Annotated in this window: 454 protein-coding genes, 11 pseudogenes, 3 riboswitches and 1 other annotated feature (2 of these 469 running past the window's edge); of the genes and pseudogenes, 150 read left to right on the plus strand and 315 right to left on the minus strand. The window is 41.2% G+C overall.

What is annotated here, in order from left to right; translation table 11 throughout:
- Nucleotides 1-63, plus strand: the 3' end of a protein-coding gene (locus ACFPRA_RS00230; protein WP_381429254.1) for an ATP-binding cassette domain-containing protein. The gene continues 2,217 nt to the left of window position 1, outside the view; only the last 63 of its 2,280 coding nucleotides appear in the window; its start codon lies off the left edge, out of view; its stop codon occupies nucleotides 61-63.
- Between the two features lie 99 nt (nucleotides 64-162).
- On the opposite strand, the gene ACFPRA_RS00235 is transcribed toward ACFPRA_RS00230, so the two are convergent.
- Nucleotides 163-924 (minus strand): IclR family transcriptional regulator, encoded by a 762-nt coding sequence (locus tag ACFPRA_RS00235; protein WP_381429256.1) that lies wholly within the window; start codon nucleotides 922-924, stop codon nucleotides 163-165.
- Nucleotides 925-1,130: 206 nt separating this feature from the next.
- Here ACFPRA_RS00235 and ACFPRA_RS00240 point away from each other — a divergent pair, with 206 nt between their 5' ends.
- The 14 genes and pseudogenes from ACFPRA_RS00240 (at nucleotide 1,131) to ACFPRA_RS00305 (ending at nucleotide 19,920) form a co-directional block, all read left to right on the plus strand.
- The gene (locus ACFPRA_RS00240; protein ID WP_381429258.1) at nucleotides 1,131-2,360 is read left to right on the plus strand and encodes an FAD-dependent oxidoreductase; all 1,230 of its coding nucleotides are present in this window, start codon (nucleotides 1,131-1,133) and stop codon (nucleotides 2,358-2,360) included.
- A gap of 38 nt (nucleotides 2,361-2,398) precedes the next feature.
- Nucleotides 2,399-2,947, plus strand: a complete 549-nt coding sequence (locus ACFPRA_RS00245; protein ID WP_381429260.1) for a hypothetical protein — start codon at nucleotides 2,399-2,401, stop codon at nucleotides 2,945-2,947.
- A gap of 101 nt (nucleotides 2,948-3,048) precedes the next feature.
- The gene (locus ACFPRA_RS00250; protein ID WP_381429262.1) at nucleotides 3,049-4,230 is read left to right on the plus strand and encodes an MFS transporter; all 1,182 of its coding nucleotides are present in this window, start codon (nucleotides 3,049-3,051) and stop codon (nucleotides 4,228-4,230) included.
- A 53-nt stretch (nucleotides 4,231-4,283) separates the two neighbouring features.
- Nucleotides 4,284-4,783, plus strand: a pseudogene (locus ACFPRA_RS00255) (formylglycine-generating enzyme family protein); the annotation flags it as partial.
- Nucleotides 4,784-5,203: 420 nt separating this feature from the next.
- Complete coding sequence (locus ACFPRA_RS00260; protein ID WP_381429264.1) at nucleotides 5,204-6,499, plus strand: MFS transporter; 1,296 nt, start codon at nucleotides 5,204-5,206, stop codon at nucleotides 6,497-6,499.
- A gap of 18 nt (nucleotides 6,500-6,517) precedes the next feature.
- Nucleotides 6,518-7,687 carry an ROK family protein gene (locus ACFPRA_RS00265; protein ID WP_381429266.1) on the plus strand — a complete coding sequence of 390 codons (1,170 nt, stop codon included), beginning with the start codon at nucleotides 6,518-6,520 and terminating at the stop codon, nucleotides 7,685-7,687.
- Between the two features lie 313 nt (nucleotides 7,688-8,000).
- On the plus strand, nucleotides 8,001-10,274 hold the full coding sequence (locus ACFPRA_RS00270) for a sulfatase-like hydrolase/transferase (protein ID WP_381429267.1): 2,274 nt from the start codon (nucleotides 8,001-8,003) through the stop codon (nucleotides 10,272-10,274).
- 19 nt (nucleotides 10,275-10,293) lie between these two features.
- Nucleotides 10,294-11,535: an MFS transporter gene (locus ACFPRA_RS00275; protein ID WP_381429269.1), complete on the plus strand. Its 1,242-nt coding sequence runs from the start codon at nucleotides 10,294-10,296 to the stop codon at nucleotides 11,533-11,535.
- 226 nt (nucleotides 11,536-11,761) lie between these two features.
- Entirely contained in the window at nucleotides 11,762-12,640 is an 879-nt protein-coding gene (locus tag ACFPRA_RS00280) for a 3-hydroxyacyl-CoA dehydrogenase family protein (protein WP_381429271.1), read from the plus strand.
- Nucleotides 12,637-13,416, plus strand: a complete 780-nt coding sequence (locus ACFPRA_RS00285; RefSeq protein WP_381429273.1) for an enoyl-CoA hydratase/isomerase family protein — start codon at nucleotides 12,637-12,639, stop codon at nucleotides 13,414-13,416. The genes ACFPRA_RS00280 and ACFPRA_RS00285 overlap by 4 nt, the downstream gene beginning before the upstream one ends.
- 329 nt (nucleotides 13,417-13,745) lie before the next feature.
- The gene (locus ACFPRA_RS00290; RefSeq protein ID WP_381429275.1) at nucleotides 13,746-15,296 is read left to right on the plus strand and encodes a class I adenylate-forming enzyme family protein; all 1,551 of its coding nucleotides are present in this window, start codon (nucleotides 13,746-13,748) and stop codon (nucleotides 15,294-15,296) included.
- Nucleotides 15,297-15,314: 18 nt separating this feature from the next.
- A complete protein-coding gene (locus ACFPRA_RS00295) occupies nucleotides 15,315-17,018 on the plus strand; it encodes an acyl-CoA dehydrogenase family protein (RefSeq protein WP_381429277.1) in 1,704 nt (567 codons plus the stop codon).
- A gap of 33 nt (nucleotides 17,019-17,051) precedes the next feature.
- Nucleotides 17,052-18,230 carry an acetyl-CoA C-acetyltransferase gene (locus tag ACFPRA_RS00300; protein ID WP_381429279.1) on the plus strand — a complete coding sequence of 393 codons (1,179 nt, stop codon included), beginning with the start codon at nucleotides 17,052-17,054 and terminating at the stop codon, nucleotides 18,228-18,230.
- 142 nt (nucleotides 18,231-18,372) lie between these two features.
- Nucleotides 18,373-19,920: a class I adenylate-forming enzyme family protein gene (locus tag ACFPRA_RS00305; RefSeq protein ID WP_381429281.1), complete on the plus strand. Its 1,548-nt coding sequence runs from the start codon at nucleotides 18,373-18,375 to the stop codon at nucleotides 19,918-19,920.
- A 141-nt stretch (nucleotides 19,921-20,061) separates the two neighbouring features.
- Here ACFPRA_RS00305 and ACFPRA_RS00310 read toward each other — a convergent pair whose 3' ends face one another.
- Complete coding sequence (locus tag ACFPRA_RS00310) at nucleotides 20,062-20,814, minus strand: IclR family transcriptional regulator (RefSeq protein ID WP_381429283.1); 753 nt, start codon at nucleotides 20,812-20,814, stop codon at nucleotides 20,062-20,064.
- Between the two features lie 224 nt (nucleotides 20,815-21,038).
- Here ACFPRA_RS00310 and ACFPRA_RS00315 point away from each other — a divergent pair, with 224 nt between their 5' ends.
- From ACFPRA_RS00315 to ACFPRA_RS00350, 8 genes are all read left to right on the plus strand, one after another.
- Nucleotides 21,039-22,241, plus strand: coding sequence for an FAD-dependent monooxygenase (locus ACFPRA_RS00315; protein WP_381429285.1), 1,203 nt, complete (start codon nucleotides 21,039-21,041; stop codon nucleotides 22,239-22,241).
- A 235-nt stretch (nucleotides 22,242-22,476) separates the two neighbouring features.
- A complete protein-coding gene (locus tag ACFPRA_RS00320) occupies nucleotides 22,477-23,466 on the plus strand; it encodes a fumarylacetoacetate hydrolase family protein (protein ID WP_381429286.1) in 990 nt (329 codons plus the stop codon).
- On the plus strand, nucleotides 23,426-23,917 hold the full coding sequence (locus ACFPRA_RS00325; RefSeq protein WP_381429288.1) for a DinB family protein: 492 nt from the start codon (nucleotides 23,426-23,428) through the stop codon (nucleotides 23,915-23,917). Before ACFPRA_RS00320 ends, ACFPRA_RS00325 begins: the two co-directional genes overlap by 41 nt.
- 52 nt (nucleotides 23,918-23,969) lie before the next feature.
- The gene (locus ACFPRA_RS00330) at nucleotides 23,970-25,091 is read left to right on the plus strand and encodes a cupin domain-containing protein (protein WP_381429290.1); all 1,122 of its coding nucleotides are present in this window, start codon (nucleotides 23,970-23,972) and stop codon (nucleotides 25,089-25,091) included.
- 163 nt (nucleotides 25,092-25,254) lie between these two features.
- The gene (locus ACFPRA_RS00335; protein ID WP_381429292.1) at nucleotides 25,255-26,292 is read left to right on the plus strand and encodes a TRAP transporter substrate-binding protein; all 1,038 of its coding nucleotides are present in this window, start codon (nucleotides 25,255-25,257) and stop codon (nucleotides 26,290-26,292) included.
- Between the two features lie 133 nt (nucleotides 26,293-26,425).
- Nucleotides 26,426-26,920 carry a TRAP transporter small permease gene (locus ACFPRA_RS00340; protein ID WP_381429293.1) on the plus strand — a complete coding sequence of 165 codons (495 nt, stop codon included), beginning with the start codon at nucleotides 26,426-26,428 and terminating at the stop codon, nucleotides 26,918-26,920.
- Nucleotide 26,921: 1 nt separating this feature from the next.
- Nucleotides 26,922-28,190: a TRAP transporter large permease gene (locus ACFPRA_RS00345; RefSeq protein WP_381429295.1), complete on the plus strand. Its 1,269-nt coding sequence runs from the start codon at nucleotides 26,922-26,924 to the stop codon at nucleotides 28,188-28,190.
- Nucleotides 28,191-28,333: 143 nt separating this feature from the next.
- Nucleotides 28,334-29,689: an MFS transporter gene (locus ACFPRA_RS00350; RefSeq protein ID WP_381429297.1), complete on the plus strand. Its 1,356-nt coding sequence runs from the start codon at nucleotides 28,334-28,336 to the stop codon at nucleotides 29,687-29,689.
- 49 nt (nucleotides 29,690-29,738) lie between these two features.
- On the opposite strand, the gene ACFPRA_RS00355 is transcribed toward ACFPRA_RS00350, so the two are convergent.
- Both ACFPRA_RS00355 and ACFPRA_RS00360 read right to left on the minus strand, forming a co-directional pair.
- Nucleotides 29,739-30,512 carry an IclR family transcriptional regulator gene (locus ACFPRA_RS00355; protein WP_381429299.1) on the minus strand — a complete coding sequence of 258 codons (774 nt, stop codon included), beginning with the start codon at nucleotides 30,510-30,512 and terminating at the stop codon, nucleotides 29,739-29,741.
- 19 nt (nucleotides 30,513-30,531) lie between these two features.
- Entirely contained in the window at nucleotides 30,532-31,338 is an 807-nt protein-coding gene (locus ACFPRA_RS00360) for an IclR family transcriptional regulator (protein WP_381429301.1), read from the minus strand.
- A gap of 161 nt (nucleotides 31,339-31,499) precedes the next feature.
- Between ACFPRA_RS00360 and ACFPRA_RS00365 the strand changes: the two genes are divergently transcribed.
- The 4 genes from ACFPRA_RS00365 (at nucleotide 31,500) to ACFPRA_RS00380 (ending at nucleotide 35,434) form a co-directional block, all read left to right on the plus strand.
- Nucleotides 31,500-32,768: a phenylacetate--CoA ligase family protein gene (locus tag ACFPRA_RS00365; protein ID WP_381429304.1), complete on the plus strand. Its 1,269-nt coding sequence runs from the start codon at nucleotides 31,500-31,502 to the stop codon at nucleotides 32,766-32,768.
- Nucleotides 32,769-32,898: 130 nt separating this feature from the next.
- Nucleotides 32,899-34,275 (plus strand): MFS transporter, encoded by a 1,377-nt coding sequence (locus ACFPRA_RS00370; RefSeq protein ID WP_381429306.1) that lies wholly within the window; start codon nucleotides 32,899-32,901, stop codon nucleotides 34,273-34,275.
- A 61-nt stretch (nucleotides 34,276-34,336) separates the two neighbouring features.
- Nucleotides 34,337-34,789 (plus strand): DUF3237 domain-containing protein, encoded by a 453-nt coding sequence (locus ACFPRA_RS00375; protein ID WP_381429308.1) that lies wholly within the window; start codon nucleotides 34,337-34,339, stop codon nucleotides 34,787-34,789.
- Between the two features lie 204 nt (nucleotides 34,790-34,993).
- On the plus strand, nucleotides 34,994-35,434 hold the full coding sequence (locus ACFPRA_RS00380; protein WP_381429310.1) for a BrxA/BrxB family bacilliredoxin: 441 nt from the start codon (nucleotides 34,994-34,996) through the stop codon (nucleotides 35,432-35,434).
- Between the two features lie 132 nt (nucleotides 35,435-35,566).
- Here ACFPRA_RS00380 and prli42 read toward each other — a convergent pair whose 3' ends face one another.
- Nucleotides 35,567-35,665: a stressosome-associated protein Prli42 gene (gene prli42, locus ACFPRA_RS00385; RefSeq protein WP_239391246.1), complete on the minus strand. Its 99-nt coding sequence runs from the start codon at nucleotides 35,663-35,665 to the stop codon at nucleotides 35,567-35,569.
- 114 nt (nucleotides 35,666-35,779) lie between these two features.
- On the opposite strand from prli42, the gene mce reads away from it, so the two are divergent.
- The 6 genes from mce to rnz all read left to right on the plus strand — a co-directional run bounded on the left by mce (nucleotide 35,780) and on the right by rnz (nucleotide 41,589).
- On the plus strand, nucleotides 35,780-36,190 hold the full coding sequence (mce, locus tag ACFPRA_RS00390) for a methylmalonyl-CoA epimerase (protein WP_381430516.1): 411 nt from the start codon (nucleotides 35,780-35,782) through the stop codon (nucleotides 36,188-36,190).
- Nucleotides 36,191-36,194: 4 nt separating this feature from the next.
- On the plus strand, nucleotides 36,195-37,742 hold the full coding sequence (locus tag ACFPRA_RS00395) for an acyl-CoA carboxylase subunit beta (protein WP_381429313.1): 1,548 nt from the start codon (nucleotides 36,195-36,197) through the stop codon (nucleotides 37,740-37,742).
- 13 nt (nucleotides 37,743-37,755) lie between these two features.
- Nucleotides 37,756-38,877 (plus strand): M20/M25/M40 family metallo-hydrolase, encoded by a 1,122-nt coding sequence (locus ACFPRA_RS00400; protein ID WP_381429315.1) that lies wholly within the window; start codon nucleotides 37,756-37,758, stop codon nucleotides 38,875-38,877.
- Between the two features lie 15 nt (nucleotides 38,878-38,892).
- Complete coding sequence (locus ACFPRA_RS00405; protein WP_381429317.1) at nucleotides 38,893-39,369, plus strand: chemotaxis protein CheW; 477 nt, start codon at nucleotides 38,893-38,895, stop codon at nucleotides 39,367-39,369.
- Nucleotides 39,370-39,443: 74 nt separating this feature from the next.
- On the plus strand, nucleotides 39,444-40,628 hold the full coding sequence (locus ACFPRA_RS00410; RefSeq protein WP_381429319.1) for a DNA polymerase IV: 1,185 nt from the start codon (nucleotides 39,444-39,446) through the stop codon (nucleotides 40,626-40,628).
- A gap of 16 nt (nucleotides 40,629-40,644) precedes the next feature.
- The gene (gene rnz, locus ACFPRA_RS00415; protein ID WP_381429321.1) at nucleotides 40,645-41,589 is read left to right on the plus strand and encodes a ribonuclease Z; all 945 of its coding nucleotides are present in this window, start codon (nucleotides 40,645-40,647) and stop codon (nucleotides 41,587-41,589) included.
- Between the two features lie 388 nt (nucleotides 41,590-41,977).
- Here the strand turns inward: rnz and ACFPRA_RS00420 are convergent, their stop codons facing one another.
- Together ACFPRA_RS00420 and namA are read right to left on the minus strand one after the other, a co-directional pair.
- Nucleotides 41,978-42,454, minus strand: a complete 477-nt coding sequence (locus tag ACFPRA_RS00420) for a YbaK/EbsC family protein (RefSeq protein WP_381429323.1) — start codon at nucleotides 42,452-42,454, stop codon at nucleotides 41,978-41,980.
- A 119-nt stretch (nucleotides 42,455-42,573) separates the two neighbouring features.
- Nucleotides 42,574-43,593: an NADPH dehydrogenase NamA gene (namA, locus tag ACFPRA_RS00425; protein WP_381429325.1), complete on the minus strand. Its 1,020-nt coding sequence runs from the start codon at nucleotides 43,591-43,593 to the stop codon at nucleotides 42,574-42,576.
- Between the two features lie 499 nt (nucleotides 43,594-44,092).
- Between namA and ACFPRA_RS00430 the strand changes: the two genes are divergently transcribed.
- The 7 genes and pseudogenes from ACFPRA_RS00430 to ACFPRA_RS00460 all read left to right on the plus strand — a co-directional run bounded on the left by ACFPRA_RS00430 (nucleotide 44,093) and on the right by ACFPRA_RS00460 (nucleotide 49,736).
- On the plus strand, nucleotides 44,093-45,013 hold the full coding sequence (locus tag ACFPRA_RS00430) for a DMT family transporter (protein ID WP_381429327.1): 921 nt from the start codon (nucleotides 44,093-44,095) through the stop codon (nucleotides 45,011-45,013).
- Between the two features lie 381 nt (nucleotides 45,014-45,394).
- Nucleotides 45,395-45,864: pseudogene (locus ACFPRA_RS00435) on the plus strand (PaaI family thioesterase).
- A 68-nt stretch (nucleotides 45,865-45,932) separates the two neighbouring features.
- The gene (locus ACFPRA_RS00440; RefSeq protein ID WP_381429329.1) at nucleotides 45,933-46,355 is read left to right on the plus strand and encodes an MFS transporter; all 423 of its coding nucleotides are present in this window, start codon (nucleotides 45,933-45,935) and stop codon (nucleotides 46,353-46,355) included.
- A gap of 11 nt (nucleotides 46,356-46,366) precedes the next feature.
- Nucleotides 46,367-47,182, plus strand: a complete 816-nt coding sequence (locus ACFPRA_RS00445; RefSeq protein WP_381429331.1) for an MFS transporter — start codon at nucleotides 46,367-46,369, stop codon at nucleotides 47,180-47,182.
- Between the two features lie 291 nt (nucleotides 47,183-47,473).
- Nucleotides 47,474-48,007 carry a sigma-70 family RNA polymerase sigma factor gene (locus ACFPRA_RS00450; protein WP_381429334.1) on the plus strand — a complete coding sequence of 178 codons (534 nt, stop codon included), beginning with the start codon at nucleotides 47,474-47,476 and terminating at the stop codon, nucleotides 48,005-48,007.
- A gap of 3 nt (nucleotides 48,008-48,010) precedes the next feature.
- Nucleotides 48,011-48,424, plus strand: a complete 414-nt coding sequence (locus ACFPRA_RS00455) for a PadR family transcriptional regulator (protein WP_381429336.1) — start codon at nucleotides 48,011-48,013, stop codon at nucleotides 48,422-48,424.
- 7 nt (nucleotides 48,425-48,431) lie between these two features.
- Nucleotides 48,432-49,736, plus strand: a complete 1,305-nt coding sequence (locus tag ACFPRA_RS00460) for an FtsW/RodA/SpoVE family cell cycle protein (protein ID WP_381429338.1) — start codon at nucleotides 48,432-48,434, stop codon at nucleotides 49,734-49,736.
- A gap of 68 nt (nucleotides 49,737-49,804) precedes the next feature.
- On the opposite strand, the gene proC is transcribed toward ACFPRA_RS00460, so the two are convergent.
- From proC to ACFPRA_RS00475, 3 genes are all read right to left on the minus strand, one after another.
- Nucleotides 49,805-50,614: a pyrroline-5-carboxylate reductase gene (proC, locus tag ACFPRA_RS00465; protein ID WP_381429340.1), complete on the minus strand. Its 810-nt coding sequence runs from the start codon at nucleotides 50,612-50,614 to the stop codon at nucleotides 49,805-49,807.
- 245 nt (nucleotides 50,615-50,859) lie between these two features.
- Nucleotides 50,860-51,079, minus strand: a binding site (T-box leader).
- Nucleotides 51,080-51,140: 61 nt separating this feature from the next.
- Nucleotides 51,141-52,253, minus strand: a complete 1,113-nt coding sequence (locus tag ACFPRA_RS00470) for a TFIIB-type zinc ribbon-containing protein (RefSeq protein WP_381429342.1) — start codon at nucleotides 52,251-52,253, stop codon at nucleotides 51,141-51,143.
- Nucleotides 52,254-52,271: 18 nt separating this feature from the next.
- Entirely contained in the window at nucleotides 52,272-53,411 is a 1,140-nt protein-coding gene (locus ACFPRA_RS00475; protein WP_381429344.1) for an SPFH domain-containing protein, read from the minus strand.
- 165 nt (nucleotides 53,412-53,576) lie between these two features.
- Between ACFPRA_RS00475 and ACFPRA_RS00480 the strand changes: the two genes are divergently transcribed.
- The 7 genes from ACFPRA_RS00480 (at nucleotide 53,577) to ACFPRA_RS00510 (ending at nucleotide 64,971) form a co-directional block, all read left to right on the plus strand.
- Nucleotides 53,577-54,521, plus strand: a complete 945-nt coding sequence (locus ACFPRA_RS00480; RefSeq protein WP_381429346.1) for an MBL fold metallo-hydrolase — start codon at nucleotides 53,577-53,579, stop codon at nucleotides 54,519-54,521.
- On the plus strand, nucleotides 54,508-55,260 hold the full coding sequence (locus ACFPRA_RS00485; RefSeq protein WP_381429348.1) for an SDR family NAD(P)-dependent oxidoreductase: 753 nt from the start codon (nucleotides 54,508-54,510) through the stop codon (nucleotides 55,258-55,260). Before ACFPRA_RS00480 ends, ACFPRA_RS00485 begins: the two co-directional genes overlap by 14 nt.
- A 241-nt stretch (nucleotides 55,261-55,501) precedes the next feature.
- Nucleotides 55,502-56,755 carry a Y-family DNA polymerase gene (locus ACFPRA_RS00490; RefSeq protein ID WP_381429350.1) on the plus strand — a complete coding sequence of 418 codons (1,254 nt, stop codon included), beginning with the start codon at nucleotides 55,502-55,504 and terminating at the stop codon, nucleotides 56,753-56,755.
- 162 nt (nucleotides 56,756-56,917) lie between these two features.
- On the plus strand, nucleotides 56,918-58,405 hold the full coding sequence (locus tag ACFPRA_RS00495) for a TIGR02677 family protein (protein ID WP_381429352.1): 1,488 nt from the start codon (nucleotides 56,918-56,920) through the stop codon (nucleotides 58,403-58,405).
- A gap of 5 nt (nucleotides 58,406-58,410) precedes the next feature.
- Entirely contained in the window at nucleotides 58,411-59,571 is a 1,161-nt protein-coding gene (locus ACFPRA_RS00500) for a TIGR02678 family protein (protein WP_381429354.1), read from the plus strand.
- The gene (locus tag ACFPRA_RS00505; protein ID WP_381429356.1) at nucleotides 59,571-63,680 is read left to right on the plus strand and encodes a TIGR02680 family protein; all 4,110 of its coding nucleotides are present in this window, start codon (nucleotides 59,571-59,573) and stop codon (nucleotides 63,678-63,680) included. Before ACFPRA_RS00500 ends, ACFPRA_RS00505 begins: the two co-directional genes overlap by 1 nt.
- Nucleotides 63,673-64,971 carry a TIGR02679 family protein gene (locus tag ACFPRA_RS00510; protein ID WP_381429359.1) on the plus strand — a complete coding sequence of 433 codons (1,299 nt, stop codon included), beginning with the start codon at nucleotides 63,673-63,675 and terminating at the stop codon, nucleotides 64,969-64,971. The genes ACFPRA_RS00505 and ACFPRA_RS00510 overlap by 8 nt, the downstream gene beginning before the upstream one ends.
- Before the next feature lie 614 nt (nucleotides 64,972-65,585).
- Here the strand turns inward: ACFPRA_RS00510 and ACFPRA_RS00515 are convergent.
- Nucleotides 65,586-66,908, minus strand: coding sequence for an RNA-guided endonuclease InsQ/TnpB family protein (locus tag ACFPRA_RS00515; protein ID WP_381429361.1), 1,323 nt, complete (start codon nucleotides 66,906-66,908; stop codon nucleotides 65,586-65,588).
- Between the two features lie 215 nt (nucleotides 66,909-67,123).
- Here ACFPRA_RS00515 and ACFPRA_RS00520 point away from each other — a divergent pair, with 215 nt between their 5' ends.
- The 5 genes from ACFPRA_RS00520 (at nucleotide 67,124) to ACFPRA_RS00540 (ending at nucleotide 74,020) form a co-directional block, all read left to right on the plus strand.
- Nucleotides 67,124-69,100 (plus strand): sigma-54-dependent Fis family transcriptional regulator, encoded by a 1,977-nt coding sequence (locus ACFPRA_RS00520; RefSeq protein WP_381429363.1) that lies wholly within the window; start codon nucleotides 67,124-67,126, stop codon nucleotides 69,098-69,100.
- Nucleotides 69,101-69,361: 261 nt separating this feature from the next.
- Complete coding sequence (lpdA, locus tag ACFPRA_RS00525; protein ID WP_381429365.1) at nucleotides 69,362-70,714, plus strand: dihydrolipoyl dehydrogenase; 1,353 nt, start codon at nucleotides 69,362-69,364, stop codon at nucleotides 70,712-70,714.
- An 18-nt stretch (nucleotides 70,715-70,732) separates the two neighbouring features.
- Nucleotides 70,733-71,686, plus strand: a complete 954-nt coding sequence (locus ACFPRA_RS00530) for a thiamine pyrophosphate-dependent dehydrogenase E1 component subunit alpha (protein WP_381429367.1) — start codon at nucleotides 70,733-70,735, stop codon at nucleotides 71,684-71,686.
- Nucleotides 71,687-71,704: 18 nt separating this feature from the next.
- Nucleotides 71,705-72,760, plus strand: a complete 1,056-nt coding sequence (locus tag ACFPRA_RS00535) for an alpha-ketoacid dehydrogenase subunit beta (protein WP_381429368.1) — start codon at nucleotides 71,705-71,707, stop codon at nucleotides 72,758-72,760.
- Between the two features lie 15 nt (nucleotides 72,761-72,775).
- On the plus strand, nucleotides 72,776-74,020 hold the full coding sequence (locus tag ACFPRA_RS00540; RefSeq protein ID WP_381429370.1) for a dihydrolipoamide acetyltransferase family protein: 1,245 nt from the start codon (nucleotides 72,776-72,778) through the stop codon (nucleotides 74,018-74,020).
- A 115-nt stretch (nucleotides 74,021-74,135) separates the two neighbouring features.
- Here ACFPRA_RS00540 and ACFPRA_RS00545 read toward each other — a convergent pair whose 3' ends face one another.
- A complete protein-coding gene (locus ACFPRA_RS00545) occupies nucleotides 74,136-75,041 on the minus strand; it encodes a LysR family transcriptional regulator (RefSeq protein WP_381429372.1) in 906 nt (301 codons plus the stop codon).
- Nucleotides 75,042-75,309: 268 nt separating this feature from the next.
- On the opposite strand from ACFPRA_RS00545, the gene ACFPRA_RS00550 reads away from it, so the two are divergent.
- The 5 genes from ACFPRA_RS00550 to ACFPRA_RS00570 all read left to right on the plus strand — a co-directional run bounded on the left by ACFPRA_RS00550 (nucleotide 75,310) and on the right by ACFPRA_RS00570 (nucleotide 79,455).
- Nucleotides 75,310-76,350, plus strand: coding sequence for an NAD(P)-dependent alcohol dehydrogenase (locus tag ACFPRA_RS00550; protein WP_381430519.1), 1,041 nt, complete (start codon nucleotides 75,310-75,312; stop codon nucleotides 76,348-76,350).
- Between the two features lie 64 nt (nucleotides 76,351-76,414).
- The gene (locus ACFPRA_RS00555) at nucleotides 76,415-76,864 is read left to right on the plus strand and encodes a hypothetical protein (RefSeq protein ID WP_381429374.1); all 450 of its coding nucleotides are present in this window, start codon (nucleotides 76,415-76,417) and stop codon (nucleotides 76,862-76,864) included.
- Nucleotides 76,864-77,133, plus strand: coding sequence for a dihydrofolate reductase family protein (locus ACFPRA_RS00560; protein WP_381429376.1), 270 nt, complete (start codon nucleotides 76,864-76,866; stop codon nucleotides 77,131-77,133). The genes ACFPRA_RS00555 and ACFPRA_RS00560 overlap by 1 nt, the downstream gene beginning before the upstream one ends.
- Before the next feature lie 17 nt (nucleotides 77,134-77,150).
- A complete protein-coding gene (locus ACFPRA_RS00565) occupies nucleotides 77,151-78,305 on the plus strand; it encodes an MFS transporter (protein ID WP_381429378.1) in 1,155 nt (384 codons plus the stop codon).
- 814 nt (nucleotides 78,306-79,119) lie between these two features.
- Entirely contained in the window at nucleotides 79,120-79,455 is a 336-nt protein-coding gene (locus ACFPRA_RS00570; RefSeq protein WP_381429380.1) for a YolD-like family protein, read from the plus strand.
- Nucleotides 79,456-79,463: 8 nt separating this feature from the next.
- On the opposite strand, the gene ACFPRA_RS00575 is transcribed toward ACFPRA_RS00570, so the two are convergent.
- A complete protein-coding gene (locus ACFPRA_RS00575) occupies nucleotides 79,464-79,919 on the minus strand; it encodes a DUF4362 domain-containing protein (RefSeq protein ID WP_381429382.1) in 456 nt (151 codons plus the stop codon).
- 222 nt (nucleotides 79,920-80,141) lie between these two features.
- Between ACFPRA_RS00575 and ACFPRA_RS00580 the strand changes: the two genes are divergently transcribed.
- The 3 genes from ACFPRA_RS00580 to ACFPRA_RS00590 all read left to right on the plus strand — a co-directional run bounded on the left by ACFPRA_RS00580 (nucleotide 80,142) and on the right by ACFPRA_RS00590 (nucleotide 81,977).
- Entirely contained in the window at nucleotides 80,142-80,852 is a 711-nt protein-coding gene (locus tag ACFPRA_RS00580; RefSeq protein WP_381429385.1) for a cytochrome c biogenesis CcdA family protein, read from the plus strand.
- 287 nt (nucleotides 80,853-81,139) lie between these two features.
- Entirely contained in the window at nucleotides 81,140-81,478 is a 339-nt protein-coding gene (locus ACFPRA_RS00585; protein ID WP_381429387.1) for a thioredoxin family protein, read from the plus strand.
- The gene (locus tag ACFPRA_RS00590; RefSeq protein WP_408020213.1) at nucleotides 81,462-81,977 is read left to right on the plus strand and encodes a CcdC family protein; all 516 of its coding nucleotides are present in this window, start codon (nucleotides 81,462-81,464) and stop codon (nucleotides 81,975-81,977) included. Before ACFPRA_RS00585 ends, ACFPRA_RS00590 begins: the two co-directional genes overlap by 17 nt.
- A gap of 28 nt (nucleotides 81,978-82,005) precedes the next feature.
- Here the strand turns inward: ACFPRA_RS00590 and ACFPRA_RS00595 are convergent, their stop codons facing one another.
- Nucleotides 82,006-82,413 carry a DUF2621 family protein gene (locus ACFPRA_RS00595; RefSeq protein WP_381430525.1) on the minus strand — a complete coding sequence of 136 codons (408 nt, stop codon included), beginning with the start codon at nucleotides 82,411-82,413 and terminating at the stop codon, nucleotides 82,006-82,008.
- 263 nt (nucleotides 82,414-82,676) lie between these two features.
- On the opposite strand from ACFPRA_RS00595, the gene ACFPRA_RS00600 reads away from it, so the two are divergent.
- Nucleotides 82,677-83,270 (plus strand): SCO family protein, encoded by a 594-nt coding sequence (locus tag ACFPRA_RS00600; protein WP_381429389.1) that lies wholly within the window; start codon nucleotides 82,677-82,679, stop codon nucleotides 83,268-83,270.
- Nucleotides 83,271-83,303: 33 nt separating this feature from the next.
- A complete protein-coding gene (locus ACFPRA_RS00605; RefSeq protein ID WP_381429391.1) occupies nucleotides 83,304-83,969 on the plus strand; it encodes a lytic transglycosylase domain-containing protein in 666 nt (221 codons plus the stop codon).
- Between the two features lie 97 nt (nucleotides 83,970-84,066).
- Here ACFPRA_RS00605 and ACFPRA_RS00610 read toward each other — a convergent pair whose 3' ends face one another.
- Nucleotides 84,067-84,321 (minus strand): GlsB/YeaQ/YmgE family stress response membrane protein, encoded by a 255-nt coding sequence (locus ACFPRA_RS00610; RefSeq protein ID WP_239389209.1) that lies wholly within the window; start codon nucleotides 84,319-84,321, stop codon nucleotides 84,067-84,069.
- 115 nt (nucleotides 84,322-84,436) lie between these two features.
- Nucleotides 84,437-84,982, minus strand: a complete 546-nt coding sequence (locus tag ACFPRA_RS00615) for a cysteine hydrolase family protein (RefSeq protein WP_381429393.1) — start codon at nucleotides 84,980-84,982, stop codon at nucleotides 84,437-84,439.
- Nucleotides 84,983-85,267: 285 nt separating this feature from the next.
- Between ACFPRA_RS00615 and acnA the strand changes: the two genes are divergently transcribed.
- From acnA to ACFPRA_RS00645, 6 genes are all read left to right on the plus strand, one after another.
- Nucleotides 85,268-87,982, plus strand: a complete 2,715-nt coding sequence (gene acnA, locus ACFPRA_RS00620) for an aconitate hydratase AcnA (RefSeq protein WP_381429395.1) — start codon at nucleotides 85,268-85,270, stop codon at nucleotides 87,980-87,982.
- 72 nt (nucleotides 87,983-88,054) lie between these two features.
- Nucleotides 88,055-88,480, plus strand: coding sequence for an acyl-CoA thioesterase (locus ACFPRA_RS00625; RefSeq protein ID WP_381429397.1), 426 nt, complete (start codon nucleotides 88,055-88,057; stop codon nucleotides 88,478-88,480).
- Nucleotide 88,481: 1 nt separating this feature from the next.
- Nucleotides 88,482-88,793 (plus strand): hypothetical protein, encoded by a 312-nt coding sequence (locus ACFPRA_RS00630; RefSeq protein ID WP_381429399.1) that lies wholly within the window; start codon nucleotides 88,482-88,484, stop codon nucleotides 88,791-88,793.
- Nucleotides 88,794-88,962: 169 nt separating this feature from the next.
- Nucleotides 88,963-90,180 carry an ATP-grasp domain-containing protein gene (locus ACFPRA_RS00635; RefSeq protein WP_381429401.1) on the plus strand — a complete coding sequence of 406 codons (1,218 nt, stop codon included), beginning with the start codon at nucleotides 88,963-88,965 and terminating at the stop codon, nucleotides 90,178-90,180.
- A 409-nt stretch (nucleotides 90,181-90,589) separates the two neighbouring features.
- Complete coding sequence (locus tag ACFPRA_RS00640; RefSeq protein WP_381429403.1) at nucleotides 90,590-90,997, plus strand: CotY/CotZ family spore coat protein; 408 nt, start codon at nucleotides 90,590-90,592, stop codon at nucleotides 90,995-90,997.
- A gap of 128 nt (nucleotides 90,998-91,125) precedes the next feature.
- Complete coding sequence (locus ACFPRA_RS00645; protein ID WP_381429405.1) at nucleotides 91,126-93,291, plus strand: YheC/YheD family protein; 2,166 nt, start codon at nucleotides 91,126-91,128, stop codon at nucleotides 93,289-93,291.
- A gap of 442 nt (nucleotides 93,292-93,733) precedes the next feature.
- On the opposite strand, the gene ACFPRA_RS00650 is transcribed toward ACFPRA_RS00645, so the two are convergent.
- Entirely contained in the window at nucleotides 93,734-94,963 is a 1,230-nt protein-coding gene (locus tag ACFPRA_RS00650) for an ATP-grasp domain-containing protein (protein ID WP_381429407.1), read from the minus strand.
- Nucleotides 94,964-95,121: 158 nt separating this feature from the next.
- Here ACFPRA_RS00650 and ACFPRA_RS00655 point away from each other — a divergent pair, with 158 nt between their 5' ends.
- The 4 genes from ACFPRA_RS00655 (at nucleotide 95,122) to ACFPRA_RS00670 (ending at nucleotide 100,018) form a co-directional block, all read left to right on the plus strand.
- The gene (locus ACFPRA_RS00655) at nucleotides 95,122-96,570 is read left to right on the plus strand and encodes a Mur ligase family protein (protein WP_381429410.1); all 1,449 of its coding nucleotides are present in this window, start codon (nucleotides 95,122-95,124) and stop codon (nucleotides 96,568-96,570) included.
- A 155-nt stretch (nucleotides 96,571-96,725) separates the two neighbouring features.
- Complete coding sequence (locus tag ACFPRA_RS00660) at nucleotides 96,726-97,163, plus strand: hypothetical protein (RefSeq protein WP_381429412.1); 438 nt, start codon at nucleotides 96,726-96,728, stop codon at nucleotides 97,161-97,163.
- Nucleotides 97,164-97,244: 81 nt separating this feature from the next.
- Nucleotides 97,245-98,558 (plus strand): YheC/YheD family protein, encoded by a 1,314-nt coding sequence (locus ACFPRA_RS00665; protein ID WP_381429414.1) that lies wholly within the window; start codon nucleotides 97,245-97,247, stop codon nucleotides 98,556-98,558.
- Between the two features lie 71 nt (nucleotides 98,559-98,629).
- Nucleotides 98,630-100,018, plus strand: a complete 1,389-nt coding sequence (locus ACFPRA_RS00670) for a Mur ligase family protein (RefSeq protein WP_381429416.1) — start codon at nucleotides 98,630-98,632, stop codon at nucleotides 100,016-100,018.
- A 52-nt stretch (nucleotides 100,019-100,070) separates the two neighbouring features.
- On the opposite strand, the gene ACFPRA_RS00675 is transcribed toward ACFPRA_RS00670, so the two are convergent.
- On the minus strand, nucleotides 100,071-101,417 hold the full coding sequence (locus ACFPRA_RS00675; protein WP_381429418.1) for a C40 family peptidase: 1,347 nt from the start codon (nucleotides 101,415-101,417) through the stop codon (nucleotides 100,071-100,073).
- Nucleotides 101,418-101,822: 405 nt separating this feature from the next.
- Here ACFPRA_RS00675 and fabG (ACFPRA_RS00680) point away from each other — a divergent pair, with 405 nt between their 5' ends.
- On the plus strand, nucleotides 101,823-102,563 hold the full coding sequence (gene fabG, locus ACFPRA_RS00680) for a 3-oxoacyl-ACP reductase FabG (RefSeq protein ID WP_381429420.1): 741 nt from the start codon (nucleotides 101,823-101,825) through the stop codon (nucleotides 102,561-102,563).
- Nucleotides 102,564-102,620: 57 nt separating this feature from the next.
- On the opposite strand, the gene ACFPRA_RS00685 is transcribed toward fabG (ACFPRA_RS00680), so the two are convergent.
- Both ACFPRA_RS00685 and plsY read right to left on the minus strand, forming a co-directional pair.
- Nucleotides 102,621-102,914 carry a HesB/YadR/YfhF family protein gene (locus ACFPRA_RS00685; protein ID WP_381430528.1) on the minus strand — a complete coding sequence of 98 codons (294 nt, stop codon included), beginning with the start codon at nucleotides 102,912-102,914 and terminating at the stop codon, nucleotides 102,621-102,623.
- 38 nt (nucleotides 102,915-102,952) lie between these two features.
- Nucleotides 102,953-103,555: a glycerol-3-phosphate 1-O-acyltransferase PlsY gene (gene plsY, locus ACFPRA_RS00690; protein WP_381429422.1), complete on the minus strand. Its 603-nt coding sequence runs from the start codon at nucleotides 103,553-103,555 to the stop codon at nucleotides 102,953-102,955.
- Between the two features lie 303 nt (nucleotides 103,556-103,858).
- On the opposite strand from plsY, the gene parE reads away from it, so the two are divergent.
- Both parE and parC read left to right on the plus strand, forming a co-directional pair.
- A complete protein-coding gene (parE, locus tag ACFPRA_RS00695; RefSeq protein WP_381429424.1) occupies nucleotides 103,859-105,832 on the plus strand; it encodes a DNA topoisomerase IV subunit B in 1,974 nt (657 codons plus the stop codon).
- Nucleotides 105,829-108,258 carry a DNA topoisomerase IV subunit A gene (gene parC, locus ACFPRA_RS00700; protein ID WP_381429426.1) on the plus strand — a complete coding sequence of 810 codons (2,430 nt, stop codon included), beginning with the start codon at nucleotides 105,829-105,831 and terminating at the stop codon, nucleotides 108,256-108,258. Before parE ends, parC begins: the two co-directional genes overlap by 4 nt.
- A 141-nt stretch (nucleotides 108,259-108,399) precedes the next feature.
- Here the strand turns inward: parC and ACFPRA_RS00705 are convergent, their stop codons facing one another.
- The 3 genes from ACFPRA_RS00705 to pdxR form a co-directional block, all read right to left on the minus strand.
- A complete protein-coding gene (locus ACFPRA_RS00705; protein ID WP_381429428.1) occupies nucleotides 108,400-108,537 on the minus strand; it encodes a hypothetical protein in 138 nt (45 codons plus the stop codon).
- Between the two features lie 22 nt (nucleotides 108,538-108,559).
- The gene (locus ACFPRA_RS00710; RefSeq protein WP_381429430.1) at nucleotides 108,560-108,886 is read right to left on the minus strand and encodes a hypothetical protein; all 327 of its coding nucleotides are present in this window, start codon (nucleotides 108,884-108,886) and stop codon (nucleotides 108,560-108,562) included.
- Nucleotides 108,887-109,189: 303 nt separating this feature from the next.
- Complete coding sequence (pdxR, locus tag ACFPRA_RS00715) at nucleotides 109,190-110,566, minus strand: MocR-like pyridoxine biosynthesis transcription factor PdxR (protein ID WP_381429431.1); 1,377 nt, start codon at nucleotides 110,564-110,566, stop codon at nucleotides 109,190-109,192.
- Nucleotides 110,567-110,717: 151 nt separating this feature from the next.
- On the opposite strand from pdxR, the gene ACFPRA_RS00720 reads away from it, so the two are divergent.
- The 7 genes and pseudogenes from ACFPRA_RS00720 (at nucleotide 110,718) to ACFPRA_RS00750 (ending at nucleotide 118,078) form a co-directional block, all read left to right on the plus strand.
- A complete protein-coding gene (locus ACFPRA_RS00720; RefSeq protein WP_381429432.1) occupies nucleotides 110,718-111,338 on the plus strand; it encodes an FMN-binding negative transcriptional regulator in 621 nt (206 codons plus the stop codon).
- A 56-nt stretch (nucleotides 111,339-111,394) separates the two neighbouring features.
- Complete coding sequence (locus tag ACFPRA_RS00725; RefSeq protein WP_381429434.1) at nucleotides 111,395-112,258, plus strand: dihydrodipicolinate synthase family protein; 864 nt, start codon at nucleotides 111,395-111,397, stop codon at nucleotides 112,256-112,258.
- A 189-nt stretch (nucleotides 112,259-112,447) separates the two neighbouring features.
- Nucleotides 112,448-112,684, plus strand: coding sequence for a thioredoxin family protein (locus tag ACFPRA_RS00730; protein ID WP_381429436.1), 237 nt, complete (start codon nucleotides 112,448-112,450; stop codon nucleotides 112,682-112,684).
- A gap of 412 nt (nucleotides 112,685-113,096) precedes the next feature.
- Complete coding sequence (locus ACFPRA_RS00735) at nucleotides 113,097-114,332, plus strand: serine hydroxymethyltransferase (protein ID WP_381429438.1); 1,236 nt, start codon at nucleotides 113,097-113,099, stop codon at nucleotides 114,330-114,332.
- A gap of 25 nt (nucleotides 114,333-114,357) precedes the next feature.
- A complete protein-coding gene (gene hemL / locus ACFPRA_RS00740; RefSeq protein ID WP_381429440.1) occupies nucleotides 114,358-115,677 on the plus strand; it encodes a glutamate-1-semialdehyde 2,1-aminomutase in 1,320 nt (439 codons plus the stop codon).
- A 2-nt stretch (nucleotides 115,678-115,679) separates the two neighbouring features.
- The gene (locus ACFPRA_RS00745) at nucleotides 115,680-116,897 is read left to right on the plus strand and encodes a cysteine desulfurase (RefSeq protein WP_381429441.1); all 1,218 of its coding nucleotides are present in this window, start codon (nucleotides 115,680-115,682) and stop codon (nucleotides 116,895-116,897) included.
- 6 nt (nucleotides 116,898-116,903) lie between these two features.
- A pseudogene (locus tag ACFPRA_RS00750) lies at nucleotides 116,904-118,078 on the plus strand (acetylornithine transaminase).
- 26 nt (nucleotides 118,079-118,104) lie between these two features.
- Here the strand turns inward: ACFPRA_RS00750 and ACFPRA_RS00755 are convergent.
- Nucleotides 118,105-119,001: a LysR family transcriptional regulator gene (locus ACFPRA_RS00755; RefSeq protein WP_381429443.1), complete on the minus strand. Its 897-nt coding sequence runs from the start codon at nucleotides 118,999-119,001 to the stop codon at nucleotides 118,105-118,107.
- A gap of 196 nt (nucleotides 119,002-119,197) precedes the next feature.
- Here ACFPRA_RS00755 and ACFPRA_RS00760 point away from each other — a divergent pair, with 196 nt between their 5' ends.
- The 7 genes from ACFPRA_RS00760 (at nucleotide 119,198) to ACFPRA_RS00790 (ending at nucleotide 124,409) form a co-directional block, all read left to right on the plus strand.
- Nucleotides 119,198-119,908 carry an MOSC domain-containing protein gene (locus tag ACFPRA_RS00760; protein WP_381429445.1) on the plus strand — a complete coding sequence of 237 codons (711 nt, stop codon included), beginning with the start codon at nucleotides 119,198-119,200 and terminating at the stop codon, nucleotides 119,906-119,908.
- A gap of 155 nt (nucleotides 119,909-120,063) precedes the next feature.
- Nucleotides 120,064-120,969, plus strand: a complete 906-nt coding sequence (locus ACFPRA_RS00765; RefSeq protein ID WP_381429447.1) for a LysR family transcriptional regulator — start codon at nucleotides 120,064-120,066, stop codon at nucleotides 120,967-120,969.
- A gap of 120 nt (nucleotides 120,970-121,089) precedes the next feature.
- Nucleotides 121,090-121,689, plus strand: a complete 600-nt coding sequence (locus ACFPRA_RS00770; protein ID WP_381429449.1) for a LysE family transporter — start codon at nucleotides 121,090-121,092, stop codon at nucleotides 121,687-121,689.
- Nucleotides 121,690-121,728: 39 nt separating this feature from the next.
- On the plus strand, nucleotides 121,729-122,643 hold the full coding sequence (panE, locus tag ACFPRA_RS00775; protein WP_381429451.1) for a 2-dehydropantoate 2-reductase: 915 nt from the start codon (nucleotides 121,729-121,731) through the stop codon (nucleotides 122,641-122,643).
- A gap of 181 nt (nucleotides 122,644-122,824) precedes the next feature.
- Entirely contained in the window at nucleotides 122,825-123,295 is a 471-nt protein-coding gene (locus ACFPRA_RS00780; protein ID WP_381429453.1) for a GNAT family N-acetyltransferase, read from the plus strand.
- A 100-nt stretch (nucleotides 123,296-123,395) separates the two neighbouring features.
- Nucleotides 123,396-123,611 (plus strand): DUF6366 family protein, encoded by a 216-nt coding sequence (locus tag ACFPRA_RS00785; protein ID WP_381429455.1) that lies wholly within the window; start codon nucleotides 123,396-123,398, stop codon nucleotides 123,609-123,611.
- Nucleotides 123,612-123,758: 147 nt separating this feature from the next.
- Nucleotides 123,759-124,409, plus strand: a complete 651-nt coding sequence (locus ACFPRA_RS00790; RefSeq protein ID WP_381429457.1) for a TnsA endonuclease N-terminal domain-containing protein — start codon at nucleotides 123,759-123,761, stop codon at nucleotides 124,407-124,409.
- Nucleotides 124,410-124,824: 415 nt separating this feature from the next.
- On the opposite strand, the gene ACFPRA_RS00795 is transcribed toward ACFPRA_RS00790, so the two are convergent.
- On the minus strand, nucleotides 124,825-126,564 hold the full coding sequence (locus ACFPRA_RS00795) for a methyl-accepting chemotaxis protein (protein WP_381429460.1): 1,740 nt from the start codon (nucleotides 126,562-126,564) through the stop codon (nucleotides 124,825-124,827).
- Between the two features lie 178 nt (nucleotides 126,565-126,742).
- Nucleotides 126,743-126,824, minus strand: a riboswitch (cyclic di-GMP riboswitch).
- Between the two features lie 315 nt (nucleotides 126,825-127,139).
- On the opposite strand from ACFPRA_RS00795, the gene ACFPRA_RS00800 reads away from it, so the two are divergent.
- Together ACFPRA_RS00800 and ACFPRA_RS00805 are read left to right on the plus strand one after the other, a co-directional pair.
- On the plus strand, nucleotides 127,140-127,934 hold the full coding sequence (locus tag ACFPRA_RS00800; RefSeq protein WP_381429462.1) for a hypothetical protein: 795 nt from the start codon (nucleotides 127,140-127,142) through the stop codon (nucleotides 127,932-127,934).
- Nucleotides 127,934-128,806: a DUF3307 domain-containing protein gene (locus ACFPRA_RS00805; RefSeq protein WP_381429463.1), complete on the plus strand. Its 873-nt coding sequence runs from the start codon at nucleotides 127,934-127,936 to the stop codon at nucleotides 128,804-128,806. The genes ACFPRA_RS00800 and ACFPRA_RS00805 overlap by 1 nt, the downstream gene beginning before the upstream one ends.
- A gap of 128 nt (nucleotides 128,807-128,934) precedes the next feature.
- Here ACFPRA_RS00805 and ACFPRA_RS00810 read toward each other — a convergent pair whose 3' ends face one another.
- The 16 genes from ACFPRA_RS00810 to ACFPRA_RS00885 all read right to left on the minus strand — a co-directional run bounded on the left by ACFPRA_RS00810 (nucleotide 128,935) and on the right by ACFPRA_RS00885 (nucleotide 142,138).
- On the minus strand, nucleotides 128,935-129,564 hold the full coding sequence (locus tag ACFPRA_RS00810) for a hypothetical protein (RefSeq protein WP_381429465.1): 630 nt from the start codon (nucleotides 129,562-129,564) through the stop codon (nucleotides 128,935-128,937).
- Nucleotides 129,565-129,923: 359 nt separating this feature from the next.
- Entirely contained in the window at nucleotides 129,924-130,352 is a 429-nt protein-coding gene (locus tag ACFPRA_RS00815; protein WP_381429467.1) for a hypothetical protein, read from the minus strand.
- A gap of 215 nt (nucleotides 130,353-130,567) precedes the next feature.
- Entirely contained in the window at nucleotides 130,568-131,347 is a 780-nt protein-coding gene (locus tag ACFPRA_RS00820) for a DUF7683 domain-containing protein (RefSeq protein ID WP_381429469.1), read from the minus strand.
- Nucleotides 131,348-131,432: 85 nt separating this feature from the next.
- Entirely contained in the window at nucleotides 131,433-131,609 is a 177-nt protein-coding gene (locus ACFPRA_RS00825; protein WP_381429471.1) for a PspC domain-containing protein, read from the minus strand.
- Nucleotides 131,610-131,653: 44 nt separating this feature from the next.
- Entirely contained in the window at nucleotides 131,654-133,243 is a 1,590-nt protein-coding gene (locus tag ACFPRA_RS00830) for a DUF4179 domain-containing protein (RefSeq protein ID WP_381429473.1), read from the minus strand.
- Nucleotides 133,240-133,758: an RNA polymerase sigma factor gene (locus tag ACFPRA_RS00835; RefSeq protein ID WP_381430531.1), complete on the minus strand. Its 519-nt coding sequence runs from the start codon at nucleotides 133,756-133,758 to the stop codon at nucleotides 133,240-133,242. Before ACFPRA_RS00835 ends, ACFPRA_RS00830 begins: the two co-directional genes overlap by 4 nt.
- A gap of 140 nt (nucleotides 133,759-133,898) precedes the next feature.
- Nucleotides 133,899-134,585: a DUF3221 domain-containing protein gene (locus ACFPRA_RS00840; RefSeq protein ID WP_381429475.1), complete on the minus strand. Its 687-nt coding sequence runs from the start codon at nucleotides 134,583-134,585 to the stop codon at nucleotides 133,899-133,901.
- Between the two features lie 68 nt (nucleotides 134,586-134,653).
- The gene (locus ACFPRA_RS00845; RefSeq protein WP_381429477.1) at nucleotides 134,654-135,091 is read right to left on the minus strand and encodes a GNAT family N-acetyltransferase; all 438 of its coding nucleotides are present in this window, start codon (nucleotides 135,089-135,091) and stop codon (nucleotides 134,654-134,656) included.
- A gap of 134 nt (nucleotides 135,092-135,225) precedes the next feature.
- Nucleotides 135,226-135,345 carry a protein YhfH gene (gene yhfH, locus ACFPRA_RS00850; RefSeq protein WP_381429479.1) on the minus strand — a complete coding sequence of 40 codons (120 nt, stop codon included), beginning with the start codon at nucleotides 135,343-135,345 and terminating at the stop codon, nucleotides 135,226-135,228.
- Between the two features lie 252 nt (nucleotides 135,346-135,597).
- The gene (locus tag ACFPRA_RS00855) at nucleotides 135,598-136,572 is read right to left on the minus strand and encodes an NAD(P)H-dependent flavin oxidoreductase (protein WP_381429481.1); all 975 of its coding nucleotides are present in this window, start codon (nucleotides 136,570-136,572) and stop codon (nucleotides 135,598-135,600) included.
- Nucleotides 136,573-136,753: 181 nt separating this feature from the next.
- Nucleotides 136,754-137,131 carry a PaaI family thioesterase gene (locus tag ACFPRA_RS00860; protein WP_381429483.1) on the minus strand — a complete coding sequence of 126 codons (378 nt, stop codon included), beginning with the start codon at nucleotides 137,129-137,131 and terminating at the stop codon, nucleotides 136,754-136,756.
- A gap of 158 nt (nucleotides 137,132-137,289) precedes the next feature.
- Nucleotides 137,290-138,564 carry an MFS transporter gene (locus tag ACFPRA_RS00865; protein WP_381429485.1) on the minus strand — a complete coding sequence of 425 codons (1,275 nt, stop codon included), beginning with the start codon at nucleotides 138,562-138,564 and terminating at the stop codon, nucleotides 137,290-137,292.
- Nucleotides 138,565-138,674: 110 nt separating this feature from the next.
- Nucleotides 138,675-139,421, minus strand: coding sequence for an AMP-binding enzyme (locus tag ACFPRA_RS00870; protein ID WP_381429487.1), 747 nt, complete (start codon nucleotides 139,419-139,421; stop codon nucleotides 138,675-138,677).
- Between the two features lie 151 nt (nucleotides 139,422-139,572).
- Nucleotides 139,573-140,082, minus strand: a complete 510-nt coding sequence (locus ACFPRA_RS00875; protein WP_381429489.1) for an AMP-binding protein — start codon at nucleotides 140,080-140,082, stop codon at nucleotides 139,573-139,575.
- 253 nt (nucleotides 140,083-140,335) lie between these two features.
- Nucleotides 140,336-140,590, minus strand: coding sequence for an AMP-binding protein (locus tag ACFPRA_RS00880; RefSeq protein WP_381429491.1), 255 nt, complete (start codon nucleotides 140,588-140,590; stop codon nucleotides 140,336-140,338).
- A 561-nt stretch (nucleotides 140,591-141,151) separates the two neighbouring features.
- Nucleotides 141,152-142,138, minus strand: a complete 987-nt coding sequence (locus tag ACFPRA_RS00885) for a helix-turn-helix domain-containing protein (protein WP_381429493.1) — start codon at nucleotides 142,136-142,138, stop codon at nucleotides 141,152-141,154.
- A 425-nt stretch (nucleotides 142,139-142,563) separates the two neighbouring features.
- On the opposite strand from ACFPRA_RS00885, the gene ACFPRA_RS00890 reads away from it, so the two are divergent.
- Nucleotides 142,564-143,712 carry a tyrosine-type recombinase/integrase gene (locus tag ACFPRA_RS00890; protein WP_381429495.1) on the plus strand — a complete coding sequence of 383 codons (1,149 nt, stop codon included), beginning with the start codon at nucleotides 142,564-142,566 and terminating at the stop codon, nucleotides 143,710-143,712.
- Nucleotides 143,713-143,807: 95 nt separating this feature from the next.
- On the opposite strand, the gene ACFPRA_RS00895 is transcribed toward ACFPRA_RS00890, so the two are convergent.
- From ACFPRA_RS00895 to ACFPRA_RS00965, 15 genes are all read right to left on the minus strand, one after another.
- Nucleotides 143,808-144,140, minus strand: a complete 333-nt coding sequence (locus ACFPRA_RS00895) for a hypothetical protein (RefSeq protein WP_381429497.1) — start codon at nucleotides 144,138-144,140, stop codon at nucleotides 143,808-143,810.
- 64 nt (nucleotides 144,141-144,204) lie between these two features.
- A complete protein-coding gene (locus ACFPRA_RS00900; RefSeq protein ID WP_381429499.1) occupies nucleotides 144,205-144,789 on the minus strand; it encodes a hypothetical protein in 585 nt (194 codons plus the stop codon).
- Nucleotides 144,790-144,976: 187 nt separating this feature from the next.
- The gene (locus ACFPRA_RS00905) at nucleotides 144,977-145,249 is read right to left on the minus strand and encodes a hypothetical protein (protein ID WP_381429501.1); all 273 of its coding nucleotides are present in this window, start codon (nucleotides 145,247-145,249) and stop codon (nucleotides 144,977-144,979) included.
- Nucleotides 145,250-146,025: 776 nt separating this feature from the next.
- Nucleotides 146,026-146,268 carry a hypothetical protein gene (locus ACFPRA_RS00910; RefSeq protein ID WP_381429503.1) on the minus strand — a complete coding sequence of 81 codons (243 nt, stop codon included), beginning with the start codon at nucleotides 146,266-146,268 and terminating at the stop codon, nucleotides 146,026-146,028.
- On the minus strand, nucleotides 146,265-146,657 hold the full coding sequence (locus ACFPRA_RS00915) for a hypothetical protein (protein WP_381429505.1): 393 nt from the start codon (nucleotides 146,655-146,657) through the stop codon (nucleotides 146,265-146,267). The genes ACFPRA_RS00910 and ACFPRA_RS00915 overlap by 4 nt, the downstream gene beginning before the upstream one ends.
- 437 nt (nucleotides 146,658-147,094) lie before the next feature.
- A complete protein-coding gene (locus ACFPRA_RS00920; RefSeq protein ID WP_381429507.1) occupies nucleotides 147,095-147,220 on the minus strand; it encodes a hypothetical protein in 126 nt (41 codons plus the stop codon).
- Between the two features lie 781 nt (nucleotides 147,221-148,001).
- Nucleotides 148,002-148,124 (minus strand): hypothetical protein, encoded by a 123-nt coding sequence (locus ACFPRA_RS00925; RefSeq protein ID WP_381429509.1) that lies wholly within the window; start codon nucleotides 148,122-148,124, stop codon nucleotides 148,002-148,004.
- Nucleotides 148,125-148,540: 416 nt separating this feature from the next.
- Nucleotides 148,541-149,902, minus strand: coding sequence for an amino acid permease (locus ACFPRA_RS00930; RefSeq protein WP_381429511.1), 1,362 nt, complete (start codon nucleotides 149,900-149,902; stop codon nucleotides 148,541-148,543).
- A gap of 367 nt (nucleotides 149,903-150,269) precedes the next feature.
- Nucleotides 150,270-151,010, minus strand: a complete 741-nt coding sequence (locus ACFPRA_RS00935; protein WP_381429513.1) for a hypothetical protein — start codon at nucleotides 151,008-151,010, stop codon at nucleotides 150,270-150,272.
- Between the two features lie 342 nt (nucleotides 151,011-151,352).
- Nucleotides 151,353-152,489, minus strand: coding sequence for a hypothetical protein (locus tag ACFPRA_RS00940; RefSeq protein ID WP_381429515.1), 1,137 nt, complete (start codon nucleotides 152,487-152,489; stop codon nucleotides 151,353-151,355).
- Between the two features lie 21 nt (nucleotides 152,490-152,510).
- Nucleotides 152,511-153,641 (minus strand): ABC transporter permease, encoded by a 1,131-nt coding sequence (locus ACFPRA_RS00945; protein WP_381429517.1) that lies wholly within the window; start codon nucleotides 153,639-153,641, stop codon nucleotides 152,511-152,513.
- 12 nt (nucleotides 153,642-153,653) lie between these two features.
- Nucleotides 153,654-154,910: a hypothetical protein gene (locus ACFPRA_RS00950; RefSeq protein ID WP_381429519.1), complete on the minus strand. Its 1,257-nt coding sequence runs from the start codon at nucleotides 154,908-154,910 to the stop codon at nucleotides 153,654-153,656.
- Nucleotides 154,910-155,785: an ABC transporter ATP-binding protein gene (locus ACFPRA_RS00955; RefSeq protein ID WP_381429521.1), complete on the minus strand. Its 876-nt coding sequence runs from the start codon at nucleotides 155,783-155,785 to the stop codon at nucleotides 154,910-154,912. Before ACFPRA_RS00955 ends, ACFPRA_RS00950 begins: the two co-directional genes overlap by 1 nt.
- Before the next feature lies 1 nt (nucleotide 155,786).
- A complete protein-coding gene (locus ACFPRA_RS00960; protein ID WP_381429523.1) occupies nucleotides 155,787-156,545 on the minus strand; it encodes a hypothetical protein in 759 nt (252 codons plus the stop codon).
- Entirely contained in the window at nucleotides 156,538-157,092 is a 555-nt protein-coding gene (locus tag ACFPRA_RS00965; protein WP_381429525.1) for an RNA polymerase sigma factor, read from the minus strand. Before ACFPRA_RS00965 ends, ACFPRA_RS00960 begins: the two co-directional genes overlap by 8 nt.
- Before the next feature lie 648 nt (nucleotides 157,093-157,740).
- Here ACFPRA_RS00965 and ACFPRA_RS00970 point away from each other — a divergent pair.
- Nucleotides 157,741-157,938 carry a cysteine-rich CWC family protein gene (locus ACFPRA_RS00970; RefSeq protein ID WP_381429527.1) on the plus strand — a complete coding sequence of 66 codons (198 nt, stop codon included), beginning with the start codon at nucleotides 157,741-157,743 and terminating at the stop codon, nucleotides 157,936-157,938.
- A 269-nt stretch (nucleotides 157,939-158,207) separates the two neighbouring features.
- Nucleotides 158,208-158,621 (plus strand): YuzC family spore coat inner layer protein, encoded by a 414-nt coding sequence (locus ACFPRA_RS00975; RefSeq protein ID WP_381429528.1) that lies wholly within the window; start codon nucleotides 158,208-158,210, stop codon nucleotides 158,619-158,621.
- Between the two features lie 5 nt (nucleotides 158,622-158,626).
- On the opposite strand, the gene ACFPRA_RS00980 is transcribed toward ACFPRA_RS00975, so the two are convergent.
- Together ACFPRA_RS00980 and ACFPRA_RS00985 are read right to left on the minus strand one after the other, a co-directional pair.
- Nucleotides 158,627-159,094: a GNAT family N-acetyltransferase gene (locus ACFPRA_RS00980; RefSeq protein ID WP_381429530.1), complete on the minus strand. Its 468-nt coding sequence runs from the start codon at nucleotides 159,092-159,094 to the stop codon at nucleotides 158,627-158,629.
- Nucleotides 159,091-159,639 (minus strand): GNAT family N-acetyltransferase, encoded by a 549-nt coding sequence (locus ACFPRA_RS00985; protein ID WP_381430535.1) that lies wholly within the window; start codon nucleotides 159,637-159,639, stop codon nucleotides 159,091-159,093. The genes ACFPRA_RS00980 and ACFPRA_RS00985 overlap by 4 nt, the downstream gene beginning before the upstream one ends.
- 193 nt (nucleotides 159,640-159,832) lie before the next feature.
- On the opposite strand from ACFPRA_RS00985, the gene ACFPRA_RS00990 reads away from it, so the two are divergent.
- The gene (locus ACFPRA_RS00990; RefSeq protein WP_381429533.1) at nucleotides 159,833-160,978 is read left to right on the plus strand and encodes a glycoside hydrolase family 18 protein; all 1,146 of its coding nucleotides are present in this window, start codon (nucleotides 159,833-159,835) and stop codon (nucleotides 160,976-160,978) included.
- Nucleotides 160,979-161,057: 79 nt separating this feature from the next.
- A complete protein-coding gene (locus tag ACFPRA_RS00995; RefSeq protein ID WP_381429535.1) occupies nucleotides 161,058-161,387 on the plus strand; it encodes a hypothetical protein in 330 nt (109 codons plus the stop codon).
- Between the two features lie 12 nt (nucleotides 161,388-161,399).
- Here the strand turns inward: ACFPRA_RS00995 and ACFPRA_RS01000 are convergent, their stop codons facing one another.
- The 5 genes from ACFPRA_RS01000 to ACFPRA_RS01020 are packed head-to-tail and all read right to left on the minus strand — an operon-like array spanning nucleotide 161,400 to nucleotide 166,194.
- Nucleotides 161,400-161,903: a (2Fe-2S)-binding protein gene (locus ACFPRA_RS01000; protein ID WP_381429537.1), complete on the minus strand. Its 504-nt coding sequence runs from the start codon at nucleotides 161,901-161,903 to the stop codon at nucleotides 161,400-161,402.
- Nucleotides 161,900-162,730 carry an FAD binding domain-containing protein gene (locus ACFPRA_RS01005; RefSeq protein ID WP_381429539.1) on the minus strand — a complete coding sequence of 277 codons (831 nt, stop codon included), beginning with the start codon at nucleotides 162,728-162,730 and terminating at the stop codon, nucleotides 161,900-161,902. Before ACFPRA_RS01005 ends, ACFPRA_RS01000 begins: the two co-directional genes overlap by 4 nt.
- A complete protein-coding gene (locus ACFPRA_RS01010) occupies nucleotides 162,727-165,069 on the minus strand; it encodes a xanthine dehydrogenase family protein molybdopterin-binding subunit (protein WP_381429540.1) in 2,343 nt (780 codons plus the stop codon). The genes ACFPRA_RS01005 and ACFPRA_RS01010 overlap by 4 nt, the downstream gene beginning before the upstream one ends.
- Nucleotides 165,070-165,088: 19 nt before the next feature.
- Nucleotides 165,089-165,280: a capping complex subunit for YIEGIA gene (locus ACFPRA_RS01015; RefSeq protein ID WP_381429542.1), complete on the minus strand. Its 192-nt coding sequence runs from the start codon at nucleotides 165,278-165,280 to the stop codon at nucleotides 165,089-165,091.
- Nucleotides 165,281-165,315: 35 nt separating this feature from the next.
- Entirely contained in the window at nucleotides 165,316-166,194 is an 879-nt protein-coding gene (locus ACFPRA_RS01020) for a YIEGIA family protein (protein ID WP_381429544.1), read from the minus strand.
- Between the two features lie 244 nt (nucleotides 166,195-166,438).
- On the opposite strand from ACFPRA_RS01020, the gene ACFPRA_RS01025 reads away from it, so the two are divergent.
- The 3 genes from ACFPRA_RS01025 to ACFPRA_RS01035 all read left to right on the plus strand — a co-directional run bounded on the left by ACFPRA_RS01025 (nucleotide 166,439) and on the right by ACFPRA_RS01035 (nucleotide 167,919).
- Nucleotides 166,439-166,597 carry an XdhC family protein gene (locus ACFPRA_RS01025; protein ID WP_381429546.1) on the plus strand — a complete coding sequence of 53 codons (159 nt, stop codon included), beginning with the start codon at nucleotides 166,439-166,441 and terminating at the stop codon, nucleotides 166,595-166,597.
- Nucleotides 166,598-166,813: 216 nt separating this feature from the next.
- Entirely contained in the window at nucleotides 166,814-167,305 is a 492-nt protein-coding gene (locus tag ACFPRA_RS01030; RefSeq protein ID WP_381429548.1) for an XdhC family protein, read from the plus strand.
- Nucleotides 167,302-167,919, plus strand: coding sequence for a nucleotidyltransferase family protein (locus ACFPRA_RS01035; RefSeq protein ID WP_381429550.1), 618 nt, complete (start codon nucleotides 167,302-167,304; stop codon nucleotides 167,917-167,919). Before ACFPRA_RS01030 ends, ACFPRA_RS01035 begins: the two co-directional genes overlap by 4 nt.
- Nucleotides 167,920-167,933: 14 nt before the next feature.
- Here ACFPRA_RS01035 and ACFPRA_RS01040 read toward each other — a convergent pair whose 3' ends face one another.
- The 15 genes from ACFPRA_RS01040 to ACFPRA_RS01110 form a co-directional block, all read right to left on the minus strand.
- The gene (locus ACFPRA_RS01040) at nucleotides 167,934-168,725 is read right to left on the minus strand and encodes a DUF4097 family beta strand repeat-containing protein (protein ID WP_381429552.1); all 792 of its coding nucleotides are present in this window, start codon (nucleotides 168,723-168,725) and stop codon (nucleotides 167,934-167,936) included.
- A 33-nt stretch (nucleotides 168,726-168,758) separates the two neighbouring features.
- Nucleotides 168,759-169,472, minus strand: coding sequence for an EcsC family protein (locus tag ACFPRA_RS01045; RefSeq protein WP_381429553.1), 714 nt, complete (start codon nucleotides 169,470-169,472; stop codon nucleotides 168,759-168,761).
- A 126-nt stretch (nucleotides 169,473-169,598) separates the two neighbouring features.
- Nucleotides 169,599-170,300: a YwaF family protein gene (locus tag ACFPRA_RS01050; protein ID WP_381429555.1), complete on the minus strand. Its 702-nt coding sequence runs from the start codon at nucleotides 170,298-170,300 to the stop codon at nucleotides 169,599-169,601.
- Between the two features lie 79 nt (nucleotides 170,301-170,379).
- Nucleotides 170,380-170,805, minus strand: a complete 426-nt coding sequence (locus ACFPRA_RS01055) for a hypothetical protein (protein WP_381429557.1) — start codon at nucleotides 170,803-170,805, stop codon at nucleotides 170,380-170,382.
- Between the two features lie 429 nt (nucleotides 170,806-171,234).
- On the minus strand, nucleotides 171,235-172,365 hold the full coding sequence (gene yfkAB, locus ACFPRA_RS01060; RefSeq protein WP_381429559.1) for a radical SAM/CxCxxxxC motif protein YfkAB: 1,131 nt from the start codon (nucleotides 172,363-172,365) through the stop codon (nucleotides 171,235-171,237).
- A 169-nt stretch (nucleotides 172,366-172,534) separates the two neighbouring features.
- Nucleotides 172,535-173,839 (minus strand): DUF4179 domain-containing protein, encoded by a 1,305-nt coding sequence (locus tag ACFPRA_RS01065; protein ID WP_381429561.1) that lies wholly within the window; start codon nucleotides 173,837-173,839, stop codon nucleotides 172,535-172,537.
- Nucleotides 173,840-174,337: a sigma-70 family RNA polymerase sigma factor gene (locus ACFPRA_RS01070; protein ID WP_381429563.1), complete on the minus strand. Its 498-nt coding sequence runs from the start codon at nucleotides 174,335-174,337 to the stop codon at nucleotides 173,840-173,842.
- 113 nt (nucleotides 174,338-174,450) lie between these two features.
- On the minus strand, nucleotides 174,451-176,310 hold the full coding sequence (locus ACFPRA_RS01075; RefSeq protein ID WP_381429565.1) for an ABC transporter ATP-binding protein: 1,860 nt from the start codon (nucleotides 176,308-176,310) through the stop codon (nucleotides 174,451-174,453).
- Nucleotides 176,307-178,031 (minus strand): ABC transporter ATP-binding protein, encoded by a 1,725-nt coding sequence (locus ACFPRA_RS01080; protein ID WP_381429567.1) that lies wholly within the window; start codon nucleotides 178,029-178,031, stop codon nucleotides 176,307-176,309. Before ACFPRA_RS01080 ends, ACFPRA_RS01075 begins: the two co-directional genes overlap by 4 nt.
- A gap of 37 nt (nucleotides 178,032-178,068) precedes the next feature.
- Complete coding sequence (locus ACFPRA_RS01085) at nucleotides 178,069-179,109, minus strand: HAMP domain-containing sensor histidine kinase (protein ID WP_381429569.1); 1,041 nt, start codon at nucleotides 179,107-179,109, stop codon at nucleotides 178,069-178,071.
- Nucleotides 179,106-179,780: a response regulator transcription factor gene (locus ACFPRA_RS01090; protein ID WP_381429571.1), complete on the minus strand. Its 675-nt coding sequence runs from the start codon at nucleotides 179,778-179,780 to the stop codon at nucleotides 179,106-179,108. The genes ACFPRA_RS01085 and ACFPRA_RS01090 overlap by 4 nt, the downstream gene beginning before the upstream one ends.
- Nucleotides 179,781-180,099: 319 nt before the next feature.
- Nucleotides 180,100-180,528 carry a MarR family winged helix-turn-helix transcriptional regulator gene (locus ACFPRA_RS01095; RefSeq protein WP_381429573.1) on the minus strand — a complete coding sequence of 143 codons (429 nt, stop codon included), beginning with the start codon at nucleotides 180,526-180,528 and terminating at the stop codon, nucleotides 180,100-180,102.
- Nucleotides 180,529-180,628: 100 nt separating this feature from the next.
- On the minus strand, nucleotides 180,629-181,006 hold the full coding sequence (locus ACFPRA_RS01100) for a sporulation protein (protein WP_381429575.1): 378 nt from the start codon (nucleotides 181,004-181,006) through the stop codon (nucleotides 180,629-180,631).
- Entirely contained in the window at nucleotides 181,003-182,244 is a 1,242-nt protein-coding gene (locus ACFPRA_RS01105) for an AI-2E family transporter (RefSeq protein ID WP_381429577.1), read from the minus strand. Before ACFPRA_RS01105 ends, ACFPRA_RS01100 begins: the two co-directional genes overlap by 4 nt.
- A gap of 25 nt (nucleotides 182,245-182,269) precedes the next feature.
- The gene (locus ACFPRA_RS01110; RefSeq protein ID WP_381429579.1) at nucleotides 182,270-183,229 is read right to left on the minus strand and encodes an LCP family protein; all 960 of its coding nucleotides are present in this window, start codon (nucleotides 183,227-183,229) and stop codon (nucleotides 182,270-182,272) included.
- 292 nt (nucleotides 183,230-183,521) lie between these two features.
- Here ACFPRA_RS01110 and ACFPRA_RS01115 point away from each other — a divergent pair, with 292 nt between their 5' ends.
- Nucleotides 183,522-183,626 carry a YjcZ family sporulation protein gene (locus tag ACFPRA_RS01115; RefSeq protein WP_381429581.1) on the plus strand — a complete coding sequence of 35 codons (105 nt, stop codon included), beginning with the start codon at nucleotides 183,522-183,524 and terminating at the stop codon, nucleotides 183,624-183,626.
- Between the two features lie 136 nt (nucleotides 183,627-183,762).
- Entirely contained in the window at nucleotides 183,763-184,293 is a 531-nt protein-coding gene (gene msrA, locus ACFPRA_RS01120) for a peptide-methionine (S)-S-oxide reductase MsrA (RefSeq protein WP_381429583.1), read from the plus strand.
- Between the two features lie 66 nt (nucleotides 184,294-184,359).
- Here msrA (ACFPRA_RS01120) and ACFPRA_RS01125 read toward each other — a convergent pair whose 3' ends face one another.
- The 6 genes from ACFPRA_RS01125 to ACFPRA_RS01150 all read right to left on the minus strand — a co-directional run bounded on the left by ACFPRA_RS01125 (nucleotide 184,360) and on the right by ACFPRA_RS01150 (nucleotide 189,151).
- Nucleotides 184,360-185,556: an MFS transporter gene (locus ACFPRA_RS01125; RefSeq protein WP_381429585.1), complete on the minus strand. Its 1,197-nt coding sequence runs from the start codon at nucleotides 185,554-185,556 to the stop codon at nucleotides 184,360-184,362.
- A 254-nt stretch (nucleotides 185,557-185,810) separates the two neighbouring features.
- Nucleotides 185,811-186,512, minus strand: coding sequence for a peptidoglycan recognition protein family protein (locus ACFPRA_RS01130; RefSeq protein WP_381429587.1), 702 nt, complete (start codon nucleotides 186,510-186,512; stop codon nucleotides 185,811-185,813).
- 38 nt (nucleotides 186,513-186,550) lie between these two features.
- On the minus strand, nucleotides 186,551-186,796 hold the full coding sequence (locus ACFPRA_RS01135) for a hypothetical protein (RefSeq protein ID WP_381429589.1): 246 nt from the start codon (nucleotides 186,794-186,796) through the stop codon (nucleotides 186,551-186,553).
- Between the two features lie 411 nt (nucleotides 186,797-187,207).
- Nucleotides 187,208-187,465: a holin gene (locus ACFPRA_RS01140; RefSeq protein WP_381429591.1), complete on the minus strand. Its 258-nt coding sequence runs from the start codon at nucleotides 187,463-187,465 to the stop codon at nucleotides 187,208-187,210.
- 335 nt (nucleotides 187,466-187,800) lie between these two features.
- Complete coding sequence (locus ACFPRA_RS01145; protein WP_381429593.1) at nucleotides 187,801-188,172, minus strand: hypothetical protein; 372 nt, start codon at nucleotides 188,170-188,172, stop codon at nucleotides 187,801-187,803.
- Between the two features lie 220 nt (nucleotides 188,173-188,392).
- Nucleotides 188,393-189,151 (minus strand): class I SAM-dependent methyltransferase, encoded by a 759-nt coding sequence (locus tag ACFPRA_RS01150; protein WP_381429595.1) that lies wholly within the window; start codon nucleotides 189,149-189,151, stop codon nucleotides 188,393-188,395.
- A 236-nt stretch (nucleotides 189,152-189,387) separates the two neighbouring features.
- On the opposite strand from ACFPRA_RS01150, the gene ACFPRA_RS01155 reads away from it, so the two are divergent.
- Nucleotides 189,388-190,742 (plus strand): IS3 family transposase gene (locus ACFPRA_RS01155; protein ID WP_381429597.1). Its coding sequence is split into 2 segments (ribosomal slippage): nucleotides 189,388-189,841 and nucleotides 189,841-190,742, totalling 1,356 coding nucleotides; the frame shifts between segments, so codons are not numbered across the junction.
- An 83-nt stretch (nucleotides 190,743-190,825) separates the two neighbouring features.
- Here ACFPRA_RS01155 and ACFPRA_RS01160 read toward each other — a convergent pair.
- Together ACFPRA_RS01160 and ACFPRA_RS01165 are read right to left on the minus strand one after the other, a co-directional pair.
- Complete coding sequence (locus tag ACFPRA_RS01160) at nucleotides 190,826-191,203, minus strand: hotdog family protein (protein WP_381429599.1); 378 nt, start codon at nucleotides 191,201-191,203, stop codon at nucleotides 190,826-190,828.
- 151 nt (nucleotides 191,204-191,354) lie between these two features.
- Complete coding sequence (locus ACFPRA_RS01165; RefSeq protein WP_381429601.1) at nucleotides 191,355-191,504, minus strand: hypothetical protein; 150 nt, start codon at nucleotides 191,502-191,504, stop codon at nucleotides 191,355-191,357.
- 223 nt (nucleotides 191,505-191,727) lie between these two features.
- Here ACFPRA_RS01165 and ACFPRA_RS01170 point away from each other — a divergent pair, with 223 nt between their 5' ends.
- The 3 genes from ACFPRA_RS01170 (at nucleotide 191,728) to ACFPRA_RS01180 (ending at nucleotide 193,660) form a co-directional block, all read left to right on the plus strand.
- Nucleotides 191,728-192,399, plus strand: coding sequence for an SOS response-associated peptidase (locus ACFPRA_RS01170; RefSeq protein WP_381429603.1), 672 nt, complete (start codon nucleotides 191,728-191,730; stop codon nucleotides 192,397-192,399).
- Between the two features lie 190 nt (nucleotides 192,400-192,589).
- Nucleotides 192,590-192,760, plus strand: coding sequence for a hypothetical protein (locus tag ACFPRA_RS01175; protein WP_381429605.1), 171 nt, complete (start codon nucleotides 192,590-192,592; stop codon nucleotides 192,758-192,760).
- A 243-nt stretch (nucleotides 192,761-193,003) separates the two neighbouring features.
- On the plus strand, nucleotides 193,004-193,660 hold the full coding sequence (locus ACFPRA_RS01180; RefSeq protein WP_381429607.1) for a CatB-related O-acetyltransferase: 657 nt from the start codon (nucleotides 193,004-193,006) through the stop codon (nucleotides 193,658-193,660).
- Between the two features lie 195 nt (nucleotides 193,661-193,855).
- Here ACFPRA_RS01180 and ACFPRA_RS01185 read toward each other — a convergent pair whose 3' ends face one another.
- The gene (locus tag ACFPRA_RS01185; RefSeq protein WP_381429609.1) at nucleotides 193,856-194,032 is read right to left on the minus strand and encodes an IDEAL domain-containing protein; all 177 of its coding nucleotides are present in this window, start codon (nucleotides 194,030-194,032) and stop codon (nucleotides 193,856-193,858) included.
- A gap of 14 nt (nucleotides 194,033-194,046) precedes the next feature.
- A pseudogene (locus ACFPRA_RS01190) lies at nucleotides 194,047-195,273 on the minus strand (DNA cytosine methyltransferase).
- A gap of 514 nt (nucleotides 195,274-195,787) precedes the next feature.
- On the opposite strand from ACFPRA_RS01190, the gene ACFPRA_RS01195 reads away from it, so the two are divergent.
- Entirely contained in the window at nucleotides 195,788-196,318 is a 531-nt protein-coding gene (locus ACFPRA_RS01195; protein WP_381429611.1) for a GNAT family N-acetyltransferase, read from the plus strand.
- Nucleotides 196,319-196,654: 336 nt separating this feature from the next.
- On the opposite strand, the gene ACFPRA_RS01200 is transcribed toward ACFPRA_RS01195, so the two are convergent.
- Nucleotides 196,655-196,921: a DUF1064 domain-containing protein gene (locus ACFPRA_RS01200; protein WP_381429613.1), complete on the minus strand. Its 267-nt coding sequence runs from the start codon at nucleotides 196,919-196,921 to the stop codon at nucleotides 196,655-196,657.
- Between the two features lie 495 nt (nucleotides 196,922-197,416).
- Between ACFPRA_RS01200 and ACFPRA_RS01205 the strand changes: the two genes are divergently transcribed.
- Nucleotides 197,417-197,914 carry an ImmA/IrrE family metallo-endopeptidase gene (locus ACFPRA_RS01205; protein ID WP_381429615.1) on the plus strand — a complete coding sequence of 166 codons (498 nt, stop codon included), beginning with the start codon at nucleotides 197,417-197,419 and terminating at the stop codon, nucleotides 197,912-197,914.
- 74 nt (nucleotides 197,915-197,988) lie between these two features.
- Nucleotides 197,989-199,156: pseudogene (locus tag ACFPRA_RS01210) on the plus strand (tyrosine-type recombinase/integrase).
- 289 nt (nucleotides 199,157-199,445) lie between these two features.
- Here the strand turns inward: ACFPRA_RS01210 and ACFPRA_RS01215 are convergent.
- The 67 genes from ACFPRA_RS01215 to ACFPRA_RS01540 form a co-directional block, all read right to left on the minus strand.
- Nucleotides 199,446-199,691: a DUF3006 domain-containing protein gene (locus ACFPRA_RS01215; RefSeq protein ID WP_381429617.1), complete on the minus strand. Its 246-nt coding sequence runs from the start codon at nucleotides 199,689-199,691 to the stop codon at nucleotides 199,446-199,448.
- Nucleotides 199,688-200,737 (minus strand): MBL fold metallo-hydrolase, encoded by a 1,050-nt coding sequence (locus ACFPRA_RS01220; RefSeq protein WP_381429619.1) that lies wholly within the window; start codon nucleotides 200,735-200,737, stop codon nucleotides 199,688-199,690. Before ACFPRA_RS01220 ends, ACFPRA_RS01215 begins: the two co-directional genes overlap by 4 nt.
- Nucleotides 200,738-200,751: 14 nt before the next feature.
- A complete protein-coding gene (locus ACFPRA_RS01225) occupies nucleotides 200,752-200,961 on the minus strand; it encodes a hypothetical protein (protein ID WP_381429621.1) in 210 nt (69 codons plus the stop codon).
- 111 nt (nucleotides 200,962-201,072) lie between these two features.
- Entirely contained in the window at nucleotides 201,073-201,414 is a 342-nt protein-coding gene (locus ACFPRA_RS01230; protein WP_381429623.1) for a YolD-like family protein, read from the minus strand.
- Nucleotides 201,414-201,635 carry a transcriptional regulator gene (locus ACFPRA_RS01235; protein WP_381429624.1) on the minus strand — a complete coding sequence of 74 codons (222 nt, stop codon included), beginning with the start codon at nucleotides 201,633-201,635 and terminating at the stop codon, nucleotides 201,414-201,416. The genes ACFPRA_RS01230 and ACFPRA_RS01235 overlap by 1 nt, the downstream gene beginning before the upstream one ends.
- A 150-nt stretch (nucleotides 201,636-201,785) precedes the next feature.
- A complete protein-coding gene (locus ACFPRA_RS01240) occupies nucleotides 201,786-202,559 on the minus strand; it encodes a hypothetical protein (protein ID WP_381429626.1) in 774 nt (257 codons plus the stop codon).
- Between the two features lie 214 nt (nucleotides 202,560-202,773).
- Entirely contained in the window at nucleotides 202,774-203,379 is a 606-nt protein-coding gene (locus tag ACFPRA_RS01245; RefSeq protein ID WP_381429628.1) for a hypothetical protein, read from the minus strand.
- Nucleotides 203,366-204,376, minus strand: coding sequence for a hypothetical protein (locus ACFPRA_RS01250; RefSeq protein ID WP_381429630.1), 1,011 nt, complete (start codon nucleotides 204,374-204,376; stop codon nucleotides 203,366-203,368). Before ACFPRA_RS01250 ends, ACFPRA_RS01245 begins: the two co-directional genes overlap by 14 nt.
- A 1,405-nt stretch (nucleotides 204,377-205,781) precedes the next feature.
- Nucleotides 205,782-206,522 carry a peptidoglycan recognition protein family protein gene (locus tag ACFPRA_RS01255; protein WP_381429631.1) on the minus strand — a complete coding sequence of 247 codons (741 nt, stop codon included), beginning with the start codon at nucleotides 206,520-206,522 and terminating at the stop codon, nucleotides 205,782-205,784.
- Nucleotides 206,522-206,773: a phage holin gene (locus tag ACFPRA_RS01260; RefSeq protein ID WP_381429633.1), complete on the minus strand. Its 252-nt coding sequence runs from the start codon at nucleotides 206,771-206,773 to the stop codon at nucleotides 206,522-206,524. The genes ACFPRA_RS01255 and ACFPRA_RS01260 overlap by 1 nt, the downstream gene beginning before the upstream one ends.
- Nucleotides 206,774-206,789: 16 nt before the next feature.
- Nucleotides 206,790-206,879 carry a hypothetical protein gene (locus ACFPRA_RS24975; RefSeq protein WP_465269691.1) on the minus strand — a complete coding sequence of 30 codons (90 nt, stop codon included), beginning with the start codon at nucleotides 206,877-206,879 and terminating at the stop codon, nucleotides 206,790-206,792.
- 5 nt (nucleotides 206,880-206,884) lie between these two features.
- A complete protein-coding gene (locus ACFPRA_RS01265; protein WP_381429635.1) occupies nucleotides 206,885-207,025 on the minus strand; it encodes a hypothetical protein in 141 nt (46 codons plus the stop codon).
- A 61-nt stretch (nucleotides 207,026-207,086) separates the two neighbouring features.
- The gene (locus ACFPRA_RS01270; protein WP_381429636.1) at nucleotides 207,087-207,551 is read right to left on the minus strand and encodes a hypothetical protein; all 465 of its coding nucleotides are present in this window, start codon (nucleotides 207,549-207,551) and stop codon (nucleotides 207,087-207,089) included.
- 57 nt (nucleotides 207,552-207,608) lie between these two features.
- Complete coding sequence (locus ACFPRA_RS01275; protein WP_381429638.1) at nucleotides 207,609-207,785, minus strand: hypothetical protein; 177 nt, start codon at nucleotides 207,783-207,785, stop codon at nucleotides 207,609-207,611.
- Nucleotides 207,786-207,957: 172 nt separating this feature from the next.
- Nucleotides 207,958-209,166 carry a hypothetical protein gene (locus ACFPRA_RS01280; RefSeq protein WP_381429640.1) on the minus strand — a complete coding sequence of 403 codons (1,209 nt, stop codon included), beginning with the start codon at nucleotides 209,164-209,166 and terminating at the stop codon, nucleotides 207,958-207,960.
- A 233-nt stretch (nucleotides 209,167-209,399) separates the two neighbouring features.
- On the minus strand, nucleotides 209,400-209,768 hold the full coding sequence (locus ACFPRA_RS01285) for a hypothetical protein (protein ID WP_381429642.1): 369 nt from the start codon (nucleotides 209,766-209,768) through the stop codon (nucleotides 209,400-209,402).
- A gap of 101 nt (nucleotides 209,769-209,869) precedes the next feature.
- On the minus strand, nucleotides 209,870-210,529 hold the full coding sequence (locus tag ACFPRA_RS01290; RefSeq protein WP_381429644.1) for a hypothetical protein: 660 nt from the start codon (nucleotides 210,527-210,529) through the stop codon (nucleotides 209,870-209,872).
- Between the two features lie 50 nt (nucleotides 210,530-210,579).
- A complete protein-coding gene (locus ACFPRA_RS01295) occupies nucleotides 210,580-211,917 on the minus strand; it encodes a hypothetical protein (RefSeq protein ID WP_381429646.1) in 1,338 nt (445 codons plus the stop codon).
- Between the two features lie 12 nt (nucleotides 211,918-211,929).
- On the minus strand, nucleotides 211,930-212,973 hold the full coding sequence (locus ACFPRA_RS01300) for a hypothetical protein (RefSeq protein WP_381429648.1): 1,044 nt from the start codon (nucleotides 212,971-212,973) through the stop codon (nucleotides 211,930-211,932).
- 11 nt (nucleotides 212,974-212,984) lie between these two features.
- Nucleotides 212,985-215,168 carry a hypothetical protein gene (locus ACFPRA_RS01305; protein WP_381429650.1) on the minus strand — a complete coding sequence of 728 codons (2,184 nt, stop codon included), beginning with the start codon at nucleotides 215,166-215,168 and terminating at the stop codon, nucleotides 212,985-212,987.
- An 18-nt stretch (nucleotides 215,169-215,186) separates the two neighbouring features.
- On the minus strand, nucleotides 215,187-217,199 hold the full coding sequence (locus ACFPRA_RS01310; RefSeq protein WP_381429651.1) for a hypothetical protein: 2,013 nt from the start codon (nucleotides 217,197-217,199) through the stop codon (nucleotides 215,187-215,189).
- A 3-nt stretch (nucleotides 217,200-217,202) separates the two neighbouring features.
- A complete protein-coding gene (locus ACFPRA_RS01315; RefSeq protein ID WP_381429653.1) occupies nucleotides 217,203-218,630 on the minus strand; it encodes a hypothetical protein in 1,428 nt (475 codons plus the stop codon).
- Nucleotides 218,631-218,634: 4 nt separating this feature from the next.
- Nucleotides 218,635-219,024: a Low copy number virion structural protein gene (locus ACFPRA_RS01320; protein ID WP_381429655.1), complete on the minus strand. Its 390-nt coding sequence runs from the start codon at nucleotides 219,022-219,024 to the stop codon at nucleotides 218,635-218,637.
- A 9-nt stretch (nucleotides 219,025-219,033) separates the two neighbouring features.
- Nucleotides 219,034-219,459, minus strand: coding sequence for a hypothetical protein (locus ACFPRA_RS01325; RefSeq protein WP_381429657.1), 426 nt, complete (start codon nucleotides 219,457-219,459; stop codon nucleotides 219,034-219,036).
- Nucleotides 219,452-221,038: a hypothetical protein gene (locus ACFPRA_RS01330; protein WP_381429659.1), complete on the minus strand. Its 1,587-nt coding sequence runs from the start codon at nucleotides 221,036-221,038 to the stop codon at nucleotides 219,452-219,454. The genes ACFPRA_RS01325 and ACFPRA_RS01330 overlap by 8 nt, the downstream gene beginning before the upstream one ends.
- Complete coding sequence (locus tag ACFPRA_RS01335; RefSeq protein WP_381429661.1) at nucleotides 221,039-221,758, minus strand: hypothetical protein; 720 nt, start codon at nucleotides 221,756-221,758, stop codon at nucleotides 221,039-221,041.
- 5 nt (nucleotides 221,759-221,763) lie between these two features.
- On the minus strand, nucleotides 221,764-224,268 hold the full coding sequence (locus tag ACFPRA_RS01340) for a phage tail tape measure protein (protein WP_381429663.1): 2,505 nt from the start codon (nucleotides 224,266-224,268) through the stop codon (nucleotides 221,764-221,766).
- On the minus strand, nucleotides 224,268-224,594 hold the full coding sequence (locus ACFPRA_RS01345; RefSeq protein ID WP_381429665.1) for a hypothetical protein: 327 nt from the start codon (nucleotides 224,592-224,594) through the stop codon (nucleotides 224,268-224,270). Before ACFPRA_RS01345 ends, ACFPRA_RS01340 begins: the two co-directional genes overlap by 1 nt.
- 20 nt (nucleotides 224,595-224,614) lie before the next feature.
- A complete protein-coding gene (locus tag ACFPRA_RS01350) occupies nucleotides 224,615-225,037 on the minus strand; it encodes a hypothetical protein (protein ID WP_381429667.1) in 423 nt (140 codons plus the stop codon).
- Between the two features lie 45 nt (nucleotides 225,038-225,082).
- A complete protein-coding gene (locus ACFPRA_RS01355; RefSeq protein WP_381429669.1) occupies nucleotides 225,083-225,916 on the minus strand; it encodes a chitobiase/beta-hexosaminidase C-terminal domain-containing protein in 834 nt (277 codons plus the stop codon).
- Nucleotides 225,917-225,921: 5 nt separating this feature from the next.
- Nucleotides 225,922-226,386, minus strand: coding sequence for a hypothetical protein (locus ACFPRA_RS01360; protein ID WP_381429671.1), 465 nt, complete (start codon nucleotides 226,384-226,386; stop codon nucleotides 225,922-225,924).
- 48 nt (nucleotides 226,387-226,434) lie between these two features.
- Nucleotides 226,435-226,611: a hypothetical protein gene (locus tag ACFPRA_RS01365; protein WP_381429673.1), complete on the minus strand. Its 177-nt coding sequence runs from the start codon at nucleotides 226,609-226,611 to the stop codon at nucleotides 226,435-226,437.
- Nucleotides 226,612-226,760: 149 nt separating this feature from the next.
- Nucleotides 226,761-226,925, minus strand: a complete 165-nt coding sequence (locus tag ACFPRA_RS01370; protein WP_381429674.1) for a hypothetical protein — start codon at nucleotides 226,923-226,925, stop codon at nucleotides 226,761-226,763.
- Between the two features lies 1 nt (nucleotide 226,926).
- Nucleotides 226,927-227,385 carry a hypothetical protein gene (locus ACFPRA_RS01375; RefSeq protein ID WP_381429676.1) on the minus strand — a complete coding sequence of 153 codons (459 nt, stop codon included), beginning with the start codon at nucleotides 227,383-227,385 and terminating at the stop codon, nucleotides 226,927-226,929.
- Nucleotides 227,378-227,773, minus strand: a complete 396-nt coding sequence (locus tag ACFPRA_RS01380) for a hypothetical protein (RefSeq protein ID WP_381429678.1) — start codon at nucleotides 227,771-227,773, stop codon at nucleotides 227,378-227,380. Before ACFPRA_RS01380 ends, ACFPRA_RS01375 begins: the two co-directional genes overlap by 8 nt.
- Complete coding sequence (locus ACFPRA_RS01385) at nucleotides 227,770-228,384, minus strand: hypothetical protein (protein WP_381429680.1); 615 nt, start codon at nucleotides 228,382-228,384, stop codon at nucleotides 227,770-227,772. The genes ACFPRA_RS01380 and ACFPRA_RS01385 overlap by 4 nt, the downstream gene beginning before the upstream one ends.
- 50 nt (nucleotides 228,385-228,434) lie before the next feature.
- The gene (locus ACFPRA_RS01390) at nucleotides 228,435-228,740 is read right to left on the minus strand and encodes a hypothetical protein (RefSeq protein WP_381429682.1); all 306 of its coding nucleotides are present in this window, start codon (nucleotides 228,738-228,740) and stop codon (nucleotides 228,435-228,437) included.
- A gap of 214 nt (nucleotides 228,741-228,954) precedes the next feature.
- Nucleotides 228,955-230,211, minus strand: coding sequence for a phage major capsid protein (locus ACFPRA_RS01395; protein WP_381429684.1), 1,257 nt, complete (start codon nucleotides 230,209-230,211; stop codon nucleotides 228,955-228,957).
- An 11-nt stretch (nucleotides 230,212-230,222) separates the two neighbouring features.
- On the minus strand, nucleotides 230,223-230,903 hold the full coding sequence (locus ACFPRA_RS01400; RefSeq protein ID WP_381429685.1) for an HK97 family phage prohead protease: 681 nt from the start codon (nucleotides 230,901-230,903) through the stop codon (nucleotides 230,223-230,225).
- Between the two features lie 24 nt (nucleotides 230,904-230,927).
- Nucleotides 230,928-233,042, minus strand: a complete 2,115-nt coding sequence (locus ACFPRA_RS01405; RefSeq protein WP_381429687.1) for a phage portal protein — start codon at nucleotides 233,040-233,042, stop codon at nucleotides 230,928-230,930.
- Nucleotides 233,043-233,073: 31 nt separating this feature from the next.
- Complete coding sequence (locus tag ACFPRA_RS01410; RefSeq protein ID WP_381429689.1) at nucleotides 233,074-233,268, minus strand: hypothetical protein; 195 nt, start codon at nucleotides 233,266-233,268, stop codon at nucleotides 233,074-233,076.
- 13 nt (nucleotides 233,269-233,281) lie between these two features.
- Nucleotides 233,282-234,637: a PBSX family phage terminase large subunit gene (locus ACFPRA_RS01415; protein ID WP_381429691.1), complete on the minus strand. Its 1,356-nt coding sequence runs from the start codon at nucleotides 234,635-234,637 to the stop codon at nucleotides 233,282-233,284.
- Nucleotides 234,630-235,451, minus strand: a complete 822-nt coding sequence (terS, locus tag ACFPRA_RS01420; protein WP_381429693.1) for a phage terminase small subunit — start codon at nucleotides 235,449-235,451, stop codon at nucleotides 234,630-234,632. The genes ACFPRA_RS01415 and terS overlap by 8 nt, the downstream gene beginning before the upstream one ends.
- A gap of 77 nt (nucleotides 235,452-235,528) precedes the next feature.
- Nucleotides 235,529-236,260, minus strand: a complete 732-nt coding sequence (locus ACFPRA_RS01425) for a hypothetical protein (protein WP_381429695.1) — start codon at nucleotides 236,258-236,260, stop codon at nucleotides 235,529-235,531.
- Between the two features lie 302 nt (nucleotides 236,261-236,562).
- Entirely contained in the window at nucleotides 236,563-236,994 is a 432-nt protein-coding gene (locus tag ACFPRA_RS01430) for a helix-turn-helix transcriptional regulator (protein ID WP_381429697.1), read from the minus strand.
- A 304-nt stretch (nucleotides 236,995-237,298) separates the two neighbouring features.
- The gene (locus ACFPRA_RS01435) at nucleotides 237,299-237,583 is read right to left on the minus strand and encodes a hypothetical protein (protein WP_381429699.1); all 285 of its coding nucleotides are present in this window, start codon (nucleotides 237,581-237,583) and stop codon (nucleotides 237,299-237,301) included.
- Between the two features lie 144 nt (nucleotides 237,584-237,727).
- The gene (locus tag ACFPRA_RS01440; protein WP_381429702.1) at nucleotides 237,728-238,309 is read right to left on the minus strand and encodes a hypothetical protein; all 582 of its coding nucleotides are present in this window, start codon (nucleotides 238,307-238,309) and stop codon (nucleotides 237,728-237,730) included.
- A 53-nt stretch (nucleotides 238,310-238,362) separates the two neighbouring features.
- Nucleotides 238,363-238,563 carry an XtrA/YqaO family protein gene (locus ACFPRA_RS01445; RefSeq protein ID WP_381430538.1) on the minus strand — a complete coding sequence of 67 codons (201 nt, stop codon included), beginning with the start codon at nucleotides 238,561-238,563 and terminating at the stop codon, nucleotides 238,363-238,365.
- 327 nt (nucleotides 238,564-238,890) lie between these two features.
- Entirely contained in the window at nucleotides 238,891-239,019 is a 129-nt protein-coding gene (locus tag ACFPRA_RS01450; protein WP_381429704.1) for a hypothetical protein, read from the minus strand.
- Nucleotides 239,020-239,239: 220 nt separating this feature from the next.
- Entirely contained in the window at nucleotides 239,240-239,641 is a 402-nt protein-coding gene (locus ACFPRA_RS01455) for a YopX family protein (RefSeq protein ID WP_381429707.1), read from the minus strand.
- Nucleotides 239,638-239,778: a hypothetical protein gene (locus tag ACFPRA_RS01460; RefSeq protein WP_381429709.1), complete on the minus strand. Its 141-nt coding sequence runs from the start codon at nucleotides 239,776-239,778 to the stop codon at nucleotides 239,638-239,640. Before ACFPRA_RS01460 ends, ACFPRA_RS01455 begins: the two co-directional genes overlap by 4 nt.
- Nucleotides 239,775-239,927 (minus strand): hypothetical protein, encoded by a 153-nt coding sequence (locus ACFPRA_RS01465; protein WP_381429712.1) that lies wholly within the window; start codon nucleotides 239,925-239,927, stop codon nucleotides 239,775-239,777. The genes ACFPRA_RS01460 and ACFPRA_RS01465 overlap by 4 nt, the downstream gene beginning before the upstream one ends.
- On the minus strand, nucleotides 239,920-240,540 hold the full coding sequence (locus tag ACFPRA_RS01470; RefSeq protein ID WP_381429715.1) for a hypothetical protein: 621 nt from the start codon (nucleotides 240,538-240,540) through the stop codon (nucleotides 239,920-239,922). Before ACFPRA_RS01470 ends, ACFPRA_RS01465 begins: the two co-directional genes overlap by 8 nt.
- Complete coding sequence (locus ACFPRA_RS01475; RefSeq protein WP_381429718.1) at nucleotides 240,533-240,922, minus strand: zinc-finger-containing protein; 390 nt, start codon at nucleotides 240,920-240,922, stop codon at nucleotides 240,533-240,535. The genes ACFPRA_RS01470 and ACFPRA_RS01475 overlap by 8 nt, the downstream gene beginning before the upstream one ends.
- Before the next feature lie 11 nt (nucleotides 240,923-240,933).
- Nucleotides 240,934-241,782 (minus strand): ATP-binding protein, encoded by an 849-nt coding sequence (locus ACFPRA_RS01480; protein WP_381429721.1) that lies wholly within the window; start codon nucleotides 241,780-241,782, stop codon nucleotides 240,934-240,936.
- Nucleotides 241,721-242,803, minus strand: coding sequence for a hypothetical protein (locus ACFPRA_RS01485; RefSeq protein ID WP_381429724.1), 1,083 nt, complete (start codon nucleotides 242,801-242,803; stop codon nucleotides 241,721-241,723). Before ACFPRA_RS01485 ends, ACFPRA_RS01480 begins: the two co-directional genes overlap by 62 nt.
- Nucleotides 242,804-242,823: 20 nt before the next feature.
- On the minus strand, nucleotides 242,824-243,354 hold the full coding sequence (locus ACFPRA_RS01490) for an endonuclease domain-containing protein (RefSeq protein ID WP_381429727.1): 531 nt from the start codon (nucleotides 243,352-243,354) through the stop codon (nucleotides 242,824-242,826).
- Nucleotides 243,355-243,382: 28 nt separating this feature from the next.
- Nucleotides 243,383-244,210 carry a recombination protein RecT gene (gene recT, locus ACFPRA_RS01495; RefSeq protein ID WP_381429730.1) on the minus strand — a complete coding sequence of 276 codons (828 nt, stop codon included), beginning with the start codon at nucleotides 244,208-244,210 and terminating at the stop codon, nucleotides 243,383-243,385.
- A 4-nt stretch (nucleotides 244,211-244,214) separates the two neighbouring features.
- Nucleotides 244,215-245,147, minus strand: coding sequence for a YqaJ viral recombinase family nuclease (locus ACFPRA_RS01500; RefSeq protein WP_381429733.1), 933 nt, complete (start codon nucleotides 245,145-245,147; stop codon nucleotides 244,215-244,217).
- 105 nt (nucleotides 245,148-245,252) lie between these two features.
- Nucleotides 245,253-245,501, minus strand: a complete 249-nt coding sequence (locus ACFPRA_RS01505) for a YqaI family protein (RefSeq protein ID WP_381429736.1) — start codon at nucleotides 245,499-245,501, stop codon at nucleotides 245,253-245,255.
- On the minus strand, nucleotides 245,494-245,625 hold the full coding sequence (locus ACFPRA_RS01510; RefSeq protein ID WP_381429739.1) for a hypothetical protein: 132 nt from the start codon (nucleotides 245,623-245,625) through the stop codon (nucleotides 245,494-245,496). The genes ACFPRA_RS01505 and ACFPRA_RS01510 overlap by 8 nt, the downstream gene beginning before the upstream one ends.
- Nucleotides 245,618-245,851 carry a hypothetical protein gene (locus ACFPRA_RS01515; protein ID WP_381429741.1) on the minus strand — a complete coding sequence of 78 codons (234 nt, stop codon included), beginning with the start codon at nucleotides 245,849-245,851 and terminating at the stop codon, nucleotides 245,618-245,620. The genes ACFPRA_RS01510 and ACFPRA_RS01515 overlap by 8 nt, the downstream gene beginning before the upstream one ends.
- On the minus strand, nucleotides 245,848-245,973 hold the full coding sequence (locus ACFPRA_RS01520; protein ID WP_381429744.1) for a hypothetical protein: 126 nt from the start codon (nucleotides 245,971-245,973) through the stop codon (nucleotides 245,848-245,850). The genes ACFPRA_RS01515 and ACFPRA_RS01520 overlap by 4 nt, the downstream gene beginning before the upstream one ends.
- Nucleotides 245,974-246,135: 162 nt before the next feature.
- Complete coding sequence (locus tag ACFPRA_RS01525; RefSeq protein ID WP_381429747.1) at nucleotides 246,136-246,264, minus strand: hypothetical protein; 129 nt, start codon at nucleotides 246,262-246,264, stop codon at nucleotides 246,136-246,138.
- Nucleotides 246,265-246,276: 12 nt separating this feature from the next.
- A complete protein-coding gene (locus ACFPRA_RS01530; protein WP_381429750.1) occupies nucleotides 246,277-246,540 on the minus strand; it encodes a helix-turn-helix domain-containing protein in 264 nt (87 codons plus the stop codon).
- A gap of 184 nt (nucleotides 246,541-246,724) precedes the next feature.
- A complete protein-coding gene (locus ACFPRA_RS01535) occupies nucleotides 246,725-247,393 on the minus strand; it encodes a Rha family transcriptional regulator (RefSeq protein WP_381429753.1) in 669 nt (222 codons plus the stop codon).
- 69 nt (nucleotides 247,394-247,462) lie between these two features.
- Entirely contained in the window at nucleotides 247,463-247,735 is a 273-nt protein-coding gene (locus ACFPRA_RS01540; protein WP_381429756.1) for a hypothetical protein, read from the minus strand.
- Nucleotides 247,736-247,929: 194 nt separating this feature from the next.
- Here ACFPRA_RS01540 and ACFPRA_RS01545 point away from each other — a divergent pair, with 194 nt between their 5' ends.
- Entirely contained in the window at nucleotides 247,930-248,202 is a 273-nt protein-coding gene (locus ACFPRA_RS01545; protein ID WP_381429759.1) for a hypothetical protein, read from the plus strand.
- Here the strand turns inward: ACFPRA_RS01545 and ACFPRA_RS01550 are convergent.
- Both ACFPRA_RS01550 and ACFPRA_RS01555 read right to left on the minus strand, forming a co-directional pair.
- Nucleotides 248,199-248,369, minus strand: coding sequence for a hypothetical protein (locus ACFPRA_RS01550; protein ID WP_381429762.1), 171 nt, complete (start codon nucleotides 248,367-248,369; stop codon nucleotides 248,199-248,201). The genes ACFPRA_RS01545 and ACFPRA_RS01550 overlap by 4 nt on opposite strands.
- A 39-nt stretch (nucleotides 248,370-248,408) precedes the next feature.
- Nucleotides 248,409-248,663, minus strand: a complete 255-nt coding sequence (locus ACFPRA_RS01555) for a helix-turn-helix domain-containing protein (RefSeq protein ID WP_381429764.1) — start codon at nucleotides 248,661-248,663, stop codon at nucleotides 248,409-248,411.
- Nucleotides 248,664-248,837: 174 nt separating this feature from the next.
- On the opposite strand from ACFPRA_RS01555, the pseudogene ACFPRA_RS01560 reads away from it, so the two are divergent.
- From ACFPRA_RS01560 to ACFPRA_RS01590, 7 genes and pseudogenes are all read left to right on the plus strand, one after another.
- Nucleotides 248,838-249,047: pseudogene (locus ACFPRA_RS01560) on the plus strand (helix-turn-helix domain-containing protein); the annotation flags it as partial.
- A gap of 42 nt (nucleotides 249,048-249,089) precedes the next feature.
- Nucleotides 249,090-249,470 carry a helix-turn-helix domain-containing protein gene (locus ACFPRA_RS01565; protein ID WP_381430541.1) on the plus strand — a complete coding sequence of 127 codons (381 nt, stop codon included), beginning with the start codon at nucleotides 249,090-249,092 and terminating at the stop codon, nucleotides 249,468-249,470.
- 18 nt (nucleotides 249,471-249,488) lie between these two features.
- Entirely contained in the window at nucleotides 249,489-249,905 is a 417-nt protein-coding gene (locus tag ACFPRA_RS01570; protein ID WP_381429767.1) for an ImmA/IrrE family metallo-endopeptidase, read from the plus strand.
- Between the two features lie 84 nt (nucleotides 249,906-249,989).
- Nucleotides 249,990-250,721 carry a hypothetical protein gene (locus ACFPRA_RS01575; protein WP_381429769.1) on the plus strand — a complete coding sequence of 244 codons (732 nt, stop codon included), beginning with the start codon at nucleotides 249,990-249,992 and terminating at the stop codon, nucleotides 250,719-250,721.
- A gap of 138 nt (nucleotides 250,722-250,859) precedes the next feature.
- Complete coding sequence (locus ACFPRA_RS01580) at nucleotides 250,860-252,032, plus strand: tyrosine-type recombinase/integrase (RefSeq protein WP_381429772.1); 1,173 nt, start codon at nucleotides 250,860-250,862, stop codon at nucleotides 252,030-252,032.
- 125 nt (nucleotides 252,033-252,157) lie between these two features.
- Nucleotides 252,158-253,759, plus strand: a complete 1,602-nt coding sequence (locus tag ACFPRA_RS01585; RefSeq protein WP_381429775.1) for an ABC-F family ATP-binding cassette domain-containing protein — start codon at nucleotides 252,158-252,160, stop codon at nucleotides 253,757-253,759.
- Between the two features lie 111 nt (nucleotides 253,760-253,870).
- Nucleotides 253,871-254,548 carry a hypothetical protein gene (locus ACFPRA_RS01590; RefSeq protein WP_381429779.1) on the plus strand — a complete coding sequence of 226 codons (678 nt, stop codon included), beginning with the start codon at nucleotides 253,871-253,873 and terminating at the stop codon, nucleotides 254,546-254,548.
- Between the two features lie 63 nt (nucleotides 254,549-254,611).
- Here the strand turns inward: ACFPRA_RS01590 and ACFPRA_RS01595 are convergent, their stop codons facing one another.
- Nucleotides 254,612-254,812, minus strand: coding sequence for a cold-shock protein (locus ACFPRA_RS01595; RefSeq protein ID WP_239389287.1), 201 nt, complete (start codon nucleotides 254,810-254,812; stop codon nucleotides 254,612-254,614).
- Nucleotides 254,813-255,089: 277 nt separating this feature from the next.
- The gene (locus ACFPRA_RS01600) at nucleotides 255,090-255,383 is read right to left on the minus strand and encodes a DUF1033 family protein (RefSeq protein ID WP_381429783.1); all 294 of its coding nucleotides are present in this window, start codon (nucleotides 255,381-255,383) and stop codon (nucleotides 255,090-255,092) included.
- Nucleotides 255,384-255,585: 202 nt separating this feature from the next.
- On the opposite strand from ACFPRA_RS01600, the gene ACFPRA_RS01605 reads away from it, so the two are divergent.
- Nucleotides 255,586-256,248: a 5-bromo-4-chloroindolyl phosphate hydrolysis family protein gene (locus ACFPRA_RS01605; protein WP_381429786.1), complete on the plus strand. Its 663-nt coding sequence runs from the start codon at nucleotides 255,586-255,588 to the stop codon at nucleotides 256,246-256,248.
- Nucleotides 256,235-257,419, plus strand: coding sequence for a toxic anion resistance protein (locus ACFPRA_RS01610; protein ID WP_381429789.1), 1,185 nt, complete (start codon nucleotides 256,235-256,237; stop codon nucleotides 257,417-257,419). Before ACFPRA_RS01605 ends, ACFPRA_RS01610 begins: the two co-directional genes overlap by 14 nt.
- A gap of 36 nt (nucleotides 257,420-257,455) precedes the next feature.
- Here the strand turns inward: ACFPRA_RS01610 and ACFPRA_RS01615 are convergent, their stop codons facing one another.
- From ACFPRA_RS01615 to ACFPRA_RS01640, 6 genes are all read right to left on the minus strand, one after another.
- Nucleotides 257,456-259,357 (minus strand): vWA domain-containing protein, encoded by a 1,902-nt coding sequence (locus ACFPRA_RS01615; protein WP_381429792.1) that lies wholly within the window; start codon nucleotides 259,355-259,357, stop codon nucleotides 257,456-257,458.
- A gap of 10 nt (nucleotides 259,358-259,367) precedes the next feature.
- A complete protein-coding gene (locus ACFPRA_RS01620) occupies nucleotides 259,368-260,231 on the minus strand; it encodes an ATP-binding protein (RefSeq protein WP_381429795.1) in 864 nt (287 codons plus the stop codon).
- 267 nt (nucleotides 260,232-260,498) lie between these two features.
- A complete protein-coding gene (locus ACFPRA_RS01625) occupies nucleotides 260,499-260,696 on the minus strand; it encodes a DUF6501 family protein (protein WP_381429798.1) in 198 nt (65 codons plus the stop codon).
- Between the two features lie 88 nt (nucleotides 260,697-260,784).
- Entirely contained in the window at nucleotides 260,785-262,002 is a 1,218-nt protein-coding gene (odhB, locus tag ACFPRA_RS01630) for a 2-oxoglutarate dehydrogenase complex dihydrolipoyllysine-residue succinyltransferase (protein WP_381429801.1), read from the minus strand.
- Nucleotides 262,003-262,142: 140 nt separating this feature from the next.
- The gene (locus ACFPRA_RS01635) at nucleotides 262,143-264,953 is read right to left on the minus strand and encodes a 2-oxoglutarate dehydrogenase E1 component (protein WP_381429804.1); all 2,811 of its coding nucleotides are present in this window, start codon (nucleotides 264,951-264,953) and stop codon (nucleotides 262,143-262,145) included.
- Nucleotides 264,954-265,242: 289 nt separating this feature from the next.
- Nucleotides 265,243-266,319 (minus strand): undecaprenyldiphospho-muramoylpentapeptide beta-N-acetylglucosaminyltransferase, encoded by a 1,077-nt coding sequence (locus tag ACFPRA_RS01640; RefSeq protein WP_381429807.1) that lies wholly within the window; start codon nucleotides 266,317-266,319, stop codon nucleotides 265,243-265,245.
- Between the two features lie 207 nt (nucleotides 266,320-266,526).
- Between ACFPRA_RS01640 and ACFPRA_RS01645 the strand changes: the two genes are divergently transcribed.
- Entirely contained in the window at nucleotides 266,527-267,873 is a 1,347-nt protein-coding gene (locus ACFPRA_RS01645) for an MATE family efflux transporter (protein ID WP_381429810.1), read from the plus strand.
- Nucleotides 267,874-267,953: 80 nt separating this feature from the next.
- Here the strand turns inward: ACFPRA_RS01645 and ACFPRA_RS01650 are convergent, their stop codons facing one another.
- The 26 genes from ACFPRA_RS01650 to ACFPRA_RS01775 all read right to left on the minus strand — a co-directional run bounded on the left by ACFPRA_RS01650 (nucleotide 267,954) and on the right by ACFPRA_RS01775 (nucleotide 292,428).
- Nucleotides 267,954-269,036, minus strand: coding sequence for a Ger(x)C family spore germination protein (locus ACFPRA_RS01650; RefSeq protein ID WP_381429814.1), 1,083 nt, complete (start codon nucleotides 269,034-269,036; stop codon nucleotides 267,954-267,956).
- Nucleotides 269,033-270,052 (minus strand): GerAB/ArcD/ProY family transporter, encoded by a 1,020-nt coding sequence (locus ACFPRA_RS01655; protein ID WP_381429817.1) that lies wholly within the window; start codon nucleotides 270,050-270,052, stop codon nucleotides 269,033-269,035. Before ACFPRA_RS01655 ends, ACFPRA_RS01650 begins: the two co-directional genes overlap by 4 nt.
- Nucleotides 270,049-271,485 carry a spore germination protein gene (locus tag ACFPRA_RS01660; protein WP_381429820.1) on the minus strand — a complete coding sequence of 479 codons (1,437 nt, stop codon included), beginning with the start codon at nucleotides 271,483-271,485 and terminating at the stop codon, nucleotides 270,049-270,051. Before ACFPRA_RS01660 ends, ACFPRA_RS01655 begins: the two co-directional genes overlap by 4 nt.
- A gap of 168 nt (nucleotides 271,486-271,653) precedes the next feature.
- Entirely contained in the window at nucleotides 271,654-272,544 is an 891-nt protein-coding gene (locus ACFPRA_RS01665; RefSeq protein WP_381429823.1) for a CAP domain-containing protein, read from the minus strand.
- A gap of 153 nt (nucleotides 272,545-272,697) precedes the next feature.
- Complete coding sequence (locus ACFPRA_RS01670) at nucleotides 272,698-273,636, minus strand: CobW family GTP-binding protein (RefSeq protein ID WP_381429825.1); 939 nt, start codon at nucleotides 273,634-273,636, stop codon at nucleotides 272,698-272,700.
- 68 nt (nucleotides 273,637-273,704) lie between these two features.
- Nucleotides 273,705-275,204 (minus strand): lmo1851 family serine protease, encoded by a 1,500-nt coding sequence (locus ACFPRA_RS01675; protein ID WP_381429827.1) that lies wholly within the window; start codon nucleotides 275,202-275,204, stop codon nucleotides 273,705-273,707.
- A 111-nt stretch (nucleotides 275,205-275,315) separates the two neighbouring features.
- Complete coding sequence (gene deoD, locus ACFPRA_RS01680; RefSeq protein ID WP_239389303.1) at nucleotides 275,316-276,020, minus strand: purine-nucleoside phosphorylase; 705 nt, start codon at nucleotides 276,018-276,020, stop codon at nucleotides 275,316-275,318.
- An 82-nt stretch (nucleotides 276,021-276,102) separates the two neighbouring features.
- Nucleotides 276,103-276,324 carry a YozE family protein gene (locus tag ACFPRA_RS01685; protein WP_381429830.1) on the minus strand — a complete coding sequence of 74 codons (222 nt, stop codon included), beginning with the start codon at nucleotides 276,322-276,324 and terminating at the stop codon, nucleotides 276,103-276,105.
- Nucleotides 276,325-276,339: 15 nt separating this feature from the next.
- A complete protein-coding gene (gene msrB, locus ACFPRA_RS01690; RefSeq protein ID WP_381429832.1) occupies nucleotides 276,340-276,765 on the minus strand; it encodes a peptide-methionine (R)-S-oxide reductase MsrB in 426 nt (141 codons plus the stop codon).
- Nucleotides 276,762-277,292: a peptide-methionine (S)-S-oxide reductase MsrA gene (gene msrA / locus ACFPRA_RS01695; protein ID WP_381429835.1), complete on the minus strand. Its 531-nt coding sequence runs from the start codon at nucleotides 277,290-277,292 to the stop codon at nucleotides 276,762-276,764. The genes msrB and msrA (ACFPRA_RS01695) overlap by 4 nt, the downstream gene beginning before the upstream one ends.
- A gap of 11 nt (nucleotides 277,293-277,303) precedes the next feature.
- Nucleotides 277,304-277,879: a YpmS family protein gene (locus tag ACFPRA_RS01700; protein WP_381429838.1), complete on the minus strand. Its 576-nt coding sequence runs from the start codon at nucleotides 277,877-277,879 to the stop codon at nucleotides 277,304-277,306.
- A gap of 11 nt (nucleotides 277,880-277,890) precedes the next feature.
- Nucleotides 277,891-278,706, minus strand: coding sequence for a GDSL-type esterase/lipase family protein (locus ACFPRA_RS01705; protein WP_381429841.1), 816 nt, complete (start codon nucleotides 278,704-278,706; stop codon nucleotides 277,891-277,893).
- 318 nt (nucleotides 278,707-279,024) lie between these two features.
- Nucleotides 279,025-279,513, minus strand: a complete 489-nt coding sequence (locus ACFPRA_RS01710) for a dihydrofolate reductase (protein WP_381429844.1) — start codon at nucleotides 279,511-279,513, stop codon at nucleotides 279,025-279,027.
- Between the two features lie 128 nt (nucleotides 279,514-279,641).
- Entirely contained in the window at nucleotides 279,642-280,583 is a 942-nt protein-coding gene (locus ACFPRA_RS01715; RefSeq protein WP_381429847.1) for a thymidylate synthase, read from the minus strand.
- 191 nt (nucleotides 280,584-280,774) lie between these two features.
- Nucleotides 280,775-281,374: a YpjP family protein gene (locus ACFPRA_RS01720; protein WP_381429850.1), complete on the minus strand. Its 600-nt coding sequence runs from the start codon at nucleotides 281,372-281,374 to the stop codon at nucleotides 280,775-280,777.
- Nucleotides 281,375-281,650: 276 nt separating this feature from the next.
- A complete protein-coding gene (locus tag ACFPRA_RS01725; RefSeq protein ID WP_381430544.1) occupies nucleotides 281,651-282,454 on the minus strand; it encodes a class I SAM-dependent methyltransferase in 804 nt (267 codons plus the stop codon).
- Nucleotides 282,451-282,888, minus strand: a complete 438-nt coding sequence (locus ACFPRA_RS01730) for a BrxA/BrxB family bacilliredoxin (RefSeq protein ID WP_381429853.1) — start codon at nucleotides 282,886-282,888, stop codon at nucleotides 282,451-282,453. Before ACFPRA_RS01730 ends, ACFPRA_RS01725 begins: the two co-directional genes overlap by 4 nt.
- A 96-nt stretch (nucleotides 282,889-282,984) precedes the next feature.
- Entirely contained in the window at nucleotides 282,985-283,758 is a 774-nt protein-coding gene (gene ehuA, locus ACFPRA_RS01735) for an ectoine/hydroxyectoine ABC transporter ATP-binding protein EhuA (RefSeq protein WP_381429856.1), read from the minus strand.
- 21 nt (nucleotides 283,759-283,779) lie between these two features.
- On the minus strand, nucleotides 283,780-284,469 hold the full coding sequence (gene ehuD, locus ACFPRA_RS01740; RefSeq protein WP_381429859.1) for an ectoine/hydroxyectoine ABC transporter permease subunit EhuD: 690 nt from the start codon (nucleotides 284,467-284,469) through the stop codon (nucleotides 283,780-283,782).
- On the minus strand, nucleotides 284,466-285,128 hold the full coding sequence (locus tag ACFPRA_RS01745; protein ID WP_239389315.1) for an amino acid ABC transporter permease: 663 nt from the start codon (nucleotides 285,126-285,128) through the stop codon (nucleotides 284,466-284,468). The genes ehuD and ACFPRA_RS01745 overlap by 4 nt, the downstream gene beginning before the upstream one ends.
- A 71-nt stretch (nucleotides 285,129-285,199) precedes the next feature.
- A complete protein-coding gene (ehuB, locus tag ACFPRA_RS01750; protein WP_381429863.1) occupies nucleotides 285,200-286,075 on the minus strand; it encodes an ectoine/hydroxyectoine ABC transporter substrate-binding protein EhuB in 876 nt (291 codons plus the stop codon).
- A 392-nt stretch (nucleotides 286,076-286,467) separates the two neighbouring features.
- Nucleotides 286,468-287,277, minus strand: coding sequence for an N-acetylmuramoyl-L-alanine amidase family protein (locus tag ACFPRA_RS01755; protein WP_381429866.1), 810 nt, complete (start codon nucleotides 287,275-287,277; stop codon nucleotides 286,468-286,470).
- 358 nt (nucleotides 287,278-287,635) lie between these two features.
- Nucleotides 287,636-287,926 (minus strand): hypothetical protein, encoded by a 291-nt coding sequence (locus ACFPRA_RS01760; protein WP_381429867.1) that lies wholly within the window; start codon nucleotides 287,924-287,926, stop codon nucleotides 287,636-287,638.
- Nucleotides 287,927-288,024: 98 nt separating this feature from the next.
- A complete protein-coding gene (locus tag ACFPRA_RS01765) occupies nucleotides 288,025-289,224 on the minus strand; it encodes a multidrug effflux MFS transporter (protein ID WP_381429870.1) in 1,200 nt (399 codons plus the stop codon).
- Between the two features lie 171 nt (nucleotides 289,225-289,395).
- Complete coding sequence (locus tag ACFPRA_RS01770) at nucleotides 289,396-290,529, minus strand: virulence factor (protein WP_381429871.1); 1,134 nt, start codon at nucleotides 290,527-290,529, stop codon at nucleotides 289,396-289,398.
- Nucleotides 290,530-290,547: 18 nt separating this feature from the next.
- Nucleotides 290,548-292,428, minus strand: coding sequence for an ABC-F family ATP-binding cassette domain-containing protein (locus tag ACFPRA_RS01775; RefSeq protein WP_381429874.1), 1,881 nt, complete (start codon nucleotides 292,426-292,428; stop codon nucleotides 290,548-290,550).
- Between the two features lie 183 nt (nucleotides 292,429-292,611).
- Here ACFPRA_RS01775 and ACFPRA_RS01780 point away from each other — a divergent pair, with 183 nt between their 5' ends.
- The 3 genes from ACFPRA_RS01780 to ACFPRA_RS01790 are packed head-to-tail and all read left to right on the plus strand — an operon-like array spanning nucleotide 292,612 to nucleotide 293,996.
- A complete protein-coding gene (locus ACFPRA_RS01780) occupies nucleotides 292,612-293,055 on the plus strand; it encodes a LytTR family DNA-binding domain-containing protein (protein WP_381429876.1) in 444 nt (147 codons plus the stop codon).
- Nucleotides 293,056-293,067: 12 nt separating this feature from the next.
- Nucleotides 293,068-293,496 (plus strand): hypothetical protein, encoded by a 429-nt coding sequence (locus ACFPRA_RS01785; RefSeq protein WP_381429878.1) that lies wholly within the window; start codon nucleotides 293,068-293,070, stop codon nucleotides 293,494-293,496.
- A gap of 56 nt (nucleotides 293,497-293,552) precedes the next feature.
- Nucleotides 293,553-293,996, plus strand: coding sequence for a DUF2306 domain-containing protein (locus ACFPRA_RS01790; protein WP_381429880.1), 444 nt, complete (start codon nucleotides 293,553-293,555; stop codon nucleotides 293,994-293,996).
- Nucleotides 293,997-294,045: 49 nt separating this feature from the next.
- On the opposite strand, the gene ACFPRA_RS01795 is transcribed toward ACFPRA_RS01790, so the two are convergent.
- Nucleotides 294,046-295,638 (minus strand): long-chain-fatty-acid--CoA ligase, encoded by a 1,593-nt coding sequence (locus ACFPRA_RS01795; protein WP_381429882.1) that lies wholly within the window; start codon nucleotides 295,636-295,638, stop codon nucleotides 294,046-294,048.
- Nucleotides 295,639-295,735: 97 nt separating this feature from the next.
- Nucleotides 295,736-295,975 carry a hypothetical protein gene (locus tag ACFPRA_RS01800; RefSeq protein WP_381429885.1) on the minus strand — a complete coding sequence of 80 codons (240 nt, stop codon included), beginning with the start codon at nucleotides 295,973-295,975 and terminating at the stop codon, nucleotides 295,736-295,738.
- A gap of 330 nt (nucleotides 295,976-296,305) precedes the next feature.
- On the opposite strand from ACFPRA_RS01800, the gene ACFPRA_RS01805 reads away from it, so the two are divergent.
- Both ACFPRA_RS01805 and ACFPRA_RS01810 read left to right on the plus strand, forming a co-directional pair.
- A complete protein-coding gene (locus ACFPRA_RS01805; protein ID WP_381429888.1) occupies nucleotides 296,306-297,796 on the plus strand; it encodes a peptide MFS transporter in 1,491 nt (496 codons plus the stop codon).
- 211 nt (nucleotides 297,797-298,007) lie between these two features.
- Nucleotides 298,008-299,024: a DUF1646 family protein gene (locus tag ACFPRA_RS01810; RefSeq protein ID WP_381429891.1), complete on the plus strand. Its 1,017-nt coding sequence runs from the start codon at nucleotides 298,008-298,010 to the stop codon at nucleotides 299,022-299,024.
- Between the two features lie 47 nt (nucleotides 299,025-299,071).
- Here the strand turns inward: ACFPRA_RS01810 and ACFPRA_RS01815 are convergent, their stop codons facing one another.
- A complete protein-coding gene (locus ACFPRA_RS01815; RefSeq protein WP_381429894.1) occupies nucleotides 299,072-300,067 on the minus strand; it encodes a proline dehydrogenase family protein in 996 nt (331 codons plus the stop codon).
- Nucleotides 300,068-300,643: 576 nt separating this feature from the next.
- Here ACFPRA_RS01815 and ACFPRA_RS01820 point away from each other — a divergent pair.
- Nucleotides 300,644-301,567 (plus strand): urea transporter, encoded by a 924-nt coding sequence (locus ACFPRA_RS01820; protein WP_381429895.1) that lies wholly within the window; start codon nucleotides 300,644-300,646, stop codon nucleotides 301,565-301,567.
- 47 nt (nucleotides 301,568-301,614) lie between these two features.
- On the opposite strand, the gene ACFPRA_RS01825 is transcribed toward ACFPRA_RS01820, so the two are convergent.
- The gene (locus tag ACFPRA_RS01825) at nucleotides 301,615-303,318 is read right to left on the minus strand and encodes a methyl-accepting chemotaxis protein (RefSeq protein ID WP_381429898.1); all 1,704 of its coding nucleotides are present in this window, start codon (nucleotides 303,316-303,318) and stop codon (nucleotides 301,615-301,617) included.
- A gap of 284 nt (nucleotides 303,319-303,602) precedes the next feature.
- On the opposite strand from ACFPRA_RS01825, the gene ilvA reads away from it, so the two are divergent.
- Nucleotides 303,603-304,871 (plus strand): threonine ammonia-lyase IlvA, encoded by a 1,269-nt coding sequence (gene ilvA, locus ACFPRA_RS01830; RefSeq protein WP_381429900.1) that lies wholly within the window; start codon nucleotides 303,603-303,605, stop codon nucleotides 304,869-304,871.
- Nucleotides 304,872-304,967: 96 nt separating this feature from the next.
- On the opposite strand, the gene ACFPRA_RS01835 is transcribed toward ilvA, so the two are convergent.
- Nucleotides 304,968-305,834, minus strand: coding sequence for a mechanosensitive ion channel family protein (locus ACFPRA_RS01835; RefSeq protein ID WP_381429903.1), 867 nt, complete (start codon nucleotides 305,832-305,834; stop codon nucleotides 304,968-304,970).
- Nucleotides 305,835-306,275: 441 nt separating this feature from the next.
- Here ACFPRA_RS01835 and ACFPRA_RS01840 point away from each other — a divergent pair, with 441 nt between their 5' ends.
- Together ACFPRA_RS01840 and ACFPRA_RS01845 are read left to right on the plus strand one after the other, a co-directional pair.
- Complete coding sequence (locus tag ACFPRA_RS01840) at nucleotides 306,276-307,769, plus strand: catalase (RefSeq protein ID WP_381429906.1); 1,494 nt, start codon at nucleotides 306,276-306,278, stop codon at nucleotides 307,767-307,769.
- 162 nt (nucleotides 307,770-307,931) lie between these two features.
- Entirely contained in the window at nucleotides 307,932-308,957 is a 1,026-nt protein-coding gene (locus ACFPRA_RS01845) for a hypothetical protein (protein WP_381429908.1), read from the plus strand.
- Between the two features lie 66 nt (nucleotides 308,958-309,023).
- Here ACFPRA_RS01845 and ACFPRA_RS01850 read toward each other — a convergent pair whose 3' ends face one another.
- The 19 genes from ACFPRA_RS01850 to cyoE form a co-directional block, all read right to left on the minus strand.
- A complete protein-coding gene (locus tag ACFPRA_RS01850; protein WP_381429910.1) occupies nucleotides 309,024-309,659 on the minus strand; it encodes a YIP1 family protein in 636 nt (211 codons plus the stop codon).
- Between the two features lie 133 nt (nucleotides 309,660-309,792).
- Nucleotides 309,793-310,797 (minus strand): ABC transporter substrate-binding protein, encoded by a 1,005-nt coding sequence (locus tag ACFPRA_RS01855; protein ID WP_381429913.1) that lies wholly within the window; start codon nucleotides 310,795-310,797, stop codon nucleotides 309,793-309,795.
- 29 nt (nucleotides 310,798-310,826) lie between these two features.
- The gene (locus ACFPRA_RS01860; protein WP_381429916.1) at nucleotides 310,827-311,579 is read right to left on the minus strand and encodes an ABC transporter permease; all 753 of its coding nucleotides are present in this window, start codon (nucleotides 311,577-311,579) and stop codon (nucleotides 310,827-310,829) included.
- Nucleotides 311,512-312,354, minus strand: a complete 843-nt coding sequence (locus ACFPRA_RS01865; protein WP_381429919.1) for an ABC transporter ATP-binding protein — start codon at nucleotides 312,352-312,354, stop codon at nucleotides 311,512-311,514. The genes ACFPRA_RS01860 and ACFPRA_RS01865 overlap by 68 nt, the downstream gene beginning before the upstream one ends.
- 275 nt (nucleotides 312,355-312,629) lie before the next feature.
- On the minus strand, nucleotides 312,630-313,559 hold the full coding sequence (cysK, locus tag ACFPRA_RS01870; RefSeq protein WP_381429923.1) for a cysteine synthase A: 930 nt from the start codon (nucleotides 313,557-313,559) through the stop codon (nucleotides 312,630-312,632).
- A gap of 205 nt (nucleotides 313,560-313,764) precedes the next feature.
- On the minus strand, nucleotides 313,765-315,570 hold the full coding sequence (gene cstA / locus ACFPRA_RS01875) for a carbon starvation protein CstA (RefSeq protein ID WP_381429927.1): 1,806 nt from the start codon (nucleotides 315,568-315,570) through the stop codon (nucleotides 313,765-313,767).
- Between the two features lie 131 nt (nucleotides 315,571-315,701).
- On the minus strand, nucleotides 315,702-316,439 hold the full coding sequence (locus ACFPRA_RS01880; RefSeq protein WP_381429930.1) for a LytR/AlgR family response regulator transcription factor: 738 nt from the start codon (nucleotides 316,437-316,439) through the stop codon (nucleotides 315,702-315,704).
- Entirely contained in the window at nucleotides 316,417-318,201 is a 1,785-nt protein-coding gene (locus ACFPRA_RS01885; RefSeq protein WP_381429933.1) for a LytS/YhcK type 5TM receptor domain-containing protein, read from the minus strand. The genes ACFPRA_RS01880 and ACFPRA_RS01885 overlap by 23 nt, the downstream gene beginning before the upstream one ends.
- A 109-nt stretch (nucleotides 318,202-318,310) precedes the next feature.
- Nucleotides 318,311-318,952: an NAD(P)-binding protein gene (locus ACFPRA_RS01890; RefSeq protein WP_381429936.1), complete on the minus strand. Its 642-nt coding sequence runs from the start codon at nucleotides 318,950-318,952 to the stop codon at nucleotides 318,311-318,313.
- Nucleotides 318,953-319,204: 252 nt separating this feature from the next.
- Entirely contained in the window at nucleotides 319,205-320,929 is a 1,725-nt protein-coding gene (gene cysI / locus ACFPRA_RS01895) for an assimilatory sulfite reductase (NADPH) hemoprotein subunit (RefSeq protein ID WP_381429938.1), read from the minus strand.
- 27 nt (nucleotides 320,930-320,956) lie between these two features.
- The gene (locus ACFPRA_RS01900) at nucleotides 320,957-322,792 is read right to left on the minus strand and encodes an assimilatory sulfite reductase (NADPH) flavoprotein subunit (RefSeq protein ID WP_381429941.1); all 1,836 of its coding nucleotides are present in this window, start codon (nucleotides 322,790-322,792) and stop codon (nucleotides 320,957-320,959) included.
- 55 nt (nucleotides 322,793-322,847) lie between these two features.
- A complete protein-coding gene (locus ACFPRA_RS01905; protein WP_239389341.1) occupies nucleotides 322,848-322,994 on the minus strand; it encodes a YezD family protein in 147 nt (48 codons plus the stop codon).
- A 34-nt stretch (nucleotides 322,995-323,028) separates the two neighbouring features.
- On the minus strand, nucleotides 323,029-323,787 hold the full coding sequence (locus ACFPRA_RS01910; protein ID WP_381429943.1) for a sirohydrochlorin chelatase: 759 nt from the start codon (nucleotides 323,785-323,787) through the stop codon (nucleotides 323,029-323,031).
- Nucleotides 323,788-323,815: 28 nt separating this feature from the next.
- Nucleotides 323,816-324,595 (minus strand): uroporphyrinogen-III C-methyltransferase, encoded by a 780-nt coding sequence (gene cobA / locus ACFPRA_RS01915; RefSeq protein ID WP_381429946.1) that lies wholly within the window; start codon nucleotides 324,593-324,595, stop codon nucleotides 323,816-323,818.
- Between the two features lie 32 nt (nucleotides 324,596-324,627).
- Complete coding sequence (sat, locus tag ACFPRA_RS01920; RefSeq protein ID WP_381429949.1) at nucleotides 324,628-325,776, minus strand: sulfate adenylyltransferase; 1,149 nt, start codon at nucleotides 325,774-325,776, stop codon at nucleotides 324,628-324,630.
- A gap of 37 nt (nucleotides 325,777-325,813) precedes the next feature.
- Nucleotides 325,814-326,533, minus strand: a complete 720-nt coding sequence (locus ACFPRA_RS01925; RefSeq protein WP_381429951.1) for a phosphoadenylyl-sulfate reductase — start codon at nucleotides 326,531-326,533, stop codon at nucleotides 325,814-325,816.
- 327 nt (nucleotides 326,534-326,860) lie between these two features.
- Nucleotides 326,861-327,460 carry an adenylyl-sulfate kinase gene (cysC, locus tag ACFPRA_RS01930; RefSeq protein WP_381429954.1) on the minus strand — a complete coding sequence of 200 codons (600 nt, stop codon included), beginning with the start codon at nucleotides 327,458-327,460 and terminating at the stop codon, nucleotides 326,861-326,863.
- A 12-nt stretch (nucleotides 327,461-327,472) separates the two neighbouring features.
- Nucleotides 327,473-329,251: an SLC13 family permease gene (locus ACFPRA_RS01935; protein ID WP_381430547.1), complete on the minus strand. Its 1,779-nt coding sequence runs from the start codon at nucleotides 329,249-329,251 to the stop codon at nucleotides 327,473-327,475.
- 285 nt (nucleotides 329,252-329,536) lie between these two features.
- Nucleotides 329,537-330,478, minus strand: coding sequence for a heme o synthase (cyoE, locus tag ACFPRA_RS01940; RefSeq protein ID WP_381429957.1), 942 nt, complete (start codon nucleotides 330,476-330,478; stop codon nucleotides 329,537-329,539).
- A 324-nt stretch (nucleotides 330,479-330,802) separates the two neighbouring features.
- On the opposite strand from cyoE, the gene ACFPRA_RS01945 reads away from it, so the two are divergent.
- Nucleotides 330,803-331,705, plus strand: a complete 903-nt coding sequence (locus tag ACFPRA_RS01945) for a chemotaxis protein (protein WP_381429961.1) — start codon at nucleotides 330,803-330,805, stop codon at nucleotides 331,703-331,705.
- 123 nt (nucleotides 331,706-331,828) lie between these two features.
- Here the strand turns inward: ACFPRA_RS01945 and ACFPRA_RS01950 are convergent, their stop codons facing one another.
- Both ACFPRA_RS01950 and fdhF read right to left on the minus strand, forming a co-directional pair.
- Entirely contained in the window at nucleotides 331,829-332,329 is a 501-nt protein-coding gene (locus ACFPRA_RS01950) for a helical membrane plugin domain-containing protein (protein WP_381429964.1), read from the minus strand.
- 6 nt (nucleotides 332,330-332,335) lie between these two features.
- Nucleotides 332,336-335,266 carry a formate dehydrogenase subunit alpha gene (gene fdhF, locus ACFPRA_RS01955; RefSeq protein WP_381429967.1) on the minus strand — a complete coding sequence of 977 codons (2,931 nt, stop codon included), beginning with the start codon at nucleotides 335,264-335,266 and terminating at the stop codon, nucleotides 332,336-332,338.
- Between the two features lie 282 nt (nucleotides 335,267-335,548).
- Here fdhF and ACFPRA_RS01960 point away from each other — a divergent pair, with 282 nt between their 5' ends.
- The 3 genes from ACFPRA_RS01960 to ACFPRA_RS01970 all read left to right on the plus strand — a co-directional run bounded on the left by ACFPRA_RS01960 (nucleotide 335,549) and on the right by ACFPRA_RS01970 (nucleotide 338,184).
- The gene (locus ACFPRA_RS01960; protein WP_381429970.1) at nucleotides 335,549-335,923 is read left to right on the plus strand and encodes a Na-translocating system protein MpsC family protein; all 375 of its coding nucleotides are present in this window, start codon (nucleotides 335,549-335,551) and stop codon (nucleotides 335,921-335,923) included.
- Complete coding sequence (gene fdhD / locus ACFPRA_RS01965; RefSeq protein WP_381429973.1) at nucleotides 335,910-336,701, plus strand: formate dehydrogenase accessory sulfurtransferase FdhD; 792 nt, start codon at nucleotides 335,910-335,912, stop codon at nucleotides 336,699-336,701. Before ACFPRA_RS01960 ends, fdhD begins: the two co-directional genes overlap by 14 nt.
- 211 nt (nucleotides 336,702-336,912) lie before the next feature.
- Complete coding sequence (locus ACFPRA_RS01970; RefSeq protein ID WP_381430550.1) at nucleotides 336,913-338,184, plus strand: L-lactate MFS transporter; 1,272 nt, start codon at nucleotides 336,913-336,915, stop codon at nucleotides 338,182-338,184.
- 56 nt (nucleotides 338,185-338,240) lie between these two features.
- On the opposite strand, the gene purU is transcribed toward ACFPRA_RS01970, so the two are convergent.
- The 3 genes from purU to ACFPRA_RS01985 form a co-directional block, all read right to left on the minus strand.
- Complete coding sequence (gene purU / locus ACFPRA_RS01975; RefSeq protein ID WP_381429976.1) at nucleotides 338,241-339,149, minus strand: formyltetrahydrofolate deformylase; 909 nt, start codon at nucleotides 339,147-339,149, stop codon at nucleotides 338,241-338,243.
- Nucleotides 339,150-339,233: 84 nt separating this feature from the next.
- Complete coding sequence (locus ACFPRA_RS01980) at nucleotides 339,234-339,836, minus strand: protein kinase family protein (protein WP_381429979.1); 603 nt, start codon at nucleotides 339,834-339,836, stop codon at nucleotides 339,234-339,236.
- Nucleotides 339,837-340,392: 556 nt separating this feature from the next.
- The gene (locus ACFPRA_RS01985) at nucleotides 340,393-340,812 is read right to left on the minus strand and encodes a pyridoxamine 5'-phosphate oxidase family protein (protein ID WP_381429982.1); all 420 of its coding nucleotides are present in this window, start codon (nucleotides 340,810-340,812) and stop codon (nucleotides 340,393-340,395) included.
- 773 nt (nucleotides 340,813-341,585) lie between these two features.
- Here ACFPRA_RS01985 and speD point away from each other — a divergent pair.
- Genes speD through nspC form a run of 6 tightly spaced genes read left to right on the plus strand, consistent with a single transcriptional unit; the run spans nucleotide 341,586 to nucleotide 347,949 of the window.
- Nucleotides 341,586-342,407, plus strand: a complete 822-nt coding sequence (speD, locus tag ACFPRA_RS01990) for an adenosylmethionine decarboxylase (protein WP_239389355.1) — start codon at nucleotides 341,586-341,588, stop codon at nucleotides 342,405-342,407.
- 11 nt (nucleotides 342,408-342,418) lie between these two features.
- Nucleotides 342,419-343,876, plus strand: coding sequence for an aminotransferase class I/II-fold pyridoxal phosphate-dependent enzyme (locus tag ACFPRA_RS01995; protein ID WP_381429987.1), 1,458 nt, complete (start codon nucleotides 342,419-342,421; stop codon nucleotides 343,874-343,876).
- Complete coding sequence (gene speE, locus ACFPRA_RS02000; RefSeq protein ID WP_381429989.1) at nucleotides 343,876-344,727, plus strand: polyamine aminopropyltransferase; 852 nt, start codon at nucleotides 343,876-343,878, stop codon at nucleotides 344,725-344,727. The genes ACFPRA_RS01995 and speE overlap by 1 nt, the downstream gene beginning before the upstream one ends.
- Nucleotides 344,717-345,571: an agmatinase gene (gene speB / locus ACFPRA_RS02005; protein WP_381429992.1), complete on the plus strand. Its 855-nt coding sequence runs from the start codon at nucleotides 344,717-344,719 to the stop codon at nucleotides 345,569-345,571. The genes speE and speB overlap by 11 nt, the downstream gene beginning before the upstream one ends.
- Nucleotides 345,572-345,599: 28 nt before the next feature.
- Nucleotides 345,600-346,799, plus strand: a complete 1,200-nt coding sequence (locus ACFPRA_RS02010) for a saccharopine dehydrogenase family protein (protein ID WP_381429995.1) — start codon at nucleotides 345,600-345,602, stop codon at nucleotides 346,797-346,799.
- A gap of 13 nt (nucleotides 346,800-346,812) precedes the next feature.
- On the plus strand, nucleotides 346,813-347,949 hold the full coding sequence (nspC, locus tag ACFPRA_RS02015) for a carboxynorspermidine decarboxylase (RefSeq protein ID WP_381429998.1): 1,137 nt from the start codon (nucleotides 346,813-346,815) through the stop codon (nucleotides 347,947-347,949).
- A 250-nt stretch (nucleotides 347,950-348,199) separates the two neighbouring features.
- On the opposite strand, the gene ACFPRA_RS02020 is transcribed toward nspC, so the two are convergent.
- The 3 genes from ACFPRA_RS02020 to ACFPRA_RS02030 form a co-directional block, all read right to left on the minus strand.
- Nucleotides 348,200-348,952, minus strand: a complete 753-nt coding sequence (locus ACFPRA_RS02020; protein ID WP_381430003.1) for a 3D domain-containing protein — start codon at nucleotides 348,950-348,952, stop codon at nucleotides 348,200-348,202.
- A 227-nt stretch (nucleotides 348,953-349,179) separates the two neighbouring features.
- On the minus strand, nucleotides 349,180-350,235 hold the full coding sequence (gene cax / locus ACFPRA_RS02025; protein ID WP_381430006.1) for a calcium/proton exchanger: 1,056 nt from the start codon (nucleotides 350,233-350,235) through the stop codon (nucleotides 349,180-349,182).
- A gap of 127 nt (nucleotides 350,236-350,362) precedes the next feature.
- The gene (locus ACFPRA_RS02030) at nucleotides 350,363-351,295 is read right to left on the minus strand and encodes an MBL fold metallo-hydrolase (protein WP_381430009.1); all 933 of its coding nucleotides are present in this window, start codon (nucleotides 351,293-351,295) and stop codon (nucleotides 350,363-350,365) included.
- A 211-nt stretch (nucleotides 351,296-351,506) separates the two neighbouring features.
- On the opposite strand from ACFPRA_RS02030, the gene ACFPRA_RS02035 reads away from it, so the two are divergent.
- Nucleotides 351,507-352,760, plus strand: coding sequence for a TolB family protein (locus tag ACFPRA_RS02035; RefSeq protein WP_381430012.1), 1,254 nt, complete (start codon nucleotides 351,507-351,509; stop codon nucleotides 352,758-352,760).
- Between the two features lie 59 nt (nucleotides 352,761-352,819).
- Here the strand turns inward: ACFPRA_RS02035 and ACFPRA_RS02040 are convergent, their stop codons facing one another.
- The 4 genes and pseudogenes from ACFPRA_RS02040 to phaQ form a co-directional block, all read right to left on the minus strand.
- Nucleotides 352,820-353,104: a YqhV family protein gene (locus ACFPRA_RS02040; RefSeq protein ID WP_381430015.1), complete on the minus strand. Its 285-nt coding sequence runs from the start codon at nucleotides 353,102-353,104 to the stop codon at nucleotides 352,820-352,822.
- 113 nt (nucleotides 353,105-353,217) lie between these two features.
- Nucleotides 353,218-353,628: pseudogene (locus tag ACFPRA_RS02045) on the minus strand (MaoC family dehydratase).
- Between the two features lie 54 nt (nucleotides 353,629-353,682).
- Nucleotides 353,683-354,192: a hypothetical protein gene (locus tag ACFPRA_RS02050; RefSeq protein WP_381430018.1), complete on the minus strand. Its 510-nt coding sequence runs from the start codon at nucleotides 354,190-354,192 to the stop codon at nucleotides 353,683-353,685.
- An 81-nt stretch (nucleotides 354,193-354,273) separates the two neighbouring features.
- Nucleotides 354,274-354,693 (minus strand): poly-beta-hydroxybutyrate-responsive repressor, encoded by a 420-nt coding sequence (gene phaQ, locus ACFPRA_RS02055; RefSeq protein ID WP_381430021.1) that lies wholly within the window; start codon nucleotides 354,691-354,693, stop codon nucleotides 354,274-354,276.
- 410 nt (nucleotides 354,694-355,103) lie between these two features.
- Between phaQ and ACFPRA_RS02060 the strand changes: the two genes are divergently transcribed.
- The 3 genes from ACFPRA_RS02060 (at nucleotide 355,104) to phaC (ending at nucleotide 357,556) form a co-directional block, all read left to right on the plus strand.
- The gene (locus ACFPRA_RS02060; protein ID WP_381430024.1) at nucleotides 355,104-355,547 is read left to right on the plus strand and encodes a poly(R)-hydroxyalkanoic acid synthase subunit PhaE; all 444 of its coding nucleotides are present in this window, start codon (nucleotides 355,104-355,106) and stop codon (nucleotides 355,545-355,547) included.
- Between the two features lie 122 nt (nucleotides 355,548-355,669).
- Entirely contained in the window at nucleotides 355,670-356,410 is a 741-nt protein-coding gene (gene fabG, locus ACFPRA_RS02065) for a 3-oxoacyl-[acyl-carrier-protein] reductase (RefSeq protein ID WP_381430553.1), read from the plus strand.
- A 60-nt stretch (nucleotides 356,411-356,470) separates the two neighbouring features.
- Nucleotides 356,471-357,556, plus strand: a complete 1,086-nt coding sequence (gene phaC, locus ACFPRA_RS02070) for a class III poly(R)-hydroxyalkanoic acid synthase subunit PhaC (RefSeq protein ID WP_381430556.1) — start codon at nucleotides 356,471-356,473, stop codon at nucleotides 357,554-357,556.
- A gap of 79 nt (nucleotides 357,557-357,635) precedes the next feature.
- Here the strand turns inward: phaC and ACFPRA_RS02075 are convergent, their stop codons facing one another.
- The 23 genes from ACFPRA_RS02075 to ACFPRA_RS02185 all read right to left on the minus strand — a co-directional run bounded on the left by ACFPRA_RS02075 (nucleotide 357,636) and on the right by ACFPRA_RS02185 (nucleotide 382,247).
- Nucleotides 357,636-358,370: an amino acid ABC transporter ATP-binding protein gene (locus tag ACFPRA_RS02075; protein WP_381430026.1), complete on the minus strand. Its 735-nt coding sequence runs from the start codon at nucleotides 358,368-358,370 to the stop codon at nucleotides 357,636-357,638.
- 18 nt (nucleotides 358,371-358,388) lie between these two features.
- Nucleotides 358,389-359,144 (minus strand): amino acid ABC transporter permease, encoded by a 756-nt coding sequence (locus ACFPRA_RS02080; RefSeq protein WP_381430029.1) that lies wholly within the window; start codon nucleotides 359,142-359,144, stop codon nucleotides 358,389-358,391.
- A 209-nt stretch (nucleotides 359,145-359,353) separates the two neighbouring features.
- A complete protein-coding gene (locus ACFPRA_RS02085) occupies nucleotides 359,354-360,205 on the minus strand; it encodes a transporter substrate-binding domain-containing protein (protein ID WP_381430032.1) in 852 nt (283 codons plus the stop codon).
- A gap of 128 nt (nucleotides 360,206-360,333) precedes the next feature.
- A riboswitch (Lysine riboswitch) is annotated at nucleotides 360,334-360,515 on the minus strand.
- 325 nt (nucleotides 360,516-360,840) lie between these two features.
- Nucleotides 360,841-361,719 carry an Hsp33 family molecular chaperone HslO gene (gene hslO / locus ACFPRA_RS02090; RefSeq protein ID WP_381430560.1) on the minus strand — a complete coding sequence of 293 codons (879 nt, stop codon included), beginning with the start codon at nucleotides 361,717-361,719 and terminating at the stop codon, nucleotides 360,841-360,843.
- Between the two features lie 17 nt (nucleotides 361,720-361,736).
- Nucleotides 361,737-361,973: a DUF896 domain-containing protein gene (locus ACFPRA_RS02095; RefSeq protein ID WP_381430035.1), complete on the minus strand. Its 237-nt coding sequence runs from the start codon at nucleotides 361,971-361,973 to the stop codon at nucleotides 361,737-361,739.
- A 22-nt stretch (nucleotides 361,974-361,995) separates the two neighbouring features.
- Entirely contained in the window at nucleotides 361,996-362,940 is a 945-nt protein-coding gene (locus ACFPRA_RS02100; protein ID WP_381430038.1) for an LLM class oxidoreductase, read from the minus strand.
- A 29-nt stretch (nucleotides 362,941-362,969) separates the two neighbouring features.
- Nucleotides 362,970-363,449 carry an RrF2 family transcriptional regulator gene (locus tag ACFPRA_RS02105; RefSeq protein ID WP_381430041.1) on the minus strand — a complete coding sequence of 160 codons (480 nt, stop codon included), beginning with the start codon at nucleotides 363,447-363,449 and terminating at the stop codon, nucleotides 362,970-362,972.
- Between the two features lie 265 nt (nucleotides 363,450-363,714).
- Nucleotides 363,715-364,299: a LysE family transporter gene (locus ACFPRA_RS02110; protein ID WP_381430043.1), complete on the minus strand. Its 585-nt coding sequence runs from the start codon at nucleotides 364,297-364,299 to the stop codon at nucleotides 363,715-363,717.
- A gap of 228 nt (nucleotides 364,300-364,527) precedes the next feature.
- The gene (locus ACFPRA_RS02115; protein ID WP_381430046.1) at nucleotides 364,528-365,715 is read right to left on the minus strand and encodes an MFS transporter; all 1,188 of its coding nucleotides are present in this window, start codon (nucleotides 365,713-365,715) and stop codon (nucleotides 364,528-364,530) included.
- Entirely contained in the window at nucleotides 365,708-366,148 is a 441-nt protein-coding gene (locus ACFPRA_RS02120) for a MarR family winged helix-turn-helix transcriptional regulator (protein ID WP_381430049.1), read from the minus strand. Before ACFPRA_RS02120 ends, ACFPRA_RS02115 begins: the two co-directional genes overlap by 8 nt.
- Before the next feature lie 225 nt (nucleotides 366,149-366,373).
- The gene (locus ACFPRA_RS02125) at nucleotides 366,374-367,033 is read right to left on the minus strand and encodes an MFS transporter (RefSeq protein WP_381430563.1); all 660 of its coding nucleotides are present in this window, start codon (nucleotides 367,031-367,033) and stop codon (nucleotides 366,374-366,376) included.
- 18 nt (nucleotides 367,034-367,051) lie between these two features.
- Nucleotides 367,052-367,738 (minus strand): MFS transporter, encoded by a 687-nt coding sequence (locus ACFPRA_RS02130; RefSeq protein ID WP_381430052.1) that lies wholly within the window; start codon nucleotides 367,736-367,738, stop codon nucleotides 367,052-367,054.
- A gap of 80 nt (nucleotides 367,739-367,818) precedes the next feature.
- A complete protein-coding gene (locus ACFPRA_RS02135; protein WP_381430055.1) occupies nucleotides 367,819-369,063 on the minus strand; it encodes an acyl-CoA dehydrogenase family protein in 1,245 nt (414 codons plus the stop codon).
- A gap of 57 nt (nucleotides 369,064-369,120) precedes the next feature.
- A complete protein-coding gene (locus tag ACFPRA_RS02140; RefSeq protein ID WP_381430058.1) occupies nucleotides 369,121-369,918 on the minus strand; it encodes an enoyl-CoA hydratase in 798 nt (265 codons plus the stop codon).
- A 66-nt stretch (nucleotides 369,919-369,984) separates the two neighbouring features.
- Nucleotides 369,985-371,574 (minus strand): long-chain-fatty-acid--CoA ligase, encoded by a 1,590-nt coding sequence (locus tag ACFPRA_RS02145; RefSeq protein WP_381430061.1) that lies wholly within the window; start codon nucleotides 371,572-371,574, stop codon nucleotides 369,985-369,987.
- 38 nt (nucleotides 371,575-371,612) lie between these two features.
- Nucleotides 371,613-372,395: a crotonase/enoyl-CoA hydratase family protein gene (locus tag ACFPRA_RS02150; RefSeq protein WP_381430064.1), complete on the minus strand. Its 783-nt coding sequence runs from the start codon at nucleotides 372,393-372,395 to the stop codon at nucleotides 371,613-371,615.
- Between the two features lie 287 nt (nucleotides 372,396-372,682).
- Nucleotides 372,683-374,545 carry a sigma 54-interacting transcriptional regulator gene (locus ACFPRA_RS02155; protein WP_381430066.1) on the minus strand — a complete coding sequence of 621 codons (1,863 nt, stop codon included), beginning with the start codon at nucleotides 374,543-374,545 and terminating at the stop codon, nucleotides 372,683-372,685.
- Between the two features lie 324 nt (nucleotides 374,546-374,869).
- Nucleotides 374,870-376,948: a (Fe-S)-binding protein gene (locus ACFPRA_RS02160; RefSeq protein WP_381430069.1), complete on the minus strand. Its 2,079-nt coding sequence runs from the start codon at nucleotides 376,946-376,948 to the stop codon at nucleotides 374,870-374,872.
- Nucleotides 376,949-377,121: 173 nt separating this feature from the next.
- The gene (locus tag ACFPRA_RS02165) at nucleotides 377,122-378,099 is read right to left on the minus strand and encodes an electron transfer flavoprotein subunit alpha/FixB family protein (protein WP_381430072.1); all 978 of its coding nucleotides are present in this window, start codon (nucleotides 378,097-378,099) and stop codon (nucleotides 377,122-377,124) included.
- A gap of 15 nt (nucleotides 378,100-378,114) precedes the next feature.
- Nucleotides 378,115-378,888, minus strand: a complete 774-nt coding sequence (locus tag ACFPRA_RS02170) for an electron transfer flavoprotein subunit beta/FixA family protein (RefSeq protein ID WP_381430075.1) — start codon at nucleotides 378,886-378,888, stop codon at nucleotides 378,115-378,117.
- A gap of 55 nt (nucleotides 378,889-378,943) precedes the next feature.
- Nucleotides 378,944-380,161, minus strand: coding sequence for a CaiB/BaiF CoA transferase family protein (locus ACFPRA_RS02175; protein ID WP_381430078.1), 1,218 nt, complete (start codon nucleotides 380,159-380,161; stop codon nucleotides 378,944-378,946).
- A gap of 33 nt (nucleotides 380,162-380,194) precedes the next feature.
- A complete protein-coding gene (locus ACFPRA_RS02180; protein ID WP_381430080.1) occupies nucleotides 380,195-381,343 on the minus strand; it encodes an acyl-CoA dehydrogenase family protein in 1,149 nt (382 codons plus the stop codon).
- Between the two features lie 55 nt (nucleotides 381,344-381,398).
- Nucleotides 381,399-382,247, minus strand: coding sequence for a 3-hydroxyacyl-CoA dehydrogenase family protein (locus ACFPRA_RS02185; protein ID WP_381430083.1), 849 nt, complete (start codon nucleotides 382,245-382,247; stop codon nucleotides 381,399-381,401).
- 119 nt (nucleotides 382,248-382,366) lie between these two features.
- Here ACFPRA_RS02185 and ACFPRA_RS02190 point away from each other — a divergent pair, with 119 nt between their 5' ends.
- The gene (locus ACFPRA_RS02190) at nucleotides 382,367-383,170 is read left to right on the plus strand and encodes an IclR family transcriptional regulator domain-containing protein (RefSeq protein WP_381430086.1); all 804 of its coding nucleotides are present in this window, start codon (nucleotides 382,367-382,369) and stop codon (nucleotides 383,168-383,170) included.
- A gap of 66 nt (nucleotides 383,171-383,236) precedes the next feature.
- Here ACFPRA_RS02190 and ACFPRA_RS02195 read toward each other — a convergent pair.
- The 32 genes and pseudogenes from ACFPRA_RS02195 to ACFPRA_RS02350 form a co-directional block, all read right to left on the minus strand.
- Nucleotides 383,237-384,025, minus strand: a pseudogene (locus tag ACFPRA_RS02195) (cation:dicarboxylate symporter family transporter); the annotation flags it as partial.
- A 110-nt stretch (nucleotides 384,026-384,135) separates the two neighbouring features.
- Complete coding sequence (locus tag ACFPRA_RS02200) at nucleotides 384,136-384,357, minus strand: LysR family transcriptional regulator substrate-binding protein (RefSeq protein WP_381430088.1); 222 nt, start codon at nucleotides 384,355-384,357, stop codon at nucleotides 384,136-384,138.
- Nucleotides 384,344-384,616: a hypothetical protein gene (locus ACFPRA_RS02205; protein ID WP_381430090.1), complete on the minus strand. Its 273-nt coding sequence runs from the start codon at nucleotides 384,614-384,616 to the stop codon at nucleotides 384,344-384,346. The genes ACFPRA_RS02200 and ACFPRA_RS02205 overlap by 14 nt, the downstream gene beginning before the upstream one ends.
- Nucleotides 384,617-384,933: 317 nt before the next feature.
- Nucleotides 384,934-385,034: riboswitch (purine riboswitch) on the minus strand.
- Nucleotides 385,035-385,176: 142 nt separating this feature from the next.
- Complete coding sequence (locus tag ACFPRA_RS02210; RefSeq protein WP_381430093.1) at nucleotides 385,177-386,262, minus strand: TRAP transporter substrate-binding protein; 1,086 nt, start codon at nucleotides 386,260-386,262, stop codon at nucleotides 385,177-385,179.
- A gap of 22 nt (nucleotides 386,263-386,284) precedes the next feature.
- A complete protein-coding gene (locus ACFPRA_RS02215; protein ID WP_381430096.1) occupies nucleotides 386,285-387,370 on the minus strand; it encodes a TRAP transporter substrate-binding protein in 1,086 nt (361 codons plus the stop codon).
- Between the two features lie 297 nt (nucleotides 387,371-387,667).
- Entirely contained in the window at nucleotides 387,668-388,753 is a 1,086-nt protein-coding gene (locus ACFPRA_RS02220; RefSeq protein WP_381430098.1) for a TRAP transporter substrate-binding protein, read from the minus strand.
- A 192-nt stretch (nucleotides 388,754-388,945) separates the two neighbouring features.
- Nucleotides 388,946-390,082, minus strand: a complete 1,137-nt coding sequence (locus ACFPRA_RS02225; protein WP_381430100.1) for an acyl-CoA dehydrogenase family protein — start codon at nucleotides 390,080-390,082, stop codon at nucleotides 388,946-388,948.
- Between the two features lie 16 nt (nucleotides 390,083-390,098).
- Nucleotides 390,099-391,292, minus strand: a complete 1,194-nt coding sequence (locus tag ACFPRA_RS02230) for an acyl-CoA dehydrogenase family protein (protein WP_381430103.1) — start codon at nucleotides 391,290-391,292, stop codon at nucleotides 390,099-390,101.
- Between the two features lie 125 nt (nucleotides 391,293-391,417).
- Entirely contained in the window at nucleotides 391,418-392,194 is a 777-nt protein-coding gene (locus ACFPRA_RS02235) for an enoyl-CoA hydratase/isomerase family protein (RefSeq protein ID WP_381430105.1), read from the minus strand.
- 110 nt (nucleotides 392,195-392,304) lie between these two features.
- A complete protein-coding gene (locus tag ACFPRA_RS02240) occupies nucleotides 392,305-393,456 on the minus strand; it encodes a thiolase family protein (RefSeq protein WP_381430108.1) in 1,152 nt (383 codons plus the stop codon).
- A gap of 279 nt (nucleotides 393,457-393,735) precedes the next feature.
- Nucleotides 393,736-394,503, minus strand: a complete 768-nt coding sequence (locus tag ACFPRA_RS02245; protein ID WP_381430111.1) for a 3-hydroxyacyl-CoA dehydrogenase — start codon at nucleotides 394,501-394,503, stop codon at nucleotides 393,736-393,738.
- A gap of 105 nt (nucleotides 394,504-394,608) precedes the next feature.
- Nucleotides 394,609-396,225, minus strand: coding sequence for an acyl-CoA synthetase (locus ACFPRA_RS02250; RefSeq protein WP_381430115.1), 1,617 nt, complete (start codon nucleotides 396,223-396,225; stop codon nucleotides 394,609-394,611).
- 331 nt (nucleotides 396,226-396,556) lie between these two features.
- Complete coding sequence (locus ACFPRA_RS02255; RefSeq protein ID WP_381430119.1) at nucleotides 396,557-398,071, minus strand: long-chain-fatty-acid--CoA ligase; 1,515 nt, start codon at nucleotides 398,069-398,071, stop codon at nucleotides 396,557-396,559.
- Between the two features lie 59 nt (nucleotides 398,072-398,130).
- Nucleotides 398,131-399,441, minus strand: a complete 1,311-nt coding sequence (locus ACFPRA_RS02260) for a TRAP transporter large permease (RefSeq protein WP_381430121.1) — start codon at nucleotides 399,439-399,441, stop codon at nucleotides 398,131-398,133.
- A gap of 1 nt (nucleotide 399,442) precedes the next feature.
- On the minus strand, nucleotides 399,443-399,982 hold the full coding sequence (locus ACFPRA_RS02265; protein WP_381430124.1) for a TRAP transporter small permease subunit: 540 nt from the start codon (nucleotides 399,980-399,982) through the stop codon (nucleotides 399,443-399,445).
- A 230-nt stretch (nucleotides 399,983-400,212) separates the two neighbouring features.
- Nucleotides 400,213-401,814, minus strand: coding sequence for a long-chain-fatty-acid--CoA ligase (locus ACFPRA_RS02270; protein WP_381430127.1), 1,602 nt, complete (start codon nucleotides 401,812-401,814; stop codon nucleotides 400,213-400,215).
- Between the two features lie 82 nt (nucleotides 401,815-401,896).
- Nucleotides 401,897-402,292, minus strand: a complete 396-nt coding sequence (locus tag ACFPRA_RS02275; protein WP_381430129.1) for a PaaI family thioesterase — start codon at nucleotides 402,290-402,292, stop codon at nucleotides 401,897-401,899.
- A 799-nt stretch (nucleotides 402,293-403,091) separates the two neighbouring features.
- Nucleotides 403,092-404,489: an aldehyde dehydrogenase family protein gene (locus ACFPRA_RS02280; RefSeq protein ID WP_381430132.1), complete on the minus strand. Its 1,398-nt coding sequence runs from the start codon at nucleotides 404,487-404,489 to the stop codon at nucleotides 403,092-403,094.
- Between the two features lie 349 nt (nucleotides 404,490-404,838).
- Nucleotides 404,839-406,743, minus strand: coding sequence for an alkyl/aryl-sulfatase (locus ACFPRA_RS02285; RefSeq protein ID WP_381430134.1), 1,905 nt, complete (start codon nucleotides 406,741-406,743; stop codon nucleotides 404,839-404,841).
- Between the two features lie 84 nt (nucleotides 406,744-406,827).
- Nucleotides 406,828-407,805, minus strand: a complete 978-nt coding sequence (locus ACFPRA_RS02290; protein WP_381430137.1) for an electron transfer flavoprotein subunit alpha/FixB family protein — start codon at nucleotides 407,803-407,805, stop codon at nucleotides 406,828-406,830.
- A 28-nt stretch (nucleotides 407,806-407,833) separates the two neighbouring features.
- Nucleotides 407,834-408,607 carry an electron transfer flavoprotein subunit beta/FixA family protein gene (locus tag ACFPRA_RS02295; protein ID WP_381430139.1) on the minus strand — a complete coding sequence of 258 codons (774 nt, stop codon included), beginning with the start codon at nucleotides 408,605-408,607 and terminating at the stop codon, nucleotides 407,834-407,836.
- A 115-nt stretch (nucleotides 408,608-408,722) separates the two neighbouring features.
- A complete protein-coding gene (locus ACFPRA_RS02300) occupies nucleotides 408,723-409,904 on the minus strand; it encodes a lipid-transfer protein (RefSeq protein ID WP_381430142.1) in 1,182 nt (393 codons plus the stop codon).
- 52 nt (nucleotides 409,905-409,956) lie between these two features.
- Complete coding sequence (locus ACFPRA_RS02305; protein WP_381430145.1) at nucleotides 409,957-411,555, minus strand: long-chain-fatty-acid--CoA ligase; 1,599 nt, start codon at nucleotides 411,553-411,555, stop codon at nucleotides 409,957-409,959.
- A 139-nt stretch (nucleotides 411,556-411,694) separates the two neighbouring features.
- Nucleotides 411,695-412,873, minus strand: a complete 1,179-nt coding sequence (locus tag ACFPRA_RS02310) for an acyl-CoA dehydrogenase family protein (RefSeq protein WP_381430148.1) — start codon at nucleotides 412,871-412,873, stop codon at nucleotides 411,695-411,697.
- A 63-nt stretch (nucleotides 412,874-412,936) separates the two neighbouring features.
- Nucleotides 412,937-413,716 (minus strand): crotonase/enoyl-CoA hydratase family protein, encoded by a 780-nt coding sequence (locus ACFPRA_RS02315; RefSeq protein WP_381430150.1) that lies wholly within the window; start codon nucleotides 413,714-413,716, stop codon nucleotides 412,937-412,939.
- 24 nt (nucleotides 413,717-413,740) lie between these two features.
- The gene (locus tag ACFPRA_RS02320; RefSeq protein ID WP_381430153.1) at nucleotides 413,741-414,541 is read right to left on the minus strand and encodes an SDR family NAD(P)-dependent oxidoreductase; all 801 of its coding nucleotides are present in this window, start codon (nucleotides 414,539-414,541) and stop codon (nucleotides 413,741-413,743) included.
- Nucleotides 414,542-414,635: 94 nt separating this feature from the next.
- Nucleotides 414,636-415,745, minus strand: a complete 1,110-nt coding sequence (locus tag ACFPRA_RS02325; RefSeq protein WP_381430156.1) for a CaiB/BaiF CoA transferase family protein — start codon at nucleotides 415,743-415,745, stop codon at nucleotides 414,636-414,638.
- An 85-nt stretch (nucleotides 415,746-415,830) separates the two neighbouring features.
- Entirely contained in the window at nucleotides 415,831-417,072 is a 1,242-nt protein-coding gene (locus tag ACFPRA_RS02330) for an acyl-CoA dehydrogenase family protein (RefSeq protein ID WP_381430158.1), read from the minus strand.
- Between the two features lie 176 nt (nucleotides 417,073-417,248).
- On the minus strand, nucleotides 417,249-417,635 hold the full coding sequence (locus tag ACFPRA_RS02335) for a MaoC/PaaZ C-terminal domain-containing protein (protein WP_381430161.1): 387 nt from the start codon (nucleotides 417,633-417,635) through the stop codon (nucleotides 417,249-417,251).
- The gene (locus ACFPRA_RS02340; RefSeq protein ID WP_381430164.1) at nucleotides 417,623-418,078 is read right to left on the minus strand and encodes an FAS1-like dehydratase domain-containing protein; all 456 of its coding nucleotides are present in this window, start codon (nucleotides 418,076-418,078) and stop codon (nucleotides 417,623-417,625) included. Before ACFPRA_RS02340 ends, ACFPRA_RS02335 begins: the two co-directional genes overlap by 13 nt.
- A gap of 47 nt (nucleotides 418,079-418,125) precedes the next feature.
- The gene (locus ACFPRA_RS02345; RefSeq protein ID WP_381430167.1) at nucleotides 418,126-418,941 is read right to left on the minus strand and encodes an SDR family NAD(P)-dependent oxidoreductase; all 816 of its coding nucleotides are present in this window, start codon (nucleotides 418,939-418,941) and stop codon (nucleotides 418,126-418,128) included.
- A gap of 33 nt (nucleotides 418,942-418,974) precedes the next feature.
- A complete protein-coding gene (locus tag ACFPRA_RS02350; RefSeq protein WP_381430170.1) occupies nucleotides 418,975-420,063 on the minus strand; it encodes a CaiB/BaiF CoA transferase family protein in 1,089 nt (362 codons plus the stop codon).
- Between the two features lie 174 nt (nucleotides 420,064-420,237).
- Between ACFPRA_RS02350 and ACFPRA_RS02355 the strand changes: the two genes are divergently transcribed.
- Nucleotides 420,238-422,142: a helix-turn-helix domain-containing protein gene (locus tag ACFPRA_RS02355; RefSeq protein WP_381430172.1), complete on the plus strand. Its 1,905-nt coding sequence runs from the start codon at nucleotides 420,238-420,240 to the stop codon at nucleotides 422,140-422,142.
- Between the two features lie 162 nt (nucleotides 422,143-422,304).
- Here ACFPRA_RS02355 and ACFPRA_RS02360 read toward each other — a convergent pair whose 3' ends face one another.
- Nucleotides 422,305-422,724 (minus strand): MarR family winged helix-turn-helix transcriptional regulator, encoded by a 420-nt coding sequence (locus ACFPRA_RS02360; RefSeq protein ID WP_381430174.1) that lies wholly within the window; start codon nucleotides 422,722-422,724, stop codon nucleotides 422,305-422,307.
- A 261-nt stretch (nucleotides 422,725-422,985) separates the two neighbouring features.
- Between ACFPRA_RS02360 and ACFPRA_RS02365 the strand changes: the two genes are divergently transcribed.
- The gene (locus ACFPRA_RS02365; protein WP_381430176.1) at nucleotides 422,986-424,113 is read left to right on the plus strand and encodes an NAD(P)-dependent alcohol dehydrogenase; all 1,128 of its coding nucleotides are present in this window, start codon (nucleotides 422,986-422,988) and stop codon (nucleotides 424,111-424,113) included.
- A 246-nt stretch (nucleotides 424,114-424,359) separates the two neighbouring features.
- Here the strand turns inward: ACFPRA_RS02365 and ACFPRA_RS02370 are convergent, their stop codons facing one another.
- The 16 genes from ACFPRA_RS02370 to ACFPRA_RS02445 all read right to left on the minus strand — a co-directional run bounded on the left by ACFPRA_RS02370 (nucleotide 424,360) and on the right by ACFPRA_RS02445 (nucleotide 442,011).
- Nucleotides 424,360-425,148, minus strand: a complete 789-nt coding sequence (locus ACFPRA_RS02370; RefSeq protein ID WP_381430179.1) for an IclR family transcriptional regulator — start codon at nucleotides 425,146-425,148, stop codon at nucleotides 424,360-424,362.
- A 159-nt stretch (nucleotides 425,149-425,307) separates the two neighbouring features.
- Nucleotides 425,308-426,096, minus strand: coding sequence for a citryl-CoA lyase (locus tag ACFPRA_RS02375; protein WP_381430182.1), 789 nt, complete (start codon nucleotides 426,094-426,096; stop codon nucleotides 425,308-425,310).
- A 34-nt stretch (nucleotides 426,097-426,130) separates the two neighbouring features.
- The gene (locus ACFPRA_RS02380; protein ID WP_381430184.1) at nucleotides 426,131-427,303 is read right to left on the minus strand and encodes an acyl-CoA dehydrogenase family protein; all 1,173 of its coding nucleotides are present in this window, start codon (nucleotides 427,301-427,303) and stop codon (nucleotides 426,131-426,133) included.
- Between the two features lie 21 nt (nucleotides 427,304-427,324).
- Nucleotides 427,325-427,756, minus strand: a complete 432-nt coding sequence (locus ACFPRA_RS02385; protein WP_381430187.1) for a PaaI family thioesterase — start codon at nucleotides 427,754-427,756, stop codon at nucleotides 427,325-427,327.
- Nucleotides 427,757-427,771: 15 nt separating this feature from the next.
- Nucleotides 427,772-429,916 (minus strand): acetate--CoA ligase family protein, encoded by a 2,145-nt coding sequence (locus ACFPRA_RS02390; RefSeq protein WP_381430190.1) that lies wholly within the window; start codon nucleotides 429,914-429,916, stop codon nucleotides 427,772-427,774.
- A 136-nt stretch (nucleotides 429,917-430,052) separates the two neighbouring features.
- Entirely contained in the window at nucleotides 430,053-431,957 is a 1,905-nt protein-coding gene (locus tag ACFPRA_RS02395) for a TRAP transporter permease (RefSeq protein ID WP_381430193.1), read from the minus strand.
- Nucleotides 431,958-432,153: 196 nt separating this feature from the next.
- Nucleotides 432,154-433,311 carry a TAXI family TRAP transporter solute-binding subunit gene (locus ACFPRA_RS02400; RefSeq protein ID WP_381430195.1) on the minus strand — a complete coding sequence of 386 codons (1,158 nt, stop codon included), beginning with the start codon at nucleotides 433,309-433,311 and terminating at the stop codon, nucleotides 432,154-432,156.
- A 191-nt stretch (nucleotides 433,312-433,502) separates the two neighbouring features.
- Nucleotides 433,503-434,243 (minus strand): 3-oxoacyl-ACP reductase FabG, encoded by a 741-nt coding sequence (fabG, locus tag ACFPRA_RS02405; RefSeq protein ID WP_381430198.1) that lies wholly within the window; start codon nucleotides 434,241-434,243, stop codon nucleotides 433,503-433,505.
- A 47-nt stretch (nucleotides 434,244-434,290) separates the two neighbouring features.
- Entirely contained in the window at nucleotides 434,291-435,067 is a 777-nt protein-coding gene (locus ACFPRA_RS02410) for an enoyl-CoA hydratase/isomerase family protein (protein ID WP_381430566.1), read from the minus strand.
- Nucleotides 435,068-435,100: 33 nt separating this feature from the next.
- Nucleotides 435,101-435,487: a MaoC/PaaZ C-terminal domain-containing protein gene (locus ACFPRA_RS02415; protein ID WP_381430201.1), complete on the minus strand. Its 387-nt coding sequence runs from the start codon at nucleotides 435,485-435,487 to the stop codon at nucleotides 435,101-435,103.
- A 14-nt stretch (nucleotides 435,488-435,501) separates the two neighbouring features.
- Entirely contained in the window at nucleotides 435,502-435,909 is a 408-nt protein-coding gene (locus ACFPRA_RS02420; RefSeq protein ID WP_381430204.1) for an FAS1-like dehydratase domain-containing protein, read from the minus strand.
- Between the two features lie 565 nt (nucleotides 435,910-436,474).
- Nucleotides 436,475-437,836: an MmgE/PrpD family protein gene (locus tag ACFPRA_RS02425; protein ID WP_381430207.1), complete on the minus strand. Its 1,362-nt coding sequence runs from the start codon at nucleotides 437,834-437,836 to the stop codon at nucleotides 436,475-436,477.
- Between the two features lie 22 nt (nucleotides 437,837-437,858).
- Nucleotides 437,859-439,016 (minus strand): CaiB/BaiF CoA transferase family protein, encoded by a 1,158-nt coding sequence (locus ACFPRA_RS02430; protein WP_381430209.1) that lies wholly within the window; start codon nucleotides 439,014-439,016, stop codon nucleotides 437,859-437,861.
- Between the two features lie 40 nt (nucleotides 439,017-439,056).
- Entirely contained in the window at nucleotides 439,057-439,929 is an 873-nt protein-coding gene (locus ACFPRA_RS02435; protein ID WP_381430212.1) for a hydroxymethylglutaryl-CoA lyase, read from the minus strand.
- Between the two features lie 42 nt (nucleotides 439,930-439,971).
- Nucleotides 439,972-441,150 (minus strand): acyl-CoA dehydrogenase family protein, encoded by a 1,179-nt coding sequence (locus ACFPRA_RS02440; RefSeq protein ID WP_381430215.1) that lies wholly within the window; start codon nucleotides 441,148-441,150, stop codon nucleotides 439,972-439,974.
- A gap of 78 nt (nucleotides 441,151-441,228) precedes the next feature.
- Nucleotides 441,229-442,011, minus strand: a complete 783-nt coding sequence (locus ACFPRA_RS02445) for an enoyl-CoA hydratase/isomerase family protein (protein ID WP_381430217.1) — start codon at nucleotides 442,009-442,011, stop codon at nucleotides 441,229-441,231.
- A 123-nt stretch (nucleotides 442,012-442,134) separates the two neighbouring features.
- On the opposite strand from ACFPRA_RS02445, the gene ACFPRA_RS02450 reads away from it, so the two are divergent.
- From ACFPRA_RS02450 to ACFPRA_RS02470, 5 genes and pseudogenes are all read left to right on the plus strand, one after another.
- Nucleotides 442,135-443,031 (plus strand): LysR family transcriptional regulator, encoded by an 897-nt coding sequence (locus ACFPRA_RS02450; RefSeq protein WP_381430219.1) that lies wholly within the window; start codon nucleotides 442,135-442,137, stop codon nucleotides 443,029-443,031.
- A 326-nt stretch (nucleotides 443,032-443,357) separates the two neighbouring features.
- A pseudogene (locus ACFPRA_RS02455) lies at nucleotides 443,358-443,450 on the plus strand (electron transfer flavoprotein subunit beta); the annotation flags it as partial.
- Nucleotides 443,451-443,639: 189 nt separating this feature from the next.
- Nucleotides 443,640-443,741: pseudogene (locus tag ACFPRA_RS02460) on the plus strand (electron transfer flavoprotein subunit alpha/FixB family protein); the annotation flags it as partial.
- 11 nt (nucleotides 443,742-443,752) lie between these two features.
- Entirely contained in the window at nucleotides 443,753-445,834 is a 2,082-nt protein-coding gene (locus tag ACFPRA_RS02465) for a (Fe-S)-binding protein (protein ID WP_381430221.1), read from the plus strand.
- 99 nt (nucleotides 445,835-445,933) lie between these two features.
- A pseudogene (locus tag ACFPRA_RS02470) lies at nucleotides 445,934-446,674 on the plus strand (alpha/beta hydrolase).
- Nucleotides 446,675-446,968: 294 nt separating this feature from the next.
- Here the strand turns inward: ACFPRA_RS02470 and ACFPRA_RS02475 are convergent.
- The 15 genes from ACFPRA_RS02475 to ACFPRA_RS02545 all read right to left on the minus strand — a co-directional run.
- The gene (locus tag ACFPRA_RS02475; RefSeq protein WP_381430569.1) at nucleotides 446,969-447,139 is read right to left on the minus strand and encodes a 4Fe-4S binding protein; all 171 of its coding nucleotides are present in this window, start codon (nucleotides 447,137-447,139) and stop codon (nucleotides 446,969-446,971) included.
- 184 nt (nucleotides 447,140-447,323) lie between these two features.
- Entirely contained in the window at nucleotides 447,324-448,148 is an 825-nt protein-coding gene (locus tag ACFPRA_RS02480) for an ABC transporter permease (RefSeq protein ID WP_381430225.1), read from the minus strand.
- A gap of 1 nt (nucleotide 448,149) precedes the next feature.
- Entirely contained in the window at nucleotides 448,150-448,977 is an 828-nt protein-coding gene (locus ACFPRA_RS02485) for an ABC transporter ATP-binding protein (protein WP_381430228.1), read from the minus strand.
- Between the two features lie 25 nt (nucleotides 448,978-449,002).
- Nucleotides 449,003-450,046 carry an ABC transporter substrate-binding protein gene (locus ACFPRA_RS02490; RefSeq protein WP_381430231.1) on the minus strand — a complete coding sequence of 348 codons (1,044 nt, stop codon included), beginning with the start codon at nucleotides 450,044-450,046 and terminating at the stop codon, nucleotides 449,003-449,005.
- A 225-nt stretch (nucleotides 450,047-450,271) separates the two neighbouring features.
- Nucleotides 450,272-451,567, minus strand: coding sequence for an MFS transporter (locus ACFPRA_RS02495; protein ID WP_381430234.1), 1,296 nt, complete (start codon nucleotides 451,565-451,567; stop codon nucleotides 450,272-450,274).
- Between the two features lie 114 nt (nucleotides 451,568-451,681).
- Nucleotides 451,682-452,428: an ABC transporter permease gene (locus ACFPRA_RS02500; RefSeq protein WP_381430236.1), complete on the minus strand. Its 747-nt coding sequence runs from the start codon at nucleotides 452,426-452,428 to the stop codon at nucleotides 451,682-451,684.
- 64 nt (nucleotides 452,429-452,492) lie between these two features.
- Nucleotides 452,493-453,263: an ABC transporter permease gene (locus ACFPRA_RS02505; protein ID WP_381430238.1), complete on the minus strand. Its 771-nt coding sequence runs from the start codon at nucleotides 453,261-453,263 to the stop codon at nucleotides 452,493-452,495.
- On the minus strand, nucleotides 453,253-454,104 hold the full coding sequence (locus ACFPRA_RS02510) for an ABC transporter ATP-binding protein (protein WP_381430241.1): 852 nt from the start codon (nucleotides 454,102-454,104) through the stop codon (nucleotides 453,253-453,255). The genes ACFPRA_RS02505 and ACFPRA_RS02510 overlap by 11 nt, the downstream gene beginning before the upstream one ends.
- Nucleotides 454,105-454,342: 238 nt before the next feature.
- The gene (locus tag ACFPRA_RS02515; RefSeq protein ID WP_381430244.1) at nucleotides 454,343-455,359 is read right to left on the minus strand and encodes an ABC transporter substrate-binding protein; all 1,017 of its coding nucleotides are present in this window, start codon (nucleotides 455,357-455,359) and stop codon (nucleotides 454,343-454,345) included.
- A 335-nt stretch (nucleotides 455,360-455,694) separates the two neighbouring features.
- Nucleotides 455,695-456,750 (minus strand): MBL fold metallo-hydrolase, encoded by a 1,056-nt coding sequence (locus ACFPRA_RS02520; protein ID WP_381430246.1) that lies wholly within the window; start codon nucleotides 456,748-456,750, stop codon nucleotides 455,695-455,697.
- A 560-nt stretch (nucleotides 456,751-457,310) separates the two neighbouring features.
- Nucleotides 457,311-458,258, minus strand: a complete 948-nt coding sequence (locus tag ACFPRA_RS02525; protein ID WP_381430248.1) for a VOC family protein — start codon at nucleotides 458,256-458,258, stop codon at nucleotides 457,311-457,313.
- Nucleotides 458,259-458,409: 151 nt separating this feature from the next.
- On the minus strand, nucleotides 458,410-459,120 hold the full coding sequence (locus ACFPRA_RS02530; protein WP_381430251.1) for an ABC transporter ATP-binding protein: 711 nt from the start codon (nucleotides 459,118-459,120) through the stop codon (nucleotides 458,410-458,412).
- Entirely contained in the window at nucleotides 459,113-459,868 is a 756-nt protein-coding gene (locus ACFPRA_RS02535) for an ABC transporter ATP-binding protein (protein WP_381430254.1), read from the minus strand. Before ACFPRA_RS02535 ends, ACFPRA_RS02530 begins: the two co-directional genes overlap by 8 nt.
- Nucleotides 459,837-460,829, minus strand: a complete 993-nt coding sequence (locus ACFPRA_RS02540; RefSeq protein ID WP_381430257.1) for a branched-chain amino acid ABC transporter permease — start codon at nucleotides 460,827-460,829, stop codon at nucleotides 459,837-459,839. The genes ACFPRA_RS02535 and ACFPRA_RS02540 overlap by 32 nt, the downstream gene beginning before the upstream one ends.
- Nucleotides 460,826-461,373, minus strand: the 3' portion of a protein-coding gene (locus tag ACFPRA_RS02545) for a branched-chain amino acid ABC transporter permease (RefSeq protein ID WP_381430260.1). 313 nt of this gene lie beyond the right edge of the window; only the last 548 of its 861 coding nucleotides appear in the window; its start codon lies beyond the right edge, outside the window; its stop codon occupies nucleotides 460,826-460,828. Before ACFPRA_RS02545 ends, ACFPRA_RS02540 begins: the two co-directional genes overlap by 4 nt.

The following is a 461,373-nucleotide window of genomic DNA, read 5'->3' on the forward strand; positions in this document are numbered from 1 at the left end:
CTCAATGCACAAACATTGACAGCTAAATGGTTAAAAGAGGGAGTTAGAGAACGTTTTCTCTAAAAGCAATAGGCATAAGTAATCCAGTTACACGGAAAAACTGCCATGTAACTGGGTTGGCTTTTACATGCCGCTTCAAAAAGTGTGCGTTTTATACTGTTCTTATTTGGAGAATCCGAATAGACTTGATATTTCCTCGCTTTTTTTAAGAAGTTGAACACTAAGCTCCTCTTCAAGGCTAGCTGGAACCGTACCTTGAAATCCAACAATGATAATGGCACCCAACATACGCGAGTCATGATTGAAGATTGGAATCGCTGTCGAAGAAATTGATGGGGCGAGTGCTTCACTAGCAAATGCGATGCCATTTTTTTGAATTTCTTCAAAATCTGTTTGGAGAGTTGCCTTTTCTTCAGCGGAAAGATGTTCAGTTTCACCGGCTATCCACTCATCCAGCAAAGGTCCGTTTAATAATGCTCCAAATAGCTTCCCACCAGCCGAATGAATCGGAAGAACAGTCCCGACTTGGCCTCCTAAATTTAATCCTGCACGGCTATGAATCATGTGAATGATTGTCGGTCCATCATGCGTCCATACAGCAAGCAAAGTCGTTTCTTTTGAAAGGATATTGATCTCTTCCAAAAAAGGACCCACTTTCTCCAAAATATTTTCACTGTTGACCGTTGCCATTCCGTAATCAATCAGTGCTGGTCCACCCGAGTAATGGCCACTTTCCTGATCGCGATACAAAACGCCAAGGGAGGTGAGTGTATGTAAATATTTATGCAAATTACTTTTCGTGATTTTCGTATGATGATGGATGTCGTTGAACTTAAGCGGTTGCGGGCTTTTGGCTACAAGTTCAATAATCGAGAACCCGACGATAAGTGCCTGGATTTTCGGCAAGTTTTCTTTGTCTGACATAAGTGAGAACCACCTTTATGTATGATTACATTACTATTTTACCATCGAAGTGGATTTTTTGCTATTTTACGAAAAGAGAGACGAAATAAATATTTTATTTATATCGTTCCGCACAGAAGAACAAACCCATATGATTGGCTGAAGATTATTCTTTATAATTAACTTAATAATTAATTCTTTATTCAAACAAAGGGGTGCTAGTAGTTATGACAACTGTTAACAAGCGTGATGTAATCGTCGTAGGAGCAGGGCCGGTGGGAATGATTGCAGGTCTGGCTCTACAAAAAAAGGGGATTTCCTGTGTCGTCATCGAAGCGGAAGAGAAAGATGCGCCAAGAGCCGGAAGCCGTGCAATCTTTTTACATAGCGCGTCGCTAAAACTTTTGGAAGAAACATCGCAAGGGCTTGGTTTTGAGCTGGCGAAAAACGGTATCATCTGGCCAATCAAACGAACTTTATTTCGTGGGAAAGAAGTGTATGTCCGTAATTATGGTATTACGAATAACCAAGATACGACTAAATTGCCGCACTTTACATCGCTTCACCAACATCATATCGAGAAAATCATTTATGACGCTTGTATTGCGGCGGGCGTTGAATTTGTCTATGGTGAGCCGGCAAAAAATTTGGATATTGCTAAGGATGGTGTCAAATTGACAACTGCTTCAGGCGATGTATGGGAAGCGGATTACGTCATCGGCTGTGATGGGGCTCGCTCAGTTGTTCGTGAACAAGCTGGCATCGAGTTTGAAGGACCACGTACACATGATACATTCCTCGTTGTTGACATTGAAGAAGACGAAAACGATCCGATGCCAGTCGAGCGGATTTTCCACTATCAGCATCCGGCAATGGGTCGCCGCAACGTCATGTATGTACCATTTAAAGGCGGATTGCGGGTAGACCTTCAACTCCTGGCTGATGACAAAGTGGAAGATTATACATCAGAAGAAGGACTAAAAGAGTGGCTTCCGAAAGTGATGGATCCGAAATATGCGGAACGTGTCACTTGGGTATCCTCCTACCGTTTCCACCAAGTTGTTGCGGATTCGTTTACCGATCCGAATTGTCGTATTTTACTGGCCGGAGAGGCTGCACATTTATTCGCTCCATTTGGCGCACGCGGTTTAAACTCCGGTGTACCTGATGCAATCATTGCTGTACGGGGCATCGAGCAAGCGATCCAAGCAAAAAATGAAGAAGAGCGCCGTCAAGCGATCGATGCAGCGGCAACAGAACGAAGAATCGCAGCAAAATGGAACCGTGATGGCTCGACAACAGCGCTTCATCACTTGCAAGGCGAATCAAAAGAAATGAATCTGAAACGTGAACTGGCCGCTTCGCTCGTGTCAGTTGTCCCGACACTTGGCCGCTGGCTTGACGAAGGCCCATACGGACCAAAATTCGGCCCTCCTGAACTAACAACAAAATATTAATAGATATTGCAAGATCGAAGAAAAAGGAGGATAACGAAATGGTATTGATAAATGAAAATAAGTTTGGTTCAAAAGCCCAGTCCATCAATGACGTAGCCAAACGGTTAACGGCCATTAACTGGTATGAAAAAGCCGGTGTGACAGAGAAAGAGGCGGAGGAAACATTCCATCGTTTCATGCAAGCTTTGCAAGTGAACAAGTACGATATCCAATGGGTTTCAAAAGAGCAAGTGCCGGATGCAATTAGCAAACTTACATTCGATAATAGCGAATTATGGGAAGTGTTGCGTGAGCTTCCCGATCAGTTGAAAAAAGACATCGAGGCAGAAGGGCAAGTGTCCCTTCTTGAAAAAGCCGTTGACACAGTCCCGCAAGCTGTTTTTCATGCTGCATTTGAAAAGGCTTTCCAAACATGTGACGAGGAAAAAACAGTCAGTTTCCTTGTCGGACACGCGATGTATATAGCAGTTCTGGCGTGCACAGCAGAGCTGGCGGGTAGAACGGAATTATTTGCACCCTTATTAGAATTGCTAGAGTCTGGCCATGTTCCACTTGGACCTGAAGGGAATACGATTTACCTGCTTTAAGTACAAAGTTTATATAATCGGGAAAAAGTTGTACGGGATCAATTTCCAGTACAACTTTTTCCGTGTTCAATTGACTTGATTTTAGAGAAAGCAGGGATGTAATGGAAAAGGAAGTATTGTGGAATAAAGAATTTATATTCATATCCGTCGCCAATTTTTTTCTCTTTGTTACGTATTATGCATTACTCGTATCTTTTCCTTCGGCTGCCATCCGTAATTACGGTGCAACCGGAATGATTGCTGGTTTATTTACGGCTGTTTTTCTTGTGGCAGCCATCATTATTCGTCCATTTACGGGTCCGTGGATTGAACGACGGGGCAAGCGATTTATAATGATCATTTCATTATTAATTTTTGCGGTAGCTTCTTTTTCCTACAGTTTTTTTGATTCTGTCATTCCTTTGCTTATTTTACGATTTATTCATGGGATTGGCTTCGGAATGGCGACAACCATAACAGGGACCATTATTGCCGACATTGTTCCAGAATCGCGAAAAGGAGAGGGAATGGGCTATTTTGTCATGTCAAGCAATTTGGCGATGGTGCTCGGACCTTTTATAGCGCTGACGATTTTCAGGGCATTCGATATTTATGTTTTATTTTGGATCGGCGCATTTTTTGCGTTTACGGCATTAGTCTTTGGAGTAGCGACAAGGTTGGAAAAAGAAGAGAAAACGACTATCATGAAAAAACAGTCGATGTTTGAAAAAGCGGCGATGCCTATTTCTTTAACCGTTGCTTTTTTTGCCCTTTCCTATTCAACGGTTTTATCTTTTATGGCGATTTTCGCCGCAGAGCGGGGATTAGGGGCTGAATCCAGTTTCTTTTTTGCAGTCTTTGCGGTTGTACTGATCTTCTCTCGGCCGTTTACGGGAAGGTGGTTTGATCAGTATGGGGCAAATGTAGTCATTTTCCCCGCCATCCTGCTGTTTGGTCTTGGTATGCTTTCCCTTGGTCTAGCTCAAGGTGCTTTTTTATTCTTCATTGCTGCCGGGTTGATTGGAGTTGGTTGGGGAACACTCTTTCCATGTTTTCAGACACTAGCGATTCAAAGTGTGGAACCGAAGCGTAGGTCCGTAGCAACGGCCACTTTTCTATCGACATTAGATATTGGCATTGGCGGCGGGTCATTGATCGTTGGAGCATTGGCTGGGGGAATGGATCTTGGAATGATCTACGCTTTTAGTTCCGTTTATATTTTTACGGGCATGGCCGTCTATTATTGGGCCCAAAAGAAGAATGCCATTTCAATAGAAGGAACTCAACAACATCGTGAAGCATAATCTTTAAATTCATTCCACAACCGGTAACCAATTTGAAGTTTAAGGAGTTCGTGATTTCTTGGAATGATGCAATGGCCTATTGTCAATGGGTGGGGAAAGATTGCCGACCGAAGCGGAATGGGAGTATGCGGCGAGAGGCGGACTCATCCAAAAGATATTTCCTTGGGGAGATGAACTGGAACCCAATGGTGAACATCTTTGTAATGTTTGGCAAGGAAAATTCCCGCTTGAAAATACGAGAGCTGATGGCTACTTGAGTACGGCATCTGGCAACACCTTTAAACCGAATGGCTATGGTCTCTATAATATGGTGGGGAATATGTGGGAATGGTGCGCAAACTGGTTTAGCTCCGATTATCATTTAATCGATACCATCAATAATCCAAAAGGATCTTCCACTGGGACAGCAAAATCGATGCGCGGGGGATCCTATCTTTGTCATGAGTCCTATTGTAATCGTTATCGGGTGGCTGCAAGAACATCTAATACGCCCGATAGTTCAACTGGGGTTTTGGGATTTCGTTGTGTGAAAGATATTTCTATTATGGATTAAAGATTTTATCAACAGTAGTGTGAACTGATACGCTCATTCATGCTACTGTTTTATTATTAAAATAAAGCATTTTAAATTTTAAGTTACTTTATAGCGACGCTATCTATCAATAACATAATTTATTAATTACACAATATTTGTAATGTTTCGAATGTCAATCCTCACAATTAAGGAAAAAAACTTACACAACCATTTTTCTGTAGATTACATTCTTTTCTGAGGGATGATATTCTTTAACGAAAGATTTAAAATTTATTACTCGGACGACTTTCAACCAAATAGGAAACAACTTTAAAATAGGTTTGAAAGCGCTATCAAAAAGGGGGTGGCAACTGGGAAATAAGTTGTTTTCGTCAGTTAATTGACAAGTATCAATTATTGTGGGAAGGCTGAAATTATGGGGAAGAAAAGAGGGATTGTATGCGTTGGTTTGTACTTTTGCTATTATTTTTTGGGACGGTTATTAACTTTGCGGATAAGTCAATTATAGGACTTGCAGCTGTTTCTATTATGAAGGATTTTAATCTTTCTTATACGCAATGGGGATTGGTTGGTAGTAGTTATTATTGGTTATTTCCTGTGACTGGGATTTTTGGTGCTGCGTTAGCGGATCGTTTTGGAGCAAAGAAAATACTCGGCTTCTTGATGCTAACATGGACTGTTTTGCAGTTTGGAGTATTGGCGATCACAGCCTTGCCATTACTGATTGTATACAGGGTTTTACTTGGTGTTTTCGAAGCTCCATATACCCCTATTGCTTTCAATCATGTACATAAATGGTTTCCGCCAAAGCAAATCGGATTTGCCACTTCAATTGTTGTAGCTGGCGGTGGAGTTGGAGCAATGGTTGTTGCCCCGCTACTTGTCGCTTTAATAGTCGCATTTGGCTGGAAAGTGGCATTTGCTTTGCTTGGTGCTGCAAGTTTTGTTTGGTTTTTCCTTTTCCAGTTTTTCACTAAAGAAAGTCCTGTGCAAGTTTACAAAGAAAAGCAGAAGAAAGCCCGATTGGAGAAAATTAAGTTGAAGGATTTTCTAGTATTAGTTGCTTCTCCGACTGCTCTATTTACGACATTTGCTTTTTTATCAACTCAATTTTTAATTGTGTGGTTTACGATTTGGTTGCCAATCTATTTAGTGGAAGTCGTTCAGCTGTCTGCAATTCAAATGGGTTATGGTGTGGCGACAATTGGAGTAGTTTCCATCCTTATCTATATTGGCGTATCGGCATTTTCAGATCACCTGTTTAAAAAGAATCAGAATTGGCGTCTATCTAGAGTATACGTAGTTGCTGGAGCGATGGGCATCGGTGCATTATTTTTGGCTTCGGTTACGGTCTTTCAAAATCCAGTTTGGGTTATTATTGCCCTATGTCTGGCAAAAGGATTCACATATGTGATATTACCGATTGGTCCAAGCATCATGATTAATGAGTTGCCCGAAAGAGGAGGTCTGATGGCTAGTATTTTAACTTCGTTTGGTAATCTCGCGGGCATAGTCGGCCCAATCCTAACAGGCTCAATTGTAGCCTTAGCTGGCGCGAATAAAATAGCAGGCTATAATTTGTCCATATTATTTATAGCTGGTCTTGTCTTAATTTTTAGTTTGCTTTTTGCTATTTTTGTTAAACCCAAATTAGCAAAGGTAAGTATGGATGAACAACATGTTAAATTAGAAGAAAAAGAAAGTCGCAAGAAAAATTCAGTTCCAGTTTTATAGTAAAGGCAGGACAAAATTATGTTCAAAAAATTTCTTGAGGATGATTCCCGAAAAAATGAACTTGTAAAACAAACCTATCACTTGATTCATAAACGAAGAACCGTGACAAAAGCGGATTTAATAGAACATATGCAATCAAAGCCAACGACGATGACCCGAGTGATTGAAGAACTTTTACTAAATGGGTGGATCAAAGAAGTGGGAGTGGGTCCGTCAAATGGAGGACGGCCACCTATTTTATACGAGGTGTCCGAAACGATTGCTTGGATCATTGGAATAGATATATCCCGAACTACCACCCGGATTGTTCTCACAACGATTAATTTTACCATTGTCGAAAGCGAAATCATTCAAATGACAAGAAGTCATACGCCTGAGATTATATTTGAAGAATTAAATCGGATTATTTGGAAGTGGCTAAAGATATATGCTATTTCTTTTGATCAGTTACTTGGAATTGGTGTCGGAGCAGTGGGGCCTATATTACGTCATGAGAGAAAAATTATGAAACCGGAATCCTTCCTGTCTTTAGGGTGGGAAAATGTAAATGTACCGGCATATTTCAATGATTTTCCGGTAGCCGTGATGTTGGATAATGGGGCAAATACGGCAGCCATGGCAGAACTTTTTGCATGTGGTGAAGTGCATAAAAATATTTTATATTGCATAAACGGTTTTGGAATTAGAGGCGGATTTGTGAATGATGGAAAAATCTTTTATTCAGGATTAGGAGATACCAGTGCTTTAGGACATATGATTGTCCAGGCGGATGGTAAAGTATGTAAATGTGGTAGACAGGGATGTCTAGCTGCTTATTCCACAATCACTTCGATGGTCGATGAATTTGAAAGGATAAGTGGCGAAAAAAATATGACTTACCATCATTTCCTACACTTAATGCAAGCGGGGGATGAACGTGCTCTTCATATTGCAAACAAAGCAGCATTTTATTTTGGCGTCGGTTTAGCGAATATGGTTAATTCACTTCGTCCAGAGCTTGTGGTACTTCACGGACCACTGATCTATGAAACATCTTCATTTTTTGATGATGCAGTGCGCAGCGCCCAATCTCACATCTTTATGCCTGACCTGTTATCACCTACTTATAAAAAAGGCTCTTTAAGGGAAAATGCAATCGCGCTTGGGGGAGCAATTCAAATTTTCCACTCCTATTTTAATAGTGTGTAATCATTTCTCCACTTTATTCCGTAAAGGAATAAAGTGGACCTGGCTGGTTGTGTATCGTTCGGTGGCGGCTATGAGACTATCTCAGTAATTGAACTAGAGGTTATTCTCAATGCCGGGTCAGTAAATGTTTTACATTATCAATAGAATCTATCATTTTTTACGGCAGTATCTGATGTGAATTCCCTTTTATTCGCATAATTTCTTTTTGTGAAATCGACGAAATATTCTAGGTATTAAATCTGAAGATATATATCATATTTGGTGATTTTAGTTAATTGGGATAAAAAAATTATATTCTGAAAGGATTGATAAAATGTTTAAAGATCAAGAAATACCATTTAAAGGTGAAATCGGAAAAACGGTTGATGTCTCGACCCCATGGTGGCCTGAAGAAGAAACGACAGACAAACAAAATCCAAACATTGTCTATATTGTATTAGACGATTTAGGCTTTTCGCAATTAGGTTGCTATGGTTCGGATATTTCCACACCGCATATGGATGAATTGGCGAAAAATGGACTCCGTTATACGAATTTCCATACGTCAGCTATGTGTTCACCTACGAGAGCGTCCTTATTGACGGGGCGCAATCCTCATTCGACAGGTGTATCATTTGTCACGGAATTGGATAGCGGGTTTCCGAATTGTCGAGGGAAGGTAAGAAAAGATACCGCAATGCTCAGTGAAGTGCTTCTTGAAGAAGGGTACAACACGTTTGCTGTCGGTAAATGGCATCTGGCACCAGCAAAAGAACAGACGCAGATTGGTCCATTTGATGGTTGGCCACTTGGGCGAGGTTTTGAACAATTTTACGGCTATTTAAGGGGAGCGACGGATCAGTTCCATCCCGATTTAGTAGAAGGGAACCGTCGTGTTTCACAACCGAAAAGTCCGGAAGAAGGCTATCATTTAACTGAAGATTTAACGGATAAGGCAATTGACTATATCCGATTACAGAAGTCAGAAGCACCTCAGAAGCCTTTTTTCTGTTATTTATCTTATGCGGCACCGCATGCGCCTCATCAAGCACCAAAGGAATTCATTGAGAAATACAAAGGGAAATACGATAAGGGATGGGATGTTGCAAGAGAAGAGTGGTTTTTAAGGCAAAAAGAGCTGGGAATTATTCCAGTGGATGCAAAACTGCCCGAGAGAAATCCAGATGTCAAAGCTTGGGACACGCTTCATGAGGATGAAAAGAGATTGTATGCGAGAATGCAGGAAGTGTTTGCAGGCTTTCTCGAACATACCGATCATCACATCGGTCGTTTCATCCAATGTTTGAAGGACCTGAGACAATTGGATAATACGCTCATTGTTTTATTATCTGACAATGGCGCCTGTGGAATGGGCGGTGAAGGAGGTATGGTCAATACGTGGACGCCATCCTATAACGCAGTGCCGGAAACATTTGAAAGCAAGTTGGCGCGTATTGATGAACTGGGCGGGCCGAACGCGAATAGCCACTATCCGTCCGGTTGGGCTCAAGTCGGAAACACACCATTAAAATGGTACAAAACGTATACACATGCGGGCGGGATTAGGTGTCCACTCATCATTCATTACCCTGAAAAAATAAAGGATAATGGGGCAATTCGTACACAGTACCATTTTGTCACTGATATTATGCCGACGGTGCTGGAGTTAATTAATACGGAAATGCCTGAGGTCTATAAAGGTGTACCGCAAAAACCTGTATACGGGACAAGTCTTCTGTATACGCTGGCTGACGGAGAGGAACCTACCCGTAAGAAAGTGCAACATTATGAAATAGCAGGAAATCGTGCAATTTGGAAAGATGGTTGGAAGGCAGTCGCACGTCACGTAGAAAATACTTCTTTTGATGAAGATCAATGGGAACTATATGATGCAAATAATGATTTCTCAGAATTTAATGACCTTGCTAAGCTTTATCCAGGAAAATTAAAGGAACTGATTGAGGATTGGTGGTCGGAGGCGGAAAAATACGATATCTTCCCTTTGGATGGTCGAACCCTCGGTCAAAGACTAAAATTGATTGCGAAACGGGGAAAACAGATTGACGGACCAGTTGAGCGGGTTTTCTATGCGGCACCAGCAATTCACAATGGGCTTCAAGCGCCAGACTTAAGAAACCGATCATTCCAAATCGAAGCTAAAATAGAGCGTACTTCTACAGATGATGATGGTGTCATCGCAGCACATGGTGATCAATCAGGCGGGTATACATTTTTTGTGAAAAATAACCATCTCTATTTCTATTACAATTTCTCCAATGTTGAGGAATTTGTCGTCAAATCGGAGCAGGAGCTTCCAACAGGCGCTCTTACCGTGTGCTTTACGTTTGATAAAACAGGTGAAGAAGAAGGCGTTGGCAAAATGTTTGTCAATCATGAACAAATTGGTGAGGGGAAGATCCTTCACGCATCTGCACTTGGCTTTTCACGGGCATTATTTTACATTGGACAAAATGAAAGAAACCCGATCAGCCCATTGTACACGGCGCCGTTTCCATTTAAAGGGCAGTTGGATCAAGTAATCTACACAGTAGATGGCTACAAGGAAGACATTGAGGCAGGTGTTTTGCAAGAATTGATGACAGAATAGTATTGGAGAGTAGGATTGGATGAGGATTTCTGACTTAACAAAAGGTAAAAAGAAATATGTTGCATTAGCACTATTGTTTGTTGGATGGCTTTTGAGTTTCCTGGATCGGATGGTCATGAATATTGCGGTAATTCCGATCAAGGAGGAATTTAACTTAGATCCCTCAATGGTGGGTATCATATTAAGTAGTTTTTTTATTTCGTATGCATGTATGCAAATACCGGGAGGCTGGTTGGCTGATAAAATCGGATCCCGAAAACTTGTAATTTTCGCCATCGCTTTTTGGTCGTTATTTACAATCTTTTCCGGTTTGGCCTGGTCGTTAGCTTCCCTAGTAATCATTCGTATTTTGTTCGGAATTGGGGAAGGGTTCTATCCCTCAGCCAGTCAGAAAGGTATATCTGAATTTTTTCCGAAAAATGAAAGGTCAAAAGCCTCGTCTACGATGATGTCATCCAATTTTTTTGGAGCAGCGCTAGGTCCGTTGATTGCTGCGCCTTTAATCGTCTGGTTGGGTTGGAGACATATGTTTGTTGCAATTGGAGTGGTCGGCTTTTTATTGGTTGCTGCATTTTGGTTTTTTTACCGGCCTGCAGCCCAAACGGAAAAAATTGAAGTGAAAAAGAAAGAAACAAACAAAGTGCCGTTGAAGAACCTGTTGAACAATTCTGGTATATGGAAAATTGTGGTCATGTGGTTTGCAGCAGGAATCATTAACTGGGGTTTCAGTTCATGGATGCCCATCTATTTAGTGGAAACCCGTAATTTAGATATTCTTTCGGTAGGATTGATTGCTTCAGTACCCGCCCTACTAGGCGGTTTTGCTACCATCTTGAGTGGTATCCTATTGAATAAATATTTTATAAATACGGAAAAGTACTATGCTGCAGGCGGAATGTTGTTAACAACTGTATTTTTGTACTTAATGATTATTTCTGACTCCATGGTTGCGGTTGTGATTTACTGGAATTTAGTTTTCATCTTCAAGAGTTTTGTATTTTCAGTTGCCTTTTCGTTACCACATCAATTGTTACCGAAAGAAGCGATTGGAACTGGCATGGGTATGGTAAATACAGGAGCCCAAGCGGCAGGATTCATTGCTCCGATTGTAATGGGATTCATTATTAGTGCGACGGGTTCGTACGATACTGCATTCTTCTTTTTAGTCGCATGTGGCATTTTATCGACAATCGCGGCATTATCAATCACGAAGAAGGATCGAAAAGTCAGTCCGCAGAATGCAGAAATAGCAATGGAATAACCTAGTTGAAATTGAATTGTATATAAAGGATATTGTTTTATTGATATCTTTCCAGAAAATTGGAGGTGACTTAAAAGTGTTCTTTTAAGTCACCTCTCTTCTTTTTGTGTATAGCCTGTATTATTTGACTAAAAATTAATGTTTCATTCCTACACATTGTAGGTGTGATTTCAAGAAAAGACCGTTTATAATGAAAATACAGAAACTTTGATTGGAGAGATGAACAATGACAATTCAAACGATTGGTGTAGTTGGCGCAGGCTCGATGGGCGCTGGAATTGCAAACCTTGCAGCATTGAATGGATTTAATGTAGTTTTAAGAGATATTGAAGATCGCTTTTTAGAAGGAGCTCTTGCACGACTTGATCAGTTCATGGCCAAAAGTGTTGAGCGTGGGAAAATGACGGAAGAGCAAAAACAAGAAACACTGGCTCGTATTCAAACGACGACAAATCTCGAAGACTTAAAAGATGCCGATGTAGTCATTGAAGCGGTTATTGAAGATATGGACTTAAAGAAAGAAGTTTTCGCTCAACTTGATAACATTGTCAGAGAAGATGTCATTCTAGCAACGAATACATCGTCTATGTCCATTACTGAAATCGCTGCAGCAACAAAACGTCCTGACCGTGTAGCGGGTATGCACTTTTTCAACCCGGCACAGCTCATGAAGCTTGTGGAAGTCGTACGTGGCTATGAAACAAGTGACGAAACTGTAGAAATGTTGAAAGCGCTTTCTACTCAATTGAAAAAAGAAGTCGTTGAAGTGAAAAAAGATACACCTGGGTTTATTGTTAACCGCATTATGATTCCGCAATTTATCGAAGCGATCCGTCTTCTGGAAGAAGGGGTCGCCTCGGCAGAAGATATCGACAAAGCCGTTAAATTCGGTTTGAACTACCCGATGGGGCCATTTGAATTGCAAGACTATGCGGGTGTGGATATCGGCTATTACGTTATGGAATATTTCCAAAATGAATTCAACGATGCACGTTTTGCACCACCATTGCTCATGAAGCAAATGATGAGAGCAGGTCGCTTTGGAAAGAAAGCGGGCGCTGGATTTTACGACTATGAACAAAAAAAGGAGCTCGTGAAACAATGACATATGAATACTTATTATTAGATATTGAAGAAAATGTAGCTACAGTAACGATTAATCGACCACCTGTCAATCCGTTGAATACACAAGTATTTAAAGAATTATCCGAGGTATTTGCGAAGTTGGATGACAATGATGAAGTACGGGCGGTTATTCTGACAGGTAGCGGAGAAAAAGCGTTCGTTGCAGGCGCGGATATTAACGAAATGGCCGGATTGGATCTTGTCGGCATCAATAAGATGAACAAAGTATCCAGAGCTGTTTTTTCACAAATTGAAAATGCTACGAAGCCGGTCATTGCAGCATTGAACGGTATGGCATTAGGTGGCGGATTTGAACTTGCGTTAGCCTGTGATTTACGCATCAGTTCTGAAAAAGCGAAATTTGCATTCCCTGAAGTAGGTCTTGGTATCATTCCAGGTGGCGGCGGCACACAGCGTTTACAAAAGATCGTTGGACAAGGTGTTGCTAAAGAACTCCTTTACTTCGGTGAGATGTTCGATGCGGCTAAAGCGCTTGAATTGCATATCGTCAATGAAGTTGTACCTGTGGATGAAGTATTGTCAACTGCGAAAGAATGGGCAAAGAAACTTGCGAGCAAGCCACCGGTCGCTCTCCAAATGTTGAAACTTGCGGTGAATACAGGAAGCAATACGGATATCGAATCAGGTTTAATCATTGAAAGCGCTTGTTTTGGCAACGCCTTTTCGACGGAAGATCGAAAAGAAGGATTGAATGCGTTTGTTGAAAAGAGAAAACCGGTTTACGCTGGGCGTTAACTGTAGAATCGACAGCAATGAAGTATCCAGATGCACAGCCCATCAGGGTACTTCATTTTTTTATCTTCATTCAGCAGAAAACTCCCACCTCCATAGGTGGCGAGATGAATGCTTTTTGGTTTACTGTTCGGTGGGTGTTCAAACATCCGCTGAACGAAGATAAAGCCTCCGGCGGATGTCACAGATTTTGAAAGGAGTTAATCGAGCAAGCTCGATTCGAAATCTGGACGCAATCACGCCGAGGCATGATTGATTAACAAACGAGCGTATTTGAATTCAGTTGACAGATTGAAATGGTGATTCTCGCTTCAAGCAGGAGGAAATTGAATATGACAAAAGATAAAAATCGAATGACAGTTTATGAACTTCTTTGTCTTGCAGAATCAATCCATCATAACAAAGAGGCTATTTACGATTTGACACAACGCGTTTCGTATCGTCAATTAAAAAAAGACGTTGATCAACTAGCAGCTTCCTTCATCGAACAAGGTTTTAAAAAAGGGGACCGGATTGCAGTTGCATTGCCGAACTGGTATGAAACAACCGTCATTTTTTTCGCTGTGGCGAAAATCGGTGCGATTCTTGTGCCGTTTAATCCGAGTTATAAAGCACATGAAGTTCAATATATTTTACATCATGCGGAACCGAAAGCCCTTTTCGTTACAGAAAAGTTCGATGGACGTATTCTTGAAGAGGATCAACCTCTAATCATAACGGTTCGCTTTGAGCAACAAGGAACAACTTCCTATGCAGATTTGTTAAACGAAAGACTTTCAGAGGCAGACGAAGCGGTGCTAGATGTAGATGAAGACGTGTACTGCTTGCTCTATACATCGGGTACGACGGGCACACCAAAAGGCGTTATGATTACGCATAGAGGCGTGATCCAGTCGGCCAATACGCTTGCTAAAGAATTGCGCTGCACAGAGCAAGATGTATTTCTAATTGCTGCACCTCTTTTTCATATTTTTGGCATGGCATGTAATCTATTTACAGGGCTAACGGTCGGGGCACGTATGGTCATCAAGGAAAAATATCATCCGAGGGAAATGCTTGTATTGATTGAACAGGAACGGGTGACGATTCAGCAAGGTGTGCCGACAATGTTTTTGAAAGAGTTGGAAGTGGAAGATTTTGATCACTTCGATTTATCCACTTTACGTGCTGGAATGGTCGGGGCATCCCCAATACCGCCGAACAAAGTGAAAGAAGTGCGTGATCGTCTTGGAATGAATCTATGTCAATCTTTTGGAATAACCGAGACTTGTACTGTAACCATGACTCCTTACGATGATGATGAGCAAAAAATCATCCGTTCACTTGGAAAAGCAATACCGGGCGTACGGTTGAAAATTGTCGATGAAAATCGGAGTGAACTGCCGGCAGGACAAACAGGAGAAATTGCGATACATAGTTTCGGAACGATGAAAGGCTACTATAAGATGCCTGAAGAGACAGCCCGGGTAGTTGACGATGAAGGCTGGTTCTATACAGGAGATCTCGGGATACTGGATGATGAAGGCTATTTATACTTTGTGGGACGCGCGAAAGAGATGATTATACGCGGTGGCTACAATATCTACCCGCAAGAGATTGAGGCGGTATTGACAAAACATCCTGCTGTGTCGAATTCGGCAGTTATCGGCCTTCCTGATGACGTATTAGGGGAAGTTGTCTGTGCAGTCATTCAATTGAAGAATGGCCAATCCACTTCGGAAGAAGAACTGAAAAACTATTTGAAAGAACAGATCGCCACTTATAAAGTACCGGGTAAAATCATTTTTACAGAAGAGTTTCCCTCCACGGCTAGCGGCAAAATACAAAAGGTGAAGTTGCGGGAAGAGCTTATGTCAACCATCAATAGCCCTGTATCGCACTAAAAGGAGTGAAAGAAAGAGATGGTAGTTAAAGGGAAAGAGGTAAAACATTTTCTAACTGGAAACATCGAGGCCGAAGAGATCTTTACACCGGAAGATTTTTCTGATGAACATGAAATGATAGCGGATTTGGCAGAGAAATTTGTTATGAATGAAGTGATGCTGTCACTGGAAAAAATCGAAAATCAGGAATTTACTGAAACGATCCGTCTTATTAAAGAAGCGGGTGATCTTGGACTGATTGGCGCAGATATTCCGGAGGAAGACGGTGGAATGGATCTTGGAAAAGTAAGCGGTGCCATTATTTCTGAAAAGATGGCGTATGGCCGTTCCTTTTCGATCACATTTGGCGGGCAAACCGGCATAGGTGCGCTACCAATCGCCTATTTTGGAAATAAAGAGCAAAAAGAACGCTATTTACCTAAATTGCTAACAGGTGAAAAAATTGCAGCCTATGCATTGACAGAACCATCTGCAGGAACGGATGCAATGGGCCTGAAAACTTCCGCAAAACTGACGGATGACGGTAAGTATTATGTGTTAAACGGCGAGAAGCAATGGATAACAAACTCAGCTTTTGCAGATGTTTTTATCGTCTATGCGAAAGTGGATGGCACTCAAATAACTGCTTTTATTGTTGAAAAAGGTTATGAAGGACTATCGACCAGTCCTGAAGAGAAGAAAATGGGACTGAAAGGTTCTTCCACACGCTCACTTATTTTAGACAATGTGAAAGTGCCTGCTAAAAACGTAATCGGCGAAATCGGCCGCGGACATATTATCGCCTTTAATGTCTTGAATATTGGTCGATATAAAATGGCATCGACAGCACTTGGTTCTTCCAAACGTTCGATTGAGCTGGCAGTGAAGTATGCCAATGAGCGGAAGCAATTCGGCAATTCGCTTTCTGACTTCAACTTGATCAAGCAGAAAATTGCCGATATGACAATCCGCACATATGCCAATGAAAGCAGTGTATATCGCACGGCGGGGGCTATGCAAAATGGTTTTGAAGAGATGAAGCAGACAGGCGAAGATTACGGCAAAACGATTGCACGTTTTGCAGTCGAATGTTCGATCAATAAAGTCATGTCGACGGAAGCGTTGGACTTTGTCGTTGATGAAGCGGTGCAAATTCACGGAGGTTATGGCTATATGGCCGAATACGAAGTGGAGACAATCTACCGCGATTCACGGATCAACCGTATTTTCGAAGGGACTAATGAAATTAATCGTATTATTATCGCATCGACCTTATTGAAGAAGTATAGTGGACATAGTGAACTGAATCAGATTGGCAATGGTCCGCTAGAGCGAGCAAAACAGACTCTTAAACTGATGAAAGATTATTATGAGGCGACGATCCAAGCTATTCAGAAAGCTGGAATTGATAATCTAAACAAAGAACAAGAAGTGGCTGCTTTTCTAGCAGATCTTGCAATTGGGATTTATAGGAGTGAAAGCGCTGTCCTTCGTGCCGAAAAAGCGTTCAATCGTTCTGGAGAAGAAAAAAGTAGTCAAAAGCTTGATTGTGCAAAAATTGTTGTCCACGAAACTGCACAACAATGTGCAATCCAAGGGTTGAATATGGCCGGTTATCTTCGCGATGACGAAGCTTTCTTACACGCTGCTGGCCGCCTGATTTCAAGTAGTACCGAAAACATTGTGGAAACAAAGAGACGCATTTCAGACCGGGTCATTGCCGCGGAACGCTATGTTGTCTAATCGAAAACAAATTATATAGAAGAGGTGTATAGATTGACAGAAATCGTTTTATTGGAAGGTGCGCGGACACCATTTGCAAAGATTTCAGGTTCTTTCCGTGATATCTCAGCAACGGAACTAGGCGTAATTGCTGCGAAAGAGGCGATCCGTAAATCTAATATTAACGCTGAAGACATCGACCAGGTCGTCTTCGGAAACGTTCAGCAATCGAGTAAAGATGCTCATATTTTGGCGCGGCATGTCGGCTTAAAAGCAGGAACTAGACTTGAAACGCCAGGTTTAACGATCAACCGTGTTTGCGGAACAGGAATTGAAGCGATTTTAACAGGAGCCCGTTATATCTTGGCAGGCGAAGCCGAAGTCGTATTGGCAGGCGGCACGGAAAGTATGAGCCGAGTGCCTCATGTTATTCCTGGCATGAGATGGGGAAGTCCCCTCGGTGGTCCGGTCATTGAAGACTGGTTATGGGACGGCTTGCTCGATACAAACTGTGGCTTTACAATGGCGGAAACGGCGGAAAATCTCGCGGAAAAGTATCAGATTTCACGTGAAGAGGTAGATGCACATGCGCTTGCTAGCCATACACGTGCCATCGAAGCGAGAGAAAAAGGGTACTTCAAAGAAGAAATTGTTCCGGTTACGATCAAGGGACGAAAAGGTGAGATCATTATTGATGAAGATGAGCATATTCGCGAAACTTCCATGCAACAGCTCGGAAAACTCCCTGCGCGCTTTGTCGAAAATGGAGTTGTGACACCAGGAAATGCAAGTGGGATGGTGGACGGTGCTGCAGCAGTGGTCATCGCCTCTCGGGAATATGCAGAGCGAAATGGCCTAAAACCGATTGCACGTCTTGTCTCATGGGATGTCGTAGGCGTCGAGCCTAAATATATGGGAATCGGTCCGGTACCGGCTATTCGAGGCGCTTTGAAAAAAGCAGATCTACAAGTGGAAGATTTGGACTTGATTGAAATTAACGAAGCCTTTTCGGCACAATATCTAGCTTGCCAACAAGAACTTGGGTTTGACTTGGAAATCGGAAACGTCAATGGTGGTGCAGTTGCACTTGGACACCCGCTTGCTGCAAGCGGCACAAGAATCTCGCATACGCTCATTAAAGAATTACAAAGACGGAACAAAAAATATGGCGCATCTGCGGTTTGCATCGGTGGGGGACAAGGCATCGCGGCGATTTGGGAAGCTCTTTACTAATATTCATTAACCTAGCGAATGCCTATGAAAAATATTTCGGGCATTCGTTAGGTTTGCTGTTATTTCGTTTACACTTTTGATTTTTCAGAAGCAAGGAGTTTAGAGGGAATGAAAAATATCACAACAATCGAGGGGGAGAAATGTGGCTAACTTAAAAACGAATCCAAATGTCAGTGATACATTAAAAGCAACAGCTAATCGATTACCAAATCGAGAAGCGATCTATGATGAATCAAGACGAATGACATATGGCGAGTTGGATCAAGAAGTGACAAACCTTGCCAAAGGACTCATACGGATCGGTGTGGCAAGCGGGGATCGTGTAGCAGTTGCATTGACAAACTCCTGTGAATACGTCACAGCATTTTTTGCCATTTCCCGGGTTGGAGCAGTCTTAATTCCACTCAATCCATTTTTCAGTAAAGAAGAAAGTGCCTATATTTTACAACAGGCTGGGGCAAAAGCTCTTTTTTGTGATGCGGAAAGTTATTATTCTGAATTGCGTCAGGAGATTGAAACGCTATCAACGATCATTTCTGTTCGTTTCCAAGCGGCAGATTATATGAACTATGCTGAATTATTAGTCGGACATAAATCAGAAGAAGTCCGTATCGCCCCAACTGAAGATTTATTTGCTATCATGTTTACATCGGGAACGACTGGACGTCCGAAAGGTGCAATGTTGACGCATGAAAATGTGTTGTTTTCTGCTATGGCAGGTTCCAATAGAATGAAATGTACAGAGGAGGATGCGTTTTTAATCCCCAACCCTCTTTTTCACGTTATGGGAGTGACTTTCATTCTTCGTGCGACTTATTGTGGCGGGAAACTGGTCATCATGCAGAAATACTCGGTGAAAAATGCGCTTGCGCTCATTGAATCGGAGAAAGTGACTGTCCATCCGGGTGTGCCGACGATGTTTATTTTGGAACTGAATTCTCCAGACTTTGACAGCTACGATCTGAGTTCTCTTCGCACGGGTGAAATGGCTGCGGCGCCGTGTCCGGTGGAAATTGTGAAACAAATCCGATCGAAAATGAATTGTAATGTTCTTGTCGCCTATGGCTCGACGGAAACAGCCGCGACACTGACAATGACCGGATTTGACGATGATGATACATTGCGTTCGGAAACGGTCGGTCGTCCAGTACATGGCGTAGAGGTGAAAGTGGTAGATGATCATCGGAAAGAATGTGCTGTCGGTGTAGTTGGGGAACTGGTCTGTAAAGGGCCGGGTGTGACAAAAGGCTATTATAAAATGCCGGAAGAAACCGCCAAAGCGATTGATCATGAAGGCTGGTTTTACACGGGCGATATGGCGACAATCGATGAAAATGGTTATGTAAGAATCGTCGGACGAAAAAAAGAATTGATCATTCGTGGCGGTTATAACATTTACCCACGTGAGCTTGAAGAAGCGCTCTACCAACATCCTGCAATAGCAGATGCGGCAGTCATCGGCCTTCCTGATGAATTATTCGGGGAACTGACATGTGCTTGCGTCGTTTTAAAAGAAGATATTACGACAACAGAGGAAGAATTGTTGGGGTATATGAAAGAGCGGTTCGTCAAATATAAAGTTCCGGATAAATTTATTATTTTAGACAAATTACCGATAACAGCATCAGGGAAAATAAGCAAATTAAAGTTGAAGGAACAACTCGACAATAATATTTCCATCACATCTTAAAAGAAATTGTCTAGTATTACTTGTCAACGGACTAAAAGAATACCTAAATTACAGCATGTACTTAAAAAAAGTGTAGACAAGTCAAAAATAACTTTGTCTACACTCTTTTTTTAGGAAAATACTATAAATTAGAAATTTCTGTTATGGATTTGTGTACCCAAATGTTTTAGATATCGTTTGTTGCATCTTCAGTAAATATTGGCTTGTTTCGTCACCGATCGCACTCGGTATGTCTGGTGTGAATCCGACCACTGCAATGATTCCGACAAGTTCTTCACTGTATGACAGGATAGGTAGAGATACGGAAGAGATGGAAGTGATCAATGGCTCCTTTGCAAAAGCGATCTTTTCTTCTTTAATTTTATGGAATTCCTTATCTTCATCTGTCATGGAAGGTTCTGCTGCCACCCGCCAATTTTCAGTGATGTGATTGTTATAAAATACGTTGAAAATCTTTCCGGAAGACGAGTTGGGTGGTAGTAATGTACCGATTTGTGCTCCGATATTGAGAATTTGATCCGGACTCCAAATCTTAGCGATGACAGGCCCGTTTGTAGTTCCGACAGCAAATAATACAGAACACTTCGTTTGCTGGCTGATTGTTTGTAAATAAGGAGTTATCTGCTCCACTACATCTTGCTTGCCGATCGCAGTCGTCCCATATTGAATGAGCTTAGGACCAAGATGATAGAGCCCTGTTGAACTTTCTCGGATGAGTAAATCGAGTTGTGTCAATGTATTCATGTATTTATACAAATTACTTTTGGTCATTTTCGTTTTTTCTTGTATTTCTGCGAATTTCATAGGTTTTCCGTTATTAACGATAACATCGATGATCCCGATTCCGATTTGTAACGATTGGATGGTGGATCCATTTTTTTTGATTTCTATCATAATGTCTCTACTCCCTCTGTTCTCTTAGTTATTAGTATAGCAAAAAACAGTCCTCTAAAAAATTTCAAATAATTTTGTATTGACTTTAATTATTAGAATACTGTAAAATACACTTATAGTAAACCTCATTCACTATTAGTGGAATATAAAAATAGGTTTGATTGTATAAGAATGAATGAGGGGAAGCAAAACTATGAACTATACTTATTCAGGAGGTTTTCGTTATGAGCAATGATCAAAACAATCCAATTATTGTCATAGGCGGAGGTATCGGTGGTTTAGCAACTGCCTTAGGACTTGCAGAAAATAAAAAGTACGTCAAAGTATTGGAACAGGCTCCAGAATTTTTGGAAATCGGCGCTGGAATCCAGCTTGCAGCGAACGCAACAAATGTATTACAGCGTTTTGGCGTAATGGATAAAATCAATGAAATTGCAGTATTTCCAAAAAGACTTGTTCTCATGGATGCTTATACAGGCAAAGAGCTTTCCGCATTGGACCTTGGAGATGTGTATAGAGAAAGATATGGAGCGCCTTATATCGTGCTACACCGCTCAGATCTCCATAAAGCCTTATATGATGTTTGTGCGGAAAGCCCTTACATTGAATTAGTTACCGATCAATCCATTGTAAAAACGGAGGAAGCTAATGGCGTAGTGACCGTCGCTGCTGCAAATGGCGATGTACATACAGGTTCTGCTGCAATCGGAGCTGATGGACTATGGTCTAATACACGTAAACTATTCGTCGATGATCAGCCGGTCTGTTCTGAATATGTTGCTTATCGCGGAGCTATTCCGATGGAGGACGTAACTGAAGTCGGTAATCTTGACGACGTATATATGTGGATCGGACCGAATTTCCACCTTGTCCAATATCCTGTTCGACGCGGTGAACTTTACAATCAAGTCGTCGTATTCAAGAGTTCTGAATATCGAAAAGAAATTCAGTTTACAGACGAATGGGGAACACCGGAAGAAATGGACCGTGTGTTTGAAGGAACTTGCAGCCTCGTGCAAACGGCGCTCACGTTCATCCAACGTCAAAAGAGATGGCCAATGTATGACCGTGAACCACTAAATAATTGGACAAAAGGGCGGATCACTTTAACGGGCGATGCGGCTCATCCAATGCTTCAATATCTCGCTCAAGGTGCATGTCAAGCATTTGAAGATGCAGCGTATTTGGCAGACATGGTGGAGCAACATGACGAAGATATTGAAACAGCATTCCAAAAATATCAGGAAGAACGCATTCCACGGACGGCTTATGTTCAAAACAATGCACGACTTTGGGGAGAAATCATCCATGCGATCGCACCGGAAACGATTCTTTTGCGTGACACAATCTTAAAAAGCCGGGCTTCGGAAGATTTCCAATTCGTTGATAAGTTCCATGGTTACAATAAAAATAAAGTGACACATTGAAACAAGCGGCTATTTGCAACAATCAATGAAAATACAGCAAGCTTTATAAATAGTTAGACGAACATGAATATTGACAATCTACCGAAATATGATTATCTTATATAATAAGTAGACAAAGTATCCTAGTAGTGGAATGGGTTTTCGGGTTGAATTATCTTAAAAAACAGGATAATGAATGCGTTTACTGACTGACAATTTTGTGAAAAAGTCAATAAGAGTTGAAAGGGAGAGTCATATGAAACTAATTACTTTTACAACAGCAGGATTTTCAAGAATTGGAGCACTTGTCGACGGAGATAAAGTAGTCGATTTAAACTATGCTTACCAATCACAACTTCAAAGTGAAGGCAAATATCGTTATGAAGAAATTGCAGAAGCTTATGTACCAGCTAAAATGGAAGGCTTCTTGCAAGGCGGAAAAGAAAGTTTGGAAATCGCAAAGGCAGCTGTCGATTTTGCACTTGAACATCCAGCTAGCTTCAAGCATCAGCTTGTCTACGATAAAAGCGATGTGAAAGTGGAAGCTCCAGTGACACAGCCAGGAAAGATATTTTGTGTTGGTCATAACTATCGTGAGCATATTTTGGAAATGGGTCGTGAATTACCGTCCAATCCAGTTTTATTTGCCAAGTTTGCAAATACAATTATCGGACCTGAGGATGATATTCCATTCTATCCAATCTCGGAACAGCTTGACTATGAAGCTGAATTTACATTTGTCATCGGCAAACAAGCACGCAACGTATCTGAAGAGGATGCTCTGGACTATGTAGCGGGCTATACGATTACGAATGATGTGACATACCGTGATATCCAAAGACGTACACTTCAATGGCTACAAGGGAAAACGGTCGATGGAAGTGCACCGATGGGTCCTTGGCTGATCACTTCCGATGAGTTGACGAATCCTTCTGGTCTTGACGTTGTGCTGACGGTTAACGGTGAAGTGAGACAAAAAACGAATACAGAAAACCTAGTCTTCTCTGTTCCAAAACTTGTTTCATTCCTATCGAATCTTGTCACACTTGAGCCGGGAGATGTCATCTTAACAGGAACACCTGGTGGCGTAGGCGTTGCAATGGATCCGCCGACATTCTTGAAAGATGGCGATGTTGTACGAATTGAAATTGATAAAGTGGGTGTCTTGGAGAACAAAGTGTCCCTACAAAAGGAGGAAATTAAAGATGACAGTCGTCACAGTGAACCAATCCATTCAAGCAATTAATAACAGTATCGATGCAATTTTGAACGTTTCAGAAAGTTTATCGGAAGAGACGATTCGTTGGAATCCGACTAACGAAGAATGGTCAATTTTGCAAATCATCTCTCATTTAAATGAAGCGGTTCCCTATTGGCTTAACGAAATTGATCGCGTGTTGGCAGAGCCGGGTGCTCAATGGGGACGCGGTTTGCAAGATGCAGCACGTTTAGCTGCAGTGGCCAATCCGAATGAGTTGAATATTTCCGAGCAGTTTGCAGAGTTCAAAGAGCTCAAGCAAAAAGTAGCAGATGGCTTAGGGAGTTTGAGCGAAGAAAATCTGAAAGCGGAAAACCCTCATCGTAATTTTGAGAAATTCGGCAATAAGCCAATCTCGTTTATGATCGAACATTTCCTCGAAGAACATGTAGAGAAGCATTATAGCCAAGTGCAACGCAATCTAAGTAAGCTCGACTGATAATAAGGACGGATCCATCAATTACACGACAAAAGAAAAGGATGTGTTTTGAATGGCAGAAGTTAAAGATGATGTTAAAGAATTCATGGGCAGTGATACAGTAAAGGATTTTACGAAAGATATCCAGCAGTATAATCTTGGACCACTTTGGGAAGCGATCCCGGCAATCATGAACAAAACGCCGAAGCCACAAGCTGAGGCTTATCTATGGAGCGGGGAATTGTTGAATAAGAAGTTAATGGAAGCTGCTGAAATCTTTACACCTGAGCGCGGTGGTGAACGACGTGCGATTTATTTCCAAAACCCAGGATTGACTTACCGCCAGCCGTGGGGCTGGGCATCGACAACGCAAACTTTATATGCAGCGGTTCAACTACTGCTCCCAGGGGAAGAAGCACCCTCACACCGTCATACGCAAAGTGCCCTACGTTTTATTTCGGAAGGGGAAGGGGCTTATACGATTGTTCAAGGTGAACGGCTCTTCATGGAAGAAGGAGATTTCCTTACAACTCCGAAAAACTTATGGCACGGACACGGGCATCTTGGAGAAAAACCAATGATCTGGATGGATGCACTCGATATTCCAACGATCTATTCAATTGGAGGCACGTTCTTTGAACCGTATGCCGATGGATTACAGCAGCCGGATGTACCGGATAATTTCTCGGAGCTCCGGTATAACGGTGGAATTGTTCGTCCTGTCGGAGACGGCAAGTTTACTATTGCCCCGCTTGCAAATTATAAGTGGACGCGCACCGTGGATGCGATTAAAGGTTTAATGAATTTTGATCCGGATCCGTATGATGGCTTCGCGATCGAATATATCAACCCTTCAACAGGGAAATCGGCGAACCCAACGATGGGATCACGCATGCAACATTTACCGAAAGGATTCCATACGAAAGCGCATCGCCATACCCATTCGGTCATTTACCATGCGCATAAAGGTTCAGGCTATACAGTCATTAACGGTATCCGTTTCGATTGGAAGAAAGGCGATTACTTCGTTGTTCCAAACTGGGCTTGGCATGAACATGTCGCTTCAGAAGATGCGTATCTATTCTCGGTCAACGACTTGCCGATCATGGATCGCTTCGAATTGGAACAGGAACAAGTATATGATTCGAATAATGGACATCAGGATGTCACAGATGAATTTAAAGCGGTTCGATGAAGTGAACCCCTAAATGCAATGAAACAGCGAAAGAAGGTCGAGGACCCCTTTTTCAAACAGCCTAATTGGATGTTTAGAAGGGGTTCTAGCCATATAAATAATCGTGAAAAATATGTCGAAATCATGCGGAACTAACGGATGCTCGAATACTGGGGGAAATAACATGAAAATTAGAAAGAAAAGAAAGTGGTTATCGTTGACCATGCTTGCAGGGGCTGCATTACTTGTATTGGCAGCCTGCGGAGGGAACGATGGGCAAAGCGCTGACGCTGGCAAAAATGACGGAGGCGATACATACACCTTCAAAGCATCACATGTTGTACAAGAATCACATGTTTGGCATAAAACAGCTGAAAAGTTTGGTGAAGAGCTTGAAAAATTATCAGATGGAAGAATGAAACTGGATATTTATTCTGCTTCAACACTTGGCCTTGAACAAGATATGGTTCAACAGCTAGAAACGGGTTCTATCGATTTTGGTTTTCTCACAAATGCCTATATGAGTACGCGTGAAGTTTCTTTAAATTCATGGTTTATGCCATTTCTATTCAGTGATTTAGAAGATGCAAATAAAATGCGAGAGTCGGAAGAGACAAAACAAATGCTTGAAGAATTAGGATCACAAGGGTTGCTAGGTTTGGATATCGCATTTGCAGGAAATCGGCACATTTTAATGAAAGAAGGATTTATCGGTACTCCTGAAGACTTGAAAGGAAAGAAAGTTAGAATTATCGGAAGTCCGGCTATGCAAAGTTTCTGGGAAAAAACTGGTGCAGGTCCGACAGCAATGCCACTCCCAGAAGTCTATACATCTTTACAAACCGGAGTCATTGACGGTATGGATATTGACTTGGATGCCCTTGTAACGGAGAAGTATTATGAAAATGCAAAGTATTTGACGTTGACTAACCAGATGACTTTCCCGACAGTTGTTGTCATGAGTCAAGCAAGCTTTAACAAACTATCCGAAGAAGATCAAGGGATTGTTAAAACAGCTATGAAGACTGCAGTAGATTGGGGAGCGCAGGAAGCAATTGCAAGGGAAAAAAGCAACCTTGAAGAGTTGAAGAAGAATGGTGTTGAAGTGCAGGAGCTGGAAGACCATTCTGCATTTGATGGCATTGCCGAAGAAGTGAGAACTCAGTATGCGAAAGAATCCGAAATCATCAAATCGTTTATTGAGACTGCGCAGAATGATTGATTATTATCTAGCTTATGCTTAACAATGTCTAGTATGGGAAGGGGCCCTGCCCAACTTCCCATGCTGACTTAAGCATGTTTACATGTAAACGTTTGCATGTATATTTATAATCTGCCAAAAGGCGGTGGGACTGTTGAAAATTGTTTATCGATTAAGTGATTGGGTGTATAAAATTGAGAAAGTGTTAGCGGTCATTTTTGGAGCGGCTATTTTGATATCTTTATCGGCAGGGGTTATCTATCGTTATTTTTTAAAGGTCCCTTTACTATGGTCGGATGAGATAGCTATCTTTTCACTTGCATGGATCACCTTTATTGGTGGAAGTATGGGGATTAAGCAAAATGCCTCTCCGTCTATCACCATGCTAACAGACTTTTTGAAAGGAAAAGTGAAGAAAATTGTTTTAATTATGGGCTTTCTTGTGATGGTCGCTTTTATTGGGTATGTGCTTTATTTGTCGGTCAATTGGCTGAACTCGCCAAATATTTTAGTTCAAAAATCAAATACAATGCAAATGCCCAAAATTTGGTCATACCTATGTATACCAATAAGCTTTGTATTCATGTTGGTCCATTCTTTGGAGTTGCTCGTTAAAGGGTTATATTCCAGCGACGGGGAGGCTTTTTAAGATGGCAATTGCGCTAATACTCTTCGTCGTACTATTACTACTTCGAATTCCGATTGCATTTGTTTTAGGAATGACGACGATTGTATACATATTTGCAACAGATAATATGGGGCTAATGCTTACCGTGCCTCAAAGGCTTTACTCAGGGATGGAAAACTACGGATTACTTGCAATTCCCCTCTTTATGTTAGCTGGGGAGTTAATGAATTCTGGAGGGATTACAAAAAGGCTGATCGATTTTGCCAAAAGTTTCGTAGGGCATTTCAGAGGGGGATTGGCCTATGTGAATGTCATTGCCAATATGCTACTCGCTTCAATCATCGGTTCTGCGACAGCGCAAATTGCGATGATGAGCCGGACGATGGTCCCTTCAATGGAGAAGGAAGGATATTCAAGACCATTTAGCGCCGCGACGACTGCAGCAGCAGGGTTATTAGGACCTATTATTCCACCAAGTATGCTGTTTATCATTTATGGTGTAGGTTCAGGTGTATCCATCGGCTCGATGTTTATCGCGGGTGTTTTACCGGGCATTCTTCTAGGGCTTTCTTTTATTATACTGATTGCCTTTATAGGGATGAAAGAAAAATGGCCAACGCAACAACGTGCGCGTGTAAGTGAAGTATTCATCTCCTTTATTAAAGTGATTCCGGCTTTGCTTGTTCCAACAATTATCATCATCGGAATTCTTAGTGGGGTATTCACACCGACAGAGTCTGCAGCATTTGCTTGTCTTGTCGCTTTGATTGTCGGATTTTTCTTTTATAAGGAGCTTGACTTACGTAAGCTGCCGAGCATTTTAGTGAATACAGCCGTTACAACTGCAATCATCACACTACTCATTGCGATGGCGAATTTGTTCGGATGGATGCTTTCATTTGAATTGGTTCCACAAAAGATTGCAGCTTGGATGGTCGCGTTGACGGATAATCCATTATTATTTTTACTGCTTGTAAACATATTCCTTCTATTACTCGGCATGTTTATGGATGGGATTGCAGCTTTGATTATCCTTGTACCAATTTTTGCACCGCTTTTAGTGAATTACGGAATTGATCCGATTCATTTTGGGGTCATTATTTGTATCAACCTGACGATTGGAATATTGACACCGCCTGTTGGCTCCGGTCTCTATATCGCTTCATCATTATCTGATGTATCACTGGGAGCTTTGATAAAAGCAATGTGGCCATTCTTAATCGTCTCATTGGTAGTATTGTTAATCATTACTTATTGGACGCCGTTGACTCTTTGGTTACCTTCGTTATAAAACGAATTTACAATAGGGTTCCAAACCGGCTTATCACGATTGGATCCCAACCTGCTTATTAAGGCAGAGGGGAAAATCTCATACGCCCACAGTGTTTCTGTTCCAACAAGAATCTTGATCATCGTAAACTAGGGGGAGAAGATTTGGCTTCTATCAATACAACTAAGATTATTGCTACTAGTAAATTTAACCGCTTTCACTTAGGGCTGTTATTATGGAGTTTGCTCATTATTGCGTTTGATGGGTATGACCTCGTTGTATTCGGGACTGTTGTACCGCTCCTGATTGAGGAATGGAGCCTTACTTCAGTTGAAGCGGGAGCCATGGGGAGTTATGGCCTTTTCGGTATGATGTTCGGAGCCATTTTCTTCGGAACATTGGCCGATCGGATCGGAAGAAAAAACGTTATTGTGATTACGGTAATTTTGTTTAGCCTATTTACTTTCTTGTGTGGATTTGCACAAACGCCAACGATGTTTTCCACCTTCCGCTTTTTAGCGGGCTTAGGGCTTGGGGGCATTATGCCAAACATTATCGCCTTGTTGACGGATTATGCACCGCAATCCATGAGAAATTTGTTGGTCTCTATCGTGCTATGCGGCTATTCGGTTGGAGGGATTCTTGCTCCACTATTAGGGATTATTCTAATGCCATCTTTCGGCTGGGAGTCAATTTTCTGGATTGCCGGGTTGCCGTTATTACTGTTACCGCTGATGTATAAGCAATTACCGGAGACGTCGAGTCACTTGATCCGGACAGGTAAGAAGAAGGAACTATTCGCAATTCTATCCAAGGTAAGTCCCGGATCAACCTTTACTGCGTCCGATGAAATTGTAGAAATGGCAGCACCGGAAACAAAAGTACCGATTATCGGCTTATTTAAAGAGAAGCGTGCTTTAAGTACAATCATGTTCTGGATCGCATTTTTCAGTTGTCTACTGATGGTGTACGGTTTGAATACTTGGCTTCCGAAGTTAATGATGGAGGCGGGATATGCACTGAACTCCAGCCTAGGTTTTCTGATTGCCCTTCAAAGCGGCGCGATTATAGGGACACTCATTATCGCTCGGTTATGCGATAAATACGGCTCGAAAAAAATGCTCATCCCGATGTATGCATCAGGAGCAGTTGCTTTAACACTCCTCGGGTTTGGTGGAAGTCCTTTCTTGATTTACTTTTTAGTAGCCGTTGCAGGGGCTGCTACGATTGGAGCTCAAAATATTGTACAAGCTTATGTTTCCCAATATTATCCAGCTTATATCCGTTCTACCGCATTAGGTATGGCGTCTGGCGTGGGGAGAATCGGCGGTATGCTTGGTCCGCTTTTGGGAGGCTTCCTCTTATCTGTCAGTTTGCCGATTCAATTGAACTTCATCGCATTTGCGATTCCTGGAGTGATTGCGGCGATCGCCTTATCATTAGTCCCTCATAAACAAACGCAAATGAAAGTTGACAAGGTGTTAAGTGAATCGACTAGAACGGATTTAAGCCAAGTGTAAAAATAAAACGCGTATCAGACGACGATACGCGTTTTTGTATTTATGTATGTTAATAATAACCCAAATGCTCGGAAATTTCAGCTGCCGCTTCTACAATTTCCTCAATGAAAAAATGATAGCGATCGGGCGTAATCGTTGTTGTGGAGCCGATGATCGATAAGGAAGAGACAACATTTTGGGTATAATCCCGTATCGGAGCCGCGATGCCGACGAAGCCTTCGTAAAACTGATCTTTCGAAAGGGCATATCCTCTCTGAAGGATTTTTTCCAGCTCTTCTAAAACTTGTTCAGGCAGTGTAAACGTTGCCGGCGTATACGGATACATCGGCATGGAAAGTACACGTTCGATTGTTCTCTGATCTTGGAATGCCAAAATACAGAGCCCTTCACTTGTACAGTGAATCGGATTTTTTCGACCGATCTGTGTAATAAGGCGGTGATGTCGTTCGCTTTCTTTCCGAAATAAATAGGCTACCTCATCATTTTCAAGCAAACAGATGTGAGCGGTTTCATTTAATAGGTTGACAAGGGATTGAACAGTTGGCAACGCTTCCTTGTACATTTCATGATGGGTGGAAATAACCCCTCCAAGTGTTAAAAGGGATAAGCCGAGCCGATATTTTCCTGATCTCGGATTTTGCGATAAAAAATTTTCCTTCATTAATATAGAGACCATTCGATGCGCAGTGCTTTTCGGTACTTGAATTTGTTCAGCGATACTCGTCAGGCCTAATTCGTTTTGTTTAGTGTTAAATAAGCGTAAAATGCGCATCGCATTTTTTACAGATGAAAGGATATATTTATCTTTTGTTGTGTGGGGCATGGAATACACCTCTCAAAAATTAGTATGGCTTTCGTTGTATGTATGCATTGCGTTTGCGTAATTTAATTAGTTCGGTGATGCGTTTAGCCGTATGGACGACTTCAGCAATGGATTGCTGTTGTTTCGCTCGCTGCTCAAGACGAACGACTGGTCCGGTAATATTGACAGAGGCGATGACTTCCTCTTTTTCGTTGAAGATGGGTGCACCGATGGCAATGATCTTTTTTTCGAATTCTTCGCGGTTGACCACATAGCCAAGTTGTTTCACTTCATGTAATCGTTGTTGTAATTTGTCCGCAGCGGTAATTGTGTTTTCTGTAAACCTTTGTAACGGTTCAGAAAGCAATTGTTCGATGACTTCTTCTTTTTCAAATGCAAGAATTGCTTGCCCGCTGCCTGTACAGTGAACAGGGTTACGCCGACCAATATGTGTTGTAATTCGGGAAGCATATTCACTCTCTATTTTTTGTAAATAAATCACTTCGTTTCCTTCTAATATAGCAATATGTGAACTTTCTCCTGTTTTCTCCGTTAGCATATTCAATAACGGAGTGGCGTCTTCTAAAATATGTAACTGGGAATGAACGATATTTGTCAAAGAGAGGACGGATACACCTAAACTGTAGGCACTTGATCTTGGGTCTTTAAAGACAAATCCTTCACCAGCCATTGTTGTCAACAAACGATGTACCGTACTTTTGGCCAGATTCAACTCTTTTGCAAGGTCAGTCACCCTCAATTCAGGAGAATCCATTGAGAAGGCTTTTAAAATACGCAATGCATTTTCGATGGAAGAAAAGGTTTGTTTTCCTTCATTTACCGCCATATTATCACTCCTCTATTCTATAATTATAACATGATTAATCCGAAAGGTTAGAAAATTTATGTTATATTCCATATAGAAGAACAATGAGGTAGGAAAGGTGAGAGAAACCTTTTAGGATTGTAGGAAGGGAATGTATTCTAAGAGAAAAGAGGGGGATGTCAATGACAGTTTTGTCATCACAACGAAAAAATGTACAACTATCCGATCATCAGCTCTATCGATTAAACCAATTGCTTGTTTTTGTCAGTCAATACAATGGTTTTTATCAGCAAAAATTTCAAGATATCCAATTACCGATTCGATCAGCGGAACAATTGAGCATACTACCACTGACGACTAAACAAGACCTAGTGGATGATCAAAAGAACCATGGCCCTTTTGGTAAAAATCATTCCTACCCAACAGTGGACTATGTTCGTTATCATCAAACGTCTGGAACGTCCGGAAAACCACTGAAAGTATTGGATACGAAGGAAAGCTGGGAATGGTGGGAAGAGTGCTGGCTGGAAGTCTTTCGCTCAAGTGGTGTGACAAAGGAAGACCATGTGTTTCTTGCTTTTTCTTTCGGTCCGTTTATCGGATTCTGGGGGGCATTCGAAGCGGCAAAAAAGAAAGGTTCGCTCGTTATTACAGGTGGAAGTCAGTCTACGAAAGAACGGTTGACTTGTATGATTGAAAATGAAGCAACGGTCCTTCTTTGTACTCCAAGCTATGCGCTACATTTAGCAGAGGTGGCAGAAGAACTCGGTATTGATTTAACTCAAACGGGTATTCGGAAAATCATTACGGCAGGTGAACCTGGTGGATCAGTGCCATCGATCCGAACACAAATCGAAACCTTATGGGGGGCCACGCTCTATGATCATGTCGGCATGACAGAGATGGGGGCTTACGGCTACTCCTGCTCAGAACAAAATGGGATTCACGTCAATGAATCGCAGTTTATTGCCGAAGTGATTAATTCTGAAACATTGGAACCCGTTGCTGTCGGAGAAAAAGGGGAATTGGTACTGACCAATCTTGGCCGATATGGGTATCCACTTATCCGTTATCGGACAGGGGATATTGTCGTTCATTCAAATGAAGTATGCGCATGTGGCAATCCATACAGTTTCTTCCCGGGAGGCGTAATTGGAAGAGCAGATAATATGGTGGTCATTCGTGGCATTAATATATATCCATCCTCCATTGAATCGATTGTGAGGGAATTTCCAGAAATAAAAGAATTTAGAGTTGTTTACTATTCCCAAGCAGAAATGGATCAAGTAAAAGTACAAATTGAGGCAAAATCCGAAATTACACCTATTTTAGCTACTCGTTTAAGAGAGCGAATTGGCTTGAGAATCGATGTGGAAAATGTTGAAGCGGATACATTGCCGCGATTTACAATGAAAGCAAAGCGAGTGTTGGATGAAAGGGATCAAGCATAAGCATTCATTTTCTATTTTAATGGAAGCGGTTGCAATGGGGTTGGTGGATCCTTGTCCGCTTGTTGACATTTTCTGCTGGCAAGCGGACCCTTTTCATACATAAGAATTTGACAACTAAGGGGAGAATGTTATGCAAAAAATCAATCCAATGAAGGTCATTGACAATAGTCGGATGCAACGCTTTCATATCTGGCTAATCGGTTGGCTGTTTCTCGTTATTCTGTTTGACGGCTACGATGTTGTCATTTATGGCGCTTCGGTCCCTTTACTTATTCAGGAGTGGGGGATTTCTGATGTGACAGCAGGGGCGATTGGCAGTTACACGGTGTTAGGTACTGCAGTCGGGGCGGTCATTTTTGGCATATTATCCGATAAGATGGGACGAAAAAATGTCATCTTGTTCACTACTTTCATTTTTAGTTTATTTACAATGTTATCCGGTTTCGCCAACGGACCGACGTTGTTCATCATTTGCCGTATTATAGCAGGTATCGGTTTGGGAGGCGTGATGCCGAACGTCATCGCATTGACGACGGAGTTTGCACCAAAGCGTATCCGGACGGCGCTTGTCTCGTTTGTTTTTTGTGGTTATTCAGTTGGAGCACTTGCCGCAGCGCTTACTAGTCGTTCCCTTCTTCCGGTAGCGGGCTGGGAACCGGTATACTGGTTGGCGGGGATTCCTATTCTATTCATTCCTTTTCTCATAAAAGATGTGCCAGAGTCGGTTAGTTTTCTTCTTCGAAAAGGAAAGATAGAAGAGGCAAAGAAAATTTTATTGAAAATCGATCCGACTTTGAAAGGAGAGATTGAGGTTGTCCGTACAGCTTCAAAAGAAAAAGGCTCTACTGTCACCAGGTTATTCCAAGAAAAACGTGGATTTAGCACGGCCATGTTTTGGGTTTCCTGTTTCAGTGCATTCGTTTTAATCTATTCCATGAATACTTGGCTTCCGCGTCTGATGATGGAAGCGGGTTATGATTTAAGCTCAAGTTTACTATTTACGGCGGTCATGCAAATTGGGGCAATAGCCGGCACGCTTGTTTTCGGTCCATTAGTTGACAAGCTAGGTTTTAAGAAAGTACTTGTACCCTTATTCTTTTGCGGAGCGATCGCTTTGTCCCTTATCGGTTTTACAAGCAGTATGCTAATCGCATTCGTTTTGATTTCGGTGATCGGTGCGGCATCAGTTGGTGTACAAAATATATCGAATGCTTTTGTATCCCAATATTATTCTGCGGACATGCGCTCAACAGCTCTTGGCAGTACGATGGCGTTTGGTCGATTAGGCGGGATTGCGGCACCGACGTTCATCGGGATTTTATTATCCATCAGTTTACAACCTCAGTATAACTTTGCGGCGATTGCAAGTGCAGCTGTTCTAGGTGGCTTCGCGATGCTATTTGTACAAGAAAAACATGGACAACATAAAATGGCAACTGAGCAGGGGGAACAACAGGCAAAGAATGAAACACAACAATCCAAATCAGCAAATGCCGTTAACACTTGAAGCCTCTTGTAAGTAATTCGAAGTTTTAATCAAAGAAAAAGAGGAGGGAAGGAAAGTCCAGATGGCTAATCAACTGAATCAAGTATTTACAGCAAAAATTGAAGTGGATAAACCCATTGAAATCGGAAATGTAGGGAGTGGAATCAGAAGGGTTATACCGATTACCGGTGGAACATTTGAAGGCCCGGATCTAAAAGGGATCATCCTCCCAGGAGGAGCGGATTATCAGCTCATTCGCCATGATGGAGTGACGGAGGTGGTCGCCCATTATACGATTCAAACCGATGATGGGATTCCCATTTATGTTGTCAACAAAGGGTATAGACATGGTCCTAAAGCGATTATCGACAAGCTTATTCGCGGTGAAGAAGTGCCTGATGGTTCCTATTATTTTAAAACATCCCCTGTATTTGAAACGGGAAGTGAAAAGTATGACTATCTCAATAAAATGATTTTTATCGGAGAAGGCATACGGAAACCATCCTATGTGGAGATCGAGGTTTTTCAATTATAATCTAAAAGAGGATTCCCCTTTGCGCAAGGGGGAATCCTCTTTTCACAAAATGGTTAAAAGAAGTAGAGTTACCTACTAGATTTGCATGAAGTTACATAAAATTGTTTTCGCGGACAATCGTAAGGTTTTTTGCAAATTGATATTTTGCAACTTTTCACTGCTCCTGCTATGATAAAGTGGAAAATAGAAAGGGGTTCGATTGTAGTGAATATGGATTTCAACCTTTATATGAACGATATACTGAGAACAGCACGTTCTGAAATGGAAGCAAGCGGTTATGAGCAATTAACAACACCTGAACAAGTGGAGGAGGCGTTCAAGCGCTCTGGCACGACTCTTGTCATGGTCAACTCCGTTTGCGGTTGTGCGGGTGGTATCGCACGTCCAGCAGCTGCCCATGCAATCCATTATGACAAGCGTCCAGATCATCTCGTCACTGTATTTGCAGGACAGGACAAAGAGGCAACTGCACAAGCGCGTATGTTGTTTGGGGAAGATCATTTACCGTCTTCACCATCATTTGCCCTTCTGAAAGATGGAAAACTTGTTGCTGAAATTGGACGTTACGAGATTGAAGGTCATGATCCGATGTCCGTTGTGACAAATTTACAAAGCCAATTTGAGGAATATTGCGAAGAGGTCTAATCGAAAAACAGTCCAACCGTGCAAATTGCACATGTGGACTGTTTTTTGTTGTTTCCATCCCGGCTTGGGACCTGCGCCGTTTTGTCTTATGTTTGTCGCCTTCGATCGGACAACTAGCCTTTTGGACTTCTGTTACATAAACATTGTGCTCAGTCCGAACATGAGACTAGAAGCGACCATGGCGATGATCATCACTAAAACAATAACTTTTTGAACCTTCTTATTGCTCATCCGTCAAAACCCCTTAACTTTTATATGTCTATTTTAGCAGAACTGAAAGATTTCACAACATATAGCGGTTGAGTGAGATAAATTGTACAATAGGGTAAAGGGGGAATGAGGATGATGCAACAAGTCGATCATGTCGGAATTGCAGTGAAAAGCATTGACGATACACTTGGATACTATGTTCATACGCTTGGTTTGACACTGTTAGCCATTGAAGAGGTGGAAAGCCAAAAAGTTCGTGTTGCGTTCCTTGATGCTGGGAATATCAAACTGGAACTGCTGGAACCGCTTGGGGGAGACGGACCGGTCGCAAAGTTTATTGAGAAACGTGGGGAAGGAGTTCATCACATCGCTTTCGGCGTGACGGATATCCGCACAAGAATGCATGATCTTCGCGAAAAAGGAGTCCAGCTATTGCAAGATGAACCAAAAAATGGCGCTGGTGGGGCTGAAGTTGCATTCCTCCATCCGAAATCATCGTTTGGCGTCTTATATGAACTTTGCGATAAAAGCAGGAAAGGGGAATGAGGAAATGGATATTTATGAGAAGATCAACGAATTATACGATAAAAAAAGGGAAATTGAACTCGGGGGCGGAGACGAACGGATTGCCAAACAGCATGAAAAAGGAAAACTGACAGCTCGTGAGCGAATCGACTTGCTTCTTGATCCGGAGACGTTTGTGGAATTGAATCCGTTTGTCACTCATCGGACGCGCGATTTCGGAATGGACAAGCAGGTCGGACCTGGAGACGGTGTGGTGACGGGCTATGGAAAGATTGACGGTCGCCCTGTCTACTTGTTCTCGCAAGATTTCACAGTTTTCGGAGGGGCACTTGGGGAAATGCATGCCATGAAAATTGCCAATGTCATGGACCTGGCAGCTAAAAATGGTGCACCTTTTATCGGCTTGAACGATTCGGGAGGTGCCCGGATTCAAGAGGGCGTTGTTTCCCTCGATGGATATGGTGAGATCTTCTATCGCAATGCAATCTACTCCGGAGTCATTCCGCAAATCTCGGTCATACTCGGCCCTTGTGCGGGCGGTGCTGTATACTCTCCGGCGATTACGGATTTCGTATTCATGACGGATGAAACAAGCCAGATGTTCATCACCGGGCCGAAAGTGATCGAGACGGTAACAGGGGAAAAGATTTCATCTGAAAATCTAGGCGGATCGAAAGTACATAACACGATTAGCGGAAATGCACATTTCCGTGGGAAAGATGAAGAAACCGTCCTGGGAAATGTTCGAAAACTACTAAGTTATTTACCTCAAAATAATCGGGAAAAATCACCGCTTGCGGAGTATGAAGAACAAGATGACTACCGTGCCGATTTAGCGGATATTGTCCCGTATGAAACAATCAGGCCTTATGATGTCCGGAAAGTGATAGACCAAGTTGTGGATGAGAATTCTTTCATGGAAGTTCAATCTGAATTTGCAAAGAATGCCGTCGTCGGACTGGCGCGTATGAAAGGGGAAAGCATCGGACTCGTTTGTAACCAGCCACGCGTGATGGCAGGCGGTCTGGACATCGATTCCTCAGATAAAATTGCCCGATTCATCCGCTTCTGTGACTCTTTCAATATCCCGCTTATTACGTTTGAAGATGTAACCGGCTTCTTCCCAGGTATTAAACAAGAACACGGTGGCATTATCCGTCACGGCGCGAAAATCTTATATGCGTATTCGGAAGCAACCGTTCCTAAAATAACGGTTATTCTTAGAAAAGCGTTTGGTGGTGCATATGTAGCGTTGAACTCCAAATCCATCGGTGCTGATGTCGTCTATGCATGGCCGAATGCGGAAATAGCTGTTATGGGTGCGGAAGGGGCTGCCAACATAATCTTTTCCCGGGAAATCGCACAAAGCGACAATCCAGAGCAAACACGCGCGGAAAAGATCGAAGAATATCGTGAAAAATTCTCAAACCCTTATGTAGCGGCATCACATGGCATGGTCGATGATGTCATCGATCCGCGCGAAACGCGCATAAAACTATTGCAAGCCTTGGAAATGATGCGCAATAAACAAGAAATTAGACCAAAAAAGAAACATGGAAATATTCCACTATAAGGGGAGAATCATTTTGAACAAACAACGATTACTTGATGAATTTTTAGAACTTGTCCAAATCGATTCAGAAACGAAAGATGAACGGCAAATCGCGGATGTGTTGACACGGAAAATGACAGCGCTCGGATTTGACGTCGAAGAAGACGATTCGGACGATCGCACCGGCCATGGCGCAGGTAACCTCATTGCGACACTAAAAGGGACGGAAAAGGACGCTGATCCGATCTATTTCACTTGTCATATGGACACAGTCGTTCCCGGACAAGGCGTTAAACCTGAATTACGTGAGGACGGCTACGTCTATTCCGATGGCACGACTATTCTTGGAGCAGACGATAAGGCAGGGATTGCTGCTCTGTTTGAAATGGCTCGTACGTTGAAAGAAAGCGGACAGCCTCATGGTGATATTCAGTTTATCATTACGGCGGGTGAGGAGAGCGGACTTGTGGGCGCCAAAGAAATGGATGCGTCATTGATCACAGCGAAATACGGTTATGCGGTCGATAGTGATGGAAAAGTGGGCGGTATCGTGACTGCCGCACCTTACCAAGCGAAATTGCAGACGACAATCCACGGGAAAACTGCACATGCCGGTGTAGCACCTGAAAAAGGAGTTTCTGCCATTAATATTGCGGCAAAATCCATTGCTGCCATGTCACTTGGACGTATCGACCCGGAAACCACAGCGAATATTGGTCGGTTTGAAGGAGGACAGGCGACGAACATCGTCTGTGATGAAGTGCATATTCTAGCGGAGGCGCGCTCTATTGATCCGGACAAGTTGACTGAACAGACAGAACATATGGTGCGGACGTATGAACGTACAGCTGAATTGATGGGTGGGAAAGCGGAAACAGAAGTCCAAATTATGTATCCCGGTTTCAGATTCACAGAAGAGGCTTCCGTCGTGCAGACAGCAATGCAAGCGATCAGGAATATTGGACGGACTCCCGAATTGATGACGAGCGGTGGCGGAAGTGATGGAAATATTTTTAATGGCGCTGGTATTCCGACGGTAACGTTGTCGGTTGGCTACGAGGAAATCCATACGAAAAATGAACGGATGCCTGTTGAGGAACTGAACAAACTGACAGAATTATTACTGGAAATTGTTCGGGTTGCTGCCGATAAGTGAAGGAGAGATTTCTTGATGAATGATGTAAAAGCGGTTATTGTCCAATGTGGAAATGAAGAGTATGCCATTCCCGTGGAGGCGGTCGTCTCCATTGAACGGTTAGGACAAGTGAATCCGATTCCACATCTACCCGATTATTTACTTGGATTGATGCGAATCCGTGAGGAACTAGTGCCTATTTTGGATTTCGAACAAATTTTATATGGACGAAGTGCAAAAGGGCATGCGGATGCCAGGGTAGTTGTTGTGCAGACGGAAAACTTATTTATCGGTTTGCTCGTTTTGGATGCAAAGGAGATTTTAGACATACCTGAAAATACGATGACATCTTCCGGATTGATGGCTTATTCACGGACACCGTATTTCACGACCGTTGCCAATTTGGAAAATCGGATGATCACCGTAGTGAGCCCCGCCATTTTATCCGAAACCTTGACAGGGATGGATGACATTCACGAATACGTCGAGGCTCAATTAGTACAAGAACAATAATGCAAAAACCGGGCAGTTTCTTCTGTCCGGTTTTTGCATTATAATGGGTACTACGTTGATGGGAGGGAAATGTGATGACAATGGTTGGCGAATCTCATGCAAGAGTGATTCTTCATCTTGATATGAATAGCTTTTTCGCATCCGTAGAACAAGCGCATGACCCTTCTTTAAAAGGGATTGCGATGGCTGTAGCGGGCAACCCAAAAGAGCGTCGGGGGATTCTAGTTACTTGTTCGTATGAAGCAAGGGCGTTTGGCATTTACACGACAATGACGGTCGGAGAAGCGAAAAGGCTCTGTCCAGAGTTAGTCATCGTTCCTCCAGACTTTGAAAAATATCGAACTGCCTCGACAGCAGTTTTCGATTTATTGCGTTCGTATACGGAGCTTGTAGAACCTGTTTCGATTGACGAAGCCTATATTGATATCACCTCAATTGGCGGATTGACCCATGCTATTGAGATTGCGACTGAGATGCAACAACGAATTTTACGGGAATTAGATTTGCCTTGTTCCATTGGAATTGCTCCGAATAAGTTTCTTGCTAAAACCGCCTCGGATATGAAAAAGCCAATGGGAATCACCATCTTAAGAAAGCGGGAAGTAGAGTCCATCCTTTGGCCGCTTCCGATTATCGACATGCATGGTGTCGGAAAAAGTACAGAGAAGAAAATGCATACACTTGATATTTACACGATCGGCGATCTTGCTCAAAAAGATGAAACAATCATTAAAACGGCCCTTGGCAAACATGGCCTCCGGCTTCGGAACCGGGCGAATGGCATCGATCACCGGCTGGTTGACCCGGAAGCGGCAGATGAGCGGAAAAGCGTAGGCAGTTCAACGACGTTGCCCATTGATGAAACGGATTATGAAGGATGCCTTAAAGTATTCAAGTGGCTTTCAGCGAAAGTGGCAGATAGGCTGGATAAGCGGCAGCTAGCTGGGACAGTTGTGATGATCCAAATCCGCACGGCCGATTGGCGCAATCAGACGCGCAGCCGAACTGTACATAATCCGCTCTATGAGGAACAAGATATTTATAAAGAAGCGATCGACCTATTCAAGCGTCATTGGGATGGGGAACCCGTTCGTCTTCTTGGCATCACTGTGTCGAACGTTGTTCCGATGAATGAATTGAACGAACAACTATCGATTTACAATTTTGAAAAATATGCTAAAGAAGAGGCGGTAAATGATCTATTATCGCAAATCGAGCAGAGATTCGGTCCGGGTACCGTCAAGCGGGGGAATGGGTGAGAGGAGACTATTTATTATGGAATTGCAATTTTTAGGGACAGGCGCAGGCATGCCGTCCAAATTACGGAATACATCGGCTGTCGTTCTAAATCTATCGGCTGAGGGAGAAGGTTATTGGCTGTTCGATTGCGGGGAAGCGACGCAGCACCAAATTTTACATACATCATTGAAACCGCGAAAGATCGCAAAGATTTTCATTACACATCTTCACGGTGACCATATATTCGGCTTGCCGGGATTGATTGGTTCCCGTTCTTTTTTAGGCGGTGATGAACCGCTTGATATCTACGGCCCACTAGGACTGCGCGAATGGCTAGAAACAACGCTTCGCATTACGCAAACGCATTTGAATTATACACTGCGTATTCACGAAATCGAAGAGGGTGTTATCTTTGAAGACGAGAATTTCCGGGTAATTACCCAAAGCTTGCGGCACGTCATTCCTTGCTACGGCTATCGGGTTGAACAAAAGCCATTGCTAGGTAAATTGCTGATCGACAAAGCGGTGGGGGCAGGAGTACCGAAAGGCCCTCTCTTGAAGCGGCTGAAAGATGGGGAAGATGTGACGCTGGATGATGGCCGGGTCGTTTTAAGCAAAGAAGTCACCGGTGCACCGCAAGAAGGTTTTACAGTCGCTATTCTTGGTGATACAAGCTATTGTGATTCTGCGGTAGAACTGGCTTCTGGAGCAGATATACTTGTGCACGAAGCGACATTCGATCTGGAGACTGGCAATTTGGCAAAAGAATATGGCCACTCGACAATCGGTGATGCCGCTTCTGTTGCGAACGAAGCTCGGGTGGAAGCGTTGATCGCCAATCATATTAGTGCACGCTTCATGCCGAGTGATATAGCAAAGTTGAAAGTGCAAGGAGAAACCATTTTCCCGACACTTCATATTGCAGAAGACTTTGCACGTTTTGAATGGAAAGATGGGGAAATGATCCGTTTGGAGGATTAGCGAGCGCATGTGGTTGAATTGTTTGAATAGTCTTTATATATTTCCTGGGAAATGAGAGCACCCCGATTTCATCTTCAGAGAAGGCGAAATCGGGGGTTTAGCATCAATTACGCCTCGGCGTAATTGCGTCCAGATTTTGAATTGCGAATCGAACAACAAAGGGTTCGATTTGCCTTAATTTCTGCGATCTTTGCAGAAATTAAGGCACTTTCCTTTTAGAATGTCGCGCACTTAGACTGCCTTCCATTATTCGTTCAGCCGGCGTTTGAACACCCGCTGAAAAGGAAACAAAACTGCATTCATCTCGCCACCTATAGAGATGGGAGTTTTCTGTAGCTGACGCTTCGCTTTCAGTACAAAAAGATTTCCTGAATGAAGATAAAAAGCATTATTTCACTGTGAGGACTTCTCCCTTTGTCATTTTTTTCAGTTCATCCGGGGTCAATGAAAAGACCACTTTCGGATGACCTGCTGCGGCCCAGATCATTTCATATTGAAACAGATCCTCATCGATTAAAGTCCGTACAGGCTTTTTATGCCCTAAAGGAGGAACCCCACCAATGACAAATCCCGTCGCTTCACGAACAAAGTCTGCGTCGGCTTTTCCTAACTTTTCATTGAGTTTTTGGGCAATGGACTTTTCATTAACCCGATTGATGCCACTTGTGACGACTAGAAGTGGTTCATCTGTACTTTTCAACCGGAAAATAATGGACTTGGCGATTTGCGCCACTTCGCAACCTAAAGCATCCGCTGCCTCTTGTGCCGTACGCGCACTGTCTTCTAAAACGACTACTTCATTGGGATGACCTAATTCTTGTAATGTATCTTGTATCACTTGAGAATTCGCTGTTAACTTTTGCATTGAATTCAACTCCTTCCATTATTATCACTATAGTCAGAATAAATAATTCTTCTTCAATATATCATATCTTTCGAAAGAAAAAGGACTTTCGATTAAGAGAGTCCCAAAACTGTTTTTCTTTAGAATCTCCAACCTCGCTCATACTGTTTGGGGGCAGGAATTTCCACTCCTAGTTCTCTTGCCGCCGTATAGGGCCAGTAAGGATCGCGAAGAAGTTCCCGTGCAAGCAACACCATATCCGCACGGTTATTTTTCAATATTTCTTCCGCTTGGATGCCTGTTGTGATAAGACCTACAGCGCCTGTTGCAATATTCGCCCCTTCTTTGATCGTTTCAGCAAACTTCACTTGATAGCCAGGATATGCATCAATTTTAGCTGGAACAACCGCCCCGGAACTGACATCGATCAAATCCACGCCTTGCTCTTTCATCCACTTTGCCATTTCTACGTATGCTTCGGCTGTCATGCCGCCCTCCGTATAATCATGCGCGGAAATGCGGACGAAGAGAGGATCTTCCCAAATCGAACGTACTTCATCGATGATTTCGCGCAGAATACGGTATCGGTTTTCACTGGAGCCGCCATATACATCCGTCCGTTTATTGGATAAGGGCGACAAGAACTCATTGATCAAATAACCATGAGCACCATGCAATTCAATGACATCGAAGCCGGCTTTCTTTGCACGCATAGCGCCAGCTTTAAAGGCCTGTATCGTTTCTTTAATATCCTCGACAGTCATTTCAATGGGTGTTTTATATTTATCATTGAACGCAATCGCTGACGGTGCCTGAATATCTCCATCGACAGTCGCTTTCCGACCGGCATGTGCGAGTTGGATGCCTGTTTTTGCCCCGTGTTGCTGGGTGAGTTGCACGATTTCTGCAAGACCGTCGATATGCTCATCACTCCAAATGCCCAAGTCTTGTGCAGAAATACGCCCTTGCGGTTGTACTGCCGTCGCCTCAACGATAATGAGCCCCACCTGGCCGACTGCGCGTGTTGCATAATGGGTCCTATGCCATTCCTGAACCATTCCATCCTCATTATGGCTTGAGTACATGCACATTGGCGCCATAACGATCCGGTTTTTAAATTCAACTTCGCGGATTGCATACGATTCAAACAATTTCACCATATTCTCGCCCTCCCTATATCTTGACTACATCAGTATAGCAAAGTGGGAAGTGAAGACCGAATATTCAGCTCAGTCTTTTCGGGGAGGCAGTTTATATCTTGTGCATTTACACTAGACCTCTAACAGCGGTGTGATTCCGTTTTTTTCTTGAATGTGGGTTGGGCATACTTTGGATTGCGTACACGATTATGAACAAGGTCAAGAAAAGTTCTGCGGTGATAAGCGCATCAGTAAATCAAAATTCATAATCTGGAGCACATGATCTTGAAATAGATTTTCAATTTCATTGTATCGATTTCCAAAAGTGATTTACATAGAAGACAGTTTCCAAGCAACTGGATGCCGAGAAACTGTCCTTTCTTCTTGCTTATCGAGAATAATCGTGAAACACTTAAGGGGAAAGCGTATATATAAGGATCTATTATAATACATAGTAAGATATTGAAAACGATTGATTGACATAATCAAAATTCACTGGTTATGTAGGAGGAGGGATGAAATGAATAGAATTGTCTTTGGCTTGTTAGTGGTATTAACCACTGCTTTGATGGGTTCTTCGTTTGCGGTCGGGAAAATGGGGCTCGACTATGCAACTCCTCTTTTATTGGTAGCCATTCGATTTACAATTGCGGGGGTACTTTTTGCGCTCATTGTTAAATTATTCAAAAGGCCACATCCGAAAGAATTTGTCAATTGGATGTGGATTGTAGTGATAGGATTTTTTCAAACAGCAGGTGTGATGGGCGGCATTTTTTTAGCATTACGAACGATAACATCAGGTGAAACTTCAATATTAACGTTTACCAACCCATTGCTTGTTGTCGTTTTTGGAACAATCTTTTTACAAATCCGGTATGGTCTCAGGCAATGGATGGGTGTATTATGTGGATTTGTCGGGGTGTTCATTACGTTGGGGGCAAATTTGAATTTCGAAGTGGGAACTTTGTTCGGATTTTTAGCGGCCGTTTCATGGGCTGTGTCTACTTTGGTTATCAAAATCCATGGACATAAATTCGATACATGGGTATTGACAGCCTATCAATTATTGTTTGGCGGTTTGATTTTATTTGCGGCAAGTTTTCTTCTGGAACAACCTAAATTCATCATCAACTCTTCATCCATATTCATCGTATTATGGCTTGCCATACCGGCTTCCATCGTTCAATTTTCGATTTGGTTTCACCTATTGAAAAAGGGGAATCCGGAGAAGACAAGTGCTTTCTTATTTTTAGCGCCGTTTTTTGGCGTTTTGTCCGGTTGGCTTATTCTCGGAGAACGTTTGGCATGGTTTACTTTGTTAGGTGGTGTACTTATATTTCTTGGCATCTTTTTCGTCAATTGGCAGGCAGACATGCGATTTGACTTTTTCAAAAGAATGTTGCCGGCTAAGACAAAGTACCAAAAACAAACCTTGGATTAGAAAGTCCTTGAACAGTAAAAAATGTTAGCTCCATTCAAACAACGAAGCACCTCTTGGTACGATAAACGTATCAAGAGGTGCTTTTCTGATGCTCAATAAAAATTAACGAACATCCCTGTTACACTACATCTGGATCATAAAAGTTCTTTACCCCGTATTGCTACTTAAAATACTATTTCGAGCATTTGCACATTCAAATATAAATATTTTTTTATAATTATATATAGTAAATAAGCATTTTACAATGTTTTCGGAATAAACTATACTATTTTGTAATGGGCGGCCACCTAGCAACTTTAAAAATTATGATCAGTATGCCCAAGTTTGGTAGTTAGTCTACTTGAGCCAGCAACTTTAAAATAATGAATAGGTGGGAGAATAATGATAGAGAAAGCGATTCAAGATATTTATCCAGATAATTTTGCTTGGTGTTATGGATGTGGTCGGCTGAATGAGGAGGGGCATCAACTTCGAACCATTTGGCAAGGGGAACAGACCATTACCAGCTATAAACCCGAGCCGAAATATATGGGATTCCGGGATTCGTCTATGGCGGGATGATTGCTTCATTGATCGATTGCCATGGGACAGGTTCTGCTACACTTGCTTTACATCGTAAAAATGGTCACGAAATCGGAGATGGGACTGAGCCGCCTCGATTTGTTACAGCCTCACTGAACGTGGAATTCCTAAAACCAACCCCGCAAGACGTTCCATTAAAAGCCATTGGGCATGTGGAAGAGATCCATCCAAAAAGGTGGAAGGTTCAAACTGAGATATTTGCTGATGAAATTCTTTGTGCTCGTGGGGAAGTGGTTGCTGTAGTAATGCCTAGTACATTTAAAAAATAGATGAAAGAATTTCAACTGCCGGAGGTCATGTGGAATGTATGTAAGTCAACTCATAGTTGGGGGATACCATGAATCATAACAAGCGTCTCTACTTTGGCTGGTATATTGTCATTTTCGCTGGCATTATCGTCTTGCTTACAACAGGATTACGGATGGGGATTGGACCTTTTGTTAATCCTATTATGAATGATTTAGGGTTGTCGCGGACTGAATTATCACTTATTATTTCGATTGGAATGATTGCTTATGGAATTGGTATGCCCATCGCAGGTGTTCTTTTAAAAGCCTTTAATACCCGGGTTTTGTTGCTGATTGGGCTGACCATTGTCTGTGTTTCGATTGGTTGGACAATTTTCTCAAAAGGGGTAATTTCCTTTCTGTTATCCTATGGAGTGTTCCTGTCGATTGGTCTTGCCTTTTTAAGCAGCGTAAGTTTGTCGCCGATTATCAGCAAATGGTTTGTCCGAGAGGGAAAGCACTTTTTTATTTGACGACAGGGAGTATGGCCGGGATTGCCGTAATAACACCCGTCGAAACTTGGTTGATCGACATGATTGGCTGGCACAATACCCTCTTATTATTTGGAGGTATATTTATCTGTCTCGTTCTTCCTTCAGCAATTTTTATCTTTCGGGAGGATGTACCGGAAGGGGCTGATGGTCAGGGGACTGCCAACGTAAAAACTAGACAGGAGGCTCCGGCGAATTTCACCTTAAAGGATGCACTTAAGACACTAACGTATTGGAAAATTATTTTTGTCTTATTTGCTTGCGGTTTCGGAATGAATTTATTAGGCTCACATGGTGTCCCAATGTTGATGGATCATGATTTTGCACCTATGACCGCATCCTTTGGAGTGGGGCTGATTGGAATAGTCGCCATCTTCGGCACCCTATTTTTAGGACAGTTTGCGGATCGTTTTCCACGAAAAAATATTTTGTTTTTAGTATTTTTTGTCCGTGGACTTGGATTTTTCGGGCTTGTGTTGTCGGTGGCCACTTGGCAGCTCTTTCTTGTTTCCGCTGTCGCCGGATTGGTATGGGCCGGTTCGGTGGCCATGGCCACCGCGATCTTAAGTGACTTATATGGAGTACGGCTATTAGGGATTTTAAATGGATTGGCTTATTTTGTTGGGCACCAAATTGGAGCAGCTATTGGGTCATTCCTGGGAGGTTGGGGATTTGAAATGTTTGGAACACACTTCTTTTCCTTTAGCGCCGCAGGAATCCTTGCGCTACTAGCTAGTTTTGTCTCTATTACACTGCCCCAAAGTCTATCTTTCTCCAAGAAATTAAGAATGGCAAAAAACATAACATAACGGTGAGACAATATGGGGGGAAAACAGCATCGGTACTTCGTTGTCAGACGTCATGTGTGAATTTCACATGGTGCTTGACAATGTCAAAAGGATAACTCGTGTCAATCTTTCAAGCCTGTCGTGATACAAGATGTATCGTGATAGGCTTTTGATACATTTGAATAGCATTTCGCAAGGTGTTCAAAATGCGGTGGATCGAGTATTCCTCCTTCAATGAAGTAATTAATTGAAGCATTATGAAAAACCTTCTGATCAGGCACCTCGTCTAATAGTCAGGAAGGGGGGAGGAAAGTGGAGGAATTACTAGCTGAAACCATTGAAATTGAAGACAAAGATGCTTTGATCGATGAACTGATGGAGCGGTATGGACAGGATCTCTTAAGGCTTGTCTATTCTTATGTGAACAATAGCCAAATTGCAGAGGATTTGACGCAAGATATATTTGTAAAATGCTACAAATCGCTTCATACATATAGCGGAAAATCAAAACTTAGAACATGGCTATGGCGGATTGCCATTAATCATTGCAAGGATTACTTAAAGAGCTGGTATAACAGAAACGTATTGGTGACAGAAGAAGAGCCGGCCAACTATCGGACTGCGAAACAAATGGTCGAGGATGCTGTCATCCAAAAAGAAGAGGACAATCAATTGATCGCTGCAATCATGACTCTTCCTATTAAATATAGGGAAGTGATTTATCTCTTTTATTATGAAGAATTGTTAATTAAAGAAATTGCTGTTCTAACGGAAGTGAGTGCAAATACAGTGAAAACGAGACTCAGACGTGCCAAGGAGTTACTGAAAGAACGATTGGAGCGATAACAAATGGATGAACGCCTAAAAAGATTGAGAAATTCCATGGATACGACTACATTTTCCCAGTTAAACTTTACGGAACAGCATCGGGGGAAAATTCGGGAGAAAATCAGCAAAGAAAATGACAGGGAAGAAGACGTGTTATTCGCCGTCATGCAGCTTCTCGTTCAAGAGAAAACAGGATTTGAATTGGTACAATTACTGTGTGGACGGGGACTGCGCACATTTGAAGATAATGAGGGGAACTTATATGCCCTGTTACACGAGCTTGAACAGGAGGGTTGTCTCCACGCTAGCTGGAACGAATCGAATGTGAAATATTATCAACTGAGCAATAAAGGAAGAAGACGATTACGTACAGCAGAAAAACAATCTACTTCGAAGCTGTTTGCTTTTAATAAATTAGTAGGCGAGGGGGAGTGAAAGACAAGTGGAAAAAAAGGGTCAATCTTATTTAAGGGAAGTTAGGGAGCGAATCAAATCAAAAGAGGCGAAGGATTTTGTTTCTGCTGAACTAGATTCTCATATTAGAGAGGCGAAGCACGAATGGATGAAAAAGGGGTTAGATGAAGCGGAAGCAGAAGAAAAGGCGGTCGGACAAATGGGAAGTCCGGTCACTCTTGGACAAAAGCTGAACAAGCTTCATCGTCCAAAGGTGGATTGGCTGACGATGATATTGTTAGTTGCTACTATGGGACTAGGGTTTATCCCGATTTTATTCGTCGATCCTGATTATTCCTTACGGATCGGCATGGATGCCGGCGATTTTTTTAAGCACAAAGCTATCTTTGCTTTTTTAGGTGGAGCAGTGGTTTGGGGAATGATGCTGCTGGATTATCGGAAAATAGCTAAGCTAGGCTGGTTGTTTTACATAATCGGAGTACTCATTCTTTTAACGATAAATTTATTTTCAACAGGAATCGTAGATGGAGTTCCTATTGTAGTGTTAGGTCCTTTAACAATTGAAAGCTTAATGGCCATCCCATTCTTTTTTCTTGCCTGGGCATCTTTTTTCAATAACAAAAAGTTGAAGCTATGGCATTTAGGTCTCTTGTTTTTTCATTCTTGTTATTTACTTTTGATGGTACCGAGCACCTCAACTATTTACATCTACGTTGTTATGGTATTTGTCCTATTTTGGTGGAGCAAATTTAGCAGGAAACAGATTTTAACTACTATGATTTTATCCATGGGCTCATGTTTAATGGCAGTCGGTGTTTTATGGCCATTAACAAGCCCTTATCAAAAAGTAAGGCTTTTGGCTTTTTTAAACCCTGAAAAATATTCAAATGATGAAGGGTTTATGATATTACATATTAAAGAGCTCCTAGCAAAAGCGGGCTGGTTTGGAAACTCCACCCCATTGGAATTACTTCCAGGAGCGCATACCGATTTTGTCTTTGTAGGTTTTACGTACCACTATGGCTGGTTTCTTGCTGCTGTTCTTGTTTTAATCCTTTGCCTACTTGTGGCAAGGATCATTGTCATCAGCTATAAGATCCATGATCCATATGGCAAGCTTCTTCTTATCGGTGCGGTTGCTCTTTATACGGTTCAATTGGTTAGTAATATCTGCATGACACTCGGGTTCTTCCCGATGACCTCTATGTCTTTGCCATTTATTAGTTATGGATTGATGCCGATTTTGCTAAACTCCTTTTTAATTGGTGTCGTGTTGAGTGTTTATCGTCGTAAAGATTTAATGTATCGCCATTCGATTCCTCTCTCTAACTAAAAGCAATGGAATTTAAAACCCGCAGCATGGATGCTTCCAAGCGCCCATTCTGCGGATTTTTGATTTTCTTAAGACTGCGCTCCAAGTTCGCGTGAACGAGCTGCGGCTTTTTCGATGCATTCTCCGATGATTGCTTTGAATGATCGTTCTTCCAATGCTTGCAAACCTGCTGCTGTCGTACCATTCGGACTTGTCACGTTTTCCCGCAGTTCTGCTGGTTCTATGCCGGTTTGTTTCAGCATAGCCGCTGCGCCTTCAAGTGTTTGAATAATGAGTGAGCGGGCGACATCTGGGGAAAGGCCTTTTGAGGTAGCGGCTTCTTCCAATGCTTCCGCCAAATAATAGACATAGGCGGGACCGCTTCCGGATAGGGCAGTGACGGTGTGCAAATCATCTTCTTCCACTTCTTTCACTAGACCGATCGCCCCTAACAGTCTGAGCACGTGCTGGCGCATCGTTTCATCGACGGTGGAGTTCATGGCCACGCCTGTCGCGGATTTACCGATCGTAGCAGAAGTGTTCGGCATCGAACGGGCAATCGGTCTTTTTCCGAGACCTTCTTCCATCGTCGCAATCGATACGCCCGCGATGACAGATAAGATAGCCGCGTCATCTGATAACAGTGGGTGAATGTCTGCCATTACTTGATGGATGTCTTTCGGTTTTGTCGCAAGTACGATTAAATCGGCTGTCCTCATTATCTTTCTTTCTTTGCACACAATGGAAATTCCATATTTTTGTTGTAAAGAAAAAAGCCTTTCATCATCCGATTTATTCATCACATAGACATTATGTGGTTCGATCGCACCTTGCTCTACAATGCCTGCAATGACGGCTTCCGCCATGGAACCTGCGCCTACAAATACTACTGTTTCCATCTTAAACACTCCTCTAATTTTTCAATCAATTACGCCTCGGCGTAATTGCGTCCAGATTTTGAATTGAGCAAAGCTCAATTAACTCCTTTCAAAATCTGTGACATCCGCCGGAGGCTTTATCTTCGATCAGCGGGTGTTTGAACACCCGCCGAACAGGAACACAAAACCGCATTCATCTCGCCGCCTATGGAGGTGGGAGTTTTCCGCTGAATGAAGATAAAAAAACATGCGTTTTCGCCCTTGCTGAAAAGGACGAAAACGCATGTTTCCGCGGTACCACCTAATTTTACCGGTCATTTCACATACCGGTACGTCTTGTTCCTTCTTAACGCGAAAGGCACGTCCGTGTTTCCACGGCAGCTCGGAAGGAGGTTCAAAGCAGGAGAGGGAGTTGTGGTTTTCAGCCGGTGACCACAATTTCTGTTCTCCATTTCCACCTTTACTGGTCTTCGTCAATGCTTATATGTACTTGAATTAGAACGATTATTGCACGTCCTCCGAATAAAGTCAACATGCTAAGTAATGATTAGCTCATTTCCGTGAATAGGTAGACGACTCCAATGACTGCCAATACGGTTAATACTGCAACCGTCACTTTCAAGACACTGACTGGAGAATTGCCACTCACTTTACCTGTTTGTCCATTGACAAGAAAGCGGTAAATCGTGTTGTTGAATACAAAGGAAGAAATCCAGATCGGCAATAAAAGATGCTTATAGGTAATCGCTTTGTAATCTGTTGCGACGCTGACAATATTGACGACATCCCCATGGACTTGTCCGTAAATGCCATTTGTGATGCGCTGGTCGATGATCCCTTTTGCATCATGCCATCCTTCTTGTAGAGGAATTGAATACCTTTCCGCTAAAAAACCCGATAAATATTGGGATTTATAGTCGACAAGTCCATTCAGATCAAAAGGCTCGATCTTATCAATAAGCCCGGTGGCCACGTTACGGGAAGCTTTGACTAATACATCATCAAAAAATTCCCTGTAACGCCCGCTTTCCGTCCGCCAGCTAATTTTCCGGACTTGCTCTGTCACTTGTTTTGGCTTTCCATCTTCGATGACGGTACGTGTCTCCGTCACATAATAATAAGTTCCAATTTGGACGACAAAGGAGGAGTCGGTTTGTGAGTCGAATGTCCAATAGGGCAAATAGGTACCTGTAATTTTATTCAATTGATATGATTGCTTCAACTTGGAAGGGGCGAAATAACGTTTTCGGATCCATACTTTGAATTTATCAACGGCCTCTTCTTTTGTTATCCGGAAAGGAATAACCAATGCAGGTTTGATACCTGCATGGTGTTCACTGGTGGCAATATGCGAAGAACCGCAAAATGAACAGAAATCCGCTACTTTATCTTTGTCCAACAGTGTTTCGGCACCACAATTTTCACATTTGAAAACGCGTTTTTCGTCATCCCAGCTATGGTTTTCCTTTTCGAGGGCTTGTAAAAAATCGTGTTCAATGGTGTTTTCACGCGTTGTTTCGATTTCTCTTTCACTGTCACAAAACGGGCATTTCAATGTTCCGGTTGCCGGTTCGAACACCGCATTGCCGCCACAGGAAAGGCATTGATTCACTTTTGTTTCTTCAATTATTTTAAAATCTTCATTTTCCAAGCGGCTCACATGCACACCTCATCCTTGTTATAAGCTGTCGCCGCAGTCGCCACAAAATTTGGCATCCGGAGCGTTTACGTTGCCGCATTTCGCACACGTTTTTTCCGTCACTTGTTTTGTGCCACATTGTCCGCAGAACTTTGCATCTGCGTCGATATCTGCCTGGCAGCTAATGCATGGGACTTTTGGTGTTTGAAGGGCTTTCCCGCATTCCCCACAAAATTTTGCTCCCGCGTTATTGGGTGACTGGCAATGTGGACAGTTCACTTTATCGGGCTGGGCTGTAGGAGGGACCGGTTGCTGCTGATTTCCTTGGAAAGCATTCGCCATCATATTGCCGAGTGCGGCGCCTGCCCCCAAGCCTGCCCCTGCTCCTGCTAGTCCGCCGCCTTCATTTCTCGCTGCATCCCGAATGGCTTCCGCTGCCTGGAATTGCTGGTACTGATTTATATTTCCGAGCACACCCATCGATGTCCGTTTATCCATCATTTTTTCGACTTCTTCAGGCAACGACAAGTTTTCAATATAGAGGGAAGTGATCTCGAATCCAAACGCATTAAACCGTTCTACCATCTTTTCTTTCCCTCGTTCACTGAGCTCATCGTAATACATGGCTAAATCCAAAGCCGGTATTTTCGATTCGGCAAACAGATCGGTCAATCCCGATAGCACCATCTTTTTCAACTGTCCTTCGATGCTACTCGTATCGAAAGAGGCATTCGTTCCGAACACTTCTTTCAGGAAGACAGTCGGTTCGGACACACGGTACGAATAGATGCCATACCCGCGTAAACGGATCATACCGAACTCCGGGTCCCGCATCATGATTGGATTGGAAGTTCCCCATTTCTGATTGATAAATTGCTTCGTATTGACAAAATATACTTCCGCTTTAAACGGAGAGTTAAATCCATGTTTCCATGCCTTTAACTTTGTCAAAATCGGCATATTTTGCGTATATAATAGATGACGCCCCGGACCGAAGACATCTGCAATCTCTCCTTCGTGGACAAAAATGGCCACTTGTGATTCCCGGACGGTCAGTTCAGCTCCCATTTTAATTTCATTATTATGCACGGGGAACCGGTACACCATTGTATTCGTATTTGAATCGGTCCACTCAATGACCTCGATAAACTGATTTTTGAAAAATCCGAACAAACCCATTCTTATGAGCCCTCCCAACAACGTAGTAAACTGCTTTCATTATACCATGAAACGACAAAATCTCTTTTGCTTTGCTAGAAAAAAGGGAAAACAGTGGATGACGTTTGTGACGAAAAGATGTACAATAGACTGAACACTCATTCATTTTTAAAAGGAGCTTTTGCGATGATTCATAAAATAATCATTCCTACGCCATATGCAGTAGGAGATGTGAATGCATTTCTTGTCAAAGGGGATGCGCTTACACTTGTCGATGCCGGACCGAAATCATCGGAAGCATACGAAGCTTTACGCCATGGCTTGAAAGAGGCGGGCTATACATTCAATGATGTTGAGCAAGTCATTTTGACGCATCATCACCCCGATCATGCCGGTTGGATCGATGCATTTGATCGTGCAGAAGTTCTCGGCCATCGCTATAATGATTTGTGGTTGAAACGTGATGAAGCATTTTTCAAGTATCATGATAGTTTCTATCTAAATTGTTTGATCGAAGAAGGAGTTCCTGAAGAATATCATTTTTGGGTAAAGCGTATGAAACGTTCCGTTGAATTGATGGGTGAGCGACCGCTCGATCAATTTCTGACGGAAGGGGATGCTGTTCCCGGACATGAGGGGTGGGTTGTATTGGAAACACCAGGTCATGCACAAAGTCATATCGTGCTTTGGCATGAAAAGACAGGGGCGATGATTGGGGGAGATTTAGTGCTCGAAAAAGTGTCCTCTAATCCGCTTATTGAACCGCCACTTGATCCTCAAATGGAGCGTTCACGTTCTCTCTTGCAATATCAACGTTCGTTGAAACGTTTGCTTGACATGCCTGTTGACGTCATTTATAGCGGACATGGCGATGAAGTCCGGAATGTCCATGCATTGATTGAAAGCCGGTTGGCAAAACAGCGTGACCGGGCGATGAAAGTGCTCGCGATGATGAACGGCGGCTCGCGGACGATTTTCGAACTAACCCGTGAACTGTTTCCCGCTGTATACGAAAAAGAGCTCGGCTTAACCTTATCTGAGACCATTGGACAAACCGATTATCTCATCGAGCAAGAACTGATCCACGAAACACGCGATGAAAATGGCGTTCTCCATTATGCACAAGCGTAAATCGATCCTGGTTACGGGAGCAACAAGCGGTGTCGGTTTTGCGGTGACGAAACGGTTGTTGGCAGAAGGGCATGCCGTTTGGGCGACAGGCAGGGCAGTGGACGCGTTATGGGAGCTGCAGCAAGCCGGTGCGCTGACCATCCGGGCCGATTTATCCAAGCAGCAAGATCTTGATTATTTAGTGGCACAAATCAGTTCACCTGATGTCGTTATTTTTTCAGCTGGGATCGGTATGTTTGACTATGCCTATGAAACTGCTGATCAAACGATACAAGACACGATGGATCTCAACGTTGTTGCACCGATGCGGCTCACGAAACAGTTGTTGCCCGGTATGATGGAACGCAAACAGGGGCAACTGATCTATTTAGGATCACAAGCAGGGAAAGTGTCTACACCGAAGTCTTCGATTTACGCAGCATCCAAACATGCCATGATCGGCTATACGAATGGACTACGTATGGAACTTGAGCCATTCGGTATCGATGTGACGACCATCAATCCGGGCCCGATCGATACACCATTTCTAGATCTCGCGGATAAAACGGGCCATTACCGACAGTCGATCGGCAAACATTTGTTGACGGTGGATCAGGTGGTCGATGCGATTATGAAAACGATCGACAACCCTGTCCGAGAAGTGAATCTGCCATGGTATATGGGGATAACAAGCAAACTGTATGCGGTCGCCCCCGCACTTGTTGAGCGTTTAGGGCGTAAATTTTTCATGAAAAAATAATTTGCCACGGCCTACGAGGTTGTGGTGTTTTTTATTTGATCGACTATGGATTGATTGCTTTTTGATGGAGCGTCGTACGGTTTCCTAGAGCTGTCTTACAGTTCCATCTCTTTGTCTAACAGTTACGAGTCTTTCGCACAGTTTTAAGGGATTTTCAAATTCAGGAAAAATATACCGATAGTATATGAACGTGCGTTCGTCATATACTATAAAGAACATCAGTTCTATCGGAGGCGTTCGTATGTATGAACATTTACCGGACCGGAAAATCATCTGTCTCGATATGCGTAGCTTTTACGCCAGTTGTGCAGCCGTGATGGAAGGGCTGGATGTGATGGAAACGCCGATTGCGATTATCGGTAATAAAGAGCGGAAAGGCGGTGTAGTTCTCGCTGCATCTCCGCCATTGAAAAAACAATTCGGGGTGCAAACGGGGATGCGCCTGTTCGAAATTCCGGATGATCCAGCGATTCATTTGATTGAACCTAAAATGCAGTTTTATATTGACGTATCCATGGAAATTGTTCGTCTGCTGAACAGTTATGTGCCGAAAGAAGCGATCCATGTATATAGCGTGGATGAAAGTTTCATTGACTTGAGCGGAACAGAACGGCTATGGGGACCCGTTGAGCAAGCTGTTGAAAGGATACAAGAGGATCTCCTGAGCCAATTTCAATTGCCTTCCGCGTGTGGCATAGGGCCGAATATGTTACTGGCAAAAATTGCGCTCGATCTGGAGGCGAAAAAAACGGGGATTGCGAAGTGGACATACGAAGACGTGCCGATGAAGTTATGGCCGATTGCGCCGCTCAGCCGTATGTGGGGGATCGGCAGGCGCCTGGAGAAAACCTTGAATGATATGGGGATATTTTCAGTTGGGGACCTTGCACATGCCTCTCTTGATAGGTTAGAGAAGAAATTCGGCATTATGGGCAATCAGTTGTATTACCATGCGCATGGCATCGATCTATCAGATATGGGTGCCCCACTGATCGAAGGGCAGGCGAGTTTTGGCAAAGGGCAAATCCTTTATCGTGATTATCAGACACGGAAAGATGTGCTTACCGTCATTCTTGAAATGTGCGAAGATGTCGCGATGCGGGCAAGGAGAGCGAGGAAGGCGGGACGCACTGTCCATCTGTCTGTCGGTTATTCGAAGCAAGCGCTTGGTGGTGGTTTTGGCCGCTCGCGTTCGATGAGCGAGGCGACCAACGACACGATGAAAATTTACAAGATGTGCATGGCATTATTCGAAGAATTTCACGATGGTCGACCTGTGAGACGTCTGGCGATCAGCCTGGCGAATCTGGAAGATGAGAGTTCTATGCAATTGAGTCTATTCGACGAGCATAACTGGCGCAACCGCGAACTTGGTGAAACGATGGATGCGTTACGAAACAAGTACGGCTCGAATGCTATTTTGCGGGCGGTTTCATATACAGAGGCGGGGACAGCTGTGGAAAGGGCGAAATTGATTGGGGGGCATTTTCGGTAGGGTAGCTATCGGATTGTGTGAACTCGATTGTGGTACTATAAGACTAATAATTAGCTTTGTTATTGCCGTCTATCACAATGATTAAATTGTAAAGAATAAACATTTCTGAACTTTGGGCTAAAAAAGAAAAAACAAATAAAGTGTGAAAAGAAGGTGACGTTTTTGAATTTGACGATGAAGAAAATTTTGGAAGCAAGCTATTTAACTGCAGATTCTGTCGCTCACTATCGTTCGATTTTACGGTATTTTTACCATCAGCATGAGCGGATGCGGGACTTCATCACCCCTGAAGAAATTTTGGAGCATATGCGTTCCATTCCGGAGTTTTTCGATTACGGGGAAGAGCAGCTCCATCTACAGTTAGGTCAATTGGTGAAATGGAATAACCTGATTGCCAGGCAGGATATGACGAATGCGAAGACGATTGAAGAATATAAGAAAAAAAGATTTCGCTATCAGTGCACACCGTATACTGTCGAAATCGAGCGTATGCTCATGCAGTTGGAGAAAATTGGTGATCAATTCCAAGGTTCGCTGGAGCGTTCGCAATTTGAACGGTTGCTTCAGGCACTTGTAACATTACAAAAGGAATTGGCAAGCGAAATCGAGCTTCCACCTGAAGAATACATGCGAATTTGGGAAGATGTTTTTCGCTATTTTCAATCAATCCGTACAAGTACGGCCGATTATATTGCTTACATCAATAGCGAACAAGCCGATCAGCGCATGCAGTCAGAGGCATTTCTCGTTTATAAAAACCAATTCACGACCTATTTGCGTGATTTCATCGTCTCCTTGCAAAAAACCTCTCTGCAAATACAGCAACGGTTGAGTGAACTGGAAACGGATAAGATGCAATCGTATTTCCTGAAACTAGTGGATCATCGAAAAGCCATTCCTCGCCTGGAAGATGTCACTTCCTCAGTGGAAGATTGGCTGCTTGAATATGAAGAGTATTGGTCATCCCTTCGACGTTGGTTTTTAGGCTCGGGAGCCCAACAAAGCGAATTGGATGCCCTTCAACGGCAGACCAATGAGATGATCAGAAGAATGACTAGATATGTGCAACGGATCGGCGAACGCCAGCAACATTTTCGCAGTCGCAAAAAAGATTATTTACATTTGGCGAAATGGTTCACCGCATGCGAACAAATCGAAGATGCGCATAAACTTTCCGCTGTCGTTTTTGGTTCATTGACCACTCAGCATATTCATCTTGAAGAGGGAACGACTGATAATCTTTATGCTGATACATGGGATGAAGAACCTGTACAGCTTACCATCAAACCGAGGACAAATCGCTACCGTGAGAAAACGAAACCGGGCTCCTTTTCTTCCAATAAAGAAAAAAAGAAGCGGCAAAGGGACGAATATTTAAAAGAGCGTCAGCAGGAACAGAACCTAATCGAGCAGTACATGGAACAAGGCGTCATTAAGCTATCCTCACTTGGTGAGGTAGATCCATTTATTCGGAAGGTATTATTGAATTGGATTGGCAAATCGATGGCGACTAAAAATAGAACCGTAACGACTGATTACGGATTGAAAGTCAAAGTGAAATTACATAAGGAACGAACGATAACGCTACAAGCGAAGGATGGAAATCTGGTGATGCCTGATGCTACGTTCGAATTTGAACAGCAGGGGTGAGAGCAGTGGAACCGATACCTATTTTCGACGAAAAAGCAAAGTATGGCATGGATTTGTTATTCCATCATTATTGGATTTTGCGTGAAGAACAGCCCGAGTGGTATCAACTTATCCGGGAACGGGAAAAAGTATTGCGGCGTTATATCGATGAAAAATTCGGTCTGCGTCTCATTGTGCATCAGCACTTTATCAAATTGGAAAAAATACCGGTAGAACCGGAACAATGGATGGGGATTCAAGACTTTCAAGAGCCGATGGATTACGCGATCTTCTGTTGTGCGCTTTCATTTCTAGAAGGGAAGGCTGTGGATGAGCAATTTCTCTTATCGGAATTATGTCAGGATATTCAAGGTGACTATCCCGATGAACTTCCGCTTGACTGGACGTTGTACACTCATAGGAAGTCATTGATACGTGCCGTGAAAAAACTGATGGATTTCAGGGTCATCCGTACAATCGATGGAGACATTGGAAGGTTTGATCATGATGAAGAACAGGAAGTTTTATATGAAGCGACCGTATATAGCCGTTATTTTATGCGGAGCTATCCAGATGATTTTTCGGCCTATCAGCATTGGCAAGAACTTTTGGAGGAGGACTGGAAACTAAGCCAGGAAGACGAACGCCGTAAACGAGTATATCGGAAATTATTCTTTTCTCCTGGTCTTCATCGAAAGTCCCAACAGGATCCGGATTTTCTGTACATCCGGAACTTTCGGAATCGAATGGCGGATGATATTGAATTGCATAGCGATTACAAGCTTCATGTCTATAAAAATACGGCATTCCTTTCTGTTTCTGAATCGAGGCAATATCATCAATACTATCCGAACCAAAAAGCTTCAACGGATATTTTGTTGCAATTGTCGAGAGAGATTCATGAACGACCCGAATCGTTCGAACCAAATGAATACGGTGAGATTCTGTTGACCGAGGGCGAGTTTGCACAAGTGATTGATTCGTTGCGGCAAAGTTATCAGGATGGATGGTCAAAATATTTTCGGGAAAAAAGTGTGAATGCTATCCGAATTGAAATCGTTGAAACGATGAAAGAATGGATGATGGCAGAGGTGGATGAGCAGACCGGCATTATCCGGTTACTTCCACTGTTAGGTGTCCTGACCGGAGAGTATCCGGTCGATTTTCAACAAGGGGATGACGAATAATGAACAACTCAAAATGGAGCATGAATCGGGCAGGATTATTGAACTTTTGGTATTACGATGATGAAATCTTCACTTTTTCCGATGGGAAATTATTGCTAAGAGGAACGAACGGATCAGGGAAATCAGTAACGATGCAAAGTTTTCTCCCAGTGCTACTGGATGGCAAAAAGTCTCCGGACCGGCTGGATCCATTCGGTTCCAGGGCACGGAAAATGGAAGATTATCTGCTTGGTGAAAAAGAGGTAACCAACCGTGATGAACGCACAGGGTATCTATTCATCGAATATAAGAAAAAAGGAATGGAACAGTATGTAACGACAGGTATTGGCATGCAAGCAAAACGGAACAAAGGAATCAAGTCTTGGTATTTTCTGTTGACGGACAATCGCCGTATCGGACAAGATATCGACCTTGCTATAGCAGATCAAGGAGAGAGAATTCCATTATCTGCAAAGCAATTGGAAAATAGAATCGGACAAGGAGGATACGTTGTCCACTCGCAGAAAGAATATATGGATCTTGTCAATAAATATATTTTCGGATTTCAGTCAAATGAAGCTTACGAAGACTTGATTAAGTTGCTCATTCAACTTCGAAGCCCCAAATTATCAAAAGACTTCAAGCCGACTGTCATATACGAAATATTGGGGTCCGCGCTTCCGGCGTTAACAGATGATGAACTGCGCCATTTATCAGAGACAATTGAAAATATGGATCAGACACAACAACAGCTGGAACAGTTGGAAAGGGAGTTCGCATCGACCGGTAAGCTTGTTAAACAATACCATTTGTACAATCAATTCATGTTAGCTGAACGGGCAGGGCAATGGCAATGTGCACGAGAAAGATATGATGAGGCAGCAGGAAAAATGGAAAATCTAGAAGCGCAGCAACTAGAGCTTAAAAGAGTGATTGAATCACTCCAAATGGACAAGTCCTCTTTTGAACAGCGATTACAACTTGCGAAAACGGAAGAGGAACAGCTTCGTAGCCACGATGTCTGGCAGTTAGAAAGTAAACTTTCAGAGAAAAAAGACGCGATGAACACACTCGAAAAGGAAATTGAGCGCCTGCAAATCAAATGGGATGAAAAAAGAGGACAGCATTCCCGAATCATAGTAGAGCGTGAAACTTTACAGCAAGAATTGCAAAAAAATAAGACAGACGTGCAGAATGCCTTGGGGGAACTGGAATTGGATGCGACGGAATCCGCCTTCATCCAACATACGGAAAATGATGCCCATTACCAACGCCACCGGGAACAATCCATTGATTTTACACTTTGGCTGCAGGAAGCAAAAGCGCATGAACGACTGCTGACTACATTGAAAGAGTTGGTAGCAGAAGAGCAGCGCCTTACGGAAAATCATCTTCTCCTGCAACGGCAGTCCTCCGATAAAAAGCAGCACGTCGACAATTTGTTGCAACAGCAAGAACATTTGGAGCAATGGTTCACCGAACAAAAACAGCTACTGACGAATCATGTTTTTGGATGGATCGAACGACATCCTGAACTGCAATTTTCCGATGAGCAAATTCAGAACATCGCTCGTCTGCTAGGTGGGCTTTATGAAACGAACCGTTATGATGACGTACGAGAACAATTACTGACAGCGATCAATTCTCGTGTCACGGCAGTCCAGACGAATGCAAGCATTACCAAAAATGCCATCGTAGAAATAGAGAAAATAATCGAACAGGCAAAAAATGAACTGCATCATTGGAAAACACTGAAAATGCCTCATCCCGATCGAGCAGATGATACAAATACATTCCGAAGCCAACTGGATGTGCACAATAAGGCGTATCTTCCATTTTACGCAGCTGTTGAATTTTTGGATCATGTGACCGAGGAACAAAAAGAACGTTTGGAATCGGCATTGAAACAGACGGGATTGCTTGACAGCATCATTACGGGGCAGCAACTCTCTCCGATAGGCGACCGAGTCATTCAAACGAATCCACTGGTCCTCGTCCCTACGCTTGCCGATTATTTACGACCGGATGTCGACGCGGATAGCCCAATCGCTGCATCCATTGTTGACGACGTGTTACGTAGCATTCAGTTAGAACGGAAGGGAGAAGGATTTGCCCTGGACGCGGATGGGACATATGCCATCGGCTGCCTGATCGGTCATGCGCCAAATGAAGGGCCTTCCAAATATATCGGACGTTCTTCCCGGAAACGGTTCCAGCAGGGAAAAATAGAAGAATGCGAGTTGGAAATCGATCGGCTGCAATTGGAGCGCAATGAACTGGATATTCGACTACTACATTTCCAGGAGCAACTCCAACAGATCGAAGAGTGGAAAAAAACGATGCCGCAAGATGATGCATTATACGAAGTGAATGATGAAAAGCATAGACATTCACTGCTGTTGAAACAAGAGCAAACTGCACTTCAATTACTCGACCGGCAGTGGAAAGAAGCACTTTCAGAACTCCGAAAAGTGAAAGTACAACTTCACGGCAAAGGCAATGAACTGAACATTAAGCTGACCGCGGAAACGATCGGACAAGCATTGGAGGCGGCCTCCAGCTATTTGGAGCAGTTACACGAACTTGACAAGGCACATCAGCGAGGGGTGAATGCAAGAAAGCAAATCCAGTTCCTCCATGAACGAATTTATGAAAAAGAAGCAGAGCTGGATGAACTAAAAGGTGAACAAAATATGAAAGAAACGAAGCGCTCGCATACGTCGGCAGAAATCAAGTCGATCGAAACGCAAATGAAATTGGAAGGAATCGATGAGATCCGGGCGCATATTCAACAAGTGCAACAGACGTTGAAAGAAGCGGAACAAGTAATTGACGAGATTCGGGAGGGGCTACCCAAAAAAGAAGCTGAACTGAATGTTTGCATGGAAAAATCGGAGTCAGCCCAAATTTCCGCCAAATTCTGGGGCAATATGACATCGGAGTGGGAACGGATCGTCCAAACAGAACTCGCACTCCGTTTTGTCGAAATGGAAGAAACGGAACCTCTTCCAATTCTTTCTTTCCTATCTCCAATTACGGAGAAATACGACCGTTCTAAGCTGAGCGAACAGCTGACTAAAACGTTTTACAATGAACAATTACAGTTAACCGAGTACCGGATGTTCGAGTATACGGAAGAGACAGCTGTTCCGGAATGGTTGTCCGAGAACTGGGGCGATTATTTTGAACCGTTTAAAAATGAATGGGTGCAGTTACAGGGGAGACGTCTTATTCAAATGGAATATCAAGGTCAGCGGGTCAATCCTTACTTTGTGCTAACATCTTTGGAAAACGAACTTGCGGAACAAAAAGGATGGCTTGATGAACAGGATCGACAGCTTTACGAGGATATTATAGTCAATACAGTAGGAAGTATTTTGCGAAACCGAATCCAACGTGCAGAAAAATGGGTTCGCGAGATGGACAAAATAATGGCAAGTCGGAATAACTCGTCAGGATTGATCTTCTCGATTTCATGGAAACCGTTAACCGCAGAGTCCGAACAAGAGTTGGACACCAAAGACCTTGTTTCACTTCTCCAGCGGAATAGCAAGTTTTTGAGTGAAGAAGATTTGAATAAAATCACTAAACATTTCCAATCAAGGATATTGAAAGCGAAAGAGCTCATTCAATTGCGCAATGAAGGATCTACCTTGCATCAAGTTTTAAAGGAAGTATTGGATTATCGGAAATGGTTCACGTTCATCCTATCGTATAAGAAAGAGAACGAGCCGAAAAGGGAATTGACAAACAATGCCTTTTTCAGATTCAGTGGTGGTGAAAAGGCGATGGCGATGTATATACCGCTTTTTACAGCGGCGTATTCACGCTATAAAGAAGCAGGGGAAATGGCACCTTATATCATTTCTCTCGACGAAGCTTTTGCGGGAGTGGATGAAAACAATATACGCGACATGTTTGAAGTAGTGGAACAACTCGGCTTCGATTATATTATGAACTCCCAAGCGCTATGGGGCGATTATGACACGATTCCCCAGCTGTCCATTTGTGAATTAATCCGACCGAAAAATGCCGATTCTGTCGCAGTCATCCGTTATGAATGGGACGGGAAACAACGGAAACTTGTCCTCGATGAGGATCCAATAGAGGAGCTTATACCAAATGATTGATTATAGTCGGCGTTTAAAGGAAGAACCTGGATTCCTTAAGCTGTTTATGTTATTCAAACAAAAATATTATTCCCTTGGACGGGTTGGTGGAACGGTCGACATAGACGGTTTCACGGATGAAGAAGTTGAATCGATTGCAGGGCTCATCGGACAATCTCCGCAGCCTTTGAGGGATAAGGGGAAAATTCATTTAGCATCCTTTGAACAGGCGCTGAAAGGGACTGTATTTGCCAATTGCTCGCTAGTCACATTAATGGAAACGGTGCTAGGCGAGAAGATTGTGACAAAAAATGAAGAGCAGAAACTCGAAGAAGAGCAGGAAAGTGTTTATTTTAGAGAGTTGCTCGCCGAATGTCCAGAAGGCGAATGGTGGTGGGAAAAGATCCAGTCCAAATCGCCGGACACGAGGTGGATATGGGCATTATATAGACAGGATCCGCATGGGTTATTCGTCAAGTTAACGACTGTTTTCAGTGCATTTCAACGATTGTCTGTGAATCGAACATTTGAAAGGTTACCGCTTTTTGCTCAAAGGACAACCGGAAATCCGCATTTCTTTGATTATGGCAGAGTCGAGGGGAATCTATTGAGTCATTGCCTGATAACGGATCAGCTTAACAAAGGAGTTCTTGGAGTAAGCATGCCGAAAACGACCGAAGACTTGAATGATTTGTTAAGTCAGTATGGACTGATGCGCGACGATTTATGGAGTTTTGTGACATGCAGGGGACTGCTAGCCGAAACAGAGCAAGGCATCCATCCGCTATGGAAAGCGGCAGTGGAAACGGGCTCGGTGTTGAATGTCCCTCTTAAACTCCTCGTGGATGTCCAAAAAGTTCGACCCGCTGCCGGAAAAAAAGTTTGGATTGTAGAAAATTCGAGTGTCTGTTCAGCCATTGTTGACGAGGTATCTGAGGCGCCAATCATTTGTACACATGGTCAATTTCGCACTGCAAGTTGGCTCATATTGGATTTGCTTTATGACTCGGGGTGCACATTCTACTATTCAGGGGATTTAGATCCTGAAGGAATTACGATGGCACAACGGCTGAAAAATCGCTATGGAGACCGAGTTATTATATGGAGAATGGATAAAAAATCGTATGAAGAGATATTATCAGATGAGGACGTGTCTGACAGACTTTCTAAAATCGAGGCAGTCACTTCACCCGATCTGCTTGAAGTTGCAGACCTGATGAGAATTAGGAAAAAAGCCGGCTATCAAGAAGGACTTGTTACGGAGCTGGTGGGTGATATTCTGAAAGGTTATACGGGAGATACTGAAAAGTGATTGATCAGTCTGTAGATGAAGCTTTTGAAATCGATGTAGCTAGGCAGCGGAATTCAGAAAACGAGTAGGTGATTATCGAATCATATACGGTGGTCGATCAATAATTAATCATCCTTGTTTTGAAGATATCAAGCCGCGGAAGTATATATATGGAGTGAAAATAGAGTGGGCGCATGAATTTATTCATGCGCCACTTTATTTTTTTGATTCAAAAGTTGAAATAAATAATTACAGTTGAACGCATAATCGATTAATGACATTCTTCGGAAGTGAATTGATTTCTGTGATAATCTTTCTCACGTTTATGATGATTTTCTATACTTTGGAATAGAAAACAGGCTGGGAACCCGTTATTTCTTATCGTTTGCGTAGCTGACCTCCTCATACTTTGCTTAAGAATTCCTTTTACTATATTAAAACCCGATAAATCTTATCCCAATGTATAGATTGAAAGTGTTTTGTGACAGTTTATTGACCACTCCCACAGCTAAAGCAATGGGATTCTTTTTCGCAAACATATCACTTGCACTTCCCCATTTGAGGAGGCAGAGGCGAAACTTGGGCGAACAACAGTCGAAAGAATTCCTCTCTCGAAAGGGCAAGGTCCGTGCCGACTACGCCGTCCACTCGGCGATACGTTTCACTTGTTTCGGCAGATCGTTGGGATGCTTTATTTTTTGTCTGTCCTCGAACGATAGATGCCTTTTTAACCACACCGGTTGCTTATAGACAACCGAGAGGATGGTTTTGACAGCCATCGGATACTTTTTGCGTACGATGTTTTGCGCGCCGTTGATATCGCGATGGATTTCTGTTTTGTGAACAGAACAACTGAAGTTTCTTCCGTTTGCTTGATGGCGACCATGACAAAACGGGCAGTCTTGCGAAGTATAGCTTTCTTCCGTTACTTTCACTTGAATGCCTTTTAATTGTGCTTTATAGGTCAGCTTTTGTTTTACTTTTCCCTGATTCCACAAGGATAGTTGTTGGCGCCGCTTTCGGCTGGTTTTTCGAGGGCCTTTTTTCTTGGTGTTTTTTTCAATGCCTGAAACGTCGCCAATGACTAAGTGGGTCACTTGTTCCGCTTCTAAAAAAGCAACGATTTCTTTCGTTGTTTGATGTTCTAACGCCGCCAATTGATTCGCGGTTTTTTGCCGGATTCGCGCCCTTGCTCGCTGAAATTTTTTCCATTGACGGGATCCTTTTTTACAGCGGGACATTAATTTACTCAATTCCGCTAACGCTTTTGCACGAAATTGCGAAACACTGCGCATCGCTCGTCCCGATACTAATAACGCTTTCTCTTCCGTTGCGACCGTCACTGCATGAATTTCACCTAAATCGGCCCCGGCGGCTTTAAAAGGATACGTTGAAATGTCCTTTTCAGGCACTGTAATGGCATAACAAAACCAGTATGCCCCATTTCGCCAAACAACTTCAGCATAGTTGCATTTTGCCAAGTTTTCTTTGGAAAGATTTGAGAACTTGACGGAGTGATATTTCTTTGGATATTTTTGATGCCAATCTTTCTTTTTTGTGAGCAAAGCCGGTAAGTCCAGTTCATATGTGACTTTTTTAATAGCGATCGTGTCAGCCGAAATATCCATGGCGGCTTTTTTCAATGGAATGCAATAATACTGTTTTTTTCGCCATGGGTATTTGGCTTTCTTGTCCGTTTTTCGCAGTTGACGGATCGTTTCCCGATTCGCGACATATTTGTCCGCAATTGCTTGAACCGTTTGGGAATGAAGATGATAGGTTTGTTTCCGAACCGCCTGAATGTCGGTTTTACTTAACCATTTACGAAACGAGAAATAATAGGAAGTGGCTTCTCTCACAATATCATTCCAAACAGAAGCCGCTTCCCGTTGCATATCCCTGAGCTCTGCATAGAGTTGTTCATCATAAGGAATTTTAAAAGAATGGGTGACAAACAAGGATTTCCCTCCTTCCTATTTATTTGAATAGTTCAATTATAAAGAACATACGTTTTGTCGGCAACTATTATATGGTACAAAGAACGAAAAAGTCGAAACATTGACCTTCTCGTTCGGAAAATCTGTAAAAAAGGAGATGGCAACGGTGGTATATGATATACTATTTTCAATATTCCGATTGAAGGAAGAGTATAGTGATGGTTGGAGGGGACAGGATGAACCAGCTATTAAGAAAAGCGATTGTCGAATCTCGAGAATTTTATCTGTCTACTAAATCTGTCTGGAAACGCTATCAGGAAAAGGGACAACATCCTGAGGGGAACATACGTGAAGAAATACTCGACTCCTGGATGAATTCCAAAAATCTAGGTGTCAATCCTTTTCAAAATCGAATAAACGAAATTATCACTCAGCATGATTTGACCGAACGGCTCGAACGAAATGAACAATTATTGTCGTTTGCGTTACCTCAAATAGCAAGTTTGGCCGACCTTTTGAACGAATCGAAAACCATGCTGTCTATTACGGATAATAACGGTACGATTTTACATTCCTCTGGTGAAAAGATGACCTTGAAAAAGGCGGAAGCTTTAAATATTTTCGACGGCGGTACGTGGAGTGAGAAGTCCGCAGGCACCAATGCCGTCGGCGTTTCACTGAAGACGAAAAAATCGGCTCAAGTGCTATTCTCCGAACATTTCTGTGAAAAAAATCATGAATGGTATTGTGCGGCCACTCCGATTTTAGCCCCATTTACAAATGAACTATTAGGGGTCGTCAATATTGCGGGTTCAACCGATCGAGTAAACGAACACAAAGTCGAACTTGTCATTTCGGAAGCGAAAAATTTAGCCCATTCCATTGTCCGTCCTCTATTTGACCATGTACTGCACAATAACTTATTTCTAACTGCTGCGATGGAAGGCGTAGAAGATGCCGTATTTGTAGTCGATAGCAGAAAAATGATTGTGGAAAAAAACGGGGCAGCCAAGTCTCATCACAGTCTACGAGGGATACAAACCATTCCAAGTCTGACAGGGCTTGAAGCACTTGTCGATCGTGTATTGCAATCCGGGAAGAAAATCATGAAGGAAGAAGTATGCGATGACGAGAGAAAAAGAAAATTCATCTGCTCAATCTACCCGGTCACTTTTCAAGAAAAGCACTTAGGTGCGGTAATATTTTTAAAAGAAAGCTTACTGCACATCCAAACGAAAATTGAAGCCCAGATACCTAGACGATCAGTGAACCCACAAACTACACGCTATTCGTTTGATCATGTCATCGGAACTTCTCCGGCATTTATGGATGTTGTGAAAAAAGCTAAGAAGGCATCCATGATTGAATCGACTCTCTTTCTTTCCGGTGAAACCGGGACTGGAAAGGAAATGTTTGCACAGGCAATTCATCAGGCTAGCGACCGAAGGGACAAGCCTTTTGTAGCTATCAATTGCGGCGCTATTCCACAAGGATTGCTTGAAAGTGAATTATCCGGTTATGAACCGGGCGCTTTCACAGGTGCCAAAGCAAAAGGAAGTCCAGGGAAATTTGAATTGGCGAACGGAGGAACGATTTTTCTTGATGAGATCGGAGATATGCCGCTGGATTTACAAGTTCATCTCCTGCGTATATTAGAAGAGCGGGTCGTCACCAGAATAGGCGGAGTAAAAATAATCCCGATTGATGTACGTGTCATTGCAGCGACACATAAGGATTTAACAGAGGCGGTCGCAAAAGGGGAATTCCGTGAAGATTTATTGTATCGGCTACGCGTAATCCAATTGAAAATTCCGGCTTTGCGTGAAAGGGCCTTTGATATCCCGGAGATGGTCAACTTTTTTATTCGGGAAATGTGCGGTCAATTTGGAAAGCGGGACGTTCTTATACACACAGATACAATGCAATATTTAACGCAATACAGTTGGCCCGGAAATATAAGGGAGCTGAAAAACGTTATTCAACAAGCGCTATTTAATATGAATGGCAGTATATTGCATCCTATGGATCTCCCCATGGAACTGCTGGAGGAAATTGAAAGCGCTTCATGTACAGAAAAAGAGCGGTTCATCGAAGCGATGAGAAGGGAAAAAGGGAATGTCACGAACGCTGCAAAAATGCTAGGTATTTCCCGTGCGACGATGTATCGAAAAATCAAGCAGTATCATTTAACGGATAACCACTGGATTGGATGATAAAAGTACCGTAACCCCCTGATGAATGAAGGATATTCATCAGGGGGTTTTTATCTTCATCCATATAAAACTGTGAGACAATGAGACACTTTTCGTCTCATTGAAACAATGATGAACGGTATTTAAAAAATAATACAGTTAGATGAACTCCATTGCCGCGTGATTTTGTGTGATTATTCGTGCTACCGAATATATTCGGCATGCTTCTTGCAATATTGTAAAAGTGTATCTTTATTTATGAAAGTGAGGTGATGAAGTCGCATGCAGAATTTTGATTTGATTGTAATCGGTGCGGGGCCTGGCGGGTATGTTGCCGCAATAAGGGCCGCACAATTAGGCAATACGGTCGCAATTGTGGAACGGGAAAAAATCGGAGGGACTTGCTTGAATGTCGGTTGCATTCCGTCAAAAACGCTTTTGAAACACGGTGAGATGGTGGAGAACATAAAAAAAGCGAATGATTGGGGCATTCATACTGGGGGATTGTTCATAGATTTTCCAAAGCTGATGCGGCGGAAAGATCAAGTCATCCAAACGTTAACGGGTGGCGTCGATTATTTACTGAAGAAAAACAACATCACTCTATTTCAAGGAACAGCATCCCTTGATAAGGAACGGGTCGTTACGATTTCCGGAGAAAAAATCAAAGGCCGGGATATTTTATTGGCTACCGGTAGCAGACCGTTTGTCCCTCCTATCAAAGGGTTGGAAAAAGTTGACTACATAACGACGGATTCGTTTTTCGACTTGAATGAATTACCGGAATCCCTCGTTATTATCGGCGGTGGTATCATAGCAGTGGAACTGGCTTTTGCAATGGCACCGCTTGGTACAAAGGTGACGATCATCGAAGTGGCGGATGATATTTTATTGACGGAAGATCCGGATGCACGAAAAATCATCCATGATCAGTTGAGAAAGAAAAACATTGAAACGATTACAAAAGCTGAAATCCAGGAAGTGAAAAAAAGCCAAGTAGTTCTAGCGAACCGGGAAATCGCATATAACAAGTTGTTGATAGCTACCGGCAGAAAACCGAATATTGAAGTGGCGAATGACCTGCAATTGGAAATGGATGATGCCAACAAGTTCGTTGCGGTAAATGACAGTTATGAAACGAGTCAGAAGCATATTTACGCCGTTGGAGATTTGGTTGGGGGTTATCAATTAGCTCATGCGGCCAGTGCAGAAGGTCTCGTAGCGGTACATGCCATGAATGAGGAAATGCCGGATCCACTCGATCAAACCGCAATCGCACGCTGTGTCTATACGTCCCCTGAGATTGCTTCTTTCGGTCTTAGTGAAGAACAGGCCAAGAAAGCCGGTTATGACGTAGCCGTGACCAAATCTCTGCTCGCAGGCAATGGCAAGGCGATTGCGATGGGGGAGACGGAAGGCTTTGTGAAAATCATCGCCGACACGAATTACGGAGAAATTTTGGGGGCTGTCATCGTCGGGACCGGTGCAACCGAATTGATTGGGGAGCTATTAGCCGTCAAGCATGCGGAAGGGACGATGAATGAATTGGCAAGCTTTGTACGAGCCCATCCATCTGTTTCCGAGGCGATCGGGGAAAGTGCGAATGCGCTATCCCGACAAGCAATTCATATGTAAGCATTACAAAAGGAGGAATTGTATATGGATAGGAAAGAAGCACTTTGGATTTATCAAAAGATGAATGAGATCCGTTTTTTTGAAGATGAAGTACACCGCACGTTCGGAAAAGGATTGATTCCAGGATTCGTCCATTTGTATGCCGGAGAAGAAGCGGTTGCGACTGGTGTCATGGCTTTATTGGATGATGAGGATTATATAACGAGCACCCACCGTGGCCATGGTCATGCGATTGCAAAAGGTTGTGATATCAATGGGATGATGGCAGAAATCATGGGGAAAAAGGATGGTCTCGGCGGCGGAAAAGGCGGTTCCATGCACGTTGCAGATGTTGGAAAGGGAATGCTTGGTGCAAACGGGATTGTTGGTGGCGGTTTCGGACTTGCCGCGGGTGCAGCCTTAACGATTAAAACGTTGGGCCGGGACAATGTCGCAGTCTGCTTTTTTGGGGACGGTGCATCAAACGAAGGCGTATTCCATGAAGGTTTGAATCTTGCTTCCATTTTGAATTTGCCAGTCATCTTCGTGTGTGAGAACAATCAATTTGGGGAAGGAACTCCATTCAGATATGCGAGTGCTTCCGAAACGGTTGCGGAGAGGGCTTCTGCTTATAATATGCCAGGTGTCCGTGTGGATGGCATGAACGTTGAGGCAGTTTATGATGCAACAAAAGAAGCGATTGCAAGAGCAAAGTCAGGCAAGGGACCTACGTTGATCGAATGTGATACGTACCGACAGTATGGTCATTTTGAAGGCGATGAACAAAAATACAAAACAGATCAAGACCCGAATAAAGACCGCGATCCGATTCCAGAGTTCCGTGAAAAAGCGCTAGCCAATGGATGGATGACCGCGGAAGAAGCCGATGCGATAGAAGCGGCGGCGGAAAAAACGATTGTCAAGGCAACCGCTTTTGCGGAAGCGAGCCCGTTGCCGGATGAATCTGCACTTTATACGGATATCTTTGCCTAAGAAAAGGAGGAATCACAAATGACAGAAAGAAAACTTACGTTTATGTCTGCAATTACCGAAGCGATGGTTCAATCGATGAGAAAAGATGAGACGGTCATTTTAATTGGAACTGATGTTGCCGGAGGAGCAGAAGTGGATCATCTGGTCCATGACGATGGACGTTATGACGACGCGTTTGGTGGTGTGTTCGGTTTATCAAAAGGAATGGTGACGGAGTTTGGGCGTGAACGCGTCATTGATACACCGATTGCAGAACATGGATATTTCGGTGCTGCGGTCGGTGCAGCTGCCACGGGGTTACGTCCCATTGCCGAATTAATGTTCAATGATTTTGTTGGATTTGCGTTGGACCCGATCTTAAACCAAGGTGCAAAGATGCGCTATATGTTCGGCGGCAAAGCAAAAATTCCGTTGACTGTGCGGACAGTACATGGTGCCGGTGCGGGGGCGGCGGCACAGCACTCCCAGACATTATATGGCATGTTTGGAGCCATTCCCGGTGTGAAAGTGGTCGTACCTTCCAATCCTTATGATGCCAAAGGGCTGATGCTCGCGGCGATTGAAGAAGATAATGTCGTTGTCTTCTCGGAAGATAAGATGCTATATGGGATGAAGGGTGATGTACCTGAAGAGTATTACACAATTGAAATCGGCAAAGCGAACGTGGTCAGAGAAGGTACGGAGCTGACGATTGTCGCCATCGGTAAAATGGTTCAAGTCGCGCAAGAAGTTGCAGATCGTTTGGCAAAAGAAGACATCTCCGTAGAAGTGATCGATTTACGGACGATCGCTCCATGGGATCAGGAAACGGTTTTGAAATCTGTAGAAAAGACGGGAAGACTCATCGTCATTGACGAATCCAATCCGCATAACAATACGGCGACGGATATTGCATCAGTCGTTGCAGATAAAGCATTCGATTTCCTCGATGGACCGATTAAAACGGTTTGTGCACCGAATACACCGGTTCCATTCGCTGCGAACCTAGAGAAAGCATACATTCCGGATGCAGACAAAGTGTTGAAAGTGGCCGAGGAATTAATTGCCGATTTACGAAAGGTCTCAACTATCTAGGAGGTGAACGAAGGGATGAACGAAACGATTGTAATGCCTAAATTAGGGATGACGATGACGGAAGGGACCATTACAGAATGGTATAAAGAAGTCGGAGATCCCGTTGAAAAAGGCGAGCCGGTTTTAACGATCAGTTCAGAGAAATTGAACCAAGATATCGAAGCACCAATATCAGGTGTGTTACTGAAAAAACATGGTGAAGTGGAAGATGAGTTGGAGGTAGGGGCTGTCATTGGAGTGATTGGAGCGGAAGGGGAAACAGCTTCCACGGAAACAAAGAAAGTTGAGCAGCCTCTCGCCGAAAAATCGAAAATTCCCGAGAGTGTAAGTGCAGCTACAGTAGCAAAACCTGTAAAGCAGGCCAGTACAAAGACACGGATCTTCATTACACCGTTAGCTAGACGAATGGCTGAAAGAGAGAACTTGGACATCGCTCTCATCAAAGGGACTGGTGGCAATAATCGCATCACGAAACGCGACATCGAGCGCGTGTTGGTAAATGGTGTAGATGTTGAGGTTAAGGCTACGACTGAACGTACAACTCAAGCTGTTTCAGTTGATTTAAATGCGGTTGGTGAAGGGCTGTCTCCGATGAGAAAAGCGATTGCGCGGAATATGCGTGGTAGCTTGGCGCAAACAGCGCAATTGACGCTACACCGGAAAGCGAATGCGGATCCATTAATCGACTTCCAAAAGGTGTTGCGAAAAGAAATCGAATCGGGCGGATTGGATGTTAAACTGACGCTGACGGTACTTATAGCGCGGGCGACAGTTCTCGCACTTCAAGAATTGAAGAAAATGAATTCCCTTTATCAGGATGGTCAATTGACGGAGTTCGATGAAGTTCATCTAGGAATTGCGACTTCCTTGGATGATGGATTGTTGGTCCCAGTCATTAAGGATGCCCATCAAAAAACAATCGGTAGTCTCGCAAAAGAAATGAAGGATATCACGGAAAAAGCGAGAAATGGTGTGGTAGACGGCAACCTTCTGTCCGGCTCGACATTCACGATCACCAACCTAGGAGCCAGCGGAATCGAATACTTCACACCTATTTTGAACGCACCAGAAACGGGTATTTTAGGTGTAGGTGCATTCCAGGATGAATTGGCATTAGCCGAAGACGGTGCAGTGAAATCGGTGAAGAAAATCCCGCTCAGCATCACCTTTGACCACCAAATCGTGGACGGTGCGACAGCTGCCGAGTTCTTGACGATGTTGGTCGGCTATATCGAGTCACCTTATCGGTTGGTGCTTTAATAGTAACTGTACTGAAAAATGATGATTGACAAAAAGAAAGACTACTGGAAGAAGTTTTCTATTTTTCCAGTAGTCTTTTTGAATATTCGTAAATACATATTTAGTTTATGAAGATTTATTTAGCGTCTTTATCAGAAAACCTTTCTTTAATTTCTTCAAAAAACAGATTGGCGGCATTGGAAAAAACCTGATGCTTCTTCCAAACAATATTTAATCCGGATTCAAGTCTCGGTTCTAATGGTCTAAAACAAAGGTTACTATCACTGGATGTATTTACTAACTTATCAAGAGTGACTGCGTAACCGATGCCTTCCTCTACCAATATGGCAGCATTATACACAAGATTGTAGGTCGTGATCACGTTTAATTTATCATAATCTTCGCCAAACCACTCAGAAAATTCATTTCTAGACAATCCCGGTTTAATAGCTTGTCTTGATAAGAGGAGAGGAACACCTATTAGATCCGACTTCTGTATGCTTTCTTTTACAGCGAGGGGACTATCTTTTCGCATCACAACTCCCCACACATCTTTGGCCGGGATATTGATGTAATTATATTTTGACAAATCGGCTGGTTGAATTAAAATTCCAAAATCGAGTAATCCCTTATCAAGCTGTTCTGTCACATCATCGGAATTTCCGCTGAAAAAGTGATATTTGATTGTTGGATATTTAGACTGCAAATCTTTTACGATCTGCGCAATCAGCTTCATCGCCTCTGTTTCTCCGCCCCCTATGTAAATATCTCCCCCTATCGTTTCTTCCATCGAATTAAATTCCTCTTCCACCTTCACAACCATGTCAATGATTTCTTCGGCTCTTTTTCTTAGGAGCATTCCTTCCTCTGTAAGAACGATATGGTGACTTTTCCGGATAAATAATTTCTTTCCCAACTCTTCCTCCAGCTCTTTTAATTGCCTCGACAAAGTTGGTTGTGTAACATGCAAAAAATTTGCCGCTCCTGTTATACTTCCTTCTCTTGCAACCGCAAGGAAATATCGTAAAACCCTTAATTCCATAAAACATACCTCCCTCTATGATGTGTTAGTATATATGTTTTTGAAATGCCTATCAAGCATACCTTGTTATTAGATATAGGTATTGGATATATGTACGGAAGCACGCTAAGATAAATAACGAGGGACTACTTAGATAGCCTGGTGGGGCGACAGGTTAAAGGACAAATTGAATTATTAGAGACGAGACAAACAACCGGTGTTATTGTGCTAATTCCTTGATTCGGGAGCCCTAGTGGGAATGGATATAAAAAATTTGGAGGTTTTATTTATGATAATTGCTAAGGCACGAGCTGTGGATGGTCCAAAACAATCATTCAGAGCTGCTGAGATTAAAAGACGTAATCTGGATTTAATGGATGTACTAATTGAAATCAAATATTCTGGTATATGCCATTCCGATATTCATACTGCCCACGGTGATTGGGGAGAAGTACATTATCCCCTTGTTCCTGGACATGAGATTGCAGGTATTGTAACAGATATCGGCCCTGAGGTAACGAAATATAAAGTGGGTGACCGAGTAGGTGTCGGCTGTATGGTTGACTCTTGTGGTGAGTGCGAGAACTGCCGTAAAGGAGAAGAACAATACTGTCTAAAAGGAAATATACCTACCTATGCTGGCGTTGATAAATATGGTGAGCATACGCAAGGCGGCTATTCAACTCATATTGTTGTAACGGAAGACTTCGTACTCAAAATACCTGATAATATTGAACTTGACGCTGCAGCACCTTTACTTTGTGCAGGTATTACAACATATTCCCCGTTAAATCATTGGGGAGCTGGACCAGGAAAAAAAGTAGCTGTCGTCGGTATGGGCGGACTTGGACATATGGCCGTTAAGATTGCACATGCCATGGGAGCTGAAGTTACTATCTTATCCCAAACATTGAATAAAAAAGACGATGGCTTGCAATTTGGAGCGGCCGATTACTGTGCTACAAGTAATCCGGAAACGTTTGAAAAGCTTGCCAGATCTTTTGATTTAATGATTAATACAGTAAGTGCAAAAATTGATATGGATGCCTATTTTGGATTGCTTACGCTTGATGGCACACTGGTTAGTGTCGGCGCTCCCGGAGAACCTTTGTCATTGAATGTACAATCTCTAATCGGACATCGTCGTTCATTTGGCGGTTCCGTGATTGGTGGCATTCGTGAGACTCAGGAAATGTTGGATTTCTGTGCTCAACACAACATTACCCCTAAAATTGAAGTGATTTCTGCTGATCAGATTGACGAAGCCTACGAACGAGTTTTAGCTTCAGATGTAAAATATCGATTTGTCATTGACATAAGCACAATGTGAATTGCGTAAGTGATGATCAAAATATAACGATTGCTACACTGAAAAAATACATGGAGGAACAGTCATGAACAAACCTTATGTGATTATTCACACCCATACGTCCATAGATGGCAATATCGATATGATGGATTTGCGAGAATTTGAAGATGCGAGTCGACAATATCAAGAACTTTATTTGAATGCTGAAAAACAGCAGTTTGAAGTACAGGGCTATCTAAACGGTAAAACGTCGACAGAAGACAACATTACCCATTACAAGAAACCAGAGTTGGATGAAAACGCAGCTCCTGTGCCTGAAGGGGACTATGTGGCGGATTCCGATGCTCCGATGTATTACTTGTCAATAGATCGACGTGGAGAATTGGCCTTTGAAGAGAATACATATGGCTACGGTGATGTCCCTTCTCATATTATAGAAGTTTTAACGGAGCAGGCAACAAATGCTTTCAAAGATTTTCTCAGAAAGAGATATCTTATGTCATCGCTAGTAAAGATCAAATTGATTATGAAGTGATGCTTGACAAGTTCTATAATCTTTTCAAAATCAAGCGAATGCTCGTTGTTGGGGGCGGAATCATCAGCTGGTCTTTCGTGCAAAATGGCCTGGTTGATGAAATCAGTGTCATCTTGGCTCCAATCGCTAATGGTGATCCAAATGGTCACCGATTCTTCACTGCAAAAGAACCGTATTCCAACAGTAACGACACAGCTTTCCAACTTAAATCTGTTAAAGAACTAGAATATGGAACATTGTGGATCCGCTATTCTGTAATAAAGAAGTAAAGAAAGGATCTGTTTGTTTGGAGAAACGAAACAATTTATTACTATTTATTTTAACGATAGGCGTTTTCGGAATTTTAAATACCGAAATGGGCTTCATTGGGATACTCCCCGATATTGCGGCTTATTTCGATGTGAGTGTTGCAACAGCGGGATGGTTGGTCAGTATTTTTGCCATAGGCGTTGCCATATCGGCTCCAACCATGCCGTTACTATTTTCGGGGATAAATCGAAAGAACGTGATGATCCTTGTATTGAGTGTGTTTGTTGTGGGGAACATCATCTCTATATTTACATCCAATTTCACCGTTTTATTAATTGCTCGCATCATTCCCGCCCTTTTTCATCCGGTTTATGTTTCTTTGGCATTTTCAGCGGCTGCCGATTCGGTTAGCAAAGAGGAAGCTCCCAAAGCAGTATCTAAAATTTTTATTGGTGTGTCAGCGGGGATGGTCGTCGGGGTTCCAATTGTCAGTTTTATTGCTAGTGTATCTAATTTACAAATAGCGATGGCGTTTTTCGCTGTTGTGAATATCCTTGTACTGATTGCTACATTATTATTCGTTCCATCCATGCCGGTTAAAGAAAAAATCTCCTATGGAACTCAATTAAATGTATTGAAAAAATCAATTACATGGCTGTCTATACTCATTGTCATTTTCCTGAACTCAGCTGTTTTTGGAGTTTACAGCTATCTAGCAGATTATTTACAAACCGTAACGAATATATCCCCAAGCATTACTAGCGTGATGTTATTCATTTACGGTGCAGCCAATATTATCGGTAACATTTTGGCTGGAAGGCTACTGACGATTAATCCGATTAAAACAATCGTCGCACTTCCTTTTCTATTGGGAGTTGTCTATATCGTCCAATTTTTCTTGGGACAGCTTACCTTGCCAATGGTAATGCTGATCTTATTTTGGGGAATACTTGCTGGAATTTCCGCAAACATTACTCAATATGTGCTTATCACTACAGCACCTGAAGCGCCTGACTTTGCGAACGGCTTGTATTTATCATCCGCCAATATCGGGACGACAGTGGGTACAGCTGTAGGGGGCTTATTCATCTCGGCGATGGGAACGCAATACGTTGTCCTAGTTGGAATTTTATCCGTCATATTGAGTGCGATATTTATTTTTTTTAGACACCGGAAGTATAGTTCTAAATAAAAAAACGGTGGGCAAAAAAATGGGGATTGCAAAGTAAATGTCTTCTTGAGAACTGACTTTGTCACTTTTCTTCATTATTATTTAAGCCGAAATACCTACTCTATCGAAAATACCTGCAAAATAGCATTCGGTCCGTATCTGTTTCGTAACGCATCCATCGTTACGCCAAGTTCACGATTACGCCAGTTATGCTCGTCGAATAGACTCAATTGCATGGAACGCCTGTCTTCCAACAGTGGCGCATACAAAATGCGTTATTGGAACTCGTGGAAAACCCTTAACAAGTATCATGTCAAGCGACTTAATGGATAGCAGGGGCAATTCAGAAAACGAGTAGGTGATGAACTGGAAAACTTTCAATAAAAGTTATAAGAAGGGATCTCGATTGCTCCTTTTCTTTCTGTTTAGGGAATGAAAAAAGCATCTGCACCTGAAAAAGTGTGGATGCCTTTTGTTGTGGTGGCGTGAAGAAAACTTAAGGTTTTTTTCCATCATCCATTTCTATAAGATTCTTTAATTCCGCTAGCTGCTTTTCGACTTGTTACAGTTTCTTTCCGACAGCAAAATTGTCGATGGCATTTTTGACTACCCAATGAAGTACAAATGAAGCGATGACCAGTGTGAAAATCACAACTAAAATGACCGGAGTCATGAATTCCAATCTTTGAAGTAACGTTTGTTTTTTCATTATAACAAGAAAGAACGTCAATAGAATCGGATGTTATAATTCATGGAAGCGAATCGCTTGCCTGTAGAGGTGGAATTTCATAGAATAGAACAAATGTTCTTTTGATGAGAAGGGGGAAGGGTTCATATGATCCGTGATCGCGGACGCATAAAATGGACGGCGATGATGTTGCCCGAACATCTGGAAAAGTTACGGGATTGGGTAGCGGAAGATGCATACGAAGAAAAACCCACCCTTGATGAGTGGGCATGGCAAGACATTCAACAACAGTTGGACATCGCTTATCGAACGGGCCGTGAAATCCTGATCAAAACATGGGAAAACGGGGTAATCAAGAACAGAATAGGCGTCTTGAAAAAGGTGAATAGCCAGTTAGGACTCATCGATTTGGAAGTGGGGCAGGATGTGCAAACCTTCTCACTGGACGCCGTTATTGGAATGGAAACGATGGATTTTTCGTGATGTCATCTTTAATGTGAGTGATCGTGTTCTTCCAACTGTTCCTTTGAAATGCTTAACAACATGAAGTTTTCGGTCGAGGCAGGTTGCTGGCAGCCTTCCAGTGTGTAGATGAATAGCTGTTCTCCCTCTTCCGTCAAGAGCCCTGTACATGTCATATTCGTTTTGGCAGGGTTGTCTCCTCGATCTTTGTTTTTTGTACGATCAATTTCCAAATCGAATACGGTTCCGTTGAAAGAGAGGTTGTACAAGGTGGGATTTCCCTCGGGTGTATAGTTAGTAATCCGTACGGAAGCTTTTTCTCCCGATTCAGTGCTTTCCAAAAAGTGTTCAAAGCGGGGAAAATTATAAATGGGGCCATGCATATTGATCACATCCCCGTTTTTTACGGCTTTATCACTATCATACGAACAAGCTGATAATAGAAGCACGATAAGAATCCCAAATAGATACAAGCACTTTTGCATAGAATCCCTCCAGTGATATACTTAAGGTTTCACGACTACTATATGTATCAATCAAATCACTTACCCCTTCTCGATGCACAAAAAATAATTCAACAAGCGCATTATTTCATAGAAGTGAGTTAATGTTCCGTCAAATGTCATAAACTGTTCACAGACAAATTAAGCGTATTCAAGTGTTTCTTTTGGTACGATTGAAGGAGAAAAGTGAAAAGGGGAATACTAATGGCTACTGATTTAAATCTGTTCCTCGCTTTTGGTGCGGGGTTTCTCAGTTTCATATCGCCATGTACATTGCCACTATACCCGGCATTTCTTTCGTATATTACAGGCATGTCATTGGACGATTTGAAATCGGACTCAAAGCGGATGAGCAAAAGCGGAATGTTACATACGCTATTCTTTTTAATTGGATTCTCGATTATATTTATCGTACTCGGTTTCGGCACGTCATATATAGGTAAGTTTTTTATACAGAATCAGGAAATTTTACGACAAGTTGGAGCTATTTTTATCGTCTTATTCGGGGTCATCATTGCCGGATTATTCACCCCACAATTTCTGATGAAAGAAAAAAGGCTTCAATTCAAAAACAGGCCTTCTGGTTATTTTGGATCCGTGCTCATTGGTCTTGGCTTTGCTGCAGGCTGGACGCCATGTTCAGGACCGATTATCGGAGCGATTATCGGTTTAGCTGCGGCTAATCCAGGGTCCGGCATGGCCTATATGATCGCTTATGTCCTTGGTTTTGCGATACCATTCTTCATCCTGTCGTTCTTTATTACAAGACTTGGTTGGATTCGCAAATCGAGTGGCATTATTATGAAAGTTGGCGGTTATATTATGATTGCCGTTGGGATCTTGCTGTTTTTCGATGGCATGACGTATATCATCAATTGGTTAAGCCCGCTTTTCGGGGATTTCACGGGCTTTTGACTTAATTCAGTGGGGGTCGAGCCCCAGCTGAATTAGATGAACTCAGGCTAAGGTCGCCGCGTCCTGCGGCAACGCCTGATTGACCAACATCCTGTTGGCCCAAAGCCTCCGGCGCATGTCACAGATTTTGAAGGAAGTTAATTGCGAATCGAACGGTGAAGGGTTCGATGCGCATTAATTTCTGCGTTCTTTGCAGAAATTAAGGCACCAGTCATTAGAAAGCAAATTCAAAATCTGGACGCAATTACGCCGAGGCGTAATTGATTTAGAAATTTGGAGGAATACCGATGAAACAAATTGGATCATTCAAGGAATGGCTGAAGATCATTGAGCAAAATCAAGAGTTGCTCTTGTTTGTCAAGACAGACAATTGTTCGGTCTGCGACGGGTTGTATCCGCAAGTAGAGGACTTGCATGCAATGTACCCGATTCCTTTTTACAAAGTGAATGTGGCGGAAGTGCCAGAAATTGCTGGGCAGTTATCTTTATTTACCGCACCCGTTGTCCTTTTGTTCACAAACGGAAAAGAGTATGCGCGCTTTGCCAGGTTTGTTCAAATGGAGGAGCTAAAAAGACGTTTAGGGGAACTGGTGGAACGGGGGATCAAGATTGAGCGCATTGATTGATACGATTTTTACAAAGGTGCCCCCGATATACTTGATTATCGGTTCGACGGCACTCGCCTTATTTATGGGGACGCTCGCATTGATTGTCCGGTCAAAAGCTGCAAAAAAACCAGTGACGCCGAAAAAAATCATCTTACCACCTTTGTTCATGTCGACAGGAGCATTAATGTTCATCTTTGAAGAATTCCGGGTACCGCCGCTGCAGGTGCTCGAAGCACTCATTGTCGGTATGCTTTTTTCGATCATCCTTATTAAAACAACAAACTTCCAGCACCGGGATGGAGACATCTATGTGAAGCGTTCAAAGGCTTTTCTGTTCATTTTGTTCGGGTTGCTGATTGTCCGGCTCATCGGGAAACTGATGCTTAGCAATACGATTGACGTCGGAGAGCTCGGCGGGATGTTCTGGATACTGGCTTTTGGGATGATTGTGCCCTGGCGGATCGGTATGCTTATCAAATACAATCGTCTTAAACAAGAAAAAGGTGTCTGCAACTAATTGCAGACACCTTTTTTCTTGTGTCCCTTTAGAATAGATGTTCATAGGGAGCGAGATCCACTTCCATGGAGTTTAACTTTTTACGTAGAAATTTATGGTCGCGTTTTGGCGTTGCCTGTATATATCCACGTATGATAAGATCAAAATCAATTTTCTTCGCTTTTTCTGCGAGCGCAATTTCACCGATTTTACCAGCGATTTTCTGTTTGGCAACGGGACGGAACAGTTCTGGAACAGGGGACACCAATTCGTTCAACAGAAGTTTCGCTTCGTCATTCCAAAGATGAAGGGAACTTTCTACATAATGTTCTTCCCAGTCGAGCGTAGATTTCCCGTCTGCTTTCGGAAATACTTTTAAAAATTTCCGGAACATGAAAAAGCCGCCGATTCCGAAAAGCGCGACAAGTACAATGCACCAAAAAAGGATGAACCACATAAATAAGTCTTGTTGCAATAGTCTTCACCTCTTCCATTCTATTCACCATTATAAGAGCATCCGTCAAAAAATTCACGAACAATGTATTTTTTCTTGCCAATTCGACATACAGAGGGAGAGATGAGGTCGATACTTATCGCTAAAAGTGAAATCCACTTCACAGAAACGTCAATGTTTTGCCACGGAACATGTCAGCGCTTCGCTTGTCTAGGACAATCAGTTCCGCTATGATGAACGTATCAAGAGATAGTGGAGGAAAGAGAATGCGTAAAAAATGGTTACTGCCTTTTTGCTTACTTGTCGTACTCGTTTTGAGTGCTTGTTCCCAAGGTGGTTTCAAAGCGGATCACGAATATGACATTGAGCCATTTGAATTTACGAACCAACATCATGAAAAAGTTTCGTTGGATGATTTAAAGGGGAAAGTATGGTTGGCACAGTTTGTATTCACGCAGTGTCAGGATGCTTGCCCGCCGATGATGGTCAATATGACGAATGTTGAGAAAGATCTTGCTGCCGAAGGTGTCGAAGATTATAAAATCGTGTCGTTTAGTATCGATCCGGAAACTGATACGCCGGAATTGATGCAAGAATATCTCGATCTTTTCGATGTCCAAGATCAAAGTAGATGGGAAATGCTGACAGGTTTTAAGCAGGAAAAAATCATCAAATTTGCGATGGATTCATTTAGAACGCTTGTTGCCGATGATCCACAAAACAATAATGTGATTCATGCTACATATTTCTCCCTTGTTAACCAAGATGGAAAAGTTGTGAAAACATATAACGGATATTCAGATGTCCCGTACGAGCAAATTGTGAAAGATGTCAAAGCACTTGTTAAAGCAGGTGCTTAAGTAAAGGAATACGAGAATTGACGGGGTGTAAAGATGAAACAAAAAAAACGAAAAGGATTATCCATCAAAGTAAAAGCCATGCTCCTTTTTTTGCTGATCCCCGTCGCTGTCACTGTCTTCACATTGACAGCCATTATTTGGACAAGTCTGAACGATTCTGAGTTCATCAAAAAGTCGGCGAGTACGTTGCTTGAAATCGGAGACCGCCATACGGCCATGACAATCCCTGAGGAATATATCCCCGTTTACAAAGAGGCGGCCGAGACATATGGCATTCCATGGACGCTCCTCGCAGCTCACCATCGGATTGAAACGAAGTTTTCGACAATGGATCCGCTTCTTTCTCCAGTTGGGGCAGAAGGACATATGCAGTTTATGCCATGTACATTTGTCGGATGGAGTTACCCTGGTTGCGGAGGACTTGGACAAGGGGACATTCCGGAAGAGGATAAAACGAATCCAGAAATTATTGCCAAATACGGTGGTTATGGTGTTGATGCGAATGGCGATGGAATTGCTGATCCATACAATCTGGAAGATGCCATATTTAGCGCAGCGAATTACCTTTCCCAAAGTGGTGCGGCAGATGGGGATTTGGAAAAAGCGATTTTCCATTATAACCACAGTGAAAAATATGTCCAAGACGTTCTTTATTTTTTCAACGAGTTTGAAGCATATCGTTTGAAAATAGAGCAATAGCCAGGACACGGGTTTACAAATTAGACTCCAGTATGCCAAACAAGAAAAAGCGGATAAAAAAAGATGGAACACCCAAATCGGTGTCCATCTTTTTTTGCTATGATGCTTTACGCATCGATTTTAAAATAAGGCTCACAATGAATACAAGCACAATCGCACCAATCAAGGCAGGGAAGATATAGAAATCAGAAACTCTTGGTCCCCATTGGCCTAAAAGCATTCCGCCGACCCAAGCACCGATGATTCCGGCAATGATATTACCGATGATCCCGCCCGGAATATCTTTTCCTAAAATAAGGCCTGCCAGCCAGCCGATAATCCCACCAACGATTAAAAACCAAATGAAGCTCATGTTGTTCATCTCCTTTTTAGTCATTCATGATTGCTTCCTTAGTATTTGCTATAACCGTTATGGCGATACGTTAAACATCAGATAGGTTAAAAATTACCAAAAAAGAGCTAAAAAATTAGCGGATAACTGTCGCACCAAGGGTTGCTTCAAAATGGTTCAACGCCCATATATGGCCAGCAGGATTAAAACTTGCTACACCTTTTTCGTGAATAAACAGATCAAAGCCGCGATTATAAGCATCGACGGACGTGTGGAGGATACAGATATCCGTACAGACGCCGACAAGATGTAATTCCGTAATGCCGCGCGCCCGCAATAATAATTCCAAATCGGTCCCAGCAAAGGCGCTAAAACGTGTTTTGTCCATCCAAAGGATGTCTTCTTTGCGCTCATTGTACAATTGTTGAAGGGAACCGAATAAATGTCTTCCCGCTGTCCCGCGAATATTATGAGGTGGGAATTGCTTCGTTTCAGGATGGTACGGATCGTCAAAATCATGCACATCGACCGGCATTACAACAAAATGTCCCTCATCCAAAAAAGTTTTCGTCAAATTTGTAATATACTCTTCCAAAGCGATGCCGGGTTCGCCGCAAGTGAGCGCGCCGTCTTCAGCAACGAAATCAACCGTGTAATCAATTACTAATAAAGCTTTTTTCATTGAAGATCGCTCCTTTTTTCTTGTCTTTTTCAATCATGCCATACTCTGACAAAAAAATCAGCACATTTAGAAATCACAAATTATTAAATTGGGAAAACCGACAATATGCGCAAGTGTTTGAAAATTCTTAATGAGAAATAGTTAAGTCATTACATTATCTTATGGAAGACTATAAAATTAATGTATTTTACTTATATAGAATTGTATATTATGATGGACTAGAGAAAAGATGCTCCTTTATAGCCTTTTCAGTAGTTTTCAGTCGATAGAAGGAGGAATTCAGCAATGGCAAAAAGCAATTTGCACAACAGCCGTAAATCATTCGAGCTGAACGGAAAGACGTATAACTATTACCGTCTTGCCGCCCTCGAAGATGCGGGTATCGCAAACGTTTCCAGACTGCCTTACTCAGTCAAAGTGCTACTTGAATCCGTCCTGCGCCAGCATGATGGCTATGTAATCAAAGACGATCACGTCGAAAATCTGGCAAAATGGGGAAAGGATGCGGACGCAGGTGCTGAGGTACCATTTAAACCGTCCCGTGTTATTCTTCAAGACTTCACAGGTGTCCCTGTTGTTGTCGATCTAGCATCACTTCGTTCAGCAATGGCTGAAATGGGTGGCGACCCTGACAAAATTAACCCCGAAATCCCGGTTGACCTTGTCATTGACCACTCTGTACAAGTTGACCGTTACGGAACACATGATGCATTGCAAAAAAATATGGAGCTTGAGTTCGAGCGTAATGCTGAACGTTACCAGTTCCTAAGCTGGGCACAAAAAGCTTATGATAACTATCGTGCTGTACCACCAGCAACAGGGATCGTTCACCAAGTAAACCTTGAGTATCTTGCGAACGTTGTCCATGCGATTGAAAATGAAGACGGTACATTCGAAACGTACCCGGATACGCTTGTCGGGACAGACTCCCATACAACGATGATCAACGGTATCGGTGTTCTCGGATGGGGTGTAGGTGGTATCGAAGCGGAAGCGGGTATGCTTGGTCAGCCTTCATACTTCCCGATTCCAGAAGTAATCGGTGTAAAACTTGTAGGCGATCTGCCAAACGGTACGACAGCAACGGACCTTGCGCTGAAAGTGACACAAACACTTCGTGCACATGGTGTGGTTGGTAAATTCGTCGAGTTCTTCGGACCTGGCGTTTCTAAATTACCATTAGCAGACCGTGCGACAATTGCAAACATGGCTCCAGAATATGGTGCAACTTGCGGATTCTTCCCAGTGGATGAAGAAGCGCTTGATTACATGCGCTTAACTGGCCGTGACGAAGATCATATCGCAGTGGTCAAGCAATACTTGATCGAAAACGATATGTTCTTTACAGCGGATAAAGAAGATCCAACATATACAGATGTTGTCGAAATCGACCTAACTCAAATCGTGGCAAACTTGGCTGGACCGAAACGTCCACAAGATATGATTCCTCTTACAGAAATGCAAAGCGCATTCAATGACGCAGTTGTTGCACCTGAAGGGAACCAAGGTTTCGGATTCACACCAAAAGAGCTCGAAAAGAAAGCGACAATCAATTTCGAAGATGGACGTACAGCTGATATCCAAACAGGCGACATTGCGATTGCTGCAATCACGTCTTGTACGAACACATCTAACCCTTATGTTATGTTGGGTGCTGGACTTGTTGCGAAAAAAGCTGTCGAAAAAGGTCTTACACCACCAGCTTATGTGAAAACATCACTGGCACCAGGTTCAAAAGTTGTAACAGGTTACTTGCAAGATTCCGGTCTTGATAAATACCTAGACCAAATCGGATTCACAACAGTCGGATATGGTTGTACAACTTGTATCGGTAACTCTGGTCCGCTTCTTCCTGAAATTGAAAAAGCGATCATGGATAGCGATATGCTCATGTCTTCTGTTCTTTCAGGAAACCGTAACTTTGAAGGACGTATCCACCCACTTGTAAAAGCGAACTACTTGGCTTCACCGCCATTAGTTGTGGCTTACGCTTTGGCTGGAACAGTCGATATCGATTTCGAAAAAGATCCGATCGGTAAAGACAAAGAAGGGTACGATGTATTCTTCAAAGACATCTGGCCGACATCTGAAGAAGTTCAAGATGTTGTGAAAGCAACAGTTACACCAGAATTATTCCGTAAAGAATATGCACGCGTATTCACGGAGAACGAAGCATGGAATGCCATCGAAACGACAGACGAAGCATTGTATGATTTCGATGAAAATTCAACATATATCCAAAACCCACCGTTCTTTGAAGGACTTGCAAAAGAGCCAGGCGACATCCAAGGTTTATCAGGACTTCGTGTCATCGGTAAATTTGGTGACTCCATCACAACGGACCATATTTCACCAGCGGGTGCAATCGGTAAAGATACACCAGCCGGTAAATACTTGACTGAAAAAGGCGTAAGCCCTCGTTTCTTTAACTCATACGGTTCACGTCGTGGTAACCACGAAGTCATGATGCGTGGAACATTCGCGAACATCCGTATCCGTAACCAGATTGCAAAAGGCACAGAAGGTGGTTTCACAACTTACTGGCCGACAAAAGAGATCATGCCGATCTATGATGCAGCGATGAAGTATCAAGAAAACGGTACAGGTCTTGCAATCATCACTGGTAAAGACTATGGAATGGGCTCTTCACGTGACTGGGCTGCGAAAGGTACATCCCTTCTTGGCATTAAAACAGTTATCGCAGAAAGCTACGAGCGTATTCACCGTTCAAACCTTGTCATGATGGGTGTTCTTCCACTTCAATTCATGAATGGCGAAAGCGCTGAAACGCTTGGTCTGACAGGTGAAGAGGAAATCAGTGTCAACATCGCGGAAGGTGTAAAACCACGTGATATTCTAAAAGTGACAGCGACATCTCCAGATGGAACTGTTAAAGAATTCGACGTACTAGCACGTTTTGACTCAGAAGTTGAAGTTGACTACTACCGTCACGGAGGAATCCTACAAATGGTTCTTCGCGACAAAATGAAAAATAACTAATGTTGTATACGAAAAGGTGTCCGAGTGAATCGGGCGCCTTTTTCTTGTATAATGGAAAAAGAGGTGAGAAATGTGCATATTAGCGAAAAAGAAATTGAAATCAGATATGCGGAAACCGATCAGATGGGAGTCGTGTATCATGCAAATTATTTAGTATGGATGGAAATCGGACGGACCAAACTAATTGAAGATCTCGGTTTTACATATGCCGGTTTGGAAGCGAGCGGCTACTTGTCTCCCGTAACGGATTTATCGATTCAATATAAGGCTGCGATGAGATACGGACAAAAGGCGACAGTCCGGACATGGATCGAATCACATGATAGACTGCGTACGACATACGGTTATGAAATTCTTCATGAAGATGGAAAAGTTGCGGCGACAGCCACTTCGGAACATGTCCTCGTCAAGAGAGAAAACTTCCGACCAGTCTCCTTACAGAAAGTCGATCCGGCATGGGATGCCAAGTACAGGGAGATTCGAAAGGTGAAAGACTGATATGGCGTTTGGCATACAACGGGCGGAATTGAAATCGTGGAAAAAAGCGGTCAGTGATGGCGAAATCGCTTTTTTGACTCATTACTGGCTTGATGAACGTTTTCCTGGAAGCAAAACGGTGACAAAAGCGGGTTGCGCGAATATCGACAAGCTTGTTGAATGGGGAAAACAATACGGATTAAAACCAGAATGGATCGACATGCGGAATGATTATCCTCATTTCGACTTATTTGGAAACGATGAACGAAGGATTCTGGAAAACGAAGGCTTCATCGACCAATTGGAACGATTCGGCCTAAGAACAAAAGCGTAGGGCATTGAGCCTTATGCTTTTTTATCTTTGTTCAGCGGGTGTCCAAACATCCGCTGAACAAAGATAAGGCCTCGGCGTAATTGCTATTTATCGAATTGTTTAAGCCTAAACCCCATAAACGCCCACAGCATAAGAATGAAGGGAGTCGATTGGAAAGGTGAAATGATATATGGAAACCATCTTATTTATTGAAACAACCAAATCAGGTTCAAGCAGGGAAGCACTAAGAGCTGCTGCCCGATTAGGATATCGTACAGTATTGTTAACGGAACGAATGAGTTTTATCGAGCAACAGGATGAATTCGCAGAGGTTGCGCAAATGATTCATTTGGAAGACTTGACAGAAGAACGAATTCGAATCTCGATTAGTCAACTTCAAAAGCAAAGGGATATTATCAAGACAATCATCAGTTTCGTCGATCCATTTGTATCGCTTGCCGCACAACTTGCAAATGAATATTGTGGTGCTGAAATTTCTGTTGAAGCTCTGAAAATAATGGAGGATAAAGCGGCAACAAGAAAAGAATTAAAGCAAAATAAGGCGACCCCTACTTTTGACATAATCGAGCCTACAGTCGATATGGAACAGCTGATTTATAAAGATTACAAGTATCCAATCATCGTCAAATCTGCCCTTTCTAAAGCCTCCAAGGACGTCTATGTCGTTGAAAATAAAGTGGAGATGAAAAAGATTATAAAGAAAATGATGAAGCAAGATCCTGACCAAAAAATAATACTGGAGGAATACTTAGACGGACCTCAATATTTAGTCGAGGTACTTGTACACAACGAAAAGAGTACGATTGTGGCGATTGTTCAACAAGACATCACACAAACCATCAAGTTCATTGTAACCGGTTATGCCGTCGAGCTAGATGTGGAAGGTGAATTGTATCAGAAACTTGTTCAGGCAGTTGAGTCGATCATAAAGGATCTTAACATCACGAATGCTGCTTGCCATCTTGAATGCAGATATGTAAATGGGGAATGGAAGCTCATTGAGATGAACCCTAGAATAGCGGGTGGAGCGATGAATCGAATGATAGAAGAAGCATTTTGCATTCATCTCGTTGAAGAAACCATTAAACTTTATCTTGGTATTGAACCCAATTTGACAAGAAAATATGAGAAATCCATTTACACCCATTACATAACCATTGGATCTTGCGGCTACCTTTTAAAAGTGATAGGTGAACAGAAGGCTACTGCTCAACCTGGCGTAAAAGAGGTCTATATCAAGCCCCGAAAAGGAACGATACTGATGCCTGCGCTATCAATGGGGCATCGTTACGGTTATGTAATCGCTTCTGGAGATACTCCAGAAGAAGCAAAGATAAACGCAGTGAAAGCCGCCAGTCACATCAAATTCTACTTAGAACCATTGTAGGAATTAATCTTTATCAATTACGCCTCGGCGTAATTGTGTCCAGATTTTGAATTGAGCAAAGCTCACGTCTAGTCTTCGGGCGCCAGGAGCTCGGGACATAAGTCAAAGTTGCTCTGTGGCAAAAGGCGCCACGCTGCATCTTCGCCTTATGCCTGTCGCTCCTAGGCAGGCGCCCTACGCTTTTGGAGAATTACCTCCTTTCCAAATCTGTGACATCCGCCGGAGGCTTTATCTTCGTTCAGAAGGCGTTTGAACACCCACTGAACAGGAAACAAAACCGCCACCAAGAGAGGTCGAAGTCTTTTGCTGAATGAAGATAAATCCTCTCCAAAATCTCTCCACCGGCATACACTAAAGTTATAGGATATACGAGTGATAGCTACTCAAGTGGGAAGGGGGACAAGTCGAAGTGAGTAAACAAAGTTGTATTTGTCAATCAATGAAAACATTGCTGAAGGAACAATGTATGTTAGCGGAGACGGAATTTCAATTTATTTGTTTGTCAAAAAAGGTGGATACCATTCCTTTTATGCTTTTTACTGCGCATCAAAATGATCCATTTAAGGCTTTCGGTAAATGCATGAGGACACCTTTTTTTCGATTAGAGAAGTTGGATGAGGAAATATGCTGTGCCGTTTTATCGTTACTTGAAGCCGTTGATATGGAAGGGTATCCTACTGACTCCTGTGATGATTTATTTGCGCTTCGCAAGACGGATTGCTGTATCATCATTAACTTAAAATGCTTTTGTGCCATTAGCCCCCTTCCTGTAGAGTTCGTAAACCGTCCACTTCCTATTATTGAACCAAAATGTTAATGGATGATCATCTTCCTCTTGCTTTTTTATAATTCCCTTTCCAGTTATAAACGTTTATCCGTATCAAAAGCATTGTTCATGGAATGTACTAGAGAAGGATTGTAGAAAAGACAAAAGGAGATTATTCAATGATTTTGATAGGAATGCTACATCATCGAAAAGATCCCACCACCGTTATAAAGTCTTATGCATATGCGGTGGTGGCTAAAGCAGAGGGCGCACGGTTTTTCTACTTCTCCCCCGGGGAAGTGAATTTTGTCAATCGGACAATTAGAGGACAAGTTTATGAAAATGGTAAATGGATGGCGCGAATCATGCCCTTCCCAGACGTGATATATAATGCGGGGAGTCCGGAGAAATTAGCTAAATCCAAAGAAATTATTCAAAAGTTGAAAAATGAAATCCCCTTTACCACGCATTCGATCGGGAATAAGTGGAATGTGAATGAGCGTTTGAAAGAAGCGAACGAGTTTGCCAACTATTTAATTCCGACAGAGATTGTAAAAGACACGGATCATTTCTTTAAATTTATGGCTGCGTTTGAAAAGGCAGTATTAAAACCGATTGATGGAAGAAAAGGGCAAGGAATATTTTTAATTACAAAAAAAGAAGACGCTTTTCTAGTACGGAAAGACAATACGAGTACCCATTATACAAGAGAACAGCTATATGATTTCATAAAGTCAAAGATTTCAAAAGGAACGCATATTATGCAGCCTTATATTCAATCCGTCACGAAATCAGGGCAAGTATTTGATTTCAGGCTTCATGTTCAAAAAAATGGAGAAGGCAAATGGGTGATTACCACCATCTATCCGCGTATTGCACCTCCAGGATCAATCATTGCAAATATTAACAATGGGGGATTCACCAATTATTTGGACCCATTTTTACAGCAAGAATTTAAAGAGGAAGCTTTCAATATCAGGCGGACTTTGGAATATTTTTCTTTAGCGCTTGCGAATCATTTAGATGAGCTTCAAATGATTCAATTCGGAGAGGTCATTGATGAAATCGGTGTGGATATCGGATTAGACGAGAATCATAAAATCTGGATCTATGAAGTGAATTGGCGTCCGGGTTGTCCTCCTGCATTCTATTTAGAATTGGATGTAGTTATCAATACCATTCAATATGCGATGTATTTGGCAAAGAATCAAAAAGCCATTGTAGAAAAAATAAAAGAAATCAAAGAACAAAGCCTTGGGGGACAGAAGGAAAGACCTGTTATCGCGATTACAGGAAGTGCTGGTAAAACGACAACGAAAGCATTCCTAGCCTCGATCTTAGCAAAGAAATGGAATGTATTCGAGTCGAAGGATTATTGGAATACGACCGATCATACGAAAAAGCATGCTGCAGAAATCCAAGCATCCCATGAGGCAGTTGTATTGGAGTATGGCATGGCATACCCAGGTGTGATTACAGAACATTGTAGCATCATCCAGCCGAATATTAGCATCGTGACGAATATCGGGAAGGCACATGTAGGAAATTTTGGTGGAGATGTTAAAAAAGTTGCACATGCAAAGTCTGAATTGATTCATGGAATGGACCAGGAAGGTATTTTAGTGGTCAACAAAGATGATGCAAATTCAACGTATTTAGAGACGCAAAAATTCAAAGGGAGGATCATTACGATTGGCGTAAATTCGGACGCAGACTATAGGGCCTATGATGTTCACTTTGGAGATAATGGTATGAACTTCAAGATGGAACTTCAAGGCAAGGAAATGATGTTCTTCATACCGATTTTGGGGGAGCATCACGTTTATAATGCACTCAATGCAATTGCTGTCGCTGATTATTTAGGCGTAGCGCCATTAGATATTAAACTGGGATTGCTCTTTAGAAAACCGCCGAGACGATTGACAATCTATAATTGCCGTGACAATATCACCCTTCTGGATGATACTGTACACTCCCATCCAGAAGGGGTAAGGGCGGCAATCGATGTTCTTTCCAATGTAGGAAAACACCGTAAAATCGCGATTATCGGACAAATGAGGGAGTTAGGAGATTTACGGGAGGAGGAATATCGGAAAGTCGGTGAATATGTTTACCAGCAGGAAATTGATATTTTAATCACCTATGGTTTTCGAACAGATGATATCGGCGCACAGGCAAAAGCAAAGGGATTTCCTCCTGAAAACGTTTATCATTTCACCAATAAAGACAAATTACATGATTTGTTGGCGGAGATAATTGAAAAAGATGATACCATTCTGGTCAAAGGAGCGAGTAAAACGAATATGTTTGAAACCGTAAAATTTATCGATCAAACGTTTAAATAACCAATCAAAAAACCCGGATCATGGCCACTAACAACTAGTGCGCAATGATCCGGGTTTTAACTTGATTCAGCAGAAGTCCCTCACTTCTATAAGTGGCGGAATGAATGCCAGAATGCATTTCAAACAGAGGGAGTCCAAACACCCTGTAGCTGACGCTTCGCTTTCAGTACAAAAAGATTTGCTGATTAGAGGAACTCAGGCTAAGGTCGCCACGTCCTGAAAGTGCCTTAATTTTTGCAGAAAACGCAGAAATACGGCCAATCGAACCCTACGCTGTTCGATTGGCAACGCCTGAGTGACCAACATCCTGTTGGCCCAAGCCTCCGGCGGATGTCACAGATTTTGAAAGGAGTGAATTGCGCAAGTGCAATTCAAAATCTGGACGCAAACACGCCGAGGCGTGATTGATAGTAAGAACCTTATAACTATTCTAGAAAGCCATTTATTCTTTTGTTTCCTCGATCAGATGAAACCGAATTTCGTTTGCAGCATTTTGTGCAAGCTGTTTCGCTTCTTCCATACTTGCCCCGACCGCAATGACATAGGCATAGCGATGCCCCATGGACAGCGGAGGAATCAATTTGGTGCCTTTTTTAGGCTTCACATAAACGTCAACCACTCCAGGGGAATTTTTAGCCCTTTTCTTCCCGGTTACTTTTTCCAATACCCCTTTTTTTGAAACAACGAGATACTGGGTAAAGACGTAATTCTTGCATTTTGGTTTGAGAGAGGGACTCTCCCCTAAGTAAAGTTTAAGAGTCTCTTCTACTAAATTAAAACCAAATGCAGCTTGAATCATTTTATTCATCGCACCCCCGGATATTCTCGGGTTGATTTCAATGAGTTTCCAACCATTTTTTGAAAGCCTTAACTCAAGATGCAAAGCACCGTTTATCATGCCGAATTGCGAGATGATGGAATGTAAGACATTTTCAATTCCCGTTTTCAAGTTACTTGGAACATCCGCATAGACCCCATAGCCCGTAATAATAAACCGTTTGCCTTGTGTGATTTCTTGTTTACAAATACCAGCAATCTGCACCTTGTTATTATAGACGAGGGCCTCGACTAAATATTGATCACCTTCAATATATTCTTCTAGAATGATGGATTCATCCGGGTTCTTTTCCTGTAAGCTTGCAATCTGTTTTTTCAATTGTTCATTTCCCTTTGCAAGCAACACGTCTTTGGAGCCTGTCGATTTAGGGGATTTCACCATGATGGGAAAGTGCAGCTGTGCATTTAGTGTTTCCAAAGAGTCCATCTCACCTGGTTGGATCACGAGAAATTTTGGGGTATAAGGTTGATCATGCAAAAGGTTTCTCGTTTGCTCTTTATTTTCCATGATTTCGATCCCTCTAGAGGAGAGACGGTTTGGACAAAACACATCACAAAGTATGGAAGCCTGATAGACATTTGAGTCGATAAAACTGACAATGGTTTGGATATCCTTTCCTTTTGACTTGAGTCTATTCACTTCATTTTTCATTTCAGAAATATTGTCCGTATCCACAAAAATCATCTCATGTACATCCAAGTATTCGTTTCTTTGACGCAATTGTTTTTCGTTTTTGGTGAATAAAACCGTAAAGTACCCCATTCGTTCTGCGGCTTGAATCGCTTCTCGACTGGATCCGGATTTATTTGTGCCTACAAAGACAATCGTATTCAAACGGTACACCCCCTTTAGGAACCTCCGTGAAAGCAACTCTTTATATGTTTATGGAATAAAACCGTTTTTGGCATGGGTTATGTATCATGAAAGCAGGAAAATTAGGAGAGTTGTTCGATAAGAAAATCGGATATTGCATAAACAATGGAGCGATCTAAGTGATCCGTACAAGCAAGATGAATGGATTTACATATAATGCTATACGTGAAAGGAGTGAACTTAACAACATGAAGCCCCTCTCTGTTAAACATATTAGAACTACAATTGCCGGTGATTTGATTCAAGGATCCGATGATATGATTGTTTATCATGGAGCTTATCGTCTTAAACAAGTGAAAAAGCCAAACACCGTTCTTTTTTCGAAGCAGAAGATTGTGAAATGGGAGAGGTTAAAAGAATTTTTTCCAATCGTCCTTGTCACACATCAATCGTATAGCCCAAATGAGAAATTAGAAAATTTGACCGTCATTAAAGTAAAAGATACGGAAGAAGCGTATTGGCGCTTTGTAAATGATTATCGTAACCTGTTTCAAATTCCGGTAGTAGCGATTACAGGGACTTCTGGAAAAACGACTACAAAGGAAATGCTTTGCCATATTCTTTCCGTAGGTAAAAGTGTCGCTTGTACAAACAGCAGTAATAATTCACGAACCGCTCATTTACATTACCTCCTCAGCATTGATGAAGACACAGAAGCAGCTGTTTTTGAGACGGCAGTCGGTGCCCCTGGCGATGTGCGCAATGCGGGGAAATATTTCAAACCGACCATTGGAATTATTACGAACATCGGTGCACACCATTTGAATTATTGTAAAACTTTGGAAGGATACATTCAGGCGAAAGGTGAAATGTGCGAAGCCCTTGAACAGAAAGGTGTGTTAATCGTAAATGCTGATGATCGAAATAGTGAAAAGCTTAATCTGAATCAGTATAATGGTCGAATCATCAAAGTAGGTATCCATTCTTCTTGTGACTTTAAAGCCCGCGATATCCAATACTGTCCAAACGGCATGCGATTTACTGTCCAGTATGAGCACAATGAGTATCCTATGTTCGTGCCGGGAATTGGGGAGCATCAAGTTTATAATGCGCTTGCCGCGCTTGCAGCTGCTCATGAAATGGGCATTGATTTCCATGAGATCGCACATCAGTTGAAAACGTTCCGAAATTTAAATAAGCATCTTCAACTGTTTGATGGCATTAACGGCTCGACCATTCTTGACGATACATGGAGTATCACAACGACTTCTTTGGAAGCAGCGTTAAAAGTATTAAATGAAGTTGGACAAGGAAAAAATAAAATAGCTATTTTAGGAACGATAACGGATTTGGGATCTTGGGGATATATTATCCATGAACAAGCAGGGGAACTGATCTATCAGATTGGTGTAGATGTCCTCATTACCATTGGAGAACATGCGCGCATAATGGCGGATCAAGCAGTGTACTGCGGCTTGAATGCACCTGTCTATACATTTAACAATAGTACCCTTGTTTTTGATCTCTTAAAACGGATTACCGATGAAAATACAATCATCCTGATTAAAGGAGATATGTACAGTAAACCCATTATCGAATTGGCTGTTAAATTACGGAAGAAGGAATAGCCTCCTGAAAACACTGGCGTTTAGACTCGAGTGTTTTCAGGAGGCATTTTGTTACTTCATGTATGGATAAAAGTTCCTTTCCCTCGGACAAACACCGAGCCGCATCCTGAATGCCGTTCATATCGTAAAGTATCTGAAAGAAAGGAGGGAAATGCATGGGAATCCTTTGTCCTTGTGGCGTCTCTGTCAATGCGTTCTCGAAAAGGAATCATGTTGAATTGAAGGGCAAATGCGGAACGATTACAGGTGATCTTACGTATTTGGCTGACGTTTGTATCACTACACTTGGAAAATCGACGCTTTCCTTGAAGTTTGTGGATAACGAATGTCCATCTAAAAATGACTTTCTATTTACTGCAAATGCCATTACTTCTGTTGTCTGCCAGAAGGAGAAGTTGGGTTGTTCGGTTACTGTTCGAGGAACTGGCATCGTGAATGGAAAACAATATCCCTTTACAGCGGTCTTTAAAGATCACGTTTTTCCAGGACACGATAGTGTGAGAAGCTTTGTCATAATAGGTTTCTTTGACCAAAATGGTGCCGTATTTGTCCCACAAGGCTCCATCACTGCAATAGGTTGTCAGACATTATGATCGCATGATGTTCAATTGCTTCGTTTATGAAGTGCCTATTTTTTACACAGTCATCTAAAAAGTTAAAGGGGGAGTTGAATTATGAAGGCCAGTAGCGGCCGATTGAGCCAATTTCATCTATTAAATTCTGTCGAAAGCATATCGAAGCATCTCGTAGAGACGGAACTATTCTCCAAAGCATCTTTTTACGATTTTATCGAAAAATACAATACGTTTGTCATACTGCCTGCATTTGGTCCTGGCGAGGTATGTGTGTCCGCTGTAAATAACCAGTTTAAGATCGTATCCAAATCGAAAATAGTGATATGTTCAGAAAAGGAAGCGGTTTATCAACATCTGGTACGTCATGAAATCAAGCAGAAATATTATGTGATCAAGCCATTAAAGATGAGTCGCCGGTACGCCCAAGGCAATTGTCGATATCTTGTTACCGTGCATCGGAAATCGGCTTCACATGTGTGGAGTTTACATTCTTATACCGAGAAAATGAACACTACAAATGGAAGGGGGATCTATAAATACTTCCGTCATGAAATAGGGAACTTATCCATGTTAGTTGCCAAAAAACTCGGAGAATGCTTTCCGACCTGTCATACGGTTGTAGTTGAAATTGTGTACGACATGAAAATAGGAATCTGGATTCATGATACCATGTTGCACTTACCTAGAAGTAAATGGAACCAGTATCTTACGCTTATGATGGAACGTTCACTTAAGCCTTTTACGCCACATACAGATTTATATACGATGACTACTTTACATGATTTACTTGCCAAATATCATGGAATAATCATTAAGCCCTGTAATGGTCAGGGCGGCTTAGGCATCGTGCAAGTTTCCGTAAATCATGACCATTCGTATGAAATTCATTCAGGAATCCAAAAAATGACGAAAGCGACCTTTGAGGAAACATATCATTTTATCGAAGAACATTACCTATCTGAAGAGGATTATATTATCCAACGAAGATTACCATTAGCAAGGATTAACGGCTGTCCCTTCGATTGTCGGGTGATTGTGCAAAAGGTTGACTCGGCTTGGAAAACAACCGGGAAGATTGTTAAAATCGCCGCTGAGGGCTTCATCGTTACCAATGCGGCACAGGGGTTGGCATCACTGGAGGATGCCATTCAGAATTCAAACATGCTGTCAAAACCGACTGAATCACTGGAAGCGAAGATAGATGAGATTTGTATTGCCGCTGCTGGACAGCTTGAAGAAAACAAAACTGGGATCAAGATCATCGGTTTTGATATTGGCATCACTAAACGGGGTGGAATAGGGATCATCGAAGGCAATAGCGTCCCTGATCTCTCTATGTTTTATAAGCTGGAGGATAAAAAGATGTATACGACTATCAAAAACATTGAACGCGGTTTCTTCAATGCCTCCTAAAATTATGATTTAGTACCCATACAGTCAAAACATACTTTTCATAAAATGTTAAGAGGAGAGGAGGAATCGAATTGAAACCATTACAAGTGAAAGATGTTCGGAAATTGCTTGAAGGGGATTTAATTAGCGGTTCTGAACAATGGCATGTAAAGGATGCAATCTATTATAAACGCCATGACCTGACGAAGCGACATACACTTTTATTTGTTAATAGAAGCGATGCTGTTAACTGGCATGAAATTAATCAGAAAGGTCCTTCTCTTGTCATTTCAGATATGCCGGTATCTGAGTTGAAAAATGCATTACCAAATACGACGGTCATCAAAGTGGCAAGTCTTGTCCAATCTTATTGGAAATTCATCAACTATTATCGTAGTCTATTTACAATACCTGTTGTAACGATAACGGGCACATGCGGTAAAACAACAACGAAAGATATGATCAAACATATCTTGAGTAAAGATCGCACGGTCCAAGCTTCTGTTAGCAGCCAAAATGAGCCAAGAAAATCTTTCCCTTATTTGATGGGAATCGATGAGAAAACAGATGCTGCGGTTTTTGAGCACGGACTGGGGAATTCAGGGAATATTGCGCATCAGTGTATGATTTACCAGCCAACGATTGGCATCATCACCAATATCGGTGTTCATCATTTAGATGGATGTAAAAACCTCGAAGGATATATTCGCGCAAAAGCAGAAATAGTGGATGGACTGAAGGAAGACGGCACACTAATCTTAAATGCGGATGACGAAAATACGAGAAAGGTCCCTATCCAATCATTCAAAGGGAAAATCATTTATTTTGGCGTCGGCATGCGGTCAGATTTTAGGGCTTCCAATATCCGATTCGTTAATCAGGGAATGGCTTTTCATCTGCATTATAACAAAAGAATCTATAGAGCTTATATACCTGGATACGGGGAGCACCAAGTTTACAACGCCCTTGCCGCTTTAGCGGCAGTAAATGAGATGGGGATGGACATAAAGGAGGCGCTTGCCCGTCTAGCCACTTATGAAAATATGACTAGACATTTGGAGTTCTCTGATGGATTCGGTGGAAGTACAATTATCGATGATACATGGACAAATAATCCGACATCCATTGAAGCGGCATTAAAAGTTCTAGACACCATTGGAAAAGGCAAAAATGTCATTCTTGTATTAGGCGATATCAATCGACTGGGGAATTTCGAAAAAAAATATCATCGAGAAATTGGCAGTCTCGTTGCCAAAAGAAACATTCATACTTTAATTACAATCGGAAGCAAGGCGGAAGAAATCGCAAGACAAGCGATTCAAGACGGAAGCAAAGCTACTATCCATATGGTGCAAGAAGTCAAGGGACTTAAAGAAATGTTAGAACCAGTCCTGGATAGCGATGCCATTCTACTGATCAAGGGGCCGATGTCAAGTCGTTCCATGATTGAGTTTGCGAGTAGTTTAAAAGTCAATAAGTGAAAAAGAAAAAGAAGCATTCGACCACAGTTGTGATGAATGCTTCTTTATGAGCTTAAAGTACGCGTCGTGCGGAAACATAGTTTTTCTGAGCCCAATCAGAGTTTAGACTTTCCTTCAGGACAGGCCCGGAATTGGAAAGAGAAATAAATTGATTGCCTCCGATGTAAATTCCCGTTTGCGTAATATTGGTCCTTTTCTGATCTGTTGAAAAGAGCAGAAGATCGCCCTTTTGAAGGTTGGTTTTTTGAACGGCTTTTCCGATTTGCCCTTGTTGGCTTGCGATTTTGCTTTTCAGGTCAATCCCTTGCTGTTTATAAACATAGTATGTAAAACCAGCGGGCGTAAAGGTTAATGATTTCTCTTCATATACATAACCGAATTTTGCTTTTCCTATTAGTGTTGATGCGAAGTTGACGAGTTGATTAGCCGAAGAAACATTGACAGTAGGTGATACGGCAATCGATGCATTCTTTTCATTTACAACGCGTTTGGCTGTGATATAGCGCTGATCATAATAATCAACGAAAAGAACTCGTGTGAGAATGCCGTTTGAATTTGGGATAATGATCCGGTGGTCCCCTGCGTAAATCGCAACTAAACCTGGTGTTTTTGATCCAATCGCATTGCTAAAGAAAACCAAGTCACCTTTTTTCAAATTTGCTCGGGAGACTGTCGTTCCCAATTTCATTTGTTCTTGTAGATTGGTAGTACCAACCGTTACGCCATTTTGTTTGTAAACATAGTTCACAAATCCTCCGGCTGTAAACTTCTTAGATTTTTCATCGTTCACAGTGCCCATTGTTACTTTATCTTTCAAATCATAGGAAAGACTCACAATGTTATCCTCTGTTGTCGCCGGATTTGAAGGAAGTAAGCTTGGTAGAACGCGTCGAGCCGTAATATAACTGTCTTTATAATAAGGTTTGCTGTCTAAATCGGTAATCACAATTTTTTGTGTCGGATCTGCCATTTGAATCACTTTATTATCACCGATATACATAGCTACATGATCCGGAATCTTAGTTCCTTTACTAGAGAAGAAAAGTAGATCCCCTTTTTGTAATTGATTTCTCGCTACGTACGTTCCTTGTTGCATCATATAATCTTCATTATATGTCGCTAGATCTACGCCATTTTTTTCGAAAATGTACATAAGGAAACTCGCACATGAAAATTTATAAGGATAAGTGGGCTTATACTCGGTATTACTATAAGTAGCTTTCCCAATCAAACTCTTTGCAGTTTGGATTAATTGATCCGCCTTTGCTTCAACAGCCGATTGGTTGTTTTGGATCGTTGTCGTAGCCGCTAGTACATTTGTTTGGTGCGGGAGAGGTGTTCCTAATGTACTTAGGCTGACGCACGCGATTAAAGTAGCAGTAACTAATTGTTTTTTCATACGTTGCCTCCTGAAAACTTTCTAGTAGAACTCGCAATTGATCGTAACATAGAAAGAGTTCGGCACTTGGAGGGAATTGTTTCCAGATTAAATGGTGGTAGCTCCTTAAGCCTTGCCACCATTGGGTTATCCAAGGATTTTTACAATTAGATTACAACGTGTAACAATCAAAAAAAGACTCATCTAAATTATTATCTCATCATAAAAAGCAGGTGATAACTGTACCTTAGATAAAGAGGGGAATAAGAAAGGTTTGATCGAACAAATGGAGAGGAGGTTTAGTAGGAATGAAAGAAGGTAACAGGTTGAATGTGTTAACGGAGTGAAAAAGGGGACGGAACAAGCTAAAAAATATGACGATCTCCGTTCTCGTTTTGCAAATTTCTTGAAACAGGAGCTGATTACATGCGATTGACAGGAAAAACAGCAATCATAACAGGCGGAGCAAATGGAATAGGTCTTGCAGCATGTCAACGATTTGCGGAAGAAGGGGCAAACGTCGTCATGGCGGATTTCGACGAATTGGCAGGAAAACAAAGCGAAGCTGATTTCGCCAGGAAAGGATTAAAAGCGACATTTATCCAAGTTGATGTCGCAGAGCGGAATAGTGTAAAGCAATTGGTCGATCAAACGTTAGAACGCTACGGGAGAATTGATATTTTGATCAATAATGCAGGCATTACAAAAGATGCAACTTTGGTCAAAATGGATCCACTTGATTTCCAACGTGTACTTGACGTGAACTTGACAGGTGTTTTCAACTGTACACAAGCGGTTGTCCCTCATATGCTCGCAAATGGATACGGCAAGATCATTAATACATCTTCAGTGAGCGGCATATACGGTAACTTTGGGCAAACCAATTACGCGGCAGCAAAAGCGGCGATTGTCGGCATGACCAAGACATGGGCGAAGGAATTCGGACGGAAAGGCATTCATGTCAATGCGGTTGCGCCAGGCTTCACTGCTACCGCAATGGTCGATAAGATGCCTGAAAAAGTGCTCGATCAAATGAAGAATTCAACTTCTTTACAACGACTTGGGCAACCGCGCGATATCGCAAATGTATATTTGTTTCTTGCAAGTGAGGAATCGGATTATGTGCATGGCCACGTCTTGCATGTCGATGGCGGCATCATGATGTAACGCAGCGAACAGCCAAAAAAGAGTAAAGACAAAGTCAAAAATAGACTTTGTCTTTACTCACATTTTTTCATATGCATAGGTCGGCTCGTTGAGTTGAAGATCTACTTGGACATGTAAGTCATGTCCGTCAAAAAACCATGCATCTCTACTTTCGATGTAGAACAGAATACCGTCGTGTTCTGTTTGGACCGCAATCTCCTCGGGTTTGTCCATTTTGACGCCTAGCGAAAAGCCATCATGCAAAGGACTGCTTCCCCCGTATCTGGCATAGAAATTAACGCCATCTCCTGATTCAACATCCATTTCTTCCTTGAACCAATTGAGCGCTTCTTCAGATAAGACGATTTTCATCATGTGACACCAGCCTTTCTGTTGCTATCCCCATTGTATTATAACCACTTCACTTTTGGCTCGGTTCCTGCTTTGATCCGTCCGATATTGGCACGGTGGCGATAGAAGATGAATAGGCCGAACAAACCGATCATGATCATCAAATAAGGATCCCCGGTTCGGATGTAATGATAAATGCTATACAAAAATCCGACGACGGATACGATCATCGAACTTAAAGAGACCATTTTCGTTAGTTTCAATGCGATGAAAAAAGTGATAAGAACGACGATGAAGACAGGCCAATGATAGGCTAGAACGACCCCGCCAGACGTAGCGACGGCTTTACCGCCTTTGAATCGTGCAAATATCGGAAACATATGACCGACGACTGCGAGGACCCCTGGAATGAGCGGATGGACGTTCACAGATGCGAAATAAGGCAATGCCAGCAAAAGAACTGCGGCAGTTCCTTTCAAAATGTCAAGGGTCGTTACCGTAAGCCCTGCTTTTTTTCCAAGGACACGGAATGTATTTGTCCCCCCGAGGTTCCCGCTACCATGTTCTCTTATATCCGTTTTGTAAAATAGTTTCCCGATCCAAAGCGCGGAGGGAATCGAACCTAGTAAATAGGCGAACAGTAACAATAAGATAAGTTCCATTTCATACCCCTTTTAGTTGCAGATGTCTTTAATCAGTTTAGCAGAACCACCCAATCACGACAATGGGATTCGAACGTTAATAACGCCATTTTATCGAAAAAGACTATTCAGCGTGTTGGAAGATTTTGACCTGAGACATTCCGTTTATAAAGCTAAGTTTTTCCTATCTTCGTTGCATTCAACCGCTTTCTTCTATACAATTAATTGAGCAAGCTACTGTAAACGTTGATTTGACAAGGTTTATCGGAAGCGATACGATAATATATATAGAGTGCAGAACATTTGTTTGATGGGGGTTGTAACTTGACGAAACAAAAAGAAACCTATACGTACAATGACGATTCGATACATATTCTGGAAGGTCTTGATGCTGTCAGAAAACGGCCGGGTATGTATATCGGATCTACGGATTCCCGGGGACTTCACCACCTCGTTTACGAAATTGTAGACAATGCGGTGGATGAAGCATTGGCGGGGTTCGGCTCGGAAGTGGATGTGACGCTTCACAAAGACGGGAGTGTCAGCGTGCGCGACTATGGGCGGGGAATGCCTACCGGAATACACCAAACCGGGAAACCAACAGTCGAAGTTATTTTAACTGTGCTCCACGCTGGGGGGAAGTTTGGCCAGGGAGGCTATAAGACAAGCGGTGGACTGCACGGAGTCGGTGCGTCTGTCGTCAACGCCTTGTCTGAATGGCTCGAAGTGACTATATTCCGGGACGGTCAAAAATTCCGTCAACGCTTTGAGAAAGGTGGAAAGCCGGTTACTACACTTGAACAAGTCGGAACGACACGGGAAAGAGGGACTCTGATTCATTTCAAGCCGGATCCGTCCATCTTCTCGACGATCAAATACCAATACGATACGCTGAGTGAACGCTTACGCGAATCGGCGTTCTTGTTGAAAGGTTTGAAAATTGACCTGAAGGAAGAAGGTACCGACAAACACGATGTTTTCCACTACGAAACAGGCATCGAAGCCTTCATCACCTATCTGAATGAAGAAAAGGATGTGTTGCATCCAGTTGCTTATTTGGATGGGGAATCGGATAACATCGAAGTTGAGTTTGCTTTCCAATTCAGTGACGGCTATTCGGAAACCATTTTGTCTTTTGTCAATAACGTCCGGACAAAAGATGGTGGAACACATGAAACAGGTGCCAAAACAGCGATGACACGCGTGTTCAACGAATATGCAAGGAAAACGGGCTTATTGAAAGACAAAGATAAAAACTTAGATGGAGCGGATATTCGAGAAGGGATTTCGGCAATCGTTTCAGTCCGTATCCCGGAGGAAATCTTACAATTCGAAGGACAGACGAAAGGCAAACTTGGGACAAGTGAAGCCCGTAGCGTAACTGATGCGATCGTTTCACAGAAACTGCTTTATTTCCTTGAAGAAAATGCGGAGCTCAGTGCATCACTTGTCCGGAAGGCCATCCGGGCGCAACAAGCGCGGGAGGCGGCACGAAAGGCAAGAGAAGATGCACGTTCCGGAAAAAAGAGAAAACGATCGGATACACTTCTGTCCGGTAAATTGTCACCTGCCCAATCGCGGAATGCGGCTAAAAATGAACTCTATCTCGTCGAAGGAGACTCCGCCGGCGGATCTGCGAAACAAGGCCGTGATCGGACATTTCAGGCGATCCTGCCTTTACGCGGGAAGGTCATTAACACCGAAAAAGCGAAACTGGAAGATATTATGAAAAATGAGGAGATCAACACAATCATCCATGCAATCGGAGGCGGCGTAGGATCGGATTTCCAAATCGAAGATATCGCCTACGATAAAGTCATCATCATGACGGATGCGGATACGGACGGTGCCCATATCCAAGTGCTGTTATTGACGTTTTTCTATCGCTATATGAAACCGTTGATTGAAGCCGGGAAAGTGTATATTGCGTTGCCACCACTCTATAAAGTGTTCAAAGGGGCAGGGAAAAACGAAAAAGTCGAGTATGCCTGGACGGAGGCCGATCTTGATGCCGCGATGAAAAAAATCGGGAAGGGGTATATGCTCCAACGCTACAAAGGGCTAGGGGAGATGAATGCCGATCAGTTATGGGATACAACGATGAATCCTGAAACCCGTACATTGATCCGTGTGACCATCGAAGATAGCGCTACATCTGAGCGTCGTGTGACGACATTGATGGGCGACAAAGTGGAACCGAGACGACGCTGGATAGAAGAGAACGTCGATTTTGGCATGCTTGAAGAACAAAATATTTTAGACAATGAATTTTTGCACGTCGAGGGGGATTTTGAATGACAATAACGGAACGTTATCAAGACCTGCCCTTAGAGGAAGTCATCGGAGACCGATTTGGGCGATACAGTAAGTACATCATTCAAGACAGGGCATTGCCGGATGCGCGTGATGGGTTGAAACCGGTTCAGCGGCGTATTTTATATGCGATGTACCATGAAGGCAACACCCATGAAAAAGCGTTCCGGAAATCCGCAAAAACAGTCGGGAACGTCATCGGGAACTACCATCCGCATGGCGATAGTTCCGTCTATGAGGCGATGGTACGGATGAGTCAAGACTGGAAGCTCCGGCATATGATGATCGAAATGCACGGTAACAACGGTTCGATAGATGGTGATCCGGCAGCGGCCATGCGTTACACGGAAGCAAGATTATCCGCGATTTCAGGTGAAATGCTGCGGGATATCGGGAAAAACACAGTCGATTTCGTTCCGAACTTTGATGATACGGAGCCTGAACCGACTGTCTTGCCATCCCGTTTTCCAAACTTGCTTGTCAACGGATCTACAGGTATTTCCGCCGGGTATGCAACAGATATCCCTCCACATGCATTGCACGAGGTGTTGGATGCCGTTCTGATGCGGATGGACAATCCAGATGTTTCCGTAGATGAACTGATGACAGTTATCCAAGGACCTGATTTTCCGACAGGCGGGATCATTCAAGGGACAGACGGCATTAAAACGGCTTATAAAACAGGTAAAGGCCGATTTGTCATTCGTGCAAAAACGGCAATTGAGCCATTAAAAGGCGGCAAATCACAAATTGTCGTTACAGAAATTCCATATGACGTCAATAAAGCGAATATGGTAAAGAAAATCGATGAGCTGCGCTTAGATCGCAAATTGGATGGCATTGCGGATGTCCGGGATGAATCAGATCGGACTGGTCTCCGCGTTGTCATTGAGCTGAAGAAAGACATCGATGGCAACGGAATCCTCCAATACTTGCTGAAAAATACAGACCTGCAAGTGACGTATAGTTTTAATATGATCGCTATTTCAGAGCGCAGACCGAAACTGATGTCGCTCCCGATGCTTCTGGACGCCTATATAGACCATCAGAAGGAGGTTGTCACGCGCAGGTCACAATACGATATCCAAAAGGCAAAAGACCGTCTGCATATCGTAGAAGGCCTTATGAAGGCATTGTCGATCTTGGATGAAGTGATCAAAACGATCCGGGCATCGAAAGACAAACGCGATGCTAAAAATAATTTGATTGCGAAATTCGGTTTTTCTGAAGTACAAGCTGAAGCCATTGTATCGCTCCAATTATATAGACTGACGAACACGGATATTACAGAGCTTCAGCAAGAAGATGCAGAGCTTCGTAAATTGATTGAACAGTTGGATGCGATATTGAAAAGTGATAAAAAGCTATCGGCTGTCATCAAAAAAGAGTTGACCGGCATTCGAAGACAATTCGCCGAACCTCGCCGATCGGTCATTGAAGCAAAAATCGAAGAAATTAAAGTGGATCTTGATATCCTTGTGCCGAGCGAGGAGGTCATCGTATCTGTTACGAAAGACGGTTATGTCAAACGGACGAGTGTCCGTTCTTACGGCGCGTCAAATGGCACCGGACAGGAAATGAAGGAATCGGACTACAGCCTGTTGGAAGCCCCGATGAATACCCAGCATCATCTGTTGCTGTTCACCTCCGCCGGAAATTATATCTATCAGCCAGTCCATGAACTGCCGGATATACGATGGCGAGACTTGGGACAACATATTTCGAGCATTATCCCATTGGAACAAAATGAATCGATTATCGCTGCCATTGGACTTGAAAATTTCGATGAAGATGCTTCTATCGTCACCGCTTCCGCAAACGGCTCTATTAAGATGTCGAAACTAGCGGATTATCGGGTACAACGCTATTCAAGGACCTTCAAAGCGATGGGGATTAAAAAAGGGGATTCGATGATCGATGCAAGGCTCGTCCAAGGGGAAGAGGAAGTTATCCTGTTTACGCATCAAGCCTACGCACTTCGCTTCCCGCTTTCTGAACTGTCTGTAACTGGAATCCGCACAGCAGGCGTGCGCGGTCTCAATTTGAAAGAAGGGGACCAAGTCGTCGCTATGGAAATCGTTCCGGATGACAGCGGATCGATCTTGATCGGCACCCAGCGCGGGAACGTAAAACGGTTGAGCTTGAAAGAGTTGGAAACGGCATCGAGAGCTCAGCGTGGTGTAGTGGTCCTAAAAGAATTGAAAACGAACCCTTACCGAATCATTGGTGCAAAAATCGTGAAAAATGACGATATCATCGTCCTAGCAACGGATCAGGACCAGAAGATTCCGATCGTTGCCGGATCGCTAAGATTGGTCGACCGTTATTCCAACGGCAGCGCGACAGTTGATGAGAAAAAAGACGGCATCGTCACGCATATGTACAAAGATCCGAAAGCTGAAATCGAATAAATACCTTGAAAAGTCATGGGAAAACCACCCATGACTTTTTTTGTTGCTGTAAAGAAAAAAACGAACTTTCCATTTAGGAAGTTCGTCAGCACTCAACATATGGAAAATAAAGCATTTAAAAATAACTGTTCAAGCGAATCCTCATTGTATTTCGCTATTTACTAAAGCTTTCTTAATCAAATCTGGTGTTACAACCATCCCGGAATTGACGATTTTAAGCTGCAAATTTTTCATTACACCGTTAAATTCAGGATAATTTAATTGAATTTGCTTCAGCATTAATCACTCCTTCCTAATCCATTTATTTCGTTGACAGATAAGCAAAAGCGTTTTTTAGAAAGTTTTTTTCTTCTTCCGTAAAAGGATTGAGTAAGTTGGGTTCATCATTTAGATTCGTTGACTTTATTTCAGCTGTGTCTATTTTCGATAACGTTTGGTTAGTGAGTGCTACCAACGGCTTGATAAATTTTAAGGCTTCATCAGATTCAGGATTTGTTTCGTTCGCTACAAGTCTTTTTAAATTCATAAAGAATGAAAAGTACTCTTTATCTAAATTAACTCTTTCTTCACTTCTGAAATTGTGAATAGAATCTTTGATTTTACTATAATAAATTTTTCTTTCTTGCAACTAAATACAAAATAAGGGGAGGGATTACACCGAGAAATAGTGAAATTCCAAGCATTAATTGTACCGAAAAAACTTCCTTTTTGGATGGTTTATTCATTTTTGTCACCTTTCCAATTTTTCTTAAATATAATCATAAAAGGTGACGTAGGGAGAGTATCAAGGAAATTTAAATTATTTTTTCTGTTGCGAGATTTTATTAACATAAACTTGTTGTTATGGATTTTTCACCTTAGAATTTGATTTCTTTTTTATCACTTCCTGACAGAAGACACCTATTTTAAATAATTCTCAAGGAGGAGAAGTTCAAAACCAAGCTTGTTTTAAAAGTTTCACACCTTCATTTATTTCTTCACAACTAAGATTACTAAAACCAAGTTTGATAATTGGTTCATCAGAATGGTTATGAATGAAGTAGATGGAAGTCGGGTATACTTTAACGCCATAAGAGGCAGCACGCTCAATGTACCAGTCTTCCGAACGTTTTTGATGTATCTTCACTAATACATACAAACCAGACTGTTCTCCAATAATGGAAATATGTTGCTGGAATTGTTTGCTCAACTCTGCAACGATACACTGCATTTTTCGCTTATAAACAAGACGCATCCGTTTAATATGCCTGTACCACTCTCCCTCTTCCATAAACTTCGCCATCGTTAGCTGGCTAAGAAGGGAAGTGGTACTCTCAAAACACTGGAACTGATTTCTATAGCGGTTTAAAAGAAGCTTTGGTAGCACCATATAACTTAGACGAATTCCCGGCAGAAAGGACTTGGAGAAATTCCCTAGGTAAATCACCCTTTTGGCATCAATGGAAGTAAGTGCTGGAAATGGCTGTTGGGTATAGCGAAATTCACTATCATAGTCATCTTCGATAATATAGCCATTTCTCTTGGTAGCCCACTGGATGAGCTTATGCCTTTGTTGAATGGACATGCTTACGCCTATTGGGCTTTGATGGGAGGGCGTCACATAAATTAAGCGTGACGTCCTATTTTCCAATTGCGAAAAATCTGCACCAGTTTCATCGACTGGTAAAGTTTCAAGGGTAAAACGATGGAATAGAAATGCCTCTTTTGCTCCGTCATACCCTGGGTCCTCTACGATCAGACTCGAGAAATCCTCTTTTAAAATTTGTCCAAGATGAATCAACATTTGCTGGGTGCTGCTACCAATGATAATGGCATTTGGATCTGCTTTTACTCCGCGGGATTGGAGTAAATAGGCAGCGATTTGTTTACACAAAGTTATTTCACCAAAAGGATCCCCATATTGAAAACTCTTCTGTAAGGTCAGTACTGAATTCGAAATCCTTCTCCATGCTTTTAAAGGGAAGCTTGTTTGATCTACAGCCCCTGCTTTAAAATCAACAACAATTGTTGCTGTCTCTGTTTGCTTACTAGGAATCGCAATGACTTCCTCCTGAAATAAATAAGGTTCTATTTCATTAACAAAGTAGCCTTTTCTTGCTTCTCCCCGAATATAGCCTTCTGCAATAAGCTGATCATAAGCCATCAATGTCGTATTGCGGCTGACTTGCAAGGAGTCTGCCAGCTGGCGTATTGAAGGTAATTGTCTATTGGCAGATAGGTCACCGTGCTCAATCAACGTTTTAAATCGTTCATAGATCTGTTTGTATTTTGCAGAATGATCTTCCAACGCAAAAATGAAATTTTTCATCATATCTCCCTCTGACATATCTATTTGATACAAACTGTATCTTTTTGTATGTCAATAAGTATAGTACGATTATGACGAATCATCAAAATAATCATCATTCAAATTTTTTTAATGAAGGGGATCAATTTTGTATAGGAAGGAGCTAGCGATGATGTACATCCCAAAATATTTTCACGTCAAAGATATTGACGAAATCGTAAAAATGATTGAGAAGAACTCATTTGCAACAGTAGTCACAACAAAAAAAGGGAAGCCTATTGCTTCTCATCTATCATTACAACTTTTAAAGGAGAGAGAGGACTATTTCATAACCGGACATATGGCATACGGAAATCCACAATGGCGAACATTTGAAACTTGTGAAAGTGTTCTAGTCATATTTCAAGGTCCGCATGCTTATATTTCTTCTTCATGGTATGAGCAAGAAAATGTACCTACTTGGAATTACCAGGCAGTTCACATGTACGGTCAAGCAAGCATTTTAGGAGAAGAAGAGTTAAAACAAGATCTGACGATGTTGTTAGAAAAGTATGAGAAACATCGTGAAAATCCGGTTTTATGGGATACATTATCGCCCCAGTTATTGGACGGACAATTAAAAGGAATCGTTGGTTTTAAAATAAAAGTGGAAGAAGTTCAAGCTGCTTATAAACTAAGCCAAAATCGAAATGAAGAGGATTATCATAATATCATTGAAGAATTACAAAAAGAAGAAGATCCGAATTCCATGCAATTAGCAGAAGCGATGAGAAAACTGCAAAATTACAAATAACCCGCTTATCTTTTAATTGAATGTGAAAATCCCTATTTTAAGGAACTGGAAGATTAGTGTTAGAAGATAAAAAAGATAGAGGGGATAACAAGATGCTAATAGAAGCAGTTCATATTGCCGTGCCAACAGCTTTTTTTGAAGATGAATCTTTAAATATTCAAGGGACAATAAGCCATATAAGAGATCTGTATGAACAAGGAGTGAAATCTGTTCTTGTTTCTGGAACCACCGGGGAGCAGCATAGTTTAAACCTTCAAGAGAAAATGGAATTAATAAACAGTTTAGAACTGGAAGAAGATCTCACTAATAATATTGAAATTATATTTGGTATAGCTTCCATTAGACAGAAAGAGGCGGAGGCATTAGCTGAAAAAATTCGTCATACAAAAATTGCAGGTGTTATGCTTGGGTATCCGCCGTATATTATACCGTCACAAGAAGAAGCGCTCGCTTATACAAAAAGAATTATACAACACAGTAATAAACCTACAATTTTGTATAACAATCCAAGAAGAACTGGATTTGACCTATCTGAAAAAAGTATTATTCAATTAAGTGAGATAGATGTAGTCATTGGTATAAAAGATGCTGGCAATAAAGAAAAATTGGAACGAATAAAAAAGCGCATGGATAGAAACGATTTCTATTTTTACGCTGGTGGGGAAGTTGACATAGAAGAAAAAGTATCATATGGATATAATCGCCTTTCATCCATTGCCGGGAATATTTCTCCGATAGAAATTAGAAATTGGTTTCAAAAAATAATGATGAAACAAAAAGTAAGTGAACAAGAAAGTGAAAAAATAAAAATAATTATGGAGCAGATTTATCAAGGGAATGCGATTGTAAATCTGAAAAAAATTATAAATCATAATGGAATTCCAATGGGGATTTGCAGAAGTCCAATGGGAAATGCTTAATTTAGAAAGGTAGTTCAGCAATTCATTATTCCGTAAAAATGATCTTGTACTTATTGACAAGCATTTGGAGTATTATTAGATTTTCCTATGAGAACTATAGGGAATATGATATTGTTTACGCTCCATGGCCACTCCTATAATAGAAATAAGTAGCAATGCTACAAAATAATTTGAGGGAGATGGTTGTGAATGTCAAAAGCTGTTTTTTATCATGCGGGCTGTCCAGTTTGTGTTGATGCGGAGCAAGTGGTTCTTGATTATCTTGATAACTCAAAAATTACTACAGAAATTGTGCATCTTGGTACGGAGCGAAACCGTATCAAAGAGGCAGAAGAGGCAGGTATTAAATCCGTCCCAGCTTTGGTGATTGGCGGAAATGTATATCATATCAATTTCGGCGCGAGTCTAGATGAAGTTAAAGGATGAACATCAAAAAGAAGGTGCTGCTTGTGCATCTTCTTTTTTTTAACGCATTTCTTAAAATATGCTATCACTTTTAATCGGTAAATTGCGTATGTTTGAAGTGCTATTTTACAATTCAAAGTACGTCATTTCTAACAATAAAGGCATTCCAAGCTGTAAGTAAGTTGGATTTTAAATTTGATTGTGCAAAATAACGATTAAAATAAGCGGAAATCACCTCTTAAAGTGACAATTTGTTAACCTGACTTCAGAGTTTTTAATGCATCTTTTTATCATAGGAAATACCTATCGTTATGATATAAATAACTGAATTGAACAAAAAATCCATCCCCTTTATACTAAATCAAGAGCTGGATATCTTTTCAGAAAGGAATTGAAACTTCATAATGGGCCAGCTTTTAAGGGGGAATAATAAATGGAATATTTATTTAAGCAAGATCCTGCTATAGCTAATGCGATTCAGCAAGAGCTCTATCGACAACGTAACAAGATTGAATTGATCGCTTCAGAAAACTTCGTAAGCGAAGCGGTTATGGAAACGATGGGTACAGTCCTAACGAATAAATATGCAGAAGGCTACCCTGGTCAAAGATTTTACGGAGGTTGTGAGCATGTTGACAAGGTAGAGGAGCTAGCTAGACAAAGGGTGAAAAATCTATTTGGAGCAGAACATGCTAATGTACAACCTCATTCAGGATCGCAGGCTAACGCAGCGGTTTATTTTGCCGCTGTAAATCCAGGAGATACAATCCTTGGTATGGATCTATCACATGGTGGTCATTTGACGCATGGTAGTCCTGTAAATTTTTCTGGGAGGCTCTACCGCTTCGTTTCTTACGGTGTTCATGAACAAACCTATCAGATTGATTATGATGAAGTAAAGAAGCTTGCCCATGAGCATAAACCTCGCATGATTGTTGTAGGGGCAAGTGCTTACCCGCGCACGATCGATTTCGAATCCTTTGCTCAAATTGCTGAAGAGGTGGGCGCATTATTCCTTGTAGATATGGCCCATATTGCTGGCATTGTTGCAGCGGGCTTGCATCCGAATCCGGTGCCGTACGCTCACTTTGTAACAACTACAACTCACAAAACTTTAAGGGGACCTAGAGGGGGAATCATTTTATGCCAAAAGTCTTGGGCGCAAGCGATTGATAAAGCAGTTTTCCCAACTATTCAGGGTGGTCCGCATATGCATATGATTGCTGCTAAGGCGGTTGCATTTGGAGAAAATTCCAAACCCGAATTTAATTTATATATGATGCGTGTACTTCAGAACGCCAAAGTATTAGCCCAAGCATTGATGGCTGAGGGTTTGAATGTTATCTCGGGAGGCACCGACAATCATCTAATCCTCCTAGATCTTCGTAATGTCGGGCTGACAGGCAAGGATGCACAGCTACTCCTTGATGAGATTGGTATAACGGTAAACAAAAATGCGATTCCATTTGATCCGACAAGCCCGTTAATAACAAGTGGAATTCGTCTCGGTACACCTGCCGTGACCACAAGAGGGATGGGGCCAGATGAAATGAAGGAGATTGGACGCATCATGGCCCAAGCATTGAAAAACCCACTACAGTCAATGTTGCTTGAACAACTCAGCGGAAGGGTCAAGGAAATAACCACACAATTTGCATTGTATGATTAGAATATTGGTCGAAGGGGGAACATCAATGAATTTCAACAACACTAGAGTGGATTCAAATTCCAAAGTAGCATTCGAACAAGCTAAAAATGTAATACCAGGCGGGGTGAATAGTCCTGTTCGCGCTTTTTCATCAGTTGGCTTAACCCCTGTTTTTATTGCAAGAGGTGAAGGATCCCACATATATGATATTGACGGAAATGAATTCATTGATTATATCGGTTCATGGGGACCTTTGATACTCGGACATGCCCATCCAGAAGTAGTAACAGCTATACAACAAGCAGCGAAGTATGGTGCAAGTTACGGATTGTCTACGGAGATTGAAATAAATGTGGCTAGATTGATATGTGAAAGAATCCCATCCATTGAAATGGTGCGCATGGTTAGTTCTGGCACAGAAGCTACGATGAGTGCATTACGTTTGGCACGAGGGTATACAAAACGGCAAAAAGTTGTGAAATTTCAAGGCGGCTATCATGGGCATGCCGATCCATTGTTAATCAAGGCGGGTTCAGGTGTGGCTACATTAGGTTTGACAGACAATCCAGGAGTACCCAATAGCGTTACCGCCCATACCATTACAGTGCCTTATAATAGCATGGAGAGTATCCGACTTGCATTTGAACAATTTGGAGAACAAATTGCAGCTGTCATCGTTGAACCTGTGGCAGGAAATATGGGCGTTGTACCTCCAAAGCCTGGATTTCTCCAAGGGCTACGTGAGATTACCGAGCAATACGGAAGCCTCCTAATTTTCGATGAGGTAATGACGGGATTTCGTGTGGACTATCATGGTGCGCAGGGGCTGTACGGAATCAATCCGGATCTTACCTGTCTTGGAAAAATTATAGGCGGAGGGCTGCCTGTTGGTGCTTATGGTGGTAAGCGAGAAATCATGGAGCATATTGCTCCCGCCGGACCTATTTACCAAGCAGGTACATTATCAGGTAATCCGCTTGCAATGTCGGCTGGATATAAGACTTTACAATTGCTAGAAGAACCAGGAATCTATGGTGAGTTGGATAGAAAAGCGGCCAGATTGGCAGAAGGATTTGCAGAAAATGCCCGATTGACAAATATACCTCTAAAAATAAACAGGGTGGGCTCCATGCTTTCCATCTTTTTTACGGAACAAGAGGTTGTCGATTATGAAACTGCTAAGAGTTCGGATATGCAGTTTTTCAATAAATATTATGCAAGCATGTTGGATTTCGGTATTTTGACACCTCCTTCACAATATGAAGCGATGTTTGTTTCGGCAGTCCACTCTGACGAAGATATTGAAAATACAATCAAGGCACATTACCAAGTATTGAATAAAATGGGCATTGAAAGAGGTGAATAATTTTGGGATTTACCGACATACGTAAACTTTTTCCGATACTGGACCAAAAAGTTAATGGGCATCCACTCGTCTACTTAGATAGCGCGGCATCAGCGCAAAAACCGATTCAGGTCATTAAAACTTTGAAACACTATTATGAGCGAGACAATGCAAACGTCCATCGGGGTGTACATACATTGAGCTCACGTGCTACGGATGCCTATGAAGCAGCACGGATAAAGGTATCTAATTTCATCCATGCAAAATCAGAACAGGAAATCATCTTTACTCGTGGTACAACATCCTCTATTAATCTTGTGGCGAGCAGTTATGCGCGAAAGGTTTGTCAAGAAGGGGATGAGATTGTGATCTCCGCTATGGAACATCACAGCAATCTACTTCCTTGGCAGCAAGTGGCAAAAACAACGGGAGCAGTCTTGAAATATATTCCACTGCAAGCTGACGGGACATTTTCTATAAAAGATTTTGAGCAAAAAGTCACCAACCGCACCAAAATTGTGTCCGTCTCGCATATTTCTAATGTATTAGGAATTGCTAATCCGGTGAAGCAAATGGCTGCGATTGCTCATAAGCACGGTGCTGCCATCATGGTAGATGGTGCACAGAGTGTTCCACATATCAAAGTGGATGTTCAGGAGTTGGATTGTGATTTCTATGCCTTCTCAGGACATAAGATGTGTGGACCAACCGGTATCGGAGTATTATATGGAAAAAAAGAATTGCTTGAGCAGATGGAGCCAATCGAATTTGGAGGAGAAATGATTGATCATGTCGACCTACATGAGGCATCTTGGAAAGAACTGCCCTGGAAGTTCGAAGGAGGTACTCCCATCATAGCGGGAGCAATTGGCTTGGGCGTGGCCATTGATTTTCTTGAACAAATTGGATTGGATGTCATAGAAGAGCATGACAAGCAATTGACTCGCTATGTGGTAGAACGAATGAAGCAAATCGAACATTTGACAATGTATGGTCCAGAGAAAGACCGTTTTGGTTTGGTGACCTTTAATTTAGACAAAATTCATCCACATGATCTGGCTACGGTTCTTGACACGTTAGGAGTAGCGATTCGTGCCGGGCACCATTGCTGTCAACTGCTTATGAAGCATTTTGGTGCCAGTGCTACGGCGCGTGCAAGCTTCTATTTGTATAATACGGAAGAAGATGTCAATCAATTCATTTCAGCACTGCAGAAAACAAAAGAGTACTTCAAGGAGTGATGCTGTATGGGTCATATAGAGAACAATGCCCTATTTCCTACATATGCGAAACACCCTATTTCGTTAGTCAGAGGAGTTGGTAGTCGATTATGGGATGATCAAGGCAAAGAGTATTTGGATTTTATGGCTGGCGTTGCGGTATGCAATTTAGGACATGTACCTGTGAAAGTGAAACAGAGAATCCGGGAACAACTGGATCAAGTATGGCATGTCTCAAATCTATTTCACGTACCTAGTCAAGAGAAGCTTGCACAGCTACTTGTCAAACATAGCTGTCTGGATCATGTTTTCTTTTGTAACAGTGGTGCAGAAGCCAATGAAGCAGCAATTAAGTGCGCCAGAAGATATCATCAGCGTGTACTGGAAAATAAGAGGTACGAGATCATTACGTTTGAGAAATCATTTCATGGGCGTACCATGGCAACATTGACCGCGACTGGGCAAGACAAAGTCAAGGATGGTTTTTTTCCTTTACCTCAAGGATTTAAATATGCGCGCTTTAACGATCTTCAATCTGTAAAAGAACAAATGAATAATCGAACCGCGGCGATAATGATTGAACTAGTGCAAGGCGAAGGCGGGGTTTATCCAGCGGAGCCCGAATTTGTGGCTGAAATTTCGGCCTTATGTAAGGAGCATGGGGTGCTACTCATTATCGATGAAGTACAGACTGGAATGGGACGGACGGGGAATTTGTTTGCGTATGAGCATTATGGTATTGAACCGGACATCATCACGCTGCCAAAGGCTTAGCCAGTGGATTTCCGATTGGCGTGATGATGGGAAAGCAAAAAATTCGAGACGCTTTCTCAGTAGGAAGTCATGGTTCAACCTTTGGGGGCGCTCCTCTATCGGCAACAGCTGGGCTTGCCACGCTTGAGATGCTACTAGAGGAACGCATTACAGAACATGCTGCACAAGTAGGAGCATATGCATTACAGCGGCTGAAGAATCAACTTAAGCATTATCCTATCGTGCAAACCATTAGAGGGATCGGACTCTTAATTGGGATTGAATGTCGTGAACCGATCGTTCAGATAATACATGATTTGCTTAAAGAAGGGCTGCTCGTTCTTGCTGCAGGTACTCATGTGATTCGCTTGGTACCAAGTTTATTAATAACTGAAGAAGAAATCGACCAAGCTGTTGCACTTATTGAACGCGTGTTGAAGAAATATTGAAAATTGCAGTCATTTCTGGCACTATTTCAGCTGAAACGTTCATCTTTGACCGTAGTAATCAATTGTTCCATAAAAACACGGCTAGCCGCACATAAATATTTGTTCTTTCGATAAACGATACCAATTTGTGTGGTGACCACTGGATTTTGAATAGGAATCGTTCGGATGTTAGGATTATCTATATAATCTAAGTAAGCTTTCGGGAGTATGGTGATACCGATACCCTTGCTGACCATATTTACAATTGATTCCATCGTTGTCATTTCGAGTACAGGTTGTGGCGTAAATGACAATGAACGGCACTGCTCATTAACTACTTGTCGCAAAAAATAAGTGTCAGGCAATAAAACAGATGGCGTATCTTTTAAAATGTGAAGTGTTACAAACGCTTTCTGCGCAAGAGGATGTTCTAAAGGCGCCGCAAGTGCAAGATTCTCGTTGTAAAGTGGGACGGCTTCCAATTCTCCATGCTCCATGGGCAAAAATACAATGCCTAAATCAAGTTCATTTTCCAGTAGTCCTTTGTAAATATCGCCAGTCCGTAGTCCATGTATAAAAAGCTCTACATTGGGATAACTGTGGTGAAATTCGATAACCGTAGGGGGAAGCAAGTAATTGACAACCGTCAGAAGTGCACCGACTTTCAGCGTACCTCTTTCTAATCCCTGCAGTTCGCTGATTGTCGCACGTGCCTGCGAAAGTTCATGAAACACATTGTAACTGTGATGTAGCAACGTTTTGCCTGCCGTGGTAAGCATGTTTTTTTTACCGACGCGATCAAATAGCGGCATGCCCACTTCATGCTCTAGCAAGCGAATTTGCTGACTTAGTGAGGGCTGAGCTATCCCGAGTTTCTCGGCAGCACGGGTAAAATGCAGTTCTTGACATAAGACCATAAAATATTCCAATTGCTTTAGTTCCATCGGATATCCTCCCATATTTCATATTCAAATAATAGATATATTCTATTATTATATACTAAATCATAAGTTTATCTAATAGTTCGTGAAGTAGAGAATGGAGGGAATTATTTGATAACTCCAATTAAAATGTAACTTAGATTGACTAGTAAATCATGAGAGAGATCTTAGTAATATAGTTAAAAGGGGTTCGATATGGATGAGTCAACCTATCATAGAGCGGATCATGGTTGGAAAGCCGCAAACATTTGGACAAAAAGAAGCGAAACGGCCAATGGATCGTGAATGGACGAGTGGTATTGTGAAGCAATCTGTCCATGGGAAGATCTGGGCGAGAAAAACAAATCTTCAGGGAGATGGGCAAGCCGACCTCAAACATCATGGGGGACCGGAAAAAGCAATATTTGTCTATCCCGTCACTCATTATGCCTTTTGGCAAATCAAACTGCAAAATCCAGACTTTACAGTTGGTGCATTTGGTGAAAACTTGGCTGTTCAACACATGGTTGAAGCTGACTTGTGTATCGGTGATATTTTTCAAATCGGTGGAGCGATCGTACAAGTCTCGCAACCGAGGCAGCCTTGTTGGAAACCGGCAAGACGCTGGAAGATTAAAGACTTGGCTTTACAAATACAACAAGAAGGCAGGACAGGCTGGTATTTTCGCGTTCTGAAAGAAGGCGAAATCCAAGCAGGGGATGTTCTTCAACTTCGAGAGAGACCTTTTCCAGAATGGACTGTTTCTAGATGCAATGATGTGATGCATAATCAACAACATGATTTAGAACTGGCAGCTAGACTTGCTTCTTGTGAGCTTCTTGCACGTAACTGGCGTAATACGTTAGGCAAACGAGCACGAGGTGAGGGGAAATTGGATATTCGTAATCGGGTAATCGGTCCAAATGAATAATCATGAAATAAAACAGATTGAAAGAGCTCTTCCGGAGCGACGAAAAAACGTCCACTTTCTTAGTTTTAAAAATGAGAAAGTGGGCTTTACTATTATCATTTCCTTTCTTCTCTTGTTAAAGTAATTGGTAAGAGCTTTGAAAGGCGGTGTTCCGTTTGAATTTACAACAATTAAAATATGCATTAGAAGTGGCAAGCAAGGGATCGATGAATGAAGCGGCAAAAAGTTTATTCATCTCACAGCCAAGTTTGTCGAATGCGATAAAGGAATTAGAGAAGGCCATTAAAGTCACGCTATTCATCCGGACGAACAGGGGAGTTACTGTTACGAATGAGGGGGCGGAGTTTTTAGGTTATGCCCGACAAGTATTACAGCAATATAACATGCTTGAAGAAAAATACATAAGTGAAAAAACAGCTAAGCAACATTTTTCTATTTCAACCCAGCATTATACTTTTGCAGCCAATGCTTTTGTGGAACTTGTAAAAGAATTTGGGATGTCAGAATATGAGTTTACACTTCGGGAAACGAAAACGTATGAAATCATTGAAGATGTAAAGAATTTACGAAGTGAGTTAGGGATCATCTATTTAAGTAAGTATAATGAATCCGTATTACTAAAGCTGTTGAGAGATAGAAATATAACCTTTTCAGAATTATTCACCACGAAACCACATGTATTTATTAGTAAAAAACATCCATTGGCCAACGAGGAATCTATTGATTTGGATGAATTAGAAGACTATCCGTGTCTTTCTTTTGAGCAAGGAGAATACAACTCTTTTTACTTTTCAGAAGAAATTTTAAGTACGAGAAGTGTAAAGAAAAGTATCAAAGTAAGTGACAGAGCAGCTATCGTTAATTTCATGATTGGACTCAATGGATATACGATTTCTTCAGGCGTTTTTCCTAAATACCTTCACGGAGATGAAATTATTGCAGTTCCTCTTAACGTAGATGAAGTCATCCGTATAGGAACAATTAAGCATAGCGATGTCACCCTAACAAGACTTGGCGCAATCTATTTAGACGCCTTAAGAAGATTTGCTAAAGAATTATAAATGAAGATGGACTAAATAATAGGTCTGATATAGATTCCAGCTATATTAGGTTATATTCTTTTGGTATTATGCTATATCAAAAAGACTCCCTATAATTATCATTATTCGGATGAAATGGGAGTGGATTTTGATATGGGGGTTCAAGTATTATTTTCATTTGTTATATACGTACTCATAAATGCCTTTACACCGGGGCCAGGTAATATTCTAGCATTCAATACAATGACGAATTTTGGATGGAAGAGGGGAAAACCTTTATACTTCGGGATCTTTACCGGTTATTTTTTTGTCCAAGCATTATGTGCCTTTTTTATTTATGGATTAGAGAACTTAATAAATCCAATAATGACTGTCCTTACCTATGCAGGAGCTATTTATATCGTGTGGCTTGCTTATCAGATTGCCATTAGTAAGTCTGACAATCAGATATCCGTGAAACAGCCTTCTTTTTGGATTGGTTTTGTTCTACAAATTGTTAATGTAAAGATATTTTTATTTGGTATTACCTCTTTAACAGGATATGTTATACCTTATTACGCATCGCTAGGTATGCTTTTATTTTTTGAAATGATCATTGCTGCAATAGGTACCCTTGCTACGCTGACTTGGATATTATTCGGGGGATTATTCCAGAAAACATATTTTAAACATTTTAGAATCATAAATATTGTATTGGCGATAGTACTATTGCAATGTGCAGTGGAACTTTTATTGCAGTAAAGAAAGGGTCAATATAAATTTGGTGGAGGAGAGTTGTATATGCGTATTTTAGTTTTAGGAGCTGGGGGAATAGGAGGCTATTTTGGTGGCCGTTTAGTAGAAAAAGGAGAAGACGTTGTTTTTCTTGTTCGTACAAAACGAAAACAACAGCTGGAGGAAAATGGTCTAGTCATCCACAGTGTAAAGGGTGATTTCTCTTTTGCACCCAAATTAATAACAAAAGCTGATCATACCAAGCCATTTGATATCGTGTTACTTTCAATAAAAGCTTATCATTTAGAAGATGCAATAAACGATTTGAAACCATTTATCGGTGAGCGGACAGTAATTATACCATTATTAAATGGTATAGCGCATATAACTCCATTAAAAGAAGCATTTGGTGAACAGAAAGTGATTGGAGGCTTGTGCATTATAGAAACTACATTAAATGAAAAAGGCGAAGTAGTGCATTCGAGTGCCTTTGACCGGCTTGTATTTGGTGAACTCGACCATCAAGAAACAAATCGAATACAACAAATTGCTCATACATTCAGTGGTACAAAAGCAAATTTTGTTTTGAGTAATCAAATCATGCAAGAAATGTGGCACAAATATTTACTTATCACCGTTATGTCAGGTGTTACGACACTAATGCGCGCACCAATGGGACCCATTCGTGAAAGCGAGGGCGGCAGAGACTTCATTAGAAATTTGTTTGAAGAGGTTACAGAGATTATTAGAGCCAGTGAAGCTCCAATTGCTGATCATATTGTGGAACAGCATATGAAGTCGATAGATAGCCTCTCTTATGATTTTAAAACCTCTATGCAGCGGGATATGGAAAAAGATTTATTGATTGAAGGAGAGCACTTACAAGGGTACTTATTGGAACTGGCAAAACAATATCATGTAGAAGCACCGTTTCTGAAAGCTATTTATCAGAATTTAAAAGTATATGAAGAAATGTTATAGAATTTTTTATTTAATTTTATTGGTGACGAACAAAGTCCACTTTCTCAACTTTAAAACTGAGAAAGTGGACTTTAATTATCTACGCGCATAGGATGAGACGTTTCACTAAAATTTATGATTTCAAAACCATTGTGATTTGCTATACTACAATGAATAGAACATATATTTAGGGGAGTTCGAGATGGAATTACATAAGTACTGTGAAACTTTCAAGTCCGCAATTGAGCACTACACATTAACAGAAGACCAGCTCTATTTCACCGATACACCTAAAGAAGCGATTGCATTAGCAGCTGAAGACCCAGATCGTCATCCGATATTAGCAATAAAGGACGGTCTGCTCGTCACGTTTTTTGTCTTACATAGTAATGAGGGAGTCAAGCCATATTCCAACAATGAGCAAGCGATACTAGTAAGAACCTTCTCAACTTGCTTTTATCATCTCGGAAAAGGCTATGGAACGGAAGCGTTGTCGGCATTGCCGCAATACTTGAAAACGAATTACTCCGGAATCAATGAAATCATCTTGGCAGTCAATTATCGAAATGAAGTTGCACAAGGTCTATACAAAAAATGTGGATTTATCGATACAGGTTTACGATCAATGGGAAAAAAAGGTGAACTTATTGTGATGAGCCATCGTTTTGACTGATTAAATCTGGATGCCTATTCTTTTTATTTGTATAATTTCGATTAGTTGGAAGATAGATTGAAGGTTAGATGTTAGAATGATGGATAATGGGGGTGGGGTGATGAACGAAGATAAAGAAACACCTGAAAGAAGAAGGGAAAGGTTACGACAAGAAGAGTTAAAAAGAAACCCAGCCGGAAATATGAGCGATGCTTTCAATAAGGCGGAAACTGGAAATCTTGCTGAGTTGGTAGGGGGATTAGGCTGGAAAGGTACTGGCATACTCATACTTGTTATTATCATCGCTTTTATAATTATATCAATGATTTTTAATTAAGGTAACATAATACAAAAAGAAGCTTGAGTATTGTCGAGCTTCTTTTTTATGTTAACCGAACATATAATGAAGTATTAATATTTGAATATTATGTAATTAAGGTAAACGGAAATAACTGAATTTTGTGAATTGGGGGAGGGGTTATCCATGTATACACCTATCATAACAAATTTTACTACTAAACACGGTAACAATCGCTGGAAATCAAAGAGTCTAAAAATAAGTAGGGATGTGTTTTTATCCAGTGGCTTAGAATACGATAATTGGTTGTTTATAGAGTGTAATCCACATGTTATTAGTTATTGCGAGCGACCATTTGAAATTAAGTTGCCTATGGGAAATACGATTCGTTCATCAATCCCTAATATGTGGATTTTATATGCTGATGGTACAGAAGAAATAAGAGAGATAAAGTATTCGAATGATTTACAAGAAAAAAGAGTGTTAACGCAAATAGAAATACAGAAAGAATGGTGTGAAAAACATAACTTAGTTCACAGAATAGTTACCGAAAAAGAACTTAGACGGAATCGGTTTCTCCTTACAAATTATAAAATTATAATAAGTTTACTAAAGAAAGGAAATTATTTAAACGAAGTGATTAGAAGCGATATCATGGATCAAATTAAAAGAGATAAGAAGACATCAATCCAACAATTACTTAACATATCCTCAGGATTAAATATTGAAACATTACTTTCGAATATAGCTTTGTTGCTATTCATAGGAGAAATATATGCTGATTTAGATTCCAACTATTTTGGAATTAATTCGGAGGTGCATTTAATAAATGATTGAAGCTGAAGAACTGTTAGTAAAGTATAATCTTCAGGAAATAGATTCTTGGATTTTGGTCGAACTACAGATTTTTAAATTCAATTAATAATAATGGGGATATACAGAAACCAGCAGCATTTTAGGTATCTGTATATTTTTTTGTCTAAACAATTTTAGAATGTATTTAAGAAGTCCAAGCCTAAACATTTATGTCTATTTACAGCAATTCTGCATTTTATCTCACTGTTCCAAGTATACTTATTCAACGAAACACAACTATCGATAATATATATTATGTAAACTAAAATATTTTTAAACGGAAGACCACTTCTAAAATGGCCTCCCTCAAAGTTAATGTTCAATATTAAAAAACTACCCAGTTCAGTTTCCAGGCAGTTTTTTTGGCAATATGTTGAACGATCAAATGAAATAAAACTTAGAGATCTTTTTCTAATTCGTCCTCTAATTCGCATAGTAAAGTAATAACTTTCTCAGAAGCTTCTTCTAATTGTTTGAAGCCCATTTCAACCCCGTACAGATCATTTCTGTTATGACATTCAACAACTAATTTTGCATTTTCGTGAACTTCTTTATGTGGTATTTCGAGTTGTTTGAAAGCATCTTTTTGTTTTATATGATCAGGTAAATCTCCATAATACCACTGACCTAATCGGCACATTTCATGAGATGTTACTTCTTTCAAATCAATCGTTTCGACTCCTAATATTAAGTTATATACGCGCCACTTCCATAATAGATGGTCTGTTTTCGCGACTTTCACTATATCTTTAGAAGTAAGTTTGACATTTATCTCAAAGAACGTTTTACGATAATTATCCATTTTATTACTTAAATCAAAGAGTGTTTTCGCAGTTTGATGTGAGATTTCTCGAGCTTGTACACTATTATCATAAATAGAAGAATTTCTAGAAGCAATATCTACAGTCGTGGAAGTTTGTTCCTCGCTCATGGCTGCTATTTGCGATGTTGCTTCGTTAATCCCTTGCATCATTTCGACAATATGAACTAATGCTTGGCTTGTGTTCTCTGCCCCTGTGACGCTTTTTTCTACTAATTTAGAGGTTTTGGTGATTTCATCGATTACTTCTGAAGAAACCCTTTGCAAAGATTCCATATTTTCGTTGATTTTTACGATTTGTTCTTTTGTATGTTCAGATAATTTACGGACTTCAGAAGCAACCACGGAAAATCCTTGTCCGTGTTCTCCCGCTCTCGCAGCTTCAATACTTGCATTTAACGCGAGTAAATTGGTTTGGTCAGCGATCCCTTTAATCACTTGGACAATGTCTTGGGTATGGTCGATTTCCTGACCAAGTCTTGTTACCCCGTTCACAATTTCTTCGTACACTTTTCCAACTTGAAGAATGTCCGTTGTCGTTTCATCTACAGCTAGCCGACTTTTTTCAGCAGATTGTACAGCATCATCTGTCCCCTCCGCCACTTTTATCGCATAATTTGCAACTTCTTGTATGGAGGCACTCATTTGATCAGTAGCTGCAGTAACATTATGTGTTTCATCCATTTGTTTTTCTATACTATAAATGAGTTGTTTCGTCGTATCAATATCTGTTATCTCATTCAACATATCCGAAACACCAAATAGGAAATGCTTAAATGTATGTTCCATATACACTTCTACGATTAGCTGTTGGTCATATGCAGCTAACTTTTGGACGGCAATTATACTCTCCATCATCCGAGCAGGTTTATGGTATAGTTTTTCGATTAAGACAGCCGTCATTACTTGAAGAAGCAAATGATGGGCAGAAATAAAATTTTCAGCTGTTAAATTGATGCGACTATGCACTTGGCCGATACGGATACGGGTCATGATATACTCTTTATTAATTTCTGCTTCTAAAAATTGATCAAGATACTTCCCCATCGTTTTTCTTAATCGATCAATTGTAGAATATTCGTTAATAATCTTATGTAGACCCTCGACAGACTGGATCCTTTCATAAAACTTGTCAATCATCTCATCCTTAAAAGGGGCAAGAAAATCCGCTGACTCTTTTACAATTTGTAACGTATCTTGGTCGATACCTAAGAAATTCAGGCGTTCTTTTGCTCTTTCTCCTACATTTGATAAGTTGGAATTAGTAAACTTTATTTGTTCATCCCAAGATATAGATTTTCTGAAAAAAAGACTCATAAATTATGCTCCTCATATTTATATTATTTACTTGGTAATACCTGCAAGAGCTGTATCTCCTCGGACAAATATGCATTTTTCTTTAGTACAAAAACAGCTTGTGTCTCAAGCGTTTGAACAGCATTATAAGTTTGTCCAATTTGAGATGTTTTACCGCAATCATAAAAAAAGACCCTGAAAAAATCAAGGTCGGTTGCACTACTTGCTCCCAGTCATTTAAGTGCCCAAATACAAATGCTGTTCATTGCTCCATTATTCTTTTATTTTGCTATTTTCATAAGTAACTAATTTTATTATAGTTATAATCTCCTAATAATCAAGCACAAATCTAGATTTCATTGCACAAAGTAGGACAACCAATAAGTAATGTCACAATTCGTTCATGTACCTCGTCAATTTTTCTGCCTCTGCCGGTTGTTTAAGCTCATCCTCGTAGTGATAAGTGAATCTATATGTAAATTCGATTGTATAATCGAACATTCTACAAGTTTGACTGTTTAATCGAATTACTGATATATTTGATGATATCATCGAACTTAATGCTACAATTGATGCTGGGAAGGTGTTGTTTATTGATGACGAATCCAATTTCTGTTTTCATTATGGACGTCAGTCATTCGTCTAAGGGAAATATCGGAAGTGAATTAAGTGAATATCTTCAGCAATTAGAGGTACGTATAGCTAAGTGGACACAAAATATTGTTGCGACGCAAATCACCCACCGGGCTGGCGATGAACTCGTCGTGGTGAGTAATGGCTATGCAACAGCTTATACGCTTGCTTTTTATTTGAGCCGTGTTTGGAAATTCTCAAATCATAAACCCTATTTCGGTCTGTCTTTTGGTGATATACAAGATGACGTTAACACTTTGAACGTAGAAACTTGGATTCATCCGTTAATGAAACAAGCTAGAGAGGCAAATGATTTCTTGAAAAAACAACAAAATAGAGCTCAATTTCACTTTCGGTTGGCGGATTTTTCAGATGAAAAGTCACCCGAAGGATTCAATGTATTTGGAAGTCAGTTTGAAACGTTGCTAAATGTGATTTTAACTTTGCAACAAGAACAAATAAATGAACAAACAGAAATCCAATCGCTTGTCTGTTCTTTGTTCTTAATCCTTACTCAACAAAATAAAGTGAGTCACTATTTGGGGAGAACAGCATCTACTGTTTCAAGTCATATGAAAAAAGGCAAAACAGAAGCTATCCTGGATGCTTTTCATAACATTGTAAACGTATTAAATTCTTTAGAAACTGATCATAAGTTGAATCCGTATAGCGCAAGTGGTTCATTACAAAGGAACATACGACAGATTGTGAGCGATCAGCTTCATGATTATTTTCCAAACATTGAGGGAGGAAAATGATGACTGTCCTGCTGCTACTTCTCGCACATTTAATTGCTGACTTTTGGTTACAAACGGATAAAATGGTGAAACATAAAATAAAACATTTCAAGAAACATTTTCTTCACCATCTATTTACTACAGGAATAGCGCTTGCCATCGTATGGGGGTATTATTACGAGTTTAGGAACATGGTTGAGTATTTTATTTTCCCATTACTTTTTATCTGTGTCTCACATCTTTTCATTGACTTGCTGAAAATAAAACTAGTGGACTCCATTAAAAGAAACACAAATGATAGTTTGAAAAAACTTGGCTTTTTCCTATTCGATCAACTTCTTCATATCGTAATGTTACTCAGTACCTGTATCATTTTCTTTCATATGGAAGTTGTGGTAATGACTACTCGTATTTTAGAATTGTTTGGGACAAGCAAATTAGATCCGCTTAACGCGTTATTATTGCTCATTATCATTTTTATTTTAGCGACAAGTGTCAGTGGTCATATCGTTAAATTCATCGTTGGCTCTTTGCCTTCAGAGTTTGCAAACTTCGAAGGCGAACTGACGCTAAAAAATCAAATTATTGCTGCGAAAGAAAAAGCTCAACCTAATATGGAGAATAGTTTTACAGAAGAATACCATTATTTTACGTACACCACTCCTCTCCGTTCACGTGGAAATCTCATTGGCTACATCGAAAGATTGCTCGTTATCTTATTAACGATGATCGGTGCCTATCCGTCTATCGCTTTTATTATCGCTGCCAAGTCGATTGCACGGTTCAAGCAGTTGGATGATCGAAATTGGGCGGAATATTTCCTGTTAGGGACATTATCCTCTATCTTTTTAGGATTACTGCTTGGTCTCGTTGCCCAGAGATTGATCATGTGATGGACCATTGTAAAAAGGTTTTACAATTTCCCCTCATAAAAAATCCCCCTAGCTACTCAACCATGAGTGGCTAGGGGGACATTACACTCTACTATCTGCCCCTTTAAAAGCTTATAAACGGCTCAGGCTCATCCAATCAGTAAAGTCATTATTCGTTCGTGTGCATCATAAATCTTTTCTGCCTGCTCTTGCTGTTCTTGATACTGAGAAGCATACAAATCCATTTCGCAAAGATCGATTAGCATATTAACCAATACTTTCGGCAAGGTTTCCCATCCATAAATCTGGTTGGAAATGGATTCCAATTCATTATAAATTCTTTCAAATTGCCGCTCATCCATACCTTTGCCGTTTTGAAGCTTTTCAAAAAAATGTCCGTCCTCATTGATGTACTCGAGCAGTTTGGCAATATCTTTGGCTTTCTCAGGATCTATTTCCCCCGTTTCTTTTGTCCATCTATGAATCAGCGCTTTTATCTGTTTAGCGGCTTCCATTATTCGTGTCGCTTCATCTTCCTTATAAATCAGTGAAAAGTTATAGAGTTCATCAAACAGTTCAATGAGAGCGTGGATGGCGTTTTGAGGTATACTCTCCCGATTCTCCCACTCATCAGCACAAGCAGCCAATGCTTTAACTAGCTTTTCAACCTCCATTGCATGCAATCCATTCCCCATTCGTAACTCAACGAGTACACTTATTTCCGCCTGCACGAAGCTGTCAATTAGTCTGTTTTCTTTCGATATATCATTATCATCCATTTAACCATCCTCCCAATTCCCGTGAATTTATTTTTATTAAACGAAGAAAAATGCTCAATTACTGGGGGTGGGAACTGGTGTTCTGTTTGTTGTGTGTTTGGGATAATAGCGGAATAAATTTACAATTATTGTATTGAATGGGGTTAAAAGGCTTCGAAATGGCTGTTTTTTTATAATAAATGGGATCGGAAGTTATCATGAGCTTCAAAAATTCTCCGCATTCGTTCTGTGTTGACCGAACAAATGTTCAAGTCCCGTAAATTTGGCACTCGACAACTAATTTACGGCTCAAAAGAAACAAGCAACATTGCTTTATTCTACAATGCTGCTTGTGATGCTAGATGACACACCTTGGAATATCACCGTTGTTCAAGTTCCTTATAAGCCAATACTTTTAAGGCCAATAATTCTTCATCCGTTAACTTGCCTTCAATCTCATTGAATAAGCGTTGTTGCTCTTCCGCGGTAAGACCACTTTGGGCTTTCGTTTGGAGTTCTTTCAATTCACTTACACTGAACTTCTTCACTAATACTCTGACCGCTTCTTCTTTCGTTTGGAATGGTAACGTGCTGCTATCTACGTTTTTCCCTTCTTCGATAAATGCTTGCAGTTGCGGATCATTCTTGATTTCTTGTTTAATACTTTCAATTTGACCGCTGTCAGTCAGTTCTACCGCTACTTGGTCCATCACTTGGTCAGCAATGAGTTTTGTCCCAAAAAAGTAAATCGCGAATCCTGCTACAGCGATAAAGACCACAGTACCTAAAAGTATTTTTAAAAATTTCAAATGGCTCTTCCTCCCTTTATGGGGTCTATGATAGAGATACTACACAGAATTTCGCCGATGCACAAGAAAAAAGCCAACAGCAATTGTTGACTCATTTCCGTGCTACACTAATGTCCACCTTGAAAAATTCTTTGTTTGCATGAGCGTGTATGCTCAAAGGTGCGGGTTTAACCGCGATACCACCCTAATTCCACTGAAACCATCAACAATCGTTTTTAATGTTCACCGGTAAAAAAGTATTCATATTTAGTAAAATCCATCTCATGCTTCAACAGCTTTTGAAAGAATTCTTTGTGTTCTATTGATAAATTGAATTGGCCAATTACAGGATGTTCGTTCGACAACTTCAAAACTCTTTGATACTCTTCAATAGGTACCTCAATTAGCTCTTCACTACCTACAATCAATTTGCTATCATCTGTGATTTCATTCCATTCGACCAGCCTGGTTGTCTTTTCCTCCGTATAATAGTAAGGTGATTGAAATGGTTCTACAAATAAACCATTGTTTTCAGCAAATGCAATCGCAGACAACGAATTATTGCAGCTTCCCACATACATATAAGAATCCCAGCCAAAATGGACAAAGAACTGATCTTTTAAATAGAACTGACAAAATAACAAGTTACGTAATACCATCTGACAAATTATGCGAATTTCTTGGATGGTGACAATCCTATCTACTGCTACTTGCACCTCATCGAATGCTGGCTCATACAAGATCGATTGTCGTTCTTCTGGTGAAATCTTAACTGTAGAACATTGCAGGATCCGCAGTGAACTAAGATTGCTCGCAACTAAAAATTGGATCACTGTATCCACATAGGAAGCTTCAACGCGAAGATACTCGTTCAATGTGAATTCATGGCCATTAATCGTCTGTCCGATTTGAGAAGGGCAGGTCCATTCTTCTACGATTGTGTAATAGCCGTCGTCATCTCTAAAGTCTGGATTATATTTTGTAATGCGCCATTGATAATTTATACTCGTAACCAATGTTGTTTTCTCCTTAGTGAAAAAATCTTATGTTTCTTTCTTGTATGATTAGATCTTGGAAACTATTCCCTTAGGTAGATTGCTGTTAATAGAGCGATTTCTTCGGTAAAAATGCAGCAAGCAGGAGATAGATTGTGAAAACGGCTGGAGTCAATAGAAACAAGACTCTTACAATCAATGGCGAGATGTTGAAAAACTCTGCTATTCCTGCACAGACACCAAACAGCGCCTTATCTGTTTCTGATTTCGTTAACCTGTTCATTGGAACACCCCTTCTCTTTTTTGTAAATACTACTTGTTATTCAATCATTCGTCCAATGTAATTTCCACAATATTATCGTAAATTGAAGTGATTCGATAGCCCTCAATTTCGATTCCGATTGGAATATAATCCCCCTTTTGATCCTCCCTTGACAGCTCAATATGATGTTCCGTAGAGAAGAAACGAGGATTCTCAAGTTCATTCAAGCGATAAAAATAGTCCATCGCTTTATATTTCATGCCGTCTTTATCGATGTAATAGCCATCCACGCTTGCAACTGATGAACCCCGATCTTCTTCGTCATAAAAGCGGTAGTCGAGCCTTTCATAGACACGATTGGGATTTAATTCCTCGCTCATTTCTATTTTTGTCTGTACTCCAATCTCAATATCTTCAATGGTAATTTTAGTCCCTAAATACTCCAAAACTTGAGGAAATGCTTTCGACACGTCAATAGCAAAATCCGCTTTCTCCGTAATTGAAAATGAAGCACTACCAATATGAACACGGATATCCATCGGTTTTTCAAAATAAAGCGATTCAAATGTTGCTTCTGCCGAATTCCAACCACTTGCATACCCACCTCCACCGCCATAACCACCCAGTCTAAATGGATCCGTATAGACACGCTTCCCATTGCTTTCAAGGCTATCAATGGTCATGTAGTCCATCCTTCTATCCGGATTTTCATTGCGATAGCGATAAGACAACACGGTTATCGTTGGTGCAATCGTCAGTTTCTCAAAAATAACCGGATTGCCGTCAATTTCAGTTTCGACTTGAAGTTCATGTACAATGGCCGAATGCTTTTTAAACGGAATGTCAAATTGCCAATCGCCTTCTATGAATTCAATGGTGTCAGTCAATGGGCTTTCAGGACCCTCTGCATCCGCTGGCGCTTCAATCACCTTCTGAAGCTTGCTAAGCTCCAGCTGAATCGTTCCCTCATTCGTAGACAGGGGTGCAGTACCAAGTCTGCCTTTATACACATGGCTGCTTTCTGAATAGATACTGAGATGATTATTGACTGGTGAGTAATCATCTTCATTACTCCATAGATCGTCTTGATTGGCAATTCGCAGTCCTTCAGTGTAATTGATCATATACTTGTTTTCTTTTTTCTGATCCTCAACTTCATAGTAGATTAGTGTCTGTATGTCATCTGCCACGACACTGGTGATCGTTACCTTCACGCCATTACTTTCTGCTACTAGGTTCAGATAGTCCCCTAATCCATGCTGCACATAGTCTTGCATGCGCTCATCCTGCTTGTTACCAAAATCTTTCCACCACTCCATGAAGTTTTCAAAACCATTCATTGCAACGGCTGTCCCGACAAACAAGGTTAGAAAAAGTGCTGCTACGAGCCCCATCACTGCTGGACGTTGATAGATTTTCCTTCTGCTTTTTTGTGTATCCGCCACAGCTTGCCGAACATTGCTCATAAAATCATCTGGAATCTGAATGACATCACTTTCTGACTCAAGCGCAATAATAGTCTGCTGAAAGTCTTTTAGTTCCTTCTCACAACTTTTACATTCATTGAGATGCAATTCAAATTCTTTTCTTGCCGTCTTATCCAGATTTCCCTCTAAATAGTCCATTAACAGCTCTTGCGTATCGCTACAATTCATGTCCTATCACCGCTTTCGATTATTTTTCTAAGCGTTATAAGTCCCCTATACATTCGGGATTTCACAGTCCCTATTGGTACGTTCAAAATACGTGCAATTTCCTTTTGGGAAAATCCTTGGAGATATTTTAGAATAATGACTTCCTTATGTATGTCTTCAAGCTGATCCAAGTCTTCTAGCACTTCTAATTTGCTTTCAAGTGGACTGCTAGCTACTGTTTCTGGTGAACTCTCCAGCACCTGCTTGTTCCTCTTCCGATAAACAGACCTACATTCATTCAAAAATATAGAAGTCACCCACGTTTCGAAATAGTTGTCTTCCTTTAACTGGCCAATTTTGTCATGCACTTTGAGTATCGTATTATGAAAAACATCTTCCACATCATGGCGATTTTTCAAATAGGCCCAACCGATCTTATAATACTTAGACTGTCTAGCATCAAACCAATCTAACACTGCTTGCATATCTTGCTTTTTAATTCTTTTCAATTGGATCGAATCCGGAATCGATGTCATCACAAATGCTAGTCTCTCCTTTCCTAACGGTTCTTTACCAATTAGAGTATTGAAAGTCCGTAAAAGTTCCATCGAAAATAAATTATCTTTTTTATGAAGAAAAAACCATTCAATGTGTTAACATCGAATGGTTTGAATGCTTATTTCACTTCCACAACAAATGTATACGATTGTTCGCCGTTAGACCATTTTGCGATTACCTCATAAACATAACGGCCGCTCGAATGAGGGATTATCAGTTCATTACCTTCTGAAATGAAATCATTTCTTTCAACTTCCCATAAATAGACACTTAAATGAGGGTCTTGTGCAATACCGATGCTTACTTTGCTGTTCGGTTCGGTCACAATTGCCTCAATACTTTCTGCAATTTGCGTTGGGGATGCGGCATCGGTTTGCACCGTTTGGTTTCCTTTTGTCCACGTAAAACCTCCCCTAGTCATCTCATATGTAGTTTCATGAATCGTGACGAGCCCCAATGGAGTTGGTGGAAAATCGGTATTTTTAAAATCGAAAGGATGCAAGGCTTGTTTTGCAAGCTCGATGTTTGCAGCTTTAGCGAAAGCCGGTGCCGATTCAGCAATCTCCCCATCTATCCAAACGACGATTTCTTGACCTATATTAAACGTTGCGCTTACCTTATTTTCAGGCAAACTAATCCATGTCAAGCCTTCATTTGCATCCTTTACTAACAGCCGTTCTCCTTCACTGTCGATCTTGGTAATGATTCCTTTCAAGTCATATTGCCCCTTCACTGCTACTTCCTCCATATGACAAGCGACTAAGGCGGAGCAGCCGATTAAAAGTAATAAAAAGTATTTTTTCATAAGATCTCCTTGCCCCTTTAACCAATTGGACGGGCATGCTTGACAAAGGTTACAACGCTTATAGCCAATTAAATTTCATAAAAGTAAAAATGAGTAGTCTCTTTTATAAATCCAATTTTTTCATAAAGTCTTTGTGCGATTCGATTATCTTCAGCAGTTTCAAGCAGTACTCCTTTCGCATCCGTTTCTTTTGCAAAAGCAAGGGCTTTTTTAATTAAACTTTCTCCGAATCCCTTACCACGACCGCTTTGCTTCACATACAAATCGTTTAACACCCATGTACGCTTCATACTGACAGATGAAAATGACGGATAAAGTTGGACAAAGCCGATCGGATCAGACTCATCATAAGCAATAAAAATGACTGACTCCTCATTGAGCAACCTTTCCTGGATAAACTTCTTTGCACCGACAAGATCAGATTTTTGTTGGTAAAATAGTCGATACAAGTCAAATAGTTCGGTTAGTGCATCAAGGTCATTTAGTGTGGCTTTAAAAATGTTCATGAAAAATCCCCTTATTGTTGTATTTATGTATGAATGTTTTAATATTACCATTTTACCATAATAGGTGAAATTTCCATCTGATGAAATCAAAAAATCCCTATTACCGTATTGCTCAGGAAATAGGGATTTTTTGATTAATATTCATGCTTACCGATGCATCGTTCGCATTCATAAAGTGCGGATTCGTGTTTCTCGATAATTTTATTGCCGCATTCTGTGCAATGTTTTTCCGTCTGATTTTTGATTGCTTCCAAACTGATCTCCTCCAATTTTTCTCGTTTCAATCTCTTTGTATTGAAACAGATTATTTTGTTAATAACTACTATATAACAGATGGATTTCCCTGTCTTCTAATTCCGATGAAATATCTATTTTGAAGGATGGAGGGCGATATACGTCGATGGACGATTTGTCTGAGATGTATAGTCCCCTTTTCTTGAAATAGAACAACCAAAAAAAGCCACACAAGTGAAATCATTGTGTAGCTATACAGCATTCGGCAAACATCAACTCATGCTAATTGCACTATTGCTCATGAGCTGATCTCTTGCTACTACGTATTCTTTATAAAGCTTATCGACATATTCAGCTGTACTTGTCACTTCTTTAATCGCACCGATACCTTGACCGCTCCCCCAAATATCCTTCCATGCCTTGACGGTCCTATCTCCAAAATTCATCTTGGATGGATCACTTTCGGGTAGATTGTCAGGATCCAATCCTGCTGCTCGGATAGATGGCTTTAGATAATTCCCATGAACACCTGTGAACAGATTACTATAAACAATATCATCAGACGTAGCGTCAACGATTGCTTGCTTATACGCTTCAGAAGCACGGGCTTCGTGCGTCGCGATGAACGGCGAGCCGATATAGGCAAAATCAGCCCCCATCGCTTGAGCAGCTAAAATGGCGCTTCCAGTAGCAATCGATCCCGACAAGGCAAGCGGACCGTCGAACCATTCTCTGATTTCTTGGATCAACGCAAATGGGCTCTTCATCCCCGCATGACCACCAGCCCCAGCCGCAACTGCAATTAAGCCGTCAGCCCCTTTCTCGATCGCTTTCTGTGCAAAAGTGTTATTGATGATGTCATGCAGTACGATTCCTCCATAGCTATGCGCTGTGTCAAATATCTCTTCACGGGCACCTAAGGATGAAATGATAATGGGAACTTTGTACTTCACACATAATTCCATATCATGTTCTAACCGATCATTTGTCTTGTGTACAATTTGATTAATCGCAAAAGGTGCTGCTGGACGGTTTGGATTTTTGGCGTTATAAGCTGCGAGTTCCTCTGTGATTTCTGCCAACCACTCATCGAGTAAGGTAGCGGGTCTAGCATTCAAAGCAGGCATTGATCCAACAATCCCTGCTTTACATTGTTCAATCACAAGCTGTGGATTACTAATAATGAACATCGGTGAGCCAATTACAGGAAAACGTAAATTCTGAAGGGTGGATGGAATTTTTGACATGGGTTGTTCCTCCAATCAATTTGTAAAATGATAAGTGCTAGATTAGTAAAGCGTTATGATTTAAGCCTTTTCCCTTTCACATTTCCTTTTAAAATCATACACGTGCTCGTTGAATGAGCAACGAGACTTCCTTTTTTATCATAGATCTGACATTCAATTAAGCCGATGGAGCCTCCTTTTTTTATAATTTTGCTTTCAGCCAAGAGTTTGCTTTCCAAATAGGTTTTAGGAAATTTAACTTAATTTCCACGGTGGTAAATAGTTCATTATCCTCCAGCGTGCCGAAGAAAGCATAACCCATAGCCAAATCAGCTAGATCACAAAGCACACCCCCGCGAAGTGTTCCCATTGGATTGTGTAATTTTTCGGAGGCTTTCATTTCCAAGACAACCTTTCCTATTTCCAGTTTTGCGATGTTAATTTCTGGTGATTGGGCAATAGGCGCTGTAGGTCTTTCTCTAATCATCATATTTTTAACTTTTCCGAATGATTCAATAATATAGACCTCCACATGAATCATAACATTAAAATGAGACTCTAAGCACGTATCTAATTTCATAAATTTGAACTTCCGTCCTTCAATGCGGATAACAGTGGACCCAATCACCACACGAAGGTACCATTGAGTCCAAGTTTTGTATTGCTTATCAGTTATTTAATAATCGTCTTCTCTTCTTAACTCTAGGAAAACGTTTTAAAAATACGCTTCTATATCATTTAATTGACCAAGTCGACTTCATTCGATATGTTCTTCTTCGCAACTTTGTTTCGAGATAAAGCCGGTTTGACGAAAATCCCAAAAAGTATACCAAAAGTTAAAACGAGTGCGGCCATGAACAGTACTGAAAAATTATAGCCTGCAATTTTATCCCCGGCCGCTAAACTGATGATGTAACCTGTTAAAACGGGAGCAACAATCCCTGCCAGACTTCCGAATGAAGTTAACATGCTCGACATCAAGCCACCAGATTCACGTTTTTCATTGATCATAATCGTTGGAGCAATGACTAATATGGCATAAGTGAGGCCTTTTGATAGACAAAGAGCAGAAACTACCCAAATGGGATTTGGGAAAATAATGATCGACGCTAGAAGTAGCGCACCGATTGCCATCGATATCGTCACCACATAAATTCTGGATATACGCCAATCTTGATTTTTCTTAAATAAATAATCAGAGATCATGGAAACGCCCGTATAAATCACGATTGAAGCAATGCCGATTGTAGCAATGCTATAGCCCATCTGAGCAGCTGATAACTGGACGACTTCCACTAAGTAAATCGGGCACCAAATGGTAAACCAAATGATGAGCATATAGACAGATGCATAGGCAAGTACAGTAAATAAAGGAGTAGGTCTGATCATCAGTGAAACAAATTCTTTCAGATTGAATTTCTCCAGTTTTTCAATCTGCTTCTTTTCCTCTTTTTTATAAACGGCAATCGGACTTTCTTTTGTGAAGAACTGGAACAAGAAAAACCATATAAGGCTCGCGACGCCGAGAGAGGCGAAGGCCACTTTCCAGCCGAAAATGGTAATTAAGGATACAAGTACTGGCGCAATCACCATTGCACCTATCGTTCCTCCGCCGACAATTGCCGAGTTGGCAAGTCCTTTTTCCTTTGCAAACCACTTGTCTAAGTGACTGTATGCAATGGGGCTGTATGGACCTCCAAATGCCCCTAGCAAAACTCTATACAACAGTAAAAAAGGCAAAGCAGCAATCGCTAAAACCCCAAATTGCAAAATGCTCCAAGAAATCATAAGAAATCCGAGAATTTTTTTAGCCCCAATCCGATCCGCCCAGGATGCTCCAAAAGGCCCTGTTACTGGATAAAGCCAGTAATAACAGCTTCCGACAAGCCCCCACTCAACATAGGAAAGATTAAATTCTTCCATGATAGGTACAGCCGCAAGTCCGACGATGGATTTATCTGCGAAGCTGATCATTGCTCCAAAGAACATAAGAATTAGAATAAACCAACGCATAGCATCTCCTCTTTCCTTTATGTTTTCTTTTAAAGGGAATCCTTTTTATGAAAAAAGTTTAGTGAGTACCGATTATATTCAGAGGAATAAAGCGGAATTGATAATCATATTCAAAAAAGACTATGTTGGGAATCCTGTTTTTCTGGTTCTTCCTCAACTAATTTGCTTCGAAGCAATTTTCCGACCGCGGTTTTAGGCAATGCTTGTCTAAACTCTATGACTCGTGGAACCTTATAAGTGGCGAGTCGTTCCTTACACCAACGGATCATTTCTTCTTCCGAAGCACTGTAACCTTTCTTAAGTACGAGAGCAGCTTTTACGCTTTCTCCACGATAGGCATCAGGGATACCGAACATGCAAGCTTCTGCAATTGCCGGATGTTGATAGAGGACTTCTTCCACTTCAATCGGGTAAATATTAAAGCCGCTGGCGATAATCAGATCCTTTTTTCTGCCTACAATGTAGAAATAACCCTGTTCATCCATCATGGCTATATCACCTGTGTATAGCCAGCCATTCCGTAGGGTGCGTTTCGTTTCCTCTTCATTTTTCCAATATCCCTTCATAATCTGTGGCCCTTTCATAATCAACTCGCGTGGCGTTCCTGAAGGCATTTCTTCTGTACCGTTTTCTGTATCAACGATTTTGGAATCCATATTGGGCACTGGAATTCCAATACTGCCGACTCTTCTTTTATCGGAAAACGGATTTCGATGTGTCACTAAAGCCTCTGTCATCCCGAAATTCTCCAAAATCATCGCTCCAGATTTCTCCTCAAAATCACGAAGCACTTCAACGGGTAATGGAGCCGTTCCACTTGAACAGATTTTCAGACATGTTAGATCATCTTCTTTCAAATCGTCTCGTTTTAACTTGCTTCAGCAGAAGTCCCCCACTTCTATAAGTGATGGGATGAATGCTAGAAATGCATTCCATTCAGTGGGGGTTCAAACCCCGGCTGAATAGAGGAACTCAGGCTAAGGTCGCCGCGTCCTGAATGAAAGTGCCTTAATTTCTGCAAAAAACCGCAGAAATACGGCAAATCAAACCCTTCGCTGTTTGATTGGCAACGCCTGAGTGACCAACATCCTGTTGGCCCAAGCCTCCGGCGGATGTCACGGATTTTGAAAGGAGTGAATTGAGCAAGCTCAATTCAAAATCCGGACGCAATAACGCCGAGGCGTTATTGATTAAACCTATAAACATTGTCGGAACACCCGGAAAGAGCGTCGGTCTATAGCTCCTGATGATTTCAAAAACCGTATCGACGTTAAATCTTTCAACTACAATATAAGTTGCAGCAGTCAAAGCAGTCAGATTTAACATGAGTAAACCGGATGCATGGAATAATGGAGAAGTGACAAGAATGATCTCGCCTTTCTGTTGTAAGGAATAAAATAGCCTATAATGGTGAGCATAACTGACAAAGTTGAAATGGGTGATCATGGCCCCTTTAGGTTTTCCAGTCGTTCCTCCTGTATATTGAAGCACAGCGACATCTTCTTTTGGATTGATCACGACCGGTGGAAGATGGTTGTTGACTTATTCAATTAAACGATGAAAATTATTTGGGTGATCATAATCTTGATCGACAATAATCATCGTCAGTTGATCGATTAGTTCCGTTTGTTCCAGTTTTCCAAGTTGATCTGGTCGACAAATGATTCACGTAGCTTCAGAGTTTCTTAAAAGATGATTCAATTCGGAAGACTGATAGATGACACTCGTTTGGACCATGATCCCGCCTAGCCGTGGCAAAATAGGCAATCACCTACTCCACACTATTAGGGAGCATGACAGCTATACGTTCTCCTTTCCGGATACCGCGATTGTATAAGGCGGCAGCCAATCGATCACAGGCTGTTTTTAATTCGGAATACGTCAGTTCTTTGCCCTCATAGATGACAGCCTTATGAGTTGGGGCATCGAGAACCGAGCCTTCCAACAGCTCGTATATAGTCTGATTGGGGATTGCCACTTTCGGTGAAACTCCTTGCGGGTAAAGAGAATGCCAAGGTCGAATCATACTGATAACTCCTTTCTTTTTAGAAGATCGATCAAGGAATGGTTTTGTATTCTTTAACACGCTTCCTTTTTTGCTCTGGTCGATTGAACCCGAGACATGATACCTTGTCCATTCCTTTTTACTATTCCACTCTTTGTCATTTCATCATCCCCTTTGATTAGTAATAGATTGAATAGATCGGTTAGCATGACAGCTGACTTTTCTTTTCACTGGGGTTAATATGCAGGAATCGTGCCAATTCAAATACTTAGACAATACCTTGGTATAATAAGAGAATTTCGTTACCAGTCAATTTTCGTCCTGCATTCGGTTGAATTTTTGAACTTTGCTCTGTTTAATATTTGGACTTGTGCATGTAACCTGTTTATAAATAAAAAGCTATCGATAAGAGTTTTCTCTCGATAGCTTTTTGTAAGTGAAGTCGTTGTTTTTACGTGGCTTTTTTTACAACAATATTTAGTTTACATAATATTATTATGTACCACTTTAAGAAATCAACGCAATCGATAATCAGAGTCTGAATAGCCCTTCAAGTTTTTTTAGAAGAAGCTAGTCTCTCTCTTATTCGCCGTTATACTGTTCTCTCTCCAATTTCTCCCGTAACGCAACTTCTACATATTCACTCATAGATAGATCGTGCTCTTGGGAAACTCGCTTCAACTTTTCCAGCATATTAGATGGCAAATCAAATGTCGTACGTCGGTACCCACTAATGAGCGCCCACTTCCCTTCCCCGGTGATCACCTCGCCTAATACTAGAAATTTCTTCATCATTCTTTCTGTTATTGTTTCAGGAACCGCTATGGAAAGGTCCACCTCCCCACTTTTGATCGATAGAGCGATATGCGTTTCTTGTTCGCGGATACGAATATTTTCAATTCCCCATGCTTGATAGACAAAATCGAGAAAGTCAAAGGATTCCTTCTCTGCTTTTGGCAATAAAAAGTCCGTATAGCCCCTGATCTGTCTATTTGGCTGGTGAATCGGATAGGCCGGTTCATATTGAAAAGCTTGAATGCCGTCAGCATAAGGAATCCAGGTTCCAGACTGCAAATAGAATCCCCATTGCTGGTTGTCATTGCGCACTACGCGCATCTCTTGCCCTTGGGGCGTGCGGAAACATTGATAAAGTGCAATATCTAACTTTGCATCATAAAATTCGACTCTTGTTCCTCTGGCGGATGCAGTCCGTTCGATTTCTTGGCGGATCCAAGCAGCGGTTTCATCGGGAATGGAGTAAATCGTTCGTTCATCCCCAGCCGGCAATTCGTCCACCGGTAAATCAGTCTCCCGAATCAATGCGTAAATGCGTTGGGTCGTCACACCTAATTGTTTGGCAAGTTCGGAAGGACGTAACCCGGTTGGTTGATGCCGTTGTCGTTCTGCTGCCAATGCATCGACTTCTTCTTTCTGATATCTCGCTTCCCGTATAAGACGATGTGGATCGTCGATTTTAATAATTTTCTTCTGTTTGGCATAGTGATAGACTGTTGCCTTCGAAACACCAAGTAAATCTGCCACTTCTTGTCTTGTATACCAATCTTTCAATTCAATCTCTCCTGTCTTGCGTCTATAAAAATAGAGAATTCTTTTTTAGTGAAATCCTTTATTTAAAATTAAATTAATATTAATTGTGCATTTTCTTCTTTGGAATAAAATTTAAGATAAAACATATTAAGTTAGGAAATATTAGATTTATAAAATAATAGGATTATTTCATTCTAAATAAGAATTTAATTCAATACAGATTAAACTCTTATAATTTAATAGTAACATAACTATATACAAAAATAGAATTAAAATTTAGATTTACTTTCTATAAACTAAACAAATGGATGATTTTTTTAGATTATATTAGATTTGTGGTAAAATGGATTTATCAACAGAAAACAGTTTTATGCATATGAAAATGGATTGAAGAAATAACTAGTCATTTATATGGAAAAGTAGAATGGATAAAAGGATGATTCAGATTGCCAATTGAGATAATTGAAAACAAGCAATTCGAAATAATTCATTTAAAAACGGAATTGCAAAATATGACTACACTTCCCACTCTTCAGAATCGTTTGGATGAGGCGGAGAAAAATGGACAACCTGCTTATCATGATTTTACGGATGTAGATATGATGAAATGGTTTCTATATGAACGACGACATTTGAACGAAAAGAATGATCGGACAGAAAAGACCGTCCGAGAGTACGAACGCGAACTTCTGCTTTTCGTTGAACAGCTTTTTACATACAGTTTGGAAATCGACATCGATGTGACCTATATAATAGAAGGTTCTTTGTTCAAATCACTTCAATCACGTCATTTAAGAAGATATCAGGAGTGGTTGGCAACTAAAAGTCCACATGTTATTAAGAAAGGGCCATACTCCCCTGCTACGCTCGAACGAAAGACGACCATCATAAAGGCTTTTTTTGCATTTCTACATAAGGCGGGATATATTCAACAACCAATTCACGAAGGACTTAGGATTGCGACAGTCCGAAAAGACGATCGACCAAATCGTGATTTAGGACCTGCCGACGTCGTTACATTATTGAATGTCTATCGGGACAAGCAACATCCGATCATGTTTGCAATTATTCACGTTTTGACGACGACAGGAATTCGGAACGAAGAGTTTTGTACATTAAAAGTAAAAGATATGAAGATAGATGCGATCCAAGGTGGCTATTATTTAGATGTGTTAGGGAAAGGAAATAAGAGGCGGCATATTCCGTTGAAAGAGAAGGTCGTTCAAAGCATTCGTAGCTTTCGTTATGCACGTGGCCTACTCCCCATTGAGCATGCTGGACTGGAGGATCCGTTATTTACGACGAATACGGGGCGCGCCTATTCCCCTTCCTATTTATCGCAATATGTGAAAAAGGAGATTGCAAGCCTGGAACGATTAAAGTTGTCGGATCAGACGTTGCAAATCACCCCTCACGTATTCCGGCATGCCTTTGCAATCATTTCCAAACTGAACGGTGTCGACGTGTACGATATTATGCGATCGCTCGGTCATGAGAAAATTGAAACGACAATGATTTACTTGGAGAAAGTGTTTGAGAAGGAACGCCATGCCATTCATGCTTGGCAATCGGAACGTTTTGGCCAGTATATCTAAAGAGAATATAAAAATCCCCAAGGCATTCCTAATTTACATTTTAGGAATGCCTTGGGGATTACTAGACAACCAATTGAATAGAAACAAGCGAGAGTCTATAAATTCAAGTAAATGATAAAGAAGACAGAAAGTATAAATATGAATACTGCGTAAACCTTTGTGACTTTCCAAAGGGATATCATAGTCGCCACACCAGCAATGAATATTAGGGCTTGGCCGGAATAAAAAATAAAATTAACGTCTACTATTACACTAACAATAAGTAGAAATAATCCTACAAGAAAAAAAACTGTCGTAGTTATTCTTCTTAACACTGGATGACTGTTAAGTTCTTCATTGTTTTTCTTTGCCTTAAAGTGTGTGATAAAGACACTAATAACCATTAAAATAAAAATCATTATGTATAGTGGTGTGTTTTCCATATTCATAGATCACCCTCCTAAAATCAATAAAACCACGTTAGAAACTCATAACGTGGTTTTATTTAACTGTTTAACTAGTAATTATACACTGTGCATAATAATAAGATAATGTAATTCCAAGAGCTGTAGCATTAGCTTTAACGCCACGTTTAATTAGTTCTTCTGCAGCGACTCTGTATCGTGCGGATTGAACTGCCGACCATACAGTAGCAACTGTATTAATGCCTATATAATCCTTATAATTATCTTTTAATTTTTTCTCAAAGCACGCCTTCTGCTTTTTCACTATTTCTTGCTGATCCGGAAATTCTCCACCAGGATTTAACATAATGCCTATCTCTGGTTCTACATGACATTCTGCTTGATCCTGTTCCAATTGAAGTTGTAATTCATCTAATTCAGCAGATGCCCCTAATTTTTCTTTCAATACTTCAAAATCGAAATCTATGAGATTTCCCGACACATCATAGACGAAAGCTTGTTCTATTATAGAGTCAAATGACTCATCTAGTTCGTTTGCCAGTTCTCCACCATTTACAAACTTGTTTATACTGGTTTCGTTCGCAGGCTCTTTAAAGTTTGCTTCTACAGCTTGTGAAGAGATTGTACTTAGAGCGAATATAGCTAACAAGAATGTAAAAATAATTTTTCTCAAAAAAATACACCCCTTCCAAATATTGGGAATTGGCCAATTCTTAATATTTACAATACTACCAGTGATATATTCAAAGTCAATAGACCGCAAAGGGTATTTCGGAAAACCGCAATACCCTTTGCGGAGGAATTAGTAACTTGTGTAGAAGATTAATACTGCGGAATAGTTTTTTTCTGTTTTGTCGGCGTTATAAACTAACCAACCATTTTTTATAAATCCAAATTAAAATTTTAATAATTAAGTAGAAAAATAGAATATTGCCTATAAAACCTATCCAAAGAAAGCTGAAACCATTATTAGCAAAAATATGTAACCAATCAAATGGAAATCCATAGATAGTTTTTATAAAATCATTACTACCGAGATTTTCTCTAGTTCCATTAATAAAAGGGATACAAATCACAAAAAAAATACTAACAATAAAAATCCATTCATCACCTTTTTTGTATCTATACTCCATAATTACCCTCCTTGTGTTAAAATTAGAATGTAAATATACTGTTTAGACGTGTTTTCAAAAAATGGAAAACTTATTTACTCTCTTGTTCTCTCTCTTCTTGCGGTAAGTAATGTAGGTAACACTGTTTTTGCAACTTCAGAGGCTACTAAATATTATGCCTAAATATTACCAGAAATATAATAATATCTAAAAGATTTATAAAACCCACACGTAACAAGCAACCCTAAACCGCAATTCAGGAGTTGTTGCGTGTGAGTTTCCTCTTGGCTCGAATTATGATTGAAAGAAAAATCAAAACGATTATGCTTGAAATCATCATAATCTCCCGCTCAGCAAGCATTTGCTCCGGTATTTCTTTCAATACTGAATCTGGAATTTTCTCTATCAAGACACGTTAATGTTCAGTCACCTTTTCAAATCCTTATGTCGGATATTGATCAAAATGTGCAGCACTACCAACCTAAAAATTGATTATTGTAACTATGTCTTTATAACTGTGAAACCACATCATTCTTCTTTTTGATGATGGAATAAATAGAGATTAGACAAATTACTAAACATAGGAATACTGCGAAATCAATCCAATAGTATTTCCCCATTAATTGTTCTATAAGTTTTATCCCTTTCATGAAAGGGATTGATAAACCGATACTAATCACAGGACTAATAAATAGGATATGGCTTATTTTTAGTTTCAGTATTATATTGATAGCTTTTTCTTTCAATTTCTTCTCTCCATTTCTAAGTATTGTTAAACCGTAAATTCGTTATGTTCATTAATTAAGCGCTTCTTCCTCTGTTAATCCTGAAATCAAGTTTTCACTTTTACCAATGTATTCCTTGCAAACAATACAATAAGTTCGCTTTCCTCCAGAATGAATTACAGATTCATAAATATGACCATTTCCCTCTGCATAATGTCCCTCTTTAGTGTAGTGAGGTGTTGATGGCCCCGTAACTCGTTCTTTTGTATACAATCCTTCTTGCGATTCACAATGAGGACAAGTAATTACTGTCATATACATTTTCCTTTCTTGCATCGCTTATCTTCTTCAGCAGAAAAACCGTTTGATTCTTGAAAAGCACCTCTTTCTGCACGTTCAATTTTTGCCTGTTCCTCAGAGCTTTTCGCATTCAGATCTTCTAATTCCAAATTAATGATTTGAAGGATTAATGATTTTCTGTCATCTGTCATAGGAAATAATTTACTAACTACCATATCGTAGAAGTTTCTCATTTCTTCCTGTCTTTCTTTAACTCCACACCCACATTGTATATTTTCATTCTGTCTAAGGATGTTAATCCAAATGGCTATGGCTAAGGAGTATATAGTTATTAGTATTATAAGGATTGTATAATTAACCAAGTTTATTTTAAACATAACTAAACTTTCCGGCCCATTGGCCAACCAATAAAAAACGCCTAAACCCTTTCGTATCAAGGTGTGTAGACGTTTTTAGGTATATGTAAAATTCACGTTAAATATGATAGATTTGGGGAGTATATCTAACCTATTTCAGCCAATGTATTTGCATTGAAACCGAAGCGTTAGTCCCTGCTTCTACAAGGGGAATAAAGGGAGAAATCACAAAAAAGTACATCACATTAAGATAAGTGATGTACTTTTTCAAAGTAATTCATAAGGTTTTATACATTTGAATAGTTTAAGTTAAAGCTATTCCCTAAATGTATCGTAACTTGCTTCTTTTTCGCCTCACAAGAGACAGTTCACGCGATGGGCTTTTACCCTAACGTGCCACAGAAGAACTAGGATTTCATTCTTGAAGCCTTGTAATATATCTGTGTTAACAGTCCTAGTTTTTAATCCACGGAAAGTAAGAATGATTAGTAGATAATTTGTGAGAGGTATTTGTTTCCTTCTAATGTATTGTAAACCTCTTGTGCTTCTTTTTCCGTATCAAATTCAAACATTTTAATGGATACGTCTGTGTAAAGGGTAATGACCCACATTTATACTGCCTCCTATAAAATTAGTAAGATGATCAAACAAGCTATTTGCTATTTTGCAAAATTAGCAAGAAATTCTGTTCCACCGCTATCGATCTACTTCACTTGGACAAAAAGCAGACTCGCAACAACGAATATTGAGATAATAACGGGAGTTTAGGGTCTGCTCGTTTTCCGAAGAGCAATTGAATTCCCAATCCATTTGTGCAATGTCTCCTCTAAAAAACTCCTTTCAATGCAAAATGCTACCTTTATTGTGTGGGAAAAAGTATCCTATGCATAACAATTTGTTTTGAAGAAATACAGAGTAATCTATATTGTCCAAACAGTAAAGGGGTAAAGTAGAGAAATCGAATAATATGATGTAACATTGAAGTGATTATGACATACTAATGATCTTTTGTCTATTCAAATTTTCATTTTTAATAAATTTTTTTAAGTTAGCGGGCTCCACCTTAGAATAGGAAAAAAACTCAATGGATTGCTTACATACATGAAAAAGTACATCACCATTAGAGTGGTGATGTACTTTTTTAGAAGTTTTATAACTTCATTTATCAGGAAGTTTTTTAACACTTGGATAGTTTTAGTTTGGAACGATTTCCTGAATGTGTGCTAACTTGCTTCTTTTTTGTTTGCCCCATAAAAGGCAGTCCACACGGTAGGCATTTCCCCTACGTCTCAAATCCACTAGGATCTCACTTGTAAAACTGATGATAGACTCGGCACTATGCCGTTGTTCTCAATCCTAGTCGTTTCAATCTACGGAAAATAAGCACGTTTATTAGACCAGGTGCGAGAGGTATTTGTTTCCTTGTAAAGAATGATAGACCTCTCTCGCTTCTTTTTCCGATTCGAATTCAAACATTTTAATAGATACGTCTGCGTAAAGGGTAATGACCCACATTTATACTGCCTCCTATTAATAAGTTAGTAAGGTAATCAGCAAGCTAGTTGCCTTTGAAATCATGAACAGGAAATTCTGTTCCATGCCACCGACATACTCCGCTTATATAAGCAGAGTCGCAACAACAACTATTGGGACATTGACTAGAATGAATATCCAGTCTTCTAGTTGTAAGTCTCTTCTTATTACACGCCTCCTTTCAATGCTGCCCTTATTGTGAAAACGAGTATCCCGAACCAAATACTTAGTTTTCACAAAATACAGTATAGTCTAAAATCTGAATATAGTAAAGTGATAAAGGAAAAAAATAAAAGAGTTTGTGCAACTTTGAACAAACTATGACAATCAGAGGGAGAAAGAAGGACAAAAAACACTCACCCCATTAAAGGGACGAGTGCGATGTGTTGCATTTGGGTTCACGCTATTTTTCTCTTCGCTTTCGTAGGCCTCATCTTATAAAGCACAATGAGTAAAATAAACCAAACTGGTGTAACAAACAAAGCGACGCGTGTATCTTCCGCCAGTGCCAGCACGACAAGCACAAAGGCCAGGAAAAGAAGGATCAAGTAATTGGTAATCGGATATAGGGGCATTCTAAATTTGCTTAATCGTGCTAGATTCGGTCTTGTTTTACGGTATTTCAAATGGCAGATGACCGTGATGCCCCATATGAAGATGAAACAGACGGTGGAAACACTTGTGATGAGTGTAAATACGCCTTCTGGCATGACATAGTTCAACACAACGGAAATTAGAATAACGACAGTTGAAAAGAACAACGCATTGGAAGGCACTTTATGACCCGTCAATTTTGTAAAAGGGACAGGTGCATTTTTATCTTTGGCAAGTGAGTACAGCATCCGGCTTGTACTGAAAACGGCACTGTTACAGGCTGAAGCAGCAGATGTCAGAACAACGAAATTGACGATACCGGCTGCAGCAACAATGCCAATTGCTACGAAGACCTGTACAAATGGGCTTTCTAGTGGATTGATGGCATTCCAAGGATAGATACTCATAATGACAATCAGTGCCCCAATATAGAAGATTAAAATCCGGATGGGAATATTATTGATTGCCTGTGGAATGACTTTCTTTGGATTTTCCGTTTCGCCTGCAGTCAGTCCCACCAGCTCAATCCCAACAAACGCAAATACGACCATTTGGAATGAGAGGATAAAACCATTTAAGCCGTTCGGGAACATGCCACCATGGCTCCACAAATTCGAGAAGCTGGACGTACCTGAATCGGTAGAAAAGCCCGTAAATATCATGAAGACACCAATGACGATGAGGGCTAGAATCGCGATAACTTTTATTAAGGCGAACCAGAATTCCATCTCACCAAACAGTTTTACGGTTGCCAAGTTCATAATGAGCAAAACCACAAGTGCGATTAATCCTGGCATCCATTGTGGTACTTCAGGAAACCAAAACTGCGCATAAAGACCAACAGCGGTTATATCGGCCATTGCGATTGAAATCCAGCAGAACCAGTACGTCCACCCCGTAATGAAAGCGGCCATGTTCCCTAAATAATCTTGTACAAAGTCTACAAAGGAATTATAGTTCAAATTGGTTAACAGCAGTTCGCCAAGTGCACGCATGATTAAAAAGCAAATTACGCCTGTAATCAAATAAGCAAATAAGATCGATGGTCCTGCCAGGTGAATCGATTTTCCAGCACCTAGAAATAATCCGGTTCCAATCGCTCCCCCAATAGCGATTAGTTGCACATGCCTGTTTTTAAGGCCTCTTGCTAGTTCTTGTTGTTGCATCTCATTCCCTACTCTCTCCTAATCTTCGATGTTTGCATCCCGCGATGATCTTATCGTTTTAGCAGTAAAATAAAATCATGAAATTGCAAATCATTATCTTGTTAGGATTTTAACATAATATTACCGAAAAGCGAACAACATTTTTGAAAAGGTAAAAAATAAACCTGTTTTTCTACAAAATATCGAACGTTTTTCTTTTATTGTTTATGTTAGTTCGGTAATTGCGAGTAGATATTTTTCGTAAATCTCGATGATTTGATCCTTCGAGTTAGCTGTATCACGCAAATCGTCTCTCATAATGCCTACGCTCCCTTTCCTTCTATAAACCAATATAGATTCCACTTAAATATCTAGAATTTCAAGTCTTTTACAAATTCCCAACCATCTTTAAAATATAATGCAAATATTTTCGTACTTGCGTGATTCTCTCTGCCAATGAAGCTGCAACAATATCATAGAATGCCTCGCTCTCATTCGTCTTATATAATTTCCGGATTGTTCTTCTTTCATCCGGCCAAAATCCGACCAATAAATTAGTCTCCTCCATTTCGCGGGCGATGTCGTATAAATACCCATTGGACGGAGACCAGCCAAACAGACTGTTCAATTGCGCTTGGACCTCTGCCATGTAAAAAAACTCTCGGTTCAAGCTAAGTCGCAATGCGATGTATCGTACGACGTCTTTGACAGATAATAGTTTGGATATAAAGGGACGAAAATCTTCATGCAACGGTTCAACCTCCCCTTCCGGTGGCAGTCCATTCCCCGTTAGAAAATAATAGAATCGATCGATAACGGTCGATACCTCGCTAAATCGATACGCATAAATTGCTTCGTATTCTTGTAGGCGTCTAATCCCTTTTTGGGTAATGTGAAAGATTTTTTTGCGTCCTGCTGTTGCCGAATGAAGAAATCCATCCTTTTCTAATGTGTTGGCAGTACGTGCAACGTACTCATAGGAAACGGATCGTCCCGGAAAATCGAAATTGAATTGTTCATAAAGGGCTCTTGCATAATTGTTTTGCTCACGAATCTCTCTCAATAAAAAGAGAGAAAGGGTGTCCCCTATACTAAAACCGACAGCTTGTTGAAATGAAGGTATCTTCACACTGAACACTCCCAATATTTTTAATAATCATACACCTCGCTAGTCCATATATCAAGACCCCTATCCGTTGCGATAGACTGCTATTCTCTTTAAGATTATTCTGTTCTGTTATTTAGCTCTTTGAATAGCCCTTAAGGGACTGTGCGGGGATGAAAAAAAGTTGTAAGATAAGGCAAGGTGCGGTTGGATGTTAAATTTATATATGCACTAGCGAGGTCTATTAAAATAAGAATATATACATAATTTAATTTATTCTTATGGCATTCTCTCCTCATGAAAAAAACACCTCACCAAACGCCTCGTGAAGTGCTTAAATTCATGTATTTTTCATAGCTCTATTTACTAAACAATATCTCTATTCTTCTCTCTTCTCCAAAGCAAAATGATAAAAATTGCACTCACAACAATCATCCCACTATATATGGTCGGAGCCAGCCACTGTGAATACCCAATGGAAATGATAAAACGAAGCAACGGGTTCATCCCAAAAATGATTAGTCCAATCACAAATGGAATTTGAATGCCAATCAAGGTCATTGTATTGGGAACAATGCTTGAAAAAAACATTGCCAACAGCCCGTAGACAAAACCTATTACATAAATCGCTACGACGCACAGCAAAATATATTGGAAGAATGTCAAGTTATACCAAGTTGGATTGCCCATAGCTATAAAGGCGTTAATCGGTACTTCAAAAAACATCGATGTATTATTCGTTGCATAAAGACTGAAATAGACTACGAGTAATGCCGTTATGACCATAAAAGTCGAAATTATCCCGGCTAGAATTTTTGTTTTATGAAGATTACGCCCTTTTTTCGAAGTGTATTGCAGCGCAACTATCTGCCTTGAACGATCCTTTAAAATCATTGGTGAAATGACCAATACGACGCTAAATAGTATTGCAATTGCTACATTAGTAATGAATTCTTTAAAGTTATCAAGCGCTATTCCAGAATACACCTCATATTGCTTGTCAGCAAACAATTCCTCATAACGTCGTTGTTGTTTGTCATTAACATTACTTGGAATATTCTCTTTCACTTCATGAAAATCAATTAATCTGGCCCTCTCCTGTAGTTCCCAAAATAATTCGACCTCCTCTTCAAACATCACCTTGCTATGAAGTGCATTCAAATCTTCATTGGGATTATTAAATGGATTATAGCTCCTGAACTGTTCATAAGTCTCTATCCCTAAGTCTCTAAATTCTTTTCTAGCTTGTAAGTAAAGATCCGCTTCCTTCACCTGTTCATCGAATATTTTCTTGAAATCAAGAAACTCATCTTCATCCATATGAGTTCCATATAGTTCAACCATTTCTACCGCAATATTATACGAATAAACACTGTCACCACCAAGAAAACTAGTAATATAAAACTCAATTCGTATAAAGTAGAGTACAACATTGACTAGCACGAGTAAAAGTAATGTCTTCCACGTAAAGATTTTTCTTATTTCATTCCACAAAACCCGCATTGCGTTCTCCCCTTACTAATCTTATAAGACGATATCCCGCTTCCTTTCTCTTCTCCAAAGAATGATGATTAAGAGAACACTAGCAACAACCATTCCACAATATACGGTTGGAGCCAGCCATTGCGGATTCCATATCGATATGATATATCGCATTAAAGGTCCCCCTATCACGATGATCATCCCGACAATAAATGGAATTTGGATGCCGATCAAAGCCATACTATTGGGAACAAAGCTTGAAAAAGACATCGCCAACAGTCCGAATACAACTCCTATTACGTAAATTGCTGCGACACACAGCAAAATATATTGGAAGAATGTCGGATCATACCATGATTCATTGCCAATAAACGTGTTGACCGGTACATCAAAATACATAGATGTATCATTCAGTGAATAGACCCCAAAATAGACGATAAGCAATGCTGTAATGACACTAAAAGTTGAAATCAGTCCTGCTAGGATCTTCGTTTTGAAGAGATTTCGTCCCTTTTTTGACGTGTATTGCAAAGCGAGCATTTGCCGTGAACGATCTTTCAAAATCATCGGTGAGATGACCAAGACGACACTGAACAAGATAGCGATGGTCACATTGCCAATGAAATCCCTGAAATTCATAATGACTACTTCTGGATAGACTCCATATTTTTTAGAAGCAATCAATTCTTCTGCGCGTTGTTTTTGTTGGGTATTATCATAGCCTCGAAGTTCATCTTTCATGTCATAAAACTCGATAAGACGTTCCCTTTCTTGAAGCTCCCAAAATGTATTCACTTCTTTTTCTTCAAACATCACCTTACTGTGGAGGATATATAATTCTTCATTATCTCGATCGAAATTTTTGAATTTCTCATACGTATCAAACCCGGCTTCCACAAACTCCCGCCTCGATTGCAAGTACTGATCCGCTTCTATCACTTGCTCATCGTATGCTTTCCGGAAATCAAGAAACTCGTCTTCATCCATATGTGTGCCATATTTCTCAATCATTTCGATCCCGATATGATAAGAATCAAGTGCAGGTCTGCCATTCGGAAAATGCTTAATATCGAATTCAATTAGAAAAAAATACAGCACACTATTGAGCATAACTAGCAAAAGCAACATCTTCCACGCCAAGATTTTCTTTAGTTCATTCCATAAAACCCGCAATGTGTTCTCCCCTTACTGAATATCCTTTTTGTTGAACCATTTCAATGAAAAAATACAGAGCACTAGCGTAATCATCGTCCAGCAAACGGTTGTCATCCATTCAAAATTTTTGAACATGATGAGACCGCTGCTTCCCATGAACGATGAAGCAGTGTTCAACACAATCAGCGATAAACTGTAGCTTGTGATAAATAATAGATTTGAAGATGTCGGCATAAAGCCTGGTATCAGTAACGCCAAGACGAAAAAGGTGGCCATTAGAATGGCAGCAATATAACTATTTTTAACAAACGTAGTCAGCGTAAATGTCAATCCTGAATACAACAGCATGGTGATGAAGACAATTGCAATTGCCCCACTTAAAAATTGCCCGATTGACAAATTCCACCAAGCGACATTCGGAAAATTATACTCCCAATTGAAAGCACTATTGATGGAAGTTCCCCAGACATTCGAATAGTCGAATACGATAAAATAGGTGCTAAGTGTGACCACTAGTATAGCGGTTGTGAGCAACGCCGCCATCGCCACTGAGGCACCGAGTTTGTCCTTCATCAGGCGTCTGCCCCTTGTTGTGCCATAGGTGACAAGCTGTGTCCGATTTTCAAATTCATAATTCGTAATCAAGGCTGTTGATAAAATAATGAGCATTAGAGACTCGATGACCATGTTAAGAAAGACCGTTTTAAAGAGAAAGCTATGCATGAGGTACGCTTTTCCCGCAAAAAACCATTCTTTATGTTCCTCGTTTTGCTTCATCTCTTCAAAACGTTGTGAAAACTTTTCATATTCCTGTAAAAGTGTCTTTTCCGCATGTCCGCTCAGTCCATATTTCGCGATCGTCCCTTCCGCAACTTTCTGTATATCAATCATTGCATAACTTGCATCGATATCGTTGGCCATGTCAAAGTACATTTCTTTCAGTTGCAACTGTTCAATGAATCGCCAATCTTGCTCGCTATACAGATCATGATCTTCATAAGATAATGTCCCTAGGAAATCATAAACGCTTTGAAACTCTTGCCCTGTTATTTCTTTTAAGGTCACCAGATCATCTTGTAAGTCCTTCTCAAACTGTAACAATGAGTCGTCCGTGATGTGCCTACCATACTTATCAACTAGCTGGTTCACAACTTTCAATTCATCTTTGAAATAGGAATTGTCCACTATCACGAATACATTGAATGCTGCAAAGAGTAGAAGTAGCCCAATAAGAATAGGGGATTTGAAAGCTTTTTTACATTCATGCCATACGATGCGCATCGCCATCACACTTCTTCCCCAATGTCATCCCGATATTCATAGAGAAAGACATCTTCCAATTGCGGAGCTAGTGGGAACCAGTTTGTTTCAGCTACCCCTTTATGAATAAAACGAATAACCATCGATCCTCTCTCCTGCTTTTCCGATAACAACACATACTTTTTGCGAAATGTCTCCAGTTGTTCATAAGGGATGGTCGTTTCAAAGACATGACCGTCTAATGTCGCGCAAATCTTTTCGACTGAATCTTTATAAAGCAGTTGTTGGTTTTTGATCATAATAATTTCATTAGCAATCGTCTCGACATCCGATACGATATGAGTAGAAACGATAACCAATCGTTCACGTGCCAGTTCAGTAAGCAGATGGCGGAAACGTGCACGTTCCTTTGGATCAAGCCCAGCTGTTGGCTCGTCCAAAATGAGGATTTTCGGATCATTTAATAGTGACTGTGCAATGCCGACCCGTTGGATCATCCCACCGGAAAATTTCTTCATTTTTTTATTGGTGACTTCACGCAATGCCACTTTTTCTAACAAGTCATCTATTTTCGCCAAAGCCTCTTTTTTGCCGATGCCTTTTAGCGCAGCTAAATAAAGTAAATATTGCTTTGGTGAATAGTTTTTGTAAAAACCAAACTGTTGTGGCAAATAGCCCAATAATGTGCGATAATCTTCATCCATCGCAACGATGTTTTTCCCGTTATAGAGAATTTCCCCTTTACTTGGGGCTATGAGCGTTGCCAACATTTTAATCAATGTCGTCTTCCCTGCCCCATTTGGAGCGAGTAACCCATAGAGCCCATTAGTGAATTCTAAATTGATATTTTCTAACGCAGTAAAATCCCCATATTGTTTGCTGATGTTTTTGACAAGTATCATGTTAAAACGCTCCTTTCATTTGTGTAAAACGGATCAATCTTTTCAGGTATCGTACATAACAGTAAAGACTGCCAATGAAGACGACTCCATAGACAAAGAGTGGCATAGTGACGAGAAGATTGGTATATAGTGCATCGTTCATAAAACGGAAGAGGAGATTTCCACCCATCCACATGATAACGACCGTTGCTACGGCAAATGTTGAACGACGCTTCATCATGCCGTATAAAAAAAGGATGGAAAAAACAAATAGCCCCGTAATCGAAATCATAAACGCCCGTAAGAAGTGTATGTCGTCATAAACGGTAGCGAGAAAAGCAATCATTATCGTATTCACCACTATAGAAACAGCACTGAACGCGAGCATTTTGAACGCGATGATTTGATAGACGTTGTATTTACACGACATTTCGATTTCAAACGTTTCATTGTTCATTTTATGGACATACGTAAAGATGGAAAACATCAGAAACAATAAGGGCGAAAGTAGAAAGACCAACCCGTATAAATCCTGTATGGCGAGTTTTTCAGGCTCAGCGAGTAAGAACATGGAACTGTTTATGAGCAATGCCGTCAAAAACATGTACACAAGCCCCAACCGTTCTGCAAACAAATGCTTGAATCCGATTTGGCGGACCATCGATGTCAAATAAGCCGTGAAAGATTCTTTTTGGTTAACACCCGCGGCGACAATTTGGTCAATATGTGTCTGGATCGTACGTTCATCGGGCATCGGAATTTGAAATTTCTCCTTATTCATCATGTACCTTCTCCATTCCTTTTCGAATTCTTTTCAGGGCGGCATAGTATTTTGTCTTCACCGTTGACAGCGGAATCGTTTCAATCGATGCGATTTCTTGAAACGTATAATCACCGTATAGTTTAAGCCGGACAATTTGCTGTGAATTTGCATCCAATTCATTGACAAGTGCTATCACACTTTCAAAGTCTTCCTTGAACTCAAGCGAAACGGTCATATCATACTCATCTTCAAACTCATAATCATCGATGGATTGGACGAGTTGCGTATCTTTATAACTCTTCGATCGGTAATAATCGACGAGCCGATTTGATGCCAGTTTGTACAACCAAGTCCGAAATGCCGCCTTTTTCCTATCATAGTTTTGGATTGATTTCAAAACGCTAATAAAAATTTCTTGCGTCAAATCGAGCGAAAGCTCTGCATCAATCGTCTGTTTGTAGATAAAGGCATACATCTCTTTGTAATATTTCGAGACAAGTGCATTTGCGGCTACCTCATTGCCGTTTCTCTTTATCTTTTTAATCCAGCGTTGCTCATTCTCCATAGTTCACCACATGCTTCCCCCATGATCTAGACCGTTCTATACATATATTCGTAAAAGGCTTGAAAAAAGTTTGACATTGTTTAAGTATTTTTTCAACACAGCTTATTATCAATTACGCCTTGACGTAATTGCGTCCAGATTTTGAATTGAGCAAAGGTCAAATTAACTCCTTTCAAAATCTGTGACATCCGCCGGAGGCTTATCTTCGTTCAGCGGGCGTTTGGACACCCGCTGAAAAGATAACAAAACCAGCAAATACTCGACACCTACAGAGGTAGGTGTCTTTTCCTGAATGAAGATAATCAAAAAAAATACACCGCTCGTGAAAGCGATGTACAGAAGAACAACGTAGGTGATGTTATTTATTACGGCAATATTTGCAGACTTTTACAGTTGTAGTCGGTTCAATTTTTACCGGATATAATAATTTGATTCTTTTCCGCTCACATAATGGACAGTTCCCTCGCCCATTGGACGGAAGCTTATTTAAGATTTTTCCCCGATTTCGTTTCGCCATTGCGATTCACCCCTACCGTAAAGATTTCTCTTTCTCTCTAGTAGATGATGGTTCACTAAAAACAATGACGAGGTTTGCAGAAAAATAGCGTATAATAAATGAAAAGAAAATCATAGAAAAGAGGCTTCCTAATGATAGCTGATAAGTATTGTTGCCCATTATGCAAGAATAATAATCAATGCTGCATACCGAATGATTGTTCTGCTGAAGGTTGTTGGTGTACCGATGCATTCTTTCCTAAAGGAATTTTCGATCTCTTACCTACTGAACGTGAAAAGGTTTGTATCTGTCAAAATTGTCTGGAGGAATTCAAACAGCGAAGGGTTTGATTTGCCTTAATTTCTGAACTTTTCGCAGAAATTAAGGCACTTTCAGGACGCGGCGAACTTAGCCTGAATTCCTCTAATCAGCAAATCTTTTTGTACTGAATGCGAAGCGTCAGCTACAGGGAGTTTGAACTCCCCCTGTTTGAAATGCATTCTGGCATTCATCCCACCACTTATGGAAGTGGGGGACGTCTGCTAAATCAAGTTAAACTAACCTCATTCCACCTTCCTACATAGGATAGGGTATCAGGCGATTGGAAAGGAGCATTGCCATGCATTTTTATGCTTATCCTTATTTGCCCTATCCTTATGTCCATCCGGGCCAACTCGTCATTGCCCCGCCTTCGTATCATGCATACCGCCAAACAGAGGCTATAGTGGATCCGCACTCTACATTTCCCGCTGTCGATACCAACAAATTCAATCACTCTGCGCAGAAAATTCAATCCCTTACGAAACAAATGGACTTATTTACGAACAAAGTGATCGCTTCCCCACAATTCGCAAAAGAAATCATGGAAGCCGCTCAACTTTCAAATACAGCTAGAGTGCATGAATTGATCATATCGACGGGCGTTACGGTAAAAATCGAAACCCAGTATACACCCACAGGCATCATCATTGAGTTTAACAATGCCGACACGGATGGCGGCTGTTGCCATTTGAGGATGGTATTGCCTTGGTAAGCGATTCATGACATCTCGCCTTCATTGTGTTTGCAAGATCTTAATCCTTTTTTAAACACATAACTCACTTTGTCATACGCCATCTTCTCTTCGTAAAAGCGGTGTGCGTCAGTTCGCTGTAGGCCAGAAGACAAGGCGACACTTTCATAACCATTATCTTTTGCCCATTCTTGGACGAATGTGAGCAATTTTTTTCCATATCCGTTCGATCGTTGCGTGACGTCCGTCACTAAGTCACAAACCCAAACAAACTTGCCATAATAGAGGGTGATCATCGGTTTGAAACCGGCAAGTGCCACAAAGTGATCACCGTCTATTAATGCAACTAAATGATAGCTATCCTTTTTCTGCGCTTCCATCACCAATTCCATATAAGTTGCTTCGTCTAGATGGGGCCGTAACTGCTGCATGATATGAAACGCCCACCGTATTTCGGCACTGTTCTTCAGTTCGATAATTTTAAGTTCTTTCATGACTGGAAAAAGTCCTCCCTTAACAATGCATACATATATAAGTCATCAAATTTCCCGCAAGTATACTCATACTTCCTCAATAAACCTTCTCTTTTAAACGCTTTTTTTTCGACTAGCTTTTGAGATGGGAGATTAGGAGGTTCTATCAATGCTTCTATCCTTTGGAATTCCATCTGTTCAAATCCATGTCTGATGATAGCATCCAGCGCCTCATCAGCTATCCCTTGTCCCCAATATTCTTTGCTTAACTCAAACCCGATTTCAGTACGGAAATGCTGGGAAACGATATTGTGGAAACCACAACTGCCAATCACTTTCCCTTGCCCTTTTAAAGTGATTCCCCATCGTATCCCCGTTTGATTAGCTTTTATGGATTGATACCAAGAAATCTCACCCCATGCATCCTCGATTGTTTGGAATGGCTCCAATCCATAATATTTCATGACCTCTTCATCAGATAGATACTTCAAAATGCTATCCGCATCATCTTTTGTTATATTTCTCAACACTAAGCGGTTTGTTTCGAGTTCGGGAAACAGATTCATGTCTATGGTCATAGCAAACTACCCCTTTTTATAGATAACTATGCGTTCTCTTCCATAATAGCATTCTTGTATTTCCTTCTACCATAGCTATCGAATAATTTGGAAACATCTTCATCTATTTCACAAATAATACTGATATCCTATTCATCTGTCGAATAAGATGAACGAGATGAATAAATGAGGAGAGAAGTAGATGCAAATCCATGTTGTACAACCAGGGGAAACGCTATGGTTGATTGCCAATCGCTATGGCGTCATGGTAAATCGGATTGTGACAGCTAATCAGCTGGCCGATGCGAATCAGTTAGTGCCCGGCATGGCCCTTGTTATTCCAGTTGCTTCCACAACGCCTCCCGCGGAGAGACCGGAAATCGATGTCAATGCCTATACGCTCAATACGGGCGAAACAGGTGCCCGTGAAATTCAGGAAGTCGGCCGATTTTTGACCTATTGGATGCCCTTCGCTTATCGTATGCGGGCAGATGGCGGCCTGGATGCCATTGATGATACGGAAATGCTTCAATCTGCCGCTGCGGAAAGGATTGTCCCGGTACTGACAATCACAAATTTTAGTGCTACAGAGGCTGGCTCCGAGCTCGCCCACACCATTTTGGCAAGCACGGCTATTCAAGATCAATTATTGACTAATATTGAAAATGTCATGAAAGAAAAAGGCTATCAAGGGATCAATGTCGATTTTGAAAATGTGCTACCGGCCGACCGTGAATTGTACAACCAATTTTTACAACGACTTGTAGATCGGCTACATCCAGAAGGGTATTTTGTTTCGACTGCCCTTGCACCGAAAACAAGCGGCGAACAAAGTGGGATATTGGTTGAGGCACATGATTATGAGGCGCATGGAAAGATAGTGGATTTCGTTGTGCTGATGACCTATGAATGGGGCTATCGATTGGGTCCTCCCCAAGCCATTTCCCCACTGAACCAAATTAAACGGGTGCTTGATTATGCAGTGACGGTTATACCGAGAGAGAAGATCTTTTTCGGATTTCAAATTTATGCGCGGGATTGGCTGCTCCCCCATGTGGAGGGTCAGGAAGCGGAAACGTTCAGTCAGCAAGAAGCGCTTCGCAGGGCAATCCAATACGGGGCTACCATTCAATATGATGAAGTGGCCCAATCTCCGTTTTTCCGCTACACCGATGCGGATGGACAGCGTCATGAAGTATGGTTTGAGGATGCCCGCAGTGCCCAGGCCAAGTTTGACTTGGTGAAGGAATATAAGCTTCGTGGAATCAGTTACTGGGTACTTGGGTATCCATTCCCACAAAATTGGCTGCTATTGGAAGACAATTTTACGATACGAAAGAGAGTATAATGCATAAATGATTAAAAAATGTCCTTTATACCGACACTAATATAGACAAATCCGTTCCCTATCGAAAGGAGCTTTTCACTTGAAACAGCAAATACAACAGGAGCAGACACAGAGCGAACAACAATTTCAAATGCAGAAGAAGCAGGCACTTCAAGCGATGCAGCAAGCCATGCAAACGGTCCAGCAGATTACTTCACTGACTGATCAACAAGCCTTGCAACAAGCTCAACAGCAACTCCAACAAGCATCTCTGCTTATGAACCAGATGCAAGGAGTGGCGGTTACCCAATCGACGACGGCTGTGCAACAGCAATTGGAACAAGTTCGCCAACAAATTGAACAGGCTGCACAAACACTTCAACTGATCCAATCGTTGAATAGCGGCAATAATAGTTTCAAAAAAGGATAAAAGACCATCCCCTCACTGATCTTTATACATTGAGGGGTGGTCTTTTTTTGTACAGAGAAGCGATTGAATGGCTTCCTTCATTTCATGATAGCCTGTACAGCGACATAAGTTCGATTGCATCCATTCCTCGATCGTTTCGTCGTCTGCATTGGGATGCCGTTCCATTAGGGCGTGGCAATTGACGACAAAACCCGGTGTACAATAGCCACATTGGATAGCCCAATTGTCAACGAATGCTTGTTGGACAGGAGAATCCGCCAAACCTTCGATCGTCGTAATTGGCTCATTCGCCGCTTCAATGGCCAAGGATAAGCAGGCATGCATCGGTTCCCCATTTACGAGGACCGTGCATGCACCGCAATCCCCGTTTTCACATGCCTGTTTTGCCCCTGTTAAGCCAAGTTGCTCACGCAATACGTGTAAAAGCGTATCGGCCGATCGGATGACAACATCATGGTTTTTCCCATTAACGAGCAATGGTATGATTGCTTTTGAAGTAGTATGTGATCGAATCATTTCGTCGCCTCCAATGCATGTAAGGTTTCTGTCATCAGGTTTTTCAAGACAAAACGGCGGTATTCCGCTGATGCATGCATATCATGTACCAACGGCGCCGGAAGATGGGTGATCGCTTCTTCGATCCTTTCTTCAGTAGATAGCGAAGTATCATTGATAAGCGCTTCGATAGCAGGCGATCTGAAAGGAAAGTCACAAACTCCGCTAAAAGCAATCCGTATTTCCTCGTCTTTCATCAAAGCCGCTACTGTCGCAACAGGATAGCCGACCTTTGAGAATCTTGTCCGTTTCATTGTGCTGAAAGGTAGCTTAAGGTATGTTTGATCCACAGTGATCTGAGCAAGAAAAGCGTTTGGTTCCAATGTGATTTCTTGATGGAACACCTGATCCAATGCCACCGGAGTATCATTCCCTGCAATTTTCACTTTTGCGTCAGCTAAGAGGAGGGGTAAAATGCCTTCCCGATACATCAAACGACTATTTAAATTGCCACCAAGCGTAATTTTGTTCCGGGACGTATGATCGGCAATCCGCTTTACCGTTTCGCCTAATAAAGGGAATAAGCCGGATTCGGATATTTTATTGAGTGAAACGCTTGCACCGATCATCAAGTCGTTTTCATCCAGCTCCAATACATTGCATTCAGGAATCCCTTTCAGATCAATGACAACATCAGCGTGCAATTTATGCGTTCGGGCGAATGTGATGAATTCCGTTCCGCCTGAATAAAAGACGGCAGTCTTACCGAGGTCACGCGCAGTTTGAAAAGCTTCGACTGCCCCGGTAATGCTGAAAGGCTTGTAATACTCAAAATTGAAGGGAATCATTTTCCACCCTCCTTCGTTTTCCAAATGAATTCCGGGGTAAGTGGAAGTTGATTCAACTCCACTTGTGCAGCTTCGGATAATCCATTCGCAAGAGCCGCCGCCATCCCGATGACCCCATATTCTCCGATCCCCCGTGCTCCAAACGGTCCATCTGCTGCTGGTGTTTCAATAAAGTCGACCAAGTACTCAGACGGTTGTTCCCCGAAACGGAGCATTTGATAATTTCGTAAATCAGGATTGAGCGGAACGCCTGCCTCATCAAAGATGAAAGACTCGCTACTCGCGAAACTTAAACCGAGATACATCCCGCTGCGCATTTGTTGTGTAGCTAACATCGGATTGATGATCGTTCCACCGTCTAGTACGGTGACAGCTTTGAGAATCTTGTAAGTATAATTCTTCTCATCCCACTCGACTTCGATCGCTTGCGCACCTACAGACCACCAGGGTCCCGGCTTTCCGAATCCCGTTTCTTTATCCATCGGCGTCAAATGACGTTGGATATGGGAACCGACGCCAACAATCTGACCGCCGATTGCATGGCCATTCGGAAATGTATAACCTAATGCGATGTCCTTTATGTCCACTCCGTAACCCGGATCAGGCTTTAAATAGACGCGCCCGCCCCCCACTTCCAAATCTTCTTCTGAGCATTGCAAAACGATGGCAGCGGTTTTTTTCATTTGCTTGATGGCATTTTCCGCTGCCGCTATCACTGCACGCCCTGCCAGAAACGTGGAACTGCTCGCTACTGTCCGCCATTGATGCGGATCGTATTGTGTATTTACTTCCATTGTCACATGGATCTGTTTCATATCCATTTTCAGCTTTTCCGCCAAAATTTGAGCTAATGCTGTTTTAGTCCCTTGTCCCAGTTCGATGGCAGCGCAGTTCAAATTGACCGTACCATCCGCTTCAAACGTTAACACTGCACCCGCTTGCGCATTTGTCGCTGTCGTTGATGTTTTCCAAAATAGACTGACCCCTTTCGTGCGGACTTTCCCCTCTCCTACATCCACTTTCCTTCCTTTATCCAAGGCAATCATTTCTTTTGCACGTTGGAGGCATTTTGCAGTATCTCCAATATTATTTGCGGTAAGGACAGTTTGAGTAGGTGTCGTGTTTCCGGGTTTAATCGCATTAATCATCCTCAACTCCATCGAATCCATCTTCAATTGTTTGGCCAATTGATCCATCGTGCGTTCGACTGCAAATGTCAGTTCCGGATGGGCATATCCACGGAAAGACGTCGCGAAGGGATGATTTGTATACATGCAATAAGCGTCACACCAGACGTTCGGTATATTGTAAGGACCTGTACAATCAAGTGCCATTGCTCTTGTGATACCCGCTGCTTGATCCGTATACGCGCCGGAGTCAATCAGAAACGTATAGTGACCCGCAATGATTTTTCCGTCTTTCGTTGCCCCCAATTTAATGGTCGCGTCCAGTCCGATATGACATGGAGCGGTTATCATATCTTCTTCTCGTTCATATTGGAGCTTGACCATTTTGCCTCCGACCGCTTTCGATGCCAAATACGCAAGTGGCTCCAACTGAACGGTTCCTTTTCCTCCGAATGCACCGCCGATTAGCGGGACATGTACGACAACATCTCCGACTGAAACGTTAAAAAACTGATTCAATACTTTTTTGATCGTATAAGGCGATTGCGTGCATGAATGGACAATCACTTTGCCTTCCGGGTTGATTTCCACCCGGGTGCTTCGGGTTTCAATCGCTGCATGATCCGACAGATTGAAGGAATAACTGGCAGATATCGTTTCCGCACAGTCTGCCCAGATGGCTCCTACATCCCCTTTTCGGATTTTGATATGGCTTCCGATATTCGTACCGGGTACGGGATAGACATTGTCGATGATTTTTGTATATTGGCCAGAATGCTCATGAATGAGTGGCGCATCCGTTTGAAAGGCTTGCTGGACCGAGTTGACGACAGGCAACGGTTCATAGTCCACTTTCACTTTACTTGCCGCCAGTTTCCCTTGATGTTCTGAATCCGCTACGACAATGGCTACCGGTTCACCGTAATAGCGCACTTTTTGAAATGCGAGCGGTGGCCGATCTGCAAGGATTGGACCAATATGGTATGGAAACACGTCGCCTGTCACAATTGCACGCACACCTGGAACTTTCCAAGCTTCCGTTATGTCGATAGATTTGATGAGTGCATGGGCTTGTGTGCTGGTCACCAGTTTTGCGTGTAACATGCCTGGAACTGCATAATCCGAGACGTACCGAACTTTTCCTCTTGCCTTTTCTACTACATCGATCCTTTTTTCAACTTTCCCCACCGTCGTATGGATTGATTGCTTCATCCTGATTCCCTCCCCAAATTTACCGTGCAACAATAATGATTGTATGTTCCTCGATTTCATGCGCTGAAGCATCCATGATCTTTTCGAGGGTCATGCTTATTTTCTGCAAATCTTTGTTATCCGCTGCAATAAAAACAGGGCTGCCGCCGCTCCGAATCAAGTCTGGTTGCATCGTAATAACGGCAACAATTTCTGCATGTTGATTACCCATTGGCCATACGCCCTTTCTTACTTTGATCGATGAATCTATTTTTTCCCTTTGTCAGCTTCTTTTGGCATCCGGATTGCACTATCCAACACTGGCACATTTTCCAATACCGTTTTGACTTGATGAAAGTCTTTTTCCCGAGGCAATAGGAAAAGGGCGATTCGGCCATCTTCCATATCTCTTTTCGACAGTGGCAACAATGCCGGTTCACCGGAATCGAGATAACTGCCCAATACCGTTGCTACATGATGTAACATCGCTTGTCTCTGCCCAAGATAGGATAACGTAATAATACTGTTTTCGTTTTTGGGTATGACAATTGCCCCGACCGCTTTTTCAGTAATGATTTTTCTCGTATCTTCCAGACCGACGTTTTTAATAAGAATATCGCCTACAAAGAGCGTTGCCCCTTCGAAACGAATTTCCGCTTCTGTGACATCGGCAATGGCATGTAACAATTTACCGGACATTTTAAATTTCACGATAATCAGCATGATCAGCCCGCCAACGATACCGAACCAAAAGGAATAGACGGCACAGAGCGTCGTGATCAATGCCGTGAACATCACTAAATAATTGCGGCTTTCAAATGCTTGGGCCATTCCTTCGATAAACGGAGCCCCGCGTTTGACAAGCTCATTCGTATCGATTTTATCGAGGGAATCCCTTTCCATTTTCCTGACTTCCCGGAACTGTGTAGCGGCAAGACCTAGAAATGTCACCGCAGTCCAATCGGATTCCAAAAATGCAGGGGTGAACACCGCTCCAATAAAAGCCGCGATGAAACCGAGGGAAAGATGAATGACCCGACCTGTCGGGTACGTCGGGTATTGCCGGAAATCAGTACGCAATAAAATGGTCCGGGCTATAAAACCGAAAATGATCCCTAACACGACAGGAAGTAAATAACTATTCATGACAACTACTCCTTAAATAACTGTTACATCAACGTTCATATTTTAACCATCTGGATGAAAGATTATAATAACCTGAACAAGATTGGGGAACGAATAGGAATTTGGTTGAATGGGGATAGTTGGAAGAATGGAATGGAGTGAGGGATTTGTAAACCGTCCAAAAAATGTTACAGATGATATTGAAGGACGACCGGCCTATTGTTCTTACGATGATTGTACATGTTCAAGGTTCGGAGGATCTTGGATGTTGCTGCCAGAAGATGGGACACAAATAGGCATCATAAGTGGCGGCTGTCTTGAAAATGATTTACAGGAAAGGGCAAAGAAATTGTTTGGGACAGGTCATGCTGAAATTGTCCAGTATGATTTAAGTGCCGAAGATGATAGCGGATGGGGGCGCTGAGCCGGCTGCAATGGGGTTGTTTCTGCGCTGATACGCGATATAGATGAGCAATTTCGAAAATGCTGTCGGCAGATTGCCTAACACTTACTGAAGAAAGAGCCGGTTGTCTTCCTTCAATCGATGCAAGACTTCAGTCACTCCCGCTCAATCAGGATGGAGGAGAACGAAAATCCTTTTAAGCAGGAAAATATCCTGCCTTTTCAGAAGAAAGTGGGCATGATGACGCTCGACGGCAACTCTTTTTATTGTCAGATTATTTTGCCGCAACCTACCTTCTATATCATTAGAACAGGCGCTGATGCACGACCGCTCGCGCAATTTGCATGCCAAGCAGGCTATGCAATCCACTTACTCGATTGGCGTCAATCCCTTTGCAATGCACGTCACTTTCCAATGGCCGATTCTTTTCTAATCGGAGATATCGGTTTTTTAATTGCGGAAATCCAGTTCAGCCCACTCGATTCAGTCGTTATCATGACACTTGACTATCAGCTGGACGTTCGGATTTTGCAACAATTCCAGAATATCCAAGTATTGTATCCAGGCTTTTTAGGTTCGAAGAGAAGGACGGAACGGTTACTTGGTGGGGCGATACCCGCATGGATCCACTCGCCAGTAGGGCTTTCGATCGGAGCGGACGGACCTGAAGAAATCGCAGTCAGCATCGTCGTGGAACTGATTGCAGTGAGAAGGGGGAAATTGACATGAAAATTGCCGGCATTTATCTTGCCGCTGGAAACAGTAGTAGAATGGGAAGCAATAAGTTGGCGTTACCTGTCGGGACGAAGACATTGGGAAGCCTTGCTGTTGAAACCGCATTACAATCATCGCTCCAGCGCATCTACATCATTACAAAAGAGAACGATGATAGATCATGGCTTTCCCCAGAAGTACAATCACATGCCAAGAGTGCAATTATCCCTTGTGCTACCGCCCATGAAGGACAAGCCATATCATTGCGCTGCGGTATCCAACAGGCACAGAGCGATCAGATGGATGCAGTACTGATCATGCTAGCAGACCAGCCTTTCATTACCGTTCAAATGATCGAGGAAATGATTGCTTGTGCCAAAGAAAATCCGTCGTGTCGATTTGTAGCGACGGCACTGGAGGGAACTATCTTGCCACCCGTGTTCTTCCCTTCTGCCATGTACAATGATTTACTAAAACTGCATGGAGATATCGCCGCAAAAGCGATTTTGCAAGGGGAGTTCCTGCAACACGGAAAACTGTTGCCATGCAAAGATCAACGGCTTGTTTTTGACATCGATACAAAAGAACAGTACAAACAGTTATTCACTGAACGAACAATAACGAAATGATAGGCATGCACCTATCATTTCGCTATTGTTATTCTTCCATTATCGGATCTTAATTTAATCGTATGTTCGCCTTTTCCGAATGTCAGTTGTTTATTCTCTTTGCCGAAAATGCTTATTCTGCCGTTATCCGTATCCACATCTATGGTCGCATTAGTCGGTTCCTTCAATGTCTGAATTTCAATTCGACCGTTATCCGAACTTAAATCGATGGATTGATCCAAATGGTCTGTCAGAACTGTGATTCTTCCATTATCCGTCTTGCCTATGATGTCACCTTGGACCTGTTGAAGCTCGATTCGACCATTATCTGATTTCACATGGATTTTGGAAGCCTCTAGCTGTTTCAGTTCGATTCTTCCATTATCGGTTTGGAACACCAGCTCATCCGCTTGCAAACGTTCTGCCTGTATCCTTCCATTATCCGATTTGGCCTGGATCAATGCATATTGTTTTTCCGGAACTTCGACGGTCAATCGTAACGGTTGGCGTGAAAAGTTGAAATTGAAGAAACGCCATCCTTTCCTCTTGAGCTCGATGACGAGCGTATCGCCTTTTTCTTTCACATCAAATCGATAGTTGCCTTTCTTGCCGGAATACGCTACAACAGCTTCCTTATTCTTTGTTGAAATCACTTCGATGACCGCATTAGACGTGGAAACGTCAATCCTCGAAAAGGAAGGATTCTCAATCACTTTTTTTCGGGCACTGTCTTCGAAAAACAGTCCAGATTTCAATACAAATGCGATAGCGACCCCAAAAACCAAGCCGATCACTAAAAAGACAAACCACTTTTTCGGTAAAACCATCCATCATTCACTCCCATTCTGTCTAGCAGGCACTTATTGTTGTTGCAAAGTTCGTAGCCGATAACAATTCATCGCCGTTTCCCCAAGTTGATCGAGCAGATTGTAGTTTGCAAAAGCTCCTACAATCGCGCCAAATCCGGGTATCAATTGGAACAATTTCACCAAATCGATGTAATCCCGATATTCTTGTTGGAATTCTTGCCAATCCATATCAGCGATCAAGTACTTTTGGTGTTCCCAATTTTCAATGATGTTCAATGTTTCTTTTCGCTTTTCGTCACTTGAAAAGGCTAGTTGGAACACATGTAACAGAAAAAGGCGCTCTTCATATTCATTCGTATCAAATCCGTAGACAGCTGCCGTTTCAAATAAAAATTTCATTTTTATGGATAAGAGCAAGGGAAAGTCCGCTAAACCGAGCATAATACCACCTGCTCCTGTTCCTGCCCCTTCGACTACGGCAGTTTTTCGAAAAGTCGATAACTTCTCTTTGAACAGCTCATCTCGTTCATAAAGGCTAAGACCAATCGCTTGTTGTTTTTTCGTTGTAAGATTCGAACCGACCAGCGTTGCTTTCACCATATTTTTAATGCTTTCTGTCACTACTTTATGCACTTTTTCAGGGATAAGACTGTTCACTTTCATCTGTGCGCCCTTTGATGCTCGACTGATCATTCCGGATCGTTTTGTCAGTTTACGCTTCCAAAAAAGCAGTTCGTCTTGCACCTCCGACGTATAATTCGCCATACATGTACCTCCTTCAAGCAACGGAATCATTTCACTTTGCAATCTCTATTATAGACAGTTACAGTTCTCAACTGAATAGACTTGAGAACGGAATGCTTCTAAGACTTAGGACGTAGCACACGGCATTCACTTGTTCTCGGAATGACGCCGCCCCCTGAATAATTGCCATAGGCAGATAAAAATGATAAATGCCACCCCTTCGAGGGAAAGGATATACCAAGGATAAGGCCCCAAATAATCGAGCAGGCTGCCATTCACAGGCTTCTCCCGCAAAAACATATAATTTCCTTGAGTCAGGGCATTGACAGCCATGATAACCGGTAATAACAAGTTTAAAGCGAGCATTGTTTTCATAATTCCTTTGAATTTCGGCCGATAGCCTTTCATCCAAGTAAAATAAAGTGCAGTCAAAATAATGCCGATATGTATGTAGAAAAAATGAAAGTACCTGAAATGTGGAAATCCGATGTCCAATACAGGTGTTGCCATTGCTTGGAGCGCTCCTCCGATACCCGCAAAAAAGACAAAATCGATAAGATGCCTGTTTCCCGTCCAAAGAAGAACTATTGCGGCCATCAAACTGATACTACATAATTCCAATGGCAAAGACTGGCTAGCCATCCATCTGCCTGAGCTTATCATCCAAGCATGATAGGAAACTTCCATGAACAATAAGGTCAATGCGAAAAGACGCTCCACTTTCGCGGGCGCTGGTGTTGCCTTTCTGAAGAGGGAAAGTACTAAGATGGACAAGCCTAATCCACCGATTGCAGTCAGATGTGCTATTGAAAACAGTTCAAATGAAGGCTCTTGGTAATTAGCGATCATTTTTCATCCCACCCTTCTCCGGCTTTATACTGTAAACGAAATTCAGGCAGTAAAGTTCACTATGTGACCTATACTTTACTTACGATTCTCTGCTAAAAATCCGATCGAATGAAACAGGTTGCCCGTTACTGAACAGATTAATCCTATCAAACTCTCCCAGTGTGGAAACTTTATAGAGTGCTTGGTATTTCAACTCATTATCCGAGTAATCCGAAGCATAATCCTGATTAATAAATACATTCAATTCATCTTGCTGGACTGTTATATAGAAAGCCGTAAAATGCACTGCGTCCTGTCCCCGCTTTACGTATTTCTCATTTAAAAATATATAAATTTGGTTGTTGTCATCCGTATAAAGATAACGTCCGTTTTCCTCATGAACAATATTGATAAACTTCAGTACGTCTTGTTCTGCCTGTGCTAAACTGATTTCAGAAACGGTCACCTTCGAACTACAACCACATAAGAAGAGAATAAGGCCAATCACTGCAAACCGTTTATACACATCACCGCTCCTTGTAAACATTCTTATTTCCAGCTTATACAACTCGCAACAGTTTCATATCTATTTTGCCGATAAAAATGATAGGTTGCTGAATAAAGATCAATCGCGCCTCGGCGTGATTGCGTCCAGATTTTTTCGAGCTCGCTTGAAAAGCTCCTCTAAAAAATCTGTGACATTCGCGGGCCTACAGGAGGTAGGTCATGCAACCGTTGCTGCAGGACGCAGCGAACTTAGGTTGCCTTCTACTCTTCGTTCAGCGGGCGTCTGGACACCCGCTGAACAGGAAATACAAAACCGCATTCATCTCGCCACCTATAGAGGTGGAAGTCTTCTGTAGCTGACGCTTCGCTTTCAGTACAAAAACATTTGCTGAACGAAGATAAAAAGACACTATGCGGTGAACGTATATTCTCCACATAGCGTCGATGATCAGCGACTAATGGCCGCTTGCCTTTTTATAAAATCCATTTCCGGATAGTATGCATCTTTTACTAATAGATTCGGTCCGAGACAGTTGACTGCCGGGCAGTGGCAACTGATAGATTTGGCAAGGGGGCGATCCAACCAGCGATCGAGCATCTCTGGCAACGAATCCTTTTGGATATTCCCCATTGGCGGTGTGTCTCCAAAATCCGTTACGATCACATCGCCAGTAAAAATATTGACGTTCAAGCGGGACCTTCCATCCGGATCATTGCGTACTGAAACGTTTTTACTACTATAAATCCGCTCTAACAGAGCTAAATCTTCTTCGTTATCACTGCAAGGATAGAACGGCAATGTGCCGAACAGCATCCACACATCTTCATTACGCGTTTCCAATAATTGGTGAATCGCTTTCCGCGTTTCATCCAAAGATAGCACTTCAAGTTGTGAAGCAAAATCGCTTGGGTACATCGGATGCACTTCGTGGCGTGCGCATTTCATCTCTTCAACGATTTGACGGTGAATATGTTCTAAATGTGGCAGTGTCCGTTTGTTCAACATCGTCTCTGCTGAAACCATGACACCTGCTTCCGTTAATGCACGGCTATTGTCGATCATCCTCCCGAACTGCTCAGCACGACGTTCCCGGGACGGTTTTCGTTCCATATTGGCAAATCCGCCATCTACGAAGTCATCGATCGTTCCCCAGTTATGTGAGATGTGTAACACATCCAAATAAGGTGCAATGGCCAGATAACGGTCAAGCGGCATGGTCAGATTCGAGTTCATTTGTGTGCGAACGCCACGTTCATGCGCATATTTAAGCAAAGGTAAAACGTAGTTTTCCACCGACTTTTTGGAGAACATCGGCTCACCGCCCGTAATGCTGATCGTCCGTAAATGAGGTATCTCATCCAACCGGGATGTCAGCAAGTCGATCGGCAAAGCGTCCGGGTCCTTATGCTGTAACATATAGCCGACTGCGCAATGTTCACAGCGCATATTGCATAAATACGTCGTCGTGAATTCGATGCTCGATAATGTCAATTTCCCATGTTCCTGTACGTCCAAATAAGCTTCCCATGGATCATATGCAGGCGTCATTGTTTTAAGTGTCATTTCATCAGTTTTCATTTTCAAACTACCCCTATATCAAGTATTGGATACTAGAATAGTATGCACGTCAATCGAGACTTACGCAAGGGTATCGCAAATCCCCATTCGCAAAATGAATATACAAATGGGGCTTTATCATCGTAAAAGCCAGTTCCTTTTAAGTGTTTAATAATTGGGAAGTAGAAGCCTATTCATTAAGCGGAATATCAATTTCCACTTTACCATCCAAATACATCGGGTAGCTATTAATATTGAATCGAATTGGATTCATTTCATGCTCAAAATCAAAGGTTGATACAGCTGTGACATAAGGCGCCTCTCTACTAACATGCATTTCAATTAGATTACTACTGATATCATTGCCTACTTGGTCCACTATTTCAGCCAATAGTAGCCAACTACCAGGTGGATAGGTAACTTCCAATGCATCGGCCGATGGTACTTGAACATCAATATCCAGTTCACTTGGCACATACAACACTTTCTGTTGCTCAAAATCGACTTCGATATAGTCCGAGCCTTTTGGAAGTGCTTCAATTCCCTCCATCGCTAACGTTAATTTTTTCGGCTCCCTGAAGTAATTGCTTTGCATAGAGATGCTTACTTCACCGTCACGTAAATTGCGGACCCCACCATCGCCATTTATTGGTTGACCCCAAATTTCACCATTCTCATCGATCAAGCGAACCGATGTGAATTTTAATAACCGCATTGTGTTTTGTTCATCAGCAGCGAGTCGAATTTCTGCACGCAACGGCGAAATTTTTAACTCCTTAACGTCAATGGTTTGACCATCTACAACAACGGATCGGTTCAATTCATATACTTTCGGTTCTTTGATTGGCTTGGTGAAAGTAAATGGCACGGTGAACTGTGTCTCTTCCCCATCACTCAAGTGCATATTAAATTCAAATGACAGATTGTCATTAGATAAATCATCGGCATACGTAATTTCAACTTTGTCTTCTTGTACAGTCCTTTCACCCGTTCGGGAGGTGGCGTAAGGACTTACGACACCAAATGGAATGCCTTGTTGCGTCACCTCTAAAGAAGTGATACTTACTTTGGAAAGATCTGAGGGGGATTCAAGCTTATAGAAGATCGTCATGCCCGAATGATCCGCTATGACACTCCGCAATGTCAGCGTATAATCGCCCTGTGTTTGTACAATTCCAAGATCTTCATAGTAATTATTGTCGACAATGTCATGGATTCCTTTATCAACAGCAATCATGCCCACAACAGAAGCAAAACCCGGGATTTTGGCCACAGCTTCCGCAACCGCTGGGGAAACGCGAATCGATGTCACAAACAGCAGCAATACAACTGTAGCGACACTTGCAACTGCATACAGACGGTGCTTTCTCTTCCTTGCCAGCCGATGACGTTGCACAGCCTTTGCACGCCCTTGGTGTAAGGCTTCGCTAGGGAATTGAATCGCTTCCAACTCCTTCTTCAGCTTCTGCCAATCCTGCCCGTTCAAGTTGGTCATTTACAGTTCCTCCTTTTCTACGAGTACACGTAATTTTTTTAACGTCGTATGTAGCCTTGATTTCACAGTACCTTCGGGAATTTGCTTCAGCTGTGCAATGTCCCCGTTCTTCATATCTTGAAAATATTTTAAGTAAATCAATTCCTGTTGTTCTTTTGGCAAACTTGCGATGATATCAGCCATTTCAAATGACTGCTGATCGGTCGATACAATTTCTACAGCTTGATTGTAGACAAATTTCTTTTGCTTCTTTTTCATATCTAAACAAATATTGATGAGTACGCGAACAAGCCATGTTGCTATGTATGTTGGTTCTTTTACGGTATGAATCTTTTTTAAAGCTCGATACGTCAGCTCCTGTACCGCCTCAACAGCATCGTGCTCGTTTTTCAAGTAAGCATAAGCTGTACGATAGAGCGTATCTTCATGTTGCGTCAAAAGCTCCACGATCGCCTGTTCATCACCCGCAATGGCCCGTTTTGCCAAATCAAATTCCATCCCCTCACCCCCTGTTACCTATTAGACCGTTCAATCTGACAAATCGTTCATTTTATTTTTTAAATAAAAATAGCTCATCCAATAAACCAGCTTATGGATGAGCTATTTATGAGTTATATTGCAGGTTTAGTAGAAAACTGACTGTTGTACAACTCCGCATAAAAGCCATTTTCCTGTAACAACTGCTCATGTGTTCCTTGTTCAATGACTTTCCCTTGATCCATCACAACAATGATATCGGCATCTCGAATGGTTGACAAGCGATGGGCAATAACGAAGCTCGTTCTGCCTTCCATTAAACGATTCATCGCTTGTTGAATAAGCACTTCTGTCCTCGTATCCACGCTTGACGTCGCTTCATCCAAAATCATAATCGATGGATTTGCCAGAACCGCACGGGCAATCGTGATCAATTGCTTCTGCCCTTGGGAAATGTTAGAAGCTTCCTCATTCAAAATCGTATCATAGCCATCCGGTAAAGTCCGGATGAAATGATCGGCATGCGCCATTTTCGATGCAGCAAAAATTTCTTCATCTGTTGCGCCTTCTTTTCCGAAAGCGATATTGTCTTTAATCGTCCCATTGAAGAGCCATGTATCTTGTAGCACCATTCCAAAAGTCGTTCGAAGATCCTGACGCGACATTTCTCTTGTATCAAAACCGTCAATGGTAATCTTCCCGCCATTTAACTCATAAAAGCGCATCAATAAATTGATCAACGTCGTTTTTCCGGCACCAGTCGGCCCTACAATAGCAACCGTTTGACCTGGGCGCACGTTTAGATTCATATTCTCAATCAACAAGTCATCCCCATAACCGAAGTCAACTTGTTCAAATGCAACCGCACCCTCAGCACGTGTCAAATGCACGACCGTTTCTTCTTGCACTTCTTCGGCTTCATCCAAAACTTCAAACACGCGCTCTGCCGCCGCAATGGTCGACTGAATGACATTCGCAATATTGGCCGTCTGCATGATCGGCTGAGTAAATTGGCGTGTATACGTAATAAACGCTTGAATATCCCCAATTGAAATCGCCCGCTGTGTGACCAAAATACCGCCTACGACACAAATGACAACGTAACTTAAGTTCCCGATCAACGACATCATCGGCATAATTATGCCCGAAATGAATTGCGCTTTACGGCCAGCATCATACAATTGTTCGTTCACTTCATCAAACTCGGCAAGAGCTTTCTTTTCATAATTAAACGCTTTGACAACTTGATGGCCCGTATACATCTCCTCAATATGCCCATTCAATTGACCGAGTGTCCGTTGTTGATCAGCAAAATGCTTTTGAGATCTTTTCAAGATCGGGCGAATGCCGAACATCGATAACGGTAAACTGACTAGCGCAATCAGCGTCAACACGGGACTAATATATAACATCATTCCAAGAATCCCAACAATCGTTACGAGGGAAGTGATAAATTGCGTCAAGCTTTGTTGCAACGTACTGCCGATCGTATCGATATCATTTGTCACCCGACTTAATGTTTCACCGACCGGTCGGCCATCGTAATATTTAAGTGGTAGCTTTTCCAATTTACCGTTGACGTCTTCCCGCAAATCATAGACGGTTTTTTGCGCAACACTTGACATGATGTATTGCTGAATATAGCTAAAGAGACTACTGATGACATATAAACCTGCCAGTAATAGGAGTAGCATACCGATCGCAGCAAAATCGATGGCTGCCCCTGGGACACCCGTGAACTTGCCGTAAGCTCCTTCAAATAACTCGGTAATCGCATTCCCCATTATTTTCGGACCGATGACCGAAAACACCGTACTCAAAATAGCTGTGAACAAAACGGCGATTAAATGCTTACGACGCGGTTTTAAATAGCCGATCAGACGGCGAAACGTACCTTTAAAATCCTTGGCTTTTTGCCCAGCCATCATCATATTTCCCCCGCCAGGTCCCATGGGGGCTCCGCCTTGTGGGCGTGAACGTTTTTGTTCACTCATGCGCTTTCCTCCTCCGAGATCTGTGACTCGACGATTTCACGATAGACCGTATTATTTTCCAACAGTTCTTGATGTGTACCGATGCCGGCAACTTCGCCTTTTTCCAATACGATGATTCGATCAGCATCCATGACCGTGCTCACTCGCTGGGCAACGATGATGACAGTCGCTTCTTTCGTTTCATCCTTCAGCGCTGCCCGCAATTGCGCATCTGTTTTATAGTCAAGTGCGGAAAAACTATCGTCAAAAATGTAGAGGTCAGGTTTTCGAACCAATGCACGTGCAATGGATAAACGCTGTTTTTGCCCGCCGGAAACATTCGTTCCTCCTTGTGCAATGACAGTGTCATATCCGTCTTTCATGTTCAGGATAAAATCTTCCGCTTGCGCAATGCGTGCAGCATGTTCGATTTCAGCTTGTGTGGCATCTTGTTTCCCAAAACGGATATTGTCTGCGATTGTTCCCGAAAACAGCAATGCTTTTTGTGGCACTAAACCGATTTTCGAACGCACTTCTTTTTGGGATGATTCATGAATATCGACACCATTGACCCTGATCGTTCCCGCAGTCACATCGTAAAACCGGGGTATCAAGTTGATCAGCGTTGTTTTTCCGGAACCTGTTCCCCCGATAATAGCCGTCACTTCTCCCGATTTCGCGGTAAAACTGATGTCCGATAAGGCAGGTTCCTCGGCTCCTGGATAGCTGAACGATACATTGTCATATTCAAGTGTTCCCCGCTCTTTATCCGCTTTTTGGGTGCCTTCATTCAAAAAAGTCGGTTGCATGGCGAGCACTTCATTGATCCGGTTCGCGGACACGGAAGCACGTGGTACCATGATAAACATCATAGAAGCCATGACAAGGGCGAACATGATTTGCATGACATATTGGATAAACGCCATTAAATCACCGATTTGCATACCGCCATTGTCGATTCGAATGCCACCGAACCAAATGACACCCACAACTGTTAAGTTCATCACTAACATCATGACCGGCATCAAAATCGCCATCACTTTATTCACTTTAATTGAAACATCGGTCAAGTCCTTATTGGCTTTCTGAAGACGGACCTGTTCTTGCTTTTCGCGGTTAAACGCACGGATGACACGAATACCTGTCAAGTTTTCACGCATGACAAGATTCAATCGATCCAGCCGTTTTTGTACCAATTTAAAAAGTGGAACGCCTTTATAAAGAATGAGCAAAACCGAAGCCGCGAGGACAGGGATCGTGGCAACGATGATTAACGATAATTTTGCATCCTTAGAAACAGCCATGATCAAGCCGCCGACAAACATGATCGGCGCACTGGCGACCATACGAAGCATCATCACGATCACTTGCTGAACTTGCGTAATATCATTCGTCGTTCTTGTAATCAAAGACGCAGTCCCAATTCTCTCCGCATCTTGGATTGAAAAACTCTCTACATGTTGAAAGACTTTCCGACGGATATCCCGGCCAAAGCCCATCGCAGCTTTTGAAGAATAATAACTCGCCGCGACGGATGCGATTGCGCCGAATGCAGCGACTAAAAGCATGATGCCTCCGATTTTCCAAATGTAAGGGATGTCCCCAATGACGACCCCTTTGTCAATAATATCCGCCATTAATGTCGGTAAAAAAAGGTCTGCCATCGATTGCACGAAAACGAGCATAAGTATTATCATGACAAGCCATTTATAGGCGGTAAAATGTTTCAGTAATTTTACCATTTCCCAAACTCTCCTTACTCTATAGATTCTCCAACCACTACTCCGTCCCTAACGGTAAACTAACAGTAAAGGTCGTTCCTTCATGCAATTGACTCTGTATATGAATCGAGCCGTCGTGCATGTCGATAATTTTTTGGGCAATGGATAAACCTAATCCGCTACCACCTAACGTACGGTTCCGTGATTTATCCACTTTATAGAAGCGTTCAAATATATGCTCCTGGTCTTCCTTGGTCATCCCCATTCCCGTATCTGCAATCGACACAACCGCTGTATCTCCTTGCTTGTAAAGCATGACCGTCAAGTTTCCACCGTCTGGGGTGAACTTGATACTATTGGTAATGAGATTAATCCACACTTGGCTCATCAATTCTTCATCGGCGGTAATTTCCACTTTATCCAAAGAAATATCCAATTCCAACGATTTTTTTAGCCATTGGGGTTCGCACGATAAGATGACTTCCCGTACTTGTTTATCCAATCGATACACGATCGGTTCAAAAGGATGATGTTGGGACTCGATGGATGTCAGCTTCAACAGATTATCGCTCAAATTGGCTAATCGTCTGCTTTCCGTCTCAATGATTCCAAGATAATGTTGACGTTCTTCCATCGTTAAATCAGATTGTTTTAATACATTAGCAAAACCGCTAATGGAAGCAAGTGGTGATTGGATTTCATGGGAGACATTCGAGATAAACTCTTGGCGCAGCTCCTCCATCTGATTCAGCTCCTCCGCCATCTCATTGATTCCTTCTACAATTTTGCCAAAAGGATGATCCTTTTTATGTTCAAATTGGTTGGCTACCTTGAAATTATAATCGCCTTTGGAAATTCTTTTCATTGCATTAATCATCACAGTAAAAAAATCTATTCGCTTTGGATGTGCACGCTTTGAAATCGTCCATATCGTGACAATGATCAATAAAATCATGACAAATAACGTTAACAATCCTCTAGAAAAATCACTCGTGTTCATGTTCCATTCTTTGTATAGAAACGATGTTCCGACATATGCCGCGGACCAAAAGAAGACAATGCCGGCGACCATTGTCCCCAACCGTAAAATTTTACTCATTCCATTCCCTCAAGACGGTAGCCCAATCCCCGGATGGTACGTATTTTGAAACCGCTGGTCGTATCCGGGAAACGCTCGCGCAACCGGTTAATATGCACATCAACTGTTCGATCTGTTCCTTCATAATCAAAACCCCATATATCTTCAATCAGTTGTTCCCTCGAAAATGTCTTCCCAGGATAGCTGGCCAATTTAAAGAGTAGCTCAAATTCCTTCAATGGCAACTCCACACGTCTGTTTTCTACCAACACTTCATATGTATTGCGATCCATCATCAGCCCACCGATTTGCACTGTCTGTGAAATGGCAATTCGATAGCGTTTTAGTAATGCCTTTACACGCACAACCAACTCCGCAGGTTCGAATGGCTTAACGAGATAATCATCGGTTCCTAGTTCAAACCCCTTCACTTTTTGAGTCGTGTCGCCTTTGGCCGTTAGCATCAGTAAAGGAATATCATACTGTTTACGGATTTCCCGGCATAACTCCCACCCGTCCATGTTAGGCATCATAATATCCAGGATGACCAGGTCTGCCTTCATTGACTCAAGCGTCGCTAATGCTTCCACCCCATCAGAGGATTCTACAATTTCAAAGCCCGCAGGCCGCAAGAAAAGCCCAACCAATTCCCGCATATGCGGATCATCATCCACGATCAATATGTTTGTCATGCGTGAGTCCCTACTTTCTCTTTTTGTCGATATGCTCATTTTATGAAATCTATATAAACGGAGTATAAACAGAATCCGATTTCGTATAGAAAAAAATAAATACGATGTAGTATGTGCGATACCTCCTCAAGCTCGTAGTTAAACCAATTCAAATAGGCGAATTTGGAGTTAGTTGCACAATGCAAATAAACAGTTTCATTATCTTGATGAACTTCTTTTATAAATCGACAAGCATTTGCAATTTACAAAGGACACGTTTTCAATACTTGCATATTGCAACTATCGGAGGGGATAGTCATTTGTAGAACACAAATTCGACTTACCCCTTCTCTTTACCTTTGCTTTCTTGTAATTTTCCATCCAAAGCTTGCAAGGAACGAAGAACGGTTTCTCGCTCGAAATCATTCATCGTCGCGAAGGCACTTTTCATTTTAGCCGCGATGATTTCATTGATGGAATTTACCACCTGTCTTCCTTTCTCGGTTAATGAGAGAATATGAATCCGCCGATCTCCTTCAAATGGCGTTCTTGCGACCAATTCTTTCTTCTCCAATGTCCTGATTTGCCGGGAAAAAGTCGTAATATCCATACCAACAGCATCGGCAACCATTTGCATCGAGGGTTTCGATAACAAGGATAACTCATAAATAATCGTGCTTTGAACGGTGGAAATATTGTCGCAGCTCGATTTATGAATGCTTTGCATGCTCTTCGATAATGAATAAAAAATAGGTACGATCTTTTCCATTCAGAACTCCCCTTTTTCAATCTTTTTTCAATTATACAAGATTTGAAGAAGCTTGACGAAAAAACGCGCCCTCCACATCGGGGCGCGTTTTCTCGTCAAGTTAATCATAACTGATTCGGTCTTCATCTTGCAGCGTCATGCCATCTTTCAAATATACGGTGGTCCGTAAGATGAGCATCTCGGCATCGGATTGGGTTTCCCATCTTTCATCAGGTACCATTTCAAATGCAATCATCCACGTCTCTTTAGACTTCGTGTCACTCATCAGTTCAGCGGAATGTCTAGCAATGGCCGTATTGTCTTCACCCGAGCGTTTCAACAAACTGATTTCAATATAATCGATCAGTTCTTCGCTGCCTTCTCCCTCGATGTAAACCGTACCCGATAACGTTTCTCCAAATGCCATATTCGGACCATCGATGTTTGTCTCAATCGTCAACGTACCATGTTCAATCTTCGATAGAAATTGAATCATCATTTCTCTTCCTCCGCTTCTTGACTATCGGAATGTTCATAATGTAGATTTTCATTAGGTTCATATCTATTATACCGCATTTTGAATAATTCGAATAAATGAGTGACAACCACTTTCAACAACGCATAGCCCGGTATCCCGAGAATGACACCTGCCACTCCAAAAATCGAACCCGCTGTCAGTAGAACAAATATAATGGTAATCGGATGGATATGTAAGGATTTACCCATAATTTGAGGAGAAATAAACTTCCCTTCCACCAATTGAACAATCGTCCAGACAACTGCCAATTTAATAAGCATCAATGGTGAAGTGACGATCGCAATGATCGCAGCGGGTGTAATGGCGATGATCGGTCCCAAATAAGGGACAACACTTGTAAACATAGCCAGTACCCCAAGTAACAACGCATACTTCATACCGATGATGAAAAATCCGATGGAAACCATAATACCGATACAAATAGCTACAAGGATTTGCCCTTGGACATAAGAACTGATTTGACGATCCGCATCGTGAAAAATGATTTTCGCATCGTCCCGCATACGAGGTGGTAACATCTTCAAAATATGTTTCGGAAGTTTTTCCCCGTCCTTTAATAAGTAAAATAAGATGAAAGGAACAGTAACAATGGCTAGAACAAAGCCTGTCAAAGCAGATATGAAGGATGTCACACCACTTGCAATTCCGCCAATCGTATCAGTGAATAGCTTCCCGATATTCCCTTGAATGGATTCCAATATCGTATTGACATTGATATCCAGTCCTTCATAATAAGAAGCGAAAATGGAAGAACGTAAAAAAGTGTCAGTATTGATGAGTAATTCACTGAAATAAGTAGGGAATTCCTCAACAAGATTATGGAACTGGATTTTTAAAAATGGATAGACCAGAAAGACAAGCAGTGTCACGAGACCAGCGACACCGAGGAATAGGATCAAGATCCCCCAGATGCGCGATATTCTGATTTTTTCCAGTAAACGCAAAATCGGTCGCAACAAATAATAAGCGATCGTGGCTAAAAGTACCGGTAATACAACGGTTGAAAAGAAAACCGTAATCGGATAAAAAATAAATGAAATCCGATTGTAAATCAGTATAATGAAACCGATCAGTAAAATGGAAACGAGGACGAACAACGTACTTCGTCCCCCAAGAAATCGAATCACATTAGATGCTTGTCCGGGTTTCCGTTCCGGTCCTATTTTGTTACTTGTTTTACCTTCTTCATTTAACCCCATAGACATCCCCTTCCCTACTTAACGTTCAATCTAACTGCATGCCAAGGAAATTGGCAATCGCTTCTTTGTTTTTTTCAATATCCAATTCAATGACGGAACCTGCGTGCGGATAACGCTCGAATGAATAGGTCCCTTCCACTGGAACTGTCATCGTTTCAATGTCTGCCCCCTTATTCAATAACAAGGTCATAGCCCGTGTAATCTCGTCTTTGGATGTTAAATCTGTTTTGATAAATCCGGTTAAGGCGCCGGCCAGTTTCGGTACGTTAGCAATCATGCCAGGTCGCATCGCTTCTCCTTTCATCGCGGAGATAACTTCCTGTTGGCGTGCCACACGGCCAAAATCCCCTTCAGCATCCGCGCGGAAACGGGCATAGCCAAGTAGTTCCTGTCCATTCAACCTTTTTCTCCCTGGCGTTAACGTCACACCGATTTTTTCGGACATTTCTTTTTTGACATCAATTTCTACACCCTTAGGAAAAGCGATGTCGACAATCGATTCAAAATTATCAAAGTCCACAATGGCATAATGGTGGATCGGAATGCCGAACATACCTGTTATTGTATCTTTTGCCGTCTGGACACCATTTAAATAATAAGCAGTATTCAATTTATAGGATTTATAGCCTGGAATATCCGCATAAATATCGCGCATGAACGATATAAGACGCATCGTCTTTTCTCCTTTATCCCAAGAAAGCACCATCATTGTATCGGTACGAGATCTGCCACTTCCATCATTATCTACACCTAGCAACAAATAATTCTCAATAGACGTATATTTCGGATCCACTGCGTCCCCTTGGAATGGTCCCGGGTCTATGACATTGCCTTTTGCAATCGATTTTCCTGCATTGTATTGAATGAGGGAATAAAATCCTGCCGCGATGAAACATAGTGTTGCGAGTGTAAAAATGACCCTGCCGATCCTTAGTCTTCTTTTCCTTCTCCTTTTCGGAATAGGCCCTTCGTATTGATCTTCCATTAATTGATTCCCCCAAAAAATGATCTTGCCAATAGGACGAACGAAAATTCTCTTGGTTGCGTCCCCTTGCGATCATTATACCATGGCGGTCTGTCGTTTTTCCGGTAAATTGATTTTGCCTCATGGGTCATGGTGAACTTCTCATTGGAATGTCTGATTCATGTTCTAATCGAAAATGAACCATTCTCCACCATCCTTTTGGGGAACAACGAACGCCATGACATTTTCCCAGTTCCACCTCACAACTCCGCATATAATACATTGATGTCCGTGCGAAAAGGGGGTATACAATATGGGACGTGAATACTGCGGAGGCGGAGGCTATGGTTCTTCATTTGCCTTAATTGTTGTGCTTTTCATTTTATTAATCATCATTGGCGCAAGCTTTGTATACTAAAAACGAGGTTTAAGAAAAGGCACCGCTCAATGGGAAACCTCTGGGATAAGGGCGCTTACAGGCGCTCTTATTTCGATTATTTCCTTTCTTCATATGATACAATTCAAGTATATAGACATGAAGGGTGTTGGTGAGTTTGACAGGCAAGAAATTAGAAAAAGCCGCATTTGCAGGTGGCTGTTTTTGGTGCATGGTGAAGCCGTTCAAAGAATGGGACGGCATTGAAGACGTTGTATCCGGCTATATGGGTGGTCATATTGAAAACCCTACATATGAAGTTGTCAAAAAAGGTGACTCCGGTCATTTGGAAGTCGTCGAGATTACATATGATCCTGCTGTTTTCTCCTATGAACAATTATTGGAGGTGTTCTGGCAGCAAATTGATCCGACAGATGCGGAAGGACAATTTCATGACCGTGGCCATTCCTACACTACCGCCATCTTCCACTATTCGGATGATCAACGTAAAATCGCCGAAGCGTCAAAAGAGAAACTGAGTTCGAGCGGAATCTTCTCAAAACCGATCGTTACGCCAATTCGCCCGGCAGAAACGTTTTACCGTGCAGAAGAGTATCATCAAGATTATTATGTAAAAGAAAGAGACCATTATGAAGAAGACCGTGCACGTTCCGGACGAGATACATTTATCGCAAACCATTGGTCCTAATATACTCTAATGCATACAAAAATGAGCCTGGTTTTGATCCAGCTCGTTTTTGTATGCACGTCTTCCCTACTTGCTATTCTTTTTATCGCCAATCAAAAATGTCAGGAGGATCATCAGCACATACAGCATCAACATAATGATGAACGTATAGTGATGATTGGAAGTCCAGTCATACATCAAAGCAATGAGGAGCGGCAATAATCCTCCCATGATGAACCCACCTGTTTGCATCATCGCTGTCCATTCATTCGTTTCTTCGGCCGTTTCTGTTTCATCGAGCGGAAATAATAATGCCGCTGGGAATAGGCCGCCAAGCGGAATTCCAATGATGAACGCCCCTATCCACATAAGCGAGTGGATCCCCGTCCAAAATAAGATGATTGCTATCATTCCTGAAATCAAAATAAACAGAAGCCAAAACTTACGTGCCGGAAAACGTTGCATCAATAGGGGAATGAGGATATTCATGAAGATCTGGACAGTCATCATAATACTAAGAAGTGTACTTGCCTGAAGCAAAGTCATTCCGGCGGACATGGCAATCGGTGCCAACCAAGTCGTAATGGAAAAGAAGGCGGCTGATTGAGAGCCGAAAAAGAGAAGGAACAACCACGCTTTCCAAGATTTCCACGGTGAACCTGCCTTTTTCCGTTTTTCATGGACAGCCAACGGTGCTTGTTGACGAACTTCCCCCTGCCCTTTAACGGCCAAAAACCAAGAGACAAAACCGATCAACGCCAATACAGCCCAAATGCTCAATGCGAAAAGATAAGATCCAGTCGCTTCATAAAAGACAGCAGTCAACCCTGCACTCGCTGCCGATCCAACGCCCATTCCGAATGAATAGATGCCGATAACCGATGCGGCACGATCAGGAAAATTTTGTTTGATCATCGCGGATAATAGTGGGCCGATGACTGCGATTGCGATGCCGACAACGAAAGCCGTACTAAGCAACACCGGCAATCCCGTTACGAAACCCCGTAGCGCTGTTGTCAGCCCGATGAGCGTAATCATGACAAACATCGTACGTTTCAATCCGAATATCCGGTTCAACAGCGGTGCCAAAGACGCAAAAATCCCCATGCAGATGACGGGAATGGAGGTGAGAAGGGTGACTTGTGCATTCGATAGCGTCAGCTCTTCCCGAATCGTTTCAAGCATAGGTCCGATGGATGTAATAGCAGGACGCATATTGACGGATATCGCGAAAATCGCGATAAGAAGGAAGACGGATTTTGGCATCGTCATATTATTAGACATTGACATTTCCCTTTCTTATTGGTGAACCCTTATTGAGCATACGGAATTTAACCATTTGCACAGTTTGAGCGGAATGTAAAAATTCCCTTTCCTAGCATAACATCCTTCTGTCGATTCGTGTAGGCTTCCCCCTTGAAGTTTCCACATTAGATCACCAATCTCTTCCCATTCAGGATACCCCTATTTCTAAAGCAATGGCGAAGTCAAAGAAAAAAGCGATTGTTCGCATATGGAACGTTCGCTATTTTCCTTTCCTACTCCCACTGATCAATGTACACTTTTAAAGCAAGTGCATCATCGAGGGACAATTTTCCCGCTATAAAATCGTTTAGCCATTTATCCGAAATTTTTCCCTCTTTCACGGCGTCTGTTAAGAACTGTTCAAAGGCTTGCTTTAATGTTGCCGAACTTGGAGCAAACATGCGTATTTCCCCCTTTTTAGGCGTCGTTGGCTTTGGTGGCGCATTCAACTCTCTCAATTTTGCTGCAATCCGGTTTTTCACAGATTGTAATCGCCCTTCGCTCAGAATGCGATGGGGGCATCGTTTACCCGACCAATCCCGGTGCCATTTCACACGATCAATTCCCCAACCATATTGTTTTAAAACATGAGCGATATATAGCACGGCATTTTCCTCTGCCGCTTCATATTTAGGGCCGCCTGATTGACTAAAGCAAATTTCAACCCCGATACTTGCCCGATTCCCTTTTCCCTGTCCATCTCCGGCATGCCATGCATTACGGTCAAATGGAATTGCCCGAACAACATGGATATCATCGATTGCAACATGAAAGCTGACAACTGATGTGTTTCTAGTCATATAGGCAATCTCATTGAGAGCTGTCGCATCATTGGCTGTGTTGTGAATCGTAATATATTCCGGCGTCATCGGAAATGTCGCTTTTAAAGGATACAAAGAGGTCGGGATATACCGATTGACTATTGTATAGGCCATTTAATCCCCTTCTTTAAATAATTAAGTTTGTAAAACCTTTATTCATCACTCCTTTCGACCGTATTTTTCGCCCCTGAATAGAGCCCTGAAGCGGATAACCCTAACATTGCGCCGACGAGTATCCCCTGCTTTACATCGAAGTCGGTCACATAGACGACTCCTACGGCAATTCCGATGATCAAAGCGATAAACGGTAACACTTTTTTATTTACACCAGCCCTTTTAAACAACTCCACGATACCCAAAATCAATGGAATAATCACAACATCGTAGATTTCAAACATTTCCTCACCTCTTTCCCTTCTATTATTTTATGAATAGCTTTGTCCATTCGGTAACGGCCTGCTTCCCGCATACCTAACCTTAATTTCACATCTATTCCAACGTCTTTGAACATTGGTAGTGTCCTTAAATTCGTGCTATAATTTTTTCATAACGCATTATCCACCATAAATAACCTAGAAACCTCGCCAAATCAAGGTTTTGTGTAGTTGTTGTTTAATTACTGTTACGCAAGATAATGCATTGAAAAACTCCGAATTGGGGCTAAATTGGGGCAAATTAAAAACTGTTGTGGCGCCTTCATGTATTATGGATTTGTCTTGCTAACAATGTAATGATATTGGAGACGACTGCTCATGCTGTCGTTTTTCTTTTAAAGTCATAACGGGCGTAAATTTTTAATGTTAGCCATATCACTTCACATCCTTGGTCATTCCGTCATGCTTGTTACCAAGCTCAAACAATCCATTCGCTGACAGTCCAGCCAAGCCCCCTACCCATAAACGCAACACATCCGTAAACGGCGATGCCGCAAAGCCAATAAAAATACCCACCGCAAATGCGATGAGTGGAATGTAGTTTTTCGGGATATTTACGGTTACTTTAACCAGCTGCACCACCGCTAAGATGATTGATGCCAAAATCGTTGCAAAGATTAATACGTCTGTCATGATATTACCTTCATTTTTTTAATGATTACTTGTTCACAGTAGTGCCAGTAAGGCAACAATGACTGCTCCCACGATCGTTATGCCTGCCTAAAACACAAGCTTTTCAATCTTATCGATCCGCCGATGCGCCAATTTAGTACTTGCCAGGGCATCGCAAGTAATCGACTTTGCCTCGTCCGCCGTGTACTGCACATCCGTCATAACGTCGATTTTATTCTCGACACGTACAACACGCTCTCGGATGTCGGACAATAACCTTTCAGTTGTTTCCCTGTAAACACCGTCCTTTCGTCAAAAGAAAAAGAACGCCCGTGATTGGGCGTTCTAAAAATTAATTATTCCAATGTATTAATCACTTTCAAACCCTCTAGAAGAGTTCTTGCATCTTCATTAAGGTATTGCTTTACATCTTCTCTCATTAATAAGTTTGTGTTGTTTTTGACCGATAACTTTAGTCCTCTTAAATCAAATTTAGAAGCATAGGCATTTATAGAATAAATCACATTCATCTCTTGACGATTTAACGGAATAACTCCTGCGTCTGTTCTGTTTATTATAAAATCTAACAAAGACCTAGCATTGCCCCGAAGGAGATGTTTGTTCTGATTTAATAATTCTTGATTGTCCTCGATATATTTTCTTGCTCTGACTAAATCCAAATTATCTAAGCATTGGTTGATTTTCTTCACCAGTTCTACAATATCCAATTAATAATCTCCTTTAGCCTACTTAATAATACTGTTATCGGTTAGATAATTATTTTATTTATAGTTAAAGGCCTATTCCTGAAGCTGTAAACAAAAAGAACGCCCAATGGACGTTCTAAAATGGTAAATACTCATATTCTCTTATTACGCATTATGATGCGATATAAAAAGCCAATAATTTACGTTGACTTCTTTCAACTAAGCGCCTGAGAATGGAAGATTATTTCTTAACAATGGCTTCAAATGTAATTACTTGAGTTGGATCTGTTGGGTATTGTCCGTACTTATAATCTGCTGAGATAATTATATCCTCAAACCCAATCTGTTCAAGAATCATTTTAAACTCTTCAATTCCGTACCAACGAAGTGGAAATCGCTCTAATTCTGTTTGTATAAGTTTTCCGTTGTCCCACTTTTCATAGCGATTATGAGAAACTGTGTATTGATTAACATGGTCAACTTCGACAATTTTATCTTCTAATGTGATCATACCACCACTCTTAGATTCCCACTTTCTCGTCGATATTTTGTTTGTCGATACCTCGGTTTGTAAAAATATATCTACTATAAGCATGCCACCATTAGAGAGATGACTGAAAAAGTTTTTTAATGCTTTAATGGAGTCCTCTCTTTTATGTAGAAGCAAGAATGTGCCCGTTGGTATGATAATCGCTTCATATTCTGCATCTAATGAAAACGACTCCATTTTTCCTTTAAATAGTTTTGGCTTCAGCCCTCTTTTTTCACAATTATTTCGGCATATTTTTAACATTTCTTCTGAAACATCGAAACCGTCAACTTTCAAACCTTTTTCTAAAAGTGGAATAAGAATGCGTCCCGTACCTACTCCTGGTTCAAGAATATTACCTGTACAAGAAGCTAATCTATCACTATAAAATTCCACATCTCCAAATGAAAGACCAATATATTTGTCTAAGTCATATACCTCCGATGAGAGCTTGCTATAATAACCCAACATATACTTATCACCTTCTTTCGTTAAGTCCAGTTTTTTATCTGCTTTCAGATTATAATAAACTATACAATTAAGAAACTCAATCTACATCTAGCTAGTCCGTTAGTTGAATAATAAAACACCTACTAAAAAGTTTTGCTGCTACATATTTTGGTCCAGATGTGATATAAAGAAGCCAACGATTTGAACTGCACCCCAATTGTTAGACACAATCTAACAATTGGAGGTGCAGTTTTTCTATGGCTAAATTTACAAGCGATATAAAATTAACGATTATTCAGGGCTATAATTCGAAAGTAATTTCCCAATCGGACTATGCAAAACAAATGGGTGTTACCAAAGCACAATTCCAATATTGGTTGAAGCTCTATGAATTACAAGGTGAAGAAGGACTAAAGAATACCTATACAAACTGTTCTATTGGATTTAAACTAGACGTACTAAACTACATGGTTCAATCGGGTGCGTCATTAATGGATACTGCAGCTCTCTTTAAAATTTCTAGTTATACAATGGTGTATGACTGGGAGAAGAAGATGGAGGTTGGCGGTGTAGAAGCCCTTGAACCAAGACAAAAGGGGCGTCCATCCATGAAAAATGAATCCACACAACAATCTAAACAAGTATTAGCTGAAGACTCTAAAGAAGCACTTGAAGCACGTATTAAACAACTAGAAATGGAAAATGAGTATTTAAAAAAGTTGAATGCCTTAGTTCAAAACAAGGAAAAATCACCAAAGAAGACAAAGCACAAGTAGTCTATGAACTAAGGCATAAATATCCGGTGAAAGCACTCGTGAAGCTCGCTGGCATTCCGCGTAGCACTTATTATAATTTAGTGCAACGTATGAATCGTCCAGATCCAGATGCAGATTTAAAAGCGGAAATCAAAGCGATTTATGAAGAACATGAAGGACGATATGGCTATCGTCGTATTCGTGATGAACTGGAAAATCGAGGGCAAAATGTGAATCATAAAAAAGTTCAGCGCCTTATGAAAGAGATTGGTTTAAAGTGTATTGTGCGCATGAAAAAATATAAATCCTATAAAGGTACTGTTGGTAAAATTGCGCCAAACATTTTAGATCGTGATTTTACAGCGGCTGCCCCAAATGAAAAGTGGGTAACCGATATTACAGAGTTTAAATTATTCGGTGAGAAACTTTATGTATCACCTGTTTTAGATTTATTTAACGGTGAAATCATTACCTATACCATTGGCTCTAGACCAACGTATTCACTTGTCTCAGAGATGTTGGAGCGAGCTCTAGAAGACCTCCCTGAAGAACATCAGCTACTGATGCATTCAGACCAAGGCTGGCATTATCAAATGAAACAATATCGTTATACTCTTGAATCAAGAGGAATCGTGCAAAGCATGTCTCGTAAGGGGAACTGTTACGACAACTCAGTAATGGAGAATTTCTTTGGGATTATGAAGTCGGAATTCCTCTACCTAAAGGAGTTTGAAAGTGTGGAACAATTTAAAATAGAACTAGAAAAATATATCCATTATTATAATACGAAACGGATAAAGGCAAAATTAAAAATGAGTCCGGCGCAATACCGAACTCATTTTACCCAAGCTGCCTGATAAAATAACCGTGTCTAACTTTTAGGGGTCACTTCAATTTATGTTGGCTTTTTCAATTAAAACACCCGTTTGTTGAAGTAAGTTTAAAGAATTACTCCTGAAACGTTCCCTTTCAATACTTCTTTTTCATTCTGATTTTCACATAAAAAAGATGCAATAAAAGCTGTTCTATTATTTTCTTGTTTTTCGTATTTTTCAATTTTAACTTTACAAATTATTGTATCTCCCGTATAAACAGTTCTTAAAAACTCAAAATTCGTACTACGAGCCAGAACGTTATTATCTCCTGCTATTTTAGTTGGTAGAGTTGCCGTTAATAACCCTTGTATTACAAATCTTCCTTGTTCGTCTGGGGTTATGTGATGAATCCCTTCATCACCTGAAATCTCTGTAAATAATTCAACATCTCTTACTGTAAAAGTTCGTTCAAACGTAATTATATCTCCTGCTTTTAATGACACTTTAATTCCCCCCCCTTTTTATCTTTTCTGTATATTTAGGCAAAAAGGGAAAGAAATCCTTTTTTTACTCACCAACAATCAAAAACAAAAAATGCTACGGTTAAGATGCACCCGATACAGATGCTCCGATTTCCGACATAAAAAATACACCTCAACGGATGTTTTGCGGTGTTGCCAATATCAGATCAACTTCATCCTCTTTCAATCTTCCAAGTTTAGCCTGTCCACGAATAAATAATTCATTTATTCTTTTCATCATCCACATGTTCAATACGAACGGATAAACTAATGATTGTTGCAAATTACATCATTCCTTCCATCATCATTTGTAGCAATGCTTGCTCTGCCGCATCTAGTCGTTCTTTCAATTGCTCCATTTCAGTTGTTTCATCTTCGTTTGTGTACCACGCCGTCCCTGCTTCATAGTCCCAATGCAGGTTGTATGAGTTTATTCAATTCATCAAACTCGTTTAAATTTCGATTCTTTGATACAATGCCCACAAATAAACGATGAGGTGATCAGCATGTGTGGACGCTTTACGATTACAACTGCCCTTGACGAAATCATGGAACACTTTGCTATCAGCAACCCAATTGATCACGATTATTATCAACCAAGCTTTAACGTAGCACCGTCACAAAATGTCCTGTCTGTCATCAATGATGGGGCAAACAATCGCTTAGGCTACTTACATTGGGGCCTAATTCCTCCATGGGCTAAAGATAAGAACATTGGCTACAAAATGATCAATGCCCGAGCTGAAACGTTGTCTGAAAAGCCTAGTTACCGCAACGCTTATAAAAAGCGTAGATGTATTGTTGTCGCCGATAGTTTTTATGAATGGAAGCGCCTCGACGACAAGACCAAAATCCCCATGCGTATCAAACTCAAATCAAACAAATTATTTGGATTGGCCGGCTTGTGGGAAACTTGGAAATCGAATGATGAAACCATCCATTCATGCACCATTATCACTACAAAGCCGAACGAGCTTGTGGCCGATATCCACGATCGCATGCCAGTCATATTGAAACCGCAGGACGAACAAACTTGGCTTGATCCGTCAATAACAGATACAGCCCAACTCAGTTCTCTGTTGATCCCTTACGATGCAGGCGAAATGGATACGTATCAAGTTTCTCCACTGGTTAATTCACCTAAAAACAATTCAATGGATTTGATCCAAAGAGTGTAAGCGAGAGGGGTTTCCCCTCTTTCGCGATTTTGGTCGAACTGTGTAACCTTCCTGAAATATATGCGAGTCTTTGTTGCAATTTATTAACAATTTGATGATATTTTACTGATAATGTACACTACATTATTTTTTAATGAGATAATTCTTTTGCAACTATTTGGTTGTTTATGGCACAAATTGGAGGTGACTCATGTTTGTAATCATTCGAACCGTTGATGGTGAAACAGAGACCTTAAAGGATTCCAGCACACAGTCGGACAAAACTTTTGCTGATTACTACGCGGCTGATTTGTTAGTGCAACAGCTGAACCAAAAGATAATTCCCTTCAAACATTGGAAGGTTTCCGAAAAATTAAAATAAGTAATTCAAGTGCCTGTGCTAAAGACTGCTGATCGACTACAATCGCTAGTCTTTTTGCCGCTGTATATTCGAACTGTACAGTAATGTTTGACTAACAGATGATTCATTTGTTACAATCTCCTCATCAATTAGGAATAGGATGAGGACGATGGTTCGTCGTTTGAAACGGTTTAAGAATGTTGCTACGGCATTAAGCTTCTAAGTAAAAAAATGATTTATACTACTTAGAAGCGAGGGAAAAAAATGAAACAACATCAATTTAACCACTGGTCTGAAATTAAGTATTTAAAAGATATTGTCACCAATCCAATGATTGAAGTAGGAGAGTACTCCTATTATTCTGGTTATTACGATAATCAAGATTTTGAAGATGGGTGCGTTAGATACCTATGGGGAGATGAAAAATCAACAAAGTTATTTAACCCCATCGAAGACTATGGTTGGCATTTGGATAAGTTGATTATTGGAAATTACGTATGCATTGCAAGTGGTGTAATTATTTTAATGGGTGGAAATAACAATCATCATCCTGAATGGATTACCGTGTATCCGTTTGTTGAACAAATTGAAACTTCTTACGAACCAAAAGGGGATACAATCATCGAAAGTGATGCCTGGATTGGCATGAATGCGATAATTATGCCTGGCGTGACTATTGGTGAAGGTGCCATTGTTGCGGCTGGTTCGGTCGTTGCAAAAGATGTCCCACCATATACGATCGTAGGTGGCAACCCTGCTAAAGAGATAAAGAAACGCTTTACAGACAAAGAAATCGAAAAGTTGAATGAAATGCGTTGGTTTGATTGGGAACGTGTGAAAATTGAACAAGCCAGTCATATCTTGTCCAGCTCTTCTATTAACCAATTATATGACTTTTATAAAAGGGAAATTAAACCATAATTTTTCATTTTTAAATTATCTCTTTGAATAAAACGAATAAGTTTAATAAGTCACAGTCTCTTCTTAATATCTAATTAAGAAGAGACTGTTTTTTTAAAGTGAAAACTCATTACTGCGCAGTTTGTGTCAAAGCGTCACTACCAAATACCACCACGTTTATCTGCCGCCTAGTGAGCCAATACTGTTGCCACACCATTAAGGTGACTGTGATATGAGACCACTGATCCCCCCTCGGTGGTCTCGTTCGATTGCACCCATCCGTTCATTCATTTCAATAAGATTTTCAGACAAGTCCATGAATGTCTTTTCGTCCCCGGTATCCAAAGCAATATTAATTAACTCTTCAAGCATAATCTCCCTATCTTTGATCATCTCTCCACACTCCCTCAAGCGTGATTTAGATTGCTACCAGACTCCGGCAAATTCGCCCGAACCAAATGTTCCGCTAACTGCGGAGGAACTGAATTTCCTACCCTCGCAACTTGTTGTGTTTTCGGATAAAGCTTTCTTGTATGGTTCCGATCGATGATGTACTCTTCCGGAAAGCCCTGCACCGCGAACAATTCATGTGGCTGTAGCATCCGCATTCCAATATCAGTGATTCGATAATCTTCACCGCGCACCGTTACAAGTCCGGACCTGTCTTTCGTCGGTATCGTGTGCAATGGCTCGTCCAATGACTGCCCAACGCCTTGTCCGTAATACTGTGTGAGAAATGCTGTGACCGGTGAATGATGATCCGTAACTGTTATGGTCTCGTACATCGATTCCGGCGCCTGTACAGCCACCACCATAATTCTTTGCAAGGAAAGCAGTGACCACCGGTTAGCTGTCGGAATAGTCGCCAACGGCTCATCCAACCCGCTCCCCCTCACCTCATCACCCTGGTGCGTTTAATAATGCTGGATAAAATGCGCTTTGTTATTAATAATGTAAGGTTTTTCGGCTTCAAGAATGAATCTTTGAATGCTGCGATTAATGCGAATCATTGTATTTTTAGCTAATGGACGCTTTCGCGTGAAAATGCTCGGTGCCGGTATCGACCAGTCAATGATGTCGCAAGCTGTCCGATACGGCTTTTTCAACCCAAGCGGTTCGCCGTTAGTTGCTTCCGGCCACGTAATCGGTTGTCCGTCGCACCTGGCTGTCATGAAAAATCTTTTCCGTGTCGTGGGTGTTACATAATCACACGCCCGCAACTCTCGGAAATCCACTTCATAACCAAGTGATTCCAATGCCTTAATGAACGAACGGGACGTCTTCCCCGACTCATACTCTATCGGGTAGCCATCTTCATCCAACGGCCCCTAAGTCTTGGACTCTTCAACGTTTTCAAGCATGATAACCCTCGGTCTGACCGCTATCGCCCAACGTACTGCTATCCATGCAAGCCCCCGTACCTCTATTTTCTTTGGTCTGCCACCCTTCGCCTTGGAAAAGTGAGTACAATCGGGAGAAAGCCAACACAAGCCGACTTTACGACCTTTGACCACTTTCTCATGATTGGTTGCAATGTCCACAGATAAGCCAGTTTCCATTTCAATTCCAGTCGATGCTCCGCCCCCACCCGCAAAGTTATCGACGATGATTTCGCGAAATAAATCTAGTTGCAACGTTCCCCACCCCCTATTTAGAATATTTGAAGTAGTTCAGAGTTAATGGTAAAATATTATAATCTTCATTCTCTTTAACAGGCATCGAGTCCTGAATGGGCTACCTCCACTACGGTGGACTCAACGACCAAAAGTAAGGGAGATGATATCATGAGAAAAACTTTCACAACACCAAAAGGTCTAACAATTATTTTTTCAAGCTTAATCTTCATTCTACAAAGCCTGTTGTTATCGTGTAGTATTATGGTATATAGAGACTCCTTAGTTGAGGGTCCTGTTAAAGAGAAATGACCATAACAAAGGCAAATTGATTGGTCTTATCGGCTGCCTTTTTATTACGCTTAATGAGTCTGGTACATATCACCTTCGTACCGAGATATTTATTTTAAATTGACATTTTTATGAATATATTTTACAATCAGGTTGTTTCTAAACATGGAAAGGACTGAACTATGCGCAGATAGATGTCAGTATTTTTAATCCACCATAAATCACTAATTGGGAGGTAAAAGTATTGATTAAAGATTTATTTACAGAACGAATACATTTAAGAAAAATTACAACCGCTGATTCAGCTAGCTTATTCAAAATATGGTCTGATCCCGATGTTGTGAAATTCATGAACGTCGATTATTTTACGGATGAAGAACAAGCTAAAGAAATGATTACTCACATTAATAAACTGGCTAACGATAATAAAGCGAACCGATTCTCCATAGTTGAATTAAATACTAATGAAGTGATTGGTTCATGTGGATACAATTCATTAGATTTTGAGAACGCTAAAGCCGAAATTGGATACGATATAGCTAAAAAGTATTGGGGCAATGGTTTCGCAACAGAAGCTGTGTCTACTTTATTGAATTACGCATTTAATTCTCTAAATCTCAATCGAGTTGAAGCGAAAGTAGAACCCGAAAACATAAGTTCTATAAAAGTCCTTGAAAAGTTAAATTTTACTTTCGAAGGGACATTAAGGCAAAGCGAAAAATCTAAAGGGAAATTTGTTGATATAAAAATTTTCTCTAAATTAAAAACAGAATGATTTTCCGCCTCTATTTCATCTGAAGTAGAGGCTTTTTATCTAATAGGCAGATGCACAATCTGTGTCAAAGCGTCACTACCAAATACCACCACGTTTATCTGCTAACTGGTGAGCCAATACTGTTGCCACACCATTAAGGTGACTGCGATGTGAGACCACTGATTCCCCCTCGGTGGTCTCGTTCAATTGCCCCCATCCGTTCATTCATTTCAATAAGATTTTCAGACTAGATCATGAATGCCTTTTCGTACCCCATGTCCAAAGCAATGTCAATTAATTCCCCAAGCGTAATCTCCCTATCTGTGATCATCTCTCCCACACTCCCTCAAGCGTGTTTTATTCCCTCACCCATTCCTTGCCTTTGAGCCGGACTACAATCAATTCCATACCTGTTTTCAGTTCAAATAATTTCCTCCGGAGGGGAAAATCCCTCTTTACTGGCCCGCTTTTAACGTCGTATATCTCTACGTAACCATCAAAGTAAGTTACTTTGAAGTCAGCCGTATATACCGCACCATTCTTCTCACGCTTGCCCCTCCCCTTACACAAAGTACAATTGATAGGATTCCGTTTTAGGACTTGGACGCTTACCAGTGCCCGCACACCGTTTACAGGCGGCCTTATATGGAGCGATGATGTGGAACTCCGCTTGAACCTCAATCAGTTTGATAGATTGATCCTTTTTCAACTGGATGTAGAATGCTGCCTCCGTCTTGGAATTAAACTAAATCTTATCGACCACTGCCTTAGCTGAAATAAACTACCGGGGCTGACGGACAGCCCGCGGTCTTCTCTTTGCCTTCATGCACTATCACCGAAATTCTGCTCCATCGTGATTTGCCGTTTGAGGAATTCCACTTCGGCCTCCTCATGCTTCTGCTTGCACACCAGGCCATATCCATCCTCAATGCTCTTTTGGGTTTTAAGTTTTCTTTCACACCGTTTACACTCATCCATAAGACCGCCCACCAACCGGTATTCCGTTTGTATTAACTTGTGGCCTCCCGCCAGCCGTCTCGTTTCAACTCCCAAACCTCGCACTTGCTCAACTGCCTGTGAATAACCCGCCGCTTACCGTCTACCATTCGAAAGAGTGTTTTGAGCACCTTTTCACCCCTAGCTTATTATCAAGTCCTTCGATTTCACGAAAACACCATTCAACATCTCACCAGACATGTTGCCCAACTAATAAAAAAATACAGGACGAGCAATTCCTATAAGCTAGCCGAAAATTTAGGAATAGCCGTTGTTTTTGAGCCGCAAGGTTCAGTTCACGGCTATTACAGTAGGACGCACCGCACCAAAGTTATACATATCAATGAGCGCCTGCCTTGTAAAAAACAATTATCCATATGTGCACATGAATTAAGCCATGCCATACTGCATCCAAATGAAAATACGGCTTTTTTGAAATCCAACACCCACTTCCCTACCAGTAGAATAGAAGCTGAAGCTTATGAATTCATGATAGAACTTCTATTTAACCAAGTAAGCCAAAATGCAATTACAGTTCATGAAGCAATTGAACACTACGGTATTCCCGAAAGATTGCTGAATAAAAATTTTAACCTAAAAAGAACATACGATCCCATTTGAAGAAGTGATGCAAAAAGTAAGGCTAACCCATTCCTGTACATTACGCCGCCAAGCAATGGAAGGAATGGTTGATTATGAAACTAGAAAAATCAAATAAAGATCCTGAACTGTATTTTCATTTCAATGCAAAAGGCGAAAAACTATGGATGTACCGCCTTAAGCATAATGATGATACGGGAAAACGAAGAGAGAAAAAGAAGAGTTCCTTTACAAGCGAAAAGGTAGCCCTCAAAGCACTATTGGAAGTGAAGGCCGCTACATTAAGTGGAGAAACAAAACAAGTCGAATACGACCAAATAACCGTTGGAGAATGGCTGGATGTTCGGTATGACATGAATAAAAAGAAGTGGAAAGTATCAACTTGTGTCCAAAGGAAAGCTGTTATCCGACTCCATTTAAGACCAATGATTGGACGGTATAAGTTACAGAGCTTTAATAAGTTGACGTATGAACGACAATTCATCAACAAGCTAAAAGGAAAGTACAAAGAATCGACTATTCGGATATGACACAACATCTTCAAAATCGCCATTAATGCCGCAGTAGAAAGTGAAATCCTTCTACGGAATCGCTTCAGAAAAATGGCCATTATTTCAGATGAAGTTGAAAAAAGAAGAATTATTTCTCCCCTAGTGAATTGGTAATATTCTTAAATGATGCTAAAAAAAATGAGTCCATTACAAATTATTGTTTCTTGTTGACCATCGCCTACACAGGCATACGTAAAGTCGAAGCGCTAGGGCTTCAATGGAAAAACATTGATTTCGAAAACAATACAATCAAAATTGAACGAACGAGAGATCATGCAGGTGTACGTTCACCTAAAACAAAAAATTCGTATAGGACCATTTCCATCGATGAGATGGTGTTGAAACAATTGACATCCTATAAGCTCTGGTGCAAAAAAACGCTATTTTCTTATGGAAAAAAATAACCGACGAGACCTTTGTTTTTATCACAGACCATGGTGCTTCTCCCCATTCAAGTATTACGCGTTCTGTTAATAGAATTCTGACAAGAACATCACTACCCAAAATAACTATACATGGCTTACGTCACACGCACTGTACTATTTTATTAAATCGTGGGCGCAATGTGAAAGTAATCGCTGAGCGGTTAGGGAATACTCCGGCAATGGTCTATAATGTGTATGGTCATGTATTAAAGGAATTAGAACAAGAATCCGTTACGCTGTTTAGTGAGAGTCTAGAAGCAAGTGGGGCTAATATTGGGGCTAACTAGTCAAATGATCCCTCTGAATCCCTGTAGTACAAGCTTTCTTGCTTCTGCGTTTTATTACGTGCTATACTAGTAAGCCTTTTCGTATGCATAACTTACAAGGTTAGAAACGTGATAGTATCAGTATTTAGCGACCTAATAGACTACAACTCTTCTTTCAAGATATACCGTAAGATATCTTTGGAATTCGTTCAGTTGGGGGATATTTTGGGGGACATATAAAAATGGGGACAGGCGCACTATTCTCCAATCAAACAGCCACCTTCTCACTCGAGTTGGTGGCTGTTTCGCGTCATTTTTTATTCTTCAGTTTTTCTAGTAAGCTATTTACTTTATCACGTGTAATTTCCGTTTCTTCTATTAAACGTTCGATTTCGTATCCGGATTCAGTTTTGCTGATTAATACGATATCACCTTCAACAATTCCCCCGGTGATTTCTTCGGCAGGAATCAGGAGTTGGTTTTCTTCGGCCGGATGCTCCAGAAATACATATTGCCCTTCTTCAATTCGATCTAGTGTGTATTTCACTTTATTCATCGTTCACACGCCCATCCGTCTTTATCACGATCCATTTTTGGCTGGTATGCCGGGTGATCTTTTGAGACGCCTTTCGGATAAACTTTTCTTAATTCCGTACAGTTTTTAAAGTTAGTCTGAGTTGGTGCAGGCTTGGCAGATGGCTTCGGCGTTGGTTTTGGTAAAGGTTTAGCTGCCGGTTTTGCCGCTGGTGCCGTTACTTTCTTTCCGTTTTTACATGCAGTCGATACGGAATGTTTCACCCCGTTTGTCGTAACAGTAATATCGCAATCAAGTGGCGTTTTGTAAGTTTTTGCATCGACTTTGTTAAGACGGCTCTCGACTGCTAAATGAGGGTGACCATAGCTATTGTTTTTACCGTATGACAGCACCGCAACTTTTGGTTTTACATTTGAGATAAACGCCGCAGAACTGCTCGTGTTGGATCCGTGGTGACCGTTTTTAAGCACTGTTGCCTCTACATTATATTTCTTACGGATTTTATCTTCAATGGCCGTACTAGCATCTGCCATCAATAGAAATGAAACTTTATTATATGTCGCTTTTAGCACCAGTGATGAGTCGTTGCTATCTTTTGCATTTTCATCTGCATGCAAGACACGGATGATCATGTTAGGATCCAGTGCTAGTTTGTCTAGCTCTTTCGGTACGGTAAACTTAATGTTTTTCTTGTCAATCAGCGTTAATAATTCGTAGTAGGTCTGTGAAGTATGCACATGGCCCGAATCGATAAAATTAGAGACTGGGAATGCATTTAACACCGCGATTAACCCGCCTATATGGTCCGCATCCGGATGTGTCGCGACGACATAATCAAGACGTTTGACGCCTTTTGACTTCAAAAACGAAACTACTTTTTCACCTTGTGCTTTGGTTCCGCCGTCCACCAGCATGTTTTTACCGTTCGTCGACTGAATTAGGATTGAATCACCTTGCCCCACATCAATAAAATGCACTCTGAGTTCTTTTGCGGCAGCTTCCCCTTGAATCGGCAATAACCCGATTGCCAAGATTAGCATCACGATTAATTGTAGATACTTTTTCATTTCGTCCTCCCTTTCTAATTACGAACTACCCCAATTTTTCCTTTTCCGATTTCCACGACTTCAAGATCTTTGACTTGTGCCAGGTTGATGCCATACTCTTCTTCCGTCATGATCATCTCAGCTCCGTTGATATGTACGGGTTGCTGCAACAGTACATTCGTGTCCGTTTCGAATTGCATATCTTGACCATTTTTGAAAAGAACATAAACAGAATATCGTTTCATACCATCCCCTCCTGTTTACCTATTTCTGCATGCGGTTCAAAAGTCCTTTTTAAACATTTCGACATTATTTGACAATAGAAAAGACCAATCCGCTAGGAATGGCCGTTACTTTCAATTTTTGCAATACACCCCAACGATATCATCAACCGGTAGTCTCTCAATGCAAAAAGGTGTACCCAAAATTAGCACACGCGACTGCATGTTAATTTCAAGGATTTTCCCTCCAAAGTGACGGATTTTACCATTGGTCCAAATAGCTATGTGAGCATCACACTGACGTTTAAACGCCGTATCTATTTCATGACCAATGGATTGCAGATCAAAATCATCCAGTACGGGACGCTCTACATATTGGTCCTCATCCATCCATTGGCGTAACGCTTTCACATGCTCAGGGAGCATCCTGGCCATGGACCATTTCTTGGTGCCTCGATCGCGATTGTTTTCTAACATTAGACCACATCTCTTTCTCTGCGTGTGACAGGAACAAGTGCGAGCACGTTATCGATTGTAAAAGTCCGCTTGGATTTACGGAGGTAGCAGTATGCTCGAATAGATTCTTCACCTACTTGGATGACCTTGACTCGTCTTTTAGTGACTCTGCCGTCCTTTGCTAAGTACACCATATCCAATTCTGTATTACAGTCCATCGACTTTAATAATTGTTTACGCACATTTGTTCCCTCCTTGTGTATATAGTATGCAGAATAAACGTTCGTATTACAACTAAAAAATAGATGTTAATTTTATGTAATGAAAAAAAGACCGTTAATAGACGGTCTCTTGTTGTCCAACTAAGCGATTACTCTTTGACAAGTAGTTTACTATCTATCTAGTTCTAGTCGCTTTTTAAGTATATCCAGTAACATATTTTCATTGATATCCTCAAGACTTACAGACTGACTTAAATCAGCAGAAAAAAGTTCTTCCCCCGTTGACTCATCATTTATTTTTTTTGCGCCAAAATGATCCACTTCATAATAAGTATTATATGTTTGATTAAATATATCTGTATATTCAACATAAAAATAAGTTTTAAATTCAGGGACACCTATACTAAAAGCTTTACCTAATTCTTTACTCTTTTGTTCAGAGTACGGTTCCATTAAATCCATGAAATTATTAATAACATCAAACCGTTTTTTATTGTTTCCATCCTTATGGGAAAAATTATCATAAGTAATAATCTTCTTTTTCAGAGCACCTGTTGCAAATTTCACACTGTAATAGTCATTTATAGGAATTTTTATTTTTATTTGTTCATTTACTCTGCTATAATCCAAAATTTCTATTTCTATATATGTAATTTCCTCGGAATTAAAATCTGTCATTATACCGCCTTCATTGTGAATCGTGATTATCTCTCCAACTGCAAAACCATTTTGATTTTCCCGATAGGATGCTTCAAAGTTAATAATTGGAATCTTATCTGCTTTTTCTACTTCAATTTGTGTTTCCATGATTTTATTTGTAGTATTCATAATCTTATTAGTCGCTACCATTATAAAAACTGTTACTATGCTTACCAACAATGAAGTAAGAGCTATTAAGAATTCCTTGTTCGGCTTGGTTTTTGCAAATATTTTCCTTAATTTCAATCTAATATTCCTCCGTGTTCTTTGTAATTCATTTTCACATTTTCTTGGATGTATATCCCTCCGAAATAACTGCAACATAGTTCATTAATAGTCCCATCATACCAGTTCCTAATATAAACGCAAAAAAGGTAGCCGCTCAAATTGAGTAGCCCCCTTTTTCATGTTCGTATTTCAAGCAAATAAAAAGCACCTCGTGAGAGATGCTAAGTTTCGTTCATTCTTCATAATCAGCTATAAATAAAACATATCTATACAAAAGAGTTGCATTCCTTATAGAAATAATAATTGTAAAAAGTATGGTAGCTAGCCAAACCACCCCTAAAATTGAAAGTGGAATTTTAACCGCTAATCCTGAAAGGATTGGAAGTATGACGGCAACATCACCAAAACTTTTTGATATCATTGATAACATAATTCCGATCACTAGAACAATCAATTGGACGAGAATGGCAAAAGAGAAGAATGAAACCAACTGTTTTAATACGGTATCTTCGCTGTCCTTTAATTTATGTTGTTTTAAGAACTTTAGGACTTTGTTGTTACTGGCCGCAATGATAGATAAGCTGGTTGTATTGAAACCCGCTAAGATAGCGACGACTGTTAATGAATTTTGATTCATTTCCATAATGTAACTAAGTAAATTACTGTTGGACTTCTCAAAAAACCAAAAATAAATGAATACTAAAATTGACGCTATTATGGGGATACCCAGAAATAGCTTAAATTCGGTTTGCGTAGTATATTTTTTATAATTAGCTATAACTTCTCTGAAATCTCTGCCTGGTTTGTTGTATTCTTCATCCTCCTTAAACTTCCCCATCCTCCTCGTCATTTACTTTCACTCCTTTGTATTGTTCTATCGATTTTTTATAATCCAGTGGGTTATCCAGTAAGGCTATTCTTGACATTTCATTTAATAGATCTTTTAAGGAAGGTAGTCCGTTTTCATTATATTCAACGCTTATGTCAAACGCTCGCTGAATATTTTCCAGCTCAATATTTCTTTGACGACCAGAATCCAACTTTCCACTTACGCCGAAACCATCGAAATATTGTTGCTCAAACAATTTTTTGAAGTAGGCTTCAACACCGCTCACTGATCCGCGCTTAACTTCGTTTTCAAAAGATATTTTAACCCTTGTAACACCTTTTAATCCTCCCTCAACAGCTTTGTTTTCCAAATATAACAAGTTGGACACTTCGTTGCTTGTCGACGGTCTTTCACTGATATCTAAGTAGTAATATGCCTCTTTAATACTTGCAAATTCTTTTATTTCTTCAAAGAAAGTTCTATTCGGTAAGCTAGCAATCTTCAAAAAGCTATTTCTATGAATTTTGACAGGGTCAAATTGTTTATTAAACGCTACTAGATATGGTTCTATTAAAGACCTATGATATCTAATGAACTTTTTGATTATTTCTCTACCAGCTACTCTTTCCGAGTCCTTTTCGAGCAAAAGTAAACCTGTTCGCCTATCCACCAAGAAATGCACTTCATTTTTCGCTCCTTGGTCTTTTGGCTTTATTCCTTTTTCTATTTGCTGAGGTACATCAATCATTACTTGTTCTTTCCCATAACGAGCAGATGTGAAAACGCCTTCCCATAGATTAGCATCATTTGATTGATTAAACGAAACCAGATTAATCATCCTGTTTTTGTCTCTGAAAGCTCTTTCTTTTAAGGGTATTTCATTAATTATACTGGAAAAAAAGTTCGCAAGTAACTCGAAATCAAAACGATTAGCATCGTATGATTTATTTTCAAATTTTGGTGTAATAAGTTCATACCCGTAAATTGTTAGTGGTTTAATTTCCATGTGGCACCCTTTCCGGGGCCCCGCACACAAATATATTTACTCTAGACACTTAATATGCTAGAATTTAGCTAATGAGAGATTGACGTACGGGGCCGCACCTGTATGTCTTTTTTTGTATTATAACATAGATTCATAAACTAAATTACCTAATTCCTTAGTATAAACAAGATATAAGACCTAGAAGATCAATTGATGGAGCAATAGATAAAAAATAAAACAGGCGACCACTCAAATCTGAAGAGTAGTTGTCTGTTTACATTATTTATTTACAGCTACGGTATACTTAACCGCCAGACCAAGTACGTCAGCATATGTAATCGTATTATTTACTAGCTTATCGAGCCGTGAAAATTAATCAAATAAAAAATCGACCTACCCATTAATCTGTGGATAGGTCGATTAATAGCATAGCAGGCGCCGATACTTTTGTTACTTTACTTCCTTAAATTCAATAGGTTTACCAGAAGAAATCACATGATCTGCGGTTAGATTCCCTACGATTAATCTCGCGGCATCGACATCTAAGCTCAACTTCGCGATTGCGGTCACGGAAATCACGGTCAGACCTTACTTCCCGACAATCACAAATCAACTCATGTCTACGTCTTCGATCATCAAAACAACACATATGGCTTTTCAACTCCTTATTGCTTTTTAAAGCTGGCCAGCCTCATACATATTATATGGACTTGTATTTCCAAAAGTTGGACGAACTGTTTGGCGCTAAAGTAAATATTTTCAATTCTGTAAACTAAAAGGTGACTAAAAACAAACAAAGCGCCCCGTCCATAATGGTAACGGGTTCGGTTGATAGGGAGAAAACATTAAATAACAATCTATTCGGCGACGTAATTCATATATGAATTGGTGTTTCCTTTTTTATTGTCATATCAAAAATCTGACGGATTTAACATATTAATTAGCACGCAGTGAGACGGAAGATAGATTTTATTAGAGAAATTTGCGCTAAAATAAGTTGAAATATTGTAAAGGTTCTGTTCAAGAAGTTAGGGGCAAACTTTATTCAACAACTGGGCCACTTTCTTGATTAAGTTACAGAAATTAAAGACTGGTGGGGGGATAGGTATTGATTATATTTGCTTATTCGAGGGAAATATTAAGTATATTCGGAAACATTTTTCATGAATTCTTTAGGGAAGGTATATGGGTTGTCGGATTCTTCTTTTTGCTAAACAGAACAATCGAGGGTGAAAAATTAAAGAAAGTTTCTACGAAAGTAATTATGGTTGTTTTGGCAATCTTATTTCTTCGGGCGGCGTTCCAGTATTTACCCTTCTAATTCAAATTGTAAGATTTATAATGGCTAGACAGTAAGCCACAAACGGGCGCGATTGTCCGGCAAAATAAAAAAGGCGACGCTCGTAGTGAGTAGTCGCCTTTTGCATTACTTATTTACAGCAACGGTATATTTAGCTGCTAAAGCTAATATATCCCCGTCAGTGATAGTCCCGTTGTTTAATCGTTCTTTCCAAAACGGCTGTGCTCCGGATGCAATAGCCGCATTGACGATAATCTCTCGACGGGCTTTACTTTGGAGGGTAAATTCTGTTTCGGCTTTCAATGAAGGGCTAGAAAATTTCAATTCGTCATCCTCCTTTTGGGGTTCGTCCATAGAAACCAATTTCGGATTTTTTAATTCTGCAAGCCGTTTTGCAATACGATCCTTCACTGACTGCAATCGCCCCTCATCAATGATTCGATGCGGACACTTCTTACCGCTCCAATCTTGATGCCATTTCACACGATCGATACCCCATCCGTATCGTTTGAGAAGATGGGAAACGTATTCAACGGTATTTGCTTCAGCAGCTACATATTTCGGACCGCCACTTTTCGAGTAGCAGATTTCGATGCCGATAGATTTTCGGTTACCGTTACCTACGGGCCCATCACCGGCATGGAAAGTGTTGCGCGTGAATGGAATGGCTTGAACAGCGTACTTGTCATCTATTGCGACATGATACGATACAGGAGCCGTATTACGTGTCATGTACGCTATCTCATTCAATGCCGTGGCGTCGTTATAAGTATTGTGGATGGTCACGTACTCCGGCACCATGGCATAGGGTGCTTTCAATGGATAGAGAGTTGCCGGAATGAATTTGTTGATGATTACGTATGCCATTACTTCAGCCCCTTACGTTTCAATTCCTCTTCCTGACGTTTAGCTTTTTTCGTGACAATGTAGCTGTTCTTGTAAACCCCATAGATCAACAATGCAAATGGTGCTACCGCAATCAGCACTCCCTCAAATGCACCAATCGACGCTTCATTGAACCATTCAAATTTCACATTGAGCGTTCCCAAAAATAAAAGGATTGCTGATAGCAACCCTCCTAATAAACCGATGTATTGTTTTAATTTGTCTGCATTCATTATAATACCTCCAATTTTAATGTGAACTTTGCCAAAGCAGAGCAATCATCGCTACTACAACAGTCCCGATAATTGTCGTTGCAGACCAAAAGATGATCTTGTCGATCTTATCTAATCGGTGGTGAGCCGATTTGGACGACTGTAGCGCTTCCTTTGCAGTATCGTTTGTTTTGCCATCGTATTAAGCAACGTCTTGATATTGGCGATGTCTTCCTTCATTTCAATGATCATTTGTATATCTTTTTCTGGCATTGGATCACTTCCTTTTTAGCAAAATAAAAACGCCCCGAAAGGGACGTTGCATTAAGATGAATTAATTAAGTTTGTTCATCTTAATGTGATTTTCTATATCTCTAATAATGTTAGTGTACAATATTATTAATTCGTCTTCCTGCTGTTGTTCCAATTCTTCGAAATAATTACCTGCCGCAATAATAAAATCCATGTTCCTGATATTATCGGCTATATTTTGATCAATTAGATAAAACTTGGAAAAAAATACAGGTCTGAACTTCTCATTAAATGTAATGGTATTAAATTCATTGTATCCTCCACCTATGTTTACCTGCATCAGATGCTCGCCATCTAATTTTAAAATTTCACTATACATTAAGAGTTTTTCTATATGCTTTTTTTCTTTTTCTTTAGCTTCTTCCCTTTCCCATTGTTTTTTTAGTGAGTTCGTTTGGGCTACATAGGTAGCTAAAGCACCTACAACAACTCCTAACAATGGTCCTAAGCTCGTAATTATTTGACTCCAAATTGATTCCGTTTCCATTTAACTACTCCCCTCCATCTTCGTTATTCGACATAGATAGAGGGATGTCCTTCATAATTAGAGCGAGCCAATGAGTGAACTTGCAATTACTAAAGCCAAAGTAACTTTTAATGCTCCCTTAGCAGCTGCGTTAAAGTCTCTACCAAAAATTAGGGCTAGAACGAACACAAATAGACCAGCACCCAGCACTTTTTCATTAGAAACTAAAGAAAGCAACGTTAGAAAGTCTACCATTATCTTCACCTCCTTGTACTCCATCTTATAAAAGTACAAAGAGAAAAATAGCGAAAAATGGTCGTACCACGTCGAACACCTTGATTACTTCTATTTCTCAACTTCCGCCGCTAAATACTCCACTACGGGAACTGAAAAAAGAACGCCCGGGTGGACGTTCCTTTTTTAATTTCTAACTCGAAAACTTTTTCTTTTCAAAGAAACTTTGTAATTCTTTTTTGTCTTTTAAAGCCAATAGTTCCTCATTCATCAAAAATTCCACAATAGCATTTGCAGCTCTGTCCTGTAGATTTAATAACTCTTCATACCCTACATGCGAGCTTCCATGATGGACAATTTTAGACCTAAGTTTGTAGAGATCTGTGAACTGACTTGATATTTCTATCCGTTCTTCGATTGTCTCACCTAAAACAAATGCTAAACGATCTCTTAGAGTGGCAGTTATTGGATCATTAATATTTGAATTAAATAGTGATTCAATTGCCAACATAAGCTTAATAAACCTAGCACCCTGGTCCAATTCAACCTTTGCCTCACCGAACCAAGTAATTGATCTTAAAATAGAATTATCTAAATCACTTGTTTCATAAGATAGGTGCTTGTCTAGCAAATCTCCAAATGCTTTCTTTCCCAATTTCTCAATGTCTTCCAAAAAGAAGGTATCGATTTCAAGAAGATTATCGTCTGTTTTTCTGTCTCTCCAAGAATGCACACCATCCCCGTTTTTATCTACTGCAAACACTCGTAATTCTTCTTGGATAAAGCCGTAACCCGGTAATCTTACTGTAAGCGAGCCCTTATCCCATCCGTGATAATCAATTAAACGTAAATAATTTACCACGTATTTCCCTATTTCAATTCCCATTTCCATCGCTTTTCGAAAGTCTGCAGAGATTATCTCCGCTCTTAATGCTGTAGGGTATAAATGACTAATATCACTGTCATATTTTAATTGAGGTGGTTGGTCCGAAATTGATTGTTCATCTATTTTTATAATTTCCACATTTCGTGATAATGCAATTTTATTTTCAGACATTTCCAGACCTTTTATAGGAACATAAATATTATAAGTAAATCTAGCACTTGCATACTTTTCAAAGCCCTTTATTCCTCTAACCAAATCATTATTGTCTCTATTATCTATATATGTCCTGATGAGTTTATTGAACGTTCCTATTATCATTATATTAGAAAGCATTCTGTTAAGTTCTTTGGTATCTGTTAATTTCTTGATTGTTTCTTTATAGGTCTTATTATGAAAGAAAGCACGCGGAATAAATACACCGTCATACTTTACTGTGCCCTTTATATTAATTTCCCCTGATACTTCTTGTTCTGTAACAATCTTTTTCACTCTATCTCTAAGGTAACTTAAATTCACTTAGTATTCCTCCTCTTTGATCATAAGTTCGACAAAAAGGAGGGATATCCTTCTTATTTCCTACAACTATTTACGCATTATCTCACAATCTCATTCCGCATCCCACTCAACTCCTCCTTACACAAAGAAAAAAAGTGACGCGATCGGCAACAATTTCGTCGGTACTTTAAGATATTTCAATACTTCCACCAAGGCGAAAATAACCGCAATCAATAAAACATCTGTATACTCCATCAGCTTCCATCTCCTTTTTTTTCAATTCTTTTCACGCTACTGTAGTTCAATTTTTCAATGCGATCTACACGACCTTCCAATGTATCTAGTGTCCGATTAATTGACTGAAGTGCCGCGGCCGTCTGTTCTTGAGATTCATTTGAACGTTCAAGGTGATTCATTAATTTTTCCTCGCGCTGTTTAGATTCCGTACGATATTCATCAAAATTCTTTTTCGCTTCCGTTTTTTGTTCCTCATACAAATCAACCAAATCTTCTTCTCTTTTTACGTTTTCTTTTCGCATTTCTCGAATGACCGCAACGGCTAGGACGATACAAAGAATCGCCCAAACCACTTGCGACGTTGCTATTTCGTGTGCAAATTCCATCGCGCACCCCCTGTTTCGACAAAATAAAAACGCCCCGAAGGACGCCTCTACAAAAGGTATTTATCATCCTCTGCAACTTGATAAGTTCTTAATCTGTTGCATCAAAGCCTCATCACGCTGATCTTCCCTTTTCCATTAGGTAATGCCTTTTTCAGTGTTTTTGCTTGTTCAGGTGTGATTTCTAGCATGCCGTGTTCGAAATAAAAGTCATTCCTTTCTTCTAGATCTTCCGGTAAATTGCCTAAACTCAACCATTCGTTGCCATCATGAGAATAAAATTCGCTATTAGATTGGATCAAGATTTTATTTACATAATTTGTTTCTATATATACCGAATTTACCTCTGCAGTTGCTTTTCCGGTAGCTTTAGAATCATTGATTAATATTAAGCATACATAGAACGAGTCTCCATATTCAGATACATCTAAAGAAAACTCATAGGGAACAGAACTATTAAATGTAGTGTCTACGAATTTAACATAGGTATTATCAAATGGGTTGTCTGTTATACATAATCTGAAAGCTTTTCTTGTGCCTGAACTACCACCTAATCCCGTTGCTTGCAAGCTAATACTTATAGAATTAATCCTACTTAAATCAACCTTTTCTTTACTATAAAAACCAGACCTGAAATATCCACCCGTGTTTTCCATATATAAAGAACTACTTCTCTTTTCCGCTATACCAAGATACGAAAATCTATTATTTATAGTGAAATCCCATATATCGACTTCACTGTTATAAATATTTTCCAAAGTCATTTATTCCAACTCCTTTACTAACAACTGCGTGGATCGAAATTACAACCAAATCATCCATTAAAGTAAGTAATTGTAAAAGTCCCCTGCTTTTTAAATAGAAATTCTAGTTTTCCAGTTATTGCATCATAGGTATATTCATAGTCCTTTGTTTGTAAAAGATCGTTATATCCCAACATTGTAACTTCCAATGTGATTTTATCGTTCATTGCTTCATCATCTAATGTTGGTTGCTCGATATAATAAGCAAAACGTATATTATTACTTGAATTTCTCGCAATGCTCAATTCTGAATCAGTTAAACTATTCACCGTGTGAAAATCCATGCCATTAGCTTTGAATTCATCTTTATTATCAACATTAATACTTATCCAATCGCTACCACTCCACGCTCTCCATGTTGCACCGCCATCAAACGACATTGCCATTTTTGCGTCGCCATTTCCTGAAACAATGGATGTCAATGTGATTGCATCTAAATTTTCAACGCCAATCAATGAAATATTCCCATTTGCTTTAATAATTTCTGAAGTACTTATTAAACCTTCGATAACAACATCATCCCAAACCGCAATTACCCCAATATCCACAAAATCATTAAAATCAATTTCATCTGTTTCAAAAAGCAAATCTTCTTCAATTTCGTTCAATGGATATTCCCACTTGTCCTTTAAATGCATAAATCCATCAAAGACAACATATTCCTCGTTGTAATCAAAACTAGTAGATTCGCCGTTGTTATAATTCGCTTCGTAATGCACAACTCCAGAATCATCATCTTTACGCTCCAAAACCGCTAATGCAATATCTTCAATCGGTAAAGGTGCTGACAGTTGTAATTGATACTGATATGGTGATGTAACATTGATTTTAGATGTGCGTTTAAGTGTTCCATTTGTTCCGCCACCTGATTGAATTAAAATAACGTTATTCGCCATTGTACCGAGTGAATCCGTTTTTTGAGTTGGAACACCTTTAGTTGTGATTGCGAGTGCTAAATCGTCTTTTAGTGCTTCTATTTTAGTTGTTATTTGCTCCGCCGTATCTGTCATAGTAATTGGATCGCCGATAGTCGCCACGGCTGCTTTTAAGCTACCGGCATAAGTAAAAAGTTCTTCGAGTGCACCCTCAACATTTGTTGCGGTAAAATTACCGTTTGCGTCGTCAATCGATACGTTTAAAGCCATTAAATCTAATACGCTTTCAACGTCTAACGAACGATAATCGCCATCAACAAACTCATACATTGCTGTTTCTTTTTCATGGGAATTATTAAAACGTGTAATGTATAGCGTGTTTTCTACTGCATCCTCGACGTTAGGTAAATCATTGAATAAATCAACGATGACGACTTTTCCTGGCATTTTAATGTTTAAATATGCGTTTGTCATGAAATCACACTCCTACTCATGCTTTAAATAGATAGTAAAGTAGACTGAATTGCTTGTTTTTGGCACTGCGCTATCTTTGTTTACGTGCACCCAGAAGAAAATAGATGAATTTGCACCTACTCGCTCGATAGAAATGTCTTTGTTATAGTTACCTGCAACTCCGTTATCGTCCCACGCCAAATCAACCCATTCCCAGCCAACTTTACCATCGGAATTGACAACGTATTGTTTGACCTGCAATTCCAACCCAAGCGCATCTATCGACGCTGGATTGTACACTTCTAGCAATGTTTCTAAGTTATTATTGACAATTCTTCCGAGGTTCGTCGGATCAAACTGCGATAACTCAATGCCGTCTTTTTTCAACACAAGGAATGATCCTAAATTCCACGTATCACCGCCGTAAAAAACACCTTCGATTTCAGCAATCAGTACATCCAGTTCGTCGAAAATGCGCAACGTACCATCCACTATTCCATCTTTAACAGTTATTTCTGCATGATCACCAACGACTGTAACGCTGTCACCTTCCAACTCAACGCGAAAGCCATCTAATAAATTACGAACCGTTAACTTGTCACTTCTCAATGCCAGAAAGCGCGTTGCAACTAAATTGTCAAATGCACTTAGACCTTGTTTCGTTACGAAACCAATCTTGTTGAAGTTGTGTTCGAATGAATCAACAAACTCCCAATCTTGGCCACGTTTCATTTCAAAGGTGTACTCATCACCATTCTTGATAACTTTCACATCTGTTAATTCCTCGTGTCTGCCATTCTTAAATTCCAGTAATTCAATCGATTCATTACGATTCTTATATAGAGTGATCCCTGCTTTTTCACCTTCATGCGTCGGCGTATAATCAACGGAAATGAAAAAAACGCTCGCATCTAAAGGAATATCCCTCAGTACACGAACATCTTTTGTTTCGCTATGCTCGATTACAAGTCCATCGTTGATGGATGTTAAGTTTACATCTGTTGTTGACCATTCATTACCCAACGACTTAAATGTATCGTCTACCACAACACCGCTATCTCGTCTGTATATTTTCAATTCAATACCACCTACCTCGTTGTACGTTGCCAATATTGGTGAATCCACGAAGGTCTACCCATGATTAACCAGATTATCTTGTCACGCTCTGTTTTTTCTGGTAGTTCTCCCTTCAACAGCTCATCCAAATCAGCAATGTACTGTTGTAATTTAATTGCATGGATCCCATATTCAATTCTTGCCATGTGTTGGTGTATTAGATCCGAATGAATGGAATTCTCTATTTCCGCCTCTAAATCACCAGCATCTAGTTGAGAATTTAAGAATTCTTCGATATCAGCAACGATTTCAGTTAGTCTTTTTTTTGCATGATGTGAAATTTCAATGTCACCCATGAATGAAATGGCCGGATCGATTTTATGAACATCTTCGATGTCGGTATCCATTGTAATTTTCGACTTATCACTATTAAACAACTTGGAAATACCGGACTGAACAGTCGTTTCAGAATCTACTCTTATTAAATCACTAATTTCTGCAAGCTCTATTGCTGTTCCTCTATCTACACCCAGTTGTCGCTCAATGTTTGCTGGTAATATCGTTTTTCCAATATCGATTCCGATTTGACGTTCAACATCTGCATGACTATTAACTTCAACATTTCCATTTGCTTGTTGTTCAATTTCACCATTTTTTACTACGTGCGACTTTCCATTGTGAAAACCTTCTATTATACCGATGGATTTATCTAATCTGTTAGCTAAGTGAGATTCTTCGACATCCATATCGATAGCAGCTGCATCAACTGCGTAAGTATCTTCGATTTCGGTTGACATGTTTTGAACTTTCGCTGAATCAACAAATTGTTGCATTACTGCATCGACTGACTCAAATCGTTTGCCGTCCGCAAAGGCTCCTAAATCTACGGTATGAATAATTTCTGAATCCATCTTAGTAGGAGTTTCGAGTTCTGCATTTAGTGCTGGATTCGATTCTGATAAATGATGGCCTTCAATGCCTATACTATGTTTCGCTACGGAAATACCTAAATTCGCATTTTCTTTTTCAGCGTCATATACGGCTTCTACTACTCCACCCACCGATTCATCAACGTCTGTAATTTTTTCTTGCGACATATCGGCTATGGCTTCTCGTTCGACGTCAATGTATCGCGCAACCTCTGTGTTTGCCACTACATGACTTTCAACAACAGTGTTTTTCACGATGACACTATCTGCACTAGTTCCATTTTCGAGAGTTGATAATCTGGCAATCTTACTTGTCGCTCGCTCGCTGTACTCGACATATGTATTTCTCACTACTCGAGTTTCACCAACACAAAGCTTTTCTAATTCGGCTATTTTTTCTTCTAGCATGTCTGCCAGATGAATTTTTTCGATACCGGCATCGATAGCAGCTGCATCAACTGCGTAAGTATCTTCGATTTCGGTTTGGACATCTTGAACTTTGTTGCTTTCAAACAACAGATCAACGACTGCTAGTTTATTAGTGGGCACATACGCAGATTCAAGTTTTCCTATTTCCGCGATTGGACAACTTATCTTACGCAATATCTCGACCGATTCCAAATTTACCGAAAGAGATTTTTGCATGAAGATTTCAAATGAGTTGTCAATTGCTAATTCAAACGACTTTTCGTGTTCAATATTCCAAATTTCGCCGATGACAGCATCTTTATTAATAGGGGTGATTCCAGTTTCTTTCACATCTAGTGCTACATGATGTGCAACATCAAATTCCGCATTTATCGTTTTGGCAATCTCGATCTCTGTATCTTGCTTGGTATCCGAGGTTGTAAAAGTTTCAACACACGCGCTTTTCTCATTTGATGAAAGTAATTCAATTAAATTATTGACAACTGTTTCGTTTACTGTTCGCCTACTCGCTTGTGAAATTTTCGTCAAATCAACAGTTCGTACTGTCGCAATCATATCCGCTTCGTCTTCGTACTCAATTTCCATTTCCAGCGGTGCAATGATGCCAGTAAAATCATACTGTTTATCATGAACAAGCCATTGCGCGAAGAAATTGTAGTGCGATTCTAATTCGTCGGTTGCGTTGAATCTCGTCACGAAATTATGTTTTCGCTGCAGTTCGTCAAGTTCGGTTGCGTAAAAATGATAATACGCTTCAAATTCCTCTACCGATCCAACACGCGCTTTGAAGTCGCGTTCGGCATCCCAAGCGTTATTTGTTGCCTTGAAGTAAAAAAAAGAAGAGTGAGGCTGATTCATTCACCTCAGCCTCCTTCCTTAACTTACTACCTTCCGTGGCTTTTGAGGGTCTTTTAGTACACCGATACCAATTTCCGTATGTGGTGTAAACTTAGCCAGTGTAAACGCCGATATTGGTGTTGTCGGTTTGTTGAATTGGTATAGATGGCTGTATGAGTATCCAACAATAACCTCTTCCCCTTGTTCTGGAGCTACATTGAATTTAATGGTTTTAGTATCTGGATCATACTCGTATTCCAAGTTGGTTACTTCCATACAATCCACCTGAACAGATTGGAATTCATTTCCGAAAGGTGCATGTCTAACGTGGAACACTCGATTAATGCCATCGCCGAACCCTAACACTTCGTTATATACGTCACGCTCGACTTCCATTTCATTACTTTGATGAATGCCTTTTGCGTGAATCGCTAGAACGTCATCCAAGTAACCCACGTCACCGTCATTTGGGTGCGTAATCTTAAATTGCGATACGTGATACTTTCCTGAGTATACGGACGGTTGGAATTTACCTTCTCCGTTGTCGATATTCTGGCTGGCTGTATGGAATTTCAAATAGTGCTGTTGGTAGTATGCACCTCCCACCCCCTGCATAAGTTGCACACCCTGATTTCCATTGGATGTATTCTTTCCAAAGTCAACGATCTGGCCGCCTAGTTCAGCATTAGGCTGATACCTAATCTCTCGCAACGAACTTGAACCCGCCGCGATAATCATGTTTCTGCGTGGTGTTATTCCTTTACCGTGTAGTCGTCCAAAGTATAGTGGCGCAAACAAAGCCGACTCTGCATCGGTTGTTGGGTCTGGACGAATAAACATCATGCAACGATCCTTGTTGATATTGCCCCAGTTGTACACGAAAGAATCTCGTTGCCATCCGCGCCCGAATTCCGACTCGCTCGTGAAATCGAGTACCGTCGGCAGTGACGGAATCTTATAGTCAAGAGATGAATAAACCGCATCCATCAAACTTCTCGGGTCGTTCGGATTAAAGCTTTTCAACGCTCTAATATCGCCATCAAGTTGCGTTACTCCCGACGGCGCACTTCCGGTTAAGTCGATATAACTAATCGTAACTTCAGCACCCAGAACCGGTGCTACATTAAATGTGACTTTACCCTCTTCATGATCAACTTCGTAACCTCCTTTGTCTTGTAGTATGCCATTCACAAAAACCCTGACAGAATCGGTCGCAATTGGCGCGTTCTCCGTCCAGAATTCCTTGTTCACACCGTCACCATCGCCAACTTTTCCAAGCGTTGCACCTTCAATAATTGTGATATATCTCGCAGTTATTTCCGCGCCAAGTGCTGGCGCCTCATTAAACGTTATCTTTCCAGTTGTTAGATCAAGTTTATAGTCCTCATTTTCTAACAGGATTCCATTGATATATAAATACATAGAATCTAACTTAATGGGTCTTGTCGGCGTGTAAAACTCAGTTGTTTCTCCGTCGCCATCTGCAATGTTAATCGGTTCGTCGTCACCCACAAGTCTCGATAAATGAACTGAGTCGAATGTAAAGAATACTAAGAATGTTGGTGGCTCTGGAGCCGTACTTGCCATTTTATAAGTTATTGTGATGAAAGAGCCGTCGCTTGGCGCTGATTTAAATCGAATAATTCCATCGCGGTCAATTACTTCGTAGCGCGAGTCATTTACACGCGTGCCGTCCACGTACACATCAACGTCTTCGTATTTATCAATCGGATAAACTTTAACTTGGAAATCTCTGATAGTTCCGTCTCCAACCCCCAAAATCCCAAGTGGCGAGTTGTCAGAAATGATGCGATTGTCAGCGAAAGAAGACTTTGCCGTGTCGTAACCGAACACCATTCCGAGGTTGCGCTTTACGCGATCACTCCCAGTCGAGCGAAACAGTCGAACATCCGCGTATTTTTGTCCTGCCTCAGTGGTATTTCCATACCGATATCTATATTTAAGGAAATTTTTCCATCCGTTTTCAATGAATGTTTCTGTAATATCCTGTGGCAACATTTGGACGAATGAACTTTTGTCGAACCACTTCATATTTTATTCATCCTCCTTGTAACTTTCTTTCAGTAAACCAATGCCCATCGGTCGATAAGGGACTCCTGGCACCTTAGTAAATGCCGACACTCCCTCAACTAAATGATATTTGTAGACATCGTGTCCATCCTCGCAAAATGCCACTCTCACTTTCAATTCGTTGCCATCACTCAAACTAATTGGATTAGCCAAGATGCACATGGGAAGTTTCCCACGCACACCCTCATCCGCGTGTGCGATTGTCGCTTCTGTAGCTGGTACTTTGCCTGTATATCGTGATGGGTTGTGCTGATAGTTGTATGCTTCCGCATCGCTTCGTTGCCACGCTCGCGGGAAGCCTTTTCCTTCATGACTTCTCGCTGGGGGCATTAGGTTGGAAGCCGCATCTACGAATAAGTGGTGACTTTGGTACATCGATCCTTTTTTGTTGCGATAAACCATGATGTTATCAACCGCATTTGACGGCTTCCGTACATAATCTTTTAACAATGGCTGTAACGTACTTTCGAAAGGTGTTGGACTATCAAAGTCATATGTCGGCGTATTTGTTTTAAACGCCGATCCAGTTGCAATCGCATAATTAAATTTATCTTCAGGATCTTCGGGAATGAATTTCCCCATAAATAACGGGATTTTAGGTACACCGTTATTTTCGTGAGATGCTGACGCATCCCCATGAAGCATCAAGAAACAAAAGTCCTTGTGCGCTATCCCCTCAACATCAATTAGGCTGTCGTGATACCAGTTCGTTTGCTGAAATGGATTGTCCATTGATTTTGAACCGTCGATGTTTTCAAATGCCGGAATACGAATAGATGCACTTGAAATAGGACTTTGTCGATATTCCGGATATGCAATTGTTGTTGTCCATGTCGGTGATCCTTGTAGTATGTACCAAGCACCCTCATGCACTTCAATGTCAAGCGCCGCCTGTTTAATGTCACCGTTCCAAGGTGTTATAATATCGCCGTTATGTGGTACGTCTTCAGTGATTTTATCTATCATGTAAAAATACAACGTATGCGTTTGCTTAAATTTCGGATATCTATTTGTAATATAATCTGCTAATTCTTGTTTTTGTGCATTTAATTTATGAATCGTTACGGATGGTAAGTCTGGATCCTTTATTGCAGGAGCATATTGTTTCGGCCAATAATCTTGTGGCAAAAAACCAAGTTTCGTGCTCATTTCTCCGTACAAGGCAATACCGTAATAAATGTCCCGTCGTTTATCCGGATGCTTCAAGATCATATGTTCTGCCACTCCGAAGTTAATTGTACTCTGTGCCAATTCAGGAGTCTGCGGATTAATAAGACTGGCCGGAAATGTTGTTTTTTTAAAGTATCTCTCTATGGTCCAATCGGCATCAGTCAGAATGGCAGCCAACTCATTTAAGACATTCCCCTCTGTAATCTGCGTTTCGATGTACATTTCTTCACTCCTCGTCTATTAAAAACTGATAGTTATACCACACATCTTTAGGATTCTGGCTTATGTTGTTAAAAATGAATGTAATTGAGTCTCCCGCTTTTAGTGGAATTAACGTTGTAAAGAAAATACCTTCCGGCAAATCCTTTGTGTACACAGTTTCCAGTATATTTTTTTCATTTACCTTTACAGTTATATTGTCGTGTGTGTAATACTCACTCATTGCGAATGCGATACCTAAAAACTCCGCATCCTGTTCAAGGGTGTATTCTTTTTGTGTTGTAGTTTCGCCGACCTCTAGGATAAACCCCTTAATAAAAGGATTCGGTTTACTCGGATAAAAAGGTGCATCTAAACGCCCACCCGCTGTGTAGTTAACATTAAATCCGCCACCCATAATTCCACCTCATAAATAATAGTCAACCGACTCTCCCCACCCATCGTACAAAGCTTCAGAATCGTCGTGTTGCTCTTCTATCCCTTCATTGGTTAATTCATAATCATACCGTAACAAGTGCCCGTTTGGTGCGAAGTGTAGCGTCCACTGTTCTGTTTTACCTGTCATCTTATGAATGGTCACGAAATGACTTAATAAATTTTTAGCATTGTAATAAAGGAGATAATCATAAAAACGGTCACCCTCAACTTTTTTGAGAAAATGACCGTTTCTATGTAATGTCCCGCCTTCTTTTTTATTGTTCTTTGAAATTTTATTATCGATCGACAACGATGTGCGCCTTTGTAAATTTTTAAGCATGTATTTAACTGGATCATATACATTCGCAAGTGTTACTTTTTCAGTAGAATAGTCCTTCGGTGGATCGTTATACATAATCAACTACCCACTTTCTTACAGGTTTTGTTCCTTGGTAATAACCTAAATCATTCACTTTATCGCCGCGTGGCATATTCAGTATTACTTCCGTTGGTGTAAGTAGTTTTTTATTTTCATCTTCCAAAAACATACTTGCCGTCAAATCAGCTGACGCCCCTGCGGAAACACCAATAAATTCGATAACGTTTACACCCTTTTTAAGAGTTAAACTAATTAGTTCCGCTGTACTATCGAGCACAAGGTTACTTTGCACCAATTTGCCATTTAGTCGAATTGTGATAATGTCTAAATCCACCCCGCCGTTATCCCAGATTCCCAGTGTTACTTTTTTTGTCGACGACTCTACATCTGGAAAATCCGTTACTGGTGGTGGAGGTACTTCGGTTTTTTCGAACCCTGCATTAATCGAACACCCTAAAGTTTGGGTGAATCCTCCTGAATTAAAATTGTAATCAATCGAACGGATATGATAATTGCTTGATACTGTACTAATTTTTTCTTGAATTCGAATCGGATCATACAATTCTAGCAACGGGTTTGCAGGTATTGTTATAGTTACTGTACGTACCTTATAAAGCATCCTCGTTATATAAGCCAGTGCAGCCAACTTACGTTTAAAAGACGTATTGGCCCAAGGGTACTCAATGACAACCTCTCGTCTTTCGCCATTTAAAATCTTGTCCGTTAAAAATGACGAGGAATATGCATCCGCCATCCGATTTGATTCGACAATAACTGTGCCGTAAATTTCCGTGTCGTCGTATTTATATTCAAGTGCCGTCAAGTGCATTTCATCATCAACTGTAAACACCGCTTCTACTTTTTGCGAAAAGCGTGGTAGTTCGCGTTGTTCTACCGTCCCGTCTGGCAACTCGTAAAAATAATGAAACACCGAATTAACCAAGGGCTTTATAACTGTATCGTACGTTTCTCCACGTAGCCCCATTGGTTCTCCGATTAAAAATTCTTCACCGCTCTGCTCGTCTATAATCGGGATACCTTTAAAGATCAAGCCAGCATAGTCGAATGCCCTCTCTAGCGCATCAGGTAACGTCATCGAAGCGTCGGGTAATAAATGTTTCGAATCTTCGTAAGGTCTAACCGTGTTATCGATCATTCGCTTATACATCGATCGTCCTGATAATGTGATAGTTTGCGCTTCTGCATTAACGGCCACTTCGTCGATTAATCCAGTCATTACTCTTACAATTTGATCACCATAACCAAAATGTATCTCAATCTTTGAGTTTGCTTGCAATTGCCCTTTCCACGGACTCACAAGGTGTCCTCGAAACGCTTCTAGCCCAGGTGTTTTACCACGAAAATAGTCCGGCGATAGTAAACCATCCTTGTCCTCGCACGTCACGGAATACGAATAAGCCGGACTCTCCACTTCTTGACTCAATGAGATGTCGATAACACCCGGCAATCTAGCTTTATCCACTAAAAACACGTCACCCTCTTTACCGAGAAAACGATTATGTACAATGACGTATCGCACCGGTTCGCGGTCATGGCTCCCGATCTGGTAGGTATTCATGATTGAGTGCCACAACAATTGACTGGCATCTCTCATTTACCACACCTCCACGTCGTTCTTGGATTTCATTGGCGAGTGGAAAAGACAGTCTAAAAATGTTAGTGGACCTTTGTTCGATGCTTGCGGATCTAATATTGCACCGCCAAATAAACCGTAATTGTATTTTAAAATATAAAAATTCGGGAATTTGTCCATGAAATTGGCATAATGGTCATACGCACTCAACACATTGTCATCTGCGTCTTTTTTCGGCGCAAACGTCAACGTAAAGTTTATCTCTACACCGCCCGGTGATCCCTGCTGATAACGATTGAAACCATTTAATGTATCCATCGTATTAATCTTTTGCAATGTCTGTGGTGGCGTTTCTTGATCAATACCAACAAAATCATCAACGAGTTCAAACGCTGTGCCGTTTATATAGCGAATCTTAGACCAATCCGTTGCTCCGAAATCACTATTATTCTTCCACTCAAAAGTGTGTTTGCCTTCATCGACGTATACGTAAACACGTGGAAATGCATAGGGTCCTCTCGCTGTAAATCGCTTCACGCCATCAACAAAAAATTCAAATCTCGCTTGTGTTAATTCACCTTCTGCATTGTGTGCAATTTGCGTCGCGAAATCGAACGCAATCCATCCAGGCGTTTTGTAATTTAAAGTAAGGGAGTAAGACTGATTAGGTCCACTCCCCACATCTACAATCGGCTCTTGGATAAAAAAATTCTCACGCGGCCTTATATAAAGTTTTGCCAACCAAGTCACTCCCTTTGCCGTGCCTTACTGAAAAATCTGCGTTCTACCTTGTTTTGAATGGTTTGCGTTGAAGCATCTTCTAATTTCCTAACGTGGACATTGACAGTTCCGCCTTCCGACTCCTCACCACGTCTACGTCTTGTTTCATTTTGTGGTACACCTGCAAATTCGATACGTCTTGGGGTCGGTAAGATGTTAGCTGCGTTCGGTATACTTAACGTCGATAATCCTTCCATCGCATTTTTATAACTACGTTTAACAACGCCCCCAACAACACCCATCGCGTTGCCGACTTTGCTTACATTCTTTACTATTCCAGCCGCAATTCCAGCAGGTAACCACTTCGCTTCGTCTTCCATCACCCTTGATGGGGATTTGATTTTGAAGAAATCTGTGAACGAGTTGAGTGCAGCCTTACCAATGCCCACAATTGCATTTTTCAAGTATTTAGCGCCACTTGTGATACCTTTTGCGATACCTTTCGCGAAATCAACACCAAGCGTCGATGCTTTTCCTACGAATTCTAATGCGCCTTTCCATGCATTCTGAAATCCGCCGACAATTGCTCTTACAAAGTTTTTTGCCGCTTGAAAAGCGTTTCTTACCATATCACCAAGTGTTTTGGCAACCGTTGTCAATATTAAGTTGAAAATCCTCTTTGTTTCATTGGACAAGTTCACGAATTGTGCAATTACATCTATGACAAATCCTATAATCAACGCAACTGCATTAACGATGAAATCAATAATCATATTGATTACTGAATCCCATAAACCTTGAGCGACAGTGATGAATTTTGATATCGCACCAACGGTCGATTCAATAAAATCAGAAAACAAATCTCCCGCCCATGAAAGTAGATTTTCCAAACCTTCAACAATTGTGCCACCTAAATTCATGAGCCATCCACCGATTGCGCTACCCGCATCTTTTATCGCTCGGCCTAATAAAACAAATGCCTCACCAGTCGAAATCCCTAAAGCTTTTAGCATTAGATTCCAAGCGACTAGAAATACTGAGATTGCTAAACCAATCGGGTTCAGTAGCCGAGGTATCATTGCCGCAAAGCGCCCAAGCATCGGAAGAAATCGAGCAAATACGCCTGTACCTCTGCTTGTTGCTCCGAACAATTTTCCTGCGAATCCCGTTATTCTGGTTATAGTGCTGCCGAATCTAGTGAATAAACCTACTACCTTACCGCCAACACCAATAAACGTAGCGAACAAATTTATTATATTCCCAATCGAACCTATCAAACTTCCTAGGAATATTAAAATAGGACCTATTACGACAGCTAGTCCGGCGATTACAACTATCGTTTTCCTAGTTTCGTCACTTAGACTTCCGAACCAATCGACGATGGGTTTAATCGCACGTACTAAATCGAGTAAAATCGGAATCATGATCTCGCCAAATTGAATAGCGACCGCTGTTACTTCGTTTTTCAGCATTCTCAATTGTGACTCTGTTGTCGCGTATCTTTCGCCAGCCTCTGTACTTAATGCTTTGTTCTTTTCCCACCCATCGGCAGACGTCTTTAACGATTCACCAAGTAAATCCGATGCACCAGACATACGTAAGAGTACATCAGATTCGTATATTCCTTTAATACCCATATCTTCTAGCACGTCGGTTAGATTCTCTCCGCGAGAAGAAATCGTATTAAGACCTTTTACAACCGCATCCAATCCGTCTACTGCACTTTCGTTGTACAGTTTTTTGAATTCTTCACTAGACATTTGCGCAACTTCTGCCCAAGTTCCTAATGCCGCTCCGCCATCCATAGCGGCTCTCTGCAGCTTTTTGAGTATCGTTGTCATGGCAGTACCGCCCATTTCAGCTTGAATCCCTAGTGATGACATAGTTGCTGACAAGGCTAGTATTTCATGTTCGGTCATCCCGACCTGTGCACCCTGAGCGGCAAGACGCATTGACATGCCAACGATTTCAGACTCTGTTGTTGCCATCGTGTTACCGAGTGCTACAACGGAACTACCGAGTCTATCGAAATCGTCTTGAGACATCCCTACAATGTTCGCGAATCTTGCAAATGATGTGGCTGCTTGTTCGAGTGAAAGGTCTGTCGATTCGCCGAGGTCAATAATAGTGCCCGCAAAACTTTCTAGTGAATTCTGTGCAATCCCTAACTGTCCACCCATTTCGAAAACAGCTGCAATCTCATTGGCTGTAGCAGGTAATCTTTTTGACATTTCTAAAATTGTATTCCTGAATTCACCAAACTCTTCCTCTGTTGCATCCACTGTTTTTCTAACCCCAGCAAACGCACTCTCAAAGGATACAGCACTGTGCAAAGCAGCGGTTCCAATCGCGACGAACGGCAACGTAACTTTCTTGGTCATTGTGTCACCGACATCAGAAACTTTCTGCCCTACGCTCGAAAAACTCTTTCCAACACTTTCAACTCGACTCTTCGCTTGCTGTAACGCACTATCCAAACCGGTTGTATCTACGCGTATCCTTCCGACAAGTTCAAATAAATCTTGTAACATCAATCCACCTCATTTCTATGGTGGAAATTACTTAAGATATTGCGCGCCACTCCCCATGCATCATCAGCAGTCATTTCGTTGTCGCGTTCTGTCTCGTCTGGATCTACATAAGCTAAGTTCAATTGACTTACAAACTCGTCAAATGAAATACCTTTGTCATTGTGTGTGAGCCAAACAGAAAAGGCTTCAAGGCGTAACTTGTCCTTCTGTTCTTCATGACGCTGACTATTCACTATTTCAAAAACCATACGAATACGTTCAGCTGGCAATATATCGAATACATATTCGTCCGTCCATCCGTATCGGGATTGCACAACGTCAACCATACGTGCAATACGTTTTTTAATTAGCGTGTCATCGGATTCGAGAGTGGATTCTTCATTTCTTTCAGCATTTTTGGAAGTTTCTCCGTAAAAAAACCCACGTCTGGATGGTCTTTGAATGCAATAACAACCTCAACAATTTCTTCGAGTGTTAAATCCTCCACTTGTTCCTGTTCAATTTTCAATATCTTAGCTAACGCCTTGTAAATGCGTTCCTCGGCATTATCGATAGTTTCAAGTAACACACCTACGATTTTTACACCACGTTCAAATTCGCTCGCCTCATCGTTTTGCATAGCGATTAATGATGCGATGACTTCTGGGGTTGCCGCTTCCTTGATCAACCCTACGATTGCGAACGTTGAACTCAAAGATAGTCGCGGTAAATTCTTCTGTTGACCGTTAATTGTTACAACTGGCGTTTCTGTTAATAATGGATTGGCCATGTATTTCTCCTCCTTTTATCAAATAAAAAAGAGTGCACTATGCACTCATGTGATTGTGTAAATATTCGTGGACACCGGTGAAACATCTGAACCTTTCACCGCAATTGCTTTGACCGTCGTTGTCGTAGTGATTGTGATTGCGCCTGTGTATTCCGTGCCTGTTAACGCCGTTGGAAGTGACCCATCAGTCGTGTAGTAAATCGTTGCACCGCTTTCTGCTGTTAGCTCGACTGATACGTCATTGCTAAAATCTCCGCCTGCCGGATTCGCTTCCGGCGCCGTCAAAAAACCACCTGATAGTTTCGGGTAAAGAATCTTTACTGGAACCTTCGTCGGTGCGCCCGGGTCATACCTTGCTTCGAATGTTGTTGGAATAACTACGTCGTCTTTCCCATTATTCAAATCAACCTCAACACCTGTTGTCACACGTGCATTTTCTAAAATAATGATAATCGGGTCGCGACTGCCAATTAATTCAGCAACTAGCGCAATCGTACGGTATTGAGTTGGTGCGATCTCGCCATTGTGTTCAAATAGATCGTATCGGGCATTGTAAGTCTTCAAATTAAAATTCGCCATTGAGTTGTTCATTGTGCGCTTTGACATTTCCATGAGCTGCGTTTCAATTCGACCGTTTGCAGCAATAAGCCATTCCATGCCCTTAATTGCCCCAAGTGTGCCATCTGGTTCGGCAACATGGTATTCAGTGTCGTAAAAAAACTTGTTTCCGCCCTTTGTAGCTCCAAGTGGTATACCCCATGTTGACTCATCGTCTGGATCAAACTCATCCAAATCAAAATCTGCCATGATTGCACCTGGTCCGATAAGCAAATGCTTAAACGAGTCTTCCGTCAATCCTGTGCGGTACTTTAAAGCCATTCAAATCATCCTTTCTTCACCTTAAAATAAACATATACATCGGGTAACGCTTCTTTCAAATCGATTAAATCTTGTCTATGTTGTCGCACCATGAGCGTAAGGATTTCTCCATAAAAGCCCGATTCGGTTGGTTTCGGAACTCTCCCCATCAAAAAAGAACCCACTGCAAATGGCAATAGGTTCCGTCTTGCAAATATTTGTTCCAATCGAGTGATTGCGCGCTTCGGTATTTCGTAGTCATTTTCTGCGATTACTTCGAAACGAATCAGACGCCTTGTTTCGTGGTCCTCATTCGGTGTGTTTGACTCTTCATAAATTCGTAGGTATGGCATCTGCATACCTTCAGGGATTTCACCATAAGCAACAGATGGGTATTTAATGCCTGTCATTTCGTCCACTTCAAAATGAAGTAGTTCTCGAATCGTTTTGTCTGTTTCTATGATGTATTGCATGTATTTGATTAAATTCATACTTCACCTGCTTTCAGGCATAGAAAAAGCCACCCAAATGAGTGACTTTTACTGATTGACCGCTTCTTTAACGTACTTTGTCTTTAATTTATCCATCTTATTTTTGATTTTTTGACCTAGAACACCGAGTTGCTTTGTTAATTGGTCCTCTTTCACACTGCCATTCGGATGTTCGATTCTTAATTTGCCTATACGTTCTTGCAACTTCCGTACATCTCTTTGCATTTTTCTTCCTGCATCATCTAATATCACACCGGTATAATGCGCATTGCAATGAGGACAGGTAAAATATAACTCAACTACATCTTTTCCATGTCTACGGTTTTCACTTTTGACAAAAAACAACTTTTGGCATTTGTTACAACTGGCATTAGTCACCTCATCGCTTCCTTTACCATTATAGTTAGATACTGTTTATTGGTCTGTTGCATCATCTGATTAGACAATAACACTTCCTTGTCGCCTTGTTTCACCTTAAGCCCCTTTTCATTCGATTCGACCCTATATCCTAACGTCTTGAAATAAACTTTGTAATCCACGTCAGCGACCTCCTAGCATGCGTTTGATATCTTCTCGTTCCACTTCATACGTCGAACGGAAAAACGGACGCGCTTCCTGGTTGTACATCCTACCGAGTGAGTCTCTGCCAACAAAACCGTACTCCAACCTTTTGGCATACGGCACACCATCGGGACCGCCCCGAATACCAACGTAAGAAACAGGGCCTGTCCATTCGAGAACGGGTTTTGCGATAACATTCTGTGCTAACCATCCAGTGACTTTGGCTGGCACCTCTCCGCCTGCTGATGCGGTGTAAGTGGTTTGTGTACCTGGCACATGATATGTCTTACCTGACTGAGCACCTGACGATAGGCGTTCAACGATTTTTCTTTGTAGGTGAAACCCCGCATTCGTCACTCGTGCTTCAACTTCGTGTGTCATCCTGTCTGCGGCATTGTCGTTCCAACGCAATTCGAACTGCATATTATTGTCAGACATCGAGCATCACCACCCCGTCCACCTCGATGATTTTGTATTCCTGGTCGGTTGTGTCGACTGGTAACTCGTAGTGATGATCTGCAAATGATGGATTCCTGGGTTTTGTTTTGACCTCATACCATAGATTTTTAAAAAGAATGCGATCATCTTGTTTCACGTCCATTGGCAACATATAAATTACATAAGGAGTCACAAATTCTTGTCTTTCTTGTGGTGTCTGCTCCGTATTTTGCCGCACCACCGTTGACACTCGACATTTAACTTGATGACCAACGCGAATATATGCTTCTTTCCACTGGCCATTAACGCGTGTGCGTTTTTTGCTGAATATATCACATTCATCTTTCAATGTTTTTTTGAATAGGCGTTGAGATTTTTTAAAGTTCATGTGACCACCCACTGTCGTGCGTGTCCGTCCAATAATTGGGCAACCTCATTCGGAATGACGCTGTCAATGTCCTGTTGCGACGTTGTGCCATCCCGTACCGTCCAATCACCAAGCTTGATTGAGCCAGATTCACCCACAAATCCATCTTCATCAACATACATTTTTTCGACTAATCTAAGAGTTGCCAGTTCTAAGTCGCTTGGCAAGTCACTTGGATTGTCCTCTGTCCCATCCTTCGGTAGTGTGTATCCCGCTTCATACTCAACGATTCCACGTATTTGCGCTCCGTATATATCCAATATCCCACTTTCACTTTCCAAGAATGTCGCGATTCGTAAAGAATTTAGTAGTCGCCCGTTAATTGTCGCTATCTCATGCACTGGATACTCATTAAAGAGGATTTCATTCGTTGGATCAATTACATTTTGAATATGGCGCTGTCGCTTGAACTTACGCCGGCAATAACTTTCAATAGCAGCTGAAGCAGCATTCACAGCGTCAGCAATCCGGCTATCATCCGTGACATTTTGCTTTGCCTCAACTTCGTTAATATCGCCGTAAATAAAACGCTTAGCACGTTCGATTGTTGTGAGCGCGTTCTCTTTCAGCATTATGTCACCCCTTTCTTAAATGAAAAAAGGAATGCCGAAGCACTCCTATATTATTCTGTTTCGCCACTCTCTTCCTCCTCGTCGACATCTACTTCGCCGCCATAGAAATCATTACGAAGTTTGATATTGACTGGTTCATCACCGTGATCTGCCGCTAATAGCGCGATACCAGGATACGCTTTGTGAGTTCCATCTATATTAAAACTCTCTTCGTAAAAAGATTTCTTTGCCGCAATATCTTCATTTGGGATAATCACCATTTGTTCAGTCGAGTTTGTTTGAACTAATACGAATACGTACCTCGATTCTCCCAAAACAGCTGCATCTAAAACCGCTGTGATGTCTGCTAATGCCATGCTTTTCCCTCCCAATAAATAAAAGAGTTAATCAACTTATAGCAAGTCGAATAACTCTTGTTTTTTCATATCGCTCGTATATTCAATGCCTAAATCGTCAAGCAGCGCCTTTATTTCACGCACCGTTAGGTCATTGTACGAATATCGTGCAGGTTCTTCTTTTCGGGATTCTTCAACAGCAAATGTCGTTGTGCCGCCCGATTTACCGGGCTTATCAGGGTGTTACTTCAATTAGCTCGAGTTTACCACCTAAGTTTGGAACTTCTGTTTCAAGCACTGCCACCGCTTCTGGACGTGTTACACCGCCACCATTCCGGGCTTTCGCTCGAAATGGAATAATGTCATTTTCCATCGCCGACGCCGCTTGGTCATAACGACGAATCGTCATACCGTTGCGGTCGAGAATTGTATAGGCGCGCTTAATGTCACCGTAAACAGCCGCCGCCCCTTTTCCGATTGAATCATCTTTGTAAACTGGTTTACCGAATAACGAAGCTGGTTTACCCGCTTGGACCGGTGGTTGCCACATGTAGTTGCCTGTGTCGTCCTTTTGGGTACGGGTATACAGCTCCGTTTCCGCATTGATGATATAAACACCGTTATCACGTGCAATCTTGTCTTTCGGCGCATATTGTAGCGACAACAAGCCGTCAAGCAACTTTGCATCAGTAGTTAGTTTGAAGTGCTTAACAAATGGATCAACAAGTAATCCCTCCGGCTCTTCGTAATTATTGCCACGCCCATTCATGAATGCGTTGCCTTCTGTGTATGCAAATGCTTCCGCAAACATTTGCGTGATAATTTGCGTTAAATTGAACTCGCTGTCCATCAATTGGTCCTCGCCAACCCCAGTAAGTGCGTATAGGTTTTGGACGAACAGCCACTCACGCGCCGGGATAACATCTGATTCAAACTTTTTAACATCGTAATTGTCAACGTTTGTTTCAAGCTTCCCGTAACCGGCTGTCAATTTGTTAAACATTGTACGGCGCATACGGTTAGAAGATGTTGGTACAACGCGCGCTAATTGACGCATAATTACTTGGTCATGAACCGCCATCTGAATTTCGCGGTCAACATCTTCCGGGACAATTAATTCGCCAAGAGAATCCTCCACAAGCGCCTTTAGATGCATCGGTACATCTGCGATAGCTTTCTTCTCTTCTGCGTCTAGATTGTCTTGTCGACCACCTGCACGCATAAATTTAAGGAATGCAGACTTCTGCTTCATTTCTTTCTCGATTTGTTCATCTGACTTCCCATTTTGTTCTGTCTGGTGACGACGGTTTTGCTTCGTCGCCATTTCGTTCAGTTGATCTTGCATTTTTGTAATTTGTTCATTCAAATCATCCATTTTCTTTTGCGTTTCTGCTGTGGATTCACCAAACTTCTTTACTTCCTCTTCGCGCTTGTCGTTTGTGTCTTGCAAAGCCTTAGTGGCTTTCTGCAATTCTTTAATCATTTCATCCATATTAACGCCTCCTAGTTAGCTGTTAAACTTTTAATTTGATCTAAATAACTTTTAATTTTTTCTTCTTGCTCACTTGCTTGCGGATCATCAACCTGTTGACTTTTCACCTTTTGTTCTACCGCTTCATCAATCGCTTTTTGAAGCAAGGTAACTAAACGATTAACATCTTCATTACCGATTGATTTTTGAATGTGCGCTCTATCGTTTGCGGGTAGACCAACGGCAGAAACCTCATACAAATCTGCTTCTTTGATGTAAAAAATCCCATCATCGTCCCATTCGTAATCTTTAACAACGAATCCTATTGACATGCGATCAATAACTCCGGCGTCGACCAATTTCATTAGGTCTTTCCCCGCTACTGTATCAACGATTTTTGCTTCAATGTACAAGCCTTTCTCGTCTTCTTTCGCATGTACAATTTTTCCGACAATCTGATTCCAGTCATGGCCCACGAGAAATTTAATACGTCCAGAACGTGTAATCAAAGTCTTTTTAAAAGCTCCGCTAACAACTACATCGCCGTGCGCATCTGGCTCACCACCAAAAGTTGAAGCGTAACCCTTGATTGTCATGTCTTCTTGGCTGTATTCTTTGATTCTCATGCTAGATTCAATATGTCTTTTGGTTTCCAAAGTCGGTGCAGCTGATTTCTGCAATAACTCTCTTGCAAGTTCCTTTAATGTCTTCACGCTTCTCACCCCCTCTCAATGTTTTTAAACTTCATCCATCCGTACCTCGTAAACCTCAACGCAACGGCAATGGATACGTTCTTTCGCTGGCAATTCTGGATCGCCCGGAAACATTGCACTATACCCGTTAATGTTGTAATAATCTTTTACATCCACAGTCTGTTGATTTGCGTATTTATGGGAGTCCCGCGTCCTGCTGTCATATGTAGACACCCAAATCTTATTAATTGGCAAGTTTAGAGACAGCACACCTTGCTGTTTACCATAAGAAGCCGCCGCCATCATTTCAGTGCGTGCAATGCGATAGGAACGGTGTGTCATAAAATCATCAAAATAGAGTTGTTTCATTTCGCGCACTACAGCACTCATTGCCCAACTTTCTTCAAAAGCTTCTGATAAAATGGATCTGATTTCTTGTCTAGTCCATTCGTGGATATAGCTAACGGAATCGCCCGCCGCAACGCGAATGAACTCTTGCATGTATTCTGTAACGTCAGCGAAATCGTAATCATCGAATTTAACGTTTAGTTTTAACGCTTGTGATTTTAATAACTTACGTTCGCGGTCATACATCTCCTTGGCGAAGTTAGAATATAAAGCAATCATCATTGCTAGCCACTCTTCTTTTTCCAACGACAAAATGGCGTCAATGTCTGATTGCTTCACATCTTCAATCGACTTGATGCCTTTTAAGTATTCTTCAATTCGCTCATGTTCTTCCATAAACCGTCCGGCGATAACTCTTTCAGCAATTTTACTACGTTCATCCACCGAATCGTTAAATGCATCGGCACTCATTTTCCTTCTAAGTTTCAATTCCGCTTGTTTAACGATGGATAATGCGTCTTTCTCTTCGGGTTCTTCTGGCGGTTCTGCGTTCGGTCGTTCTTTGGGTTGCATTGATTGTCCTATTGTCAGTGCAAGCTCAACAGGATCGCCACTTTCATTCATTAAAACAACATTGCGTGGGATGAAAAATACGTCGCCGCCCGGAACCTCGTCTTGCCCGAGAGCTGCACGCTTCTCGTTCAACGTGAAACTGTCCGTATTCGAGATACGCTCATACTTCTCGTTCGCGCTTTCCTGCAACGCTTCAATTTTCGATTCGTCATAGCCCACAACGACCCTCGCGCCATACAACGGTGCAAGCTTGTGGTTAATAGACGACACAATTTTATCTAGCGTTGGCAGTACGGTGTCTTGGTGAAACGCCTGTCTAGCTTCCTTGTAGTTGTTGTAAGTGGATTTGTCCTGAATACCTACCAATTGCGGTGGAACGCCAAAAACCGCGCAAATCTCTTCTCGCGTCATTCTCCGACTGTCGATAAAGTCCATATCCTTTGGCGATAACCCCATCGCTTGGTATTCCAGCCCACCTTCAACTAAATGCGTTTTACCAGCGTTATGTTTACCACCCCATAACCTTCGGATCGTTCTTGTAATCCGTCTTCGTTCAGGATCGCTAATCTTCACATCTTTGGGCGCTCGCAATATCCCACCTGGCGCCGCATAGTTCTGGACAAGCGTTGTATTCCAGTCCGTTGTCGAGTTATCCATATCAACCGTTCGCATCGCAATCTGTAACGGAGTTAAACCAAAGTAATCATTTGTTGGATGAAATAGTTTGGTATGCAATGCACGTTCATATGGCAACGCGATTGCCTCACCATTCACATTCAACCTGATTTCTTTAATCGACTCTTCACCAGGGACAATCTCAACGCGTTCGGGTCGCCACAACCAAAGTTCGATAGGTGGTCCATTATCGCTCGGGCCATTCATCTCGACATAACCATTACCTGACAACATTAAAAAAGACACCCACGCCTCCATGAAATCGTCGCGTGGATGTTCTTCGTTCGGCTTGTCCAACAGTAGTTGTAATGGGTGATTTTCAACCTTGATTAATTCCCCGTCTTTCCCTTTTTCATAGACTTCAAGCGGAATAGATGCGGCTGCCCTCGCGATCGCACGCACACAAGCATACACCCATACATTTTTGTTGTACGATTCTTTAACCATCTTGTCGTACTTTTCTTCTGTATACTGTGGTTGACCTAGCACAATTTGATTAATATGTCTTGCTGTAATAGACGCCTTCGTCGATAAGTAATGCAACGCCATTTCAAATTGATTCATTCATTCACCTCCTCGCCCTTCAGATGAAATGTCATTGCAACTTTTCAATTGCTTTATCTATTTGTTCGATTTCATTTACAGTTTGTTCATTTGATTTATTCAGCACCTTCAATTCCGCGGTCAAAAAACCAAACCGTTGACTATTGTCATCTAATTCCTTCGCTAATCGCTTTCTTTGGTGTTCCAAAATCTCGATTGCAACATTCATTTCTTTGTTTTGATTCATAATTACCTCTCCTTTACCAATCATCATCGTCATCGTCAATGTCGTATTCAACTTCTGTAACATTCACAGACACCGCATCCTCAATCGTATAAACCACATACCTAATACCATCAAGTGCGTGGTCATGCTCTTTAATCGGCTTATCTATGCCTTTATTGCCTGCTTTACTATCCCAAACGTAAGATGCGAATTCCTTCTTCACGTTTTCGCAATCGTTATGGACATATAAAGATTCACTCGAAATCATAGATTGAACTGTACGAATACCGTTAAGTACGTCATTATCCGCCTCAACAACACGAAAAAGACCCTCGTCGTGTATCTCCGCCTTGAAAGACGCAGCACTAGGGTCTAAATAGATTGTCATATGATTTGGATTAAACATTGGATTGCGCTTGATATGTTTTTGCAATATTTTTGATTCTCGGACAAACTTTTTTAGATTTGCGTAATGCTGCTTGTCCGTCAATTGCCCATCTTTACGTCCATCATGGTAATACTCGTCCATGATGTAGTATTTGTTTGAGCCATCGTCTTGGTACTTGATGCCAATTAAAATAAACGCTGTCGGATTACTTGTACCATAGTCAATACCGATAACAAAGTCGTCAACAGCTAGGTTATCGTGTATGACATGTTCTTTTTCGTGAAACATTGAAAAGATAACGCCTTGTGCGGCAATCCATAAACCTTTAATCATTCGGTCATAGAATACACCCGTAAACATCCGCTTGTATCGTTCTTTGGTTTTTTCGGATAAGGATGGGTTATCTTCCATCGTGAAATGAAGTCGATAGATTTTCTTCTCTTCCGCTTGATCGATGAAATCTGTTTTGAACCAATGATATGGGCCCTCTGGGTTGCAGTTCAAAAATATCTTTGCACCATCTTCAGAGCAACGACCAATCGCTTGGTTAATAAATGATTCAGGCATAAGTGCCACTTCATCCAAGTACGCACCAGCCGCTGTTAATCCTTGCAACGTGTCTTGTGACGCTTCATTCGACGCTCCAAATAAATAAAATGTGTTCGTGCCGATGATAACATGCGGATCGCCGCTCATGTGATAGTGATAGTCGATATTCTTCGCGGTCAATATTTTAAACATAGGTTCGAGAATGTTACGTTTCACCGCACCCATTGAACGACCAGCGATGATAAAATTTTCATGTTTAAAAGTAGTCGTCGCAAACGTCAAAAACGAATCAATCATCGCAACTGTTTTACCCGCACGAATCGAACCGTCGCATATAATCATGTCTTTATCATGATGTGGACTATCTGGATGCCACCAATACTGCAAACGCATTTGCTTCTTGGAAAATGGACGAAACTTAAATGCAGTGGTGCGTTTTCGCTTTCTACTCATCGTTAAACACCGCCGTCACATCCGCTTTTCCAATCGCTTTCATGTATTGTTGCATGCGTTCGTGTGCATCATCCGAAGTATCACCTTGTAAATCTTTAAGTTCGGCTTTCGTTTTGTCAATGCCAACTTGCATTGCTTCGAGTTTCAATCGGCGTTCATCATCTTCGTAAGCTAGATCATTGAACTGCTTAATCAACGATCTGAGCTCGCTCATCGCTCGGCTTTGGGCATTCAAGAAAGTTGCATGACGATCCCATGCGAACTGATAATCATATTGCTTTTCTTCTGCAAATTCGATTGTATCGTCATCATTAATAAGCCCTTTCACTTTCGAGAGGACTTTCACAGTTTCGTCTTTACTTTCAACGTGCATGATCTGTTGAGCACGGATGATAGCAGCATACTGAATCTGTATCTGATCGTATATTAAATCAGCGGGAGAACGTTCTTGCATTGCCTCCATGATCTCTAACGTGTCTTCCGGTAAATACTTGGCGAAGAATCCGTGAGTCACCGCATTTGAGTTTCGTTTTGGAGGCGATGCGTTTACATTCCCTCTGTTCCCCTTAGCATTACCATTCCCTCTAGGAGCACCGCGCTTTCTAACGGATTGTTGTTCGTCTTTCTCCGTTGCAACACTCTTCTTTTTCGTTGCGCGTTGCGATGCGTTATTTGCCGTTGCGTTGCGTTGCCATTTCTCTCGGTTCTTCCTACTACGAATGGTCGAATCTTTCACGCCATGTTTCTCAGCTAAATCTTTAAATGTTATATCGCTTGTTTCCCATTCCTTCTGAATCTCAATCCAATTAGGCACATCACATCACCGCCGCCTCCTTTATTTTTAGGCATAGAAAAAGCACCTCGGAATGAGATGCTACTTCAAATGCTTATTCATTTCGACTCTACACATTTCTTTACTACACCCATAAATGCAGGTAAGTATTTCAATACATCGCTTTTTAGAGCTATAAAATCCTCTGTCTCTTCTGTATGAGCGATTTTGTTACGGATAATGGTGTAAATAGTTTCGTAAGGACATGTTTTCCCAGAACTTGCTGGAGGAGGAGCTGTGTAAACCCCTCTTTCAAATCTTTTTATCATTTTATCAATGTCAAATTGACTTACATATTCTTTACGAGGGTTTTTAGCTACTATGTACATTAAACTATACAACAAAACAAATCTCCCGATTGGTTCTTCTTCTTTGAGAGCTTGATTGTAAAATATTTTTAAATTACTTATTATGGAACCGACTTTAAAATTTTTTTCTAATTCTTCTATTCTACTACCGTTAATTGGTTCGATTACTTTGAATCGACCAACCATTGTACTGCTTATATTATGCTCTACTTTATTATCTGTTTTTATCTGGTTGAATCTCACGCTATCCAAAGGACTTTTCAACTCAAAAGATAAAAAAGAGATTAATTTATCGACTATATCATCAGAAATACCCAACCCTTCCTCTCTTTCCGTCACCTCTCTTAAGAACAATGTAATTCGCAACATATCAGTATTACCAATGCTTTCGACTGTAATTTTATCAACTTTCTCAGAAACATTATTTATAATGATTGCTCTCTCTAACCAAAACAAGGACTTCGCTGTGTATGTTATCTCCATTTACTTCTCGCCTCCCATCTACAATATTTCGTCATGAAAGGCGTAAATCCTTCATACTCCCAAAACTACACACCATATCAAGCCCTTTATTAGCTAACGCTTGCTCTCTATCACCAATTTAATGGCAGGTACTCGCTAGCCCACGATTATTTTATGACTGTATGGCACATAGTTTTCAAAGTACAAATATCGCCCGTATTCGGGGAATCAGTAGCCAAAGTGTACTCTCGCACCCCAAGACCACCAACTCCCCGACCTGCCTTCCATGGTACCAGTATTTTCCGCAAACGCGAAAACATGAACTAAATGCACTTTTGAACGTTTTGAACATCTTGAACATTTTCAGCCATTTGTCTTGCGATCGAGGAAAATAGTCTTTTGATATGAGTGTGTGATAGCCCCATGTGACGCGCTATCCATGAGTACCCTTTGCCTTCTAGAATCCAGTGAAGAACCTCCGCCTCCCTCACATCTTCAATCACATGAATACGCTCCTGAATCATTTTGACTTTACTTTCATATCCAGAAATCTTTTCATGGTGTTTACTGCGTCTGATCACTTCACGAAATACCGGATCACTCGCTTCGCCCTTCCCTTTCGGCATGACCGCCTCGATGCCATACTGTGCCGTTAGCCCATCCCCGGCATCGCGCAAGTTCTCACGCATCACCTTCACCGAATTGATCATCCAATGATAATCCTTAAGTAACTGCTCGATCTGTTTCTCCGTCATATGCCCGCCCCTTTTCATCGTCTTCTGATTGCCCCGTTCACTCGTTTGTACGTTTCTCGCCTAACACCCATCAAATCCCTTAATTCCCACGCTGTTAGCCGTTCTGGACGCTTGTCCCTTGTCCTAGTATTCTTCCGTTCTACCTTGGCTGTACGAGCCTGCGAAAGCCCTTTTTCAATCAACTCTATTTGCAATGAACGCATATCCTCGCTCCCTTTTTTGTGAAATAAAAAAGAGGACAACAAATGACCCGGCGTAATTGCCGTAATCAAATGTTGTCCTCTGGTTGGCCAGGGGGACTGTATTATTTAAATGTATCTAAATCACTTATTTCAATGATTCCCCTTCGATTATTATCCAAGAATTTCACGTTAACCCTTGAGCCATATTTGTTTCTATTAAAACTCAATACTTGAACTCTTCTATCGCGATGCTTTAATTTTCGCTTATTCATTGGCTTGACTATCAATTCGCATCCAATTGTAATTGTATAATCTGAAACAATTTCTTCCTTGATATAACGTTTCACTTTCGCTTTTAAAATTAATCCATCTTCGTCTTCATAAAACTTAACTTCTGTCCCTATCAAAACTCCTCGCCCTCTTCCCTCGGCATCCTCTTAATCTTGCCGGCATGCGTAACAATCCTGATACTCCCTCAACCCATTTCGGACAACAAATGACACAGCGAAATGCTGAAATCAATCGTTGTCCTCTGGTTGGCCAGGGGGACTTTAAAAACTCTTAAATTGGGTGTGGTAAACGCGCCTTCTCATTAGGATCTTGATTGGGAGTTTTATAACCCCCCAATAATATTTACATTCTAATTGAGCAGAGGAATACCGACCTTTTTTAAAACTCCATTTATAAATCGCAAATCTCTCCCTGCCGGAAGTAGTATATCCAATTCGAACAGAATGCCTTTTAACATCTCTAGGACATTCACTCGTACCTAAAGGAATAATAAACGTTTCTCCTGAATCCATTTTATACTGCATAAAAAATTTATGAAATTCTTTTCCCGTAGATAGCTTATATTTAATAGTTATATCAAATATCGTGAATTCACCTAGATTTTTCATAATATGTGCAGTCAGCTTAAAATCCTTTTCCTTCTTCATACTTTCAAAGCTTTCAAAGTTACTGTCTGCTAAAAACTTCCCTGGACTCATTTCACGACCTTCTATTAATTCCGAATAAGTTCTAGTTGCAATAATATCATCAAAAAAAATCCTCTTTTCTATTTTTCTTTGTACTCTATCTCTCCAATGGTTATAAACACTTGTTAAGACAAATACCACAATTCCTGTAATCAAAGGAACGTACACCTTTATAATTTCGCTGTCTTTAAACAACGAAAGAAAATCCTTCAAAACTCTTCGCCCTCTTCCCTCCGCATCCTCTTAATCTTCCCCTGATGCGTCACAATCCGATATTCCCCGTGATCTGGAAGTTCCCGCACTTTCGCCTTCCCCTCCGATATAACTACAACACAGTTCAATGGTAGTTCCATTATACCAAGTTCTAGAAATAAATCATCTGGATTAATAGTAATGTCTTTGTTCAACAGGACCCCTCCTATTTGTGGTACACTATATTTGGCTGAGACAGGAGGGTTCCTGTCTTTTTATTTGTATAAAAAGGTGGTTTTACTATTGTTTGAAGGTGTCGAAGTTAATTGGATGCCGATTATTGCGCCCATAATTATCTTATTCCTTACGATGTTAGCAACTGCATTTGTATACAGATTGCTATTTATCAAGTGGTTACCTAAACGACTTTTTAATTTCCTTCTTGGTCCTGTTTGTTTAATTGGGCTTTACATCTGGCTTATTCCGATGAATTTAGGATTTTATGAGTTTTTCAAGTGAAGTAAGGCGTCTTGAGCGATGCCTTTTTAATAACCATAAACCCCATGCCGACGTTGCTCGATATTTCCAAGTTTCCCCTGCTCAAGCACAAGTAAAGTGACCTCAAGCTGCGACCTACCCAACTCTTCCTCGATCGTGTTCAAGCTAGTGCTCATTCCATTACCTCCAAGAACTCGCCTTCCTCAAGAGTGTCCCAGGCCTCAGTTCCATTCTCATTTTCCGTCTCTCCCAAAGGTTCGCCGCCTCGCATTGCGAATTATCCGATTGGATAAAGCTCAACGCAATCATTGTGGTAAAGGTCATCCCCGACCTGAATGATTACATCATCTCCGTAAAAAGGATCGTCGCAAGATTCACAACGTTTTAACTTTTCGTTTATTCCGCCACCTCCAGCAACTCCGGATCATCATGAATATTGCCGATGATTTCGTGACGTAGATCATTTCGCAATTCGTAACCCGTCCAACCGCCTTGCCCCGCATTATTCAGGTAAGCGTACAAAGGGACAGCTTTATACTTTGCTTGGTTAGTGTCGTAACAGATGACCCTTATTTCGTCATCGCCTGACTTGGCAATATCTCCATCGAACACCATGCGATCCATAGGATCTTCAATGCCGATGTATTGACCGACCGTTTCTTTATCGACAACGTATTTTGGCAAATCATCCGATATCACATTTTGAGGAATGATGTAATGTAATCCAACTGCCGTTTTGATGTAGCTCCCATAAACCCATGTGCCACCCGATTTCCCACGGAATAAAACATCCCTCACGACGCCACCGCCCTAGCAACAGCCAACATCCCCAACAGCTCCCGATACTCTAATTTTTCCAATGGGACACTTTTCAAATTTTCATAGATTCCAAGCGAATTGAGTTCTGCAATCACATAATTTCTCCGGTTCTTCATGCCGTCCGCTCCTTTTGCGCTGCCCAATACCGCTCAGCCGCTTGTATTTGTTGTTCCAGTGCTTCCATTTCTTGTTTGATCCGCTCCGCGTTGTATGGCTCAGTGGATTGCACCAGCCAAAAGCCACCGCCGTTGATCCAGTTAGGCATGACGCACATCCTTTCTGTTTTCGTGAAAACAAATCACTTTCCAGTTATCTCGTTTGCATTCCTCGATATCGAAGTCGCACTCACCATTCCCTGTATAGCAATCGAATCTGTGACTTTTAGGGTCTGCCGTGACTTCGTATATCGTTCTGCGGGTCGCCATCAATACATCACCTTGTTTCAGCTCCCAAACATCCCTTCCGTGCTTTGCCCACCATCTGCGCTCTTTTTCAACTTTGATTTCTTCGGGAGTGGCATGGCGCTCAACATCGGCAATCTCCTTCCAATTGCTCACGCCCTCAAATTGCACTCTTGCATGCTCATATTGGATGGCAACAATCTTGACTGTCACGTCTCCTTCAAATCCTTTGTATATGACCCAATCCTCGACCTTGTACTCCGGCTCAACTTCGTATTGACCTAACAACAATTGCATTAGCCCTGCACCTTCGTCTTCTCTGCCCGATTCATTCCATTCCACCAAAGTTTGAACATGGCTATCAGAAACCGTGAAGTCTGCTGTTACCATCTTGAAAATATCTGTCAAAGTCCACCGCGTTTCCAAATCTGTATATGCATCCGCAACGCTTTGCGGGATTTTTACTTTTTCAGTCATTCCAAAATTCCCCTCTCTCGAAAATCGCTATTAATTTTTGGCATTGATGCTCGTTGAACATTCCAATGTGCGCTTCTTCACTCGTCAGCTCCATTACCTTTTGGAGCCTCATGTATACCGCTTTCCTACTCATCTTCCGCGACTTCCATAACGGATCGATTCTCGCATGGCACATTTTTCTAAGGTTACGCAGATTTCCGTTCGCCAACGTCCCCAATGGCGTCTTGCCCCGGCCATGCGTCCCTACCCGAGCATCGCATAGTGTGCAAACATACAGGTTCGTGCCATAATCCCTGCCGTAAAACTCACGGGAGGAAACGAACCTTGCAGGCTTATCGCAGTACGGGCAATTGATGTCTGCTACTTTTGCCGTTTCGGTCAATTTGATTCCTCCTAATTCCCAAACAATATTTTTTCAAAATCATCATTTTCGCTATCCGCTTCCTGGTCCCGAATAGACTCTTCCGGCATATATATTTCCAACGACATTTTCTTGATCCGCTTGCCAACTCGGCCACCCGGATAAAAGTCTTCCAAGCTATCGATTGAAACGTTGGAAGTGAATAAAGTCGGTTTATTATGCTCAAGCCTGTAATCTGTGATGTCGTAAAATATTCGCTCTTCAAATTCCGATGCACCCTTGATTGCCAAGTCATCAATAACCAGAAGTCCGACTTTCCGATACGATTCTACGACTTCGCTTTCAGTAAGCTCCGAATCATTTTTAAATGTCTTTCTCACTTGCGAGATGAGGTCCATCGACTTGATAAATGCGACATCGACACCATGTTGACTGACAAGCGCATTGGCAATACTAACTGCCAATCTGGTCTTTCCAGAACCCTTCACATCGCTATACAAGTAAAGCCCCTTGCCGTTCTCTTGCATGACTTCAAAGTTTGTGACGTAGTTGATTGCCGCTTTTCGAGCAACAACTGCCCTCTCCCTGCTATCAGTTTGCTGATATATATCCGTCCGGAATGATCGGACTGTAGCATCTTTGAAAATCGGTGGGATGCCTGACAAATCTAGCTTTTTATCGATTTCTCGTTGTTTGATTAGCTGATCGTAGCACTCGCATTCCTCTTTCCACTCGTCCACGACATTTTTTTTATGACGTTTTGACCAGTCCTTGATCCAGATGAACCCTGTACCGTCACATCTACGAAAAGGGCAATCTTCAGAAGGGGACGTCAATATCTCGATCGGATTCGATTCCAGCGATTCTCTTACGGCGTTCATTCGCTGCATCAATCTTGGATTGGATTGCATCATTTCTTGGAGTACTTGTCCCAACGGCTGCAGCATCTTCTACACCACCATTCTTGTTTTTCAGTAACATCAAGCCCCGTCGTGCTTCCGGCTCTTTTGTTTGCCGTAGAATCCCGAGTGTGTAAGCTTCCCGCTTGTCATCATGCTTTTCACAATGCGTCCAAAGTGCATAGTTAATTTGATTAGCGCTGTACTTACCCATTTTCTCAATCACACCAGCAAGCACTTTCGCGGATATCCTACAAGTCGATCGTGTCAATCGGATCGTGTCAAAGTAATTAATCAAGATTTTTTTAGATGTACCATCCGGGAACGAGTTGGTTCGCAAAGCGAAATCAACAAAGGTTTCGATATCCTCGGTCGATGACAAATTCATGTTCTTCACATTCGCCTGATCGACGTATTGTTTTAATGTTTTATTGCTGTTAATGCTGTTAAGTGATGTTATAAATGCTGTTATACTAATAAGTTGTTCATTCTCTTGTACATTGGATGTACTTTGGTTGTTCATTGGATGTTCATCTCCTTGTACATCTTGATTTTCTGACACGTCTTCATCCTTAGAGTCGCAAGGGGTTTCAGCTTCGCTCTCTTGTACATCCTCATGTTCATCCGATGTACTTTGGTTGTTCATTGGATGTTCATTCTCTTGTACATTTTTTTGGTTTTTCTTCTTGTAGGAATCCAACTTTTGGTAGTCTTCGTAATTAACAACCGTGATCAGAATCCCTCTTTTTTGAGTAAGCGTTTCTTGTTGTATATGTCCGTGGTCCACCAGCCGATCTAATGAGAGCTTGATCATCCGCCTGGTCCATCCTGTCTCTTTTTCGAGCTCTGATAAGATGATTATTGTTTGTCCAATTGATATCGATTCAAGCTTTTTGTAATTTGCCTTACCCATCAAATACTGATAGATCATTTGGTCCCGCAAACTTTCAAACTGTAATCGGGGTTGGATCACGAACCCCGAAGACTGAATGTTATTTTCCACCCCGATTACTCCTTTCCGAGTCATTTTAGTTGGACAGAAGTGTGGATGATTTTGAATACTTCAGTTGCACATCCGTCTGGATTATCGACAATTTCGGATCCGGTGAACCTAATAACCCTGCAACCCGCACTCATCAAATCTCGCTCTCTTTTTTTATCCCGTGCGACTTGTTCTTTAGTCTTTTGGTGAAAATCATGACCGTCGCACTCTATCGCAAAAGCAAAGCTATCTCCGTCGTAATTTTCCACCACGATAAAAATGTCAACTCTGTATCTCCGTTCATTAACCCGAATCTCCCTTTGTGCTTCTAAGAAGTGATTTCTAATAGATGTACCTAAACCGAACGCAATATCGATTCGACTACTCAGGGCCACAAACAGTAGTTGTTCAATAGGGGAATCACAATCCTCCAAATCAGCAAGTAAATATTCAAGCTTGTTCAAAACTTTTGTGGTAAGTAAGTTTTGAACCGTTTCGGGCAACTTCTGAATTCCGTCATTTACCTCGTTCAACAATGATGAATTCTCATAGTCGCGATATATCAATTTCATAACCGACACCCTCTCTTACAAGATCCCCTCACTCCGTCACTTCTTCCCCTGCACCTTCCAATAGTTCAAACTCCGGTGCATCCACAAAGAAATCATTGTCCTCCGGTGTAATATCCTTGATATTCCGTCCTGTTCCCTCGTCGTGGGCTACTTGCTGCTGAACTTCTACACTGATCGGCAGGTACTTCCACATATGCCTCACAACCGTCTTCTTAGCCATTTCCTCATAGTCCGTGTTCCAAGGGGAAAACTTGGAACCTGCTGCCTTTGAGCGACTTTTACGCTTCTCGATGTCCGCTTTACTCATAAACTCGAATTGATAGCCGCCGTCCTTGAAATGAGCGACAGCATAAGCGCCGATGAATGCACCTTTTTCAGTATCCATTGTCGGCTTGTGGACCAGCTTAGGCTCCAGACCTAACTCGAATTCAAACTCGTCTTTTTCATAAACCGCATGGGAGTAAATTGACTGAATATGTCCGGATCGTCTAGCGAGGTCAATCATCCCTTTGTAGCCGATAATGAACTGAACCTCTGTAATATTTTTCTTGTTGTTACGAAATGGAAGTAGATAACAATGGCCCATCAAACCCGGTTCTAATCCCAATTGAGCCGCTTGCATAACTGCTCCAAGCAAACTGCCAACTTCCGCCTCGCGAAGTCCTGGGGTTGTCCTAATCGTTGTCATGGCAATTCGAGTGAGCCTGTCAATATCCATGTGTTTCGGTAACGCTTGTGACATAGCCGGAGCCATTTGTTTTAAATAATCTTCAATCGTTTTCGGTTTATCTTTCGCAGGAACATTGTTACTTGTTTGCGCCATTTGGTTTTTCATTTCGTCCATTTGTTTTGTCATTTAGTCACGCCTCCACTTTCTTAATTGTTAACCGTCTACTTAATGATGAATTTGTGTACTTGTCCGCGACGTCCGGCAACTCTTTTTTTAGCAGTTTGCTATCTAAGCGATTGGTAGTTATCGTTTTCAAACTCGCTTCAAATCGTGGAGTTACACCTATTTCTGCTTTGCCAATCATAAGTTTCAGCTTATTCTCATATTCTTTTTGTAGAGACTGCTTGTCCTTCACTTCTGATTTAATGGACTCGATCGCTTCGATGAGCATTTCTGCTTCATCCGAATCGAGCATGATTTTTTCGCCATTGTCTTCCGGATACATTTTATTAAGTAGTTCCGTAGCTGATGGTGACCCATCGATCTCTGGTGGAACTCCAGCTTGAACGTGGTTCTCCCAAAAGTTCTTTTCTGCTTGAGTCATTAATTCAATGAACTCGTTATCCCTAGCGATTTCTTTCCAAACAAACTTTTGCCCGCCGATCAGAACGGCAATGTAAGCTTTTTCGTAATCCAGAACCGCCATGTAATGTTGCAGCTGGCACATATAAGCAGGTGGGATATAATCACCCTCCCACGCATCCGAGTTGAAAGCGTTCGTTGTTTTGCACTCAAGCAGCGCCCTTTCGCCAACAACATCACGGTCAATGTTCGCAATCATGAAATGGTGCTCTTTATGCCTAAATGTTTGGTTGCGACGACGAACTTTTTTTCCTGTTCGTCTTGTAAATTCCTCCGCAACAACATCTTCCAAAACGTTCCCCCAGTGAATCGCTTCATTGTCGATTTCTTCAACGTGATCACTAGTTTTATCAATGTATAGTTCGAATGCTGATTTCCAAGGATTGAAACCTAAAATCGCGCTTGAATCGGAACCGCCAATACCTTTCTTCCGCTCCAATAGCCATGCAATCCGACTGTCATTTGCTTGTATCGCTTCCACTTCAAATCCCTCCTATTGATTTTTGGGAGGTCCCTATGTACAATAAAGATGTATATACTGTCATAAAGACCTCACTAGACCTGCTGCCCTTTACAGCGGGTCTTTTTATTTGGCTTCGTAAAACACCGCACCAAGTTCTTCTTGCAAGTAATCCCTAAGATTTGCTTCTAGCACGACATGTCTCTTATCTGTGGTGATGTATTTATCGCCTTTCATGATTTCCGCACCGTAGTAGTCTTCCACTGGATGATCCAATGCGTGGAAATTCGCTTTTCGATAACGTTCATGGTCCAGGTAGTCGATTTCGGGATAACCGGTTAGGTTGGTTCGGGTAATGGCTGGATGCTCAATCATCTTCTTCACCGTCCTTTTCTTGGCATCCCTCACACTTGATCGGATGTCCTGGTTCTTGGTTTGTAAAACAGCCGCACGACTGGCAGTAGACGCCTTGCTGGATCAAGTTTGCAAATTCACCCATCTAGTTCGTCCTCCTTAACTGTTTGGTAATCCAAGTAATCCATTGCCAAGCTATCAAGGGGTATGCGACGGTACTCTTCCGCTCGCCTTAACCAAGACTCGGAAGCTTCTTCTCCGAAAGTTTTCAAAGCATCATCAGCAAACCTCTCAAATGTAGCGACCCGCTTTTTTCGAAACCGCTCGAGCATTTCGATGACATGATCAATCAATTCGATGGTGACTCTCATAACGTCACCACCCATACAAGTAACGTCAGCAACGATGCGCCACCAAGAATCCCATAAAACCAAGCTGCATCCGACGGATGGATCTCTTCTTCACCAAAGAAATACATATTCAGTTTTCGCATTTCATCACCCTTTCCGTTTAATTGATGGATATGAATCCCATCAAGAAGCCCGGGAACTCTTTTGCCGTGAAAGAGTTAAAGAGGGAATAGGATTGTAATGGCTCCCGGTGCTTCTTGATAGGAGCCAAGCTCCTATGCTATAATGTTGTTATCGATATATTTTCAAGTCCGGCCGATTGACGCTCCAACGTCAGTTGGCTTTTTTATTGCCGTGATATCAATTCCAGCTTTTTTCATTTTCTTCACAAACATCGCTAGATCTCTGCGTAATAGCTTTTCTTCTGTTTTCATGATTGCCTCCTATTAAAAGAAATGAATAAATCCAACTAGCGGGCTCACTGCATTAGAAATCACCGATATAACGTCCGCGCCGTACAGAAATGCCATTCCTAACTCCATCGACTGTGTAGCGATCGTCCAATCACGGAATACGCTTGTTGGTGGTTCTTTCACGTCGTTTTCATATTTAGAGATATCTGATTGACTTACACTTAACACCGCTGCCATTTTGATCTGATTGAAACCAGCTCGATTTCGGCACTCTTTTAAAAAAGCGCCAATACTCATGTCCTCACCCCCTCGATATTCCAATTCGGAATATATTCCAGATTGGAATTGGTTTGCTATTAAAAGCTTGCTATATTTATAGATGTAAGGAAGACCCCTCCTTACCCTCGCAATTCCTCGCTTTACCAACTACTCAATCTACTGATACTTCACACTCAGGGGCTTGCCCGCCCCTTCCCTCGCTTTACGCCGCTCTACGTGGTATCCACGCTTCTACGTAACTAACAGCAGATTGCAAGTCTTTCCTTCGCACATCTTTATATGAAGCAACCCCGAAACGATCTTTGATCTCTCGGTAAAGCTCCCTAAACAATCGAGGTCGTTCCTGACTATCATCCGACAGCTTGTACACCCTCTCCCCAACCGCCCGTTGGAGTCTGCGTTGCATGCCGTAATCTAATGTCATTTGGTTGTCGACCTTGTCTTCCAGTTGTTCAACCTTGCCTTTTATTTCTTCGACTTCCTGAGCTGTTTCGAGTGTTAGTTGCATGGAAGCCCTCAATTGTTCTTTAGGAGACAGCACTTTCGGTGCGTTCAGCGCCTTTTCCATGTCTTCAAATCTAGTAACATACGCCGCAGTAAATAGAACGCCTTTTTCACCAGTCATTTTGTTAGCTACCATGTCGCAACCTAAACGAGTCAGTAAGTAACACGGTTGAATTTGGTTCCTGCTATTTAGATAAGTGCTTTCAATGAAGAATTTCTCACTCCCGTAATCTTGGGACTGAAGAATTTCGACATATTTTCTGATGTCAGCTAACAAATGGTCATGCCGTTTCTCTACCATCCTTGCAACCTCTCGACTATCTGTAACTAGTTGTCCGTTAATAGAGACCACTTTTAATTGATCCATTGAACATCCCTCCTATATAGAAGATTTGTGAATCCCTTGCATTTGCGCCTGTCAACGCGTTAATTTTTATTACCAACCATCCATAATTTCACGAATTACTTCCAAGGATTCTTTGTAGAACCAAAACCGTTTACTATTTGGCTTTTGCCTTTGAAGCGCTCGCATCCGCGGATCACTTAAGATTTCTGCTTCAAGAAACGTCTTGCCCATACATAGGCGCTTCGACATTTCGTTAATGTCCCAAGTGAACAGAACTTCGCGAAATGCTTTGTCCAAGTTTTCCTGGATTTCCTTTTTGATAAATTCTTGGTCAACTTCCACATTGACTTGGGCGATTGACATGTTGCTTTCTCACTCCTTTCTTATCCTTCACACCCACCAATCAAGGCTCGACGTCTCCGCGTTGGCTATTGCTGTCGCTCGCTTCATATAGAAGGTCTTGGCGTACTCCGCTCGATCGAACGTTGATTGCTGGGTGTGAGGTAATGTATTTCTCCCGATCTGGTAAACTGTTGCTAGATGGGAGGTGAAAAATGATGAAAAAATATTTAATATCTTTCTATTGGGAAAGCGATGTGAACAGTAAGATTTCTGTTGCGATTAGAACAAAAATCGAGCAGTTAAGCCCAGAAACATGGATTCAAATTTTCCCAAACCTTTTGGTGATTCAGTCAGACCGTTCCATAGATGATATTTATTCTGCAATTGAAGCCGTATCTCCAGAGCATCGTTTTATTGTTGTTGAAGCTTCTGATTTCATGACTAATGAAGCGCGTTCAAATAGCTTACTTAAGCAACACGGCTATTAAGATGAACATCTGCGAACGTATTCTTTATAAGCGTTGATGTAATCTTCTTTTGACACCGGGGGATATTTGAAGCTCATACCTTCAAATATCTCTCTGGTTTCTCCCTTAACTGATGATGAAGATTGATCTGATTCAATTTCTTTACAATTGATATTGCGTTCTTTCAATTTCTCACCCCTTCCTTTCACGAGTGTGAGGTATTGGTTTTATACAACCTCCTTTTTACCTTTTGGTAACTCACCTACATAAGAAAAAACTTGGTCAAAACTTAAATCATGAAAATTAGCTAAAACACCTGCGATAAATTTACTTCCTGGATTTCTTTTTCCACTTAACACCCGATTTACCGTGCTGCGAGCAACACCGATTATCTCTGCGAAATCTTTTTCGGAAAGTTTGTTTTCTGATAGATAGTTCTTCAGAAATGCCGACTTAACAGAAATACCACTTGAATAATTCATATTACCACCCCTTTACCTTTTGGTAATTACCTTATGGCAATACCATAACAATTATTTTACCTTTTGGCAACACTTTTATTTTAATTTACTAAAAAATATTTCCTTTTGGCAATTACGTTCATTACAATTGAGGTGAAATGACAATTGATAGTTTTGGAGGAGTCCAAATTGGAGATCGATTTTGGAAAGTACTTAAAAGAGTTAAGAATGAAGAAGGGTTTTACAATTAACCAGCTTGCACTATATTCTGGAATAAGCGCCGCCCAATTGTCGCGGATCGAAAACGGTAAAAGAGGAGTTCCGAAGGCTGAAAACATCGCTAAGATAGCAAATGCCCTCAATACACCTCATGAAGAGTTAATGAAAGTTGCTGGTTATATAGAGGATAATCCAGCACAATATAATTTAGTCGAAATTGATAGTGAAATGCCATCGGTTTTCGCAAAAAGACTTAAAAAGCTTCTTGATACTGACGATGTCGAAATTCAAAAAGCTGCTAATTATTGTGGGGTCACAACTGATTACATCACGAAACTAATGACAAATCCCACATCATTACCTGGCGTTAGGACACTTTACAAATTAGCAGAACTTTTTAATGTAACGCCTGACTATCTTGGTGGATTTACTTCTGACCCCAATGGCCATGATTCAAGAACACCACGTCCAAGAGATATGCAGGATTTTCTCGCGAAAGAGGAAGTTATGTTGTACGGAGAAGTTCTTGACGACGAAGATAAAGAGAAACTAAACAGCATCCTGGCAGCGGTATTTTTCGATGCAAAAAAGAAAAATAAAAGAAAATGATCTACTGGAGTTGATCGAGTGGGCATTTCAGAGAAAGTTGATAAATTAATAAAAAAATATAAAACCCGCTGCCCATATGCCATCGCCGATATGTCCAACATCTCAATTCGCCGCGAGGGCTTACCGAACGGCATCATGGGCATAGCGGTAAAAGCGCTGAGACGGAAGTACATAATTCTATCAATCAATAACGATATACATATAGATCGCTTTGTGTGTGCTCACGAACTTGGTCATCACACTTTGCATCCGGGGTATAGTTACAAATTTATTACAAATAGCCTATTCGTTAATGACAAGTATGAAAAACAAGCTAATGAATTCGCGGTAAAGTTGTTGATTGATCCCGAAACATTGAAATATGGTCGGACTAAACAAGAAATTGCGCAACTTAACGGGCTTCCATTTGAAGTTATCGATAAGATACTTCGTTAGTCACGATTAAGGTTGTTAAACTAAAAACTTCCGATGTATTATCTAATGGTAAATAATTGAATGAAATTAATGAGGTGTTCACCCGTGGTACTACTTGGATTAATTTTCGCGTTGCTAGGAATCATAACGCTTATAACATCGGCGGTCATATTTATAATCGCGGTCCTTAAAGGTAAAAACACAAAATTAGTTAGTGTTCTTATACTTTTGACATCTTTCACACTTGTAACGATTGGTGTACTTATTATCCAAGTCGGAAACGATTCGGGTAAAACTGCTAATAAAAAACCAACACAAGATAATCTAGTTGGGGAAAACGATGAAAAACAGAGCGATCCAGAAAATTTTAAAGAAGATGTGATTATCGAAGATAAGATTAAAGGCACATACAAGAGTGTAATAAAACCACGATTAGATGAAATAATTGCCCAGTTAGATTCTATTTGGACAGAAAATTGGCAAGTCCCTTTCGATAAGATGACTAAATTAGAAATGACTTCGCCAGAGTTATCGATGCATTTATCGACATTGGATCAATCTTATTTCGATTTATTGGTGGAAGTTGAAGAAATTGATTCAAAAGCTAACGAAGTATTAAGTGCAGAAGAATCATCGAAAGTTCAAGAAATTACGTTCCACCTTAGGTCTGTAATTGTTCAACGATCTACAGCTGCTGCCGGTCTCATCGAACCGTTAAGAAATGGAACTGCAACTGAAGCTGATCTTAAAAGTGCACTTGAAGTAATAGAACTATCTAATGAAGATATATTATCTTTCGCCGCATTGAAGACAGCACTTGACTCAAGTACTGAGTGATAGTACTGACAATTGCCCTACCCAGGGCTTTTCTTTTAAATCCAAAAAGAACATACGTGCTATTTAATGTTGAAAGGAGGTGATGCCCATACTACTTATCCCCCGCCGTGCGCCTGTCAACGCAAAAGGGAGATAAATATGACAACTACAAATAAAACGAAGAAGCCGAAGAAAGAATGGTCAAAGAAGGAACCAGAAGTATTTCGTTATTTCAATGCCAAGGGAGAAAAGTTGTGGGGTTACCGTCATCGTTATTATGACACCTTGGGCAAACGAACGGAAAAATCAGAGCAAGGTTTAGCTTCAGAAAATATCGCAATCCGAAAATTGTTGGAAGTTAAATCTGCGCTGATCAATGGTAACGCCAAACAGGTCGACAACTCCAATTTAACTGTTTCAGAATGGATGGACATTTGGTTTGAAACGCATCAAAACGATTGGGAAATTACTACGCAAGTTCAGCGTGAACAAGCTATCAGGCTTAATATTAAGCCTTTACTCGGTAAACAGAAATTAATAGAGCTTGATCGCTCAACATACAAGCGAAAATTTATTAATGTTCTATTAAAAACTTACGAACCGAGTACGGTCTATATTATTCATGCCACCTTCAAAATAGCTATTAATGCAGCTGTTGAAGATGAAATACTTCCCCGAAATCGATTTAGTAAGATAAAAATCGAACTTGATAGCGAAAATGATAATTTCTTGAATCCGGCAGAACTAAAGCGATTTTTAACAACAGCTAAAGAACATGAAGGAATTACAAATTACTCAATCATTTTAACTTTATCTTACACAGGTATGAGAAGAGGAGAAGCGCTTGGGTTGAAATGGAATAATATAGACTTCGATAAAAAGACTATAACGATCGAACGCACTCGAGACGAATATGGGGCACGTAAACCTAAAACAAAGAAAAGTAATCGCATTATTTTTGTATCTGACATTTTATTAAACCAATTGAAAGCTTACAGGATATGGTGCAAAAAAATAATGCTAACTTTTGGGAAACGATGGGTTGAGTCTGACTTTATATTTATTACAGATAGAGGAGCGACTCCTGTAAGTGTTAAGTCTGTGTGCGAACCGGTTGAAAGGGTTATCAAGAAATCCGGGATAAAACGTATAACGCCCCACGGACTTCGCCATACACATGCTACTATCATGATTAGTAAAGGAGTTCCGCTACAGACTGTCGCTGATCGTTTGGGCAACACACCAGAAATGATCCTTAGAGTTTATGGACATACTTTAAAAGAGCTTGAAATTGAGTCAGTTAAAGTTTTCAATGATGCACTAAATTTTTAGTTTGGGGGACGTTTTGGGGGACGTTGTTATTTTAGTGTCTCCAAAGCCTTATAACATAGGCTTTCTTGCTACTACAGATTATTACGTGCTATAATAGGAGCATTGTGAATTTAGGGGGATTTTGAATGATAGCAGTTAGTAATGTAAGCCTTCAATTCGGCGATCGCAAGCTGTTTGAAGATGTGAATATACAGTTCAATCCGGGCCATTGTTACGGCCTTATCGGTGCGAACGGTGCGGGTAAATCAACCTTTCTGAAAGTGTTATCCGGTGAACTTGAGCCACAATCCGGCAATGTCATTATGAACAAAGATGAACGACTTGCCATATTGAAACAGAACCACTTCGAATATGAAGAAAATGAAGTACTCGATACCGTCATCATGGGGCATAAGCGCCTGTACGATATTATGACGGAGAAAAATGCTATCTATATGAAAGAGGATTTCTCTGATGAAGACGGTATGCGTGCGGCTGAACTTGAAGGTGAATTTGCAGAATTGAACGGCTGGGAGGCAGAGTCGGAAGCGGCGATCCTTCTTCAAGGACTTGGAATTCCGGAAAGCCTTCATCACGTGAAAATGGCCGAACTTTCAGGATCGGAAAAAGTGAAAGTGCTACTTGCACAGGCCCTATTCGGAAAACCGGATGTTCTTCTTCTCGATGAGCCGACGAACCACTTGGATTTAAAAGCGATCCAATGGCTCGAGGAATTCTTGATCAATTTTGACAATACGGTCATTGTTGTATCCCATGACCGTCACTTCTTGAACAAAGTTTGTACACAAATCGCGGATCTGGATTTCTCGAAGATTCAACTGTTCCCAGGTAACTATGATTTCTGGTATGAGTCCAGCCAATTGGCACTAAAAATGGCACAGGATCAAAACAAGAAAAAAGAAGAGAAAATCAAAGAACTTCAAGCATTCGTTGCGCGTTTTAGCGCGAACGCTTCAAAATCGAAACAAGCGACTTCCCGTAAGAAGGCACTTGAAAAAATCGAATTGGATGATATCAAACCATCTTCCCGCCGTTACCCATTCGTCAATTTCCAAATGGGGCGTGAAATTGGCAACGATGTATTAAGTGTCCAAGGTTTATCCAAAACACAAGATGGAAAAGTCATGTTCAAGGATGCCACTTTCACAATTGGTAAAGAAGATAAAGTCATTCTTCTTGGAAATCCACTTGCGAAAACAGCGCTCCTTCAAATTCTTGCTGAAGAGGCAGAGCCCGATGCCGGCTCGTTCAAATGGGGTGTAACAACATCACGCGCCTACTTCCCTCTTGATAACAGCAAGTACTTTGAAGGGTCAGAACAATCGCTCGTTGAATGGCTACGTCAATATTCACCTGAAGACCAAACTGAAACTTTCCTACGAGGTTTCCTCGGTCGCATGCTGTTCTCCGGCGAAGAAGTGAACAAAAAACCTTCAGTTCTATCCGGAGGCGAAAAAGTTCGCTGTATGCTTTCAAAAATGATGTTGACCAATGCCAACGTCCTACTACTCGATGAGCCGATGAACCACTTGGATTTGGAATCGATCCAAGCACTTAACAACGGTCTGATCGCGTTTAAAGGCGCAATGCTCTTCACTTCGCACGACCAACAATTCATTCAGACGGTTGCCAATCGTATTATTGAAATCCGCGAAGACGGCACAATATTCGATAAAATGATGAAGTATGATGAATACCTCGAATGGTCTGAACAACAAGCTAAATAATTCTTCAAAAAAGTCGTCATCCTAAACAGATGGCGGCTTTTTTCAATCATGAATCTTCTGTCGGCATGGAATCTCTATGATGGGGTATACCAAAAGAAAGGAGTGATCTTGATGAGAAAACTGAATGTACTCTTCGTCTTATTACTTACCTGTTTCGTAATCGTCGGTTGTTCTAAAAACAGTTCGACTACGATGGACAATTCGGGTTCCGAAAATAGAGGTATGACAACAAAGGGGAATGAAAATACGGAGGGTAATGAGGGGAAAAGCCAAAATGAGGTGACGATGAGTGACTACTTCCTGCCGGATGGCTCAAAAGCGCATTATTTAGGTGAAGGCAATGAATTTGCTGAACTGGATGTTGAAGTAGCACAACCTCATAAAAACTACGTAATCATTCATGAAAACAATGGTGGTACGATGATCCGTTATATTTACAAAATTACAAACAATAAAATCGAGATTTTGGACAAAGGCATGGTTGATTACAAAGATGAGTTCCCAAGTTTAGATGAATTGGATGCGATGAATCCAACAGGAATCTACTTACAGCAACCCATTGAAGTCGGTACTACTTTTGATAACTGGACGATTGTTCAAACCGATGTGTCTGTTGAAACGCCGTACAAAAAATTTGATAAAGCCTTTGTCATTGAAGAAAAAGGAGAAGATTTCACGAATCGGAAGTATTTCGTAGAAGGATTTGGAGAAGTGAAACGGGAATCCATCATGGATCTGGAAGATGGTGAACATATTGTCACATCCACGTTGAAAGCAGTTGATCAATAATATATTCTCCCCTATTATGAAAAAGAGGCACTCCCCGTAAGGGTGCCTCTTATGAATGACGAATTATAATTTTATAACGTTCGCAGCTTGTAGTCCACGGTTGCCTTCGACAACTTCGAACTCTACTTGCTGTCCTTCATCCAATGATTTGAACCCTTCTCCTTCGATAGCGGAGAAGTGTACAAACACGTCATCCTCACCTTCAACTTCGATGAAACCGAAGCCTTTTTCAGCATTGAACCATTTTACCGTACCTTGTTTCATGTAGAAAACCTCCATTAATAAATACTTATAATACATAAACTTTTCCAAAAGAAAAATTCACATATTACGAAAAGTACCGACAACGCCGATCACTTTTTGTAATATGTGAATACGTGTTTTTCGGTGAAGCCGAAGCCTGCATAAAGCAGCTCATGCGACAATCGTCACATGAAGAAGCAACCCAAAGCTTGGAAATTTTTCAGTTGTTATTGAACACTATATCATACTCAATTATTTTGTCAATGCAAAAATATAAATATTCGAATTATTATGCTTCTTAAAAAGTTGACGGATTTCCATCTTTCATTAAAATGATGCCATGATAAAGCTGAAGATCTTCATCGCATCCTTCGCAGAAACTCTTTTCACCTTGCGTCCAAAATGCAAAAAAGCAGTCTTTTTTCATCGCCTCAAAGTCATGCTTGCGACGCAGTTCAGCTAATAATTCTTCAAAATAGGCGCGTGCAGCAGACGCATCGCTAAAAGATTGCCGCCTGCGAATCATTTCTTCCCAACCTTCGAACATCCACCATGGTTCATAATCCGCTTTTATGTAAATAACTTCAAACATTACATGTACCCCCTTACACATCCAAGAAGTGAACGTCCTTCATTTTACCAAACTCTCCGTCAATGTCCAAGTAATTGCTATTGCAATCAATCCAAAAGAAATGTGTTCGGTGCATTTATCGGGTATAATTAACTTATGAACTGAAACTTTTCCTGCTTCAATTCGTATAACATTATATAGACAAAGGAGGCCTGAACACCTCATGAAGGAAATTCAACATTTTTTTATTAGACATTTCATCACCGCACCGATCAGCTTCGGTTCGTGGCTTATCTTAGTACTCGGTGCAAGCATGAATCCTATCGCAGCAACAGGCCTATTCATCGCGATTTACTTTACAGGGACATTTTCGATCAAGCAGATTCAACTCTCCTCAAATTTGAAAAGGTTCGGGATGTCCCGATCAGAATATAACCATATTAAAGGTCAAATCTCTGATGCAAAATTAAAAATACGCAAATTGAATGGGCTCTATGGACAAGTCAGATCTGTCCAAGCATTTAAGCAGCTCCATGAGATGAATAACCTATCGAGAAGAATTCTTAACATTGTGCGGACGAATCCAAAGAAGTTTTATCAAGTTGAAAACTTCTTTTACGCCCATCTTGACTCGGCTGTTGAACTGACGTCTAAATATGCAATGCTTGTTAATCAGCCATTAAAAGATAAAGATATCCGCATTGCGCTACAAAACACTCGTGAAACACTGAGTGATGTAAATAAACAGTTGGAAGTCGATTTACGAAGTGCTTTGGCATCCGATATTGAAAAACTTCAAATGGAACTCGACTTTGTCGATGTGACATTGAATCGGAAAAAGCCGCTTCTCGAAATGAAAGGAGATAATACAAATGAACGAAAATAATCAAGTGAAGACCATGGATGATCTACTCAGTAACCCTTTTGATACACAGGCACCCCTCCTCCCAGAAGAAATGCAAACCGAAAATGATGCACCGGGAACGAGCGTTAAACTAGTAGACCGACTAACCGTGGAGGAAAGACAAAAAGCACAACAGCTGGCGGAACAAATTCCTGTAGGCAACTACGAAGCAATCATCACTTATGGAGCAAACGCACAAGGCGAATTATCCCGGTTCTCCCATAAAATGCTGGATCATGTGCAAAGTAAAGACATCGGCCCTGTTGGCGATGTACTACAGGACTTAATGGGTAAACTATCAGAAATTGATCCTGAAGATTTATCCGCGAAAAAAAAATCGGGACTTGCCAAATTATTTAACAGAGCGAGCCGCTCCATTCAAGAAATGATGACGAAGTACCAAAAATTAAGCACACAAATTGATCGGATTGGTGTACAACTCGAACATTCGAAACGTGGTCTTCTTGAAGATGTTCATATGCTCGACAACTTATATGAGCAAAATAAAACGTATTTCCAAGCACTAAATGTATATATCGCTGCCGGTGAGTTAAAACGAGACGAAATTGCGAATGAAATCATTCCTGAAATGAGAAGGAAAGCGGAATTATCGAATGATCAGATGGCCTTCCAAGAAGTGAATGATATGGCACAGTTCCTAGATCGTTTGGAAAAACGGCTTTATGATCTTCAACTATCTCGTCAGATCACGATTCAAAGTGCGCCGCAAATTCGGATGATCCAACAGACCAACCAAACGCTTGCGGAGAAGATCCAATCGTCGATCATGACCTCCATCCCACTGTGGAAAAATCAGATTGCCATTGCCTTAACATTGAATCGTCAGAAGAAAGCAGTCGAATCACAAAAACTGGTTACCAAAACGACTAATGATCTACTGTTGAAAAACTCGGAAATGCTTAAAATCAATTCCATTGAAACCGCCAAGGAAAATGAACGTGGAATCATTGAAATTGATACGTTGAAAAAGACACAGGAAAACCTCATCCAAACAATCGAAGAAACGCTCGTCATCCAAGCTGACGGTCGCGCCAAACGGAAAGCAGCCGAAATCGAAATCGGACGGATGGAAGAAGAATTGAAACAACGGCTTTTAGCTGTTCATGAAAAAACACAAAACCGCCCTTCATAAGAAGGCGGTTTTTGTGTTATCACTTCCCAATAAAATTTACGTATTTCGAATGACGATAGCCAACAGCTTTCGTAAAATACGCAGTGTTTGATCAGCGAAGCTTTCGACTGAATTGGAGGAAGCGGTCTTGTTCCCGAACATGATCGTAAACAACGCTTTTTGATCGTCTGTCGGTTCTTCTGTCGTCAGGAATAAGTGGATGACAGAAATACCTCTTTTCTCAGTTTCCATGACAGCTTCAGCTGTATCAAGAACCCCGTTTCGGTCATAACCGAATGCAGAAGGTTCCCCATCGGAAAAGACGAGCAGAAACTTGTGCATTTCTTGTCTTGCCGAAAGCCGGTCAGCCATCCAGCGAATCGCAAAGCCATCCCGATTATCTTCGTTGGCATCGAACGATAAAATGGATGGTCCATTGTCTTTATTACGATCAATGAACGTGTGCATGAGTCCAAAGACATTCGGTTGCATTTCTTTCGATGCATTATAGGCATCTTCGTAATAAGACGAAATTTCATGGCTGACATCTAGTTGACGAAGGACATCGTGAAAAAGAAGGACCGCCCGTTTCGTTTCATCCAATTTATCGAGCATCGAAGCAGAACCATCCACGAGAAGACCGAATACAGCATCCAGCTTGACAGAAGGGGCATTTTTTCGATAGAACGGTTTCGGCCGTTCATCGACAACCATCGTTGTCAGCTTCGTAGACAATCGTCCTTTCATCAGACGTTCCCGTTTCGAATCCTCTTTCAAATCAATTCTTTTCTTCATCTCTTCTACGAAAGATCGGACATATGGTTTTTGTTCCTCTCGCCATATCACCAATTTTTTTCGGTTTTCCACTTCATCGATACTGGTAATGCGCTTTTCTTCAAATATGACATTCAAATGCTCTTTGCCAAACATGTTCCCTGCTTTCTTTTTAGTATCCCGTTTGGTCTTCTTGTCAGAATCCCCATCTGTCCAGTGCTCGTTTTCATTTCCTTCAGAATTTCCGTAGCCGATTTCTTCAATCAAAGCTTCTTCATTCCCCTCGGCAGCATCACCGGCATCGCTTTTTCCGGAACGTCCATGCTCCAGCTCATATTCAAGATGAACGCCTGACTCCTTTTCGTTTTCGCGGTGCCATGAGCGGAAGACTTCTTCGATTGTCTCTTTCGAATCTTCCTCCCCTTTCTCTGCATCGCTCATCCCTTTATGATAATGAAATGTACCAGTATCTTCCGTTAGAGAATCGCCAAGCGAATAGTATTGGAGCGTGAGATCCTTGTCCACAAATCTTTCGATAATGGTAATAATCCGATTAGCAATAAACGTATTGTCTTTCGTACTTTTTGCATCATAAGCTTGTTGTAAGATCGATTGAAGAAGTCCATAGTCAATCGGTCCCCAGTCAACTGTCGTGTCAGTAAGTATGCCTTCATAAAGGGATATATAAAGCTGGTTCAATAGAGCATCTGCAAGAAAACTTTTTTGCATATTGGAAATGAGGCGATCCTTATGGAAAGCGAGATATGCCTCTTGCCGAATGGCAAAAGCCTTTGCAGTACCAGGTCTTTCTTTCGTAATGAAATCGCTCATCCGAAACTCTTCTAATAGTAGCAGCAATTCACCTGCAAGTTTTCGTAAAGGATGTAGCTCATTTTGTCGATTAAAGTCGATCCATGTTGATACTTTAAAATGCTTCCAAAATCCAGCTGTCAATAGATAGATATCCGATAGCCGTCCGGCATGTGTTTCTTCACCCTTCCGATGACGCCAAAAGACGCTCATGGAAATGATGCCTTCTTTTGGCCTGAACTCCAATAATTTACGTTCTGTCAGTTCTAAAAATGGCGCATCTGCCAACGCCCTCCCTAGCCTTTCATATAAGAGAAGCGTCTTGGCATCGACCGTCTCATCATTAAATTGAATGAATCGATTTAACTTTACCATTGTAATCGCCTCACTTCACCCACGTATCTACCAATTCCATGACGAGTCTTCGTTCAATTTTGTCATCCAATTTTTCTGCAATGGCATATTGGATGGCCCGCTGCATTGGCATATGCTCAGCTAATGCCATGGCATCCAGCAAACTTCTCACAGATGCAGCTTCATCAGATAACAATCCGTTCATCACTTGTTTTTTTAAATCATTTCCGATATGGAGAATGGTTTCAACAAGTTGGCCAGAAGCATTCGGATGTGCTTCCTTTAGAACGTTTTTCAATTGTTCCCCAGTCAAATAAGGAACAGAAAAGGAGACAAAGCGATTTTTCAACGCTTCATTCATCGGAGAAGTACCTACGTATCCTTCGTTAATCGCTGAAATGACCGTGAAATCATCATGCGCATGGATGACTTCACCTGTAAAGGGATTCGTCAGCATACGTCGGTGGTCCAATACACTATGCAAAATCGGTAAAGTTTCAGGGCGGGCCATATTGATTTCATCGATATAGAGAATATGGCCTTTTTTCATCGCCTGCACAACCGGTCCTTCCACAAATTCAATCATCGTTTCGCCGTCTTTACTAATGATCGTTTTGAAGCCAAGTAACGATTCTGCATCCAAATCGACGGAACAATTGACACTCTGCATCGGTTGATTGAAGTAGTTAGATACGGTTTGTGCTAACTTTGTCTTTCCTGCTCCGGATGGACCTTTCAATAAAACCGGCTTTTTTAACACAATACTGACAAGTACATCTTCCCATAAATAAGGATCAGGAGAAATATAACCGCCTTCTTGAATTAGCTTTGATGACGTGTCATCATCTGTTCGATTCGTACGGGATTGCCACTCTTTTTCAATGATTGGGTTCATAAGTCATTATCCTTTCTATGATCAATTAGGGCTTGGCGTAATTGCGTCCGGATTTTGAATTGCAAATCGAACAGCGAAGGGTTCGATTTGCCGTATTTCTGTGTTCTTTGTAGAAATTAAGGCACTAAAGTTTGATAAGCGCAATTGACTCCCCTCAAAATCCGTGACATCCGCAGGAGGCTTAACTTGATTCAGCTGGGGCTTAAACCCCGCCTGAATCAAGTTAAAAAACCCGATACAGCAATAAACTGCGATCGGGCTCATTTTTTATTCAAAATATGTTTTATAGTATCCCCCGACTTTACCGGTATTATCTACGATGAAAATGAATTCTTCTGTCTCATTTTTCACTTCGTACGTTTTACCAGGTGTCAGAACATTGGTTACTACATATTTCTCAGCATCTGCATGCTTGCATACGACCGACCGCAATGAAGGTGCGGTTGTCCACTCTTTGAATGTCATTGTTATTCACCTCTCTCTTCACTGAAAAATGGATAAGGAAAAATCGGCCCGTACTTATAACGGGCCGATACTGATTTTATAGGACGGCTTAAGAACCTAGTAGAAGATCTTCTGGATTTTCGATTAAGTCTTTAACCATTTTCAAGAAGCCGACAGAATCTTTTCCATCGATAACACGGTGGTCATAAGACAAGGCGACATACATCATTGGACGGATCTCGATGTTATCCCCTACCGCTATCGGGCGCTTCTGAATTGTGTGCATACCTAGAATCCCAACTTGTGTACCGTTCAAAATCGGTGTTGACATAAGTGAACCGAACACACCACCGTTTGTAATTGTGAACGAACCACCAGTCATGTCTGCGATGGTCAGTTTATTGTCGCGTGCTTTTCCAGCAAGCTCTGCGATGGATGCTTCGATCTCAGCAAAGTTCTTGCGGTCTGCATCGACAACATTCGGTACAACTAGTCCACCTTCTGTTGAAACGGCGATACCAATATCGAAGTAGTTTTTCAGTATGATTTCATCGCCATCGATTTCAGAGTTGACATATGGATATTTTTTCAGCGCTGCAACAACTGCTTTCGTGAAGAATGACATGAAACCAAGACGCACATCATTTTGTTCGAAAAATTGGTCTTTCTTACGTGAACGCAATGCCATAACATTTGTCATGTCAATTTCGTTGAACGTTGTCAGCATTGCAGTAGATTGCTTCACTTCAAGTAGGCGTTTTGCGATCGTTTGACGACGGCGTGTCATCTTCTCGCGAGTGACTCGGCCATCATCCTTCGCTACCGGCGCTTGTGGTGCTGGAGCAGCTGCAGGCTGTGCTTTTGGAGCTGTGCCATGTGCTTCAACATCTTGTGCACGAACGCGTCCCATTGGATCTACTGGATTTACTGCAGCTAAGTCGATTCCTTTTTCACGAGCTAGTTTGCGTGCTGCCGGACTCGCAATTGTACGATCGGATGTGCCAACTTCTTCAGCTACAGGAGCTGGAGCCGCTTCTTGTTGGACAGGAGCTTCCGCCGGAGCTGCTGGAGCCGATGCTGCCGGTGCGCCTGAGCCCGCACCTACGATCGCGATGACTTGACCTACTTCAACTGTGTCCCCTGCTGCCGCTAGATGCTCTTGGACAACACCCGCTTCTTCGGAAATAACTTCAACGTTTACTTTGTCCGTTTCAAGCTCTACGATGAATTCACCTTTTTCAACCGTTTCACCCGGTTGTTTCAGCCACTGTGCAATCGTTCCTTCTGTAATCGATTCTGCCAATTCTGGTACTCTGATCTCCGCCACAATAAATTCCTCCTCTAATCTACCGTCACAACGGTGTAAAGCTTTGATTCTTTACAATTAACCTCTTGGTCATTACGCCACGGCGCAATTGCGTTAGCACCTTGAAAGGTGACAACACTCAGTTATCCATTGGAAAAAGATTATTTCTTCAGTGCTTCATCGATAATGCGATTCTGTTCGATTTTATGGGATTCCCCATCCCCTTCGGATGGACTAGAACGATGGATCCGTCCGACATAGGAGATTTTCTTGTCGTCTGCAATTTCACGGATATAGTTGTTTGCAAACAGCCAAGACCCCATGTTCTTCGGTTCTTCCTGTACCCAAACCAATTCTTTTGCATTCGGATAACGAGAAACGATATCGCTAATTTTGTCGGATGGGAATGGATAAAGTTGCTCCACACGCACGATATGCAAGTGATCGAAACCTGTTCCATCCTTCACGCGCTCAGCGAGATCGATTGCCATTTTACCGCTAGCGAACAAGATCTTCTCGACTTTCTCGACATTCTTTCCTGTTCCCGGCTGTTCAAGAACCGTTTGGAAATGCCCTTCCACCAAGTCGCTGACATCGGCACCGACGAGTGGATGACGCAATAATGATTTAGGTGATACGATTACAAGCGGTCGCATCGGTTTTTCACCAAGCATTTTTGCTTGACGGCGAAGGATATGGAAATAGTTTGCAGCACTCGAAAGATTTGCAACTGTCCAGTTATTTTCCCCACAAAGTTGCAAGAAGCGCTCAACCCTAGCACTTGAGTGCTCAGGTCCTTGCCCTTCATATGCATGCGGTAAAAGCATGACAAGACCAGACTGTTGACCCCATTTTGAGTAGCTGGCAGATACGAATTGGTCGAACATGACTTGTGCCATATTCGCGAAATCTCCATACTGAGCTTCCCAAATGGACAGCGCCTTTTGTTCCTCCAAGTTATAGCCGAACTCATACCCGACAATCGCAGCTTCCGTTAACGGGCTATTGTAGGCGACAAACGACGCTTTCGATCCGCTGATATGATGGAGCGGTACAAGCTCATCGCCTGTTTTCTCATCATGTAACACGAGGTGACGATGCGCAAACGTTCCACGTTGAACGTCCTGTCCCGTGATGCGGATTGGTTTGCCATCTTGTAAGATGGTGCCGAATGCCAAAGTTTCCGCATGGGCCCAATCGATTTTGCCCTTACCTTTGAACGGTTCTTCACGGCGTTTTAAAATACGTTCAAGCTTACCAAAGACGTTGAAACCTTCAGGGAAATCAAGAAGTTCTTCGTTCATACGTCGAAGTGTTTCTTCGTCAGCTCCCGTTTCAAGATCTCTTGGGTAACCTGCAAGTACATCTTCAGGCGTTGCGTTCGAAAGAAGCTCTGCTTCAGCGGATTCCTCTTTCACCCGATCGTATGCCGTTTGCATCATTGCAAAAATGTCAGCATCGAGTTTTTCAACCTCGTCCGCTTTCAGGATGTTGGCGGTAGTCAATTGTGCACCATATATTTCTCGAACAGTTTGATGTTCGTGAATTGTATGATACATGACCGGGTTCGTGACAAGCGGCTCATCCATTTCGTTATGTCCATAGCGACGATATCCGAGCAGGTCAATCAAAATATCCTTGCCAAATTTCTGACGATAGTCAAATGCAAATGATGCCGCCGCAATGACTGATTCCGGACAATCCGCATTGACGTGAAGAATCGGAACTTCATAGCCTTTTGCAGGATCCGATGAATAATGGGTCGATCTGGAATCGTAATATTCTGTTGTGAACCCAATCATATTGTTGGCGATCACATGTATGGATCCCCCTGTTTTGAATCCACGGACCCGACTATAGTTGAATGATTCCGGAACAATTCCTTGACCTGGGAATGCCGCGTCTCCGTGGATCAGTACAGCATATGCAGCGTTTGTATCCTGTTCGGGCACTCCAGGGCTATCCGTTTTTTCTTGGGCAGCTCTCGTTTGTCCCGTAATGACAGGGTTTACGACTTCCAAGTGAGACGGGTTATATGCCAAGAAACGCTCCATACCAGACTTGCCTTTATATAATGCGCCCATATGATATTTTACGTCGCCGAACCAGCCTCTTGTCGTTTCAAGAGATCCGTCTTTTGGTTGAAACGGCTCATCTGGAACACCAGCAAATTGAGCGAACATCATTTCATATGGTTTGTTTAAAATATGTGTCAATACATTCAAACGGCCACGGTGTGCCATACCAATTAATATTTTTTTCATTTTCTCTTCTTCTGAACGGCGTACAAGCTCATCCAGGAAGACTACGAGCGTATCGAGTCCCTCGATAGAGAAGCGTTTCGCCCCCACAAAGGTACGGTGGATAAATTTCTCAAAACCTTCGATTTTAGTCAATCTTTCCAGAAGCGCTTTTTTAGCGTCATCCGAAAGTTTAGCGACGATTTCGCCATTTTCAATTTTTGATTGAATCCAATTCCGTTCTTCTTCATTGATGACATGATCGAACTCATAAGCGATTTTACCAGTGTAGACGGCCTTCAAGAAGTTTATTGCATCAAGTCCGTTTTCGACAGTAGCCGGAACATTGTTGAAGAATAAAGATGCAGGCATTTCTACTAAGTCGCTTTCTGTCAATCCATAGTGGGATAGCTCCAAACGGCTCGTATCCTTTGGACGATCGTTAAGCGGGTAAATATCCGCAGCGAGGTGTCCATATGTACGAATAGCGGCCTGTAACTGATAAGCGGCTAGCACTTTGCCAAAATTGCCCGGTGCTACTTCACCGACAGCTTCAGCTTGTTTTCCTTCTTCCAGGACTGGTGCTCCGTACCGACTGAACATTTCAGCAAGTTCCGCATCAACCAGTTCTGGTGACGTTTTGAAAAGATCGTACATTTCCATCACATACCCAAGGTTGGGCCCCGAAAATGCAGCATAAGGGGAACGATGGGTGCCAACATTGTTCGACATGTAAAATGACCTCCACATTTGCCAACAGGCATTTTGTGTTTTATTTTGCATTCTTCTCAATTTTACCACGCAAGCACTTTAACTTAAAGGGTTTAGCGCTAGCATTTGGACTTTATTCAGCAGAAGTCTTCCCAAAAAAAATGAAACTAGATAAAGAATGCAAGAAAATAGCCAACTTCTTCTGAAAAAGTCTAATCTTCGACATTTTTTTCATGCCGTGAACTACGATACACCCGTTTTCGTTACAATGCAAGACTTAAAAATAGAATTATAAAAATGATTCTCACATCTATTTTCGATAAGCCATAATTAGTTCTACCATTTCCTCAGGCGTTTTCGGAGATTCCACTTTTTTCATTTTCGTTTGTAATTGAACTTGTTCCTGTTTGAACAAAGCCAATTCTTCAGACAGTGGGCGAAGTGCTACATCCTCTTCCTTCAATACACGGGCTAGCCCAAGCGATTTGAAATGGGCCGCATTTAAAATCTGATCCCCTCTACTTTTCGCTGCGGAAAGTGGTATGAGGAGCATCGGTTTCTGTAATGCGAGCAATTCAAAAATTGCATTCGAGCCTGCTCTCGACACAGCAAAATCTGCTGCCGCCAATAGATGCGGCAAGCCATCTGTCACATATTCGAACTGTGTATAACCAGGCGTAAGGTGAAGCGAGTCATCGACATTCTTTTTTCCGCATAGATGAATGACTTCGAAATGTTGTAAAATTGCAGGTAAATCCTTGCGGACTGCTTCATTCAATACACTTGATCCTTGGCTCCCCCCCATGATGATCAAAACGGGCTTCTCACCGGTCAACCCTGCATATCGGAGCCCTTCACTCTTCACTCCGTTAAATAATTCCGGCCGGATAATTGCACCTGAACACGTCGATTTTCCTTCAGGTGCATGAGCCAATGTCTGTTCAAAAACAGTGAATATATGGCTGGAAAACGGCAATGCAAGCCGATTTGCAAGTCCTGGAGTGACATCCGATTCATGGATGACAACCGGGATTTTCGCCAATTTCGCAGCAAGGACTACAGGGACCGAGACAAATCCTCCTTTTGAGAAGATAATCTCAGGCTTCACTTTTCGCATGACAGAAAAAGCTTGTAAAACACCTGCACCCACCCGGAATGGATCCGTAAAATTTTTCATGGAGAAATATCGCCTTAGTTTGCCACTTTGAATAGCATGGTAAACCACTTTGGGGTGACCGTTCCCGATCAATTCTTTTTCGATTCCATCATGTGATCCTATATAATGAATTTCATATCCTTTTTCACTAAACACGGGAATCAACGCTTCGTTCACCGACACATGCCCTGCAGTGCCGCCTCCCGTTAACAAAATAACAGGCCGTTTCATGGCCATCACCTCTTCTATTTTTTAAAATCAATTACGAATCGAACAGCGAAGGATTCGATTTGCTTTAATTTCTGCGTTCTTTGCAGAAATTAAGGCACTTTCAGAACGTCGCGATCTGTGACATCCGTAATATACGAACTTCATAGCTATTATAGCAAACGAACCATGGTACAATGGTATCTAATTGTGGAATAAAGGATGATTTTATTGGAAACTGCACTTTCTTTGAAGAAAAAGCCTTTTAAATTGACGACAATCGTCATGCCGATTCTTGTCACGCAAGTGGCCTTATACTTGATTACCTTCTTCGATATTGTTATGACGGGGCGCTACAATACATACCACCTTGCCGGTGTAACAATCGGTTCTTCCTTTTGGGTTCCCGTCTATACAGGGCTTGCCGGCATCTTGATGGGGCTGACTCCGATTATCGCACAACTTGTAGGTGCCCGGCGCAAGGGTGAGGTGAAATTTTCTGTCCAGCAAGGACTCTATGTATCTGTGGCTCTTGCGGCCTTTGTTTTTCTAATCATCCGCTTCGGCGTTTCGCCGATATTGGAAGCGATGCCGTTGGAAGAGGAAGTCCGGATTGTAGCTGCCGATTATTTGGAGGCGATGAGCTTAGGGTTATTTCCGCTCTTCGCCTACACCGTATTGCGCTGTTTTTTTGACGCGCTTGGCGCAACACGTGTATCGATGGCTATCATTCTTTTATCAGCTCCCTTGACTGTTTTCACAAACTACTTGCTTATATTTGGTAACTGGGGTTTCCCTGAACTCGGAGGAGTAGGAGCAGGCTATGCGGCCGCAATCACCTATTGGCTGATTTTTTTCATCGCTTTTTGGGTTGCTGGACGACAAAAGTCATTCCGGGATTATGAACTGTTCAAAAAGTGGGGGAAGATTTCAATTGAACGCTGGAAAGAGATACTTTTCATCGGTGTCCCGATCGGAATTTCCATTTTTGTAGAGACGAGCATCTTTTCCGTCGTCACTTTGATGATGAGTAAATATTCGACTGAGGTCATTTCCGCGCATCAAATCGCCCTGAATTTTTCTTCCTTGCTCTATATGATTCCTTTGAGCATTTCGATGGGGGTGACGATTCTTGTTGGACAAGCTGTGGGTGCAGGTCAATTCCGTGATGCAAAACAGTATAGTTTTCTTGCAGTCGGTCTTGCCGTCGCTTTTAGTATACTATCCATCTCTATTCTTCTTGTATTTCGAGAATCGATTGCTTCCCTTTACACTACGGACGTGCACATTATCGGATTGGCCACGCACTTCCTTATTTACGCGGCGCTTTTTCAACTGTCCGATGCAGTCCAAGCACCGGTCCAAGGCGCACTACGCGGCTACAAGGATGTCAATATGACCTTCCTAATGGCGGTTATTTCTTACTGGGTGCTCGGATTGCCTATTGGCTATATAATGGCCACCTACACCGGACTTGGCCCGTATGGATATTGGATCGGCTTGATTACTGGATTGACTGTAGGTGCGATCACACTGACGATTCGGCTAGTACTGATTCAAAGGAAAAAATTCAGTTAACACAAAACTCGCGACGGACTTTTCACGTCGCGAGTTTTGTGCATGCTCGGAAAATCGGTTGTTTCCCGCACCTTTGTATTTTAGTCGATGATACCAGTGCGTGTGATTTTCGCCTCCACCTTCACTTGTATATCAAGCTGCGAAAATGTCTCTGGCCAATCTCCTTTATTCCATAATTCGGGATGGAATGCACGCACTACCCTACCGAAACCGATAGGATCACTTTTCGCTTCTTGCAATTTACCCATCACCTTATTGAAATCCTGTGTCAGTTTCTTGGAAAGGAACTTCTCAAGCTCTCTTCTCCGATTCTTTTCGTCCAAATGATCCGCTGGAAAGGAATTGATATCGAGTTTTACGTCATAAGTTGCATCGATCTTGTCGTTTTGAATCTCCCATTGCTTTTTGTATCGGTCCAGTTCCACTGTAACCGGATACTTCACACCTTCGTTCTCCCATTCATAGGTGAACACGGTGAATTTTCCAGGTTTCTTTTTAAGTACTTGGAGGATAGTCGACTCTCTGATATCCAGAACATGGCCCGAAAATACTTTTCCGCTGAACAAAGCGACACCGGCCACTTCGGGTGTTCCTGTCATCTCGGATATTTTAAGATAAGGTAGATCCAAGTCAACCCCCTCATCCAAGATGAATCTTGCTGCTCGCTGAATATCGACATCCGGAATAACGGAATGGTAAGCGGCAGTGGTCAAGATTTTATCGTAGTAATTGGGCGGCTCTAAACCCATTTTTTCCGTTTTTTCCATATAGGGAGCCATCTCGCCCTCCACTACCGCCAGTTTACTACTCAGTCGACTACGCGGCATTCTATAAGCAACATCAAAGGTCTCCACAAGATTCGAACTAACCCCTTCCTTTGTGAGAAGAACCGCAAGGACTTGTGAAGGATCGAGCGATTCACTCGTCTTCTGGCTGGCATTCAGACGGGCATCTTCTATGGAAACCCCACTCCCTTCAACTGTGGTATAGCTCACAGTGTTTTCCGAGTCAATCGAAGTATGTGTAAAATAGCCCATCCATTCCCCGTTTTTTCTTTCATACCCAATTAAAGGAACAATCGTGATTTCCTTATACAGCCGCTCATCCCAACAACCGGCTAAAAAGAAAGAAAAGGCAAGGCAAACAAGTGCAGTTTTCTTCACTTCACTTTCCTCCGATTCACTGTGATGATGATGACAGGAATAACAAAGACAAACGCGAGGTGAACATAAATGATGAGATCATTCAGTTTTTCCACACTGCCTTTTGTTAAAAAAAACAAAGGAATGACGATGAGCAACAGATGCCAAATGATTGTATCCCTTTTATGATGTTCTTTTGCATGGAGACGATGGACATACAAGGCAGCAAAAGAAAAAATAGTCACTGTAATGATGGTCCAGATTGTCCAAATATATAAGAAAAACAAATCGAGGCGCTCAACAAAAGTCACTTCTTGAGACTTCAATAAATAGAGGAGCGGTTCCGGAATCATCTTCAATCCAGTCAGTGTGTAATAGAGAAGCGCGATGGAAATCGAGATTAGAAAAAATAACAGCCATACCAATTGATAGATGAATAATGGAAAACCTTTTATTTTCTGTGTCACACTGACATGCTTTCTAAAAAATAAATACAACTCAATCCCGATGAATGCGATTTGTGCTTTCAGCAACCCTATGCCCCATTCCTTCCCTGTCGCTTCTCCTATCGGGAAGATATTTGTCCAGACGAATTCCTTCACAGCAAACTGAAGGAAAATGAAAAACAGTAAAATGAGAGGAATCAGGATGACCGATAAATTAATGACCGTCTCAGCCCTGCTCAAATTGGCATAGAGGGATACACTGACTAGCACGGTAATAACAACGAATGGGGGAGTTTCAGGGAAACCCCAAACGGCCAACGTATAGTCGACATAAGCGAGATAACAAACGCAGATAAAAAGCCAATACCCTTTGTATAGCCAGCCCACATATGGACCAACCGAAAAATAGTTATAATTATTTTCGTAAAACAGGAGTAGCAAGTAGTGGATCGTTCCTGCCACGATAAAGATTAGCCAAGAATCTCTGCCAGTCGCCGCGATGAACGGAGATGGAAAAGAAAAGAATGACGATCCTGTCTGGGTTATGAAAAGAAGTAAGAAAAACTGAGCCCTTGTTAAACTAAAATTCAAGTCCCCTCACCATCTTTCCGCTTCCCGGCTCGAAAAGTGAATGTTTTTTGTTGCGGTCCATTTTTATAGTATGGTGTTCTGAAGAAAACCTCTTTAAAGCGGGAAGGTTCAAACGGGACGATCGGCGACAAATAGGGTTGATTAAATGATGATCGGTTCATCATATGGATAAGTAAGATGAGCGTCCCGATTGCGATACCAAGAAACCCAAAAAAAGTTGCCGCAAGCATAAATGGAAATCGGATCAGCCGTATCGTCGTGTTCATTTCGACACTTGGGACAACAAAGCTCGAAATTGCGGTCATTGCTACAATGACGACCATCAAATTCGAGACAAGACCTGCATTGACAATCGCATCCCCGATGACAAGTCCCCCGACAATACCGATTGTAGGTCCAATCGGTGCCGGCAACCGGATTGTCGCTTCCCTGATCACTTCTATAAAAAGCTCAACTATCAACGCTTCAATAATCGGTCGATAAGGAATGAATTGTATCGCCGTTTTCACTTTTACTCCTAATTCATAAGGCAAGATTTCAGAATGGAACCCGACCACAGCAATATAAAAGGAAGGAAGGAAAATGGCAATCAGGAAACTGAGCAACCGAAGGATCCGGAAAAACGATCCGACAAAGACCCGACCATTAAAGTCATCCGGCGTCTGATAAAATGCAAAGAAATTCACAGGACCAAGAAGGGCTGCGGGCGATTGATCCATGAAAACAGCGACTTTGCCCTCCAATATATTTGCAACGACTCGATCGGGTCTTTCCGTCGTCAGAAGTTGTGGAAAAGGTGACCAAACATTATCCTCTAAATAATCTTCAATTTGTCCTATGCTGTATACTTTCGGGGTATCAATATTTTCAAGACGTGATTTAACGATTTCGATAATTTCTTTATCGGCGATTGATTCAATATAAACATATGTAACTTTTGTATTTGTATCTCTTCCGATCCGTAGATCTTTGACGACTAAGTCTGGAATGGGGAGATGTTTTCGAATAAGTGAAATATTTTTGTCAATACTCTCCACAAAACCTTCATGGGAGCCACGAATAACCAGCTCATTGTTCGGCTCGTCGGTTGCCCGAACTTCAAATGAAGGAATGGTAATGGTCATCAACATATTCGTTGACGGAAAAAAAATAGCGACAAATCCATGCGTCACACTTTCAATCAATTGTGACACTGAAAATGCCCCCACACTCGATGTAGCGGTCCCTTCCCATTTTGGAAAATCATCAATTGAACGCTGACGAAGAATTTCAATTTGCCGATTCACATCGGCACTATCCGTCATCGTATTGTAAAAACATACAATAGCGATTTCGTTCTTCCAAGAAACTTCACGTACGATCAAATCCGCAGAATCATGGAATAGATTTTGAATGTACAAAATCAAGCTATCATTCGATTTCACTTTCTCCATGACATTCACCTCTTGGAAAAGTATGCTCCGGGAGAAAATGTTTTAAACGTTTTAACTTGAATCAGCAGAAGTCCCTCACTTCTATAAGTGTCGGGATTTCTAGACAGAACAAAAGAGTCATCCTTCCCCCGGATGATACGGGGATGAAGGATGACTCTTCAATTGTTATTATTTTTGAATGAACTGTTGAGTCCAGTAGTTACCGTTTTGGTCAAAGCCAATCCCGATATGTGTGAATTCTGGTGTCAAAATGTTTTGACGGTGTCCTGGAGACTCCATCCATCCTTTCACTACTTCTTCTGCAGTGCGTTGCCCCATTGCAATGTTTTCTGCAGCGGATCTATAGGTTATACCATTTGCCTTCATTTGGTCGAACGGAGAACCATATGTAGGACTCGTGTGTGAAAAGTATCCATTAGAAGCCATATCAGCTGATTTTTGTCTTGCAGAGTTCATCAAGTTACTGTCTGCTTGTAACGGTTGAAGACCCGCTTTTTGTCTTTCTGCGTTTGTCAAGTCAAGTACCGCCTGTTCCATCGCAGAAAGGGATGCATCTTGAGTTGATTCCGCAGGCTCTGACGGAGTCACTTCAGCCGGCGTTTCTTGTTCTGGTTTTGCTTCCGGTACCGGTGTTACTTCTTGTTCCGGCTTTGTTTCAGGTTGTGGTGTCACTTCTGGTGTCGGATTCGTTTCCGGTGATTCCACTTGATCATTCAATTCAGGTTTCTCAACAGGTTTAGCCGGGGAATTTTCCTCGACAGGCTTAGATTGCTCATTCTTATGATTATGCTTCGCAGATTTTTTATCTTTAGCTGAAACCCATTTATCTTGTTTTTTATCCTCTTGTGATTTGATAAGCTGATAAGCCTGATCGAAATCTACCTGATTAATATACTTCGTAAATTGGAGAGTAGGGTATTTACTTTCCAATACATAGCATTGAATGTTCTGTGCTTTTTGCACCAGTCCATCATTATCCGAATATGAAGCTTCTACACTTGTATTGTTCGGCAGTAAGAGCGCCGAACCGAGCATGAGTACTGCAATCGATTTTTTCATCTCATTACTCCTCCCTTCGCAAACTATCATACCGCGAAGGAGATTAAGAATTCAGGATTTCTTTTCCAATTTAACCATTTCATCCATAAACTCTTTTACAAAAGTACTCATGAACTTTAAATTTGGATGATATTGGTCATCTATCATTATATTTCATCCAAAAAGGGGTTGACGATTAGGATGCCCCCCCTCAGAAGACCCGAAATTGATGTCGTCGATCCCTTCACCAATGATGACGAGACGAGGTTCCATTTTCACATATTCCGCTAGCCAATTCACCATCCCGTATGCATATTGAAACAGAAATGGTTTGCTAGCCCCTTTGACCGGGACATAGCCTTTCATGCGATAAACTGTTGAGGGCAATGATTGCACCCAATTCTCAAACTCTTCTTTGTCGACACTTTCCGTAAAGGTAAGGAGCTTTGAAGATAGTGGCAGACCTTTTCCAGAAATAATGGATGCGTCTGTCCTTCTTTTCGGTGTATTTAATACTTTTTCGATAAAAGAAAAATCGATTTTCGCTCCTACTGTTTGGATGATTGGAGCTGTTTCATTGAAATTTGATAATCCCATTGTAACCGTTGCAACCTCTTCTTCCGTCAGTAAATCCACTTTATTGGCAACCAATAAATGAGCGTGTCGAATTTGTTCCATAAATAACGCCCGGATCTGCGGTGTAAGCCCTTCACGCTCCAACCAGCGTTTGGCATCAGCAATAGTAATAATCCCTTTCACGTTAAGCCGATCGGCGAATAGGGGAGAATACACCGCATCAAGGGCCTCTACAGGGTGTGCAGCGCCTGTCGTTTCAATTAAGATCACATCGATATCCTCATTCTCTTCCAACAATCCTTGAAGTTGTGCTTCTGTTTTCTCGGATCCGGTACAACAGATACACCCTTCCAACAACTCCTTTAAAGGGATATCTCCCTCTCCTTCTACTGCGTTTGAATCAAAAGGCAAAGCCCCAAACTCATTCATCAAGACAGCGGGTTTTTTGCCTTGTTGTTTTAATTGTTCAATTGTATGGAGTAAAAGTGAAGTTTTGCCACTCCCCAGAAAACCGCTTAACAAGTACACGTCAATCATGATAAAACACCTCTTCTTCTGTCATAAGAAAAGCGTCCGTCCATAATTGGAAACGAACGCTTACTCTGTTATTCTCCTATTTTTTCAAGCAATACTTCTTTCGCTTTCAATAGTTGTGGATCATCTTCCTGTATTTTCTCGCGCAGCTTTTCCATTAGACCGTAAGTCGTATCTCCTAATAGAATGCCCGTGGTTTCCAATGCGAGATCTTCTTGCAGCTTTTTCACCGCTCGTTCAGTCTTCTCATCAAACAAACCATCCACTTCACCGGGTTCATATCCGACAGCATCCAGCATTTCTTCTGCGGCTTTGACTGAAGGGGATAACATCCCTTCCTTCATTTCCATCGATGGATCGAGGAAAGGAAGCATCGCATAAGGGGGGTAAGGAACCTCAATATCAGGCGCGATCCCTTTCTTATGAATCCAATTGCCATTTGGGGTGAGCCATTTCGCAGTTGTCAATTTCAAATTGGAGCCATCCGCTAGATCTTTTGGTGTTTGGACAGTACCTTTCCCGAATGTCTGTATGCCGATTAACGGAATATTTGCGGATTCGGTTAGGGCACCTGCGAGGATCTCAGATGCAGATGCACTGCCATCATCGATCAGCGCAGCAACAGGAACTGTGATTTTCCGATTACTATTCGCTACGAACACTTCCGGTTTTTTCCCTTTCTCTTCGAATTGGAAAATATTCTTTCCATTTTCAACAAAGAGGTCGGATATTTCAATTGCGGTATTCAACATGCCGCCCGGATTTTGTCGGACGTCGATAACGAGGGCTTTCATGCCTTTTGCCTCCATATCATCTAAAGCGGACAATAATTCTTTCGTCGTCCCTTCCGAAAAACTTGTAATATGGATATGGGCAATTCCGTCGTCCAACATTTCCGCATAAACGGTTTCAAGTGGTATGACATCCCGTACGATTTTCACATCGACTGGCTCTACCGCTTCTCCGCGCTTAATCGATAATGTAACGGTTGTCCCCTTTTCACCACGAATCAGGAGAACCGCCTCTGACGAAGACATCCCTTGAATGCTAACGCCGTCAACAGCGATAATCATGTCGTTCGGCAAGATGCCTGCCCGTTCGGCCGGTGAGTTTTTAATCGGCGATACGACATTGATATAGCCATTTTTCTCTTGGATTTCTGCACCGATTCCTTCAAAGCTTGAAGAGATGCTTTCATTCAACTGACGGGCTTCCTTCTCATTTAAATAATCGGAATAAGGATCTCCTAACGCATCGATCATGCCATTGATCGCTCCATCGATAATAGCGGTTTCGTCAATCTCATCGTAATAATTCGCTTTCATCTCATCATAGGCGTCATAAAGTTTTTGGAATTCTTTCCGTTCTACAGACGACGCTTTAGGAGGACTGACGACATCGACCACTTTGTCTTCCCCCGTTGTCAACGCAAAAAAAGTAACTGCAGCAGTGGCTAACACTAAGCCAAACACAAGCATGACAAAGGAGAAAGGTTTCAGTTTGATATAACGTTTTGCCGGCGGTTGTGGTTTCTGTTCTTCCTCAACGCCGGAGTTTACTTTTTCATCCATCCTACTCCCCACTCTCTTCCCTTTTACAGAAAATCAAATTTGTTCAATTGATATGATTTTGTACCCTACTTTCAAAAGGACCGCTGCTTTGCGAACGGTCCTTTTTCATCATTATTGTTGAATAGCCGCTTCGAGCGCCACTTCGATCATTTCATTGAACGTTGTTTGACGTTCTTCTGCCGAAGTCGCTTCGCCAGTTAAAATATGATCGCTTACTGTTAAAATGGCCAACGCCTGACGGCCAAACTTCGCTGCAAGCGTGTATAATGCTGCAGCTTCCATTTCAACTGCCAACACCCCATACTGGGCCCACTTCTCATGTTGTGCAAACTCATTATAAAAGACGTCTTCTGTAAAGACGTTGCCCACTTTCAAATCCAGACCTTTTTCGATTCCTGCTTGGTGCGCTTTTAGTAACAGGTCAAAGTTTGCGGTCGGTGCATAAGTGACTCCATTGAAAATGATTTCAGTCATTTTAGAATCCGTTGAAGCACTTTGCGCAAGGATGACATCCCGTACGTGAACGTCCTTTTGAATAGCTCCGCAAGTACCGACACGAATCAGTTTTTGCACGTCATATTCTTGCATCAATTCTGTCACATAAATGGAAATGGATGGCACACCCATCCCGGTTCCTTGGACTGAAATTCGCTTTCCTTTATAAGTGCCCGTATATCCGAACATATTGCGAACTTCATTATATAATGTCGCATCTTCCAAAAAGTTTTCTGCAATATATTTTGCACGGAGCGGATCCCCTGGAAGCAAAATCGTATCGGCAATGTCACCTTTTTTCGCGTTAATATGTATACTCATTACCTATTGCCTCACTTTCAAATTTTTCTTTTTCAATCATACAGTTAAATAGTTCAAGTTGCAATGAAGAAGACGGTTTCCTTCAATTGAAACGCTCTTCATACAATTGATATAATTCATCGAAGACGACGGATGGCATATTCGGATCTGCTTTATCTTCAATATAACGAGACAACGTATCAAAAGACGTTTCATCCTTCGGAAAACTTAAATCATTAAACATATATTCAGCGAAAACGGCGAAAGAATCCTCTTTCGCACCTCCGCGGAACGATAGAACAAACTGGTAAAATGAGCGTTTCATCCCAGCCCTCCTTTTTCACTTATTGAAAAGTTTGAGATAGGCATCGTAGCCTTCCTCTTCCATCCGTTCAACCGGAATGAAGCGTAGAGCGGCTGAATTGATACAATAACGCAGTCCATTTTCACCCGGTCCATCCGGGAATACATGTCCTAAATGGGAGTCTGCTGTTTTACTACGTACTTCCGTCCGTCTCATCCCATAACTAGTATCGAAGTGTTCTGTCACTTCTGCTTCCTCTATCGGTTGCGTAAAACTCGGCCAACCACAACCGGCATCGTATTTGTCTTTTGAACTGAATAACGGTTTACCCGAAACAATATCGACGTAGATCCCTTTCTCGAAATGACGATCATATTCATTACGGTAAGGCGGTTCCGTTCCGTTTTCCTGTGTGACATGATACTGCATTTCCGTTAGTTTGTTTTTCAACTCTTCTTTCATGCTTGGTCCCCCCAATTGTTCAATTTAAATTGCTCCCGTCCTGAACCGACTGCATAACGATTGTAATGCACAGGGTTTTTCATATAGTAATTTTGATGTCCTTCTTCGGCACTGTAAAATGGTTTGGCTGGAAGGATATCGGTTGCGATCGGTTTATCGAATTTACCGGAAGCATCGAGTTCTTTTTTGGATTGTTCAGCAAGCCGTTGTTGCTCCGGGGTGTGCGTATAGATTGCAGTCCGATACGACTCGCCACGATCGAAAAATTGTCCTCCGGCATCCGTCGGATCGATTTGTCGCCAAAAAATGCGTAACAACTCTTCATAAGAGATGATGGCATCGTCAAATGTAATTTGGACAGCTTCTCGATGACCTGTCGTATTTGTGCAAACAAGTTCGTAGGAAGGATTTTCCACATCACCGCCCGTGTAACCTGAAACGACGGAAAGTACACCATCGTAGCGATCGAATGGTTTCACCATGCACCAAAAACAGCCACCTGCAAATGTAGCTAGCGATTTTGCCATTTCAATTGCTCCTATTCTTTTGGAATGATAATTTCTAATATGATTTCATCGTCTGCCAAATTGAATGTTTTTGCCCGCACCTTTAAATTACCCGACAAAGGCACTTGTGTTAAATCGACAAATACCTCTTCTTCCTTAGGACGGACAATCATCCACGGCGGCAATTTCACCGAGTCCCTTAAAATCGTCAAGACAGTGGAAGGCTGAATTTTCAATTGCCCAATTTCCATCGATGACAGCTTCAATATAAGATTGCCATCTTCCCCGACAAGCGGATCGAAATGCATAATTACAGGCAATTTTAATGAAAATACCATCATTTCCGATAACAGCACAACGTCATCTCGAACAACCATTGTCACAGGTAGAGGTTCCCCTTTGACAGCTTTTCCAATATAGGTGTTCGCAATGCCTTCAAAGTCTTCCTTCGCCACTTTAACTGTCAATACGTGATCTGATGTATTATCCATCTTCACCTCTGGCAATGGTTCTGAATCACCTGGAGATCCGATAAGGAATAGTACATATGCTACAACAGCCACTATAAGGCCCGCCAGTAAAAAAAATCCGATTTTCCATCGATTCATGCAATCATCTCCTACATATCCAATTGCCCTTCTGACAGTTCCAGCAAACCACATTTTTGAATGGATTCGAGAAAACGGTTCGCCATCCCGTCATACCCTTTTGCGTTCGGATGGAAAAAGTCGGTATGATATACCATGTTCACATTTGAATCGAATAAGTCCGTGACGGGTACAAAACATGCTTTTCCGTCCATGATTGTCCGGATTTCAATCGCTTCATTCCAATCTTCCAGAATCTCATCGAATTCATTTGCTTCATCCGTCACAATTGAAATCGGGTTATATAAGCCCCCTACAACAATGATCGCATCTCCGTTCAATGTACGAATGATCGTAAATAGTTCATCCAGCCTATTCTCAAAGTCGCCGAGTTCTCTATAAAAAGGTTCCACTTTTAAATTAAACAGATTGGCTTTTACCACTTTCATTATATCGTTTCCACCAATTGTCAAGTAAATCAGGTCTGCTTCTTCGACCGCCGATTGGATTTCGCTTTCTTCCAACTGATCGATCAGCTGATCACTTCTGCGTCCCCGCTTTGCCAAATTTTCCGAATCGACATCCAGAACACCTTTCCATTCTTTCATTTTACCAGTCACACGCCCGAAATAACCGCTTTTCTTCAACTCATCTCCAACACCTTGCGTAAGCGAATCTCCAAGACCGATGACGTGGATTTTTTTCGGTATGAAGTAGCCTGGAATCGACCACTCAGAAAAGCCGATTTCATGCCGGGCAGAAAATGGTTGGGATACACGGTTACCCTCAGGTTGGCAACTTGACAACAACAATGAGAAGACGATCAAAAGCATGAAAACTCTTCTCATGGATAACGTTCCCCTTTTCCTCTATAAAGTTTCTGTACTCTGTTAATTTGATTCAGCAGAAGTCCCTCACTTCCATAAGTGGCGGGATCAATGCCAGAAGGCATTTCAATCAGAGGGAGTTCTAACTCCCTGCTGAGTTAGAGGAACTCAGGCTAAGGTCGCCGAGTCCTGAAAGTGCCTTAATTTCTGCAAAAAAAACGCAGAAATTAAGGCAAATCAAACCCTTCGCTGTTTGATGGGCAACGCCAGAGTGACCAACATCCTGTCGGTCCAAGCCTCCGGCGGATGGCACAGGTTTTGTATAATACGCGAATCCAGTCAGCTTTCCGTTTTCCGATCATAGACAAGATACGAGTATGGAATTCCTTCTTTTGAAAAATGGTCTTCCGAAGCGGACACCAAATTCCATTCAGATCCGTATGGAGGGAAATAAGTATCGCCTTCAAAATGCTTTTGAATGAGCGTAATATATAGTCGATCCGCGATCCCGATTGCCAAACGAAAGATTTCGGCTCCGCCGATAATTATAATTTCGCCTGAAAACTCCTTTGCCTTTTCAATTGCTTTCCGAAGATCGTGTACGACTACGATGCCATCGGCCGTGTATTCCTCGTTTCGGGTTATGATAATATTTAATCTCCCCGGTAATGGTCTACCGATCGACTCGAATGTTTTTCGCCCCATTATCATCGCTTTCCCCATCGATACTTTCTTGAAATAAGCCAATTCTTCCGGGATATGCCACGGCAGTTCATTATTCACGCCAATCACTCGGTCGGGATCATGCGCCACTAACAGTGATATCATCCTTTTCTTCCTTTCTTCTAAACAGACAGCTCAGTTATTTTACATAGATCCATCAAAGCGAACTACATAATTTGATCAAACCACTTTAATGCTATTATCTTACTCCATAACGCTCAGCGCTTTTCTTATTACACCGCAATTGGCGCTTTAATCTTCGGGTGGGGATCATAACCTTCCAGTACAATATCAGCAGTCGTCATTTCAAAAATCGATTTCCCTTCGCCTTTTAGAATTAATGTTGGTAGCTTTCTCGGTTCGCGCGTCAATTGCTCATTCACTTGACTTAAATGATTTGAATAAATATGGGCATCACCGAGTGTATGGACGAATTCCCCCACACCAAGATTACATTCTTTTGCGATCAGGTGAACAAGCAGTGCATAAGATGCAATGTTGAATGGAACTCCGAGGAAAATATCCGCGCTCCGTTGATACAGTTGACAGGACAATTTGCCATCTGCTACGTAAAATTGAAATAAGGCATGGCATGGTGGTAACGCCATATCCTCCACTTCAGATGGATTCCAAGCTGTGACGATATGCCGCCTTGAATCTGGATTTCGTTTAATGCTTTCAATCACATTACCGATCTGGTCAATGGTGTCTGTCCCTGTCGTCCAAGAGCGCCATTGTTTGCCGTAGACCGGTCCAAGGTCTGCGTACTTCGCAGCAAACTCTTCATCTTGAACAACACTTTTCTTAAAGGTGTCCATCTCTTTTTGATATAAAGCCGCAAATTCGGGATCTTTGGTAGCCCGTCGGCCGAAATCCGTCATATCAGGACCGGCATAATCCGCACTCTTCACCCATTTTTCAAATGCCCATTCATCCCATATCGGATTCCCATCTTCTATAAGTGTCTTTACATTTGTATCGCCTTTTAAAAACCAGAGTAACTCTGATGAGATAAGACGAAAGGCAGTTTTTTTCGTTGTCATCAACGGAAACCCTTCATTTAAATCGAATCGCATTTGATAACCGAACACACTCATTGTTCCCGTTCCGGTCCGGTCCTCCTTTTTCGTGCCTGTTGCTAAAACATGCTTACATAAATCCAAATATTGCTCCATTTGAAAAGCCTCCTCTTACTTGATTCCAGTATAACAAAAACAGTTGAGTGATTGAAATCAATTACGCCTCGGCGTAATTGCGTCCGGATTTTGAATTGCATTTGTGCAATTCAAAATCCGTGACATCCGCCGGAGGCTTTACTTGCTTCAGCACCTGGCTGAAGCAAGTAAAAAAAGACCGCCTAAATGGTTTACGATAACCACTTAGGCGGAGTATTTTTCGACCAATAGATATCGCCGATCGAATGATGTGTAACAAAACCATCATCGGCAACATGATAATGAAAGTTGAAAAAATAGCCATCTTGTGGCCGTTTGTCGGTACGAACGTGAAAACGGATAAGATCTTTCCTTGTATCCATCTCATAGACATTGAATATTTTCTCGGAATAGTCTCCCCCTGGTCTTTCGCTGATGGCGAGTTTTCGCTTATGTAGATCCTCAGAATGCAGAAGGGTCATTTGAATCGCTTCCTCGATTTTCGGGAAGATGACTTCGTCAAATTCGTTTCCAATAACCGGACCGATTTTGGATCCGAATTTCGTATAGGCAATTTCTTTTGCCGATGTGACTAATGAATCTTCGATTGAATCGGAATACGTATCTCCATCTTCTGCGAAAACCGGTTCAGCCAATCCGATGTCATAATCGGAAAAAGGTGATGGATCTTGCGTCTGTTTTGGTTGGACCTTTTCCTGCAAGGTTGTCCAAATTTCATGGTTCGGCGAAATTGCACCAAATGTCAGAAGCGCCACTGTAACAACAATTGTCTTTTGTATCCATTTCTTCATACATTTCACCTACAATTTTGAACATTTTTTAAAATGCGTGTTATCAGTTTGACGAAAAGACGCGGAAAAGGTTTCTTCTTTCTCCTATTCATTGTACAATAAATCTGTAGATAAATGTGCGTTTTTTTGAAGGAGGGTAATACTCGTGGATGTACAACTCTTTATCGGTATCGGAATGCTTGTATTGGTACTGTATTTAAGCTCTTTGAACTTTACGCATTAATATTCATTCAAAAACGCCATCATCCTGCATATGGGGATGATGGCGTTTTTCATTCATTCGCTTGAAGGAACGATGAATTCCTTTTCCAAATAACCGAAGTGGAACTTTGTATTCGGTCGGACTTTCCGGATTAGCTGGAAACGATCAAATACAGGCGAATCAAATCGATCTTTTACGACAACTTTTCTTTTACAGACTCGCATCGCCTCTACCATCCATGCCTGCGATAGCATGTCATGTACCCCAGCTTTGCGCAATGGCGTGAAGTTGGATGATTCTTCGATCGGTTGATGGAACATCGGGTCGATATAGACGATATCCCAAGATCCATCCGGTAGTGTACGTAGATAGTCGATGGCGACTGATTGGATGACTGCAATCCGGCTCATCGAATAGTGGAGCTGTTCCGAATTTGTCGGAAACGATCGGAGCCCTCGACCAGTGATAAATGCTACCGCTGCGTCCGCTTCGATCCCTAAAACTTTCCCACTGTCACCGACAGCAGCGGACGCAACAATGCTATCGGAAGCAAGTCCGAGCGTACAATCGAGAAAAGAGTCGCCTTCGCGTAAGGCAGCCGCTTCAATCATCGGATCACTTTCCCCTTTTGCCAACCGCTTCAATCGAAAGGCAGCTGAATTCGGATGAAAGAAAAATGGTTCTTTCATCCCTAATCGATACAGCTCAAACCGATTTTTACCAGCTACCAGCACATCTGCTCTGTACTCTTCCTGCAAGTGGAGGACAGATCGCTTATTCCGTTCGACAAAAGGTGAACCGAGCGCTTCAACCGCCTCCATCGCTAACATTTCCGAACGCTCATCCGGTCTGCCACCTGTCGTAATGATCATGTTCACTTGCTGCAAACTTGAGTCAGAACTTCCGCTAAATGGTTTTTAATTTGTTCCATTTCGAAGTTCTCGATCTGTTCCCTTGGTATGAAGTAAGCCAACGCGCCATCTTTCCATAAGGCAATGGACGGAGAGCTTGGCGGTACTTCCGCAAAATACGCGCGCATTCTTTCTGTCGCTTCTTTATCTTGTCCTGCGAACACGGTCAATAAATGATCTGGTTTCTGTTCGGCTTCTTGTAAAGCTTCCCTGACAGCCGGCCGTGCGAGACCTGCTGCACATCCACAAACCGAATTAATGACAACGAGAGCTGTCCCTTCTAGTTTGTCCATCGTCTCTTCAACGGCCTCTACCGTTGTCAATTCTGTAAATCCATTGTGTACAAGTTCCTCGCGCATCGGTTTGACGATGCCTTTCATGTATTCGTCGTAAGCATTCATGTTTTCAATTCCCTCCTAATAGTGAAACGTTCTTTCTACAAATTTTTGTCCATATCCATATTACTATAGAAGAGATTGTTTTTTCACATCATCTGTTTAACGTTTATTGAAGCGCGCCAAGAAGTCTTGTAAGCGCTCGCTTTTCGGCTTCATCAAAATTTCTTCTGGCGACCCTTCCTCCTCTATAACCCCATCGTTTAAAAACAGAATTCTATCAGCGATATCAAGCGCAAAATCCATTTCATGCGTCACTAAAATCATCGCCATTTCTCCTTCTTTGGCTAGGTCGCGGATCACTTCCAATACTTCCCCGACAAGTTCCGGGTCAAGAGCAGAAGTTACTTCGTCAAAAAGCATCACTTTGGGCTTCATCATCAATGCACGAGCCATCGCAACCCGTTGTTTTTGACCTCCCGATAATTGGCTCGGATACAGGTCGATTTTGTTACCGAGGCCGACTTTTTCAAGCATTTCAACCGCCTGCTGTTCCACTTCCGATTTCTCTTCCTTTTTAACGATTGTTGGAGCTAGCATACAGTTCTCTAAGATGGTCATATGTGGGAACAGATTAAAGTGTTGAAAAACCATACCGATGTCTCCGCGTATCGATCGTAAATGATGCTCATCAGCCGTTACAATCTGCCCTTTTTTCTCCATTTGCCATAAATTCTCCCCGTTGACCAAAATCGTTCCCGAAGTCGGTTGCTCCAACGTCATAAGCATACGGATAATAGTCGTCTTTCCTGATCCACTCGGGCCGATCAACGCGACTTTTTCGGCAGGTTTAACATCTAAATTGATGCCTTTCAAAACATCGACCTCTCCAAATGATTTAAAAATGTTTGAATAATTAACGATGGTTTCTCCCATAGATATGAACTCCCTTTTCAGTTACAGTGTCGAAACTGTTTTTTTATCAAAACGCCGATTATATTTTTTCTCCAGCTTGTTAATCAATAAAGCGGACGGGTAGCTGAGCAATAAAAAGAACAATGCAACAACGGTTAACGGTTCTACATACTTCCAATACTGAGCTCCGTAATCATTCGCTAAATGCAACATCGCAACAACACCGATTGTGGAAGCAAGCGGGACCTCCTTAAACATGATAATCAAGTAATTACCAAGCATAGGAATGGTCGGCGGTATCGCCTGCGGTAAAATGATTTTCAGCCATTTCTGTTTTGACGATAAGTTCAACGCTGTCGAAGCTTCCCATTGTCCTTTATCAACCGACTCGATGCCAGAACGATAGACTTCGGACAAGTAGGTACTAAAATGTAAACCGAGACCTAAAATCGCCGCCGCGAACGGATTGAGCGAGACGCCTACTACAGGCACCATCGGCCAAGCGTAAAAAATGAAAAACAATTGAACCAAAGGAGGTGTCGAACGAATGAATTCGGCAATCCAACGGAAAATCCAGCGAACGGTTTTAGAAGGGATCCGCGCCATAAACACCCAAAAGAAACCAAAGATCATCGCAAAAAGATAACAAGCAATCGTTAAACCGAGTGTAATCCATAACCCTTTGAAAATTAGTGGAATGACTTCAAAAAACACGCTCCAATCCCATTTCATTGCTGCGCCACCCCCTTCTTAGAGAAAACTTCCATCTTCCTTGTAAATGCGATAAGCGGCAATGCGAGGATAAAATAGAAAACGAGGATCAGCAAATAGACTGTCGGCGCTTCTGCTAAATGAGTACTTCGGTAAATATTTCCGTAATACAATAAATCTGTCAGGCCTATCAATGATACAAGAGAAGTCGCTTTCAAAATCTGGATTAAATAATTTCCGTACTCGGGAAGCATCATCCGGATTGCCTGCGGGATAATGATATAGCGCAACCGTTGAAATTTCGTTAAATTTAGTGCAATCGAGGCTTCTGTTTGTCCACCGGAAACCGATAGGATCGCCCCTCTGACAATCTCGGACATATAAGCGCCATAGTTCAGAGAAATAGCAATCACAGCTGTCCAGATATCACTTCCCAAGTGAATATTAAACAATCCCGGTAATGCATAAGAAAACCAGAAAAGTTGTATGATGAGCGAAGTCCCTCGGAATATTTCAACATAAAATCCGGTGAACTTGTTGAGCAGAACATTCGAGGACACTCTCGACAACCCAGCGACAAACGCAATCAAAGTCGAGATGGTGATGGAAAGGGCCAATACGATTAATGTGATTTTTATCCCCTCTAGGAGTACAAGGGATATTTCCATTATGGAACTCATAAAAACATCTCCATTTTCAGCCGTAATGTGAAAAGGGCCATACCTGTAACAAAGGTGCGACCCTAAAACGATTAGTAATTTTCACCGCTACAAATACTCTCAGTAGTCACTTCAAGACCTACAACATTCATTTCTTCTGTAAATCCATAAGGCTCAATAATTGCAGCAAGCTCGCCACTTTCCTTCAACTTTTTAAGTTCGGCATTATACGCGTCCTTTAATGCCTCGTTATCTTGACGGAAAGCAGCTGCACCGTAGCTTGGTACACCTTCAATATTCGGTTGTTCGAAGTCATTGACAAACTCCAGTTTGTCTTGATTTGAAGATTCAAGCGCCATTTTGATCGTCATTTCTGTACCTGTCGTTGCATGTGCTCTCCCTGATTCAACCGCCGAGAAAGAAGCTGGAATATCTGGAACCATTGTGATTTGGCTTTCAGCAACACCTTCAGCCAAGAGGAATGCTTTTTCGGTTGCACCACTCATCACAGCAACCGTAATTTCGGGATCGCCTGCTATGTCTTGATAACTATGCAACTTCATCGGGTTTCCGGACTCGACAATGAGGCCTTCCCCGTATTTCATCTCAGGTTCACCAAAAGCTACGTTGGTACAACGATCCGGTGTAATCGCCATTCCAGCTGTAATGACATCGAATTTACCGGCGTTCAATCCAGGAATCAGTTGCTGAAAATCAGACAGATGTCCGTCAACTTCTTCTACACCAAGATTTTTGAAAATCGCTTTTGCAATATCAACAGCAGCTCCTTTCAATTCGCCATCCTCCTCATATGCATAAGGCTTTTCGTTTGCAAAACCAACTTTTACCTGTCCTTTGTCTTGTAGCGAAGACAAAATATCCCCGGATGAGCCGTTTCCTTCGTTTCCACATGCCGCCAACAGCAGCAAAATGACCGTGGCCAAAATTCCAAACTTAAATTTCCTCATAACTTCCTCCTTTATTTTTTCGTAAAACTCTTAAATTTGATAGTTTTTAGATTAACATAGAGAATTTCAAACTTCAAATGGAAAAACGGATTTTTCTGAATGTCACGTTAATTCGAAAAGTCAATTGAGATTGACGTAACAACCGTTAAAAGCTCTTCGGAATCCTTTAAAATAATTTAAAATTTATTTTCTAAGACCTTTAATCAAGTATAAATAAATGATCAAATAGATTTAACCCTTTAACTTTTCCCAATTCAAATAGATCAAAATTGATAAAAAAATAATGAAAAACAGCAAATGAAATTGTGGCATCATTTGCTGTTTTTCACGATTATTCTACTTGAATCGTCAATCTATATGCTGTTCTCGCATTTTAAATTGCTTAAGCGAAATCATTTCAGTTCATCGAAGTATCCTTGATCCAATACGAGAAACAATAACCCGATCGCATCTGATTCGGTCAGTGTCCCATCCGATAATTTTTCACGCCAAATAGGAGGTAATGTTGTTTTCCCGCTTTGTTCGAGTCGCCTCAAGACAGAAATTGTGGCATTGATCATTGTTTGCGAGGAAGGATTATAGAACTTTTCCGTCATTATTTTAGCAACGGAGGACTCCTTGTCTTCCAGTTCATTTTTTGACTTCAATTTAAAATAGGACGCCAAGCCATCCGCAATAGCTTCGCCTTGTGCTTTCAAGTAATTGTCGTCACGTAATTTTATTATGTCAACTTTAGAATCTAAAAATCCTCCTTCTGTCAAAATGGCAGGCATGGAGGACTCACGTAACACATGAAAATCCGCTTGCTTCATGCCACGATCACTAATCCCCATCGCCATGACGACCCGGGGATGGACAATATTCGCAATTTCCTTGGATCGTGAACTCGCATTCGGATTATCTGACGTATATGTTTCAATGCCGCTATGCATCCCCCATTTCCCATTCATCGCGTTGTGGTGGATAGATGCGTAAACATCGGCTTTCCATTTATTCGCAAGGTCTGTCCTTTTTGTGAGCGGAACATCCGTCTTTCCCGTAGGATCATCTACACGAAGAATTTCTACGTCTTTATAAGTCTGTAATTTCGCTATGGCATATTGAGCTACTTTATTGTTAAATGACCATTCCCGCTCGCCATCAGGGGAACGCTTCCCAGGTGTATCAAATCCATGCCCGGCATCGATTGCAATTTTAACCATTGAAAATACCTCCTCTTCGCGTTTTACAATATTCAAGTGAGAATCCATCATCTCCCTTAAATACTTTTCCCTGTATCATATTCGCTATTTATGTGCGATTGTCGGCACTTGTCCATTTCCAATAAGAAAAGATGCCTACCTATACAGGAAAGACATAAGAATTCGAAATCCTCTTTAGCGATGCAATCTTGTTAATGGAACCTGTCTTTCCGCTCTATTTGTGCCCTTTAATCGGTTTCGCACTCTTCAAAGCCTTCTTTTATTATACGGTAATCCAAGCTGTTTCCGATAAAAGTTGAAATGAAGTTCGACGTGGTTGAATAATTTTTTGTTTTTATCAAATAACTTCAAACTGTCTTCATAATGATCCCGTCTTATTTCTTTTTTGATCGACCAACTCATAATTCTTTTTGACAATATCATCGATTTCATACAGCGATTCTTTCGTAATGCCGTCATAACCTTCACCAGCCACAACAGCTGCTTTTAATATTTTTAAGACCGGCGTATAGATTTTTTTCAAAATTTCCGATTTGTATTTTACAGATTCATTACGAATTTCTTTCATCAATTGAAAATGATAAGAAAAGAAACTAGTGATCAGAATGGTAATGGAAGAACTGACTAACGCAATGATCACTTCTTTCATATGGAAGCCCCTTTCTACACCGGGTACTAACATTGTATTCAACTGCGCCTCAACCATGTAAGTATAGCCGCCTACTCGGTTGAGTTGGCGGCTATCCATCAGTTTTCTTTGATTGTATTTCTTGCAAGACCGGCATATGACAGGACAGCGATGAGACCTGATACGAAAATGATAACGCCCATTGGAATTGCGGTTTCTTCTCCCCCTATGCCTACGAGTGGCGCAGTGATCGCTCCTAAAACGAAAGGCAGTAAACCAAGCAACGCGGAAGCGCTCCCTGCAATATGCCCTTGTGATTCCATCGCCAATGAAAAGGACGATGTCGAAATGACGCCAATTGATGCGACGAAAAAGAAAATCGGTACAACGATTGTAACGAGTGGTCCATTCAGCAAGACGGCCAGCAGGAGCAATGCACCGGATAGGACCGAGATGAATAATCCGATTTCTAAAAATCGTTTTTCAGATACGATTCCTGACAGCCTTCCTACCACTTGAGCCCCCAATATAAGGCCGAGTCCGTTCATGCCGAACAACAAGCTAAAGGTTTGTGGCGAAACACCGTAAATATTTTGATACACAAAAGGTGTCCCAGCCACATAAGCGAAAATCCCCGCCATGATGAAACCCTGCGCAAGGGCAAATCCCATAAATTGACGACTTTTCAGTAAAGACAAAAAGTTTTTCAATGTGGCGGAAAGACTACTCGGTACACGCATTTGCTCGGGCAGCGTCTCGTCTAATCTCCATAACACAATGATAAATAAAAGCAGGCCGATTGCACTTAATACTGTGAAGATTCCTGACCAATCCGTGAATGCGAGAATGCCACCACCCAAGACGGGAGCAAGGATCGGAGCCAGATTATTAATGAGCATTAACAAGGCGAAGAACTTTGTCAATTCCCTTCCACTGTAGACATCGCGGACAATCGCTCTTGAAAGAACGATGCCAGCGGATGCAGCTAACCCTTGTATAAAACGGGCAGCAATAAAGAAACCGATGCTTGGTGCGAATACACAGAAGAGTGAAGCGATAAAATAAACGATAAGCGAAACGAGCAACGGCTTTTTTCGTCCTCGTACATCACTCATCGGTCCGACAATCAATTGCCCGAGCCCGATACCTAACAGACATGCTGTTAAACTAACTTGTACATAGGAAGCTGTCGTATCAAATGCATATACAATTGTAGGAAATGATGGCAAATACATATCAATCGTCAACGGACCCATTGCTGCCAATGTTCCAAGAAGTAATGCAAACTTTAATCGTTTTGTTCCTGATAATGGTTCCACGTTGAAAACAACCTTTCTGAAGCTGGACATCGTTTGCGAATGCAATCAATGAATTGAACATTATTTTGTGTGCACAAGTACTCTACTCTACCATCAAAGTGGATAATAATAAAGAAGGCTGATTGAAACGAAATTTAACGTTTCCAATCAGCCTTCTTGTTCACCTCTAACTTATTCTTCCGGCGATGCCATCCGTGCTTCGGTCATCTGCTTCCAAACGGAACCTTTGGCGTCCTCGCCTTCCTCAATTCGTGCAATGGCCATACGGATTTGCAGCTTCACTTCAAACTCCGGATCGTTTTCAGCCTCTTTCAATGCAAAAAGTGCTTTTTCAGTTCCTGTTTCATAAAGGAACATCGCCGCACGCCAACGAACCAATTTATTTTTATCTTTCAATGCCCCGATAGCTGCATTTTCGAATCCTTCAAATCCGAGATCACTCATGCAGTCGCCTGCAGTACGACGGACAGCCCAGCTTTTGTCTTTCAGTGCTTTCTCGACATACGGTATCACTGCTTCGTCTTCAATCATCCCGAGATAGACAGTAGCCAATCGTCGAATTGACATTTTTTCATCGTCAAGCGCACGATTCAGTAAGGGAGCGTCCGACATATCAGGATCAGGCATTTGGTCAAGCAATTGGAATCTCGTTTCCCATTCCTCGACGTCAAATTCTTCAAGCGTCACTTTTCTTCCACGCTGAACCGTGTCCGAGTGACCTTCCTCGGCTTGGCGAACAATTTCCTTCAGACGCTCTGCTGGATAGGCAGCTTCGATTTCCTGAATAACCGTTTCCCCTATTTCAGCTTTTTCGCCGTAGCGGATTCCGTAGTCCGCCCACTTACGTAGTAATATATAGTTTTCGACCTCACGCCCCTGAACAGCATTCATCGCTTTTACAAAACGTTCGCTCAAGCCGAAGCGTTCTTCAGAATTGCTATCAAATACCTTCACTTGTAGGGGAATATCTTTATAAGTTTGAACATGTACATACACTTCACCATAGCTATCGTCGGCTTGTTCTTCCACTTCCGACTCTTCGCTTCGCTCTTCGTTGAACACAGCTTGAACGTCAGCAAGAATCGATTCCCAAGCGACTTTCCCTACCCGCTCAACTGCCATGAAATTCATGACATGATAAATTCCTTTGACTCCATTGATGTTCAATAACTCGGATACAGGGTACGGGGCCGTCTCTGCGTCCGTTTTTTTATAATTATGGCCGGTACCTTGCGGCAATTCCGTATCCAAGACAATTTTCATAGAATTTGGGCTCGGTGTCGGTTCAATTGTTACAATTTTCATGAATAAGTTCCCTCCAGTTTACGACTCTGCGATTTCTTGTAAGTATGACCATCGTTCGATCATTGTTTCATACGATTCGTTTAATGCATCGAGTTTCGTTGTCAGCTCCCTTAGTTTATCGTAATTGGAGCCGGCGGAGGCCATTTCTGCCTCGGTCATTTCAATTTCCGTCTCCACTTTCTCAATATCCGTATCGATGGATTCCCATTCTTTCTTTTCAGCATAAGTCATTTTCTTTTTCTGAGGCTTATTGGTCGGTTTTACAACTTCGACAACGGGTTCTGGTTTCACTTCCGCAACGGCTTCATAGGTTTCAAGATAATCTGTATAGATACCGTACCAAGAATCGATTTTCCCGGAGCCGTCCAGTATCCATAATTTCTTCGATGTCCGATCAAGGAAAAATCGGTCATGGGATATCGTGATGACAACACCCGGAAACGTATCGATGAATGATTCAAGCACTGATAAAGTCTCCAAATCCAAATCATTCGTCGGCTCGTCCAGCAGCAGGACATTGGGCTGTTCCATCAACAGTTTAAGCAAATACAATCTTTTCCGTTCTCCGCCAGATAATTTGCTGATGGGTGTCCCGTGAGATGAAGTAGGGAATAAAAAACGTTCCAACATTTGTGAGGCAGATACACGCACGCCATCCGCACCTTCGATATCATTCGATGTCTCGCGTATATATTCGATAATCCGTTTGTTTCCATTCATCGATGGGATATGTTGATGGAAATGGGCAATCTTCACAGTTGACCCTTTTTCAATGAGCCCACTATCCGGTTCAATTTCGCCTGAGACTAGTTTTAATAACGTCGTTTTCCCTGCTCCATTTGCGCCGACAACCGCAATCCGATCACCAGATTGAAGCAAGCATGAAAAATCATCGACGATCTTTTTGTCGCCGAACGATTTTGAAATGTTCATCGCTTCTATGACCTTTCGTCCAAGCCGAGAAGTTTTCAACGCAACATCCATTTCGACGTTGTTCTCTTCTTTTTTCACTTTTTCAGCTAGCTCTTCAAAACGGCCGATCCGGGCTTTCTGTTTCGTCGATCGGGCTTTGGCCCCACGCTTGATCCATTTCAATTCAGAGCGGTATTGGTTGCGAAGCTTTTCGCCCGTCGACGCCGCCATTTCTTCACGTAAAGCTTTTGATTCGAGATAATCGCCGTAGTTTCCAGTATGGGAATACAACGTCTTATCGGCCAGCTCATAAATATGCGTAGAGACCGCATCAAGAAAATAACGATCATGCGTGACGAAGATGACCGCGCCCTGTTCATTTTTTAAAAACTCTTGCAACCAAGTGATGGAATTCACATCGAGATGGTTTGTCGGTTCATCGAGCAATAAAAGATCCGCGGGTTCAATCAGCACTTTAGCCAATGAAACCCTTTTTTGCTGCCCGCCTGACAGCTCTCCCATTTTTTTATCGAACGTATCGATACCCAGTTTCGTCAATATCGTTCTCGCTTTCGCATTTAAATCCCAAGCCGACTTCGCATCCATTTCATTTTGCAGTTGGGCGAAACGATCCTGGTAATCGGATGATTCCGGGTTTGCCGTCAACGCTTGAAGGGCATGTTCATACTCTAAATTTAACCGGATAATCGGTGCATCACTCATGAATACCGTTTCCATGACGGATCGCTCTGGATCTACATCAGGTTCTTGCGGTAAATAGGCGATCCGATATTTATTCGGATGGTCTTTCGATATCTTGTCTGCATCTTCAGCTCCAGCGATGATGGACAGCAATGTCGATTTACCAGTGCCATTTATGCCGATCAACCCGACTTTTTCTCCGCTCACCACTGTGAAGGCTATATTGTTGAATAACGTTTTCTCCCCGACCGTCTTCGTCAGGTTTTCCACGATCAATTGACTCATAACAACACTTCCATTTCTAAATGACTACCTCTTTCTATCATAGCTGATATGGACGGTTTTTTGAAAGCGTATTGTCTGCTCATGCAACTTACCATGAAAAAAATGCAGGTTGCGTGACATCCATTGTTCCCTCTTCCTGCAAATGTTACGATTTCAGCAATACGATTTCTGCTAAAGGATGTGATGATCATTCGATTGACCGTATATGAATCCAAAAAGTATAACAAGGTTGAAATCATTATTAATTGTCCTGAAGTTGACCATCAGCTTGGACGGTTAATCGACCAAATTAACCAAATGGGCATTACCTTAACTGGCACAAAAGACGACAAGATCTATTCGCTTGTCCCTGAACATGTCTATTACATCGAATCGATAGACAACCAAACTTTTATCTACGAAGAAAAAGAAGTATACCGTAGCCAAATGAAGCTATACGAATTTGAACAATTAGTAAAGGATACCCCATTTACGCGAATCAGCAAAAATTTGATTGTGAATACAACGCATATTGCTAGTGTTCGGGCATTGCTCAACGGAAAGTTTGAAGCGTCTTTGTCAAATGACGAAAAAGTAATCGTGAATAGACATTATGTGAAAACATTCAGAAAGAAGTTTTTATCGTGAGGAGGGATTCGATTGGACCAATTGAAGCACTACATTTCAGTAGCATGTATTTCATTCACATTCAGCATTCTATTTTATCTTCTTTTTAGTTGGTTGGACATCTTTCCGCCTATGGGAGAGGCGTTGATCGCTCAAATGCTTGTCATTTCGATTTGCATTATCATCCTGATCTTCGTCACACATCAGTTGCCCATTCAAAATACGTTGATCTTACGATTGATCGAATTTTTGTACGTCGTAATCGTTCTTCTTATCGCAGGAGGATTTTTCAATCTTTTTCCTTTTACATGGTCGACTACCTCATTCGTTATCGCGACAGGTGTTTTGACTTATCTCGTTGTTATCATCGTTACTTTTATGGGGAATCAATCAAGCGCGATGCAAATTAATGCCGTCATCGCGCGTAAAAAAAGGGAGGCTTCGACTGACCAAAATAATTGAAGGGAATGAGTGTTCAAAATATCCAATGAGGGGAACGTTGCTTTATCTTTAACATTATGTTGTTGTTTCATATTTTTGCCGGAGCAGTCAGTCTGATTAGCGGAGGAGGTGCTATGTTTTCGAGGAATAGAAGAGAAATGCATACAAAATGGGGTGAAATATATCATGGCGCGTATTTGTTTGTATTTGTTACTTCCTTGACTATGGCCATAATGAATTGGGAGAGTAGTGCTTATCTTTTTTTCATCGGATTATTTTCATATTCTTTTGCATTTATAGGCTATCTCTCTGTCAAGAAAAAATGGCGAAATTGGCTATCATCACACATCGGTGGAATGCTCGGTTCTTATATTGCTATTTGTACAGCTATTCTTGTAGTTAATATTTCGAAAGTACCGATTTTGAATGAATGGAATCCGTTGTTTTTTTGGTTTCTCCCAAGCATAATCGGTACACCGTTAATCTTTATCGTTGGGCAGAAATACAAACGATTCAATTAAAAACTTGCCTGTGCTAAACGTTTCGTCGCACAAGCAAGTTTTTTTGTCCTCAATTCACTAATCGCCCACTCTTTCCTCTCGCTTCCCAGTAAGCATCACGGATTTGAACTTTCTGGATTTTACCCGATGCAGTTTTCGGGAGTTCATCGACGAATGTTATACCTGTAACCGCTTTAAAATGGGCTAATCTCTCCCTTGAAAAGGCGATGATCTCTTCCTCAGCCGCTTCCATATTCTCCCGTAGAACAATATAAGCGTGAGGAGTTTCCCCCCACTTTTCATGTGGTACAGCAATGACAGCAGCTTCCAAAACAGCAGGGTGCTCATAAAGGACCCCTTCCACTTCGATTGATGAAATATTTTCCCCGCCACTAATAATGACATCTTTCTTACGGTCAACGATGTTGATATAACCATATTCATCCACTGTTCCCATATCGCCTGTAAATAGCCAACCATCTCGCAGGGTTTCTTGCGTTGCCTGTTCATTTTTCCAGTAACCTTTCATCACTCCATGACCGCGCACCGCCACTTCCCCCACCTGAACCCCATCGTGCTCAACTTCGTCTCCATTCGCCCCGAGGACCCGGACATCGCTGCCGATCATCGGATAACCGGCTTTGGATTTCAAAACGGTTTGTTGCACTTTCGGCAAATCCGTCAAATGAGAGTGGATCGTCGATACAAGACTGAGCGGTGATGATTCCGTCATTCCATACACTTGAATGAACTCCCAACCCAGTTCTTCCTCAACTCTTGTAATAAATGCAGGCGGTGGTGCCGAACCGGCAATGACCACTCGGACATCTTGTTCCACGACAGGGTGGTGTTCATCATGGTATTGGAGTAAAGCATTCAATACGGTTGGAGCCATATGTAGGACAGTTACCCGATAGTCCTGTAATGCCTTGAAAATGGATTCAGGCGTCGTTTTTCTTGAACAAATATGTGTCGCACCATTTGCAGTGTAGTAAAATGGCGCACCCCATCCATTCACATGGAACATCGGGAGTACGTGCAAATAAATATCAGACTCCTTTACTCTTAAATGATGCATCGTCGACATTGCATGCAAATAATTGTTCCGGTGTGTCAACATGACTCCTTTAGGATTCCCCGTCGTACCGCTCGTATAGAGCAAGCTGCACATATCGTTTTCATCAATGTCAGCACGATCAAAATCCGTTGATATGTGTGATGCTAGCCAGCTGTCATAATCTGTGGCATTCGTATCCTGCTCTTTATAATGAACAATGATATTCTCAACCGTTTCGAGTTGCACGATGATAGGTTCGATCAAACTATATAGATCTTGGTCTACGAAAAGAACTTTAGATTCGCTATGATTTAAGATAAATACATAATCTTCCGGTTTTAAGCGAATATTCAGCGGAACCATTACGGCGCCCAATTGAAAGACCCCATAGAATCCTTCTAACATTTCAAGCGTATTTCCGGCCAAATATGCGATCCGATCGCCTTTATCGACCCCAAGCTTTCGCAACCCATTCGACAATTGATTGACTCTGCCGTTCAATTGCTGATAAGTAACGGTTCGACCTTCACAATGAACCGCGACCTTTTCTCCGTAGAGCGTAACTGCACGGTCAAGAAAGTCTGGTAAAATCAGTGGTACATTCATAGTGATCACCTCATTGTTTTCATACAGTATACATGATTACGAATATTCCGGCATTGTTTATTTCACTATAAAGGTTTATACTTTGGCAATCCGTATACTAATTCTCTCTTTCCACCACCGCTTTTCCTCCTGAATAGAGACCACTAGCGGACAATCCCATCATAATTCCAACGAGGATACCCGCCTTCGGATCATCCGGATAGATATAAAAAATTCCTCCCAATACACCAAAGGCCAATGCCATTAATGGTAATAACCGTCTTTTCATTCCATACATCTTCAATAACTCTACCATCCCGATAATAAGCGGTATTAATACGACGTCGTATACTTCCAATGCTTCCCCTCCTTATCCCCCATCCCCCTTATTCTATGAAATAGAAGGGGAAGTCATGTCCTTCCTGAGAGCAGGACAGACTAGGATGTTATGGCGCGACCATTTTGGGTAAACATATAGGTAGTACCATCACTCTTTGAATCCAATTATACTTTTTTAATATAATAAAGAATTATTTTAAATATATCTATTATACCTGTTCTGAATATTGAAAGTATGATGAAACATCGAAATAACGGCGTTATTTAAAACATCTTTAGGAACCCAAATTATTTTTGACAATTGAAAACGTTTAATTGTATTATAGTGAAATATGAAGGAGGCATTATGATGTCACATTTAACTAAAAAAGAAATCGTGGAGAGTGTTCCTCAGAAAGGGTTTTTCGGACACCCTAAAGGATTATTCACTTTATTCTTCACGGAATTCTGGGAACGTTTTTCGTATTATGGAATGAGGGCAATCCTTGTCTTTTATATGTATTACGAAGTGTCAAATGGCGGACTCGGATTAGATAAGACGCTCGCACTGTCGATCATGTCCATCTACGGTTCCCTTGTCTATATGTCCGGAATCATTGGCGGTTGGCTAGCTGACCGGATATTCGGTACATCGAAAGCAGTATTCTATGGCGGTATTTTTATCATGCTTGGTCACATAGCGCTGGCGCTACCTGGCAATATCACTATGTTTTTCATTTCAATGGTACTCATCGTACTTGGAACAGGTTTGTTAAAACCGAACGTTTCCAGTGTCGTCGGAGATATTTATCCTGAAAATGATAACAGACGAGATGCTGGATTCAGCATTTTCTATATGGGGATTAACTTGGGGGCCTTCATTTCTCCATTAATCGTTGGCGAATTGATGTACACAAGTTTCCATCTTGGTTTCGGAGTGGCTGCTGTCGGTATGTTTATCGGCTTAGTCGTCTTTATTTTGACGAAGAAGAGAAATCTCGGCTTGGCAGGGACACAAATCCCCAACCCATTAGCACCAGAGGAGAAGAAAAAAGTATTCTCAATTTTCGCAATTGCTATTATTGTAATTGCAATTGCTGTTATTATCGCCATTCCCCGCGGGTGGCTTACATTCGATTCTTTCATTGCAATTGTAGGTATTCTCGGCTTTCTTATCCCGGCTGCTTATTTCTTCGTGATGTATAGAAGCCCGAAAACATCCGATGTGGAACGTTCGCGTGTACTTGCCTTCATTCCGCTTTTCTTGGCTGCCGTCATGTTTTGGGCAATTCAGGAACAAGGTTCGACTATCTTAGCACTCTATGCGGATACTCGGACGAACTTAAACTTTATGGGGTTTAGAATTTCACCGGCGTGGTTCCAATCATTCAATCCGCTGTTCATCATCACATTAGCACCCTTATTTGCATGGCTGTGGATGAAACTCGGCGATCGTCAGCCATCTATCCCACAAAAGTTCTCGTTAGGACTTTTATTTGCCGGACTATCTTTCATCGTCATTTTATTACCGGGTTATTTTGGAGGTACAGATGCCCTTGTCAGCCCACTATGGCTCGTTTTAAGCATCCTGATCGTCGTGCTAGGTGAATTGTGTCTATCGCCCGTCGGGTTGTCTGCAACGACCAAACTTGCACCTGCTGCTTTCTCTGCCCAAACGATGAGCCTTTGGTTCCTATCGAACGCTGCCGCACAAGCATTGAACGCACAGCTCGTTAAATTTTATACACCTGAAACAGAAATGTTGTATTTTGGAATTATCGGAGGAGCTGCCATTTTGCTCGGGATTATTCTCTTCGCTATTTCCCCTATCATTCAACGTTATATGAAAGGCATACGCTAATCGAAAAAGGCATGATCCCTTGGGGATCATGCCTTTTTACGTTCCTCGATAAGAGGAGGTAGTCTTTTAAAGCTGACGCTTCACTATCAGTACAAAAGCATTTTCTGAATAATGATATAATTATTTTTAAAATCTGGTTTTTCTCCCTATTAATAAATGCTATGATAAGACTGTTAGTTATTTTTATAATAGATTGAAAAGGAGTAAAATGATGATTATTGGTTTAACAATTATTTTAATTCTTGTACTATTTTTACCATTCACTGTGAAAATAGTCGAGCGCAACTTGGAAGTATTCCTATTCATCATGGGTGTGGCCGCCGCCATTGTGAGTGGCATGTTGGATAAATCGCTCATTCTAAAGGCTTTGGAAGATCCCATTCAAATTACATTGGCAGTGATCATCGCTGGTCTATTATTCCGCTGGCTTCAAAGTCCAATTGAAAATGGTATTCTCGGCATGAGTAAAGCGATGCCATTCAGACTATTTTTAGCACTAGTTGTCATAATTCTAGGAATTATATCTAGCGTGATTACAGCAATTATTGCGGCGATTGTCCTCGTCACAGTCGTAAGTGTACTTCGTCTGGATCGTAAATCTGAAGTGCGACTCGTCATCCTAGCTTGTTACTCCATTGGAATGGGAGCAGTCTTAACACCGATTGGTGAACCTTTATCGACGATTGCAACGAGCAAACTGAATGAGGATTTCTTTTATCTATTTAAATTAATCGGAACAGATATCATCCCGGGCGTCATCGCTTTCGGAATCCTTGCGGCTGTAATGATAAAGCCTCAGAAAAAAACAAGAAGCCTTTACGCGGATCAAGGCACCGAATCTTACATAGATATTTTAATCCGTGGATTTAAGATTTATCTGTTCGTCATGGCCCTTACATTACTTGGCGCTGGGTTCGAACCGTTTATCGAAAGATATTTACTTGATCTTCATCCATATATATTGTACTGGATCAATATGATATCAGCTGTTCTGGACAATGCCACCCTCGCAGCTGCAGAAATCAGTCCGACGATGAACGAGCCGACCATTAAGGCCATTCTTCTCGGTCTTCTCATCAGTGGTGGTATGTTGATTCCCGGAAATATACCCAATATTATCGCCGCCGGAAAACTGAATATTAAAAGTATCGAATGGGCACGTTTCGGTGTTCCGGTTGGATTGATTGCAATGATCGTTTACTTTATCATCATTGTGACAATCGGTTAAACATGACGCATGCTTGAAAAGGTCGTAAGATGGATATTCCCTCCATCTTACGACCTTTTTGCACGTTTAAGATCATATTTTCTTTTTGTCACTCGGCCTAACAGAAATGCGCCTGCGGCTAAACCAAGCATGGTATTCGTTTTCTTGTTGAAAACTTGTTTCATAACAAGGTTTAAGTTTTGCGGCCTTTCCGCAAGACGGCGCATGAAATAGCCATACCAATCATCGCCAAAGGGAACATATGTACAAAAATTATAACCTTCACTCGCCAGCTGTAATTGCATGTCTTTTCTGAAGCCATAAAGCATTTGAAATTCGAATTTCTCAATTGGAATGTGATGATCTTTTACAAATTGTTGGACATGCTGGATCACATGGTGATCATGTGTAGCAATCGAAGTGAACTTTCCATTCAACAAATGCCATTCAATCAATCTAATATAATTTTGATCGATTTCTTTTTTAGTTTGATAGGCAACTTCAGCAGGTTCTTTATAGGCCCCTTTCACAATGCGAAGACGATAATTTCTATATTTCCCCAAGTCCTGTTCTGCGCGGAAGAAATAGGCTTGAATAACCGTACCGATATTATCAAATTCCTTTGACAACTCGTCCACTAGATCGAATGATGGTTGCAAACGGGCATGGTCTTCCATATCAAAATTGATGAATAAATTATAGTTGCTGGCAACGGAAACAATTTCTCTTACATTGTCTAAACAGAATGGATAATCGATATCAAGACCTAATTGAGAAGGTTTCAATGAAATATGCGCATCAACGCCATCTTCGTGAATCGCTTCAATCACTGCTATGATTTGCTCTTTCGCCCTTATCGCTTGCGCTTTATCGCGGACAAATTCACCTAAGTTGTCGACTGTACAAGAAATGCCATAAGCGTTTAACTCTTTAATACTTTGGATAGTTTCATCTACGTTCGTCCCTGCTACGACAGTTTGCGCACCAAACTTTAAACCATACTTTTTAGCCGCGTCATTCAATAGCTGATTTTGGGATAATCCCATAAAAAAGGCTTTTAACATGGCAAAACTCCTAACATTCTTTTTATTCTAATTATAGTATACCATTTTTGGATGAGCAGAGAGAAGATGGAGATGGTTCTCCAGATCTTCATTTTATCCGATTATAAAGGCTTCGGGCGTATCTTGGAATAATTTGCGCCTTGCATACTCCATTAACTCCACGTATAATCAGCGCTGTTACTAACCGAGAAGTTTATCTTCATTCAACAGAAGACTTCCATCTGTATAGGTGGCGAGATGAATATGATTTTGTTTGCTGTTCAATGGGTGTTCAAACGCCCGCTGAATGAAGATAAAGCCTCCGTCGGAAGTCACAGATTTTGAAAGGAGTCAATCGAGCAAGCTCAATTCAAATTCTGGACGCAATTACGCCAAGGCGTAATTGATTTGCTTTGATTAATCGTATGTCTCTCAATATGATAATAATGACAATGTAAATGACAAAACGATTGAAAACCTCTTCCTCACTTTATAAATGGACATTCATATTACACTAAATAACTAGCCGACTCTAGGCAAATTTTATAGTTGTTTCGATAAAAATTTATTCGTAGCAACCAAAAGGGGCTGAACTCAATGGGGCACACGTTTCAAATGAAAAGGGGCTTCCGTCTCATTTCCATATCTCTAAAAGGATTTTCACAAGTGATGCTTATGGAAAATGCGTTTTCCGGAGGCCTCATTCTACTTGGGATTTTTTTATACTCTCCTCTTTTAGCGACCATGGCGTTTCTCTCCTCGATGGCGGGCACATTAACAGGCTACTATTTAGGCGGCGATAGAGCGGCCGTTAAAAGTGGACTGTACGGATTCAACTCCTTACTAAGCGGAATGGCTGTCATGTTGTTTTTATATGTTAGTTGGCGCTGGATGGTCGTTCCGTTCGTTGGTTGTACAGCCGGATTGCTGATGATTCTCTTTTCAAAAGTATTCAATAAATTGCATATTCCCGTTTTAACTATTCCTTTCGTTTTAATGACGTGGATCGGGCTCATGTTGACCTATCAGATTGACGGTTTACATGTCAATCCCTCGTTCGTGACAGCTTCCCCGACTCAATGGTTGATCCCATATAATGGGACTCCTAATTTTTTTGTCAGCCTGATCAAAGGGGTCGGTGAGGTATTTATCATTGATTCGTTCTGGGCTGGTTCGCTCATCCTCCTAGCGCTTTTTGTCGCAGGTTGGAGATATGGGGTATACGCCATTGCCGGAGCCTTCATTTCTTGGTTGACAGCCATTTCATTGGGTGTTGATGTAGCTTCCCTCGATTTAGGCTTGTACAATTATAATGCGGTGCTGACTATCATTGCGGTTGGGCTATTGTTTGATGAAAGAAGAAACTTTCCCTTTGTCGGTATACTCGCAGCTGCGATGACCGTTCCTGTTACCGCAGGAATGGATCATCTGATCAATCCTTTTGGACTGCCTGCACTTACTTCACCTTTCATCATTTCCACCTGGATATTTTTAATCATCAGGAAGTTTCTTCCTATCTAGTCATATTAAAATAACCCGAAAGCGAAAGGCTTTCGGGTTATTTCCATTTACGATAATTTGAATTGACAAACGATTTTCTCCAAGTCTTGTGCCAGGTCACTCATTTCTTTGGATCGTGTGGCAACCTCGTCAATGGAGGCTGAAGTCTGCTCCGTAGCGGCTGAGATATTATTGCTCATATCCTCAATCGTATGGATGGATTGGGTCAATTCGTTAATCAGTTCAACGATACGGCTGGAACTATCCGCTTCCGCTGTCGTCAGTTCAGAAATCATTCCGATCTCCTTTACCGTTTCTGATACGGCTTCCGAAATACGATTGAGTGATGTCGCCGTCTTGGCTACCGTTTCCGTTCCGGACTCAACGAGCTTTGTACTTTCAGAAGTAGAATTGACGACGAGTTGAATACTTTCCGTTAACTCTTGCACCAGTTTTTCGACTTCCAATACTTCCTTGTTAGATTGTTCTGCTAGTTTCCGCACTTCCTCTGCTACTACCGCAAACCCTTTCCCATGTTCACCAGCCCTTGCCGCCTCTATCGAAGCGTTCAAAGCTAGCAAATTTGTTTGGGAAGCGATTCCTGAAATCGAATTTGTAATATCTTGTATTTTAGTAGTCGATTCAATTAAATTTTCAATCGTCACACCTGATTCGATCGAGGCGGTTCTGATTTGCTCCATATCATTGTTAATACGGTTTACACTCTGTTGTCCATCTTCCGCAATTCGCATCGTTTGATGGGAATTCTCCACACTGAGTACAGCTTTTTCCTTGGAATCCAACAGATCTTCGGCCAAAGACTCCAAAATAGTGGATGCATGCTCCGCATTGATCGTTCCGTTCGAAATCGATGTTGCCGTTTCGTTCATGTTTTGGGCGATCTGTTGGATGGCTGTTTGCATCTCATTTAGCGATGTCGATGTATCGACCGAGTTTTTGGTCAATTGGATCGCCGTTGCTTGTACAGTCCCAATCATATTCCTTAAATTGCTTGTCATCGTGTTTAGTGTTCGAGCCAAGTCGCCCACCTCATCATTACTTTTAATCACGACATCCTCAAGCGCAAGATTTCCATCTGCAATTTCCTTCGCTTGCACGATAAGTGCGGAAATCGGCTTTGTTTTTCGTCTAATTAGGTATAAAGTGATAATGGAAGCGACGATCATAGGAATCAAGCTGATCAAAATACCATTTTTTACGACTTCCCACGTTCTCTCAGCAACAATTGAACCATCGAAATCGATGACGCTAATTGCGATGATTTCCCCATTCACATTATGATTTTCAAAAATCGGCGCATAGCCCGATAATCTTTCCATCCCCGCGAATTGATATAGTTTCGAATATGTAGAGTGTTTTGTTTCCAACAACAGACGAATGGCTTCTTTATCCAATGGTACTGAATCTCCCGGTTCGATTCCTTTTCCACGCAAATTATCGTCAAGTGCGAGAATCTTCCCGTCTAAGTCAACGATGTATTGTGTTTCGAAAATATTTTTATGTTCGACTGTCCAGTTCAATTGTTGACCAACTTCATCCATAACACCTCGGTCACCCGCCAACATCTTATCGACGTCCTCCGGGCGGAGAAGCCCTGTCGTAATATTGGCGCATCCATAGGCTTCGACCCCTGCTGCATCATATAATTTTTCATATGCCGTTTTATAAGTAGCGATAGAGGTAATAGCGAGCATCGCTATCATAATCCCCACAATAATCGCTCCTAACTGTATCGTTAATGTGTTTTTCATGTCTTTCCCCCTACATCCTCAAAGATAGGTATATTGTACGTATTCTAGTTATCTATCTTACGCTAAATTAACATGAAACAAAAGGTTTAATAAATATCTTCTCCAAATTCCAGGGATCCTTCTGACAGGTCATTTAAATTGCGGCAAACATTGATAGATAATTGCACCCAAGACCTATTTCCACAAATAATTCACGCATAATTACGAAGATTCTTTTGTCCTTTCAGTAGAATTCATGTTATCATTAAGAAATCTTCAACAATGACGGAGGTAGTGGAAAGTTTATGAATACTACAAGTACAGAAGCGAAAACAGTTCATGTGGAAGACATCCTAATTGCCAATCAATTATTAAAAGATGTCGTTAGCCACACACCATTGCAAAAGAATGAAAGGCTGTCCGAAAAATATGATTGCCATGTGTACATAAAAAGAGAGGATTTGCAGTATGTTCGATCTTTTAAATTGCGTGGCGCTTACTATAAAATCAAAACTATTGAAACGGAAGCCCGTGAAAAAGGGGTTGTTTGTGCCAGTGCAGGCAATCATGCACAAGGCGTAGCATATGCTTGTGCTCATTTAGGTATCGATGCTAAAATTTTCATGCCTCAAACGACACCTAAACAAAAAGTCAATCAAGTGAAAATGTTTGGGAAAAACTTTGTGGAAATCATTTTGACTGGCGACACGTTCGATGCTTCATCAAGCAAAGCGATTGAATATGCCAACACTGAAGGACGCATTTTCATCCACCCATTCGACGATCCACATATCATTGCCGGTCAAGGAACGGTGGCGGTTGAAGTACTAAACGATATTGAAGAGCCGTTAGACTTTGTCTTTGCGAGCATCGGTGGCGGTGGCCTTGTTTCCGGCTTAAGTGCCTATATGAAAAACGTCTCCCCTCTCACAAGAATAATTGGTGTTGAACCAGCAGGAGCGGCCAGCATGCATGCCGCTTTCCAAAAGCAACAACCTATCTTATTGGAATCCATTGATAAGTTTGTCGACGGAGCAGCTGTTCAATGCGCTGGACAACTTACATATGAAGTCTGCCAGAAATACGTGGATGACATTATCCTTGTGCCTGAAGGAAAAACATGTACGTCCATACTGGACCTCTACAATGAACATGCCATCATTGCTGAGCCTGCAGGTGCTCTTCCTATCGCGGCATTGGATTTTTACAAAGAAGAAATCAAAGGGAAATCCGTCGTCTGTGTGATCAGTGGGGGCAATAACGATATCGGACGAATGCAGGAGATTAAAGAAAAATCACTTATATACGAAGGGCTTCTGTATTACTTTATTGTGGACTTCCCACAAAGAGCAGGCGCATTACGACAATTTTTGGATGAAGTTCTCGGTCCAGATGATGACATTACTACATTTGAATATACAAAGAAAAACAATAAAGAAAACGGTCCGGGTCTCGTTGGGATTGAAATCAAAAAGAAAGAGGATTATGACAGCCTCATATACCGGATGCAACAATGTGGCTTCCCTTTCAAAGAAGTCAATAAGGACAGCACTTTATTCGGTTTGCTCATCTAAAGCAAGTGCACAAAAAAACGGCTGGAGATACGATTTTGCATCGTTCTCCTAGCCGTTTTTTCTTTTCTAGTTTTTCTCATATAAGCATATATTCGTTCAATGACCTCTGTTGATCAATTGCTCTGCCATTTTAATTTTATTGTCATATAGTTTTTGTGCCATCGTTTCTTTCGCTTCTATAGCGGCCGGTAAATAATCGGTATCATTCACTGTCGCTACAATCGAAAATTTATAGCCGAATGGGCTTGCATCCAATGAGTGTAAGCCATAAACTTTATATTTTTCCACAATTTCACCGGTTAACTGATCCACTTTTAGATAGGAAAGTTGTTTTTGATTCAACTCATCACAAACTTCTTGAAGCAGTCGTTTCACAACACTCGGATCTTGATGGAATGAGACGACGACACTTTCGAAAATTCTCCTTTTCTCAACCGATCCATTTACCATCTTGCGAATCTCACCATTCGAAATGGTCACTAATTTCCCGTTGATCAACCGGATCTTTACAATTCGAAATCCTAACTCCTCGACTGTACCTCCTTCCGGTTCTCCATTTACGTTTATGAAATCTCCTCGCTTAATCGTTCCTTCAAAAATCATGAAAATCCCGCTAATAATATCGTTGATTAGTTTTTGGGCACCGAACCCAATCACAGCCGCAATGATCCCTCCCGCAACGACGACTTCTTTCAAATCAACGACAAACGGCTTAATCGCAGCGATTAAAATGATCGTCGCGAATAGATACCTCGACGTATTTTTGACAACACTTTCAATCGTTTCTTTCTTCTTCTCTTCTATAATGCTCGTCCGTTTGAATAGCTGTTGTAAAATTTTCCTGCAAACGACGATGAACACATATGTGGAAACAATGGTTAACGCCAGTGTAACGAAATAGTCTTTCACACTCTCAAACTCAATATCAAACAAATGTTGCACAGAATTAAAAAACTTTTTCATGTTTATCAAGATCCTTTTCTATCAATTACGCCTCGGCGTAATTGCGTCCAGATTTATATCCTTGTAATGCGACTTCTTATTTCAAGTTTATCACACTTCACAAATGGTTGACTTTCTATTGAAAACGTTACCTTTTAGGTTGTCAAAAAAGTTTTTATCGTTAATAATGGAGATAGTATCATTTAACTTATATTTCTGAATTTGGAATCATTCCAATGAGTGGGAATCCCTTTCTATTACGAACTGATAATCACTCCCAATTACAATGGATGAATGCAGAGCATAGGTATCACATTTTCCGCCTGTAATGCAGTATATAATCACGTTATTTTTGTTGATTTACAGGGAATTTTTTTGTAAAAGCTATTATTCTTGGATTCCTAGACGTTATTTGTTATGATTCTAATGTAGTAATTAAAACAATCTAAGGAGTGGGAATGTATGACTGAAAACAATAACCCTAAAAAAAGATTAACAACAGCTGCCGGCGCGCCTGTAGTTGACAACCAAAACTCGATGACGGCAGGTCCAAGAGGTCCTATGCTCCTACAAGATGTGTGGTTTTTAGAAAAAATGGCCCATTTTGACCGTGAAGTCATTCCTGAGCGCCGCATGCACGCAAAAGGATCCGGGGCATACGGTACATTTACCGTAACACATGATATAACAAAATACACGAGTGCAAAAATCTTCTCCGAAATTGGTAAGAAAACTGATATGTTCGTACGTTTTTCCACAGTGGCAGGAGAACGCGGTGCTGCAGATGCGGAACGTGATATCCGCGGTTTTTCAATGCGCTTTTACACGGAGGAAGGCAACTGGGATCTAGTTGGAAACAATACGCCGGTCTTCTTTTTCAGAGATCCTTTGAACTTCCCTGATTTGAACCATGCTGTCAAACGGGATCCACGCACGAATTTGAGAAGCGCGAACAACAACTGGGATTTCTGGACATCTCTCCCTGAGGCTCTCCACCAAGTGACGATTGTCATGAGTGATCGAGGCATACCAAAATCATACCGCACGATGCATGGTTTCGGTAGCCATACCTTCAGTATGATCAACGCGGATAACGAACGCGTCTGGGTAAAATTCCATATGCGCTCCCAACAAGGCATTGAAAACCTGACAGACGAAGAGGCAGTTGCACTTGTCGGAGTTGACCGTGAAAGCCATCAGCGCGATCTCTATGAAAACATTGAAAAAGGCAACTTCCCGAAATGGAAAATGTACATCCAAGTCATGACAGAAGAACAGGCAAACAACATGCCTTACAACCCGTTTGACTTGACAAAAGTATGGTACAAAAAAGACTTCCCTCTCATTGAAGTCGGTGAATGGGAATTGAACCGGAATCCTGACAACTACTTCGCTGAAGTCGAGCAGGCTGCCTTTACTCCTGCAAACGTCGTACCGGGCATCAGTTTCTCTCCGGACAAAATGTTACAAGGACGCCTCTTCTCTTATGGAGATGCTCAACGTTACCGTCTAGGCGTTAACCATCACCAAATTCCGGTAAACCAACCAAGATGTCCAGTCCACAGTTTCCATCGCGATGGAGCTATGCGGGTGGACGGCAATATGGGTAGCACGCTTCACTACGAGCCGAACAGCTATGGTGAATGGCAAGCGCAACCGGAATATAAAGAACCGGCACTTGACTTATTCGGCAATGCCGATCGCTGGAACTTCCGTGAAGACGATGACAATTATTTCGAGCAGCCTGGTAAGCTCTTCAATTTAATGAGCGATGAACAAAAACAGCTACTATTTGAAAATACGGCACGCAATATCGGCGCTGCTGACAAATTTATCCAACTCCGCCATATCGGACACTGCTACAAAGCTGATCCGGCATACGGACAAGGCGTAGCCGACGCACTCGGTATTTCTTTGAGTGAAGTGGAAGCGGCAGCTGGATACGATGCAGAATAAGGTTTTAAAAAAGGAAAGAGTAGCGCTATTTGCTACTCTTTCCTTTTTTTCAACCAAAGAATAAGGAAGAATCTAAAGAATCCGACTAATAGTACTGACTTTTCCTTCAATCATCGATAGAATAGAGATAACGTGTTTATTACTTTGTAGGGGGAACTTTAATTGACAATCCAATTCACAGCTCATGAGGAATTTTTCACATTCCACGATCCGATGCAAAATGGGAAATTAATTGATCGTAAAACTGAAATTCGTAAAGATCCACTGACTGGGGAAACTTCACGAATTATTTTCGATCCCGGTGCCCCATTTGTACCCACAGATTATACGGAGCTCGCTAAAGAAACTGCTGGCATTAAATGCCCATTTTGCCCTGAAAATGTGCACTCCTTTACACCTACTTTTCCTAAAGCTTTAATCGAAGAAGGACGACTTACACAGGGCGAAGCGGTCGTCTTTCCGAACCTCTTCCCATACAGTAAACATAATGCTGTCATCCGCATGACGGATCAACATTACGTCAAGCTGGAGGAATTTGCTTGTTCAATAATTACCGATGCATTTTCGGTCGCATATGATTATTTGAAAAAAGTCAAAGCACAAGATCCGAAGACAACATTTGCATCGATTAACTGGAATTACCTCCCGCCGTCCGGAGGAAGTATTTTACATCCCCATATTCATGTATTGGCATCAGAACGTCCGACGAACTATCAGGCAACTGCCTTAGCAGCAGCCCAACAGTTTTACGAAGTAAACGATCGAAATTTTTATGATGAACTTCTTAAACTAGAACGTGAACTTGATGAGCGGGTCATTGGTACAGAAGGCACGATCGACTGGCTGCATGCATTTGCGCCGAAAAGCCATTCGGATTTCATAGGGGTATTCAATGCATCCTCTTTTGACGAAATAACCGAAAAGAATTGGCAAGATCTCGCACAGAGTGTTATCAAGTTTTTCCGCTACTTTGAACAAATCGGCATCGCGAGCTTCAATCTCGCTCTCTTTACCCCACTCTCTCCAAACGGGGCTGAACGCGTACATGTACGACTTGTTCCCCGTATGACAATTGGCGGACTGCAAACGAGCGATATGAACGTTTTCAATTTCTTGCATAGTGAACCGCTCTGCTTAAAGGTTCCGGAACAAACGACCCAAGAAGTTGCGAAGTATTTTATAGAATAAAGAACAAATCGCTGATTGGAATCAGTGTAAAGCTGTTTCCAATCAGCGATTTCATTTAAAGTAATTTCACAAGAAAAATAACGGAACCAAGAATAAAAGTAGCACAATAACGATCAACACAGAAGGTATAATAACCGTTAATAACCCACGCCATGCAGAGAATCTATGCGCTTCCGCAATTGCTTTTATTGTAATAATGAAACTCCATATTCCTAGCACGATTCCAATAAATCCACTAAAAATTAACCATATCCATTTCCCTGCTGAAATATCAACGTCTTCAATGAATACCGCTTCGCCCAATATAAGGAGATCGGGAATCCATAAAATCCCCCCAAGTATAAACGGTATATAAGAGATTGCAAAAGCCATTTTCAACTCTTCAAACTCTCCTATACCACCGAACCACTTCCCGACAAAAGTAGCAATTCCTGCACCAATCCACCAACCTATCCAACCTAAAAGAGGACCTAATACAACTGCTAATATCAAGATTAATGGTACGGGTAAGACGTCACCTGTATTATTTTGCGACGCCCCATTCAGCACATCAAAAACCCCGGAAATTAGAACAAGAATAAGGGCAAACCTCATCGATTTATTGTCGATTGCGTAGCGGACTGTTTCTCTCGGCCTAATCCAAACAGACGTCCATACATTCAGATCTTCTTTCTTGTCAAAAACTTCATTTCCCCCCTTCATCAATCAACACCTCCACTTCATTACCTATTCTACGTTTAATAGATAATGAAGTTTCATAAATTCCTGATTTTCACTCAAACAAAAAAGGATACCACTGAAATTACAGTGGATCCCTTTCTCTAACTATCTTTTTTCAATTGTTTCCAACAGCCTTTAACTGCTCCAATTGAATCAATCCATCAATGTCATTACTCGTTACATAACCAGCCTCTTGACTAATATCGGCCATTTCCTGAATTACTTGTGCATTGACGTCCGTCGTCACTTCCAGCCTAGCAAATGCCGCTTGAAGTTCATCCTTATTAATCTCTTTACCGGTCAAATCTTTAATATGCTGGATGACCAAATCTTGACTTTCTTCCGGATTTTCTTTGATGAAGTTCACCGCTTTTACGTGAGCCATCAAGTAAGCTTTCACCAAATCATCATTTTCTAAAAATTGCTTGCTAGCCGCTACAACCGTATTGGTCGATTCTTTTCCCCAAGCAAATGCATCCCAGTCTAACAGCAACTCACCATCTGCCTGTGTTTCCAAAATATATCCCCAAGGCTCTTGCGTCGCCGCTGCGTCTACCGATTTCTGGATGAAAAGAGTTGCCGTATCGGCAGGAGCTGCTGCGAACAGCTCAACTGTTCCGCCATTCGTCGTCGGCTTTAACCCTACATCATTAAGTGCCTTCCGCAACATCACGTCCTGTGTGCTACCAATGACAGGAATCGCTACTTTTTTTCCGTCCAATTCAGCTAGATCACTAATTTGACTATGTTCACTCGAAACGAGTACAGCTCCTCCATTCACCGCTCCGGAAATGATATGATAGCTCGGATCTTGGACATAACGGTTCAATAAAGGACCTGGACCGACAGTTCCTACATCAACGGCCTTTGTCGCCATCGCTTCCATGAACAATCCGCCATTGCTGACCGTTTTTGTATTGATTTTAATATCTTCACCAAATGCTTCTTTGAAATAATCTTTTTCCAACGCAACGATCGTTGCAATATGTGTCAAATTCGGAAAGTATCCGATATTCACTTCTTTGCGGCTGTTCCCATTTGCATCGCCTTGCCCGCATGCGGCAACTATACTTAATACAAAAACAGAAATGAGTAACACTAGAAAGGACTGCCTTTTCATTTCATTCTCCCCTTTTAGCTGATGTGTTTTTATTGAATGCCCCACTTCTTCTGTACATTTCGCTCCAAACGCAAGAATACGAGGTTATCCATAATCGTACCGATGACGCCAATGATGATCATGACTGAAATAACTAAATCCATCTGCCCGAGCGATCTACCCGTTTCCAGCAGATGACCGAGACCGCCGCCGGATCCTAGCAGCTCTCCGGCCATCAAGGCACGCCATGAAAACGCCCATGCAATTCGCAGCCCTGAAATAATTTGTGGAACAGATGCCGGTAATATGACTGTTCGCAAAAAGTGGAAACCGCCAGAACCTAATGTTTTGGCCACTCTTTGATAAAGCTGTGGCACATTCTTGAATCCGCTTGTCGCATTGATAGTCATGGTCCACGTTGCCCCGATTGCAACAATAAACAAAATCGAAAAATCATTTAGACCGAACCAAATGATGGCGAGTGGAAACCAAACAATACTTGGAATCGACTGTAAAGCCGTAATTAGAAAACCGAGTGTATCCTCTACCCACTTGGATCGCCATATCCAATAACCCAATAGAAGTCCAAGTAAGACCGCAACCGAGAAGCCGATCAGCAGTCGGCTCATACTTTTAAAAATAGCAATCCCGATTTGTCCGTCTACCAGCCCATAAAAAAGTGTTTGTAGCACTTGGCTGAGGGGTGGGAACATGAAATCAGGTAATGTAGATAGTCTAGATGTGACTTCCCATATCACCGCTAGTATCACGATGAAGAGTGTCCGTCTTAAAAACGTAGTCATCCCCCATTTCCTCCTTCAACACTTTCTCTATTTCGCCTTGTAGCGATGCCAGTATCTGTTTTTCCAGATGGAATGTACTGTCATTCGGCATCACTCCATCCTTCATTGTCTTTACTGCGTAAGTCTCTTTGATTTTTCCCGGTCTCGTTTCAAAAACGACAATTTTTTCAGATAATAAGACCGCTTCTCGAATATTATGAGTAACGAAAAAAATCGTCACTTTTGTTTTTTTCCAAATTTCCAGTAGCTCATTATGCAATACCATTCTCGTTTGTTCATCTAGAGCAGCGAATGGTTCATCCATCAGAAGGATTGCGGGTTCCATCACGAGTGCGCGAGCGATGGAAACCCGCTGTTTCATCCCACCAGAAAGCTGATGAGGAAAAGACTCTGTATAATTGCTGAGATGTACCATTTTCAGCATTTCCTTCGCTTTGTTTTCCGCTTCCGTTTTGGGCATTCCCTTCAATAGCAATCCGTAGGTTACATTATCGAGGACACTGAGCCAAGGGAATAATCCATCTTCCTGAAAAACAACGACCCGATCCGGTCCGGCTCCCGTTACTTTCTTGCCAGCAATCCGGATTTCTCCCTGATCCGCTTTTTCCAATCCGGCAATCAGATATAGTAATGTAGATTTTCCGCATCCCGAAGGACCGACGATTGATACGAACTGTCCTTTTTCCACGTCTAGCTGAATATTATCCAGAACTTTCACTTGACCTTTTTCCTTATGGTCGAAGCTTTTTTCAACCCCATCAATCGTTAAATACATCCCATCTTCCCTACTTTCAAATATCCTACTAATTTGATATGTTTTATTATATATATATAATCTACTATATAGATATGATTTGTCAACTATTAATGTCAAACTTTTCGATACTTTTTTCGATACGTTGACAAACTAGTCGACAATTCTCCTAGACTGTGCGACCAAGATCAATTACGCCTTGGCGTAATTGCGTTCGGATTTTGAATCCCCACTGATCTGCTGAAGCAAGTTAAAAGAACCTTATGCCATTAAAAAGTCGACATAAGGTTCTTTTTTTATGATTCAAACAAATCACTCGATAAATAACGTTCGCCGGAATCAGGCGCGATACAAACGACCGTATCATCAGGCGTTAACCGCTTTGCCACTTCCATCGCAGCAAAGACGGATGCTCCACCTGAAGGACCGATCAGAATCCCTTCTTTTGCCGCCAATCCCCGCACGGTCTCATATGCCTCATCATCTTTAATCTGAAAAATTTCATTATAGACTTCCGTATTGAGCACTGGCGGGATAAAACCCGGGCTCGTACCGACAAGCTTATGCTTTCCTGGTTGTCCTCCTGATAAAACGGGCGATCCAGCTGGTTCAACAACATGAACCGTAATATTTCGATCATGTGCTTTTAACGCTTCGCCTGTACCGGTCACTGTTCCGCCAGTGCCCGATGTGCACACAAAAGCCGTTAGTGTACGGTCAATCGATTCCACCGCTTCAATAATTTCAACAGCAGTCGTCGTCCGATGGATGTCCGGGTTTGCGGCGTTTTCAAATTGCATCGGTATAAAACTATTTTTGATTGTCGCCGCGATTTCATCCGCTTTTGCAATAGCACCCGGCATTCTTTCTGCACTCGGTGTTAACACAACTTCTGCTCCATAAGCTTTCATCAAATTGATCCGTTCGACTGTGGAGTTATCCGGCATGACAAAAATGGCACGATACCCTCTTGCCGCAGCATTCATCGCAAGCCCGATCCCTGTGTTGCCCGAAGTCGGTTCGATAATCGTTGCCCCCGGTTTCAGCACTCCGCTTTTCTCGGCTTCGATAATCATATTATAAGCGGCACGATCTTTCACACTTCGACTTGGATTAAAAAATTCCAGTTTTACATAGACAGCTGCTCCATTTGTGTCTGGAAGTCTATTTAATTTGACAAGTGGTGTGTGACCGATTAGTTCAGCAATATTATTGACAATGCGCATCTTTCTCATTCCTTTATACACGTATTTATTCTCGAAAAATTCCTCACTATCTTTTTATTATAACAATTAATTTCTATTATTCCTACCTATTTAATAAATTTTAAAAAAATAATCAAAAAAGCAGTATACATTCACTGATCTGCCCCTAGCGAATTATACTGCTTCTTATCTTATTTGTTATCCGTCGTCGTTGCTGAGAGTTCTATCAAATCATTCCTTTAGCAGCTCGTTCAACGAGAATATCCTGCGGGTATTTCCATAGTTGTCTCCATTTCTGGATCGAAGCAATAAGAATGATAAAGCCAAGAACTAACATAATGATGGAAAGTGTTCCATTCAACACGCTGAAACCTGAACTTGCTGCATTCCAGTAAACGTTTTTCACCATCCAATAGCCTGCTACATTTACAGTTACATATAGGTAAGCAAGCGGAATTAGACAAGTTAACATATACCGTCGTTTGTCGGCAATCTTCAGTACAACTGTTGCACCGATGATTAGGCCGATTGAAGCCATTAACTGATTGGATACGCCAAACAATGCCCAAACAGAACTAATATCACCGGAGAACAGGAGATACCCCCACATAAAGCATGCTAAAGCACTTGCAAAGATTGTAGCAAACACAGAATCCATCCGTTTCAACGGTTTAAAGAAAGCTCCCCCAAAATCTTGGATGAGATAACGGGCAACCCGGGTCCCGGAGTCAATTGCTGTTAAGATAAAGACTGCTTCGAATAGAATTACAAACTGATAAAAATAAGACGCCATTTGTTCAAAGATTGGAATCTCCGTAAAGATGTAAGTCATTCCAACAGCAAGTGTTACTGCACCACCTGTTCGGCCTTCAAGGTCCATTCCGACTTCATCACTTAACTTATCAAGATGAACAGTTTCCATACCTAATGTCGCAAATTTCTCTGGTGTCGAGTTAATAGCAAAATAATCGCCAGGCATTAGAGAAACAGCTGCAATTAAAGCCATAATGGCAACTAAACATTCGACAAGCATCGCTCCAAAAGCAACACCTTTAATATCACTCCACCGATTAATCATTTTAGGGGTAGTGCCTGAACCGACAAAGGCATGGAAGCCAGAAATCGCTCCACAAGCAATCGTGATGGAAATGAATGGCCAAACCGGACCTGCAATGACTGGCCCCCCACCATTGACGAATTCAGTAAATGCCGGAAATTGCACAGCTGGATTGACATAAAATACCCCGATGATCAATGCTGCAAACACACCAATTTTCATAAATGTACTCAAATAATCACGAGGCGCTAACAATAACCAAACCGGTAGTGCTGCCGCAAAAAATGCATAGACTGGTAACAAGATGGCGATTGTACTCTTTTCAAAAGTTAAGAAGTCACCGAGTGCCGTCCCTTGAATGTTCGGTCCCCAGACGATAGCCGCCATGATAAGTCCAAATCCAACGATGGTAGCAATTTTCAAGTTGCCAGTTTTTTTATGATATAAACCGACAGCCATCGCAATTGGGATTGTAATCCCTACCGCAAAAGTTCCCCATGGATTTCTCTCCAAAGCACTTAATACAACTAAAGATAACCCTGCCATTGTAATTGTAATGATAAATAACATCGCTAAGCCCGCACAGAAACCGGCAACGGGACCCAACTCTTTTTTCGCGATTTCCGATAATGATTTTCCATCTTGACGCATGGAAGCAAAAAGCACAACAATATCGTGAACCGCCCCTCCAACGACCGCGCCGATCAAAAGCCAAAGTAAACTAGGTAAATAGCCAAACTGCGCAGCCAATATAGGACCAACTAGCGGGCCTGCTGCAGCAATAGCCGCAAAATGATGCCCGAACGTAACCCACTTATTTGTTGGAACATAATCCTTACCATCTTCAAGTTCATGCGCCGGCGTCGGATTCGAGTCATCTAGTTTCAGAACCTTTGCCGCTATGAACGTGCCATATAATCGGTAAGCAATCAGTAGTATACAGATTGAACCGATAACAATCGTAACCGCATTCATCGCTGTTTTCCCCCATCCCTTTTAAAGTATGCCAAGCATACTAAAAAAAGAGAAATCTGAACTCTTTTTTTGTTGAAATGCATGAAAAGGACAGCGAATTGCAAAAATCAATAGATGAGATACATTCTTAATCAAAAACCGACATGCTGTTTAAATTCCTTGACATAAGTCCGGCTTACCGGAACTTTTGAATGATCTTTCAACAGGACATTATAAGTGGAATTGAACCATGGATGTATTTCAACGATATGATCCATGTTCACGATGTAACTTCGATGTACCCGCATAAATTGGATACTGCTCAGTTTTTTCTCCAACAGACTAAGTGTGTCGCTTACGATATATGTATCATCCATCGTTTTAATTCGACATTTCCCTTCGGAGGATTCCAGGTAAACAATGGCGTCAGTTTCCAACAACACAATTCGATCATCCATCAGTACAGCGATTTTACCCATATTGTCCACCTTCGACTGGAATGGTAAGGATCTTTTTTCAACGCCTATTTTACCCAATTGCTTAATCTTCTCCAAGGTTTTATGGATGCGTTCTTCATCGAATGGTTTTAATAGATAATCGAGGGCATTTAATTCAAAAGCTTGCATCGCATACTCATCATAGGCGGTTGCAAATACAATAGCTGGTGTCGGATTTAAATTGAGCAACTGTTTGGCTAATGCCAATCCATTGTCTTCTGCCAATTCTATATCTAAAAATACGAGCTCGGGTTTTAACTCAGAAATAGCAGTAATAGCATCCTCTAAATTATCCGCCTCTCCTAAAATTTCAACTTGGTTGCTCTGAATGAGCAAATATTTCAATTCATCTCTAGCTAAAGGTTCATCTTCAACTATATAAGCCTTCAACATACCGTTCTAAGCCTCCTTTTCTCTCTATCGGTATAGAGATAGTAATTGTCGTTCCTCTACCCACTTCACTGTTTATCACTAAACTTGCCTGACCCGAATAAATCCCTTCCAAGCGCTTACTGATATTATAAATTGCTGTGCCTGTCCCCTTAGTTGATGTGACGGTTTGCTTTCCAAGCATTGCAATTTTTTCAGCCGAAATCCCTTTCCCATTATCGGTAACAACAATTTGTAGACGGTCATTCTCTGAAAAAATTCGGATAGAAATTTCTCCGGCTTTATTCAAACGTGTGAACGCATAATTACATGCGTTTTCCACTAATGGCTGTAAGGTAAACGGGGGAATGAGCACCTTTTCCAGTCCCGCTTCGACTTGAAATGCGGCGCAATACCTGTCAGAAAATCGAGTTTGTTCTAACGACAGATAGGCCTTTACATTCTCTAATTCTTTTTCTAAAGGAATAAGCATCTGTTTGGCGCCATGCAGATTACCTCGAAGAAATGAGCTGAGCTCCACCAGCAATTTACGGGCTTTCCCGACATCGGTACGACAGAGTACGGAAATTGAATTGAGACTATTGAATAGGAAATGTGGATGGATTTGCGCCTGCAATGCTTTAATTTCTGCGTCTTTTAATAGCTTTGTTTGTCGTTCAGCCTCTGCCAAAGCCAACTGTGTAGAGAACAGATTTGCAAGTCCTTCTGCTAATTGCCGTTGTATATCATCCAGTTTGTTTGGATCATTAAAATACATCTTTAAAGTCCCTGCTGTTTTATTTTCCATCTTTAACGGTAAAACAATAGCCGCCTCCAGCGGACAATTTTCATGAATACAGAAAATCTCATCTTTCGTTTTCACCATCGAAACTTTTCCAGTTTCAAGCACCTTTTTTGTTAATCCAGTAGCTAATTCACCCTCAACAATATGATGGTCCGATCCGATCCCCACATGGGCTAATACTTGATGATCATCTGTAATCGCGACAGCATCAGCATCCGTCAACTTTAACATAATTTCCGCAATTTCTTTGCAAGAATTTTTATTTAAGCCTTGTCGGAAGAAAGGTAAGGTTTGATCAGCAATATAAAAGACTTGACTCGTTTGGTTTGCACGTGCACGTTCTTTGTCACGGATAATTGATTGAATAATGAACATAAATAATAACATACCGAATCCATTGACAAAAATCATTGGAATACCGATTACTTGAACGAGCTCCCAAGCATGTTCAAATGGTTTTGCTACAAGTAAAATAATGATCATTTGTACAGTCTCTAACAACATGCCAACTCTGACAGCGAAAAGGGCTGTGATTTTCTTACCGCTAGCTAATCGTTTTCTACCTGAGTAACCCGCAGCCATGCCAGCGATAACGACCGCGATTGAACAAGCGAAGGCCGTGAATCCGCCAAGCGAATAACGATGGATTCCTGCAATAAAGCCCGCGCCTAATCCAACCATTGGTCCCCCGAGAAGCCCCCCGATGACAACGCCCATTACTCTTGTATTGGCAAGCGCATGATCGGGACCAACTGTCGAGAGCCAACCGATATTCGAAAACGTATCCTGTTTTATTTCAATTCCAGTATAATTACTAATTACTCCGAAGGCACCAAAGAGTAAAATGAGCATTATTTTTTCAGTTGTCTTATGATCATTATGGATGACTTTGCGGAATGGCTTCATCTGTGAAAGCAAGAAGGCAACAATAACGATAATCCCCACTTTTTCAATCATTAACGTGACTAAGTGAAAATTCATATTCCCAGCTCCCGTTTCATTTTCTGATACATAAATGATACTTGAATTGAAGACAGAAAAAAACCTCTATATGCGATAGAGGTGCTTCTCCATATTTCCGAAGCGAAATTCATCGCTTGGTGCGTATTGTTCCTTCACTTACAAAGCCATCTAGCAGTTTGATAATGCCTTGCTGTTTTTCGTTTGACTGCCTGAAGGTATCACTTGTAACTTCTTTGAGGTATTGCTTTTTTGCCGCTTGATCAAGTGTTGAATGCCGGATTTTTTCTCTAACTTCCGCGAGGAATTGAAGATAATCCCTATAGGATTCGTCGTAAATCAATGAAAGCTCATCTCGGATAGCTTTGGCTAATATAGGGCTAGCTCCGGCTGTCGCGACACTGATCGTCAAGTCACCTCGTGTCAGCTTAGCCGGAACATGGAAATTACTTGCTTCCGGGTTATCGACAATATTGATCAGTTGATGATTTTCTGCGGATAGTGCAATCAGTTCATTCACCACATGGCTATTCGTCGCTGCAATGACAACCCATGCAGACAAGATATCAGGCGGTTCAAATTCTTTCTTTTTCCACTCAATACGGGATTCGAGGTATAATTGCTCAACCTTTTCATGCAATTCCGGACTAACTACAGTGACAAGTGCCCCCGCCTGCAAGAGACCGATCATTTTCCGATAGGCAATTGCCCCCCCACCTACAACTACCGCTTCCTTCCCTTTAATAGATAACATGATTGGGTATGCTTCCATTGCACAATCACTTCCCCTTATTTAGTCCGTCTAAAAAAGACCGTAGATGCTACGGTCTTTTGTCATCGTCTAGGCTCCGGGCGCCAGATGCTCGGAGGCTCACAGGAAGTGAGTCAGGCAGCCGTTGCCACAGGACGTGGCGAACTTAGGCTGGCATCTTTGAAAGCCGCCCCGGCTGTGAGGCAAAGAACACCTCTTCGCAGGTTCGTCTTATGCCAATCGCATCTAAGCAGGCGCCCTGCGCTTTTGTTCTCAATCATGGAAATCCAAGCCGGATTGGACAGCTTTCACATGTCCTGCACGAATGACGAAATCACCAAAATGCTCGCCTTCTTGCCTTTCTTTTGCATATTGTAAAAAGAGCGGTCGCAGCAAATCAAGAATTTCCTGTTCCCCAACATTTTCCCGGTATAATTTATTCAAACGATCGCCTACGAAACCGGCACCTAAATACATATTGTACTTACCAGGCGATTTTCCGATAAAAGCAATCTCCCCTAATGCAGGTCGTGAACAACCATTCGGACAACCAGACATCCGGATGACAATCTCTTCGTCTCGCAAGCCCGCTTCATCCAAAATCACTTCAATTTTATCCAAGAGCACCGGTAGATAACGTTCGGCTTCCGCCATCGCCAATCCACAGGTTGGTAAAGCGACACATGCGAGCGAACTTCGACGCAATGCTGAATGCTGCTCTCCAGCTGTCAAACCGTATTGTTCCATCAATTCAACAATTTTTTTCTTTTTTGCACTCGTTACATTGCTAATGACCAAATTTTGGTTCGGGCTCAGTCGGAAATCACCCGTATGAATCTTCGCAATCTCCCGTAAACCTGTCATTAACGGATAATCATCTGAATCCTTGACACGGCCGTTTTGGATAAAGAGCGTGAAATGCCATCTTCCATTATTCCCTTTCACCCAGCCATAACGATCTCCATTATGATCGAAATGATAGGCCCGCGCTTCTGGAAGCACCCAACCTAATCGTTCATTGAGTTCAGCGATAATCCAGTCAAGGCCTCGTGCATCGATTGTATACTTAAAACGCGCATTCTTCCGCTCAGAACGGTTCCCGTAATCACGTTGAATGGTAATCACTTTTTCTGCGACTTCCAACAATTGATCAGGTGTACAAAAGCCGATGACCCTTGCTAACTGAGGATACGTTTCCGCATCTCCATGTGTCATTCCCATGCCTCCACCGACCGCCACATTGAATCCGACAAGTTTGTCGTCCTCTAAAATGGCGATGAAGCCTAAGTCTTGCGAGAAAACATCGATGTCATTATTTGGAGGAACCGCAATCCCGATCTTAAATTTACGCGGCAAATATAGTGCGCCATACATCGGCTCCACTTCAACTTCCGCTTGCTGACTGTCCACCACTTTTTCCCCGTCCAACCAAATCTCATGATAAGCGGATGTCCGCGGAGACAAATATTCACTCAACTGTCGGGACCATTCATACACTTCCGCATGGACTTCGGATTGATAAGGATTCGGATTACACATGACATTCCGGTTGACATCCCCACAAGCGGCCAATGTATCCATTAACGCCTCATTGATTTCCTGTATGTTTTTCTTCATATTCCACTTTAAGATGCCATGCATTTGAAAAGCTTGCCGAGTTGTCAATTTCAATGTGCCGTTGCCGTATTTATTTGCCACATCGTCCATCACTAGCCATTGTTCCGGCGTTGCAACACCGCCCGGAGCGCGAACACGAACCATAAATTGATAGGCTGGTTCTAACTTTTGCCGTTGCCGCTCATTGCGCAAATCCCGATCATCCTGCAAATAACTGCCATGGAATTTCATCAACCGGTTATCATCATCAGGGATACCGGAGCTGATTGGGTCCACAAGCGTTTCTGCAAGTGTCCCCCTTAAATAATTACTTTCCCGTTTAATCCGCTCGACATCACTCGGCTCACCCGTTTGCGGCGGCAAAACTACTTTTTGTGTCATGTTTCTTTTACTCCTTTCGCACTCGCTTCAATAAACATCGCGCTGATAACGTTTCTGCTTTTGCATGTCTGCCAAATAATCGGCGGCCTCTTTCGCATTCAGGGCGCCTTCTTCTTGAAGAATTGTTTCCAATGTGGCATGGACATCGGCAGCCATATTCTTTTCATCTCCACAAATATAAACGACAGCGCCTTCTTCTAACCATCGGTAAATTTCCTCACTCTGCTCAAGCATGCGATGCTGAACGTACACTTTCTCATCCGTATCCCGTGAAAAAGCAACATCCATTTTCGTTAAGACGCCATCTTTCAACCATCTTTGCCATTCGATCTGATAAAGGAAGTCCGTCACATAATGTTGATCGCCAAAGAACAACCATGATTTCCCTTCCGCACCGATTTCCTCCCGCTCTTCCATAAACGATCGAAACGGAGCAATCCCTGTACCTGGCCCAATCATAATAATAGGCGTATCAGGATTATCAGGTAATTTAAAGTTATCATTCCGTTGGATATAAACCGGTACAGTCGACCCCGACTCCAACCTTTCCGCACATTGTACTGAGCAAACGCCTTTCCGCTCACGGCCATATGTCTCGTAACGAACCGCACCGATTGTCAAATGGACTTCATCCGGATTGGCTTTCGAACTGCTCGCAATTGAATATAAACGAGCAGGAATTTTTCTGAGTAGTGCTACAAAATCATTTACAGGTATATCAAATGGTCCGAAATCCTGAACAAGATCTAACAAATCCCGACCGTTAATATACTCTTTCAATGCTTGATCATTCTCGGATGCTACTAATTCAACCAGCTGAGGATGGTTGATCACATTCGCAAATTTTTGTAACATCGGCTTCGTGAGTACAGTAATTTCAAAATGGGAGATGAGGGCTTCTCTGAGCGCTCGACGTTCACCTTGCTTATTGACATGTACGGTTTCTTCTGGATTCCAATTTGCAGCTGCAATCAATTCATCTACCAATTTTTCATCATTCGTTGGATAAATGCCTAGGCTATCCCCAGGTTCGTACTCCAAATTCGAACCTTCCAATGATAATTCCAAATGTCTTGTTTCTTTGTTTGAACCGCGACCATTCAAGTTGATGTTTTCTAGGATTTCTGCTTGAAACGGTTTCGATCTGGAATAGCTCGATTGTTGGGTTGCACCAGCGCCGACTGCAACTTGTGATGACGATGCTACAGCGGACCCCAATCGTTCCTTTAGATTTTCTAATACTTGCGTTGACCATTCTTCGAATGGTTCATCATAATCCAAATCACAATCGACTCGTGGTGTAAGCCGTTTTGCACCCAGTTCTTCCAAGCGTTCATCAAATTCCTTACCCGTATGGCAGAAAAACTCGTATGAGCTATCGCCTAGCGCTAAAACCGAATACTGAAGATGATCCAGTTTCGGGGCACGTTTCCCAAACAGAAATTCATAGAATGGCAAAGCATTATCCGGTGGATCTCCTTCCCCATGCGTACTGACCACTAACAATAAATTCTCAATTTTCTTCAGGGAATTCAACTTAAACTCGTGCATGGAGAATAGTGAGACATGAAAATCTTCTGCCAACAGATTTTTTGATAAGCTCTCTGCCAATGCTTGCCCGTTACCCGTTTGTGAACCATACAGAATTGTCACTTCTTTCGTGGCCACTTCGGTTTTCATCACGGAGACAGGAATCTCACTAACAGCGACATCACTCGCTGCAATTTGCGCGTTCACTGGCTGATAGGCGCTTAAATAACCTCCGAGCCAAATTTTTTGTGGCTCCGTCAATTTCGGTAATAGCAAATTTAAAAGTAGCACTTGCTCTTCATTAAAAGGACTATTTATCACTTGAAGCGTCAACACTTCCACCTCGCAACATCATATTTATAAAAAACGAAACCTTTATCCCGCTCACTTATTTCAATCTGATTTTCTCATTTCTCTCAATTTGAATTACAACATTGTCCTGGACAACGAGCGTGATTGAGCCATAATTCATCGTGCTCAACATTTTCTTCAAATTTTCAATGGTAAACTCAAGATTTTCTTCACGTTTCCCCATAGTCAATGAACGTCCTTTCAAATTGTATTTCTCATTAAGAGATTAGTTGCCAGACTTCTGGCGTTTCAAGCAGTTCATTCACCCGCTCGGCAAGCACTTCTTCTACCGCCTCATGATAACCAAGACTATTGCAAAGAATGAGCTGTTGGTCAGCGGAAAACTGTTGCGCGACTTTCTTCTCGATGCTTTTCATCAAAATCCCTGTAAATAGTAAATAAGGAATGATAAATACTTGCTGATGGCGAGCTTCTTTCAATTGTCGTAAGGCATCTTCAAATGAGGGTTTTGCACCGTAGAGAAAGCTGATATCGACATCTGAAAATGAGTACTTTTCCTTTAATAATCGTGCGATTTCCGTCAAGTCTCTTTTTACAGCAGGATCACTGCTCCCCCTACCTATCAGTAATACATGTGCATCTTCTGCAATCGGTACTTGCTGTTCAACGATCCGATCATACAGACTATCCACGATTTTTGAATGAATCCCAAGTGGTTTTCCATATGTAAATGCGACGTCTGGGTATAGGATTTTCCCCACTTCAATTTCAAATGGAATGTCTTCATTTGCATGGTTTGCTGTCAACAATAGGATGGGGACAACCGCAATACTCGTGGCCCCGCGTTCCACACACTTCGCAATCCCTTCTTCAATATTCGGCTCCGCTAATTCCAGAAAGCAGATTTCTTGAATCGGTACATCAATGCGTGACTTACAACGTTCAATGAATTGTATTGCTTCATCAACGCCCGCTTTCAACCGGCTACCATGACCAACATATAATACGGCTTGCATGCTGTCCTTCCCCCTTTGTCATGAACAATTAGAATGTAGCTTCTTGCATAAGCGTTTCACTCATCATTTTTTGTTCAAACCATTGAATCTTTTCCCGTAATTTCACGACTTCCCCCACAATGATCATACTTGGATTTTGGATCTCGGATGCATTTGCGATTTCTACGATTGTCGAGAGTGTGCCTGTTATCGTATGCTGTGCCTCTGTTGTTCCCCAATGGACGAGTGCAACCGGGGTATTTGCCGATCGTCCGTGTTGGGTAAGTTGTTCACAAATATAAGGGAGATTGCCGACCCCCATATAAATCGCCAATGTATCGATTCCTTTCGCGAGACTTTCCCAATGGATCGAATCATCTCTTCCGGCACGCATATGACCTGTCACGATCGCGAAGCTCGAACCCAATTCACGATGTGTCACCGGGATGCCGGCATACGCCGGAGCAGCAATTCCTGAAGTGATGCCAGGGACGACTTCATATGAAATTTTATGATTAGCAAGCACTTCCGCTTCTTCCGCTCCTCTTCCAAATACGAAAGGATCTCCGCCTTTCAATCTTGTAACCACTTTGCCTTGTTTTGCATATTTCACTAAAAAGTGATTGATCGTGTCTTGAATCATGGCATGGTAGTTTGGTAGTTTCCCGCAATAGATCAAGTCCGCCTCTGGTTTTGCATACGTTAACAACTCTTTATTGATCAAGCGATCGTATAGGATGACATCCGCTTCTTGAATACATTTCAGACCTTTAACGGTGATCAAATCAACATCGCCGGGTCCAGCGCCTACCAAGTATACTTTCCCCATCTTCTTCTCTCCTCTCACCGTTCGCCAACCTTTTACGAATGGATCAGTTCTTTTTTCAAACCTTCTATCAATACTTGAATCACTTCCGGACGGCTGAAGGTTGCAGGGGGATGTTCCCCATTGCGAAGCATTTCACGCACCTTCGTTCCGGATAAGATGACATGCTCTGTCGCATCATGCGGACATGTCTTTGGCGTTGCCATACTTTGGCACGCATTGCAGTAAAAACTATGTTCAAAGAATAGCAACGTAATCCCCAGTTCCTCCGGTGTAAAATTGCTGAAGATTTTCTGCGCATCGTATGTGCCGTAATAATTGCCTACACCAGCATGGTCCCGACCGACGATGAAATGGGTACAACCGAAGTTTTTACGCACCATCGCATGGAAGACCGCTTCCCGAGGTCCCGCATAGCGCATTGCAGCTGTAAAGACCCCCAAAAACACATGGTCTTTGGCATAATAATTTTCAAGTAACACTTCGTAGCTTTCGAGACGCACATCCGCCGGAATATCGTCCGATTTCGTTTCGCCGACAAGTGGATTCAAAAACAATCCATCAACGATTTCCAATGCTGATTTCTGAATGTATTCATGTGCTCGATGAACCGGATTTCTCGTTTGGAAACCGACGACCGTTTTCCAACCTAATGCTTCAAAGTTTTTCCGTGTTTCTTGCGGATCGTAGAGGTATTTCGAAAACTCGTCGAGCGGTCGACGTTTAATTAGCGTGATCGGTCCACCTAAGTAAACAGCTGGCCGTTCAAATAACTTTTTGACTCCCGGATGCGCAAGATCGGTCGTTTGGTAGACGTGTTGTGCTTCTTTTTCCTTATCCGGCTTGTAAATATCAGACACTTCGATGACACCATAGACCTCGCCATCACGAACCAATTTGACAAGGCTACCGATTGAAATCTGCTGTGCATTTTCCTCAGTTGTCGGTAATGTGATCGGAATAGTCCACGGTTCACCCGTCGATAATCTCATTGTCTCCACTACTGCGTGATAATCTTTTTCTGTCAGAAAACCACAGATCGGGCTATACGCTCCCGTACCGATCAAATCCAGATCACTGCTCGCGATTTCATCCAGCTCAACCGTTGCAGTTAGGTTACTACTATCGAAATCTGGATTCCATCGATTGATTAATGTCCCGCCATGGGGTGTGCTTAAAGTCATGTCAATTCCTCCATTTTAATAGAATATAGATTGGTCCTTATTCATTACCTGCAGTTGGCTGGTGCAGACCGCATTCTGTTTTTGACTGATTGGCCCAACGACCTTCGCGTGAACCTGTTGTCGTATCTCCAGGTAATGTACAAGGTGCGCAACCAATGCTTGGATATCCTTGATCATGTAACGGATTATAAGGCAATTGGTATTCATTTACATAATGCCATATATCGGTCCACGTCCAATGGATTAGTGGACAGATCTTCACCGATTGAAACGTCTCATCCTTATTGATGAAGTCTGTATTGCTCCTCGATGCTGATTGTTCACGACGCAGGCCGGACAGCCAAGCTGTTGCACTGCTCAACGTCTCCCGTAGCGGAATCACTTTCCGCATATAACAGCAGCGATCCGGCTGCCTTTCCCACATTTTGTCTCCATACTTTTCGGCTTGTTGTTCAACGGTCAATTTCGGCTTTTTCATTTCGATGACCAATTGAGGATAGCACTTTTGCACTTCGTCAATCAGGGCATAAGTTTCTTTGAAATGAAGACCTGTATCCAGAAAGACGACATGAGCAGTCGGTTTTATTTGCGAAATGAGGTCGATCATCACAATTCCTTCAACCCCAAAGCTGCACGCATACACAAGCTCATCGTCATATTCGCCATATGCCCAACGCAGAACATTCAATGCCCCTTTTGACGGGTTATCCACTGCAAAATCCTGTTCCTGATCCGTCCAGGTATCATAGGTTAACATTGCTATACTCGTTCTCCTTTCGGAATTGTTTAATGAAAAACTTTCATTTTCATCGCTTTTAAGTTTCAAGAATACTAAATTGACTTTCTTTAACGAAAAAACAGATTTCAATCTTTTTAAAAAAGGCGACTTTAACCGAACAGTGATTAAAGTCGCCTCTAGTTTTTCTAGTCAGCGAATGGTTGGTTGCCACATTCTGATTTGGAAAGACTTCCGGTTATCCGGTCAGCCAGTTGTTATTGATTATAATATATAGATAATTCCTATATGTCAAGTAGGTTTTAAACTAGTTTATTACGGATCATAGAAAATGTTTCCTAAAAGTCTTTAAATATACCCATTGTCACTTAAATAAGCTAGTATCAGATCGATAGCTCCCTTAACGTCTAGCTGATCTGTATCAATGACGATTTCCGGGTTTTCCGGCTCTTCATAAGGCGCATCGATACCTGTAAATCCTTTGATTTCACCTGATCGCGCTTTTTTATAAAGACCTTTTGGATCGCGTTCTTCACAAGATTCCAAACTAGCTTTGACATACACTTCGATGAACTCACCGGGTTCTAGTAACTCCCTTACTTGTTGACGATCTTCTCGATAAGGGGAAATAAACGCTGTTAACGTCAGTAAGCCCGCGTCAATCATCAATTTGGACACTTCACCGATTCTTCGGATATTTTCAGTTCGATCTTCCGGACTAAATCCCAAATTTTTGTTCAAGCCAAATCGGACGTTGTCTCCATCCAACCGGTACGTATGAATTGCTTTTTGGTGAAGTACTGTTTCCAAAGCAACCGATATTGTTGACTTCCCTGATGCAGATAAGCCCGTAAACCATAGAACAGCGCTTTTATGTCCTTTCGCCCGTTGTCTTGCCGCCTTCGTCACTTCTGATTCATGCCATACGATATTTGTTGATGCTGTCAAATTATTTTCCTCCTAAAACCAAATATTATAGATAACAGTGATCGCTGTCACCATTACTAACAAACTTAAAGGTGTTCCAATTCGTACATAATCAAAAAATCTATAGCCTCCGGGACCATAAACGATCAAATTCGTTTGGTAACCGATCGGGGTCATAAAACTTGCCGATGCAGCAATCGTAACGAGAATCGCAAATCCCATCGGGTCCACATGCAATGTATTGGCCAACTCCAAACCGATGGGTAGCATAAGAACCGCGGCTGCACTATTCGTGATGAATTCCGTAAAAAGATTAGTCAACGTATAGAAAATGATGATAATCCCGATGATGCCAAATGGCTCTCCAACTGTAACAAGTCCGCTTGCGAGTATATCCGCAAGCCCAGTTTTTGTCATCGCCACCCCAATTCCAAGCGAACTAGCAATTATGAGAAGCACGTCAAATTGCATATTTTTCATAATTTCTTCTGTGTTAACGATTTTGGAAATGATGAGCAAAATAACAGCCAGTGCCATTGCTTCTAACATCGAAAACCAGCCGAAAGATACAAACAAAATCATGAGCACTAACAAACTGATAGAAAACCAAGATTTCCACGAGAATCGATTCAGAACATCTGGTGTTTCCAACCTGGAAACGACATAAAAATCATGCGAACGCTCATACTTCTCAACAAAATCTGCACCTGCCAGCAATAGCAATGTATCACCGGGTTTTACTAGTATGTCGCTCACTTTACTTTGAATTCGTTCGTTATTGCGATGGAGGGCAATAACTCCTGCATCAAAGCGTACCCGAAACTGGGATTGTTTAATGGATTTGGACAGCAAACCAGAACGATGGGACACAACTGCTTCAACTAGATGTGTGGACCCATTTTTCAAATCATCCAATTCAAGATCTGTCCCGGTTCTAAGGGTCAAACCATTCATCTTCTGCAATTCCGCCATCGTCGATATCTTCCCTGCAAAAATGAGTCGATCTCCAGCCTGAATAATCGTCGAATTACGTACAGGTGAAACGCGACCGCTTTTCCGGATGATTTCGATTAAATATAAACCCTCCAAATTACTTAGTCCCGCGGTCGCTACGCTGTTGTCGACAAACGGATAATTCGGTCCGACATTCATTTCCGCGATATACTCTTTCGCATCCTCTTTCACTTGCTGACTAAACCCTTTATGGTCTGGCAATAGCCGTTTCCCGATCGTGAATAGAAAAAACAGACCGAGCACTGTAACTGGAATGCCGACAGCTGACAGTGTAAATAGTGAAAAGCCATCCAATCCATAGTCCAATAGCATTCCATGCACAACGATATTCGTTGAAGTCCCCATCAATGTAATCGTTCCGCCTAAAATGGTTGCATAGGACAAGGGAATCAAAAATTTGGAGGGTGCGATCCCTCGCTCTTCACACCAGTTTTTGATTGTCGGTGTGAAAGTGACAACGATCGGTGTATTATTCAGAAATGCAGACAGCATGGAAATGGGGACAAAAAAACGTACCATAGCTCCTGTTTCGGTTCGACTTTTCCTTAACCATTTTTCTACAATATAATCCGTCATTCCGCTTTTTTGAACGGCGCCTGCAACGATGAACAGCAAGGCGACGGTCAGCATCCCTTCGTTTGAAAAACCGCCAAGCGCTTCCCGCGGCGTCAATATTCCGAACAATAATAAGATCACCAGCACAGAAAAAATGATCAATCCCGGTCGGGCAATTTCAACGATTAAACAAACAAGCATTGCAACGATTAACAGCAAAACGATCGTCATGTCCAAAGTCATCATTGAAAGCACAAATTTCCTCAACTCCTTCCCGACAGTTATTCAATGACAAAAAAAAGCATCTTTTGAGCCGATCCAATCGATCGGTCAGAAAGATGCCTTTAGTTGTCTAATCGGCAAATTATATAATTGAATGTCAGTCGAGAACCATATTACCGTAACAAAAAATTAAAGTCAATGACTTTTCAGTATATTTATTAATCCTTATATGTTTACTATGGTTTAAACACTAAAAAACCCCTTGAGACAGATGCTCAAGGGATTAATCGGTTGACAAACCTCACGTCAATTGAATACGGGGAAGGTCACAATAATTGCTACCAAAAATATGATCGCTAAATAATTCACTGAAAATAGGAACATCGTTTGCGCCCATTTCTTATCATCTTTAGCAAAAAAACCAGTGATTGTCGCAACTAACCACACTACATTCAGCACAGTCGTCACAGCCATGAAAGTTGTCCCAAGCGAACTTAACAAAAACGGCAATGGCATTAAACAGGCAACGTAAATGACCGTTTGCCGCTTCGTCATAGGTATGCCACGAACAACCGGTAACATGGCAACTTTCGCAGCCTTGTACTCGTCGAATTTCTTTATAGCAATCGCAAAAGTATGCGGCATTTGCCAAATGAATAGCAACAGCGCAAAAACTATTGGAACAATATGGTAACCTGGTGCAATAGCCGCCCAACCAATCAAAGGCGTCACAGCGCCGGAAACACTACCGATAGCTGTATTTAAGGTATATTTCCGCTTTGACCACATCGTATATAAAATGACATACGTAAACCACCCGATAAACGCGTAAACCGTCGCTTCAAATGTGGTAAAGAGAAGAAGGACGAATCCGATTGCTGACAAAGCAAGACCTGTCATCAAAACCGCTTTAAGTGAGAAATGTCCCGTGACAGTCGGTCGTTCTTTCGTCCGATCCATAATGGTGTCAATGTCGACGTCATACCAGTTATTGAGGACCAGGGCCCCCGCCATTACAAGTGTACTCCCAATGATTGTCATTAAAAATACAGACCAAGTTTCACTAAAGGCCGTATTTGTAAAATGTAGCGCCAACCAAAAACCAGTCAGGACGGGTAATACATTTAAAACGAGAACAAGTCCTTTAAATAAAGAAATGATATCCGCTAAAAATGTAGACCCAGTTCGCTCATTTGACAAAGCAGCCATTTCGCCATTCCGCATAGAAGGCATTTTCTCTCTAACCATTTATCAATCGCTCCTCAAATAACGTCAGTTACTTGTTATTTCGTTAAAATTCCTGATACTCACCGAAAGCATCACTTCATCGCGAGGAGATTCCTCGAGCACGAAGTTCATTTCACGATTTTTGTAGAAACTGACCTCTTCCTATTCCATTTTACTATTACTTATCAGGTATGACAAAGGAAAGATTCGTGACAAATTGACGACAGTTGCATTGGTATGAAAAACAGTCTGGCTCCCTATTTTAAAACACAAAAATTCAAAATAGGATAATTATCCATTCCATGGTACAATCGATATACGAAAATAATTAAAGGAGATGGAATTGTGCAAGGTTCAAAAGGTATATTATTAGAAAGCGGGACCAATGAACTTGAAATCATTGAATTCGAATTAGGGGATAACAGATTTGGCATTAATGTCATTAAAGTAAAGGAAATCATCCAACCGATTCCCGTCACTTCGATTCCACATGCCCATCCCCATGTGGAAGGGATTATCCAATTACGGGGAGAAGTGCTCCCGGTTGTCAATTTGTATAAGGCTTTAGGATTAACAACTGTTCCACAGGATCCACAGGAGAAATTCATCGTCGCTGAATTCAATAAGCAGATGGTTGTATTCCATGTAGGAAATGTTACCCAAATCCATCGTTTTTCTTGGCAACAGATTGAAAAGCCTTCCGATATGTATCAAGGGGGAAGCTCACAAATAATCGGTGTTATTAAATTTAATAACGATATGATTTTACTACTCGATTTCGAGAAAATCATGGTAGACATCAATCCAGAATCAGGAATTCGGATGGACGAGGTAAAAAAACTTGGTCAACGGGAGCGTTCCGAAAAGAAAATTATAGTGGCGGAAGACTCTCCCTTACTACGTCAACTTTTGTTGGATACACTTTCCGAAGCGGGCTACGTCAATCTTGAGTTTTTTGAAAACGGACAAGACGCCTACCAATACTTAGAACACGAGGCACAGGGAGGAACGATTGAAGACAGTGTCCATTTGGTCATTACGGATATTGAGATGCCACAAATGGACGGGCATCATTTCACGAAAAAAATCAAGACCCATCCCGTTCTAGAAAAATTGCCTGTCGTGATCTTTTCCAGTCTCATAACAGATGATTTACGTCATAAAGGCAACCAAGTCGGCGCAATCGAACAGATCAGCAAACCCGATATTGCGGAACTGATTTTGAAAATCGATACACATATATTATAGAAGAAACACTGATTTTTCGATCCTCTTGTAAGTAAAGATGGATAAGCATTAGAAAAAGTGATTCCCTTTTTCGGAATCACTTTTTCTTTTTATCTATTTAGATGCAAGATCTTATCGGACATTTTACACATCGCCGGAGCGTGTATCACGTCCCAACTCCTTCCCCATACCTTTCAGAAAATCCAATCCGAACTTGATGGCGCGATTCGTATCGGGATCATTCAAGGCGCCCATTAATTCAAAAATGCTCACTTTGTGCCCATTATCCCGGTAAAGTTCAGCTTCCTCAAGCCCGCTCTTGACACTTGCTCCAATTTTCGCTGTCACTTCCGGATCGATTGCAGCGACAACCCCGGATGCATTCAGCGCATGATTGATCAGATTGGTGACAGGTTCTCTCCCTGCTTGCTCGACTGCAATCTTCGCAAGTTCATCTTTCGCTTTCACCATCGCTTTTAACGCATCGAAAACACCCGCATCATCAAGTTCTCCTGTAATTTCTAGTATTTTATTGAACACGTGATCCTGTTCGGCGATCAATGACTGAAGTTCATCTAATTTTTGACGTTTGCTCTCCTCGGCTGTCAATTCTTTCTTTTTAATGGTTTTAATCGGTATCGCCATCGAACATCACCTTCCCTTATCCGTCAAATGGACATAATTCGGCCGCGCCCATTTCCGTTGTACTTCTACACCGTTTTGCGGATGCCGTTTTTTGTTTCGATGATTCGTTTTAGGCAATGGATTCTCGCCATCTCTCTTCAAAACTTCCATTCGCACCATCGTCTGTTTATACGCCGGTGTATTCGTGCGTTGATCGACTGCTGGGCCTGTCAGGAAGTTAATAGCTGATTCTTTTTCAACTGAGTTCATCGGCAGGAATAGTTCGTTTTTCTTCACTCGATCTGTAACAAGTGCCGGCAATTTCAATGCGCCAAACGGGGAAATCAGACGAACGACCGAACCGCTTAACACGCCACGTTCTTTTGCAAGCTCTGGAGAAATTTCCACGAAGATCTCGGGCACTTTCAACTGGATACCATCTGATTTATTTGTCAGATTGCCTTCATGGAAATGTTCAAGCAAACGCCCATTATTGATGTGGAGATCGAATTCATCCGGGAATGTAGCAGGCTCCACCCAGTCGGAAAGAGCAAATCGTGCTTTCTTATCCGGGAAGTTAAAGCCGTCCATATAGAGCAACGGCGTACTTGCGCCATCCAAACTGCCCCATAGGAAACTGTCCCAACCTTCAAGCACGCTGTAATCTGCTTGACTAAATAGCGGCGACAAACCTGCCATCTCGGCAAAGATATCGCCAGGATGTTGATAATCCCAATGTTGACCAAGACGGTTCGCGATCTCTTGGACAATCCACCAATCGGGCTTCGCTTGCCCAAGCTCTGGAAGCGCTTTGTATAAACGTTGTACACGTCTTTCCGTATTAGTGAACGTGCCATCTTTTTCGAGGGATGGAACAGCTGGTAAAATGACATCCGCATATTGAGCAGTTCTAGAGAAGAACACGTCTTGTACAACAAGAAAATCCAGTTGGGATAGAACATCATGCACATAATTTGCATTTGAATCGACAAGCGCCATATCTTCCCCGACAATATACATCGCTTTCATGATTCCCTCTTCAATTGAATGTAACATCTGGATATTATCCAGCCCAGGCTTGCCCTCAATCTTGACGCCGTATGCCTCCTCGAACTTCCGGCGTGCTGTATCATCTGTCACATGTTGGTAACCGGGTAACCAACCCGGAAGTGTTCCCATATCGCATGCACCTTGGACATTATTATGACCGCGTAGCGGATAAGCACCTGCCCCCGGACGGCGATAGTTTCCTGTCGCAAGCAATAAATTTGATATGGCGGCAGAAGTATCAGATCCACCTGTGTTTTGCGTGACGCCCATTCCCCAAAGAATACAGGTACCGTCCGCATCCCGGACCATCTCTGCAGTTCGGATCAGCATCTCTTTGGACACGCCCGTCACTTTTTCAGCATAGTCGAGTGTATATTTCGCAAGGACGTCTTTGAAATCCTCGAAATAATGGACATTTTCATCAATAAACGATTGGTCATGCCAGCCGTTATCAATGATGTACTTGGTTACTGCCATGAGCCAAACTTGGTCCGTCCCTTGCTTCGGACTCATGAAGATATCCGAGCGTTCCGCCATTTCATTTTTCCGTAAATCTGCGACAATCAGTTTCTGTCCATGCAGTTTATGGGCACGTTTTACACGTGTAGCCAGAACAGGATGCCCTTCGGCCGGGTTTGCTCCGACGATGATGACCAGACCCGCTTTTGCAATATCTTTGATGGTCCCCGCATCCCCTCCCATGCCAACTGTGCGGAACAAGCCGTCAGTTGCAGGTGATTGGCAATAGCGTGAACAGTTGTCAACGTTATTCGTTTCAAACACTTGGCGTGCCAGTTTTTGAATGACATAGTTCTCTTCATTCGTGATTTTTGATGAAGAAATGATCCCAATGCTGTCTTTGCCATGCTCTTTTTTAATGGCTCCGAGTTGCCGTGCAGCTAGGTCGAGCGCTTCTTCCCATGTCGCTTCAACAAACGAATCCCCTTTACGAATCAGCGGTGTTGTAATCCGTTCTTCACTATTGACGAAATCCCAGCCAAATTTCCCTTTCACACATGTCGAAATCGCATTGACCGGGGCATCCGAAACAGGTTGGACCTTTAAGATTTTCCGGTCTTTTGTCCATACTTCAAACGAACAGCCCACCCCGCAAAATGTGCAGACAGTTTTTGTCTTTTTCGTCCGCGTGTCACGCATTGCCGCTTCGGCATTCGAAATGGCCATGATACCGCTATAGCCCGGCTCTACATCCTTCACCAGATCGATCATCGGTGACAGGATTTCATCTTTCATATCGGTCATGAATCCAGCTTCGCCTAGCATCGACTTTTCCATCAACGCATTACAAGGACAAACGGTTACACAATGACCGCAACCAACGCAGGAGGAGTCATTGATTTTTGCCCCGTCATCCCATAGAACTATCGGTCGTTCCCTCTCCCAGTCGATAGACAGTGTTTCATTCACCTGCAAATTTTGGCATACCTCAACGCATTGGCCACAAGCGATGCACTGGTTTGGATCGTAGCGGTAAAATGGATGAGTAAAATCCACACTATTTTCCGGACATTTCGGTTTGTACGGATATTTCTGGTGCTCAATTTCCATGAGGTCCACAGTATTATGTATTTTACAATTCCCATTATTATTATCGCAGACTGTGCAGTACAATAAATGATTTTCAAGAATTCGATCCATCGCTTCCGTCTGGGCTTCTTTCGCTCTCGGCGAGGCAAGTGAAATATCCATCCCTGAAACCGCTTTCGTAGAACATGCGCGAACCAGGCGTCCATCCACCTCTACGATACATGTGTCGCATGTCTGAATCGGATCCACTTCAGGTAAATAACAAATTTGCGGATGGGCAAATTGGTGTTCATTGATCACTTCAAGAATCGTCTTCCCTTCTTCGAAATGAAAAGCGGACCCGTTAATCTTGATCGTCATGTTAACGCCTCCTTTTTAATCACCAATCAATTAAAGTTCAATAAAAAAACCACTATGAAAAAATACACCGACTTGACAAGTGCACTTCCATAGTGGAATAGTTTTCTAACAGGACATGTTAAACAACCAATCCAATTTTTAGGTTTGTGTTTGATAACCTCACGGCAGGTCATACCGCAAAATCATCTATAACTCTAGTATAGTGGATATTGGTTGAATTAACAATCTGTTTTTCAAATATTGCAACAGCGATTTATACACTTCTGAAGGAGGAACTCATCCATGTCGAAAAAAATACATGAATTTAATGATATTATTAGAAAGTTACGCAAAGAATTATTCGGGAAAGGTCCTGAACGGATTCATACTGTCATCAAGGATAACATGGTCATTTCCACTCTCTACGGAAACTTGACACCTACAGAAAAATTTATTGCTCAGACATCAGAAGGCAAAGAAATGGTACATGCAGCAAGAACCCGCATGATTCAAGATGTCTATGACAAAGCCCCTCCCGCAGGCATGGAGGAACTAATCGGCGCAAAATTTGTCCATCTCTTTTCAGATATCAAGTTGCAAGATGATATCGCCATTTCCGTTTTCCTTTTTGATCGATCGATTGAAGATACGGGAGGAGAGTCGAATGGATCTCGATAAAAAAAGGACCGTGTTTCGTTACACCAACGGACAATTTGTAGAAAAAATGGACCATGTTGTTACCGAACAGCCCATAACGATTCACATCAATGGACGTGAATTTGCGACGATTGTCTGTTCACCTCAATATATCGAAGACATGGTTGTAGGTTTTTTGGCATCAGAAGGCGTCATACCAAACTATCAAGATATCAAAGAAATTCGGGTTCAGGAAGAATCGGGATTTGTGCATATCGAAACGGAAAAAATGTACCCTTTTTATGAAAAAATGCTGAACAAACGCTATATCAATTCTTGTTGTGGAATGAGCAGGCAAGGTTTTGTTTTTGCCCATGATGCCTTAACCGCCAAAAAAATGAAAACAATCCATGTCACCCTCACTCCGAAAGATTGCTTTACCCTGATGGCACAAATGGACCAATCGGCGGATCTGTTCCACCAAACCGGAGGAGTTCATATTGCAGCGCTTTGTGATCCGAATGGATTCATCTTATCCCGGATGGACATCGGCAGACATAATGCGCTGGACAAACTTTACGGGCATTGCTTGAGAGAATCGATTTCCGTCCGCGACAAAGTCATCGTTTTTAGCGGACGGATTTCATCAGAAATTCTATTGAAAGTGGCAAAAATCGGATGCGAAATCGTCCTCTCCAAGTCTGCTCCGACAGAACGCGCTCTAATTCTTGCTGAAGAACTCGGCATTACGACTGTTGGATTCATCCGCCAAAATTCTTTTAATCTATATACACACCCAGAGCGGATCATTGGAAAATAACAACAAATTTTCATCAACCTTCAAAAACTGTAGTGACAAATAGATTAAAAGATGCTAACATGGCTGAAATATTAGAAAAAATATTCATTTATGCAATTAAAAGGTACTTCATCTTGCGTTCTGTCTTCTGAAAATGGATTTGGAGATTACAGTTTTTTTCTGTTTAATTTCATATATAAATTAAGGAGGAGAAGGGATGAATGGGAAGAAAATGAAAAACAGATGGTTGATAGCCGCATCAGCAGTAGGGATTCACATTTCAATCGGGTCCGTGTATGCTTGGAGTAACTTTACTAATCCTTTGATTGAACAGTTCGGTTGGACCACAAGTCAAGTACAACTCACTTTTAGTATCGCTATTTTATTTTTGGGCCTTTCTGCGGCCTTTCTTGGTCATTTCGTTGAAAAATACGGACCACGGAAGGCCGGTATTTTGGCAGCAATCTGTTTCGGAACGGGTGTAATTGGTGCGGGATTCGCTGTAAGCGCTTCCTCGTTGCCGCTACTCTATTTGTTTTACGGGGTGCTTGGCGGTATCGGGCTTGGTGTTGGATATATTGCGCCTGTTTCTACTCTCGTCAAATGGTTTCCAGATCGTCGAGGACTCGCAACAGGGCTTGCAATTATGGGGTTCGGTTTTGCCGCAGCCATCAGTAGTCCCATCATGGAAGCATTAATCACTTCCGTCGGACTTCAAAATACCTTTTATATTCTCGGTTTTTCTTATTTAGTCATCATGATCTTATCTTCTCTCTATCTTGAAAAACCCGAAGAAGGTTGGGCGCCTCCCGGTTTTATCGAAAAAGTGAAGTCGGGCAAGGTGGAACAAAAACAGGATTTGGCTCAATTGACTGCAAATGAGGCGGTAAAAACAAAACGTTTTTACTATTTATGGTTCATGCTCTTTATTAACGTCACTTGCGGCATTGCCATCTTATCCGCAGCCAAACCACTTGCCATCGATAGTATCGGCATGACAACGATTCAAGCGGCTGCACTTGTTGGTGTTCTTGGCATTTTCAATGGAGCTGGGCGACTCGGTTGGGCGGCTATTTCTGACTATATCGGCCGGCAAAACACATACACCGCTTTTTTTGTCATCCAGATCCTTTTATTTGCCCTATTGCCTTCTACGACTAACGCAATTCTGTTTCAAGTCATGTTAGCTATTATTTACACATGCTACGGCGGTGGTTTTTCATCTATTCCTGCATACATTGCCGACATTTTCGGAACGAAACAACTTGGCGCCATCCACGGCTATATTTTAACAGCTTGGTCGGCTGCAGGACTTGCGGGACCTATGTTCGCCGCTTGGATGAAAGATACAACGGGAAGTTATGAAAGCAGCCTCATCTTTTTTGCCGGTTTATTTGTAATTGCACTCGTCATTTCCATTTTGATCCGTTTTGATATTAAAAAAGTGCGGTTGGAAAGCGAAAGAAAAATATTCGAACCTACGAAAAAAGTTATTAGTCATTAATATAAATAAAATACGAGTGCCCAGTAAACTGACTGGACACTCGTATTTTGTTAAGTTCAATGAAACACAATCGTTTTGTTCCCTTCAACGATGATCCGGTTTTCCAGATGCCATTTCACAGCTCTTGCAAGAACCCGCCTTTCGATTTGACGACCGATTTTCTTCAAATCGATCACATCATTTCGGTGATCCACCCGCTCCACGTCTTGCTCAATAATTGGACCTTCGTCAAGATCATTTGTAACATAATGGGAAGTAGCGCCTATCAATTTTACACCGCGTTCAAATGCACGCTCGTATGGGCCTGCACCAATGAATGCGGGCAAAAATGAGTGATGGATGTTGATGATGCGATTTTCAAAATGTCGGACAAAGTCAGGTGTCAAGATTTGCATATAACGGGCAAGTATCAGCAAGTCAACATTATATTCATCCATTAGACGAATTTGTTCAGCCTCAACTTGTTTCCGAATTTCTTTATTGGCCGGGATATAGTGGAAAGGAATCCCTAAAGATTCAACCAAGGGACGGGCTTCTTCATGGTTACTAATAACGACGACAATATCCGTGTCTAAATCACCATTTTGCCATTCCCATAACAATTCCATTAAACAATGCGGCTCTTTTGATACGTATATCGCTGAACGCATTCTTTCATTGCTGTATGCGAAATGAAAATCCATCGAATGATTGGCAGCGATTTCTGCAAAGTCCTCTTCAAGTTGCGCCCGTTTCACCAACAGATTTTCACAATGAAATTCGATTCGAATAAAAAAAGTCCCGTTTTCCGGATCACTCGAGTACTGGCTGGATTCGATGATATTCGAACCATGATTATGTAAAAATGTCGATAAAACCGAGACGATCCCAGGTTTGTCTGGACATTTTACTAATAGTCGTCCCCGATTTTCAAGTACCCTACCCTGTTGCTTCTCTTTCAATTTAAGATTTACCTCAGATACCATATTAATCTCTCCTAGCAATAAAGATACTAACTTATCATTATGCATCTTTTTATTCATTTTTTCAATGACTTCTTTCAGTTTTGTTCAATAATAAGGGATCCATCCTTTTTTATAAAGGAATGCAATGCTATTTAAAATCGGGGCAGGGACTCTCTTTGGAAACAGGCGTTTTCGATAAAACTGATAATAAGCTTTTTTTAGATTCGCCCATTGCCTACAATCTTTTACTTGTCTAAAGCGTGCGACATCAATAATCTTTATGGCACGTGTTGGCGTGATGAAAATGTTTCTCAGATGAATATCAGAAGGATTTAAACCAATCTCTGTCGCTAACGAGAGTGCATAATCAATTTCTTTCAAATGAGTAGACGTTATGATGTGCCCATTAGACAAACATTCAAAAAGTGTCAGGCCTTCAATATAATCCATTACGATATAATTCGATCCCGCCTCATAGATAGATGGGTAATAGTCGATATTTTGAAGTATTTTATAAATTTCTGCCTCTTCTTTTGCTATGTAAGAAAAAGCTGGGAAAAATAATTTAATCGCTTTATTTGATGACTTTATCCTAAATACAAATGCACTTCTCCCTGTCCCAACAAGTGTTAAAGAATCATCATAGCTAATTAGACGATTGTTCTTGTTAATGATGACTGTTTTTGCAAGTGCTTGATAAGTATCCAACATTAGACCTCCAATATATTTCTAAAACTAAAAAGACGATATAACCAGTATTTGGTCATATCGCCTATTTTTAATATAAAAGACCTCACCAAATCATCGGTAAGGTCTCGCAAACAACAATTGTTGCCAGCAAAGCCGAGGATAGGAATCCTGTATTGACGACGTTTGCTGTGTAGCTACTCCCCTTAAAGAAAGTTGTCTATTCAATTTGTAGGATTAGTATAAACTCTGCAGCTTGAAGGAGTCAATTGTTTTGGCTTTCGATGCGTGCTCATTCCTGCTACTGCTCATATCAATTACGCCTCGGCGTAATTGCGTCCGGATTTTGAATTGCGAATCGAACAACGTAGGGTTCGATTTGCCTTAATTTCTGTGTTTTCACAGAAATTAAGGCACTTTCAGGACGTGGCGTCCTTGCCTGAGTTCCACTATTCAGCCGAGGTTTGAACCCCCACTGAATTGAATGCATCTCTGGCATTCATCCCGCTACTCATAGAAGTGGGGACTTCTGTAGCTGACGCTTCGCTTTCAGTACAAAAACATTTGCTGAAGCAAGTTAAAAATCCACAATCTGTGGCTCTTCACCTTTTGTATTCATGACACGGATTTGTGTAGGGGTGATTTTCAAAATGAGGAGATCAGGATCTTCAGGTCCATCAAACCAGCCTTTTAGAAGTTTGTTCCATACTTTTTCCTTGATTGTTTCTTCCTGCGACTCTTCGACGGTTCCTTCGATTTCTAGGAATGCATCGCCGAACCCCTTCCCTTCATAGCCTAATAAAATATGGGTATTCGGATTTTTTTGGACCTCTTCCACTTTATGCGTCCTTTTGCTCGTTGCTGTGTAAATGGTGAACCCATCGTTAAAAAATGTCATGTAGCGAGAATGGGGCTTATTCGACTGGATTGTTGCCATCGTACCGATCAAACTGTCATTCAAAATTTTTAATGCAAGCTCTTTTGCAGATTTCGCCATTAAGTAGTGGCTCCTTTCAGATGTTTTGCCTCTATTATTCCTTTAAGAATGTTTATTAAACCTCCCTTACCGGGAAGAATACTAAATATCGGTTATATCGCTCAATGCTCTTGATCAAAAATGCGATTTTGAAGCCTGAACATTTATAAAGTGAAACTTCAATCAGTGGGGGTTTTCCCCATCCCACACTGATTGAGGGGAACACAAGCTAAAAGCGTCACGTCCTGTGACAACGCTTGTGTGACCAACATCGTGTTGGCCCGAACCAATCGGGCTTTTATCTTCCTTTAACGGATGTCCAAACTATTCGCTGAAGGAAGGCAACTTAAGTTGACGACGTTCTGTAAGTGCCTTAATTTCTGCAAAGAGCGCAGAAATTAAGGCAAATCGAACCCTTCGCTGTTCGATTGGCAGTTGATCTCCCACCTATCCTTATCGTTATACTTAAGTCTTGAGGTGGGAGTCTTACTGCCCGTTATTGCGGGATAAAAACGTTTCTCGTGCAAACGCCGATCGCCTGCATATATATAGAAGAAATGAAATCCCCTTACCTATATATAGTGTGAAGAATGAGGTTTTGTTTTACGAATTGGTCCATGCTAATGCTTTGAGAAGTAGAAGGAAATTATTTTTTAAAATTATATTGACTTGGAGAAGTTATCCTATATATTTAGAAATGAATCGATTTTTACAAACAAGCATTAATGGACTGAAATAGATGGATATTCCTTCTAGAACTTTTTTCGACTTTTTGAATTTTAATGAGAGGCGTGATGTTAGGGTTGGAAAATAAGCTAAAGCTGTACGGCTTTAACAACCTCACCAAATCACTTAGCTTTAACATCTATGATGTTAACTATGCAAAAAGTGCGCGGGAGCAAAGTGATTATATCGCTTATATTGATGAGCAATATAACTCCGAACGGCTGACCAATATCTTGTATGACGTAACTGAAATGATTGGTGCCCATGTATTGAATGTCAGTAAACAGGATTATGACCCCCAAGGTGCCAGTGTAACGATCCTGATATCAGAAGAATCCTTTCCGTACTCCCAGATCGATGAATCATGTAATCGGGGACAGCTCGATATCCTTAAAGCTCGTGAAACGGTCCTGGGTCACTTGGATAAGAGTCATGTTACCGTTCATACGTACCCGGAATTCCACCCGGACAACTCGATTGCCACTTTTCGTGTAGATATCGATGTGGCGACGTGTGGCGAAATTTCGCCTTTGAATGCCCTTGATTATCTGATTGGAAGTTTCGATTCGGATATCATTACAGCGGATTATCGGGTACGAGGGTTTACACGCGATGTCAACGGGAAGAAATTGTTTATGGACCAACCGATGACATCGATTCAAGAGTACATTAATACCTCTACATTACAAAAATACGATGCAATCGATGTCAATGTGTACCAATCAAATATTTTTCACACAAAACTGCTGATCAAAGAAATCGAATTGCAAAATTACCTATTCAACAGGGATGTTCTCGAATTGTCTCCGAAAGAGCGACTGACAATTACGAATAACTTGCGAAAAGAAATGATTGAAATTTTCAGCGGTACCAATATATATGATGAGTGAGGGGTGATAAAATGACACATCTTTCACAAGAGAAAGCCCCGATCATGGAGGCGTTGAACCGTTATAAACATATGCGGGTCGTCCCTTTCGATGTACCGGGTCACAAACGTGGAAGAGGTAATGAAGAACTGGCCGCGTTCCTAGGGGAACAATCTTTGGCGGTCGATGTAAATTCCATGAAACCGCTAGACAATCTTTGTCATCCCGTATCGATCATTAAAGAGGCTGAACAATTGGCTGCTCAAGCTTTCGGTGCAAAACACGCCTTTTTCATGGTCAACGGCACGACATCCGCCGTTCAGGCAATGATTATGACCGCATGTACTGCCGGTGATAAGATCATCATGCCACGGAACGTACATCGCAGTGCCATTAACGCACTCATTCTGACCGGGGCCGTGCCAATCTATGTCAATCCAGGTGTGCATGACGAACTTGGCATTCCTTTGGGAATGTCTGTCCAAGATGTAGAACGTGCTATTTTGGAAAATCCTGATGCGAAGGCCATTCTCATCAATAATCCCACTTATTATGGGATTTGTTCAAACTTACAAGCGCTGACAAATCTTGCACATGAACATCAGATGCTCGTCCTAGTCGATGAAGCACATGGCACGCATTTTTACTTTGGTGAAAACCTTCCAGCTTCTGCTATGTCAGTTGGTGCTGATATGGCCTCTGTTAGCATGCACAAATCCGGGGGCTCTTTGACACAAAGCTCTTTCCTTTTGATCAATAATGAAATGAGCGAAGGACATACGCGTCAAATCATCAACTTGACCCAAACGACGAGCGGGTCCTATCTATTGCTCTCTTCCTTGGATATTTCTAGGAAGAACTTAGCTCTTCATGGTCGACAAGTATTTGAAAAAGTGGCTCAAATGTCCCAATACACAAGAGACGAAATTAACAAAATTGGTGGTTATTATGCTTTTTCAAAAGAACTGTTGAATGGCGATACGATTTTTGACTTCGATGTCACCAAGCTTTCCGTCCATACTCGTGAAATCGGTCTTGCAGGAATAGAGATTTACGATATTCTACGGGACGAATACGATATCCAAATCGAATTTGGCGATATCGGCAACCTGCTCGCTTATATTTCCGTCGGAGATAGACAGTTGGATCTTGAACGGCTAGTCGCCGCACTCGCGGAGATCAAACGGCGTTATGCGAAAGATAAAAATGATGTCTTCGACCATGAATATATTAATCCGCAAGTAGTTGCTACGCCACAAAAGGCATTTTATGCACCTAAAAAAAATCTACCGCTTGCGGAAAGTGCCGGGTATATTTCCAGTGAATTTGTCATGTGTTACCCACCTGGTATCCCTATCCTTGCACCTGGTGAGCGCATAACAATAGAAATACTGGATTATATCGCTTACTGTAAAGAAAAAGGCTGTTTTTTAACAGGGACTGAAGATAGCGCCATCCAACATATTAATGTATTGAAGGAGGTGGAATGATGAATTTATGGTACACGGAAGATCATTCACCCCATGCCCGTTTTTCAATAAGAGTTGAAGAACACCTTTATACGGGACAAAGTGAGTTTCAAAAAATTGATATATTCCAATCTGTAGAATTCGGAAAAGTACTGACCCTAGACGGTTATGTCATGATCACCGAAAAAGATGAATTCATTTACCATGACATGATTACCCACGTTCCGATGGCGACCAATCCGGGTATTAAAAAAGTCCTTGTGATTGGCGCAGGAGATGGTGGTACAGTTCGTGAACTGACAAAATATCAGTCAATTGAGCAAATCGATATGGTTGAGATCGATCAGATGGTCGTAGACGTATGCCGTGAATATATTCCACAAACTGCATCCCAATTGGATGATCCGAGAGTGAACCTATTTTTTGAAGATGGACTTAAATTTGTCCGTAAAAAAGAAAATGAATATGATTTGATCATCGTCGACTCAACAGATCCTTTTGGTCCTGGAGAAGGTTTGTTTACAAGAGAATTTTATGGGAACTGCTTTAAAGCTCTTACAGAAGATGGCATTTTGGTCAATCAACATGAAAGCCCTTTTTATACAGAAGATGCGCTCGGCATGCAAAGAGCACATCAACGGATTATTGGCTTTTTCCCCATTTGCCGTGTCTATCAAGCCCATATTCCAACGTATCCATCCGGTCATTGGCTATTCGGCTTCGCTTCCAAAAAATATGACCCGATTACAGATTTGGATCCTGCAGCTTGGAATGAACTTGGCTTGGTAACGAAATATTACAATACGGATATCCACGTCGGTTCATTCGCACTTCCAAACTACGTGAAGGAGCAATTGCAAGATGTTGAATAAAAACATAGAAACATTTATCGGCTGCGACAATGAGTTTGAACAGTCCGATATCGTCATTTTTGGGGCGCCTTTTGATTCCACCACGTCTTTCCGCCCCGGAACGCGTTTTGCGAGTAAAGCAATGCGTGGGGATTCGTTTGGCATCGAGACATATAGCCCCTACCAAGACAAAGATTTGGAAGATATCGCTGTATTCGACGGCGGCGATTTAGAATTAAGTTTCGGGAATACAGAGAAAGCGTTAACGCATATTGAAGAATTCACGAAACAGATCTTGGATGCTGACAAAGTACCTTGTATGATCGGCGGCGAACACCTCGTCACACTTGGCTCTGTTCGTGCCGTCGCCAAACAGTACCCCGATTTGCATATTATCCAATTCGATGCGCATACCGACTTACGTGATGATTATCTTGGAGAAACACTTTCTCATGCTACCGTCATCCGAAGAGTATGGGATCTACTAGGCGATGAAAAGATTTTCCAGTTCGGCATTCGTTCAGGAGATCGAAGTGAGTTCCAATGGGGCAAGGACCATGTTTTTACAAACAAATTCAATTTTGACGGTTTGGAACAAGTCATCGAAAAATTAAAAGGAAAACCGGTCTATTTGACGATTGACTTAGATGTCTTGGATCCGTCGGTCTTCCCTGGCACAGGCACGCCTGAAGCTGGTGGCGTCAGCTTTATGGACTTATTGCAAGCGATCTTGCAAGTCGCCGAACTTAATATTGTAGCATGTGATGTTAATGAGCTCTCCCCTATGTATGATCACAGCGGTGTTTCCACAGCCGTCGCCTGTAAAGTACTGCGGGAATTATTGTTGGCAATCAAAACAAACTAAAAATAAATGAAATGGGTGGTGTTTACCAATGGGTAAAGCTTTAATTATTGGTGCTGGCGGAGTTGCTAGCGTTGTTGTGCACAAATGTTGTCAAGTTCCGGATGTATTCGAAGAAATTTGTATCGCGAGCCGTACAGTATCCAAATGTGATGCATTAAAAGAAAAATTGGACGGTGGCCGCACGAAAATTCAAACGGCACAAGTAGATGCCGACAATGTAGACGAGCTGATCGAATTGATCAACGGTTTTCAACCGGACATCGTCATTAACGTTGCACTACCTTACCAAGACTTGACGATTATGGATGCATGTCTGGCAACTGGTGTTCATTATTTGGATACAGCAAACTATGAACCTCTTGACACGGCGAAATTCGAATACAAATGGCAATGGGCTTACCGTGAAAAATTTGAAAAAGCCGGCATTACTGCCCTTCTTGGTAGCGGCTTTGACCCAGGCGTGACGGGTGTCTTCTCCGCACATGCGCTAAAACATCACTTTGATGAAATCCATACGATTGATATTGTCGACGCGAACGCTGGTGACCACGGTTACCCATTTGCAACGAATTTCAATCCGGAAATCAATATCCGCGAAATCACTGCTAACGGCAGATACTATGAGAACGGCGAGTTTATCGAAACACCACCGTTATCCGTCAAACGTGTTTATGATCTACCGGAAATCGGGCCAAAAGATGTATACTTGCTCTATCACGAAGAATTGGAATCTCTCGCTTTGAATATCACAGGCGTGAAAAAAATCCGCTTCTGGATGACATTCTCTGAAAAATATTTGACGCACTTAAAAGTGCTTGAAAATGTCGGCATGACGTCCATCGAGCCGATTAACTTCGAAGGGAAAGAAATTGCACCATTACAATTCTTGAAAGCGGTTCTTCCAGATCCGGCATCCCTCGGCCCACGTACAAAAGGAAAAACAAATATCGGATGTATTTTCCAAGGTGTCAAAGATGGAGAGCCAAAAACGTATTATGTGTACAATGTCTGTGATCACCAAGAGTGTTATGCAGAAGTCGGTTCCCAAGCGATTTCCTATACAACAGGCGTCCCTGCCATGATTGGCGCGATGATGATTATGACAGGAAAATGGAACAAGCCTGGGGTTTATAATATTGAAGAATTCGATCCAGATCCATTCATGGAAGCATTGAACGAGTACGGTCTGCCGTGGCAAGAAAGCTTCAATCCTACACTAATCGACTAAGGGGGCCTGAAAATTGAACTTTGACGTACATGCAGTGCCCTCCCCTAGTTATATCGTAGACGAAGGACTGCTCATTAAAAATTTAGAAAAGCTCAAATCGGTCGCCGAACGGACGGGTTGTAAAATTTTACTTGCTCAAAAGGGCTTTTCGATGTTTGCAGTGTATCCGCTCATTCGTCAATATTTGGACGGAGTGACATCAAGCGGCGTGTTGGAAGCGAGGCTTGGCTATGAGGAAATGGGGAAGGAAGTCCATACGTATGCCCCCGCTTTTACAGAAGCTGATTTTGATGAAATCCTTTCTTATTCGGATCATATCGTCTTCAACTCTTTCCAGCAATGGAATAAGTTTAAAGAACGGGTTCACAACCATCCGAAAAAGATTGAGTGCGGCATCCGCATCAATCCGGAGTACTCTGAAATCGAAGTCGACATGTATAACCCTTGTTTCACGCATTCCCGCTTCGGCGTGACACTTGATAATTTTGAGCCCGACCAACTAGATGGGATTGATGGTTTCCATTTCCACACAATGTGCGAACAAAACTCCGATACACTTGAACGTACCCTACAAGTGATCGAACAGAAATTCGGCAATTATCTTCATCAGATGAAATGGCTCAATTTCGGTGGCGGCCATCATATCACCCGCCCTGATTATGATATTGAAACGTTAGAGCGCTCCATCTTGCATATGAAAAACAAGTACGATGTTGATGTCTATCTAGAACCGGGAGAAGCCGTCGCCCTAAATACAGGATTTCTTGTTGCAACTGTTTTAGATACGCTTTATAACGGAATGGATATTGCGATTTTAGATACATCTGCTTCTTGCCATATGCCTGATGTATTGGAAATGCCCTATCGTCCAGAAATCATCGGTGCGGGACTCCCGAATGAAAAAGCTTATACGTATCGATTCGGCGGTCCGACTTGCCTATCAGGTGACGTCATCGGTGACTATTCTTTCGATCATCCACTAAAACCTGGCGACAGACTGATTTTCTGTGATATGGCGCACTATTCAATGGTTAAGAACAATACCTTCAACGGTATCAACTTACCTTCTATTGTACTCAACACGTTGCATGACGGTCCGAAAGTCGTTCAGCAATTCGGTTACGATGATTTTAAAAATCGATTATCCTAATGAATAAAGGCCTGTCCAACAAACTCTTTACACGCGTTTGTTGGGCAGGCCTCTCTTATTTTCATTCAGCAGAAGACTTCCACCTCTGTAAGTGGACAGATGGGTGCGTTTTGTTTCCCTGTTCAGCGGCTGTTCAAACGCCTGCTGACCGAAGATAAAGCCGCTGGTGGATGTCACAAATTTTGAAAAGGAGTCAATTGAGCTTTGCTCAATTCAAAATCTGGACGCAATTACGCCGAGGCGTAATTGATTAGTTCAACACTTTCATCTTTACTTTCTTCACCCCCCATTCCATCGCACGTTCATAGGAAGGGATAAATACATCGATCTTATGCCCTTTAATAGCGCCGCCGGTATCCCCCGCAATCGCTTCCCCATAGCCTTCCACCCATACCTTTGTCCCAAGCGGGATCACTCTAGGATCTACGGCAATCACTTTCCGATCAGGATTCGAACGCAGATCAATGCCATAGGCAGTCGTCCCTGAGCAGCCCTTGCAATACGCCGTATAAGCTGTTGCGGTCACAAAAAGTTCACTTCCTTCATCGACGGATTGTGTAGATGGAGTTGATTCGGCAACCGCTTGTGAAGAAACGGCTTTTTTTCCATTTTCGACAACTTGGTCTTTACCGCCCTTCATCTCCTCTCCATTGACAAGCAATTCATCGCCCGGATGGATCAAATCCCCTTCCAATTCATTCCAACTCATTAAGTCGTCAAGGGGTATTTCATGCGTCAGGGCAATACGAAACAGGTTATCCCCTTCTATGACCGTATATATATCCGGTTCGTCACTTGGTTCCACTTCATCTTCTGTCACTTCGTCTTTATGTTCCTCCGGAGCTCGTATTTCGTCAGACTCGTCCAAATCCTCAGTCTGCACACCCGAAAATTCATACGTTTCTTCCGTTACGGGAAATTCAATCACATTGGAAGCATAGGTCACAGAATACATTGAAAATACGAAAACAATGGTCCAGAACAGTATTTTTATTTTCGACATTCAAAATCTCCTCCTTAGTCAGTTCGCTTTAAATGTCCGCCATCTTGCAAAGGGCAAGCCTTTTCTGCCCCCTTACTCGGCATGACATTTTCATTCTATTCTGACTGGAGTGACATTTAGTACTTGAATTCGTCATAATAGGAAAAAAGACCACCTCTCCCGTAAACACAATGCAATCTGCAATCGTCTTTCCGAAAGAAGCTGATCTTTTCTAAACTCTTACTCGTTCATAAAAGGAAAAATCCGATGCCGATGATGACATAGGCCGCAAATAGAATCAAACCCTCAAACCAATTGGATTCTCCATCATTGCAAAGATTGATAACAAGAAGTGTCGCCGTGATCATGGCCACCAATTCGGGTACCGTGAAAACAAGCGCCATCGGTTCCACCATAAGAAGCGAAATAAGCACAAGGACAGGTGTCACAAACATGGCGACTTGCAATGTGGAACCGACCGCAATCTCAACTGCAATATCCATCTTATTTTTCAGCGCCATCGCAACAGCCGAAGCATGTTCTGCTGCATTACCGACTATGGCCACGATAATGACACCGATGAACAACTCCGTCCAGCCGAACTGTTCACCAAGCGTTTCGAATGTATGAACGAGTTGTTCCGACACAAAAGCAACCGCTACTGTTGCCAATAAAAGAATAAGCATCGATTTTCCCTTTGTCCACTCTGGCGTTTCTATTTCTTCTTCCCGTTGTTCAGCGGATGCAAATACACCTCGATGCGTCACCAATTTAAAGAAAAGGCCTGCCATATACAAAGCAATCAAAATCAACGCTATACCAATGCTTAAACTTAAAGTTTTTGCGTGATCCATCGACATCGAGAAGATTTCAGGAATGACAAAAGCTACGATGACCGCAAAAATCAGCAAACCTGAATTGTATTTTGCATCATGGATACTAAAATTTTGACGCTTATATTTGACGCCACCCGCAAAGAAGGAGAGACCAAGTACAAGCAGCAAGTTTCCAAGAACAGATCCCGTCAACGACGCTAAAACGATGCCGATCATGCCTGCCTTCAACGTAAAAATGGAAATGAGCAATTCAACCGCATTACCGAACGTCGCATTCAGCAAGCCGCCCACTCTCGGACCACTCACAATCGCCAAACTTTCTGTAGCCCTTCCGATATAACCTGCTAAGGCAATAATCGTTATACAGCAAAGGAAAAACATTGGAATATCTGACCAATGGAAGATAGCTCCCACCACAACGAGCGGGATCCCGAAAAAAATCATAATGGAAAATAACCGATTCAACAAAACCACCTCATAGCCGAATGTAATATCCTTTATAGATTTCCCTTGTAGGATAAATAAAAACATTTTCAATGAGTTGTGTTAAATGTTGTAAAATTTTCTTAGAATGATTCCCGGCTAATCCCAAACGTTACTTGTTTGCTTTGAATAGTACTTCTTGCTTACTTTCCCTTCTTTCCACTTTCCCGATCGACTCCAAATATAATAATCGAGTAAGTGTCGCCATGAAAGCACTTAAGTTAAGAATAATATTTTCCGTACCATAAATTTCGATGCAGATTTGATAGGCCGTTTTACTGTCATTTCTTACGGATTGTAAAACTTGTTGCAGGCGATGCTCATGTTGAGCTGTCAAAGCATTCACTCGATCCTGTAAATGATCGATCGTATCACCATGTCCCGATAACGCAATTTCAGTAGGATATTTTTTTATTGTTTGTAGAGACGTCAAATAATCTTGTAAAGGATTTTCTTCTTCCCCTGACCATAAACCGATTACTGGATTGATCTTTTGTAATATATGATCTCCGACAATCATTATTTTTTTATCACGATTATAAAAACAAAAATGATCCGGTGCATGACCAGGTGTCCAAATCGCTTCAAATAATTCTTTGCCCAATTGGATATACTGCTGATTTTCAAAAAAACCATCCGGTTCGAAATCATAAATGAACGAATCATCTTTCTTCTGGTTAGGAAGTGCCTGTCCTCCATGTTTAATGAGCAAGTTGTTTATTCGATTTCTTCTAAGCGTATCCCTCCGCTTTTGCATTTCCTCATAACCTAAATTGGAAACGATGACCGGGACTCCGACTTCCTGCTGAAACCATTTTGCAAGACCGATATGATCGATATGGGTATGTGTCAAAACCACTTTTTCGATGACGATTCCAGCTGCTAATATCTGTTTCCATCGTTCTTTCGCTGACTCCGAATCGGTACCTGTATCAATCACTGTGTATCCATTGGGCCCTTTTAGTAAATAACAATTCACCTCGCCCATTCCCCCAGGAAATTGGATAACTAGCTTATGTATGCCTTCTGCCACTTCTGTCAACATTTCATGTTCCCCTTTTTTTATAGTTTAGAATGAACTGTCAAAACACTTAAGTTTATTGTACATCTAGCTCCAAGAAACATAAAACACAATCGACTCATTTCCATCAGAAGACGTTCCTTATGATTATTTTTTCAGTAAAAAAATCCAAAGCAATTATCTATGCTTAGTTTTGCGTTAATCGGAAATCATAAAAACAAAACGAGGTGATGTTGTGAAAAGAATTGTCCTAGCCCTTATGATTTTCTGTTTAATTTCCCCAACTTCTATGCATGCTGAAACTGCTATCTCCAAGATGAAAATCACATTCAGCCGGGACGGATATTTATGGATAAAAGAAGGTGAAACTGAAAGACGTATAACGGAGCAAAAAGCGCTATACAATTATCCTCCCCAATGGTCATTTGATGGAAAAATGATCCTTTATCAGAAAGAAGTGGTGGGCAATATTAATGGAAATAAAAAAACATCCAATGAATTATGGGTATATGATATCGATAAGAAAAAGCATCAGAAAATCTTTCATGACGGGTACAACCCTAAATGGTCTCCGACCGAAAATATTGTTGCCTTCAATGATACCGGTGTGTTGAATATATCCGATTTGACAGCATTCTATAATATCGCTTTAGGTGTGGATGACTACCAGTGGCAGCCCAATGGGAAAGGTTTTATCGCCTCATCAAGTGCTTCGATTCGTCCAGACGGTTGGACCCATGCTATCCTTTACACGATTTCGATTGCGGATGGTTACCGAAATATACAAGGCTTAACAAAAAACGCTAAGAAGTTTTTCGTCATTCCAAAGGAGCTCGTAAAAGGGGATGTGAAGATTCTATCCATCAATGCAGAATCATTGACTTACTCGACCAATCAGCAATGGATTTCCTTCATTGTTTCACCGACTGCCTCTTGGTCGATGGACAGCAACATGATCTGTATACTTTCTGCGGACGGCAAACAATTTGAAGTGATCGATGAAACGATCAATATGTTCACACCAAAATGGGCATTCAAAAATAGTATACTTGGCTATATTGCCGGTGGAGGACGCATTGTCTTCGGTTTCAAAAACAAAGATTTGAAAGTCACTGAGCCGAAGACCCAGCAAACCGAAACCTTGACACCGAAAAACTATGCCGAACTGGGATTTTCTTGGGTAAATGACACTTCCCTTATCGTTTCCAGAGTTCCGGAAAGTGAATGGTCCAATGATCCTGACAAAAGACCGAAACCTGCTTTGTATTTCGTCACTTTGCATAGTCAAAAACAAGTAAGAATTACATCACCTCCACAAAAGGAGGGCGATTATGAACCCATCTTTTTACCTTCCATCAATAAAATCACTTGGTTACGGAAAAAAGACCTTTCTTTAAAAGGTGATTTATGGATAGCCGATCCCGATGGGAATAATTTGGAAGTTTGGGTAGAAAACATCGAATTATATGCTTTTTATCCGTCATTATAACTGAAAAGAAGCCATCTCTTTTACCAATCAAGAGATGGCTTTTCTTAATATAGAATGATTCAATCTGCTTTTAGGCTATAAAGAATAAGTACAATCCCGCCAAACAGGCAAATCATTCGTGATAAGGAAATCTTTTCTGCCAGTCCAAATAATGCGATTCCGGTCGTAATGATCAACACACAAGGACCCACTAATGCCAAGAGCGTATTGATATAGAAGGCTTTTTCCAAATCATTGAATTTATACATCAACATCGCAGCTGTAATATCCACACTCCCTGAAAAGATCCGCAAAAGGATAATCATTAAAAGTGCTTTTTCAATCAATTTGAGTGCCCCTTTCATACTTCTAAAAAAGTGTATGAAAGTCGATTCAATATTATCTTAAAAACTCCGCAAAAAAGTGCCAAGCTATGAGCCTCATAACTTGGCACTTACTTTTATAAAAAAAGAAAAAGCTAGTTTTGCATCATTACAACGGCTTCTCCTTCGACAACAATATAATCGAATTGGTTCGTGACAGTCGTGCGAAGACGAAGAATCTTTTTTGCATCTTTTTTTTCCAATACTTCGACCTCTGCCATAACCGTATCCCCAATTTTAACGGGTGCCTTAAAGTTGAGATTTTGAGATAAATAAATTGTATCCGGACCTGATAGTTTCATCCCTAATACTGCTGAAATGAATCCAGCTGTCAAGACACCGTGCGCAATCCGTTCTTGGAAAACTGATTTTTACGCATACTCCACATTTACGTGTAATGGATTAAAGTCACCAGTGATTCCGGCAAATTGATAGATATCAAATTCAGTAATGGTTTTCGAAATATTCGCTTTGTCGCCAATTTTAATACCATTATAACTTACCAACTAAATCGACCCTCCCGCCGAATGTGTCAATTAGGCCATTGGCAGTCAATTGGATCAAGCCTTTACTGTTTCCAACACACCTTTATGCGACTGCTTCAATTGAATTGTCAAGTCTTCGATTTGCTTTAGCACTTCAGTGCGCCCTTCTTTCTGTTGCTGTACAGCTTCTTTGACAGTCGTTTCGAGTTGTGCCTGTGATTGCGTAAATAAATCCAAGACTGCATGGCTTGGACTCCAAGCAAGTGTTTGTACTTTATTATTGATTTCTTCAATCGTTGACAACCAGCTGGCCGTCAATTCGCTTTGAATTTTTTCAGACGCTTTTACACTGTCCTCTAATCGCTCTGACCATTCTTTCACTAGCTTATTCGATTCCGTTTCCATATTATCCAAAGTTTTGCGCGTAGAATCGATCAGTTCCTTTTGGTAATCAAAAACTCGAAATGACTTTCTTTCAACCTCCGCTTGAATACTTTGGAGTGTTTTGAAATTATTTAACCAGCTATCCCAAATCAGATCCACCCCTGTTGCTTGTTGCTTGACCTCAGCTACTTTCTTTGTCATCAAAGTCTCCTCCTTTGTATTGGATCCATAGATCATGGATATATATGTTGAATGCAAAATATTTTGCATATCACCCGTCTATTAGTTTTCATCATTCACTTCATCCGCCTCATTTGAGGGCATTTTATAAGACGGAAAAAACGGCTTATACAAATTGAAAAACTGATCCAACATTTTTTGATAATGGCCAAGCGAGTCAGCCCATAACTCCAAATACCGTTCTCCAGCCTCTGTAATGGAATATATGCGTTTGGCCGGCCCTCCCGATGTCGTATCCCATTCAGAAGTGACCATTGCATCTTTCTCCAGTTGCCGAAGTATTCTATAAAAATTTCCTTGATCAATAGAATGGATCCCAAATTGGGAAATTTTCTGCATTAATTCATAACCATGCGCATTCCACTCCCTAAGATGTAACAGCATAATCGGGATAAGAAAGTTTTTCGGGGTTCCCAAGTTGGCGCTTTTCTCGCTCCCCGATGTTTTCTGATCAGAACTCATTGTTGAGCACCACCTAATTGTAAATTACTTATAAGTGTAATTTACACCTATGTGTTTGAATTGTCAACACTTTAACTTGGATCAGCAAATGCTTAAGTATTGAAAGCAAAGACTCAGACGCCCGCCCACCTCCGTAAGTGTAAGCTAAATATAGGACATACATTAAAATTAGTGAAGTCCACATGTTTGCCGTTTGAAAATTGGACACAATTATACCTTAACATAAATGCCTACCCAGAAAAAACAGACAAATCGCAACATTATCTAACACCCTATATGTCGAATGCTGTCAAAATTAGTGATAATAAGTCGGATTATTTAGATTATTTTAATTGATAAAAAAACTATGTTCCTGTACAATGAAACTGAACTTTAGAAGGCTCATAGATTGGAAAAGGAGATGATGTTGTTTGACTCAGAAAGTGCCATTTGATCCATTTACGATGTGGAAAGAGATTTACGAAAAAACAGAAGCATCCTGGAGTGGTGTGCTCCAAGAATCCTTGGGGAAAGAAACCTTCTCCGAAGGATTGGGGCAAACGTTAAATAGCTATTTGCAATACCAGGAAGTCATTTCACAAATGACCGAGGCTTATCTTAAACAGGTGAACATGCCTACACGCGGTGAAGTTTCCAACATTGCATCTCTTGTTATCAATCTAGAGAACAAAGTTGACGATCTTGAAGATAAAATCGATGATACTACGGCAAAAGAAGACACCTCAAAAGAAATCAATCAGCTGAAAAAAGCTGTTTCAAACTTGGATAAAAAATTGGATAAAGTGCTTGCGCTAATTGAAGAAGTAAATACGAAACCTGCAGCCGCAATCCCTGCTGTGAGTACGAAGCAATAATAATATTGATAAATTAATAATATTGATAGATGAAATGAAATTTCAATACATCCAACAACATTAGAAGGAGCGTGCAGTTAATGACAATGTTATTCGAAAACGAAATCACAAAAAAGGAAAGCTTGAAACCACTTGAAGGGAAAGTAGCAATCGTTACAGGAGGTTCTCGTGGGATTGGCGCTGCAATTGCAAAGGAATTAGCACGAAAAGGTGCCCAAGTGGCAATCAACTATCAATCTAATGTGGAAAGTGCGGATGCAGTTATAAAAGCAATTGAAGAAGAGGGCGGCACCTCCTATGCAATCAAAGCCGATGTATCGGATGCAAATGATATTCAACAATTTATCGGATCGGTAAAGGAACGTTTTGGTAAAATTGATATATTAGTCAATAATGCAGGCATTACAAGAGATAAAACGTTCCGAAATCTTTCTGAAGAAGAGTGGAACGAAGTGATCGACGTGAACTTGAATAGCGTATATCGTACAACTTCAGTAGTGATCAACGAAATGCTGGAACAAAAATACGGTCGTATTATCAATATCAGTTCGATTATCGGGCAAGCAGGAGGATTTGGACAAACAAACTATGCAGCTTCAAAGGCTGGTATGATCGGTTTTACCAAATCTCTTGCATTGGAAACAGCAAAAAATGGCATCACGGTCAATGCGGTTTGCCCAGGGTTTATTGCGACTGAAATGGTTTCGGCGATGCCAGAGAAAGTATTAGACTCCATCGTATCAAAAGTTCCAATGCGTCGACTTGGAGAAGTGGATGAAATTGCTGAAGCGGTCGTATACCTTGCAACAGCAAACTATATTACAGGTCAGACAATCAATGTGAACGGCGGATTGTACATGTAATGCCTTTTATGGAGAAAGTCCAATTAGTACCTGAAAACTTGGTTTAGGGGGAGAATAATGATTTATTCGAGTGCTAGAGAATTGGATAATTGGGTGGATCAATTGCCCGAAGAATATAAAGACGGTTACCGCCGGCTGAAACGGATGACAGAAGTATTGACGACAGAGGCCGAGCCTCAAGTTGGACAAACGCCGAAAGAAGTCATCTGGACTAAAAACAAGACGAAACTTTATCGTTACCAACCTGCCGTGAAAAAGACGAACAAAGTGCCCATCCTAATGATTTACGCACTGATCAATAAACCTTATATCTTGGATTTATATCCTGGAAATAGCTTGATTGAACACCTGACAAACCAAGGACATGATGTGTACTTGTTGGATTGGGGTACATTCGGTTATGAAGATCGGCATTTAAAATTCGATAACTTCATTCTGGATTATATTCCACGCGCAGTCAAAAAAGTGTTACGAACATCGGAAGCCAATGAAATCAGTTTACTTGGCTATTGTATGGGGGGAACGATGACTTCCATCTTCGCGGCTCTCCATCATGATTTACCGATCCGCAATTTAATATTTATGACAAGTCCATTTGATTTTGCAGATGCCGGCCTTTATTCTAATTTTTTAGATAAACGTTATTTTAACCTGGATAAACTGGTCGATACACTAGGTTTAATCCCCCATGATATGATCGACTTCGGGAACAAATTATTGAACCCGATCGCCAATGTTTATGGACCTTACGTCGGATTGGCGAATCGAGCAGATAATGATGCATTCGTTCATAATTGGAAGCTTATGCAAAAATGGTTAAACGATGGAATTCCTTTCCCTGGAGAAGCTTATCGCCAATGGATCCGCGAGTTCTACCAAGAAAATAAGCTGATTAACGATGAACTCTACATCCGAGGGCGGAAAGTCGAGCTTAGCAAAATTACAGCAAACGTCTTAAATATTGCTGCAAAACGTGATAACATTGCTAATCCAATTCAAATTGAGCCATTGATGGATAAAATATCTAGTAAAGACAAAACGTATCACTTGATGGATACGGGGCATGTCTCTGTCGTTGTTGGCCGTAAAGCGGTCAATGAACTATATCCACTTGTTGATAATTGGTTGACAAGTCATTCAAAGTAATTGAAAAACCACAACGAAAACAGCGGGTCTTTCCCTGAGCATATCAGGGAAAGGCCCGCTGTTTTTCGGCAATATATGATCATTTCAATGTACGTTTTAGAAATTCCCTCGTTCGCTCTTGTGTCGGGTTATTGAAAATTTGTTCGGGTGGCCCTACTTCAGCAATTACTCCTTTGTCCATAAAGACGACGCGATCGGAAACCTCTTTTGCGAATTCCATTTCATGGGTTACGATCAGCATTGTTAAGCCGGTTTCAGCGAGCTCCTTCATTACTTTCAGAACCTCCCCTACCATCTCTGGATCCAATGCGGATGTTGGTTCATCGAATAACATGACATCCGGTTCCATCGATAGGGCGCGGGCAATTGCTACACGTTGCTTCTGACCGCCAGACAATTGTCTAGCTCTTGCATTCACATAGCGATCCATGCCTACCACTTTCAAATACTTCATTGCCACTTTTTCTGCTTCTTCTTTTGTGCGTTTTAACACTTTCACTTGTCCGACAACACAATTACTTAATACATCATGGTTATTAAACAAGTTGAATTGTTGGAATACCATCCCTAACTTCGTACGGTATGAATGAATATCATGCTTAGCATCTAGAATATTTTCACCTTGGTAGATGATTCGTCCGCCACTTGGTCTCTCCAATAGATTGATACAACGAAGAAGAGTGGATTTACCGGATCCAGATGACCCGATGATACAGACAACCTCCCCTTTGGCTACTGAAAAATCGATATCTTTTAATACTTCATGCGTACCAAATGATTTTCTAAGATGTTGAATATCGATGACTTTTTCCATTTGTCCCCCACCTCCGTCTTAACTCTCTTTTGTATTGGCTACATTCGTTATTTGTGCCGGCTGGCCGATCATGCTATAGTTTTCCGGTCCTTCCAATTTCCTTTCAAAATAACGGAGAATCAGGGTGACGGTAAACGTCATGACGAAATACAATATACAGGCAACGAAAAATGGCTCAAAATATTTAAAGCTAATACCTGCGACCGTTTTTGTTTGGAAATATAATTCCGTAACGCCGATGACGTTCAGAACAGATGTATCTTTAATATTGATAATAAATTGGTTGCCGGTTGCCGGTAAGATGTTACGGATCACTTGGGGTAAAACAACATTCAGCATCGTCTGAACATGATTCATCCCGACCGCATGTGCCGCTTCAAACTGTCCTTTATCGATCGACATGACACCGCCACGGACAAACTCCGCCATATAGGCCCCTGTATTGATAGAGACAATCACGATGGCCGCTATAGTCCGGTCCATATCAATCCCAAAAGCCAAAGCAGATCCATAGAAAATGACCATTGCTTGAACGATCATTGGCGTTCCACGGAAAAACTCTATGTAGGATGTGAGAATCACATTTACCGTTTTTAATAAGATTCGTTTTGCCCGTCGTTCTGGAACAGGGATTGTGCGTATCACTCCTGCAAGTAAACCGATAATCGCTCCGATAATCGTCCCGATTACAGAAATGAGAAGCGTCATGCCCGCTCCGCGAAGAAACATCGGCCAGTTATTAATAATCATTTGAATAATCCACTCGAGACTCATTCATTCCATCCTTTCCAAAGGGGAATCTAACCAAGACCAATAATGCCTCGGCGTATTTGCGTCCAGATTTTGAATTGCGCTTTCTAATGGCTGGTGCCTTAATTTCTGCAAAATCTATGACATCCGCCGGAGGCTTTTAATTGATTTAGCAGAAGCTGAATCAAGTGAAAAACCGGCTGCAATTAGAGGCAGCCGGTATCACTTCATCCTTATTCTGCCGCTGGTTGATTTTTAATCGCAGCGTCCATAATATTCTGACGTTCTTCTTCCGAAATGTCTGCTAAGATTTCATTGATTTTATCAACTAATTCGCTATCCTTTTTTAATCCGGCTGCAACCGCAGTTTCTTCTTCATCTGCAACAAATCCTTCTGTAAATTCGACCATTACAAAATTAGGGTTGGCGGATGAGGCACTGATGCCTTCCGGACGTTCTGATACATAACCATCAATGACACCGGACTCAAGGGCAACGCGCATTGCCGGGAAATTATCCGATGCCGGTTGTTTGTTGACACCCTCAATTTGGTCGATAACGCCATAGTGGGATGTATTTAACTGTCCTGTTATTTTCGCCCCACTGAAATCTTGGATGGAAGTTGCATTTTCATATTTGCTACCTTTTTTGACGATCATCACAAAATTAGAAGTATAATAGTTGTCGGAAAAGTCAATGGATTCTTTCCGTTCTTCAGTTGGTGACATGCCCGCTGTAATCACGTCAATTTTACCGGATTGTAATGACGGGACTAGACCGTCCCACTCTGTTTTGACGATAACCAATTCTTTTCCTAAACCTTCAGCAATTTTTTTAGCGATTTCTACGTCATAACCGCCTGCATATTCAGCATTGCCTTCAATTTTCACTCCACCGTTGGCATCATCTAATTGCGTCCAGTTAAATGGTGGGTATCCTGCTTCCATACCTACCCGTAAAACCTCTTTCTGTTCCCCTTCTCCTTCCGAAGAAGTTGTGCTGCCGCTCTCTTTTGTTCCGCATGCAGCTAACAACAGCATCGCTGAGAATGATAACGCGATGAATGATGATAACTTTTTTCTCATGATTGATTCTCCCCCTCTGAATCTTTTTTACTACATTTCTAACATACTAAAAGGGCAACTTATACAAAAAGACCTGAAGTGATCTCAGGTCGCAATATATAAGTTGCCCTAAATCCTCCACTTTCCCCAAATGAGATAGCCCACTCAATAAACCGGGACGTTTATTGAGACAGTCCTGCAGTTATTCGCTGCAGACCCAGCAAGCAATCGTGAGAAAGATTACAAGCTTCGGCGACATTTCCTTCTTCTTAGAATCATTGCATCTCAAACTCCACTAAGAACTATTAAATATCGCGCCTCTACCTCACTATTCTTAAAGTGAGGTTGTATTCAATTATGATACCTACTTTACAATACTATTTTCCATCTGTCAAACAGCCAATTAAAGGAACCGATAGACGAGGATAAGAGGCAAGTCGTTATTCACTGGAATTGCACTTATACGAGCATTTCCATCTAATTGAACGACTTGCACTCATTGAAAAAATCGAGCGAGGATCTTCCTTTGGCACTCTACTTATATTCTCAGCTTTTTATTTCTCTAAAATAATACCTGAAGTGAAATACTAAAATCCTCCTCTTCAACCGGAGTATCGCTTATAAATATCGTTATGACCTAGACAAAACTTATTTTGTTAGACAGTATCTTCCAATAACCGTTCTAGATTTTCTTTAGAAAAATGGTAGTTTTCATTGCAAAAATGGCATTGTGCATCAGCCATACCTTCCGTCTGAATCATATCTTGAATCTCATCGCTTCCTAAGCTGACGATGGCATTCGTAATCCGCTCTCTGGAACATTGACATTGGAAATATACGGGCATTTGCTCAAGCATTTTTACATTTCCGGCTCCGAGCACTTGTTCAAGCATTTGTTCCGGCGTCATTCCTTGCTCAACCATCGAGGAAATCGGCATCATTCCATTCAAACGTTCTTCAATCTTCGTAATGGTCTCTTCATCTGTACCAGGTAACAGTTGAATGATGAATCCACCAGCCGCTTGGATTGTCTGATCAGCATTCACCAAAACCCCGACGCCTACAGAGGAAGGCACTTGTTCTGAATGCACGATATAGGACGTGAAATCTTCGCCTAACTCACCCGATATGAGTGGAACATGTCCAACAAAAGGATGTTGCAGTCCGATATCTTTTGATACGGTAAGCATGCCGTTTATTCCAACGGCTCGTCGAACATCCAATTTACCCTGTTCATTTAGGTCAAAATGTGTTTGTGGATTTGTCACATAGCCTCGCACTTCCCCTTTTGCATTGGCATCCACCAAAATGGTACCGATTGGACCGCCGCCCTCTATCTTTACCGTTAACTTTTCCTCACCCTTGAGCATAGCCCCCATGATCGTGCCTGCTGTTATGGAACGGCCAAGCGCTGCAGAAGCAGTCGGCCATGTCTGATGACGACGTTGAGCTTCTCCAACCGTTTCTGTTGTCGTTACTGCATAAGCACGTACTTGATCGTTAAACGCAATAGCTTTAACTAAATAGTCCTTCATATCCTTACTTCCTTTCATTATTTAACTTCCTGATCACCTTGCAATTTTTTTTGTTCACGCACTTTTTCAGGTGTGACATCATTGCCAAGTGGATCGAGCACAGTCATCCCCGAAACGGTGTTTAGCACTTGTCCGCGGATTTCACGCAAATAATCTTGCTGCAATACCGTTTGTTCAACCATTTCAGCTTTCGTCAGACCTTCTTCTCGCTCTTTTTTCGCCAATTCATTAATTCGTTCTAAACCTTTAATCATTTATCTTCCACTTCTTTCAATTTTAATTAATTGTAGGGAAATGAGGGAGCACATATTCCCCCAATTCTTGAATTACTTCTTCAGCAGGACGCTTTCCATGTTTCAAACCTAACATTACATGATTCACACCTGCCTCCTCATAGGCACGGAGATAATCTATAAAAAATGCATAACCCGTTCTAAACCCGCCTTGTATCGGTTTCGGCGCTTCATTGGGATTTTCAGATAGATCAATCGCCAATGCTTGGGCAAACGGTTTGAATCTGCCCGCCGCTTCACGCCATTTTTTCACAAGTTCACGTTGTTCATTGACCCCTTGCGAATAAAATAGCCAACCGTCTGTATGTTCGGCCAACCATTCAATCGTTTGGCCAGAATAGCCTGTTCCAAAAATTGGAATAGTTGATGAGTGCGGTTTAGGAACGACATCCCCTTGAAGCATTTCAACTCTCTCTGTCAGGATGTTCGCAAATGATTCTTTCCATACTGTTTTCATCACTTCAATCGATTCTTTGAATAAGATTGCACGCTCATCACTCTCTACCTTAAATGCAGGAAATTCGATGGGGCGATCTCCGGTTGCAACGCCCATTAAGAAGCGTTGTTTTGAGATATGATCGAGCGAAGTTGCCGCTTTCGCTACATGGAGCGGATGTCGCAGTGTTGTTACAATACTTGCAGTGCCAAGCGCAATCCGATCCGTGTGCGCGGATACGTACGAAAGAAACACCCACGGATCGTAAAGGGCTCCGACATCACCGAAAGTCGGGTCGTAAAGCGGGGAATCTCTTACGAACAGTGAGGCAAACCCTAATTTTTCTGCCTTTTTCGCAAGTGTCATTTGCGATTCCAAATCCATCGTTGGAAAACTTCCTTTATACGCTTCCAATGGGAATGTTAGTCCTAGCGTTAAGTGATGTTCTTTAAATGCCCTGACAAAACCATGATGCGATTGAAATTTCTCCATTTCGTTGCTCCCCTACTTTTACCGTTTTCTTACAATACCATTTTTTCGGTAATCCATTCTTCTAACTCCTTCACTTTCTCAGGAAAGCGATTCGTGGTTTCTTCATATAAAGATGCAATTGTTTCTCGCTTCAGCACCGTTTTCCAAGCGGATTCAGCCTCATCCATCAAGTCCGACAACAAACAGCATCTATCTTCTTCTTCCAATTCAAGCATGTCATCCAGGATTCCACTTGGGGAATAAAGAGATTGTTGCCCCTCAATCGCAAGATAAACATCGTAAACCTGGATTTCCTCAGGCTTTTTCTTTAATTTAAAACCACCCTTTACTCCTGGAACCGAAGTGATCAGATCTGCCCTTACTAATTTTCTTAACAATTTCTGAAAATAGGTCGGGGAAGTTCCTAATTGTTGACTGATCGCCTCTCCAGGTAGTACCGCTCTAGCTGGCAACATTTTTAGTAAAATTATGGCGTACACAGATTGTTCAACACCCGTTTTCATCTGCATGACACTCACCACCCTTGCAAGAATCTATTTTTTGTCAGTCATTAATCATAACCCGGATATTCAATATCCATGTTATATTAACTTAACATAACCTATAAGTAAACTATTTCAACTTCGTTAATGTTTCAAGAGTTTTCTAATTTCCTTCCGTAACCGCAAACCGATCGGCCACTTGAACGAAAAAAAGCTGTTTAACAAGGAGTTCTCCTACGTTAAACAGCTCTTGTTACTTTCATTCAATCAATCATTTCAATATGTATCATGTCTACCCGATAAAAATGGACACTGCACTGTATACTAATAACAATCCCATCACAACGTTAAACTGCTTTCTATAGTTGCATAGAAACTTCTGGAATACCGAACCAAAGAGACTCCAACTGCCTGTGCTCAACATTCCGACGGACCCTAAAAATAATGATAATAGCAGTAGGCTAACCGGCGAACTATGATACGGTAGAATGAATGTCGCCATTACCGTAATGCCATATAAAACACCTTTTGGATTAACAAACTGTAACAGCATCCCTGCGATAAAGCTATTATATTTGCCCCCGCCATCACTATCTGCGCTTCCTATGCTCGTCATGATTTTAATCGCCAGATACAACATATACCCCGCCCCTAAAATCATCATCGGTAATTCAATTTTGGGAATGAAACTATGGAGCATCAGATTGAAATAACTGGATAATATCATGATGATAAAGAAACCGGCACCCACGCCAAGACAGAACCGAAGTGTTTTCTTAAACCCATATTGATTTGCAAAAACCATGGCCATAATATTATTAGGACCTGGCGTGAAACTCATGACAAACACGTACAACAAGAATGATAGTACTGGCATCGTGGACCTTCTCCCTAGCAGATAAATTACACTGTCTAAAAAAGCAGTATAACATTTTCTTTTTATTGTACAGTCGACACGATAACTTCATATGAATTGGAGTATGTTGTCAAAAAAACTCTATCTTATCATTATTGAAGAAGTGAACGGAATCTACTAGAAAAAGCCAAGTCCAGAGTATTCTCTGTACTTGACTCTTAGTCTTTCATCTATACCCATATACATCTGTCAACTCAATGACTCATTCAATAGACGATCTTTTCTACCATGTAGGAAATAATACAGCACAGCGGTGGCCAAAACCACGATGCCTAAAACAACATACATGGTACTGTATCCAGTTGCTGAAACTAAAAATCCAAGGAGATAGGGGCCAAAACCGAAACCGGCATCCAAAAAGATGAAGAATGTCGATGTTGCCAATCCCATCCGATGCGTAGGGGTCAATTTGACGGCAATCGCCTGCGTACTCGATTGCATATTCCCGAAACCTAAACCGATCAATGCACCGGCGGCCAACAAGGTAATGCCACTATGTGCTGTGCTTAAAAGAAGCAAACCGACCGCAAAAAGGAGAAATGCAGGATACATCACGAAGTTCGCACCTCTCAAATCCAATAACTTTCCTGTGAATGGGCGTGATACAAGAACTGCAATCGCATAAACGAAGAAGAAAAAGCCTGCCGCTTCCACCAAATCAATTTCAATCGCATAAAAAGTAATGAAAGAAAGGACGCTAGAGTAACAGAAAGCGAGGGCTAATGTCACGGTAGCGATTGGCAATGCTTTCGGTTCGATGAAATTTGACCACTTAAATCCCCTTGCCTCGGCTGTTTTTGCTGGAATTTCTACTGGAGGAATTCGAAGAAGAAATGCGATCAATAGACTAACAACACCTAATGCAAGACAAAAAGCAAAAATCATTTGAAAACTAGTATGCTGGCTCATAAACATGCCAATGAACGGGCCGATTGCAGTGGCCAATGTTGCACTCATGCTATAATAACCTATGCCTTCCCCCCTTCGCGAAATGGGAATCGTTTGCGTAACGAGCGTTCCTGTCGCTGTACTCGCTACTCCTAGCGCAATCCCGTGGATCAAACGATTTATGAGCAGAAAAGTAAGTCCGATATTGACAAAATATAGAACGGCAGTCAACGTAAAGAAGACTAAACCGATGAACAACGTTCGCATACGTCCCATTACATCAATATAACGTCCGATAAAAATCCGGCCGATTAACGTCCCGATGATAAAAATTCCTGTTACAAGCCCAGCTTCGCTAGTAGATGCACTGTATTCCTCTACCGCAAAAATTGCAATCGTCACCACTAACAAATAAAAGATTAAGGTGACAAAAAAATTGATAGAAGATACAACGATAAAATCCTTCGTCCATAATTTTGGCTTATTCATCTTTCCGACCTTCTTTATTTAGAATGTTTTCGCGTATTTGGGGAAGCCATTTCAATAGCGCATATTGCGTTTCTTTCGGAATCTCTTCCGTCACGCTATTTTCCAAATCCGTTATCTTACTTCGACATACCTGGTAAATCTCTTCCCCTCTATCCGTCAGCTGAATGATTTTTTCCCGCCGATCGGTACCCGGTATTTGTTTTACGATTTGAAGTTCTTCCAAACGGTGAACCCTTCTCGTAATGGTCGGTTTTTCAACTTCATAGTAAGTTGAAATATCGACAAGCGTCGAAGAACCGTTATTTTTCACATAATGAATCACTTGCCATAACGAATAGGAAAGCTCAAATGGGCTCAATAGCTCATTCAGTGAAGTAATCAATGGTCGGTATAGACGTAAAAAATGCCGTAAAAAACCTTCCAAGCTATTCACCCTTTCAATAGATAGTTACCAAAAGTAATAGTTACTATAGATAACTATACACCTTTCTCAAAAAATGTCAATAGAAGTTGGAGTGTAATTAATCTGATCCAACAAAAAACCCTTCTTGCATGTAACGGAACTGACTACAGTTTCATTTCATAAGAAGAGGGTTTCTCTTTATATTAAATTTGATTTTTAGGAATAAACAACATTCACAAATGTAAACTGACCTAACTACATACTCTTGGCTCGTCGATAATATAAACCGTATAAGACAACTGCAAAGAAAAGAAGAATGGCAAAGGTACTATAAATATTCCTATAAATCATTTCTGCCGCTAGATGTTCTTGAATGGTTAATAATAATCCTCCAGTTGTCACCCCGAGTCCTCCACCTACAAACTGCGTTAATTGGACTGTTCCTATTGCCGAACCGATTTGGTCAATTGGTAGTATCCTTGTCACTTCGTTGGAAATACTCGAAGAAATTGCTGTGAAACCAATACTCGCAACCATATAGATGGAAAGGATAAAATTGGGACTTACAGTTGATAACAATGCAAAGAGAATTGTAGAACCTATTAAAAATAATTGCCCAACAATCATTATTGGTACATTGCCAAAACGGTCAATTAACCTTCCTATCAATTGTCCCACAATCATCGCAAAGATCGCCCCTGGAAAAATAATCACTCCGACTTCTGCAGGCTCTTTCGCGAATACAAAGGTAGAAAGAAGAATTGGCATTAAAAAAAGATTTGAAAAGTTAATGAAATAGGTTACCCAAGCTATAAAGAGCAGTTTTGTATATTGTTTATCTTTGAGAAGTGATGGAGGGATAAACGGTTCTTCAATTGTATTAAGGTACTTCCACCATAGTATAAAAAGAACAATTGTCCCTGATAAAACCCACTACGAAAATGTGGATAGAAAAAGCAACATTCCTGTTACACTGAGTCCAGTCAGAATAGCGCCATATAAATCGAAATGACCTCTTTGAATATCTTCTTTAGGCAGGTGTTTTTGCAGAAAAGGAATGGATAGGACGGAAATGCCTGTGACAGCGAAAAGATAATTCCATCCTAAATATTGTGTAATCACTCCTCCAAATACAGGGCCTAACCCAAATGCTAAGGACGCAGCAGAAACAATAATGGCCATTGCTTTTCCGCGCCTGGATAGTGGGATATAGCGACCCGCCATGATCATCCCCAACCCGATAAATCCTCCTGCACCAGTAGCTTGTAGAATGCGAGCACCTAATAATAGAAAGAAATGCGTTGAAAAGAAACCAATTATTGATGCGGTTGCTAAAAGGCAAATTCCAAAGAAAACAAGATTCGAGATGGGGAAAAAATCAGATAACCTGCCAAAAATCAACGTTGAAAGAGCAAACATAATGGAATAACCCGAAACGAGCCATGATGCAGTCGATGAACTTAAAGAAAAATCTTGCAATATAAAAGGCAAGGCCACATTAAACATTGTGACATTCATTACGACGAGCAAGGTGGTGAAACCCCAAATAAAAATAAGTTTATTTTCTTGTAAAGGTACCTTGCTTTCGGCTTGGAAAGGCTTAACGGAAACGGAAGACATCGGATCCCTTCTTTTATTTTAATATGCGATAAGGCTGCTCATTTCGTAAAAAGCAGCCTTCTAAATAATCATTCATTCTACTAAGAAAAACTTCGATCTCCTTTTAATAGCCGTCTTGCAATTGTACGTTTTTGGATTTCTGTCGTGCCATCCGGAATCCGCTGCGCTCTTGCCCATCTCCATACTTTTTCCAATTTCAACTCATTCGTTAAGCCCATTCCTCCATGGATTTGCATACAGCGGTCAATTACCCGTTGAGCCATTTCTGTTGAATACGCTTTAATCATGGAGATTTCTTTCAGTGGAAGTTTTTCTTGATTTTCCATTTTCCATGCACAGTGAAGAATCATATTGCGCGCTGCATAAATCTCCATCGCACAATCTGCTAACATCATCTGTATAGCTTGATGATTCCCAATTGTAACGCCAAATGTTTTTCTTTCATTGGCATAGTCAATCGCCTTATCCAAAGCCCATTGTGCTGCCCCCACACAATTTGCCGCAATCACAACTCTACCAATGTCAACGCCGTGCAATGCCGTACCAAATCCTTGATGCAATTCTCCGATGACGTTTTTTTCGGGAACTCTTGCATTTTCCAGTGAAATAATTCCGATTTTCGCACCGAGATGCCCTAAATAAGGAATGGTAGATGTCGCTACACATGTTTCTTCATCAAACGGGACAAGAAAACTCGTGATGCCACCTTTTCTTTGGGCCACTAAATCAGGATCTGTCACAGCAAAAATGATTCCATAATTTGCGTAAGGTGCATCTGTTACCCATTGCTTCGTACCACTTAAAACCCACTCATCCCCATCTTTTTCAGCTCTTGCCTTCATGCTCCATACGTCACTTCCCGCATCTGGCTCACTTAAACCAAAACAAAGGAGCGTTTCGCCGCTAGCAATACCAGGTAACAATTCCTCTCTCAATTCCGGTTTCATTCCTAATAAAACCGGGGTAAGCCCACCGGTAAATAACCCTACCGGAAAAATGCTGGAAATCAGCTCATCCAATCCGTATTTTTTCATCAGTGCCTCATGAACCAAAGCTGCAGCTACGGGACCAAATGTGTCACCGTTCCCTCCCAGCTTAGGGTCACCGAACATACTATAAAATCCTGCTTTGGCAGACTTCATTCGCACTTCTTTTTTCGCTTCTTGAATTTCTTTTGTATAAAATCCTCTTTCATCATATAAATATCTTTCATTTTCCAATTCTTTTTGATATTTCTTTCGAAGTGGTTCGATCTCCACTTCTATAAATCGGTATATTGAAGAAATTACTTCATGAATATCCTCGGATACTTTAAAATCGATCATCACTCATTCCTCCTGATTTCCTACTAGTCAAATACCTCTCCAACTATTTTTTTATGGTTAATTCAATGACTTACTTCGTTGGATCACTTTCTCTAAACCTGTCTTATTCAGATTCTTCGATTCCTCGGTGAAGTGGCTTAGTAAATGTGTGTCAAAATGAGCATCCAGTGAATTACGCAGTCCTTGGATATCAAGCGTTCGGTTTAGCGACCTTTTCAATAATTTGATCGCAAACGGTGGAGCTTCAGAAATGCGCTGGGCTAGAGTAAGGGTTTCTTCTTCCAATCGTTCCCTTGTCACCACTCTGTTGATCATTCCACTCGCCAAGCCATCCTGAGCTGTCAGTTTATCTCCTGTAAACAATAATTCCTTTGCTTTTCTCGCACCGAGCACCCAAGGATGGATCATCACTTCTACACCTGGAACTGCCATCGAGTGTACGACAGGGTCGGAAAAAAATGCATCCTCTGAAGCAATCATCAAATCACACATATTGGCTACCATAAATGCGCCTGCAATACAGGCCCCTTGCACTTGAGCAATCGTCGGCTTCGGAAAATTCAAAATTCTAATGCAATAGTCAAAAAAGTATTCTTCCTCATATGCCCAGCGCTCTTCGATTGAATAGGATCTCCGTTTAGCCTGTCCTTCCTTCAAATCGTGACCGGCGGAAAAATGGTCTCCCGTTCCCGCTAAGATGACTACCCGTATGGACTCATCTTCCCCTGCCCGAGCGATTGCATCATCTAGCTCTTCCAGTAACTGTTTGTTTTCAGCATTTCGAAACTCCGGTCGATTATGTGAAATTCTTGCAATAGATCCTAATTGTTCAAACAATATCGTTTCGTAATTCATGTCCATTCCTCCCATTAATTAGATTACTAAACGCGGTCATATTCTGGATTCAATAAGCGGATCCGTTTATTGCGAACCTTGTTTGATGCGTTCTTCCTCCACTAACTGATGTCGCAATATTTTTCCTACCTTTGTTTTAGGTAATGATTCTCTAAATTCAACGAATCGCGGAACTTTATAAGTAGCCAATCGCTCCTTGCACCAGCTAATCATTTCTTTTGAAGTTACGCTGGTGCCATGCTTTGGTACAATGACCGCTTTTACTGTTTCCCCGCGGTAAGAATCAGGCACCCCAAATACACAAGCCTCCATTACAACCGGATGTTGATAGAGTACCTCTTCCACTTCAACTGGGTATATGTTATAGCCACTGGCGATAATCAGATCCTTCTTTCGACCGACGATGAAAAAATAGCCATCCTTATCCATCATTCCGATATCCCCTGTGTAGAGCCATCCATCTCGGATCGTACGTTTCGTTTCTTCTTCATTTTTCCAATAGCCCTTCATGACCTGCGGACCTTTCATAATCAATTCACCTGACGTGCCTGGTGGCATCTCTTCTGTCCCGGTTTCCAAATCAACAATTTTACAATCCATATTTGGCAATGGAATGCCAATACTCCCTATCTTTCTTTTATGAGAAAAAGGGTTGCGATGTGTAACCAAAGCTTCTGTCATCCCGTAATTCTCTAAAATCATCGCACCCGATTTCTTTTCAAATTGCTCGAGCACTTGCACTGGCATCGGAGCTGTTCCACTCGTACAAATTTTAAGACATTTCAAATCGTTTTCCTTCAAATCCGCACTTTGCAATAAATTGATATACATCGTTGGTACACCTATAAATAAAGTCGGGCTATGTTTTTTTATTAATTCAAAAACAGTTGCCACGTTAAATTTCTCCACTACTAAATATGTGGCCGCAACTAAAGTTGCAAAATTCAACATGAGTAAACCGGCCGCATGAAATAACGGGGAATTCCCAACAATCACTTCACTGTTATTCTGTACGGCATAAAATGCTTGATTGTGAAATGCGTTACTTACCAAGTTAAAATGAGTAAGCATAGCTCCTTTAGGCTTCCCTGTGGTTCCACCTGTATATTGAAGAATCGCCACATCTACTCGAGGGTTGATAACGATTGGCGGCAGATCAATATTGGTCTCTCTTATTAAACGATGAAAATTACTTTGGCATTCTTTAACCTTATTTACTGTAATAATCATCAGTTGCTCTATAAAACCGGTTTGTTCCAGTTTTGTCATTTGATCCTGTCGGCAAATCAACCATTTAGGTTCTGAATCTCTTAAAAGATGTGTCAATTCAGAGGCTTGATACATCACGCTCGTTTGTACCATAGTCCCTCCTAGACGCTGGATGGCGAAATAGGCGATAATGTACTCCAAACTGTTCGGTAGCATGACGGCCATGCGATCCCCTTTTCGGAAACCCCGTTTGTACAGAGCTGAAGCAAACCGATCACATGACAATTTCAATTCTGCATAGGTCAACTCCTCATCCCCAAATATAAAAGCTATCCGGGTTGGATAATCAAGAGCTGAGCGCTCCAAAATTTCGTAAATAGATAAGTTTGGAAGTTCGAATTCATAAGGAACTCCCTCCGGATAGAGCGAATGCCATGGTCTGGCCATACTGTTTGCTCCTTTCCCGTTTTGAAAGTTTTGCATGGTTAACATCCTTTAAAACTCGGATCTCTTCGTTCTAAGAAAGCAGCTACGCCTTCCTTGGCATCCTCTGTTTTAAACAAGTCGATAGCTGCAGGCCACAGTTCGGGAAGCGAGTTTTTCTCACCTTCCATCACAGCGATTCTTGCCATCTTGATCGTTGCCTGCGTGCCAAGTGGTGACTGCTGTGCGACATTCTCCGCCAGTTCCATTGCACGTGCTAGAAGCTGGTCCGGATCGACGATTTCCTGAACAATTCCGATTCGATGAGCCTCTTCACTGGAAAATTCGTCCCCTGTCAGCAAATACCGCATTGCATTTCCCCATCCTGCTTCATGGACAAAACGGGAAGTTGCTCCCCCAAATGGATAGATTCCCCGTTTTACTTCCAATTGTAAGAACCGTGTCCCGGTAGCAGCGAGACGGATGTCACTATTAAGTGCGAGCTCAATGCCGAGCGTTAAACATAACCCATGAACAGCGCAAATCAGTGGCTTAGTTCGAAAAGGCTCCTTTTTTCCCCATGGATCCAGAGAACCTTCAGGGTACTGACGTTCTCCGTCTTTAACAATCGATTTGGCTATATTCCCCAAATCTAAACCGAGCGTAAAATGCTTCCCGTGAGCAAATAGCAATCCACAGCGCAATTCTGGGTCACGTTCAAGCTCTCCTAAAGCAGCAGCAAGATCAAAAATCATCTCCTCGTTGAATAGATTTTTTTGCTCAGGGCGATTTAACCCAATGAGTAGAACATGTCCTTTTCTTTCTAACGTTACAGTGTTTGTCATTACATAATCCTCCCCCGAATTATTTTATTTTTGAATTGCTATTGGATAGCAACTTCTATTACTAGTAATATGCAAGTGTCATGCCAACAAAAAAAAACCTACCTATCAACGGTAGGACAGCCACACGTATGTTTTTGTGCATTTTTTGAACTGTAATCAGTCTAGTATCCGTACATTGTAAAAAATTAACCTAATTAAAGATTGTTCCACCAACATTTTAGTAAATAAAAAAGTAAGGTTTGATATGACATCTATCAAAACCTTACTCATTTATGAATTCAATTATTCTAAGTCAATTGTCCATCTTTCAGTTTTTTCCATAAAGTGGACCGACTAATCCCTAAATATTTAGACAATTGGACACGATCTAGCCCGGATGTCAAATCAAGTTGCTTGATGATTTGTTGTTCCATCTCCTCTAATGTACCCACTTCAATAATCAGGGAATTATCTTGCATACTTTTTCCGTTTTGTTGTCGTCCTAACAACAGTTCTTGTATGAGTTCGTTAACCACTTCTTCTGGATTCGAAACACCTTGGGTTAAAACGACACACTTTTGAACGAAATTCTCTAATTCCCGGACATTGCCAGGCCAATCGTATTTTTTTAGCGATTGAAGACTAGACTCCGGTAGATTAGCTGAAAACCCTTGCGTCCTACTCACTTCACCTAGAAATCTTCTTGCTAAAAGTGGGATGTCTTCCCTTCTCTCACGAAGCGACGGAATTTTAAGGTCCAATACATTCAGACGATAATAAAGATCTTCCCTAAAATCTCCTTGAGCAATTGCCTGCTTGAGCTCACGGTTCGTAGCGGAAACAACCCGAACATCTACAGGAATCAGACGATCGCCCCCAACACGCATCACTTCCCGATTCTGCAACACACGAAGAAGACGTGCTTGAAGCATCACGCTCAGCTCTCCAATTTCATCCAAAAAGATTGTTCCGTTATGAGCCAATTCAAACAGACCTTGCTTACCACCTTTGCGTGCTCCGGTAAAAGCTCCTTCTTCGTAACCAAATAATTCACTCTCCAACAAATTATCGGGTAAGGCAGCACAATTGATCGCCACAAATGGCCCCGTAGCTCTCTTACTTGCTCGATGGATGGCATGTGCAAATAATTCTTTCCCTGTGCCACTCTCACCTGTAATTAAAACAGTGAAATCAGTCTGTGCGAATTGGGCACCACGATCTTTTGCTTGCTGAAAAGACGGATTTTGACCAACCAGATCAGCGAATTTATAGCGTGCCACTAATCCTTTGTTGTGTAATTGTACACGGATTTTCTCTTCTAAAACTTGTATGTGGCGGGCTACTTGGAAGGTGATAACCATACTTTTACTTTCCAATATACTACGGTTGACGACAAGATCCTTTCCTTCAAGCTTCAATAACTCAGCTCGCAGTTCTATTTGATCGCTAAGCAAAATTCCTAAAGCAGGATGTTCAGCAAACTCCAGGCGATTACGCCCAATAACATTTGCAGCCTTCACACCAAGTATTCGTTCCGCAGCATGATTGATCACAAGAATAGTGCCTTCCCTGTCGACTGAAATAACCCCATCCGAAGAAAGGTCCAAAATCGTTTGACTCCGACTCGCTATTTCCTGTTTGCGCATTGCTTTTTGCTTTTCCTTTTCAGAGTGTTGTAGCAAATTCATCGCATTTCGAAGACCTTTGCGCAATGTTTCAGGTCGTGTTTCCACCAGTACACCATGCATATTCAGTTGACGAGCCATCTCAATAATAGGCGGTCCTATAGACACGATTGTATCGTAGCCTTGTTGCCTGGCCCGCAGGAGTTGTCGCATGTAACCAAACCGATTCGCATACGTCAAAGGGGTGATTTCCACACCCGCTATCTGGCCTAAATATTGCATTTCATTTGGCGACTGATCTGCGCCAACTAGAATCACTGCAATTCGATTTCCTATTTTCCGAGCTCGGTAGAATGCTTCTAAAAAATCGAAATACGGTATATCGATACGGATGACCGGTATTCTTTTTATCGCCGCTTCCACTAGCGTAGCTGTTGGACCACGCACCACAAGAGTATCTACGATCCCTTCACGTTCCCAACGTTCCGCAATTTGCCTACCCGCATGTAAAGTTCCCTCTTCAATTATTAAATCTTTAATTCCCAATTCTAGGGCAATCTCCTGAATAAGTGAAGTATACGAAGAATTTTGAGATAGAATTCCTATTCGCATCTTAACACCTCATTTTCATATTTCTTCTATAACAAATATCAATAATGTTTGATCGTTCCTCTCTAATTGTCTTTCTATTCTATCAAATGAAATGTATTTCGTAACCAACTTATTCAGTAAAACATCATTTACGCCCCGGTGTTATTGCGTCTAGATTTTGAGATACCAAAAAAGGAGCACCCCCAAATTGTCGAAAAGAGTCAGTGATCAAACCGATTCTATGACTAGAGGAATACTCCCGGATAAACATACAAAATACTAAATCGCTAATTCCAAAATTTCTGCAACGTCCATTGTTTTAATATCGTCTTCCACTTCCAATGCTTTTGTTCCATCCCCGAGCATTGTTAAGCAATAAGGGCAGCCGCTGGAAATGGTTGAACTTTTTGTCGCAATCGCCTGTTCGGTTCGTGTAACGTTGATGCGGCTTCCTGTATGTTCCTCCATCCACATCAACCCTCCGCCAGCACCGCAGCACATCGCATTTTCACGGTTTCGCTCCATTTCAATCAGTTTAACGCCCGGGATGGATTTCAAAATTTCCCTTGGCGGATCATACACTTCGTTGTAGCGGCCTAAATAACAGGAATCATGGAATGTGATCGTCTCATGCACTGCATTTTTCGGTACGAGTTTGCCATCTTTCACGAGTTCCGCAAGCAACTCTGTATGGTGGAACACTTCAGCTTCCAAACCGAAGTCTGGATACTCATTTTTGAAGATGTTGTACGCATGCGGGTCGATCGTGACGATTTTCTTTACGCCATTCTTCTCGAATTCTTCGATGTTTTGCGCAGCTAATTCTTGGAAAAGAAACTCATTTCCTAGGCGTCTAGGTGTATCGCCCGAGTTTTTTTCTTTATTGCCTAAAATCGCAAAACTTACGCCGGCTTCATTGAGCAGTTTCGCAAAAGATAAAGCGATTTTTTGACTCCGATTATCGAAGGATCCCATTGAACCGACCCAAAATAAATAGTCAAATTCCTCTCCTTGCTTTTTTAACTCTTTGACAGTCGAAATATGGACATCTTCGCGTAATTTGCGCCAACTTTCCCGTTCTTTGCGGTTCAGACCCCATGGATTTCCTTGACGTTCGATATTTTGTATCGCGCGCTGTGCATCTCCGTCCATTTTGCCTTCGGTTAAGACAAGGAAACGGCGAAGATCGATGATTTTGTCGACGTGTTCATTGGCTACCGGACATTGGTCTTCACAGTTACGGCAAGTGGTACAAGCCCAAATTTCTTCTTCTGTGATGACATCACCGATTAACTTAGGCAGTTCAATTGTGGCCACTGATTCTGTTGCTGCTAATCCAGCCATTGCTAATGAAGGCGTTGCGGAGGAATCGAAGATGGAACGAGGTAGCCATGGACTACGGGATGTGACAACGGCACCTTTTTCTGTCAAATGGTCCCTCATCTTCACGATTAAGTTCATCGGGGATAGAGCTTTTCCAGTTGCGGATGCAGGACACATATTCGTACACCGTCCACATTCCGCACAGGCATACAGATCGATCAACTGCGACTGTGTAAAATCCTCGATTTTCCCGACACCGAAGACTTCTGCTTCTTCATCTTCGAAATCGATTTTCTTCAGCTTTCCGGGGGCTCCCGTCTTCTTAAAAAAGAGATTAACTAAAGCGAATAACTCATGCGCTTGTTTGGATTGCGGTACAAACACCATGAATGAAAAGACAGACACCATATGGACCCACCAAAAGAGATAAAACAAAACGGTGCCGACTGTCGTGCCAATTCCTGAAAATGCCGCCGTAATCATGCTCGAAAATGGCGCATACACAAAATCAGGTGCATGCCCGAACATCACACGTTCAAAGCCCAGCGATAGTAAAATTGATAGTGTCAATGTGAACAGGGCAATGATGACAAACACGGCCTTGCGATCCCGTTTCCATTGCAGTCTGTTCAGCTTCTCGATATAGCGACGGTAAAAAGCATAAATCACCGCACACATCATGAGAAAAGTGGTCCACTCCTGTAAGAGACTGAAGTATTTATGTGTAGTCCCGAAAGGAAATTCATACCCATCCAAAAATCCCTTGATAATCAATTCAATTAGTCCGATTTGGATGATAAAGAATCCATAAAACAAGACCAAATGCATAATTCCGCTTTTCTTATCTTTAAATAATTTTCGCTGTCCAAATCCATTAACAAGCACAGTGTTGATCCGCTCTTTCAGATTTGGTTCAAATTCCGCTTTTTTGCCAAGCTTCACGAATAAATAACGGGTGTAAACAAGATTGACGAATAAATACATTGCATACCCCGTCAAAGCAAGGAAAGCTAGTAAATTCAAAAGCGATAGCATTCTGTTTCCCCTCCTCCGTGAATTCCAATTAATTCGCTTCAGCACTTGGCGGATGCCTCTCGCGATAAGCCAAGCAGAAAACCACTGCTAGGCTTATCGCTTCGACTACCGCTCAAAAGGTGACTTCGCTAGTCAATATTCTAGTTCGTTCCTTCAATGATTATAGTCTGCACTTATACCGAAACGAGGGATTTCTTGATTTCTTCTGTTAATAAAGGAACAACTTCAAATAAGTCTCCTACAATGCCATAATCGGCGACTTGAAAAATATTCGCTTCAGGGTCTTTATTAATCGCAACAATGACTTTGGAATTGGACATTCCAGCCAAATGTTGAATGGCTCCCGAAATTCCACAAGCGATATATAAATCAGGCGTGACGACCTTTCCAGTCTGACCGATTTGAAGGGAATAATCACAGTAATCGGCATCACATGCGCCACGGGAAGCACCGACTGCCCCGCCCAATGTGTTCGCCAAATCCTGTAAAACCTTAAACCCATTTGCGCTTTTCACACCTCGACCACCAGCCACAATCACTTTCGCTTCAGATAAATCAACACCTTCTGAAGTTTTTCGTACAATCTCTTTAATGATTGTACGAAGATCTTTGATTTCAGCATTGAACGAACTTACTTCACCAGTCCGTGTCCCGTCCTTTTCAAGTGCTGCAATATTGTTAGGGCGAATGGTTGCAAATACAATGCCATCCGGAATGCTATTCTTTTCAAATGCTTTCCCTGAGTAAATAGGGCGGGTAAATACTACTTGATCTCCCGTTACTTCAACAGCAGTCGCATCTGAAATTAATCCCGATTCCATTTTCGCGGCTACTTTTGGGGCAAGATCTTTCCCAAGAGCTGTATGCCCCATGATGATCCCTTCAGGTTTTTCAGTGTCTAAGATTTGTAGAATGGCTTGTCCAAAGCCATCCGATGTATACGTTTTCAATTTTTCATCTTCCACTAAAATGACACGATCTGCGCCATATGCGATTATCTCCTGTGCAAAGTCAGAAGCTCGATCACTTAGCAACACACCGACGACTTCACCGCCTTCAGCAACTGTTTTTGCAGCAGCGATCGCTTCAAATGACACATTGCGAAGCGCACCTTCACGAATTTCACCTAGCACTAACACTTTTCTAGCCATCGTAATTCCTCTCCCTTATATGACTTTCGCTTCTGTACGAAGTAACGTGAATAGTTCTTTCACTTGCGTTTCAAGCTCGCCTTCCAGAATTTTGCCCGCTTCCTTTTTAGGTGGTAGATACACTTCAATAGTCTTGGATTTCGGGGCGATATCTTCTTTATCCAGATTCAAATCATCCAATTCCAATTCTTCCAGCGGCTTTTTCTTTGCTTTCATAATCCCGGGTAACGACGGATAACGCGGCTCATTTAATCCTTGTTGTGCTGTTACAAGTAATGGGAGCGAAGTTTCAATCGTTTCGCTATCCCCTTCCACATCCCGTTCGATAACAGCCGTTTTACCATCGACCATTATTTTCGTAATCGTGGTTACGTAAGGGATATCCAATAGTTCAGCCAGACGCGGGCCGACTTGCCCTGAGCTTTTATCGATCGAGACATTACCTCCTAAAATGATGTCAAATGCTTTTCCTTTGAAATAGTGTGCTAAAATTTTAGAAGTGGTAAACGGATCGCTTTCTTCAATATCATCTTCCAGATTGATTAAGACAGCTTGGTCACATCCCATCGCAAGAGCCGTCCTCAGTTGTTTCTCTGCCTCTTCATTGCCGATCGTCAGTACTGTGACAGTTCCTCCATGTTGATCTTTTAATAGAATGGCTTCTTCAATTGCATATTCATCATACGGATTGATGATGAATTCTGCCCCTCCCTCATCAATACTTCCATTCGATAACGTTATTTTTTCCTCGGTATCAAATGTTCTTTTTAAAAGGACATAGATGTTCATGGATCATTCCTCCTCATTTTCGATGGAATTTCGAGAAATAGTACTTCAATCATTTTTAAGATAAAGAGTAATTTTTCTGCACCGGATCTCCGATAATGCGCTTAATTTTCAGCTCTTCAATCTGTTCAGGAGAGAACCCTAGCTGATCTAGAATCTCTTCTGTATGTTCGCCGAGTAAAGGAGGATATTTTTGTAGACTGGCTGGTGTATCCGATAGTTTCACTGGGAACCCTGGTATTTTTAAATTCGGGACTGTTGGATGCTCGACTTCCAAAATCATCTCCCTTGCCTTTACTTGGGGGTGATTGACTACTTGATCGATGGTATGAATTGGTCCACATGGCACTCCAACCGCATCCAGTGTATCAAATATCTCCTCGCTTTCTAATTTCGCAAGCCTTTCACTAATCATTGGAATTAAAATGGCTCGATTGCTCACCCTAGCGTCATTCGTTACAAATCTCGAATCTTCGAGCAAGTTCTCCCACCCCATGGCACGGCAGCATTTTTCCCAAAGCCCGTTATTCGCCACAGCTAAAATGATATCCGTATCCTTAGCTGAAAATGCCTGATAGGGTACTAGGGTGGGATGGGCCGACCCCATACGACCAGCGGGTTTGCCTGTCGCAAAGTATCCAGTTGCCATATGGTTTAACAAAGAGATTTGGCCATCCAATAAGCTAACATCGATAAATTGACCCTTCTCCGTCTTATCCCTTGCGATAAGGGCGGTCAAAATGCCATAAACGGCATACATCCCCGTCGTTAAATCCACAATTGACATGCCGGCTTTGGCCGGTGTCCGATCTGCTTCTCCCGTAATACTCATCAAACCCCCATACCCTTGCAAGAGCAGATCATAGCCCGCCCGATTTTTCTCAGGTCCGGTACGACCAAAACCGGAGATTGAACAATAGATAAGACGTGGATTCAGTTCCTTTAACTGTTCATAACCAAGACCGAGCTTATCCAATGCACCCGTACGGAAATTTTCAATGAGAACATCCGCTTCCTTCGCCAGCTTATAAACGATTTCCCTGCCCTCATCTGTTTTCAAGTCGATGGTGATACTCCGCTTATTTCGGTTGGAAGATAAAAAGTAACAGCTTTCCCCGTTCCAAGCTGGTGGAGTAAATTGCCTTGACTCATCCCCTTTTCCAGGTTGCTCGACCTTCACGATATCCGCACCCATGTCCCCCAACAGCATGCTACTATAAGGACCTGCCAAAGTTCGAGACAAATCCAACACTTTAATACCATCCAATGCTTGCATCATGCCAACCCCTTTCTCCGTTCCTCTTTAATATTAGGTATACTGGCGCTTCAATTCAGCTGCGATGATATTCTTTTGGATTTGGCTTGTTCCCTCATAGATCGTTGTAATTCTTGCATCGCGGTAGTATCTTTCAATCGGGTATTCCTTAATGTATCCGATGCCACCATGGACTTGAATCGCCAAATCCGCTACACGATTATAAACTTCAGATCCGAACAACTTGGCAATGGATGCATCCTTCACTACACGTTGATTCTGATCGGTCATCCATGCCACCCGATAAGTGATCGAACGAAGCACTTCAATTTCAGTCGCCATATCGGCGATCATATGTTGAACAGCTTGTTGCTCAAAAATCGGCTTGCCGAATTGTTCCCTTTCAAGTGCATACTTGATAGAATGATCCAGCAGTTTTTCACAGGAACCCAGATTTCTTGCTGCCAGGCCTGCACGACCATTGGCGAGGATTTTTAGCGCATTGACATAACCCAATCCTTCTTCACCAAGAACATTTTCTGCTGGAACCTCCATATCTTCAAAGAATAGCTCCGCTGAATGGGATCCCCTCAGCCCCATTTTGTCTTCTACTTTTCCTAATTTGAATCCCGGGAAATCTTTTTCTACAATAAAAGATGTGATTCCTTTTGCTCCTTTTTCTGGATCAGTTACAGCCATAACAGTAAAGACATGTGCATCTACAGCATTTGTAATGTAGTGTTTAGAACCGTTTATAATGTATTTTTCTCCTTTTTTTACAGCTGTCGTTTTTAGATTTGCTGCATTGGAGCCTGCGCTTGGCTCTGTTAGGGCAAAAGCGCCTATCCATTCACCTGATGCCATTTTCGGCAAATATTTTTTCTTCTGTTCATCGTTTCCTAACTCTACAATTCCTACTGAACCAATACCGGTGTGTGCGCCAATTAGCGTTGTGTACCCATTATGTGTTTTTCCAATTTCTTCGTAAATTGCACACTTCCCAACCATATCCAGACCTAGCCCGCCGTACTCTTCCGGAATACTAAGACCAAACAATCCCAGTTCTTTTGTCATTTCCATAATGTGTGCAGGAATCTCATTTTTCTCTTCGATTTCCATCGCCACAGGTTCGACTTCTTCCAAAATAAATTTGCGAACTACCTTTCTTAATTCCTCGATCTCTTCTGATAATTCAAAATTCACTTTTTCTCTTCCCCTCTCATTTTTTATCTTTTAATTTCATTCGTCAAATTCCATCTCAATTTGTATAATCATAGAACCCTTTGCCTGATTTCTTCCCTAATCTGCCTGCCTTCACGTATTTAACAAGAATAGGTGAAGGTCTATATTTCTCCCCTAATGTTTGATAGAGGTATTCCATATTCCTCAACCGAGAATCCAGCCCAACAAGATCTGCCAATTCAAGCGGTCCCATCGGATGGTTCAATCCAAGTTTCATCGCCTTATCAATGTCAGCTGCTGAAGCAACACCTTCCACAAGCATATTCATCGCTTCATTCCCGATTAGACAATTCATCCTGCTTGTCACGAAGCCTGGAAACTCATTAACTTCAACGCACTCTTTTCCCATTTTCTTCCCGACTTCCATTACTTTAGCTACGGTTTCGTCGGAAGTATCCAAGCCTCGAATCACTTCAATGAGCTTCATTTTGTGTACCGGATTAAAAAAATGCATCGCAATGCATTGATCCGATCGTTTCGTTTGAGCTGCAATTTCAGTCGGACTCATCGTTGATGTATTCGTTGCCAAAATGGTATGTGTTGGACAAGCGTCGTCCAGCTTTTTAAACATTTCAATTTTAACTTCCATTAACTCAAATACAGCTTCCACAACTAAGTCTGATTCTTTTACAGCTTCATTGAAATCAGTAGAATAAGAAATTTGAGTGAGTGCTCGTTCTACTTCCTCTGTTTGCAAAAATCCCTTTTTAGCACTCCCCCTCATTATTTCTTCAATATACTGCTGCGCTTTCTTTACATTTTCTTCACTCACATCATTCAGAACAACGTTAAACCCGCCAAGTGCTGCTGCATAGGCGATTCCCCTCCCCATTGTTCCTGCTCCAATAACACTAATGTTCTTCACTTTTCATCACCTCTTCTAAAAGTCTTTCTTTGACAAATACAAAATAGTTTCGTACGATTATCGTACAACGAATTTATTATTCGTACAATTTATGATAACTATAATGGAGGTCTTTTAATTTGTCAAACTCAAATATAAATTCTGAAAATAAAAGAGGAGATTCAGGGGATTTTCTGAAAACACTTGAACGCGGATTAGTGGTTATAAAATCTTTCCAAGATTGTGCCAGTTTAACAATTAGCGAAGCAGCTGTACGTAGCGGATTATCGCGTCCAGTCACGCGACGAGTATTGTTGACATTAGAAAACCTTGGATATGCTCATTTAAACGAAGGTAGATTTTCGCTTACCTCGAAAATCCTTTCATTGGGGTACGCTTATCTTTCTTCACATAACATCTGGGAAATTGCACAACCATTTCTTGAACAATTATCAAAAAACGTAAAAGAGTCCAGCTCTCTTGTCATCTTAGATCACACAGATGTCGTCTATGCTGCGCGTGTTTCTGTGAATAAAATTATGAATTATTCCTTGGATGTTGGATCCCGTTTGCCAGCTCACGCGACTTCACCAGGATTAGTTCTCCTCGCCCACCTTCCTGACGACAAATTAGATTCTTATTTTGAACAAGCGGAACTGGAGGCTCTAACAGAAAAAACAATTACTTCCGAAACACAAATTCGAGAAGAGCTAAAGAAAATCCGTGAAAACGGCTGGGCTTTGAGTAGCGATCAATTAGAATTGGGACTAATCTCCATTTCAGCTCCAGTGAGGGATATACGAGGAGAAGTCGTTGCCGCGGTGAATTGCCCGACGCATTCCGGAAGAGTCGCTATTGAGCAAGTGATTCAGGAATATCTCCCATTCGTCTTAGATGCAGCAGAACAGATCAGCCACAATATTGAGTTTGAAATTATTCATTGAATCAAAAAATCCTACGTCCTAGCACTTTAACTCAAGTTGCAATAGACATAGGATTCTTTTTTATTCTCATGTTAATTTTCCAATGGAAGTAAGAGATTTTGCATTTTCGGTATTGAAACGCCCTTCCCACTTGGCTATCACAATAGTAGCTAAGGTATTTCCCAATACTTTTACAACTGTACGCCCCATATCAAGAAGTCTGTCAATACCATCGATAAATGCAATACCTTTAAGCGGGATACCGACCGGTCCAAACGTAGCCAATAGTACGACAAAAGTAATACCCGGTACACCCGCAATTCCGTTTGACGTAATCATTAACACGAGTACGAATGTTATTTGCTCTGTCATACTTAGGTCAATCCCATATAATTATGCAATAAAAAAGGCGGCAAGCGCTTGGTATACTGTCGATCCGCCCAAATTAAAAGAATAGCCCGTCGGAATTACAAATGAAACACTCTCTCTCGGAGAGCCCATCTTCTCCATTTTCTCCACAAGTTTGGGTAAAACAGTTTCCGAGCTGTATGTAGAATAGGCTAAAAACAGTTCATCTTTCAAATATTTCATAATCGAAAAGATACTTGAGCCAACCAACTTCGCAAGCCCACCAAGTACAACGACAACAATGAAGACCATTTTCACATAGAACAGAATGACTAACTTACCAAGTGGTATCAATGATTCAAGACCAAATTTTTAAACCGCTACACCGATTAAAGCAAACACACCTATGGGCGCAAACCTCATCATAAAATTGATCTCATAGAACATCACTTCCGAAGCAACTTGGAAAAATGAAATGACAGGCTTGCCCCTTTCACCGATGGATGCAAGTCCCAATCCGAACAACACACATGCACCCGGTATTGGATATTCGGTTCTAAGTTATTTTGTTGAAAAATGGTTAGCGGTTCTTTAGTTCTCCCTCGTCCAAAAGAATATAAGGTTCATTTGTTAAGTCTTCAAAGGAAACGGTGTGGTGTGGTAGCTAAAGGATGGTCCGTCGGCAATACAGCAAGCATTTCATCTTCTTGGAGTAGGATTGCCGTCAGATTCGATACAGCGGTTGTATTGATAAAGCCAAAATCTACACGTCCTTCTTTAATCCAATTTGAAATCGCTGTATACTCACCTTGGTGCAATTCAAATTGCACAGCGTGATATTGTTCCTTAAAATCTTTCATCAGCCCCGGCAACCAATTGCACGAAACACTCGAAAACGTTCCAATCCGGATAAGTCGGAACCGCTATCGTTGTCGGTGCTGGTTTACTGAATGCATTAAGGCTGACAAATAAAAAATAAACGAAGTCAAAATTGTTGTTAACGGCGTAGGCGCCGCGGGTGTTGCCAGTTCCGCTAGCCAATCCTGTGCCGGAAATTTCACCGGAAAAGGCTAAGACATTCGGCGTTCGTTTCTTTGCAACCGGTCGTTCTCTGGGCATAGGTCTCATCGACGTGCAGAACGTTTTTCAACGTAATCCATACTTTCAATCGTTCATAGCAAGAAAGCACCTCCTATAAATTGATGTATTTATCGTACCAGGAGGTGCTTCATGTTTATATGCGTTGTTTGATTACGGGCTTACCATCCACTTTTAAAGAATATACAAATATCCTGTTCATATACATCAATAGCTTTATTAGGTGCAAAACAAAAAGAAAAACCCAAGAAATATTGTACACACTAAATGAGTGAACAATATTTCTTGGGTACGCACTTCATCCATTAACCTAAATAACATTTTTGGGGCAAATGAAACGCAATGATATTGCTACTCATAGTCGAAATCTTTACGGGATTCGGTAGAAACTTGCAGGCTATATTCCAGCGATTATACGAGTGGATATTTATTAGTTTGTAAAAGGACTAGTGAATTATAACAGACCGTTTTAGTTTTGAAAAAACATTTCAAAAAGTATCGAACTCCGCAGCATAAGTTGAACAATTCACTATAATTGTAAAAATAATGGTACTTTGTATACTTTAAAAGTACACATATTTTTACTTCCCGAATGAATTTTCAAACTCTTCCGCCATCCCAGGATTTTCTTTTTTCCACTTTTCTGTTTCTTCATCAAGCAGGTCTACCATTTTCTTTGCTCCATCACTCTTCTTTGCAAAATTGGCCCATGTCGTTTCCTTGTGTAACTCACGAATTTCTTCATAGGCTACTTTCGTCATATTAATTATTTCTATATCATTTTCTTGCGCATAAATATAAGCCTCTTCTGTTAACTTCTTAGAACCAGCCAATCCTTCATTCTCCATTTCGAGAGCAGTGTCAATAATAATTTTCTGAAGATCCTCCGGAAGCTTATCCATTGTCTTTTGACTCATTGCAACTACTCCTAGAGCTGGGCTAATTGTTGCAGGCTTAGTAATATAGTCAACCACTTCGGCTAATTTATAATCTTCTAACGAATAAAAAGGGAATTGAATACCATCCAGCGTTCCCCGTAACAAGGCTTCATATTGCTCAGCATACGGAATTGTAGCAACCCCAATACCTGTTTGTTTATAAAAATCAGCCATTAAATCGCTAGTCAAGTTCATTGTCAGTCCTTTTAAATCACTTACATTTTTAATCGGTTTGTTAGACATAAGTCCTGTAGCGCTTCCTGGCCAGTAACTTAACACTTTAACACCATAATTCTCCATCGCCTCTTCATACTGCTTTCCAATTTCTGTTTCACGCATTATATATAATGAGTGTTCTTCATTTATATTCCAATAAGGTAATGCAGTGAAACTCCCTTCCGGAATTTTATCTCCCCAAGCAGTAGGCGTAATGTTTTGAAGATCGATTGTCCCTTTTGCAAGAGCGTCTAACGATTCGACTTGTCCTGCCAATTGGTTACTATAAAAAATATCAATTTTTACTCGTCCATTCGATCTTTCCTCTACCAATCTAACAAATTCTTCTGTTGCTTTCGCCTTCGCATGCCATTCTTCTATTGAAGGAGGAAATGCACTGTTATACTTTAACGTGAATGTTTCTTCTGAACTTGCTTGCTTGCTACCCCCATCACATGCTGCTAATAACAAAATAATTGATACAATAAGAAATAATCCCTTAAACTTCTTCATTATTTAACCATCCTCTATATTCTTACTCTCCAAAAGACTTTTCGAATTCCTTCACCATCTCTGGATTTTCCTTTTTCCACTTTTCTGTTTCTCCATCGAGTAATTCTACCATCTTCTTTGTTCTGTCATTCTTTGCTGCAAAATTAACCCATGTCGTTGTCTTATGTAGCTGCCGCATTTCTTCATAGGCTTCTTTCGTCATATTTATAATATCCACATCATTTTCTTGCGCATATATCAAGGACTCTTCTGTTAATCTCTTGGAAGCAGCTACTCCTTCGTTCTCCATCTCGATAGCGGTATCTATAATAATTTTCTGAAGATCTTCCGGAAGCTTATCCATTGTCTTTTGACTCATTGCAACGATTCCCAGAGCTGGGCTAATTGTTGCTGGCTTAGTAATATAGTCTATAACTTCACCTAATTTATAATCTTCTAAAGAGGAGAATGGGAATTGAATACCATCAAGCGTACCCCTTAACAAGCCTTCATATTGCTCGGCATACGGAATTGTAGCAACCCCTATCCCTGCTTTTTTATAAAAATCAGCCAATAAGTCGCCACTCAAGTTCATTGTCAATCCTTTTAAATCACTTACACTTCTAATAGGTTTATTAGACATAAATCCAGTAGCACTTGCTGGCCAATAACTTAACATTTTAACGCCATACTTCTCCATCTCTTCTTCATATAGCTTTCCAATTTCTGTTTCACGCATTATATATAATGAATGTTCTTCATTTATATTCCAATAAGGTAATGCAGTGAAACTCCCTTCTGGAATCTTATCTCCCCAAGCAACAGGCGTAATATTTTGAAGATCGATCGTCCCTTTTGCAAGGGCGTCTAACGATTCGACTTGTCCCGCCAATTGGTTACTATAAAAAATATCAATTTTTATTCGTCCTTCTGATCTTTCCTCTACCAATCTAGCAAATTCTTCTGTTGCTTTCGCCTTCGCATGCCATTCTTGTGATGATGGAAGAAATGCACTATTGTACTTTAACGTAAATGTTTCTTCTGAACTTGCTTCCTTGCCATCTGCACTACATGCCGCTAATAAGAAAACAAATGATACAATAAAGAGTAATCCCTTAAAGTTCTTCATTAAAGTAACCCCCTTGTATTTTTCGTTTACCATGGATAAAAGATGAGGAAATGCTTATATTCAGTTGTAAACAATTTCATGTTGAACAATGATTTTCACCAAAGCTCCAACGGAGACATTCGACTCACTTCTATATTTCGATATTTCAAAAACTTTCTCTATTTCTCCAACCATCGCAGGAGAAAGGACTACGTTTAAGTACACTAATAACTTAGTAACATTAGCCACTTCCAGCAGTTACTCATTATCTATATAATCGTAGCCAAAAGTCACATTATTTAACTATTCCCTACGGTTTTACCCTCCAAAAGACTTTTCGAATTCCTCCACCATCTCCGGATTTTCCTTTTTCCACTTTTCTGTTTCTCCATCGAGTAATTCTACCATTTTCTTTGTCCTGTCATTCTTTTCTGTAAACTTAACCCATGTCGTTGTCTTATGTAGCTCCCGCATTTCTTCATAGGCTTCTTTCGTCATATTTATGATTTCTATACCATTTTCTTGCGCATATACATAAGCCTCTTCTGTTAATCTCTTAGAACCAGCCACGCCTTCATTTTCCATTTCAATAGCCGTATCGATAATAATTTTCTGAAGATCCTCTGGAAGTCTGTCCATCGTCTTTTGACTCATCGCAACAAGTCCCAGGGCTGGGCTAATTGTGGCAGGCTTAGTAATATAATCTACAACTTCAGCCAATTTATAGTCTTCTAAAGAATAAAAAGGGAATTGAATACCATCCAGTGTCCCCCGTAACAAGGCTTCATATTGCTCAGCATACGGAATTGTAGCAACCCCAACGCCTGCTTTTTTATAAAAATCGGCCACTAAGTCGCTAGTCAAGTTCATAGTAAGTCCTTTTAGATCACTTACACTTCTAATCGGTTTATTAGACATAAGTCCAGTAGCGCTAGTTGGCCAATAACTTAACACTTTAACGCCATAATTCTCCATTGCCTCTTCATACAGCTCTCCAATTTCTGTTTCACGCATGATATATAAGGAATGTTCTTCATTTAGATTCCAATACGGTAATGCAGCGAACCCACCCTCTGGAATCTTATCTCCCCAAGCAGAAGGCGTAAGATTTTGAAAATCGATTGTCCCTTTTGCAAGAGCGTCCAACGATTCGACTTGACCTGCCAATTGGTTACTATAAAAAATATCAATTTTTACTCGTCCATTAGATCTTTGCTCTACTAATTCAGCAAATTCTTCTGTCGCCTTCGCCTTCGCGTGCCACTCTTGTGTTGAAGGAGGTAATGCACTGTTGTACTTTAACGTGAATGTTTCTTCCGAACTTGCTTCCTTGCCATCTCCACTACATGCCGCTAATAAGAAAACTAGTGATACAATAAAGAGTACTCCCTTAAAGTTCTTCATTAAAGTAACCCCCTCGTATTTTTCGTTTACTACGGATAAAAAGAGATGAGGAAACGCTTACATTCACTCTTAAATAATTTCGACACCAAAATCTGTTGAACTGATGACTTTTATCTAATCTCCAGCGCAGACGCTTAGATCGCCTGGCTTATCGCCATAGATCTCCCCAAGCGTCATGCGTTGTTGACAAGATTACCAACCCAATTCTTCCGCCACTTTCTCACGATGTTCACTAGGAGAACCTAGGTAGTTTTCTAATGCTCTTGCTCTCTTCAGGAATAAATGACAATCAAATTCCCATGTAAAGCCCAAACCACCATGATTCTGAATATTATCCCCCGATACTTTGACGTAGGATTCAGAAGTATATGATTTGGCAAGCGATACCGCTTCTATCATTTCTTCCGGTCTATTTTCAACTGCCCAAGCCGCATAATAAGTTAAAGAACGCGAACCTTCCAAAGCTAATTTCATATCAACGATACGATGTTTAATCGCTTGAAATCTTCCAATCGGTTGTCCAAACTGCATACGCGTATTTCCGTGTTCTGTTGACATTTCGACAACCTTTTCTATTCCTCCAACCATCGTAGAACAAAGAGCTGCGTTTAAGTAAACTAATCCCTCTTGCAATATTCCCCAGGCAATATTTTTTGTTCCCAACAGCTGCTCCTTAGCGATATGAACATGATCAAAAGTCACATTACATACATTTCTAGTTTCATCAAGATTTTTTAAGCGTTCAATTTTCCATTCTACGTCCTCGCGATCTACCAGCAACAAGGAAATACCATACTCCCCATGGCCTCCTCCTGTTCTGACTGGAACAATGAGTGTATCCGCGACATCTGCATTAGGAACAAGGAGTTTCTTCCCTGTAACGATATACCCTTCATCAACTTCCTTTGCTTCCAATTGGATAGTGGCAGGATGAAAGTCTATACTTTCTTCAAGTAAGGCGATTGATATCTTTCTTTTCCCCGCTGCAATTTCCGATAAATACTTCTGCTTTTGCTCTGGAGTTCCATATGCTTCTAATAACGGAGTTGCAAAGGCCATCGTTTCTGCGTAAGGACCTGGAAGCACGGCCCGACCAATCTCTTCTAGTACAGGAACTAGTGTGAGTGCTCCCATTCCAAGACCACCGTATTGCTCTGATATATTAATCCCTAAATAACCAAGTTCCCCTAGTTCCGTCCATAATTCGGTTAGGATACCCTCCTCGCCTTCCGTATATCGACGGGAAAGATTTAAATCTCCTTTAGACGTTATTAACTGACGTGCAGAAGATTGAAATGTTTGTTGTTCTTCATTTAGCAAAAAGTCCATCTTTTCATCCCCCGTATCAATATTTTATATCCTTCGGTAATCCAAGAATTCTCTCGGCTATTATATTCTTTTGAATCTCTGATGTTCCACCTTCAATGGTATGTGCATACGCACGTAAATAATCTTGTTGCCAACTAGGAGAGACGAGGGCATCCTCTTTCCATAACAAGCTACTTTCTCCCTGTAATGATATTGCAAATGATAAAATTCTTTGGCTCAATTCACTAGAGTTCAATTTATCAATTGAGCCTTCTGGACCTGGTCGACCATTGCGAATCGTCTCCGTTAGATGACGGTAATAATTTAAAAGTAACGCCCGCGTTTCTGCACGGAAACCGGCTAGTTTCTGTCGGACAATTGGATCTTGAATCAAAGGCCGACCGTTTCTTTTTAGATTCTTAGTCAAATCTAGTAGTTCTTCAAACAACTTCTGCAACCTAAATGTTTGTCTAGCAACTCCAACACGCTCATGACTTAGCAAGATAAGCCCAACACGCCAACCATCATTCACTTCTCCAACGATATCTGATTCGTGAACAACCGCATTATCAAAAAACATCTCATTAAAATCACGTTTATCATTGATAGATCGGATTGTCTGTCTTTCAACACCTTCTTGATGTATATCTACTAGAAAAGCAGTAATCCCTTCATGTTTTTTACCCGTATCTTCTGTCCGAGCAAGTACGAAACAACGATCTGCGAAATGTGCATAACTCGTCCATGTTTTCTGTCCATTTATGATCCAATTTTCACCTTGCTTCACTGCCCTTGTTTGAATGGCTGCTAAATCAGAACCCGCACTCGGTTCAGAATAACCTTGACACCAAATCTCTTCACCATTTAAGATTTTATGAATATATTGCTCTTTCTGTTTGTCGGTACCTATTTGTAATAATGTTGGTCCAACCATCGCAGTCCCAATAATATTCAATACAGGAGGGGCTTTAACTCTAGCCATTTCTTGTTCATAAATAACTTCTTCTATGAGAGAAGCCCCTCTCCCTCCGTACTCTTTAGGCCAGGAAATTCCTGCCCATCCACCTTCAGATAATTTATGTTGCCATTCTCTTAAAAAGGCTCCTTTGGCTGCATCCTCTTCAGGCATTACATACGTTCCTTCAATCCAACCCGCTGGTAAATTTACTTCTAACCATGTTCTTAATTCATCTCGAAACTTTTCTTCTTCAGGTGTAAATGAAAAGTCCATAAAATACGCTCCTCCTTTTTATACATCTCTTTTCAAATGTGAAATCTATGTTATCCCAGACTGAAAGGTCGAATATTCGGAATTCCAAACGCATGATCCAATTTCTATACGTATTGTTAAAAAACCTATTTCCCTTTGAAATCCGGTAATCTTTTTTCCGTGAAAGCCCGAACTCCTTCTTTCGCATCCTCTGTTTGAAACATAAGTGCTTGAATAATATTTTCCTGCATAATACTTGTCTCGTGTGAAAAATCACTGGCATTATTCAACATATATTTCACAAATTTATTTGAAAGTGGTGGACCGTCAATTATAAACTGTGCGAATTCAGTTGCCTCTTCCAATAAATCTTTTGCCGCAATACGATTAATGACTCGTTCCGCATATGCTTCTTCGGCACTAACTACTTTCGCTGAGGAAATCCACTCTTTGGCTATCGGAATTGGTACTCGTTCTGCTAAAAGCTTAATGAGCCCTAAATCTGGAACTAACCCAATGTTTTTAAAGCTTGAAACAAAGGAGGCATGCCGATCTGCAATGATAAAGTCTGAGGCAAGCGCCAAACTGAACCCAGCTCCAGCCGCATATCCATGAACGGCACTAATCACATACTTGTCAAGTTGAAGAATCGTTTTTGTAATCGATGAAATGACCTTCATTGAAGCAGTGATCGCTGCTGGATCTCTTCTAGCCCCCATTGTACTGACATCACCACCTGCACAAAAAGCTCTGCCTGCCCCTGTAAGTATGATTACTTTGACATCATCATCTGTCTCAGCCTCTTTTAGTGCATTGATTAAACTAGAGGTAAGATCCGCGGACAATGCATTCAATTTCTCCGGTCGATTCAGTGTCAAATACAGCACTTGATTTTTCTTTTCTTTTTGTAACACGTTCGTCATCTTTCCACCTCAATTTATACACTACTTTATTCAGAATAACATTCACGTCAGTACGACTTCCTTTACAAAAGGAAACCTTCATTGAAACTAGGAAATATCAACACAAACTATCAATCTAATCTTTCAATAATCGTGGCATTGGCCATACCATTTCCTTCGCACATTGTCTGAAGGCCGTACCTGCCGCCTGTTCGTTCTAGTTCATGCATCATTGTAATCATTAAACGACCACCACTTGCTCCCAATGGATGACCAAGAGCAATCGCCCCTCCATTAGGATTTAATTTTTTTGGATCCGCACCTGTCTCCTTTAACCATGCAATGGGTACTGATGCAAACGCCTCATTCACTTCAAAAACATCAATATCATCAATTGTTAAATTCGCCTTTTTCAACGCTTTTTCCGTTGCAGGAATTGGTCCAGTAAGCATCATAGTGGGATCTGAACCAACAACAGTACGTGTATGAACTTTAAATCTTGGTTTTAATCCGAGTTCCTCAGCTTTGTCACGAGACATCAGCAAAATCGCAGTCGCGCCATCGCTAATTTGGCTTGAATTCCCCGCTGTAATGCCACCATCTTCAGCAAATGCTGGTTTCAGTGTCGCTAATTTTTCCAAGCTTGTATTTTCTCTAGGCCCTTCATCGTCCTTTAAGATCGCAGTCGTCCCATCTTCCAATGTAACTTCAACAGGAAGAATTTCCCTTTCAAAATAACCTTCCGCTCTAGCTCTAATAGCTTTACGATGACTTTCTAATGAAAATGCATCCATTTCTTCACGACTAATATTCCATTTTTCGGCAATTCGATCCGCAGAAAGTCCTTGGTTAATGAGTTCATATTTAGATGATAATTGTTCGCTCGGTTTAACACCTTGTTTATTTGCCCCCATTGGAACGCGTGACATGTTTTCGATTCCACCCGCAACAACAATATCCATATCTCCACTAATAATTGCCTGTGCTGCAAACTCAACCGCCTGCTGGCTCGAACCACATTGACGATCTACTGTTACTCCAGGCACTTCAACTGGATACCCTGCAATTAAAGTCGCAACTCGAGCAATATCTCCACCTTGCTCTCCTACCTGTGAAACACACCCCAAAATAACGTCTTCTACTAAAGATGCTGAAATTCCAGCTCTTTTGATTACTTCTGCCAAAGTTTTCGCTGCGAGTTCTTCCGAACGAATCCCGCTCAGGCTACCATTACGTCTTCCTACCGGTGTTCTAACCATTTCTACAATTACCGCTTCACGCATACATATCTTCCTCCCTAAAATCTCTTGTAATAAGTTAATTTGTCTTTATAATGTATCTACTTTACTGTTAAACTACATTTCGAAACGCATTCATTGAGTATACCTATATAGATTGAACTTATGATTTTCCTCTAAGCACCAGCGAAGGTGCTTTCTAAGCGGTAGCCGGAGCGATAAGACTGACAGTGGTTTGCTGCCAGGCTTATTGCGAAAGGCATCCGCAAGCGCCAAAGCGGATTCAAAGGAATTGTTTCGTTCAGCTTATATATTCACTACTACTTATTTAGGTTGCATACGAATAGCACCATCCAGACGGATTGTTTCGCCATTTAACATGGGGTTTTTAATAATACTTTCCACTAATAATCCGTATTCTTCCGGTTTACCTAATCGCGCCGGAAATGGCACCATCGCTCCCAATGCTTGCTTTACATTTTCGGGTGCTCCCTTTAATAATGGTGTTTCAAAAAGTCCCGGAGCAATCGTTAGTACCCTTACTCCAATCTCAGCTAAATCCCTTGCAATTGGTAAAGTCATCCCAACGATCCCGCCTTTTGAAGCACTATACGCCGCTTGACCTATCTGACCATCAAATGCTGCAACAGAAGCTGTGTTAATGATAACTCCTCTTTCACCATCGCGATTGGGTTCATTTTCACTCATTTTCGCTGCCGCCAGACGAATAACATTAAATGTTCCGATTAAGTTAACGGCAATCACTTTTTGGAAAGAAGCTAATTCATGGACGCCTTTTCTCCCGTACGTTCGTGCAGCACCACCAATCCCAGCACAATTTACAAGGACACTAATCTTGCCAAACGCTTTAACTGCTTGATCCAGTGCTGATTGTACGCTCTCTTCATCTGTAACATCTGTTTGTAAGAAAAGAACGTTTTCTCCCAATTCATCTACTAGTTGACAACCTCTTTCTTCTTGAACATCCAAAATAACTGCCTTTCCGCCTTTTGAAATGATATTTCTTACGGTGGCTTCTCCAAGCCCCGATGCGCCACCCGTTACAACTGCTACATGATCTTGCATTCTCATTCTCTCCTTTTGCTCTTATCTATATTGCTTCATTACAAATGTTCTCGACTATTCTCCATTTCCGACTACAATTTATGACAAACTTTGAGACAAAGAATCGTATGGTTATTTCACGTTCTTCAAAAGGTATCGTTGCGTCTTGCCACTTTGTGTTTTCGGTAATTTTCCGATAAATTCAATCTCTTTAGGATATTGGTGCTTTGATAATTTACTTTTAACAAAAGACTTTAACCGTTCTCCTAATTCATCAGAAGCCTTACTAGATTCATTTAATACGACAAACGCCTTCACAAGTTCGCCTTTTACTGCATCTGGTATACCAACGACTGCTGTTTCTAACACAGCAGGATGTTGTAGTAAGACATTTTCTATTTCAGTTGGCCCAATTCTATAACCCGCGCTCATTATCACGTCATCTGTTCTTCCTTGGAACCAAAAGTACCCGTCTTCATCTTGCCGAGCAAGATCGCCGGTCATAAACCATTTATCCAAATACTTCTGTTTGGTATCGGCTGGATTTTCCCAATATCCCATAAAATTAACTGGACGTTGAGATACATCTATAGCTATTTCTCCAATTTCCCCTAATCCCACTTCCCCCCCTTGCTTATCAATTAAACCAACCTTATATCCCGGTAAAGGTAGACCCATAGAACCCGGCTTTACCACCATATCAGTAATATTATAATTATTTATAATCATCCCGGTTTCGGTAGATCCATAATGATCATAGATCGCCTTCCCTAGATTCTTATAGAAAAAATTAACTACTTCATCATTTAAGGACTCGCCTGCACTACTGAATTTTTTCACCTTAAGTTTATATTTTTTTAGAAGTTCAGTGCCGGCAGCCATCATCATTCTGTAAGCAGTCGGTGCATAAGTAAAATTAGTGACCTCATGTTTTTCCAAAAGGCCATAAATTTTCTTTACATCGAACGAACCTTTATACACAACTACTCTTGCCCCAAAACTTAGCGGCGCAAAGGTACAAGCCATTAATCCATATGCCCATCCCATATCCGCACCACCAAAAAACACTTCGTCTTCCTCTACATGCACGCCATATTTCATATAAGGATAGAGAGCAATACATGACTTATGTCCAATCATTGCTCCTTTTGGCAATCCGGTTGTACCTGATGTATATTGAATAATACTCGGATCCTCAGCAGTTGTTTGTTCTACTTCATGCTCAGATGAAAAAGAATCTACAAACTCCCAAAAAGTCTTACCTTCCGAATTCAAGTCATCTACTAGTAAAACCTGTAGCGGTAGATTCATACCTTCTAATTTCTGAGCTTGTTCCTTGTTGGTAACAATTAAACCAGCTTTTGAATCCGTCAGTCGGTGCTTAATAGCTTCCGGTCCAAAAGCAGTAAATAAGGGAACATAGATTGCTCCTACTTTCCAAGCTGCTAATACAAAAACAATTAACTCCATCTCTTTCCCTAAAAGGCCTGTTACTCGATCCCCTTTTTTGATTCCCATCGAACGTAGTGCATTAGCCATTTGATTCGATTTTTCTTTTAGAGAAGTAAATGTCCATGTTTCCTGATTCCCTAATTCATCTTCCCAATAGATTGCAACTTTTTCGGCATTTTCTGTCCACCGATCGCAAATTAAGTGAGCCATATTCACATTTTCCCCAGGATTCCAATCAAAATAGATTTCCGCTTCTTTCCATGAGAAATTTTTCTTAAGCTCTTCATAAGTTTTCATTAAATTCATCTCCACCTTAATTATTTTAATTCGGAGCTATTATAAGGATGCAGGCATCATTTAAAACGCCTACTCTGTTGAATCTAATCACTTTGAAAACGCTTGTCTTTCATATATAGAATCCACAATTAAACCATTTTAATATTCTAGTAAGGGAGCACTACAACTCTATTAATTTACTGTAGCAATACTAAGTGCATTTTAGATTAGGCTTCCACACAACATTTCATGCTCTTCCATTATCCCCCTTTGAAACACCCCTTATTCTACCTAGCATTTGATGAATAACTTTTATATATCTAAAAACCCTTTCAGGCTAAAAGATCAAAAACTACATCCACGAACTATTTAGACATCTCTTTAATCCTTTTTTTAAAATTTTACCTGTTGCATTTTTGGGTAATTCATCTACAAAGTGAATGATTCGCGGCACTTTATAATGAACAAGATGCTCTTTGCAATACAAGGTAATAGAATCTTTGCCGATATCTTCATTCGTGACAATATAAGCTGCTACTTCCTCACCGAAAACGGGGTCCTTTTCTCCGATTACAGCACACTCAACTACTGATTTATGTGTATATAAAACTTCTTCCACTTCTCGTGGATAAACATTAAATCCACCTCTAATAATCATTTCTTTCTTGCGATCTACTATATACACATATCCTTGTTCATCTAAACGACCAAGATCACCTGTATACACCCAACCATCTTTAATCGTTTGCATTGTTTCTTCAGGTTTTTTATAATATCCCTTCATCGCATTTGGTCCGCGGAAAATAATTTCGCCAACCATATCCGGTAAAACCTCTTTACCATCTGTATCCACTATTTTTAACTCTATTCCTGGAGCAGGAAATCCAACAGAGCCTGGTCTTCTCTCTCCATCTAGCCGCGTACGACTAATCATGACGGTACTTTCTGTTTGTCCATACCCCTCCATTACTTCTACACCCATGAGCTTGTTTATCTTTTCCATTATCTCTAATGGCATACTCGCGCCGCCAGACCCACAATATTTTAATGAAGAATAATCATATTCCGTAATTTTAGGTGAGTTCACAAACATCGCGTACATTGTTGGAACCCCCATAAATTGCGTAATTTTTTCTTCGGAAATCATAGTCAATATCTCATCCGGAAAGAAACGTACCACCAAGTAAATCGTAGCACCAACCCTAAATGGAGAAATCATTCCCTGAAGTTTAGCATACGCATGATACAGTGGTAACACGAGTAAAACACGATCGCTTGATGTCATGTTAGAAAGAGATAAACTTGTCTTTGACATCCAATTAATATTCTCTTGTGTAATCATCGCCCCTTTTGGTCTACCCGTGGTTCCAGAAGTGTAAATAATCTGTGCCAAATCTTCCGAATCTAATTCAACAAGCTCTTTTAACGGCTCACCTTTCGATAAATCTTCCCAAGAGAGCATATCCTCTGATTGATTTTCACCTAGATAAATGAATGTTTTTGTTTTTTCTAACGCATTAATAGAGCTTCTAACCGCATCTAATGAACTCGAATCAAAAATTAAGACTTCCGAATCCGAATTGTTCAAAATATAAGTAACCTCATCTGATTTAAATAATGGATTAATTGGAATTATCGTGGCACCAACAGCTAGCAGACTATAGTAAGTGATAATATACTCAGGTCGATTTGAGATCATCATTCCTACATGAGTGCCTTTCTTCATTCCAATTCTCTTAAAACCACCCGCTAATTGAAGCACTCGTTGTGTCAGTTCTCCGTACGTAATTTTTTCTTTCTTATAAATAATTGCAGAATGGTCATGTGATTTCTTTGTACTTTCTAGTAGCGTATGGGCAATATTCATTTGAACTCCCCTTTATTCAAAGTATTATATGCACCTATCCTTTTCATACCTCTATCTAATTACTTCATAACTTCTGGTAGCCAAAGCGCTAATTGCGGAAAAATCAAGACGAGTAGCATCGTAAAGAGCAATAAAGCGATAAACGGCCATACTGCTACATAGATTTGCTTAAGACCAACATCCGACGCTACTCCACGCATTACAAAAAGGCTAATCCCAAAAGGTGGAGATAGATTTCCAATACAGACTGCTATGACAAACAAAACACCAAACCATAACAAATCAAAATCTAATGCAGCAAGTGCTGGTAAAAATAATGGAGCTGTTATTAGCAGTACAGCAACCGTATCAATCACCATCCCTAATACTAAAAACAACACAAGCATTAGTATGAGCACAGTCCACGCATTAAAATTTGCATCAAGAATTACACTAGCAAGTGAGTTCCCTACTCCCGTAACTGACACAATTCGCGCATAAGCAACAGCACCTATTAAAATCCAAAATATTAAGCCGTTTAGCCGGACAGTCATTAAGAACACTTTTTTTATGTTTTGAAGAGTTAGTTTGTTGCGTATAGCAGCAGCTACTAATGACCCTGTTGCCCCCACAGCACCAGCCTCAGTAGGTGTTGCCACACCTAAATAAATGGATCCTAAGACAATTAAAATGACAAATAGCGGAATAATCACACTTTTTAAAGAAGCGAACTTCTCTTGCCAAGTAAACCGTTCTCCCTTTGGCGTCTTCGGTCCTTTTTCTGGATAGATAAGGCAGAGTACGACCGCATAAAGAATAAACAAAAAAGCGGCCAAGATCCCCGGAACGATACCTGCCATAAATAATGCACCTGCAGATACACCCGATTCAGCGGAATAGACAATCATTACAATACTTGGCGGTATTAGCACTCCAAGTGTTCCGCCAGCCATAATTATACCAAGCGTTAACTTATCGTCATATCCACGTTTTAACATTGACGGTCTAGCAACCATCCCTAATGTTGCTGTTGCAACAGACGCAATACCAACCATTGCGGCAAAAACCGATGCAATAACCGTAGTTCCTGCTGCAAGTCCGCCTCTAATCCCACCAAACCATCGATAGACCGCCTCATATAGATCATCTGCTAAATCACTATACATCAGAATGGCTGCCATAAAAATATACAATGGCAATGCGGTAAGAATAGATTCTGTAATTTTACTATATGAACCTAATACAAACCCATCAACACTTGGCAAGCCACCCCAAAAGACAAATCCGAGAATAATCGAAATGCCTCCCATTGCAAAACTCACAGGAATGCCGAGGGCAAGAAACAGCACAAGGGAACCAAATAAAATTATACCAATCAAACTTGGATCCATATTATGCCCCCTCCTCTATTTCATATTCATAGATTTTTTTACCTGTAATAATAATAGATAGGTCATTAAAGAATTTCACAAGACCTTGCAAACCTATTAATAAGCCTCCAAGCGGTACAATCAACCAAGCAATCCATAATGGCATTGCCAAACCGCCAGTCATTGTAGCGCCTATTTGATAATAATGAATGACATAGCCTAGACCAAACCAAAATAATGCAGCAGCCATTAAGAATAAAAAGAATGCACTGATCATATCAACGATACTTTTCATTCTTGGTGAAAACTTCTCAAAATATAAATCTACCCGCACATGTTGTTCGATAGCTAGCGTATATCCACCTAGTGCAAAGCCAAGTAAACCAGTGCCCCATGTTGCCAAGCTAAAAGCCCATGACGTAGGCGAGTTAAAGAAGTACCTCAATATTACATCTACTGTAAGAAGTAAACTCATCAATAGCACGATTGTACCGATAATCCAAACCATCGATTTGTTCAATTTCGTTATTGCAGCCATTATAAAGATCAAAATTTTCTTCATACGTATTCCCCCATTATTTATCTGAATGAATTTAATAAATCCAAATTTTTGTGGATTTATCTGCAATCGAACAAAATAAGGTTCCTTCAACAAAATACCGAACCGATTAGTTGCTAATCTGCATAAGGGAATCTTCCTGTTGATAAAATTGTTTATCGACATTACATAGAAGATGTGTTTTTTAAACCTTTGATATGCCCAATTATTTCGTCAATTAAATTTCTAAGTATCTAGACATCCATTCTAGCTTTCTCTTCTTTTATTAATTGACGTCTTAGTATTTTGCCAACTGCTGTTTTTGGTAATTCCGTTTTAAACTCAATTAAACGCGGAACTTTATACCTAGCTAAATATTGGTTACACCAGTCGGTAATTTCCTCCCTAGTAGCCTCATGCCCATCCCTTAAAACAATTGCTGCTTTTACTGTCTCTCCTCGATAGGCGTCTGGAACTCCATAGATACAAACCTCGGAAATTGCAGGATGCCGATATAACACTTCCTCAATCTCCGTTGGATAAATGTTATAACCGCCAGCAATAATCATATCTTTCTTCCTTCCGACAATAAAAAAATAACCTTCTTCATCCATTGTGGCTATATCGCCGGTATACATCCAACCATCACGTAATGCATTCTTTGTTTCGTCCTCGTTCTTCCAGTATCCCTTCATCACCTGGGGCCCCTTAATAATAAGTTCGCCTGGTTCACCAACAGGCATTTCTGTTAATCCCGTAGCAAGGTCAACAATTTTTGCATCTGTATTCGGCAATGGGATTCCTACACTTCCCTCTTTTATTTCTACCCCGACAGGAGATCGATGCGTAATGAGCGTTTCTGACATTCCAAAGGTTTCATAGATTTGAGCATCCGTTTTACTTTGGAACTCTCTAAAAGTTTCGATTGACAACGGAGCCGTACCGCAAGCACAAAATTTTAAAGATGAGAGATCATCTTGTTTCAACCTCGGATGCCTTAATAACGCAAGAAATATCGTTGGAACGCCTGGAAAAATAGTCGGTCTATACTTCCGAATTGTCTCTAATGCTTGATCCACTCGAAATCTACGAATGGCAATATAAGTGCCTCCATTTAGAATAGATGAATTTAAACCAACGATTCCTGCTATATGGAACAATGGGGATAGTCCTAATGATCTTTCCCCAGGAATATCAATATAGTCTTTTTGAAAAGAGGCTGCTTGATGCACATTTATGAATAAATTCGCATGCGTTAGCATGACCCCTTTGGATCTGCCTGTAGTTCCTCCGGTATATTGTAACAATGCGACGTCTTCCATAGGGTCGATAACTGTTGGCGGAATATTCTCATTATCTTCTTCCAACCATCGATAAAGATCGTCTTCATCTTCGGATTTTTGATCAGCTGAAATAATATAGATTTGGTCTTTCACATCGCCAACCCCATTCAACTTTTGTTGCTGTTCCTTTTCACTAATAAACCAAGTAGCATCTGAGTCCTTCAATATATACTCCAATTCCATTGGTTGGTACATCGGATTAACCTGACAGATAACCCCACCTAAACGAAGTATAGTAAAATAACTAATAATATACTCAATACTATTAGGTAGCATAATGGCCATCCGATCGCCTTTACGAAACCCTCTCTTATAAAGGGCTGAAGAAAATGTTTCAACAGCAAGTCTAAGTTGTGCATACGTAAATTCTCTTTCAGAGTCCATTACAGCAATCGCATCCGGATAATTAGAAGCCGATTCTTCTAGTACTGTAAACAGACCTCCCTGAGGAACATCTACCTCTTTTAGAAGACTCTTTGGATAAAACTTATACCAGGGCTTATCCATTTTCATTCTCCTTTCAAATCTATTTGTTGAATACGCAATTCAGCAAAATATACACTCTCTGTACGCTTGATGCTTTTCAACATATCTTTTACTTTCGAATCAACTTGAAAGTACCAATGGCCTTCGTTAATAAAACTCCATTAGAATCATGTATTTCTCCTTCTGCTGTCGCATTTTTATAGCCCTGTCTTAAAATCTTCCCCGTTGCAAACAACTCATCACTCGTCGCAGTATTCAGATAACTGATATTGAGATTTATCGTAGTACAAGGCATTGTAGTTGCAGAACGGATCGTCATTCCCAGAAGTGTGTCTAGCATAGAGGCATGAACTCCCCCATGCAGAGTGCCAATTGTATTTAATAACTCTTCTCTTATTGAAAGTTTTAATGTAACAGCTTCCTCATCAAGACTCTCAATCTCGAAGCCAAGCAAATGTACAAAATAATTTCGAGTGAAACTTTCAAGCATCATATCAGTTGTCATCAATATAATAGCTCCTCTCTTAAAAATCACTTGCTGAAAGGTACAAATCTCAATGGGACCTATTTTCAAATATCCACAACCCCCTCCTTACAGCATAATCAGTATTTTTCTTAATTCTACTTCATAGCTATCTATACAACTATGTCAATTATCCACAATATTCCGAAATTTAATTGTGTAATTCATACTAATACTATATTTGTTGTAATAGTAGATTTTCACAAATGTTCATCAACTTCGAACGAATACAGATTGCTCACTTGAAAACACGTTGACTACGCGGAACATTTCGATAATTTTAGATAAGAATCAAGGTTTTATACAGCCACCCCCGCTAAATATATTGAACGCACTTATGTATCCTTGCCCTCCTCAGTAAATGTATCCTTTAAGGGAACTGCCTATTATCAAAAAATCTAGCAAAATTAGCAGCTTTTTATGATTTATGGTAGCATTGGCAAAACAGATCAATCTGTGGGAATAATATAATCATCAGCAATGCTACCATTAAAACAACGGTAAATATTACGTCCAGATTTTGAATTGCGAATTGAATTGCGAATCGAATAGCGAAGGGTTCGATTGGCCGTATTTCTGCGTTCTTTGCGAAAATTAAGGCACTTTCAGAACCCGGCGACGCTGAGTTCCTCTAATCAGGAGGGAATTTGAACTCCTTCTGATTGAATTGCATTCTGACATTCATTCCGCCACTTATGGAAGTGGCGGACTTCTGTAGCTGACGCTTCGCTTTCAGTACAAAAAAGCTTTGCTGAAGCAACTTAAAACTTGGCACAATTAATTATTTTATTTTCTGCATAAGCATTTCTAACTTTCCTTTATAAGGTGCATGAGCAAAGGTCTCTAAAGGATTTGTTCCCACTGGCGCTTGGTAGAGTACTCCACGCTCATGAGAAAACTCTTTGAATCCGAAAATGCCCGTATACCTTCCAATCCCACTCTCATTCACTCCGCCAAAAGGCAGATTAGGCTCTAGCATATGTCGGATAACATCATTCACAGCTACCCCGCCAGAAGAAGTTTTAGAAAGCACATTATCTACTACACGTTGATCTTCACTAAAAATATACAGTCCCAACGGTTTCGGTCTAGCATTAATTTGCTCAATGACCTCGTCTAAATCTGTATACGTTAGAATAGGCAGAATTGGTCCGAAGATTTCCTCTTGCATAATTTTAGCATCCGGTAAAACATCTGTCAGGACAGTCGGATAGATTCTTCCATCCTCGATTTCACCACCATATCGAACAGTCGCTCCTTTAGAAACTGCATCCTCAAGTAGGCCTTTCAACCGTTGTAGATTCCGTTCATTCACAATTTTGGATAAGTCTTCTTTAGTAAGCTTGCCATTTTCAAAGTAGTTTCGTTGAATGTATTCTCCTACTAGCCGTGCAAATTCCTCTTGTTGGTTTTCCTTCACATAGACATGATCTGGTGCTAAACATATTTGACCCGAATTCATATATTTTCCAAATACTATTCTTGGAACAATCTTCTCCAAATCTACTTGCTCATCGATGATAACAGGACATTTCCCACCCAATTCCAACGTAACCGATGCTAAGTGCTTTCCAGCTGCTTGCATAATTTCTCTACCTACATGCGTACTTCCTGTAAAAAAGATATGATTAAATGGGAGCTCTAGCAAAGCAGTAGCAACATCTACTCCCCCCTCGAAAACAGCAACTTCAGACTCGTCAAACACCTTTTGAATAATTTTTGTACTAATGGCGCTTGTAGCGGGTGCCATTTCAGACGGTTTTAATATGCAAACATTTCCTGCACCTAGAGCAGGGACTAAAGGAAGAAATAACAACATAAAAGGGTAATTCCAAGCTGAATAAATCAAACATTGTCCTTTTGGTTCAGAGATGATTTTTGTTTGCGCTCCTTTACTACGAGAAGGGACTTCAACGGGTTCCATCCATTGTTTAAGGTTTTCAGCATAATAATCGATTTCGCTCATTACGCTCAATATTTCTGACGAAGCCGCTTCAAAAGCAGGCTTGTCTAAATCTTGTTGAAGCGCTTCTATAATGGCTGGTGCTTGCGCGAGAATCTCTGCTTTTAGCTTTTGAAGCTTGTCAATGCGCTCTTCTGCACTTGTCATCTTCACAACATACTGTTGCTGCTTTTGTAATTGAAAGACCTCTGGCAATTTTGTTTCAACATCAACCATCTAAATCATCCTCCCCATTTTCCTTATCATACGATTCAATATAAAATCCTTAACCATCTTTGTACGCATAGCTATAGGAGGTGGACAAAAGGATCTATCTAACAATGCTCAGCGCTTGCAACTGTCACTTGCTGCAGGGTAGATGAAAATCATCAGCACAACCTCATATAGTTATCGTCATGTAATCGTTTCCAAAAGAAGTGAGAATGACATTTTTCTTATTCAGTAGGATTTGGAACACCCACTGAATAAGAAATAACACCACAAACACTTGTACCAACAGAGATAGTCGCTTTCTGCTGAATGAAGATAAAGATCGCAAATCACACCGAATACCTTTCCCTGCACCTCAAGGAGTTACAATATGGGACAAAGGATTAAATTGATCAAACAATAGTAAGAAGTTCTCAAGTTTATTTTGATCACCCGATATTGTTAGTTTTCCTGCAGCTACAGCTTGTTCAGGTGTTACACGACCATTCGTCATTCCAAAGAATGTTAATTTGTCAACAATTAAAGAGACATCTGAATCGGCAGCTAGCCTATCACGTTTAAAGGTCAATACAGAATTTTCAAGATACAGCGCATAGTCTTGATTCGTATCCGTTATCGTCACATTAATGGTCATCTTCTCACCTTCTGCATTCGGACCATTCAATCTAGCTGCTAATAGCTCTAAAAATTCGTAAACCGGAATTTTATTTAAAATTCCCAGCGTATTTGATGTTGGGGTGCCTTTATTTACCCCATTTCTTAGTTCAAATGCTCCAACAAGGTAGATATTACGCCAATTTGCTGATTCGGCTTGATAGCCTAATTGTTCAAATGTATCGGCCAACAAATTTTTGGCCTCCACATTATTTGGGTTTGCCATCACGACGTTTTTTACTACTTGGGCTACCCAACGATACTCACCATTCTCAAAATCAATCTTCGCTTGCTGAAGCACATTCGCCTCACCGCCCATATACTGAACATATTTCTTCCCAGCCTCCACTTGTGGCAATGGATCTAAATCGGATGGATGGCCACTATAATAGCCCAAATAAAAATTGTAAATGCCTTTGACATTATGCTTTAACGTACCGTAATACTCTCGATTTCCCCAATGCTTACTTAATACATCTGGAAGTTTTATGGTTTCAGCAATTTCATCCATCGTGTAGCCATGATTCGCCAAACGTACGGTTTGGTCATGCATGTACTTGTATAAATCCCGTTGTAATTTCAAATGCTCAAGCGCACGCTCTTTTTCTCGTATAGGCCAAGCATGTATCATTAACAAAGCATCAATTTCTTCATTCCCGAATAACTCAATCGTTTTGTCAATGGCTTCCACCCATAGTAAAGTATCTCTCGTTTTAGCCCCTCGTACAGTATAAATTTGATGCATCGTTCTATTGACATTTTCCGATACGAATAAGATTTTGTAATCTCGAACATAGAAATGCATTTCGGCTGGCGCTTCTGTATTTAACGTGAGTAAAAACTGAAAGTCCAAACCATCTATCTCCATTTTTTGGACTTCTTTTTCGATTTCGATAGTTGGTACCTCGAAACTCGGTGTACCCGACGTTGAAATAGGTCCAATTCCGATAGAGACAGCTCCCCTAGGACCGGCAGGACGATTAAAAGCGAATTGATATTGAGCACGTCGCATCATGATTGGGCCTAACAGTACATTTTCACTTAATGCTTCTTCTGTAAAACTTTTCGGAGCAATGATTGGAATATTCGGGTGTTCCGCATATTCTAAAATAGCGTGAATACCGCCAAAATGATCTGCATGACTCTGGCTAATAATAATGGCTGTCACTGGTTTTTTAGGTCTATGCGCATAATATAGTTCCATGGCTGCTTTGGCTGTTTCAATCGTTGCCAACACGTCACAGACAATGACTCCGTTTTTTCCTTCTATAAAGAAAGTAGTAGCCATCGATTGCCCTCGGATTTGATAGACGCCTTCCACCACTTTAAATAAGCCAGAAATTGTTTGTAACTGTGAGTTTCTCCACAAACTTGGGTTGACAGTGTCAGGTATAGTATCACTCTGAAGAAATTCCGACTTTTCTAAATCCCAAACAACCTTTCCTGTATCTTTCTGGAATAATTTAGACTTTAATGGTGCGATGAATCCCCTGTTTGCATCTTCAAAATCCTGCCTATCCTCAAAATCCAAGAAATTATAAACTGCTTCGTTTTTCTTTTTTGTAAAAGAAGTAGCTGGTTGTGATTGATCTATTTTAGAATTCATCAAATTAATAAACCTCCCCAAGTTGATTGTGTGTTTCCACTTTTTCACATTAAAAAAGAAAGAAAAGTGGTACTACTTGTTTTTTCAAACCAGAACCTTTAGTTGTTTAATCTCTGCAATCAGCATTGGAATCACATCAAACAAATCTCCAACAATCCCATAATCCGCCACTTTGAAAATGTTCGCTTCTGGATCTTTATTAATAGCTACGATAATTTTGGAGTTAGACATTCCTGCCATATGCTGGATTGCACCTGAAATTCCTACTGCAATGTACAAATCAGGGGTCACTACTTTACCAGTTTGTCCAATTTGTAAGGAATAATCACAGTAATCTGCGTCACAAGCTCCGCGTGAAGCACCGACTGCTCCTCCCAATAAGTTCGCAAGTTCTTGTAATGGCCCAAATCCTTCTGCACTTTTCACACCACGTCCACCTGCAACGACTACTTTCGCTTCGGACAAATCGACGCCTTCAGACACTTTGCGTACTACTTCTGTAATGACTGTACGCAGATTCGTAATTTCAACTGACAGCAGAGATACATCTCCACTACGATTGGAGTCCTGTTCAAGAGGTGTAATGTTGTTTGGACGAACGGTAAAGAACAACAACCCCTCTTTCGTTTTAACCTTTTCAAATGCTTTGCCAGAGTAAATCGGGCGAATGAACAGCGCATCATTCCCTTCTCCTTCAATGCCAGTAACATCAGAAATCAAGCCCGATGCAAGCTTACTTGCAATTTTAGGTGATAAATCTTTTCCAAGAGCTGTATGTCCGAAAACAACAGCTTCTGGTTTTTCTTGCTCATAAACAGCTAGGAAAGCTTGGCTGAAACCATCCGATGTATATTTATTCAAATGTGGATGCTCAACAGCTATGACACGGTCAGCTCCATACTGAATCATTTCTGTTCCATTCGTTTGAATTTCATCGCCAATTAGCACGCCGATTACTTCACCACCACTTGCAATCTTTTTCGCTGCTGCAATTGCTTCAAATGATACATTACGTAACACACCTTCGCGTACTTCACCAAGTACAAGTACTTTTTTCGACATAGATTTACCCTCCTATTACGATTTCAATTCAAACTACTTTTGCTTCATTTTTAAGTAAGTTCACGAGCTCCGCTACTTGATCGGCAAGCTCTCCCTCCAACACTCGACCTGCTTTTTTAGCCGCTGGTAAATAAATCTCAACAGTTTGTGTCTTTGCTGCTACCTCTTCTCCATCGAGATCCAAATCATCTAGCTCCAACTCTTCAAGCGGCTTTTTCTTCGCTTGCATGATACCTGGCAACGATGGATAGCGCGGCTCATTTAGCCCTTGCTGTGCCGTAACGAGAAGAGGTAGTGATGTTTCAATTCGTTCGGAATCTCCTTCGACATCCCGAACGATTTTCACAGCGTTGCCATCAATCTCAAGATTGGTAATCGTCGTTACATAGTTAATGCCTAACAGTTCAGCAACACGCGGTCCAACTTGCCCCGAACCTCCATCAATCGCAACATTCCCCGCGAGAATCAAATCCACTTCTTTGTCTTTCAAATATTGTGCCAGGATCTTTGCTGACGTATATTCATCCAACTCTTCCAAATCATCTTCTACATTAATGAGAACTGCTTTATTCGCTCCCATGGCAAGCGCTGTGCGAAGTTGTTTCTCCGCCTCATCATCTCCAATTGTAATGACGGTCACTTCGCCACCATTTGCATCACGTATCTGAATTGCTTCTTCAATGGCATACTCGTCATATGGATTGATGATAAATTCTGCACCTTGTTCCACAATTTCCCCGCCGCTAATAGCGATTTTTTCCTCTGTATCAAACGTTCTTTTCACTAGAACATAAATATTCATGTCGAATCCCCCATTTCCGATCATCTAGTACCACAGTTCAGACAGTTCCCTGCCTGAATGACCGTGATTGTTTTCTTTTGGTAAAACATACTATGCTATATTTATTTGCCTGTGTTCATCCCTTACGGTACATTGTCACGACACCTGCTCCACCAAGCCCTAAATTATGTTGAAGTGCAACTCGCGCACCTTCTACTTGGCGTCCACCTGCTTGCCCTCTCAGTTGCCAAACCAGTTCCGTACATTGTGCTAAACCAGTTGCTCCAAGCGGATGTCCTTTCGACATTAATCCTCCAGATGGATTGACCACATATTTCCCACCATACGTATTGTTCTTATCATTAATGAACTTCTCTGCCCCACCTCGACTACACAAGCCTAACCCCTCATACGTAATGACTTCGTTCGGTGTAAAACAATCATGGAGTTCAACAACCTGAACATCTTCTGGCCCAATCCCCGCTTGCTCATAAACTTGTTGTGCCGCACGCCAAGTCATGTCCGCGCCCGCCAAATTCATGGGGTCATCATAACTTTCCACTGTGTCAGTCGTCATCGATTGAGCAACAATTTCTACAGCATCCGTAATGCCATGCTTACGTGCAAAATCCTCTGAACAAACGATTGCCGCAGCAGCTCCACAAGTAGGTGGACAAGCCATGAACCGAGTCAGATTAGCAGAAATTACAGGTGCATTCAAAACTTCCTCAACCGTTAATGGTGTAGTAAAAAGAGAATATGGATTTTGAATCGCATGATTACGTGACTTCACTGCTACTTTTGCAAAAATATCCGGATTCGCTCCGTAAGTTTCTAAATAATCTGTTCCCGCCGCGCCAAACATTTTTATCGCTCGAGAACCACTTTCCTCCAATTCTGGCCTTAATTCATGTAGCCGATCAACTGCCCAAGCAAGTGGCGCGGTACGATCCTCCCAGCTACTTTTCAAAGCACCTGGTCGCATTTCTTCAAAACCGAAAGCTAACGCACATTCCACTGCACCTGATTGAACCGCCTGGCGTGCTAAAAATAATGCAGTAGAGCCAGATGAACAGTTGTTATTTACATTAATAACAGGAATACCTGTCATTCCGACTTTATAAAGAGCTGTTTGACCACAAGTACTATCACCATAGACATACCCTGCATAGGCTTGTTGAATTTCTGTATAATCGATACCAGCATCTTCTAAAGCTCCTTGAATCGCCTTAGACGCCATTACTTCATATGGTTCTTGTGTCCCCGGTTTTCTAAACTTCACCATATTTACCCCGATTACTTTTGCTTTTGTCGTCATCTTGGTCCCCCCTTTTTAGGATTACACTACAATATATTTCTAAGATTACTCTCTAACTATGGGATAATTTTCGTTTTTCCTCTTCGACGAGGGCCCGTCGAAGTAGTTTTCCCACAGCTGTTTTAGGGAGTTCTGTCCGAATATCAATGAAGCGAGGAGATTTGTATGCGGCAAGTCGTTCGCGACACCATTCAATAATTTCCGCTTCTGTAGCATGCATTTCAGGCTTCAACACAATCGAAGCTTTGACAGTTTCTCCACGATAAGCATCTGGAATTCCATAGACAATCGCTTCCGATACAGCTGGATGCTCATAAAGTACTTCTTCAATCTCTGCTGGATAAATATTGTATCCACCGGCAATAATCATCTCTTTTTTTCTACCCACAATATATAAAAAACCATCTTCATCCATTTTGGCAATATCTCCTGTATAGAGCCAACCATTTTGAAGTATCTGTTGTGTTGCCTCTGGATTTTTCCAGTAGCCCTTCATCACTTGTGGTCCTTTTACAAGCAATTCACCAGGTTCCCCCACTGCCATTTCTGTCGTTCCACTCACAAGATCAACGATTTTTATATCGGTACTTGAAATAGGTACTCCAATACTGCCAATCTTCCTCATACCCGTCATTGGGTTTCGACTCACTGCAGACGTTGCTTCGGTCAACCCGTACCCTTCTATAATGACCGCACCCGATTTTCTTTCGATTTCAGTAATGACTTCTACTGGCATCGGTGCTGAACCACAACCACAGATTTTAAGCGAGCGTAAATCAGTGGGTTGTAAATCAGGATGACGTAACAAAGCAATATACATCGTTGGTGAACCGGCAATCACAGTCGGTCGATGCTTTCGCATCAACTCGAGCACTTTAGTAGTTTCAAATCGATCCATCACAATATAAGTAGAACCTGTAAATATCGCTGTGTTCAGATTCATCATGCCCATTCCATGAAATAGAGGAGAAATTCCCAATACAGACTCACTAAATCGCTCATAAACACCTGCATAAGAAATGAAGTTTTGAAAGAAATTGCTCACTATATTAAAATGAGTAAGCATCGCGCCTTTAGGCCGTCCTGTCGTCCCTCCTGTATATTGAAGAACGGCTATATCCTCTTTAAGCTGTATATCTAATGGTGGTAATTGCTTTCGTTCTTCCGCTATCCATTGATAGAGATTGGCTGTCTGCCCATCCCCACGATCTGTCGCAATCATCGTTATTCGATCAGCAATACCAATAGCCTGTATTTTCTGTTGTTGTTCTTGGTGACTAATTAGCCAACTCGCCTCTGAATCGTCAAAAATATGAGCTAACTCATTGGGTTGATACATTGGATTCATCTGAACTAACACGCCGCCTAATCGATGGATTGCGTATGTAACAATGGCATACTCCTTACAATTTGGTAGCATGACTCCGATCCTATCGCCTTTTCGAAATCCTCGGTGATAAAGTGCAGCTGCTAAACAGTCAGATTGATGCTTTAACTGAGCATATGTAAGCACCTCTTCTCCACTAATAATCGCCTTATTAGTAGGACGTTCTTCAGCAGTACGTTCAAAAAGATCATAGATAGACAACTCGGATAATTCGATTTCATAAGGCACATTCGTTGGATAAAAAGGATACCAAGGCTTACTCATCATTTCCCCTCCTTTATTCACTTCATTTTCAAGTAATTTATTCTGAAAGCTATAACCGCTTTCATCCCACCAACTATAGCGGTGAGATAAATGCAGATAAAGTACTGATTATCGTCTCATCTACATATCAGGTAGAGTCCTACAGACCAAGCCCTTTCGCAATAATAACTTTCATAATTTCATTGGAACCTGCATAAATCGGTGCTACTGCGATATCACGATAATGACGGGCAATTTTATACTCTTCCATATAGCCGTATCCTCCATGAAGCTGCATGCATTCAGGGGCCATTTTTCGTGCATTATCCGAAATCCACCATTTCGCCATCGATACTTCAGAATAGATATCTTGACCTTCCATATGTTTCACAATAAGATCATCTAGAAATGCCCGACCAAGTTGGACTTGTGTTGCCATTTCCGCCAATTTAAATTGTGTATTCTGAAAACTGCCGATTGATTGCCCAAATGCCTTCCGCTCTTTTACATATTCAAGCGTAATATTCAGCATTTCTTCCGCTGCAACTTGAGTGCCAATGGCGGACACTAACCTTTCCTGTTGTAGCTCTTTCATTAAATGATAGAAGCCTTTTCCTTCCTCACCAAGTAGATTAGTAGCTGGTACCCTTACATCTTCAAAAACTAATTCTGACGTATCCTGACTGTGCATCCCTACTTTATCAAGTTGCCTTCCACGCGAAAATCCTGGCGTGTCACTTTCAACGAGCAATAAACTAATCCCTTTATGGGCAGGGTCTGCCTTTGGATCTGTTTTACAAACAACAACAATCAAATCAGCTAGAATACCATTTGATATGAATGTTTTTTGACCATTAATAATATAGCTATCGCCATCTTTGATAGCTGTCGTACTAATTGCGGCCAAGTCAGATCCCGCACCCGGTTCAGTCATCGCTACAGCAATTATCGTATCTCCACTCATGAGACCAGGTAAATACTTTTTCTTTTGTTCTTCGGTTCCAAAGTTACTAATATAAGGAGCCACGATACTACTGTGAACGCCTAATCCCCCCATCCCTGCACCAATACGTCTTATCTCCTCACTTAAAATAACTGTGAAAATAAAATCAGCACCCATGCCGCCATATTTTTCATTTACCCACGGGCAAAGAAACCCTTGGTCCCCCATCTTTTTCCAAAAACTTCGTGGTACAAGACGATCTTTTTCCCATTGATCGAAGTAAGGCTTTGCTTCCTTATCTAAGAACCCGCGTAGCGAGTCCCTAAACATCATATGTTGCTCTGTAAAACCAGAACGTTTTTTATTTTTCACTTCTAAAGTACTAGTATTTGCCATAATTGGCACCCCCATCAATTTTTTCTAGTTTCCTAATCTTCTACGTTAGCTATAAGTAATCTATTAGCGCCCTACCCAGACAGGTTTTCGCTTTTCGGCAAATGCACGTAATCCTTCATCGCGATCTTCCGACTCCATTGCCTGCTTAGCAATAGGCATTTGCTTTTCCCAAGCTTCTTCCTCAGTCCATTCATAGGATTTACGAATAATTTCTTTACTAGCAATCAGCGCAGTTGGCCCATTTTCAAGTAGACGTTCAGCAAGTTCAATCGCTGTTTGTAACGACTCTCCCGGCTCGGCTATGCGATTAACGACTCCATAGCGATGTAGTTTTTCGGCTGGCCACATGTCTGCAGTAAGTGCAAGTTCCATCACTAAGTGGTAAGGCATTCGTTTCGGTAAACGTAGCAATCCACCACCTACAGCTACTAAGTTATGCTTCACTTCTGGCAGCCCCATTTTTGAATTTTTTGCAGCTACAATCAGATCGCAAGATAAAGCCAATTCCATTCCACCTGCAACTGCATGCCCTTCGATTGCAGCAATGATCGGCTTATTGGGCGGCTTACGCATAATCCCAAACCCACCGCGGCTTAACAATGGACCACTTAACTTTTCTCCACGACCTAACGCCTTCAAATCAGCACCCGCCGAAAAAACGCCTCCTGTTCCAGTAATAATTGCGACTGATATTTCTGGGTCATTTTCGAATATGTCCATCGCTACATTCATTTGATTTGCCGTTGCAAAGTCAAAAGCATTTTTAGCCTCAGGTCGATTAATGGTAACGATGAAAAGTCGACCCCTTTTCTCAGTTAAAATCAAATTATCACGTACACTCAATAACAACGCCTCCTAATTTATCTGCTATAGATTAAAAGAATAGCCTCCATTAACCGGATATGTCTGACCAGTAATCCAACTTGAAGCATCCGATGCCAAAAACAAAGCCATATTCGCCACATCACTTGGCTCACCGACTCGACGAATCACATAGTGACTTAACATTTTACGCAGTACCTCTTCATCTTCTAATCTAGCGGTAATTGCTGGTGTATTCGTTGCTGCAATTGCAACTGTGTTAGCAGTAATCATATATCTACCCAGTGAACGTGCTATTGATCGCATAAGACCTGCAGCACCCGCTTTAGCTGCCGAATACACTTCAAGCCCTTGCTCACCTACTCGACCAGCATCTGACATAATGGTAATGATTCGACCTTCCTTCCGTTCGACCATTCCCGGAATGGTCGCCCTGCAACAATTGAGCACGCCACGTAGGTTTACATCCAACCATGGATCCCATGATTCTGGATTCGACTCCCAAAATGGTACTCCACGCTCCACTAACTCAGGGTTGGCACCTGAATTCCCCGCATTGTTCACAATAATATCGATTTTTCCGAAATGCTGATTCCCTACATTGACCATTTGTGCCACACTTTCAAAATCCGAAACATCTCCCTGTAAGGGAATCGCTTTCCCCCCTGCTTTTTCAATTTCAGCAGCAACTGCTTCTGCACGCTCTAGGTGGAAATCGTTAACAATAACTCCTCCTGCATTATGCGCTCCCAAATGAAGAGCAATTTGACGTCCGACACCTTGCCCAGCTCCCGTAACAAGGCCGACCTTACCATTTAAATCTAAAATATTTTGCATATTCTCCATAATCCCCTTTCTCCACAAATCTACAGTAAAAGATTCCTCTACTTCACTACACTGAGCGAAAACTTATTCTATCTATCCTCATGACTACCACTTCTTATTTTGAAGCCTGCACTAGCTCCCCTAGCACCTTTGTTGTATGTTCGCCATGTGCTGGAGGGTATGTCGAATTTTCCAACAATGACTGCCCATTCGTGAAACGTGTTGCGACATAATTATTCCCCCACTTTTTGTGAATCATATTTCTAGCTTTGTAATAGGGATGGTTAGCAAGTTCTCCAGCCTCCAAAACAGGAGCCATACAACAATCTACTTCTAATGAAAAAGTAGTCCATTCTTCTAATGTTCGATTTTTAAACAACTTTTTTATTTCAACGTAAATTGGATTTGTATCCACTGGCATCGAAAAATGCTCCGGCAACCATTCCTCTTTATTTACAGCTAGACAGAAATTCTGCCAAAATTTCTGTTCAAGTGCGCCAAGACTGACAAATCGTCCGTCCTTTGTTTCATAAAGGCCATAGCAAATAACTTGCTTATGTAACCGTTCAACTCCTTTTTGTCCGCCAGTAGCCGATTCAATTAAGACATGATTTGTCATAAGTGAAAGTACGGTATCTGCAAGTGCGATATCGAGATATGCTCCTTCGCCCGTCCTCTCTTTCTGTAAAAGTGCTGCTAAAATCGTTTCACTCGCTGTGATTCCTCCGACTAAATCAGCAATTGTTGTGCTTGGATGTACAGGTCTATCATCGTCATCCTTCAACTGGGACAACACGCCACTTAACGCCATGTAGTTTAGATCATGACTACCTAAATGACTCATCTCACCTTCTTGGCCATAACCGGAAAGTGAACAATACACAATATCTGAATTTTCTTTTAGTACTTGCTCATAGCTAATTCCTAAACGCTTTGTAACTCCTGGTCGAAAGCTTTCAATGACGACGTCCGCTTGTTTGATTAAGTCCAATGCAATTTGTTGATCGCTACGTTCTTTCAAATTTAAGATAATACTTTTTTTATCTCTATTTTGCGCGCGAAAAACATACTTATCTCCTCCGTCTTTTTCTGGTGGAAAGCGCGCTGGATCTCCGATTGGCGACTCTACCTTAATGATTTCAGCACCTAAGTCTGCCAAACGCAACGTCGTATAGGGCCCTGGTAAGTACTGCGAAAAATCAATAATCCGTATGCCTTTCAACATTTCTCATCCATCCTTTACTGTGTACATAAAGAAGCTTACTTTTTAGCTAGCATAGACATTTTTGCGAACGCTTCCAATGGCGATCTCAAAAATCCATATCCCCTTGTAGTAATCTTCTAGCAATTGTCCGTTTCTGAATCTCCGTCGTTCCGTCAGGTACCCTTGTCATCCTAGCCCATCGCCAAGCTTTCTCTAGCTTCAACTCATTGGTAAGTCCCATTCCACCATGTATTTGCATACATCTATCTACAACGCGTTGTACCATTTCTGTACAAAAAGCTTTTGTAAGTGAGATTTCTTTTATAGGGAATTCAGATTGATGTTCCAACTTCCACGCACAATTTAATAACATGTTCTTCCCTGCATAAATATCTAAAGCACAGTCTGCCAACATCATTTGAATGGCTTGATGATTCCCGATTGTCGTCCCAAATGTTTTTCGTTCATTTGCATAATTAACCGCAATTTCCAATGCCCACTCCGCTACTCCAACGCATTGTGCAGCTAACACAACTCGCCCAATATCTACACCATGCAAAGCTTTGCCAAACCCTTGGTGCAAATCTCCGATTAAATATCGTTCATGTACTCTTGCATTATCAAGAGAAACAATCGCCGTAGCAGATCCTAAATGACCAAGTGCCGGAATCGTCGAAGTCGCTGTACAGGTTTCTCCATCAAATGGAACTAAAAAGCAACTAATTCCTCCTTGACGCTTATCGACCAACGCCTGATCTGTAATGGCAAATGTCATCATATATTTTGCATAATGCGCATTTGTAATCCATTGCTTCGTCCCATTAATCACCCAGTGCTCTCCATCTTTCTCGGCTTTTGTTCGGATATTCCATACGTCCGATCCGGCATCTGGTTCACTTAATCCGAAGCATAGTACAGTTTCTCCACTTGATATTTCTGGGAGAACTTCCTCCATCACTTCTTTGTTCATTCCTAAAAGAACTGGTGTGAGTCCACCTGAAAACAATCCCTTTGGAAAGATTTCCATCGTAAATAAATCTACGCCATATTTCTTAGCAATTCGTTCAAAAATAGACGCTACTGCAATGGGACCATACTCGTCTCCATTTCCTCCCAAACGTGGATCTCCAAACATATTATAAAACCCTGCTTGAGCAGACTTTTCTCTAATTTGCTTCAAAGCCTTTTGAACCTCTTGAACATAGACACCATTTTCATCGTAAAGGTATCTTTCGTTTTCTAACTCTTTTTGAAATTTTTTCCTCAAAGGCTCTACTTCAATATCAATAAACTTATAAAGTGCAGAGATCACTTCTTTGACCTCGTCAGAAATACTAAAATCTATCACTTAATTCCCTCCTGATAACGATAAAGAATATTCAAATCATACGGAATGTTAAGTTTAATGCTATTATGAAATCATGGATGATGCTATAGCAACTTCCAACAAATGATTTCAGTTCGTTTGTAGATAACATATAACCTCATTTGCTAAACCCATCTATACTGCGGTTCCGCCACTTCCTACAATTTCTTTACCACTTCAAATTTCGCAATTATTTTCACATCGCCATCTGCATTAGCAGCTTGTGCGGTACAGAATAGCCTACCTTCTTTTTCTTCTACAACATGACCTGAAATGACAATTTTTTCTCCTGGTTTCGTCATCCCTTTAAATCTTCCTGAAAACTTTTTAATCGCATGATTCTCAAACCATCTCGGGATTGTTTCTCCTATAAACCCCATCACTAGCATCCCATGTGCAATTACACTACCTAAACCCGCTTGAACAGCAAAAGGTTCAACTGTATGAATCGGATTAAAATCACCAGAAGCACCCGCATACTTTACTAGCTGTGTGTGCGTGATTTCTGGAAACTGAACTGATTCTAATTCTTTTAGACTCGCCATTTTCTTCCCTCCTTTTTAAACCTCTCAATAATCGTTGTTTTTCCAATCGCTATTAATTCATCTTGTTGATTGGTAAATTTTTTATTGATAACGATGAAATTCATAGAAGCTTTTTCATAAATATTCTCAACCACTGACGTTACAGTAATCTTGTCTCCTACGACAAATCCCTGAAGATATTCATATTCTTGTTCACCATGTAGCACTTTTGCTAAGTTCAACTGGAGCTCTTTAGCAATCGATGATGTAGATCCCCAAAATTCGATAACTGTTGGAAACGTTGCTGGAATATGATCACTACCAATAGCAGAATTCAAATTTGGATTTAAGACAGCTACCAACTCATTAACTTTTGATTGTTCAATCGTATAATCATAGGTATCCAACTCATGCCCAATAAATTTTTTCAAGTCCCTTTGCAAAATCGCCACACCTCTCATCATTCATTCGTTGTACTACTTATTCTTCACAACTATCACTTAAACGACGCTTACGTATATGAACCACCATTAATTTGTAGCACCTGACCATTCACATAATTAGACATCGGCGATGCTAGATACAAAATTCCTTCCGCCGCTTCACGCGCCTGTCCTGAACGTTGCTGTGGAATTTTACTTATAAAGGATTGACGTACTTTTTCCGGAATCCCCATTCTTTCACCATTAAGTTCTTCACCCGTTTCCTTTGCTTGCGTTAATCTTGTGTCAATCAACCCAAATGCTACCGCATTCGTATTGATATTAAATCTGCCCCATTCGAGTGCAACTACCTTTGTGAGTCCGACAACACCAGCTTTTGCTGAGGCATAATTCGCCTGACCAACATTTCCTTTTAGACCAGCAACTGAGGAAACATTAATAATTTTACGATGGTTCACTACACCTTGTTCTATTTCTTCTTTTGCACATTCCCGCATATACGGAGCTGCTTCTCGAATCAAGCGAAAAGGTGTTAATAAATGAATATTCATGACCTTCTGGAATTGGTCATCCGTCATTTTATGAATGAGAGCATCGATTGTAAAACCTGCATTATTCACTAAAATATCTAGTTTCCCATATTGAGAAATTGTTTCTGCAATGACTCTCTTTGGAAATTCCTCCAACATGATATCACCACAAACAATAATCGCGTCTCCCCCGCTTTTCATTATTTCTTCTTGAACTTCCTTCGCTGGTCCTTCATCAATGTCTGTAATCACTACTTTTGCTCCGTTCTCAGCAAATAATAGTGCTGTCTCTCTCCCTACTCCTCTTCCTGAACCTGTCACGATTGCGACTTTATCTTCTAATAATCTCATCATTTTAATTATCTCCTTTTTCAATTAAGTTCGTGTTCATTTAAACAAGTGATTATGCTCACCTAGTTGTGGTGCAGAATCAACTATTTTCATAGCTATATTCTCAAATTTCGCTGGGTAAGCTATCATCACTTTCTCACCCTTTTTCATAATCGACTTTCTATATTTCAAATGCGGATCATTCAGCAACTCATTGATTGTATTAACAGGACTAATCGGTAAGTCCTCATTAGCAAATAAGGTCTTCCATTCTGCTAATGTCTTCTTTGCAAGTAGACTCGCAATACGATCATTAATAATTTCTGCATTTTCTATTCTTTTAATCCAACTACTAAACATTCCATCCATTAAAAACTCTTTCATGCCAATCGTTTCACAAAATTTCTCCCAAAACTTCTCCTCTACACAAGCAACTGCGATAGATTCATTGTCCTTCGTTTTAAACACTCCATATGCACCGCGCCCCATAAATTCATCTTTACTCGGTCCATCCCTACTGTAATACTCGGCTATTCTTGGAATCATAAGTGCCAAAGCGCTTTCAGTCATGGATACATCAATATAGACACTATCTTTGTTTTTCACTCTCTGTAATAAAGCAGCTAATATCGAAACAGTTGCATAAAGCGATGAAGCTAAATCAGCTATTTGGATACCTCCAGCTGCCTCAGGACCTCCTTTGGGATCACCACTAATACTCAGTACACCCGATACCGCTAAATAATTCACATCATGACCGGGTAATAAACTATAAGGACCGTCTTGACCGTATCCAGATATGGAGCAATAAATCATAGAAGAATTCAACAGCTGGACATCTTTTTTACCAAACCCAAGCTTTTTCATAACCCCCGGCCTAAAACCTTCAATTAACACATCACTGACTTTTATTAAATCACGGAGAATCTCTTTATCTGCTACATCTTCCAAATCTAACTCCACACTTTGCTTTCCATGCCCCACTGCTTCAAACAATCCTGGAATCATGTGTCTAGCAGGATCTCCCTCAATAGGTTTCTCAATTTTAATCACCTCGGCTCCTAACTCCGCGAAGATCCTCGTAGCAAATGGACCAGGCAGTAAAGTCGTTAAATCGATAATTCGAATACCCTCTAACGGAAACAATCTCCCTCCTCCTTTCCACACTCGTAAGGTGGCGGATGTTAAAATATTTTAACTATTCCACTTATATTATCGTGAAACATAAAAATCTACTATATCAACCCTATACAATAATCCCCAATTTTGTTGTATACTATTTACAAAAGAAAATAAATATTCAGAAAAGAGATGAGGAAAATGACTACCTATCCATTGGAGAGTTACGAATTCAATGAAGTAATGCATAAAATTGCTAGGCTTTTAGATGAGAAACGATATGATGAGAGTAAATGGGAAAATGCAAAGGAGATTCTGCGTAACAACAATTCTTATAAATTAATGAAAAACCACATTAATACGATTCAATTACTCAAACAAAATGAGGATCTTTTTAGATTTTCTACAAAAACATTAGAAATTCTTCATCAAATTAATTTGGAAGTTGCATCTTTGGCTCCTCTTACCGAAATTCTCAAACTTAGTGCCAATCGGCTAAGAAGCATTTCAAAAGTCAATGTTATTTTAATAGCCATGTTAGATAAAGAAAAGAATGTTCTGAGAATAGATGCGGTTTCGGGGTCAAATGAAGAAAAACTATTGCATTTTGAACAGTCTATTGATGAAGGAATTGCAAAGCTTGCTACTAGTAGCAACGAGCCTTTTACGATTCCAAAAATAAACAAAACTGAGTTTGCGGAAGATCCACTTGTTAAATTATTAATTGAAACTGAAAATATTGTTAACTTAGCAGCTTCTCCACTTATTGCGCACCAAGAATTATTAGGCATCGTTTTTTTAGCACGAAATACCGTTAATACCTCTAAAGACATCTTATTTCAAATGTTAAAAAATTACTGTTACCAGACCGCCATCGCGATTTATAACAACAAGCTGTATTCTAATGAAATTAGAATTAGTAAACTGCATACCGAGCTTTTTGAAGAAGCACTAAACAAAGGGGGTAATGAAGGTGTTATCCAAAAACTAGCTAATTTTATTGATGAACCTATCTTATTACTGGATGAGTTCGGCAACTTAATTCACCAAGTCCATTCAATCAATTGTGATAATCCTGAATTCCGCTTTAATCATTCCATCATATTCAAAGAAATATCTACCCAAAAAGAGCGGCCCTATTCATTTGAAATTTCAGTCGACGAGACTTATTATTCAGTCTTCATGATTACATTCCACAATCGAACAGTCGCTTACTTAGTTCTTCCTAGCCAGTTGCAGCGCTATGATCATTTAAGTATCGTCGCTATTGAACAGACAAAAAACGTCTTAGCCTTGCAAATCAATCAAGAACGAACAAGCATCGAAGTCGAAAATCGTTTACGGCAAGATTACTTATATGACTTGATTTTTGGGCTGGAATCTGAAAAAAACTTAGTTCGCAGAGCGAGGTATTTAAATATCTCTTTCGAAAAAAAACATAAAGTTATTGTCCTTTCCCCCAACAGTCATCCACAAACGAACGACCAAATCATTGGCAATCAACTACTACAAGCGCTTGAAAAATTTAGGTATATTATTGGTATCTCTATTTTGCCATTGAGTATGGTCCACGGTGAAAAGTTAATTTTAATCGTTCCTGAAGATAAAGTGAAAAGTACCTCCAACTATGTTTTGAAATACATACAAGAGAACTCTTCTTTCACTAAAGCTACAATAGGTATTAGTAATACTGTAAAAGTGCCAAAGGATTATATAAAAGGCTTTGAAGAGGCTAAAAAAGCCGCCGAATTTGCAAGCGCTTTCCAAAATGATTCCTCCATCGTTCACTATGATGATTTAGGCATCATTGGCGTTTTATTCAACACCGAAAATACTGAAAACATGGAAGATTTCATGAAAAAACACCTCCAGCCAATCATTAAATATGATCAAAAAAACAATTCAGATTTAATACGAACACTACAAACCTATTTAGACAATGAATCTGTCATACAGGTCTCTGCTGAGCTATTACACGTACACTACAACACACTCAGATATCGCATAAACCGCATAGAGGAAATTTTAGGTGTCGATTTGGCTAATCCTCATAATCGCTTAAATATCCAAATTGCATTGATTATCGCTCAACTAGTGAAGGCCTAAAAAGTGCTGCTTGTTGATATTCGAATTTTTTACTCATAACTAAAAAAACTCTTCGTTCCGTGCATAACTGCTTATTTTGATTTCGCAACATACCATTGATACACATAATAAGACCTTTTATCAACGTACGTTGTTGATAAAAGGTCTTATTAGAAAAATTATTTATTTTTCACTCGTTAGTTTGTAAAGAATACGCTTAAACTCACGTAGCTCCTCCGCTGTTACTCTACTACTAATTTCATCATCAAACTTCTTGTACACCGTCAACACTTCGTCGTATATTTTCTCACCCTCAACTGTCATATACAACTTTAAAGCTCGGCGATTATTCGGATCACGAACACGCTTGATAAAACCCTTCTTCTCCAGATTGTCGGCCATTCTTGCTATATTGGCCTTATCCTTCTTTAATTTTTCTCCTATTTCATGTTGGGTAAGGCCATTCTCCCGTCTTAAAATAGAGAGAATCAAGCTTTGTTCAGGTGCCAAATTATAAGGTGCAAATTTTTTTTTGGCAGCACTCTGGAGAATTGTACTTGAACGATTGATAAGGTAGCTAATATATTGTTCAATTGTTTTCAAATGATCACCTGCAATATTTTTTTGAATTATCTTTCTTTTCCGCTAGACAATTAGAAGTGCTTAGAATACAATTATCTCATACTTATTGAACAGATGGATAACAAAGTGTCTCTTATGCATCAATAGTTGTCACACGAACTATTGATGCACAAACCATTATTTTCCCTAGTGAAAAAGAGAATGGTATAAAACCGAATTTCCATCATTTTCAGTAGTATTCTTTCAAACTTACATTATGATTACGTTCAAGGAGGAGATTTGATGATTGTAAAAGCAGCTGTTGTTCATGCCGGGGGAACTGATTACCAACTAAGTGATTTAAAATTAGCAGAGATGCAACCAGATGAGGTGATCGTAAAAATCGTCGCATCGGGTATGTGTATGTCTGATGAGACAATTAGAAATGGCAAGACAAGCGTTGCTTTCCCAGTAGTACTTGGCCATGAAGGTACTGGTATTATTGAAAAAGTAGGAGATGCAGTAAAAAAATTCAAAGTAGGAGATCAAGTTGTGATGTCCTATGCGTATTGTGAGAATTGCCCAAGCTGTCAAGCAGGCCATCCATCTATTTGTAACGATTGGATGAAACTAAATTTCCTCGGTGTACGCGATGACGGAAGCCATACATTTTATACAGAAGATGGTTCACCTGTAAAAAACTTTTACGGACATTCTTCTTTTGCTACACACACATTAGTACATGAAAGCAACTTGACAAGGGTCGATTCAGATGTAGACTTACGCCTAATCGGTCCATTAGGCTGTGGGTTCTTAACAGGTAGTGGCACCGTTATTAACGGACTAAAGCCAGTAGTTGGCTCTTCAATTGTCATTTTCGGTACAGGTGCCGTAGGTTTAGCCGCGATGATGGCCGCTAAGCTTGAAGGCTGTTCAAAAATCATCGCTGTCGATATTCATGACAACCGATTAGAAATTTCTAAAAAACTCGGTGCAACGCATACAATCAACAGTAAATTAGAAGATCCTATTAAAAAAATAGCTGAAATTACAGATGGCGAAGGGGTCGCTTATGCAATTGACACAACAGGTATAGCGCCTGTCATTAAAACCGCTTTAGCAGTTTTAGCAAGAGGTGGCGTTATTGCGCCAATAGCAGTATCTACAAATAGCATCGAACTCAATATCACGTCCGAACTCATGCTCGGTAGCAAAAGCATGATTGGCGTAGTCATGGGCAATAATGTTCCACAACTATCTATACCACAATTAATAAAGTTCTATAAAGAAGATCGCTTCCCATTCGATCAGCTCGTCAAATTTTATAAATTCGATGACATCAACCAAGCAGCTCAAGATTCAATAAGTGGCTCTGTCATTAAACCAGTCCTTGTTATCGATGAATCGTATACAGCTCCATCCTCAAAGTAAGCCCTTACATCAATAAAACAGGTGAAGAAAGCTTTTTCTCCACCTGTTTTATATCTTTTTGTTTAGCCTCCGAAAAATTCTTCCATTTTAAAAAAATCTACACACTTTTGTATAAACATAGTATACATTCCATTGCACTTATGCATAGACGGCCATTATAGGATAAACAATCAAAAAAGCCGCCTGTTTAGTCAGATTCAATGACTTAAAAGGCGACCTTTATTCTTTAATCTATTCTTACACACTCTATCTTACCGCTACGAATTCAGCATTCAGTTTCCTATTTATTGCTTGTGCCGATTCCTTAATTTGATCGATTAACGGTTGAAGCTCATCTTCTTGATATTGAGCACACATTCCTACAAATGCGATAGCCATTTCAACTTGATCATTGAAATTCATGATAGGTGCAGCGACCCCGAAAATTCCTTTGATCGTCTCGTTATAAGATATGGCATAGCCATTTTTCTTTACATCCAGAAGTTCTTTTTTAAATCTATCAATTTCAGTCACATCCGCATCTGTAAAACGTTTTGAAAGCGGTAAGCAATATGCTAAATCTTCTTCACTTGCATACGCGATAATACATTTTCCGTATGCACCGTCCAAGAGCTCAAAATGACGACCAACCGAAACATTTACACCAAAGTTTTCACCTTCCACTTTTGAAACAATCGTGGAACGATTTCGTCCGACCCTTGACACAAGAAATGTAGTCAATCCGGTCGCCGCTGTCATTTTTTCAAGATACTCATTAATAATAGTAATATCATGTAAATACTCTTTTGCTCGTTCACCTAGCACAACAAGATAAGGTCCTAGTGTATAACGCTTGACGGTTGCATCGTATTTCACAATCGATAATTGGTGTAATTCATGGAGCACCCGAAAGCAGGTCGTCGGGTTTAAATCCAATGCATTTGCAATTTCCGTCAATGTACTTTTATTATATTTTTTTCGACTTAACAAAGTAATGATTCTAAAAGCTGTTTCAACAGCAGGAACTGAGTATTTTCTTTTCTCTGTGTCCTTCACGTTTCTTCACCTCTGCCTGTTCATTCATACTCGATCCAATCTTCCAAACCCGCCTGTTGGAGACTGTCTATATAAGTATAATTGTTGTTTTGTATAGGACAACCTGTTTTGATTTTCGTTGAGACAACTTCAGAATTCGTGGACAAAGACACGTTTCCCTTACCGATTCCCGATTGGTTCCGCTGTATATTTCGTATTATCTTCAATAAAATCAAATAATTGTTGTCCCACGCTATCTTTTCGACCCGATTCAATTTCCTCAACAATATGTGCCACAAGACCGACCGCTCTTGCGGCAACTGCAAATGATCGCATAACCCGATGGTCAAACTCCATATCTGCTAAAATAGCACCAATCGCACCAACCGCATTTAACGTGATCGGTTTCCCTTTTCTTTCATTAAACTGGCGGCTAATTTCCTCCAATGTTTCCGAATTCTTCTTATAGAAACCTAGTTCTTTGGCAATTTCAAACAACTTCCCTGTTCTTGGATCGACCGGCCTGTGAATCGGATGTCCAAAACCAGGAAGTTGCATTCCTTTCTCCGTCCGATCATCCAGAATTAAACGTGCAAGCTCAGTAGCATTTTTATCTGCTCCATGTTGTCGAATTCCATTTTCTAACATTTCCGCCACTTGTTCCATCGCTCCAAGATAGACTGTTCCGGCACCTAATAATCCGGCTGCAACGGCAGCTTGTGCTGCTTCCGGTGCACCTAGATAGGTCAAACGAGTAGAAACGGAACTCGGTGTAAATCCATGTTCACAAATCGATACCATAATGGCATTTAGCATTTTAGATTCACTTTCAGTCGGTTTTCTATGTTTCGCACCTAAAAATGCCATGTCGGCCAGTGTAATCGTACCGATTAAATCTTCTACAAGGTCATAACCATGAACAAATATTTTATCAGTTTGTGAAAAACCTACTTTTGTTTCAAAATTCATCTTTCTTTCCCCTCTCCACTTTAGATTTATTATGTTAAACAGTTACTGTTTCTTTTTTGGAAGATATTACTTTTCGTAATTGAGCTGCAATGATATTTTTTTGAATCTCAGAAGTCCCTTCATAGATTCTAGTAATTCTTGCATCTCGGTAGTAGCGTTCAATCGGATAGTCTTGCATGTAACCAAGCCCTCCATGTATTTGAACTGCCTTGTCCGCAATTCGGCAATAGACCTCCGAGCCGAGCAATTTTACCATCGCAGCTTCTTTAATGACGTTCATCCCTTGATCGACCATCCAAGCGACCCGATAAGTCATGCTTCGTAATGTTTCAATATCCAGATCCATCTCTGCTAAATAGTGTTGAATCACTTGCTGTTCAAAAATAGGTTTACCGAACTGCTTCCTTTCCATTGCAAAATCCAAAGTGAGTTCCAACAGTTTTATACAGGAACCAAGATTTCGCGCTGCAAGTCCGGCTCTCCCATTGGCAAGAATCTTTAATGCATTTACGTATCCCTGTCCTTCTTCCCCTAAGACATTGCTAACCGGAACTTCACAATCTTCAAAAAACAACTCAAATGATTGAGCTCCATGCAAGCCCATTTTCTTTTCCTTTTTCCCTATTTTAAGTCCTGGAAAGTCCTTCTCGACTATGAATGATGTAATGCCCTTAGGCCCTTTACTAGGATCCGTTACAGCCATTACTGTAAACACGCAAGCAATGGATGCATTTGTTATATAATGCTTCGACCCATTCAATATATATTTATCGCCCTTACGGACTGCAGTCGTTTTAAGATTCGAGGCGTCTGAACCAGCATCAGGCTCCGTTAATGCAAATGCACCAATATATTCTCCTGAGGCTAGTTTAGGTAAATATTTCTTTTTTTGCTCCTCAGTCCCCATCTCGACAATGCCGACTGTTCCGATTGCATTATGACCACCAATAACAGTTGTATAGCCATTGATCGTCTTACCGACTTCTTCGTAAACTGCACATTTTCCTACCATACCAATTCCAAGTCCGCCATACTCCTCAGGGATACTTAATCCGAAAAGACCCATTTCCTTACTCATTTCCATAATCTTTTTGGGGATTTCATCATTTTCTTCAATTTGATTTGCATATGGATCCACTTCATTATAGACAAAGTCACTTACAGTACTTTTTAATAGTTTAATATCATCCGATAGTTCAAAGTTCATGTTCTTCTCCCCCTAATTCTATTATTGATTTTGCTTTTCACTTTTCAAAAAAGAAAACACGCCAACACCATTTGCAATAATGACACCATCTTCATCTACAACCGTCGATTCCACGTACTGGATTCTATTCTTCGAGCTAGTAATCGAAGCTGTTGCGTAAACTGTTTTACCTTGTTTTGCCGGATTGATAAAATTAGTTGTAAGTGAAACAGTAGTGACAGGATCCGACCTAATCGACCGCAATGTTGTCGAGATGGATACGTCCATTAGTGAAGCTATAGCACCACCATGTAGTGTATTATTAATATTTAGCACTCTATCAGCGACAACCAACTTGACGCGGACATCCCCTTTTTCTAGATAATCGAAAGTTATCCCCATATTCACCCAATAGTTTGATTCCTCGAAATGTTTTTTTAACCATTCTAGATAATTTGTTTCAGTTGTTACCAAATTACCTCACTCCTATCAACTTGATACTAGAATTTCCGTCTCTACTTTCTCCCAAATAATTAGTCCATCCAGCGCCACAAGTCCTTCGCCCTCATTCAATACTACTACCGGATTAATATCCATTTCTTCCAATGTTTGATTTTGATCGTATACAAAATCAGAAACCTTAACTAGCGCTTCTACAAACGCTTCAATATCGGATCTTTGCTCGCCACGTGTTCCTAAAAGAATAGGAAACCCTTTCAGTTCTTCAACCATTGACAAAGCTTCTGTTCTGTCAATCGGAACATGACGGATTGAAATATCTTTTAACACTTCGATAAAGACGCCCCCTAATCCGCAAACAATAAAACTTCCAAATGCGGGATCGTTCTTTATTCCAATAAACATTTCAACACCTTTTTTATCTAACATTTCTTCTAGTAAAACACCTCGTATGTTTGCACTCGGATTATATTTTCTCGTGGATTGGGCGATTTCTTGATATGCTTTTTTAGCCTCATCAATAGTCTGAATTCCCAATTTAACTCCACCAGCTTCTGTCTTATGAAGAATATCGTCAGAAATGATTTTAGCTACGAGTGGGAATTTAAGTTTTCCTATACACTGATCAACATCTTTTTCTGATTGAAGGATTACATTCTTAGGAACACGTAAATTTAATTGTTCAAGGACACTTTTCACTTTTTCTTCTGTCCAAATCCGATTCTTTTCTTCCTCTCCCACTAATGGCCCAGCAAGGATTGGATGATTTCTTACATTGGATCCATCGTGATGATACATGGATAAATCAACTAAGTGTTTGACCGCTAACATTGTGTCATGCGTCGTTTTATAAACCGGTACTCCATTTCGGCGTAGAATTTCTCTATTTTCACCTGTCAGTTCTTCGGTACCCGTTACTGTTACAATAATCGGCTTTTCCACTCTTTGATCTATTTCAACAATCTTCCTACAAATCTCTTCTCCTAATTCACCACCAAATGTTGTTTGGATTACAATTACATTCGTATTATCGTCTTTAACTAACGCTTCGACTGTATCGGTTAAAATATGTTGCTCTTTCAATGCTTGCGCTGTAATATCAATCGGATTTAAAGAAGAACCATAGGATGGTATAATAGCTTCAATTTTTGCTTTTGTTTCCCCTTGTAGCGGTTCGAGAACCAACCCAAATTCTTCACTGAAATCAGCCATGGCAATCCCTGCCGCCCCCGAGTTTGAAACGGTTGCGATTTTTTTACCTTCTGCCCATTTTCCTCTTGAAAAAATCCTCATCGCATCGATCATTTCATCGATGTCTTTTACTGTTGTGATGCCATATTGTTTAGTAATTACTTGAAATGTTTCTTCGGATCCCGCTAGAGAAGCTGTATGAGATAATGCGGCTTCCTTCCCAATTGCAGACTTTCCAGATTTCAAAATAATCAACGGTTTTCTTAATTCTTTAGCTCGTTTTGCTACTTGAATGAGCTGTTCACCATTTGAAATTCCTTCCATATAGGCAGCAATTACTGTTGTGTCCGCATCTTCAAGCAGGAATTCTACCGTATCTAGCGTTGTAACATCCATTTCATTGCCAGTATTCACAACGTAAGTGAAGCCTAGATTCTCTTCTTGAGCTAAACCAAAGACCGAGAAACCAAGTGCACCACTTTGAGAAACTAATCCAATATTCCCGCTTTTATAGCCATTTTTTGATTCCAACGACGTTGCAAAGCCCATAGGAATGCTATCTTTCACATTTAAACAACCGACACAATTCGGTCCAATGATATTAATGTTATTTTCTAATGCGATTTTTGCCACTTCATCTTGAATCTTTTTTCCACTTTCACCAATTTCGGCAAACCCTGAGCTAAAGAGCATTATATGCCTTACGTTTTTTTCGATACAATCTCTTAATATCGAGGTTAATCGTGAAGCCGAAACTGCTATCAATGCTAAATCCACTTTCTGCTGAATCTCTAGTATGCTGCTATAACATTTTAGTCCTTCAATTTCATCGTATCTCGGATTCACAGGATAAATCTCCCCTGTAAAATTAGTTCGAATTAAGTTTTTCAAAGGCTTTCCACTAATCGAGGTGAAATCTTTAGAAGCACCTATAATCGCAATCGATTTAGGGTGAAAAAATTTCTTTAAATCTTTAGTTTGCACAATGAATCTTCTCCTTCGATTTAAGGCGGACATTTAGCCATAGTGGATTTCATAGTCCGCTCTTAATACTTGCAATATTTTCGTTTTAATACAACTTCTATTTACATTTTTTAATTCCTTTGACTATACTCTTACATCAAGAAACCTTCACCTTCGTATCTCCCTCTTTAGGCAATTGAATTTTCATAAAAACATAAATGAGTACAACTGACAAAACAGCAACTAATTGTATCCATATACTTGGAAAGAACATCGAAATTCCCGAAGCAAACAATATGGTTCGTGCGACAGGATTTAATACTCCCACTCCTAATAGATAACCCTCTAGAGCCGTAGCAAGTACAAATACACCTATTAGCACCGATATTATAGCAATAACAGTTTCAGTCGGTTCGCCACGTCCAAGTAATATTTCGGGTTTATAAACCATATAAAAGGGAACTATAAACTTAACCATTCCCAGTTGGACAGCTTGAAAGCCTGTCCTCATCGGATTGGCTTCAGCAATACTCGCGGTCGCAAAAGCAGCTAACGCAACAGGCGGTGTAATATAAGAAACGGTTGCCCAGTACACTACAAATAAATGAGCCGCGACCGGATCAACACCAACTGCAATAAGTGCCGGAGCCATGATAACCGCTAAAAACACATACACTGCCGATACAGTCATTCCCATTCCTAGAATAAAGCATGTAAGAGCTCCGCCAATTAAGATCAACAACATATTGTCCCCTGCGGCCGCCACCAACTCTCTTGAAAATGAAAATGAAACTCCAGTTGCAGACAACGCTCCTACAATAAAGCCTACACCCGCAATAATACAAACAATTTCAGCTAATGTTTTTCCAATAGACTCAAACATTTCAAATATCTCTTTCTTTCCCCATCTATTCTCTTTTTTTAGGATTGCTATTAGAACCAAAACAGCACTAGCATAATAAGGTGCTTGAGATTCTGAATTTAGAACACCTAAAAATACAATCAATAGAACGAGGGCAAAGAGATAATACCATCCACTTTTTATTGTCTTCCAAAAAGAAGGTATTTCTGACTCCGGCATCCCTTTTAAGTTGTTTTTTGCTGCATATCCATCGATTTGAATATAGAGCCCTACATAATATAAAACTGCGGGCATGACAGCCGCTAAAGCAATCTGATAATAAGGCATCCCCAAAAAAGAAGCCATTATAAATGCCGCTGATCCCATAATCGGTGGTGTGATGGTTCCACCAGTCGATGCAACCGCTTCGACAGCAGCTGCATAATGTGGCTTGTATCCCGTCTTTTTCATAGCTGGAATTGTCATCGAACCGATTGTTACCGCATTCGAAACTGCACTACCACTTAACATTCCAAAGAATGCACTACCCACAACCGCAACTTTGGCAGTTCCTCCACGAGTTCTTCCGAACAATGATTGTGCGATGTTAAAGAAAAATTCTCCACCGCCGGTACGAGTAATAACAATTCCAAAAACTAAAAACCCAAGTAGTAAATTCCCTACTGATGAAAATGCAATTCCTAATACACTATTGGCACTCATAATATGATTTCTTGCTGTTTCAAGAAAATCATAAGATTGACCTTGTAAAATTGAAATAGGTACACCTGAAGCAATAAGAGGGTAAAGTGAAAACGCTAAACAAACAAGCGCAATTGCTGTGCCCCCCGTTCTTCGTAGCGCTTCGAGAACAAGTAACCAAAAAACAATACTCAAAACGGTAGGTAAAAGTGGCGCAATCCAATCCCATCCTTCTAAGACGATCCGCTCTCCATTTATTCCGAAATAACCGGCAATCCCAGCAGTAATTACAAATAAAAGGATGTCATACCATGGAAGTCTTTCTGCATCCTTTTTCTTAGCTGGAAAAATCAAATAGGCAATTGACATAAAACAGGCCAACAAGAAATAAAGAAAAGTGTTTTCAATTAAAGCAATACCGAAAATATTCAAATAAAATAACATATTAATGGAAAGTATGATCCCAATTATTGTAAAGATTACAAGTACAACCCGCCAAAAGTTGTTTAATCTGCTCATCGCCAAATTCATCCACTCCAATCCTGAATATTGTCATGTAGTTTACATGTTAATCCGATTATTTGTATCCGTTATAAGAGATTTTGAATTGATTGCGTCTATTAAGCAGAAACAAGTAGATCAAACTTATAGATGTAAAAATCATAAAGTCATGACACTTCAGTTCAACTACTTCTGTACTGATATACTTAGCTGATCACTGAACTAATTCTGTCTTTCTTTCCAACCAATATTTCTGAAAATCCGTTTTCTTAATTCCTTTCTCAGCAGCTTCCTCTATGACTTTATCCCAAGCTTCTGTCAGTTTTTGATGTCTTTCTATTAGAACGTCATTCTTGGCCTGTTTTTCATCATCCCAAAGACCAATTTCATCAAGGAACTTTATTGTACCCTCATGGAATGGGATACCACGTGGTTCAGTTAAAACTTTATCCCGACTGTATTCAACTAAATTTATTGAAGAATCTTTGTATTGATCAAAGTTTTCATCCATGGACTTTAATAATTCATAGATGACTTCAGGTTCTTGATCTTCGTAACTAGCAATTAAGTAACCATGACCCTGTAGGGTTATTTCACCTTCTACTCCCGGGACATCAGTCACACTTCTTGGGAAGAACCACGACGCAACTTCTTGTACACGCTCCCATCCTTCCGCATCATTCTTATCCATTTCAAGCCATACAATACCGACTTTACTATCAGCTTCGTACATAGCGGAAGCAGTTGGATTAATGGAGGCCACATCTATCTTCCCTTGAACTAATGCATCCGATTGGCCTGCATAGGAAGTCAACTCAATTATCTTAACGTCATCCAATGTTAGCCCTGCAAATGCTAAAGTGGCTTCAGTTTTAATATTTACCGAGGGGTTTCCAACAATCCAAGGGACTTTTTTCCCTTTTATATCACTTATCGTTTCAATACCGGAATCTTTTCGAACCGCAAATCCGGTTGCGCTAGTTGGTGCCCAAACTGCCCGTACATTCTGAGGTCCCCAACTTTGGTCACTAAACTCTTCAACTGCTTCAAAAGCAAATTGAACTTCATCCCCAACCTTCCCAATTGCTGCCGTTCCGTCCCTCAAAGGAATCATCCTTCCAACACCAGTTGCAGAAGGTAACATTCTAACTTTAGTGCCGGTTACACCTGTAAGCATATTTGCGATAGCTGACATTTCTGCATAGCCGCCCGACCCTACATCATACACACTCCAAGTCATTTGATCTGGCAATGCTCCTGATGAATTATTTGATGATTTATTATTGTCAGTCGCTTGTTCCGCCTCAGCACCACAGGCCACTAAAAATGCTAGTAAAAAAGTAGTCAATAATAGAAGTGCAGACCTCTTCAATATTTTTTCCCCCTTTACAAAATATATATTGGGATATCCCCCAAATCATAAAATGATTCTCCTACCCTTTTAAAATAACTTTTAAAATTAGTATGTCTATTTTTAGTCGCCACGTCTCGAAAGTGCCTTAATTTCTGCCGAAAACGCAGAAACATGGCAAATCGAACCCTTCGCCGTCCGATTGGTAACGCTTACATCGATCTCCCTCCTGCTACCTCAATCGTTGTTCCAGTAATATAATTTGAATAATCCGAGCACAAAAATACAACTGCATTTGCAATGTCTTCCGGTTTTCCTGGTCTTTGTAACGGTATATCTTTAATTCTAGCCTGTCGAATGTCTTCTGGCATTGCACGTGTCATATCAGAATCAATAAAACCTGGTTGAATTGCGTTCACATTTACTTGATATCTAGCCGACTCTCTCGCAGCAACTTTTGTCATTGCAATAATGCCAGCTTTTGCACCAGCATAATTCACTTGACCCATGTTTCCTACTTTCCCTGAAATAGATGAAATATTCACAATCTTACCCTTTCCCTGCTTCCTCATATGCAAAGCTGCCTCTTGCATACACAAAAACGTCCCTTTCATATGAACTTGGATGACTTGATCGAATTGTTCTTCTGTCATTTTGTGCATCATAGCATCCCTAGTAATTCCTGCGTTATTTACTAGGATGTCCAAATCCCCAAACGTCTCAATTGCCGTATTAACCATCCTATTTACATCATTCTTATTTCCAACGTTTACTTTACAAGCAATTGCTTTCCTTCCCAGCTTTTCAATTTCTTTCACTACATTCTCTGCTGCTTCTATATCTAAATCTGCTACAACAACATCCGCTCCGTGCCTTGCCAGGACTAAAGCGGTCTCTCGACCAATCCCCTGCCCACTTCCAGTTACAATCGCGATTTTATTTGTTAAATCCATTTCGCATAACCTGCCTTTTAAATTATCTTAATACTTTTGTAAAGCTATTATTTCCCCATAAAAACAGGTGTTACTTTATTCCGAAAAGCATTTATTCCCTCTCGGTGATCCTCTGTTTGCTGGAGTATTGTCTGTGCATAACGTTCAGCTTCCAGTACTTCTTCCATATTCATTCGATCCGATCTATCAATAATTGATTTTGTCATGATGTTGGCATAAAAAGGACCGGCGGCAATACTTTTTGCCCTTTCCATTACAACGGAGTAAAGTTCTTCTTTCGGGAAGATGTCATTTACAATACGATATTCTTTCGCTTCTTCAGCTGAAATGATTGATGCGTGTAAGATCCACTCTTTCGCTTTATGCGGCCCTACAAGTCTAGGTAGAAAATAACTCAAGCCACAATCCGGCATGAGACCGATTTTATTAAAGGCCAGCCCAAACTTCGCTTCCGGTGAAGTATAGACCATATCTGCAGCTATAGCCAAACTAAATCCCGCACCGAAAGCATATCCATCAACCATAGAAATCACGATCTTTTCCATATTCCGAATTCTTTTGATTACTTCAATCATTTTTTTCATATGATCGAAAGTTTCAAGTGCTGTCCGATTCCCCATGCCATTAATACTGCTTCCAGAACAAAAATTAGCCCCTTCTCCTTTTAATACAATTACCCTAACTTCCGGCGACTTTTCGCAGTCCGAAAGAACTTTTAATAATTCCTCTCGCATTTCAAGCGTAATAGCATTCAATTGCTGAGGATTATTTAGTGTTAATACAGCCACTTGATCGCTTATTTCTAACTTTAAACTTGATTTCATAATTTCCACCTCTTTATCATTTAATTGAACTCATTAAGCCACTATTTTTTTCACTTCAAATTGCGCCTTCGCTTTTACTTCATCCCCACTTTGTGCAAGCGCCTCACATACCCATCGGTCCTCAGTTTCATCGATGACAACGCCCGTGACAGAAATTCTTTCCTCCGGTCGTGTGATCGTTTGAAACCGAACCGAAAATTTAGCTAATGACTGAAGGGGAATCCACGTCCCGATCGCCTGACCAACAAAGCCCATAATGAGCATCCCGTGAGCAATGACTCCACCTAGCCCAACTTGTTTCGCAAAAGGGACGACGGTATGAATTGGATTAAAATCTCCCGAAGCACCTGCATATTTAACAAGTTGCGAATGTGTCACCTCCTCCTTTTCAAACGTTTGAAATTGATAACCGATATGCATAAGTCAATCTCCTCTCAATGTCTTTCGATAATTGATGTATAGCCAACCATTGTTAGTTCCCCATATTGATTTTTGTATTCTCTTTTCACCTTATAAATGTCCATTGCTTTTTTTGATTGAACATCCACTATTGCGGTCGTCACCGTAATTTCATCACCAACACGAATATTTTTGATATATTCATAGGTCTGTTCTCCATAAAGGACCTTTTTCAGATTCAATCCTAGCAATTGCCCATAAGAAACTTGTCCACCCCATAAATCAATCACAGTAGCGATTGTTGGTGGCATATGTTCACCTGTCTCATAAGATGGATGATTGTCTCCGATTGCAGCGGCTAGTTCCTTAACTTTTCCCTTTTCGATAGTAAATGCAAATGGGGCAAAAGTTTCGCCAATCCTGCTCGTTTTCAACTCAATCATAATGACCCTCCTCACTTTTCATATACAAAATATTTTTAGTTACATCCGAAATCTTATAATTCATATTTTTACACAAGTAAAAACTAATGTCAATAACTATTCAGACTATTTATTATATTCGTACCATTTGTAGTATAAATATGAGCTATTAATTTACACGTGACATACTAAAAAAACGCTTTATACCAACGATACTTCACTCTATTATTTATTTTTATATGTTAACAATCAAAATAATTAGTAACCGTATTATGCCTACAAATTCTTGATATAAATTTTTCATATATAAAATTTATACTCAAATCATGAGAAGTTAATATCTTTCAATCCACAAACTTTTTTATATATATAATATTACGAGGTTGGTCAATTGAATCAGTTATACACAAATTGACAGGTATTGGCATGACAATGAAGAGATTTCAGGTCCAAGCTTAACATTGTATTAGGTGAATTAGATGTTGATGTAGTCCCGCTTCATCCAGCTGTTGCACTGAAAGGTATTCCAATGAATTCCCTCTTCAAGCGTGAATCTGCACTCACCTTGTTTATTTAAAAAAGCTTTCTATATATAAAGAACACTGGCATCCAATTCTTCCATTAGATCCGCCACATTGTCGATCGACTCTAGTTGCAATACTTGTTGCGCGAACTTGTCTCTTTTTTCCTGCGGTAGTATCGTTGCTAGATTGGTAAACTTACGTTGCAGTTCTTCCGATGTGACTGGATTTTCCGGATCACCTTTTGGATAGTCCGTCTGTTTTTCAATCACCGTACCATCTTTCAAAATCACATTGACTTTGGATCCCCATTTGACAGGATATTCTTTATCCACTTGCGAGTCTAACTTCGCATCCACTTTTTCAACGAGGCCTCGAATTGTTGGTTCCCATAAATCCTCATCGTTAAAATCATCCAAATTGGCGTTTCCTTTCGCAAGGCCTAGTGCCGTACAATATTGAATACTGAATTTAGATTCATATTGCGTTTGAGGATTATTGTTATCCGTAATGTCCATTGTCGCCCGGTATGAACCAACTTCCACTTTAGCGATGTCTTGAATTTTGAAATCATTTTCCTTTACAATGTCGATGGCCAAGTCGATAGCAGCATGAGTATGCCGGCATGATGCATGCACTTTAAACGAGTTCTCCAGAATTTTAAATTCCTTCCCTAGATTCAATGTTATTTTCCCCGCATCATATTCATCGCTCATTGCTTTAAAAAAACCTCTGTTTCCTTCTAAAATCTTCTCAGCTCCTGTAAAGCCTTTTTCCGCTAACAAGCTAGCTAACAAGCCTTCCATAGCCGCTTTTCCCGGATGGAGCTGCTTGGTCATCGCTCCATCTTCAATGAACTCCCATAACCCCGCAGCTTGGGTGCCCGCATTTCCTAGAGCATTAATAAACGCAGTCTCATCCAATTGCAGTAATTTAGCCGTAGCAACTGCAGAACCGAACGTTCCGCATGTTGCCGTATTATGCCAGTAATAATAATGGGAAGGAGATACGGCTTCACCGATTCGATAGCACACTTCGTACCCTAAAATGACAGCCAGTATCAGTTCCTTCCCGCTTAACTTTTTCCACTCTGCTACTGCCAACGCTGCCGGTATGACAACAGTTGCCGCATGAATGATGGAGGACTTATGAATATCATCCAATTCGACAATATGACTGGATGCCCCGTTTACGAGAGCTGCGTTTAAAACGGATGTTTTCCCTCCAGTTACAAGTGTTGCCTGGGGATTGCCGCCCATTTCCTTCATCGTTTCGCTAATCATTTGGATCGGTGGTTTATTGACACCAGCTAACGCAGAACCGAAATAATCCAAAATGCACAGCTTGGCAAAGGAAACAACTTCATCAGGTAAATCCTCATATGTTAGTGCCGAATAATGGCTCGCAAGTATTTTACTTAGATTCAACCTCTATTCCCCCTCATCGAATTTATTGCTGAATGGTCTCCAAGTCAAAACCCAATTCTTTTAAAATAGACTCCGTATGCTCTCCTACCGCTGGTATCGGTTTCATGACTGTAGCAATACCTTCAAAAGTAACAGGTGGAATGAGCGCTTGTAATGGTCCTACAGGTGAATGCACTTCTCTCCAACGATTTCTAGCTTGTAATTGCGGATGATTAGCCAATTCCTGGACCGTATTTAAACGTGCGTTAGCAATTTTTGCTTCTTCAAGCCGATTGATCACTTGATCTGCATTGAAATCTTGGAAACGCTCTTCAATAATAGATTTCAATGCAGCATTATTTTCCACTCGTTTCGAGTTACTAGCAAATCGTGGATCTACAGCTAGTTGTGGATCACTTAATACTTTTTCACAAAACTGAGCCCATTCCCTCTCATTTTGTATGCCCATAAATACAAACTTTTCGTCCCGTGCTTTGAATGGACCGTATGGATAAATTGTCGCATGACTGGCGCCAGTCCGTTTTGGTTCAATACTGCCATAAGTCGAATAATAGAGTGGGTACCCCATCCACTCTGCGAGTGCCTCCAGCATGGACACTTCCATAATAGTCCCTTTTCCTGTCTGCTGCCTTGCTAGAAGAGCAGTTAAAATCCCGGTGTATGCATACATGCCCGCAGCAATATCTGCAATAGATATACCTGTTTTAGACGGGTGTTCTTCCGTCCCAGTAATGGAAACAAGGCCAGCTTCGCACTGGATCAGTAAATCATACGCTTTTTTATCAGTATAAGGACCAAAAGAGCCATAACCGGATATACTACAAATGATCAATTGAGGATATTTTTTCTTTAATTCTTCTGCTTCGAATCCAAGACGATCGATCGCACCGGGCGCCAAGTTTTGGATAAAGACATCCGCTTCTGAAAGGAGTCGGTCCAATACAACTTTCGATTCCTCCTTCTTCAAATCAAGCGCTACGGATTCCTTCGAGCGATTTAACCATACAAAATGGCTCGCCATCCCCTTGACGGTCGTATCGTAATTACGTGCAAAGTCTCCCGTAATAGGTCTTTCCACTTTAATGACCCGTGCTCCCAAATCCGCTAATTGTCTTGTTGCGAATGGAGCGGCTACCGCTTGTTCCAATGAAACAACTGTCAAACCTTCTAATGGTAACATGAACATTCACCCCCGCATCTATTTCAAAACCCCTTTTGTATTAAGTTGTGGGTTGTAAACGACTGGAAAGAGACTTGGCAAAAGGAACAATTTCATTCACTTTCTCTAATTGCAAACCTGTCTCTACACCCATTTCAGATAGCATGATCGCTACTTCTTCCGTAGCTAAATTCCCGGTTGCCCCCGGCGAAAATGGACAGCCCCCCAGCCCACCAACGGAACTATCAAACTTGTCAATTCCTGCTTGCATAGCAGCTAACGTATTCGCCAACGCCATCTTCCGTGTATCATGGAAGTGACCAACAAAAACCGCGTCAGGATATAGGTCCTTCAATCTTGCGAACCGGTCATAGACAATTTTCGGATTCGCGTATCCGTTTGTATCACCGATGTCGATTTCATCAGCCCCTAGTTCAACAAACCGTTGGCAAACATAGTTAAGTTCTTCAAAAGAGACCTTCCCTTGATAAGGACAAGCGAAAGACATGGAGACGTAAGCTCTCGTACAGATGCCATGCTCTTTCGCCAATGTAAACATTTTTTCCGTCTCGATGAGCGATTCATCTATCGTCTTATTGATATTTTTTTGATTGAACGTTGAACTTGCTCCAATGAAGACAGCAATTTGTGGAACATGCGCCTGAATAGCCTGTTCGAGTGCTTTAAGATTCGGCGTTAAAGCGATGTATGTTAAACCCAGTTCATTACAATAACGACTAATTTCATCTGCATCTGCCATTTGCGGCACCCACTTCGGACTGACAAAAGCGGCTGTTTCCATCCGGGAAAATCCTGCGTCCGCGAGCTTGCGGATCAGTTCCTTTTTGGATTCGGTCGAAATGGGCACTGGCTCATTTTGCAATCCATCCCGTGGTCCCACTTCAATTAATTCAATTTTCTTCGGAATATTCATCATGCACCTCCGGATTTCCCTCACTTTTTTAGATTCCCAATTTTAGTAGGATCTTGGCATGCCTAAAATATGCTGGGCTACATAAGACAAGATTAAGTTCGTCGAAATCGGTGCAACTTGATACAATCTCGTTTCTCTAAATTTCCGTTCCACATCATATTCTTCCGCAAATCCAAAACCTCCATGTGTTTGAAGGCACGCATTTGCTGCTTCCCAAGAAGCGTCAGCCGCCAGTAGTTTGGCCATATTGGCTTGTTTCCCGCATGCTTTTCCTTCATCATATAGTCTCGCAGCTTCGAAACGCATTAAGTCAGCCGCTTCCAAATTGATGTATGATTTGGCGATTGGGAATTGGATGCCTTGGTTTTGCCCGATTGGTCTGTTAAAGACAACTCGATCTTTGGCGTATTGTGTCGCACGATCCACAAACCAATAGCCATCTCCTATACATTCAGCGGCAATCAGAATACGTTCTACATTCATCCCATCTAAAATATATGAAAAACCTTTTCCTTCTTCTCCGATCAAGTTTTCAACTGGTACTTCTAAATCTTCAATGAATAGTTCAGTCGTCGCATGGTTCATCATCGTCCGGATCGGTTGAATCGTGATGCCATTTCCAACAGCTTCTTTCAAGTCAACTAATAATACCGATAAACCTTCCGTACGTTTTTTCACTTGATCGACTGGCGTTGACCGGACAAGTAAAAGCATTAAATCCGAATATTCAGCCCGAGAGATAAATACTTTTTGACCGTTTACAATATATTTATCCCCTTTACGTACAGCAACTGTTTTCAATTGCGTCGTATCTGAGCCTGTGTTCGGTTCCGTGACACCAAATGCTTGTAATCTCAAGGATCCATCGGCGATTTTCGTTAAGTATTTCTTCTTTTGCTCTTCAGATCCATGACGTAATAAAGTGCCCATTGTATACATTTGTGCATGGCACGCGCCCGCATTTGCGCCAGAACGATTAATTTCTTCCATAATAATTGATGCATCTGTAACAGATAGCCCTGACCCGCCGTATTCTTCAGGAATGAGCGCAGCCAAGAAGCCGGCTTCCGATAAGGCTTTTACAAATTCTTCTGGGTAAGCGTTCGTTTCGTCTAACTTTCTCCAATACTCATCCGGATAATCTTTACAAATCGTTCTTACACTTTGGCGCAGCTCTTCCTGGAATTCTGGTGTACTTACGTGAAGTTCAGTCGTTTTCATATGCAAATCTCCCTCTGTTTTTCGTTTTATGTGTGAATCATTTCCCCGCTTGCTTCAATCCATTACTTTCATAAACTTTTATTTGCCCACAAATTCGGGTTCACGTTTTTCTACAAATGCCCGGACACCTTCCAAGCGATCTTCGGTATTGACACAATGATTATAAAAGACGAGTTCTTCGATCCTCGCTTGCGCATCGTCCATACCAAATAAGGAGTCAACAGCTTTCTTGCAATTTTGCACAGCAATCGGGGCATTTTTCGCTAACTGTTCAGCAAGTGCAAGTGCCTCTTCCACTAAATGATCGGACGTTGTCAAACGATTCAATAAGCCTACTTTATCCGCCTCTGTTGCCGAAACCATTCGGCCGGTACATACCCATTCTTTCGCGATATGGACACCGACTCTTTTTGTCAACAGTCGTGTTCCGCCGCCACCTGGCATAATGCCGCGCGTTGCTTCTGGCAAACCAAATGTAGCGGTGTCGGCTGCAACGATAAAATCACAATTCAAAATGATTTCGAATCCTCCCGCCAGTGCAAAACCATCCACAGCTGCAATGACGGGTTGCGGGAGATCCGCGATGGCATAGAACATTTTCTCAAAAAGATGATGTTGCGCTTTCCATTCTTCTTCTGTCATTCCATTACGCTCTTTTAAATCGGCACCTGAACAAAATGCCTTGGAATTGCTTGAAGTTAACACGACTACCCTTGCATCTGACTTCGCAAGCGATTGGAGTGTTTCTAAGATGTCTCTCGCCATTTGTGTATTAAAGGCATTACGTGCTTCAGGACGATTGAGTTCGATAACCGCGATTTTTGCGTTTGCTTCAGTTCTACTAATCGTTAAATAGGACATTTCGCTTCACTTCCTCGTATTTTTTAGTGAATGTTCTGAAATAACTTAATAGGAACATTGACGTTCTACTAAATACAGTGTAAAACTGTACTAGACGTTTCCAACATCCAAGGAGGTACAAAATTGGACATTACACAATTGCATTATTTTATCGTTGCTGCAGAGCAAGAACATATGACTAGAGCCTCAGAAATTTTAGCTTTATCTCAATCTGCTCTAAGTCGCTCAATTACATCTTTAGAAAACGAATTAGGCGTCCCATTATTTGACCGGAAAAACAGAAAGATTTACTTAAATAGATATGGAAAGATATTTCTGGAAGATGCAAAAAGAATTGTCCATCAAGTCGAAGTTTCAAAAGCGAACCTTTCTCACCTTGTTCATCCCGATATTGGAAATATATCACTTTCCTTTGTCCATAGCCTTGGACTCAACTATATCCCGTCCTTACTCAAGGCATTTCAACTTTCCAATCCGGGTCATTCAATCACCTTAAATGAAAACAAAGCACCACTGATTGTGAAAGATTTATTGACCAATGAAACGGATTTAGGATTTGCTACACAATATCAATCATTTTCCGATTTAGAATATACGCCAATCTTCAAAGAAAAAATTGTGTTAATCGCTTCTAGCCAACATCGGTTCTCAGACATGCAACCTATTCAAATGGAAGAGATTGAGGATGAGAGTTTTATACATTACAATGCAGATACAGAATTGAGGAAACTCATCGACTCCACTTTCTCGAAACATCATCTTGATGTGCATGTTGCGTATGATGGATTAGAAATAAACAGTATTCTAGGGCTTGTAACCTCCAACATGGGCATCGCCCTTGTTCCGGAATCTGTCATTCAAAACATTCAAGGTATCAAAATCATTCCCATTTCCGATTTTGATATTGATCGAACGATCTATTTAATTCATAAAAAGGAAGGCTATATTTCAAAAGCAGTTCTTTACTTTAAAGATTTCATTCTTTCCTATTATGAAAAACAGCTTTTACATACTGATTGATCAATTACGCTTCGGCGTAATTGTTCAATCATCCCCCCAAGCAGGCTCTCCCTTTCTTACAAACTCACCTACTACTCAATCGATTTCAACTCCCCTTTGCTATTCTGTTTTTCCTTCCTGCTACCAATTATAGCGATGTTAATTCTAGGAAGACAAAGCAAATAACACATCATTGTCATGCGAAATACGCATAATTTCAGATAATTCAGCATGCTACAATGAGGACGTCCACAATATTTACTAGGAGGTTTTATCATGAATATTTTTGTACTATTGAAAAGAACTTTCGATAAGAAAACAAAATCGTGCTTTCCAATGGCATCATCAAAGAAGCAGGTAAAGTGTTAAGTGGTGAATTGAATGATCAAGTAAGCGATCTTGTCCAATTATTGCGTTATGAAGCGAAAGTAGTTAACTAATTTAATAGCATAAAGTGAAACTTCAATCAGTGGGGGTTTTTCCCATCCCCCACTGATTGTTAGTTGAATCAATCGGGCTTTTACGGGCAGTTAATCTCCCACCTATCCTGATCGTTTCACTTAAGTCTTGAGGTGGGAGTCTTACTGCCCGTTAATGCGGGATAAAATGGAGATCAGGAGGTTTTTAGAATGGCTAAAAAAGCTCTCGTTTTGGGAGAAGTACGTGACGATTTACTTAGAAATCCGTCATTTAAAGCAATTGGGGCTGCAAAGCAGATAGCGGATGGTGGAGGAGAAACAGCATGTTAGCACTTTTGAATTTACTCGCTTTCCTTACCATGACAGGCTATGCACTGTATTTGTTCATCCATCTTGTCTACACACGTTATTTATTTGTAAAACTTGGCAAGAAAGCAGAGTTTGAACCCAACTTGAAAGAGCGGATTAATACTGTGCTCGTCAATGGATTTGGGCAGCGTAAATTATTTAAGGACAAGAAAAGTGGATGGATGCATTTAATCTTGTTTTATGGCTTTTTTATCATTCAAATCGGATTAATCGAATTGATTATCAAGGGATTCATTAGCGGCTATGAATTTCCTTTTGGGAATGCACATAAATATTTTAGTCTCTTGCAAGAGTGGACCACTTTTCTGATGATGTGCGCGGTTGTCTATGCTTTTTACCGTCGCTATATCGAAAAGCTCAATAGGCTGCAATGGAAACGGGATCGAAAGGCAGCTTTTGTCATTATTGCCCTATTTACATTAACTCTATCGATTTTGCTATCGCTCGGCTTTGAACGTGTGATGTTTGGGCACACACCTGATTTTGTATATGCGCCCTTCTCGAGCATGGTTACGGCGGTGTTTTCAGGTATTGGCATGACAGCAGGCACCGTTTTGTTCTATGTATTTTGGTGGGTCCATATGGTGTCTGTCTTCTCGTTCATGGTATTTGTGCCGCAGTCAAAACAAGCGCATGAGTTGTTCGCTTTGGTCAATCTCTTTTTCAAAAAGACGGGAGCTCCCGGAAAGCTGAAGAAAATTGATTTTGAAGATGAAGAAACTGAAGTCTTCGGCGTTGGGAAAATTGAGGATTTCACGCAATCACAGTTAATCGATCTATATGCCTGTGCTGAATGCGGGCGATGCACGAATATGTGTCCTGCCTCCGCAACTGGAAAAACCTTATCCCCGATGAACTTAATCGTCAAAATGAGGGATCATTTAACAGAAAAAGGAGCCGTTGTCACATCGCGCAGTCCGTGGTTGCCTCGTTCCGTTTTCGCTTCCTCAGCAACACCTTCATTAGCAATGGCTGGATTAGCAAGCCAGGAATCAGCGGCCACCATTGAACTGCCTAGTTTAATCGGCGATATCATCACAGAAGAAGAGATTTGGGCTTGTACAACATGCCGTAACTGCGAAGATCAATGTCCAGTAGCCAATGAGCATGTTGACAAAATCATCGATCTTCGTCGTTACCTTGTCTTAACGGAAGGGAAAATGGACGGAGATGCACAGCGGGCGATCCAAAATATTGAACGGCAAGGAAATCCATGGGGACTAAACCGCAAAGAGCGGGAAAGTTGGCGCGAGTTACGCGAAGATGTTCATATTCCGAGTGTGAAAGAGTTGAAGAAGCAAGGAGAGGAATTTGACTATTTGTTCTGGGTCGGTTCGATGGGTTCTTTTGATAATCGGAGCCAAAAAATCGCTTTATCTTTTGCGAAACTACTTAATGAAGCTGGTATAAGCTTTGCGATTCTAGGCAACAAGGAAAAGAACTCGGGCGATACGCCTCGACGTCTCGGCAATGAGTTCCTCTTCCAAGAACTAGCAACACAAAACATAGAAGAATTCGAGAAAAATGGTGTAAAGAAAATCGTCACGATTGATCCGCATGCATACAACATCTTCAAGAATGAGTATCCGGACTTCGGCTTAGAAGCGGAAGTGTTCCATCATACAGAGTTACTTGCGGAACTCGTAAAAGACGGCAAACTCGCGCCAAAAAATGAAGTGAATGAAACAATAACTTTCCATGATTCCTGTTACTTGGGTCGCTACAACGAAGTGTATGATCCACCGAGGGAAATCTTAAAATCCATTCCGGGTGTGAAACTAATTGAAATGGGGCGGAGCCGTGAAAATGCGATGTGCTGCGGTGCTGGAGGCGGCCTCATGTGGATGGAAGAACATACGGGAAGCCGTATCAACGTTACGCGAACCGAGCAAGCGATTGCGACGAAAAGTTCAACCATTTCCAGCGGCTGCCCTTACTGCTTGACGATGCTCGGGGACGGAACGAAAGCGATGGAAGTAGAAGATAATATTAAGACGATGGACGTTGCGGAAATTTTAGAATTGGCGATCAGATAAATCTTGATTTAGAAATGCAGAAACTAGCTTTCAGTTGAAATAAGATAGAGACATCGGTACTAAAATCGCTTAGTTCATTAGCTCAAAGGAGTTCAGAACATGAAAGTAGTTGCACCTTAAAGTTTTACGTATAGCGGAGGTAACAAGGCGGTTCTTTTACTGCATGGCTTTACTGGCAATACGATAGATGTAAGAATGTTAGGAAAGTATTTACAACAACGCGGTTTCACCTGTCATGCGCCATTGTATAAAGGGCATGGAATGGATCCGAACAAACTGATTCAAACGGGACCTGGAGATTGGTGGCAAGATGTCGTAGATGGATACAATCTCTTGAAAGCGGAAGGTTTCGATGAAATTGCGGTTGCGGGCGTTTCGTTAGGTGGATTATTCGCCTTAAAAGTAGGATCAGAACTACCCGTAAAGGGCATTGTTTCGATGTCTGCTCCCCTCCAAGCGAAAACGGAAGAAGAGCTCTATTTGCGCGTACAAAATTATGCAAAGGGCTATAAAAAATTTGAAGGCAAGAACGACGAACAAATTCAAGCCGAAATGACAGAATTTGAACAGCTGCCTATGCCCTTTTTAACGGATCTTCAACAAACTATTGAAGAAATGGGTGGCAAACTCGATCGAATCACCTCCCCTCTCTTGATTTTACAAGGTTATTTAGATGATTCGCTTTATAAAGAAAGCGCGCAAATCATTTACAATCATGTAAATACGGAAGAGAAACAATTGAAATGGTATGAACAATCGGGACATATTATAACGTTAGATAAGGAACGGGAAACCGTATATGAGGATGTCTATACGTTTTTGGATTCTTTGGATTGGTGATAAATATGATGAACTGGTCAAAAACAATTCAGGTAGAATGTAGTAGAAAATAGAATGAGTCATATATTTGCAAGTGTAAAATAGCCCCTCTTTAAAATAGGAGGCCACTGAAAAACTTATAGGTGCATACAAAGTTAATAAAGGAGTCCGTTTGTTCAATTTCGAATAAACGGACTTCTTTTTCGATTTCTCCATTTCCCCACTTTTCTACCGGTGTACATCTAAAGCTGTCTCCATTACATTTATCATTGTTAAAGCTCTCCTATTTTACTTCTAAATTAGCTATTGACTGTCTCAACTTACATCGAAATGAAGTTTTGCCTCTTCAAATATTGACTTCTCTCCTTCCGGCAAATCATCTTCATGATAAATCGCCTCCGCCGGGCAAGATGCCACACAAGCACTACACTCTATACAAGAATCAGGATTGATGAAATACTGATTCTCCCCCTTCCTTAATACAATCCACCGGACAAACCGACACACAATCTGTTGCTTTTTCCGTCATACAGGCTGTCGTAATAACATATGCCATACTACTTCCTCCTTTAAAACCAATTACATAAAATGCATGATCACATTCAAGGCTTTCCTGAAATAAGCGATTATGAAATCGGCTCTTACATATAAAATCAGTTCTTTTTCTCTATCAATCTTGACTTGGCTGCCAAGAAGAAAAACGTCTTTCCAACATTCCTAAGATTCCGGTCAACAAAATACCAGTCAAAGTTATGACTAATACTCCGACAAACATACGATCCGTCATTAGATTTTGACCATCAGTCGTTAATTGAAACCCAATACCTGCTGAAGAAGCAAATAACTCCCCAACGACCACACCTATCAATCCTTGTCCAATGCCTAGTCGAATACCTGTCAAAAGAAAGGGCACCGTTGAGGGTAGGGCTATCGTTTTAAAGATTTGCCATTCACTAGCTGTAAATGTCCGTGCCGCTTTGATTAAATCCTGATCAAGTGTATTCATTGCTTTTTGGGCACTCATTACAATTGGAAAGAATGCCATCAGAAATACAATTACAATCTTGGACATAGGTCCGATTCCAAAAGCAATGATGATGACTGGTAATAATGTTACTTTAGGTGTTACATAGAGACCCGAAATAAAAGGATTAACAATTGCATTGAAAGTCTTGTTCCATCCAGATAGAACTCCCATCGGAATTCCAATCAGCATGGCCAATAGAAATCCAATCCCAAATTCATAACCACTTACCCCGAGGTTGCTCCAGAACTTAGGCTCTTGCACCATGACGACACTTGCTTGTATAATTGCTATAGGAGAACTGATAAATAATGGATCAACCCACTCATATCTAGAAATAACTTCCCAACCAATGAAGAATAAAACAACAGTTGAAACACTAAGCAGAAATGTAGGATTCACTTTTTGTTGTTTTTTTCGTTTACTTTTTATTAGCCCCGGTTGAAGTTGAACAGCTTCATTTTTTTGCATATTATCCCTCCTCTCTTATACTCTGCTGAAATCCTTGCTTGGATGACTCTTTTTCAATGATTCCCCAGATGTGATCCATTAACTTTAAAAACTCGGGGTCACGTTTAGCATGAAGATTCCTTGGGCGTGGAATCTTAACCTCCACAACCTCTACAACTCTTCCCGGTCTTGCGCCAAAAACAAATATACGATCTGCCAGGTAAATAGCCTCATCTATTTGGTGCGTTATAAAAATACTTGTTTTCTTAGTTTCTTCCCAGATTCTCAAAATTTCTTCTTGCATAAATTCTCTTGTTTGTGCATCCAATGCCGATAATGGTTCATCCAATAATAAGAGTGAGGGATCCACCGTCAGTGCACGAGCTAGGTTCACCCGTTGTTGCATTCCTCCTGACAGCTCGTGTGGATAATGATTTTCATAACCTTTTAGACCGACCATCTCAATATATTCTTCTGCAAGCTTTCGTGTTTGATCGGTAATTCGCTTTTGAATTTCTAAACCATACAAAACATTATCGAGCACTGTTCGCCAAGGAAAAAGGCTAGGACTTTGGAAAACAACAGATCGATCCCTACCTGGCCCTATAATTTTTTCATCGTCTAACACAATTGATCCTCTACTCGGTTTAATAAGTCCAGCTACAGTGTTTAAAAATGTACTTTTTCCACATCCACTAGGTCCAACTATACAAATGAATTCCCCTTCTTTTATTTCCAAGTTTATATCGCTAAGCGCTATCATCTCTGCTCCTGTTTTAGTGTTCGTATAAGTGACATCCAAAGATGTCGTACGGAGCTTTAACTTTGTATCGACTTGGGTTTTACTCATCCTTCTCACCTCTTTGAATTATGTTCTATTTTCCGGAAAACACCTTTTCAACATAATCATTGGTCCAAATTACGCCAGGTGCAGTATCATGCTTAGTCTTAACACCCGACATTTCGGAAAATTCAATCAAAGGGTCTTGTGCATTGTCCCAAGCTTCTTGGTTCATCTCTCCATACCCTTGGAAAGTATCAACCATACCGATCAGAGAATCTTCAAGAACCTCTACTTCAATGCCATCAAAGTAAGAAATGATAGATTCCGCTGTTTTTTTAGGTTCTTTCCTTGCGAACTCTATTCCTTTACCAATTGCCCTTACTACTTTTTCCGTTAATTCAGGATTTTCCTCCAAGTATTTCTCCTCTGCAAAAACTACTTCCCAAACCATGTTTGCATACTTAGGTTCTTCACTTGCTTTTAGCAAAAGGCTACCCACTTCTTGATCTTTTGCTTGTAAAGAAAATGGGGCAGAATTAATACCACCGTCTACAATTCCTTCTTTCATTCCCCCTATTTTAGGACCTACACCGGATAATTTAACTGTCTCGACCGATAAAGGATCTTGACCATGTAATTGCATCAGATAACGCATGTAAACATCACCAGAATCCCCCACTAAATTGGTTCCAATTTTCGCACCATTTAAGACTGCAACCCTATCCTCTAATGGTGAACCAGGTAAAACCCCTTTTTCTTCTAAGTATTCATCTGCTACTGCTATTTCAAAAGTTAAAGCAGAATTTAACGATTGAATTGCCAATAGTTTTTTATCTGCTTCTAAGGCTGAGAACATACTACGAGGACCAGATATTGCAAATTGCGCTTCGCCGGACAGTAACGTAGCAATCACTTGTGCCCCTCCACCGCCTGAAGCAATGCTAGCTTCGATTCCTTCCTCTTCAAAGAAACCTTGTTCAATTGCCACGTAAAAAGGAGCTAAGGATAAAATTCGTGACGGTTCTGTAAATGTTATCTTCGTTAGCCCACCTGCTTCTGTATCGTCTTTATTACAACCAGCTAAAAATACGAATAAGCAACTCATCATTAGTGCAACAACTATACTTTTACGCATGTCAATGAATCTCTCCCTTAACTTTAATTTGTAAATTAAATATTTGTAGGAACTTAACTACTATAGGTTTTGGTAGTATATTATTTCTATACAATCGCTTTACTTGAAATGGCAGGTAGCGATGAATATTTTTACATAAACTACCAACACCTACCTAGTTTGATTGCCAAATTCAACAAACACATCAAAAGCCAATTCGGGGGTATAACAACAGCCTAGCACTGATCAAATCATCTGCATTTTTGATTGTCGCTGAATCTCTTTCTTAGCTTCCTGAACTTCTTTGTTTTCCGTTTTAAGCGTAAATAAGTAAGCTATGAACCCTAAAGCGGTGATAGCAATCAACATAATGAGCGACGGACCGAAATCTCCTCCGTTAATGTCGCGCATCCATCCCATCGTATAGCTGGCAAACCCGCCGAATATGTTCGTGAAACCCATGAGCCCTGCTGCACGACCAGCCGTTTCCGGTGTCGAAAATTTTACGATAAACAAGTTACTTAAATGAAAGATTCCTCCCAATGTTCCCATCGCAAGCCCCAAAGCCAAAGCAGAAATGATAGCAACTGAAGTTTGTGTGGAAACCGTTAACAAGATTGCGCAGGAAGCGAACAAAATGGTGGCTATTAAACTAGGACGCTTCGTTTTATCCGCTAAATAACCACAGATCAAAACAAAACTAAGCGCAAACAACCAAGACAGGGAAGTGATCCCAGTCATTGCCTCCACATCAAAATTTCTTGCTTGCATCAAGTATGTCGGTAACCAAATACTAATCCCAAAAAATAAGAAAGAAGTGACAACCATACCGAACCAAACGATCCAGTAACGGGAATCCTGCACGTAACTTCTTTTCTTTTCTTCCTTAACCGGAGCATCGTCTTGCCTTATGTACGCCAATTCTTCTTTGCTGACGCCTGGGTGGCTTTCCGGTTCATTTCTAGTTAAGAAAATAAACATCGGAATCACAAGAAGTAAATTCAACCCAGCCAATATAAAGAACGTCGCATGCCAACTGAGCGTGGCAATGATCAATGAAATGAAAACTGCGCCGATGGCAGGTCCCGCATAGTTACCCGAAATCCAGGAAGACTGTGCGCGGCCCAATTCATTTTTGTTGAACCAAGTAGCGATGAATTTCCCGCAAACTGGAATCATCATCCCTTCCCCGATCCCTAAGACAATCCGCGTCACCATGAACATGCCGTAAGTAGTGGAAAGTCCGCCTAGCATCATCGTCACCGTCCAGATCGAAACCCCGATAATCGCTGTTTTACGAGCCCCAAACTTGTCGATAAAGAATCCCCAAAAAAAGTTGGAGATTGCATAAGCAACCATAAAGATAAAAGTCAGAAAGCCGATCTTCGCGTTCGCATTGGCTCCTGTCATACCAAGATCACTCAAAAATTGTGGGTCTGTCTGGACTATGGAAATCCCTAGCTTATCAATTTGCCCAAAAAACCATAGAAAGAAAATGGGTGTCGCTATATATAACCATCGTTTGTTGTTTTTAGTATTCATTTTCGTCCCTCCCGTATTCCGCTTTGGCAAACTGCTCACTTGAGTCCACTTAGCGTATATGCTGTCTCTTCTTTGTGATTTTACTTTCCTAATTTCATCAGAAACACTCAACTTTCACCAATAGACATATCGATTTCTGACAAACAATAGTAAACGGTCAAGCCCATAACCGAAGAGTGAGATAAAGATGACAACTGCCAACACTTTACTTTGTGACAAAGATGCCGATAAGTAAATCAGAAAATACCCGATGCCGTTGTTTGAACTGATCATTTCAGTCAACACAGCAATGACTACTCCAATCGGAAGAGCAATTCGGAATCCTGTAAAGATTGACGGCATTGTCCCTGGCAAAAACACTTTCCAAAATAGTTTGCGGTCGGTCGCCCCCATATTCTGACCCGACCAAACATACAATTGATTGACACTCTTCGCACCGTAGTATGTACTCACTACTATAGGGAAAATGCACTCAAGAAAAATGGTGAATATTTTAGAGCCCGAACCCAATCCAAACAAAAGTACAAATATTGGATAAAGAGCCACTCTCGGGATAGGATATCCAGCAGTAAATACTGGTTGCATCAAATCATCAATAAATTGTGATCGACTCATATGAATCCCGATTGGAATTCCAATGATAGCTGCAAGGAAGAATCCTGCCAAGATCCGATAAAGTGTAACGCCCATATTTGTCCATAAGTCGCTTGTGGCAAGTAACTCTACAAATACCAATGAGATCTCTCCAAGACCTGGGAATAACTGTTTCGGAAAAAGTTCCGCCAACACGAGCACTTGCCACAATAGAGCTATTAGTATTAACGCTAAATATTTTACAATAAAATTCTTTATCGCTTTCATATGCTTCCTCCCTCTATGTCCTGAAGTCAGCAGCATTGCAAAATATAACGGTAACAATCATCTGCTATCGATTTTGCCACCATAAGAGCCGCTGCCTCACACCTATTAACAATCTATCGAAAAGAAAACCTAACGCCGCGATAACTATAACTGCCGCGAGGACAATATCCGTACGGCCATACGCATCAGCATTTAGAATCATAAATCCTAATCCCTTACCAGTTGATGAACCAATCATTTCCGAAGAAAACATCATGACAAATGTCAATGCGAGTGCAACACGCCAACCGTCAAATATTTTAGGAAGTGCTGCTGGAAGTACAACCCGATACAACATTTTGAACTTAGAAGCCCCCATATTTTCTGCAGACCACAGATAAAGTCTATTAATCCCTCGAACACCATCCAATGTTGCAATAAAACAAGGGAAGAAAGCACTTGTGAAAATAATCAGAATCCTCGTCGTATCTGTCACACCAAACCAAACTAAAAATACGGGAAGCAAAGCAATCTTAGGAATCGGGTTAAAAAAGGATACGACCGGATCGAAAAATCTACCGATTGGCTGAAAAAATCCTGCTAGGATTCCCAGCCCTGTTCCGAACAAAACGACCAGCAAAAACCCGACAATCGATCGATATAAACTTATTCCTATGTGAGGGAACACTTCACCCGTCATAAACATTTCACTAATAACCCCAAGGACAACTGCCGGACTTGAAACATAGGTAGGAAACCAATCCGTCATCGCTAACAGTTGCCATAACGCTATGAAAAGAAGAAGCTCAATTAAAGAAACAACTATAAAGCGGCTTTTCTTCAAGCTACTTTGCATTGGATCGGCCTCCTATACTTTTCACGTTTTCCTCCTCATGCAAAAGATCCCATATATGATTCCTGTAATCAATAAACTCATAAGATTTACGTATCGATACATCACGGGGTCTAGGTAAATCAATTTTCAAGATTTCCTTAACTACCGAAGGACGTTTCGTCAAAATAACGACGTAATCACTTAAATAGACTGCTTCTTCAATATCATGCGTAACGAAAATCACGCTTTTCTTCGACTCCGACCAGATTCTTTGAAGCTCCACTTGCATCGTCTCTCTTGTTTGCGAATCAAGTGCACCGAACGGCTCGTCCATCAGTAACACTTTAGGATCAAAAGCAAGCACTCTCGCAAGAGACACTCTCTGCCTCATTCCTCCCGATAACTCAGAAGGCAGATTGTCTTTGAATTCCCAAAGACCAACAAGTTTCAAGAAATATTCCACTCGCTCTTTGATTTCAACTTTTGGAAATTTTTGCACTTCCAACCCCCATGCCACATTGTCGTAGACTTTTCGCCAAGGGAAAAGAGTCGACTCTTGGAACATCATTCCCCGATCTGGGGCAGGTTTGCCGACTTCTTCTCCTCGGACACTCACTACACCGGAAGTCCTTTCAATAAAACCGCCGACAATATGAAGGAATGTACTCTTACCACATCCACTCGGACCGACGATACTTACAAATTCCCCTTCTTTAATATCCAAATCAATCCCTTTGATCGCTTCGATTTCTTCACCTTTACGTTCAAAGACTTTACGCAAGTTGGATATTTTAATAGCGCTTTCTTTTGGTTCTACTTTATTTACAGGAACATCTCTTGTCATTACGGCTCCAAAACTCATCTCAGCCACCTCCGATAGAAATTCAACATTGAACTATTTCAAATGCAGACCATCCTAAACAATTGCACGACGGTGTCCTTGCCTCTAAATCAAGTGATATAGTTAGCTTAAACTATATTCGACAATGGCTACCGCCTAGCATTCATGGGATTCCTTTACTGAATCAGCAGGGAGCCTAGTATGGACTCCCTCTTAATTGAAATGCTTTTTGGGGTTCATCAGCCACCGATGAACCAAGTTATTTTGCTAGGAATGAGTCATCAATCAATGCATCCAGATCAACTTCTTGTTCAATCCATCCTTCTTTCAACAGTATATCCTGTACAAAATCCCAACCTTCCCGATCAAATGAAACATCTGTTGCACGGTGATAATCTGTCAAGTTAAGATAAATTTCCGGTTCCGCCAATACAAATTCTGCATCCAGTAATTTTTGACGGGCTTCAACTGTATTTTCCAAATAATACTGTGTCATAAACTGTAAATCTTCTACAAGCGCTTGTACAGCTTCTTTGTTCTCCTCAATAAATGAAGGGTTTAAAAATAGATTTAGAAAATCTTCTTCTACCGGGACGCCGTCTTTAGAGCTAAATACCGAATCCAAATCCCCTGAACTTTCCGCCATATCATAAAAAGGTTGTGGGAACATACCAACGTCAATTTTCCCACTTCTTACAGCTTCCTCCATAGCGGGAATCGGAAGTACTGCATAGTCTACATCTTTATCTGGGTTTAACCCAGCTGCCCTGACGCTTGATCGGACCCACATATCACTCGGGGATTTAAAATCTGGAATACCGATCGTTTTTCCTGTTAAATCTGCTGCTGATTGATATCCCGCTTTTTTCAAACCCATGAAAGTTGAATTAAACCCTTCATCCATGCTTTCTTTTGCTATATTAGCAACAACCTTCATATCAACGCCTTGCGCAACTGACATTATTGAAGCTCCCTGTCCCAAAGTTCCACCGTCTATTTGATTGGCACGATAAGCGTTCAATCGATCCGTATTTGCTCGGAATTGCTGTAGATCCAAAGTATACTTTTCTCCATAATTCGGTGCCAGTTCTGATGCCACTTTAATCAGCCATAAATTTTCTTCTGTCGCATAGCCGACACCTAATTTGATTTCAACCGGTCCATCCTGTTTTTCTCCCTCAGCTGAAGCTTTTCCATTTTGTTGATTGTCGGATCCACATGCAGCCAATAATCCAACCAGCAAAACTGAAACAAATCCTGTAATAAATCTCTTCACATTCATCCCCCCTATTTTTTGTGATACCAGTGGAATAGCTAAATGCATTGTAATAACTATTCATTCTCCATAAGGCATCAACCTCTCCGTCCCTTTTATTCGTATAACAAGTGTGGGATTAGTAATAGAGGTTAGCAACCCGAATGTCCATCTCTACTTTTAAAAAACTATTCAGTCATTTATCCTAGCAATGAGTTCAGTAATCTGCTGAATGGTCACCAGAATAAGGAAAACCTTTCAAAAAACCCAGATGTAGAACGACTTAAAATCAGTAACGAGCTTCTAAACCTAACATAAAAAATATGGTCTCGTTTAGTTCGGATCTTAAACTATATTTATTTATCAAGGACAAAGTTAGGATTTTTCACCCTTATATTATTACCTATTTCAAAAGACATAAGATCTTCACCAATTACAACTTGACCGTCATATACCTTACTCGTTCTCACAGCCAAATTAGCCTCTGTATCCGTTAAACCATCAAGTAACACAATATGCGTATAGACAGCAAGTTTTGGACTTACTTCACTAAACACTTTTCCAGCTTCTTCAGGTGTTGTATGGAGATCCAGGATTTTTTGAATTGTCGGGGATTTATTATCCGGTCTAGCTGCCGCAACTTCATGAATGAGTAGATCTGTCCCTTTAGCAAAATCGATTAGATTTTCGTTATATCGAGTATCGCCAGAAATTACGACGGAACGACCTTTATAATTCACCCTGTAACCGTAACTCGGTTCCATCGGTCCATGATCAACTAGAAAAGCTACAACTTCCACCCCATCTTTCTCATAAACTGTTCCTTGTTCAATATCATGTCCAATAGTATTCAAGCCATTTAGAATTTCGTTCTGATTCTTTTTGCGGACTTCGATATCAGCAATAAAAGCTTCTTCCATTTTTCCCATCATATCTTTTGTTCCTGTAGGTCCCCACACCTCAAATATTGTTTCCCTTTTTCCAGCAGTAGGTAATGAGCCCGTCGGCCAAACATCGGGAATTCCAATCGTATGATCTGAATGCAGATGGGTAATAAACATTTTGTTAACTTTCCCTGGCAACAAACCAGTTTGACTCAGGCGTAATGCTGCTCCTCTCCCTGCATCAAAAAGTAACTTTTCCTCTCCAACTTCAACTAGCGTCGCGGGCCCACATCGTTCCATACTCAAAAGAGGCGAGCCAGTTCCAAGAAGGGTAACTTTAAAATTGTTCATCTTTTCCTCTGTCTGCTTCTCTTCCGCTGCATAATCTGTACTAGATTTCATTTCAACTGATTCATTGCTATTAATCTCTTCAGCTGAAATGCTTCGTTCTTGTTCACTAGCGGAGCCGCATGCCCCTAACATCCCGATTATCAATCCTAAGAATAGGCCTCCAATAAATCGCCTCATTTATTCTCCCCCTTCTATTCTTTTACTGGTTGAATATCTAAGATGTATGTCTTTTTTGTGTACTGATCGATAATTCACTCCTCTTGTTTTCAATCAACATTTTTTCCTTAAACTCAAACACCCCTCCTGTAACCGTTTTCATATAAGTCTAATTAATGGTTACCATATAACATTTCATTTTGATGTTTTATATACGAAACATCTTTTCCTCGCTTCTATAATTAAACTTTACACTTTTCTGAATTTAATGTCAACACTAAAATATGTAAGAATGATACAGTTTTTCTAATGATATTCTTTGTAAAGAATCGTCTATTAATAGACCGGTTTGTAGAGTGATTTAAATTTTAATAAAGAGTCTGGATCGTAAATTCAACGCATTGACTTCCATTCTAGATGGACGCCTTTCACTATAGTTAACGCGTTAAATTTCAGACAGTAGGTCGATAAGGATATTCCTCCATAGAAAAAAGACGGTATTTCGTTCGTTCCAGACCGAAATGCCATCTTTTTTAACTATATGTGCATGAATGTTAGTTCCATATCATCTGATTTTGAATTTAATGAGCTTGACGTTCAAGTAATTTAATCGTCACTTTAAACTCTTCTTTAGTATCCAAATAGGCATATTTTCCATGCCAATCCTTGCCTTGTTGAATGACGTCAAAGCCCTTTTTTTGAAAGCCAGGTAACCTTTCCTCCAGATTGTCTAATTCCAAAGCAATATGGTGAATCCCTTCTCCGTACTTCTCCAAATGATCCTTCCAAATACTTGGGCTTTCTCTTGGTTGGATGAGCTCCACTTCCAGAGTAGGCGTTTTAAATGACATAAATACCGCATCCGCTTCTGTCGCTTTTCCTTTATACGCTACTTGAGTCACTTCTGGAGCCTCCGACTTGATTTTTGGAGGGATTTTCAAATCCAACAATTCCCCAAAACGGGCTGCAGATTCATCTATATCTTCAACCACAAATGCAATTTGTGTGAAAGTCCGTGAGCTAAACAATGGCTCACCTATAAGATCCCCCACTTTTTTTGGCTGAGGCGTTTCTCTCTCAAGCAGTTCGAATACGATTTTCATCCTAGCTTCTGTATCTAAATAGGCGTAACGTCCTTTGTTCACAGATGTAAATTCACCTGATTGCAACAATGGGTAACCTCTTTTAGCCAAAGGTTCCAGACAAGGAGAGATTTTGTCAACCACAAAAGCAAGGTGATGAATTCCCTCTCCGTTTTCGTTCAAATAATCTTTCATCGTACTTGGTTCATCGTTCACTTCCATTAATTCAATTTGGACTGAAGGTGTGTCGATGAAAACAAGTTTGCTTTGCGTATCAGAAGGTTCTCCTTTATAAAACACCCTGGAACGATCATGAGCACCTGTCAAAAACCATTCAGGTTGGGAAATGCCTAGAAGATTGCTAAACGAGGTGATTGCTTGGTCTATATCATTTACAACGAAAGCGATTTGTTCTATAGAGTTGGTTCCGAGCATCTCTTTATTCAAAGTTTAAACCTCCTTCCGAAACAGCTAACTGGTGAGTACTGCTTTTGGCTTCTCTTTCATGGCCGATGCTTTATCTCCAGCTCAAAATGGGTGGTGTCAATCGCTACGGTTTTGTTTCCTGTTCTGTAGATAGTTATGCAAGTGCAATTGTTTAAACGCCCAAGTACTTTTGTAATACTTCTTCATTTCGCAATAAGGCGTCTGGCGCTCCTTCCCACACTATTGTTCCTTTATTCATAACAAGAACACGATCCGCAACATCACAAGCTAGTTTCAAGTTTTGCTCTACTACTAAAATGGACAATCCTGTTTTTTTCAAATCATTAATAATATCGGTAATTTGATCGATAATAACCGGCGCCAATCCTTCAGATGGTTCATCCATCAGAACAAATATCGGATTCGTCACTAGCGCGCGCCCAATTGCTAACATTTGCTGCTGTCCACCAGATAATTCATTTCCCATATTTTGCTCATACTTTTTTAATACTGGAAATAACTTATACACCTCATCAATCGTCCAATGTTTAAGCCCTTCTTTTTTATGCTTTGTTGGACGACTAGGCATTAATAAGTTTTCTTTTATTGTTAAGGATTTGAAAACTCTTTTCCCTTGTGGCACGAGTGCAAGATGTTCCTTTGAAATATGATGAGGAGGAAATGCACCAATTTCCTTCCCATTAAAGTGGATATTTCCCTTCTTGGCAGGGGTCAGTCCTGCTATTGTGTGAATGGTCGTCGTTTTCCCTGCACCGTTTCTTCCAAGCAAGGCAACACACTCACCTTCTTCTACAGAAAAGTCAACACCTTGTAAAATATGGCTATGACCATAGTATGTATGGACATCTTTCAGACTAAGCATGAGCACGAGCACCTCCCCCAAAATAAATCTCCTGAATCATTTTATCTCCACGGATCTTTTCTGGTTCATCGGACATGATCGTCTCGCCATGATGGAGCACTGTTATCTTATTAGCAGTACTAAAGACTACGTCCATATCATGTTCAATCATTAAAATCGATACAGACCGAGGGATCTTTTTAATCAATTCAATTGTCTTCGACGTTTCAGATGGAGACATCCCCGAAGTGGGCTCATCTAGCAAAAGTATTTTGGGTTTGGAACAAAGCGATAAAATAATTTCCATCACACGTTGTTCCCCGTAGGATAACTCGTTCACTTTCTTATCTTTCCGATCCGCCAACTTCCACTCTTCTAGAAATGCATCACATTCTTCCAACACATCCTCATATAACATTAAAGGTTTAAACGCTTTCATCGAATATTTCTTTGTAGATAAAAGAGCTAAATATACATTATTTGCGACAGTTAGGTTCTCAAAAAGGTTGTTTTTTTGGAAAGTCCTTCCGATTCCAAGACCTACCCGTTTATATGAAGGCATCGTATGAATCGGTTGGTCTTCTAGTATGACTTCTCCAGTGTCCAACGGAATCGTCCCGTAAATACAATTTACAAACGTTGTTTTCCCCGCTCCATTTGGTCCAATAATTACATGTCTATCACCAGCTGATAAATCTAGAGATGCACCACGTAACACATGGTTTGCTTTAAATGATTTATTCAACCCCTTTATTTTTAGCAAACTCATTTAATGACACTCCCTTCGAATTGGTAGTTCTTTTGAAAGCCATAACTTTTTTACTTAAAAGTTGAACGAGCTGTAAAATTCCCCCACGATCAAAAAGAACTAACGCGATAAAAATTAACCCCATAATAAGCGACCAACGATCTGTCATTGTACTGACATAATTTTGGAGAAAAATATAAACAGCGGCACCTAAAACCGGACCGAATAAAGTGCCCATTCCACCTATATAGACCATAATGATTACCGTTGCAGCCATATGGACTCCGAACAAATCCGGACTGGCAAATTGCGTTTTAAATGCATACAAGCCGCCGGCCAATCCGGCAAAGCCGCCTGCAACAATATAGGCAATCATTTTATAATTACGGATGTTATACCCCAGTGCAATCATCCTGTTCTCATTTTCCATGACGCCCTGTAATCCTGTTCCTAAAGGAGAATTTACGAATAGCCGTAACAAAAGATAAGAGAGTGTAAAGAAACCACCAATTAAATAGAACAAACCGAGTGGTGAAGTTAACTCCACAAACCCAAGATTTGGCTTAATGGAAGTTCCTAAGCCATCTGCACCACCCCAATAGCCAGATTGACTAAAAACCAAGTAAAGCATTTGTGTAAACGCAAATGTTAACATTAAAAAGAAAATCCCTTTACTCCGAATCGCAATCAAACCCGTCACTAACGCGAAAGCACATGAGATGAGAATAGCAACCAACAATAGAACATACATACTTGGAACCATTTGACTTAGGACGACTACGGTATAAGCACCGAGACCAAAAAAAGCGCTATGACCAAGTGAATGCAATCCACCAAACCCCATAATCAATCCGAGACTCATCGCGAAGATGCCCATAATGAGTACTTCTGTCATCATGTACATCATGAATGGGGACATGATGAACGGCAAGATACAGATTGCTACCACTAATAAGAAGAACGATATTAGTGTTTTTTTCATGCCTCTACCTCCCCGAACAATCCAGATGGCTTAATAACTAGAACAATTACCATTATTCCGAAAATTATGAGCATCGAAAGGCTAGGAATGTAAATTTTCCCGAAAGCGTCTACAATGCCAATTAAGACTGCTCCAATGAAAGCTCCTTTCCAACTCCCAAGACCACCGATTAAGACAATAATAAGGGCATTGATCAAGATTTCGAATTCCATCATCGGATACATACCTAAGATTGGGCCCCCAAGGACGCCTCCAAACGCTGCGAGTCCTGCTCCGAAAACAAATACAGCTGAAAAAACGACTTTAATATTAAATCCTAATGCCCCCACCATCTCCATATCGTCGACTCCCGCACGCACGATCATGCCAATATGTGTCTTATTTTCAAAAAACCATAAAAGGGTTGCAAAAACAATACCAGCTAAAATGACAAGTATTCTGTAAGCAGGAAATTGACTTTCCCCTATTTGAATCGATGCACTCAGTATTTCAGGCATAGGGATGGACAAGAAATTTCCTCCCCAAATCCATAGCGTTATATCGC

Origin of the sequence: Sporosarcina soli, from assembly GCF_042655805.1 — a bacterium.
Taxonomy (GTDB): Bacteria; Bacillota; Bacilli; order Bacillales_A; family Planococcaceae; genus Sporosarcina; species Sporosarcina soli.

Coding starts and splice junctions, on each gene's coding strand:
- ACFPRA_RS00235 (WP_381429256.1), bottom strand. CDS start 924: ATGTCAGACAAAGAAAACTTGCCGAAAATCCAGGCACTTATCGTCGGG.
- ACFPRA_RS00240 (WP_381429258.1), top strand. CDS start 1,131: ATGACAACTGTTAACAAGCGTGATGTAATCGTCGTAGGAGCAGGGCCG.
- ACFPRA_RS00245 (WP_381429260.1), top strand. CDS start 2,399: ATGGTATTGATAAATGAAAATAAGTTTGGTTCAAAAGCCCAGTCCATC.
- ACFPRA_RS00250 (WP_381429262.1), top strand. CDS start 3,049: ATGGAAAAGGAAGTATTGTGGAATAAAGAATTTATATTCATATCCGTC.
- ACFPRA_RS00260 (WP_381429264.1), top strand. CDS start 5,204: ATGCGTTGGTTTGTACTTTTGCTATTATTTTTTGGGACGGTTATTAAC.
- ACFPRA_RS00265 (WP_381429266.1), top strand. CDS start 6,518: ATGTTCAAAAAATTTCTTGAGGATGATTCCCGAAAAAATGAACTTGTA.
- ACFPRA_RS00270 (WP_381429267.1), top strand. CDS start 8,001: ATGTTTAAAGATCAAGAAATACCATTTAAAGGTGAAATCGGAAAAACG.
- ACFPRA_RS00275 (WP_381429269.1), top strand. CDS start 10,294: ATGAGGATTTCTGACTTAACAAAAGGTAAAAAGAAATATGTTGCATTA.
- ACFPRA_RS00280 (WP_381429271.1), top strand. CDS start 11,762: ATGACAATTCAAACGATTGGTGTAGTTGGCGCAGGCTCGATGGGCGCT.
- ACFPRA_RS00285 (WP_381429273.1), top strand. CDS start 12,637: ATGACATATGAATACTTATTATTAGATATTGAAGAAAATGTAGCTACA.
- ACFPRA_RS00290 (WP_381429275.1), top strand. CDS start 13,746: ATGACAAAAGATAAAAATCGAATGACAGTTTATGAACTTCTTTGTCTT.
- ACFPRA_RS00295 (WP_381429277.1), top strand. CDS start 15,315: ATGGTAGTTAAAGGGAAAGAGGTAAAACATTTTCTAACTGGAAACATC.
- ACFPRA_RS00310 (WP_381429283.1), bottom strand. CDS start 20,814: ATGATAGAAATCAAAAAAAATGGATCCACCATCCAATCGTTACAAATC.
- ACFPRA_RS00315 (WP_381429285.1), top strand. CDS start 21,039: ATGAGCAATGATCAAAACAATCCAATTATTGTCATAGGCGGAGGTATC.
- ACFPRA_RS00320 (WP_381429286.1), top strand. CDS start 22,477: ATGAAACTAATTACTTTTACAACAGCAGGATTTTCAAGAATTGGAGCA.
- ACFPRA_RS00325 (WP_381429288.1), top strand. CDS start 23,426: ATGACAGTCGTCACAGTGAACCAATCCATTCAAGCAATTAATAACAGT.
- ACFPRA_RS00330 (WP_381429290.1), top strand. CDS start 23,970: ATGGCAGAAGTTAAAGATGATGTTAAAGAATTCATGGGCAGTGATACA.
- ACFPRA_RS00335 (WP_381429292.1), top strand. CDS start 25,255: ATGAAAATTAGAAAGAAAAGAAAGTGGTTATCGTTGACCATGCTTGCA.
- ACFPRA_RS00345 (WP_381429295.1), top strand. CDS start 26,922: ATGGCAATTGCGCTAATACTCTTCGTCGTACTATTACTACTTCGAATT.
- ACFPRA_RS00355 (WP_381429299.1), bottom strand. CDS start 30,512: ATGCCCCACACAACAAAAGATAAATATATCCTTTCATCTGTAAAAAAT.
- ACFPRA_RS00360 (WP_381429301.1), bottom strand. CDS start 31,338: ATGGCGGTAAATGAAGGAAAACAAACCTTTTCTTCCATCGAAAATGCA.
- ACFPRA_RS00365 (WP_381429304.1), top strand. CDS start 31,500: ATGACAGTTTTGTCATCACAACGAAAAAATGTACAACTATCCGATCAT.
- ACFPRA_RS00370 (WP_381429306.1), top strand. CDS start 32,899: ATGCAAAAAATCAATCCAATGAAGGTCATTGACAATAGTCGGATGCAA.
- ACFPRA_RS00375 (WP_381429308.1), top strand. CDS start 34,337: ATGGCTAATCAACTGAATCAAGTATTTACAGCAAAAATTGAAGTGGAT.
- prli42 (WP_239391246.1), bottom strand. CDS start 35,665: ATGAGCAATAAGAAGGTTCAAAAAGTTATTGTTTTAGTGATGATCATC.
- mce (WP_381430516.1), top strand. CDS start 35,780: ATGCAACAAGTCGATCATGTCGGAATTGCAGTGAAAAGCATTGACGAT.
- ACFPRA_RS00395 (WP_381429313.1), top strand. CDS start 36,195: ATGGATATTTATGAGAAGATCAACGAATTATACGATAAAAAAAGGGAA.
- ACFPRA_RS00405 (WP_381429317.1), top strand. CDS start 38,893: ATGAATGATGTAAAAGCGGTTATTGTCCAATGTGGAAATGAAGAGTAT.
- ACFPRA_RS00410 (WP_381429319.1), top strand. CDS start 39,444: ATGACAATGGTTGGCGAATCTCATGCAAGAGTGATTCTTCATCTTGAT.
- rnz (WP_381429321.1), top strand. CDS start 40,645: ATGGAATTGCAATTTTTAGGGACAGGCGCAGGCATGCCGTCCAAATTA.
- ACFPRA_RS00420 (WP_381429323.1), bottom strand. CDS start 42,454: ATGCAAAAGTTAACAGCGAATTCTCAAGTGATACAAGATACATTACAA.
- namA (WP_381429325.1), bottom strand. CDS start 43,593: ATGGTGAAATTGTTTGAATCGTATGCAATCCGCGAAGTTGAATTTAAA.
- ACFPRA_RS00430 (WP_381429327.1), top strand. CDS start 44,093: ATGAATAGAATTGTCTTTGGCTTGTTAGTGGTATTAACCACTGCTTTG.
- ACFPRA_RS00440 (WP_381429329.1), top strand. CDS start 45,933: ATGAATCATAACAAGCGTCTCTACTTTGGCTGGTATATTGTCATTTTC.
- ACFPRA_RS00445 (WP_381429331.1), top strand. CDS start 46,367: ATGGCCGGGATTGCCGTAATAACACCCGTCGAAACTTGGTTGATCGAC.
- ACFPRA_RS00455 (WP_381429336.1), top strand. CDS start 48,011: ATGGATGAACGCCTAAAAAGATTGAGAAATTCCATGGATACGACTACA.
- proC (WP_381429340.1), bottom strand. CDS start 50,614: ATGGAAACAGTAGTATTTGTAGGCGCAGGTTCCATGGCGGAAGCCGTC.
- ACFPRA_RS00475 (WP_381429344.1), bottom strand. CDS start 53,411: ATGGGTTTGTTCGGATTTTTCAAAAATCAGTTTATCGAGGTCATTGAG.
- ACFPRA_RS00480 (WP_381429346.1), top strand. CDS start 53,577: ATGATTCATAAAATAATCATTCCTACGCCATATGCAGTAGGAGATGTG.
- ACFPRA_RS00485 (WP_381429348.1), top strand. CDS start 54,508: ATGCACAAGCGTAAATCGATCCTGGTTACGGGAGCAACAAGCGGTGTC.
- ACFPRA_RS00490 (WP_381429350.1), top strand. CDS start 55,502: ATGTATGAACATTTACCGGACCGGAAAATCATCTGTCTCGATATGCGT.
- ACFPRA_RS00505 (WP_381429356.1), top strand. CDS start 59,571: ATGAACAACTCAAAATGGAGCATGAATCGGGCAGGATTATTGAACTTT.
- ACFPRA_RS00510 (WP_381429359.1), top strand. CDS start 63,673: ATGATTGATTATAGTCGGCGTTTAAAGGAAGAACCTGGATTCCTTAAG.
- ACFPRA_RS00520 (WP_381429363.1), top strand. CDS start 67,124: ATGAACCAGCTATTAAGAAAAGCGATTGTCGAATCTCGAGAATTTTAT.
- lpdA (WP_381429365.1), top strand. CDS start 69,362: ATGCAGAATTTTGATTTGATTGTAATCGGTGCGGGGCCTGGCGGGTAT.
- ACFPRA_RS00535 (WP_381429368.1), top strand. CDS start 71,705: ATGACAGAAAGAAAACTTACGTTTATGTCTGCAATTACCGAAGCGATG.
- ACFPRA_RS00540 (WP_381429370.1), top strand. CDS start 72,776: ATGAACGAAACGATTGTAATGCCTAAATTAGGGATGACGATGACGGAA.
- ACFPRA_RS00545 (WP_381429372.1), bottom strand. CDS start 75,041: ATGGAATTAAGGGTTTTACGATATTTCCTTGCGGTTGCAAGAGAAGGA.
- ACFPRA_RS00550 (WP_381430519.1), top strand. CDS start 75,310: ATGATAATTGCTAAGGCACGAGCTGTGGATGGTCCAAAACAATCATTC.
- ACFPRA_RS00555 (WP_381429374.1), top strand. CDS start 76,415: ATGAACAAACCTTATGTGATTATTCACACCCATACGTCCATAGATGGC.
- ACFPRA_RS00560 (WP_381429376.1), top strand. CDS start 76,864: ATGCTTGACAAGTTCTATAATCTTTTCAAAATCAAGCGAATGCTCGTT.
- ACFPRA_RS00570 (WP_381429380.1), top strand. CDS start 79,120: ATGATCCGTGATCGCGGACGCATAAAATGGACGGCGATGATGTTGCCC.
- ACFPRA_RS00575 (WP_381429382.1), bottom strand. CDS start 79,919: ATGCAAAAGTGCTTGTATCTATTTGGGATTCTTATCGTGCTTCTATTA.
- ACFPRA_RS00580 (WP_381429385.1), top strand. CDS start 80,142: ATGGCTACTGATTTAAATCTGTTCCTCGCTTTTGGTGCGGGGTTTCTC.
- ACFPRA_RS00585 (WP_381429387.1), top strand. CDS start 81,140: ATGAAACAAATTGGATCATTCAAGGAATGGCTGAAGATCATTGAGCAA.
- ACFPRA_RS00595 (WP_381430525.1), bottom strand. CDS start 82,413: ATGTGGTTCATCCTTTTTTGGTGCATTGTACTTGTCGCGCTTTTCGGA.
- ACFPRA_RS00600 (WP_381429389.1), top strand. CDS start 82,677: ATGCGTAAAAAATGGTTACTGCCTTTTTGCTTACTTGTCGTACTCGTT.
- ACFPRA_RS00605 (WP_381429391.1), top strand. CDS start 83,304: ATGAAACAAAAAAAACGAAAAGGATTATCCATCAAAGTAAAAGCCATG.
- ACFPRA_RS00610 (WP_239389209.1), bottom strand. CDS start 84,321: ATGAGCTTCATTTGGTTTTTAATCGTTGGTGGGATTATCGGCTGGCTG.
- ACFPRA_RS00615 (WP_381429393.1), bottom strand. CDS start 84,982: ATGAAAAAAGCTTTATTAGTAATTGATTACACGGTTGATTTCGTTGCT.
- acnA (WP_381429395.1), top strand. CDS start 85,268: ATGGCAAAAAGCAATTTGCACAACAGCCGTAAATCATTCGAGCTGAAC.
- ACFPRA_RS00630 (WP_381429399.1), top strand. CDS start 88,482: ATGGCGTTTGGCATACAACGGGCGGAATTGAAATCGTGGAAAAAAGCG.
- ACFPRA_RS00635 (WP_381429401.1), top strand. CDS start 88,963: ATGGAAACCATCTTATTTATTGAAACAACCAAATCAGGTTCAAGCAGG.
- ACFPRA_RS00645 (WP_381429405.1), top strand. CDS start 91,126: ATGATTTTGATAGGAATGCTACATCATCGAAAAGATCCCACCACCGTT.
- ACFPRA_RS00660 (WP_381429412.1), top strand. CDS start 96,726: ATGGGAATCCTTTGTCCTTGTGGCGTCTCTGTCAATGCGTTCTCGAAA.
- ACFPRA_RS00665 (WP_381429414.1), top strand. CDS start 97,245: ATGAAGGCCAGTAGCGGCCGATTGAGCCAATTTCATCTATTAAATTCT.
- ACFPRA_RS00675 (WP_381429418.1), bottom strand. CDS start 101,417: ATGAAAAAACAATTAGTTACTGCTACTTTAATCGCGTGCGTCAGCCTA.
- fabG (WP_381429420.1), top strand. CDS start 101,823: ATGCGATTGACAGGAAAAACAGCAATCATAACAGGCGGAGCAAATGGA.
- ACFPRA_RS00685 (WP_381430528.1), bottom strand. CDS start 102,914: ATGAAAATCGTCTTATCTGAAGAAGCGCTCAATTGGTTCAAGGAAGAA.
- plsY (WP_381429422.1), bottom strand. CDS start 103,555: ATGGAACTTATCTTATTGTTACTGTTCGCCTATTTACTAGGTTCGATT.
- parC (WP_381429426.1), top strand. CDS start 105,829: ATGACAATAACGGAACGTTATCAAGACCTGCCCTTAGAGGAAGTCATC.
- ACFPRA_RS00705 (WP_381429428.1), bottom strand. CDS start 108,537: ATGCTGAAGCAAATTCAATTAAATTATCCTGAATTTAACGGTGTAATG.
- pdxR (WP_381429431.1), bottom strand. CDS start 110,566: ATGAAAAATTTCATTTTTGCGTTGGAAGATCATTCTGCAAAATACAAA.
- ACFPRA_RS00720 (WP_381429432.1), top strand. CDS start 110,718: ATGTACATCCCAAAATATTTTCACGTCAAAGATATTGACGAAATCGTA.
- ACFPRA_RS00730 (WP_381429436.1), top strand. CDS start 112,448: ATGTCAAAAGCTGTTTTTTATCATGCGGGCTGTCCAGTTTGTGTTGAT.
- ACFPRA_RS00735 (WP_381429438.1), top strand. CDS start 113,097: ATGGAATATTTATTTAAGCAAGATCCTGCTATAGCTAATGCGATTCAG.
- hemL (WP_381429440.1), top strand. CDS start 114,358: ATGAATTTCAACAACACTAGAGTGGATTCAAATTCCAAAGTAGCATTC.
- ACFPRA_RS00755 (WP_381429443.1), bottom strand. CDS start 119,001: ATGGAACTAAAGCAATTGGAATATTTTATGGTCTTATGTCAAGAACTG.
- ACFPRA_RS00760 (WP_381429445.1), top strand. CDS start 119,198: ATGAGTCAACCTATCATAGAGCGGATCATGGTTGGAAAGCCGCAAACA.
- panE (WP_381429451.1), top strand. CDS start 121,729: ATGCGTATTTTAGTTTTAGGAGCTGGGGGAATAGGAGGCTATTTTGGT.
- ACFPRA_RS00780 (WP_381429453.1), top strand. CDS start 122,825: ATGGAATTACATAAGTACTGTGAAACTTTCAAGTCCGCAATTGAGCAC.
- ACFPRA_RS00785 (WP_381429455.1), top strand. CDS start 123,396: ATGAACGAAGATAAAGAAACACCTGAAAGAAGAAGGGAAAGGTTACGA.
- ACFPRA_RS00790 (WP_381429457.1), top strand. CDS start 123,759: ATGTATACACCTATCATAACAAATTTTACTACTAAACACGGTAACAAT.
- ACFPRA_RS00795 (WP_381429460.1), bottom strand. CDS start 126,564: ATGAGTCTTTTTTTCAGAAAATCTATATCTTGGGATGAACAAATAAAG.
- ACFPRA_RS00800 (WP_381429462.1), top strand. CDS start 127,140: ATGACGAATCCAATTTCTGTTTTCATTATGGACGTCAGTCATTCGTCT.
- ACFPRA_RS00805 (WP_381429463.1), top strand. CDS start 127,934: ATGACTGTCCTGCTGCTACTTCTCGCACATTTAATTGCTGACTTTTGG.
- ACFPRA_RS00810 (WP_381429465.1), bottom strand. CDS start 129,564: ATGGATGATAATGATATATCGAAAGAAAACAGACTAATTGACAGCTTC.
- ACFPRA_RS00825 (WP_381429471.1), bottom strand. CDS start 131,609: ATGAACAGGTTAACGAAATCAGAAACAGATAAGGCGCTGTTTGGTGTC.
- ACFPRA_RS00830 (WP_381429473.1), bottom strand. CDS start 133,243: ATGAATTGTAGCGATACGCAAGAGCTGTTAATGGACTATTTAGAGGGA.
- ACFPRA_RS00835 (WP_381430531.1), bottom strand. CDS start 133,758: ATGACATCGATTCCGGATTCGATCCAATTGAAAAGAATTAAAAAGCAA.
- ACFPRA_RS00840 (WP_381429475.1), bottom strand. CDS start 134,585: ATGAAAAAATACTTTTTATTACTTTTAATCGGCTGCTCCGCCTTAGTC.
- ACFPRA_RS00845 (WP_381429477.1), bottom strand. CDS start 135,091: ATGAACATTTTTAAAGCCACACTAAATGACCTTGATGCACTAACCGAA.
- ACFPRA_RS00855 (WP_381429481.1), bottom strand. CDS start 136,572: ATGTCAAAAATTCCATCCACCCTTCAGAATTTACGTTTTCCTGTAATT.
- ACFPRA_RS00860 (WP_381429483.1), bottom strand. CDS start 137,131: ATGAAATTAGATACGTGCTTAGAGTCTCATTTTAATGTTATGATTCAT.
- ACFPRA_RS00865 (WP_381429485.1), bottom strand. CDS start 138,564: ATGCGTTGGTTTATTCTAATTCTTATGTTCTTTGGAGCAATGATCAGC.
- ACFPRA_RS00880 (WP_381429491.1), bottom strand. CDS start 140,590: ATGATTCGACCTTGGCATTCTCTTTACCCGCAAGGAGTTTCACCGAAA.
- ACFPRA_RS00895 (WP_381429497.1), bottom strand. CDS start 144,140: ATGAATATGGAAAACACACCACTATACATAATGATTTTTATTTTAATG.
- ACFPRA_RS00905 (WP_381429501.1), bottom strand. CDS start 145,249: ATGGAGTATAGATACAAAAAAGGTGATGAATGGATTTTTATTGTTAGT.
- ACFPRA_RS00910 (WP_381429503.1), bottom strand. CDS start 146,268: ATGACAGTAATTACTTGTCCTCATTGTGAATCGCAAGAAGGATTGTAT.
- ACFPRA_RS00920 (WP_381429507.1), bottom strand. CDS start 147,220: ATGTGGGTCATTACCCTTTACACAGACGTATCCATTAAAATGTTTGAA.
- ACFPRA_RS00925 (WP_381429509.1), bottom strand. CDS start 148,124: ATGTGGGTCATTACCCTTTACGCAGACGTATCTATTAAAATGTTTGAA.
- ACFPRA_RS00930 (WP_381429511.1), bottom strand. CDS start 149,902: ATGCAACAACAAGAACTAGCAAGAGGCCTTAAAAACAGGCATGTGCAA.
- ACFPRA_RS00940 (WP_381429515.1), bottom strand. CDS start 152,489: ATGCGGGTTTTGTGGAATGAAATAAGAAAAATCTTTACGTGGAAGACA.
- ACFPRA_RS00950 (WP_381429519.1), bottom strand. CDS start 154,910: ATGGCGATGCGCATCGTATGGCATGAATGTAAAAAAGCTTTCAAATCC.
- ACFPRA_RS00955 (WP_381429521.1), bottom strand. CDS start 155,785: ATGATACTTGTCAAAAACATCAGCAAACAATATGGGGATTTTACTGCG.
- ACFPRA_RS00960 (WP_381429523.1), bottom strand. CDS start 156,545: ATGAATAAGGAGAAATTTCAAATTCCGATGCCCGATGAACGTACGATC.
- ACFPRA_RS00965 (WP_381429525.1), bottom strand. CDS start 157,092: ATGGAGAATGAGCAACGCTGGATTAAAAAGATAAAGAGAAACGGCAAT.
- ACFPRA_RS00970 (WP_381429527.1), top strand. CDS start 157,741: ATGATAGCTGATAAGTATTGTTGCCCATTATGCAAGAATAATAATCAA.
- ACFPRA_RS00975 (WP_381429528.1), top strand. CDS start 158,208: ATGCATTTTTATGCTTATCCTTATTTGCCCTATCCTTATGTCCATCCG.
- ACFPRA_RS00980 (WP_381429530.1), bottom strand. CDS start 159,094: ATGAAAGAACTTAAAATTATCGAACTGAAGAACAGTGCCGAAATACGG.
- ACFPRA_RS00985 (WP_381430535.1), bottom strand. CDS start 159,639: ATGAATCTGTTTCCCGAACTCGAAACAAACCGCTTAGTGTTGAGAAAT.
- ACFPRA_RS00990 (WP_381429533.1), top strand. CDS start 159,833: ATGCAAATCCATGTTGTACAACCAGGGGAAACGCTATGGTTGATTGCC.
- ACFPRA_RS01000 (WP_381429537.1), bottom strand. CDS start 161,903: ATGATTCGATCACATACTACTTCAAAAGCAATCATACCATTGCTCGTT.
- ACFPRA_RS01005 (WP_381429539.1), bottom strand. CDS start 162,730: ATGATTCCCTTCAATTTTGAGTATTACAAGCCTTTCAGCATTACCGGG.
- ACFPRA_RS01010 (WP_381429540.1), bottom strand. CDS start 165,069: ATGAAGCAATCAATCCATACGACGGTGGGGAAAGTTGAAAAAAGGATC.
- ACFPRA_RS01015 (WP_381429542.1), bottom strand. CDS start 165,280: ATGGGTAATCAACATGCAGAAATTGTTGCCGTTATTACGATGCAACCA.
- ACFPRA_RS01020 (WP_381429544.1), bottom strand. CDS start 166,194: ATGAATAGTTATTTACTTCCTGTCGTGTTAGGGATCATTTTCGGTTTT.
- ACFPRA_RS01025 (WP_381429546.1), top strand. CDS start 166,439: ATGTTGCTGCCAGAAGATGGGACACAAATAGGCATCATAAGTGGCGGC.
- ACFPRA_RS01030 (WP_381429548.1), top strand. CDS start 166,814: ATGATGACGCTCGACGGCAACTCTTTTTATTGTCAGATTATTTTGCCG.
- ACFPRA_RS01035 (WP_381429550.1), top strand. CDS start 167,302: ATGAAAATTGCCGGCATTTATCTTGCCGCTGGAAACAGTAGTAGAATG.
- ACFPRA_RS01040 (WP_381429552.1), bottom strand. CDS start 168,725: ATGGTTTTACCGAAAAAGTGGTTTGTCTTTTTAGTGATCGGCTTGGTT.
- ACFPRA_RS01045 (WP_381429553.1), bottom strand. CDS start 169,472: ATGGCGAATTATACGTCGGAGGTGCAAGACGAACTGCTTTTTTGGAAG.
- ACFPRA_RS01050 (WP_381429555.1), bottom strand. CDS start 170,300: ATGATCGCTAATTACCAAGAGCCTTCATTTGAACTGTTTTCAATAGCA.
- yfkAB (WP_381429559.1), bottom strand. CDS start 172,365: ATGAAAACTGATGAAATGACACTTAAAACAATGACGCCTGCATATGAT.
- ACFPRA_RS01065 (WP_381429561.1), bottom strand. CDS start 173,839: ATGACCAACTTGAACGGGCAGGATTGGCAGAAGCTGAAGAAGGAGTTG.
- ACFPRA_RS01070 (WP_381429563.1), bottom strand. CDS start 174,337: ATGGAATTTGATTTGGCAAAACGGGCCATTGCGGGTGATGAACAGGCG.
- ACFPRA_RS01075 (WP_381429565.1), bottom strand. CDS start 176,310: ATGAGTGAACAAAAACGTTCACGCCCACAAGGCGGAGCCCCCATGGGA.
- ACFPRA_RS01080 (WP_381429567.1), bottom strand. CDS start 178,031: ATGGTAAAATTACTGAAACATTTTACCGCCTATAAATGGCTTGTCATG.
- ACFPRA_RS01085 (WP_381429569.1), bottom strand. CDS start 179,109: ATGAGTAAAATTTTACGGTTGGGGACAATGGTCGCCGGCATTGTCTTC.
- ACFPRA_RS01090 (WP_381429571.1), bottom strand. CDS start 179,780: ATGACAAACATATTGATCGTGGATGATGATCCGCATATGCGGGAATTG.
- ACFPRA_RS01095 (WP_381429573.1), bottom strand. CDS start 180,528: ATGGAAAAGATCGTACCTATTTTTTATTCATTATCGAAGAGCATGCAA.
- ACFPRA_RS01100 (WP_381429575.1), bottom strand. CDS start 181,006: ATGATGATTCAATTTCTATCGAAGATTGAACATGGTACGTTGACGATT.
- ACFPRA_RS01105 (WP_381429577.1), bottom strand. CDS start 182,244: ATGGGGTTAAATGAAGAAGGTAAAACAAGTAACAAAATAGGACCGGAA.
- ACFPRA_RS01110 (WP_381429579.1), bottom strand. CDS start 183,229: ATGGAAGATCAATACGAAGGGCCTATTCCGAAAAGGAGAAGGAAAAGA.
- ACFPRA_RS01115 (WP_381429581.1), top strand. CDS start 183,522: ATGGGACGTGAATACTGCGGAGGCGGAGGCTATGGTTCTTCATTTGCC.
- ACFPRA_RS01125 (WP_381429585.1), bottom strand. CDS start 185,556: ATGTCTAATAATATGACGATGCCAAAATCCGTCTTCCTTCTTATCGCG.
- ACFPRA_RS01130 (WP_381429587.1), bottom strand. CDS start 186,512: ATGGCCTATACAATAGTCAATCGGTATATCCCGACCTCTTTGTATCCT.
- ACFPRA_RS01135 (WP_381429589.1), bottom strand. CDS start 186,796: ATGTTTGAAATCTACGATGTTGTGATTATTCCATTGATTTTGGGTATC.
- ACFPRA_RS01140 (WP_381429591.1), bottom strand. CDS start 187,465: ATGACAGACGTATTAATCTTTGCAACGATTTTGGCATCAATCATCTTA.
- ACFPRA_RS01150 (WP_381429595.1), bottom strand. CDS start 189,151: ATGTTGGGTTATTATAGCAAGCTCTCATCGGAGGTATATGACTTAGAC.
- ACFPRA_RS01170 (WP_381429603.1), top strand. CDS start 191,728: ATGTGTGGACGCTTTACGATTACAACTGCCCTTGACGAAATCATGGAA.
- ACFPRA_RS01175 (WP_381429605.1), top strand. CDS start 192,590: ATGTTTGTAATCATTCGAACCGTTGATGGTGAAACAGAGACCTTAAAG.
- ACFPRA_RS01180 (WP_381429607.1), top strand. CDS start 193,004: ATGAAACAACATCAATTTAACCACTGGTCTGAAATTAAGTATTTAAAA.
- ACFPRA_RS01185 (WP_381429609.1), bottom strand. CDS start 194,032: ATGATCAAAGATAGGGAGATTATGCTTGAAGAGTTAATTAATATTGCT.
- ACFPRA_RS01215 (WP_381429617.1), bottom strand. CDS start 199,691: ATGAATAAAGTGAAATACACACTAGATCGAATTGAAGAAGGGCAATAT.
- ACFPRA_RS01220 (WP_381429619.1), bottom strand. CDS start 200,737: ATGAAAAAGTATCTACAATTAATCGTGATGCTAATCTTGGCAATCGGG.
- ACFPRA_RS01225 (WP_381429621.1), bottom strand. CDS start 200,961: ATGAAACGATATTCTGTTTATGTTCTTTTCAAAAATGGTCAAGATATG.
- ACFPRA_RS01230 (WP_381429623.1), bottom strand. CDS start 201,414: ATGTTAGAAAACAATCGCGATCGAGGCACCAAGAAATGGTCCATGGCC.
- ACFPRA_RS01245 (WP_381429628.1), bottom strand. CDS start 203,379: ATGGGGAAGTTTAAGGAGGATGAAGAATACAACAAACCAGGCAGAGAT.
- ACFPRA_RS01250 (WP_381429630.1), bottom strand. CDS start 204,376: ATGGAAATTAAACCACTAACAATTTACGGGTATGAACTTATTACACCA.
- ACFPRA_RS01255 (WP_381429631.1), bottom strand. CDS start 206,522: ATGGCATACGTAATCATCAACAAATTCATTCCGGCAACTCTCTATCCA.
- ACFPRA_RS01260 (WP_381429633.1), bottom strand. CDS start 206,773: ATGAATGCAGACAAATTAAAACAATACATCGGTTTATTAGGAGGGTTG.
- ACFPRA_RS01265 (WP_381429635.1), bottom strand. CDS start 207,025: ATGCCAGAAAAAGATATACAAATGATCATTGAAATGAAGGAAGACATC.
- ACFPRA_RS01270 (WP_381429636.1), bottom strand. CDS start 207,551: ATGGAAACGGAATCAATTTGGAGTCAAATAATTACGAGCTTAGGACCA.
- ACFPRA_RS01275 (WP_381429638.1), bottom strand. CDS start 207,785: ATGGTAGACTTTCTAACGTTGCTTTCTTTAGTTTCTAATGAAAAAGTG.
- ACFPRA_RS01285 (WP_381429642.1), bottom strand. CDS start 209,768: ATGGAATTTGCACACGAAATAGCAACGTCGCAAGTGGTTTGGGCGATT.
- ACFPRA_RS01290 (WP_381429644.1), bottom strand. CDS start 210,529: ATGACTTTGGAAAATATTTATAACAGTGAAGTCGATATATGGGATTTC.
- ACFPRA_RS01295 (WP_381429646.1), bottom strand. CDS start 211,917: ATGACAAACGCATATTTAAACATTAAAATGCCAGGAAAAGTCGTCATC.
- ACFPRA_RS01305 (WP_381429650.1), bottom strand. CDS start 215,168: ATGAATCAGCCTCACTCTTCTTTTTTTTACTTCAAGGCAACAAATAAC.
- ACFPRA_RS01310 (WP_381429651.1), bottom strand. CDS start 217,199: ATGAAGTGGTTCGACAAAAGTTCATTCGTCCAAATGTTGCCACAGGAT.
- ACFPRA_RS01315 (WP_381429653.1), bottom strand. CDS start 218,630: ATGTACATCGAAACGCAGATTACAGAGGGGAATGTCTTAAATGAGTTG.
- ACFPRA_RS01320 (WP_381429655.1), bottom strand. CDS start 219,024: ATGGGTGGCGGATTTAATGTTAACTACACAGCGGGTGGGCGTTTAGAT.
- ACFPRA_RS01325 (WP_381429657.1), bottom strand. CDS start 219,459: ATGTATAACGATCCACCGAAGGACTATTCTACTGAAAAAGTAACACTT.
- ACFPRA_RS01330 (WP_381429659.1), bottom strand. CDS start 221,038: ATGAGAGATGCCAGTCAATTGTTGTGGCACTCAATCATGAATACCTAC.
- ACFPRA_RS01340 (WP_381429663.1), bottom strand. CDS start 224,268: ATGTTACAAGATTTATTTGAACTTGTCGGAAGGATACGCGTAGATACA.
- ACFPRA_RS01345 (WP_381429665.1), bottom strand. CDS start 224,594: ATGGTTGACGTTGTGCAATCCCGATACGGATGGACGGACGAATATGTA.
- ACFPRA_RS01350 (WP_381429667.1), bottom strand. CDS start 225,037: ATGGCCAATCCATTATTAACAGAAACGCCAGTTGTAACAATTAACGGT.
- ACFPRA_RS01355 (WP_381429669.1), bottom strand. CDS start 225,916: ATGGCTTTAAAGTACCGCACAGGATTGACGGAAGACTCGTTTAAGCAT.
- ACFPRA_RS01360 (WP_381429671.1), bottom strand. CDS start 226,386: ATGAATTTAATCAAATACATGCAATACATCATAGAAACAGACAAAACG.
- ACFPRA_RS01365 (WP_381429673.1), bottom strand. CDS start 226,611: ATGCAAAGAGATGTACGGAAGTTGCAAGAACGTATAGGCAAATTAAGA.
- ACFPRA_RS01375 (WP_381429676.1), bottom strand. CDS start 227,385: ATGTCTGACAATAATATGCAGTTCGAATTGCGTTGGAACGACAATGCC.
- ACFPRA_RS01380 (WP_381429678.1), bottom strand. CDS start 227,773: ATGAACTTTAAAAAATCTCAACGCCTATTCAAAAAAACATTGAAAGAT.
- ACFPRA_RS01385 (WP_381429680.1), bottom strand. CDS start 228,384: ATGCTGAAAGAGAACGCGCTCACAACAATCGAACGTGCTAAGCGTTTT.
- ACFPRA_RS01390 (WP_381429682.1), bottom strand. CDS start 228,740: ATGGCATTAGCAGACATCACAGCGGTTTTAGATGCAGCTGTTTTGGGA.
- ACFPRA_RS01395 (WP_381429684.1), bottom strand. CDS start 230,211: ATGGATGAAATGATTAAAGAATTGCAGAAAGCCACTAAGGCTTTGCAA.
- ACFPRA_RS01405 (WP_381429687.1), bottom strand. CDS start 233,042: ATGAATCAATTTGAAATGGCGTTGCATTACTTATCGACGAAGGCGTCT.
- ACFPRA_RS01410 (WP_381429689.1), bottom strand. CDS start 233,268: ATGAATCAAAACAAAGAAATGAATGTTGCAATCGAGATTTTGGAACAC.
- ACFPRA_RS01415 (WP_381429691.1), bottom strand. CDS start 234,637: ATGAGTAGAAAGCGAAAACGCACCACTGCATTTAAGTTTCGTCCATTT.
- ACFPRA_RS01425 (WP_381429695.1), bottom strand. CDS start 236,260: ATGGAGATAACATACACAGCGAAGTCCTTGTTTTGGTTAGAGAGAGCA.
- ACFPRA_RS01430 (WP_381429697.1), bottom strand. CDS start 236,994: ATGACGGAGAAACAGATCGAGCAGTTACTTAAGGATTATCATTGGATG.
- ACFPRA_RS01450 (WP_381429704.1), bottom strand. CDS start 239,019: ATGAGCACTAGCTTGAACACGATCGAGGAAGAGTTGGGTAGGTCGCAG.
- ACFPRA_RS01460 (WP_381429709.1), bottom strand. CDS start 239,778: ATGAAGAACCGGAGAAATTATGTGATTGCAGAACTCAATTCGCTTGGA.
- ACFPRA_RS01465 (WP_381429712.1), bottom strand. CDS start 239,927: ATGCCTAACTGGATCAACGGCGGTGGCTTTTGGCTGGTGCAATCCACT.
- ACFPRA_RS01470 (WP_381429715.1), bottom strand. CDS start 240,540: ATGACTGAAAAAGTAAAAATCCCGCAAAGCGTTGCGGATGCATATACA.
- ACFPRA_RS01480 (WP_381429721.1), bottom strand. CDS start 241,782: ATGAACGCCGTAAGAGAATCGCTGGAATCGAATCCGATCGAGATATTG.
- ACFPRA_RS01490 (WP_381429727.1), bottom strand. CDS start 243,354: ATGAAATTGATATATCGCGACTATGAGAATTCATCATTGTTGAACGAG.
- recT (WP_381429730.1), bottom strand. CDS start 244,210: ATGACAAAACAAATGGACGAAATGAAAAACCAAATGGCGCAAACAAGT.
- ACFPRA_RS01505 (WP_381429736.1), bottom strand. CDS start 245,501: ATGATTGAGCATCCAGCCATTACCCGAACCAACCTAACCGGTTATCCC.
- ACFPRA_RS01510 (WP_381429739.1), bottom strand. CDS start 245,625: ATGGGTGAATTTGCAAACTTGATCCAGCAAGGCGTCTACTGCCAGTCG.
- ACFPRA_RS01515 (WP_381429741.1), bottom strand. CDS start 245,851: ATGAGAGTCACCATCGAATTGATTGATCATGTCATCGAAATGCTCGAG.
- ACFPRA_RS01520 (WP_381429744.1), bottom strand. CDS start 245,973: ATGCGAAAACTGAATATGTATTTCTTTGGTGAAGAAGAGATCCATCCG.
- ACFPRA_RS01525 (WP_381429747.1), bottom strand. CDS start 246,264: ATGAAAACAGAAGAAAAGCTATTACGCAGAGATCTAGCGATGTTTGTG.
- ACFPRA_RS01530 (WP_381429750.1), bottom strand. CDS start 246,540: ATGAGTATTGGCGCTTTTTTAAAAGAGTGCCGAAATCGAGCTGGTTTC.
- ACFPRA_RS01535 (WP_381429753.1), bottom strand. CDS start 247,393: ATGGATCAATTAAAAGTGGTCTCTATTAACGGACAACTAGTTACAGAT.
- ACFPRA_RS01540 (WP_381429756.1), bottom strand. CDS start 247,735: ATGTCAATCGCCCAAGTCAATGTGGAAGTTGACCAAGAATTTATCAAA.
- ACFPRA_RS01545 (WP_381429759.1), top strand. CDS start 247,930: ATGAAAAAATATTTAATATCTTTCTATTGGGAAAGCGATGTGAACAGT.
- ACFPRA_RS01555 (WP_381429764.1), bottom strand. CDS start 248,663: ATGAATTATTCAAGTGGTATTTCTGTTAAGTCGGCATTTCTGAAGAAC.
- ACFPRA_RS01565 (WP_381430541.1), top strand. CDS start 249,090: ATGCCATCGGTTTTCGCAAAAAGACTTAAAAAGCTTCTTGATACTGAC.
- ACFPRA_RS01580 (WP_381429772.1), top strand. CDS start 250,860: ATGACAACTACAAATAAAACGAAGAAGCCGAAGAAAGAATGGTCAAAG.
- ACFPRA_RS01585 (WP_381429775.1), top strand. CDS start 252,158: ATGATAGCAGTTAGTAATGTAAGCCTTCAATTCGGCGATCGCAAGCTG.
- ACFPRA_RS01590 (WP_381429779.1), top strand. CDS start 253,871: ATGAGAAAACTGAATGTACTCTTCGTCTTATTACTTACCTGTTTCGTA.
- ACFPRA_RS01595 (WP_239389287.1), bottom strand. CDS start 254,812: ATGAAACAAGGTACGGTAAAATGGTTCAATGCTGAAAAAGGCTTCGGT.
- ACFPRA_RS01600 (WP_381429783.1), bottom strand. CDS start 255,383: ATGTTTGAAGTTATTTACATAAAAGCGGATTATGAACCATGGTGGATG.
- ACFPRA_RS01605 (WP_381429786.1), top strand. CDS start 255,586: ATGAAGGAAATTCAACATTTTTTTATTAGACATTTCATCACCGCACCG.
- ACFPRA_RS01610 (WP_381429789.1), top strand. CDS start 256,235: ATGAACGAAAATAATCAAGTGAAGACCATGGATGATCTACTCAGTAAC.
- ACFPRA_RS01615 (WP_381429792.1), bottom strand. CDS start 259,357: ATGGTAAAGTTAAATCGATTCATTCAATTTAATGATGAGACGGTCGAT.
- ACFPRA_RS01620 (WP_381429795.1), bottom strand. CDS start 260,231: ATGAACCCAATCATTGAAAAAGAGTGGCAATCCCGTACGAATCGAACA.
- ACFPRA_RS01625 (WP_381429798.1), bottom strand. CDS start 260,696: ATGACATTCAAAGAGTGGACAACCGCACCTTCATTGCGGTCGGTCGTA.
- ACFPRA_RS01635 (WP_381429804.1), bottom strand. CDS start 264,953: ATGTCGAACAATGTTGGCACCCATCGTTCCCCTTATGCTGCATTTTCG.
- ACFPRA_RS01640 (WP_381429807.1), bottom strand. CDS start 266,319: ATGAAACGGCCTGTTATTTTGTTAACGGGAGGCGGCACTGCAGGGCAT.
- ACFPRA_RS01660 (WP_381429820.1), bottom strand. CDS start 271,485: ATGGAGAAAGTGAAATCGAATGATAGCTTGATTTTGTACATTCAAAAT.
- ACFPRA_RS01665 (WP_381429823.1), bottom strand. CDS start 272,544: ATGAAAAAATCGATTGCAGTACTCATGCTCGGTTCGGCGCTCTTACTG.
- ACFPRA_RS01670 (WP_381429825.1), bottom strand. CDS start 273,636: ATGATTGACGTGTACTTGTTAAGCGGTTTTCTGGGGAGTGGCAAAACT.
- ACFPRA_RS01675 (WP_381429827.1), bottom strand. CDS start 275,204: ATGGATGAAAAAGTAAACTCCGGCGTTGAGGAAGAACAGAAACCACAA.
- deoD (WP_239389303.1), bottom strand. CDS start 276,020: ATGAGTATACATATTAACGCGAAAAAAGGTGACATTGCCGATACGATT.
- ACFPRA_RS01685 (WP_381429830.1), bottom strand. CDS start 276,324: ATGAAACGCTCATTTTACCAGTTTGTTCTATCGTTCCGCGGAGGTGCG.
- msrB (WP_381429832.1), bottom strand. CDS start 276,765: ATGAAAGAAGAGTTGAAAAACAAACTAACGGAAATGCAGTATCATGTC.
- msrA (WP_381429835.1), bottom strand. CDS start 277,292: ATGGCAAAATCGCTAGCTACATTTGCAGGTGGCTGTTTTTGGTGCATG.
- ACFPRA_RS01700 (WP_381429838.1), bottom strand. CDS start 277,879: ATGAATCGATGGAAAATCGGATTTTTTTTACTGGCGGGCCTTATAGTG.
- ACFPRA_RS01705 (WP_381429841.1), bottom strand. CDS start 278,706: ATGAGAAGAGTTTTCATGCTTTTGATCGTCTTCTCATTGTTGTTGTCA.
- ACFPRA_RS01710 (WP_381429844.1), bottom strand. CDS start 279,513: ATGATATCACTGTTAGTGGCGCATGATCCCGACCGAGTGATTGGCGTG.
- ACFPRA_RS01715 (WP_381429847.1), bottom strand. CDS start 280,583: ATGGAGCAATATTTGGATTTATGTAAGCATGTTTTAGCAACAGGCACG.
- ACFPRA_RS01720 (WP_381429850.1), bottom strand. CDS start 281,374: ATGAAGAAATGGATACAAAAGACAATTGTTGTTACAGTGGCGCTTCTG.
- ACFPRA_RS01730 (WP_381429853.1), bottom strand. CDS start 282,888: ATGAATGCTTACGACGAATACATGAAAGGCATCGTCAAACCGATGCGC.
- ehuA (WP_381429856.1), bottom strand. CDS start 283,758: ATGGGAGAAACCATCGTTAATTATTCAAACATTTTTAAATCATTTGGA.
- ehuD (WP_381429859.1), bottom strand. CDS start 284,469: ATGAAATGGGATTGGAGCGTGTTTTTTGAAGTCATTCCACTAATTTTC.
- ACFPRA_RS01745 (WP_239389315.1), bottom strand. CDS start 285,128: ATGAGTTCCATAATGGAAATATCCCTTGTACTCCTAGAGGGGATAAAA.
- ehuB (WP_381429863.1), bottom strand. CDS start 286,075: ATGAGGAAATTTAAGTTTGGAATTTTGGCCACGGTCATTTTGCTGCTG.
- ACFPRA_RS01755 (WP_381429866.1), bottom strand. CDS start 287,277: ATGGTTAAAATTGCAATCGATGCCGGGCATGGATTTGATACACCTGGG.
- ACFPRA_RS01760 (WP_381429867.1), bottom strand. CDS start 287,926: ATGAAAGAAGTGATCATTGCGTTAGTCAGTTCTTCCATTACCATTCTG.
- ACFPRA_RS01770 (WP_381429871.1), bottom strand. CDS start 290,529: ATGAAAATTGTAACAATTGAACCGACACCGAGCCCAAATTCTATGAAA.
- ACFPRA_RS01775 (WP_381429874.1), bottom strand. CDS start 292,428: ATGAGTCAATTGATCGTGGAAAACCTGACGAAGACGGTCGGGGAGAAA.
- ACFPRA_RS01780 (WP_381429876.1), top strand. CDS start 292,612: ATGATCATTCGATTGACCGTATATGAATCCAAAAAGTATAACAAGGTT.
- ACFPRA_RS01790 (WP_381429880.1), top strand. CDS start 293,553: ATGTTGTTGTTTCATATTTTTGCCGGAGCAGTCAGTCTGATTAGCGGA.
- ACFPRA_RS01795 (WP_381429882.1), bottom strand. CDS start 295,638: ATGAATGTACCACTGATTTTACCAGACTTTCTTGACCGTGCAGTTACG.
- ACFPRA_RS01805 (WP_381429888.1), top strand. CDS start 296,306: ATGTCACATTTAACTAAAAAAGAAATCGTGGAGAGTGTTCCTCAGAAA.
- ACFPRA_RS01810 (WP_381429891.1), top strand. CDS start 298,008: ATGATTATTGGTTTAACAATTATTTTAATTCTTGTACTATTTTTACCA.
- ACFPRA_RS01815 (WP_381429894.1), bottom strand. CDS start 300,067: ATGTTAAAAGCCTTTTTTATGGGATTATCCCAAAATCAGCTATTGAAT.
- ACFPRA_RS01820 (WP_381429895.1), top strand. CDS start 300,644: ATGGGGCACACGTTTCAAATGAAAAGGGGCTTCCGTCTCATTTCCATA.
- ACFPRA_RS01825 (WP_381429898.1), bottom strand. CDS start 303,318: ATGAAAAACACATTAACGATACAGTTAGGAGCGATTATTGTGGGGATT.
- ilvA (WP_381429900.1), top strand. CDS start 303,603: ATGAATACTACAAGTACAGAAGCGAAAACAGTTCATGTGGAAGACATC.
- ACFPRA_RS01835 (WP_381429903.1), bottom strand. CDS start 305,834: ATGAAAAAGTTTTTTAATTCTGTGCAACATTTGTTTGATATTGAGTTT.
- ACFPRA_RS01840 (WP_381429906.1), top strand. CDS start 306,276: ATGACTGAAAACAATAACCCTAAAAAAAGATTAACAACAGCTGCCGGC.
- ACFPRA_RS01850 (WP_381429910.1), bottom strand. CDS start 309,659: ATGAAGGGGGGAAATGAAGTTTTTGACAAGAAAGAAGATCTGAATGTA.
- ACFPRA_RS01855 (WP_381429913.1), bottom strand. CDS start 310,797: ATGAAAAGGCAGTCCTTTCTAGTGTTACTCATTTCTGTTTTTGTATTA.
- ACFPRA_RS01860 (WP_381429916.1), bottom strand. CDS start 311,579: ATGACTACGTTTTTAAGACGGACACTCTTCATCGTGATACTAGCGGTG.
- ACFPRA_RS01865 (WP_381429919.1), bottom strand. CDS start 312,354: ATGTATTTAACGATTGATGGGGTTGAAAAAAGCTTCGACCATAAGGAA.
- cysK (WP_381429923.1), bottom strand. CDS start 313,559: ATGCGCATTGTCAATAATATTGCTGAACTAATCGGTCACACACCACTT.
- cstA (WP_381429927.1), bottom strand. CDS start 315,570: ATGAATGCGGTTACGATTGTTATCGGTTCAATCTGTATACTACTGATT.
- ACFPRA_RS01880 (WP_381429930.1), bottom strand. CDS start 316,439: ATGTTGAAGGCTTATATAGTTGAAGATGAACCTTTAGCTAGAGATGAA.
- ACFPRA_RS01885 (WP_381429933.1), bottom strand. CDS start 318,201: ATGAATTTTCACTTAGTCACGTTAATGATTGAAAAAGTGGGGATTATC.
- ACFPRA_RS01890 (WP_381429936.1), bottom strand. CDS start 318,952: ATGGAAGCATACCCAATCATGTTATCTATTAAAGGGAAGGAAGCGGTA.
- cysI (WP_381429938.1), bottom strand. CDS start 320,929: ATGACACAAAAAGTAGTTTTGCCGCCGCAAACGGGTGAGCCGAGTGAT.
- ACFPRA_RS01905 (WP_239389341.1), bottom strand. CDS start 322,994: ATGGGGAAACGTGAAGAAAATCTTGAGTTTACCATTGAAAATTTGAAG.
- ACFPRA_RS01910 (WP_381429943.1), bottom strand. CDS start 323,787: ATGCAAGCCGTATTATATGTTGGTCATGGTAGCCGGTTGAAAGCGGGC.
- cobA (WP_381429946.1), bottom strand. CDS start 324,595: ATGGGGAAAGTATACTTGGTAGGCGCTGGACCCGGCGATGTTGATTTG.
- sat (WP_381429949.1), bottom strand. CDS start 325,776: ATGACTTTAAGCACACCCCATGGCGGGACATTAATCAATCGATGGAAT.
- ACFPRA_RS01925 (WP_381429951.1), bottom strand. CDS start 326,533: ATGTTAACCTATGATACCTGGACGGATCAGGAACAGGATTTTGCAGTG.
- ACFPRA_RS01935 (WP_381430547.1), bottom strand. CDS start 329,251: ATGACTTTGGACATGACGATCGTTTTGCTGTTAATCGTTGCAATGCTT.
- cyoE (WP_381429957.1), bottom strand. CDS start 330,478: ATGGTTAGAGAGAAAATGCCTTCTATGCGGAATGGCGAAATGGCTGCT.
- ACFPRA_RS01950 (WP_381429964.1), bottom strand. CDS start 332,329: ATGGCGATACCGATTAAAACCATTAAAAAGAAAGAATTGACAGCCGAG.
- fdhF (WP_381429967.1), bottom strand. CDS start 335,266: ATGACGATCAAGATTAACGGGTCCGCTTTTCATTTCGAAGAAGGGAAG.
- ACFPRA_RS01960 (WP_381429970.1), top strand. CDS start 335,549: ATGTCGAAAAAAATACATGAATTTAATGATATTATTAGAAAGTTACGC.
- fdhD (WP_381429973.1), top strand. CDS start 335,910: ATGGATCTCGATAAAAAAAGGACCGTGTTTCGTTACACCAACGGACAA.
- ACFPRA_RS01970 (WP_381430550.1), top strand. CDS start 336,913: ATGAAAAACAGATGGTTGATAGCCGCATCAGCAGTAGGGATTCACATT.
- purU (WP_381429976.1), bottom strand. CDS start 339,149: ATGGTATCTGAGGTAAATCTTAAATTGAAAGAGAAGCAACAGGGTAGG.
- ACFPRA_RS01985 (WP_381429982.1), bottom strand. CDS start 340,812: ATGGCGAAATCTGCAAAAGAGCTTGCATTAAAAATTTTGAATGACAGT.
- speD (WP_239389355.1), top strand. CDS start 341,586: ATGTTAGGGTTGGAAAATAAGCTAAAGCTGTACGGCTTTAACAACCTC.
- ACFPRA_RS01995 (WP_381429987.1), top strand. CDS start 342,419: ATGACACATCTTTCACAAGAGAAAGCCCCGATCATGGAGGCGTTGAAC.
- speE (WP_381429989.1), top strand. CDS start 343,876: ATGAATTTATGGTACACGGAAGATCATTCACCCCATGCCCGTTTTTCA.
- speB (WP_381429992.1), top strand. CDS start 344,717: ATGTTGAATAAAAACATAGAAACATTTATCGGCTGCGACAATGAGTTT.
- ACFPRA_RS02010 (WP_381429995.1), top strand. CDS start 345,600: ATGGGTAAAGCTTTAATTATTGGTGCTGGCGGAGTTGCTAGCGTTGTT.
- ACFPRA_RS02020 (WP_381430003.1), bottom strand. CDS start 348,952: ATGTCGAAAATAAAAATACTGTTCTGGACCATTGTTTTCGTATTTTCA.
- ACFPRA_RS02030 (WP_381430009.1), bottom strand. CDS start 351,295: ATGTTGACAGAAGTGGCAGAAGGCATACATAAGCTAGTTATCCAATTT.
- ACFPRA_RS02040 (WP_381430015.1), bottom strand. CDS start 353,104: ATGAAAGGGGCACTCAAATTGATTGAAAAAGCACTTTTAATGATTATC.
- ACFPRA_RS02050 (WP_381430018.1), bottom strand. CDS start 354,192: ATGACAAAGAAAGTAGCTGAGGTCAAGCAACAAGCAACAGGGGTGGAT.
- phaQ (WP_381430021.1), bottom strand. CDS start 354,693: ATGAGTTCTGATCAGAAAACATCGGGGAGCGAGAAAAGCGCCAACTTG.
- ACFPRA_RS02075 (WP_381430026.1), bottom strand. CDS start 358,370: ATGGAAAAAGTCATCGATATTCAACATCTTAGAAAATCATTTGGTACG.
- ACFPRA_RS02080 (WP_381430029.1), bottom strand. CDS start 359,144: ATGAGTCTCGAGTGGATTATTCAAATGATTATTAATAACTGGCCGATG.
- ACFPRA_RS02085 (WP_381430032.1), bottom strand. CDS start 360,205: ATGAGAAAAAAGTTATCATCATTCATCGCGTTATCATTCTCAGCGATG.
- hslO (WP_381430560.1), bottom strand. CDS start 361,719: ATGAAGGACTATTTAGTTAAAGCTATTGCGTTTAACGATCAAGTACGT.
- ACFPRA_RS02095 (WP_381430035.1), bottom strand. CDS start 361,973: ATGATTAAAGGTTTAGAACGAATTAATGAATTGGCGAAAAAAGAGCGA.
- ACFPRA_RS02100 (WP_381430038.1), bottom strand. CDS start 362,940: ATGGAGAAATTTCAATCGCATCATGGTTTTGTCAGGGCATTTAAAGAA.
- ACFPRA_RS02105 (WP_381430041.1), bottom strand. CDS start 363,449: ATGCAGATGAAAACGGGTGTTGAACAATCTGTGTACGCCATAATTTTA.
- ACFPRA_RS02110 (WP_381430043.1), bottom strand. CDS start 364,299: ATGCCAGTACTATCATTCTTGTTGTACGTGTTTGTCATGAGTTTCACG.
- ACFPRA_RS02115 (WP_381430046.1), bottom strand. CDS start 365,715: ATGAATAAGCCAAAATTATGGACGAAGGATTTTATCGTTGTATCTTCT.
- ACFPRA_RS02130 (WP_381430052.1), bottom strand. CDS start 367,738: ATGTCTTCCGTTTCCGTTAAGCCTTTCCAAGCCGAAAGCAAGGTACCT.
- ACFPRA_RS02135 (WP_381430055.1), bottom strand. CDS start 369,063: ATGATCGATTTTAAAGTATCCGAGGATATTCATGAAGTAATTTCTTCA.
- ACFPRA_RS02140 (WP_381430058.1), bottom strand. CDS start 369,918: ATGAATTACGAAACGATATTGTTTGAACAATTAGGATCTATTGCAAGA.
- ACFPRA_RS02145 (WP_381430061.1), bottom strand. CDS start 371,574: ATGGCCAGACCATGGCATTCGCTCTATCCGGAGGGAGTTCCTTATGAA.
- ACFPRA_RS02150 (WP_381430064.1), bottom strand. CDS start 372,395: ATGACAAACACTGTAACGTTAGAAAGAAAAGGACATGTTCTACTCATT.
- ACFPRA_RS02160 (WP_381430069.1), bottom strand. CDS start 376,948: ATGCTATCGCTTTTGAATTTACTAGCTTTCCTTGCTTTGACGGGGTAT.
- ACFPRA_RS02165 (WP_381430072.1), bottom strand. CDS start 378,099: ATGGCTAGAAAAGTGTTAGTGCTAGGTGAAATTCGTGAAGGTGCGCTT.
- ACFPRA_RS02170 (WP_381430075.1), bottom strand. CDS start 378,888: ATGAACATCTATGTCCTTTTAAAAAGAACATTTGATACCGAGGAAAAA.
- ACFPRA_RS02175 (WP_381430078.1), bottom strand. CDS start 380,161: ATGCAAGCATTGGATGGTATTAAAGTGTTGGATTTGTCTCGAACTTTG.
- ACFPRA_RS02200 (WP_381430088.1), bottom strand. CDS start 384,357: ATGAAAGATTTTAAGGAACAATATCACGCTGTGCAATTTGAATTGCAC.
- ACFPRA_RS02205 (WP_381430090.1), bottom strand. CDS start 384,616: ATGCCCAGAGAACGACCGGTTGCAAAGAAACGAACGCCGAATGTCTTA.
- ACFPRA_RS02210 (WP_381430093.1), bottom strand. CDS start 386,262: ATGAAGAAGTTTAAGGGATTATTTCTTATTGTATCAATTATTTTGTTA.
- ACFPRA_RS02215 (WP_381430096.1), bottom strand. CDS start 387,370: ATGAAGAACTTTAAGGGATTACTCTTTATTGTATCATTTGTTTTCTTA.
- ACFPRA_RS02220 (WP_381430098.1), bottom strand. CDS start 388,753: ATGAAGAACTTTAAGGGAGTACTCTTTATTGTATCACTAGTTTTCTTA.
- ACFPRA_RS02225 (WP_381430100.1), bottom strand. CDS start 390,082: ATGGACTTTTTGCTAAATGAAGAACAACAAACATTTCAATCTTCTGCA.
- ACFPRA_RS02230 (WP_381430103.1), bottom strand. CDS start 391,292: ATGGACTTTTCATTTACACCTGAAGAAGAAAAGTTTCGAGATGAATTA.
- ACFPRA_RS02235 (WP_381430105.1), bottom strand. CDS start 392,194: ATGACGAACGTGTTACAAAAAGAAAAGAAAAATCAAGTGCTGTATTTG.
- ACFPRA_RS02240 (WP_381430108.1), bottom strand. CDS start 393,456: ATGCGTGAAGCGGTAATTGTAGAAATGGTTAGAACACCGGTAGGAAGA.
- ACFPRA_RS02245 (WP_381430111.1), bottom strand. CDS start 394,503: ATGAGAATGCAAGATCATGTAGCAGTTGTAACGGGTGGCGCATCGGGG.
- ACFPRA_RS02250 (WP_381430115.1), bottom strand. CDS start 396,225: ATGAAAACTTATGAAGAGCTTAAGAAAAATTTCTCATGGAAAGAAGCG.
- ACFPRA_RS02255 (WP_381430119.1), bottom strand. CDS start 398,071: ATGAATATTGCCCATACGCTACTAGAAAGTACAAAGAAATCACATGAC.
- ACFPRA_RS02260 (WP_381430121.1), bottom strand. CDS start 399,441: ATGGATCCAAGTTTGATTGGTATAATTTTATTTGGTTCCCTTGTGCTG.
- ACFPRA_RS02265 (WP_381430124.1), bottom strand. CDS start 399,982: ATGAAGAAAATTTTGATCTTTATAATGGCTGCAATAACGAAATTGAAC.
- ACFPRA_RS02270 (WP_381430127.1), bottom strand. CDS start 401,814: ATGAAAATGGATAAGCCCTGGTATAAGTTTTATCCAAAGAGTCTTCTA.
- ACFPRA_RS02275 (WP_381430129.1), bottom strand. CDS start 402,292: ATGACAACTGATATGATGCTTGAAAGTTTCACTCGAAATTATTTTGTA.
- ACFPRA_RS02280 (WP_381430132.1), bottom strand. CDS start 404,489: ATGGTTGATGTTGAAACAAAATTGCCAGAGGTCTTTCAATTACAAAAG.
- ACFPRA_RS02285 (WP_381430134.1), bottom strand. CDS start 406,743: ATGAATTCTAAAATAGATCAATCACAACCAGCTACTTCTTTTACAAAA.
- ACFPRA_RS02290 (WP_381430137.1), bottom strand. CDS start 407,805: ATGTCGAAAAAAGTACTTGTACTTGGTGAAGTACGCGAAGGTGTGTTA.
- ACFPRA_RS02295 (WP_381430139.1), bottom strand. CDS start 408,607: ATGAATATTTATGTTCTAGTGAAAAGAACGTTTGATACAGAGGAAAAA.
- ACFPRA_RS02300 (WP_381430142.1), bottom strand. CDS start 409,904: ATGACGACAAAAGCAAAAGTAATCGGGGTAAATATGGTGAAGTTTAGA.
- ACFPRA_RS02305 (WP_381430145.1), bottom strand. CDS start 411,555: ATGAGTAAGCCTTGGTATCCTTTTTATCCAACGAATGTGCCTTATGAA.
- ACFPRA_RS02310 (WP_381430148.1), bottom strand. CDS start 412,873: ATGGCAAATACTAGTACTTTAGAAGTGAAAAATAAAAAACGTTCTGGT.
- ACFPRA_RS02320 (WP_381430153.1), bottom strand. CDS start 414,541: ATGGAGAATATGCAAAATATTTTAGATTTAAATGGTAAGGTCGGCCTT.
- ACFPRA_RS02325 (WP_381430156.1), bottom strand. CDS start 415,745: ATGTTGAAAGGCATACGGATTATTGATTTTTCGCAGTACTTACCAGGG.
- ACFPRA_RS02335 (WP_381430161.1), bottom strand. CDS start 417,635: ATGGCGAGTCTAAAAGAATTAGAATCAGTTCAGTTTCCAGAAATCACG.
- ACFPRA_RS02340 (WP_381430164.1), bottom strand. CDS start 418,078: ATGATGAGAGGTGTGGCGATTTTGCAAAGGGACTTGAAAAAATTTATT.
- ACFPRA_RS02345 (WP_381430167.1), bottom strand. CDS start 418,941: ATGATGAGATTATTAGAAGATAAAGTCGCAATCGTGACAGGTTCAGGA.
- ACFPRA_RS02355 (WP_381430172.1), top strand. CDS start 420,238: ATGACTACCTATCCATTGGAGAGTTACGAATTCAATGAAGTAATGCAT.
- ACFPRA_RS02365 (WP_381430176.1), top strand. CDS start 422,986: ATGATTGTAAAAGCAGCTGTTGTTCATGCCGGGGGAACTGATTACCAA.
- ACFPRA_RS02375 (WP_381430182.1), bottom strand. CDS start 426,096: ATGAATTTTGAAACAAAAGTAGGTTTTTCACAAACTGATAAAATATTT.
- ACFPRA_RS02380 (WP_381430184.1), bottom strand. CDS start 427,303: ATGAACTTTGAACTATCGGATGATATTAAACTATTAAAAAGTACTGTA.
- ACFPRA_RS02395 (WP_381430193.1), bottom strand. CDS start 431,957: ATGAGCAGATTAAACAACTTTTGGCGGGTTGTACTTGTAATCTTTACA.
- fabG (WP_381430198.1), bottom strand. CDS start 434,243: ATGGATTTAACAAATAAAATCGCGATTGTAACTGGAAGTGGGCAGGGG.
- ACFPRA_RS02410 (WP_381430566.1), bottom strand. CDS start 435,067: ATGAAATCAAGTTTAAAGTTAGAAATAAGCGATCAAGTGGCTGTATTA.
- ACFPRA_RS02415 (WP_381430201.1), bottom strand. CDS start 435,487: ATGCATATCGGTTATCAATTTCAAACGTTTGAAAAGGAGGAGGTGACA.
- ACFPRA_RS02420 (WP_381430204.1), bottom strand. CDS start 435,909: ATGATTGAGTTGAAAACGAGCAGGATTGGCGAAACTTTTGCCCCATTT.
- ACFPRA_RS02430 (WP_381430209.1), bottom strand. CDS start 439,016: ATGTTACCATTAGAAGGTTTGACAGTTGTTTCATTGGAACAAGCGGTA.
- ACFPRA_RS02435 (WP_381430212.1), bottom strand. CDS start 439,929: ATGAATATTCCGAAGAAAATTGAATTAATTGAAGTGGGACCACGGGAT.
- ACFPRA_RS02440 (WP_381430215.1), bottom strand. CDS start 441,150: ATGAAAACGACTGAACTTCACGTAAGTACACCAGAATTCCAGGAAGAG.
- ACFPRA_RS02445 (WP_381430217.1), bottom strand. CDS start 442,011: ATGTCCTATTTAACGATTAGTAGAACTGAAGCAAACGCAAAAATCGCG.
- ACFPRA_RS02465 (WP_381430221.1), top strand. CDS start 443,753: ATGTTAGCACTTTTGAATTTACTCGCTTTCCTTACCATGACAGGCTAT.
- ACFPRA_RS02480 (WP_381430225.1), bottom strand. CDS start 448,148: ATGCAAAAAAATGAAGCTGTTCAACTTCAACCGGGGCTAATAAAAAGT.
- ACFPRA_RS02485 (WP_381430228.1), bottom strand. CDS start 448,977: ATGAGTAAAACCCAAGTCGATACAAAGTTAAAGCTCCGTACGACATCT.
- ACFPRA_RS02490 (WP_381430231.1), bottom strand. CDS start 450,046: ATGCGTAAAAGTATAGTTGTTGCACTAATGATGAGTTGCTTATTCGTA.
- ACFPRA_RS02495 (WP_381430234.1), bottom strand. CDS start 451,567: ATGAATACTAAAAACAACAAACGATGGTTATATATAGCGACACCCATT.
- ACFPRA_RS02500 (WP_381430236.1), bottom strand. CDS start 452,428: ATGAAAGCGATAAAGAATTTTATTGTAAAATATTTAGCGTTAATACTA.
- ACFPRA_RS02505 (WP_381430238.1), bottom strand. CDS start 453,263: ATGCAAAGTAGCTTGAAGAAAAGCCGCTTTATAGTTGTTTCTTTAATT.
- ACFPRA_RS02510 (WP_381430241.1), bottom strand. CDS start 454,104: ATGAGTTTTGGAGCCGTAATGACAAGAGATGTTCCTGTAAATAAAGTA.
- ACFPRA_RS02520 (WP_381430246.1), bottom strand. CDS start 456,750: ATGAGGCGATTTATTGGAGGCCTATTCTTAGGATTGATAATCGGGATG.
- ACFPRA_RS02530 (WP_381430251.1), bottom strand. CDS start 459,120: ATGCTTAGTCTGAAAGATGTCCATACATACTATGGTCATAGCCATATT.
- ACFPRA_RS02535 (WP_381430254.1), bottom strand. CDS start 459,868: ATGAGTTTGCTAAAAATAAAGGGGTTGAATAAATCATTTAAAGCAAAC.
- ACFPRA_RS02540 (WP_381430257.1), bottom strand. CDS start 460,829: ATGAAAAAAACACTAATATCGTTCTTCTTATTAGTGGTAGCAATCTGT.